General features: G+C 71.6%; 388 protein-coding genes, 7 tRNA genes, 4 pseudogenes and 1 riboswitch. Of the genes and pseudogenes, 271 read left to right on the top strand and 128 right to left on the bottom strand.

Going from position 1 to position 392,581, the window contains the following annotated elements; translation table 11 throughout:
* Positions 1 to 3 precede the first annotated feature (3 nt).
* Positions 4 to 684, bottom strand: coding sequence for an O-methyltransferase (locus ACFQ58_RS04935; protein WP_376949935.1), 681 nt, complete (start codon positions 682 to 684; stop codon positions 4 to 6).
* A gap of 304 nt (positions 685 to 988) precedes the next feature.
* Here ACFQ58_RS04935 and ACFQ58_RS04940 point away from each other — a divergent pair, with 304 nt between their 5' ends.
* The 4 genes from ACFQ58_RS04940 to ACFQ58_RS04955 all read left to right on the top strand — a co-directional run bounded on the left by ACFQ58_RS04940 (position 989) and on the right by ACFQ58_RS04955 (position 4,354).
* Entirely contained in the window at positions 989 to 1,195 is a 207-nt protein-coding gene (locus tag ACFQ58_RS04940; RefSeq protein WP_376949936.1) for a hypothetical protein, read from the top strand.
* 239 nt (positions 1,196 to 1,434) lie between these two features.
* On the top strand, positions 1,435 to 1,947 hold the full coding sequence (locus ACFQ58_RS04945) for a methylated-DNA--[protein]-cysteine S-methyltransferase (protein WP_376949937.1): 513 nt from the start codon (positions 1,435 to 1,437) through the stop codon (positions 1,945 to 1,947).
* Positions 1,948 to 2,359: 412 nt separating this feature from the next.
* Positions 2,360 to 3,277 carry an NAD-dependent epimerase/dehydratase family protein gene (locus ACFQ58_RS04950; RefSeq protein ID WP_376949938.1) on the top strand — a complete coding sequence of 306 codons (918 nt, stop codon included), beginning with the start codon at positions 2,360 to 2,362 and terminating at the stop codon, positions 3,275 to 3,277.
* 228 nt (positions 3,278 to 3,505) lie between these two features.
* A complete protein-coding gene (locus ACFQ58_RS04955; protein WP_376949939.1) occupies positions 3,506 to 4,354 on the top strand; it encodes an SDR family oxidoreductase in 849 nt (282 codons plus the stop codon).
* Between the two features lie 59 nt (positions 4,355 to 4,413).
* Here ACFQ58_RS04955 and ACFQ58_RS04960 read toward each other — a convergent pair whose 3' ends face one another.
* The 4 genes from ACFQ58_RS04960 to ACFQ58_RS04975 all read right to left on the bottom strand — a co-directional run bounded on the left by ACFQ58_RS04960 (position 4,414) and on the right by ACFQ58_RS04975 (position 7,678).
* A complete protein-coding gene (locus ACFQ58_RS04960; RefSeq protein ID WP_376949940.1) occupies positions 4,414 to 6,066 on the bottom strand; it encodes a cytochrome bc complex cytochrome b subunit in 1,653 nt (550 codons plus the stop codon).
* Positions 6,067 to 6,292: 226 nt separating this feature from the next.
* Positions 6,293 to 6,769, bottom strand: a complete 477-nt coding sequence (locus tag ACFQ58_RS04965) for a GNAT family N-acetyltransferase (protein ID WP_376949941.1) — start codon at positions 6,767 to 6,769, stop codon at positions 6,293 to 6,295.
* A 247-nt stretch (positions 6,770 to 7,016) separates the two neighbouring features.
* On the bottom strand, positions 7,017 to 7,205 hold the full coding sequence (locus ACFQ58_RS04970; protein WP_376949942.1) for a hypothetical protein: 189 nt from the start codon (positions 7,203 to 7,205) through the stop codon (positions 7,017 to 7,019).
* Between the two features lie 56 nt (positions 7,206 to 7,261).
* The gene (locus ACFQ58_RS04975) at positions 7,262 to 7,678 is read right to left on the bottom strand and encodes a CBS domain-containing protein (RefSeq protein ID WP_376949943.1); all 417 of its coding nucleotides are present in this window, start codon (positions 7,676 to 7,678) and stop codon (positions 7,262 to 7,264) included.
* Positions 7,679 to 7,905: 227 nt separating this feature from the next.
* On the opposite strand from ACFQ58_RS04975, the gene ACFQ58_RS04980 reads away from it, so the two are divergent.
* Together ACFQ58_RS04980 and ACFQ58_RS04985 are read left to right on the top strand one after the other, a co-directional pair.
* On the top strand, positions 7,906 to 8,124 hold the full coding sequence (locus ACFQ58_RS04980) for a hypothetical protein (RefSeq protein ID WP_376949944.1): 219 nt from the start codon (positions 7,906 to 7,908) through the stop codon (positions 8,122 to 8,124).
* Positions 8,125 to 8,237: 113 nt separating this feature from the next.
* Entirely contained in the window at positions 8,238 to 8,510 is a 273-nt protein-coding gene (locus ACFQ58_RS04985; protein ID WP_376949945.1) for a DUF4242 domain-containing protein, read from the top strand.
* A gap of 55 nt (positions 8,511 to 8,565) precedes the next feature.
* On the opposite strand, the gene ACFQ58_RS04990 is transcribed toward ACFQ58_RS04985, so the two are convergent.
* On the bottom strand, positions 8,566 to 11,451 hold the full coding sequence (locus ACFQ58_RS04990; protein WP_376949946.1) for a helix-turn-helix transcriptional regulator: 2,886 nt from the start codon (positions 11,449 to 11,451) through the stop codon (positions 8,566 to 8,568).
* An 855-nt stretch (positions 11,452 to 12,306) separates the two neighbouring features.
* Here ACFQ58_RS04990 and ACFQ58_RS04995 point away from each other — a divergent pair.
* The 3 genes from ACFQ58_RS04995 (at position 12,307) to ACFQ58_RS05005 (ending at position 16,544) form a co-directional block, all read left to right on the top strand.
* Complete coding sequence (locus ACFQ58_RS04995; protein ID WP_376949947.1) at positions 12,307 to 13,767, top strand: DUF2868 domain-containing protein; 1,461 nt, start codon at positions 12,307 to 12,309, stop codon at positions 13,765 to 13,767.
* 77 nt (positions 13,768 to 13,844) lie between these two features.
* Complete coding sequence (locus ACFQ58_RS05000) at positions 13,845 to 15,302, top strand: DUF3482 domain-containing protein (RefSeq protein WP_376949948.1); 1,458 nt, start codon at positions 13,845 to 13,847, stop codon at positions 15,300 to 15,302.
* A 9-nt stretch (positions 15,303 to 15,311) separates the two neighbouring features.
* Complete coding sequence (locus tag ACFQ58_RS05005) at positions 15,312 to 16,544, top strand: hypothetical protein (protein ID WP_376949949.1); 1,233 nt, start codon at positions 15,312 to 15,314, stop codon at positions 16,542 to 16,544.
* 4 nt (positions 16,545 to 16,548) lie between these two features.
* On the opposite strand, the gene ACFQ58_RS05010 is transcribed toward ACFQ58_RS05005, so the two are convergent.
* On the bottom strand, positions 16,549 to 17,694 hold the full coding sequence (locus tag ACFQ58_RS05010) for an amidohydrolase (RefSeq protein WP_376949950.1): 1,146 nt from the start codon (positions 17,692 to 17,694) through the stop codon (positions 16,549 to 16,551).
* A 197-nt stretch (positions 17,695 to 17,891) separates the two neighbouring features.
* Here ACFQ58_RS05010 and ACFQ58_RS05015 point away from each other — a divergent pair, with 197 nt between their 5' ends.
* Positions 17,892 to 18,110, top strand: a complete 219-nt coding sequence (locus ACFQ58_RS05015) for a hypothetical protein (RefSeq protein ID WP_376949951.1) — start codon at positions 17,892 to 17,894, stop codon at positions 18,108 to 18,110.
* Between the two features lie 84 nt (positions 18,111 to 18,194).
* Here the strand turns inward: ACFQ58_RS05015 and ACFQ58_RS05020 are convergent, their stop codons facing one another.
* Positions 18,195 to 20,510, bottom strand: coding sequence for an immune inhibitor A domain-containing protein (locus ACFQ58_RS05020; protein ID WP_376949952.1), 2,316 nt, complete (start codon positions 20,508 to 20,510; stop codon positions 18,195 to 18,197).
* Positions 20,511 to 20,718: 208 nt separating this feature from the next.
* Complete coding sequence (locus ACFQ58_RS05025; protein ID WP_376949953.1) at positions 20,719 to 21,594, bottom strand: SDR family oxidoreductase; 876 nt, start codon at positions 21,592 to 21,594, stop codon at positions 20,719 to 20,721.
* A 93-nt stretch (positions 21,595 to 21,687) separates the two neighbouring features.
* On the opposite strand from ACFQ58_RS05025, the gene ACFQ58_RS05030 reads away from it, so the two are divergent.
* Positions 21,688 to 22,056, top strand: a complete 369-nt coding sequence (locus tag ACFQ58_RS05030; protein ID WP_376949954.1) for a winged helix-turn-helix transcriptional regulator — start codon at positions 21,688 to 21,690, stop codon at positions 22,054 to 22,056.
* A 31-nt stretch (positions 22,057 to 22,087) separates the two neighbouring features.
* Here ACFQ58_RS05030 and ACFQ58_RS05035 read toward each other — a convergent pair whose 3' ends face one another.
* Entirely contained in the window at positions 22,088 to 22,528 is a 441-nt protein-coding gene (locus ACFQ58_RS05035) for a hypothetical protein (protein ID WP_376949955.1), read from the bottom strand.
* A 108-nt stretch (positions 22,529 to 22,636) separates the two neighbouring features.
* On the opposite strand from ACFQ58_RS05035, the gene ACFQ58_RS05040 reads away from it, so the two are divergent.
* The 7 genes from ACFQ58_RS05040 to ACFQ58_RS05070 all read left to right on the top strand — a co-directional run bounded on the left by ACFQ58_RS05040 (position 22,637) and on the right by ACFQ58_RS05070 (position 30,627).
* Positions 22,637 to 23,332: a nucleoside/nucleotide kinase family protein gene (locus tag ACFQ58_RS05040; protein WP_376949956.1), complete on the top strand. Its 696-nt coding sequence runs from the start codon at positions 22,637 to 22,639 to the stop codon at positions 23,330 to 23,332.
* Positions 23,333 to 23,435: 103 nt separating this feature from the next.
* Positions 23,436 to 24,170 (top strand): hemerythrin domain-containing protein, encoded by a 735-nt coding sequence (locus ACFQ58_RS05045; protein WP_376949957.1) that lies wholly within the window; start codon positions 23,436 to 23,438, stop codon positions 24,168 to 24,170.
* A 10-nt stretch (positions 24,171 to 24,180) separates the two neighbouring features.
* Positions 24,181 to 24,654, top strand: a complete 474-nt coding sequence (locus ACFQ58_RS05050) for a GyrI-like domain-containing protein (protein WP_376949958.1) — start codon at positions 24,181 to 24,183, stop codon at positions 24,652 to 24,654.
* Between the two features lie 24 nt (positions 24,655 to 24,678).
* Complete coding sequence (locus ACFQ58_RS05055) at positions 24,679 to 27,756, top strand: DEAD/DEAH box helicase (RefSeq protein WP_376949959.1); 3,078 nt, start codon at positions 24,679 to 24,681, stop codon at positions 27,754 to 27,756.
* A 61-nt stretch (positions 27,757 to 27,817) separates the two neighbouring features.
* Positions 27,818 to 28,351: a GNAT family N-acetyltransferase gene (locus ACFQ58_RS05060; protein WP_376949960.1), complete on the top strand. Its 534-nt coding sequence runs from the start codon at positions 27,818 to 27,820 to the stop codon at positions 28,349 to 28,351.
* A gap of 85 nt (positions 28,352 to 28,436) precedes the next feature.
* Positions 28,437 to 30,122: an acyl-CoA dehydrogenase family protein gene (locus tag ACFQ58_RS05065; RefSeq protein WP_376949961.1), complete on the top strand. Its 1,686-nt coding sequence runs from the start codon at positions 28,437 to 28,439 to the stop codon at positions 30,120 to 30,122.
* 37 nt (positions 30,123 to 30,159) lie between these two features.
* Positions 30,160 to 30,627, top strand: a complete 468-nt coding sequence (locus ACFQ58_RS05070) for a methyltransferase family protein (RefSeq protein ID WP_376949962.1) — start codon at positions 30,160 to 30,162, stop codon at positions 30,625 to 30,627.
* Between the two features lies 1 nt (position 30,628).
* Here ACFQ58_RS05070 and ACFQ58_RS05075 read toward each other — a convergent pair whose 3' ends face one another.
* On the bottom strand, positions 30,629 to 32,023 hold the full coding sequence (locus ACFQ58_RS05075) for a phosphotransferase (RefSeq protein WP_376949963.1): 1,395 nt from the start codon (positions 32,021 to 32,023) through the stop codon (positions 30,629 to 30,631).
* A 168-nt stretch (positions 32,024 to 32,191) separates the two neighbouring features.
* Here ACFQ58_RS05075 and ACFQ58_RS05080 point away from each other — a divergent pair, with 168 nt between their 5' ends.
* Positions 32,192 to 32,641: a YbhB/YbcL family Raf kinase inhibitor-like protein gene (locus tag ACFQ58_RS05080; RefSeq protein ID WP_376949964.1), complete on the top strand. Its 450-nt coding sequence runs from the start codon at positions 32,192 to 32,194 to the stop codon at positions 32,639 to 32,641.
* A gap of 13 nt (positions 32,642 to 32,654) precedes the next feature.
* Here the strand turns inward: ACFQ58_RS05080 and ACFQ58_RS05085 are convergent, their stop codons facing one another.
* The 4 genes from ACFQ58_RS05085 to ACFQ58_RS05100 form a co-directional block, all read right to left on the bottom strand.
* Positions 32,655 to 34,007 carry a nitrate/nitrite transporter gene (locus tag ACFQ58_RS05085; protein ID WP_376949965.1) on the bottom strand — a complete coding sequence of 451 codons (1,353 nt, stop codon included), beginning with the start codon at positions 34,005 to 34,007 and terminating at the stop codon, positions 32,655 to 32,657.
* 167 nt (positions 34,008 to 34,174) lie between these two features.
* Positions 34,175 to 36,253 (bottom strand): ABC transporter ATP-binding protein, encoded by a 2,079-nt coding sequence (locus ACFQ58_RS05090; RefSeq protein ID WP_376949966.1) that lies wholly within the window; start codon positions 36,251 to 36,253, stop codon positions 34,175 to 34,177.
* Positions 36,250 to 37,983, bottom strand: a complete 1,734-nt coding sequence (locus tag ACFQ58_RS05095; RefSeq protein ID WP_376949967.1) for an ABC transporter ATP-binding protein — start codon at positions 37,981 to 37,983, stop codon at positions 36,250 to 36,252. Before ACFQ58_RS05095 ends, ACFQ58_RS05090 begins: the two co-directional genes overlap by 4 nt.
* 255 nt (positions 37,984 to 38,238) lie before the next feature.
* Positions 38,239 to 38,412 (bottom strand): CsbD family protein, encoded by a 174-nt coding sequence (locus ACFQ58_RS05100; protein WP_376949968.1) that lies wholly within the window; start codon positions 38,410 to 38,412, stop codon positions 38,239 to 38,241.
* A gap of 292 nt (positions 38,413 to 38,704) precedes the next feature.
* On the opposite strand from ACFQ58_RS05100, the gene ACFQ58_RS05105 reads away from it, so the two are divergent.
* Both ACFQ58_RS05105 and ACFQ58_RS05110 read left to right on the top strand, forming a co-directional pair.
* Positions 38,705 to 39,088, top strand: a complete 384-nt coding sequence (locus tag ACFQ58_RS05105; protein WP_376949969.1) for a YciI family protein — start codon at positions 38,705 to 38,707, stop codon at positions 39,086 to 39,088.
* Positions 39,085 to 40,344 (top strand): RNA polymerase sigma factor, encoded by a 1,260-nt coding sequence (locus ACFQ58_RS05110; protein ID WP_376949970.1) that lies wholly within the window; start codon positions 39,085 to 39,087, stop codon positions 40,342 to 40,344. The genes ACFQ58_RS05105 and ACFQ58_RS05110 overlap by 4 nt, the downstream gene beginning before the upstream one ends.
* Positions 40,345 to 40,466: 122 nt before the next feature.
* Here ACFQ58_RS05110 and ACFQ58_RS05115 read toward each other — a convergent pair whose 3' ends face one another.
* From ACFQ58_RS05115 to ACFQ58_RS05125, 3 genes are read right to left on the bottom strand one after another with little or no spacing between them, the layout of a single operon-like run.
* Positions 40,467 to 41,000, bottom strand: a complete 534-nt coding sequence (locus ACFQ58_RS05115; protein ID WP_376949971.1) for a GNAT family N-acetyltransferase — start codon at positions 40,998 to 41,000, stop codon at positions 40,467 to 40,469.
* 47 nt (positions 41,001 to 41,047) lie between these two features.
* Positions 41,048 to 41,467: a DUF2510 domain-containing protein gene (locus ACFQ58_RS05120; protein ID WP_376949972.1), complete on the bottom strand. Its 420-nt coding sequence runs from the start codon at positions 41,465 to 41,467 to the stop codon at positions 41,048 to 41,050.
* Complete coding sequence (locus tag ACFQ58_RS05125; RefSeq protein ID WP_376950337.1) at positions 41,464 to 42,273, bottom strand: sulfite exporter TauE/SafE family protein; 810 nt, start codon at positions 42,271 to 42,273, stop codon at positions 41,464 to 41,466. Before ACFQ58_RS05125 ends, ACFQ58_RS05120 begins: the two co-directional genes overlap by 4 nt.
* A 354-nt stretch (positions 42,274 to 42,627) precedes the next feature.
* On the opposite strand from ACFQ58_RS05125, the gene ACFQ58_RS05130 reads away from it, so the two are divergent.
* Complete coding sequence (locus ACFQ58_RS05130) at positions 42,628 to 42,831, top strand: cold-shock protein (protein ID WP_092668238.1); 204 nt, start codon at positions 42,628 to 42,630, stop codon at positions 42,829 to 42,831.
* A gap of 159 nt (positions 42,832 to 42,990) precedes the next feature.
* On the top strand, positions 42,991 to 43,362 hold the full coding sequence (locus tag ACFQ58_RS05135) for a zf-TFIIB domain-containing protein (protein ID WP_376949973.1): 372 nt from the start codon (positions 42,991 to 42,993) through the stop codon (positions 43,360 to 43,362).
* Between the two features lie 28 nt (positions 43,363 to 43,390).
* On the opposite strand, the gene ACFQ58_RS05140 is transcribed toward ACFQ58_RS05135, so the two are convergent.
* Together ACFQ58_RS05140 and ACFQ58_RS05145 are read right to left on the bottom strand one after the other, a co-directional pair.
* On the bottom strand, positions 43,391 to 43,882 hold the full coding sequence (locus ACFQ58_RS05140) for a VOC family protein (RefSeq protein WP_376949974.1): 492 nt from the start codon (positions 43,880 to 43,882) through the stop codon (positions 43,391 to 43,393).
* 52 nt (positions 43,883 to 43,934) lie between these two features.
* On the bottom strand, positions 43,935 to 44,357 hold the full coding sequence (locus ACFQ58_RS05145; protein WP_376949975.1) for a VOC family protein: 423 nt from the start codon (positions 44,355 to 44,357) through the stop codon (positions 43,935 to 43,937).
* Positions 44,358 to 44,514: 157 nt separating this feature from the next.
* Here ACFQ58_RS05145 and ACFQ58_RS05150 point away from each other — a divergent pair, with 157 nt between their 5' ends.
* The 9 genes from ACFQ58_RS05150 to ACFQ58_RS05190 all read left to right on the top strand — a co-directional run bounded on the left by ACFQ58_RS05150 (position 44,515) and on the right by ACFQ58_RS05190 (position 53,338).
* The gene (locus tag ACFQ58_RS05150) at positions 44,515 to 44,913 is read left to right on the top strand and encodes an ArsR/SmtB family transcription factor (protein ID WP_376949976.1); all 399 of its coding nucleotides are present in this window, start codon (positions 44,515 to 44,517) and stop codon (positions 44,911 to 44,913) included.
* Positions 44,910 to 45,395 (top strand): SRPBCC family protein, encoded by a 486-nt coding sequence (locus tag ACFQ58_RS05155; protein ID WP_376949977.1) that lies wholly within the window; start codon positions 44,910 to 44,912, stop codon positions 45,393 to 45,395. The genes ACFQ58_RS05150 and ACFQ58_RS05155 overlap by 4 nt, the downstream gene beginning before the upstream one ends.
* A 100-nt stretch (positions 45,396 to 45,495) precedes the next feature.
* On the top strand, positions 45,496 to 45,951 hold the full coding sequence (locus ACFQ58_RS05160; protein WP_376949978.1) for a VOC family protein: 456 nt from the start codon (positions 45,496 to 45,498) through the stop codon (positions 45,949 to 45,951).
* A gap of 126 nt (positions 45,952 to 46,077) precedes the next feature.
* The gene (locus ACFQ58_RS05165; RefSeq protein ID WP_376949979.1) at positions 46,078 to 46,599 is read left to right on the top strand and encodes a metallophosphoesterase family protein; all 522 of its coding nucleotides are present in this window, start codon (positions 46,078 to 46,080) and stop codon (positions 46,597 to 46,599) included.
* Positions 46,600 to 46,665: 66 nt separating this feature from the next.
* Positions 46,666 to 47,541, top strand: a complete 876-nt coding sequence (locus ACFQ58_RS05170) for a PhzF family phenazine biosynthesis protein (protein ID WP_376949980.1) — start codon at positions 46,666 to 46,668, stop codon at positions 47,539 to 47,541.
* Between the two features lie 127 nt (positions 47,542 to 47,668).
* Entirely contained in the window at positions 47,669 to 48,658 is a 990-nt protein-coding gene (locus tag ACFQ58_RS05175; RefSeq protein ID WP_376949981.1) for an aldo/keto reductase, read from the top strand.
* 91 nt (positions 48,659 to 48,749) lie between these two features.
* Entirely contained in the window at positions 48,750 to 49,670 is a 921-nt protein-coding gene (locus tag ACFQ58_RS05180; RefSeq protein ID WP_376949982.1) for an AEC family transporter, read from the top strand.
* 108 nt (positions 49,671 to 49,778) lie between these two features.
* Positions 49,779 to 50,537, top strand: a complete 759-nt coding sequence (locus ACFQ58_RS05185) for a DUF1353 domain-containing protein (RefSeq protein ID WP_376949983.1) — start codon at positions 49,779 to 49,781, stop codon at positions 50,535 to 50,537.
* A 218-nt stretch (positions 50,538 to 50,755) separates the two neighbouring features.
* Complete coding sequence (locus ACFQ58_RS05190) at positions 50,756 to 53,338, top strand: DEAD/DEAH box helicase (protein WP_376949984.1); 2,583 nt, start codon at positions 50,756 to 50,758, stop codon at positions 53,336 to 53,338.
* Between the two features lie 16 nt (positions 53,339 to 53,354).
* Here ACFQ58_RS05190 and ACFQ58_RS05195 read toward each other — a convergent pair whose 3' ends face one another.
* The gene (locus ACFQ58_RS05195) at positions 53,355 to 54,326 is read right to left on the bottom strand and encodes an EamA family transporter (protein ID WP_376949985.1); all 972 of its coding nucleotides are present in this window, start codon (positions 54,324 to 54,326) and stop codon (positions 53,355 to 53,357) included.
* 238 nt (positions 54,327 to 54,564) lie between these two features.
* Between ACFQ58_RS05195 and ACFQ58_RS05200 the strand changes: the two genes are divergently transcribed.
* The 4 genes from ACFQ58_RS05200 to ACFQ58_RS05215 all read left to right on the top strand — a co-directional run bounded on the left by ACFQ58_RS05200 (position 54,565) and on the right by ACFQ58_RS05215 (position 58,780).
* Positions 54,565 to 56,544 (top strand): bifunctional metallophosphatase/5'-nucleotidase, encoded by a 1,980-nt coding sequence (locus tag ACFQ58_RS05200; RefSeq protein ID WP_376949986.1) that lies wholly within the window; start codon positions 54,565 to 54,567, stop codon positions 56,542 to 56,544.
* A gap of 81 nt (positions 56,545 to 56,625) precedes the next feature.
* The gene (locus tag ACFQ58_RS05205; protein ID WP_376949987.1) at positions 56,626 to 57,246 is read left to right on the top strand and encodes a hypothetical protein; all 621 of its coding nucleotides are present in this window, start codon (positions 56,626 to 56,628) and stop codon (positions 57,244 to 57,246) included.
* 99 nt (positions 57,247 to 57,345) lie between these two features.
* Positions 57,346 to 58,077 carry a YcnI family protein gene (locus ACFQ58_RS05210; protein ID WP_376949988.1) on the top strand — a complete coding sequence of 244 codons (732 nt, stop codon included), beginning with the start codon at positions 57,346 to 57,348 and terminating at the stop codon, positions 58,075 to 58,077.
* A gap of 1 nt (position 58,078) precedes the next feature.
* Positions 58,079 to 58,780: a copper resistance protein CopC gene (locus ACFQ58_RS05215; protein WP_376949989.1), complete on the top strand. Its 702-nt coding sequence runs from the start codon at positions 58,079 to 58,081 to the stop codon at positions 58,778 to 58,780.
* Between the two features lie 30 nt (positions 58,781 to 58,810).
* Here the strand turns inward: ACFQ58_RS05215 and ACFQ58_RS05220 are convergent, their stop codons facing one another.
* A complete protein-coding gene (locus ACFQ58_RS05220; protein WP_376949990.1) occupies positions 58,811 to 59,512 on the bottom strand; it encodes an SDR family NAD(P)-dependent oxidoreductase in 702 nt (233 codons plus the stop codon).
* 142 nt (positions 59,513 to 59,654) lie between these two features.
* On the opposite strand from ACFQ58_RS05220, the gene recQ reads away from it, so the two are divergent.
* The 4 genes from recQ to ACFQ58_RS05240 all read left to right on the top strand — a co-directional run bounded on the left by recQ (position 59,655) and on the right by ACFQ58_RS05240 (position 64,995).
* A complete protein-coding gene (gene recQ, locus ACFQ58_RS05225; protein ID WP_376949991.1) occupies positions 59,655 to 61,676 on the top strand; it encodes a DNA helicase RecQ in 2,022 nt (673 codons plus the stop codon).
* A gap of 123 nt (positions 61,677 to 61,799) precedes the next feature.
* Positions 61,800 to 62,222 carry a hypothetical protein gene (locus tag ACFQ58_RS05230; RefSeq protein ID WP_376949992.1) on the top strand — a complete coding sequence of 141 codons (423 nt, stop codon included), beginning with the start codon at positions 61,800 to 61,802 and terminating at the stop codon, positions 62,220 to 62,222.
* Between the two features lie 31 nt (positions 62,223 to 62,253).
* Positions 62,254 to 62,685 (top strand): hypothetical protein, encoded by a 432-nt coding sequence (locus ACFQ58_RS05235; protein ID WP_376949993.1) that lies wholly within the window; start codon positions 62,254 to 62,256, stop codon positions 62,683 to 62,685.
* Between the two features lie 183 nt (positions 62,686 to 62,868).
* The gene (locus ACFQ58_RS05240) at positions 62,869 to 64,995 is read left to right on the top strand and encodes an acyl-CoA dehydrogenase (protein WP_376950338.1); all 2,127 of its coding nucleotides are present in this window, start codon (positions 62,869 to 62,871) and stop codon (positions 64,993 to 64,995) included.
* Positions 64,996 to 65,053: 58 nt separating this feature from the next.
* Here ACFQ58_RS05240 and ACFQ58_RS05245 read toward each other — a convergent pair whose 3' ends face one another.
* A complete protein-coding gene (locus ACFQ58_RS05245; RefSeq protein WP_376949994.1) occupies positions 65,054 to 65,260 on the bottom strand; it encodes an HPP family protein in 207 nt (68 codons plus the stop codon).
* Between the two features lie 51 nt (positions 65,261 to 65,311).
* Positions 65,312 to 66,325 (bottom strand): malate dehydrogenase, encoded by a 1,014-nt coding sequence (locus tag ACFQ58_RS05250; RefSeq protein WP_376949995.1) that lies wholly within the window; start codon positions 66,323 to 66,325, stop codon positions 65,312 to 65,314.
* Positions 66,326 to 66,468: 143 nt separating this feature from the next.
* Here ACFQ58_RS05250 and pip point away from each other — a divergent pair.
* Positions 66,469 to 67,422, top strand: a pseudogene (gene pip / locus ACFQ58_RS05255) (prolyl aminopeptidase); the annotation flags it as partial.
* Positions 67,423 to 67,998: 576 nt separating this feature from the next.
* Entirely contained in the window at positions 67,999 to 68,877 is an 879-nt protein-coding gene (locus tag ACFQ58_RS05260; protein WP_376949996.1) for a neutral zinc metallopeptidase, read from the top strand.
* Positions 68,878 to 68,890: 13 nt separating this feature from the next.
* On the opposite strand, the gene ACFQ58_RS05265 is transcribed toward ACFQ58_RS05260, so the two are convergent.
* Both ACFQ58_RS05265 and ACFQ58_RS05270 read right to left on the bottom strand, forming a co-directional pair.
* Complete coding sequence (locus ACFQ58_RS05265) at positions 68,891 to 69,589, bottom strand: alpha/beta fold hydrolase (protein WP_376949997.1); 699 nt, start codon at positions 69,587 to 69,589, stop codon at positions 68,891 to 68,893.
* A gap of 9 nt (positions 69,590 to 69,598) precedes the next feature.
* The gene (locus tag ACFQ58_RS05270) at positions 69,599 to 70,597 is read right to left on the bottom strand and encodes a DMT family transporter (RefSeq protein ID WP_376949998.1); all 999 of its coding nucleotides are present in this window, start codon (positions 70,595 to 70,597) and stop codon (positions 69,599 to 69,601) included.
* Positions 70,598 to 70,757: 160 nt separating this feature from the next.
* Between ACFQ58_RS05270 and ACFQ58_RS05275 the strand changes: the two genes are divergently transcribed.
* The 3 genes from ACFQ58_RS05275 to ACFQ58_RS05285 all read left to right on the top strand — a co-directional run bounded on the left by ACFQ58_RS05275 (position 70,758) and on the right by ACFQ58_RS05285 (position 73,460).
* Entirely contained in the window at positions 70,758 to 71,801 is a 1,044-nt protein-coding gene (locus tag ACFQ58_RS05275) for an alcohol dehydrogenase catalytic domain-containing protein (RefSeq protein ID WP_376949999.1), read from the top strand.
* A 108-nt stretch (positions 71,802 to 71,909) separates the two neighbouring features.
* Positions 71,910 to 72,869, top strand: a complete 960-nt coding sequence (locus tag ACFQ58_RS05280; protein WP_376950000.1) for a helix-turn-helix transcriptional regulator — start codon at positions 71,910 to 71,912, stop codon at positions 72,867 to 72,869.
* Between the two features lie 84 nt (positions 72,870 to 72,953).
* Positions 72,954 to 73,460 carry a GNAT family N-acetyltransferase gene (locus ACFQ58_RS05285; protein ID WP_376950001.1) on the top strand — a complete coding sequence of 169 codons (507 nt, stop codon included), beginning with the start codon at positions 72,954 to 72,956 and terminating at the stop codon, positions 73,458 to 73,460.
* Between the two features lie 28 nt (positions 73,461 to 73,488).
* On the opposite strand, the gene ACFQ58_RS05290 is transcribed toward ACFQ58_RS05285, so the two are convergent.
* From ACFQ58_RS05290 to ACFQ58_RS05300, 3 genes are all read right to left on the bottom strand, one after another.
* Complete coding sequence (locus ACFQ58_RS05290; RefSeq protein WP_376950002.1) at positions 73,489 to 73,860, bottom strand: hypothetical protein; 372 nt, start codon at positions 73,858 to 73,860, stop codon at positions 73,489 to 73,491.
* A 151-nt stretch (positions 73,861 to 74,011) separates the two neighbouring features.
* A complete protein-coding gene (locus ACFQ58_RS05295; RefSeq protein WP_376950003.1) occupies positions 74,012 to 74,794 on the bottom strand; it encodes a PspA/IM30 family protein in 783 nt (260 codons plus the stop codon).
* 25 nt (positions 74,795 to 74,819) lie between these two features.
* Entirely contained in the window at positions 74,820 to 75,413 is a 594-nt protein-coding gene (locus ACFQ58_RS05300) for a hypothetical protein (protein WP_376950004.1), read from the bottom strand.
* Positions 75,414 to 75,541: 128 nt separating this feature from the next.
* Here ACFQ58_RS05300 and ACFQ58_RS05305 point away from each other — a divergent pair, with 128 nt between their 5' ends.
* Positions 75,542 to 76,354: a hypothetical protein gene (locus ACFQ58_RS05305; RefSeq protein WP_376950005.1), complete on the top strand. Its 813-nt coding sequence runs from the start codon at positions 75,542 to 75,544 to the stop codon at positions 76,352 to 76,354.
* A gap of 34 nt (positions 76,355 to 76,388) precedes the next feature.
* On the opposite strand, the gene ACFQ58_RS05310 is transcribed toward ACFQ58_RS05305, so the two are convergent.
* Together ACFQ58_RS05310 and ACFQ58_RS05315 are read right to left on the bottom strand one after the other, a co-directional pair.
* Positions 76,389 to 76,850: a methyltransferase family protein gene (locus ACFQ58_RS05310; protein ID WP_376950006.1), complete on the bottom strand. Its 462-nt coding sequence runs from the start codon at positions 76,848 to 76,850 to the stop codon at positions 76,389 to 76,391.
* A 59-nt stretch (positions 76,851 to 76,909) separates the two neighbouring features.
* Positions 76,910 to 77,812 (bottom strand): helix-turn-helix transcriptional regulator, encoded by a 903-nt coding sequence (locus ACFQ58_RS05315; RefSeq protein ID WP_376950007.1) that lies wholly within the window; start codon positions 77,810 to 77,812, stop codon positions 76,910 to 76,912.
* 100 nt (positions 77,813 to 77,912) lie between these two features.
* On the opposite strand from ACFQ58_RS05315, the gene ACFQ58_RS05320 reads away from it, so the two are divergent.
* Together ACFQ58_RS05320 and ACFQ58_RS05325 are read left to right on the top strand one after the other, a co-directional pair.
* Positions 77,913 to 78,332 (top strand): cyclophilin-like fold protein, encoded by a 420-nt coding sequence (locus ACFQ58_RS05320; protein WP_376950008.1) that lies wholly within the window; start codon positions 77,913 to 77,915, stop codon positions 78,330 to 78,332.
* 65 nt (positions 78,333 to 78,397) lie between these two features.
* Positions 78,398 to 78,829: a pyridoxamine 5'-phosphate oxidase family protein gene (locus ACFQ58_RS05325; protein ID WP_376950009.1), complete on the top strand. Its 432-nt coding sequence runs from the start codon at positions 78,398 to 78,400 to the stop codon at positions 78,827 to 78,829.
* Between the two features lie 267 nt (positions 78,830 to 79,096).
* Here ACFQ58_RS05325 and ACFQ58_RS05330 read toward each other — a convergent pair whose 3' ends face one another.
* Positions 79,097 to 80,119, bottom strand: a complete 1,023-nt coding sequence (locus tag ACFQ58_RS05330; protein ID WP_376950010.1) for a LacI family DNA-binding transcriptional regulator — start codon at positions 80,117 to 80,119, stop codon at positions 79,097 to 79,099.
* Positions 80,120 to 80,375: 256 nt separating this feature from the next.
* Here ACFQ58_RS05330 and ACFQ58_RS05335 point away from each other — a divergent pair, with 256 nt between their 5' ends.
* Positions 80,376 to 82,808 carry a glycoside hydrolase family 2 TIM barrel-domain containing protein gene (locus tag ACFQ58_RS05335; protein ID WP_376950011.1) on the top strand — a complete coding sequence of 811 codons (2,433 nt, stop codon included), beginning with the start codon at positions 80,376 to 80,378 and terminating at the stop codon, positions 82,806 to 82,808.
* Between the two features lie 356 nt (positions 82,809 to 83,164).
* Here the strand turns inward: ACFQ58_RS05335 and ACFQ58_RS05340 are convergent.
* From ACFQ58_RS05340 to ACFQ58_RS05350, 3 genes are all read right to left on the bottom strand, one after another.
* Positions 83,165 to 83,237: transfer RNA gene (locus tag ACFQ58_RS05340), tRNA-Phe, on the bottom strand.
* An 84-nt stretch (positions 83,238 to 83,321) separates the two neighbouring features.
* Positions 83,322 to 83,395: transfer RNA gene (locus ACFQ58_RS05345), tRNA-Asp, on the bottom strand.
* 38 nt (positions 83,396 to 83,433) lie between these two features.
* Positions 83,434 to 83,506, bottom strand: a tRNA-Glu gene (locus tag ACFQ58_RS05350).
* Positions 83,507 to 83,717: 211 nt separating this feature from the next.
* Here ACFQ58_RS05350 and ACFQ58_RS05355 point away from each other — a divergent pair.
* Positions 83,718 to 85,055, top strand: a complete 1,338-nt coding sequence (locus ACFQ58_RS05355; protein ID WP_376950012.1) for a M23 family metallopeptidase — start codon at positions 83,718 to 83,720, stop codon at positions 85,053 to 85,055.
* A gap of 102 nt (positions 85,056 to 85,157) precedes the next feature.
* Here ACFQ58_RS05355 and ppa read toward each other — a convergent pair whose 3' ends face one another.
* Complete coding sequence (ppa, locus tag ACFQ58_RS05360; RefSeq protein WP_376950013.1) at positions 85,158 to 85,649, bottom strand: inorganic diphosphatase; 492 nt, start codon at positions 85,647 to 85,649, stop codon at positions 85,158 to 85,160.
* Positions 85,650 to 85,710: 61 nt separating this feature from the next.
* Between ppa and tilS the strand changes: the two genes are divergently transcribed.
* The 21 genes from tilS to ACFQ58_RS05465 all read left to right on the top strand — a co-directional run bounded on the left by tilS (position 85,711) and on the right by ACFQ58_RS05465 (position 107,957).
* Positions 85,711 to 86,733 carry a tRNA lysidine(34) synthetase TilS gene (gene tilS / locus ACFQ58_RS05365; protein ID WP_376950014.1) on the top strand — a complete coding sequence of 341 codons (1,023 nt, stop codon included), beginning with the start codon at positions 85,711 to 85,713 and terminating at the stop codon, positions 86,731 to 86,733.
* A 45-nt stretch (positions 86,734 to 86,778) separates the two neighbouring features.
* The gene (hpt, locus tag ACFQ58_RS05370; protein WP_376950015.1) at positions 86,779 to 87,330 is read left to right on the top strand and encodes a hypoxanthine phosphoribosyltransferase; all 552 of its coding nucleotides are present in this window, start codon (positions 86,779 to 86,781) and stop codon (positions 87,328 to 87,330) included.
* A 68-nt stretch (positions 87,331 to 87,398) separates the two neighbouring features.
* On the top strand, positions 87,399 to 89,093 hold the full coding sequence (locus ACFQ58_RS05375; RefSeq protein WP_376950016.1) for an MFS transporter: 1,695 nt from the start codon (positions 87,399 to 87,401) through the stop codon (positions 89,091 to 89,093).
* A 65-nt stretch (positions 89,094 to 89,158) separates the two neighbouring features.
* A complete protein-coding gene (gene ftsH / locus ACFQ58_RS05380; protein WP_376950017.1) occupies positions 89,159 to 91,174 on the top strand; it encodes an ATP-dependent zinc metalloprotease FtsH in 2,016 nt (671 codons plus the stop codon).
* A gap of 20 nt (positions 91,175 to 91,194) precedes the next feature.
* A complete protein-coding gene (folE, locus tag ACFQ58_RS05385; protein ID WP_376950018.1) occupies positions 91,195 to 91,791 on the top strand; it encodes a GTP cyclohydrolase I in 597 nt (198 codons plus the stop codon).
* Positions 91,792 to 91,843: 52 nt separating this feature from the next.
* Positions 91,844 to 92,644, top strand: a complete 801-nt coding sequence (gene folP / locus ACFQ58_RS05390) for a dihydropteroate synthase (RefSeq protein WP_376950339.1) — start codon at positions 91,844 to 91,846, stop codon at positions 92,642 to 92,644.
* Positions 92,628 to 92,999, top strand: coding sequence for a dihydroneopterin aldolase (gene folB, locus ACFQ58_RS05395; protein WP_376950019.1), 372 nt, complete (start codon positions 92,628 to 92,630; stop codon positions 92,997 to 92,999). Before folP (ACFQ58_RS05390) ends, folB begins: the two co-directional genes overlap by 17 nt.
* Positions 92,996 to 93,481: a 2-amino-4-hydroxy-6-hydroxymethyldihydropteridine diphosphokinase gene (gene folK / locus ACFQ58_RS05400; protein ID WP_376950020.1), complete on the top strand. Its 486-nt coding sequence runs from the start codon at positions 92,996 to 92,998 to the stop codon at positions 93,479 to 93,481. The genes folB and folK overlap by 4 nt, the downstream gene beginning before the upstream one ends.
* The gene (locus ACFQ58_RS05405; protein WP_376950021.1) at positions 93,478 to 93,948 is read left to right on the top strand and encodes a DUF3180 domain-containing protein; all 471 of its coding nucleotides are present in this window, start codon (positions 93,478 to 93,480) and stop codon (positions 93,946 to 93,948) included. Before folK ends, ACFQ58_RS05405 begins: the two co-directional genes overlap by 4 nt.
* Entirely contained in the window at positions 93,941 to 94,474 is a 534-nt protein-coding gene (locus ACFQ58_RS05410) for a PH domain-containing protein (RefSeq protein WP_376950022.1), read from the top strand. Before ACFQ58_RS05405 ends, ACFQ58_RS05410 begins: the two co-directional genes overlap by 8 nt.
* Entirely contained in the window at positions 94,471 to 96,117 is a 1,647-nt protein-coding gene (locus ACFQ58_RS05415; protein ID WP_376950023.1) for a PH domain-containing protein, read from the top strand. The genes ACFQ58_RS05410 and ACFQ58_RS05415 overlap by 4 nt, the downstream gene beginning before the upstream one ends.
* Positions 96,107 to 96,868 (top strand): Rossmann-like and DUF2520 domain-containing protein, encoded by a 762-nt coding sequence (locus ACFQ58_RS05420; RefSeq protein ID WP_376950024.1) that lies wholly within the window; start codon positions 96,107 to 96,109, stop codon positions 96,866 to 96,868. Before ACFQ58_RS05415 ends, ACFQ58_RS05420 begins: the two co-directional genes overlap by 11 nt.
* Positions 96,869 to 96,879: 11 nt before the next feature.
* Complete coding sequence (gene panC / locus ACFQ58_RS05425) at positions 96,880 to 97,755, top strand: pantoate--beta-alanine ligase (RefSeq protein ID WP_376950025.1); 876 nt, start codon at positions 96,880 to 96,882, stop codon at positions 97,753 to 97,755.
* A 125-nt stretch (positions 97,756 to 97,880) separates the two neighbouring features.
* Positions 97,881 to 99,389: a lysine--tRNA ligase gene (gene lysS / locus ACFQ58_RS05430; RefSeq protein WP_376950026.1), complete on the top strand. Its 1,509-nt coding sequence runs from the start codon at positions 97,881 to 97,883 to the stop codon at positions 99,387 to 99,389.
* A gap of 12 nt (positions 99,390 to 99,401) precedes the next feature.
* A complete protein-coding gene (locus tag ACFQ58_RS05435) occupies positions 99,402 to 99,551 on the top strand; it encodes a hypothetical protein (protein WP_376950027.1) in 150 nt (49 codons plus the stop codon).
* Between the two features lie 40 nt (positions 99,552 to 99,591).
* Positions 99,592 to 99,768 carry a hypothetical protein gene (locus ACFQ58_RS05440; protein ID WP_376950028.1) on the top strand — a complete coding sequence of 59 codons (177 nt, stop codon included), beginning with the start codon at positions 99,592 to 99,594 and terminating at the stop codon, positions 99,766 to 99,768.
* A gap of 6 nt (positions 99,769 to 99,774) precedes the next feature.
* Complete coding sequence (gene cls / locus ACFQ58_RS05445; protein WP_376950029.1) at positions 99,775 to 101,241, top strand: cardiolipin synthase; 1,467 nt, start codon at positions 99,775 to 99,777, stop codon at positions 101,239 to 101,241.
* A 160-nt stretch (positions 101,242 to 101,401) separates the two neighbouring features.
* Positions 101,402 to 103,960: a M14 family zinc carboxypeptidase gene (locus ACFQ58_RS05450; protein WP_376950030.1), complete on the top strand. Its 2,559-nt coding sequence runs from the start codon at positions 101,402 to 101,404 to the stop codon at positions 103,958 to 103,960.
* Positions 103,961 to 104,146: 186 nt separating this feature from the next.
* On the top strand, positions 104,147 to 104,935 hold the full coding sequence (locus ACFQ58_RS05455; protein ID WP_376950031.1) for a DeoR/GlpR family DNA-binding transcription regulator: 789 nt from the start codon (positions 104,147 to 104,149) through the stop codon (positions 104,933 to 104,935).
* Entirely contained in the window at positions 104,932 to 105,903 is a 972-nt protein-coding gene (locus tag ACFQ58_RS05460) for a 1-phosphofructokinase family hexose kinase (RefSeq protein ID WP_376950032.1), read from the top strand. Before ACFQ58_RS05455 ends, ACFQ58_RS05460 begins: the two co-directional genes overlap by 4 nt.
* Before the next feature lie 11 nt (positions 105,904 to 105,914).
* On the top strand, positions 105,915 to 107,957 hold the full coding sequence (locus ACFQ58_RS05465; RefSeq protein ID WP_376950033.1) for a fructose-specific PTS transporter subunit EIIC: 2,043 nt from the start codon (positions 105,915 to 105,917) through the stop codon (positions 107,955 to 107,957).
* Between the two features lie 117 nt (positions 107,958 to 108,074).
* Here the strand turns inward: ACFQ58_RS05465 and ACFQ58_RS05470 are convergent, their stop codons facing one another.
* Entirely contained in the window at positions 108,075 to 109,097 is a 1,023-nt protein-coding gene (locus tag ACFQ58_RS05470) for a pirin family protein (RefSeq protein ID WP_376950034.1), read from the bottom strand.
* Positions 109,098 to 109,168: 71 nt separating this feature from the next.
* On the opposite strand from ACFQ58_RS05470, the gene ACFQ58_RS05475 reads away from it, so the two are divergent.
* Complete coding sequence (locus ACFQ58_RS05475; RefSeq protein WP_376950035.1) at positions 109,169 to 109,681, top strand: hypothetical protein; 513 nt, start codon at positions 109,169 to 109,171, stop codon at positions 109,679 to 109,681.
* A gap of 46 nt (positions 109,682 to 109,727) precedes the next feature.
* Here the strand turns inward: ACFQ58_RS05475 and ACFQ58_RS05480 are convergent, their stop codons facing one another.
* The 3 genes from ACFQ58_RS05480 to ACFQ58_RS05490 are packed head-to-tail and all read right to left on the bottom strand — an operon-like array spanning position 109,728 to position 111,194.
* On the bottom strand, positions 109,728 to 110,246 hold the full coding sequence (locus tag ACFQ58_RS05480; protein WP_376950036.1) for a glycine cleavage system protein R: 519 nt from the start codon (positions 110,244 to 110,246) through the stop codon (positions 109,728 to 109,730).
* Positions 110,247 to 110,286: 40 nt separating this feature from the next.
* Complete coding sequence (locus ACFQ58_RS05485) at positions 110,287 to 110,559, bottom strand: helix-turn-helix domain-containing protein (RefSeq protein WP_376950037.1); 273 nt, start codon at positions 110,557 to 110,559, stop codon at positions 110,287 to 110,289.
* Positions 110,559 to 111,194, bottom strand: coding sequence for a hypothetical protein (locus tag ACFQ58_RS05490; protein ID WP_376950038.1), 636 nt, complete (start codon positions 111,192 to 111,194; stop codon positions 110,559 to 110,561). The genes ACFQ58_RS05485 and ACFQ58_RS05490 overlap by 1 nt, the downstream gene beginning before the upstream one ends.
* A gap of 164 nt (positions 111,195 to 111,358) precedes the next feature.
* Between ACFQ58_RS05490 and ACFQ58_RS05495 the strand changes: the two genes are divergently transcribed.
* From ACFQ58_RS05495 to ACFQ58_RS05515, 5 genes are all read left to right on the top strand, one after another.
* Positions 111,359 to 113,881 (top strand): ATP-dependent Clp protease ATP-binding subunit, encoded by a 2,523-nt coding sequence (locus tag ACFQ58_RS05495; protein WP_376950340.1) that lies wholly within the window; start codon positions 111,359 to 111,361, stop codon positions 113,879 to 113,881.
* 120 nt (positions 113,882 to 114,001) lie between these two features.
* Complete coding sequence (locus tag ACFQ58_RS05500; RefSeq protein ID WP_376950039.1) at positions 114,002 to 114,508, top strand: amino-acid N-acetyltransferase; 507 nt, start codon at positions 114,002 to 114,004, stop codon at positions 114,506 to 114,508.
* A gap of 73 nt (positions 114,509 to 114,581) precedes the next feature.
* The gene (locus tag ACFQ58_RS05505; RefSeq protein ID WP_376950040.1) at positions 114,582 to 115,262 is read left to right on the top strand and encodes a hypothetical protein; all 681 of its coding nucleotides are present in this window, start codon (positions 114,582 to 114,584) and stop codon (positions 115,260 to 115,262) included.
* A gap of 216 nt (positions 115,263 to 115,478) precedes the next feature.
* Complete coding sequence (locus tag ACFQ58_RS05510) at positions 115,479 to 116,090, top strand: ABC transporter substrate-binding protein (protein WP_376950041.1); 612 nt, start codon at positions 115,479 to 115,481, stop codon at positions 116,088 to 116,090.
* A gap of 88 nt (positions 116,091 to 116,178) precedes the next feature.
* Positions 116,179 to 116,607: a dehydrogenase gene (locus ACFQ58_RS05515; protein ID WP_376950042.1), complete on the top strand. Its 429-nt coding sequence runs from the start codon at positions 116,179 to 116,181 to the stop codon at positions 116,605 to 116,607.
* A gap of 4 nt (positions 116,608 to 116,611) precedes the next feature.
* On the opposite strand, the gene radA is transcribed toward ACFQ58_RS05515, so the two are convergent.
* A complete protein-coding gene (gene radA, locus ACFQ58_RS05520; RefSeq protein WP_376950043.1) occupies positions 116,612 to 117,976 on the bottom strand; it encodes a DNA repair protein RadA in 1,365 nt (454 codons plus the stop codon).
* A gap of 10 nt (positions 117,977 to 117,986) precedes the next feature.
* Entirely contained in the window at positions 117,987 to 118,844 is an 858-nt protein-coding gene (locus ACFQ58_RS05525; RefSeq protein WP_376950044.1) for an SGNH/GDSL hydrolase family protein, read from the bottom strand.
* Between the two features lie 94 nt (positions 118,845 to 118,938).
* Here ACFQ58_RS05525 and ACFQ58_RS05530 point away from each other — a divergent pair, with 94 nt between their 5' ends.
* The 3 genes from ACFQ58_RS05530 (at position 118,939) to ACFQ58_RS05540 (ending at position 120,801) form a co-directional block, all read left to right on the top strand.
* Positions 118,939 to 120,144: a flavin-containing monooxygenase gene (locus ACFQ58_RS05530; protein WP_376950045.1), complete on the top strand. Its 1,206-nt coding sequence runs from the start codon at positions 118,939 to 118,941 to the stop codon at positions 120,142 to 120,144.
* 69 nt (positions 120,145 to 120,213) lie between these two features.
* Positions 120,214 to 120,303, top strand: a tRNA-Ser gene (locus ACFQ58_RS05535).
* A gap of 186 nt (positions 120,304 to 120,489) precedes the next feature.
* Positions 120,490 to 120,801 carry a hypothetical protein gene (locus tag ACFQ58_RS05540; RefSeq protein WP_376950046.1) on the top strand — a complete coding sequence of 104 codons (312 nt, stop codon included), beginning with the start codon at positions 120,490 to 120,492 and terminating at the stop codon, positions 120,799 to 120,801.
* A 19-nt stretch (positions 120,802 to 120,820) separates the two neighbouring features.
* Here ACFQ58_RS05540 and ACFQ58_RS05545 read toward each other — a convergent pair whose 3' ends face one another.
* Positions 120,821 to 121,156, bottom strand: a complete 336-nt coding sequence (locus tag ACFQ58_RS05545; protein ID WP_376950047.1) for a hypothetical protein — start codon at positions 121,154 to 121,156, stop codon at positions 120,821 to 120,823.
* 245 nt (positions 121,157 to 121,401) lie between these two features.
* Between ACFQ58_RS05545 and dinB the strand changes: the two genes are divergently transcribed.
* On the top strand, positions 121,402 to 122,598 hold the full coding sequence (dinB, locus tag ACFQ58_RS05550; RefSeq protein ID WP_376950048.1) for a DNA polymerase IV: 1,197 nt from the start codon (positions 121,402 to 121,404) through the stop codon (positions 122,596 to 122,598).
* 35 nt (positions 122,599 to 122,633) lie between these two features.
* On the opposite strand, the gene ACFQ58_RS05555 is transcribed toward dinB, so the two are convergent.
* The 3 genes from ACFQ58_RS05555 to ACFQ58_RS05565 all read right to left on the bottom strand — a co-directional run bounded on the left by ACFQ58_RS05555 (position 122,634) and on the right by ACFQ58_RS05565 (position 124,487).
* Entirely contained in the window at positions 122,634 to 122,990 is a 357-nt protein-coding gene (locus ACFQ58_RS05555; protein ID WP_376950049.1) for a DUF202 domain-containing protein, read from the bottom strand.
* Entirely contained in the window at positions 122,987 to 123,349 is a 363-nt protein-coding gene (locus tag ACFQ58_RS05560; protein ID WP_376950341.1) for a YidH family protein, read from the bottom strand. The genes ACFQ58_RS05555 and ACFQ58_RS05560 overlap by 4 nt, the downstream gene beginning before the upstream one ends.
* A 79-nt stretch (positions 123,350 to 123,428) precedes the next feature.
* Positions 123,429 to 124,487, bottom strand: a complete 1,059-nt coding sequence (locus ACFQ58_RS05565; RefSeq protein WP_376950342.1) for a DNA polymerase IV — start codon at positions 124,485 to 124,487, stop codon at positions 123,429 to 123,431.
* A gap of 117 nt (positions 124,488 to 124,604) precedes the next feature.
* On the opposite strand from ACFQ58_RS05565, the gene ACFQ58_RS05570 reads away from it, so the two are divergent.
* On the top strand, positions 124,605 to 124,871 hold the full coding sequence (locus ACFQ58_RS05570) for a GlsB/YeaQ/YmgE family stress response membrane protein (protein ID WP_376950050.1): 267 nt from the start codon (positions 124,605 to 124,607) through the stop codon (positions 124,869 to 124,871).
* 60 nt (positions 124,872 to 124,931) lie between these two features.
* On the opposite strand, the gene ACFQ58_RS05575 is transcribed toward ACFQ58_RS05570, so the two are convergent.
* Positions 124,932 to 125,684 (bottom strand): glutamine amidotransferase, encoded by a 753-nt coding sequence (locus ACFQ58_RS05575; protein WP_376950051.1) that lies wholly within the window; start codon positions 125,682 to 125,684, stop codon positions 124,932 to 124,934.
* Positions 125,681 to 126,352 (bottom strand): LysR family transcriptional regulator substrate-binding protein, encoded by a 672-nt coding sequence (locus tag ACFQ58_RS05580; RefSeq protein ID WP_376950052.1) that lies wholly within the window; start codon positions 126,350 to 126,352, stop codon positions 125,681 to 125,683. Before ACFQ58_RS05580 ends, ACFQ58_RS05575 begins: the two co-directional genes overlap by 4 nt.
* Positions 126,353 to 126,526: 174 nt before the next feature.
* On the opposite strand from ACFQ58_RS05580, the gene ACFQ58_RS05585 reads away from it, so the two are divergent.
* Positions 126,527 to 126,931 (top strand): DUF5997 family protein, encoded by a 405-nt coding sequence (locus ACFQ58_RS05585; protein WP_376950343.1) that lies wholly within the window; start codon positions 126,527 to 126,529, stop codon positions 126,929 to 126,931.
* Positions 126,932 to 126,945: 14 nt separating this feature from the next.
* On the opposite strand, the gene ACFQ58_RS05590 is transcribed toward ACFQ58_RS05585, so the two are convergent.
* Complete coding sequence (locus tag ACFQ58_RS05590) at positions 126,946 to 127,581, bottom strand: alpha/beta hydrolase (RefSeq protein ID WP_376950053.1); 636 nt, start codon at positions 127,579 to 127,581, stop codon at positions 126,946 to 126,948.
* 42 nt (positions 127,582 to 127,623) lie between these two features.
* On the opposite strand from ACFQ58_RS05590, the gene ACFQ58_RS05595 reads away from it, so the two are divergent.
* On the top strand, positions 127,624 to 128,211 hold the full coding sequence (locus tag ACFQ58_RS05595) for an NUDIX hydrolase family protein (RefSeq protein WP_376950054.1): 588 nt from the start codon (positions 127,624 to 127,626) through the stop codon (positions 128,209 to 128,211).
* A 34-nt stretch (positions 128,212 to 128,245) separates the two neighbouring features.
* On the opposite strand, the gene ACFQ58_RS05600 is transcribed toward ACFQ58_RS05595, so the two are convergent.
* On the bottom strand, positions 128,246 to 128,749 hold the full coding sequence (locus ACFQ58_RS05600; protein WP_376950055.1) for a GNAT family N-acetyltransferase: 504 nt from the start codon (positions 128,747 to 128,749) through the stop codon (positions 128,246 to 128,248).
* 77 nt (positions 128,750 to 128,826) lie between these two features.
* On the opposite strand from ACFQ58_RS05600, the gene ACFQ58_RS05605 reads away from it, so the two are divergent.
* A complete protein-coding gene (locus ACFQ58_RS05605; RefSeq protein ID WP_376950056.1) occupies positions 128,827 to 129,168 on the top strand; it encodes a hypothetical protein in 342 nt (113 codons plus the stop codon).
* Between the two features lie 65 nt (positions 129,169 to 129,233).
* Here ACFQ58_RS05605 and ACFQ58_RS05610 read toward each other — a convergent pair whose 3' ends face one another.
* From ACFQ58_RS05610 to ACFQ58_RS05620, 3 genes are all read right to left on the bottom strand, one after another.
* Complete coding sequence (locus ACFQ58_RS05610) at positions 129,234 to 130,811, bottom strand: DEAD/DEAH box helicase (protein WP_376950057.1); 1,578 nt, start codon at positions 130,809 to 130,811, stop codon at positions 129,234 to 129,236.
* A 229-nt stretch (positions 130,812 to 131,040) separates the two neighbouring features.
* A complete protein-coding gene (locus tag ACFQ58_RS05615; RefSeq protein ID WP_376950058.1) occupies positions 131,041 to 131,670 on the bottom strand; it encodes a DUF1684 domain-containing protein in 630 nt (209 codons plus the stop codon).
* Entirely contained in the window at positions 131,667 to 132,200 is a 534-nt protein-coding gene (locus tag ACFQ58_RS05620; RefSeq protein ID WP_376950059.1) for a hypothetical protein, read from the bottom strand. Before ACFQ58_RS05620 ends, ACFQ58_RS05615 begins: the two co-directional genes overlap by 4 nt.
* Positions 132,201 to 132,247: 47 nt before the next feature.
* Here ACFQ58_RS05620 and ACFQ58_RS05625 point away from each other — a divergent pair, with 47 nt between their 5' ends.
* Positions 132,248 to 133,513, top strand: a complete 1,266-nt coding sequence (locus ACFQ58_RS05625; protein ID WP_376950060.1) for a hypothetical protein — start codon at positions 132,248 to 132,250, stop codon at positions 133,511 to 133,513.
* 105 nt (positions 133,514 to 133,618) lie between these two features.
* Here ACFQ58_RS05625 and ACFQ58_RS05630 read toward each other — a convergent pair whose 3' ends face one another.
* Positions 133,619 to 134,383 (bottom strand): SDR family NAD(P)-dependent oxidoreductase, encoded by a 765-nt coding sequence (locus ACFQ58_RS05630; protein ID WP_376950061.1) that lies wholly within the window; start codon positions 134,381 to 134,383, stop codon positions 133,619 to 133,621.
* A gap of 50 nt (positions 134,384 to 134,433) precedes the next feature.
* Here ACFQ58_RS05630 and ACFQ58_RS05635 point away from each other — a divergent pair, with 50 nt between their 5' ends.
* A complete protein-coding gene (locus ACFQ58_RS05635) occupies positions 134,434 to 135,021 on the top strand; it encodes a 2-phosphosulfolactate phosphatase (RefSeq protein ID WP_376950062.1) in 588 nt (195 codons plus the stop codon).
* Between the two features lie 33 nt (positions 135,022 to 135,054).
* On the opposite strand, the gene ACFQ58_RS05640 is transcribed toward ACFQ58_RS05635, so the two are convergent.
* The 3 genes from ACFQ58_RS05640 to ACFQ58_RS05650 form a co-directional block, all read right to left on the bottom strand.
* Complete coding sequence (locus ACFQ58_RS05640) at positions 135,055 to 135,669, bottom strand: CGNR zinc finger domain-containing protein (protein WP_376950063.1); 615 nt, start codon at positions 135,667 to 135,669, stop codon at positions 135,055 to 135,057.
* Between the two features lie 9 nt (positions 135,670 to 135,678).
* Positions 135,679 to 136,218 (bottom strand): SprT-like domain-containing protein, encoded by a 540-nt coding sequence (locus ACFQ58_RS05645; RefSeq protein WP_376950064.1) that lies wholly within the window; start codon positions 136,216 to 136,218, stop codon positions 135,679 to 135,681.
* 64 nt (positions 136,219 to 136,282) lie between these two features.
* Positions 136,283 to 137,413, bottom strand: coding sequence for a PQQ-dependent sugar dehydrogenase (locus tag ACFQ58_RS05650; RefSeq protein ID WP_376950065.1), 1,131 nt, complete (start codon positions 137,411 to 137,413; stop codon positions 136,283 to 136,285).
* 89 nt (positions 137,414 to 137,502) lie between these two features.
* Between ACFQ58_RS05650 and ACFQ58_RS05655 the strand changes: the two genes are divergently transcribed.
* Genes ACFQ58_RS05655 through ACFQ58_RS05665 form a run of 3 tightly spaced genes read left to right on the top strand, consistent with a single transcriptional unit; the run spans position 137,503 to position 139,771 of the window.
* Complete coding sequence (locus tag ACFQ58_RS05655; RefSeq protein ID WP_376950066.1) at positions 137,503 to 138,264, top strand: LamB/YcsF family protein; 762 nt, start codon at positions 137,503 to 137,505, stop codon at positions 138,262 to 138,264.
* The gene (locus ACFQ58_RS05660; protein WP_376950067.1) at positions 138,261 to 138,911 is read left to right on the top strand and encodes an allophanate hydrolase subunit 1; all 651 of its coding nucleotides are present in this window, start codon (positions 138,261 to 138,263) and stop codon (positions 138,909 to 138,911) included. The genes ACFQ58_RS05655 and ACFQ58_RS05660 overlap by 4 nt, the downstream gene beginning before the upstream one ends.
* Entirely contained in the window at positions 138,908 to 139,771 is an 864-nt protein-coding gene (locus tag ACFQ58_RS05665; RefSeq protein ID WP_376950068.1) for a biotin-dependent carboxyltransferase family protein, read from the top strand. Before ACFQ58_RS05660 ends, ACFQ58_RS05665 begins: the two co-directional genes overlap by 4 nt.
* A gap of 23 nt (positions 139,772 to 139,794) precedes the next feature.
* Here ACFQ58_RS05665 and ACFQ58_RS05670 read toward each other — a convergent pair whose 3' ends face one another.
* Positions 139,795 to 140,658 (bottom strand): spermidine synthase, encoded by an 864-nt coding sequence (locus ACFQ58_RS05670; protein WP_376950069.1) that lies wholly within the window; start codon positions 140,656 to 140,658, stop codon positions 139,795 to 139,797.
* Positions 140,659 to 140,673: 15 nt separating this feature from the next.
* Entirely contained in the window at positions 140,674 to 141,429 is a 756-nt protein-coding gene (locus ACFQ58_RS05675) for a spermidine synthase (RefSeq protein WP_376950070.1), read from the bottom strand.
* 114 nt (positions 141,430 to 141,543) lie between these two features.
* Here ACFQ58_RS05675 and ACFQ58_RS05680 point away from each other — a divergent pair, with 114 nt between their 5' ends.
* On the top strand, positions 141,544 to 141,900 hold the full coding sequence (locus tag ACFQ58_RS05680; protein ID WP_376950071.1) for a group 1 truncated hemoglobin: 357 nt from the start codon (positions 141,544 to 141,546) through the stop codon (positions 141,898 to 141,900).
* Positions 141,901 to 141,939: 39 nt separating this feature from the next.
* On the opposite strand, the gene ACFQ58_RS05685 is transcribed toward ACFQ58_RS05680, so the two are convergent.
* Entirely contained in the window at positions 141,940 to 144,606 is a 2,667-nt protein-coding gene (locus ACFQ58_RS05685) for a LuxR C-terminal-related transcriptional regulator (RefSeq protein ID WP_376950072.1), read from the bottom strand.
* Between the two features lie 320 nt (positions 144,607 to 144,926).
* Between ACFQ58_RS05685 and ACFQ58_RS05690 the strand changes: the two genes are divergently transcribed.
* The 20 genes from ACFQ58_RS05690 (at position 144,927) to tuf (ending at position 171,477) form a co-directional block, all read left to right on the top strand.
* Positions 144,927 to 145,298, top strand: coding sequence for a hypothetical protein (locus ACFQ58_RS05690; protein ID WP_376950073.1), 372 nt, complete (start codon positions 144,927 to 144,929; stop codon positions 145,296 to 145,298).
* A 1-nt stretch (position 145,299) separates the two neighbouring features.
* Positions 145,300 to 145,701: a hypothetical protein gene (locus ACFQ58_RS05695; protein ID WP_376950074.1), complete on the top strand. Its 402-nt coding sequence runs from the start codon at positions 145,300 to 145,302 to the stop codon at positions 145,699 to 145,701.
* A 397-nt stretch (positions 145,702 to 146,098) separates the two neighbouring features.
* Entirely contained in the window at positions 146,099 to 149,590 is a 3,492-nt protein-coding gene (gene rpoB, locus ACFQ58_RS05700; protein WP_376950344.1) for a DNA-directed RNA polymerase subunit beta, read from the top strand.
* Positions 149,591 to 149,634: 44 nt separating this feature from the next.
* Positions 149,635 to 153,531, top strand: a complete 3,897-nt coding sequence (gene rpoC / locus ACFQ58_RS05705) for a DNA-directed RNA polymerase subunit beta' (protein ID WP_376950075.1) — start codon at positions 149,635 to 149,637, stop codon at positions 153,529 to 153,531.
* 185 nt (positions 153,532 to 153,716) lie between these two features.
* Entirely contained in the window at positions 153,717 to 154,391 is a 675-nt protein-coding gene (locus ACFQ58_RS05710; protein ID WP_376950076.1) for a hypothetical protein, read from the top strand.
* A 113-nt stretch (positions 154,392 to 154,504) separates the two neighbouring features.
* Positions 154,505 to 155,587, top strand: coding sequence for a hypothetical protein (locus ACFQ58_RS05715; RefSeq protein WP_376950077.1), 1,083 nt, complete (start codon positions 154,505 to 154,507; stop codon positions 155,585 to 155,587).
* A 121-nt stretch (positions 155,588 to 155,708) separates the two neighbouring features.
* Entirely contained in the window at positions 155,709 to 156,938 is a 1,230-nt protein-coding gene (locus ACFQ58_RS05720; protein ID WP_376950078.1) for an RDD family protein, read from the top strand.
* Complete coding sequence (locus ACFQ58_RS05725; RefSeq protein WP_376950079.1) at positions 156,935 to 161,413, top strand: FtsK/SpoIIIE domain-containing protein; 4,479 nt, start codon at positions 156,935 to 156,937, stop codon at positions 161,411 to 161,413. The genes ACFQ58_RS05720 and ACFQ58_RS05725 overlap by 4 nt, the downstream gene beginning before the upstream one ends.
* A 77-nt stretch (positions 161,414 to 161,490) precedes the next feature.
* Positions 161,491 to 161,796 carry a hypothetical protein gene (locus ACFQ58_RS05730; protein WP_376950080.1) on the top strand — a complete coding sequence of 102 codons (306 nt, stop codon included), beginning with the start codon at positions 161,491 to 161,493 and terminating at the stop codon, positions 161,794 to 161,796.
* Positions 161,797 to 161,803: 7 nt separating this feature from the next.
* Positions 161,804 to 163,069: a hypothetical protein gene (locus ACFQ58_RS05735; RefSeq protein WP_376950081.1), complete on the top strand. Its 1,266-nt coding sequence runs from the start codon at positions 161,804 to 161,806 to the stop codon at positions 163,067 to 163,069.
* On the top strand, positions 163,066 to 163,686 hold the full coding sequence (locus tag ACFQ58_RS05740; RefSeq protein ID WP_376950082.1) for a hypothetical protein: 621 nt from the start codon (positions 163,066 to 163,068) through the stop codon (positions 163,684 to 163,686). The genes ACFQ58_RS05735 and ACFQ58_RS05740 overlap by 4 nt, the downstream gene beginning before the upstream one ends.
* Positions 163,683 to 164,243 carry a hypothetical protein gene (locus ACFQ58_RS05745; RefSeq protein WP_376950083.1) on the top strand — a complete coding sequence of 187 codons (561 nt, stop codon included), beginning with the start codon at positions 163,683 to 163,685 and terminating at the stop codon, positions 164,241 to 164,243. Before ACFQ58_RS05740 ends, ACFQ58_RS05745 begins: the two co-directional genes overlap by 4 nt.
* Entirely contained in the window at positions 164,240 to 165,136 is an 897-nt protein-coding gene (locus ACFQ58_RS05750; RefSeq protein ID WP_376950084.1) for a hypothetical protein, read from the top strand. The genes ACFQ58_RS05745 and ACFQ58_RS05750 overlap by 4 nt, the downstream gene beginning before the upstream one ends.
* Positions 165,137 to 165,239: 103 nt before the next feature.
* Positions 165,240 to 165,530: a WXG100 family type VII secretion target gene (locus ACFQ58_RS05755; RefSeq protein WP_229724797.1), complete on the top strand. Its 291-nt coding sequence runs from the start codon at positions 165,240 to 165,242 to the stop codon at positions 165,528 to 165,530.
* Between the two features lie 86 nt (positions 165,531 to 165,616).
* Entirely contained in the window at positions 165,617 to 166,093 is a 477-nt protein-coding gene (locus ACFQ58_RS05760) for a DUF6121 family protein (RefSeq protein ID WP_376950085.1), read from the top strand.
* A gap of 77 nt (positions 166,094 to 166,170) precedes the next feature.
* Entirely contained in the window at positions 166,171 to 166,818 is a 648-nt protein-coding gene (locus ACFQ58_RS05765; RefSeq protein ID WP_376950086.1) for a spermidine/putrescine ABC transporter substrate-binding protein, read from the top strand.
* Positions 166,819 to 167,116: 298 nt separating this feature from the next.
* A complete protein-coding gene (gene rpsL, locus ACFQ58_RS05770; protein WP_022889720.1) occupies positions 167,117 to 167,491 on the top strand; it encodes a 30S ribosomal protein S12 in 375 nt (124 codons plus the stop codon).
* Positions 167,491 to 167,961, top strand: coding sequence for a 30S ribosomal protein S7 (gene rpsG, locus ACFQ58_RS05775; protein WP_092668506.1), 471 nt, complete (start codon positions 167,491 to 167,493; stop codon positions 167,959 to 167,961). Before rpsL ends, rpsG begins: the two co-directional genes overlap by 1 nt.
* 94 nt (positions 167,962 to 168,055) lie before the next feature.
* Positions 168,056 to 170,170 carry an elongation factor G gene (gene fusA, locus ACFQ58_RS05780; RefSeq protein WP_376950087.1) on the top strand — a complete coding sequence of 705 codons (2,115 nt, stop codon included), beginning with the start codon at positions 168,056 to 168,058 and terminating at the stop codon, positions 170,168 to 170,170.
* Between the two features lie 113 nt (positions 170,171 to 170,283).
* Complete coding sequence (tuf, locus tag ACFQ58_RS05785) at positions 170,284 to 171,477, top strand: elongation factor Tu (protein ID WP_376950088.1); 1,194 nt, start codon at positions 170,284 to 170,286, stop codon at positions 171,475 to 171,477.
* A gap of 62 nt (positions 171,478 to 171,539) precedes the next feature.
* Here tuf and ACFQ58_RS05790 read toward each other — a convergent pair whose 3' ends face one another.
* Entirely contained in the window at positions 171,540 to 172,016 is a 477-nt protein-coding gene (locus ACFQ58_RS05790; protein ID WP_376950089.1) for an OsmC family protein, read from the bottom strand.
* A gap of 520 nt (positions 172,017 to 172,536) precedes the next feature.
* On the opposite strand from ACFQ58_RS05790, the gene rpsJ reads away from it, so the two are divergent.
* The 23 genes from rpsJ to map all read left to right on the top strand — a co-directional run bounded on the left by rpsJ (position 172,537) and on the right by map (position 185,088).
* On the top strand, positions 172,537 to 172,845 hold the full coding sequence (gene rpsJ / locus ACFQ58_RS05795) for a 30S ribosomal protein S10 (RefSeq protein WP_087135818.1): 309 nt from the start codon (positions 172,537 to 172,539) through the stop codon (positions 172,843 to 172,845).
* A gap of 8 nt (positions 172,846 to 172,853) precedes the next feature.
* Positions 172,854 to 173,510: a 50S ribosomal protein L3 gene (gene rplC, locus ACFQ58_RS05800; RefSeq protein ID WP_376950090.1), complete on the top strand. Its 657-nt coding sequence runs from the start codon at positions 172,854 to 172,856 to the stop codon at positions 173,508 to 173,510.
* A gap of 1 nt (position 173,511) precedes the next feature.
* Entirely contained in the window at positions 173,512 to 174,174 is a 663-nt protein-coding gene (gene rplD / locus ACFQ58_RS05805) for a 50S ribosomal protein L4 (RefSeq protein ID WP_376950091.1), read from the top strand.
* A complete protein-coding gene (rplW, locus tag ACFQ58_RS05810) occupies positions 174,171 to 174,473 on the top strand; it encodes a 50S ribosomal protein L23 (RefSeq protein ID WP_376950092.1) in 303 nt (100 codons plus the stop codon). Before rplD ends, rplW begins: the two co-directional genes overlap by 4 nt.
* A 19-nt stretch (positions 174,474 to 174,492) precedes the next feature.
* Positions 174,493 to 175,329, top strand: coding sequence for a 50S ribosomal protein L2 (gene rplB / locus ACFQ58_RS05815; protein ID WP_376950093.1), 837 nt, complete (start codon positions 174,493 to 174,495; stop codon positions 175,327 to 175,329).
* A 15-nt stretch (positions 175,330 to 175,344) separates the two neighbouring features.
* Positions 175,345 to 175,626, top strand: coding sequence for a 30S ribosomal protein S19 (gene rpsS / locus ACFQ58_RS05820; protein ID WP_376950094.1), 282 nt, complete (start codon positions 175,345 to 175,347; stop codon positions 175,624 to 175,626).
* A gap of 25 nt (positions 175,627 to 175,651) precedes the next feature.
* Positions 175,652 to 176,017 (top strand): 50S ribosomal protein L22, encoded by a 366-nt coding sequence (rplV, locus tag ACFQ58_RS05825; RefSeq protein ID WP_092668524.1) that lies wholly within the window; start codon positions 175,652 to 175,654, stop codon positions 176,015 to 176,017.
* Positions 176,017 to 176,766: a 30S ribosomal protein S3 gene (rpsC, locus tag ACFQ58_RS05830; RefSeq protein ID WP_376950095.1), complete on the top strand. Its 750-nt coding sequence runs from the start codon at positions 176,017 to 176,019 to the stop codon at positions 176,764 to 176,766. The genes rplV and rpsC overlap by 1 nt, the downstream gene beginning before the upstream one ends.
* Positions 176,767 to 176,769: 3 nt before the next feature.
* Positions 176,770 to 177,189, top strand: coding sequence for a 50S ribosomal protein L16 (gene rplP, locus ACFQ58_RS05835; RefSeq protein ID WP_376950096.1), 420 nt, complete (start codon positions 176,770 to 176,772; stop codon positions 177,187 to 177,189).
* Positions 177,189 to 177,506: a 50S ribosomal protein L29 gene (gene rpmC / locus ACFQ58_RS05840; RefSeq protein ID WP_376950097.1), complete on the top strand. Its 318-nt coding sequence runs from the start codon at positions 177,189 to 177,191 to the stop codon at positions 177,504 to 177,506. The genes rplP and rpmC overlap by 1 nt, the downstream gene beginning before the upstream one ends.
* A 2-nt stretch (positions 177,507 to 177,508) precedes the next feature.
* Positions 177,509 to 177,811, top strand: a complete 303-nt coding sequence (gene rpsQ / locus ACFQ58_RS05845; protein WP_376950098.1) for a 30S ribosomal protein S17 — start codon at positions 177,509 to 177,511, stop codon at positions 177,809 to 177,811.
* Between the two features lie 33 nt (positions 177,812 to 177,844).
* A complete protein-coding gene (gene rplN, locus ACFQ58_RS05850) occupies positions 177,845 to 178,213 on the top strand; it encodes a 50S ribosomal protein L14 (RefSeq protein WP_376950099.1) in 369 nt (122 codons plus the stop codon).
* Positions 178,214 to 178,215: 2 nt separating this feature from the next.
* Positions 178,216 to 178,563 (top strand): 50S ribosomal protein L24, encoded by a 348-nt coding sequence (rplX, locus tag ACFQ58_RS05855; protein WP_376950100.1) that lies wholly within the window; start codon positions 178,216 to 178,218, stop codon positions 178,561 to 178,563.
* Entirely contained in the window at positions 178,563 to 179,153 is a 591-nt protein-coding gene (gene rplE / locus ACFQ58_RS05860; protein WP_376950101.1) for a 50S ribosomal protein L5, read from the top strand. Before rplX ends, rplE begins: the two co-directional genes overlap by 1 nt.
* Before the next feature lie 159 nt (positions 179,154 to 179,312).
* Entirely contained in the window at positions 179,313 to 179,711 is a 399-nt protein-coding gene (gene rpsH / locus ACFQ58_RS05865) for a 30S ribosomal protein S8 (protein WP_376950102.1), read from the top strand.
* A 4-nt stretch (positions 179,712 to 179,715) separates the two neighbouring features.
* Complete coding sequence (rplF, locus tag ACFQ58_RS05870) at positions 179,716 to 180,252, top strand: 50S ribosomal protein L6 (protein WP_376950103.1); 537 nt, start codon at positions 179,716 to 179,718, stop codon at positions 180,250 to 180,252.
* Between the two features lie 2 nt (positions 180,253 to 180,254).
* Positions 180,255 to 180,614: a 50S ribosomal protein L18 gene (rplR, locus tag ACFQ58_RS05875; RefSeq protein WP_376950104.1), complete on the top strand. Its 360-nt coding sequence runs from the start codon at positions 180,255 to 180,257 to the stop codon at positions 180,612 to 180,614.
* A gap of 44 nt (positions 180,615 to 180,658) precedes the next feature.
* The gene (gene rpsE / locus ACFQ58_RS05880; RefSeq protein WP_172802947.1) at positions 180,659 to 181,324 is read left to right on the top strand and encodes a 30S ribosomal protein S5; all 666 of its coding nucleotides are present in this window, start codon (positions 180,659 to 180,661) and stop codon (positions 181,322 to 181,324) included.
* Positions 181,324 to 181,509: a 50S ribosomal protein L30 gene (gene rpmD / locus ACFQ58_RS05885; RefSeq protein ID WP_092668548.1), complete on the top strand. Its 186-nt coding sequence runs from the start codon at positions 181,324 to 181,326 to the stop codon at positions 181,507 to 181,509. Before rpsE ends, rpmD begins: the two co-directional genes overlap by 1 nt.
* Positions 181,509 to 182,195 (top strand): 50S ribosomal protein L15, encoded by a 687-nt coding sequence (rplO, locus tag ACFQ58_RS05890; RefSeq protein WP_376950105.1) that lies wholly within the window; start codon positions 181,509 to 181,511, stop codon positions 182,193 to 182,195. The genes rpmD and rplO overlap by 1 nt, the downstream gene beginning before the upstream one ends.
* A gap of 115 nt (positions 182,196 to 182,310) precedes the next feature.
* Positions 182,311 to 183,633, top strand: a complete 1,323-nt coding sequence (secY, locus tag ACFQ58_RS05895) for a preprotein translocase subunit SecY (protein WP_376950106.1) — start codon at positions 182,311 to 182,313, stop codon at positions 183,631 to 183,633.
* Complete coding sequence (locus ACFQ58_RS05900) at positions 183,630 to 184,253, top strand: adenylate kinase (protein WP_376950107.1); 624 nt, start codon at positions 183,630 to 183,632, stop codon at positions 184,251 to 184,253. The genes secY and ACFQ58_RS05900 overlap by 4 nt, the downstream gene beginning before the upstream one ends.
* Positions 184,254 to 184,260: 7 nt before the next feature.
* A complete protein-coding gene (gene map, locus ACFQ58_RS05905) occupies positions 184,261 to 185,088 on the top strand; it encodes a type I methionyl aminopeptidase (protein WP_376950108.1) in 828 nt (275 codons plus the stop codon).
* A 31-nt stretch (positions 185,089 to 185,119) separates the two neighbouring features.
* Here map and ACFQ58_RS05910 read toward each other — a convergent pair whose 3' ends face one another.
* Positions 185,120 to 187,024, bottom strand: coding sequence for a BglG family transcription antiterminator (locus ACFQ58_RS05910; RefSeq protein ID WP_376950109.1), 1,905 nt, complete (start codon positions 187,022 to 187,024; stop codon positions 185,120 to 185,122).
* A 212-nt stretch (positions 187,025 to 187,236) separates the two neighbouring features.
* Here ACFQ58_RS05910 and ACFQ58_RS05915 point away from each other — a divergent pair, with 212 nt between their 5' ends.
* The 12 genes from ACFQ58_RS05915 (at position 187,237) to rplQ (ending at position 196,194) form a co-directional block, all read left to right on the top strand.
* Entirely contained in the window at positions 187,237 to 187,545 is a 309-nt protein-coding gene (locus ACFQ58_RS05915; protein ID WP_376950110.1) for a PTS sugar transporter subunit IIB, read from the top strand.
* A 91-nt stretch (positions 187,546 to 187,636) separates the two neighbouring features.
* Entirely contained in the window at positions 187,637 to 187,903 is a 267-nt protein-coding gene (locus tag ACFQ58_RS05920; RefSeq protein WP_376950111.1) for an HPr family phosphocarrier protein, read from the top strand.
* A gap of 45 nt (positions 187,904 to 187,948) precedes the next feature.
* Positions 187,949 to 189,631, top strand: a complete 1,683-nt coding sequence (ptsP, locus tag ACFQ58_RS05925) for a phosphoenolpyruvate--protein phosphotransferase (RefSeq protein WP_376950112.1) — start codon at positions 187,949 to 187,951, stop codon at positions 189,629 to 189,631.
* 24 nt (positions 189,632 to 189,655) lie between these two features.
* Positions 189,656 to 191,209: a PTS mannitol transporter subunit IICB gene (locus tag ACFQ58_RS05930; protein WP_376950113.1), complete on the top strand. Its 1,554-nt coding sequence runs from the start codon at positions 189,656 to 189,658 to the stop codon at positions 191,207 to 191,209.
* A 136-nt stretch (positions 191,210 to 191,345) separates the two neighbouring features.
* Positions 191,346 to 191,786 (top strand): PTS sugar transporter subunit IIA, encoded by a 441-nt coding sequence (locus ACFQ58_RS05935; protein WP_376950114.1) that lies wholly within the window; start codon positions 191,346 to 191,348, stop codon positions 191,784 to 191,786.
* On the top strand, positions 191,783 to 192,931 hold the full coding sequence (locus ACFQ58_RS05940) for a mannitol-1-phosphate 5-dehydrogenase (protein WP_376950115.1): 1,149 nt from the start codon (positions 191,783 to 191,785) through the stop codon (positions 192,929 to 192,931). The genes ACFQ58_RS05935 and ACFQ58_RS05940 overlap by 4 nt, the downstream gene beginning before the upstream one ends.
* A gap of 152 nt (positions 192,932 to 193,083) precedes the next feature.
* Complete coding sequence (gene infA, locus ACFQ58_RS05945) at positions 193,084 to 193,305, top strand: translation initiation factor IF-1 (protein WP_011186713.1); 222 nt, start codon at positions 193,084 to 193,086, stop codon at positions 193,303 to 193,305.
* A 70-nt stretch (positions 193,306 to 193,375) separates the two neighbouring features.
* A complete protein-coding gene (rpmJ, locus tag ACFQ58_RS05950; RefSeq protein WP_092668570.1) occupies positions 193,376 to 193,489 on the top strand; it encodes a 50S ribosomal protein L36 in 114 nt (37 codons plus the stop codon).
* Between the two features lie 136 nt (positions 193,490 to 193,625).
* Positions 193,626 to 194,006: a 30S ribosomal protein S13 gene (gene rpsM / locus ACFQ58_RS05955; protein ID WP_092668572.1), complete on the top strand. Its 381-nt coding sequence runs from the start codon at positions 193,626 to 193,628 to the stop codon at positions 194,004 to 194,006.
* A 32-nt stretch (positions 194,007 to 194,038) separates the two neighbouring features.
* Entirely contained in the window at positions 194,039 to 194,437 is a 399-nt protein-coding gene (rpsK, locus tag ACFQ58_RS05960) for a 30S ribosomal protein S11 (RefSeq protein ID WP_092668574.1), read from the top strand.
* 175 nt (positions 194,438 to 194,612) lie between these two features.
* On the top strand, positions 194,613 to 195,599 hold the full coding sequence (locus ACFQ58_RS05965) for a DNA-directed RNA polymerase subunit alpha (RefSeq protein ID WP_376950116.1): 987 nt from the start codon (positions 194,613 to 194,615) through the stop codon (positions 195,597 to 195,599).
* A gap of 46 nt (positions 195,600 to 195,645) precedes the next feature.
* Positions 195,646 to 196,194, top strand: coding sequence for a 50S ribosomal protein L17 (rplQ, locus tag ACFQ58_RS05970; protein WP_376950117.1), 549 nt, complete (start codon positions 195,646 to 195,648; stop codon positions 196,192 to 196,194).
* Between the two features lie 59 nt (positions 196,195 to 196,253).
* Here rplQ and ACFQ58_RS05975 read toward each other — a convergent pair whose 3' ends face one another.
* Positions 196,254 to 196,979: a hypothetical protein gene (locus tag ACFQ58_RS05975; protein ID WP_376950118.1), complete on the bottom strand. Its 726-nt coding sequence runs from the start codon at positions 196,977 to 196,979 to the stop codon at positions 196,254 to 196,256.
* A 93-nt stretch (positions 196,980 to 197,072) separates the two neighbouring features.
* Here ACFQ58_RS05975 and ACFQ58_RS05980 point away from each other — a divergent pair, with 93 nt between their 5' ends.
* The 4 genes from ACFQ58_RS05980 (at position 197,073) to glmM (ending at position 200,506) form a co-directional block, all read left to right on the top strand.
* Positions 197,073 to 198,017, top strand: coding sequence for a tRNA pseudouridine synthase A (locus tag ACFQ58_RS05980; protein ID WP_376950119.1), 945 nt, complete (start codon positions 197,073 to 197,075; stop codon positions 198,015 to 198,017).
* Between the two features lie 138 nt (positions 198,018 to 198,155).
* Positions 198,156 to 198,602, top strand: a complete 447-nt coding sequence (gene rplM / locus ACFQ58_RS05985) for a 50S ribosomal protein L13 (RefSeq protein ID WP_092668583.1) — start codon at positions 198,156 to 198,158, stop codon at positions 198,600 to 198,602.
* A 38-nt stretch (positions 198,603 to 198,640) separates the two neighbouring features.
* Complete coding sequence (gene rpsI, locus ACFQ58_RS05990; RefSeq protein ID WP_092668585.1) at positions 198,641 to 199,126, top strand: 30S ribosomal protein S9; 486 nt, start codon at positions 198,641 to 198,643, stop codon at positions 199,124 to 199,126.
* Positions 199,127 to 199,144: 18 nt separating this feature from the next.
* Positions 199,145 to 200,506, top strand: coding sequence for a phosphoglucosamine mutase (gene glmM / locus ACFQ58_RS05995; RefSeq protein ID WP_376950120.1), 1,362 nt, complete (start codon positions 199,145 to 199,147; stop codon positions 200,504 to 200,506).
* Positions 200,507 to 200,566: 60 nt separating this feature from the next.
* On the opposite strand, the gene coaA is transcribed toward glmM, so the two are convergent.
* Positions 200,567 to 201,523 (bottom strand): type I pantothenate kinase, encoded by a 957-nt coding sequence (gene coaA, locus ACFQ58_RS06000; protein ID WP_376950121.1) that lies wholly within the window; start codon positions 201,521 to 201,523, stop codon positions 200,567 to 200,569.
* 104 nt (positions 201,524 to 201,627) lie between these two features.
* Here coaA and glmS point away from each other — a divergent pair, with 104 nt between their 5' ends.
* The 10 genes from glmS (at position 201,628) to ACFQ58_RS06050 (ending at position 209,857) form a co-directional block, all read left to right on the top strand.
* Entirely contained in the window at positions 201,628 to 203,478 is a 1,851-nt protein-coding gene (glmS, locus tag ACFQ58_RS06005) for a glutamine--fructose-6-phosphate transaminase (isomerizing) (RefSeq protein ID WP_376950122.1), read from the top strand.
* Between the two features lie 73 nt (positions 203,479 to 203,551).
* Positions 203,552 to 203,992: a holo-ACP synthase gene (locus ACFQ58_RS06010; RefSeq protein ID WP_376950123.1), complete on the top strand. Its 441-nt coding sequence runs from the start codon at positions 203,552 to 203,554 to the stop codon at positions 203,990 to 203,992.
* Positions 203,989 to 205,128 (top strand): alanine racemase, encoded by a 1,140-nt coding sequence (gene alr / locus ACFQ58_RS06015; protein ID WP_376950124.1) that lies wholly within the window; start codon positions 203,989 to 203,991, stop codon positions 205,126 to 205,128. The genes ACFQ58_RS06010 and alr overlap by 4 nt, the downstream gene beginning before the upstream one ends.
* Positions 205,128 to 205,649, top strand: coding sequence for a tRNA (adenosine(37)-N6)-threonylcarbamoyltransferase complex ATPase subunit type 1 TsaE (tsaE, locus tag ACFQ58_RS06020; RefSeq protein WP_376950345.1), 522 nt, complete (start codon positions 205,128 to 205,130; stop codon positions 205,647 to 205,649). Before alr ends, tsaE begins: the two co-directional genes overlap by 1 nt.
* Positions 205,650 to 205,696: 47 nt before the next feature.
* The gene (gene tsaB, locus ACFQ58_RS06025; protein WP_376950125.1) at positions 205,697 to 206,317 is read left to right on the top strand and encodes a tRNA (adenosine(37)-N6)-threonylcarbamoyltransferase complex dimerization subunit type 1 TsaB; all 621 of its coding nucleotides are present in this window, start codon (positions 205,697 to 205,699) and stop codon (positions 206,315 to 206,317) included.
* 5 nt (positions 206,318 to 206,322) lie between these two features.
* Positions 206,323 to 206,838 (top strand): ribosomal protein S18-alanine N-acetyltransferase, encoded by a 516-nt coding sequence (rimI, locus tag ACFQ58_RS06030; RefSeq protein WP_376950346.1) that lies wholly within the window; start codon positions 206,323 to 206,325, stop codon positions 206,836 to 206,838.
* Positions 206,835 to 207,884, top strand: a complete 1,050-nt coding sequence (gene tsaD, locus ACFQ58_RS06035; protein ID WP_376950126.1) for a tRNA (adenosine(37)-N6)-threonylcarbamoyltransferase complex transferase subunit TsaD — start codon at positions 206,835 to 206,837, stop codon at positions 207,882 to 207,884. Before rimI ends, tsaD begins: the two co-directional genes overlap by 4 nt.
* Before the next feature lie 192 nt (positions 207,885 to 208,076).
* A complete protein-coding gene (locus tag ACFQ58_RS06040; RefSeq protein WP_376950127.1) occupies positions 208,077 to 208,457 on the top strand; it encodes a DUF4190 domain-containing protein in 381 nt (126 codons plus the stop codon).
* Positions 208,458 to 208,485: 28 nt separating this feature from the next.
* On the top strand, positions 208,486 to 209,289 hold the full coding sequence (locus ACFQ58_RS06045; protein WP_376950128.1) for a DUF4190 domain-containing protein: 804 nt from the start codon (positions 208,486 to 208,488) through the stop codon (positions 209,287 to 209,289).
* Between the two features lie 10 nt (positions 209,290 to 209,299).
* On the top strand, positions 209,300 to 209,857 hold the full coding sequence (locus tag ACFQ58_RS06050) for a hypothetical protein (protein ID WP_376950129.1): 558 nt from the start codon (positions 209,300 to 209,302) through the stop codon (positions 209,855 to 209,857).
* A 1-nt stretch (position 209,858) separates the two neighbouring features.
* Here ACFQ58_RS06050 and ACFQ58_RS06055 read toward each other — a convergent pair whose 3' ends face one another.
* Positions 209,859 to 211,046, bottom strand: coding sequence for an SAM-dependent methyltransferase (locus tag ACFQ58_RS06055; protein ID WP_376950130.1), 1,188 nt, complete (start codon positions 211,044 to 211,046; stop codon positions 209,859 to 209,861).
* A gap of 129 nt (positions 211,047 to 211,175) precedes the next feature.
* Here ACFQ58_RS06055 and groES point away from each other — a divergent pair, with 129 nt between their 5' ends.
* The 3 genes from groES to ACFQ58_RS06070 all read left to right on the top strand — a co-directional run bounded on the left by groES (position 211,176) and on the right by ACFQ58_RS06070 (position 214,156).
* A complete protein-coding gene (gene groES, locus ACFQ58_RS06060; protein ID WP_092668611.1) occupies positions 211,176 to 211,472 on the top strand; it encodes a co-chaperone GroES in 297 nt (98 codons plus the stop codon).
* Between the two features lie 174 nt (positions 211,473 to 211,646).
* Positions 211,647 to 212,600, top strand: a complete 954-nt coding sequence (gene rarD / locus ACFQ58_RS06065; protein WP_376950131.1) for an EamA family transporter RarD — start codon at positions 211,647 to 211,649, stop codon at positions 212,598 to 212,600.
* 263 nt (positions 212,601 to 212,863) lie between these two features.
* Entirely contained in the window at positions 212,864 to 214,156 is a 1,293-nt protein-coding gene (locus ACFQ58_RS06070) for an ABC transporter substrate-binding protein (RefSeq protein WP_376950132.1), read from the top strand.
* A 466-nt stretch (positions 214,157 to 214,622) separates the two neighbouring features.
* On the opposite strand, the gene ACFQ58_RS06075 is transcribed toward ACFQ58_RS06070, so the two are convergent.
* From ACFQ58_RS06075 to ACFQ58_RS06090, 4 genes are read right to left on the bottom strand one after another with little or no spacing between them, the layout of a single operon-like run.
* Positions 214,623 to 215,411, bottom strand: a complete 789-nt coding sequence (locus tag ACFQ58_RS06075) for an ABC transporter ATP-binding protein (protein ID WP_376950133.1) — start codon at positions 215,409 to 215,411, stop codon at positions 214,623 to 214,625.
* A complete protein-coding gene (locus tag ACFQ58_RS06080) occupies positions 215,398 to 216,312 on the bottom strand; it encodes an ABC transporter ATP-binding protein (RefSeq protein ID WP_376950134.1) in 915 nt (304 codons plus the stop codon). The genes ACFQ58_RS06075 and ACFQ58_RS06080 overlap by 14 nt, the downstream gene beginning before the upstream one ends.
* Positions 216,302 to 217,282, bottom strand: a complete 981-nt coding sequence (locus ACFQ58_RS06085) for a branched-chain amino acid ABC transporter permease (RefSeq protein WP_376950347.1) — start codon at positions 217,280 to 217,282, stop codon at positions 216,302 to 216,304. The genes ACFQ58_RS06080 and ACFQ58_RS06085 overlap by 11 nt, the downstream gene beginning before the upstream one ends.
* A 15-nt stretch (positions 217,283 to 217,297) precedes the next feature.
* Complete coding sequence (locus ACFQ58_RS06090; RefSeq protein ID WP_376950135.1) at positions 217,298 to 218,515, bottom strand: branched-chain amino acid ABC transporter permease; 1,218 nt, start codon at positions 218,513 to 218,515, stop codon at positions 217,298 to 217,300.
* A 355-nt stretch (positions 218,516 to 218,870) separates the two neighbouring features.
* Here ACFQ58_RS06090 and guaB point away from each other — a divergent pair, with 355 nt between their 5' ends.
* Positions 218,871 to 220,373 carry an IMP dehydrogenase gene (gene guaB, locus ACFQ58_RS06095; protein WP_376950136.1) on the top strand — a complete coding sequence of 501 codons (1,503 nt, stop codon included), beginning with the start codon at positions 218,871 to 218,873 and terminating at the stop codon, positions 220,371 to 220,373.
* A 2-nt stretch (positions 220,374 to 220,375) separates the two neighbouring features.
* On the opposite strand, the gene ACFQ58_RS06100 is transcribed toward guaB, so the two are convergent.
* A complete protein-coding gene (locus tag ACFQ58_RS06100) occupies positions 220,376 to 221,527 on the bottom strand; it encodes a MalY/PatB family protein (protein WP_376950137.1) in 1,152 nt (383 codons plus the stop codon).
* Between the two features lie 152 nt (positions 221,528 to 221,679).
* On the opposite strand from ACFQ58_RS06100, the gene ACFQ58_RS06105 reads away from it, so the two are divergent.
* The 5 genes from ACFQ58_RS06105 (at position 221,680) to ACFQ58_RS06125 (ending at position 228,351) form a co-directional block, all read left to right on the top strand.
* Complete coding sequence (locus ACFQ58_RS06105; RefSeq protein ID WP_376950138.1) at positions 221,680 to 223,380, top strand: ABC-F family ATP-binding cassette domain-containing protein; 1,701 nt, start codon at positions 221,680 to 221,682, stop codon at positions 223,378 to 223,380.
* A gap of 58 nt (positions 223,381 to 223,438) precedes the next feature.
* Positions 223,439 to 224,563 (top strand): GuaB3 family IMP dehydrogenase-related protein, encoded by a 1,125-nt coding sequence (locus ACFQ58_RS06110; protein ID WP_376950139.1) that lies wholly within the window; start codon positions 223,439 to 223,441, stop codon positions 224,561 to 224,563.
* Between the two features lie 105 nt (positions 224,564 to 224,668).
* Positions 224,669 to 226,399: a glycerol-3-phosphate dehydrogenase/oxidase gene (locus ACFQ58_RS06115; protein ID WP_376950140.1), complete on the top strand. Its 1,731-nt coding sequence runs from the start codon at positions 224,669 to 224,671 to the stop codon at positions 226,397 to 226,399.
* An 89-nt stretch (positions 226,400 to 226,488) separates the two neighbouring features.
* Positions 226,489 to 227,316: an SURF1 family protein gene (locus ACFQ58_RS06120; RefSeq protein ID WP_376950141.1), complete on the top strand. Its 828-nt coding sequence runs from the start codon at positions 226,489 to 226,491 to the stop codon at positions 227,314 to 227,316.
* A gap of 60 nt (positions 227,317 to 227,376) precedes the next feature.
* Entirely contained in the window at positions 227,377 to 228,351 is a 975-nt protein-coding gene (locus ACFQ58_RS06125) for a S1C family serine protease (protein WP_376950142.1), read from the top strand.
* Positions 228,352 to 228,388: 37 nt separating this feature from the next.
* Here ACFQ58_RS06125 and ACFQ58_RS06130 read toward each other — a convergent pair whose 3' ends face one another.
* Positions 228,389 to 228,799: a VOC family protein gene (locus ACFQ58_RS06130; protein WP_376950143.1), complete on the bottom strand. Its 411-nt coding sequence runs from the start codon at positions 228,797 to 228,799 to the stop codon at positions 228,389 to 228,391.
* Positions 228,800 to 228,907: 108 nt separating this feature from the next.
* Here ACFQ58_RS06130 and ACFQ58_RS06135 point away from each other — a divergent pair, with 108 nt between their 5' ends.
* The 6 genes from ACFQ58_RS06135 to ACFQ58_RS06160 all read left to right on the top strand — a co-directional run bounded on the left by ACFQ58_RS06135 (position 228,908) and on the right by ACFQ58_RS06160 (position 234,528).
* Positions 228,908 to 229,528: a TetR family transcriptional regulator gene (locus tag ACFQ58_RS06135; protein ID WP_376950144.1), complete on the top strand. Its 621-nt coding sequence runs from the start codon at positions 228,908 to 228,910 to the stop codon at positions 229,526 to 229,528.
* A 10-nt stretch (positions 229,529 to 229,538) separates the two neighbouring features.
* Positions 229,539 to 230,027 (top strand): DUF3817 domain-containing protein, encoded by a 489-nt coding sequence (locus tag ACFQ58_RS06140; RefSeq protein ID WP_376950145.1) that lies wholly within the window; start codon positions 229,539 to 229,541, stop codon positions 230,025 to 230,027.
* Positions 230,024 to 231,598 (top strand): glutamine-hydrolyzing GMP synthase, encoded by a 1,575-nt coding sequence (gene guaA / locus ACFQ58_RS06145; protein WP_376950146.1) that lies wholly within the window; start codon positions 230,024 to 230,026, stop codon positions 231,596 to 231,598. The genes ACFQ58_RS06140 and guaA overlap by 4 nt, the downstream gene beginning before the upstream one ends.
* Positions 231,599 to 231,698: 100 nt before the next feature.
* Positions 231,699 to 232,643, top strand: coding sequence for an L-lactate dehydrogenase (locus ACFQ58_RS06150; RefSeq protein ID WP_376950147.1), 945 nt, complete (start codon positions 231,699 to 231,701; stop codon positions 232,641 to 232,643).
* A gap of 134 nt (positions 232,644 to 232,777) precedes the next feature.
* Complete coding sequence (locus tag ACFQ58_RS06155) at positions 232,778 to 233,233, top strand: YciI family protein (RefSeq protein ID WP_376950148.1); 456 nt, start codon at positions 232,778 to 232,780, stop codon at positions 233,231 to 233,233.
* Between the two features lie 23 nt (positions 233,234 to 233,256).
* Positions 233,257 to 234,528, top strand: coding sequence for an RNA polymerase sigma factor (locus tag ACFQ58_RS06160; RefSeq protein ID WP_376950149.1), 1,272 nt, complete (start codon positions 233,257 to 233,259; stop codon positions 234,526 to 234,528).
* A gap of 59 nt (positions 234,529 to 234,587) precedes the next feature.
* Here the strand turns inward: ACFQ58_RS06160 and ACFQ58_RS06165 are convergent, their stop codons facing one another.
* Positions 234,588 to 235,394: a Bax inhibitor-1/YccA family protein gene (locus tag ACFQ58_RS06165; protein ID WP_376950150.1), complete on the bottom strand. Its 807-nt coding sequence runs from the start codon at positions 235,392 to 235,394 to the stop codon at positions 234,588 to 234,590.
* Between the two features lie 159 nt (positions 235,395 to 235,553).
* Here ACFQ58_RS06165 and ACFQ58_RS06170 point away from each other — a divergent pair, with 159 nt between their 5' ends.
* Positions 235,554 to 236,633, top strand: coding sequence for a glycerophosphodiester phosphodiesterase family protein (locus tag ACFQ58_RS06170; protein WP_376950151.1), 1,080 nt, complete (start codon positions 235,554 to 235,556; stop codon positions 236,631 to 236,633).
* A 265-nt stretch (positions 236,634 to 236,898) separates the two neighbouring features.
* Here the strand turns inward: ACFQ58_RS06170 and ACFQ58_RS06175 are convergent, their stop codons facing one another.
* Together ACFQ58_RS06175 and ACFQ58_RS06180 are read right to left on the bottom strand one after the other, a co-directional pair.
* A complete protein-coding gene (locus ACFQ58_RS06175; RefSeq protein WP_376950152.1) occupies positions 236,899 to 237,378 on the bottom strand; it encodes a DUF559 domain-containing protein in 480 nt (159 codons plus the stop codon).
* Between the two features lie 92 nt (positions 237,379 to 237,470).
* On the bottom strand, positions 237,471 to 237,788 hold the full coding sequence (locus ACFQ58_RS06180) for a hypothetical protein (protein WP_376950153.1): 318 nt from the start codon (positions 237,786 to 237,788) through the stop codon (positions 237,471 to 237,473).
* Positions 237,789 to 238,265: 477 nt separating this feature from the next.
* On the opposite strand from ACFQ58_RS06180, the gene ACFQ58_RS06185 reads away from it, so the two are divergent.
* The 7 genes from ACFQ58_RS06185 to ACFQ58_RS06215 are packed head-to-tail and all read left to right on the top strand — an operon-like array spanning position 238,266 to position 246,094.
* Entirely contained in the window at positions 238,266 to 239,663 is a 1,398-nt protein-coding gene (locus ACFQ58_RS06185; protein WP_376950154.1) for a F390 synthetase-related protein, read from the top strand.
* Entirely contained in the window at positions 239,656 to 240,648 is a 993-nt protein-coding gene (locus ACFQ58_RS06190) for an NAD-dependent epimerase/dehydratase family protein (protein WP_376950155.1), read from the top strand. Before ACFQ58_RS06185 ends, ACFQ58_RS06190 begins: the two co-directional genes overlap by 8 nt.
* Entirely contained in the window at positions 240,645 to 241,820 is a 1,176-nt protein-coding gene (locus tag ACFQ58_RS06195) for a glycosyltransferase (protein WP_376950156.1), read from the top strand. Before ACFQ58_RS06190 ends, ACFQ58_RS06195 begins: the two co-directional genes overlap by 4 nt.
* Entirely contained in the window at positions 241,817 to 242,404 is a 588-nt protein-coding gene (locus ACFQ58_RS06200) for a hypothetical protein (protein ID WP_376950157.1), read from the top strand. The genes ACFQ58_RS06195 and ACFQ58_RS06200 overlap by 4 nt, the downstream gene beginning before the upstream one ends.
* Entirely contained in the window at positions 242,401 to 243,762 is a 1,362-nt protein-coding gene (locus tag ACFQ58_RS06205) for a hypothetical protein (protein WP_376950158.1), read from the top strand. The genes ACFQ58_RS06200 and ACFQ58_RS06205 overlap by 4 nt, the downstream gene beginning before the upstream one ends.
* Positions 243,759 to 244,808: a 3-oxoacyl-ACP synthase III family protein gene (locus ACFQ58_RS06210; RefSeq protein ID WP_376950159.1), complete on the top strand. Its 1,050-nt coding sequence runs from the start codon at positions 243,759 to 243,761 to the stop codon at positions 244,806 to 244,808. The genes ACFQ58_RS06205 and ACFQ58_RS06210 overlap by 4 nt, the downstream gene beginning before the upstream one ends.
* On the top strand, positions 244,802 to 246,094 hold the full coding sequence (locus ACFQ58_RS06215; RefSeq protein ID WP_376950160.1) for a cytochrome P450: 1,293 nt from the start codon (positions 244,802 to 244,804) through the stop codon (positions 246,092 to 246,094). Before ACFQ58_RS06210 ends, ACFQ58_RS06215 begins: the two co-directional genes overlap by 7 nt.
* Here the strand turns inward: ACFQ58_RS06215 and ACFQ58_RS06220 are convergent.
* Positions 246,008 to 247,474: a hypothetical protein gene (locus ACFQ58_RS06220; protein WP_376950161.1), complete on the bottom strand. Its 1,467-nt coding sequence runs from the start codon at positions 247,472 to 247,474 to the stop codon at positions 246,008 to 246,010. The two genes, ACFQ58_RS06215 and ACFQ58_RS06220, sit on opposite strands and share 87 nt — an antisense overlap.
* Positions 247,475 to 247,558: 84 nt before the next feature.
* Between ACFQ58_RS06220 and ACFQ58_RS06225 the strand changes: the two genes are divergently transcribed.
* The gene (locus ACFQ58_RS06225) at positions 247,559 to 250,078 is read left to right on the top strand and encodes an ATP-dependent helicase (RefSeq protein ID WP_376950162.1); all 2,520 of its coding nucleotides are present in this window, start codon (positions 247,559 to 247,561) and stop codon (positions 250,076 to 250,078) included.
* Positions 250,075 to 250,617 carry an NUDIX domain-containing protein gene (locus ACFQ58_RS06230; protein ID WP_376950163.1) on the top strand — a complete coding sequence of 181 codons (543 nt, stop codon included), beginning with the start codon at positions 250,075 to 250,077 and terminating at the stop codon, positions 250,615 to 250,617. The genes ACFQ58_RS06225 and ACFQ58_RS06230 overlap by 4 nt, the downstream gene beginning before the upstream one ends.
* Before the next feature lie 27 nt (positions 250,618 to 250,644).
* Here ACFQ58_RS06230 and ACFQ58_RS06235 read toward each other — a convergent pair whose 3' ends face one another.
* Entirely contained in the window at positions 250,645 to 251,502 is an 858-nt protein-coding gene (locus tag ACFQ58_RS06235; RefSeq protein ID WP_376950164.1) for a DUF72 domain-containing protein, read from the bottom strand.
* A gap of 12 nt (positions 251,503 to 251,514) precedes the next feature.
* Positions 251,515 to 252,246 (bottom strand): VIT family protein, encoded by a 732-nt coding sequence (locus ACFQ58_RS06240; RefSeq protein WP_376950165.1) that lies wholly within the window; start codon positions 252,244 to 252,246, stop codon positions 251,515 to 251,517.
* Positions 252,247 to 252,505: 259 nt separating this feature from the next.
* Between ACFQ58_RS06240 and sucC the strand changes: the two genes are divergently transcribed.
* Together sucC and sucD are read left to right on the top strand one after the other, a co-directional pair.
* On the top strand, positions 252,506 to 253,672 hold the full coding sequence (gene sucC / locus ACFQ58_RS06245; protein ID WP_376950166.1) for an ADP-forming succinate--CoA ligase subunit beta: 1,167 nt from the start codon (positions 252,506 to 252,508) through the stop codon (positions 253,670 to 253,672).
* Positions 253,673 to 253,689: 17 nt separating this feature from the next.
* Entirely contained in the window at positions 253,690 to 254,598 is a 909-nt protein-coding gene (gene sucD, locus ACFQ58_RS06250; protein WP_376950167.1) for a succinate--CoA ligase subunit alpha, read from the top strand.
* Positions 254,599 to 254,684: 86 nt separating this feature from the next.
* Here the strand turns inward: sucD and ACFQ58_RS06255 are convergent, their stop codons facing one another.
* Entirely contained in the window at positions 254,685 to 256,082 is a 1,398-nt protein-coding gene (locus ACFQ58_RS06255) for a prealbumin-like fold domain-containing protein (protein ID WP_376950168.1), read from the bottom strand.
* 344 nt (positions 256,083 to 256,426) lie between these two features.
* Positions 256,427 to 259,183 carry a hypothetical protein gene (locus tag ACFQ58_RS06260; RefSeq protein ID WP_376950169.1) on the bottom strand — a complete coding sequence of 919 codons (2,757 nt, stop codon included), beginning with the start codon at positions 259,181 to 259,183 and terminating at the stop codon, positions 256,427 to 256,429.
* 260 nt (positions 259,184 to 259,443) lie between these two features.
* Between ACFQ58_RS06260 and ACFQ58_RS06265 the strand changes: the two genes are divergently transcribed.
* From ACFQ58_RS06265 to ACFQ58_RS06305, 9 genes are all read left to right on the top strand, one after another.
* On the top strand, positions 259,444 to 259,998 hold the full coding sequence (locus ACFQ58_RS06265) for a hypothetical protein (RefSeq protein WP_376950170.1): 555 nt from the start codon (positions 259,444 to 259,446) through the stop codon (positions 259,996 to 259,998).
* Positions 259,999 to 260,104: 106 nt separating this feature from the next.
* Positions 260,105 to 261,592 carry a hypothetical protein gene (locus ACFQ58_RS06270; RefSeq protein WP_376950171.1) on the top strand — a complete coding sequence of 496 codons (1,488 nt, stop codon included), beginning with the start codon at positions 260,105 to 260,107 and terminating at the stop codon, positions 261,590 to 261,592.
* A gap of 29 nt (positions 261,593 to 261,621) precedes the next feature.
* A complete protein-coding gene (locus tag ACFQ58_RS06275) occupies positions 261,622 to 262,959 on the top strand; it encodes a DUF6350 family protein (RefSeq protein ID WP_376950172.1) in 1,338 nt (445 codons plus the stop codon).
* A gap of 74 nt (positions 262,960 to 263,033) precedes the next feature.
* Positions 263,034 to 263,624 carry a phosphoribosylglycinamide formyltransferase gene (purN, locus tag ACFQ58_RS06280; RefSeq protein ID WP_376950173.1) on the top strand — a complete coding sequence of 197 codons (591 nt, stop codon included), beginning with the start codon at positions 263,034 to 263,036 and terminating at the stop codon, positions 263,622 to 263,624.
* Entirely contained in the window at positions 263,621 to 265,231 is a 1,611-nt protein-coding gene (purH, locus tag ACFQ58_RS06285) for a bifunctional phosphoribosylaminoimidazolecarboxamide formyltransferase/IMP cyclohydrolase (RefSeq protein WP_376950174.1), read from the top strand. The genes purN and purH overlap by 4 nt, the downstream gene beginning before the upstream one ends.
* A gap of 84 nt (positions 265,232 to 265,315) precedes the next feature.
* Entirely contained in the window at positions 265,316 to 266,413 is a 1,098-nt protein-coding gene (locus ACFQ58_RS06290) for a Glu/Leu/Phe/Val dehydrogenase dimerization domain-containing protein (RefSeq protein ID WP_376950175.1), read from the top strand.
* 74 nt (positions 266,414 to 266,487) lie between these two features.
* The gene (gene ddaH, locus ACFQ58_RS06295; protein WP_376950176.1) at positions 266,488 to 267,747 is read left to right on the top strand and encodes a dimethylargininase; all 1,260 of its coding nucleotides are present in this window, start codon (positions 266,488 to 266,490) and stop codon (positions 267,745 to 267,747) included.
* Positions 267,748 to 268,242: 495 nt separating this feature from the next.
* Positions 268,243 to 270,072: an ABC transporter ATP-binding protein gene (locus ACFQ58_RS06300; protein ID WP_376950348.1), complete on the top strand. Its 1,830-nt coding sequence runs from the start codon at positions 268,243 to 268,245 to the stop codon at positions 270,070 to 270,072.
* Positions 270,069 to 271,877, top strand: a complete 1,809-nt coding sequence (locus ACFQ58_RS06305) for an ABC transporter ATP-binding protein (RefSeq protein WP_376950177.1) — start codon at positions 270,069 to 270,071, stop codon at positions 271,875 to 271,877. Before ACFQ58_RS06300 ends, ACFQ58_RS06305 begins: the two co-directional genes overlap by 4 nt.
* Positions 271,878 to 272,010: 133 nt before the next feature.
* Here ACFQ58_RS06305 and ACFQ58_RS06310 read toward each other — a convergent pair whose 3' ends face one another.
* Both ACFQ58_RS06310 and ACFQ58_RS06315 read right to left on the bottom strand, forming a co-directional pair.
* Positions 272,011 to 273,339 carry a type III PLP-dependent enzyme gene (locus tag ACFQ58_RS06310; protein WP_376950178.1) on the bottom strand — a complete coding sequence of 443 codons (1,329 nt, stop codon included), beginning with the start codon at positions 273,337 to 273,339 and terminating at the stop codon, positions 272,011 to 272,013.
* A 175-nt stretch (positions 273,340 to 273,514) separates the two neighbouring features.
* The gene (locus tag ACFQ58_RS06315) at positions 273,515 to 277,090 is read right to left on the bottom strand and encodes a DUF3376 domain-containing protein (RefSeq protein ID WP_376950179.1); all 3,576 of its coding nucleotides are present in this window, start codon (positions 277,088 to 277,090) and stop codon (positions 273,515 to 273,517) included.
* A 231-nt stretch (positions 277,091 to 277,321) separates the two neighbouring features.
* Between ACFQ58_RS06315 and ACFQ58_RS06320 the strand changes: the two genes are divergently transcribed.
* Entirely contained in the window at positions 277,322 to 277,993 is a 672-nt protein-coding gene (locus ACFQ58_RS06320) for a response regulator (protein WP_376950180.1), read from the top strand.
* A gap of 5 nt (positions 277,994 to 277,998) precedes the next feature.
* Positions 277,999 to 279,975, top strand: a complete 1,977-nt coding sequence (locus ACFQ58_RS06325; protein ID WP_376950181.1) for a histidine kinase — start codon at positions 277,999 to 278,001, stop codon at positions 279,973 to 279,975.
* A 25-nt stretch (positions 279,976 to 280,000) separates the two neighbouring features.
* Here the strand turns inward: ACFQ58_RS06325 and ACFQ58_RS06330 are convergent, their stop codons facing one another.
* Complete coding sequence (locus tag ACFQ58_RS06330; RefSeq protein ID WP_376950182.1) at positions 280,001 to 280,315, bottom strand: MGMT family protein; 315 nt, start codon at positions 280,313 to 280,315, stop codon at positions 280,001 to 280,003.
* Between the two features lie 35 nt (positions 280,316 to 280,350).
* Positions 280,351 to 280,809 carry a GNAT family N-acetyltransferase gene (locus tag ACFQ58_RS06335; RefSeq protein WP_376950183.1) on the bottom strand — a complete coding sequence of 153 codons (459 nt, stop codon included), beginning with the start codon at positions 280,807 to 280,809 and terminating at the stop codon, positions 280,351 to 280,353.
* A 162-nt stretch (positions 280,810 to 280,971) separates the two neighbouring features.
* Between ACFQ58_RS06335 and ACFQ58_RS06340 the strand changes: the two genes are divergently transcribed.
* The 9 genes from ACFQ58_RS06340 (at position 280,972) to ACFQ58_RS06380 (ending at position 292,039) form a co-directional block, all read left to right on the top strand.
* The gene (locus ACFQ58_RS06340; RefSeq protein WP_376950184.1) at positions 280,972 to 282,189 is read left to right on the top strand and encodes an NADP-dependent isocitrate dehydrogenase; all 1,218 of its coding nucleotides are present in this window, start codon (positions 280,972 to 280,974) and stop codon (positions 282,187 to 282,189) included.
* A gap of 81 nt (positions 282,190 to 282,270) precedes the next feature.
* Complete coding sequence (locus tag ACFQ58_RS06345; protein ID WP_376950185.1) at positions 282,271 to 284,157, top strand: heavy metal translocating P-type ATPase; 1,887 nt, start codon at positions 282,271 to 282,273, stop codon at positions 284,155 to 284,157.
* A gap of 68 nt (positions 284,158 to 284,225) precedes the next feature.
* A complete protein-coding gene (locus tag ACFQ58_RS06350; RefSeq protein WP_376950186.1) occupies positions 284,226 to 285,422 on the top strand; it encodes an ROK family transcriptional regulator in 1,197 nt (398 codons plus the stop codon).
* A gap of 69 nt (positions 285,423 to 285,491) precedes the next feature.
* Positions 285,492 to 286,757, top strand: a complete 1,266-nt coding sequence (locus ACFQ58_RS06355; RefSeq protein WP_376950187.1) for an extracellular solute-binding protein — start codon at positions 285,492 to 285,494, stop codon at positions 286,755 to 286,757.
* A gap of 78 nt (positions 286,758 to 286,835) precedes the next feature.
* Entirely contained in the window at positions 286,836 to 287,834 is a 999-nt protein-coding gene (locus tag ACFQ58_RS06360; RefSeq protein ID WP_376950188.1) for a carbohydrate ABC transporter permease, read from the top strand.
* On the top strand, positions 287,831 to 288,754 hold the full coding sequence (locus ACFQ58_RS06365) for a carbohydrate ABC transporter permease (protein ID WP_376950189.1): 924 nt from the start codon (positions 287,831 to 287,833) through the stop codon (positions 288,752 to 288,754). The genes ACFQ58_RS06360 and ACFQ58_RS06365 overlap by 4 nt, the downstream gene beginning before the upstream one ends.
* The gene (locus tag ACFQ58_RS06370; protein ID WP_376950190.1) at positions 288,751 to 290,331 is read left to right on the top strand and encodes a glycoside hydrolase family 3 protein; all 1,581 of its coding nucleotides are present in this window, start codon (positions 288,751 to 288,753) and stop codon (positions 290,329 to 290,331) included. The genes ACFQ58_RS06365 and ACFQ58_RS06370 overlap by 4 nt, the downstream gene beginning before the upstream one ends.
* Complete coding sequence (locus tag ACFQ58_RS06375; protein WP_376950191.1) at positions 290,328 to 291,266, top strand: ROK family protein; 939 nt, start codon at positions 290,328 to 290,330, stop codon at positions 291,264 to 291,266. The genes ACFQ58_RS06370 and ACFQ58_RS06375 overlap by 4 nt, the downstream gene beginning before the upstream one ends.
* A complete protein-coding gene (locus ACFQ58_RS06380) occupies positions 291,251 to 292,039 on the top strand; it encodes a glucosamine-6-phosphate deaminase (RefSeq protein ID WP_376950192.1) in 789 nt (262 codons plus the stop codon). The genes ACFQ58_RS06375 and ACFQ58_RS06380 overlap by 16 nt, the downstream gene beginning before the upstream one ends.
* Before the next feature lie 46 nt (positions 292,040 to 292,085).
* Here ACFQ58_RS06380 and ACFQ58_RS06385 read toward each other — a convergent pair whose 3' ends face one another.
* A complete protein-coding gene (locus ACFQ58_RS06385) occupies positions 292,086 to 292,679 on the bottom strand; it encodes a TetR/AcrR family transcriptional regulator (protein ID WP_376950193.1) in 594 nt (197 codons plus the stop codon).
* A gap of 99 nt (positions 292,680 to 292,778) precedes the next feature.
* On the opposite strand from ACFQ58_RS06385, the gene ACFQ58_RS06390 reads away from it, so the two are divergent.
* A complete protein-coding gene (locus ACFQ58_RS06390; RefSeq protein ID WP_376950194.1) occupies positions 292,779 to 294,005 on the top strand; it encodes a hypothetical protein in 1,227 nt (408 codons plus the stop codon).
* A 58-nt stretch (positions 294,006 to 294,063) separates the two neighbouring features.
* On the top strand, positions 294,064 to 294,429 hold the full coding sequence (locus ACFQ58_RS06395; RefSeq protein ID WP_376950195.1) for a YrdB family protein: 366 nt from the start codon (positions 294,064 to 294,066) through the stop codon (positions 294,427 to 294,429).
* Between the two features lie 6 nt (positions 294,430 to 294,435).
* Here the strand turns inward: ACFQ58_RS06395 and purU are convergent, their stop codons facing one another.
* Positions 294,436 to 295,314 carry a formyltetrahydrofolate deformylase gene (purU, locus tag ACFQ58_RS06400; RefSeq protein WP_376950196.1) on the bottom strand — a complete coding sequence of 293 codons (879 nt, stop codon included), beginning with the start codon at positions 295,312 to 295,314 and terminating at the stop codon, positions 294,436 to 294,438.
* A 156-nt stretch (positions 295,315 to 295,470) separates the two neighbouring features.
* On the opposite strand from purU, the gene ACFQ58_RS06405 reads away from it, so the two are divergent.
* Positions 295,471 to 296,748: an MFS transporter gene (locus ACFQ58_RS06405; protein ID WP_376950197.1), complete on the top strand. Its 1,278-nt coding sequence runs from the start codon at positions 295,471 to 295,473 to the stop codon at positions 296,746 to 296,748.
* A 206-nt stretch (positions 296,749 to 296,954) separates the two neighbouring features.
* Here ACFQ58_RS06405 and ACFQ58_RS06410 read toward each other — a convergent pair whose 3' ends face one another.
* Positions 296,955 to 298,115, bottom strand: a complete 1,161-nt coding sequence (locus tag ACFQ58_RS06410; RefSeq protein ID WP_376950198.1) for an N-acetylglucosamine-6-phosphate deacetylase — start codon at positions 298,113 to 298,115, stop codon at positions 296,955 to 296,957.
* Positions 298,116 to 298,277: 162 nt separating this feature from the next.
* Positions 298,278 to 298,874, bottom strand: coding sequence for an endonuclease domain-containing protein (locus tag ACFQ58_RS06415; protein WP_376950199.1), 597 nt, complete (start codon positions 298,872 to 298,874; stop codon positions 298,278 to 298,280).
* Between ACFQ58_RS06415 and ACFQ58_RS06420 the strand changes: the two genes are divergently transcribed.
* The 6 genes from ACFQ58_RS06420 (at position 298,875) to ACFQ58_RS06445 (ending at position 304,219) form a co-directional block, all read left to right on the top strand.
* Positions 298,875 to 299,159, top strand: a complete 285-nt coding sequence (locus ACFQ58_RS06420; RefSeq protein ID WP_376950200.1) for a hypothetical protein — start codon at positions 298,875 to 298,877, stop codon at positions 299,157 to 299,159.
* Positions 299,160 to 299,395: 236 nt separating this feature from the next.
* Positions 299,396 to 299,478, top strand: a riboswitch (ZMP/ZTP riboswitch).
* Between the two features lie 73 nt (positions 299,479 to 299,551).
* A complete protein-coding gene (gene glyA, locus ACFQ58_RS06425) occupies positions 299,552 to 300,871 on the top strand; it encodes a serine hydroxymethyltransferase (RefSeq protein ID WP_376950201.1) in 1,320 nt (439 codons plus the stop codon).
* Positions 300,872 to 301,032: 161 nt separating this feature from the next.
* Positions 301,033 to 301,920, top strand: coding sequence for a bifunctional methylenetetrahydrofolate dehydrogenase/methenyltetrahydrofolate cyclohydrolase (locus tag ACFQ58_RS06430; RefSeq protein WP_376950202.1), 888 nt, complete (start codon positions 301,033 to 301,035; stop codon positions 301,918 to 301,920).
* A gap of 50 nt (positions 301,921 to 301,970) precedes the next feature.
* The gene (locus ACFQ58_RS06435; RefSeq protein WP_376950203.1) at positions 301,971 to 303,065 is read left to right on the top strand and encodes a sensor histidine kinase; all 1,095 of its coding nucleotides are present in this window, start codon (positions 301,971 to 301,973) and stop codon (positions 303,063 to 303,065) included.
* Positions 303,062 to 303,700, top strand: coding sequence for a response regulator (locus ACFQ58_RS06440; protein WP_376950204.1), 639 nt, complete (start codon positions 303,062 to 303,064; stop codon positions 303,698 to 303,700). The genes ACFQ58_RS06435 and ACFQ58_RS06440 overlap by 4 nt, the downstream gene beginning before the upstream one ends.
* Before the next feature lie 117 nt (positions 303,701 to 303,817).
* Positions 303,818 to 304,219: a hypothetical protein gene (locus ACFQ58_RS06445; protein ID WP_376950205.1), complete on the top strand. Its 402-nt coding sequence runs from the start codon at positions 303,818 to 303,820 to the stop codon at positions 304,217 to 304,219.
* 47 nt (positions 304,220 to 304,266) lie between these two features.
* Here ACFQ58_RS06445 and ACFQ58_RS06450 read toward each other — a convergent pair whose 3' ends face one another.
* Positions 304,267 to 306,822, bottom strand: coding sequence for a PEP/pyruvate-binding domain-containing protein (locus ACFQ58_RS06450; RefSeq protein ID WP_376950206.1), 2,556 nt, complete (start codon positions 306,820 to 306,822; stop codon positions 304,267 to 304,269).
* 15 nt (positions 306,823 to 306,837) lie between these two features.
* A complete protein-coding gene (locus tag ACFQ58_RS06455) occupies positions 306,838 to 307,425 on the bottom strand; it encodes a TetR/AcrR family transcriptional regulator (RefSeq protein WP_376950207.1) in 588 nt (195 codons plus the stop codon).
* Between the two features lie 176 nt (positions 307,426 to 307,601).
* Here ACFQ58_RS06455 and ACFQ58_RS06460 point away from each other — a divergent pair, with 176 nt between their 5' ends.
* The 3 genes and pseudogenes from ACFQ58_RS06460 to ACFQ58_RS06470 all read left to right on the top strand — a co-directional run.
* A complete protein-coding gene (locus tag ACFQ58_RS06460) occupies positions 307,602 to 309,023 on the top strand; it encodes a cytidylyltransferase domain-containing protein (RefSeq protein ID WP_376950208.1) in 1,422 nt (473 codons plus the stop codon).
* 17 nt (positions 309,024 to 309,040) lie between these two features.
* A complete protein-coding gene (locus tag ACFQ58_RS06465) occupies positions 309,041 to 309,913 on the top strand; it encodes an N-acetylneuraminate synthase family protein (RefSeq protein ID WP_376950209.1) in 873 nt (290 codons plus the stop codon).
* 65 nt (positions 309,914 to 309,978) lie between these two features.
* Positions 309,979 to 310,989: pseudogene (locus ACFQ58_RS06470) on the top strand (DUF6716 putative glycosyltransferase); the annotation flags it as partial.
* A 216-nt stretch (positions 310,990 to 311,205) separates the two neighbouring features.
* Here ACFQ58_RS06470 and ACFQ58_RS06475 read toward each other — a convergent pair.
* Positions 311,206 to 311,742, bottom strand: coding sequence for a gamma carbonic anhydrase family protein (locus ACFQ58_RS06475; RefSeq protein ID WP_376950210.1), 537 nt, complete (start codon positions 311,740 to 311,742; stop codon positions 311,206 to 311,208).
* Between the two features lie 38 nt (positions 311,743 to 311,780).
* Positions 311,781 to 313,181 (bottom strand): APC family permease, encoded by a 1,401-nt coding sequence (locus ACFQ58_RS06480; RefSeq protein ID WP_376950211.1) that lies wholly within the window; start codon positions 313,179 to 313,181, stop codon positions 311,781 to 311,783.
* 81 nt (positions 313,182 to 313,262) lie between these two features.
* On the opposite strand from ACFQ58_RS06480, the gene ACFQ58_RS06485 reads away from it, so the two are divergent.
* Complete coding sequence (locus tag ACFQ58_RS06485; protein WP_376950212.1) at positions 313,263 to 313,766, top strand: YbaK/EbsC family protein; 504 nt, start codon at positions 313,263 to 313,265, stop codon at positions 313,764 to 313,766.
* Positions 313,763 to 314,338: a GNAT family N-acetyltransferase gene (locus ACFQ58_RS06490; protein WP_376950213.1), complete on the top strand. Its 576-nt coding sequence runs from the start codon at positions 313,763 to 313,765 to the stop codon at positions 314,336 to 314,338. Before ACFQ58_RS06485 ends, ACFQ58_RS06490 begins: the two co-directional genes overlap by 4 nt.
* Before the next feature lie 6 nt (positions 314,339 to 314,344).
* Here the strand turns inward: ACFQ58_RS06490 and galK are convergent, their stop codons facing one another.
* Positions 314,345 to 315,505, bottom strand: coding sequence for a galactokinase (galK, locus tag ACFQ58_RS06495; protein WP_376950214.1), 1,161 nt, complete (start codon positions 315,503 to 315,505; stop codon positions 314,345 to 314,347).
* A complete protein-coding gene (gene galT, locus ACFQ58_RS06500; protein ID WP_376950215.1) occupies positions 315,502 to 316,662 on the bottom strand; it encodes a galactose-1-phosphate uridylyltransferase in 1,161 nt (386 codons plus the stop codon). Before galT ends, galK begins: the two co-directional genes overlap by 4 nt.
* Before the next feature lie 82 nt (positions 316,663 to 316,744).
* Here galT and ACFQ58_RS06505 point away from each other — a divergent pair, with 82 nt between their 5' ends.
* Both ACFQ58_RS06505 and ACFQ58_RS06510 read left to right on the top strand, forming a co-directional pair.
* Positions 316,745 to 317,569, top strand: a complete 825-nt coding sequence (locus tag ACFQ58_RS06505) for a DeoR/GlpR family DNA-binding transcription regulator (RefSeq protein ID WP_376950216.1) — start codon at positions 316,745 to 316,747, stop codon at positions 317,567 to 317,569.
* A gap of 10 nt (positions 317,570 to 317,579) precedes the next feature.
* Positions 317,580 to 318,506 carry an aldose 1-epimerase family protein gene (locus ACFQ58_RS06510; RefSeq protein ID WP_376950217.1) on the top strand — a complete coding sequence of 309 codons (927 nt, stop codon included), beginning with the start codon at positions 317,580 to 317,582 and terminating at the stop codon, positions 318,504 to 318,506.
* Positions 318,507 to 318,569: 63 nt separating this feature from the next.
* On the opposite strand, the gene ACFQ58_RS06515 is transcribed toward ACFQ58_RS06510, so the two are convergent.
* The gene (locus tag ACFQ58_RS06515; protein ID WP_376950218.1) at positions 318,570 to 319,748 is read right to left on the bottom strand and encodes a MarP family serine protease; all 1,179 of its coding nucleotides are present in this window, start codon (positions 319,746 to 319,748) and stop codon (positions 318,570 to 318,572) included.
* 146 nt (positions 319,749 to 319,894) lie between these two features.
* Here ACFQ58_RS06515 and ACFQ58_RS06520 point away from each other — a divergent pair, with 146 nt between their 5' ends.
* From ACFQ58_RS06520 to ACFQ58_RS06550, 7 genes are all read left to right on the top strand, one after another.
* Entirely contained in the window at positions 319,895 to 320,596 is a 702-nt protein-coding gene (locus ACFQ58_RS06520) for a DedA family protein (RefSeq protein ID WP_376950219.1), read from the top strand.
* A 117-nt stretch (positions 320,597 to 320,713) separates the two neighbouring features.
* Entirely contained in the window at positions 320,714 to 322,048 is a 1,335-nt protein-coding gene (locus ACFQ58_RS06525; protein WP_376950220.1) for an adenylate/guanylate cyclase domain-containing protein, read from the top strand.
* Entirely contained in the window at positions 322,045 to 323,379 is a 1,335-nt protein-coding gene (locus ACFQ58_RS06530; RefSeq protein ID WP_376950221.1) for an alpha/beta fold hydrolase, read from the top strand. Before ACFQ58_RS06525 ends, ACFQ58_RS06530 begins: the two co-directional genes overlap by 4 nt.
* A 169-nt stretch (positions 323,380 to 323,548) precedes the next feature.
* Positions 323,549 to 324,598, top strand: coding sequence for an LLM class F420-dependent oxidoreductase (locus ACFQ58_RS06535; protein ID WP_376950222.1), 1,050 nt, complete (start codon positions 323,549 to 323,551; stop codon positions 324,596 to 324,598).
* Positions 324,599 to 324,969: 371 nt separating this feature from the next.
* Positions 324,970 to 326,415, top strand: coding sequence for a phytoene desaturase family protein (locus ACFQ58_RS06540; RefSeq protein ID WP_376950223.1), 1,446 nt, complete (start codon positions 324,970 to 324,972; stop codon positions 326,413 to 326,415).
* A gap of 1,060 nt (positions 326,416 to 327,475) precedes the next feature.
* Positions 327,476 to 328,114, top strand: coding sequence for a DNA-directed RNA polymerase subunit beta (locus ACFQ58_RS06545; RefSeq protein WP_376950224.1), 639 nt, complete (start codon positions 327,476 to 327,478; stop codon positions 328,112 to 328,114).
* 252 nt (positions 328,115 to 328,366) lie between these two features.
* Positions 328,367 to 329,254 (top strand): aminodeoxychorismate lyase, encoded by an 888-nt coding sequence (locus tag ACFQ58_RS06550; protein ID WP_376950226.1) that lies wholly within the window; start codon positions 328,367 to 328,369, stop codon positions 329,252 to 329,254.
* Positions 329,255 to 329,337: 83 nt separating this feature from the next.
* On the opposite strand, the gene pstB is transcribed toward ACFQ58_RS06550, so the two are convergent.
* The 7 genes from pstB to ACFQ58_RS06585 form a co-directional block, all read right to left on the bottom strand.
* Positions 329,338 to 330,117, bottom strand: coding sequence for a phosphate ABC transporter ATP-binding protein PstB (pstB, locus tag ACFQ58_RS06555; protein WP_376950227.1), 780 nt, complete (start codon positions 330,115 to 330,117; stop codon positions 329,338 to 329,340).
* A 27-nt stretch (positions 330,118 to 330,144) separates the two neighbouring features.
* Positions 330,145 to 331,245: a phosphate ABC transporter permease PstA gene (gene pstA, locus ACFQ58_RS06560; protein WP_376950229.1), complete on the bottom strand. Its 1,101-nt coding sequence runs from the start codon at positions 331,243 to 331,245 to the stop codon at positions 330,145 to 330,147.
* A complete protein-coding gene (gene pstC / locus ACFQ58_RS06565; protein ID WP_376950230.1) occupies positions 331,245 to 332,183 on the bottom strand; it encodes a phosphate ABC transporter permease subunit PstC in 939 nt (312 codons plus the stop codon). The genes pstA and pstC overlap by 1 nt, the downstream gene beginning before the upstream one ends.
* 93 nt (positions 332,184 to 332,276) lie before the next feature.
* Complete coding sequence (locus tag ACFQ58_RS06570) at positions 332,277 to 333,371, bottom strand: phosphate ABC transporter substrate-binding protein PstS (protein ID WP_376950231.1); 1,095 nt, start codon at positions 333,369 to 333,371, stop codon at positions 332,277 to 332,279.
* A 157-nt stretch (positions 333,372 to 333,528) separates the two neighbouring features.
* On the bottom strand, positions 333,529 to 334,473 hold the full coding sequence (locus ACFQ58_RS06575; RefSeq protein ID WP_376950232.1) for an NUDIX domain-containing protein: 945 nt from the start codon (positions 334,471 to 334,473) through the stop codon (positions 333,529 to 333,531).
* Positions 334,470 to 336,650, bottom strand: coding sequence for an RNA degradosome polyphosphate kinase (locus tag ACFQ58_RS06580; protein ID WP_376950234.1), 2,181 nt, complete (start codon positions 336,648 to 336,650; stop codon positions 334,470 to 334,472). Before ACFQ58_RS06580 ends, ACFQ58_RS06575 begins: the two co-directional genes overlap by 4 nt.
* A 45-nt stretch (positions 336,651 to 336,695) precedes the next feature.
* On the bottom strand, positions 336,696 to 337,385 hold the full coding sequence (locus ACFQ58_RS06585) for a winged-helix domain-containing protein (protein WP_376950235.1): 690 nt from the start codon (positions 337,383 to 337,385) through the stop codon (positions 336,696 to 336,698).
* 88 nt (positions 337,386 to 337,473) lie between these two features.
* On the opposite strand from ACFQ58_RS06585, the gene ACFQ58_RS06590 reads away from it, so the two are divergent.
* The 3 genes from ACFQ58_RS06590 (at position 337,474) to ACFQ58_RS06600 (ending at position 339,688) form a co-directional block, all read left to right on the top strand.
* Positions 337,474 to 337,794: a hypothetical protein gene (locus ACFQ58_RS06590; protein ID WP_376950237.1), complete on the top strand. Its 321-nt coding sequence runs from the start codon at positions 337,474 to 337,476 to the stop codon at positions 337,792 to 337,794.
* A 140-nt stretch (positions 337,795 to 337,934) separates the two neighbouring features.
* The gene (locus ACFQ58_RS06595; protein ID WP_376950238.1) at positions 337,935 to 338,543 is read left to right on the top strand and encodes an FABP family protein; all 609 of its coding nucleotides are present in this window, start codon (positions 337,935 to 337,937) and stop codon (positions 338,541 to 338,543) included.
* A complete protein-coding gene (locus ACFQ58_RS06600; RefSeq protein ID WP_376950240.1) occupies positions 338,543 to 339,688 on the top strand; it encodes a YgfZ/GcvT domain-containing protein in 1,146 nt (381 codons plus the stop codon). Before ACFQ58_RS06595 ends, ACFQ58_RS06600 begins: the two co-directional genes overlap by 1 nt.
* Positions 339,689 to 339,724: 36 nt before the next feature.
* Here ACFQ58_RS06600 and ACFQ58_RS06605 read toward each other — a convergent pair whose 3' ends face one another.
* Positions 339,725 to 340,534: a class I SAM-dependent methyltransferase gene (locus tag ACFQ58_RS06605; RefSeq protein ID WP_376950242.1), complete on the bottom strand. Its 810-nt coding sequence runs from the start codon at positions 340,532 to 340,534 to the stop codon at positions 339,725 to 339,727.
* Between the two features lie 76 nt (positions 340,535 to 340,610).
* On the opposite strand from ACFQ58_RS06605, the gene ACFQ58_RS06610 reads away from it, so the two are divergent.
* Positions 340,611 to 341,357 (top strand): phosphoglyceromutase, encoded by a 747-nt coding sequence (locus ACFQ58_RS06610; protein WP_376950243.1) that lies wholly within the window; start codon positions 340,611 to 340,613, stop codon positions 341,355 to 341,357.
* Positions 341,358 to 341,466: 109 nt separating this feature from the next.
* On the opposite strand, the gene phoU is transcribed toward ACFQ58_RS06610, so the two are convergent.
* Complete coding sequence (gene phoU / locus ACFQ58_RS06615) at positions 341,467 to 342,120, bottom strand: phosphate signaling complex protein PhoU (protein WP_376950245.1); 654 nt, start codon at positions 342,118 to 342,120, stop codon at positions 341,467 to 341,469.
* Positions 342,121 to 342,309: 189 nt separating this feature from the next.
* Between phoU and ACFQ58_RS06620 the strand changes: the two genes are divergently transcribed.
* Positions 342,310 to 343,578: a sensor histidine kinase gene (locus ACFQ58_RS06620; RefSeq protein ID WP_376950246.1), complete on the top strand. Its 1,269-nt coding sequence runs from the start codon at positions 342,310 to 342,312 to the stop codon at positions 343,576 to 343,578.
* Entirely contained in the window at positions 343,575 to 344,255 is a 681-nt protein-coding gene (locus ACFQ58_RS06625; RefSeq protein WP_376950247.1) for a response regulator, read from the top strand. The genes ACFQ58_RS06620 and ACFQ58_RS06625 overlap by 4 nt, the downstream gene beginning before the upstream one ends.
* A gap of 91 nt (positions 344,256 to 344,346) precedes the next feature.
* Here the strand turns inward: ACFQ58_RS06625 and ACFQ58_RS06630 are convergent, their stop codons facing one another.
* Positions 344,347 to 344,808, bottom strand: a complete 462-nt coding sequence (locus ACFQ58_RS06630; protein ID WP_376950248.1) for a hypothetical protein — start codon at positions 344,806 to 344,808, stop codon at positions 344,347 to 344,349.
* A gap of 158 nt (positions 344,809 to 344,966) precedes the next feature.
* On the opposite strand from ACFQ58_RS06630, the gene ACFQ58_RS06635 reads away from it, so the two are divergent.
* The 4 genes from ACFQ58_RS06635 (at position 344,967) to rlmB (ending at position 349,273) form a co-directional block, all read left to right on the top strand.
* Complete coding sequence (locus ACFQ58_RS06635; protein ID WP_067948714.1) at positions 344,967 to 345,449, top strand: CarD family transcriptional regulator; 483 nt, start codon at positions 344,967 to 344,969, stop codon at positions 345,447 to 345,449.
* Between the two features lie 58 nt (positions 345,450 to 345,507).
* On the top strand, positions 345,508 to 346,749 hold the full coding sequence (ispD, locus tag ACFQ58_RS06640) for a 2-C-methyl-D-erythritol 4-phosphate cytidylyltransferase (RefSeq protein ID WP_376950249.1): 1,242 nt from the start codon (positions 345,508 to 345,510) through the stop codon (positions 346,747 to 346,749).
* 95 nt (positions 346,750 to 346,844) lie between these two features.
* Complete coding sequence (gene cysS, locus ACFQ58_RS06645) at positions 346,845 to 348,269, top strand: cysteine--tRNA ligase (protein WP_376950250.1); 1,425 nt, start codon at positions 346,845 to 346,847, stop codon at positions 348,267 to 348,269.
* Positions 348,266 to 349,273 (top strand): 23S rRNA (guanosine(2251)-2'-O)-methyltransferase RlmB, encoded by a 1,008-nt coding sequence (rlmB, locus tag ACFQ58_RS06650; RefSeq protein WP_376950252.1) that lies wholly within the window; start codon positions 348,266 to 348,268, stop codon positions 349,271 to 349,273. The genes cysS and rlmB overlap by 4 nt, the downstream gene beginning before the upstream one ends.
* A 6-nt stretch (positions 349,274 to 349,279) precedes the next feature.
* On the opposite strand, the gene ACFQ58_RS06655 is transcribed toward rlmB, so the two are convergent.
* Positions 349,280 to 350,599: a DUF4032 domain-containing protein gene (locus tag ACFQ58_RS06655; RefSeq protein ID WP_376950253.1), complete on the bottom strand. Its 1,320-nt coding sequence runs from the start codon at positions 350,597 to 350,599 to the stop codon at positions 349,280 to 349,282.
* A gap of 77 nt (positions 350,600 to 350,676) precedes the next feature.
* Positions 350,677 to 351,777, bottom strand: coding sequence for an ABC transporter ATP-binding protein (locus tag ACFQ58_RS06660; protein ID WP_376950254.1), 1,101 nt, complete (start codon positions 351,775 to 351,777; stop codon positions 350,677 to 350,679).
* A 274-nt stretch (positions 351,778 to 352,051) separates the two neighbouring features.
* Here ACFQ58_RS06660 and ACFQ58_RS06665 point away from each other — a divergent pair, with 274 nt between their 5' ends.
* Positions 352,052 to 352,981: a DsbA family protein gene (locus ACFQ58_RS06665; RefSeq protein WP_376950255.1), complete on the top strand. Its 930-nt coding sequence runs from the start codon at positions 352,052 to 352,054 to the stop codon at positions 352,979 to 352,981.
* Between the two features lie 84 nt (positions 352,982 to 353,065).
* Positions 353,066 to 353,141, top strand: a tRNA-Thr gene (locus ACFQ58_RS06670).
* 21 nt (positions 353,142 to 353,162) lie between these two features.
* On the opposite strand, the gene ACFQ58_RS06675 is transcribed toward ACFQ58_RS06670, so the two are convergent.
* Positions 353,163 to 353,714, bottom strand: a complete 552-nt coding sequence (locus ACFQ58_RS06675; protein WP_376950256.1) for a nitroreductase — start codon at positions 353,712 to 353,714, stop codon at positions 353,163 to 353,165.
* Between the two features lies 1 nt (position 353,715).
* Positions 353,716 to 354,117, bottom strand: coding sequence for a peptide-methionine (R)-S-oxide reductase MsrB (gene msrB / locus ACFQ58_RS06680; protein ID WP_376950257.1), 402 nt, complete (start codon positions 354,115 to 354,117; stop codon positions 353,716 to 353,718).
* 151 nt (positions 354,118 to 354,268) lie between these two features.
* Between msrB and ACFQ58_RS06685 the strand changes: the two genes are divergently transcribed.
* The 7 genes from ACFQ58_RS06685 to pucL all read left to right on the top strand — a co-directional run bounded on the left by ACFQ58_RS06685 (position 354,269) and on the right by pucL (position 359,311).
* Positions 354,269 to 354,625 (top strand): DUF3263 domain-containing protein, encoded by a 357-nt coding sequence (locus ACFQ58_RS06685; RefSeq protein ID WP_376950259.1) that lies wholly within the window; start codon positions 354,269 to 354,271, stop codon positions 354,623 to 354,625.
* A 25-nt stretch (positions 354,626 to 354,650) separates the two neighbouring features.
* A complete protein-coding gene (locus tag ACFQ58_RS06690) occupies positions 354,651 to 355,196 on the top strand; it encodes a LytR C-terminal domain-containing protein (protein WP_376950261.1) in 546 nt (181 codons plus the stop codon).
* Positions 355,197 to 355,404: 208 nt separating this feature from the next.
* Positions 355,405 to 355,608, top strand: coding sequence for a cold-shock protein (locus ACFQ58_RS06695; RefSeq protein WP_155053299.1), 204 nt, complete (start codon positions 355,405 to 355,407; stop codon positions 355,606 to 355,608).
* 181 nt (positions 355,609 to 355,789) lie between these two features.
* Positions 355,790 to 357,412, top strand: coding sequence for a chaperonin GroEL (groL, locus tag ACFQ58_RS06700; protein ID WP_376950262.1), 1,623 nt, complete (start codon positions 355,790 to 355,792; stop codon positions 357,410 to 357,412).
* A gap of 119 nt (positions 357,413 to 357,531) precedes the next feature.
* A complete protein-coding gene (gene uraD / locus ACFQ58_RS06705; protein WP_376950264.1) occupies positions 357,532 to 358,047 on the top strand; it encodes a 2-oxo-4-hydroxy-4-carboxy-5-ureidoimidazoline decarboxylase in 516 nt (171 codons plus the stop codon).
* Positions 358,044 to 358,382 carry a hydroxyisourate hydrolase gene (gene uraH / locus ACFQ58_RS06710; RefSeq protein WP_376950265.1) on the top strand — a complete coding sequence of 113 codons (339 nt, stop codon included), beginning with the start codon at positions 358,044 to 358,046 and terminating at the stop codon, positions 358,380 to 358,382. Before uraD ends, uraH begins: the two co-directional genes overlap by 4 nt.
* Before the next feature lie 23 nt (positions 358,383 to 358,405).
* Entirely contained in the window at positions 358,406 to 359,311 is a 906-nt protein-coding gene (pucL, locus tag ACFQ58_RS06715) for a factor-independent urate hydroxylase (protein WP_376950267.1), read from the top strand.
* A gap of 22 nt (positions 359,312 to 359,333) precedes the next feature.
* Here pucL and ACFQ58_RS06720 read toward each other — a convergent pair whose 3' ends face one another.
* The 4 genes from ACFQ58_RS06720 to ACFQ58_RS06735 form a co-directional block, all read right to left on the bottom strand.
* On the bottom strand, positions 359,334 to 359,624 hold the full coding sequence (locus ACFQ58_RS06720; protein ID WP_376950268.1) for a WXG100 family type VII secretion target: 291 nt from the start codon (positions 359,622 to 359,624) through the stop codon (positions 359,334 to 359,336).
* Between the two features lie 146 nt (positions 359,625 to 359,770).
* Complete coding sequence (locus ACFQ58_RS06725) at positions 359,771 to 361,621, bottom strand: ATP-binding protein (protein ID WP_376950270.1); 1,851 nt, start codon at positions 361,619 to 361,621, stop codon at positions 359,771 to 359,773.
* Between the two features lie 41 nt (positions 361,622 to 361,662).
* The gene (locus ACFQ58_RS06730) at positions 361,663 to 362,355 is read right to left on the bottom strand and encodes a response regulator transcription factor (RefSeq protein WP_376950272.1); all 693 of its coding nucleotides are present in this window, start codon (positions 362,353 to 362,355) and stop codon (positions 361,663 to 361,665) included.
* Positions 362,356 to 362,414: 59 nt separating this feature from the next.
* Positions 362,415 to 363,086, bottom strand: a complete 672-nt coding sequence (locus ACFQ58_RS06735; protein ID WP_376950273.1) for a helix-turn-helix transcriptional regulator — start codon at positions 363,084 to 363,086, stop codon at positions 362,415 to 362,417.
* Positions 363,087 to 363,172: 86 nt separating this feature from the next.
* On the opposite strand from ACFQ58_RS06735, the gene folE (ACFQ58_RS06740) reads away from it, so the two are divergent.
* Genes folE (ACFQ58_RS06740) through ACFQ58_RS06755 form a run of 4 tightly spaced genes read left to right on the top strand, consistent with a single transcriptional unit; the run spans position 363,173 to position 366,747 of the window.
* Positions 363,173 to 363,835, top strand: a complete 663-nt coding sequence (gene folE, locus ACFQ58_RS06740; RefSeq protein ID WP_376950275.1) for a GTP cyclohydrolase I FolE — start codon at positions 363,173 to 363,175, stop codon at positions 363,833 to 363,835.
* Positions 363,836 to 363,878: 43 nt separating this feature from the next.
* Positions 363,879 to 365,126: an NAD(P)/FAD-dependent oxidoreductase gene (locus ACFQ58_RS06745; protein WP_376950276.1), complete on the top strand. Its 1,248-nt coding sequence runs from the start codon at positions 363,879 to 363,881 to the stop codon at positions 365,124 to 365,126.
* Entirely contained in the window at positions 365,123 to 366,019 is an 897-nt protein-coding gene (gene folP / locus ACFQ58_RS06750; protein WP_376950277.1) for a dihydropteroate synthase, read from the top strand. The genes ACFQ58_RS06745 and folP (ACFQ58_RS06750) overlap by 4 nt, the downstream gene beginning before the upstream one ends.
* Positions 366,016 to 366,747 carry a pyrimidine reductase family protein gene (locus ACFQ58_RS06755; RefSeq protein WP_376950278.1) on the top strand — a complete coding sequence of 244 codons (732 nt, stop codon included), beginning with the start codon at positions 366,016 to 366,018 and terminating at the stop codon, positions 366,745 to 366,747. Before folP (ACFQ58_RS06750) ends, ACFQ58_RS06755 begins: the two co-directional genes overlap by 4 nt.
* Here the strand turns inward: ACFQ58_RS06755 and ACFQ58_RS06760 are convergent.
* From ACFQ58_RS06760 to ACFQ58_RS06775, 4 genes are all read right to left on the bottom strand, one after another.
* Entirely contained in the window at positions 366,732 to 367,352 is a 621-nt protein-coding gene (locus ACFQ58_RS06760) for a dihydrofolate reductase family protein (RefSeq protein ID WP_376950279.1), read from the bottom strand. The genes ACFQ58_RS06755 and ACFQ58_RS06760 overlap by 16 nt on opposite strands.
* Before the next feature lie 94 nt (positions 367,353 to 367,446).
* Positions 367,447 to 369,087 (bottom strand): DNA repair helicase XPB, encoded by a 1,641-nt coding sequence (locus ACFQ58_RS06765; protein ID WP_376950280.1) that lies wholly within the window; start codon positions 369,085 to 369,087, stop codon positions 367,447 to 367,449.
* Between the two features lie 64 nt (positions 369,088 to 369,151).
* Positions 369,152 to 371,017, bottom strand: a complete 1,866-nt coding sequence (locus ACFQ58_RS06770) for a helicase-associated domain-containing protein (RefSeq protein ID WP_376950281.1) — start codon at positions 371,015 to 371,017, stop codon at positions 369,152 to 369,154.
* A gap of 5 nt (positions 371,018 to 371,022) precedes the next feature.
* Positions 371,023 to 371,298: a hypothetical protein gene (locus ACFQ58_RS06775; RefSeq protein ID WP_376950282.1), complete on the bottom strand. Its 276-nt coding sequence runs from the start codon at positions 371,296 to 371,298 to the stop codon at positions 371,023 to 371,025.
* Positions 371,299 to 371,407: 109 nt separating this feature from the next.
* Between ACFQ58_RS06775 and ACFQ58_RS06780 the strand changes: the two genes are divergently transcribed.
* Both ACFQ58_RS06780 and ACFQ58_RS06785 read left to right on the top strand, forming a co-directional pair.
* Positions 371,408 to 371,788 (top strand): cold-shock protein, encoded by a 381-nt coding sequence (locus ACFQ58_RS06780; RefSeq protein WP_376950283.1) that lies wholly within the window; start codon positions 371,408 to 371,410, stop codon positions 371,786 to 371,788.
* The gene (locus ACFQ58_RS06785; RefSeq protein ID WP_376950284.1) at positions 371,781 to 372,455 is read left to right on the top strand and encodes a DUF3027 domain-containing protein; all 675 of its coding nucleotides are present in this window, start codon (positions 371,781 to 371,783) and stop codon (positions 372,453 to 372,455) included. Before ACFQ58_RS06780 ends, ACFQ58_RS06785 begins: the two co-directional genes overlap by 8 nt.
* Positions 372,456 to 372,468: 13 nt before the next feature.
* On the opposite strand, the gene ACFQ58_RS06790 is transcribed toward ACFQ58_RS06785, so the two are convergent.
* Positions 372,469 to 372,723 carry a DUF2530 domain-containing protein gene (locus tag ACFQ58_RS06790; RefSeq protein WP_376950285.1) on the bottom strand — a complete coding sequence of 85 codons (255 nt, stop codon included), beginning with the start codon at positions 372,721 to 372,723 and terminating at the stop codon, positions 372,469 to 372,471.
* Positions 372,724 to 372,733: 10 nt separating this feature from the next.
* Positions 372,734 to 373,849 (bottom strand): phosphoserine transaminase, encoded by a 1,116-nt coding sequence (gene serC, locus ACFQ58_RS06795; protein WP_376950286.1) that lies wholly within the window; start codon positions 373,847 to 373,849, stop codon positions 372,734 to 372,736.
* Between the two features lie 159 nt (positions 373,850 to 374,008).
* Here serC and ACFQ58_RS06800 point away from each other — a divergent pair, with 159 nt between their 5' ends.
* The 7 genes from ACFQ58_RS06800 to ACFQ58_RS06830 all read left to right on the top strand — a co-directional run bounded on the left by ACFQ58_RS06800 (position 374,009) and on the right by ACFQ58_RS06830 (position 379,120).
* A complete protein-coding gene (locus ACFQ58_RS06800) occupies positions 374,009 to 374,701 on the top strand; it encodes a metal-dependent transcriptional regulator (RefSeq protein WP_376950287.1) in 693 nt (230 codons plus the stop codon).
* A 198-nt stretch (positions 374,702 to 374,899) separates the two neighbouring features.
* A complete protein-coding gene (locus ACFQ58_RS06805) occupies positions 374,900 to 375,733 on the top strand; it encodes a C40 family peptidase (RefSeq protein WP_376950288.1) in 834 nt (277 codons plus the stop codon).
* A gap of 339 nt (positions 375,734 to 376,072) precedes the next feature.
* Positions 376,073 to 376,570 (top strand): HNH endonuclease, encoded by a 498-nt coding sequence (locus ACFQ58_RS06810; protein WP_376950289.1) that lies wholly within the window; start codon positions 376,073 to 376,075, stop codon positions 376,568 to 376,570.
* Positions 376,571 to 377,001: 431 nt separating this feature from the next.
* Positions 377,002 to 378,117 carry a CHAP domain-containing protein gene (locus tag ACFQ58_RS06815; RefSeq protein WP_376950290.1) on the top strand — a complete coding sequence of 372 codons (1,116 nt, stop codon included), beginning with the start codon at positions 377,002 to 377,004 and terminating at the stop codon, positions 378,115 to 378,117.
* A 239-nt stretch (positions 378,118 to 378,356) separates the two neighbouring features.
* Positions 378,357 to 378,428, top strand: a tRNA-Arg gene (locus ACFQ58_RS06820).
* A gap of 84 nt (positions 378,429 to 378,512) precedes the next feature.
* Positions 378,513 to 378,851 carry an ATP-dependent DNA ligase gene (locus ACFQ58_RS06825; RefSeq protein ID WP_376950291.1) on the top strand — a complete coding sequence of 113 codons (339 nt, stop codon included), beginning with the start codon at positions 378,513 to 378,515 and terminating at the stop codon, positions 378,849 to 378,851.
* Positions 378,848 to 379,120: a hypothetical protein gene (locus tag ACFQ58_RS06830; protein ID WP_376950292.1), complete on the top strand. Its 273-nt coding sequence runs from the start codon at positions 378,848 to 378,850 to the stop codon at positions 379,118 to 379,120. Before ACFQ58_RS06825 ends, ACFQ58_RS06830 begins: the two co-directional genes overlap by 4 nt.
* Before the next feature lies 1 nt (position 379,121).
* Here ACFQ58_RS06830 and ACFQ58_RS06835 read toward each other — a convergent pair whose 3' ends face one another.
* The 3 genes from ACFQ58_RS06835 to ACFQ58_RS06845 form a co-directional block, all read right to left on the bottom strand.
* On the bottom strand, positions 379,122 to 379,481 hold the full coding sequence (locus ACFQ58_RS06835) for a hypothetical protein (protein WP_376950293.1): 360 nt from the start codon (positions 379,479 to 379,481) through the stop codon (positions 379,122 to 379,124).
* Between the two features lie 104 nt (positions 379,482 to 379,585).
* A complete protein-coding gene (locus ACFQ58_RS06840) occupies positions 379,586 to 379,855 on the bottom strand; it encodes a hypothetical protein (RefSeq protein ID WP_376950294.1) in 270 nt (89 codons plus the stop codon).
* Positions 379,852 to 380,022, bottom strand: a complete 171-nt coding sequence (locus ACFQ58_RS06845; RefSeq protein WP_376950295.1) for a hypothetical protein — start codon at positions 380,020 to 380,022, stop codon at positions 379,852 to 379,854. Before ACFQ58_RS06845 ends, ACFQ58_RS06840 begins: the two co-directional genes overlap by 4 nt.
* 171 nt (positions 380,023 to 380,193) lie before the next feature.
* Between ACFQ58_RS06845 and ACFQ58_RS06850 the strand changes: the two genes are divergently transcribed.
* Entirely contained in the window at positions 380,194 to 381,261 is a 1,068-nt protein-coding gene (locus tag ACFQ58_RS06850; protein ID WP_376950296.1) for an ATP-dependent DNA ligase, read from the top strand.
* A 33-nt stretch (positions 381,262 to 381,294) separates the two neighbouring features.
* On the opposite strand, the gene ACFQ58_RS06855 is transcribed toward ACFQ58_RS06850, so the two are convergent.
* Positions 381,295 to 381,798: an Lrp/AsnC family transcriptional regulator gene (locus tag ACFQ58_RS06855; RefSeq protein ID WP_376950297.1), complete on the bottom strand. Its 504-nt coding sequence runs from the start codon at positions 381,796 to 381,798 to the stop codon at positions 381,295 to 381,297.
* 130 nt (positions 381,799 to 381,928) lie between these two features.
* On the opposite strand from ACFQ58_RS06855, the gene ald reads away from it, so the two are divergent.
* On the top strand, positions 381,929 to 383,029 hold the full coding sequence (gene ald / locus ACFQ58_RS06860; protein WP_376950298.1) for an alanine dehydrogenase: 1,101 nt from the start codon (positions 381,929 to 381,931) through the stop codon (positions 383,027 to 383,029).
* Between the two features lie 81 nt (positions 383,030 to 383,110).
* On the opposite strand, the gene ACFQ58_RS06865 is transcribed toward ald, so the two are convergent.
* Together ACFQ58_RS06865 and ACFQ58_RS06870 are read right to left on the bottom strand one after the other, a co-directional pair.
* On the bottom strand, positions 383,111 to 383,398 hold the full coding sequence (locus ACFQ58_RS06865; RefSeq protein ID WP_376950299.1) for a metal-sensitive transcriptional regulator: 288 nt from the start codon (positions 383,396 to 383,398) through the stop codon (positions 383,111 to 383,113).
* Positions 383,395 to 383,703 carry a rhodanese-like domain-containing protein gene (locus ACFQ58_RS06870; RefSeq protein WP_376950300.1) on the bottom strand — a complete coding sequence of 103 codons (309 nt, stop codon included), beginning with the start codon at positions 383,701 to 383,703 and terminating at the stop codon, positions 383,395 to 383,397. The genes ACFQ58_RS06865 and ACFQ58_RS06870 overlap by 4 nt, the downstream gene beginning before the upstream one ends.
* A 120-nt stretch (positions 383,704 to 383,823) precedes the next feature.
* Here ACFQ58_RS06870 and ACFQ58_RS06875 point away from each other — a divergent pair, with 120 nt between their 5' ends.
* Together ACFQ58_RS06875 and ACFQ58_RS06880 are read left to right on the top strand one after the other, a co-directional pair.
* Positions 383,824 to 387,606: an AAA family ATPase gene (locus ACFQ58_RS06875; RefSeq protein WP_376950301.1), complete on the top strand. Its 3,783-nt coding sequence runs from the start codon at positions 383,824 to 383,826 to the stop codon at positions 387,604 to 387,606.
* Positions 387,603 to 387,803 (top strand): hypothetical protein, encoded by a 201-nt coding sequence (locus tag ACFQ58_RS06880; protein ID WP_376950302.1) that lies wholly within the window; start codon positions 387,603 to 387,605, stop codon positions 387,801 to 387,803. Before ACFQ58_RS06875 ends, ACFQ58_RS06880 begins: the two co-directional genes overlap by 4 nt.
* 12 nt (positions 387,804 to 387,815) lie before the next feature.
* Here ACFQ58_RS06880 and mscL read toward each other — a convergent pair whose 3' ends face one another.
* The gene (gene mscL / locus ACFQ58_RS06885) at positions 387,816 to 388,253 is read right to left on the bottom strand and encodes a large conductance mechanosensitive channel protein MscL (protein ID WP_376950303.1); all 438 of its coding nucleotides are present in this window, start codon (positions 388,251 to 388,253) and stop codon (positions 387,816 to 387,818) included.
* 32 nt (positions 388,254 to 388,285) lie between these two features.
* Here mscL and ACFQ58_RS06890 point away from each other — a divergent pair, with 32 nt between their 5' ends.
* A complete protein-coding gene (locus ACFQ58_RS06890) occupies positions 388,286 to 388,468 on the top strand; it encodes a hypothetical protein (protein ID WP_376950350.1) in 183 nt (60 codons plus the stop codon).
* A 14-nt stretch (positions 388,469 to 388,482) separates the two neighbouring features.
* On the opposite strand, the pseudogene ACFQ58_RS06895 reads toward ACFQ58_RS06890, so the two are convergent.
* Positions 388,483 to 388,794: pseudogene (locus ACFQ58_RS06895) on the bottom strand (FmdB family zinc ribbon protein); the annotation flags it as partial.
* Positions 388,677 to 389,255 (bottom strand): 5-formyltetrahydrofolate cyclo-ligase, encoded by a 579-nt coding sequence (locus tag ACFQ58_RS06900; protein WP_376950304.1) that lies wholly within the window; start codon positions 389,253 to 389,255, stop codon positions 388,677 to 388,679. The pseudogene ACFQ58_RS06895 and the gene ACFQ58_RS06900, both read right to left, overlap by 118 nt.
* 75 nt (positions 389,256 to 389,330) lie before the next feature.
* On the opposite strand from ACFQ58_RS06900, the gene galU reads away from it, so the two are divergent.
* The 4 genes from galU (at position 389,331) to ACFQ58_RS06920 (ending at position 392,146) form a co-directional block, all read left to right on the top strand.
* Positions 389,331 to 390,230, top strand: a complete 900-nt coding sequence (gene galU, locus ACFQ58_RS06905; RefSeq protein ID WP_376950305.1) for a UTP--glucose-1-phosphate uridylyltransferase GalU — start codon at positions 389,331 to 389,333, stop codon at positions 390,228 to 390,230.
* A 1-nt stretch (position 390,231) separates the two neighbouring features.
* Positions 390,232 to 390,894, top strand: coding sequence for a GNAT family N-acetyltransferase (locus ACFQ58_RS06910; RefSeq protein WP_376950306.1), 663 nt, complete (start codon positions 390,232 to 390,234; stop codon positions 390,892 to 390,894).
* A 52-nt stretch (positions 390,895 to 390,946) separates the two neighbouring features.
* Positions 390,947 to 392,011 (top strand): hypothetical protein, encoded by a 1,065-nt coding sequence (locus ACFQ58_RS06915; RefSeq protein WP_376950307.1) that lies wholly within the window; start codon positions 390,947 to 390,949, stop codon positions 392,009 to 392,011.
* A gap of 59 nt (positions 392,012 to 392,070) precedes the next feature.
* Positions 392,071 to 392,146, top strand: a tRNA-Ala gene (locus ACFQ58_RS06920).
* 51 nt (positions 392,147 to 392,197) lie between these two features.
* Here the strand turns inward: ACFQ58_RS06920 and ACFQ58_RS06925 are convergent.
* Positions 392,198 to 392,581 (bottom strand): annotated as a pseudogene (locus ACFQ58_RS06925) (hypothetical protein); the annotation flags it as partial.

A 392,581-nucleotide genomic window follows, 5' to 3' on the forward strand; every position in this document is an offset into this window, starting at 1 on the left:
GGCTCAGTTCTCGACGACGACGGCGATCGCCATGCCGTCCCACCCCTTCGAGCCCACGGTCTGCAGCGCCGTGGCATCCACCCGCGGGTCGCTTCCCAGAAACTCGAGCGCACGCCAGGTGCCGATCACCATCGGGTCGTTGCTGCCGGGGTTTGCGACTTCGCCCGCGCGGACGACGTTGTCGAGCACGATGACGGTGCCCGGATGTCCGATGCGGATCGCCCAATCGAGGTACACCGAGCCCGATTGCTTGTCGGCGTCGATGAACACCAGGTCGAACGGCTCGTCGCCGCGCGCCGCAATGCGCGGCAGCGTGTCGGCGGCCCGCCCTACGACGATCTCTACCTGCTCCGACACTCCCGCCCGTTCGAGGTTGGCGCGAGCCACATCGGCGTGCTTCTGCTCGAGCTCGAGCGTTACGACGCGACCATCGCGCGGGATGGCGCGGGCGAGCCAGATCGTGGAGTGGCCGCCGAGCGTGCCCACCTCGAGCACACGGCGCGCCCGCGTCATCCGCACCAGCAGGTTCAGAAACTTGCCGGTGAGCGGGGTGACGTCGATCGGCGGCAGACCCGCCGCGAGCGAAGCGGCCCGGGCAGCAGTCACGGCCGGGTCGTCGTCGAGCAGGGTCGTCGCGAGGTAGTCGTCGACGTGGCGCCAGTTCGCGGGAGTGAAGTCAGCCATGCGGTCAGCCTCGTCGCCGCGTGGCCCGGCGGTCAACGGGCGGCCGCACGTCACGTCAGCGCGTCATCGGCCCGGTCGACGCCGCCACGGCGTCGGCCCCCTGCTGCAGTGCGTCCTCCCGGGCCGAGCGTCGATGTGAGAGGTCGTCTGAGGTACCGGGCCGCGACCTGAGGTAGCGAGCCATCCGACTGAGGTAGGCGCCGCCCCGGAAGATACGGCACTCGCCCGATTCAGCGGGACCCCCTCAGCGAGGAATCTGATTGCAGGCGCCCGAAGGGGCCCGCAGATCTGAAGGGATCCGATCATGAACCTCGCAGCCGGCTACATCGCGCAGACGCTCCAGACCCACGACGAGCAGCTCGCCGGTCGAGTGAACGAGCAGCGCCGGATGGCGGCCGACCGCCGTGCCGACGCGGCCGAGCGCGCCGAACACCCCACCCTCCGCCACCGCATCGCCGGACGCGTTCTGCACCGCAGCCACCGCTCGGCGTCGGCGCTCGCAGCGCACTGAGCCGAACACGGCTCGTGTCAGCGGCATTCGCTGGAGTGCCGTTCGTGCGGAGGAGTGATCTTCCATTCCGACCTCGTGCGCAGAAACGGTACTCAGGCGGGCGTGGGTCGCACGCCGGGCCGGCCGATCGCCCGGATTCTGCGGCCGCCCGGCCGTCCGACCGCTTGGGCCGATTGTCAGGTCCGATTCCCGCCATCGGTACCGGCCCACCCGGCACGTCGACGCGCGAGAATCGACGCATGCCCCGCCGCCACGCCACGCTCCGCACGTCGATCGGCGACCTGCTCGTCGTCGCCGACGACGCGGGGCTGACCGGGATCTACTTCCCGGGCCATTGGCATCCGCCCGCTGCGGGCTCGACCGGGGTCGAGGTCGACACGCGCGGCGACGAGCTGTTCGCGCGGCTCGGCGTCGAACTCGACGAGTACTTCGCGGGACGCCGCATCCGCTTCGACCTACCGCTCGCGCCCGAGGGTGACGAGTTCCAGCACGCCGTATGGGCGATGCTGCGTGAGATCCCGTTCGGCGAGACCGTGACGTACGGCGAGCTCGCGGCGCGACTCGGCGACCGGAACCTCGCGCGGCGCGTCGGCGGCGCGGTCGGGCGCAATCCCATCAGCATCCTCGTACCGTGCCACCGCGTCGTCGGCGCCGACGGGTCGCTCACCGGGTACGCGGGCGGCCGCGACCGCAAGCGTCAGCTGCTCGAGCTCGAGGGCGCCGAGGTGGTCGCGCAGCGGCGGCTGTTCTAGGCGCGCCATCCGCCCCGCCGTATCGCCGGCGCCCCAGCCGCCCGGCACGAGTGGATGAGAATCCCGAATTCACCCGCCGGGGGTGCCCATCTCCCGGATTCTCATGCGTGACGTCGCGGCGCACCGTTGCCGCTGCATCCCGGCCGCGAGTATGCAGGACGACGCGAGTCAGGCCGCTCGTATGGCGACCCTGACGCGGCTCATCCTGCGAACTCAGAAGGGGAGTCGGCCATCCGGCAAGGCTGGTCGCATCGACGCGGGGTCGGTCGTGGCGAGCCACTCATGCCGCCGCTGGCCAGTCTCCGTCACACGGTGACCGTTGCCGACCGCGTGCCACGCACGACCGTCCAGCCTGCTGACCGCATGATTGCCGACAACGGGTCACGGAACGTGGTGCAGAACGGAGCATCTGATGAAGGTCCTCATCGCCGGCGGAACCGGGACGCTCGGCATGCCGATCGTGCGCAGTCTGCTGGAGGCCGGCCACTCGGTCGCGGGCATCGCGCGCACCCCCGAGGGCGCCGATCGTCTGCGCGCCGTCGGTGCCACCGCGCTCGCCGCCGACGCCATGGACCGCGAAGGCCTCCTCCGCGCCGTCGAGGGGAACGAGGCGGATGCCGTCGTCCATCAGCTCACCGCGCTGAAGAAGGCGCCGGCCGGCCACGGCGGGCTCGCCAGGACGAACGAGCTGCGCACCCAAGGCACGAGCAACCTGCTCGACGTGGCGAGAGCCGTCGGCGCGCGACGATTCGTGACCCAGTCGATCGTCTTCGGCTACGGGTACCGCGACCACGGCGATGAGGTCCTGACCGAGGAGTCGCCATTCGGCGAAACGAACGGCAGCCCGTTCGACGCCCACGTCAACGCGATGGTCTTCGCCGAGCAGCAGGCCCTCCATGCCGACGGCATCGACGGCATCGCCCTGCGCTACGGGTTGCTCTACGGCAACGACATCGACGCGGTCGTGCGGATGCTGCGTGCGAGGTCGCTCCCGGTCGCGGCTCGTGGCGGGCTCATCCCATTCGTCCATCACCAGGATGCCGCGGCCGCCACCGTCGCCGCGCTCGAACGGGGACACGGCGGCGAGGTCTACAACATCGTCGATGACACTCCGGCGACGTTCCGCGACCTCATCACCGCGGTCGCCGAGGCGCGGCACGCCCCCAAGCCGCTCGTGCTCCCGGCTTGGCTGCTCAAACTCGTGGCGCCGTACGGGGGTGTCGTGCTCGGTGAGGTGTCGATGCGCGTGTCGAACGCGAAGGCGAAACGCGAGCTCGGGTGGGCGCCGCGGTATCCGTCGTACCGGGACGGGGTCGCCGCCGCGCCGTAGGCTCCGCGTGATGGCGGCCGAGCCGATGGCATGCGAGGGCGGTGCGAGCTGCTCCCATGAGGCCATTGCCGCAGACAGACCAGTCTGTTTCGATCGATCTGTCAGGCGGATGTCGCCCGCTGACGGTGCACACTGGCTGACCGCTGCCGCCCCGCGCCGCCCCGCCGCCTCGCGCCCCGCGGCACTTGGACACACTGGGAGTCGATGATGACCGAGGAAACGAAATCGATGGCCGGCAAGACCGTCCTGATCACGGGCAGCACCGGCGGCATCGGCAAGGCGACCGCGATCGGGCTCGCCGCCATGGGCGCTCGGGTCGCCGTCACAGGCCGTGACCCCGAACGCACCCGGGCGGCCGTGGCCGACATCGCGGCGGCATCCGGAAACCCGGCGATCGACGGGTACGTCGCCGATCTGTCGTCCCAGGCGTTGGTGCGCCGCCTCGCGGGCGAGATCCTCGAGGCGTACCCGCGACTGGACGTGCTGGTCAACAATGTCGGGGGATTCTGGGCCACCCGGCACGTCACCGTCGACGGCCTCGAGCACACCTTCGCGCTGAACCACCTCGCCGGGTTCCTGCTCACCCGGCTGCTGCTGGAGCGGATCATGGCCAGCGCGCCGGCCCGCATCGTGACCGTGTCGTCCGGCGCGCAGTCCATGGGCAAGCTGGACTTCGACGACCTGCAGGGCGAGCGCGCCTACTCGGGACAGCGGGCCTACAACGCCTCGAAGCTGGCGAACGTCATGTTCACGTACGAGCTCGCCCGACGGATTCAGGGCACCGGCGTCACCGCGACCGTGCTGCATCCCGGCGTGACGCGAACCGCGTTCGGTGCCGAGGACCCCGCTGCGTGGGGATTCTTCTCGCCGCTCGCGAGGCCGTTCATGAAGGCACCAGCGAAGGGTGCCGAGACGCCCGTCTACCTGGCGTCCTCACCCGAGGTGGAGGGCATGACCGGGATCTACTTCGCCAATCGCAGACCGAAGACCTCCAACCCGCTCTCGTACGACACCGCCGCCGCCGCCCGGCTGTGGCGGATCAGCGAAGAGCTCACGCACGCAACCGAACCCGGATGACTCGCGCGCGCGCCCGTCGAGAGATCGCCGACGCGCGACGGCCCTCGGATGTCGCGCGATCATGCGCGTCCGTCGACTGAGCGTCCCACCGGCACCATCCGTGCTCCGGTCTCGGAGTCGATGCTGTCGGCGAGGTACCACCGCGCGAGCCGCGCCTGGACCTGCCGCGCGAGCGTGAGCCGCCCGCGCTCGTCGGGGCGGAGCATGAGCACGACCCGAGGCTCGGGGCGTGCCATCCGCGCCCGCTCGATCTCGCCGACGGGCCGGTGCACCTCGATGTACTCGCCACCGGGCAGGCGCACGATGCGGCCGGTCTCGTAGCCGTGGTGCAGGATGTCGCGGTCACGCCGCTGCAGGCCGAGGCACACGCGGCGCGCGACGAGGAATCCGAGCGCGGGTCCTGCGACGAGCAGCACCTGCAGCGCCGCGATCATGCCCTCGAACGTCACCGAGAACTGCGTCGCGATGAGGTCGGCGCTGCCCGCCGCCCACAGCACGCCGAAGAATACGATGCCGGCGACGCCGATGCCGGTGCGGGTCGGCGCCAGGCGTGTGCGCTCGAGCAGGTGGTGATCGCGGCGGTCGCCGGTCGCCCATTCCTCGAAGAACGGGTACGCGGCGACGGCGACCAGGAACACCGTGACGACGGCGAGCGGTGCGAGCACGGCGAGAGTCCACGTGCGGTCGAAGGCGACGAACTCCCATCCGGATGGCACGAGCCGCAGCGCCCCGTCGAGGAACCCGGTGTACCAGTCGGGTTGGCTGCCCGCGCCGGCGTTGCCCGAGTCGGCGGGGCCGTACAGCCAGATCGGGTTGATCGTGACCGTCGCGGAGATCAGGAGGAGCACGCCGGTCACGAGGGCGAACAGCCCGCCGGCACGGGCCGCCGCGGTCGGGACGAGCGGGACGCCGACGCCCGAGCCCGGGAACCGCGCCGGGCCCGTGTGCCACGCCGCGATCGCCCGCAGCACCAGCAGCACGACGAGCGCGACCGGCACGACCGCGACGTGCAGCGGATACAGGTGCTCGATCACCTCGCCCGGGAACGACCCGCCGAACAGCAGCGACGCGATCCACGTGCCGACCACCGGGATGCCGAGCGCGATGCCCTCGGTGATGCGCAGCCCCGTGCCCGACAGCATGTCGTCGGGCAGCGCGTAGCCGCTCCATCCGCCCGCCAGCGCAGCGACGTAGATGCCGAACAGCAGCACCCACATGCCGCGCCGAGGCCGCCGGAACCCGCCGGTGAAGAAGGTCGTCAGCAGCTGCATGATGATCGACGCCGGCAGCAGCAGCGCCGCCCAGTGGTGCGCCTGCCGCATGAGCAGTCCGCCGGGCACCTCGAAGGTGATGCGCATCGTCGAGGCGAAGGCCTTCGAGACCTCGGCGCCGTGCAGCGGGGAGTATCCGCCCTCGTACGTGGTGGGCGCGCTCGAGGGCGTGTAGAAGAACATCAGCCAGATGCCCGTGACGGTGAGCACGACGAGGCACGCGAGGGTCACGATGCCGAAGAGGTTGGTCCAGTGCGTGGGTGCGGTGCGGCGGTGCAGCTCGGCGCGGATGTCGCGGAGCCGGCGGCCGAAGACCGTGGCGGTGTCGACGCGGTCGGCGAGCCGGTCGGTGAGCGACTGGCCGCGCGGGCGGCCCGGTGCGGGCGGCGGCGCGGCCGGCTCCGCGCGTGGTGTTCGTGCGTCGGGTGGTGCGGTGCGCATGGTGTGCTCCTCACATGTCCTTCGACATGGAGACACCGCGCGGCGCGGATCTGTGACATCCGCCCACGACTGAAGTGACGCGACGTGTCGTCGCGCGCAGGAGATGCAGCGATTCGCGTCATCTCGACGCAGCGCCGCGCGATCGCTGGCCGTCGAGATGCCACTTCCGCGGGGTCGCGGGCCGGACGACCCGGCGCACGTGGCGACTCGAGCGGCCGAAGGCCGCCTACGCCGCCGGGTCGAGCGTGTAGTACACGCTCGCGAACCCCCACGTCGTGCGCAGCCACTGCGGCACGAACGCGTCGAGCTCGAGTTCGAGGGTCGAGCCGACGAGGTCGTCGACGACCCACCACGAGACCTCGGCGTCGTGCTCGTCGTGCGGGTCGATGTAGACGCAGCCCACGAGGTGGGTCTCGTCGGCGTCGAGGATCGCGTAGTTGAAGGTCTCGTGCGCCGCGATCTCGCGTTCGTGCCGGGCGAGGTCCTCGCGGTCGGCCTCGTACGACATCGTCTCGGGCGGCCAGCCCCACGCGTCGCCGTAGAGGCTCCACAGGCGCTCGCGCGAGCCCATCACGGCGGGGTAGTCGATGTCGACGTCGGTCTCGCGGATGGGTCGCAGGTGGTACCCGCTCGTGAGGTCGACGCGCTCGGGGTGCACGAAGCCGTCGGGCAGCCAGGTGCTGGGCTCGGTGAGATCGCTCATCGCTCCATACTGGCGGGTCGCGCCATCCGCCCGCCGCCACCCAAGGTCGGTTTCTGCGCTGGAGGTCGGTATGAGGGTGACCTCTGGCGCAGAATCGGGACTTGTGCGGGATACGGTTCAGCGCCCCCGTCCCCACGCGGCGGGTCGGCGTGCGGGGTCGCCTCGGGCACGCCAAAGCGGGACGGACAGCGCATGAACGTGGGCTGCGCCATCCGCCCCGCAGCTCTCAGCGAGCTGTCGAGGAGGTCTACTCCTCGACGCCCGGGTCGCCTCCCTCGAGGCCGCCGTCGGTCGAGTCGGTCATGGGCTCGTCGCTGGACGGGGCGCCCGGGGTCTCGGGCCCGGTCTTGCCGGCCTGCTCCGTGCGCTCGTCGGCGCCGCCGCTGCCGGCCTCCGCGGACGACAGGATGTCATCGGACTGGTTCGGATCGCTCATGATCGCTCCTTCGCTCGCGATGGGTGGGCCAGACGGCCCGGATGGCGCCCCCGCGCCTACTCCTCGGAGATCTCGGCGACCGTGCGCCCGGTCTCGGCCGCGGACATCTCGCGCGCGACATCCGCCTGGCTGATGATGCCGACGAGGTCGTGCCCGTCGATCACCGGGAGCCTGCGGACCTGGTGCTCCTGCATCACGCGGAGCGCCTCGTCGAGCGAGTCGTCCGCACCGATGGTGACCGGCTTGCCCTGCGCGAGGCTGGCCGCCGTCGCCGTGTTGGGGTCGCCGCCCTCGGCGAGGCACTTCACGACGATGTCGCGGTCGGTCAGCATGCCCTTGAGGCGGTCGTCGTCACCGCAGATCGGGAGGGCACCCACGTCGAGGTCGCGCATCATCCGCGCCGCCTCGACCAGCGTCTGGCCCTCCTTCACGCAGGTCGGTCGGGGGGTCATCAGGTCGCGTGCCACAGCCATGGATATCGTCCTTCTCTCCTCGAGATTCGTGTCTCGGATCGATGGTCGAGCCGGGGTTCCGGCCCGGTCGTGGCAGGTTACCGAGGCTCGGCACCGACCGCGCGGGGGTTGACGGATGGCTCGGGGCCAGCCATGGGCCGTGCCGTCGACGCGTCGCGCAACCCCGGTGCGTCGTCGGACGCGCCGGCGTAGCGTGAACGCCTCGAACGAGCACGAGGAGAGACGACATGAGCGACCCCACCGGACGCGGCGACGGCGAGCGCGACGACCGCGACTTCGCCGACAGCGCGAACGAGCAGGCCCGTCTGAAGGCCCAGCACGACCGCGAACTCGGGGTCGATCCGTTCTTCGAGGGCGCGAACATCACCGAGAGCGATGGGCCCGACCTCGAGGCGGGCGACGACCTGGACACCGGCGGCGGCCACCGCACGCCGCGCGACGAGTAGTCCGCCCGGCGCGACATCCGCTCGCGCACCCCCGGTTCTGGGGTCCCCCGAACCAGAGCCGTCGAGTCGTCACCGGAGTACCCTGAGGCCCAACTGCATCAAGGGGGCTTGTGATGCCGTACTACATCATCGAACGCAACTATGCCGAAGAACTCAACCCGACGGTGGAGGCGGCCGCGGACATCAACCTCATCAACGACGAAGAAGACGTCCGCTGGATCTACTCGTTCCTCTCCGCCGACCACCGCAAGAGCTACTGCCTGTACGAAGCGGAGTCGATCGAGGCGATCCGCGCGGCGGCGGTGCGAGCCGGACTTCCGGCGGACGTCGTCACCGAAGTCACTGCTCGGGTGATGCCGGACGGAATCCTCGCCGGCGTGACCTAGGCCGGATCGCGCACGTCGGTCGGGTCGGCTCGTCCGCGTTCACGCGAGTCGGCGCTCACGCGAGCCCGCGCTCACGTGCGTACATCGCGGCCTGCGTGCGGTTCTCCGCGCCGATCTTCGTCAGGATGTTGCGGACGTGGTTGGCGGCGGTGTGCTCGCTGATCACGAGCCGCGCGGCGATGTCGCGGTTGCTGCGGCCCTCGGCGATCAGTCCGATGACCTCGAGTTCTCGCGCGGTGAGTCCGTCGGTCATGCCGCGGCCGGATGTCGCATCGCCGTGTTCGAGCGAACGGAGCACACGCACCATCCCGGCGGGCTCCGCGATGGCCCGGGCGCGCTCGGCGTACGCCGCCGCCTCGCGTGAGCTCGGGTCGGTGCGCCGCAGGTGCGCCGCCATCGCCGCCAGCGTGCGGGCGACGTGGAGTGGTGCGTCCGTCTGCTCGGCGAGTTCGAGTGCGCGCTCGAACCGCTCGAGCGGCTCACCCGTGCCGGTGAACGACTCGAGCTCGCCGAGGAAGCCGTCGGCGGGACCGAACGGTGCGAGGAAGATTCCGGACATGAGGTTGAGGCCGCTGTAGTCCTCGAGCCACCAGGCGAGACGGCGTGCGACGTCGACATCGCCGAGCTGGAGCGCCGCCTCGCTCATGAAGACGAGGCGCGCCGGCCAGTCGTTGGAGTCAGCCGAACCGGGTCCCACGCGCTCGAGCATCCAGTCGAGCACTCGCCGGGTGGGCGCTGCGAGCCCGAGTTCGGTGTAGAGGGCGAGCAGGCCTGGCGCCCACCGTTCGGTGGGTGACTCGCCGCCCGTGATCAGGGGACGGACGCGATCGATTCGGCCCGTCTCACGGCGCAGCACGTACTCCTGGATCGCGCCAGCGCCCGACGTGGCATCCGATCGGAAGACGACCTCGCGCAGCTGCGCTTCTCGATACGCGATCGCCGCGGCGTCGAGCCGACCGGCGAGAAGTGCCCGCCCGAAGTGGGCGCAGGCCGCCCAGTAATGCCAGTGCCCACCCCACTGCCGGCTCAACCGCACCAGCTCCCGCTCCGACTCGTCGAGGCCGACTCGGTCGCCGAGGAGGTAGGAGTTGGCAAGGATGTGCAGCGTCGCCGCCGCCATCCACTCGTGGTTCATCGCGCGGGCCAGCGCGAGCAGTTCGAGCGAGCGTTCCTGCCGCTTCTCGATCCCGCGCGGCCTCAGCGTCAGGGTGGACGTCGACCTCAGCACGGATGCGAGCACGAGCCGATCGCCGAGCCGGCGGGCGAGCTCCACGGCTCGATCGCCGAGCCGCTCCGCCTCGTCCACGGCCCCCGTGAACGCGGTCGCTCGCGCCTGCGAGCCGAGGGCTTCGACGTAGAGCGGGTCTTCCTCGTCTTCCGGGACGTCCGCGATCGCGGCGGAGAGCAGTCCGAGAGCGCGATGCCCGAGTTCGCCGGGGCGCCACGAGGCGTCCTCGTACCCGATCGCCGCGCGCAGTCGCAGCCGGGGGTTGCCGGCGTCGGCCACCCGCTCGTACAGGTCGCGGGCGCGTGCCGTATCGGCCGCAAGATCCCAGTCCCCCGCCGCGCGGATGAGGAGCTCACTGCGCTCCTCGCCATCGGGCGTGATCGCCGCCGCGCGCTCACGGAGGCGCCCGGCATCCTCGTAGGCGTACTGCGCCTCGGCGAGTTCGGCGGCCTTGACCAGGTAGGCCACCGCGCGATCGCCGAAGCCGAGCGCTCGTGCCGCCGAGTAATGGTGCGCAAGGCGCTGTACCAGGCGCGGCGCCGTCGGGAAGTCCGCCTCGAGCCCCTGCGCGATCCATGCATGGGTGCGCAGCAGTTCGCTGGTCGGCATGGTGTCGATGACGGCCTGCCGAGCGATGGCGTGGGCGAAGCGATAGCGGTCGTCGGGCGCGCGGGGCGGCTCGATGAGACCCGCGAGCACTGCGGCGTCCATCGCGGCGAGGGTGAGGTCGACGGATGTCGCACTGAGGCCGATCACCTCGCTCAGGTCGACCTCCTGGCCGAGGACCGCCGCGAGCTGGAGCACCTCGCGCTCCGCGGCATCGAGCGTGGCGAGGCGGGACCTCACCAGGTCGCCGACGGAGTCCGGCAGCTCGATGAGGCGTCGGTCCCCCTGACGTTCGGCCGCCACCACCGGACGCCACATCGCTCGAAGCAGGAACGGATTGCCGCCCGTCAACTCGGCGAGCACCTGCGCCGATTCACGGGCGCCGCTCGGCGTCAGGCCGGCGGCCGCGACGACGTAGTCGGTGATCTCGTCCGTCGTGAACGGTGCCAGTTCGATGCGGTGAACGCCGGCGAGGCGAGACAGCGAAGCGAGGACGTTCGCAAGTCGATCCGAGCGGTCGGGCGGTGCGCTGCGGAGGGTCCCGACGAGCAGGAGTCGGTCCGTCCGCGTCTCCTCGACGACCCGGCCCAGCAACCGGATCGCCGCCGGGCCCGCCCAGTGCAGGTCGTCGAGCACCACGACCAGTGGCCGCTCCGCGGCTTCCGCATGCACCACGTCGACCACGGCGTCGATCACGCGCTCCTGACTGGTCGCCTGGGCCGTGGCATCCGGGCTGGATCGGTCGAGCACGCGCTCGAGGAGCCCGCCCGACTCGGCGCGCGCGCCATCCGACGCCGCTGCACGGTATGCCGGAAGCAGCACCCGCAGTGGCTCGTCGAACGGCTCGAACGCGGCGCCGAGCTCCTGGATGCAGGCGCCGAACAGCACGGGCGCCCCGTTCTCATGGAGCCGCGTGCACACCTCGCTCACGAGCCGCGACTTCCCGGAGCCGGGGTCACCGCTCACGAAGACGGCACGGCGGGCACCGCCGACCGCGTCGGCCCATGCGCCCTCGAGCGCCGCGACCTCCTCGTGTCGCGCGACGAACGGCGGTTGCCCAGATGTCGTCCAGTCCGCCGGCAGTGGTGGGGCGGACCATTCCCCCATGCGGCTCACGATAGTGCGCGGATGCCCGGTTGGGGATGGTCCGAATTGACTAGTCGGGCCGGGCGTCGAAGATGGTCGGCCCTGGTCATGTGGCGGAACGACGTGATTCCTACCGTGTGATCTGCGGAGCTCGACTGGGAGCCCGCGGAGATGGAAGGAAAGGGATCATGAATGCGCGAGCGCTTCTCGTCGTTCCTGTCGCCCTCTCGCTGGCCGTGCTGGCAGGGTGTGGGCTGACGGAGACGGCAACCGGCGGGTCCGACCGAGGATCGAGCCGGGTCGAGATGGGGTCCACCGCGGGGTGCAGCCTGCCGGACTACATCCGCAAGCATGTGCCTCCGGGTGTCTGCGACGAGCCGGTGAACGACGACCTGTCGCCGCTGAGCCGTCAGCCCCGATGAGCGGCGGGCCGGCCCCCTGCGGCCCGTCATCATCACATCGAAACACAGGAGAATCCGGGTCAGGACCTCGTCTGAAGGTCCATGACCCGGATTCTCCTTCGTTCGTGCGCGTCGAGCGCGCCGCCGAGATCCAGGACGCGCCCGGCGCGAGTATGCAGGATGACGCGAGTCACGGGTCCCATCTGGCAGGTCTGAGGCGGCTCATCCTGCAACCTCGTCCCCGCCCCCCCATCCCACCGCCCGCCCAGATGACGCAGAGGGTCGCAGCGCGGGCCCGAAAGCGCAGCTCGCGTCATCTCGATGACGCGAGCCGCGAGCCGCGAGCCGCGAGCGGCGGGCCGGCGAGCCAAGCCGCGAGCGCCGAGCCGCGAGCCGAGCCGACACGCGCGGACACGGCGCGACGCCCGCCGCAATCCCCGGCGCAGCCGCGAGGCCGCGCAATAGCATGGCGGGCATGGACGAGTCGGCCGCCCTCGAGGTGACCGCGGCGCGCGCCGTCGAGACCGGGGACCGCGACCGACTGCTGTGGACCGAGGCCGATCGCGAGTGGGCGAGCCGCGCGGCCGCGACGGTCGTGGGGGAGCGCGCGAGCCGCGAGGAGTTCCTCGCGCGGCGGGCGCAACTGGTGCTCGAGCGGATCGGCACCCGCCAGCCGTCGGTGCGGCGCGCGGTGCGTGCCCTCCGCTGGCGGCCCTGGGTGGGCGTGGTGGTGATCGCCGGGGCGTTCGTGGTCGGCGTGCTGGTCGACCGCATCGGCGGCGGGTCGAGCATCAACCTGCTCGCACCGCCGGTCTTCGCGCTGGTCGTGTGGAACCTCGTCGTCTACGTGTGGCTGCTGGTGCAGCCGCTGGTGCTGCGCGGCAGCCGGGTCGGCCCGGTGCGCGGCCTGCTCATCCGGCTGGCGGCGGTGCGCGGCCGCACCGGCGAGGCGGGGGCGGATGGCGCGACCGCGGCGCGCCGGACGGTGCTCGCCGCACTGCCCGCTGAGTGGGCGCGCGTGGCCGGGCCGCTCTACGGCGCGCGGGCCGCGCGGGTGCTCCACCTCGCGGCCGCCGCCACGGCGCTCGGCGTCATCGCCGGCCTGTACACGCGCGGACTCGCGTTCGAGTACCGCGCCTCGTGGGAGAGCACGTTCCTCGGCGCCGAGCAGGTTCACGCGCTGCTCTCGGTCGCGCTCGCGCCCGGGTCGTGGCTCACCGGCATCCCGGTGCCCGATGTCGCCGCGATCGAGGCGATCCGCGCGCCCGAGAGCGAGAACGCCGCCATGTGGCTGCACCTCATGGCCGGCACCGTCGCGGTCGTTGTCGTGATCCCGCGGCTCGTGCTCGCACTCGTGGCAGGGCTCGCTGAGCGGCGGCGCGCGCGGCGCGTCCGCCTCCCGCTCGACGACCCCTACTTCCGTCGCCTGGTGGGCGGATGGGTCGGTGAGGCGACGCGCGTGCGCGTCATCCCGTACAGCTACACGCCGTCCGACGACGCGCGCGCCGGGCTCGACGCGGTGCTCGCGCGAGCGTTCGGCAATGCGGTGCCGACGGTCGACGAGCCGGTCGCGTGGGGCGACGACGAGGCGCTCGCGATGGTGAAGGATGCCGCGGCGAACGCCGAGGTCGCGCTGCCGTTGTTCAGCCTCGCGGCCACGCCCGAGGACGACGCGCACGGCGCGTTCCTCGGCGCGCTGCGGCGAGGCGGCCCCGCGCCGGTCGCGCTCGTGGACGAGTCCGCGTTTCGCGCACGGTGGTCAGGCGACGACCCGCGGCTCGAGGCGCGCCGCGCGGCCTGGCGCGACCTCATCGAGGCGCACGGGGGAACGGCGGTGTTCGTCGACCTCGGCGCCCCGGATGTCTCGGACGCGGCGGAGGAGCTCGCGGATGCGACATCCGTCGACGCCGATCGTGCAGGCGGGCGAGCGCGGTGAGCGGAGCCGAGGGTCTCGGCACGCGACCGGCTTCGCCGGGCGCTCCTCGACCAGCGCACGCGACTCGACCGGCGGGCGTGCCGGGCCTCGACGCCGGAGCGGTCTCGCTCTCGCTCATCTCGCACACGAACGCGGGCAAGACGACGCTCGCGCGCACGCTGCTCGGCCGCGATGTCGGCGAGGTGCGCGACGCCCCGCACGTCACGGCGGAGGCGACGCCGTACCCGCTCGTGCAGACGACCGACGGCGACCTGCTCACGCTCTGGGACACGCCGGGCTTCGGCGACAGCGTGCGGCTCGCGCGCCGGCTGCGGCAGGACCGCAACCCGATCGGCTGGTTCCTCTCGCAGGTGTGGGACCGCTACCAGGACCGCGCGCTCTGGCTCAGCCAGCTCGCGGTGCGCAACGTCGCCGAGCAGGCCGACGTCGTGCTCTACCTCGTGAACGCGGCCGAGGCGCCGGCCGATGCGGGCTACCTCGCGCCCGAGCTCGAGGTGCTCGAGTGGATCGGCAAGCCCGTGCTCGTGCTGCTCAACCAGACCGGGCCGCCGCGCGACCGCGCCGCCGAGGAGGCCGACCAGGCGCGCTGGCGCGCCGCGCTCGCCGAGGTGCCGCACGTGCGCGGCGTGCTCACGCTGGACGCGTTCGCCCGCTGCTGGGTACAGGAGTTCACGCTGTTCCGCGCCATCCGGCCCCTCGTCGCCGACGCCGACCTCGCGGCGTTCGCCCGACTCGCGGACGAGTGGCGCGAGCGCCGCATGGACCAGTTCGACCTCGCCATGGACGCGCTCGCCGAGCCGATCGCGCGCGCCGCCTGCGACCGCGCGGTGCTGCCGCCCGAACCGCTGCCCGCGCGGATCGGCGGCTCGCTCGGCCTGCCCCGACCGACGCGAACCCAGTCGCGAGCGGATGCCTCGGCGCAGATGGCCGCGCGCCTGCAGGCCGACCTGCGGCGCAGCATGGACCGGCTCATCGCCATCCACGAGCTCGACGGACGGGCCGCGGAGGAGGTGCTCGAGCGCGTCGCCGACGACGTGCACGTGGACGCGCCGCTCGACGAGGGCCGTACCGCGGCCGTCTCGGGCGTGGTCTCGGGCGCCCTCACCGGCCTGGGTGCCGACCTCGCCGCGGGCGGGCTCACGTTCGGCGCCGGCATGGTCGCGGGCGCGATCATCGGCGCGCTCGGCGGCGCGGGCGTCGCGCGCGGCGTCAACCTGGTGCGCGGGCGGAACGACTCGACGCTGCGCTGGGAGGAGGCGTTCCTCGACGGGCTCGTGACCTCCGCGCTGCTGCGCTACCTCGCGGTCGCGCACTGGGGCCGCGGCCGCGGCGCGTGGACGCAGGGCGAGTACGCCCCCTTCTGGCGCGAGCTCGTCGTCGAAGCCGTCGTCGCGAACCAGGAGCGCCTCGCCTCGATCTGGTCCCACCGGGCCGAGGGCGAGGACGCCGTGCAGCGCGAGCTCGAGGAACTGCTCGAGCGGATGGCGCTGGAGCTGCTGGAGCGGCTGTATCCGGGGGCGCTCGGCGGGGAGTAGCCTCCGCTCATGGAGACCAGCCTCGGATCGGCGCTGCTGCCGCTCATCGCGCTCGCGGCTTCGCTCGTCGCGGCCGTCTCGGTCGGATCGCTCGTGGTCGCCTGGTTGCGCAAGCCCGAGCCCGACCAGACCGCCGCGATCACGGATCCGCGAACGGCGGGGTTGCTGGCGGTGGGCTTCGTATCGGGGGAGGCATCGCGGAGATGGCTTCCCGCGACGGTGCTCGAACTCGCGGATGCGGGCATCGTCGCAATCCACGACCGGCGCGAGATCCGCGATGGCGACGAGGGGTGGCCGCGCGACATCCACCTCGTCTTCGATGCCGACTCCGCGATGGTGGGGGCGGCCGCCGAGGCGGGTGACCCCGCGACCGCGGTCGTCGACTCGGTGTTCGGACCCACCCAGACCGGCGGGTCGAACCTCGTGTCGCGCGGGGCGAGCATCGAGATCGACCAGGTGCTGGTTCGCAATCGCGCGCTCGCCATGCTCACCCGCGATCGGCTGCTGGACGCGGCCGGATGGTACCGCGAGCGCCGCCCCGTTGCGCGGCTTCGCGCGGCGACCGTCGGAGGCGTCCTCGGAGTCGGGCTCGGCTTCGTCTCGCTGCCTGGATCGGGCGATGATTCGATCGCGTGGATCGCGATCGTCGTCGGTGTGCTCGCGCTCGGGTTGCGCATCTTCCTGCCGTCGTGGGTGCCGCTGAACGCGGCCGGACTCGAGTTGCGTGAGCGGTCGATGCGATTGCGCGAGGAACTCGACGTCTGGGATCCGACGAGGGCGGGGTCCGCTGCGCGATCGGCGACCCTCGAGGGAGGCGTGTTGCCGTGGGCAGTCCTCTTCGACGACGCATCCGCGATCGAGCGCGCCGCTGAGGCGGCCGAACGATCCGGGACGCCGCCGGCCTGGTATCGGTCGAGCGCGCCGTTCTCGGCGGGCCGACTCGTCTCGTGCATCGCACTCGTGGGCGCTCAGCTGTCGCAGCCGATCCGGCTCGGCCCCGGCAGGGCGGTCACGCCGGAGAGCCGGTTCGGCGTGCCCATGGTCGCAGACCACAAGGGATGGGGCGGGGCGTACTTCGACGGCAACGGGGCCGGTGCGGTCGATGGCGGGCTCGGCGGCGGCGGGGGCTTCGGCGGATACGACGGGAACGCCGGGTACGACGGCGGTGGCTTCGGTGGTGGCGCGTTCGATGGCGGCGGCTTCGCCGGCGGAGGGGGCGGCGACGGCGGCGGAGGCAACTGAGCGCTCAGGGCGTGACGAAGTGGCGCCCGTAGAGCGCCTCGGCGTTGCGCCAGGCCATGAGCTCGGCGATGCGGATGGCCTCATCGGCCGGCCAGCCGTGGCGGTCGACGTAGTCGGCGAGCACGTCGGTCGCGGCATTGCGCCACGCGGCGGCGCCGACGAGCACGCGCTCGGGAGCGCCCCACGCGTCGGTCGAGAACAGCAGCTTCGAGAACGGCGTGAGGTCGAGCGTCTCGCGGAGGACGACGTCGGCGTTGGCACCGACCTGGCCGAGGGCGAGCCCGGCGTCGAGGTGCACGTGCGGGTACAGGTGCGCGAGCATGCCCGCTTCCCGCACGAACGGGTAGCAATGCAGGAGCACGACGCGACCGCCGGCGTGCTGCGTCGCGGCGAGGAAGGGCTGGAGCAGGAACGGGTCCGCGCGGTCGAGACGCAGGTCGCCGTCGCCGAAGCCGACGTGCACCTGGAGCACGGAGCCCTGCTCGAGTGCCCACCACGCGAGGTGTCGGATGACCGTGGCGTCGGTGAGGCGCGGATCGCCCGCGGCGAACCACGCGTCGGCAGCACCGCCGACCTCGGCGGCCGTCGGCCGCGCCGGTTCCAGCGCGAGGCCGGTGCGGTACGCCGCGACCGTCTTGTACCCGACCGCACGCTCGGAGGCCGCAGTGAGTGCCCCCTCCAGGCGGTCGAGGAAGTCGGCGCCGGATGACGCGCCGGACATGGCGCCTTCAGCCAGGGTCTCGAGCCGAACGATCGGGTGCGAGCGCGCGTCGGCGAGTCGCATCATCCGCTCGTCGGGAACCAGTCGCTCGGGGGCGTGGCCGCCGTCGATGAGGTAGGTCGTGATGCCGGATGCGCGAAGGAGCCGGCTCGTCGCCTCGTCGAATCCCAGCTCGCTGCGCGCGGCGAGGTACTCCGCTGCATCCGCGAACGGCTCGAGCCCGAGTGCCGGCGCGCACCAGCGACGAACCGCGAAGCCGAACTGGCTGTCGAACACCGCCGCGCGATCCTCGACGTGCGACGCCTGCACCATCGCGTCGAGCAGGTCGGCCTCGGCGAGCGGATCGGCGAGCATGCCGTGCACGTGGTGGTCGACGAGCGGCATCTGCTCGATCGCCTCGGCGACACGCTCGCGGGCGTTCGCGGTCATGCGGCGATCCTCTCGCGAACCGGCGGCACCCGCCATCCACCGCCCGCGCCCCGAGCCCGCCCGGAGACAGGTTCAGTGCAGGCGTCCGATGCGATGCGGGGCGCTCCTGATGCCGCGGCACGGCGCCCGGCACGAGAGTGGGAGCACCCAGGCAGGCCCTATCCCGCCGAACGAACGACTCTCGGAGGGCACACCCCATGGATCTCGCATTCCGCCATCTCGCGCAGTCGAGCCACGCCGACGACGTGCGTCACGCCGACCGCGTCAACGAGTACCGACGGATCGCGGAGGAGCGGCGCGCGACCGAGCGGCCGGTCGTCCGCGAGGTCACCGGACGGTACCCGCACCCGATCTGGTCCCGCCTCGTCGACGCCCTGACGGGGAACCAGGTCCGCTTCCACCGGCACGCGCACTGACCGGTCCTCGCGACATACGAAGCGGGCCCGCCCCCGAAGGGACGGGCCCGCCGCGTATCGCGATGCGTCAGCCCAGCCTGCCGATCACTCCACGGGGTTGTTGACGCTGACGGTCATGGTGCCGCCGGTCGTCTGCGTGTTCACGGTGACCGAGACGCCGTGGCCGGCGACGATCACGCCACCGAGCGGGTTGCTCGAGTGGAAGTACGCGTCCTCGTCGGCGTCGCTGAACGTCGCAGCGCGGTCCTCGTCACCGGTCGAACCGACGGCGCCGACGTAGTCGACCGTCTGCGACTTGCCCTTGCCCACGAGGACCTCCTTGTGGAGGGTCACCGCGTCGAGCTTGTCGATGCCGAAGGTCGCGTCGAACGGCTGGCGCCGGTTGCTCGGCGCGGTGCCGTCCGGGTAGGTGAACTTCGCCGGGCGGGCGTCCACCGGCAGCGCAAGGCCGTGGCCCTGGTGCTCGATGGTGTTGTTGTCGGTGTAGGCCTCGTCGACCGCCCACACGAGCATGCCGTCCTGGAACGGGAAGTGCTCGACGTGGTCGGGCGCGGTGAGGCCGCGGTCGAACTGGTACGGGCCCTTCTCGAGAGTCGCGTCGTAGTCGACGTAGGTCCGGTTCTCGACGAGGTAGTAGCGGTCGCCCGAGCTGACCTCGGTGCCGTCGCTCTTCTTGAACCCGCCCTTCGCGGTCCAGCCGTTGTCATCCGAGCCCTCGACATCGTCGGTGAACAGCGTGGTGCCGCCGTTCTTGACCACGAGGTCGTCGATGAACGCGCCGGCGTAGTGCACGCCGCCGTCGGTCTGGTAGCGGAACCGGAAGTCGACGTTGCCGTTGCCCGGGACCGAGTAGCGAAGCGAGGTCCACTTGCCGTTCGACGAGCTCGAGATCGGCGAGCCGATCTGCGTCCACTGGTCGGTGCCCGCGGGCGCCCACTCGGCGTAGAGGTAGTCGTAGCCGGCCTCGATGTCGTACCACGCCTTCGCCGTGACCGTGGCCGAGCGGATGCCGGTGAGGTCGAGCGTGCGCGTCAGCGTCGTGTTGAGGTCGTCGGCGCTGCCCGTCCACCAGGCGTTCGCACCCGACGCGGGCGCGGTGTAGGTGGTCTCGATCTGCTGGTCGGGCACGTCGACGACGAGCGCCTGCTCCTGCCCGTCGGTCTGGAGCGCAGCGGGGCTGAGCGTGAAGTCGCCGCTCTCGCCGGGCGACACGACGGCGTAGTCGAGCCAACCGAGCTGGAGCTTCTCCCACGGACCCATGTAGTTGGGCTTCGTGCCGATGTCGGTGGTGCCGTCGCCGAGCCACGAGCCGCTGGACATCAGCGTCCAGAACGCGGTGCCGTTCTCGCCGCCCGCGGTGTCGTAGAAGTCGGGCAGTCCGAGGTCGTGCGCGTACTCGTGCGCGAAGACGCCGAGTCCACCATTCTCGGCCTCGACGGTGTAGTCGCCGATCCAGTAGCCGGTGTCGCCGATCTGGGACCCGCCGAACTTCACCTGGGTGCCGTCGACCGTCGGGCCGGTGGTGCCGTAGTCGGTCGAGTTCACGTACCAGCGGTGCGACCAGATGGCGTCCTCGCCCTGCGCGCCGCCGCCGGCGTCCTCGCCCTCACCGGCGTGCACGGCCTGGAAGTGGTCCAGGTAGCCGTCGGGCTCGTCGAAGTTCCCGTCCTCGTCGAAGTCGTAGCGGTCCCACACGTCGAACGTGGCGAGCTCGGCCTTGATGTCGGCGTCGCTCTTGCCGGCGGCCTTCTGCGCGTCGTACCAGGCGTTGCCCGAGTCCTCGATGAACTGCCAGGCCCCGCCGTAGTCCTCGACGCTGTTGTCGCCGTACGTCGAGGCGTTGCCGGGCACCTGCACCCAGTCGCTGACCTCGCCGTCGACGGTGTAGTTGCCCGACGACTGCTTCGTGTAGAAGTCGGCGAACGACTCGCCCTCGCCGAAGAACAGGTCCTCGTAGTACGCGGTGTCGAAGTTCGCGTTCCAGTGGGTGCTGTTGTCGACCGTGCGGTCGGGCTCGGGGATGGCGCCGGCGAGCGGGCCCGGCGTCGTGCCGAGCTTGCCGCTGCCCTGGTCGCCGAACTCGGAGAGGATCGTGAACAGGCGACCCGTTCCGCTGACGGCGGCCTCGTAGTACTTGTCCTCGGCGAGCTGCACGACGCCGTCGGCGTCGGGAGAGGCCTGGCCGGAGATGATCAGTTCTTGCGCCGCCTTGCGGCGCTCGTTCTGCCGCTCGGTGAGGGGGCCGGGGCGGTTGTCGGGGCGGGCTTCGGCGGCTGATGCCGAGCCGGTGTTCGGGTCGTTCGCAGGTACGGCGATGGCGGCCTGGCCGAATGCGGCCCCCGCGATCATCGTCGCGCTCGCTGCAGCCACAGCGAGCATCCCGCGCGTGCGTCGGTTCACGTGCTCTCCTTCAAGGGAAACGCCCGGGATCGCCGGGCAAGTGAAGGGACGCTAACACGCACCCCCGGATGGGGGGAAGCGTTTCAAGGGTCTTGACTTAACCTCAGCAATGAGGCATACGGATGCCGCGACCGCGCCAGGTGCGGATCGTGCTGTTCCCCGTGGGATTCTGACGATTCGCGCCCGGCGCCGCCTCGGCGAAGCCGCGTCAGGCGGCGGCGCGCTGCGCCTCCACCAACTCGCGCAGGGCCTCGGCGAGCGGTGTCGTCGGCCGGCCGAGCAGGCGCGAGAGCGTGCCATCCGAGTCGGCCAGGTCGCCGCGCGCGATGCCCTCGTCGATCGCGGCGACGAAGCCGGCCGTGCCCTCGTCGACGCCGACGCTGGTCAGCGAGGCGATGCGCTCCTCGGGCGTCTGCGCCACGAAGGCGACGTCGCGGCCGAGCACCTGGGCGGCTGCCGCGGCAAGGTCGGCGAACGTCCACGGCGCGTCGCCGCCGAGCTCGTACACCTCGCCGACGTGGCCGTCCTCGAGCAGCACGACCGCGGCGGCCTCGGCGAAGTCCCGGCGCGGCGCGGAGGCGACCCGGCCGGTGCCGGTCGCGGCGGCGATCACGCCCGTGGCGGCGGCGGTCGCGACATCCTGCGCGTAGTTCTCGGTGTACCAGTTGTTGCGGAGGATCACCGCGGGGACGCCGACCTCGGCGATGACCTCTTCGGTGCCGCGGTGCTCGGGCATGAGCACGAGCTCGCTCGTCGCGGCCTTCGGTCCGCTCGTGTAGGCGAGCTTCGTCACGCCCGCGGCCTTCGCGGCCTCGATCACGTTGCGGTGCTGGGCGACGCGGCTGCCGAACTCCGTGCCCGAGATGAGCAGCACCGAGTCGACGCCCTCGACCGCCGGCGCGATGGTCTCGGGGCGCGAGTAGTCGAGCTCGACGACGCGGATGCCACGGGTCGCGACATCCGCCAGCTTCGAGGTGTCGCGGGCCCCCGCGACGATGTCGGCCGGTGCGGCGCCGCGGGCGAGCAGCGCGTCGATGACGAGGCGGCCGAGGTGGCCGGAGGCGGCGGTGACGAGGATGGTCATGGGAGGTCCCTTCGATCGGTTCACCGAAGGCAACCGGCCACCGCGTCCCAACCTTCCCTGCTGCAGGTACCCACTTTTCGGTAAGGTACCCACATGACGGTAAGTCTTGCGGAGATCCGCGAGCGCTCCGGCGAAGTCTTCCTCGAGGGATGCCCGACCCGGGTCGTGCTCGACCACATCATGAGCAAGTGGGGTGTGCTCGTGCTGCTCGCACTCACCGACGGCACGCTGCGCTGGGGCGAGCTGCGACGCGAGGTCGAGGGCATCAGCGAGAAGATGCTCGCCTCGACGCTGCGCACGCTCGAAGCCGACGGGCTCGTCGCCCGCACCTCCTACCCCGAGGTGCCGCCGCGCGTCGAGTACGCGCTCACCGACCTCGGGCGCCAGCTCATGGAGCGCATGCTCCCGCTCGTCGACTGGGTCGCCGAGCACGCCGGGCGGATCACGGGCCGGCCCGCCTGACGCCGGACCGGCCCGTTGTCCGGCGCGGCCGTCAGGCGCCGGCGACCGCGGAGGCCACCAGCTCGGAGTACCGTTGCTCGACCGCCGGCGTCCAGGCGACGACGGCGAATGACGTCGGCCACATGTCGCCGTCGTCGAGGTTCGCCCGGTCGTCGAAGCCGAGGGTCGCGTACCGGGCCTTGAACTTGATCGCCGGCTGCATGAACATGACGACCTTGCCGTCGCCGTTCGCGAACGCCGGCATGCCGTAATACGTCTTCGGCATGAGCTGCGGGGCGACGGCGTTGACGACCTTGTAGAAGCCCTCGGCGATCTCCCGATCGGTGCCCGACATCTCCTCGATCGCATCGCGGATCGCCTTCTCGCCCGCTGCACGGTTCTTGCCCGCCTTCGCCTCGGCGCGCAGCTCCTTCGCGCGGTCCTTGACGGCCTCGCGCTCGAACTCCGACAGACCTTCGGTCTTCTCGGCCATGATGTCCTCCTCCACGTCGGTGAGCCTGTGATCGGCTCCGTTCGTCACGGTACGCGGATGATGCGGCACGCGCTTCTCGATTCCTGCTCGATGCGCCATCCTGAGGTCATGGACTGGCCCGACCCCGCGGCCCCGCGGACGGCCGCGGCGCTGGCGGCACTCGTCGACCTGGCGCGCGACGAACTCGCCGCGGCATCCGATCATCGCGTGCTGCTGGGCATCACGGGCAGCCCCGGTGCGGGCAAGTCGACGCTCGCGACCGCCCTCGTCGAGGCCGTGAACCGGGCGGATGGCGCGGGGCTCGCCGTGCACCTGCCGATGGACGGGTTCCACCTGGCGAACGCGACCCTCGACCGCCTCGGCGTGCGCGATCGCAAGGGCGCGATCGAGACGTTCGACGGATGGGGTTTCGCCGGACTGCTCGAACGCATCCTCGCCGAGACCGACCACACCGTGTACGCGCCCGGCTTCGAGCGGTCGGTCGACGAGCCGGTCGCCGCCGAGATCGCGATCGAGCCGTCCGCACGCATCGTCGTCGTCGAGGGCAACTACCTGCTCGTCGACGAGGGCCCGTGGCAGCGGGTCGGCGACCTGGTCGACGAGGCGTGGTTCATCGAGGCGTCCGACGAGGAACGCGTGCGCCGGCTCGTCGAACGGCACACCGCGTTCGGGCGCACGCCCGAGGCGGCGCTCGCGTGGGCGCACGAGGTCGACGGTGCGAACGCGCGCGTCATCGCGCCGACGGTCGCGCGCGCCGACCTCGTCGTGTCGGGCACGACGTGGGAGGTCGAGGTCGGCGCCTGACGCGCCGCGCCCCCGGACGCGGGGTGCGGCGAGCCTTGCCACGGCGCCGACGCGGTCGTAACGTCGCGCGCAGCACCATCCGTCGCCGACGATCGGAGCAGACATGGCCGCGACCGCACTGCCGCCCAGTGGAGACGTGCCCGGATCGGGTGGCGGAACGGGTGACGGGGATCCCGGCGGCGCCGCGGCCGCGAAGACGTGCGACGCTCGCGGCATGGTCGAGATCCACCGGATGTTCCGTGCCAGCTTCGGCGAGGGCCCGGCGCTCGTGCGCGGCGTGGCCGAGGCGGATGCCGCGCACGCCGACGTCGTCGGCGACCACCTCGCGATGATCTCAACGAGCCTGCACGCGCACCACGAGTTCGAGGACGAGAACCTCTGGCACACGCTCGACGACCGCGCGCCCGCATGCGCCGGCCACGTCGACCGCATGAAGGAGCAGCACGCAGTGATGCTCGTGCACCTCCGCGAGCTCGACGCCGCGCTGCCCGCCTGGCGGGCGAGCGGCCGCGCGACCGATGCCGCGGGCGTGCTCGCAGCGCTCGACGGGATCAACGCCGCCCTCGCCGTGCACCTGCCCGACGAGGAGGCGAACATCGTGCCCGTGATGGAGACGGTCCTCACGCAGAAGGAGGTCGACGCGGCATCCGAGCACGGCCGGAAGGCCACCCCGAAGGGCAAGACCTGGCAGCAGCTCGGCGCGATCCTCGCGGCGCAGCCCGACGGCGGCGACGAGTGGCAGCACGAACACCTGCCCGCCCCCGTGCGATGGGCGTGGCGGTTCATCGGGCGGCGCGACTACGACGCGAACCGGGCGGCGCTGACCGGCGCCAAGTGAGGAGGCCGCGATGGGATACGACGTGCAGGTCGTCGCGGTGCCGCGGCGGGATCTCGCGGTTGTGCGCACGCGCACGGGCTTCGACGAGATCCCGGCCTTCATGGGGTCGGCGTTCGGTCGCGTGGCCGGGGTGATCGCCCCGCTCGGACTGCTCGGCGACGGCCCCGCCATCGGTCGGTACACCGAGATGGACCCGGTCTCGGGCACGCTGGTCGTCGCCGCCGGCTTCGTCGTCCCCAGCGCCATCCGGCCCTCCGGCGACGTCGTGCCCGACGAATTGCCCGCGGCCGAGGTCGCGACGACGGTGCACCTCGGCGCGTACGCGCGGATCTCCGAGGCGTACGACGCGATCGCCGCCGCGATGGCGCTGCACGAACGCGAGCTCGACGAGTCGACCATGTGGGAGGAGTACTGGAGCCCGCCCGGGACGCCCGACGAGCAGGTGAAGACCGTCGTGTTCTGCCCGCTGAAGCCCGTCGGCTGAGCGCCCGATCGAATCTCCTTCGTCGTGCGCGCCATCGGGCGCGACCGCGCGCTGTCGGCGGCGCGTGCGAGCATGGTCGGCATGCCCGCCGATCCGCCGACGCCCTCCGGGGCGCGCGACTGGCGCAGCGCGCTCGCCGACATCGGGTCGCCGGCGGCGGTGGCAGACGGGCGCGCGGATGGCGCGGCCGCCGCCGAGCACGCGGTGACGCGTCGCCTCGGCCTGCAGTTCGAGTTGCGGCGACGGGTGCATCGGCGCAGCGGCGAGTGGCGCGGACCGCGCGACGAGCCCGCGCGGCGCGCGGTCGCCGTCGACCGGCTCGCGGTGCGGCCCGTCACAGACGGGGCGCGCGGAGCCTGGATCAAGGGCGGCCTGACCTGGCAGAACATCGGCTTCCAGGCCTCAGCCGCCAGCGTCGACCCGTCGCAGTCGCGGTGGTTCGCGCAGTTCGCGATGCTCAAGGGCTCCGGGCCGTCGCTGCACGTCTACGGCTCGGAGTGGATCACGATCGACGACTTCGAGAGTCCGTTGCTCTGGGCGCTGCTCGACGAGGCGGGCCGGCTCGGCATCGCGCTCGTCGGGTCGGATGCGACGCCCGACGTCGTGCTCCGCGGCGCCGCCGCGATCGGGCTCGACGCCGCCGTCGGTGCCGAGGGTGCGCTCACGCTCACGCCGACCCTGACGCTCGACGCCGACGACCACGGGCTCGAGCACGCCCGGCCGGTCGCAGGGCATGGCGTGTACCACTTCGACTTCGACGACGGGCTCATCGAGCTCGCGCCCCTCGTGGGCGGGGAGCTCGGGCCGGCCGAGGCGGCCATCCTGGCCGCGCCCGCGCCGATCCGGGTTCCCGCGGCCGAGATGGCCGACTTCACGGCCTCGCACTTCCACGCGCTCGCCGCGTCGATCACGGTGACGAGCCGCGACGGCAGCTTCACGCCGCCGCCGCGCCCGCCCGCGACGCTCGTGCTCGACGCGCGCTTCGAGCCCGGCGACGTGCTGCGCCTCTCGTGGCGGTGGGAACACGCCGACGGCCGCACGAGCGAGGTCGAGCCATCCGCCGCAGTCGACGACCCCGAGCTCGACGACGACCTGCTCGCGCGCGTCGGCGACGAGCTGGGGTGGGTGCCGCTCGACGCGATCGTGCTGCGCGGGGTCGACGCCGCCCAGTTCACGGCCGAGCGGATGTCGCGACTCGAGGCCCTCGCGTCGCGTGCGTCGGGCGCGTCGTTCCGCATCGACGTGCGCGGCGAGCGCCCCGACTACCGCGAGGCGACCGCGCGCCCCGAGGTGCGCGTCACCACGGTCGAGACCGACCGGCCCGACTGGTTCGACCTCGGCGTCGTGATCACCGTGAACGGCCGAACCGTGCCGTTCATGCGGCTGTTCCGCGCGCTCGCGAAGGGGCAGAAGCGCCTGCTGCTCGTCGACAAGTCGTACCTGTCGCTCACGCAGCCCGTGTTCGCCGAGCTGCGCGAGCTCATCGAGGAGGCCGGCGACCTCGCCGAATGGGAGACCGGACGGCTGCCCATCCACCGCAGCCGAACGAGCCTGTGGGCCGATTTCGAAGACCTCGCGGATGTCGCGGAGCCCGCGGTCGCGTGGCGGGCGACGGTCGCGGCGCTCGAGCGCGGACGTGTCGAGGAGCTCGCACCGCCCGACGGGCTCGCGCTGCCGCTGCGCCCGTACCAGCTCGCGGGGTTCCGATGGCTGGCCTACCTCTGGGCGAACCGCCTCGGCGGCGTGCTCGCCGACGACATGGGGCTCGGCAAGACCGTGCAGTGTCTCGCCCTCATCCAGCACGCGGTCGAAACCGGTGGTCGAGGAGCGCCCGGCGCAGCGGCTTCTGGTGAAGACCCGTTCCTCGTCGTCGCGCCGACCTCGGTCGCGTCGAACTGGGTCCACGAGGCCGCGCGCTTCACGCCCGGCCTGCGCGTCGCCTCAGTCACCGGTACCCGGGCGACGCAGCGCCGCCGCCTCGCCGAGGTCGCGGCCGATGCCGACGTCGTCGTCACGACCTACGCCGTGCTCCGCCTCGAGGCCGAGGCCTTCGCCGCGCTCGAGTGGGGCGGACTCATCCTCGACGAGGCGCAGTTCGTGAAGAACGCGGCGACGAAGGTGCACGACGCCGCGCGCGCCATCCGTGCGCCCTTCCGCCTCGCGGTGACGGGAACCCCGCTCGAGAACCACCTCGGCGAGCTGTGGGCCATCCTGCGCATCGTCGCGCCCGGGCTCTTCCCCTCGCGTCGCGCGTTCGACGAGCGGTACCGCCGGCCCGTCGAGGACGACCGCAACATCGAGCGCCTCGAGAGGCTGCGTCGTCGCATCCGCCCGCTCGTGCTGCGCCGCACGAAGGAGGCCGTCGCGCCCGAGCTGCCGCCCAAGCAGGAGCAGGTGCTCGAGGTCGAGCTGGCACCCGAGCACCGGCGGCTCTACGACATGGTGCTGCAACGCGAGCGGCAGAAGCTGCTCGGACTCGTCGACGACCTCGACCGGCAGCGGTTCATCGTCTACCGGTCGCTCACGCTGCTGCGCATGCTCGCGCTCGACGCGACCCTCATCGACGCCGAACGGCACGCCGGCATCGCGTCGGCCAAGCTCGACGCTCTCTTCGAGCAGCTCGACGACGTGCTCGCCGAGGGGCATCGGGCGCTGGTCTTCAGCCAGTTCACGTCGTTCCTCGGCCGCGTCGCAGGCCGGCTGGATGCCGCGGGGGTGCCGTACGCGTACCTCGACGGCTCCACGCCGGCGCGTGGCCGCGACGACGAGATCGCGCGCTTCCGCTCGGGCGAGGCATCCGTCTTCTGCATCAGCCTCAAGGCGGGCGGATTCGGGTTGAACCTGACCGAGGCCGACTACGTGTTCCTGCTCGACCCGTGGTGGAACCCGGCGAGCGAGGCGCAGGCGGTCGACCGCGCGCACCGCATCGGGCAGGAGCAGCACGTCATGGTGTACCGGCTGGTCGCGGCGGGCACGATCGAGGAGAAGGTCATGGCGCTCAAGGCGCGCAAGGGCGCACTCGCGGCATCCGTGCTCGACGACGACGGCCTCGGCAGCGCGCAGCTCGACGCCGACGACCTGCGCGAGCTGCTCGAGGGGTGATCGCGGCTCGGCCGCACACCGCGCGTCGCGCCATCCGTCGCCGCGCCGATAGCCTCGGACGGTGGACCCCGAACGCCCGCGTGTCAGGCTGATGCAGCCCGAGGATGCCGAGGAGCTGTCGGCCGTGCGCACGCGCGAACAGGAGTTCCTCGCGCCGTGGGAGCCCGTGCGTCCCGACGGCTTCACGACCGTCGCGGGCCAGGCCGAGGTCATCGCCGCGTCGCTGCGTCTGTACGAGGCGGGCCAGTCGTTCCCGCTCGTCATCCTCGACGACGATGGCGCGATCATCGGCTCGATGGTGCTCAGCGGGATCGTCCGCGGACCCTTCCTCTCGGCGCACCTCGGCTACTGGGTCGCGTCGTCGGCGAACGGGCGCGGGTACGCGACATCGGCCGCGCGCGCGACCCTCGCGCTCGCGTTCGGCGAGCTCGCGCTGCACCGGGTGCAGGCGGCGACCCTGCCGCACAACACGGCCTCGCAGCGGGTCCTCGCGAAGAACGGGTTCGAACGGATCGGCTACGCGCCGCGCTACCTGCAGATCGACGGCCGGTGGCAGGACCACGTGCTGTTCCAGCGCATCGCCGACGACGGCTAGCGACGACCGGGCCGACCCGGCCGACCGGGCGGCCGGCCGTGCGTCCGCTGCGCTCCGGGTGTGGAATGGGACGCGGAGGTCGACGATGATCACGCACGAGGTCGAGAACCAGGCGCCGCCACGGGTGGGCGTCGACGAGTTCGCCGCGAACGTCCCGCTCGTCGAGGCGGTCGCCCGGTGGGGAAGCGGCGCGGCGGCCGGCAGCCGCGGCGACGGCAACGGGCCGGATGACGCGGCGCGCGTCCTCCACGAGATCGGCGAGCTCGTCGGCTCCGCCGCGTTCCAGCGCGACGCCGAGCTCGCGAACACGCGCACGCCCGAACTGCGGACGCACGACCGATGGGGTCACCGCGTGGACGAGGTCGACTACGACGACGCGTACCACCGCGTCATCCGCTCGGCCGTCGGTCGCGGCGCGCACACCGGCGCGTGGGCGGAGCCCGGCCCTGGCGCCAACGTCGACCGGGCCGCCGCGTTCCTGCTCTTCGCGCAGGTCGAGCCGGGCCACGCCTGCCCTGTGTCGATGACGCATGCCGCGGTGCCCGTGCTGCAGCAGGCGGCGCCAGGGCTCATCGACGACTGGATGCCGCGGCTGCTGAGCCGCGAATACGACCCGCGGCTCGTCGGCGGCCCGGCCAAGCCGTCGGCGCTCGTCGGCATGGCGATGACCGAGAAGCAGGGCGGATCCGACGTGCGCGCCAACACGACGCGCGCCGAGCCGACCGGCGACGACGGCTCGTGGGGCGCCCGGTACCGGTTGACGGGCCATAAGTGGTTCTGCAGCGCGCCCATGAGCGACGCGTTCCTCGTGCTCGCGCAGGCGCCGGGCGGGCTGTCGTGCTTCTTCGTGCCGCGGGTGCTGCCGGACGGCTCGCGCACCGTATTCCGCATCCAGCGTCTGAAGGACAAGCTCGGCAACCGGTCGAACGCGTCGAGCGAGGTCGAGTTCGACGGCACCGACGGATGGCTCGTGGGGGAGGAGGGCCGTGGCGTCGCCACGATCGTGCAGATGGTGACCCGCACGCGACTCGACTGCGTGCTCGGCACCGCGGCCGGCATGCGCCAGGCCGTGGCCGAGGCGGCGTGGCACGTGCGGAACCGCCGCGCGTTCGGGGCGCTGCTCGTCGACCAGCCGGCGATGACGGCGGTCGTCGCCGACCTGGCGCTCGAGTCCGAGGCGGCGACGATCACCGCGATGCGGCTGGCACGGGCCTACGACGACGATGCCTCCGACGCCGATCGCGCGTTCCGCCGCCTGGCGACCGCGGTCGCGAAGTACTGGGTGTGCAAGCGCGGCCCCGAGCACGCGTACGAGGCGCTCGAGTGCCTCGGCGGCAACGGGTACACCGAGGGATTCCCCCTCGCGCGCCGCTATCGCGAGCAACCGCTGCTGGCGATCTGGGAGGGTTCGGGCAACGTGATCGCCCTCGACGTGCTGCGCGTGCTCGCGCGCGAGCCCGACGCGTTCGAGGCGTTCTTCGCCGTGGTGGGCGACGCCGAGGGCGAGCATCCGGCGCTCGACCTCGAGCTCGCCGAGGCGCGGTCGGTCGTGGCCGAGATCGGGCGAGCGGATGCCGCGACCGCGGCCCTGCGCGCTCGCGAACTCGCCGAGCGGCTCGCCCTCGTGCTCCAGGCCTCGCTGCTCGTGCAGCATGCGCCGTCCGCGGTCGCCGACGCCTTCGTGCGCTCGCGGATCGAGGGCCGCGCGGGTTCGCTCTACGGCTCCCTCCCCTCCGGCGTGGACCTCGCCGCCATCCTCGCCCGCGCCTGACGCGCCTCGCCGCGCCGCCGCCGGGCAGAATGGGCGAGTGAAGGATCGCGCGAACTGGCTCGTCGTCGCGCAGTTCGTGCTGCTCGCGGTGCTGGCGGTGCTCCCGTTCGTCGTGCCGCTGGCGCCCTTGTGGGCGGGGCAGCAGTCGACGGTGCTGGCGGTGCTGCTCATCATCACCGGACTCGTGCTCGCGGGCGCCGGCGCAGCAGCGCTCGGACGCGACCTCGTCGTGCAGGTGACGCCGCGCGAGGGTGCGGTACTGCGCACCACCGGCGTGTACCGGCTGACACGCAATCCGATCTACGTCGGCCTGCTCATCGCCGCGGCGGGCTGGGTCGTGTGGTTCGCGCGCGTCGACCTCATCGTCGCGTGGGTGCTGCTGGCCGTCGTGCTCATCGCCAAGGCGCGCGTGGAGGAGCGCCGGCTCGTCGCGCGCTTCGGCGACGACTACCGCGAGTACGCGGCGCGCACTCCGCTCATGCTCTGGCGTCGCGGCATCCGGTGAGCTATTCGGTCGCGGCCGCCGACGCCTGCAGCGGGCCGGCCGCGAGCAGCTGCTCGATCGCCCGCAGCGGGATCGGCGCCCAGTCGGGCCGATTGCGCGTCTCGTAGATCGCCTCGTACACGGCCTTGTCGAGCTCGAACGCCGCAAGCAGGTCGCGGTAGCGGCTGAGGTCGGTGCCGGATGCCGCGATGTAGCCGTCGATGAACGCCTGGCGCGCCGAGGCGGCCCACGCTCGCGCTTCGGCGGCGCGCTCCGGGTGGACGATCTCGGTCGCGCCGGCGACGTAGTCGAACGAGCGGAGCATGCCCGCGACGTCGCGCACCGGCAGGTCGGGACGGCGCCGCTCGGCCATCGGCCGCATCGGCTCGCCCTCGAAGTCGAGCAGGAGCCATCCGCGATCGGGGGAGAGGATCACCTGGCCGAGATGCAGGTCGCCGTGGATGCGCTGCAGCTGCGGCCACGCCCCGACCGTCGCCCGTGCGTAGTACTCCGTGATCGCGGCGCGGTGCGGCTCGAGTGCCGGCACCTCGGCGACGGCGATCGTGAGCCGCCGCTGCCACGCCGCGTCGATCGCGGCGATGAGCTCGTCGGAGGCGCGCTCGCGCGGGAACGCCCCGCCGAGCGAGCGGTGCACCTCCGCGACCGCGACCCCGAGCGCGTGTGCGTCGTCGGCGAAGTCGCGGCCCGCGGCTGCGGCGAGCAGCGCCACGCGCCAGGCGTCCTCGACGCCGGGCAGGAACTCCTGCGCGAACGCTAGGTGGCCGCGCGCGCGTCCATCGGGCCGACCGACGTCGTCCCACTCGCCGACGACGTCGCCCACGCTCGGCGGCACGTGCGGCGAACCCGATGCCGCGAGCGCCGTCTGCAGCGTCACGTCGGGGTTGTCGCCGTGATGGAGCTGGCGGAAGACCTTGCAGATCACCGGCGCCGCGCCATCCGGCCGGTAGATGATCGACGTGTTCGACTGCTCGCCGCCGAGCACGCTCGCGGGCACGTGCGGGCCGGGCCGCGTGGCATCCGGCGCCCCCGAGTAATGGCCCACGGCCGTGGCACCGTGCGCGACCGCGCGCCGCTCGTGCACGACGAGGTCGAGCAGCGCGTCGGTGAACGCCGGGTCGTGAGGGCCGTCGTACAGGTGCGGGCCGCCGTCGAGAGCGGCGATGAGGTGAGCGGATGCCTCCGGCACGGCCGACGCCCGCTCCACGACGGGGACCTGGTAGAGCACGGGCGGCTCCGTCGCGTCATCCATCAGCAGCATCGACCACACGCGCACGCCGGGATCGGCCGACGGCAGCTCCCACTCGCCGATGCGGCGGAGCCGCGGGGCGTGCCCCTTGCCGCCGTACCAGCGTTGCGCCGGCATCCACTCGGCGATCGCGGGCACGGCGCTGTCCATGGATCGAACATTAAGGCCGCCCGCAGCCGAAGTCGAGTTGCGACGCGGTCCGTGACGCCCCCAGAACACGGGCGATCGGCGCCACCCGACCCGCGCACCAGGCCGACGGCGTAGACGCCGGGGACGCCTCGCGCTACGTTTCGGAAGGGGCCAATGCAGGAGGAAGCCATGGCACGCATCGCCGACCTCGCCATCAGCAGTCCCGACCTCGAGCCGGACGCGGCCATCGACCCCCGGTTCGCCGGACGCAGCGGCGCCGTGCCGCGTCTGGAGGTGTCGGGCGTCCCAGAGGACGCCGTGGAACTCGCCGTGATCGTGCACGATCCCGATGCGCCGTCGCAGACCGGGTTCACGCACTGGGCGGTCTACGGCCTCCCGCCCGAGGACGGCCCCGTCTCGGCCGGCTCGCCCGGCGTGCGCGTGGGCCGCAACAGCGCGGGATCCGCGGACTACATGCCGCCGAATCCGCCCCGCGGGCACGGCGTGCACCACTACGAATTCCGGGCGTACGCGCTCGACACGAGCGTGGAGGGTGCGCCGAGCCGCGAGCAGTTCCTCGCGCGGTACGAAGGACACGTGCTCGAGCAGGCTCGGCTGGTCGGCACCTACTCGAACTGACGGCCTGCCCGACTCACACGAAGCGATCGGTACCGCGGTCTCGGCGGCGCGCGCGCGGCTCGTCGAGCCCGATGTGCACGCGCGTGCGCTTGCGCTCGATCACGATGAACAGGCTGCCGATGAACCACAGCGGCACCTGCGTCAGGAACGCCATCCGGAACGCGTCGAGCGTGTAGGTCGCGGGCGTGCCGGCGCCCTGCGCATCCATCGCGATGCCGATGAGCAGGATGGCGAGCAAGGCCGCGAGGAACCCGCCCACGTTCGTGATGCCGGTCGCGGTGCTCAGCCGGTGGCTCGGGTTGAACGTGCGGGTGTGGTCGAACCCGATCATCGAGCCGGGCCCGCCGGTGCTCATCGCGAAGGCGAGCACGAACAGCAGCCACAGCGGGGCCGGGCCGGGCCAGAGGATGACGACGAGCCACGCCGCCGCCTGGACGCCGATCACCGGAAGCACGAGCAGGCGCGATCTCCGCATCGGATGCCGGCTCGAGAGCGCGCCGATGACGGGGCCGACGAGGATGCCGAACACCACGTAGACCGTGAAGAGCAGCGAGGCCATCGCGGGCGAGAGGCCCTCACCCACGGTGAGGAACGGGAAGCCCCAGAGCAGCACGAACGCCGTGCCCGAGAACGGCGTCGTGAAGTGCGACCAGAACGCCAGGCGCGTGCCCGGGTGCGCCCAGGACTCCCGGAATCCCTGCCGCAGGTCGGCCGACGAGCGCACGGCATGGATGGCGCCGGTCATCGTGTCCACCGAGACGTCGGCCGTGCGACCCGGCGGCCGGTTCCGGATGACCGCGAACGTGAGGATCGTGAACAGCGCGCCGAGGCCCGCGAGTGAGCCGAACGCGACCGACCAGCTCGTCGCGTGCAGCAGGGCCGCGAGCGGGAGCACCGCGAGGATCTGCCCGGATTGGCCGATGAGTCCGGTCAGCTGCACCAGCAGCGGCGCCTGCCGCTCGGGGAACCAGACGGCGACCACGCGCAGCACGCTCGGGAACACGGCCGCGTCGCCCGCGCCGAGCAGCATGCGGGCGGCGATCGCCCACGCGACATCCGGTGCGAATGCCAGCGTGAGCTGGCCAACCGCCATGAGCGCCATGCCGATCGTGATGACGGGCCGGGCTCCGAACCGGTCGAGCAGGAGGCCCACCGGGATCTGCATCCCGCCGTACACCGCGAGCTGGATCACGGCGAACATCGAGAGCGTCGACGCATCCGCATCGAACCGCAGGGCCGCGTCGACGCCCACGGCCGACAGCGACGACCGATTGGTGATCGAGACGATGTACGCGGCGACCCCGACGCCCCACACGAGCCACAGTCGCCACGCGGGCGCGCTGGAGATGGGGGCAGGGATCGTCACGTTCCCTCGAGGCTAACGCGTGCGCGCGGGGAGTGACGACTCGGCGCTCTCCTCGTCGGGGCCGAGCTCGTCAACTTCCCGGGTCCAGCGCGGCCTGGTGTTCCGGTCCCCGGTGATGACGAGCGGATGCCGCGTGGCATCCGCTCGTCATCACCGCTCGCGTGGGGTCAGTTGACCGGCGCGTCTTCCGGCTCGCTCGCCGAAGCGGCGACCGGGTCGGCCGTCGATCCGTCCGCACCGGCGTCGGCCCCGGGAGCCTCGGCGTCGACGTCGTAGGCGGCCTGCTCGAACTGCGAGTTGTAGAGGCGGAAGTACGCCCCCTTCGTGGCGATGAGCTGGTCGTGGTTGCCCTGCTCGACGATGTCGCCGTGCTCCATCACCAGGATGAGGTCGGCGTCGCGGATCGTCGAGAGGCGATGCGCGATCACGAACGACGTGCGACCCTGTCGGAGCGCGGCCATTGCGTGCTGCAGCAGCAGCTCGGTGCGTGTGTCGACCGACGAGGTCGCCTCGTCGAGGATGAGCACCGACGGGTCGGACACGAATGCTCGCGCGATCGTGATGAGCTGCTTCTCGCCGGCCGACACGTTCGATGCATCCTCGTCGAGCATGGTGTCGTACCCGTCAGGCAGCGAATGGACGAATCGGTCGACGTACGTCGCCTTGGCTGCGGCCATGATCTCATCGTCGGTCGCCGAGTCGCGGCCGTAGCGGATGTTCTCGCGGATCGTGCCGGCGAACAGCCACGGATCCTGCAGGACCATGCCGGTGTGTGCGCGCACATCGTGACGCGTGAGCTCGGCGATATCCTGCCCGTTCAGAAGGATCCGGCCGCCGTCGAGTTCGTAGAACCGCATCAGCAGGTTCACGAGCGTGGTCTTGCCCGCGCCGGTCGGTCCGACGATCGCAACGGTCTGGCCAGGCCTGACCTGGAAGGACAGGTCGCGGATCAGCGGATGGTCGGGGTGGTACGAGAACGCCACGTGCTCGAAGACGATCGTTCCGTCGCCATCCGTCGGGGCGGGGGCATGAACCGCGTCGGCTTCCTGTTCCTCCTGATCGAGCAGGTCGAACACGCGCTCGGCCGAGGCCGTTCCGGATTGGACCACCGCGACCATGCCGCCGAGTTCGGACAACGGCTGCGTGAACTGCTGCGAGTACTGGATGAACGCCTGCACGTCGCCGAGCCGCAGCTGGCCCGAGGCGACCATGAGTCCGCCGAGCACGGCGATGCCGACGTACGTCAGGTTCCCGATGAACATCATGCCGGGCATGATCGTGTTCGAGAGGAACTGCGCCCGGAACGAGGCCTCGTACAGTTCCTCGTTCTCCTCCCGGAACGCCTGGCGGCTCGACTCCTCGCGGCCGAAGACCTTCACGAGCGCGTGGCCCGAGAACGACTCCTCGACGCGGGCGTTGATCCGGCCGACCTTGCGCCACTGCATGCCGAAGGCCTTCTGCGACTTCGGCCCGATGATGCCGAAGATGACGCCCATGAGCGGCAGTGCCACGAGGGCGACCAGTGACAGCTGCCAGGAGATCGAGAACATCATGATGAGTACGCCGATGACCGTGAGCACGGCCGTCAGGGCGCCCGACAACGACTGCTGCATCGTCTGAGTGATGTTGTCGATGTCGTTCGTGACGCGCGAGATCAGCTCGCCGCGCTGCACGCGGTCGAAGTAGCTGAGCGGCAGTCGGTTGATCTTCGCCTCGACCTGCTCGCGCAGGCGCCACATGGTGCGGACCATGATCACGTTGATCACGTAGCCCTGCAACCAGGTGAGGATGCCGGCGGCGATGTAGAGGAAGAGCACCAGGATGATGACCTGGCTCAGTCGGACGAAGTCGATGCCCTCGCCCGGCGTCACTCCGGCCGCTTGCACGATGTTCGCGAGCTCCTCTTGGCCGGCAGCCCGGAGCCCTTCCACGGCCTGCTCGGTCGTCATGTCGACCGGAAGCTGCGCGCCGATGATGCCGGCGAAGATGAGGTTGGTCGCCTCGCCGAGCACCTTCGGCGCCAGCACGGTGAGCACGACGCCCAGCGCGCCCATCAGGGAGACGAACGCGAGGGCGAACGCGTGCGGCTTCAGCAGGCCGAGCAGACGGCCGAACGCCCGGCCGAAGTCCTGCGCCTTGCCCGGGGCGACCGCACCGCTCCAGTCGTCGGCAGCGAGCCGCGCTTGCTCGCCGAGCTCGATCTCGAGGAGTTCCTCTTCGGTGAGCGTGGTCTGCTGCTGGCTCATCGGGCCGCCTCCACTCCGAGCTGGGATTCGACGATCTCGCGGTAGGTCTGGTTCGTCTCGAGCAGCTCCTCGTGGGTGCCGAGCCCGACCATGCCGCCGTCCTCGAGGACGACGATGCGGTCGGCGTCGGTGATCGTCGAGATGCGCTGGGCGACGACGATCTTCGTGACCTCGGGCAGCTCGCGCCAGAGCGCCTGGCGCAGTCTGGCATCGGTCGTGAGGTCGAGCGCCGAGAACGAGTCGTCGAAGACGAGGATGTGCGGCCGGTGCACGATCGCGCGCGCGATCGCCAGGCGCTGGCGCTGACCGCCTGAGACGTTCGTGCCGCCCTGGGCGATCTTTCCGTCCAATGCGCCCTCCATCTCCTCGACGAAATCGCGGCCCTGCGCGATCTCGAGCGCCTGCCACAGCTCCTCGTCGGTGGCGTCCTCCCGACCGAACCGGAGGTTGGACGCGACGGTGCCGGTGAAGAGGAACGGCCGCTGCGGCACGAGGCCGATCGTCGTCCAGAGCCGCTCGAGGTCGGCCTCGCGCACGTCGACACCGTTCACGAGCACCTGACCGCCGGTCACGTCGAACAGGCGCGGGATGAGGGAGACGAGCGTTGTCTTGCCGGCGCCGGTCGATCCGACGATGGCGACCGTCTCGCCCGGTTCGGCGCGGAACGTGATGTCGGAGAGCACGGGGTGCTCGGCCCCGGGGTAGGTGAACGATGCGGAGCGGAACTCGACCGTGCCGACGGCCGGGAACGAGTCGACCGCGTCGGACGGCCGCTCGAGCGATGTCGAGGCGCTGAGCACCTCGCCGATCCGGTCGGCGGACACGGCGGCCCTCGGGATCATGATCGTCATGAAACTGGCCATGAGCACGCCGCCGAGGATGATGCCGATGTACTGCATGAACGCGATCAGCGTGCCGATCTGCACCTCGCCCTGATCGACGGCGATCGCGCCGAACCAGATCACCGCCACGGTCGTGACGTTGAGGATCAGCATGAACAGCGGGAAGAGGAGCACGAACAGCGAGCCGACCTTCCGGCCGATGACCATGATGTCGGTGTTCGCCTCGCGGAAGCGGCCCTCCTCGATCGGCTCGCGCACGAAGGCGCGGATCACCCGGATGCCCGTGAGCTGCTCGCGCATCACGCGGTTCACCGCGTCGAGCTTCTTCTGGTAGCTGCGGAACAGCGGCACCATGCGGGCGATGATGATGCCGGCGAGCACGAGCAGCGTGGGAACTGCCACGCCGATGATCCAGCTCAGGCCGACGTCTTGCTGGAGGGCGAGGATGATCCCGCCGATCGCGAGCAGCGGCGCCGTCACGAGGAAGGTCGCGGCCATCATGGCGAACATCTGCACCTGCTGGACGTCGTTCGTGTTGCGGGTGATCAGCGAGCCGGCGCCGAACTTCGACACCTCGCGCTCCGAGAAGCCGCTGACCTTCTCGAAGACGTCGTTGCGGATGTCGCGGCCGAGGCGCATCGCTGCCTTCGCCGCGAAGTAGGTCGCGACGATCGAGCAGACGATCTGGCCGAGCGAGATCGCGAGCATGAACGCCCCGGTCTGCCAGATGAAGTCGGTGTCGCCTCTCGAGACGCCCTCGTCGACGATGTCGGCGTTCAGGCTCGGCAGGTAGAGAGATGCCAGCGCCGAGGCGAATTGGAAGACGAGCACCCCGGCCATGAGCCAGCCATAGGGCTTGAGATAGCGGATGAGGAGTTTGCCGAGCATGGGGTCCCCGCGTTGGAGCGATGTGTGGATGAGGAGGCGCGGGTCGTCCGCGCGACGCGTCGCCGGGCGTGGACCCGGCGTTGCGCTTGTTCAGTCTGCATCCAAGCGCGAGCCACCGACATCCGTCTGGAGGGTGATATCGCTCAGGGCGGAATTGGAATCGGAGGGATCCGTCCGGCGAGCGGCATGCGCCGCCGGACACGACGATGGGGCGCGCACCCCCGCGGTACGCGCCCCATCCGCCGAACGACCGGCTTACGAGTTGAAGGCGTCCTTCACCTTGTCGCCGGCCTGCTTGAGGTTGGCCTTGGTCTGCTCATTGCGACCCTCGGCCTCGAGACGCTCGTTGTCGGTGGCGTCGCCGAGTGCTTCCTTGGCCTTGCCGCCGAGCTCCTCAGCCTTGTGCTGAGCCTTGTCGTTGTCACCCATGTGGATCCCCTTTCGATCCCTTCGTCGCATCTCGTGGATGCGTCGTCGACCCACGGTAGGCAGGTCGGCGGATGCGGCTCCAGCCCTTGCCACCCGAGAACCGCTCTGCTACGCGCGATGCGCCGGGCGCGGCCGCGAGTGCGTGCACGAGCGACGAGTGCGCGCGCCGATCCGCGCGCATCCGCCGGATTCGCACGCGTTCGACGAATCCTGTCGAGAACCGCGATCCAGCCTCGACATACTGGTGGGAGCGCACCCGCCTCCCGATCGTGACGAAGCAAGGAGCGACGCCGTGAAGTACCTCATCCTCATCAAGTCGAACCCCGAGTGGAGCGCCGAGTGGGCGGCGTTCACGCCCGAGCAGCAGGCCGAGGGCATGCAGCTCTACACGAAGCTCACCGAGGAGCTGCAGGAGGCGGGCGAGTTCGTCGATGCCGAGCAGCTCGTCGGGCCCGAGGCGACGAAGACCGTCACCGTCGGCGACCACGGCGCCGTCGCGAGCGACGCGCCGCTGGCCGAGACGAAGGAGTTCCTCGGCGGGTACTACCTCGTCGACGTGGCCTCGTTCGAGCGCGCGGTCGAGATCGCTGGCCGCCTGCCCGAGGCGTCGTGGGGCGGCGTGCAGGTCCACCCGATCCTCGCGTACGACGCCGCGGCGGACACGTCGGTGGCGTGACCCCGACGCGGCCGGGGGAGCGGCATCGCGGACTCGACTCGATGCTCCGCGAGGCCGCACCCTCGGCGCTCGCCGTGCTCGTGCGGCGCACGGGCGACTTCGACGCGAGCGAGGACGCCCTGCAGGAGGCGCTCGTCGCGGCATCCGTCCAGTGGGAGCGGGACGGCCCGCCCGACCAGCCGGGTGCCTGGCTCGTGACCGTCGCGCACCGCCGGTACGTCGAGGCGGTGCGACGGGATGCCGCGCGGCGGGCGCGCGAGGAACGCGACGCGCTGCTCGAACCCGCGCACCGTTCGCGGGCGGCCGATCGCGACGACTCCCTCACCCTCTTCCTCCTCTGCTGCCACCCGGTGCTGCGGCGACCGGCGCAGCTCGCGCTCACCCTCCGGGCGGTCGGCGGCCTCACCACCGCCGAGATCGCCCGGGGCCTCCTGGTGCCCGAGGCGACCGTGGCGCAGCGCATCTCGCGCGCCAAGGCGCGCCTGCGCGCCGAGGGGGCGCGGTTCCGGATGCCGCGGGCCGACGAGCTGCCCGATCGGGTCGCCGCGGTCTGCCAGGTGCTGCACCTCATGTACACCGAGGGACACACCGCGAGCGCCGGCGAGTCGCTCGCACGCGCCGACCTCTCGGCCGAGGCGATCCGGCTCACGCACCTGCTCGCCGAGATCGTGCCCGGCGACGCGCGCTGGCGCGGCGAGGTCGACGGGCTGCTCGCGCTCATGCTGCTGACCGAATCGAGGCGGCCGGCACGGCTCCGCGTCGGGGCGCCGGGAGCGCCGCCCGTGCTCGTGCCGCTCGACGAGCAGGACCGGTCGCGGTGGGACCCCGAGCTGATCGCGCAGGGGATCGCGCTCGTGGAGCGCGCGCTCGCGACATCCGCCCCCGGCCCCTACCAGCTGCAGGCCGCGATCGCCGCGCTGCACGCCGAGGCGCCGTCGACCGAGGCGACCGACTGGCCGCAGGTCCTCGCGCTGTACGAGTTGCAGCGGCAGGTCGGGCCGGGGCCGATGGTCGAGCTCGGGTGGGTCGTCGCCGTCGCGATGGTGCATGGGGCCGATGTCGCGCTGCGCGAGCTCGAGACGGTCGCGCTCGAGCCGGCGCTGGCCGGACATATCCGCGTGCACGCCGTGCGGGCCCATCTGCTCGCGCGGGCAGGCCGCGACTCAGAGGCGCGCGCCGAGTTCGCGGTCGCGGCGGGGCTCGCGCTCAACGCGACCGAGCGCCGCTACCTCGAAGCGAAGGCCGCGGGCGCCTGAGGGCGCCGACCGCCTGCCGCGGTGCGGAGTTGTGCGGTCGAGAGTATGGCAATCGACGGCTTCCAGTCCGCCAGGCCGTCGTTCGGCACACTCTCGACCGAGCTGCGGGGCTGCGGGCGCCGCTACAGGGCGCGGGTGAACGCGACGCGGTGCTCGCCGGGTCCGTCGTAGTCGCGCCAGGCGAGCACGCCGTCGATCTCGGTGTCGCCGGTCAGCTCGAACCCCATGGCGCGGTGGAAATCCTGGGACCGACGGTTCACCGGGCCGGTGATGGCGTCGACCCGGCGGCATCCGCTCGCCCGCGCGGCGTCGAAGAAGCGCTCGTAGAGGGTGCGCGCGAGGCCCGACTGCCGGAGGTCGGGGCGCACGCCGACGAAGTGGATGTAGGCGACCTCGGGCTGGGACTGCGAACGGAAGCCGATGAGGAAGCCGGCGAGCGCCCCGCGGTCGTCCTCGACGATCGTCGAGCTGTCGGCGAAGTGCTGGAAGAACAGGCGCGGCAGGAGCCGGCCGAGGTCGGCCGTGCCGGGCAGGCCCCACCACTCGGGGATCGCCGACACGACGCGCGCGTGGTCGCCCACCTCCGGGCGGCGGAAGGCGAGCGACGGATGGCGCGGGTCGGGCGCGATGCTCGGCTCGGTGGGCGCAGGCGTCATGGACACGATCCTGCCGCACCAGTCGGGCGTGGGTGCGGTGACCTGGTTCAGCGGCCGAGCGCGACCCCGAGCGCGGCGAATGCGACGACGAGCGAGGCGGTCGCCGTGATCGCGCCCGCGGCGGCGACGAACCAGATGCGCGGCGAAGGTCCGAGTGGGGTCGGCAGCGCGGCGGGAGAGGGCCCGGGGGCTCCGGGCGGCGTCGGGATCGTCGTGTGATCGGGCGGCGACGACGCCTCGGGCGCTCGCGACGCGACACCGGCGGCGCGGTCGAGTCGGCGCGTCGACTCCAGGCCGAGGCCCTCGAGCGGATGGCTCGGGGCGTGAGCGGCATCGGCCGGCTGCGGTGCGTCCGCCCCGCGTGGGGACGTGTGCGGCGTCCAGCCCGAGCCGTCCCAGTACCGCAGGAGCGCGGCATCCGTCGCATCGTCGTACCAGCCGGGCGACCGGCGCGCGGTGCCGCTCATGCGCGGCCGGCGCGCTGCGCGCGGATGGCACGGACCGCGAGCTGCACGGCCGCGACGATGAGCAGCGCCGCGAAGAGCCATCCGCCGACCTCGGGCGGCACGAGGAAGGCGAGCGCGACGCCGGGGAAGGCCCCGAGCGTGGCCGCGATCCCGGCGATGATCGCGGCCCGCAGGTCCACGATGCCGCTGCGCCAGTTCTTCAGCGTGCCGCTGATCGCGGTCGGGATCATCGCCACCAGCGAGGTTCCGCGCGCCATGAGGTCGCCGAGCCCGAACACGGTGATGAACGCCGGCACCATGATGAGCCCGCCACCGACGCCGAAGAGCCCCGAGGCGATGCCGACGACGAGTCCCAGGGCGACGAGGCCGAGACCGGAACCGAGGTCGAGCGCCACCGGTTCCGCGGCGCGGTCGGGTGCGGCGATCGCGAGGCGGATCGCCACGACGACGAGCAGGGCGATGAACAGCCACCGCAGCCACTCGAGCGGGAGGCGGGCGAGGAGCGTGGCGCCGATCCATCCGCCCACGATGCCGCCCACCGCGACCAGCGCGGCGGCAACGAGATCGACCTGTCCGTTCGCGAAGTACGCGATCGAGCCGGCGATCGCCGTCGGGACGATCGCGGCGAGCGAGGTGGCCGAGGCGCGGCGCTGGTCCATCCCGGCCAGGAGGATGAGGAGCGGCACCATGACGATGCCGCCGCCCACGCCGAACATGCCCGAGAGCACTCCGCCGATCAGGCCGACGAGCACCAGCCGCCATGCGGCTGCGCGCGGCCGTTCGGGCGCGGGCGAGGCCGGGGGCATGGTCACCGGATCACCCTACCCATGTGCCTGCACGCGCTCCCATCGGCAGCGGTCCCCATGCGCAGGGAGTCCTCGCCGACGGAACCTGTGGACACATCCGGCGGAGTAGGGGCGGTGTGCTATAGCATGAAGGTTCCTCCACTCGCGGGCGCCCGCCCGCTTCACGACTGATTGCCCGGAGGCGGCACGATCCGCATGGCATGACCCGAGACCGAGGGCGACGACGCACCAGGTGCGGCGACCTTCGGAACCACCCGCCCGAGCGGCATCCGCCGCCGGGTCCTGCGGACGGCCGCCCGGCCGAACGTGAGGGGCCGAACGGTTCGGCCCAGTACGAACGAAGGAAATACCAGCATGGCAACCGGAACCGTCAAGTGGTTCAACGCCGAAAAGGGCTTCGGCTTCATCGCTCCCTCCGACGGGAGCCCCGACGTCTTCGCGCACTTCAGCGCCATCACGGGCAGCGGCTACCGCTCGCTCGAAGAGGGCCAGAACGTGGAGTTCGAGGTCGTCCAGGGCCAGAAGGGCCTCCAGGCCGAGAACATCCGCGCGATCTGAGCGCACGCGGGCACTGCCCGCACCCGTGACGCCGGGTCGGACCGCAAGGTCCGGCCCGGCGTTCGCCGTCTCCGGGGGTCCACGACCTCGCCGTCGCCGCGGAGGTGGCACGCAGGGACCGTCGATAGGCTCGCGGCATCCCCCGATGAAGGAGTCAGCATGCAGTGCCCCAACGACGGCGCCGTGCTCGTCATGAGCGAGCGAAGCGGAATCGAGATCGACTACTGCCCCACGTGCCGTGGCGTGTGGCTCGACCGAGGCGAGCTCGACAAGATCATCGAGCGGGCGGCGCGCGAGTTCGCCGCACCATCCGCGGCGTCGCAGGCCGCCCCCGTGCCGCCGGCGCCCCAGGCCGTCGCGCCGCAGCCTGCCCCGCAGCAGCAGGGATACCCCGCGAACCCGATGGACGTGCTCCGTCAGGCGACGCGCGGCTACGACGACGACCGTCGCTACGACGACGACCGTCGCTACGAGCAGGGCTATTCCCGCAAGCGCAAGAAGGACAACTGGCTGTCCGAGCTGTTCGACTGAGCGCCGCGTCGCGCCGGGTCGCGGGCCGCTAGTCGGCCCCGCCCGGCGCGTCGGCGTTCGCGTCGGCATCTGCGAGCGCGGCTGCGGCGCTCGCCGCCCCATTCGGCACCGGCCGCCCGATGTCGACCATCCACTGCACGCCGAACCGGTCGGTGAGCATGCCGAATACGTCGCCCCACGGTGACGGCTCGAGCGCCAAGGCGACCTCACCGTCCTCGGCGAGCGCCTCCCAGTACCCGCGCAGTCGCGCGTCGTCCTCAGGTCCGCCGCTCAGCGACACCGCGAAGTTCGTGCCGGCCTCGAAGGGCATCTCGTTGGGCGTGTCGGCGCCCATGAGGTGGAGGTCTCCGGCCACGAGCCGGCCGTGCATGATCTTGTCGACCTCCGCGGAGCTCTCACTCGCGTGGAAGTCGCCGAACGTGTTGAGGGTCAGTTCGCCGCCGAAGACGGAATGGTAGAACTCCATCGCCTCGCGCGCCTCGTCGCGGAAGCTGAGGTAGGGATTGAGCTGAACGGCCATGTCGTCTCCTCGGTCGAGTTCGGGTCGCGGTCGGGTGGCGGATCGGCCGGTCTCAGCTGGATGCCCCGCCTGCTCCCGCGATGTTCACCAGCCAGCTGACGCCGAAGCGGTCGACGAGCATGCCGAAGGCGTCGCCCCAGGGCGCGACCTCGAGCGGTTGCACGATGGTCCCGCCGTCGGCGAGCTTGTCCCAGTAGCCGCGGAGCGTTGCGTCGTCCTCCCCCGACAGCGAGACCGAGAACCCCGAGAGGCCGTTGTAGTCCATCCGGTTCGGCACGTCCGCGGCCATGAGCGTGAGGCCGGGGCCGTCGAGCTGCGCGTGCATGACGAGGTCGTTCTCCGACGGGTCCTCGGCGGACTGGAAATCGGCGAACGTCGAGACGTTCAGTTCGCCGCCGAACACCGAGTGGTAGTACTCGATGGCCTCCCGGGCGTTGCCGCGGAAGTTGAGGTACGGGTTGAGCGTGACGGGCATGGTGGCCTCCAGATCGTCGTCTTCCTCCGCCCGATTCTGCTCCGGCACAGGGCGGCGCGCGAGGGGTTCGCGGAAACCCTTGACGCACTGGACGGTGCGCCGTATCCTTTAATCAACCAATCAGTTGATCACGCATCAAGTTGACAAGGAGGCGGCCATGATCCTCGACCCGAGTGCCGACGACCGCCTCGACCGGGCGTTCATGGCCCTCGCCGACCCGGTGCGCCGTCGCATCATCGCCCGGCTCAGCCGCGGACCCGCCACGGTCAACGAGCTGGCCGAGCCGTTCGCGATCACGAAGCAGGCGGTCTCCAAGCACATCCACACGCTCGAGCAGGCGGGGCTCGTCACGCGCACGCGCGACGCCCAACGCCGGCCCGTGCACCTCGATGCCAGTCAGCTCGAGGCGCTCACCGCATGGATCGACCGATACCGGCTGATCCACGAGCAGCAGTACCGCAGCCTCGATGCGCTGCTCGCCTCCGGCCGCGACTCCAGCGTCGCGGCATCCGTCGCCGACAACCCCGCCGGCACTGATCCCAAGGAGTCATCATGACCACCGAGACCACCAACCCCGTCACCATCACCGCCCCCGAGGGGCTGCCCTTCGTCGACATCGAGCGCGAGTTCGACGCTCCGGTCGCCGCCGTGTTCGCGGCGCATCGCGAGCCCGACCTCGTGCGCCAGTGGCTCGGCCCGAACGGGTACGAGATGACGATCGAGCGCTGGGACTTCCGGCCGCAGGGCGGCTACCGCTACGTGCACCGCGACCCCGAGGGCAATGAGTACGGGTTCAACGGCACGTTCCACACCGTGCGCGAGAACGAGTTCGCCGTGCAGACGTTCGAGTTCGAGGGCGCGCCCGACATCGTCAGCGTCGAGTCGATGACCTTCGAGGACCTCGGCGGCGGGCGCACGCGCCTCCGCGGCCACTCGGTGTATCCCACCGTCGAGGCGCGCGACGCGATGGTCGAGCACGGCATGGCCACCGGCGTGACCGAAGGGTACGCACGCCTCGACGACCTGCTCGCCAGCTGATCTGCCACCTATCCCACCCCGGCGAGATGACGTGAAACGCTCATCGCTTGCTGACGAACCGCAGTTCGCGTCATCTCGCCCGACCGAAACGGAGACCCTCATGGATTGGACGCTCGAGGTGGTGATCGTGCCGGTGAGCGACCTCGACCGGGCGATCGAGTTCTACCGCGACCGCGTCGGGTTCGCGCTCGACCACGACACGCACGCCGGCGACCAACGGTTCGCGCAGCTCACCCCGCACGGCTCGGGCTGCTCGATCGTGATCGGCACGCTGCCGGCGCAGAGCGAGATGGCGCCGGGATCGCTCAAGGGCGTGCAGCTGGTGGTCGCCGATGCCGAGGCCGCGCGCGCCGAGCTCATCGAGCGCGGCGTCGACGCGAGCCCGATCCAGGTGATCGACCCGCGCGACGGCGGCACATTCTTCGGGTTCGCCGATCCCGACGGCAACACGTGGGCCGTGCAGCAGATCCGAGCGCGGGCCGAGCGGCCGCTCATCCCGCTCGAGGCGCGGCAGCGCTTCGGCGCCGAACAGGACGCGGGCGGCGAGCCCGCCTGAAGCGGCCGGTCACACCCACTCCGCAGTCCACCACGCCGGGCACCCGCCCAGGCGTGGTGGACTGCGGAGTATTCGGGGGAGTGGTGGCGCGATGACGGATGCCGCGCGGCGGGCGAAGATGGGCCCGTGACCTCGCTCGTCCTGCTCGCCGACACGCATGTCCCGAAGCGGGCGCGCGACCTGCCGGCCGAGGCGTGGGACGCAGTCGACGCCGCCGACCTCGTCATCCACGCGGGCGACTGGGTGGATGTCGCGACCCTCGACGCGCTCGAGGCGCGCGCCCGCGAACTCGTGGGCGTGTACGGCAACAACGACGGCCCTGAGCTCCGGGCGCGACTGCCCGAGGTCGCGCGCGTCGACGTCGACGGCGTGCGGATCGCGGTCGTGCACGAGACCGGTCCGGCCGCCCGCCGCGAGGAGCGGATGGCGGCCGCCTTCCCGGGCATCGACGTGCTCGTGTTCGGGCACAGCCACATCCCGTGGGACAGCGTCGCACCCACTGGCCTGCGCCTGCTCAACCCGGGTTCGCCGACCGACCGTCGGCGCGAGCCCGTCGCGACGTTCATGACCGCGACCGCTCTCGACGGACGGCTCGACGACGTGCGCCTCGTGCCGATCCATCCCGGATGGCGCGCACCCTCGAGCTGACCCGCGAAAGCCACCGAGGCCGAAGTGGATCGTGACGATGCGACGCCGGCGCGCGAGGATGGGCGGGTGAATCCCGCGCCCGAGATCCTCCGCTACGCCGCCTTCACGTCCGACCCCGCCGGCGGCAACCCCGCCGGCATCGTGCTGGACGCCGCCGGCCTCGATGACGCCGACATGCTGCGCATCGCAGCGGAGATCGGGTACGCCGAGTCCGCCTTCATCTCCGACGACGCCACGGGGTCCCACCGCGTCCGCTTCTTCTCGCCCCACGCGGAGGTGCCGTTCTGCGGCCACGCGACCGTCGCCGGCGCGATCGCGATCGCCGAGCGCGAAGGCCCCGGGCACGTGCGCTTCGCCACGCCCGTCGGCGATGTCGACATCGAGACGTCCGCGGTCGACGGCATGCTCCGCGCCTCCTTCACGAGCGTCGAGCCTCACGTCGAGGAGATGCCGGCGCCAGTGCTCGAGGCCCTGCTCGGGCTGACAGGGATCCCCGCCGAGGCGCTCGACCCGCGCCATCCGCCTCGCATCGCCTTCGCCGGCAACCGCCACCCGGTCCTCGTGGTCGCCGACGCGGACGCGTTCGACACGTTCGGGTTCGACCCGGCCGAGGCGCGGGCCCTCATGGACGAGCACGGCTGGCCCGCGACGATCACAGTGCTGCGCCGCCTCCCGGATGCCGAGGGCGACGGCGACGAGCGCGCCGGCCTGCGCTTCGAGGCGCGCAACATCTTCCCGGTCGGCGCGATCATCGAGGATCCCGCGACGGGCGCCGCGGCCGCCGCCGTCGGCGGGTACCTCCGGGCGCTCGGCGCGGTCGAGCCGCCGGCGCGCGTGCTCATCCGGCAGGGGCGTCACGTCGGCCGGCCGAGCGAGCTCGTCGTCGAGATCCCCGAGCGAGGCGGCATCGTCGTCAGCGGCACGGCCGTGCCCATCGGCTGAGAACGCCGCGGGTCGCCGGCCCGGCGCCCCGGAAAGCGGATGCCGCAACGCGGGCTAGGCTCGTTCCGGCGGCGCGCCGCGACATCCGCATCGGCCCGCTCGCCCCCAGCACACGACGGAGGAGCCCATGCAGACCCGCACCCTCGGCCGGACCGGCCGCACCGTCTCGGTCATCGGACTCGGCACCTGGCAGCTCGGCGCCGACTGGGGCGAGGTCGACGAGGCCGACGCGCTGGCCGTCCTCGACGCGTCGCACGAGGCCGGCGTGACGGTGTTCGACACCGCCGACGTCTACGGCGACGGCCGGTCTGAGTCGCTCATCGGCCGCTGGCTGGCCGCGAACCCCGGCTCGGGCGTGACGGTCGCGACGAAGATGGGCCGGCGGATGCCGCAGGAGCACGACAACTACGTGCTCGAGAACTTCCGCGCCTGGACCGACCGGTCGCGACGCAACCTCGGCGTCGACACCCTCGACCTCGTCCAGCTGCACTGCCCGCCCACGTCCGTGTACTCCGACGACGCCGTTTACGACGCCCTCGACACGCTCGTCGCCGAGGGCGCGATCGCCGCGTACGGCGTGAGCGTCGAGAAGGTCGACGAGGCGCTCAGCGCGATCGCGCGCCCCAACGTCGCGACTGTGCAGATCATCCTGAACGCATTCCGGCTGAAGCCCGTCGAGGAGGTCCTGCCGGTCGCCGAGCAGTACGGGGTCGGCATCATCGCGCGCGTGCCGCTCGCGAGCGGGCTGCTCTCGGGCAAGTACACGCTCGACACGCAGTTCGCCGAGAACGACCACCGCAACTTCAACCGGCACGGCGAGTCGTTCGACGTCGGCGAGACGTTCTCGGGCGTCGACTACGCGACCGGCGTGCGAGCGGCATCCGAGTTCTCGGCGCTCGCGAAGCAGGCGGCGCCGGATGCCACGCCCGCCCAGGTGGCGCTCGCCTGGATCGCCCGGCAGTCCGGCGTCTCCACGGTCATCCCGGGCGCGCGAAACACCGACCAGGCGCGCGCGAACGCCGCCGCCGGATCGCTCGAGCTGCCCGACTCCTTCGACGCCGCCGTGCGCGACCTCTACGACCGCGAGATCCGCGCGTCGGTGCACCACCGCTGGTGACGCCGCGGGCGCCCCGCGCCGGATCGACGGCGATCCCCGCGGGTACCCCGGCCCTCGCCCCCGACCGGCCTCGGCGCCCGGGCGGTGACGCGTGATCGACATCCTGACGGGGTTCGCGGTCATCGCGCTCGCCGTGTTCGTGGGCTGGCTCGCGGGTCGCACCGGCGTGCTCGGCCCGAACGCGCGGCCGGTGCTCGCGCGCCTGAACTTCAATGTCCTCTCGCCGTTCCTGCTGTTCTCGGTGCTCGCGACCGCCGACGTGCACGCGCTCTTCTCGGCGCTGCTGCCCGTCTCCGCCATCGCGGCGGTCGCGATGATGCTCGTCTTCTCGATCGTGTCGCTCGTGGTGCTGCGCCGCGGCGTCGCCCGCACGACCGTCGGCGCACTGGCATCCGGGTACGTCAACGGCAACAACATCGGCATCCCCATCGCCCTCTACCTGCTGGGGGATGCCGCGTACTCCGCGCCGATCGTGCTGCTGCAGCTGCTGCTGTTCGCGCCCGTCGCGCTCGCCGTGCTCGGCGCGACCGTCGAAGGACGGACGTCGGTCCGCGGCATCCTGCGCTCGACCTTCACGAACCCGATCATCATCGGATCGCTGCTCGGCGTGCTCGTGTCGATTTCGGGCTTCGAACTGCCGACGATCATCCTCGACCCGGTGCAGCTCATCGGCCAGGCGGCCGTGCCGCTCATGCTCATCGCGTACGGGCTCTCGCTGCACGGCACCCGTATGTTCGAGCCCGGGACCGGCCTGCGCGACGTCGTCATCGCGACGACGCTCAAGCTGTTCGCGATGCCGGCGGTCGCGTGGGCCGTCGCCGCCTTCGTGTTCGGCCTCGAGGGGCGCGACCTCTACGCCGTGACCGTGCTCGCGGCGCTGCCGACCGCGCAGAACGTGTTCAACTTCGCCCAGCGCTACGAGACGGCCGAGATCGTCGCGCGCGACACGGTCTTCCTCACCACGGTCGGCTCGGTGCCGGTGCTGTTCGGCATCTCGCTGCTCCTCGGCTGACGGTACAGGCCGGGCGGCGGATGTCGCGGCGCGCCGCGTGCACTCCGTCCAGTTCGAGACGCGTCGGCCGGGCACGGCAGGATGGATCCACGACCCGAGGAGGCGCACGTGCCGTTCGAACGCGACGACGGAATCCCGCTCGACGAGATCCTGCTTGCGCAGCGCCCTGCCGATGTCGACCGGTTCGAGGTGCGCGCGGCCATCGTCTATGTCGACCCGCTCACCGGGCGCCGCTACCGCGCGCCGGCGGCGGGGGAGCAGCCGCCACCGCACGGCGTGACCGACCTCGCGTCGGTCCCGAGCGCGCTCTGGGGCCTCATCGCGAGCTACGGTCGGCAGTCGGCGCCGGCGATCCTCCACGACGAACGGTCGCGGGTGGCGGCCGAACTGCCCGACCGCGGGGCGGCGCTCGCCCAGCGCCGCGAGGACGACCGCGTGTTCCACACCGCGCTCCGCGAACAGGGCGTCCCGCGTCTCCGGGCCCGCCTGATGTGGGCCTGGGTCTCGGCCGACCGCGAGTTCCGCCACGGCGGCGCGCTCGGCTGGCTGCTGCTCGGACAGGTGGCGGTCGGGATCCTCGTCATCGTGGCAGCGGTCGTGCTCGCCATCGTGGCCGGACCGTGGTGGCTCGCACTCGCCATCGCCCCGGCCGTCGCGGCGCTGCCATGGTGGCGGATGGCGCCGCTCGTGCTCGCGCTCACCTACTCGCTCGCGGCGTTTGGGCCCCTGATCGTCGCGCTGCTCGCGGCGATCGCGGTGTTCCGCGTGGTCGAGGCGATCGTCGAGCTGGTGACGGGAGGGGATCCGGCGTCGGTGGTGCGGCCCACCGTCGCACCCGCCGAGCGCGGGGAGCCGACGCGCGGCTGAGGTTTCAGGGTTCACCCTGATACGCCCGCGGCGCGGCATCCGTACCGTTGATCTCGGTCGAACACCGCGGACATGCAGGGGGAACTGTCACCGCGGGAATCGACCGGAGAGCCGGCCGCGCTGGAAGCCCACCCGATTGGGCAGCGCGGGCCGGCTCCCCCGTTTTAACCCGTCGACCGCGAACGACTCGCCCCGGATCATGCGGCAGACTCGAACGGATGACCGCCTCGCCCGCCCTCCTCGACGCCGCTCCGCGCCCGTACGACGCCGACGCGATGTACGACGCGTTCGTCGACTGGGCCGCCGGCCGCGGGTTCCGCCTCTACGATGCGCAGGACGAGGCGGTCATCGAGATCGTGTCGGGCGCGAACGTGATCCTCTCGACGCCCACGGGAACCGGCAAGTCGCTCGTCGCCGTGGCGGCCCACGCGGCATCCGTCGCCCGCACCGCCGCCGACCGCGACGCCGGCCGGCCCTGGTGCCGCACGTACTACACCGCGCCGATCAAGGCGCTCGTCAGCGAGAAGTTCTTCCAGCTCGTCGAGATCTTCGGCGCGAAGAACGTCGGCATGGTCACCGGCGACAGCTCGGTGAACCACGACGCGCCCATCATCTGCTGCACGGCCGAGATCCTGGCCAACCTCGCCCTGCGGCAGGGGACCGACGCGCCCGTCGACCAGGTCGTGATGGACGAGTTCCACTACTACGGCGACCCCGACCGCGGCGGGGCGTGGCAGGTGCCGCTCATCACGCTGCCGCACGCGCAGTTCGTGCTGATGTCGGCGACCCTGGGTGACGTCACGGAGATCGCCGACGACCTCACGCGCCGGACCGGCCGGGAGACCGCGCGTGTGACCGGCGTCGAGCGCCCGGTGCCGCTGCACTTCTCGTACGCGAAGACGCCCGTGCAGGAGACCGTCGAGGAGCTGCTCGAGACCCGCCAGGCGCCGGTCTACATCGTGCACTTCTCGCAGGCGGCCGCCATGGAGCGCGCTCAGGCGCTTTCGTCGATCCGCGTCGTGAACCGCGAGCAACGCGACGAGATCGCCGAGGCGATCGGTGGATTCCGGTTCACGACCGGGTTCGGCAAGACCCTGTCCCGCCTGGTCCGCGCCGGCATCGGCGTGCACCACGCCGGCATGCTCCCCCGGTATCGCCGGCTCGTCGAGACGCTCGCGCAGCGCGGGCTGCTGCGCGTGATCTGCGGCACCGACACGCTCGGCGTCGGCATCAACGTGCCGATCCGCACGGTGCTCATCACGGCGCTCTCGAAGTACGACGGGCAGCGGATGCGGCAGCTCTCCGCGCGCGAATTCCACCAGATCGCGGGTCGAGCGGGCCGTGCCGGGTACGACACCGCCGGCACCGTCGTCGTGCTCGCGCCCGACCACGAGATCGAGAACGAGACGGCGATCCGCAAGGCCGGCGACGACCCGAAGAAGCTCAAGAAGGTGGTGCGCAAGAAGGCGCCCGCCGGGTTCGTGACGTGGGGCGAGGGCTCGTTCGAGCGGCTCGTCGCCGCCGAGCCCGAGCCGCTCGTGCCCCAGCTGACGCTCACGGCCGCGATGCTGATCAACGTGATCGGCCGCGGGGGCGACGTGCCCCGCGGCATCCGCTCGCTCGTGTTCGACAACCACGAGTCGCGCGCCCGGCGATTCGAGCTCGCCCGCCGCGCGCTCTCGATCCTGCGCACGCTGCGCGACGCGGGGGTGGTCGAGATCGTGCCGTCGGATGGCACCGGGCCCGGGCCCGGGCCCGCGCTCGGCGTGCAGCTCCGGCTCACGGTCGACCTGCAGCCCAACTTCGCGCTGAACCAACCGCTGTCGCCGTTCGCGCTCGCCGCGATCGAACTGCTCGATCCGCAGACCAGCGAGCAGGGCACAGGGCACTACGCGCTCGACGTCGTCTCGATCATCGAGTCCACGCTCGACGACCCGCGACCGATCCTGTCGCAGCAGCAGTACAAGGCCCGCGGCGAGGCCGTCGGCGCCATGAAGCGCGACGGCATCGAGTACGACGAGCGGATGGCGCTGCTCGAGGAGGTCACGTGGCCGAAGCCGCTCGACGAGCTGCTCGCGCACGCCTTCGAGACGTTCGCGTCGAGCCAGCCGTGGGTGCGCGACTTCGAGCTCAGCCCGAAGTCGGTCGTGCGCGACATGTTCGAGCGCTCGATGTCGTTCGGGGAATACGTGTCGTACTACCAGCTCGCCCGGAGCGAGGGGCTGGTGCTGCGGTACCTGTCCGACGCGTTCCGCGCGATCCGCCAGACCGTCCCCGACGAGGCGAAGGACGAGGAGCTGCTCGACCTCATCGAGTGGCTCGGTGAGCTCGTGCGCCAGGTCGACTCGAGCCTGGTCGACGAATGGGCCGAGCTCGTCGACCCGGCCGCGCACCTGCCCGAGGACGAGGCGCCCGTCGTGCCTCCCGCGCCGCCGTCGGTCGTCACGAACCGCCGCGCGTTCACGGTGCTCGTGCGCAACGAGCTGTTCCGCCGGGTGCAGCTCGCCGCGCTCGAGCGTGACGAGGAGCTCGCCGAACTCGATCCCGACGTCGACTGGCCCGGTGCGCTCGACGCGTACTACGCCGACCATGACGCGATCGGCACGGGCGGACCGTCGCGCTCGCCACGCCTGGTGAGCATCGACGAGGCGGATGCCGCGAACGGCCGGTGGCGCGTCGAGCAGGTGATCGACGACCCCGCCGGCGACCACGACTGGCGCATCCGCGGCGAGGTCGATCTGGTCGCGTCGGCCGAGGAGGGCACCGCCGTCGTGCGCATCACGGAGGTCGTGCGGCTGTAGCGCGTCGCGCACGCGCCTACGCGAGCGCGAGCATCCCGGCCGCGACGAACGCGAGCGCCAGGCCCGCCCACTGGACGGGGGCGATGCGCTCGCGAAGGACGATCGCCGCGAGGATCACCGTGCCGGCCGGGTACATCGCGCCGAGCACCGCGGCCACGGCGAGGTCGCCCGCGCGGATCCCGAGCAGCAGGAGCGTGTTCGCGATCGCGTCGAGGACGCCGCCGGAGAGGGCGAGTGCGAGGGCCGACCGCGTCGAGGCGGGACGGCCGGGCTCGGCGACGGACGTGGGCGTGCCGTCGCCGACGTGGGCCGCGCCATCCGGGGTCGGTTCAGCGGATGAGGTCGTGGGGACCGACACCGGCGTCACCGCCACGGACCGCCGCCGGACGCGATGGACGGCGGCAACGACCGCGACCGCACCGAACAGCAGCGCCGCCGAGATGACGCGATTCGCGATGAGGGGCACGGTGCCCGATTCGTCGGCCGAGTGCGAGATGACGATGTAGTACGCACCGATCGCAAGCCCCGAGCCGACGGCGAGGGCGAGCCCGCGCGCGCTCGGTCGCACGGCGCCGCGCTCGGGAACGAAGCCGACGAGCACCACGGCGACGAGGGCGACGACGAGTCCCCACACGCCGAGCGCCCCGAATCGCTCGGCGCCCACGAGCGTGCCCCACAGCATGGGCGTCACCGCCGACATGAGCGCGGTGAGCGGCGAGAGGATACTCATCGGTCCGATCGCGAGGCTCGCATACAGGAGCGCGATCGCGACGGAGCCGACCACGCCGGAGAGCGCGCCCCAGCCCAGGTCCGCGGTCGTCCACTCGCCGCCGAGCAGGGGAAGGGTGGCGAGCATGACGACGAGTCCGGCGACCGCGGCGACCGCGGTGGTGAGGAGCGCGCCGAGGCGCTTCGTCGCGAGTCCGCCGAGGAAGTCGGCGGTGCCGTAGACGAGCGCGCCCGACAGGGAGAGGGCGGCGGTCAGCATCGTGACCGAGCCTATCGATGGGCCACGGCATCCGCTCATCTGAGCACTGGGTCATGCTCATATGAGCAAAATCGGCCGATTCGGCTGAACCGGGGATGACGAGTCGGCCACGGGGCTTCCCCGGCCCCTGACCGGCGCTTATGCTGCCGATCAGTGCCGCCCGGCCCGTGGGGTGGCGCATGCGACGCCGGGGGAGCACCGCGAGCTCCGGCATCCGTCTTGCAGAGGAGATCACGCAATGCAGCAACGTTCCCCCGGCGCGGAGGCACCCCGCGCCCGCACGCGCCGCCGTACGACGGTCGGCGCGCTGGCCGTGGCGACCGCCGCGGCGCTCACGCTCGGCGGCGTCGCGTCCGCCCAGGCCGCACCCTCACCGAAGATCGTCGACATCAACCTCGTCACGGTCAACGACTTCCACGGTCGGATCGAGCAGGCGGGGACCGCCGGCGGCATCGCCCGCCTCGCGAGCGCCGTGAAGTCGTTCCGGGCAGAGAATCGGAATACCGTGTTCGCGGCCGCCGGCGACATGATCGGCGCCTCCACCTTCACGTCCTTCATCCAGCAGGACGTACCCACGATCGAGACGCTCAACGCCGCGGGCCTCGACGTGAGCGCAGTCGGCAACCACGAGTTCGACCAGGGCTTCGCCGATCTCACCGATCGCGTCATGCCGCTCGCCGACTGGGAGTACCTCGGCGCCAACGTCTACCACAAGGACACGACCGACCCTGCCCTGCCCGAGTACTGGCTGCAGAGCTTCGAGGGCGTGACCATCGGGTTCGTCGGTGCGGTCACCGACGAGCTGCCCTCGCTGGTCAGCCCGGAGGGCATCGCGGACATCAGCGTGGGCTCGCCCGTCGAGGCCGCGAACCGCGTCGCCGACCAGCTCAGCGACGGCAAGAACAGCAACGGCGAGGCCGACATCGTGATCATGCTCGTGCATGAAGGTGCCGCCGACACCAGCGTCGAGTCGGCCACCGACCCGGAGTCGAGGTTCGGCGACATCGTGCTGAACGCGAACGACAACATCGACGCGATCGTCTCGGGGCACACGCACCTGGCGTACAACCACGTGATCGACGGACGACCCGTCATCTCGAGCGGCCAGTACGGTGAGCGGTTCAGCAACATGGTGATCAGCTACGACCGCAAGTCCGACACCCTCCTGAGCATGGAGAACACGCTCTACACGATGGCGACAGCGTTCGACCCGAGCGGGAACGTGACCGCATGGCTGTACGAGCCCGATCCCAAGATCGTGCCCATCGTCGAAGAGGCCACCGCTGTGGCGAACGAGCTGGGCAACGTCGTGATCGGCCAGACGACCGCCCCGTTCAACCGCGCGCAGCGACCCGGCATCGTGAACGGCCAGCCCGCGATCGTCGAGAACCGCGGCGGCGAGTCGACGCTCGGCAATTTCGTCGCCGACGTCCAGCTCTGGGCGCTGAACGAGGATGGCACGCGCAGCGTCGACATCACGTTCATGAACCCCGGTGGGCTCCGCGCCGACATCGACGCCGGTGACACGACGTACCGCGAGGCGGCGAACGTGCAGTCCTTCGCGAACACGCTCGTGACGCTCGACCTCACCGCAGCGCAGATCAAGGCAATCCTCGAGCAGCAGTGGCAGCCCGCCGGTGCGTCTCGACCGTTCCTGAAGCTCGGGGTCAACGAGGCGCTGACGTACACGTACGACCCGACCGCGGCGCAGGGCTCGCACATCACCGAGATCCTCCTCAACGGCCAGCCGCTCGACCCGGCGGTGACATACTCGGTCGGCGCCAACTCGTTCCTCGCGTCGGGCGGTGACAACTTCACCGTCTTCCGTGAAGGCGTGAACAAGGCCGACAGCGGCAAGATCGACCTCGAGGCGATGGTGGACTACTTCGAGACGTTCGGCAGCGCCGCACCCGACTACGCCCAGCGGGCCGTCGGCGTCGACATCGTGAGCGTCGACGGCGGTCAGGCCACGGTCAACCTGTCGTCGCTCGACTTCAGCACGCCGCCCGACCCGAAGGCCGGCACGGTCTCGGTGTCGTTCGACGGGGCCGAGCTCGACAGTGCCACGGTGGACGCATCGTTCCCCGACCCGGCGACCTTCGACGAGATCGGCCGGGCGACCGTGACGTTCGCGATCCCCGCGGGCGCGACCGCGGACTCTCGATTCGTCATCACGACCCCCACGGGCACGACGAGCTCGTTCACGCTCCCGCTGTGAGCTGAGTCTCGAACGCCGAAGGACGGCCCCGGGCGCGAGCCCGGGGCCGTCCTCCGTCCCGGTGGCGATTAGGCTGGTGACGTGAGTCCCCGAGGTGCACGCGTGATGCGCGGCGCGGCCGTCGCCGCGTTCGCCACGCTCGTCGCCTCGGTCGCGCACACGGTCGGCGGGGGGACCCCGCCGGGCCCGCTGGCGCTCGTGCTCTCGCTCGCATTCTCAGTTCCGATCGCGATGGTCCTCGTCGGGCAGCGGATGACGCCGGCACGTGCGTCCGCGTCGGCGCTCGCCGCTCAGGCCGCCCTGCACCTGCTCTACGCGCTCGGCACGGGAAGCCCCGGCCATCCGGCATCCGTCGGCCCTCACGCGGCCCATGCCGCCACGGCGCCGTCGGTCGAGTTCGCGGCATTCACGGTCGAGCACGGCCACGCGACCGTGATGCCGCTCGCGCACGTCGTCGCCGCGGCCCTCACGGTCGCGATGCTCGCCCTCTTCCAGCAGGCGGCCTCCGCCGTCGGGCTCGCGTTCGGCACGCTCGTGCACGGCGTGCGGCTCCTGGCCTCGGTGCTGCGCGGCCTGCCGGTCCCGACCCTTCCCGGGGTCGCGCGTCCGGCGATCCGGGCGGATGCGCCGCCGAATCCCGCCCTCCTCATCCTCTCCCCGCTTCGCCACCGCGGCCCGCCGCGGGTGTCCCTCGCCGCCTGAGCGGCCACGACACCCCATCGCATCCGCACGCCGGCGCGCCGACCACTCGAGCCGATCCTCGGCCGCGCGCCCGTGCACCGCACCCAGGAGAGAGAACCCATGCGTCCCATCACCCGTACCACCGCCGTGGTCGCGACCGCGCTCGGCGCCGGCACGCTGCTCGCCCTCGCCGCGCCCGTCGCGGCGCAGGCGCACGTGACCGTCACGCCCGGCTCCACCGCCGCCGGCTCGTACACCGTGCTCGAATTCGCCTCGGGCCACGGCTGCGACGACTCGCCCACCACCTCGTTCACCGTCGACATCCCTGAGCAGGTCGCGTCGGTCAGGCCCACGGTCGAGGCCGGATGGTCCGTCGAGAAGGTCATGATCGAGCTCGACGAGCCGGTCGAAGGCGCCGACGCCGACGAGGCGTCCGAGCGCGTCAGGCAGGTCGTCTACACCGCCGACACCCCGATCCCCGACGGCTACCGCGGCACCTTCGAGATCCAGGTGCTGCTGCCCGAGGACGGCGAGGGCGAGCGGCTCGAGTTCCCCGTCCTGCAGTCGTGCGTCGAGGGCGAGATCGACTGGAGCGAGTCGCCCGGTGCCGACGGCGCCGAGCCCGAGCTCCCGGCGCCCGCGATCGAGGTCACGGCGCCCGAGGGCGACGGCCACGGTCACGGCGACGACGCCGCCGACACGACGGACGCGGCCGAGACGACGGCCGCGACCGAGGACCCGGCGGATGCCGCGGTCGACACGCTCGCCCGCGTCGTCGGCATCGGCGGGCTGGCGGTGGGCGTCGCGGGCCTCATCGTGGCGATCATGGCCCGCCGCGGATCGAAGGCCTGACATGCGCACCGACCCCCGCGCGGCTCGGCCCCGGACCCGGACGCTCGGCGCGAGCGCCCTGCTGCTGGCCGCGCTCGGCGTGCTCGCCGGCCCGGCGATGCCGGCGTTCGCGCACAACACGGTGATCGGCGAGACGCCCGACGCCGAGTCGACCGTCACGACCCAGCCCGGCACGGTCGCCCTCGAGACGAGCGACGCCCTGCTCGACGCCGAGGGTGCGACCGCGATGGACGTCATCGGTCCCGACGGCCGCCATTACGCGAACGCGTGCCCGAGCGTCGATCGCGCGGTGGCGAGCGTGCCGGCCGAGCTCGGCCCCGCGGGCGAGTACACCGTGGAGTGGCGCGTGGTGTCCGCCGACGGCCACCCGATCACGGGTTCGTTCGCGTTCACGTGGGCGCCGTCCGACGGCGAGTGGCTCGTCGAGGGGGCCGAGCAGGCGGTCTGCGCCCGAGGTGCCGCCGGGTCGGCCGACGCATCGAGCGACGCCGAACCGGATGCCGCGGCATCCGGTGGGCCCGGCGACCTGCTGTGGGTGGTCGGCGGGGCCGTCGTGGTGGCGCTCGCCGGAGTCGCGGCGTTCCTGCTCATGCGCCGGCGACCGGCGGCGGATGATCGGGATGCCGCCGATTCCGATGCGGCCGACACCGCCGCCGACTCCGCGGCGGCCGAGGCCGACGACGGGCCGGCCTCCGACCGCTGACCCGCTCGCCGCCCGGAGCGGCGGCCGAGCTCATCCCTCGGCGAACGCCCCGGGCGGCAGCGCCGTCTCCCCGTCGACGATCGCGCGCACGAGCCGGTCGGCCACCGCGGCGGGCTCGAGCCCTCGCGGGAAGCGCGGCGCCGAGCCGAAGAGCGGTCGCTCGGCGAGCCCGGTCTCGACGTGGGCGGGGTGGGCGTCGAGCAGGCGGATGCCGCTGCGCCGCAGCTCGCGCCCCGCGGCCGTGAGGTACGCCGCGAGCGCTGCCTTCGAGGCGGAGTAGCTCGCGAGGCCGGCGGTGGGCAGGTCGGCGACGATGCCCGTCAGCGCGAGCACCACGGGCTCACCCCCGGAGGCGGCCGACTCGCGGAGGGCGGGCGCGGCGACCGAGATGATGCGCATCGGCGCGAGCGCGTTGACCGTGAACAGCGTCTCGAGGTCCTGCTCCGCAGTCTCGGCGACCGAGTCGAAGCCGACGACGCCCGCTGCGAGCACGATCACGTCGAGCCCGCCGAGGAGGGCCATCGCACGTTCCACGATCGCCTCGGGCGCCGTCTCGTCGGTGAGGTCGACGGCGATCGGCTCGCCGAATCGTGCGCGCTCGGCGAGTCGCGCGTCGTCGCGGCCGTGCACCGCGACACGCGCTCCGGCGTCGGCGAGCCGCTCGGCGAGCAGCGTGCCGAGCACGCCGGTCGCCCCCACGACGAGGACGCGCGCTCCCTCGATCTGCGTCATTCCGCGAGCCTATTGCGAGCGGATGTCGCGGCATCCGGGTTCACAGCGATCTCGCATCGCGACCCGTCCTCCCCAGCTCGCGGTCGACGCATGCTCGCCACGCGCCCGCCACGCTGTCGGCCCCGGCGGGTAGGGTCGTCGGGTGACGTGGAGCCAGAACCCCGAACCGGCCGGCGCCTGGGCCGACGAGGTGCCGTGGGATCCCGACGAGCTGGTGCCGCCCGACGATGAGTGGGCGCCTCCGGCGCCGCCATTCGCCGACGAGCCGGACGTCGGCGCGTCCACGCCGTCGGCACCGCGGGGAGTCGCCCAGGCCGCGGCGCCCGCGCGATTCGGCTCCCCGCTCGAGGCGCTCCGCACCGTCTACGGCTACGACGCGTTCCGCGGCGAGCAGGCGGCCATCATCGAGCACGTCGCCGGTGGTGGCGACGCCGTGGTGCTCATGCCCACCGGCGGCGGCAAGAGCCTCTGCTACCAGGTTCCGTCGCTGCTGCGCGAGGGCACGGGCGTCGTGGTCTCGCCGCTCATCGCGCTCATGCACGACCAGGTCGACGCGCTCGTGCGCAACGGCGTTCGTGCGGGCTACCTCAACTCCTCGCAGTCGCCGGCCGAGCGCGCGCAGGTCGAGCGCGCGTACGTCGCGGGCGAGCTCGACCTGCTCTACGTCGCTCCCGAGCGCCTCGGCTCCGAGCACACCAAGCGCTTCCTCGAGCGCGGCACCATCGCGCTGTTCGCGATCGACGAGGCGCACTGCGTCGCCCAGTGGGGCCACGACTTCCGGCCCGACTACCTCGCGCTCGCCGAGCTGGCCGAGCGCTGGCCCGACGTGCCGCGAATCGCCCTGACTGCGACGGCCACCGAGGCGACCCACCGCGAGATCACCGACCGCCTCTCGCTCGCCGACGCGCGGCACTTCGTGTCGAGTTTCGACCGGCCCAACATCCAGTACCGCATCGCGCCCAAGCTCGACGTACGACGCCAGCTGCTCGACTTCGTGCGCACCGAGGGCCGCGACGCCGACGGCAACCCGGTCGCGGGCATCGTGTACGCCCTGTCGCGCGCGAGCACCGAGAAGTTCGCGTCGTTCCTCGCCGCGAACGGGATCGACGCGATGCCATACCACGCCGGCCTCGATGCTGCCACCCGCCGGCGCACGCAGGAGCGATTCCTCCGCGACGACGGCGTGGTCGTGGTCGCGACCATCGCCTTCGGCATGGGCATCGACAAGCCCGACGTGCGGTTCGTCGCCCACGTCGACCTGCCGAAGTCGGTCGAGGGCTACTACCAGGAGACGGGTCGCGCGGGTCGCGACGGCCTGCCCGCGACGGCGTGGCTCGCGTACGGCCTGCAGGACGTGGTGCAGCAGCGCCGCATGATCGACGAGAGCCCCGGCGACCTGGCGCACCGGCGACGCCTCGCCGCGCACCTCGGCGCGATGCTCGCGCTGTGCGAGACCGTGCAGTGCCGGCGCCAGAACCTGCTGGCGTACTTCGGCGAACCGAGCACCCCGTGCGGCAACTGCGACACCTGCCTCGAGCCGCCCGCCTCGTGGGATGGCACTGTGCCGGCGCAGAAGCTCATGTCGACCATCGTCCGGCTGCAGCGCGAGCGGAACCAGCGGTTCGGCGCCGGCCACCTCGTCGACATCCTGCGCGGCAAGCGCACGGCGCGGGTCGAGCAGTACGGCCACGACCGCCTGGCGACGTGGGCCATCGGCGACGACCTCTCCGATGCGCAGTGGCGCGGCGTCGTACGTCAGCTGCTCGCGCAGGGACTGCTGCAATCGGTCGGCGAGTACGGCGTGCTCGCCCTGACGGATGCCTCGGCCGAGGTCCTCGCGGGCGATCGCACGGTCGCCTTCCGCACCGAGCCCGAGCGACCCGGGCGCACTTCGCGCGGCGCACGCGCGGCCGCGCCCGCCGCGGCCGACCTCGAGCCGGCCGACGCCGAGCTCTTCGAGGCGCTTCGCGCGTGGCGTGCGGGTGAGGCGCGAGACCAGGGCGTTCCGGCGTACATCGTGTTCGGCGACGCGACGCTCCGCGCCGTCGCGGCGCAGCGTCCCTCGACGCTCGGCCAGCTCGACGGCATCTCGGGCATCGGCGCGAAGAAGCTCGAGGCGTACGGCGAGGCGCTGGTGCGCGTGGTCGCCGACCACGCCGGCTGATCGCGCTCGAGCCGACCGCCGCGGCTCGGCACGGGACCTTCGTACCGTGGGGGCACCCGGTACTCCTCGATAGCATCGGCCGAGGGGCCGCTTCGGGGTCGGCCCGGCTCGAGGGAGACGAAGATGTCCGAAGTGGTCCACGGGAAGCGTCCGGTCACCATCACGCTCATCGGCGTGGTCGCCTTCATCGCCGGCGCGCTCGACATGATCTCCGGCGTGCTGCTGTTCTTCCGGCTGCCCAACGACGAGGTGGTCGCGCGCTTCGGCGGCTCGGGCGGGCTCATCAGCGCCGCCATCGGCTCGATCGTCGTCGGCCTCATCACGGCGGTCCTCGCGGGCGGGTTGCTCCGCGGCAGCAACACGGCGCGGCTCATCATCACGGTGCTGCAGATGCTCTCGATCATCGGATCGCTGTTCCTCGCCGTGGCGTACATGAGCGATCCGTCGGTCGCCGGCGAGTGGATCGGCCTGGCATTCTCGGTCCTGCTGCTGATCCTGCTCTGGACGCCGAAGGCGAGCCGGTTCTTCGTCGGCACGGTCGAGTGATGCGCCACGACATCGCGATCGGTCGGCGACGATGAGCGGTCGCGACCTCGGCCGCGCGGCTCGGCCGACCGCGGTGACGGTGGTCGGGGTGCTGGTCTGGGTGAACGCGGCACTCGACCTCGTCGCCGGAGGCTTCCTCCTCGTCGGGGCGACGATCGGCGGCGACGACGACGCGACCCGGACGACGTGGGCGATCATGGGTTCCGTCTCGCTCCTCGTCGGCGCGCTCGCGGCGGTGATCGCCTTCGGCCTCATGAACGGCAATCCGATCGCCCGCATCGCGATCACCGCGATCGAGGTCGTGTCGATCGCGGCGTCCGTGAGCGCGGCCGTCGCGAACCCCTCGACCGCCGTGAACGAGATCGTGAGCGCCCTGGTCGCGCTCGCCATCATCGTCCTGCTCTGGTCGGCCGACTCGACGCGGTTCTTCCGCGGCCTCGCGGTCGATCAACCGCAGCGCTAGTCGCAAGGCCCCCACTTGTCGATGCTCCAACGGTGTGCGAGCCCTCGCTTGTGGAGTTCCACAAACGCGAGCGGATGGCGCGAACGGCGGTTTGTCGGCACCTGACGCACTATTTCCGGGGTCGCCGACCCGGCCCATAGCGTGGATGGAAGCCCTGATCCGCGTATGAAGGACGAACCGACGATGGTCGACACGGCATCCCGAACCGACTCCACCCCGGCCCCCAAGGTCGAGCGCCCGAGCACCCGAGCGCGCGCCGCCGAGGCCACTCCCGCGTACACCCCGATCGACTCGAACGCGGCGCCCGTCGTCGACGTGGCGGCCCTCGGCCGCCAGCTGCTCGGCACGTGGGCCGACGTGCGACTCGCCGCGCGCGAGCGCGCCGCCGATCCCGCGTTCCAGCGCATCGACGGGCAGTCGATGGCCGAGCACCGCGAACGCGTGCTGGGCCAGCTCCGGCTCCTCGTCGAGTCGGGCGCCGTGCACAAGGCGTTCCCGAAGGAGCTGGGCGGCGAGGACGACCACGGCGGCAACATCGCCGCGTTCGAGGAGCTCGTGCTGGCCGACCCCAGCCTGCAGATCAAGTCGGGCGTCCAGTGGGGACTCTTCGCGGCCGCCATCCTGCACCTCGGGACGACACCCCACCACGAGCGGTACCTCCCCGGTGCCATGACGCTCGAGGTGCCCGGCGCCTTCGCGATGACCGAGACCGGGCACGGCTCCGACGTGGCGGCCATCGGCACGACCGCGACGTACGACCCCGAGACCGAGGAGTTCGTGATCCACACGCCGTTCCGCGGCGCGTGGAAGGACTACCTCGGCAACGCAGCGCTGCACGGCATCGCGGCGGTCGTCTTCGCGCAGCTCATCACGAAGGGCGTCAACCACGGCGTCCACGCCTTCTACGTGCCGATCCGCGACGAGCGCGGCGAGTTCCTGCCGGGTGTCGGCGGCGAGGACGACGGCCTCAAGGGCGGCCTGAACGGCATCGACAACGGGCGCCTGCACTTCACGGACGTGCGCGTGCCGCGCGCGAACCTGCTGAACCGCTACGGCGACGTCGCGGCCGACGGCACGTACTCGAGTCCCATCGCGAGCCCCGGTCGCCGCTTCTTCACCATGCTCGGCACGCTCGTGCAGGGCCGCGTCTCGCTCGACGGCGCCTCGACCATCGCGAGCGCCATGGGCCTCGCGATCGCGATCACCTACGGCACGCAGCGCCGCCAATTCAACGCGGGCAGCGACACCGACGAGGAGGTGCTGCTCGACTACCAGCGACACCAGCGCCGGCTCATCCCGAGGCTCGCGACGACGTACGCGCAGGTCTTCGCGCACGACGAGTTCCTCGTGAAGTTCGACGCGGTGTTCTCGGGCGAGGCCGACACCGACGACGACCGGCAGGACCTCGAGACGATCGCGGCCGCGCTCAAGCCGCTCTCGACCTGGCACGCGCTCGACACGCTGCAGGAGGCCCGCGAGGCGACGGGCGGCGCCGGATTCCTCGCCGAGAACCGCCTCGTCGGCCTGCGCCAGGACCTCGACATCTATGTCACGTTCGAGGGCGACAACAACGTCCTGCTGCAGCTCGTGGCCAAGCGACTGCTGACCGACTACTCGAAGCAGTTCGCGAACGCGGATGCCGGCGCGATGGCGCGGTACGTGGTCGCGCAGACGGCGGACCGCGCCTATCACGGCACGGGCCTGCGCCGTCTCGCGCAGACGATCGCCGACTTCGGCTCGACGGCCCGGTCGGTGCACGAGCTGCGCGAGGAGGAGACGCAGCGCGAGCTGCTCACCGACCGCGTCGAGGCGATGATCGCCGAGATCGCCGGGCGCCTTCGCGACGCGCGCAAGCTGTCGAAGGCCGAGGCGGCGGCGCTGTTCAACCGCAACCAGAACGAGCTCATCGAGGCGGCCCGCGCGCACGCCGAGCTGCTGCAGTGGGAGGCGTTCACGCGCGGGCTCGCCCGCACCGAGGACGCCGGCACGAAGCAGGTGCTCACGTGGGTCCGCGACCTGTTCGGGCTCGGCCTGATCGAGAAGCACCTCGCGTGGTACCTGATCCACGGCCGGCTCTCGCCGCAGCGCGCCCAGGCCGTCACGGCGTACATCGACCGCCTCGTCGAGCGTCTGCGCCCGTACGCGCTCGACCTCGTCGACGCGTTCGGGTTCGCGCCCGAGCACCTGCGCGCGGCGATCGCCTCCGGCGCGGAGCAGGAGCGGCAGGACGAGGCGCGCGCGTACTACGCGGCGCAGCGCGAGGCGGGCTCGCTTCCGGCTCCCGAGAAGTTTGAGAAGGCCAGGCGATAGCGGATGCCGCGTGGGCGGGCCGGGCGCGACGCGCCCGGCCCGTCGTCGTCTCGGAGAGTCAGCGCTTCCGTGCGCCGCTCGCGTCGTCATCCTCGCCGGGCGGCTTCATGATCGCGCCGGCCGCGAGGCCGACCGCGAGGCCGGCGCCGAGCCACACCCAGAACCCGGTCCAGACGCTGACGGCGATGCCGACGATGAGCCCGACCACGAGGCCCACGATGAGTTGGCGGCGGCGTGCGGGCGACATGGGTTCACGGTCGGGCATGGCCTCAGCCTAGGCGGACGCCACGGCGCCCCGCCGCGCCATCCGTCGCCGTCAGATCAGGCCGAGCGAGCGCACGGCCTCGCGCTCGTCGACGAGCTCGGCGACCGAGGCGTCGATGCGTCGTCGGGCGAAGTCGTCGACCCCGAGCGACTCGACGACCTTCCACGTGCCGTCCTCGGACACCACGGGGAACGACGAGATGACGCCCTCGGCGACGCCGTACTCGCCATTCGACCAGACTGCCGCGCTCGTGCGGCCCCGATCGCCCGTGCCGAGCACCCAGTCGCGCACGTGGTCGATCGTCGCCGACGCGGCCGACGCGACGGACGAGGAGCCGCGCACCTCGATGATCTCCGCGCCGCGCTTGGCCACTCGCGGGATGAACTGGTCCTCGAGCCAGGCGCGGGCCGCGTCGGTGCCGCCCATGCGCGCGGCGAGCAGCGCGGGCACCGGTTCCGCGCCGGCGGTCGCGTGCGCGACATCGGGGAACTGCGTCGCGGAGTGGTTGCCCCAGATCGTGACGCCGCGGAGATCGCCGACCGGCGACTGGAGTGCCGCGGCGAGCTGACCGAGCGCCCGGTTGTGGTCGAGGCGGGTGAGTGCCGTGAAACGCTCCTTCGGCACGTCGGGCGCGTTGGACGCCGCGATGAGCGCGTTCGTGTTCGCCGGGTTGCCGACGACCACCACGCGGATGTCGTCGGCCGCGTACTCGTTGATCGCGCGGCCCTGCGGTCCGAAGATGCCGCCGTTGGCCTGCAGCAGGTCGCCGCGTTCCATCCCGGCGGCGCGCGGCCGGGCCCCCACGAGCAGGGCGAGATTCGCGCCGCGGAACGCGACGGCGGGGTCGTCGGTGATCTCGACGTGCGAGAGCAGCGGGAACGCCGAGTCCTGGAGTTCGAGCGCCGCGCCCTCGGCCGCCCGCAGGCCCTGCGGGATCTCGAGCAGGTGGAGACGCACGGGGGTGTCCGGCCCGAGCATCGCGCCCGAGGCGATCCGGAAGAGGAGGGCGTAGCCGATCTGCCCGCCCGCGCCCGTGATGGTGATCGTGACCGGAGTGGGGCTCATGGCCCGAGCCTACGCCGGGCGCTCCGTCGCGGCAGGTCGCTCCCCGCCCGACTGCGGAATCCGCGGCGGCGCGCCGCCGGGCGGCGGTATCCTACGGTCGCTAGCGTGGCGGGCAAGGGGGCGCGGTGGACGGAGGGGACAGTATGAGGGAGCTCTATCCGGAGATCGAGCCGCTCGAGACGGGCATGCTCGACGTCGGGGACGGCCAGCACATCTACTGGGAGGTCTCGGGCAATCGCGAGGGCAAGCCCGTGGTGTTCCTGCACGGCGGGCCCGGCGGCGGCACGACGGCGACGCATCGTCGGCTCTTCGATCCCTCCCGCTACCGGATCGTGCTGTTCGACCAGCGAGGCTGCGGCTTCTCGATCCCCCATGCGTCCGAGCCGGGCGCCGACCTCTCCGCGAACACCACCTGGCACCTGGTGGCCGACATGGAGCGGCTGCGCGCGCATCTCGGCATCGACCGCTGGCAGGTGTTCGGAGGTTCGTGGGGCAGCTCGCTCGCGCTCGCCTACGCCCAGACCCATCCCGAACGCGTGACCGAGATGGTGCTGCGCGGCATCTTCACGCTGCGCCGTCAGGAACTCGACTGGTTCTACGAGGGCGGTGCGTCGGCGATCTTCCCCGACCTCTGGGAGGACTTCATCGCACCAGTGCCCCTCGGCGAGCGGGCGCACCTCATCGAGGCCTTCCACCGGCTGCTCTCCGACCCCGACCCCGAGGTGCACCAGGCTGCCGCGATCGCCTGGTCGCGGTGGGAGTCGTCGACCATCACGCTGCTTCCGCAGGCCGAGACGATCGCCCGCTTCACGGCCCCGGAATACGCCACCGCGTTCGCCCGCATCGAGAACCATTACTTCCGGCACGGCGGATGGTGGGACGAGGGCCAGCTCATCCGCGACGCCGAACGGCTCCGCGGCATCCCCGCGGTCATCGTTCAGGGCCGCTACGACATGTGCACGCCCATGATGACCGCCTGGGACCTGCACAGGGCGTGGCCGGAGGCCGACCTGCGCATCATCGACGACGCCGGGCACGCGTTCGACGAGCCGGGCATCCTCGATGCGCTGATCGCCGCGACCGATCGCTTCGCCGAGCCGAGCGAGACCACCCCGTCCGACGAGACGGCGGCTACCGGAGTGATCGCGGGCGACGAGGCGGAGCAGGAGACCGCCGCGGATTCCGACGAGGACGAGACCGCCGCCGCCGATGAGGACGGCGGGACCGACCTCGACGCGGCCGAGGTCGACGAGGATGACGTCGAGGACGACCGCACGGAAGCCGACGGCGATGAGGCGGCTGACTCCGACGGCGATGGTGGTCGGAACACCGATGACGACGTCGATGACGATGACGACGACGACGATGATGACGACGACGACGACGACGATGATGACGATGACGAAGACGACGATGATGACGACGACGACGATGACGATGACGAAGACGAAGACGACGATGATGACGACGACGACGATGACGATGACGAAGACGAAGACGAAGACGATGATGACAACGACGAAGACGACGACGATGAAGACGAAGACGATGACGACGACGACGGCACCGAAGATGACGACGACGGAGATCGCGACGGGTCCGGCAGCGTAGCGCGGCGACGGGGCAAACGGAAGGCGGATCCCCGCGGCGATGCCGAGCGGTAACGTCGGGCCATGACGTTCAATCCGAACTCCGACATCAGCGGCGGCAAGGCGTCACGACGCGGGCGCAACACCGGAATCGCGGTCGGCGGCGGTCTCGGCGCGGTCGCACTGTTCCTGATCGCGCAGTTCCTCGGCGTCGACCTCAGCGGGCTGGTCGGCGGCGGCCAGCAGGACCCGGCGGCGCCGGACTCCGCGCTCGAGGAGTGCAAGACCGGCCAGGACGCGAACGAGCGCATCGACTGCCGCATGCAGGGCGCGACGGCCTCGCTCGAGGACTACTGGCAGGAGGCCGGGCCGCAGGTCGGCTTGGACTACGTCGGCCCGCAGGACCTCATCCTGTTCAGCCAGGCCGTCGCGACCGGCTGCGGCAACGCCTCGTCGGCGACGGGCCCGTTCTACTGCCCGCCCGACCAGACGATCTACATCGACACCTCGTTCTACGACACGCTCGAGCAGCAGTTCGGTGCCGAGAGCGGTCCGCTCGCCGAGATGTACGTCGTCGCGCACGAGTGGGGCCACCACGTGCAGAACCTCGCCGGGATCCTCGAGTCGTCGCGGGACGGCCAGACGGGCCCGACCTCCAACGCGGTGCGGGTCGAGTTGCAGGCGGACTGCTTCGCAGGCGCCTGGGCGGCCGCGGCCTCGGACACCGAGGACGAGCGCGGCGTGCCGTTCCTGCAGCCGATCACGCGCGACCAGTACACCGAGGCGCTCAGCGCTGCCGCCGCGGTCGGCGACGACCGCATCCAGGAGACCACTCAGGGTCAGGTCAACCCGCACCAGTTCACGCACGGCACGAGCGAGCAGCGCGTGCGGTGGTTCGAGGCCGGTTACGAGCAGGGCGCCGGCGCGTGCGACACGTTCGGGGTCAGCGGCTCCGAGCTGTAGGCCGCCGCCTCGCTCAGCGAGCGGCCGCCTCGACGAGGAGACGACCGAGTTCGACCGGCCGCGAGAACTGCGGCCAGTGCCCGGTCGGCAGGTCGACGATCTCGAGGTCGCGCATGGCCGCGACCTCGCGGATGAACGGCGCGCCCTGCGCCATCCATTCGCGGAGCTGCGCGCTGGGGTACTCGCACGTGATGATCGTGCTCGGCACGTCGCGTCGCCGGTCGTCGGTGAGGCGGAGCGGGTCGGTCGCCACGGCCGCGGGTTCGGGGATCGAGCGCTCGCGGAACCGGCGGCGCGCCTCGTCGTCGAGGTCGGCGAGCATGCCGTCGCCGAACACCGACCAGTCGGGCAGCGGGATCTCGTCGCCCACGACGGGCAGGCTGTCGTTGATGCTGTCGCCGTCGCTCATGGGCGCCGCGTCGACGTAGACGACGCGGGCGATGCGATCGGGTCGGCGGTCGGACACGGCCTGCGCGACGGTGCCGCCGCCCGAGTGCCCGACGAGCACGACCGGCCCCTCGATGCCGTCGACCAGGCGCACGACCGCTTCGACGTGGTCGTCGAGGCCGATGCCGGCGCGCGGCGCATCGACGGATTCGAGGCCCGGCGGGGTGACGGCGTGCAGCCGGTGGCCGGCGGCCTCGAGCGTCGGCGTCACCTCGCTCCACGAACTCGCATCGAGCCAGAAACCGGGGATGAGGATGACGTCCATACTCCGACGCTAGGCCGTGCCGCCGACATCGACGCGCGCCGTGAAGCCGGGTCCGGATGGGTCGTCTCCGGCACGTGCGGAGCCGCGCCGCGGCATCCGCCGACCGCTGGCCACCGCGAGCAGCACGATGCCCGAGGCGAGCACGAGCAACCCGGTGACGGCGCCGCCCGACAGCTGCTCATGGAGCACGATCACGCCGAGCACCGTGGCCGTGAGCGGCTCGGCGAGCGTGAGCGTCGACACCGTCGCGGGCGTCAGCCGCTTCAGGCCGGCCCCGAAGAGCAGGTACGCGGCGGTCGTCGTGACGAGGCCGAGCCACAGCGCCATCGCGAGTCCGTCCGGCGACGCGAGCCACGCGGCATCCGTCGACAGCAGCACCGGCAGGCTGACCGCGGCCGCGCCGCCGAAGATCGCTCCCATGCTCGCCGGCGAGGTCCAGCCGCGATCGAGCAGCGACTTGCCAGCGAGCGTGTAGACCGCGTAGGCGCCTCCGGCCGCGATCGACGCGGCCACGCCGAGCGGGTCGACGGCCGCCGGGCCGGTGCCGGTCGCTGCGGCCAGCACGGTGACTCCGGCCGTCGCCAGCGCGGTGGCGACGATCCAGACCCGGCCGGGGAACCGGCGCCGGAGGACCCAGTCGAGCACGCCGGTCAGCACCGGTGCGGATCCGAGCGCGACGACGGTGCCCACCGCGACGCCGTTCGCGGCGGTGCCGGCGAAGAACGCCGGCTGGTAGGCGAGCACGCCCGCCGCGCCGGCGAGCACCGCGAGCAGTGCCGGGAACCGGGGCGCGAGGCCACCGGGCGTCGGGGCGACGGATGTCCCGGTCGCATCGTCCCGGCGCCCGGCGAGCTGCAGCACGAGGGCGACCGCGGCCAGCGCGCCCCCGCCGATCAGGATGCGCGCCGCGCCCAACGAGAGGGGATCGGCCTCGGGGCCGAGCGCCTGCGCGGTGCCGGTCGTGCCGAAGCAGACGGCCGCCGCCAGGACGAGGAGCACGGAACGCATGAGATATTGTTACACAATCCGAAGAGGACTACGAGTCCCGATAGGATTCCGGAGGTCCGCGTCGCCGCGGCATCCGTCACGTCATCGCCGAGGGGGCGCGCGACCCGGTGCACGGTACCCCTGCCGGCGGCTCGGCCTTCACCTGTCGTGAGGAGGATCCGTGCGCGCCGTCATGTACCGCGACTTCGGCCAGAGGCCCGAACTCGTCGAGGTCGACCCGCCCGCCTGCCCGCCGCGTGGCGCCGTCGTCCGCGTGCGCGCGACGGGCCTGTGCCGCAGCGACTGGCACGGCTGGATGGGGCACGACGACGTCATCGCGCTCCCGCACGTGCCGGGTCACGAGTTCGCCGGCGAAGTCGCCGAGCTCGGCGGCGAGGTGGCCGAGGCGAGCGGATGGCGCGTGGGCGACCGGGTCACCGCACCCTTCATCTGCGCGTGCGGCCGCTGCGACGAGTGCCGGTCGGGCAACGAGCAGGTGTGCGAACAGCAGCGCCAGCCTGGTTTCACCCATTGGGGCTCGTTCGCCGAGTACGTGGTGGTCGACGAGGCCGAGCTCAACCTGATCCGCCTGCCCGACTCGCTCGGGTTCGTCGAGGCGGCGTCGCTCGGCTGTCGGTTCGCCACCGCCTACCGGGCGATCATCGCGCGCGGCCGGCTGCAGCCGGGTGAGCAGGTCGCGGTCCACGGATGCGGCGGGGTGGGCCTCTCCGCGATCATGATCGCCGTCGCGGCCGGCGTGCCGGTGTTCGGCGTGGACGTCTCGGAGGCGGCGCTCGCCGCGGCGGCCGAGCTGGGCGCGGTGCCCATCCAGGGCGGCGACGGTGCGGCCGAGCGCATCCGTGAGGCCAGCGGGGGAGGAGTCGACCTCTCCGTCGACGCGTACGGCAGCCCCGAGACGGCCTTCGCATCCGTGCGGAGCCTCCGCACGCGCGGTCGCCACGTGCAGATCGGCCTCATGCTCGCCGACCACGCGGTCGCGGCGATGCCGATGGACGCGGTGATCGCGGGCGAGCTCGAGATCCTCGGGAGCCACGGCATGGCGGCGCACGAGTACCCCGACCTGCTCGGCGCGGTCGCGTCGGAGGCGTTCCGGCCGATCGAGCTCGTGGGTCGCAGGATCGGGCTCGACGACGTGCCCGAGGCGCTCGCCGCGATGGGACGTGCCGGCGGGGGCGGTTCGGGCATGACGGTCGTCGAGCTCTGAGAGACCGTTTCGGACCTCGTTTCCCGTCTGACCCGGGGATCTTCAGGACCGTGGGCATACACTGACCTGAATCGGCGCGCCCTCGCGCGACGACGGTGAGGAACCCCCATGAACGGACTCGTCCGCTCCTCATTCGAGACGAACGATCCCGAAGAGGCTCGGCACGCGTTCGCCCCGCTCGTGCCGCGGCTCGAGTTCGGCCGGGTGGACGCCGACACGTTCCGCGTCTGGATCCAGGGCCGGTCCGTCGCCGGGTTCTCGATCGTCGACTACGCGTTCGCGGCGCCCACCGTCGTCGAGGGCGGCGCCGACGAGGTGCTCGTGGTCTCGGCGCGCGGTCGCAACGTCGACATCACGTACGGTCGCACAGCGGTCGACGCACGGCGCCCCTACATCAACGCCGCCGACGGGGTCTCGGGACGATGGGATGCACTCCAGGCCCGCGGCACCGTGCTCGACCGCGCTCGCCTCGAAGAGGTCGCCCGCACGATCTCCGGTGAGCCCGTCGAGCGGATCCATCCGGTCGAGCTCGCGGCTCGGACGCCCGAGCTCGGGCTTCGATGGGAGGACGCCGTCGCGCGCGTCCGGCAGGCGATGCTCGTCGCACCCGAGTCCTTCGCCGATCCCATCGTCGAGCGGGCGGCGTTCCATCACCTCGCATCGACCTATCTCGCCACGTTCCGGCTAGCGTGGCCGGGACCGAACGGGCGACAGGTCGCGATCGGAGCGCGGTCGAAGACCGTGCGTGCGGCGATGGACCACATGCACGCGCACGCGGCGAGTCCGCTGACCGTCGAACAGGTCGCGGCCGCGGTGCACGTGTCGCCGCGGGGCCTCCACGCGGCGTTCGTCGCGGAGCAGGGCAGGCCGCCATCGGAGGCGCTGCGCGACATCCGACTCGCCGGGGTTCGCGACGAACTGCGGTTCGCCGACCCCGCGGACGGTATCGGCGCGATCGCCCGCCGTTGGGGGTTCGTGCACCTGTCGCGCTTCGCCGAGGCGTACGAGCGCGCGTACGGCGAACTGCCGTCGGTGACCCGCTCGATCCGGCGCCGCGCCGCGGCCTGAGCCCGACCGCGGCCGTGACGCCGGGGGACGACTCCTCGATCGCGCCCATGCGTCCCATCCTCGCCCCACGAGTACGGTCGAGGCATGGTGGGCGCGACGGTGCGTGCGGCGCGGGCAGGGGATGCCCGCGAGATGGCGCGGGTGATCGTGCGGTCGTGGCGTGAGACCTACCGCGGCGTCGTGCCCGATCGCATCCTCGACGATCCCGGATTCGAGGATGCGCGCGAGCGATTCTGGACCACCGCCCTGACCGATGAGCGATACCGCGCGAACCGGATCGCCGTGGCGGAGCACGACGGGCGGATCGTCGGCGTCGCCATGTCGGGGCCGATCGACGAACCCGGCTCTGAGTGGACGCGCCAGCTGTACGTGCTCTACGTCATCGCGTCCGAACTCGGCTCGGGCACGGGCGCGCGCCTGTTCCATCACGTGATCCGCCAGGAGGAGGCCGTCGCGCTCTGGGTGGCGGACCCGAACCCTCGGGCGCAGGCGTTCTACCGCAAGCACGGCTTCGCCGCGGATGGCGCGGAGACGGTCGACGACGGCATCCGGGAGATCCGGATGGTCCGACCGGGGCGGCCGCCGTCGTAGCGGACGCCCGACGCACCCTGCGTGGCGATCAGGCCGCCGGAGTGCCCGCCGATTCCGCGGTCTCGTGGTGGTGCGTCGAGAAACTGCCGGTCGGGATGTGATCGGTGAGCCGGTCGACGATCGCGGCGTCGAGCGAGAGCCCCGAGTTGCTGTTCACGGCGATCATGAGCCGGTCGAGCAGGTGGCGGTCACGAGGCGCTCGGACCGTGCTGTCGAACTCCGCGCGGATGAACGTGATGGGCGTGAGGAACACGCGTTGTTCCTGACCGCATTCGTCGCTCCAGCTGAGGAGCACCGGTTCCTTGCGGCGCAGCTTCGTCGTGATCACGGTGAAGACATGGTCGAGCAGGTCGTCCTCGAGCATGATGGGGACGACCCCGTCGAGGTTGAGCGAACCCACGGCGCCCCTCCGATCAGATCGCGAGAGACGAATACGCGGCGAGTCTCGCAGCGCTTGGTCGGTAATCCGAGTCCCGAAAGCTCACGCTACGCCGAATCCAGCCAGAGCCCCCGTTTGCGGGACAGATGGTTCGCCCCATCTCCGCTCGCGATCAGCTCGGATTCGGCCCCTGCCCGATGCTCAGCCACTCACCGGCATCGTCGCCGCCCGAGCGCGGGCGGCCCGGCGAGCCATCCGTACCCGTGCCCTTCAGCTCCTGGATCTGGCGATCGATCTCGGCCTGGGCGCTCATGGCGGCGAGCTGGCGTTCGATGTCGGCGTCTGGCGGCGCGGTGAGGTCGCGCAGCGCGCCGCTGTTGATCAGTTCATCGGTGGCTTCGGCGCGCGCCTGCATCTGCGCGACGCGGTCGCGGGCGCGGTCGAGGCTCGTGCCGACGTCGTCGATCGTCGCACCGATGCCGGCGACGGCCTCGTTGGCGCGCACCTGCGCCTCGGACGCGGTGTAGGTCGCCTTGATCGTCTCCTTCTCGATGCGGAAGGCCGCGATCTGCTCGGAGAGCCGGCGTTCGCGCTCCTCGAGCTGCGACGTCTGCTTCTGCATGCCCGCGTACTGCGACTGCAGCTGCGCGACCTGGCGTTCGATCAGCGAGCGTCGCTCGAGCGCCGCGCGGGCGAGGTCCTCGCGGCCCTGGTCGAGCGCCTCGCGGGCCTGCGCGCCGAGGCGCTGGTACCGCTGGCCGAGCTCCTGCCCCTGCAGGTCGATGCGCTTCTTCGCCGTCGCGACCTCGGCCAGTGCCTGGCGCACCTGCTGCAGCAGCTTGACCTGCTGGTCGTAGCTGTCGTCGAGCAGGTCGCGCGGGTCCTCGATCTTGTCGAGGGCCTTCGAGGTCTTGGTGCGGAAGATCGTCCGCATCCGGGAGCTGTTGCTGGCCATGTCGGTTCCCCTCGTGTCGGTCGGTTCAGGCGGCGGGGCGGATGGGTCGTGGCCGCCCGCCGAGCGCGTCGCCCTGGTTCAGCAGCCGAAGCTCCTGCACGCCGGCATGCAGTGCGGCGACCTCGCGATCCACGTCGGCGTGGAGCTCGGCGAGCGCGTCGTCGGAGACGCCGCTGAGGCCCGCCGCGACGGCGGACCGGAGTCGCCGGATCAGGTCGACGACCTGGTCGACGCGTCCGTCGGCCGTCGGCAGCTCACGCGACAGCGCCGTGGCATCCGTCTCGCTCTCCATCAGGCGGAGTTGCAGGTCGAGCGACTCGCCCTCGTGCTGAATGCGGCGGAAGAGTCGCGTGAGGTCGCCGCGTGGCCCGTCGCCGTGCGCGGCGACGTCGAGGGCGGCCCGGCCGCTCTCGAGCGATTCGCGGAGCCGCACGCGCAGTCGCAGCACCTTGCCGCGTGGGCCGGTCGCCACCCGGGCCCGCGTGCGGAGGACGGCGCCGCCGACCGCACGACTTCGTCGGAGCCGCTTCACGATCGCCCGCACCACGAGGATGGTCGTCGTGACGGAGAGCGCCACAATGATCAGCAGTGCGAGCAGCACCCCGAAGATGACGTCCACGATGTCCCCCTCCGCCAGTCGCGCGTCAGCGCCGCGAAACGCGATATAACGCAATCTACGCCCGGTTCGCCGAAAGCGTGAGGGTCTGCGACCGATTCACAGCCCACGCCCCGGGCCACAATGGGGCCATGGATCCTCTTGCCACCGCCCGGGTCGGCCTCGTCGTCGGGATCGTGACGTCAGCGGTCGTTGCGCTCGCCGGGTGTGCGAGCGCCGGCAACGCTCCCTCTCCAGCGCCGAGCGCCACCGACACAGCCGCCTCGAGCACCGCCCCGCACCCGCTCGATCCCGACACGATCCTGACGTGTCAGGGCGTCGAGGTCAGCGCCGGCGCGCTCGCCGAGCGGATGCCCGCGTCGGAGCTTCCGGCGGAACTCGCCGCCCTGCTCGAGGGCTCGCCGGTCGTGCCGATCGACGACCTCGACGACTGGTTCCTCGCGGTGTCGAGCGATGAACACGTCGTGCTCATGCGCGAACTCGACCCACCCGTCGACCTCGGTGCCGGGGACGTGCGCGACTTCGACCTGCTCTCGGTGTCGGCCACGCCCGGCGCAATGCCGATCGATGACACCTGGGGCGTCGACGTGTCGACGAGTTGCTCGCCGCGCATCGCGCTCGACGGTCTCGGCGAGGTCTCGCTCACGCTCGATCCCGCTGCCCCGCCCCAGGCCGATGACCGCGAGCTCTCGTTGCTCGCGACCGAGTGGTCGTGCAACTCGGGGCAACCGGCGACAGGTCGAATCGAGGTGGTCGAGATCGTCGAGACCGAGACGACCGTCGAACTCGTGGTCGGCGTCGCCCCGCACCCCGAGGGCGCCTACAACTGTCCGAGCAATCCGCCGACGCCTCTCACGGTCGACCTCCAGCGCGAGCTGGGCGACCGTGCGATCGTGGATGCCTCGTTCGTGCCGGCGCACGAGATCACCGCGCCCACGGGCTGATCGGTGCATCTGAAAGCGTCAACTCGACGTTTGGTTAGAGCCACCGGCGCACTCGGGCACAGTACGCGTCGTACTCGGACCCGAACTTCGCTCGCAGGTACCGCTCCTCGGGAACGATGGCGCCCCACCACACGCCGACGACCCCGACCGGCGTGAGCACGAGCGCCCAGAACGACGGCCACAGCAGCGCCAGTGCGATGTCGAGGGCGATCAGGCCCAGGTAGAGCGGGTTTCGACTCACCCGGAACGGGCCGCGGTCGAGGATGGTGCGCGTCGCACCGCCCGGCAGCAGGGCCGTGCGGTGACGGCCCATGAGCCAGATCGCCCACCCGTTCCAGACGGCGAAGGCCACGATGAGGACGGCCGCCACCGCTCGCGAGATCGCGGGTGGCAGCGCGATCGGATCGCCCACGGCGGCGGTGATCAGCAGCCCCGCCAACAGCGGCATCCCCAGTGCCACCGGCGGCCAGATCCGATACGCGGGCGCGTCGGTCATGCCCGGAGTGTAGCCGGGCAGGCGTGCGGGTGGAGATCGTCCGCGGCCGCCCCGCGCGTTCAGGGCTCGGACCGATGCAGTTCCGGCGGCGTGGTGGCTGGGTCCTTCTTCGACGAGGCCCAGGTGCCGAGCAGCCGGAGCGCGTCGTCGTCATGGGAGCCGGGCTCCGCAGTCAGCACGGTGAGTTGCACGGCCGGCTGCCCGACGAGGTCGAGTCCGTCGTAGTGCAGGACCAGGTCGCCGACGGCCTGATGGTGGATGCGCTTGACTCCGGTCTCGTGATGCCAGACGTCGTGACGACCCCACAACGCGCGGAAGTGGTCGCTCCGTGTCGACAGTTCGCCGATCAGGTCATGCAGTTGCTTGTCATGCGGGTCCCGGCCGGCTTCGGTGCGAAGTTGGGCGACATTCGTGCGAGCGCCGACGTCCCAATCCGGATAGAACCGGCGCGCGACCGGCTCCAGGAAGATGAACCTCGCGAAGTTCGGCGGTGAGGTCGTCGAGGTCGAGATCATCTCGTCCATGAGGGCGCCACCGAGCGCGTTCCACGCGAGCAGGTCGGTCCGCCCATTGCCGATCAGTGCGACCGAGGACTCCATCGAGTCGAGGACCCACTGGATGCTCTCCGACGGTCGCCAGGCGGGCAACGCCGTGCGAGTCGTGCGCCGACGCTCTCCCACGCCGTCGGCCTGGCGGGCGAGGCGATAGAGGTGCTCTCGTTCGGCGTCATCCATCAGGAGGGCCTTCGCGAGTCCGTCGAGCACGGCGTCGGATGCGCCACCGAGCCCGCCACGTTCCAACCGCGCGTAGTACTCCACGCTGACGCCGGCGAGCGCGGCCGCCTCGCCACGACGGAGTCCCGGCACGCGGCGGTCGCCGCCCGACGGCAGCCCGACCTGCTCGGGTTCGACGCGCGCACGCCGCGACATGAGGAACTCGCGCACTTCCGAACGGCGATCCATACGCCAAGGCTAGGACTGCGGTGCCGGAGCTGGGATGCCCCATGAGGACACCTCAGACCCGGGACTCCCGAACGCGGGGCCGGGGTCCGAGGCTGACCGCATGACCCTCCGCATGCTCGCCCCGATCGCCGCCGCACTCCTGCTCATGGGCCTCATGGGCGCGCCGGGGTGTTCGAACATCTCGGACCAGCCGGCGACCGAGCCCGTCGCGGCGATTCACCCCACGGCGACCGGACTCGCGGACCGTCTTCCGGTCACCCTCGAGTTCAGCGACCGGATGGGTATCGCGCAGGTCGCGCAGCTCCCGGCGGCGCTCGACATCGTGCGACCCACACCGATCAGCGGATACCACGCCGGCGATGTCGCCTACTCGGCCACGGATCAGACGCTGATCGTCTTCCTCTCGGATGGCACCGCGGCTCCTTCGGAGGACCTGGTCGCCGTCGCGAAGGTCACCTCAGGGCTCGACGCCCTCGCGGGGTGCGCTCGGAAGTGCTCCGTACGCGTCGGGGGAGCGTGACCTTGCCGGCGCCCGATCGTCGCCTGCGGACAGCCGCCCTCGGACGCGCTCGTAGCATGGGATCCATGCTCGTCGCCCCGGATCCCCCGCTTCGCCCCACCGCGGTCCTCACCGAGCATGGTCGGCGCTTCGTCACCGAGCGACACCTCGCGACGCTGTCGACGATCGGCCCGCGCGGCGTCCTGCATGTGGTCGCGGTCGGCTTCACTTACGTCGACGGTGTCGTTCGGATCATCACGAGCGGTGCGAGCCAGAAGGTGCGCAATGTCGAGCGCGACCACCGCGCCACGGTCGCACAAGTGTCCGGCCCCGAATGGCTGAGCATCGCCGGCCGTGCCGTCGTCGAGCGCGACCCGGAGTCCGTCGGGCTCGCGGTGCGGCTCTATGCCGAGCGGTACCGTCAGCCGCGCGTGAATCCGACCCGCGTCGTGATCCGCATCGACCCGGAGCGGGTGCTCGGCTCCGCGGGTGTCTGGGCCCCGGCTCCGAAAGGCTGACGACCGGCATCGATCCGGTGCCTTTCGATTTTCTGTCCCTATGGATGCCGCGGAATCGCAAGGCCCGGGACCGGGGACGCTAATGAAGGCGCGTAACTTGACGCGAGTGTGATCACTCCTGGATCGCGACGGTGTCGTTGAGTTGCGGGCAAGTGCGGGCGAGCGGAACACGCCGCTGAGTGCCCCCGCCGCTTGTGAGCTGGGAGCACCTGCCACCGAACCGCGTGATGTCGAATCGCCGCCGACCCGACCATCGGCGCCGGGGCTCTAGGTCGTCTCACCTCGGATCAGATGGACGAGCGCGGACGGGTCGTGTGCCTGCGATCCATCGTCCGGTTCGTCGGCACTCCCGTGACGGATCGTCCTGAGCTCCGTGACGAAGTAGTCCATCAGAGTCGCCATGTCGATCGCGATCGTAGTCAGGCGAGGCGAAACGAGCTGTCCGATATCGGTCCGGTCAACGCCCACGACTGCGACGTCCTGAGGGATGCTCTTTCCGAGCCGTCGGACGGCTGCGATCACGGCGATTGCGACGTCGTCGTTGTAGCAAGCCAAGCCGACCGGCGCCGAGTTCGCTTCATTGAGAACTTCAACCAAGGCGGACGTTGCGCCGTCGAGATCGAGGGGCACGCGAATCTCCAATGGCTCGCGCAGCCCCAGTTTGGCGGCTTCACGGCGGATCCCTTCGCGGCGTGGCGGCCCGAACGGGTCCAGGCGGTCGTCGGCCAGGGCCGCGTACACGATGGTGCGCGGACCGCGGTGTACGAGCTCACGGACCTGGAGGCGACCGATCAGGATGTCGAACGGGTCGGCGTCGTCGCCCGCGTGCGGTCGCCGTGATGCGGAAGGGACGGAGCGGATGCCGGCCGCCTCCAGCTGCATCCGCTGAGGCTGCGAGAGTACTCCGAGGTCGACGACGGCCGTCGGCCGAAGGTCGAGCACGGAGATCAGGGTCGCTTGCTCGTCAGGTCGGCCGAATCGTACGACGACACTCAGTCCAGCGGTTGCTGACGCGTTCGTGATGCGGTCGATCGAGTCCTGCAGGTGGGGACCGAAGGTCGCGTTGGGTACGAGCACGACCACGATGTCGCTCAGACCGGTTACGAGTGCGCGGCCGGCTCGAGAGGGCCGGTAGTTGAGCCCTTCCGCGGCAGCAATCACCTTGGCCCGGGTCTCCGCGGGGAACCGGCCGTCGCCGTTCAGCACTTGGCTGACGGTCGATCGTGACACCCCTGCGGCACGAGCGACGTCGAAGCTCGTCGCTTGACGCCCTGAGATCTCGGCACTCATGGAATCAGTCTGTCAGAAGTCTATTGACACGTGATACTAACCCACCGTACCTTCAGATGTCACGTGTTAGTAACACGTGATATCAAAGCGACAAGGGAGTCAGGCGATTGGTCAGCTGAGTCCGGGTCTGACTCCAGAGCACTACCGAAGTCAACGTGCGGGAGGCCACGCCCCCGCGCGCTGTGACACGCACGTCGACTCGATCGATTCGATCAGTCGCAGGTTGGGCGAGGACGCCCACACGGAAGGAACAGAAATGCAACGTACGCACCCACCGGAGCAGCGCATCACACGTTCAGGTCCATCACGCAGTCGGCGGTACATCACGGGCGTCGCAGCTCTCGCCCTGGTCGCCGGGCTCGCTTCCCCGGTTCTCGCCTCCACGGCGGCGAAGGCGGCGTCACCGGCCGCACCGACGTTCGACGCGGACTACCTGGACGGCGTTTCCGGCGCCACGCCGGCTGCGCAAGTCAACCTCGCCGGTACGTGGGACTTCACGCCGCTGACCAACACCATCTGTACCGGAGGCGGCCGATTCGGGACAACCACGGGGCCGTTCGTGTCGTGCGTCGACTCGTCCGCGGCCGGCGGTCGGACCACCATTCAGGTTCCAGGCGGCGGGTGGCTCAAGCAGGGGTGGACCGACCTTTCGCGCGCGACCTACGCGAAGACCATCACCGTCCCGAAGTTCGCGGACGACCAAGTCACCAGACTTCACTTCGGCGCGATCAACCATCGGGCCACGGTCACCGTCGACGGTCACACCGTCGGCACGCAGACCACCTCCTACACCGACTCCGCGTTCGACCTGAGCGACGTTGTCACGCCCGGAGGCACCCACCGGATCGAAGTCACCGTCGAAGGCCGCAAGGCCTTGGTCGGCACAGACCTCCGGTACAACGTCCCCGAGGGCGCATCGTGGTCGAATGACGTCGCCCAGGGCATCTTCCGCTCAGCAAGTCTGGAGGTCTTCCCTGCCGTCTACGTCGCTGACACGTTTGTTCGCCCATCCGTGACTGACAAGTCGCTCAGCTACGACGTTCAGATCACCAACAGCACGGGCCGCGCCCAGAAGGTCGATCTCAAGGGCGCATTGAGCTCTTGGAATGGCGCGGGCTGGAAGTACCCGGCGATTCCGACCCAGCAGGCCGTTGTGCCGGCGAACTCCACGGCGACGGTCACCGTGGGACCTCTGCAGTGGCGTGCCGACGAGGGCTCGTACTGGTCGCCGAACGTCCCGTTCACGGAGGACTACACCGCTCAGCTCCACGAGTTGGACGTGATGATCACCTCCCGCGCAGAAGGCGGTGGCAACGGCGGCCCGAAGTCGAGCTCCGAGTACGGCGCACGATTCGGTTTCCGGCAGATCGAGCAGGTCGGTGACCACTTCGAGCTCAACGGCGTGAAGGTGAACTTCCGCGGTGACAGCATCCAGGGCGCGAACTACGACAACATCGACTTCCATGGCGTCAGCGACGCCTTCGACAGCCTGCCCGGATTCCTGGAGCCGTCAACGGACAACGGTGGCTGGCCGCAGGCGGTGCGCAACTACCAGCGCCTGAACTACAACAGCGTCCGCATCCATCAGATCCCCGCCACGCCCTACATGCTCGACGTCGCCGACGAGCTCGGCCTGATGATCCAGGACGAGACCGCGATCCGCGGCTCGAACGACCGGGAGAACTTCGAGGCCGGCGGCGGCCGCGACAACATGGTCGAGCACCTCGCCGACCTCGTGCTGCGCGACCGCAACCACGCTTCGGTCATCCGGTGGAGCCAGGCGAACGAGCCGGAGATGGACATCTTCGACCGCATCGGGGTGATCAACGCCAACCCCGGCGCCGGCCCCGAGTTCGACGAGCTGCTCTACCAGACCGTCATGGCGCTGGACACCACGCGGCCGATCAGCACCGACGGGGACTCCGAGGACTTGCCGCACGACAACTACACCGTGTTCTGTCACTACCAGGGCGATCAGGGTCAGTTCGCCGTCGGCCAGTACACCGAGAATGTCTGCGACATACCGGGCAAGCCCAACGGGCAGGGCGAGTTCATCTGGAACGTCGACCACACCCCGCGCGGCTTCACCTGGTTCGCAACGGCTGGCCTGCGGATGCGGGAGAAGGGCGCCGAAGACACCCGTCCATACACGCTGCTCAACGCGTGGTCCTCGGTGATCCCCGGTGTCGAGCGCACTGACTTCGGCTCCATCGAGGCCGGATACCCCAACGGTCCGCTGCCGCTGTTCGGCGAGGACAACCTGCCCGACCCGTGGAGCAACCCGCAGATCCAACTCCTTCAGAAGGCGTTCAACCCGGTCGCAGCCGTCGACACCGCCTTCTGGAACGAGAACAAGTTGTCCGACGGGGCCGGTCGATGGCCGATCGCTCCGTCGACGATCAGCGCCGGAATGAACACCCGGACGCTCACAGTGTTCAACGACACGTTCGCCGGCGAGCGTGTGAACGTCACCTGGGGCCTGCGTCAGGGAAGCCCGACAGGGCCGGTAGTCGACGGGGGCACCCTCACGCCCACCATCGCGCTCGGTGAGCACGTCAAGCTGCCGATCACGTTCGCGGCACCTGACACGACCGAGGCCGTCTACCTGGACATCCGTGTCGAGAAGCCGGGCAACGGCGTCCTCTTCCAGGACGCCAGCACGGTGTACAAAGTGCAGCCCGGAGCCTGACCCGCCAGTACTGACGGCGGCGGGGCCGGGAGCCGAAAGGCTGCCGGCCCCGCCGCCGGGCCCCTATGGCGCACAGCCGTCTGCCGAGGACGACGAGTGCCCTCGGAAACCCGTGGTGCGCCGAACGTTACTCACATCCGGACGATGTCGTCACGCGAGACGGCGCCGACGCGTTGGGTGGAGGTGCTGCTCGCCTCGTTCTCCTTCGCGCCCGCCGGCGGGACAATCGACCGCATTCATCGGCGGCGTGGACGTGATGATGAGGTGGGGGCAATCGTGGGCAAACAATACGTAGGCATACACTCTTCGACGCGCCTTGACGACGAAAACCCCCGGCGAACCGGGGGTTTTCATCGTGGCTCCGACCGGCATCGATCCGGTGACCTTTCGATTTTCAGTCGAACGCTCTACCAACTGAGCTACAGAGCCTCGCGACATCCGCCCGACGAATCGGAACGAGTGCCTCGATAAGGAGAAAGCCCTCGCTCGAAAGAGAAGGGCTTGTCGCCTGAGCGACCCTGACGGGACTTGAACCCGCGACCTCCGCCGTGACAGGGCGGCACGCTAACCAACTGCGCCACAGGGCCTCGTAAAGAAGCTGTTCAATTGTAACCGACCCACCGAGTGACCCCAACGGGATTCGAACCCGTGCTGCCGCCGTGAAAGGGCGGTGTCCTAGGCCGCTAAACGATGGGGCCGGAGTGATCCGGAGTGGTCGTGCCCGGGGGCTCGACCGCCGAGTAGAGAGCATACGCGGTCGCGCGCGAGATTCCAAAACGGCGCCGCGCAGACGCGCCACGCGGGGCGAAATGCCCGGATCCGGCCCGCGGCGAACCTAGCGTGGCAGGGCCACTGCCCGCACGAGACGCACGAGCGCGGTGCCGATCCGGCCCGCGCGGATGGGGAATCATGTCGCGAACCGCGGAGCGCCGAGGGATCGGACGGGTGGGCTCGCGCCTGCGCGCCTTCGCCGCCGTGCTCGCGCTCGCGATCGCGGCGACGGGCGGCATCGTCGCCGATCCGGTGCTCGAGCCGGCTTTCGCGGCCGACTACCCCACGTGGGACGAGGTGCAGAAGGCCAAGGCGAACACCGCCGCCGCGAAGAAGGCCGTCGACCAGATCATCTCGCTCATCGCACAGCTCGAGGAGAACGTGGCGATCGCGCGCGCCGAGGCCGAGCGACGCACCGAGGAGCTGCTGATCGCGCAGCAGGAGTACGACGACGCGGTCCGCCGGGCGGACGAGATCCAGGCTCAGGCCGACGCCGCCGCAGCCGAGGCCGCCGACGCGGAGCGCAACGCCGGCCAGCTCGCGGCGCAGCTGTACCGCACCGGGGGCTCCGACCTCGGGGTGAACCTCATGCTCGACGCGGGCGAGTCGACGCGCACCGACGAACTGCTCGCCAAGCTCGGCTCGATGGAGAAGCTCGTCGAGCGCACCGCCGACATCTACGCGCAGGCCAGGGAATCCGGCAACACCGCCCAGTCGCTCGCCGACCAGGCCGAGGTCGCGCGCGCCGAGCGCGAGAAGCTCCGCATCGCCGCCGAGGAGGCGCTCGCCGCCGCGCAGGCCGCGCAGGCCGCCGCCGAGGCCGCGCTCGCCGAGTCCGAGACGAAGAAGATCGAGCTCGACCAGCAGCTGAAGTTCCTCCGCGACACCGAGGCGAAGACGACGGCCGCCTACCAGGAGGGCGAGCGCATCCGGAAGGCCGAGGAGGAGCGCCGTCGCAAGGCCGAGGAGGAGCGACGCCGACGCGAGGCGGCCGCAGCTGCCGCAGGCGGTGGCGGCGGAGGAGGCGGCGGAGGCGGTGGCGCCGCGCCATCCTCATCGGGTTGGTCGAAGCCGGCCTACGGCTGGATCTCGGGCAACTACGGCCCGCGCCAGGTGATCTGCGGCGGCGGCTACTGCTCCAACCCGTTCCACTACGCCACCGACATCGCGACCGGCTGCTCGGCCCCCATCTACGCGGCCTACTCGGGCACGGTCACCTACGCCGGCTGGTCGGGCAGCTACGGCAACTTCGTCAAGATCAGCCACGGCGGCGGCATCTCGACCGGCTACGCGCACATCCGCCAAGGCGGCCTCTTCGTCGGGTACGGCCAGTGGGTGGGCTCGGGCCAGGTCATCGCCTCGAGCGGCACCACCGGTGCGTCCACCGGCTGCCACCTCCACTTCGAGGTCTACGACGGGTGGAGCCGCATCAACCCCGTGCCGTTCATGGCCGCGCGCGGCGTGTACCTCGGCTGAACCGGACCGGCCGGTCGTCGGCCCGGTGAGACGACGAGGGGGCGAGCCGTTCGGCTCGCCCCCTCGGTGCGTGCAGCGGATGTCGCGACATCCGCCCGCAGCTCAGTGCCCGTGGCCCGGGAACGCCTCGATCGCCTTCTGGATGAGTGCCTCGGCCTCGGCCGCGTTCGCCCAGCCCTCGGTCTTGACCCACTTGCCGGGCTCGAGGTCCTTGTAGTGCTCGAAGAAGTGCTCGATCTCCTTGCGCGTGTACTCGGGGATCGAGTCCACGTCCTGGATCGAGTCCCAGCGCGGGTCGCCGGCGGGCACCGCGATGACCTTCGCGTCACCGCCGCCGTCGTCGGTCATGTGGAACACGCCGACGGGGCGCACCTTCACGCCCACGCCCGGGAACAGCGGGTACTGGGTGAGCACGAGCACGTCGAGCGGGTCGCCGTCGTCGCCGAGCGTGTTCTCGAAGAAGCCGTAGTCGGTCGGGTAGACGAAGTTCGTGTAGAGCACGCGGTCGAGGAAGACCCGGCCGGTCTCGTGGTCGACCTCGTACTTGTTGCGGCTCCCCTTGGGGATCTCGATGACGGCGGCGTACTCGCCCATGCTGTTCTCCTCGTTTCCGGATGGCGCGCTCGCGCCCGGATGGCCGGAATAAGGTTACGTGATGCCCTCCGAGCGCCGTCCCCGCTTGACGCCGCCGATCGCCGACGTGCGACGTGCGGTGCGCGGGGTGCTGGTGCAGCGAGACGATGCGCCGCTCGCGCTCGTGGCACTGTCGGGCGGCGCCGACTCGCTCGCCCTCGCCGCGGGCGCGGCATTCGAGGCACCCCGTGCCGGATGGCGTGCGGGCGCGGTCGTGGTCGACCACGGGTTGCAGCCCGGGTCCTCCGAGCAGGCGGATGCCGCGGCATCCGTCGCCCGGGAACTCGGCCTGGACCCGGTGCTGGTCGTACCGGTGGCCGCCGCCGCTGCACCCGGCGGCGCGGGTCCCGAGGGCGCCGCGCGCACCGCCCGGTACGCGGCCCTGGACGCCGCGGCGCGCGACACCGGGGCCGAGCTCGTGCTGCTCGGCCACACGCTCGACGACCAGGCCGAGACCGTGCTGCTCGGCCTCGCGCGCGGCTCGGGCACGGCGAGCCTCGCCGGGATGGCGCCGCGATCGGGCCGGTATGCGCGCCCGCTGCTCGGCGTCCGCCGGGCGACCACGCGGCAGGCCTGCCTCGACGCCGGCCTCGTCCCCTGGGACGACCCGCACAACCTCGATCCCGCGTACGCGCGCGTGCGCGTGCGCGGGCGCGTGCTGCCCGTGCTCGAGGACGAGCTCGGACCCGGCGTCGCCGAGGCGCTCGCCCGCACCGCCGAGCAGCTGCGGGAGGACGAGCAGGCGTTCGCCGAGCAGATCGACGAGTTCATCGAGGAGATCTGCGAACCCGCCGAGGCCGGCATCGCCGTGTCGGTCGGCGCGCTCGCCGCCAACCCGGCGGCGTTGCGGCAGCGGATCATCCGCCACGTCGTCGCGAGCGAGTTCGGCGTCGCCCTCACGCGGCGGCAGACGCTCGAGGTCGCCCGGCTCGTCACCGACTGGCACGGACAGGGGCCGATCGACCTGCCCGGATGTCGCGCCGCTCGCGTCGGCATGCGCATCGAGTTCACGGCGGGCGCTGGGGCCGAGCGACCCGCGGACTAGGCTCGTGCCATCCGTTTCGCCCACGACCAGCAGGAGGAGCCCGGGATGGATTCGCGCGAGATCGAGGCCGACCTCACCGAGGTGCTCGTGACGGAGCAGCAGATCCGCGACAAGCTCGCCGAGCTGGCCCGGCGCATCGAGTCCGACTACGAGGGTCGCGACATCCTGCTCGTCGGCGTGCTCAAGGGCGCCGTCATGGTCATGGCCGACCTCGCGCGCGAACTGCGGTCGCACCTCACGATGGACTGGATGGCGGTCTCGTCGTACGGCATGGGCACGCAGTCCTCGGGCGTCGTCCGCATCCTCAAGGACCTCGACACCGACCTCACCGGCCGGCACGTGCTCATCGTCGAGGACATCATCGACTCGGGCCTCACGCTGAGCTGGCTGCGCGGCAACCTCGAGTCGCGCGGTGCCGCCTCGGTCGAGATCTGCGCCCTGCTGCGCAAGCCAGAGGCGGCGAAGGTCGAGGTCGAGGTGCGATACCTCGGGTTCGACATCCCGAACCAGTTCGTCGTCGGCTACGGGCTCGACTACGCCGAGCGGTACCGCAACCTGCAGGATGTCGCGATCCTCGCGCCGCACGTCTACAGCTGAGGCGCGCCGGGCGAGAGCCGACCGCCGCCTCTCGAATCCCGACCCGATCAGGCCCTAGAGTCGTCCCCATGGGCGACGGGGGCCGTCGGGGGAGATTGCGCGGGGCCGGCGCGGCCTTCGCGAGCAACTGGCGCAACTCCGACCTGCGCCGCGCCCAGCTCAGCTTCCTCGGTGCGTGGACCGCCGAGTGGGCGTTCACCGTGGCACTCGGGATCGTCGCCTATCGCGACGGAGGTGCGCTGGCCGTCGGCCTCGTCGGACTGCTGCGCATGGTGCCGTCCGCGATCTTCGCTCCCCTGCTCTCCCCGATCGCCGACCGGGGACGGCGCGAGCGGGTGCTCATCCTGGTGTCGGTCGTGCGCGGCGCGGCGACGGCGGCCGCCGCGGTCGTCGTCACGATGGCGGGGCCGCCGGCGGTCATCTACGCGCTCGCCGTCGTCTCGACGATCGCGGCCACCCTCTACCGCCCGGCGCACTCGGCCCTGCTGCCCTCGCTGTGCCGCACCGGGTACGAGCTCGCCAGCGCGAACATGGTCCGCGGGCTGCTGGACTCCGCCGCCACCCTCGTGGGCCCGCTGCTCGCGGCGGTGCTGCTCCAGTTCGCCGGCGTCGACGTCGTGTTCGCCGTTGCGGCCGCCGCATCGTTCGCGGCAGCCGCCCTGCTCGTCCGGCTGAGGTACGAGGCGCCTCCTCGCCCGCCCGCGCCGAGCCGCCCCAACCTGGCCAAGGAGGCCGCCGAGGGCCTGCGCGCGGCCACCGCGAATCGCGACCTCGTGCTGATCCTCGGACTCGCGGCCGCGCAGGCGCTCACGCGAGGCGCGCTGACCGTGCTCTCCGTCGTGGTCGCGATCGAGCTGCTGCGCACGGGTGAGCCGGGGGTCGGCGCGCTGATGACCGCCGTCGGGGTGGGCGCGGTCCTCGGCTCGCTCGGGGTCTCGCTGCTCGTGGGCACGCGACGGCTGGGTGCGTGGTACGCCGTCGGTATCGGCCTGTGGGGATTGCCGATCGCCCTCGTCGGCGTGTTCCCCCAGCAGGCCGTCGCGTTGGTCCTCCTCGCGTTCGTGGGAGTCGCCAACGCCCTCGTCGACGTCGCCGGGTTCACGCTGATCGCACGAATGGCGCCCGACGAGGTCCTGGCCCGCATCTTCGGCGTGCTGGAGAGCCTCGTGGCGGTGTTCGTCGGGATCGGCGCGGTCGTCGCGTCGGCGTTGGTCGAATGGCTCGGCGTGCAGGCAGCCCTCGTCGCGATCGGACTCGTCTGCCCACTCCTCGCCGCCGCGTCGTGGTGGCGGCTGCGCGCCCTCGACCGCTCGGTCGGCGACCTGGACCTCCATGTCGCGCTGCTCCAGCAGGTGCCCATGCTGCAGACGCTGCCGCTGCCCTCCATCGAGCAGCTCGCGCGGGGGCTCGAGCCGGCCACGTTCCCCGCAGGCGCGGCGGTCTTCGACCAGGGCGATGTCGGCGACCGGTTCTACGTGATCGAGTCCGGCGCGGCCGACGTGGTCGGCGACGGCCGGGTCGTGGCCGCGCTCGGTCCGGGGGAGGGGTTCGGCGAGATCGCGCTCCTCCGTCGAACTCCTCGGACGGCGACGGTGGTGGCGACGAGCGACCTCCGTCTGCAGGGGCTGACGTGCGACCGGTTCCTTCCCGTCGTGCTCGGATACACGCCGAGCGCCCAGCAGGCCGAGATCGACATGGACGACCGCCTCGGGCAGTGGCAGAAGCGGGAGCCGGGGAAGCCGTTCGGCGAGCCGCTGTCGTAGCCGGCTGGCGCTTTCAGCGAACAGGGAGCCGGCGCCCAGTGGCGGGAGGGTAGCCTCTAAGCACCATGAACCTGAAGAAGATCCTACGTGGGCCGATCCTCTATATCGTGCTCGCGATCGTCGCCGTGTGGATCGGATCGAGCCTCATCACCCAGTCGGGTTTCCGTGAGGTCTCCACCCAGAAGGGCCTCGAGCTGCTCGACGAAGGCAAGGTCGCCGCCGTCAAGATCGTCGACGTCGAGAACCGCGTCGACCTGACGCTGACCGAGGCCGAGGACGACCTCGGCACGCAGGTGCAGTTCTACTACGTCACGCCGCGCGGCGAGGACGTCATCAACGCGGTGAACGCTGCGAACCCCGAGGACGGCTACGACGACGAGGTGCCGCAGCCGAACTGGTTCCTCTCGATGCTCGGCGTGCTGCTGCCGCTCGTGCTCATCGGCCTCTTCTTCTGGATCATGCTCTCGGGCATGCAGGGCGGCGGCAACCGCGTCATGCAGTTCGGCAAGTCGAAGGCCAAGCTCGTCTCGAAGGAGAGCCCGAAGGTCACCTTCGACGACGTCGCGGGCGCCGACGAGGCGATCGAGGAGCTCCACGAGATCAAGGACTTCCTGAAGGACCCGGCCAAGTTCCAGGCCGTCGGCGCGCGGATCCCCAAGGGCGTGCTGCTCTACGGCCCTCCCGGCACCGGCAAGACGCTGCTCGCGCGTGCCGTCGCGGGCGAGGCGGGCGTGCCCTTCTACTCCATCTCGGGTTCGGACTTCGTCGAGATGTTCGTGGGCGTCGGCGCGAGCCGCGTGCGCGACCTGTTCGACCAGGCCAAGCAGAACGCGCCGGCCATCATCTTCGTCGACGAGATCGACGCGGTCGGCCGCCACCGCGGCGCCGGCCTCGGCGGCGGGCACGACGAGCGCGAGCAGACGCTGAACCAGCTGCTCGTCGAGATGGACGGCTTCGACCCCAAGACGAACGTCATCCTCATCGCGGCCACGAACCGTCCCGACATCCTCGATCCCGCGCTGCTGCGTCCGGGCCGCTTCGACCGCCAGATCGGCGTCGACGCGCCCGACCTCAAGGGCCGCCAGAAGATCCTCGAGGTGCACTCGAAGGGCAAGCCGCTGGCCAACGGCGTCGACCTCGAGGTGCTCGCCCGCAAGACGCCGGGCTTCACGGGTGCCGACCTCGCGAACGTGCTCAACGAGGCCGCTCTGCTCACGGCGCGCTCGAACGCGCAGCTCATCGACAACCGGGCGCTCGACGAGGCCGTCGACCGCGTCATCGCCGGCCCGCAGCGGCGCTCGCGCGTGATGAAGGACAAGGAGAAGCTCATCACGGCCTACCACGAGGGCGGACACGCGCTCGCGGCGGCGGCGATGAACTACACCGACCCGGTCACCAAGATCACGATCCTTCCTCGCGGCCGCGCCCTCGGCTACACGATGGTGCTGCCGCTGGAGGACAAGTACTCCGTCACCCGCAACGAGCTGCTCGACCAGCTCACCTACGCGATGGGTGGCCGCGTCGCCGAGGAGATCGTGTTCCACGACCCGTCGACCGGCGCCTCGAACGACATCGAGAAGGCCACTTCGACGGCCCGCAAGATGGTGACCGAGTACGGCATGTCCGCCAACGTCGGCGCCGTCAAGCTCGGCCAGTCGCAGGGCGAGGTGTTCCTCGGCCGCGACATGGGCCACCAGCGCGACTACTCCGAGGAGATCGCCGAGAGGGTCGACATCGAGGTGCGCACGCTCATCGAGCAGGCGCACGACGAGGCGTGGCAGGTGCTCAACGACAACCGCGACATCCTCGACGCGCTCGCTGCCGAGCTGCTCGAGCACGAGACGCTCGACCAGCACCAGATCGCCGCGATCTTCAAGGACGTGCGCAAGCTGCCGCCGCGCCCGCTGTGGCTCTCGAGCGACAAGCGCCCCGTGTCCGACCGTCCGCCGATCCAATTCCCGAACGGGAAGGCGCCGATCGACCAGGGCGCCGTCGACGGCGGGGTCGACTCGGGCAAGCCCGTCGAGGAGGCGAAGGCGTCGCGCACGCCGCGCACGAAGCCGCGTCCCGCCACGGCGTGAGCCGCGATGAGGAGGGTGCCATGACGGGAGTCGACGCCGCGCGCATCGAGCGCGCCGTGCGGGAGCTCCTGCTCGCCATCGGCGAGGACCCCGATCGCCCCGAGCTCGCGCGAACGCCCGCGCGCGTCGCGGAGGCGTACCAGGAGTTCTTCGGCGGCATCGGTGCCGATCCGCAGGTCCACCTGGCCGACTCGGTCGAGATCGGTGCGGCCGAAGACGGCGAGCCCGCGACGGGCGACGCGATCGTGCTGCGCGACCTCCATTTCCGGTCGGTCTGCGAGCACCACCTGCTGCCGTTCATCGGCACCGCGCACGTCGCGTACCTGCCCGGGGCGAAGGTCGTCGGGCTCGGCCGCATCCCCGCGGTGGTCGACACCCTCGCGAGCCGCCCCCAGTTGCAGGAGCGGCTGGCCGAGGAGATCGCCGACGCGCTCGAGACCGGGCTCGCGCCGCGCGGGGTCCTGGTCGTGCTCGACGCCGTGCACAGCTGCGTGACGACTCGCGGCGTACGCCAGGAGCACAGCTCCACGGTGACGGTCGCGAGCCGCGGCGCGCTCACCGAGCCCGCGGCGCGTGCCGAGGTCATCGCCCTCATCGGGTCGGGCCGCGGTGTCTGAGCCGGCGAGCGCGACCGGGGCGGCCCGGGGCGGGTCCGCTGGTCCGCTCATCATGGGCGTCGTGAACGTCACACCCGACTCGTTCAGCGACGGCGGGCGCTGGTTCGACGCCGACGCCGCCGTGGCGCACGGGCTCGAACTCGCGGCCGAGGGCGCCGACGTACTCGACGTGGGCGGCGAGTCCACCCGCCCCGGCGCGGCGCGCGTCGACCCCGACGAGGAGCTGCGACGGGTCGTGCCTGTGATCCGCGAGCTCGCCGGCCGCGGCCTGCGTGTCAGCGTCGACACGATGCGGGCCTCGACCGCCGAGGCTGCCGTCGAGGCCGGCGCCGAGATCATCAACGACGTCTCCGCCGGGCTCGCCGACGAGGCGATGGCCCCGATCGCCGCCGAGACGGGCGCGACCTACGTCGCCATGCACTGGCGCGGCCACTCCGACCGGATGGACGAGCTCTCGGAGTACGCCGACGTCGCCCTCGAGGTCCGCGACGAACTGGCGCGCCGCGTCGAGGCACTGCTCGACGCCGGCGTCGCCGCGGATCGCCTGATCCTCGACCCCGGCCTCGGCTTCTCCAAGCGCGGGGCGCAGAACTGGGCGCTCCTGGCCGACCTCGACGTGCTCGCCGCGCTCGGCTACCCGATCCTCGTCGGTGCCTCCCGCAAGCGGTTCCTCGGTGCGCTGCTGCGCGACGGCGCTCCCGTCGAGCAGCGCGACCTTCCGACCGCGGTGGTGAGCGCGCTCGCCGCGCAGGCCGGCGTCTGGGGCGTCCGCGTGCACGACGTCGCCTCGACGCGGATCGCGCTCGACGTCGCCGGCGCATGGCAGAGTGGACGACGTGGCCAGCAGTCCTGATCGGATCTCCGTGACCGGGATCCGGGTCCGCGCCCACCACGGCGTCTTCGAGTTCGAGCGCGAGCAGGGGCAGGAGTTCGTGATCGACGTGACGGTCGCCGTCGACCTCGCCGCCGCGGCATCCGGTGACGACCTCGCTCGCACCGTGCACTACGGCGAGCTCGCGGTCGCCGTCGCGCGCGCGGTCGAGCGCGACCCCGTCGACCTCATCGAGACCGTGGCCGAACGCGTCGCCGGCGTCGCGCTCGGCTTCGCCGGGGTCGAGGAGGCGACCGTCACGGTGCACAAGCCGCAGGCGCCCATCGAGGTGCCGTTCGACGACGTGGCCGTGACGGTCGTGCGGAGCCGCTCGTGAGCCGCGCGGTCGTCGCCTTCGGCACCAACCTCGGCGACCGCGAAGGCACCGTCGCCGCGGCCACGCGCGAGCTCGCCGCCACGCCCGGCGTGCGCCTCGTCGCGGTGTCGCCCGTGTACGAGACGGCCGCGGTGAAGCTCGACGGCGTCGACGAGACGGCCCCGCGGTACCTCAACGGCGTGGTCGTCGTCGAGACTGAGCTCGACCCGCACGTGCTGCTCGACGTGCTGCAGCGCATCGAGGTCGCGCACGGTCGCACGCGCGAGACACGATGGGGCGATCGCACCCTCGACCTCGACCTGATCGACGTCGACGGTGTCGAACTCCACGACGACCGGCTCGTGCTGCCCCATCCGCGGGCGTGGGAACGCGCGTTCGTGCTGCAGCCGTGGCTCGACGTCGAGCCCGACGCCGAGATCGCCGGGCGCGGGCGCATCGCCGACCTGCGAGCGGCGGCATCCGACGAGGTGGTGCGACGATGAACCGCACGCATCCGTCGACCCTCGTCGCCTTCACGGTCGGCGGCCTCGCCTTCGGCTACCTGGCAGAGCTGGCACTCGTCAGCGGGGGCGCGTCGGCGATCGTGCCGCCCGTCTCGCTCGCGATCACGCTCGTCGGCGTGGCCGTGCTCGTCGTCGCGATGGCCTGGCCCATCCGCCAGTCGGTGCGCGGCGACTCCGATCGGCGCGTCGACCCGTTCCGGGCGGCGCGCGTCGCGGTGCTCGCCAAGGCGAGCAGCGTCACGGGCGCCCTGGTACTCGGCATCGGCCTCGGCATCACCGTCTTCCTGCTCACGCGCAGCGTGCTCCCGCCCGCGGCGACGATCTGGATGGGCGTCGCGACCGCGATCGGCGCCGCGCTGCTGCTCGCCGGCGGACTCGTCGCCGAGCACTTCTGCACGCTTCCGCCTGACGAACCCGATGACGAGGAGGAACCGGCGAATGCCTGAACCCGACCCCGAGCAGGTCGCCGCGCCCGAGCCCGCCGGGACGCCTGCGCCGCTGCCGAGCGTCGAGCCCGACTGGCGTGGCGTCTCGCCGAAGCACGTCGTGGTCGAGGTGGTGGGCTCGGTCATCGGCGGGGGCATCGCGGTCGCCGCGCTGCTCATCGCGAGCACCTGGCTCGACCTGCCGTTCCTCGTGTGGATCGCGGTCGCCGTCGGCGTGCTCGCGCTCGTGGGCATCGCGCTCGAGCCGCGACGCGTGCGCTCAATCCGCTACCTGCTGCGCGCCGACGACCTCGTGTTCCGTCGCGGCATCATGTTCCAGCGGCAGGTCGCCGTGCCCTACGGCCGCATGCAGCTCGTCGACATCACCCGGGGCCCGGTATCGCGCGCGCTCGGGCTCGCCGACCTGAAGTTCGTGACGGCCGCAGCCGCCACCGCGGTCACCCTCCCCGGCCTGCCCCTCGAAGACGCGGAGCGCCTGCGCGACCACCTCGTCGCCCTCGCCGAGACGCGACGGGCGGGTCTGTGAGCACGGTGCAGCCGCTTCCCGCCACTCGCGACCTCGCGGACGGCGAGTGGCACCGGCTGCATCCCGCGAGTCCACTGCTGCGCGGCGGCCTCGTCTTCCTGGCGGTGCTCGGGTTCATCCTCGCGAATCTCCGCGAGCGCCTCGTCGAGGTGTTCCTCGTGCTCTTCGCACCCGGCGAACTCGATCGCGACTTCGCACCCTCCGAGTGGGAGGGCGAGTGGGCCGAGGACCCGATCACCGGCATCGTGGTCAACGGGCTCGTCGGCTGGGTGCTCGCCGGCTTCGTGGTCCTGATCGTGCTGGTGATCCTCGGCTTCTGGTTCGCGTGGCGCATGCACAGCTTCCGCGTCACGCCCGAGGCGCTCGAGGTGCGCAGCGGCATCCTGTTCCGCTCGCATCGGAGCGCGCGCCTCGACCGGATCCAGGGCATCAACGTCACGAGGTCCCTGTTCGCCCGCCTGTTCGGGGCGGCGAAGCTCGACGTGTCGGTCGCGGGCCAGTCGGGCAACGTCGACCTCTCGTACCTCGGATCGGCGCAGGCCGATCGCCTGCGGGCCGACCTGCTGCGCCTGGCGTCGGGCGCACGTCGGGCCGCCACCGCGCCGGTGCTTCCGGATGCCGCGGCCGACGTCGCCACGGACGGCGGCCCCGCGGCGCCGGGCGAGGTCCTCGCCCCCTCGCTCGCCGCGCGCGCGGGCGGCCTCGTGAACCGCCGGGTCGACGAGTTCCTCGCACCCGAGCTCGACCCGTCGCTCGCGCCGCCCGAGTCGGTCGTGCGCATCCCGCTGCCGCGCGTGATCGCCTCCACGCTCCTCGGCGGCACCATGGTCTGGTTCGTGGTCTTCGTCGCCATCATCGTCGTCGGCTTCGCGACGGGCGCGCCCTGGCTGCTGTTCTCCTTCGTGCCGGCGCTGATCGGCCTCGTCAGCTACGTCTGGACGCGCATCACGAAGTCGCTTCGCTACTCGATCGCGGGCACGCCCGACGGGGTGCGCATCGGCTCGGGCCTGCTCTCGACGTCGAACCAGACCATTCCGCCCGGCCGCGTGCACGCCGTCGAGGTGTCGCAGTGGCTGCTGTGGCGGCCGTTCGGCTGGTGGACGGTGCGCGTCAACGTCGCCGGTCAGCCGGTCATCGGCAGCGGGGACCCCAACCAGCGCACGCTCGTGCTGCCCGTCGGCACCGGCGACGACGTCCGTCGCGTGATCGGACTCCTCGCACCCGACGCCGCGCACGACCTCGCCGGAGTCATCGACGCCGGGCTCGTGGGTCGAGGCGACGCGCACGGCTTCACGACGGCACCGAGACGCGCGGCCTGGATCCGTCCGACGTCGTGGCGCCGCATCGGCCTCGCCGTCGCGGGCGGCGTCGTGCTGCTCCGCCGCGGCTGGCTCGTGCGGAGCCTCGTGCTCGTCCCGCTCGCGCGCATGCAGTCCGTCGCGATCGCCCGCGGCCCGGTGCGCCGGGGGCTCCGGCTCGCCTCGTTGCGCCTGCACACCGTCGCCGGGCCGATCACGCCGCAGGTCGCCGCGCTCGATCGGGCCGATGCGGATGCCGCGTTCGAGGTCATCGCCGCCGAAGCGGTCGCGAACGCCATCCGGGACCGCAGCGACCACTGGGGAGTCGAACCCGATGCGCGCTGACCAGCGGGCCGGGCGGCTCGGCGTCGGCACGGTGGGCGCAGGTCGGGTGGGCGCGGTGCTCGCCTCGGCCCTCGGCGGAGCCGGCCACGCGCTCACGGGCATCGCGGCCGTGTCCGACGCGAGCCGCGAGCGCGCGGCCGCCATGCTGCCCGAGGTGCCCGTGCTGACGATCCCCGAGATCGTCGAGCGCAGCGAGCTCGTGCTCCTCGCGGTGCCGGCCGACGAGCTGCCGTCGCTCGTCGAGGGACTCGCGGCCGCGAACGCCTGGCGGCCCGGTCAGCTCGTCGTGCACACGGCCGCCCGATACGGCGTCGGCGTGCTCGAACCCGCGTTCCGCGCCGGTGCGATCCCGCTCGCCATCCACCCCGCCATGTCGTTCACGGGCACGAGCATCGACCTCGGCCGGCTCGCGGGCACGTGGTTCGCGGTCACCGCGCCCGCCCCGGTGCTCCCGATCGCGCAGGCGCTCGTCGTCGAGATGGGGGGCGAGCCGATCGTGGTCGCCGACAGCGACCGGCCGGCGTACGCCGAGGCCATCGACACCGCGGTGTCGTTCTCGACCGCGATCGTCGACCAGGCCACCGGCATCCTCGAGCGGATCGGCATCGGACGCGCCGGCGCGGTGCTCGCGCCGCTCGTGCGCAGCTCGGTCGAGAACGCGCTCGCCCGCCACGATCCGGGCGTTGGCATCGAGGGGGCGGCTACGATCGACGAGGCCGACGACGGTTGGCCGTCGGGAGGTGCGGTGTGACGGGCGAGACCATGAGCGCCGCCGACCCCGCGGCATCCGCCACATCGCTCATCGGCACGATCGCCGACATCCGCGAGGCGGTGCGCGCGCATCGCCGCGCCGGCCGCACCATTGCGCTCGTTCCCACGATGGGCGCCCTGCACGAGGGCCACCTCGCGCTCGTCCGCCGCGCCCGCGAGATCGCCGACGTGGTCGTGGTGTCGATCTTCGTGAACCCGCTCCAGTTCGGGGCGGGGGAGGACCTCGACCGGTACCCGCGCACGATCGAGTCCGACCTCGCGGCGCTCGCACGCGACGGCGTCGAGCTCGTGTTCGCGCCGAGCGCGGCCGAGATGTACCCGGCCGGCGAGGTCCAGACGCGGGTCACCGCGGGTCACGTGGGCACCCTGTACGAGGGCGCGTCGCGGCCCGGTCATTTCGATGGCGTGCTCACGGTCGTGTCGAAGCTGTTCCACATCGTGCTGCCCGACCACGCGTTGTTCGGTCAGAAGGACGCCCAGCAGGTCTTCCTCGTGCAGCGGATGGCGCGCGACCTCGACCTCCCGGTCCGCATCGAGGTCGTGCCGACCGTGCGCGAGCCCGACGGGCTGGCGATGTCGAGCCGCAACCGGTACCTCGACGCCGAGCAGCGGCGCATCGCGCTGGCGCTGTCCGAAGCGCTCTCCGCCGCCGAGTCGGCCGCGTCCGACGGGCTCGACGAGGTGCTCGCCGAGGCGGCCGGCGCGTTCGGCGACCACGACGGCATCGAGCTCGACTACCTCGTGGTCGTCGACCCCGACACGTTCCTGCCGGTGGTCGAGGGGGCGACGGGCCCGGCGCGGGTGCTCGTGGCCGCCCGAGTCGGCGCCACGCGCCTGATCGACAACGCCCTCATCGACCTCGCCTGAGGCGCAGCGGCCGGCCGCGGCATCCGGCTGACCCTCAGGTGCGCGCAGCGCGGCGCACTACGCTGGACCGAGGCGTCCGAAACGGATGCCGCGCCAGCATGCCCGCCGATCCATCCGGAGACCACATGGCCGACGAGACCACGCACGAGCCCACCGCCGAGGAGATCTCGGAGCAGAAGGCCGTGCGGCTCGCCAAGCGCGAGCGACTCATCGCGGCATCCGACGGCCTCGGCGGCGGCGCCTATCCGGTGACGGTCCCGATCACGTCGACGATCCCAGAGGTGCGGTCGCGCTTCGTCGGCCTCGGCGTCGACGAGCGGAGCGGCGAGACCGTCTCGCTCGCGGGCCGCGTCGTGCACCTGCGGAACACCGGGAAGCTGTGCTTCGCGGCCCTGCAGTCGGGCGACGGCAGCCGCATCCAGGCCATGGTCTCGCTCGGCGAGGTCGGCGACGAGTCTCTCGCGGCGTGGAAGGACCTGGTCGACCTCGGCGACCACGTCGCGGTGACCGGCGAGGTCATCACGAGCCGCCGCGGCGAGCTGTCCATCATGGTGACCGAGTGGCGCGTCGCGTCGAAGGCGATCCTGCCGCTGCCGAACCTGCACAACGAGCTGTCGGAGGAGACCCGCGTCCGCAGCCGGTACCTCGACCTCATCGCCCGCGAGCAGGCCCGTCGCAACGTCGTCGACCGCGCGAAGGTCAACGCGAGCCTGCGCTCGACGTTCTCGAGCCTCGGCTTCATCGAGGTCGAGACCCCGATGCTGCAGGTCATGCACGGTGGCGCGTCGGCGCGCCCGTTCGTCACGAACTCGAACGCCTTCGACACCGAGCTCTACCTGCGCATCGCGCCCGAGCTCTACCTCAAGCGCGCCGTCGTCGGCGGCATCGAGCGCGTCTACGAGATCAACCGCAACTTCCGCAACGAGGGCGCCGACTCCACGCACAGCCCCGAGTTCGCGATGCTCGAGGCGTACCAGGCGTACACCGACTACCACGGCATCGCCGACCTCACCCAGCAGCTGGTGCAGGATGCCGCGTTCGCCGTGTCGGGCTCGCACGTCGTGACGTGGGCCGACGGCACCGAGTACGACCTCGGCGGCCGGTGGGAGCGGATGTCGATGTACGACTCGCTCTCCGAGGCCGTCGGCGAGCAGATCACGCCCGAGACGCCCATGTCGCGTCTGAAGGAGCTCGCCGACGCCGTCGAGATCGAGATCGACCACCCGCTGCCCGGCAAGTACGTCGAGGAGCTCTGGGAGCACCACGTCAAGCCGGGCCTCGAGCGGCCGACGTTCGTCATGGACTTCCCGCTCGACACCTCGCCGCTCGTGCGCCAGCACCGCACGATCCCGGGCGTGGTCGAGAAGTGGGACCTCTACGTGCGCGGCTTCGAGCTCGCCACGGGGTACTCCGAACTCGTCGATCCCGTCGTGCAGCGCGACCGGTTCGTCGAGCAGGCCCGGCTCGCCGCCGGCGGCGACCCCGAGGCGATGCGGCTCGACGAGGAGTTCCTCCGGGCGCTCGAGTTCGGCATGCCGCCCACCGGCGGCATGGGCATGGGCATCGACCGGCTGCTCATGGCCGTCACGGGTCTCGGCATCCGCGAGACCATCCTCTTCCCGCTCGTCAAGTGAACGGATGACGCGATGAACGACTACCTTCCCAAGTCGGAGCTCGAGCCGAAGCCCGATCCCCGCAAGCCCTCGACCACGCGCGTGGCCATCTGGATCATCGTCGGCGCGATCGGGCTCTACCTGCTCGGATCGGGCATCTGGGGCATCATCACCGCAGGCTGACCCAGCGAACCCGAGGAAACCCCCGTATTCTGGAGGCGCTATGGACGACTTCTGGGTGAACGCGATCTGGTCGGTCGCGCCGACCGTGCTGATCGGGCTGCTGTTCTGGTTCGTGATGCGCGCGGTGCTCCGCGCCGACCGGGGCGAGCGCGACGCCTACGCCCGCATCGAGGCCGAGGAGCGCGCCAAGCGCTCGGCCGAGCGCCGGGCCGCGTAGTCCGGCATGACGGAGGCGCAGGTGACGGCGGTCATCGCCGCCATCCTCGTCCTCGTCGATCTCGTCATCCGCATCATCGCGATCATCGTGGTGCCGCGGAACCGGCGGCCGACCGCCGGCATGGCCTGGCTGCTCGCGATCTTCTTCATCCCCTACCTCGGCATCCTGTTCTTCCTCCTGATCGGCAACCCCAAGCTGCCGAAGGCCCGGCGCGCGAAGCAGGACGAGGTCGACCGCTTCATCCGCGACAGCACGCACGGCGTCGAGCGCGTGAGCGACAGCACCAAGTGGCCCAGCTGGTTCGAGGGCGTGGTGCAGCTGAACCGCAACCTCGGGGCGATGCCGCTCATCGGCTCGAACAGCGCCCGGCTCATCGGCGACTACCAGGCCTCGCTCGATGCGATGACCGACGCCATCGGCCGGGCGGCGCGCTACGTGCACGTCGAGTTCTACATCTTCGCCTACGACTCGACGACCGCGCGGTTCTTCGACGCGCTCGGGCACGCCGTCGCCCGCGGCGTCGAGGTGCGGGTGCTCATCGACCACATCGCGTCGCGGCGCGTGAAGGGGTACCGGCGCACCATCCGGCGCCTGACCGACATGGGCGTCGAGTGGCGGCTGATGCTGCCGATCATGCCGTTCCGGGGCAAGTACCAACGGCCCGACCTTCGCAACCACCGCAAGATCCTCGTCGTCGACGGCGAGATCGGCTACCTCGGCTCGCAGAACGTCGTCGATCGCAGTTACCACAAGCGCAGCAACATCCGGCGCGGCCTCAAGTGGCAGGAGCTCGTCGCCGAGGTCGAGGGCCCGATCGTGTCGGGCCTCGACGCGATCTTCGCGACCGACTGGTACCTCGAGACGGGCGATGCGCCCTCGCGCGACGAGCTGATCCCGTTCACGCAGGAGGCGGCGCAGCAGGACCTCGACTGCCAGGTCGTGCCGAGTGGCCCGGGCTACCAGAACGAGAACAACCTCAAGCTGTTCCTCGCCCTGATGTACGCGGCGCAGCGGCGCATGATCATCACGAGCCCGTACTTCGTGCCCGATGAGGCGATGCTGCGTGCGATCAGCGGCGCGACGCAGCGCGGCGTGCACGTCGAGCTGTTCGTCTCCGAGCTGGGCGACCAGGCGCTCGTCTACCACGCGCAGCGCTCGTACTACGAGGCGCTCCTGCGCGCGGGCGTCCGGATCTACATGTACCAGGCGCCGTTCATCCTGCACGCCAAGCACTTCACGATCGACGACGACGTCGCCGTCATCGGATCGAGCAACATGGACATCCGGTCGTTCGAGCTCAACATGGAGGTCTCGCTCCTCGTGCGCGGCGAGTCGTTCGTGCGCGAGATGCGCGCGGTCGAGGACGGCTACCGGCGCGACAGCCGGGAGCTCACGCTCGAGGAGTGGATGCGGCAACCGCTGCGCTCCACGGTCCTCGACAACCTCGCGCGGCTGACCTCGGCGCTGCAGTAGACCCCGACACGACAGCGCCGCGAATTCGTCATTCCCCTGAAACGATTCGCGCGCTAGCCTGCGGAGAACGCTCTCCGCGCCGTCGCGACGCGTCCCGACCTTGGGGACGCGGCGGCCATCCCTACGGAGTTCCATGTCGCTGCCTCGTACACTCGCGGGCGTGAGCGTCACGGCGTTCGTCGCCGCGACGCTCGTCGTCGGCGCTGCACCGGCCGTCGCGCTGGAGGGCGCGCCGGCCGTGCCCGTCGTCACGCCCGTCTCGCCGCTCGTCGCCCCGCCGACGAGCTACCCGTACCAGCCCGATCTCGCAACTGTGCCGGACGACCCGACCGACGCCTCGATCAATCGCGGCGTCATCCCGTACGACGAGATCGCGCCGAAGCTCAACGGTCTCATGGACGTCAGCGACCGCATCTCGGTGCAGGTCGTCGGCCAGTCGGCCCTGGGGCGCGACATCCACCTCGTCACCCTCACGGCGAAGGAGAACCGCGGCCAGACCGCCAAGCAGGCGCAGTTCCGCGAGCTGATCAAGCAGAACCCCAAGGCCGCAGCGAAGAACCAGGCCCTGCTCAGCCAGTACAAGGTGCCGATCTGGTTCAACGCGAACATCCACGGCAACGAGTGGGAGGGCACCGACGCGGTGCTCGAGTACATCGAGCACCTCGCGACCGCGCCGTGGTCCGAGGTGGGCGACCTCCTCGAGGGCAACCGCCTGTACTTCACCGTCACGAACAACCCCGACGGACGTGCGCTCGGCCAGCGTGCGACGGCCACCGGGTTCGACGCGAACCGCGACCTCATCACGGGCGCGACGAGCGAGGCGCGCATCATCCGCGACCTGTCGGGCGTGATCCAGCCGACGTTCTACGTCGACCTGCACGGCTACACGAGCGTGCTGCAGGTCGAGCCCTGCGGCCCGCCGCACGGCGAGAACTACGAGTACGACCTGTTCCTGCCGCACGCCTACGCGGCCGCCCTCGAGATCGAGGAGGCCGTCACCTCGGCGAACATCCCGGGCAACACGTACCTCTCGTCGACGGGTGGCACGACGACCGAGAACACCGGCAAGATCAAGATCCCGTACCGCGACATCCGCTCGGGCTGGGACGACTGGCCGCCGATCTTCACGCCGCAGTACGTGGCGTACCAGGGCGCGATCACCAACACGGTCGAGCTGCCGCTCGGGCGCGTGAGCCCGGCCGACAACCCGGTCAACAAGGCCAACTCGGCGGTCAACATCGAGGTCGCCGGAGTGGTCATCGACACCTCGGTCGACTACGTCGTCGACAACGCGGCCGCGCTGCTCGAGAACCAGATCGAGATCTTCCGCCGCGGCACGGCGGGCGAGCCGATCGAGCCGATTCCCGCCGACGTCGACCCGGCCGACGTGCCCGCCCCGAACCAGTGGGCCGAGATCTGGGACGAGACCGACGTGTACACGACCGAGCTTCCGCGGGCGTACGTCATCCCGGCGGGCGAGGCGCAGCGCTCGGCCACGGATGCGGCGAACCTCGTCGACCAGCTCATCGCCAACGGCATCGAGGTGCAACGCGCGAGCGCCGCGTTCTCGGCGGGCGGGACCGAGTACCCCGCCGGCTCGTACGTCGTCGACATGCACCAGCCGCTGCGCGGCATGGCGAATGTGCTGCTCGCCGACGGCTCGGACATCTCCGACCGCGTGCCCGACATGTACGACATCTCGGCGTGGAGCCTCGCGCTGCTCTGGGGTGCCGACGTGGATGCGATCGGCTCGACGACCGACGCGGCGCTCGACGCCGATCTCGAGTCCGTCGCCGAGGCGGCCGACACGGGGTCCGTGCCCGCGGCAGGGACGTACCTCGAGCTCGCCACGAGCGGCGTGGCCGAGTACCAGGCGGTCACCGCGCTGCTCGAGTCGGGCGTGCCGGTGTCGGCGTTCGCCGACGGCTCGGTGATCCTCGGGCCGGATGACGCGAGCCACGCGGCCGCGGTCGAGGTCGCCGAGGCGCACGGCGTGGCGTTCACGGCGTCGGATGGCGCGCGGCTCGCGTCGGAGGAGAGCACGGGTCTCGACGAGCTCACCGTCGCCTACTCGGGCGGCGGCGAGGAGCTCCTGACCCTCCAGAAGCTCGGCTTCGACGACCCCGTGGCGGTCTCTGCGGCGACGCTGCAGAGCGGTGCGGTCACGCTCGACGACGTCGACGTGCTCTGGGTCGGCGGCACGCTCAACTTCTCGGGCGCGCAGGCGACCGGGCGCGCCGAGGTGCAGGAGTACCTCGCGGCGGGCAAGGGCGTGGTCGGCGAGGGCACGGCGATCGCGAGCTTCGCCAACGCCTTCGGGCTGGTCACGTCGACGGCCACGAGCGGCACGTCGGGCTCGAACGGCATCGTCTCGGTCGACCCGGTCGAGGGCGGCCTCCTCGGCAGCTCCCCGCAGGACACCTCGTTCGGCTACCCGGCCGTCTGGTACACGAACCTCGGCGCGAACGCCGTGGTCGAACAGGCGTACGACGCCGACGACCCGTTCATCTCGGGCCACTGGCGGGACTCGGCCGGGCGGTCGCAGGCGGACGCCGCGGGCAAGGCGTCCGCTGTCTCGGCCGAGACGGCCGCCGGCAACCGCGTGCTCATGTTCGGCACCTCGGTGAACTTCCGCACGCACCCGGTCGGGATGTTCAGCCAGATCGCTCGCGGCCTGTTCTGGGCCGGCCGGGCTGGGGCGGAGGTGCCTGCGCCGTAGCAGCGGCGTCTCGCGAATCCCGGGTTCCGGCGGCTCCGCCCGCGGGAACCCGGGATTCGTTGTGTCCGGCGGGCAAGTGCGCCATCCATTTGTGTTGGAATTTCTGCGAAACTCTTGCTTTGTGTGGGAAAGGTGATCTAAACTCACACAAACGCAGGTTGCAGTCGGACCCGGCAAGGAGGCCGTATGTACGCGATGGAGCGACACGAGCACATCATGGATGCGCTCGCCCACGCCGGCCGCGTCTCGGTCGCCGACCTTTCCTCCCAGCTCGACGTCACGCCCGAGACCATCCGCCGCGACCTCGACGCACTCGAGAAGGCCGGCCACGTCCGCCGAGTCCACGGCGGCGCCGTCGGCGCGGGGCGTGCGAGCCTCGCCGAGACCACGGTCCTCGAGCGCACCGAGCGCCACACCGACGCCAAGCGCGCGATCGCCCAGGCGGCGCTCGCACTCGTGCCGCCGACGTTCACCGGCGCCATCCTGCTCGACGCCGGCACCACCACGGCCGCACTGGCCGAGGCCCTCGCCGGATGGCAGCCCGAGCCGGGCATCGCGCCGCTCACCGTCTACACGAACGCCGTGCCCATCGCGGCGCTCCTGCACGGCAACGCAAACCTCATCGTCCGCATCATCGGCGGCACCGTCCGCGGCGTCACCAGCGCGGCCGTCGGGCCGACCGCGATCGCCCAGCTCGCCGACCTCCGACCCGACATCGCGTTCCTCGGCACGAACGGCGTGAGCGCCGAGTTCGGCCTGTCCACGCCCGACGAGCTCGAGGCCGAGGTCAAGCGGGCCATGGTCGAGCGCTCCCGGCTCGCGGTCGTGCTCGTCGACGCGTCGAAGCACGACGACGAGGCGCTGCACCGGTTCGCCGCGCTCGACGAGGTCGACGTGCTCATCACCGACGCGCCGCCCGGCGCCGCGCTGGCGTCCGCGCTCGACGCCGCCGAGGTGGAGGTGCGAGTCGCATGATCGTCACGCTGACCGTCAACCCGTCGCTCGATCGCACGGTCGAGCTCGAGCACGCCCTCGAGCGCGGCGAGGTGCAGCGCATGGCCCGCAACGTCGAGGAGCCGGGCGGCAAGGGCGTGAACGTCACCCGCGCACTGGTCGCGGCGGGCGCCGCCTCGATCGCCGTGCTCCCAGGTCGCGCCGACGACCCGCTCGTCATCGCCCTCGCGTCCGCGGGCGTGCCCGTCGCGACGGTGCCGATCGCCGCCCGCCTCCGGTCGAACGTCACGATCACCGAGCCCGACGGCGTCACCACCAAACTCAACGAGCTCGGCCCCGAACTCACCGAGGCCGAGCAGCGGGCGCTCATCGCGGCGGTCGTCGCGCAGGCAGCGGATGCCTCGTGGCTCGTGCTCGCCGGCTCGCTTCCGCCGTCGCTCACGCCCGACTTCTACGTCCGCGTGGTGCGCGAGGCGCGCGCCGCGGGCGTCGCCGCCCGCATCGCGGTCGACACGTCGGGCGGTCCGCTCGCGGCACTCGTCGACTCGGGCGAGCCCGTCGACCTCATCAAGCCCAACGGCGAGGAGCTCGCCGAGCTCGCGGGAGAGCCCGACGCCGATGCCCTCGAGTCCGACCCCGAACGGGTCGCCGAGGTCGCCGCGACGCTCGTGCCCCGCGGCATCCGCTCGGCCCTCGTCACGCTCGGCTCGAAGGGGGCCGTGCTCGTCGGGGAGGGTCGGGGATGGTTCGCCCCCGCGCCGCGCATCGTGCCGCGCAGCACCGTCGGCGCGGGCGACAGCTCGCTCGCCGGCTTCCTGCTCGCCGTGACCGAAGGGGCGGCGCCCGAGCGGGCGCTCGCCCAGGCGGTCGCACACGGGGCGGCCGCCGCGTCGCTCCCGGGCTCGGCGGTTCCCTCGCGGGAACTCGCCGACGCGTCCGCCATCACCGTCATCCGTATCCGGGGCGCCGTCGCCCCGGTCATCCCATAGGAGGGAATCCAATGTCCGACGTCATCGACCAGGGGCTCGTGAGCCTCGACGCGCCGCTCGGCGCCGACAAGGCCGACGTGATCCGCGCGCTCGCCGAGCGCGTGGTCGCCGGAGGCCGCGCCACCGACGCCGAAGCGCTCTTCGCCGACGCGTGGGCCCGTGAAGAGAAGGACTCCACCGGCGTCCCCGGCGGCATCGCCATCCCGCACGCCAAGTCCGACGCCGTCACGCAGCCGACGCTCGCGGCGGCCCGCCTGCCCGAGGGCGTCGACTTCGGCTCGTTCGACGGGCCCGCCGACCTCGTGTTCCTCATCGCGGTGCCGACCGCGTCGACGCAGGACCACCTCGCGGTGCTCTCGACGCTCGCACGCTCGCTGATCCGCGAGGACTTCGTCGCCTCGCTGCGCTCCGCGCCCGACGCGGCGACCTTCGTCGCGCTCGTCGACGAGGCGCTCGCGCCCGAGCCCGAGACGGCGCCCGCCGCCGCCGCGCCCGCGGCAGCCGCCACGACCGCCGCCGCCGCCGCCGTCTCCGCCCCCGCGCACCACGAGGGCAGGCCCGTGCTCATCGCCGTGACCGCGTGCCCCACGGGCATCGCGCACACCTACATGGCCGCCGACGCGCTCGCGAAGGCCGCCAAGGAGGAGGGCATCGAACTGCACGTCGAGACGCAGGGCTCGTCGGGTTCGACCCCGCTCGCGCCCTCGGTCATCGAGCGGGCCGACGCCGTCGTCTTCGCCGTCGATGTCGACGTGCGCGACAAGTCGCGCTTCGCGGGCAAGCCGGTCGTGGCAGGCCCGGTCAAGCGCGGCATCGACCACCCGGCCGACATGCTGCGCGAGGCGGTCGCCGCGATCGACGACCCGTCGGCGCCGCGCGTCGCGGGCGACGCCACGGCGCAGAGCGCCGCCGCAGCCGTCGCGCACGAGCACTTCGGCCAGAAGATCAAGCGCGTGCTGCTCACGGGCGTCAGCTACATGATCCCGTTCGTCGCGGGCGGTGGCCTGCTCATCGCGCTCGGCTTCCTGTTCGGTGGGTACGACATCAACGACAATGCGGTCGAGATCGTGACGACGAACGCACTCTGGAACCTCCCCGAGGGCGGCCTCGCCATCTATCTCGGCGCCGTGTTCTTCGTCATCGGGAACATCTCGATGGGCTTCCTCGTCCCAGCGCTGGCGGGATACATCGCCTACGCGATCGCGGATCGCCCGGGCATCGCGCCCGGCTTCGTCGCGGGCTCGGTCGCGGGCCTCATGGGCGCCGGCTTCATCGGCGGTCTCGTCGGCGGCCTCCTCGCGGGATGGATCGCGCTGCTGCTGGCGCGACTCGATGTGCCGCGCTGGCTCAAGGGCCTGATGCCGGTCGTGATCATCCCGCTGCTGGCGTCGATCGTCGCCTCCGGGCTCATGATCGTGCTCCTCGCCGGACCGATCTCGGCCTTCTCGACCGCACTGAACGACTGGCTGTCGGGCCTCTCCGGTGCCGGCGCGGTCCTGCTCGGCCTCATCCTCGGCGCGATGATGGGCTTCGACCTCGGCGGCCCGGTCAACAAGGTCGCCTACGCGTTCGCGGTCGCCGGCCTGGGTGCGGGCTCGCCCGAGAACCAGGCGCCGTGGGCGATCATGGCGGCGGTCATGGCTGCGGGCATGGTCCCGCCGCTCGCGATGGCGCTCGCCACCCTGATCGACCGAAAGCTGTTCACCCCGGTCGAGCGCGAGAACGGCAAGGCGGCGTGGCTGCTCGGTGCCGCGTTCATCTCCGAGGGCGCGATCCCGTTCGCTGCCGCGGACATCTTCCGCGTCATCCCGGCGACCGTCATCGGCGGTGCGGTGGCCGGCGCGATCTGCATGGGCATGGGCGTGACGTCGCAGGCCCCGCACGGCGGCATCTTCGTGTTCTTCGCGATCGGCAACCTGCTGTGGTTCGTCCTCGCGATCGCGGCCGGCACGGTCGTCGCGGCCCTCGTGGTCATCGCACTCAAGCGCTGGGCGCACCGCCGCCCGGTGCGGGAAGAGCAGGCGGTGGGTGCGCCTGAGGTGGCCGTGGCCTGATCGGCCCGGATCACCCCGGCGGCCGGTGCTCCCTCCTGGGCACCGGCCGTCGGCGCGCGGCGGGTCTCGGTACGCGCATTCAGCACGACTCGACCAGCGGCGAGCGGATGGCGCGGCTCAGCGCCGCGGCTTCAACCGCACGGTCGGCAGGTCGGGCGCGGGCAGCGGTCGACCGTCGTACCCGGCAACCGTGCCGAACGGCCCATCCGGATCGTTGCGGTCGATCACGTCGGACTGCCATCGGCGCCGGAACTCGACGACCTCGTCGTGGGACCGGCCGATGAAGTTCCACCACATCACGAGCTCCTCGCCGAACGGCACGCCGCCGAGGAGCACCACGCGCACCGGATCGGCGTCGGCGCGCACCCGCACGCGATCGTGTCCGGTGCCGAGGTACGCCAGCTGCGACCACGCGACCTCGGTTGCGCCATCCGCCCCGCCGACCTCGACGTGCGCCGGGCCGGCGTCGACCAGCAGGCCGTGCTCGAAGCCCGGATCGAGCGGCAGGTCGACCGTGCCGCCCGCGGGCAGGTCGACCTGCGCGCCCAGCAGCGGTGAGAAGACCGTGACCGGCGCGGATGGCGCATCCGCCGCCTCGCCCGCGTCGCCGGCGACGAGCTCGCCCACGAACACGCGCAGCGTCGCGTCGCCGAGCCGGAACGGCGTGGTGTCGGCGTGCTCGAAGAACGGTCCGACATGCCGGGAGTCCTCGGGCAGGGCGACCCAGAGCTGCACGCCGTGCAGGCGGGTCGTCGCGCCGGTCGATACCTCTGAGTGCGAGATTCCGCGGCCGGCGGTCATCAGGTTCACGCCGCCGGGCCGCACGAGCTCGTGGCTCCCGGTCGAGTCGCGGTGCTCGATCTCGCCTTCGAAGAGCCAGCTCACGGTCTGCAGCCCGGTGTGCGGGTGGGGCGGCACGACCATGCCGCCGGTGACCGAGACGTCGTCGGGCCCGTAGTGGTCGGCGAAGCACCAGGCGCCGATCGTGGTGCGGCCGCGCTGGGGGAGCGTCCGGCGCACGGGCATCGCCCGCGGTCCGCCGAGCGGGACCTCGCGGTAGTCGAAGAGCTGGACGGCCGGCCCGTGGGGCGTCTCGGGCGGGCAGAGCAGTTCGACGGGGTCGCGCTCGAGGTTGCTCATGCCCGCATCCTACGCGCGACGGCCGCGCGGCCTGCCTGCCGTGGACGGGCCTCGCGGGCTAGCATGTGCCCATGGCCCCGCACGTGGAAGTCCGTCGCCTTTTCCTCGCCTCCGCCGCTGTCGTGTCGGCGCTCCTGCTCGCCGGTTGCGCACCCGGATCCGGGCCCGTCGAGGACTTCCCGGGTCTGCCCGTCATCGACGAGGAGGAGGAGGCCGCGGGCGACGCGGAGGACACCGAGCAGGGCGGCGAGACCGAGACCGAGACCGAGGAGGGCTCGGCCGAGGAGGTGCCGGAGCCGAGCGGCGATGAGCCGTTCGTGCAGTACCTGCAGGACGGCGGCCGGCTCGCCATCACGATCTGGGGGTCCTCGACCTGCCCGATCATCCCGACCGAGCTGCGCGTCACCGCCGAGGCGGGCGAGGGCAACGCCGTCGAGGCGGTCCTTCCCGAAGCCGAGGAGGGCCCCTGCACCATGGACTTCGTGCCGCACACCACGGTGTTCTCGACGCCCGCCGACGTGACGACGACCGAGGAGCTCGAGGTCACCGTCGGCGACGCGGTCGTCACCGTCCCCGTCAAGTAGGCCCGGCGGCGGGGCCCTGTCCGGCCCGACGACGCAGTCCGGCGGGTCAGTCCTGACCGACCGAGAGCTCGACGAACAGCTCGCTTGCGACCCGCTCGAGTTCGTCGCGCACCGCGCCCGGCTCGGTGCCGGGCGGCACGCGCACGAGGATGTGCGCCTCGAACAGCTGCCCGCCCGCCATGGGGGCGTCGCGCCGCTCGGTCGTCATCGTCTCGATGCTGAGCCCGTGGCGCGAGAGCACCGCCGACACGTCGTGGACGATGCCCGGGTGGTCGCTGCCGACGAGGTCGATCCGCAGCCGACGCCAGTCGTCGACGCCCTCAGGCTCCTCCGAGCCGGGGTGCGCCGACACGTCGAGCAGTCCCTCGAGCCCCTCGAGCGCGGTGCGCAGGTCGTCGGCGCGGTCGGCCGGCACCGTCACGACCACGATGCCCGCGAACTGGCCGGCGAGCTCGGCCATCTGGCTCTGCTCCCAATTGCCGCCGTGGGCCGTGACGGCCTCGGCGAGGGCCTCGACGAGGCCGGCGCGGTCGTCTCCGATGACGGTGAGTACGAGTCTGGGCATGCGTGCATCCAATCACGCGCGCGCCGGTGCGTCGAGGCGATCAGCGGGTCGGCGCGGCGCCGGACGCCGACCCCGCGGCATCCGCTCGCCTGAGCACGAGCAGGTCGCCGATCTCGCACTCGAGGGTGCGGCAGATCGCCTGCAGGGTCGAGAAGCGGATGGCGCGGGCGCGGTCGTTCTTCAGCACGCTGAGGTTGACGACGCTCACGCCGACCAGCTCGGCCAGGCGAGTCAGGGTGAGCCCGCGCTCGGCGAGCAGCTCGTCGAGCCGGCAATGGACGTCGTGCGCCTCGTCGACCTCGGCCGGCGCCATCAGACCAGTCCGTCGGTATCGCGCTGGAGCCGGGCCCCCACCTGGAATGCGGCGCCGACCAGGCCGAGGGCGAGGATGGCGAACGGGATCGCCCAGTCGGTGCTGAACGTGATGCCCTCGTAGGTGTAGTCGCTCACGGCCGAGAGTGCGCCATTCACGGTCATGTTCGTGAGGATCGTGCCGAACAACCAGCCCGCGGCGAGCACGCCGACACCCGAGAAGACGATCCGGACGTTGGCACGCGAGAACGCCCGTCCTCGGGCGACGTTCCAGCAGAGCAGTGCGAGCATGACCACGCCGGCGACGATCGCGAGTCCGTGCACGAGCGGCTCGGCGATCAGCGCGAAGCCGGTCGCGGCGGCCGGCTCGGGCACGGTCACGACGGCCTGGTCCACCGCCACCGTCACCGGCGCGCCATCCGGCCCGATCGGGAGGTCGGCGACCTCGTCGATGAACGGCACGAGCACCGGGACGTCGCGCAACGGCACGACCTCGGCGAGCCGGGCGATCACGCCCCAGATCGTCGCGGCGACCGCGACGGCCGCGATGCACACGGTCGCGTACATCCCGATCGTGTCGGCGCGGTCGAGGCGGGTGGGAGCGTCGTAGGCGGTCATCGGTCCTCCGGTCGTCATGCGCCATATCGAATATCGATGGTATCGACGATCGATACGTTACGGATGCCGCGTCCTGACGTCAAGCGCCGGTGCGCCCACGGCGAACACGCGCCCACCGCGCAGGCCCGATCGTTACCGTTGTTGTATCGATGCCCCTACCCGGCGTCGACGAGGAGTAGATGATGTTCGAGAGATTCACGGACCGAGCCCGTCGTGTCGTCGTCCTGGCGCAAGAAGAAGCCAAGATGCTCAACCACAACTACATCGGCACCGAGCACATCCTGCTCGGCCTCATCCACGAGGGTGAGGGCGTGGCGGCGAAGGCGCTCGAGTCGCTGGGCATCTCGCTCGACGCGGTCCGCGAGCAGGTCCAGGACATCATCGGGCAGGGGCAGCAGCAGCCCACGGGGCACATCCCGTTCACCCCGCGTGCCAAGAAGGTGCTCGAGCTCTCGCTCCGCGAGGCGCTCCAGCTGGGCCACAACTACATCGGCACCGAGCACATCCTCCTCGGCCTCATCCGCGAGGGCGAGGGCGTCGCGGCCCAGGTGCTCGTCAAGCTCGGCGCCGACCTCAACCGCGTGCGCCAGCAGGTCATCCAGCTCCTCTCCGGGTATCAGGGCAAGGAGCAGGTGCAGGTCGGCGCGACCGAGCAGCAGCAGGCCCAGGGCGGCTCGCAGATCCTCGACCAGTTCGGCCGCAACCTCACGCAGGCTGCGCGCGAGTCGAAGCTCGACCCCGTGATCGGCCGCGAGAAGGAGATCGAGCGGGTCATGCAGATCCTCTCGCGTCGCTCCAAGAACAACCCCGTGCTCATCGGCGAGCCCGGTGTCGGCAAGACCGCCGTGGTCGAGGGCCTCGCGCAGGCGATCGTCAAGAACGAGGTCCCCGAGACGCTGAAGGACAAGCAGCTCTATTCGCTCGACCTCGGCTCGCTCATCGCCGGTTCGCGCTACCGCGGCGACTTCGAGGAACGCCTCAAGAAGGTCACGAAGGAGATCCGCACGCGCGGCGACATCATCGTCTTCATCGACGAGATCCACACCCTCGTGGGTGCGGGCGCCGCCGAGGGCGCGATCGACGCCGCGTCGATCCTCAAGCCGCTGCTCGCGCGCGGCGAGCTGCAGACCATCGGCGCGACCACGCTCGACGAGTACCGCAAGCACTTCGAGAAGGATGCCGCGCTCGAGCGCCGCTTCCAGCCGATCCAGGTCGCCGAGCCGTCGCTCCCGCACGCGATCAACATCCTGAAGGGGCTGCGCGACCGCTACGAGGCGCACCACAAGGTTTCGATCACCGATGGAGCGATCGTCGCGGCCGCCAACCTCGCCGACCGCTACATCAGCGACCGGTTCCTGCCCGACAAGGCCATCGACCTGATCGACGAGGCCGGCGCGCGCCTGCGCCTGTCTATCCTGTCGTCGCCGCCCGAGCTGCGCGAGTTCGACGAGAAGATCGCCGTGGTCCGCGCCGCGAAGGAGACCGCGATCGAGGAGCAGGACTTCGAGAAGGCCGCGTCGCTGCGCGATGAGGAGAAGACCCTGCTCGGCGAGCGCCTCCGCCTCGAGAAGCAGTGGAAGTCGGGCGAGGTCAAGACGACCGCCGTCGTCGACGAGGGCCTGATCGCCGAGGTGCTCGCGCAGGCCACCGGCATCCCCGTCTTCAAGCTCACCGAAGAGGAGTCGAGCCGCCTCGTCTTCATGGAGAAGGCGCTGCACGAGCGTGTCATCGGCCAGGAGGAGGCGATCTCCGCCCTGTCGAAGACCATCCGCCGAACGCGCGCCGGCCTCAAGGACCCGAAGCGCCCCTCGGGCTCGTTCATCTTCGCCGGCCCCACCGGCGTCGGAAAGACCGAGCTCGCCAAGGCGCTCGCCGAGTTCCTGTTCGACGACGAGTCGGCGATGATCTCGCTCGACATGTCGGAGTACGGCGAGAAGCACACGGTCTCGCGACTGTTCGGTGCCCCTCCCGGCTTCGTCGGCTTCGAGGAAGGCGGCCAGCTCACCGAGAAGGTGCGCCGCAAGCCGTTCTCGGTCGTGCTCTTCGACGAGATCGAGAAGGCCCACCCCGACATCTTCAACTCGCTCCTCCAGATCCTGGAGGAGGGCCGCCTCACCGACGGCCAGGGTCGCGTGGTGGACTTCAAGAACACCGTCATCATCATGACGACGAACCTCGGCACGAAGGACATCTCGGGCGGTCCCGTCGGCTTCCAGGTCGAGGGCGACCCTCGCACCGGCTACGACCTCATGCGCGCGAAGGTGAACGAGGAGCTGAAGAAGCACTTCAAGCCCGAGTTCCTGAACCGCGTCGACGAGATCATCGTCTTCCCGCAGCTGTCGAAGGAGGAGCTCCTCCAGATCGTCGACCTCTTCATCAAGCGACTGGGCGAGCGCATGCTCGACCGCGACATGACCGTCGAGCTCGCGCAGGCGGCCAAGGAGCGGCTCATCGAGGTCGGGTTCGACCCGACGCTCGGCGCCCGCCCGCTGCGCCGCGCGGTGCAGCACGAGATCGAGGATCGGCTGTCGGAGAAGATCCTGCACGGCGAGCTCAACTCGGGCGACCACGTGCATGTCGACTTCCAGGACGGCGAGTTCGTGTTCACCACGACGCAGCGGGCGCTGCCCGTCGGCGTGGGCGTCAACACGGGCGCGGCGATCGGCACCGGGCCGGCCACGCCCGACCTCGCGGCGGGGCAGTAACCCGCACGACCGGTTCGACCCGAGGGGGCGGATGCCGCGGCATCCGCCCCCTCGCCCGTGCCCGAGCGGGTGCGCCCGCAGGTGCCGTTCCGGGCATGGCCGCGGGCATACGATGAGCGGATGACGCAGCCCTTCCACGTGCGCGCCGCGCGCACGCCCGACGTGCCGAGGATCGTCGAGCTCGTGGAGCCGCTCGTCGCCCGACGCATCCTGCTCGGCAAGGAGCGGGTGGACCTCTACGGCGCGCTGCAGGAGTTCCGGGTGGCCGAGTCGGCCGACGGCGTGGTCGTCGGATGCGGCGCGCTGCACGTGATGTGGGAGGACCTCGGCGAGGTGCGCACGCTCGCCGTCCACGACGACTGGCTGGGCCATGGCGTCGGGCACGCGCTGCTCGCGACGCTCGAGGACGACGCCCGCGGGCTCGGCCTCAGCCGGTTGTTCTGCCTGACGTTCGAGGTCGACTTCTTCAGCCGGCACGGCTTCGAGGACATGGGCGGCGAGACCGTCGATCCCGAGGTGTACGCCGAGCTCGTGCGCTCGCACGACGAGGGCGTCGCGGAGTTCCTCGACCTCGCGCGCGTGAAGCAGAACACGCTCGGCAACACCCGGATGCTGAAAACCCTCTGAGCGTTCCTCACCGCCTGGGGGCGCGCCGAGCCCGCACCCCGAGACGCGGCTCGGGCCGCCGTAGCCTGAGCGCATGACGTCGAACCGCCCCGCATCAGGGCGACTGCCCGCCTCCGTGTACCGGCGTCGCCGGCTCATGGTGCTGCTCGGGCTCGTCGCCGTCATCGTCGCGATCGTGCTCGTCATCGTGCGTCCCGGCGCGAGCCAGGGCGACGAGGTGTCGCAGACGACGCCGCCGTCGGCGACGCCGACCCCCGCGGCATCCGACGCCCCGCCCTCGGAGCCGCCCGCGACGGGGGCCCCCGCCACCGACGAACCCGACGCATCCGAGGCGCCCGCGGTCGACGGTGCGGCCTGCACGGAGGGCCAGATCACCGTCGAGGCGCTGACCGACAAGGCGGTCTACGCGTCGGGCGAGCAGCCGAAGCTCTCCGTCACGATCACCAACACCGGCCCCAACACGTGCGCGCTGAACGTCGGCACCAAGGCGCAGGTGTTCACCGTCACGAGCGGGAAGGAGGTCTACTGGACCTCCACCGACTGCCAGACCGAGCCGGTCGACGCCGAGGTGTCGCTCGCCCCGAACGCGCCGGTGTCGTCGACGGCACCGATCGTCTGGGACCGCACCCGCTCGACCGCCGACACGTGCGCGAGCACCCGCGCCCCGGTGCCGGCCGGGGGCGCGTCGTATCACCTGAACGTGTCGGTCTCGGGATTCGAGTCGACCGAGTCGAAGCAGTTCCTGCTGTACTGATCGGGGACGCCGGCCCGTCCTGGAGTCCGTCTGCGGCGGAGTCTGGGAGCGCGCTCCAATGCGGAGGGGTTCCTCGTGAACGTCTTCTCCGAGGCGGGTCAAGCCGCTATCTTGCGCCGCGACATCGGCCTATCGTCGGGCACGAAGAAATGCACAGCGACGGGTCCGGACGCAACACAGTCGTGGGATCCGAGTGCATTCGCCAGAGGCGGGACCATGAGTAACCGCTTCATAACCCGGCGGAGCGCGGGCCTGAACGTGCGCGTGCGCCGCCGGAAAGGATCGATCATCATGCAGCATAAGAAGCTTCTCGCAGGGTTGGGCGCTGTCGCGCTGTCCCTGACCATGGCGGTCGGGACCGTGGCCCCGGCCCAAGCCGCGCCGCCGCCCACCGTCAACGCCCAGGAGCTGGCGTCGGTGCAGCCGGCGCAGATCGACCAGACCATCGCCGGGGTCGGCCGGTTCGTCGGTACCTTCACGCCGACCGGCTTCACTTCGCAGGGCGGCGTGCTGAGCGTCGTCGGTGACGTGGTCGGTACGTTCACGCCTCTCGTCGGCGACCCTGTGGCGGTCGACCAGCAGGTGACGACGAGCGTCGTGGGCGCTGCGGCAACGCAGGTCTGCGACATCCTCACCTTGGACCTCGGCCCGTTGCACCTCGACATCCTCGGCTTGGTCGTCGACCTCAGCGATGTCCAGCTTGACATCACGGCCGAACGCGGCGCGGGCAACCTGCTGGGCAACCTGCTCTGCGCGGTTGCGGGACTGCTCGATGGCGGCAACACCGGCGGTCTGGGCAACCTGCTCTCCCGCCTGCTGGGTCTGTAGTCCGGCACGCTCCCAGAAGGGTGGATGGCCGTGGCCGTCCACCCTTCACCATGCGCGCCGGCGCGGGACGCCTCGGTAGGCTGGAGCGATGGCCGGTGCGAAGCGTTCCCCCAAGGGCTCGAAGGGGTCGAAGGCTGCGGACTCGCTGGAATTCCGGTCGCAGGCGCTCGCCGAGGCCCTCGAGCGGCAGGATGTCGCGGCCGTCGCGCTCGCTCTTCGCCACGGCAACACCGTCGTGCCGCTGATCAAGCCGGGCCCGCGCGACAAGCCGCTCGACGGCGGCGAGGTCTGGACCTACCGCGACCCGAACACCGGCGAGGTCGCGCTGCTGCTCTTCAGCGATGCGGCGAACAAGCCGGCGAACCTTCCGCCCGCGGTCGGGTTGCAGAGCCCGAAGTGGCTGCGGTCGTTCCTCAAGCGCTACGAATCGACGATCACCACGGTGTTCCTCGACATCGCCGGGCCGCATCCGATGCAGGCGTCGCCGACCGAGCTGCTGAAGGCGCTCGAGACGTAGGAGTTCAGAACGCGGCGTCGAGTTCGCGCTCCCGCGCGCCCGAGGCGGCCATCATCGCGCGATCGACCGCGGCGCGCACGCTGCCGAGTTCGTCGTCGAGCAGGGCGGTGTAGCCGAGCCGCCGCGCCTCGGCGGCGCGCTGCCGGGCGGATGCCACGGGCCGGACCTCGCCCGCGAGGCTGATCTCGCCCACGGCCGCGAGCTCGTGCGGCACCGCGCGGTCGCGCATGGCGCTCGCGATCGCCACCGCGATCGCGAGGTCGGCCGCCGGTTCGACGAGTCGCACACCGCCGACGGTCGACACGTAGACGTCGTGCTCGCCGAGCTGGCGGAGCCCAGCACGGCGCTCGAGCACCGCAATGATCATCGCCACGCGCGAGGGGTCGACCCCGTTGACGACGCGACGCGGCTGCGGCGCCTTGGTGCCGACGACGAGCGCCTGCACCTCGACCGGGAGCGCACGCCGCCCCTCGAGCGCGACCGTGACGCACGTGCCGCTCACGGAGGTGCGCGACCGGCTGAGGAACAGGCCCGACGGGTCGGGCACCTCGGCGATGCCGTCGCCCGTCATCTCGAAGCAGCCGACCTCGTCGGTCGGGCCGAACCGGTTCTTCAGGGCTCGCACGAAGCGCAAGGCGGTCTGGCGGTCGCCCTCGAACTGGCACACCACGTCGACGAGATGCTCGAGCAGGCGCGGGCCGGCGATCGTGCCGTCCTTCGTGACGTGGCCGACGAGGAGCACGGGCAGCTGGCGCTCCTTCGCGACGCGGATGAGCGTGGAGGCCACCTCGCGCACCTGGCTCGGCTGGCCGGGCAGTCCGTCGGAGAGCGAGCTCGACACCGTTTGCACGGAGTCGACGATGAGCAGCTCGGGGGAGACCTCGTCGACCTGACCGAGGATCGTCGCGAGGTCGGTCTCGGAGGCGAGGTAGAGCTCGTCGTGCAGCGCCCCCGTGCGGCCGGCGCGCAGGCGAACCTGCGCGGTCGACTCCTCGGCGCTGACGTACAGCACGCGCCGCCCGGTCGAGGCGACCCGGGCGGCGACCTCGAGGAGCAGCGTCGACTTGCCGACGCCCGGCTCGCCCGAGAGCAGGATCGCGGCGCCCGCGACGATGCCGCCGCCGAGCACGCGATCGAACTCGCCGACCCCGCTCGGCCGATGCGCCGTGAGCTCGGACTCGACCTGCGCGATCGGCCGCGCCGCGCGCCCCGCGGTCGGGGCGACGGGCTGCAGGCTGCGGACGATGCCGCTGGTCGTGCCGGCCTCGACGACGGTGCCCCACTGCTGGCATTCGGCGCAGCGGCCCACCCACTTGACGGTGCTCCAGCCGCATTCGGTGCAACGGTACGCGGTGGAGGGCTTCGCCATGCCCCAGAGCCTAGGGCTGCCCGGCGACATCGGCCGGGACCGGCGCGGCCGGCCCCGAGACGAGGGCGCCGTCGGTGTCGGCGGCGGTCGCGACATCCGCCTCGACCGGGAAGCGCTCGGCGAGCGACGCGAGCAGTGCGGGACGGAACGCGTCGGCCCAGACCCGGTAGCCGTGGTCGTTGGGATGGAACCAGTCGTTCGCGAAGTGGGTGAACATGCGCCGGAAGCCGCGGAGGCGTGTCTCGCGATGGAGTCGCACGAGCGTGAGCCCGCGCTCGGCGACGAGTCGCCGCACGATGTCGTTCGCGACCGCGACCTTGCGCTCGTTCTGGGGGAAGTAGAAGAACGGCAGGTCGGCGACGAGCGTGTGCGGCGGCACGGCATCGAGGATCCGGCTGAGGTCGCGTTCGAACGCCACGGGATCCCACTTGGCGATGTCGTTCGAGCCGATGGCCACGGTCATCACGTCGGGACGGTACTTCGCGAGCTTCGGCAGTTGGTCCTGCACGGCGAGCGCGACCGTCGCGCCCGAGACGCTGAGGTTCACCACCCGGATGGTGCGGGCGGTGGTGTCGCGCATGAGCCGAGCGAGCACGCCCACGTAGCTGCGGTCGGGGCGGCTCGCGCCGATGCCCTGCGCCGCGCTGTCGCCGAGCGCGACGTAGAGGAGCTCGCCGCGCACCTTCGCGTGGTCGCGCCACCACTTCGAGTGCACGGGCAGCGTCTCGTTGAGGATGACGCTGTTCGCGGTGATGCGCGCGCGGAATCGTCGCCACCACGCGCGAGCGGCGAGCAGGATGCCGGCGAGCAGCGCGATCGGCACCAGGGCGGTGACGATCGGTTCGACGGCGGGGCGTTCCTCGGCCATGGTCCGAGCGTACGATGCGCCGCCGACCCTCGGCCGGGGGTTGCGCGCCCGTGCGCCACTTCCCCTGCCCGGCGGGCTGGCATACGCTGGCGCCATGCTCGCGGACACCGACGTCCTCGTCGTGGGCGCTGGACAGGCCGGGCTCGCGGTCAGCCACGAACTCATGCGTGCCGGCGTCGACCATGTCGTGGTCGATCGCGAGCGCGCCGGCGCGGCCTGGTACGTGCGGTGGAACAGCTTCTGCCTCGTCACGCCGAACCACACCATCCGGTTGCCCGGCGGCGAGTACGACGGGGACGACCCGGGCGGCTACCTGCCGCGTGAGCAGATCATCGTGCACCTGCGCCGATGGGCGGCGTCGTTCGGTGCGCCGATCCGCGAGCACGCCGGAGTGGACTTGCTCCGCGTCACCGACGACGGATTCCTCGCGCAGACGGAGGCCGGGCCAGTGCGCGCGCGACGAGTGGTCGCCTGCACCGGTGCGTACCAGCGGGAGCGCCGGCCCGAGGTGATCGACGAGCTCGCGGGCCACGTGCCCGTCGTCGGCGCGACGTCCTATCGCTCGCCGGATTCGCTGCCCGACGGCCGGATCCTCGTGATGGGCGGCGGCCAGACCGCCGGCCAGATCGCCGAGGAGCTGTTGGCCGCCGGGCGCGAGGTCGTGATCTCGCCTGGGCGCGCGCCCTCGATGCCGCGGCAGGTGGCCGGCCGCGACACGGTGGACTGGCTCATGGAGGCGGGCTTCTTCGAGCACACCGCGGCGGACCTGCCCTCGCCGGCGGCACGGCTCGGCCCCAATCCCGTCGTCACAGGCCGCGGCGGCGGTCACGACCTCAACCTGCGCACGCTCGCCGCGGCCGGCGCGCAGCTCACCGGTCGCGTGCTCGGCCTCGACGGCGATCGACTCGTCGTGGCCGACGACCTCGGCGTCTCGGTGGCCGCGGGCGACGAGGGGTGGCAGGCGGTCTGCACCCTCGTCGTCGAGACGGCCGAGCGGATGGGTCTCCTGACGCCCGAACTTCCCGAACTGCCGCGCGCCAGCATCCCGGTGGCACCCGCCCCGCGCCTCGCCGACCTCGCCGGCGTCGTCGTGGCGTGCGGCTTCCGCCCCGACTACCGGTGGATCGACATCCCCGGCGTCGTCGACGAGTACGGGCTGCCGCTCCAGCGGGACGGGATGAGCACCGTCGTGCCCGGCCTCTCCTTCGTCGGCGTGCCGTGGCTGCGCACGCGCAAGTCGCCGCTGCTGATGGGCGTCGGCGAGGATGCCACGCTGGTCGCGGAGCGGATCGCGGCGTAGCCCTTCGGCTTGGCCCCGCGCCATCCGCTCGTTTTGGACCTCGTGACGGAGTCGTCTACTATCGATCTCGGTACCGTGTCCGAGCGGCCGAAGGTGCAACTCTCGAAAAGTTGTGTGCGTGAAAGCGCACCGTGGGTTCAAATCCCACCGGTACCGCCACGCGAAAGGCCCCAACTTCCCCGGAATTCCGGGGAAGTTGGGGCCTTCGTCGTTCCGCCTGGAGGGCCCCGCGCTGACCGGGAGCGGACCGCGGCGTGTGGGAGGTCGTGCAGCGTGAGCCGCGGGAACAGGGGGTCGACCTCCGGCGCCCTTGTTGATGAGCAGCCCGCGGGTAAGGTGACCGACATGGTGAACACCGCGACCCAGCGCAGGGAATGGCCCCTCCCCGCTCAGATCACGTTGGTCGTCCTGGCGGCAGCATCTGCCGTCCCTCTCATCACGGGGTTCTTCATCGCACTCCCCATATCGACCGGGCTGTTGATCGTCGGGATCCTCGCCAAGCCCGAGCTGGGCCGGTTCCGCATCTGGGTGATCGTGCTGGCCGCACTCGGCATCCTGCTTGCAGTCGGATGGCTGCTGCTCGCACTCGATATATCCGGCCTGGTCGACGGTGGGATCAACCAGCCGAGCGTCGGCGTGGGCATCCCCGAGGACTGAGCGCCGTGGTGCTCTGCGACTACGCCTCCCGGAGCGCTTCGCCGATTACCCCGCGCGCGTCCTCCGCGACGCCATCCGTTTCGTACGGCTCCCAGCGGTCCAGCTGAGACAAGATCCAGTCCCAGTGCGAGCGACGAAGGGTGATCGGCAACAGGTGCTCGGACGGAGGCCAGCCGAACTGGTCACGTTCGCCCGAGTAGGCCGCCGAAGCGCGCCAGCCCGCATCCTGAACACAGGACCCGGCAACCACCGACTCCATGACCGCGTCGACCACATCGACAGCCATCGAGTTATCGACGCAACCATCCACGCGCTGCCACAAACGCACGGGCATCTCGATCGTCACGTACTGCACGCCAGCATCTTGGCAGAAGGCCGCCCGCGATCCCGCCATGGATCGTCGGACATGCCCCAGGGGCGGAAATCGAGGTGAACGCGAGGCCGGAAGCACACTCCCCGGCAGTGCTTCCCCCTCCCGTCGCCGGGCACCCCATCCTGTATTCGCGCTGCAACATGTCCTGCAGCCCGATCCCGCCTGGGCTGGGTCGCTCCCGTGTCGCCGGTGCGTGCGAAGATTCGGCCGCAAGGACAGGAGGCGGCATGCGTGGCGAGGCGACCGTGTTGCACGCCGACCTCGACGCGTTCTACGCATCGGTCGAGCAGCGCGACGCCCCGGAACTGCGCGGTCGGCCCGTGATCGTCGGCGGCGGCGTGGTCCTCGCGGCGAGCTACGAAGCGAAGGCCCGAGGAGTCCGCACGGCGATGGGCGGCCGGCAGGCGCGCGACCTGTGCCCCGACGCGGTGGTCGTCCCGCCCCGCATGGACGCCTACTCCGCGGCCAGCAAGGAGGTGTTCACGATCTTCCGCGACACGACGCCGTTGGTCGAAGGGATCTCCATCGACGAGGCGTTCCTCGAGGTGGGCGGCCTGCGCCGCATCGCAGGCACGCCCGAACAGATCGCGGTGCGCCTGCGGGAGCGGGTGCGGGCGGAGGTCGGCCTGCCCATCTCGGTCGGGATCGCCCGCACCAAGTTCCTCGCCAAGGTCGCCAGCGCGGTCAGCAAGCCCGACGGGCTGCTCGTGGTCGAGCCCGATCGGGAGGAGGCCTTCCTGCTCCCGCTGCCGGTCGAACGGCTGTGGGGAGTCGGCGCCGTCACCGCTGAGAAGCTCCACGGGCTCGGCATCCGCACGGTCGGGCAGCTCGCCGAGCTCGAGGAGGACGCCACCGAGCGGCTGCTCGGCAACGCCACCGGCGCCCACCTTCACGCACTGGCCCGGCTGCGGGATCCGCGCCCCGTCGACACCACGCGACGTCGCGGGTCCATCGGATCCCAGCGGGCGCTCGGCAGGCGTCCTCGCTCGGCCGACGAACTCGACGTCATCCTCACCCAGATCGTCGATCGGCTCGCTCGCCGCCTGCGCGACCGCGACCGCGTGTGCCGCACGGTCGTGCTGCGCCTCCGCTTCGGCGACTTCACCAGGGCGACCCGCTCGCACACCGTCGGCCCTCCGACCGACCGCACCTCGGTGATCCTCGCCGTCGCGCGGGGACTGCTGGCCAGCGCCCGACAGGAGATCGAGGAGCGCGGGATCACCCTCATCGGCATCTCGTTCACGAAATTGGGTCGCGCCGATTCCGTACAGCCCGAGCTGCCCATCGATTGGGGCGAGGGCGAACGACTCGACGCGGTGCTCGACGCCCTCCATGCTCGGTTCGGCTCGGCGTCGGTCGCCCGCGCGGCGCAGCTGGGCCGCGATCCCGGCTGGTCGTCACCGGTCCTGCCCGAGCACGAGTGACCCCGAGGCGGTGCTCTCGCGCGGTCGGCTCGATGTCAGGTCAGCAGGGCGACGAACGCGGACACCGCGCCAGCGACGCCGCAGGCGACCACGAAGATCGTCAGCGTGAGCATGAGACCCGCGCCAGGCATCCGATCGGGGCGGCCGTCGAGGAGCGCCCGATCGGCGCGGACGTACCTCGCCCGTGACAGCACCCACAACACGACGGCGAACGCGATGCCGACGAGGCCGGGCACGAGCCATGCGAGCTGCTCGTCCGGCGTCGAACCGAGCGCGGGCAGAACCCGGAGCGCGATGAGCGAGCCGACGCCGATCCCCAGACAGGTCCTCCGCCACGCGAGTTCGGTCCGCTCGGGTTGCAGTCCCGGATCGAAGAGCGGGGAGCCGGTCATCGCCACAGGATGCCGAAGAGCACCAGCACGGCGACGAGCACGACCGTGATCGCGAGCAGGATGCTCGTCGCGGAGCCCGGCAACGCGGCCGACGCGCGCAGGGCCCGCTCGGTTCGCGCCCACTCCACCCACGCCAGGACGGGGACGGCGAGTCCCGCGACGACGAGCACCAGGGAAGCCGCGAGGCGGAAGCCCGGCTGGAGGTCGAGTCCCAGTGCCTCGAGGGCGACCCCGCCGGCGATCAGCGCAAGCGCGGTGCGGTTCCACGCGAGGAACGTGCGCTCATTGGCGAGGCTGAACCGCGGATCGGGCTCGGCACCCGTGCCGTAGACCGAACGGGGGAACCGCGTGGAGGTCAAACGGGGCACCGCCTCATCGGATCACGTCGTGGAGGATCGGGAACGATCGTATCGTCGGCGCCATCCGCATCCGCAAGCCTCACCACCCGCTGCGCGTCGGCGTGTGCCCCTCGCGCGCGTCGTCGGGCATCGTCATCTCAGCGCGCAGGCCGAGCAGGCGGATGGCGCGGTCCGCCTCGATCCGGTCGGCGGCGAGCCCGATCACCCGCTCGACCACGTCGGCGCGATCGGAGGTCACGGGGATCCGGCGCTGGTACGTCTTCGTGAAGAACGGCGCGTACCGCACCTTGAGCGTCAGCCCGATCACCGGCCGGCCCTCGGCGGCGACGTCGTCGAGCACGCGCTCTGCGAGCTCGCGCAGCGCCGCCTCGATGTCGGCGGGGTCCTCGAGGTCCTGCTGGAACGTCGTCTCGCGACTGTGCCCGCGCGCGACCCATGGCGTGTCGTCGACGACGCGGGCACCCTCGCCGCGTCCGAGCTGGCGGTACCACGGCCCCATCCGCGGCCCGAACTCGGCGGCGAGCACGGCCGGATCGGCGTCGGCGAGCGAGGAGACGGTCGTGATGCCATGCCCCGCGAGCCGCCGGGCGATCTTGGTGCCGACGCCCCACAGCTCGATCGTCGGCCGGTGGCCCATCACCTCGACCCAGTTCTCCCCGGTCAGCCGGAAGATCCCGGCCGGCTTGCCGAAGCCCGTCGCGATCTTCGCGCGCACGAGCGTGTCGCCGATCCCCACGCTGCAGTGCAGTCGCGTGCGCTCGAGGACCGCGAACTGCAGGTCGCGCGCGTAGGCCTCTGGATCGTCCGTCACGACGCCGACGAACGCCTCGTCCCAGCCGAGCACCTGCACCGTAGCCCCGGGCATGGCGCGCAGCGTGGCCATGACCTTCTCGGACGCGGCGGTGTACTCGGCCGCATCCACGGGCAGGATCACGGCCTCGGGCGCCTTGCGGGCGGCGATGCGCAGCGGCATCCCCGATCCCACCCCGAATTCGCGCGCCTCGTACGACGCCGTCGACACCACGGCCCGTTCGGTCGGGTCGCCCCGTCCGCCGACGATCACCGGTCGGCCGGCGAGCTCCGGACGTCGCAGCACCTCGACCGCCGCGATGAACTGGTCGAGGTCGACGTGGAGCACCCAGGAGGCCGGATCGTCGCGCACGCGCCCTGAATAGCGCGTTTCGACACACCGGCGCAACCCTTTGCCGCGGCAGGCTCCACTGGAGGACAGTTGCTGCCAACGGAAGGAGAACCGATGAGTATCCTTGCTTTCCTCATCCTCGGTCTGATCGCTGGAGCGATCGCAAAGCTGATCCTGCCCGGCAAGCAGGGCGGCGGTTGGCTCATCACGCTGCTGCTGGGCGTCGTGGGCGCCCTGCTCGGTGGCTGGCTCGGGAGCGTCCTCTTCGGAGTGGGCCTCGAGGAGTTCTGGGACCTCAGCACGTGGCTGCTCGCCATCGGCGGCGCCATCGTCGTGCTGCTGATCTACGGCCTGATCGTCAACCGTCGGCGCACTGCCTGACCGACACGGCTCGAATCCGAGGGGCCCGTCCGACCACTGGTCGGCGGGCCCTTCGGGCTGTCAGACGGCCGAGAGCGAGCGCGCCTCGGCGAGTTCGACGAAGCGACGCAGCATCCGCCGCGGTTCGGTGACGGATGCCGCGCCGACGCGCGCGATGAACAGGTCGAGCTCGTGCGCGGGGAAGTACCCGTGGTGGCGGTACACGTGCGCTCTCGCGATGAAGTCGTCGGTCGAGACCTCGGGATGGAACTGCGTTGCGTACACGTGCGTGCCGGCTCGGTAGACCTGCACCGGGCATCCGGCGGATCGGGCCAGGAGCACGGCGCCGTCGGGCAGTCGCCCGGTGGCCTCCTTGTGTCCGACCAGCGCGTCGAACCGCACGGGCAGGCCCGCCGTCAGCGGGTCGGTCCGCCCTTCGTCGGTGAGCGTGATCTCGACGGCGGAGGCCTGCTCGCCGTGCACGGTGTCGACCGTGCCGCCGAGCACCCGGGTGAGCACGCCGATGCCGTAGCAGGTGAACAGCACGGGGTGATCGGTGGCGAGCGCGCGTTCGGCGAGCCGTGCCAGATCGGCCTCGACCCGGAGCTGCACCGTCGACTTCCGATCCTCGGGCGTGGTCACGTTGAACGGGCTGCCGCCGATGATCACACCTGCATAGCGCTCCGGTGCGAGGTCGCCGAGCGGATCGACGTCGGCGCGCACGTGGTCGAGTCGGTCGACGTCGAGCCCGCTCGCACGCCGCACCGACGCGTACTCGGGGCCGACCGCCTCGATCTCGGGACGCGCTGAGACGAAGAGGAACCGCGCGCTCATCGGCCGCGCTTCCGGCGGCGTGAGGCGGATGGCGCGCCTCGCGTCGTGCGCCGGGCGCCGCTGCGCGGATCGGGCCTCCGCGTCGAGCGCGCGCGTGTGCCGGCCTCCGACGGCTCGGCATCCGACGGGCCGGTCGCACCGCGCGAGCTCCGCGTCGTTCGTCCGCGCACCACGCCGACGAACTCCTGGATGTCGTCGTCGTCGCGGTCGACGCGCCAGACGAGCGCGATGCGCGTGGGCGCGGCATCCGTCATCGGGATGGCGACGACGTCACGTCGATGATGCAGCCGCGCGAGGCTGTGCGGCAGGATGGCCCAGCCCGCGCCCGCCGCCACGAGCTCGACCGTCATCGCGGGGTCGTCCTGTTGCGGCGCGGGCGGCTCATCGGCGAGGTCGGCGAGCTGCAGCGCGTCGGCATCAGCGAGCGGATGGTCCTTCGGGAGGACGACCGTCGCGACCTCCTCCCACAGCGGGATGACGTGGAGCCCCTCGGCGTCGACGGGCAGGCGGACGAAGGCCAGGTCGGCCTCGCCCGCGAGCAGGTCGTCGAGTTGGGCGGGTTCGTCGACGCGTTCGGCCTCGAGCGGCAGGTCGGGGCGGCGATCGGCCCACGCGCGCAGCCATTTCGCTGGGCTCACGCCCGCGACGTACCGGAGCCGCAACGCCACCTCCGCCCCCTTCCGCCGCGCGCCGCGGCCCTCTCAGGCTAGCGTCGGCGGGGTCGGCCTCGAGCTCGCGTGACGAACCGCGGCGGGGCCTGTGGCCCGTGCCCGCGCACGGATACGGTGTCGTCGGACTACCGTGGAGGGGTGAACGATGCGAAGCCCCGCCAGTCCCAGTCGATGAAGCCCGAGACGGCGGCCAAGAAGCTCGGCATCCTGCTCGAGGCCGCGCCCGAGGAGTTCCAGGCCTCGCCGGTCACGCGCGACGAGTTCGCGGCCCTGCAGTCCGACCCGCCCGAGTGGCTCTCGACGCTGCGCCGCGAGGGTCCGCACCCCAAGACGGTCGTCGCGGGCAAGCTCGGCGTCTCGAACTCCGGGCTCGCGCGCGCCGGGGTCGTGGATCCGCTCACCACCGCCGAGATCAAGGCCCTCCTTGAGGATCCGCCCGAGTGGCTCGTCGAGGAGCGGGCGCGCCAAGCCGGGGTGCGAGCCGAGAAGCGGCGCGTCGCCGAGCGCGACGCCGAGCGCGCCGCTCGGCGTGCCGAGGAGGAACGCGGCGGAGGCGGCGGCGGCGCCGGCATCTAGGCGCCTGCGCCGAGTCAGGCGGCCGCGTACTGCGCGCGAAGGAACGCGGAGGCATCCGCCAGTTCGAGGTCGGACACGGCGTGCCCGAGCCCTTCGTAGACGCGCTGGTCCAGGTCGGAGTGCGACGGCAGCCACTCCTGCGTCTGCACGATCGCGGCCGAGGGGATGACATCGTCGTCCGTCCCGCGGCCCCAGAACACGGGGATGGCGAGCTGCGACATCCGCTCGTCGCCCTCGCGTTCGCCCGGCAGCGCGAAGCCGGCCAGGCTCACCGCGAACGCGAACCGATCGGGCGCGCGCCGCAGCAACTCGATCGCCATCGCTCCGCCCTGCGAGAACCCGAACAGGCCGATGCCGGCCTCGCCCGGCGCCGCACGGTCGAGCCATTCGAGCACCGCCGTGACGGCAGCGTCGGCGTCGGCGGTCGCGAGATCGGCCTCGGTCTGCGGGACCGGGAACCACGAATGGCCGTACCCCATCGCGATCGGGGCGCGCAACGAGGCGATCGCCGGTTGCAGGGGCAGGTACGGGCTCAACCCGAACAGGTCGCCCTCGTGCGAGCCGTACCCGTGCAGCAGCACGAGCAGGGGCCGCCCCGCGCGATCGGCTCGCGACGCCGACCACAGCACCGCCTCGTCGTCGATCCGCATCGGGGCATCGTACCTCGCGCCGTCGTGCGGCAGAATCGAGGCATGGCCGTGCGCACACCCGACCCGCACCCCGACTGGGAACCCGGCGACGAGCCCGTCGTGCAGCCGCCCGCGAACCCCGGCTGGCTGACCGACCTCGAGCTCGCCGAGGTCCGCGGCCGGCTCCCGCTGCTCTACGTCGAGGCGATCCCCGTGCGCGTCGACGGCGTCGGGCAGGTCACCGAGGTCGGCATGCTCCTGCGCGCCAACGCGGTCGGCGAGATGTCGCGCACGCTCGTGTCGGGCCGCGTCATGTACGGCGAGACGATCCGGGATGCGCTGTTCCGGCACCTCGAGAAGGACCTCGGGCCCATGGCGTTCCCGCTGCTGCCCGCGAGCCCCGTGCCCGCGGCCGTCGCCGAGTACTTCCCGCTGCCCGGCATCTCGCCGTTCACCGACGACCGGCAGCACGCCGTGTCGCTCGCGTACGTCGTGCCCGTGACCGGCACCTGCGAGCCCCGTCAGGACGCGCTCGAGGTCACGTGGATGACGCCCGCCGAGGCCGCGAGCGACGCGCTCTCGGCCGAGATGGAGGGCGGACGCGGCGTCCTGCTGCGCCGCGCGCTCGCCGCGGTCGGCGCCTTGACCTAGGAACCGGTGGGTCGCCGGTCCTCGCCCGGCGTGGCTATCGCACCATCCGGATCTCGTGGATGGTCTCGCCGAGGAACGGCTCGTCGTGCGACTCGCCGTCGGCCACGAAGCCGTTGCGAACGTAGAACTGCACGGCTCGCTCGTTCGTCGACGGCACCCAGAGGTACACCGACGCGTCGCCCACCGCAGCGTCGAACAGCTTCTGGCCGATGCCCTTGCCGTGGTGCGCGTCGAGCATGTGGATGAAGAACAGCTCGCGCTCGCGAGGCGGCTCCTCGTCGCGGGCGGGGCCTGCTCCGGCGAATCCGACGATCTCGCCGTCGATGAGTGCGGCGACGTGCGTGAAGTCGTCGCCCTGGCTCATCCAGTGCGTCCACAGCTCGGCCATGCGGCGGGGCGAGAGGTTCTCGAGCGTCGCGGCGCTCACCAGGCTGTCGTAGTCCTCGTGCCAGCACTGGGCGTGCACGCGACCGAGCGCCTCCGCGTCGGAATCGCGGACGGGACGGATGACGACATCGGCAGCGACCTCGGTGCTCATGGGGTCAGGCTAACCCGGGCCGCCCTCACCGGTGAAATCGGCGGTCGTCCAGCCGGCGGGCGTAGCCTTCCGGCACCATGGGGCACGGACGGCGGCTCGCTCGCCGCCTCGCGCAGCCCGAGGAGCACAGCGCGAGGCTCATCCTGCGCAGCGCCGCGGCCAAGCCCGACGCGCTCGCGATCATCGCGCTCGCCGTCGACTCCCACATCGAAGGGGTAGGCACGCTCGAGCCCCGCGTGCCGATCGCCGCGGACGCGTGGGTCGAGGTGGAGCTGCCGACCGAGGGCGAACCGCCGCCGCTCGCGATCGACGTGTACAGCGCCGTCGGCGACGAGCATGCGCGGCTCACGGCGCTCACGCTGCTCGCCCGGTTGGAGACCGCGACGGCGTGGAACCTGCGTCCCGACTTCGCGTACTGACCGGGGACGGAGACGGCCCCGCACCGGGAAGGGTGCGGGGCCGTCGTCGTGTCGGGATCCGGGCGTCAGCCCTGCGCGCGCCGGTTGGTGCGCGTGTTGCGCTGCGGGGAGACGAGGCTGCCGACGCGCAGGGGCGCCTTCTGCGAACCCTGGCGCGCCGAGGTGCTGCGCTGGGCGCCGGTGGACTGGGCTCCACGGCTCTGGCCGGCACCCTGCTTGGGCGCGTGGGCCTTGAGCTCGGACGGACGGCCCGAGCGGTCGCGGCGCGGCGTCGCGGGCGCGACATCCGACTGACCGCCACGGCCCCGGCCGCGACTGCGGCTACGGCGGCCCTGGCCCGGCTCGGACGCCACACCGCCGCCGGCCGCGGCGGCCTCACGGGCGGCGCGCTTGCGCTGGGCGTTCGCGCCCTGCGAGCGACCGCCGCCGCTCGGCTGCGGCGCGGCCTTCGGTTGCGGCTTCACGTACGGCGCGACCTCGCCCACGAGCGCGGCCACGGCCGGCGACGTCGACGTCACCTGCTGGGGCGTGACCCGGATGTCGGCCTTGCGGAGCAGCGTCTTCAAGTCCTGCTTCTGGGCGGGCAGGCAGATCGTGACGACGTCGCCCTCGCTCCCGGCGCGCGCGGTGCGGCCGGAGCGGTGCAGGTACGCCTTGTGCTCCATGGGCGGGTCGACGTGGATGACGAGCTCGACGTTGTCGACGTGCACGCCGCGCGCCGCGACATCCGTGGCGACCATGACCTTGACCGAGCCGTCGCCGAACGCGGCGAGGTTGCGGTCGCGCTGCGGCTGCGACAGGTTGCCGTGCAGGTCGACGGAGGGGATGCCCTGCTCGGTGAGCTTCTTCGCGAGCTTCTTCGCGTGGTGCTTGGTGCGCATGAAGAGGATGCGGCGGCCGGTGCCCGACGCGAGCGTCTTCACGAGCTCGTTCTTGGCATCGACGTCGTCGATCTCGAAGACGTGGTGCGTCATCGCGGCGACGGGCGAGTTGGCCTCGTCGACCGAGTGGAGCACCTCGTTCTGCAGGTATCGATTCACGAGCTTGTCCACGCCGTTGTCGAGCGTCGCCGAGAACAGCAGTCGCTGGCCGCCGCGGGGCGTCTTGTCGAGGATGCGGGTCACGACCGGCAGGAAGCCGAGGTCGGCCATGTGGTCGGCTTCGTCGAGCACCGTGATCTCGATCGCGTCGAGGTGCAGGAAGCCCTGCTTCATGAGGTCCTCGAGGCGGCCGGGGGTGGCCACGACGATGTCGACGCCGGCGCGCAGCGCGGCGACCTGGCGGGTCTGGTTGATGCCGCCGAAGATCGTGGTGACCTTCAGGTCGTACGCGGCCGCGAGCGGCTCGAAGGTCTGGGTGATCTGCGTGGCGAGCTCACGCGTCGGCGCGAGCACGAGGCCGAGCGGGCGGCCCGCACGGCGGCGGCCGCCCGCGAGCGAGGTGCCGAGGCGGGCGACCATGGGCAGCGCGAACGCGATGGTCTTGCCCGAGCCGGTCTTGCCGCGACCGAGCACGTCGCGTCCGGCGAGCGTGTCGGGCAGGGTGTCGGCCTGGATGGGGAAGGGGGTGGTCTTGCCGTCGGCCGCGAGGGCGGCGACGAGCGGTGCGGGCACGCCGAGCGTGCCGAAGGTGATCTCGGTCACAGGGTTCCGTTCGGGAGGCACCCATGCGTGGATCGAGGCGGCGCGCGGCGACGTCTCGAGACCCGACGATGGGAGGAAGATGGCGAAGACGCCGGTCGGCGAATCCGTTCGCCGTATGAAGTCGTCGGGCTCGAAGCCCGGAAGCGTGTCTACGACGCAGGCGGCGCGATCGCGCGCTCGCCGGGGTCCACCATAGCGGATGGTGCTGGGCGGAAGATGTACGCGAGCCTCAGCGCGGCATCCGCTCGCCCACCGGGATGTCGACGGCGACCGTGTTCCCGGGCGGAGCGAGCGGGCACGACCACGACGGGTCGTACGCGCACGACGGGTTGTACGCGAAGTTGAAGTCGACGACGAGCGAGTCGTCGTCGGCGCCCGAGCCGAGATCGGCGCCCTTGATCGTGTCGATGAGGTAGCGGCCCCCGCCGTACGTGCCGCCCGGCTGCCCCGCCAGGGTGTCCTTGATCGGCAGGAAGATGCCGCCGCCGTACGCCGTGAGCCGCCACACGTCGAGCGTGCCGAGGTACGGGATGCGCACCGTGCCGACGAGCGAGAACGGAACCGGGCCGTCGGTCGAGGTGTCGACCACCATGCGCACGGGTTCCTCGGGCCGGCGCACCTCGAGTTCGTAGCGCCAGTCCGGGTCGTAGCGTGCGACGGTCAGCCCCGTGAACCTCGCCCGGTCGTCGGGCAGCAGCGGCGACTGCGGGTGACCGGCGAACAGCTCGTCGCGTCCCGACTTCCACAGCTCGTGTCCCTCGGCCGGGTCGTGCACGCTGAGGTGCCGGACCCCGGCGTAGAGGCCGAAGACCCGACGACGCCAGTCCTGCAGCTGCAGCGCGCCGAGCGTCGCGGTCATGCCGCCGCCCTCGCGGACCGCGCGGTCCTCGCGGCGTCCGCCGTGCCGGGTGGGTCGTAGGCCCACGTGGGCGCGAGCTGCTTCAGGCGCAGGCCGCGCCACTGCCAGAACGCCCACGTCGGGTACCAGAGCGCCACGTCGAGGGCCGGGCCGGCGGTCGCGATGAGGCGGTCGCGATAGAGCGTGCGGCCGTCGGGCAGCGGCGAGACCGCCATCCGGTGGTCCCAGCTCCGGAACGCCGCGAGCGGGCCGGTGATCGCCCCGCCGCCGTCGCGCAGCATGCGAACGCCCGGCGGCAGCCCGCCAGGATACGACGCGTCGACCACCTCGTCGCCGAGGGGCGTGATGCCGAACGCGAGCGCCCGCAGTCGATGCGGTCCCTCGGGCCACGTCGCGGGGAACCCGTCGGCCTCGAGGGATTCGAAGTCGAGCCAGGGTGCGACCACCTCGCGCAGCACGGCCGGGCTGCGGATCGCGCGCCACGCGGCATCCGCATCGCAATCGAGGGTCAGCTTGAGCAGCACCCGCATGGCTCGACCCTAGGGCATGTCCCGGGCCGGAGGACTAGGCTCGCGCCATGCCCGACGGTCTCTTCTGGGTGCCCTCGCTGGTGGTGTTCGGCGGCGCGGCGATCGCGCTCGTCGCCGGCGTGGTCGGCTTCCGCCGGCTGGGCGTGCGACGTGAGGCCAGGGACGTCGATGCGGCGCGCGTGCTCGAGACCGGCGCGAAGGCCCGGCTGGTGCGAGCCGACGAGGCCGTGCGGGACGCCCAGCAGGAGGTCCGGTTCGCCGAGGCACAGTTCGGCGTCGAGGCGGCGCGCGAGCTCGCCGCGACCGTCGACCTGGCGAGGGGATGGCTCCGCGAGGCGTTCCTGCTGCAGCAACGGCTCGACGACGCCGAACCCCACACCGCGGCCGAGCGCCGATCCTGGAGCTCGCGCATCGCGTCGCTGTGCGACTCGGTCGAGCGCGTGCTCGCGGACGCCGGTTCCGGACTCGCGGGGCGCCGAGCCGCCGAGCGCGGCGCCGCCGCCGACGCCCCGGCCCTTCGCGAGCGGGCCGAGCGCCTCGCGAGACGGCGAGCGGATGGCGCGGCCGCACTGGAACGGCTCGGCACCCGCTTCTCGGCGGCGGCGCTCGCCGGCGCACACGGAGCCCTCACTCGTGCCGAGCGCGACCTCGATCGCGTGGACTCCGCGCTCGACGACGCGGAGGCGCGCCTCGGGGGCGGCGCCGGGCGGCCCGTCGCCGACCTGCTGGACCGGGCCACGCACGCGCTGGATCGCGCCGAGGGCGAGCTCGCCGGGGTCGAGCGGGTCGAGCTCGACCTCGCGCAAGCCGCCGCCGACGCGACCACGGAGGCGGCGGCACTCGACGCCGACCTCATCACCGCCCGCCGCGAGCGCGACGCGGCGACCGACCACGACGCGGCGTCGGTGCTGTCGGTCGCGATCGGCGAGGTGTCGCCGCTGCTGGTCGGACGCGAGGATCGCGCGGCCGATCCCTTCGCGGAGCGCGATCGCCTCCGTGCGGCGCGCGACCGGCTCGAGGTCGCCCGGTCGGGGACGCGTCGGGCCGAGCAACGCCTCGACGGCGCGCGCGGCGCCCTGCCCGGGGCCATCGCCATCGCCGAGAGCCAGATCGCGGTCGCGCACTCGGCGATGGAGCGGGCACGTGCGTTCGCCGGGGCGGACGCACGCACCCGACTGGCCGAGGCCGAGCGGCAGCTCGGCATCGCGCGGCGCGAGGCCGACCCTGTCGCGGCGCTCGACGCCGCTCGCCGGGCGGCGTCGCGGGCGAGGGACGCCGAGGCGCTCGCGCACCACGCGGCGCTGCACCGCTGACGCCGGAGTCGTGCTTTCAGGAACACGGAGGCTGGTCAGGACCGGATCGCGCGCGCGAGCCTGAGCAGCCTCCGTGTTCCTGAAACGAGCGGTGAGTTGCGGGGCCTACTTGCCGCCCGAGACCCGGATGTCGGCGCCGGTCGTGTACGACGCGTCGGCCGAGAGCAACCACGCGACCGCGCCCGCGATCTCGTGCGGCTCGCCCGGGCGTCGCATCGGGATGCCCGCGGCACGCTCGTCGGGTGCGTTCGGCCGCCCGGCGGTCGCGTGGATCTCGGTGCGGGTCGTGCCGGGCGAGACCGTGTTGACGCGCACGCCGGCCGGGCCGAACTCCCTCGCGAGCCCCACGCTCATGATGTTCACCGCCGCCTTGCTCGCGGCGTACGGGATGTAGGTGTCGGGCGCCCCATGCGTGGCCGCGCCGGAGGAGATGTTCACGATCGAGCCGCCCGCGCCGCCTCGCTCGGTCGACATGTGCGCGATCGCGCCGCGGCAGAGCACCATGGGCGCGAGCACGTTGATGCGGAACACGAGGTCGGACTCCTCGATCGACGCGTCGAGGAACGGCCCGATCCGTCCGGTGATCCCGGCGTTGTTCACGAGCCCCGTGACGCGGCCGAACCGGCGGACCGCCTCGGGCACGACGTCGGCGGCGGCGTCGAGGTCGGCGAGGTCGACCTGCAGCACCTCGACGCGGGCGCCCGCGGCGCGGCATCCGTCAGCCACCTGCTCGACCTCGTCGGCACGCTCGCGGTAGGTCAGCACGAGGTCGTGCCCGTCGGCGGCGAGCCGCTCGGCGATCGCGGCGCCGATGCCGCGGCCGCCGCCGGTGATGATCGTCACGGGCCGGGAGTCGACATGCGAAGTCATGCCTCCACCCTATGAGCGCGCGCCGGGGCTCGATCGCGTAGCCTGTCGCGGTGAGCGAGTGGACCCCAGCCGCTGATCCGGCCGCGCAGGCCAGGTACCAGGTGCGGTTCGACGTGGGCCTCCTCGGCGTCGGCCGTATCGCGCAGGCCGCCGACGTGCTCGTCTGGGCCGACCAGGTGTCGACGGATGCCGCGGGCAGCGCTTCGACCGACGGCGCGCCGGGTTCCATTCCCGCCGAGGCCCTCGCGGCCGCGCCCGACGCGGTCGTCGTCGTGGCGGCACTGCACGACGCAGCCGCCGTGGCCGCGTGGATCCTCGCCGAGCAGGAGCATCTCGGGCGGCGCGCGTACGTGGCGATCGTGGCGGCCGGGCGGACGGACGGCGGCTTCGCTGCCGACGACGTGCTCGCGGCGGGCGCGGTCGTCGACGCCCTCACGACGCTCGGCATCGACGACACGTCGCCCGAGGCGGCGGTCGCGGCATCCGCCTTCGCCGGACTGCGCCGCGCGGTGGCGCATCTCGCGACCGCCTCGGTCTCGGGGCGCGAGGCCGTGTCGACCGGGGCCGATCCGGCCGCCCTGCGACGCGATGCCATCGGCGACGCGTCGGCAGCCGTGCGGGTGATCCGTCCGCGCTGAGACGGGTGCCACCCGAACGGCAGCGCCCGCGGATCAGGCGGCGGTCAGCGCGATCTTGCCCGACTTGCGCGCGCGGTGGGCGCGCACCTTCGCCCGGTTGCCGCAGCGCTGCATCGAGCACCAGCGCCGGCTCGCGGCCCGCGACGTGTCGAGGTAGACGATGCCGCAACCGCCCGCGCAGATGCGCACGCGACCGTCGTTGGCCGGGCCGAAGCAGTCGACGGCGTCGCGTGCGATCGTCGAGAGCGCCTGCCCGACGGTCTGCACCGAGCGGCCGGCCTGGCGCGATCCGCCGCCGAGCGTCGGCGGGATGTCGGGGGTGGCCGCATAGAGGTTGACCAGGTCGATGTCGGCGGCGCGCAGCTCCTCGCCGCGGCCCGCGGCGAGCGCGAGCCGCCCGATCGCGTCGCGCAGCGACACCGCGTCGAACAGGTCGCGCGACCGGGCGACGCCCACGGGCATCGGGAACCGCTCGCGCATCCACCCGGTCAGGTCGTCGGGGGAGTGCAGGGCCTCGGGCGCCACGGCCACGCGGATGGCCCCGGTGTACGCGAAGTCGAGGGCGAGCGATCCGGAGTCGAACCACCACCGTCCGCTGTCATCGGTGAACCACTGGCCGACGGGGATCGAGACGGTCGAGACGGGCACCGTACGAACCTACCGGCTCCGGGCTCGCGGTGACGCCGCCCGGGACCGCACCGGATCGGCGGCCGCGGCGGCCGCGGCGCGGCGCATGGCGCCGGTGATCTCGCGGCGCCGCCACACGATGAGGTTCGACGGGTCGAAACCGCGCCGGCAGAGCCCGCAGCTCAGCGGGCGGATGGGTGCGCGGTAGCGATAGTGCTCGTGCCCCGCTGGGCATCGGCCGACCCACGGCGCGAGCTCGTCGGCGACATCGCCGTCGTGCGTGCGGCGACCCACGTAGCCGATCTCGTCGGCCATGCGCACCCACTTCGGGCCGTGCCCGGCGCGGGGGCCGGCCATCGCGTGCGCGACCTCGTGCAGCAGGATCTGGTGGATCTCGTCGTCGTCGTAGCGGGCTGCGAGGTACCGCGACACCGAGATGCGCTTCTCGGTGTAGTTGCAGAGTCCGGCCCGCTTCTTCGCGTTGTCGAAGCCGAACGACCACACGGCAGGATCGAGGTGCAGGGCGATGAGCGCCTCCGCCCAGATCCGAACCCGGTCGAGTTCCGCCATGGGATGAGGATATCGCTGCCCACCCGCACGGGCCCCGATCGCGTGTGCCGCGACCGGGGGACGCTCAGTCGGCCTCCTCCATCGGGATGCGCAGCAGCCGGTCGTCGCCCTCGCGCGGCGACCCCCGCCCGTCGGTGTTGTTCGTGATGGCCCACACCTCGTCGTCGGGCCCGGGCACCGCGTCGCGGAACCGCCCGAACTCGCCCTCGAAGGCGGGCGTCACGTCGGTCGGCGTCGTCGAGGCGGGGGAGGCGAACCAGAGCCGCTCGCCGCGCAGCGCCGCGATCACGATCGTGTCGCCGACGATCGCCGTGCCGCTCGGGCTCGCCTCGTCGGTCGGCCACTGCACGGCGGGGTCGACGAACCGCTCGTCACCCGCCTGCCCCTCGACGATGGGCCAGCCGTAGTTCTCGCCGGGCTCGATGCGGTTGAGCTCGTCCCACGTGTTCTGTCCGAACTCCGAGGCCCACATGCCGCCCGCGGCATCCCACGCCAGGCCCTGCGGGTTGCGGTGCCCGAGCGACCACACGAGCGTGCCGAAGGGGTTGTCCGGCGCGGGCTCGCCGTCGGGCGTCATCCGGAGGATCTTCCCGCCGAGCGAGTCGGGGTCCTGTGCCGAATCCTGCGCGCCGGCGTCGCCCGCGCCGGCGTACAGGTATCCGTCGGGCCCGAACGCGATCCTGCCGCCGTTGTGCCGGCCGCCGCGCGGGAGCCCGTCGAGGATCGCCTCGGGTTCGCCCAGTTCGAGGTCGCCGGGCTCACCCGTCAGCGGCATGCGGACGATCCGGTTGTCGGTCTCGGTCGAATAGGCGGCGAACACGCGGCTCGGCTGGTCGCCGTCGCCGGGCAGGTGGGCGAGGCCCATCAGGCCGCCCTCGCCGCCCGACACGACGTCGGGCACGACCGCGACCTCCCGGAGCGAGCCGTCCTCGAGGACCTCGACGATGCGACCGTCGTCGCGTTCGCTGACGAGCACGCCGCCGTCGGGCAGGCGCAGGATCGACCACGGCGCGGTGAGGCCCTCGGCGATCGTCTCGGCATCTCCGACAGGCGCGAACACGGGCGGGATCGACGCGACGGGCGTCGTCGGTGCGGCGGACTCGGAGGGCGTCACGACGACCGGTCCGGAGTCGGGATCGGCCGTGCAGCCCGCGAGCAGGAGCGCCGTGCTCGCGACGAGCGCCCGAACAGCCATCCGTCTCGTGCCGCGCGCCAACCGACCACCTCCGCACCCAGTCTGCGTGAGCCGGGCCACGAGTGCGACCCCCGGGTGAGAATGGGAGCATGTCGCGCGAGATCGACCTCAACGCCGACCTGGGCGAGTCGTACGGCGCCTGGCGCATGGGCGACGACGACGCGATGTTCGCGCTCGTCAGCAGTGCGAACGTGGCGTGCGGCTTCCACGCGGGCGACCCGCTCACGATGCTCCGCAGCGCGCGGCTCGCGGCCGAGCATGGCGTGGTGCTCGGTGCGCACCCCGGCTACCGCGACCGGGCGGGCTTCGGCCGGCGCGCACTCGCCGTGTCGCCCGACGAGCTGGCCGCCGAGGTCCTTTACCAGGTCGGCGCGCTCGCGGCGACGGCGCGCTCGGCGGGCGTCGAGGTGCGGTACGTGAAGGCGCACGGGGCGCTGTACCACCGGCTCGGCGCCGACCACGCCGCGGCGAGTGCCGTGGCCGACGCGCTCGCCGGCTTCGATCCCGCGCTCGTCGTGCTCGGCGCACCCGGGGGCGAGCTCGAGCGGGCCGCCGCGGCGGCCGGCCTCCGCTACGCGCGCGAGGCGTTCATCGACCGCGGGTACCTCGCCGACGGCACCCTCGTGCCGCGCCACGAGCCGGGCGCCCTGGTGCACGACCCCGGCGCCGCGGCCGATCGCGCGCTCGAGCTCGTCGAGACGGGCGGCATCGCCGCCGACGACGGCGCGCGGGTCGAGCTGGCGCCCGATTCGCTCTGCGTGCACGGCGACACCCCGGGCTCGGTCGACATCGCGCGTGCGGTCCGGTCGGCGCTCCACGCCGCCGGGCATGCGGTCCGGCCGTTCGCATGAGCGCCGTCCGGCTGCTGCCGTCCGGCCGCTCCGCACTCCTCGTCGAGTGCGAGACGCTCGCCGACGTGCTCGCGCTGCATGACGCGCTGGTCGCGACGGCGCCCGACGGCGTCGTCGAACTGGTGCCCGCCGCGCGCACGCTGCTCGTGGCGCTCGACCCGGCACGCCTGCCCCTCGAGTCGGCGGCGAGCTGGGTCCGCAGCACGGCGGTTCCGGATGGCGCAGCCGCCCCCGCTCCGGGCGTGCGGTCCCGGCCCGAACCGGTGCCGGTCGTCGTCGACGTCGACTACCGCGGCGACGACCTCGACGGGACCGCGCGCCTCCTGGGCGTCTCGGTCGAGCACCTCGTCGCGAGGCACGTCGACGCGGCCTGGCGAGTCGCGTTCATCGGCTTCGCGCCCGGCTTCGGGTATCTCGTGTCCGAGGACTGGCCGTTCGACGTGCCTCGCCTCGACGTGCCGCGCACGAGCGTGCCTGCGGGCGCGGTCGGCCTCGCAGGCGGCTTCTCCGGCGCCTATCCGCGCTCGAGCCCGGGCGGATGGCGGCTCATCGGCCGCACGGAGGCGGCACTGTGGGACCCCGACGCCGAGCCGCCCGCGCTGCTCGTGCCCGGGCGCCCGGTCCGCTTCCGCGAGGTCGGCGCGTGACCCGGCTCGTCGTCGAGGCGGTCGGCGGACCCGTGCTCGTGCAGGACCTGGGTCGCCCGGGCCGTGCGGCACTCGGCGTGGGCGAATCGGGCGCGCTCGACCGCGGCGCGCTCGCCCTCGCGAACCGGCTGGTCGGGAATCCCGACGGCGCGGCGGGGCTCGAGGTCGTGCTGGGCGGACTCCGCGTCGTCCCCGACGCGGACGCGTGGGTCGCGGTCGCCGGCGCCTGGGGCAGGGTGGTGGTCGCCGGGCACGACGCCGGTCCGTACCGCGCCGTCCGCGTGCGGGCCGGCGAGCCGCTCGAGCTCGGTCCGGCCGAGCGCGGCCTGCGGTACGTCCTCGCCATGCGCGGCGGCCTCGACGAGCCGAGCGTGCTCGGATCGCGCAGCCGCGACACGCTCGCCGGCATCGGACCCGAGCCCGTGCTGCCGGGCCGGGTCCTCGCGGTCGGCGCCGAGCCCGTGGCATCCGTGCCCCTGCTCGACGACGACGCCGCCTACCCGCCGCCGAGCGGACCCGTGACGCTGGCGCTGCTCCCGGGCCCGCGTGCCGACTGGGTGACGGATGCCGCGCTCGCCGCGTTGTATGAGGCGACCTGGCGTCTCTCCGCCGCATCCGATCGCATCGGCGCGCGCCTCGAAGGACCGGTGCTCGACCGTCGGGTCGCCGCGGAGCTGCCGAGCGAGCCGACGGTCGCGGGCGGCATCCAGGTCACGGGTGCCGGCGTGCCGACGATCCTGCTCGCCGACCGTCCGGTCACGGGCGGGTATCCGGTCGTCGCGATCGTCGACCCGGCCTCGCTCGACGCCGTCGCGCAGGTGCGACCGGGCCAGGCCGTGCGTTTCCGGCACGCGCGCTGACCCGGGCGGCGATCGGGATCGCGCTAGCCCTTCGCGAGGAACACCGAACGCGACGGCGGCGGTGACGGCACGGCCGTGGCATCCGTCACGACCGGTGCGCCGGCGATGAAGCGGACGAGCTCGGAGCCGTCGACCAGCTTGGCGGGGGCCGGGTCGCTCGCGAGCCGGCGCGGCAGCGACGCGAACGGCAGCTCGGCGTCGGAGGCGTACATCACGACGTTGCCGAACCGGCGTCCCTTGAGCATCGAGGTGTCGGCCGCGATCGCCACGTGCGCGAAGACGTGCGCGAGCGTCGCCGCCTGCGAACGCGCGAACGCGAGCCCGGCCCCGTCGGCGACGTTGACCGCCACGATGCCGCCGGGTGCAAGCAGCGGTGCGACGAGCCCGTAGAACTCGGCACTCGTCACGTGCGCCGGGGTTCGCGACCCGGAGAAGATGTCGACGACCGCGATGTCGACCGCGCCGTGCAGGCCGGCGGGGAGCTTCGCGAGCACCTCGCGCGCGTCGCCGTGCCGCACCCGCAGCTGGGCGCCGCGCGGCAGCGGCAGTTCCTCGCGCACGAGCTCGACGAGGTCGGACTCGAGCTCGACCACCTGCTGGCGCGATCCCGGCCGCGTGGCGATGACGTACCGCGGCAGGGTCAGCGCACCGCCGCCGAGGTGCAGCGCGGTGATGGGCTCGCCCTCGGGTCGCACGACGTCGATCGCGTGCCCGATCCGGCGCACGTACTCGAAACCGAGCCAGCTCGGGTCATCAAGGTCGACGTGCGATTGCGGCGTGCCGTCGACGTAGAGCGTCCACGCGCGGGGGCGCGTGCGCGACTCCTCGAGGCGGGCGAGGTGGCCGCTCACGGCGAGGCGGCGTTCCGGGTTGGGCACGGATGCCACGCTACCGCCGGTCGCTCAACAGGCGCCCCACAGCACGACGTCGAGGCGCGCGCCCTCGAGCACCTCGACCGGGAACGGGCCCGCTCCGCGGAGCCGCTCGAGCACGCGCGGCGGGATCGCCGGCCCGGCGACGATCACGGCATTGCCCTCCTCCGCGCCCGACAGCACGCTCGGGGGACCGGCGACCACGAGTCCGGCGGCCGGCTCGGCGCGGGCGATCGCGCGCGCCTGTGCGGCGAGCCGAGGCCCGCCCGCCGCGTCGGCGACGTTGACCACGAGCAGGCCGCGCTCGCCGAGTCGGCCCAGGCACGCGTGCATGAACGCGGGCTCGTCGACGAACGCGGGCGACTCGAGCCGCGTGTAGAGGTCGACCACGACGACGTCGAACCGCTCGTCGTCGGGCAGTCGCGCGAGCGCGTCGCGCGCGTCGGCCACCATGACCGCGATGCGCGCGCCCGCCGGCAGCGGCAGCCGCTCTCGGACGATCGCGACGAGCCGGGCGTCGGCGTCGACGACCACCTGCGTCGAGTCGGGCCGGGTCGCCTCGACGTACCGCGCGAGCGTCATCGCGCCGCCGCCGAGGTGGAGCACGCGCAGTGGCGCGCCGGGGTCGGCGACCGCGTCGAGCACGTGCCCGATGCGCTGCACGTACTCGAAGAACAACCGGGTCGCATCGTGCGCATCGACGTGGGACTGCGCGGCGCCGTCGACGAGCAGCGTCAGGCCCGTCGACGAGAACACGTCGGCCTCGAACTCGATGCGCGGCGCCATGCTCGAATGGTCCCACGCGTGCCCCGGTGCGGCCAGACGGGAATGAGCAATGGATGCTCAGGTGCCCGGCGCGCGCCATCCGGGATGCTGGGACCGAGGAGACGAGGAGGCGAGATGACCGAGCTGTACGACGAGGTCGGCGGCCCCGACGGGGTTCGCACCGCGGTGGCCGTCTTCTACGGGCGGGTGACCGCCGATGACGAGCTCGGCAGGTGGTTCGAGGGGATCGACCTCGAGCGGCTCAAGGCGCACCAGCGGGCGTTCCTCGCCGCGGCGTTCGGCGGTCCCCAGTTGTTCTCGGGCCGCTCCCTCTCCGAGGCGCACGGCGGGCTCGAGATCACGGATGCCGCGTTCGACCGCCTGGTGCAGACGCTGTGCACGAGCCTGGCCGACCTCGGCGTGCGGCAGGAGGCCGTCACGCGCGTCGCCGAGCGACTCGAGGGCGCGCGGGCCGAGGTCGTCACCGCCTGACGCGGAGCATCCGGTGGCGGCGCCTGCGCGCCGGCCGGCTCAGGTCCGGAGCTCGTGGCGACCGCGGATGCCGAGCTTGGCGTACGTCGACTGCAGGTGGTTGTTCACCGTGCGCGGCGACAGGTACAGGCGCGCCGCGATCTCGTTCGAGCTGAGCCCCTGCGCCGCGAGCGACGCGATCTCGCGTTCGCGCGGCGTCAGGGGTTCGGCGCCCTCTGAGAAGCGCAGCAGCGGGGTGCGCGCGCCCTCGCATGCGGCCGCGAGCGTCGCCGCCCGCTGCAGGTCGGCGGTCGCCTCGCGGCCGTGGCCCGCGTCGCGCGCCGCCTGCCCAGCCGACGCGAGCGCCTCGGCCGCGTAGAGGAGGCTGCCGGCCCGCTCCCACTCGGACGCGACCGCGCGCAGCGCGACCGCGTCTCCGTCGGCCTCCGCACGGGCGTGGGCGTGGCGTCGTGCGATGGCGGGTGCGTCCGTCTCCTCGAGCAGCTGCGCGAGTCGATCGGCCGCGACGGCGGCGTGCGGGCGCGAGCCGAACCGCACCACGTGGTGGAGCAGGGCGGAGGCGATCGTGGCGGAGCCGCGGGGGACGACTACGTCGACGCGCGCGAGCACCCGCTGGGCGGCGAGTTCAGCGGCGCCCTCGGCGGCATCGATCCACGAATCGGCGAGCGCCGTGACCGAGCTGTCGCGCTCCAGGCCCTCGATCACGCGGCCGCGCAGGTCGCGCGCCGTCGCGGGGTCGCCCTGCTCGGCGGCGACGATCGCGAGGAAGCACAGCGCGAACTCGCGCAGCGACTTCGGGCCGTGCAGCTCGGCGCCGCCGACGGTGTCGCGGAACCAGCGCGCGGACGTGTCGAGCCGCCCGGCCTGCCACGAGATGCGGCCCATCATGAACTCGTCGATCCGCGCCGTGAGCTCGTCGTCGGTGCGGATCGCATCGTGCAGCGACTCGACGACCGTGGCGCGGGCCTCCTCCAGGCGGTCCGCCGCGATGAGCACATCGGCGAGCACGATCTCGGCCCGCCTCGGAGGGATGGCGGACCGCGGCTCCCGCGCGTACCGCACCGCACGCTCGGCGGCCTCCACCGCGTCGTCGGGGCGGCCGATGAGCGAGAGCGGCATGGCCGACGACAGGTCGACGACCGCGCGCTCGAGCGCGCTGTCGCCCGTCGTGCGCGCGCAGGCCTCGACCGTCGCGAGCGCCTCCCGGCCGTACTCGAGGTTCGACAGCAGCACCGACTTGCTCAGCCCGATCGCCGCGGCCTGGCTCGGCAGCGCCGCCTCGAGCTCCTCGAGCAGCTCGAGTCCGCGAGGCGTTCCGAGCGGGTCGCCGCCGAGCACATCGGCACGGGCCCGGCCGATCGCCGCGACGAGCGCGTCGGGGGCGCCCTCGGTTCGCGCGCGTTCGTCGGCGCGCACGAGCGTCGTGAGGGCCTCGGTGCCGCGCCCGAGTGACCACAGGATCTCGCCGTGCAGCAGCAGGGTCGCGGCATCGTCCGCGCCCGCCTCGAGCGCCGCGGCGGCCAGGCGCTCGGCCGTGCGCCGGTCGTGCGCGAGCTGCGCGAGCGCCGCCGACCGGGCGAGCAGCGCCGGATCGGACGGATGCCCCGCGTCGAGCCGCCAGACCGCGACGCGCAGTTCGTCGCCCGGATCCATGCGACGGGACGAGACCAGCTCGGCCTGCTCGAGCAGCAGCGACATCGCGCGGATGCGGGGGATCTGGTCGCGGACCGCCGCGGCGTAGTGCGGGTGCGCGAGCGCGACCCGGACGCGCGCGGTCGACTCGTCGACGCGCACGAGGCCGCGCATCTCGAGGGCCGCGAGCGCCTCGGCCGCGCCGGGCTTGGCGAACTCGTCGACCGCGAGCGGCTCGCAGAGGGCCAGTCGTTCCACCGCATCCCGCTCGTCGTCGCCGAGCACGCGGAGCCGGGCCCGGATCAGGTCGCGCAGCGCGGGCGTGCCGACGGGTTCGCCGACGAGCTGCCACAAGCCGTCGACGGCCACGAGCGAGCCGGCCTCGGCCGCGCCGATGGCCAGCTCGCGGAGGAAGAGTGGGTTGCCGTGCGCGGCCCGATGCAGCTCGACGGCGTCGCGGTGCGCGATGGCGCCGCCGAGCACGCGCGTGAGCAGCTCGGCGACCTCGTCGACGTCGAGCGGTCCGAGGTCGAGGCGGACCGCGTCGGCGGATGCCGCGACCTGCTGCAGCCCGTCGGGCACCGGATCGGACTCGCGGACCGTCGCCGCGAGCCGGATGCGGCCGGCCTGGACGAGCTGCGCGATGAGCGTGACCGACACCGAGTCCGCGACCGACACGTCGTCGAACACGAGCAGCACGTCGCGGCCGTCCGCGAGCCGCCGCACGGCGGCGTCCGCCGCCGCGTAGAGGGCGACCGGATCGGTCGCCGCCGAGACCATCGACGCGGGCTCGCGTGCGAGCACGGGCGCGAGCGCGCCCAGCGGCACCGCGCTCAACGCCGGGTTGCCGCTCGCGCCGAGCACGAGCCATCCGTTGTCGGCGAGGTGCTCGGCCACCGCCTGCACGACGCGGCTCTTGCCGATGCCGGACGGCCCGTAGGCGAACGCCGAGCGCGCCGAGCCCGTCAGCCCGACGAGGGCGCGCTCGATCGCCGCGTCGCGTCCGACGAGCGGCCAACTCTCGTCGAGCGCGAGGGGCACGTCGGCCGGCCCCCCGGGTACCAACGCCACCATCTCGGCCTTTCGGATCTCCGGCGGAGCCGGACGAATCTCACTGTACGGCGCAGCGGTTCGCCGCGGCAGGCGCCGAATCGCCCCCGAACGGGGGAAACCGGGCGCACTTCGGGCGCCGGTGCCCGAAGTGCCTGAGCAACGGATGGCGCGGCCTGAGCAACGGCCGCTGGGTGCTGAGCAATCGGCCGGCCCGAATGGAGCATCGCCTGCCCATGCCCCGGCAGGGCGCGCCGCCGGATGCTGGTCACCGGCAGCACAGCCTGCCCCGCGGAGCCGGAGGGCCCGCGATCCGACCGACATCCACGAGGAGCAGGAAAGACATGTTCAAGCAGTTCGGCGACATGGCCAAGATGGTCCAGGCGGCCCCGGGCCTCATCGACCAGGCCAACGCCCTCGCGGCGCAGTCCGAGGCGTATCGGCGGCAGATGGACGTCCTGGCCGTGCAGGCCATGACCGCGCAGCCGGCCCCCGGGGCGCTCGAGCCCATCGCCGGCGTCGACCTCGACCGGTACGCCCGCATCGTGAAGGGCATCGCGGCCTTCGGCTACGACGAGGCGAAGCTGCCGGTCGTCGCGGGCATGTTCGGCATCGACCCCGAGTCCTGGGCCACCGCGCAGGCCGGATGGGGCGAGCGCATCCTCGCCGACCGCGGCGTCGGCCGTCGCTTCAACGAGCTCTACGCGGTGGTGTGACATGCCGTTCCTCTCCGACCTCTCGACCCTCACGCGTTCGGCGAACGCCTCCTACCGCCGCATGGACGTCGGGGCGAGCCTCCGCGTCGCGCAGCAGTCGATGGAGCAGGCGAACCGCGTCCTGGCGGCGAGCGTCGTCGCGCACGACCCCGCGCTCGACGCAGCCCGCGTGCGCGCCTTCGCCACCGTGACCGATGCACGCCGGCGGCCCATGATGTTCGGCATGGACTCGGTCGTCGAGCTCGACCTGATCGTGACGATGCCGGGCGGCATCCCGATGCCGGCGAGTCGCACCGAGCAGCTCGCCCCGCTGCTCCTCGCGCGCGCGGCCCCGGGTGCCCGGCTCGAGGTGAGCCTCGTGCCCGGACGGCCCGACACCGTCCGGCTCGAGTGGGGCGCCTGAGCCATCCCGAGCGGATGCCGCGCCGCGCCCGCGGCCCGCGCCGTGCCGCCGCGCGACATCCCGACGCCCCCGCCGGCAACCCGAACGGCGGGGGCGTCCCCGTGCCCGCCGCGGTCGCTCAGACCGAGGCGCCGAGCCGGCCGAGTGGCGCGGGAGGTCAGCGTGCGTCGAGCGCGCGGGTTATACCCGACGAGTGCGAACAAATCAAGAATCCAACTGGACATGGCGCGTCATCCGGTCTATGCTTGACCTTTGCGCTCCCAGACCCACTATGCCTTCATATTGCGGTCGGCTTCCTGCGTGCCGGGCTTCCCGGCATCCGCAACGTCTGAGGGGTCCACTCCACCACCACCGACAGTGAACCGGGCCCGAGACGGGGTCCATGGAGGTCATTTCCTTGGCTGCTGCGCGCAACGCGACCACGCCCACCCCCAAGAACGGACGCGGCGCAAGCCGCCTCTCGTTCGCAAAGGTCACCGACACCCTCACCGTACCGGATCTGCTCGCGCTGCAGACCGAGAGCTTCGACTGGCTCGTCGGCAACGACGCGTGGAAGGCGCGCGTCGCAACGGCCGTCGAGCAGGGTCGTCAGGACCTGCCCGAGACCACCGGTCTCGAGGAGATCTTCGAGGAGATCTCGCCCATCGAGGACCTCGGCGAGACCATGCAGCTCTCGTTCACCAACCCCGAGCTCGAGCCGCCGAAGTACACGATCGACGAGTGCAAGGAGAAGGGCAAGACCTACTCCGCCCCGCTGTACGTCAACGCGGAGTTCATGAACCACCTCACCGGTGAGATCAAGACCCAGACGGTCTTCATGGGCGACTTCCCGCTCATGACCCCGAAGGGCACCTTCGTCATCAACGGCACCGAGCGCGTCGTCGTGTCGCAGCTCGTCCGTTCGCCCGGCGTGTACTTCGAGCGCACGCCCGACAAGACGTCCGACAAGGACATCTACTCGGCCCGCGTCATCCCGAGCCGCGGTGCGTGGCTCGAATTCGAGATCGACAAGCGCGACCAGGTCGGCGTCCGCATCGATCGCAAGCGCAAGCAGTCGGTCACCGTCTTCCTGAAGGCCCTCGGTCTCACCTCCGAGGAGATCCTCGAGGAGTTCGCCGGCTACGAGTCGATCGCGCTCACCCTCGAGAAGGACAACATCCTCACGAAGGAAGAGGCGCTCAAGGACATCTACCGCAAGCTCCGTCCGGGCGAGCAGGTCGCCGCCGAGGCCGCGCGTGCGCTCCTCGACAACTTCTACTTCAACCCGAAGCGGTACGACCTCGCCAAGGTCGGCCGGTACAAGATCAACCAGAAGCTCGGCCTCGAGGCCCCGCTGACGGACTCGGTGCTCACGGTGCAGGACATCGTCGCCACGATCAAGTACCTCGTCGCCCTGCACGAGGACCGCGCCACGCTGCCCGGCCGCCGCGGCGGCAAGGACGTGGAGATCCGCCTCGACGTCGACGACATCGACAACTTCGGCAACCGTCGCATCCGCGCGGTCGGCGAGCTGATCCAGAACCAGGTCCGCACCGGCCTCTCGCGCATGGAGCGCGTCGTCCGCGAGCGCATGACCACGCAGGACATCGAGGCGATCACGCCGCAGACCCTGATCAACGTGCGACCGGTCGTCGCCGCGATCAAGGAGTTCTTCGGCACCTCGCAGCTGTCGCAGTTCATGGACCAGAACAACCCGCTGGCCGGCCTCACGCACAAGCGCCGCCTCTCGGCGCTCGGCCCCGGCGGCCTCTCGCGCGACCGCGCGGGCGTCGAGGTCCGCGACGTGCACCCCTCGCACTACGGCCGCATGTGCCCGATCGAGACGCCGGAAGGCCCGAACATCGGCCTCATCGGCTCGCTCGCGTCGTTCGCCCGCATCAACTCGTTCGGCTTCATCGAGACGCCGTACCGCCGGGTGGTCAGCGGCAAGGTGACCGAGCAGATCGACTACCTCACGGCCATGGAGGAGGACGACTTCATCGTCGCCCAGGCCAACGCGCCGCTGAAGGCCGACGGCCACTTCCAGGAGGACCGCGTCCTCGCCCGCAAGAAGGGCGGCGAGGTCGACCTGTTCCCGGCCGACGAGATCGGCTACATGGATGTCTCGCCGCGCCAGATGGTGTCGGTCGCGACCTCGCTCATCCCGTTCCTCGAGCACGACGACGCGAACCGCGCCCTCATGGGTGCGAACATGCAGCGTCAGGCGGTGCCGCTGCTGCGCAGCGACTCGCCGTTCGTCGGCACGGGCATGGAGGGCTACGCGGCGGTCGACGCGGGTGACGTCATCACGGCCGACCGGGCCGGTGTCGTCGCCGAGGTCTCGGCCGACGCCGTCACGCTGCAGCTCGACGAGGGCGGCACGCAGACCTACTACCTGCGCAAGTTCGACCGCTCGAACCAGGGCACGTCGTACAACAACCGCGTCGTCGTCTCCGCCGGCGAGCGGGTCGAGGTCGGCGAGGTCATCGCCGACGGTCCCGCGACCGACAACGGCGAGCTCGCGCTCGGCAAGAACCTCCTCGTGGCGTTCATGCCGTGGGAGGGCCACAACTTCGAGGACGCGATCATCCTCAGCCAGAACCTGGTGAAGGACGACGTCCTCTCCTCGATCCACATCGAGGAGTACGAGGTCGACGCCCGTGACACCAAGCTCGGCAAGGAGGAGATCACGCGCGACCTGCCGAACGTGAGCCCCGACCTGCTGGCCGACCTCGACGAGCGCGGCATCATCCGCATCGGTGCCGAGGTGCGTCCCGGCGACATCCTCGTCGGCAAGGTCACGCCGAAGGGCGAGACCGAGCTCTCGGCCGAGGAGCGCCTGCTCCGCGCGATCTTCAACGAGAAGAGCCGCGAGGTCCGCGACACGTCGCTGAAGGTGCCGCACGGCGAGCAGGGCACGATCATCGGCGTCAAGGTGTTCGACGCGCAGGACGGCGACGACGAGCTCGGCTCGGGCGTCAACCAGCGCGTGGTCGTCTACATCGCCCAGAAGCGCAAGATCACCGAGGGCGACAAGCTCGCCGGCCGCCACGGCAACAAGGGCGTCATCTCGAAGATCCTGCCGGTCGAGGACATGCCGTTCCTCGCCGACGGCACGCCGGTCGACGTCATCCTCAACCCGCTCGGCATCCCCGGCCGCATGAACTTCGGCCAGGTGCTCGAGACCCACCTCGGATGGGTCTCGAAGCAGGGCTGGAAGGTCGAGGGCAAGCCGACGTGGGCCAAGCGCCTGCCCGAGGCCGCGCACGAGGCCGCTCCCGGCACGAAGGTCGCGACCCCGGTGTTCGACGGCGCCCTGGAAGAGGAGATCGCGGGCCTGCTCGACTCGACGCTGCCCAACCGCGACGGCGAGCGCCTCATCGACTCCACCGGCAAGACGCAGCTGTTCGACGGCCGCTCGGGCGAGCCGTTCCCGTACCCCGTCGCGGTCGGCTACATGTACATCCTGAAGCTGCACCACCTGGTCGACGACAAGATCCACGCCCGCTCGACCGGCCCGTACTCGATGATCACCCAGCAGCCGCTCGGTGGAAAGGCGCAGTTCGGCGGCCAGCGCTTCGGCGAGATGGAGGTGTGGGCCCTCGAGGCCTACGGCGCCGCGTACGCGCTGCAGGAGCTCCTCACCATCAAGTCCGACGACATCCTCGGCCGCGTCAAGGTGTACGAGGCGATCGTCAAGGGCGAGAACATCCAGGAGCCCGGCATCCCCGAGTCCTTCAAGGTGCTCATGAAGGAGATGCAGTCGCTGTGCCTGAACGTCGAGGTCCTCTCGGCCGACGGTACCGCGGTGAGCCTCCGCGACACCGATGACGAGGCCTTCCGCGCTGCGGAGGAGCTCGGCATCAACATCTCCGCGCGCTTCGAGTCGTCGAACATCGACGAGATCTGAACCGCCAGGTACGAGACGAAGACTTCAGGAATCTAGGAGAGAAATTGCTCGACGCAACGACGTTCGATGAGCTCCGCATCGGCCTGGCCACCGCAGACGACATCCGCAAGTGGTCGTACGGTGAGGTCAAGAAGCCCGAGACCATCAACTACCGCACGCTGAAGCCCGAGAAGGACGGGCTCTTCGGCGAGCAGATCTTCGGACCCAGCCGCGACTGGGAGTGCGCCTGCGGCAAGTACAAGCGCGTGCGCTTCAAGGGCATCGTGTGCGAGCGATGCGGTGTCGAGGTCACCAAGTCCTCGGTCCGCCGCGAGCGCATGGGCCACATCGAGCTCGCCGCCCCGGTGACGCACATCTGGTACTTCAAGGGCGTGCCCTCGCGCCTCGGGTACCTGCTCGACATGGCGCCGAAGGACCTCGAGAAGGTCATCTACTTCGCCGCCTACATGGTGATCGACGTCGACGACGAGGGTCGTCACGCCGACATGCCCGGCCTCGAGAACGAGCTCCGGCTCGAGATCAAGACCATCGGCGACCAGCGCGACGCGCGCATCGCCGAGCTCATGAAGCGCAAGGAGGACGACCTCGCGGCGCTGGAGGCCGAGGGTGCCAAGGCCGACCAGCGCAAGCGCGCCGAGGCCGCCGCCGACAAGGAGATGGCCGGCGTCCGCAAGTCCGGTGACGAGCAGATCGCGCACCTCGAGCGCGTGTGGGAGGACTTCCGCACCCTCAAGGTCGGCGACCTCAAGCCCGAGGACTCGGTCTTCCAGGAGCTGCAGGACCGCTTCGGCATGTACTTCGAGGCCTTCATGGGCGCCGAGGCCATCAAGAAGCGCCTCCTGGCGTTCGACCTCGCGGCCGAGGCCGAGGACCTGCACCTGCAGATCGCCGAGGGCAAGGGCCAGAAGAAGATCCGCGCCATCAAGCGGCTCAAGGTCGTCAACTCGTTCCTGCAGACCGGCAACTCGCCGGCCGCGATGGTGCTCGACGTGGTCCCCGTGATCCCGCCCGAGCTCCGCCCGATGGTCCAGCTCGACGGCGGCCGCTTCGCGACCTCCGACCTCAACGACCTGTACCGCCGCGTGATCAACCGCAACAACCGCCTGCGTCGCCTGCTCGACCTCGGTGCTCCCGAGATCATCGTGAACAACGAGAAGCGGATGCTGCAGGAGGCCGTCGACGCGCTGTTCGACAACGGCCGTCGTGGTCGACCGGTCACGGGCACCGGCAACCGCGCCCTCAAGTCCCTGAGCGACATGCTCAAGGGCAAGCAGGGTCGCTTCCGCCAGAACCTGCTCGGCAAGCGCGTCGACTACTCGGGCCGTTCGGTCATCGTGGTCGGCCCGCAGCTCAAGCTGCACCAGTGCGGCCTGCCCAAGCAGATGGCGCTCGAGCTGTTCAAGCCGTTCGTCATCAAGCGCCTCATCGATCTCAGCCACGCGCAGAACATCAAGGCTGCCAAGCGCATGGTGGAGCGTTCGCGTCCGCAGGTGTGGGACGTGCTCGAGGAGATCATCCGCGAGCGCCCCGTCCTGCTGAACCGCGCGCCCACGCTGCACCGCCTCGGCATCCAGGCGTTCGAGCCGCAGCTCGTCGAGGGCAAGGCCATCCAGCTGCACCCCCTCGTCTGCGCCGCGTTCAACGCGGACTTCGACGGCGACCAGATGGCCGTGCACCTGCCGCTGTCGGTCGAGGCCCAGGCCGAGGCCCGCATCCTGATGCTGGCGTCGAACAACATCCTCAAGCCGTCCGACGGCCGGCCGGTGACCCTGCCCTCGCAGGACATGATCATCGGCCTGCACCACCTGACGACCGAGAAGCCGGGCGCCGCCGGCGAGGGCCGTGCGTTCTCGTCGATCGCCGAGGCGATCCTCGCGTTCGACCAGAACCGTCCGGGCGAGCTCGCGCTCGACCTCGGCGCCAAGGTGAAGATCCGCCTCGACGGGCTCCACTTCCGCGAGGGCGACGAGCCCGAGGGCTTCGTGCAGGGGCGGTCGTTCCTGCTCGAGACCACGCTCGGCCGTGCGCTCTTCAACGAGGCCCTGCCCGAGGATTACCCGTACTTCAACCAGCAGGCGGGCAAGGGCCAGATCTCGTCGATCGTCAACGACCTCGCCGAGCGCTACCCGAAGACCGAGGTGGCCGCGACCCTCGACCGGATCAAGGACGCCGGCTTCCGCTGGGCGACCCGTTCGGGCGTGACCGTGGCGCTGTCCGACATCATCACGCCCCCGAGCAAGGGCGAGATCGTCTCGAAGTACGAGAAGCAGGCCGCCAAGGTGCAGTCGCAGTTCGAGAAGGGCCTCACGACCGATCTCGAGCGTCGCCAGGAGCTCATCCAGATCTGGACCAAGGCCACCGACGAGGTCGCCAAGGCCATGCAGGAGAACTTCCCGACCGACAACACCATCAACCGGATGGTGACCTCGGGCGCTCGTGGTAACTGGCTGCAGGTGCGCAACATCGCCGGCATGCGAGGCCTCGTGAACAACCCGAAGGGCGAGATCATCCCGCGTCCGATCATCTCCTCGTACCGCGAGGGGCTGTCGGTGGCGGAGTACTTCATCGCCACGCACGGTGCCCGCAAGGGCCTCGCCGACACGGCGCTCCGTACGGCGGACTCGGGCTACCTGACCCGTCGTCTCGTGGACGTCTCGCAGGATGTCATCATCCGCGAGGACGACTGCGGCACGACCAAGGGCCTCGAGCTGCCGATCGCGGCGGTCGACTCGACCGGCGAGCTGGTCCGCGACCCGAACGTCGAGAACTCGGTGTTCGCCCGGTCGCTCGCGGCCGACGCGGTGAACGCCAAGGGCGAGGTCGTGGCCGACGCCGGCGACGACGTGGGCGACGTGCTCATCGACAAGCTGGTCGCGGAGGGCGTCGAGTCGATCAAGGTCCGCTCGGTGCTCACCTGCGAGTCCGCGGTCGGCGTGTGCGCGAAGTGCTACGGCCGTTCGCTCGCGACCGGCAAGCTCGTCGACATCGGCGAGGCGGTCGGCATCATCGCCGCCCAGTCGATCGGCGAGCCCGGCACGCAGCTGACGATGCGTACCTTCCACACCGGTGGCTCGGCCTCGGCCGACGACATCACGCAGGGTCTTCCCCGCGTGCAGGAGCTCTTCGAGGCCCGCACCCCCAAGGGCGCGTCGCCGATCGTCGAGGCCCCCGGCCGCATCACCATCGACGAGACCGAGCGCCAGCGCAAGGTCATCCTCACGCCCGACAACGGCGACGAGCCGATCGCGTACAACGTGCTCAAGCGCTCGACGCTGCTCGTCGAGGACGGCCAGCACGTCGAGCTCGGCCAGCAGATCATCGTCGGCACGGTCGACCCGAAGGAAGTCCTCCGGGTCAAGGGCGTACGCGAGGTGCAGAAGCACCTGGTGAACGGAGTGCAGGACGTGTACCGCTCGCAGGGCGTGCCGATCCACGACAAGCACATCGAGGTCATCGTGCGCCAGATGCTGCGCAAGGTCACCGTCGTCGACCACGGCGACACCGACCTGCTCCCGGGCGAGCTCGTCGACCGTTCGCGGTACAACGAGATCAACCGTGCGACGCTCACCGAGGGCAAGCGCACGGCGTCGGCGCGCCAGGAGGTCATGGGCATCACCAAGGCCTCGCTCGCGACCGAGTCGTGGCTGTCGGCCGCGTCCTTCCAGGAGACGACCCGCGTGCTCACGCAGGCCGCGATGGAGGGCAAGTCCGACCCGCTCGTCGGCCTCAAGGAGAACGTGATCATCGGCAAGCTGATCCCGGCCGGTACGGGCCTCGCCAAGTACCGGAACGTGACGGTGGAGGCGACCGAGGAGGCGAAGGCGGAGCGCTACCCGAACCGCATCTTCGCCGACGACGCGTCGTTCAGCGAGGGCGACCTCAGCTTCGTCGACTTCGACTCGTTCTCGAGCGACGACTTCACGCCCGGCAACTACAGCTGATCCATGGCCGGGGCGGCGCCGGTCGTCGCCCCAGCCGCACCCCGACGGGCCCCGGATTCCGGGGCCCGTCGGCGTATCCGCCGAGGTCCGCCCCGAATCCCTCCGCCGTGCTGACGGCACTCAGGTGGGCGGGCTAGGATCGCGGCGGTCGTCATTGCTCCCCGATCCCGCGACCCGGAGTCCACATGCCAGAGAGTGTCCCAGTCCTGCGCCGACCCGTGACGTGGCTGATCGCCGCCGCGGTCGTGCTGGTGGTCGCCGTCGTGGCGGTCGTGGCCATCCTGCTCGCGCCTCCCGCCTCCCAGCAGTCCGCCGAGCCGACCGCGGAGTCGCGGCCGTCGCCCGCCGAGGCGCTCGCACCTGCTCCCGTGGTCGTCCCCGAGCCCGAGCCGGTGCGCGATCCGCGCATCCCGGCCGACTGCCCGGCGATCTACACGACCGACTGGTCGGGCGCCTTCGCACCCGACTACGTGCTGAACCCCGCGTGGTCCACCGCCGCGGGGGCGCCCGCCCTCTACGGGACGGGCGATGCGACCGCGCTGCCCGTGCTGCAGGAGACCGCGCAGCTCACGTGCGGCTGGCTTCCGCCCGACGGCGGTGACGGCACCGTGGGGCTCGTGACGAACATCGCGGTCGTCGACGAGGCGCAGGCGGGCGTGGCGATCGGTGCCTACCAGACGGCGGGCATGGAGTGCTACGAGGAGTCCGGCGGCATGCGGTGCGTCGGCGAATGGCAGGGCGTCGCGGGCTCGGCCGGCGAATCGCACTTCTTCCGCGAGGGACTGTGGATCGCCACGCGCTGGGACGGTCCGGTGGTCAGCGGATACACCGCCGACATCATCGCGCAGCTCTTCGGCTGAGGCGCGCCGCCCCGACGCACGCGAAGCGCCGCGTCCGTTCGCCATCCGCGGGCCGCGCCGTTGCTAGAGTGAGCGCACCGCGGGCAGACGGTGCTGCCCGGAAGGAGCGCACGATGAGCGACACGACTCCCGGAGCCGGCCCCGAGCGGCGCGACCTCGACGGCGACGGCGTGCCCGACGAACCGGCCGCCGCGCAGCGCGACGTCGACCCCACGGCCGACGACGCGGCCGACGTCGACCGGCTCGAGCCGCCGTCGCCCGCCCCGAGCGACGCCGCCGGTGAACCGCCTCGCGAGCCGGAATACACCGGCACCGACGCGGTCTTCGCGGGCACGCCCGCAGCCGCTGCGACCGCCGAGGGCGACACCGTTACGTACGACCGGTCCGAGCTCGACGAAGCGGTCGAACGTGCGCGCACCGAGCACCCGCCGGTCGCGACTCCGAGCCCCGATCCGGCCGACCGGACCGACACCAGCGCGATGCAGCGCGACGACCTGCTCGCCGGCAGCCCCGACCCCGTCCGCGCCGAGGACGTGCGGCGTGAGACGGGCGTGCCCGAGACCGTCGGGGTCGCCGGCGCGACCGGCGTCGCCGCGGCGTCTGCCCCATCCGCGCCCGAACCGCCGGCCCCGCAGGCCATCTACGTCCAGGCGCCGCCGAAGCCGCGCACGCGGGGCAACCGCGGATTCGGCATCCTCGTGGGCCTGATCGCCACGGTCGTCTTCGCGCTGCTGTACGCCGGCATCTCGTTCCTCGTGATCCTCTCGCAGCAGCCCGCCGAGGCGGCCCGTGTGTTCGGCCAGTTCGCCGCCCAGCCGGTCTTCTGGATCCCGGTGGTCTTCTTCTTCCTCTCGTTCGCGCTGCTCGCGGTCATCCTCAATCGCGCGGCGTGGTGGACCTGGGCCGTCTTCGGCCTGCTCCTGGGCGTGATCGTGTACTTCTCGTACATCGGCGCCTCCCTGCTGACCGTCGGTGCGTGGCAGTTCACGCCCGCCGAGGCGGCGGACTTCCTGCGCCAGCGCTGGCTCGACCCGTTCGCGATCATCGCGTTCATCGTCGCGCGCGAGCTGCCGATCTGGTTCGGCGGATGGATCGCCGCGCACGGTCGCACGGTCGGAGAGCGCAACCGCGAGGCGCACGAGGAGTACGAGCGGCAGCTGGCGGCCGGCCCGCAGCCGATCTCCTCGTCCCGCTGAGTCGCGGCATCCGGTTCAACTACCCTCGATGGGGGTGCGCTCATGGTGAGCGCTCCCCATCGACGTGGCGCACCCGGCCTGCTTGGGTGGCTCCCTGACCCTGCATACCCGAGGAGCGCTGTTGAGCATCACGATGCACGCCGACGAGCCCATGCACGGGCTCCGGCCCGACCGCCGGCCTGATCCGGTGTACGCCGCGGCCCTCGGGTTGCGGCCTGCGCCGTCGGGGCGTCGCGCCGCTGCCTTCTCGCTCGACGCGCTCGCGTGGGTCGTCGCATCCGTGCCCGCCGTGATCGGCTGGGTGCTGCTGGTCCCGGCCGTGGTCGGGTCCGGCGGTGCGGTCGAGGCGTCGGATGTCGCGACGCTCGTCGGCCCGCTCGTGCTCGTCGCCGTCGGGCAGCTCCTCGTCGCGATCTTCGGGATCACCCAGCTCGCCCTGCACGGCCGGCGCGGCGTGACGATCGGCAAGGCGTCGTTCGGGCTGCGGTCGGTGAACGTCGCGTCGTTCGAGCGGCCGGGGTTCTGGCGCATCGTGCTGCGCGCGCTCGTGCTGTGGGCCTCGCAGCTCGTGCTGCCCGTCGCCGGTCCCGCGCTCTGCTTCGCCTCCGGGCTCTGGGATCCCGAGGGTCGTGGCCGGAGCTGGCTGGACCGCATCGGCCGGTGCTGGGTGCTCGACGCACGACACGCGCTCGACCCGTTCGACGCGAAGACGCTGCGGCACGCCCGTCGCCAGGTCGAGGCCGCGCCGCTCGCCGAACGGCCGGCGCTGCCCTCGCTCGCGACCGATCGCGCGGTCGATGAGCGCACCTTCATCCCCGCGGCGAGGTCGAGCTCGGGCGTCGTCGCCGCACCGCCCGTCGTGCCGGCCGAACCCGACGCACCGTCCTCGCCGGGCGCGTGGTCGCCTCCGCCGATCGGGCTGCCGGCTGCCGCGGCCCCGGCGTCCGTCGCGCCGATCTCGTCGTCGGCGGCGTCCACGCCTCCGGTGGCCCCGCCCGCCGCGGCGAGCCGCGCCTCGGCGACGCTCGTCTTCGCCGACGGTGCCCGCCTCGCGGCATCCGGAACCACCCTGCTCGGGCGCAGCCCGGCACGCGGCGACGCCGACCCGGCCGACGCCGCGCTGCTGCCGCTCGCCGACGTGTCGATGGGGCTGTCGAAGACGCACGCCGCCGTCGTGGTGGATGCCCGCGGCGTGCGCGTGACCGATCGCTGGTCGAGCAACGGCACCGAGGTCGTCGCGCCCGACGGCGGCGTGCAGGTCCTCGAGCCCGGCGTGCCGCACACCGTGCCGGCCGGGTCGTCCGTGCGGCTCGGGGGTCTCGAGTTCCGCGTCGAGGAGGTCGGCGCATGAAGCTCAAGCTCGGCCTGCGCCGCCAGAGCGGCCCGGGCGTCGACGTCGTCGTCACGGCCGATGCCACCGCGACCGTCGGCGACGTGGCGCGCGCGGTCGCCGACGCCGACCCCGCCGCCGCGCACCTGCCGCGGCACGACGGGCCGCTGACCCTCGCCGTCGCGCCGCCGACCTCGTCCGAACCGGTCGTGCTCGATCCCGGCACGCTCGCGGCCGACGCGCCGATCGGATCCGGGTTCAACGCCGCGATCGTCTCGCCTGCGGCGCGCACGGCTGCCGGCGATGCGCCCGTCGCCGTCATGCACGTGCACTCCGGCGCCGACGCCGGACGGGAGTTCCCGCTGCGCCGCGGGCACGGGGTCATCGGCCGTGCGGCCGACGCCGACGTGGTGCTCGCCGACCCGCTCGTGTCGAAGCGGCACGCACGCGTCGAGGTCGACCAGGCCGTCGAGCTCGTCGACCTCAACTCCGCGAACGGGCTGCTCGTCGACGGCGGGCAGGTCGCGCGCGTGCGCGCCACGCCCGGGGTGCGCGTCACGATCGGCGACACCGTCGTGTCCTTCTCCATGCTCGCGGGCACGGATGCCGCGGCCGACCCGGTGCTCGAACGCGGCGGCGCGCTCATGTTCAACCGGTCGCCGCGCGTCGAGCCGCGCTATCCGGGCACCGCCCACCCCGAGCCCCGGGTGCCGAGCGAGGAGAACCCGCGGCTGTTCCCGTGGCCGATGATCGCGTCGCCGGTTCTCATGGGACTCGGCATCTTCGCCATCACGCAACGACCCGCGTCGCTGCTCATCGTCGCGCTCACGCCGGTGATGCTCGTCGCCAACTACCTGGGCTCGCGGATGGGCAGCGGCAAGAAGCTGCAGCGCGAGATCGAGACGTTCGAGGTGCAGCTCGAGCAGCTCGAGGAGACGCTCGAACGCGAGCGGCACGTCGAGCGCGAACGCCGGCACGACGAGACGCCGCCCGTCGCGACGGTCTACGAACAGGCGATGCGCCTCGGCCCACTGCTCTGGACGCGGCGGCCCGAGCACTGGAACTTCCTCGGCCTCCGACTCGGCGTCGGACGGGCGGCCTCGCGCAACTCGGTCCGCGACTCGCAGGGCGCCATGCCCGGCATCCCGAAGTACGCCCGCCAGGTCGACGTGCTGCGCGAGCGGTACCGCGAGATCGACGACGTGCCCGTGATCGAGGTGCTCTCGAGCTCGGGCTCGCTCGGCATCGCCGGACCGGCCAACCTGGCCGCCGACGCGCTGCGTGGCGTGGCGGTGCAGCTCTTCGGCCTGCACGCACCCAACGACGTCGTGGCCGCCGCGATCGTCGACCCCGCGTGGAGCCGCGAGCTCGACTGGCTCAAGTGGCTGCCGCACACCTCGGGCGAGCGCAACCCCGTCGGCGGCGCGGCGCTCGCCGACAGCCCGTCGGCGGGAGCGGCGCTGCTCAACGCGCTCGAGGAACTCATCCTCTCCCGGCTGCACGCGGCGCCCGTGCGTCGCGGTCCGCTCGCCGACGACGACACGTCGATGGCGCGCGGCTCGAAGATCGGCACGCCCGGCGGCGTGCGCGAGGAGTCGCGGCCCGATTCCGCGCTCATCCTGATCGTGTCGGCCGACGCCCCGGTCGACCGTCCGCGGCTGGTGCAGCTCATCGAACGCGGTGCCGAGGTCGGCATCCACGCCGTCTTCGTCGCCCCGACCGTGGCATCGCTGCCCGCGGCGTGCCGCACGTACGTCGACGTGAGCGAGGGCCTCGACCGCGCGCGCATCGGCGTCGTGCGTTCCGGCGTCGAGTACGCGCCGGTCGCCGTCGAGGGCGTCTCCATGCGCTACGCCGAGGTGTTCGCGCGCCGGCTCGCTCCGGTCGTCGACGCGAGCACCGTGATCGAGGACTCGAGCGACCTGCCGCGGAGCGTGTCGATGCTCTCGCTGATCGGCGACGACATGGCGCGCGAACCCGACGCCGTCGTCGAGCGCTGGCGCCAGAACGCGTCGATCGTCGATCGGTCGGGCGTCAAGCTGCCTCGGCTCAAGCGCGCCGGAACGCTCAAGGCGTTCGTCGGGCAGGGCAGCCCCGACTCCATGACGCTCGACCTGCGCACGCAGGGCCCGCACGCGCTCGTCGGCGGCACCACCGGCGCGGGAAAGTCCGAGTTCCTGCAGGCGTGGGTGCTGGGGATGGCGGCCGAGTACAGCCCCGACCGCGTGACGTTCCTCTTCGTCGACTACAAGGGCGGCTCGGCGTTCGCGGACTGCGTCGAGCTCCCGCACTGCGTCGGACTCGTGACCGACCTGAGCCCGCACCTGGTGCGGCGCGCGCTCACGAGCCTGCGGGCCGAGCTGCACCACCGCGAGCACCTCTTCAACCGCAAGAAGGCCAAGGACCTGCTCGAGCTCGAGAAGCGGCAGGACCCCGAGACCCCGCCCGCCCTCGTCATCGTCATCGACGAGTTCGCCGCCCTCGCCGGCGACGTGCCCGAGTTCGTGGACGGCGTGGTCGACATCGCGCAGCGCGGCCGGTCGCTCGGCATCCACCTCATCATGGCCACCCAGCGCCCCGCCGGAGTCATCAAGGACAACCTGCGCGCCAACACGAACCTCCGCGTCGCGCTGCGCATGGCCGACGAGTCCGACTCGCGCGACGTCGTCGGCGACGCGGTCGCCGCGGGCTTCGATCCTTCGATCCCCGGTCGCGGCATCGCGAAGACCGGCCCAGGCCGGCTCGTTCCGTTCCAGTCCGCGTACGCGGGCGGATGGACGAGCGACGAGCCGACGGTCGCCGACGTGCGCCTCGCCGAGCTGCGCTTCGGTTCCACGATCGTGTGGGAGCGCGAGGGCGCCCAGGACGACGATGCCCACGTGGGCGACCCCGGCCCCAACGACCAGAAGCGGATGGTCGACGCGTTCATCCGCGCCGCGTCGGCCGCCCGGATCCCGGCCCCGCGCCGGCCGTGGCTCGACGACCTCGCCTCCACCGTCGCGACGGAGGACCTCCCGATGCGCGGCGACGGCGAGATCGTGTTCGGCCTCGCCGACATCCCCGAGCGCCAGCAGCAGGCGCCCATGTCGTTCCTGCCCGATCGCGACGGTGCGATGCTCGTGTACGGCACGAGCGGCGCGGGCAAGTCGACGCTCCTGCGCACCCTCGCCGTGGCGGTCGGCATGCGACCCGAGCTCGGACCGGCCGAGGTCTACGGGCTCGACTTCGGGTCGGGCGCGCTGCGCTCGCTCGAGGCGCTCCCGCACGTCGGCTCCGTCGTCGCCGGCGACGACCCCGAGCGCGTGCAGCGGCTCCTCCGCACGCTCGATGAGCTGCTCGACCGTCGCGGCCGCGCGTTCAGCGCCGCGAACGCCGCGAGCCTGACCGAGTACCGCCAGCTCACCGGCATCCGGGAGCCTCGCGTGCTGCTGCTGATCGACGGGTTCGCGCAGTTCAAGGCCGATTGGGACTCCACGACGGTGCGCATGCCCTTCTACAACGTGGTGATGCGCGTGCTCGCCGAGGGCCGGCCGCTGGGCGTGCACGTCGTCGCGACGGCCGACCGCTCGGGCGCCGTGCCGACGGCGGTGAGCGCCAACGTGACCAAGCGCATCGTGCTGCGGCTGTCCGACGAGGGCGGCTACCAGGTGCTCGGGGTGCCGAAGGACGTGCTCGACGACCGCTCGGCCCCGGGTCGCGCGATCGTCGACGGGTTCGAGACCCAGGTGGCCGTGCTCGGCGGCACTGCGAACGTCGCCGAGCAGACGAAGGCGCTCGAGGCGCTCGCCGCCCGATTGCGCGCCGCCGGGGCGCTCGAGGCCGCGCCCATCCGGGCGCTGCCCGCCTCGTTCGTCGCCGACGAGCTGCCCGCGTCCATCGCCGGCGAGCCGGCGCTCGGGCTCTCCGATGACACGCTGGCCCCGATCGGATTCGAGCCCGTGGGCACGTTCGCGATCACCGGTCCTCCGCAGAGCGGCAAGACGACCGCGATGCGCGCGGTGATCGACGCCGTGCGCCGGCACGACCCCGGGGTGAAGCTGTTCCATCTCGCGGGCCGCCGCGCGGCGCTCACCGACCATGCCGAGTGGATGCGCAGCGCCACCTCGGTCGACGAGGTGAAGGCGCTCGCGCGCGAGCTCGTCGACGTGATCGGCGATCCGACCGTCCCGGGCCGCTACCTCATCGCGGTCGAGAACGTCACGCAGTTCGCCGATTCCGACGCCGAGCGGCCGCTCAAGGAGTTGTTCCAGGCCGTGAACCGCAGCGACCACTTCCTGGTCGGCGACGCGGACGTCGCGAACCTCTCGAGCGGCTTCGGCTTCGTCGGCGACTTCAAGGCGGGCCGTCGGGGCGTCGCCCTGAAGCCCGACGCCTACGACGGCGACGCGGTGTTCAAGACGCCGTTCCCGAAGGTGAAGCGATCCGACTTCCCCGAGGGCCGTGGCTTCTTCGTGCAGAACGGGCGGGCGACGCTCGTCCAGCTCCCGCAGCGCTGATGGGCGCCGGTGGGGACCGCTCCCCATGTCGCCCCGGTGCGGCGCGGCGTTAGCGTGATGCGGTCGAGAGGAGAGCGATGAGCGACGAGGTGCTGATCCCGCTCGCGTCCATGGCCGAACTGGACCAGGCGCTGAAGGACATCGTCATCGAGTTCGAGGATGCCGGCTCGCGCACGGACTCGCTGCTCGACGCGATCGGTCGTCCGTTCGGCCGCGGCGGCCTGCGCGACGCGGCCGACGAGTTCGAGGGCGCATGGGACGACAAGCGCGAGACCCTCAAGGGCCACCTCGTCGACCTGCAGGAGCAGGTCGCGGCCGTCAAGGACGCCTGGGAGGAGCTCGACCGCGAGCTCGGTTCCAGCCTCGAGCAGAACGGAGGCTGAGGAGCCGATGGGCAACACCGCCTACTTCCACCGCACCATGCCCGACTCGCCCAAGGGCCGCGAGATCGAGCGCATCGACGACTCGGGCCAGCGCATCGTGACGCGCGCCACGCAGATCGAGAGCCTGGGCGAGCGGATGCTGCGCGCCGCCGACACGCTGAAGCTGATGGTCGACGGCCAGGTCGGCAAGGGCCTCTCGCTCGACGAGGTCCGCGAGCAGGGCGAGGACGTGCACGCCGACCTCAAGAAGGCCGGCGAGCGCTACAAGCCCAGCGGAACCGCGCTCAAGGCCTACGGCAAGGTCGTGGCCGAGGTCGCACCGGGCCTGAATCGCGCGGCGGGTGACTGCGAGTCGCTCTGGGAGACGGTGCGCTCGCGCGCCGCGGACGTCGACGAGGCCGAGGACACGCCCGCGAGCGAGGACGGGAGCACGGCGGCCCGGGAGTCCGCGACGGCGTCGGCGACCACCACCCTCTCGACCGCGAAGGAGGAGTGGGAGGAGGCCGCCCGCCGGTTCGACGGCTACTACGACACGTGGGACGAGGCGTACGACGACGCGGTCGCAGGGCTCCGCGACGCCAACGAGGACGGCGTGAAGGACGGATTCTGGGACGACGTGCTCCCGTTCGTGGAGGCGCTCGTGACGGTGCTCGAGTACGTCGGCATCGCGCTCGTGCTCGCAGCGCTCATCGTCGGCGGGCCGCTCATCGCGGCGCTCGCCACGATCGTCGCGATCCTGACGCTGCTCGGGACGATCATCCTCTTCGCCAAGGGGCGCAAGGACGGCAAGGACCTCGGGATGGCGATCATCGGGGTCATCCCGTTCGGCAAGTTCGCCAAGCTCGCCGACCTCGGATCGATCGCGAGCGCTGGGTCGCGCTTCCCGCGACTGTCGGGGTTCCGCAACATGATGCTCGCGGGCGAGGACTTCGCCGCGCTCCGAACGCACCTCGGCCGCATCGACGACCTCGCGCGGGCCGATTGGGGCACCGGTGCCATGCACACCTTCGACCAGGCCACGGCGGGCTCGCGATTCATCCAGCGGGTGATCTCGGGGACCCCGTACGTCTGGGAGAACACCACGTTCACGCGCACCGCCGACACGTTCTTCGGCCGGCTGCTCGGCGTCGGCGACTCGGCCACGAACGCCGGCGCGTGGGACCTCCACTGGGGCTACCGGCAGGCGCAGGTGACCGCGGTCTCGGTCACCGACTGGGTGATCGACCAGGTGAGCACGGCACAGCAGGACGCCACCGTAGACTCGTGGCGATGAGCCCGAGCCTGCGCGATGAGCTGACCGGAACCGCTCGACCCGCGCTCCCGCCCTTCGTCCTCCTCCTGCCACGCGGCTGGGTCTCGGTCGAGCCCACGAAGGCGGCGTTCGCCGACCTCGCCGGCCGGACCTCGGCGGTCCTCCGGTCCGTCCACCGGCCCGATCTCGACGCGCAGCTGCGATCGATGCTCGAGCGCGCAGGCGACGAGTTCCTCCGCCGCGACCCCGTCCGCCTCATCTACCCGGCCGACGTTCCGGCCGACGAGCTCTTCCCGCTCTCGATCACCGCGGTGCGGCTCGCGGCGCCCGGTGGCGGCCCGCTCGACCCGCACGTGGCCGCGCTGCGACGCGACCGGGGAGCGCGCACGCTCGGCGACGACGGCGTCATCCTGCGGTGGGAGGAGCAGCACGCGCATCGGGTGGCCGGCGGCGAGCTCGCGGTGCACTCGTTCGACTACCTCGTCGCCGTCCCCGGGACCGGGCGACGCGAGGGGCTGCTCTTCAGCGCCGTCATCCCGTCGGCCGCGGGCGGCGAGCGGCTCGACGGCGACACCGTCCGGGCAGCGGGCGTCCTCGCCGATGCCATCATGTCGACCTTCCGATGGAGCGCCGCATGAGGTTCGAGGTCGTCTACCCGGCCGAGACGTGGTCGATCATGCCCGAGCCCGGTGCCGGCGCCGACGACCTCTGGGTCGCCGAGCAGCGAATGGCGTACTCCGGAGGCGTGCTCGCCGGCCTCGCCGACGCGCTCGAGGGCGCCGCGCGCGAGGCGCTCGCGCGCCGGCGCACCGGCATCGACACGTCGCTGTTCTTCCGGCCATCCGACATGCCCATGACCGGCGTCCTGCACGCGACGATCCGCGCCCTCCCGGCCGAGGTCGACGCCGAGGCCGCGACGTCCGGCTCGCTCGACTGGATGCTGCCCGACGCGGCGCTGCTCACCGAGCCGGCGGTCGAGGAGTTCGAGACCGAGTCGGTGCCGCACGGCTACCGGGCCGCGTACGTGACCACCGTGCCCGACGGCGCCGGGGCGACGCTGGCCGGGATCTCGTACGGGCTGGTGCTGCCGGGCATGGTCGGCGTGGTCTTCTCCGAGCTCGCCGATCGCGAGGTCATCGGCACGATGCAGCGGTTCGCCGATCCCGTCGTCGGCTCCCTGCGGGTGGTCGGATGACGGACACGCTCGACGGGCCCGCCGCGACGTGGGCGCGGGCCGCGAGTGGCGGCGACGTGCAGTACCGGATCTCGGAACTCGACCGCGCGGCGATCGGCGCCGTGCCCGGCTACGACGCGCAGGTCGGCGCGCAGGTCGGCGCGACGGTCGCCGAGCTCCGCCGATCGCGCGCCGAGGCGATCCGACGCGTGGCGCAGCGCGACGGCAGCGCCGCGGCCGAGCTCGGCCGATCCGGAGGGCGGACGGCCGCCCTCGTGCTCGGCGTGCTCGCGTCCTGCTTCGCGGCCGCGTTCCACCTGGGTCGTGCGGTCTTCGACGCCGTCGACGTGCTGCCGTGGATCACGGTGCTGGTGTGGGCCGCCGCCGTCCTCGTCGGACTCGGCCTGCTGCCGCTCCGACGCGAGGCGGCGCCGACCAGCGGGGTCGTCGCGCTCGCATGGACGGCCACGGTGCTGTGCGGGGTCGCCCTCGTGCTGAGCGCGCTCCTCGGCAGCGTCACGCCCGAGACGGCGGCGGTGTTCGCGATCGCGCTCGGGGGAGTGATCGCCCTCGCGGCGATCGCCGCCGCGGCCGGCGTCGTCGCGCACCGGATCCCGGCCGAAGTGCGGGCCGCGACGGCGCGTTGCATGGGGGAGTTCGCCGTCGTGCAGGGCGAAGCGGCGGCCGGCATCCTCGAGGGGGCATTCGCGCAGCTCCGCACCGCGTGGGCCTCGGTCGATCCGAGCGGACGCGAGCGCGTCGAGGCCGACATCGATGCGGCGTACCGCATCCTCGACGACCGAGGCTTCGGCGCGGCGGACCGGGCGGAGGTCCCCGGCGGGCTCGTGCTCACCCGCACCGCCGTCGCGGCGTCGCGCGAGCTGGAGTCGACGCTCTCTGCCCGACGGCCCTGACCGGTGGGGAGTGCTCCCCATGTGACCGCCCTCGCATCGTCCGTAGTCTGGGGTCACCGGCTCGCAGTCGCGGGCACTCCCCCGAACGAAGGAAGGTTCCACGATGGCTGCAGACTTCGGCGCCTCGTACGGCGAGATGGAAGCGATGGCGAGCAAGCTGTCCGACGCGCGCGACGACATCCAGTCGCAGCTCGACCAGCTGAAGAGCTCGGTCGACAACCTGCTCGGCAACGACTTCAAGACCCAGCACGCGTCCGGCAAGTTCGGCCAGGGCTACGAGGAGCTCACCACGGGCCTCAAGAGCGCGGTCGACGGCATCGGCGAGATGGGCGAGGCGCTGCGCGGCATGATGCAGGCCATCCAGGACCTCGACCAGCAGCTCGCCGGGCGCTGAGCCGCGAGACGCGTCCACGGCGGGGCGGGACCACGACGGTCCCGCCCCGCCGTTCGTCGTTCCGGGCGGCGGCGTAGGCTCGAGGCGTGGCGACGAACTCGACCTCCGCGTGGACCGTCGCGGGCTTCGCGGCCGCCCTGCAGCTCGCGCTCATCGTGGCCGCGTTCGGCCTGGTGAGCCTGTTCGCCGACCTCGAGCCGATCTCCGACCCGGCCGCCGGCCGGCTCGTCGGACCCATCACGGTCGGGGTCTCGGTGCTCGCGCTGCTCCTCCTCCTCGGCGGCGCGCTCACCCGCGGCATCCGCCCCTGGTCGGCCGCCGGCCTCGCGGTCGTCGTCACGTGGGCGGCCGGCGTCGTCGCCGCGGCGATCGCCTACGCCGTGTCGACCGGCACCCTGCTGGCCGCTGCGATCTTCGCGGCGTCGTTCATGACGATCGGCTTCGGGGTCATCATCCCCATCACGGGCGCGCTCGTGGCGCTCCTCGCCGCCGTCACCGTCCGCGCGCAGCAGGGCGGCGTCGACCGCCCGCGCTGGCCGTGGGAGCGCGACGACGAGCAGTGACCGCGCCGCGCCCGGCGCGGTGACATCCGTTCGCAGCCTGCGCCGCCCGCACGGGCACGCGCAGTAGGGTGAACCGCGTGGAGGGATCGGTCGAGGCCCGCGTGAGCCACGAGGTCGACCGCTGGCTCGCCTGGCTGCCGCGCTGGCGGCCGGGGACGCACCGCGGCCGCGTGCGCCTCTGCACGCGCTGCTTCGGCTCGCCGATCCTCGCCGCCTCGGGCCTCGACGTCGACGTGCCCCACCCCGTCCAGCACGCGTTCTCGATGCGCATGAAGGGCATCATCGACGCCTCGGTCGACGACTACACCGCGCGCAACCTGCCGATGTTGCACCGCGAGATCCGTCTCGCCGAGGATCGCAAGGCGCGGCGCCCGTACCGTGCGGGGGAGGGGCTCGACCCCGAGTTCCGCGGGCTCGACCTCGACCCTGAAGAGACGCCGGGCCAGCCGTTCCTCTTCACGCTGCAGGGCCTCGAGGCGGATGCCGCGGCCGAGTCGGCCGAACCGGCGCCTCGCCCGTTCACGCCGCAGGAGAAGGAGGCGCTGCGCGAGGAGGTGCGCCTGGCCGACGAGTTCGCGAAGCAGCTCGGCCGGCGCATCTGCATCGAGCTCGCCCACCACCGGGCCAGGATCGCCGCCGCGGTCGAGCGCCACGTCGAGCCGCAGGTGGCCCAGATGCTCGCCGACCTCGACCGCGAACTCGACGCGCCGGGGTGGCCGGGCTGAGTCGACGCATCATTCGCTGAGGGCGTGCGCCCGAGCCATCTCGCCCATTTGACCGGGTCGTTACGCCCGATTACCATTGATCGGGTGTGCGCGTTGTCGCGCGCTCGCGTCGTGCCCGCGGAACCCCGCGGGCCCGTTGCGGGTACTCACGATACGCACGCAGGGCGTCGGCTCGCCACCGATCCGATCGCCCCCACGGCATACCCACCACCAACAGGCTCCGCCGCTCGGCGGTGCCGGTGGGTCGTGATGTGAAATCCATCAATGCTGTCACCGTGCAGCACAACAAGGAGAAGCAGTGCCAACCATTCAGCAGTTGGTCCGCAAGGGTCGCTCGCCGAAGGTCACCAAGACCAAGGCTCCCGCCCTGAAGGCCAACCCCCAGCAGCGCGGCGTGTGCACGCGTGTGTACACCACCACCCCGAAGAAGCCGAACTCGGCGCTCCGCAAGGTCGCCCGCGTGAAGCTCTCGAACGGCACCGAGGTGACCGCCTACATCCCCGGTGAGGGCCACAACCTGCAGGAGCACTCGATGGTGCTCGTCCGCGGTGGTCGTGTGAAGGACCTCCCCGGCGTGCGCTACAAGATCATCCGCGGCGCGCTCGACACGCAGGCCGTGAAGAACCGCAAGCAGGCTCGTAGCCGCTACGGCGCGAAGATGGAGAAGAAGTAATGCCTCGCAAGGGTCCCGCTCCGAAGCGCCCCGTCGTCGCCGACCCGGTCTACGGTTCGCCGGTCGTCAGCCAGCTCGTCAACAAGATCCTCATCGACGGCAAGAAGGACCTCGCCCAGCGCATCGTCTACGAGGCGCTCGAGAACGTCGCGAACAAGTCCGGCCAGGACGCCGTCGCGACGCTCAAGAAGGCCCTCGACAACGTGCGCCCCACGCTCGAGGTGCGGTCGCGCCGCGTCGGCGGCTCGACCTACCAGGTCCCCGTCGAGGTCAAGCCCCACCGCGCGAACACCCTGGCGCTGCGCTGGCTCACCAGCTACGCCAAGGCCCGTCGCGAGAAGACCATGACCGAGCGTCTCACCAACGAGATCCTCGACGCGTCGAACGGCCTGGGTGCCGCGGTCAAGCGCCGCGAGGACACCCACAAGATGGCCGAGTCGAACCGCGCCTTCGCCCACTACCGCTGGTAGCGGGCCGAGCGGATGCCGCGGGCCCCGCGCTCGCGGCCGGTACGCGGCATCCGCTCACCCCCACTCTCACCTTCCCGATCAACGGAGGAACCCCGTGGCACTTGACGTGCTCACCGACCTGAGCAAGGTCCGCAACATCGGCATCATGGCGCACATCGATGCCGGCAAGACCACCACCACCGAGCGCATCCTGTTCTACACGGGCGTCAACCACAAGATCGGCGAGACGCACGACGGTGCCTCGACCACCGACTGGATGGAGCAGGAGAAGGAGCGCGGCATCACGATCACGTCGGCCGCCGTGACCTGCTTCTGGAACAAGAACCAGATCAACATCATCGACACGCCCGGCCACGTCGACTTCACGGTCGAGGTCGAGCGCTCGCTGCGCGTGCTCGACGGCGCGGTCGCCGTCTTCGACGGCAAGGAGGGCGTGGAGCCCCAGTCCGAGACCGTCTGGCGCCAGGCCGACAAGTACAACGTCCCCCGCATCTGCTTCGTCAACAAGATGGACAAGCTCGGCGCGGACTTCTACTTCACCGTCGACACCATCGTCAAGCGACTCGGTGCCAAGCCGCTCGTGCTCCAGCTGCCGATCGGCGCCGAGAGCGACTTCCTCGGCGTCATCGACCTCGTCGAGATGCGTGCCCTCGTCTGGCCCGGCGACGCCAAGGGCGACGTGACCATGGGTGCCAAGTACGAGGTGCAGGAGATCCCCGCCGACCTCAAGGAGAAGGCCGAGGAGTACCGCCAGCAGCTGCTCGAGACCGTCGCCGAGACCAGCGACGAGCTGCTCGAGAAGTTCTTCGGCGGCGAGGAGCTCACGGTCGCCGAGATCAAGGGCGCCATCCGCAAGCTCACCGTCAACTCCGAGATCTACCCCGTGCTCTGCGGCTCGGCGTTCAAGAACCGCGGCGTGCAGCCCATGCTCGACGCGGTCGTCGACTTCCTTCCGTCGCCGCTCGACGTGCCGGCGGTCGAGGGTCGCAACCCCCGCAACGAGGACGAGGTCATCGAGCGTCACCCCGACGCCAACGACCCCTTCGCGGCGCTCGCGTTCAAGGTCGCGGTGCACCCGTTCTTCGGTCGCCTCACCTACATCCGCGTCTACTCGGGTCACCTCGCCTCGGGCGGCCAGGTCATCAACTCGACCAAGGGCAAGAAGGAGCGCATCGGGAAGATCTTCCAGATGCACGCCAACAAGGAGAACCCGGTCGACTCGGTCACGGCAGGCAACATCTACGCCGTCATCGGCCTCAAGGACACGACGACCGGCGACACGCTGTGCGACCCCGACAACCAGGTCGTGCTCGAGTCGATGACGTTCCCGGCCCCGGTCATCGAGGTCGCGATCGAGCCGAAGACCAAGGCCGACCAGGAGAAGCTCGGCACCGCGATCCAGAAGCTCGCCGAGGAGGACCCGACCTTCCGCACCGAGCTCAACCAGGAGACCGGCCAGACCGTCATCAAGGGCATGGGCGAGCTGCACCTCGACATCCTCGTCGACCGCATGAAGCGCGAGTTCAAGGTCGAGGCCAACGTCGGCAAGCCGCAGGTGGCCTACCGCGAGACGATCAAGCGCGCGGTCGAGAAGCACGACTACACGCACAAGAAGCAGACGGGTGGCTCGGGCCAGTTCGCGAAGATCCAGTTCGCGCTGGAGCCGCTCGAGATCGAGGGCGACAAGACGTACGAGTTCGAGAACAAGGTCACGGGTGGCCGCGTCCCGCGCGAGTACATCCCCTCGGTCGACGCCGGCTTCCAGGACGCCATGCAGTACGGCATCCTCGCGGGCTACCCGATGGTCGGCGTCAAGGGCATCCTGCTCGACGGCGCCGCCCACGACGTCGACTCCTCGGAGATGGCGTTCAAGATCGCCGGTTCGATGGGCTTCAAGGAGGCCGCTCGGAAGGCGAACCCCGTCCTGCTCGAGCCGCTGATGGCCGTCGAGGTCCGTACTCCCGAGGAGTACATGGGCGACGTCATCGGCGACCTGAACTCGCGCCGCGGCCAGATCCAGTCCATGGAGGACGCCGCCGGCGTGAAGGTCGTGCGTGCGCACGTCCCGCTCTCGGAGATGTTCGGCTACATCGGAGACCTGCGGTCCAAGACCTCGGGACGCGCGGTGTACTCGATGGAGTTCGAGAGCTACGCGGAGGTCCCGAAGGCCGTTGCCGACGAGATCGTCCAGAAGAACAAGGGCGAGTAGCGCCCGAACGCACGAGCCGACAGGTTCGCGTAACATAACAACACAACCCCCGTAGCTCACCGGTCGCAATCCGGCGCCCGGTGCTGCTACACGGATCCTGAGGAGGACCCACAGTGGCTAAGGCCAAGTTCGAGCGGACCAAGCCGCACGTCAACATCGGTACGATCGGTCACGTCGACCACGGCAAGACGACGCTCACCGCGGCGATCTCGAAGGTGCTCGCCGACAAGTACCCGTCGGCCACCAACGTGCAGCGCGACTTCGCGTCGATCGACTCGGCTCCCGAGGAGCGCCAGCGCGGCATCACGATCAACATCTCGCACGTCGAGTACGAGACGCCGAAGCGCCACTACGCGCACGTCGACGCCCCGGGTCACGCCGACTACATCAAGAACATGATCACCGGTGCGGCCCAGATGGACGGCGCGATCCTCGTGGTCGCGGCGACCGACGGCCCCATGGCGCAGACGCGCGAGCACGTGCTGCTCGCCAAGCAGGTCGGCGTGCCCTACCTGCTCGTCGCGTTGAACAAGGCCGACATGGTCGACGACGAGGAGATCCTGGAGCTCGTCGAGCTCGAGGTCCGCGAGCTCCTCTCGAGCCAGGGCTTCCCCGGCGACGACGCTCCCGTCATCCGCGTCTCGGGCCTCAAGGCCCTCGAGGGCGACGAGAAGTGGGTCCAGTCGGTCCTCGACCTCATGGACGCCGTCGACGAGTCCATCCCCGACCCGGTGCGCGACAAGGACAAGCCGTTCCTCATGCCCATCGAGGACGTCTTCACCATCACCGGCCGTGGCACGGTCGTCACGGGTCGCGCCGAGCGCGGCACGCTGAAGATCAACTCCGAGGTCGAGATCGTCGGCATCCGCCCGACGCAGAAGACCACGGTCACGGGTATCGAGATGTTCCACAAGCAGCTCGACGAGGCTTGGGCCGGCGAGAACTGCGGTCTCCTGCTCCGTGGTACCAAGCGCGAGGACGTCGAGCGCGGCCAGGTCGTCGTGGCCCCGGGCTCGGTCACCCCGCACACCAACTTCGAGGGCACTGCGTACATCCTCTCGAAGGAGGAGGGCGGCCGTCACAACCCGTTCTACGCGAACTACCGTCCGCAGTTCTACTTCCGCACCACCGACGTCACCGGCGTCATCACGCTGCCCGAGGGCACCGAGATGGTCATGCCCGGCGACACCACCGACATGACGGTCGAGCTCATCCAGCCGATCGCCATGGAGGAGGGCCTCGGCTTCGCCATCCGTGAGGGTGGCCGCACCGTCGGCGCCGGTACCGTCACGAAGATCGTCAAGTAGTCTTCGCGACAGCGACCTGAAGGGGGTCGGGCTTCGAGCCCGGCCCCCTTCGTCGTTCCCGGTCAGTGAGCGTCGACGTGCGTGCCGTCGATCGCGGTGTCGACGTCGATCGCGCCCTCGACGCTGCGGCCGACCGTGCAGCCCTTCTCGATCGCGCGCGCCATGATGCCGACCAGCTTCTCGCGGTCGGCGGCGTCGAGCACCGAGAGATCGACGATGACCTCCTCGCCGATGTGCTGGTAGCGGTTCGATTCCTCGTCGGACCGGCCGTGGGCCCACACCGTCATCGCGTAGTCGTCGCCGAGACGTCGCGCCGCGACGCGGTCGACGCTCAGCCCGACGCATCCGGCCAATGCGAGCTTCAGCAGCTCGCCCGGCGTGAAGTGCTCGCCCTCGAGCTCGGCGCCGCCGATCTGCACCGTGGCACCCCGCTCGTTCAGGCCCTCGTACCGCCTCGGCGCGATCCGCGTGACCGAGACGCTGCCCGGTCCGATCCGCTCGCTCACGGCGTGGACGTGCTCGGTGGTCTGGTCGGTCATGGCGTCCTCCCGCGTGGTCGTGTTCCTCGATTCCACCACGTCGGCGGCGGGCGCGGCATCCGCTTGACTGGGAGGACGCAGGGAGACCCGCCGGCGCGACACGCCCGGGTTGCACGACACCCGCAGCTGTGGCAAACTCTTCTAGTTCAACATTTCGAACGGCGTGCCCTGCTGCGTGCCGTTCGAATCACTGCCAGGCAGTGCATAGCCACCAGGAGCGTGCTCCGAGGGTCAGGCTAGGCCGCGGGCAGCAGGACGACAATCCGACACCACATCGAGCATGGCCAGCGCCTGCACGGGGACGGCCATGCCCGTTCGCGCGAGTGCGACACGCCCGAGCGCGAGGGTCGGTGGGGCTCGAAGGTCGAGCGTGTCGAGGTCACCGCGCCGCGGGGTGGTTTCGACAGGCTCGATCACCGGCCTTTGACAGAAGAACAGTGGTGCTTCACACGAAGTGGCTACGCGGCGTCCGATGCCCTCGGAAGGGGTAAGACGCCTTGACAGAGAGAGAGAGTCAGCAATGGCGGGACAGAAGATCCGCATTCGACTGAAGTCGTATGACCACGAGGTCATCGACACCTCGGCGCGCAAGATCGTCGACACGGTGACCCGCGCGGGCGCCACGGTCGTCGGCCCCGTGCCGCTTCCGACCGAGAAGAACGTGGTGTGCGTCATCCGCTCGCCCCACAAGTACAAGGACAGCCGCGAGCACTTCGAGATGCGCACCCACAAGCGCGTGATCGACATCGTGGACCCGACGCCCAAGGCCGTCGACTCGCTCATGCGTCTCGACCTCCCGGCCGACGTCAACATCGAGATCAAGCTCTGAGGTACGAGATGTCCACCACTGCCAAGAACGTGAAGGGCCTGCTGGGCACCAAGCTCGGCATGACCCAGGTGTGGGACGAGAACAACAAGCTCATCCCGGTCACCGTCATCGAGATCGCCCCCAACGTGGTCACCCAGCTGCGCACCGCCGACAAGGACGGCTACGCGGCCGTCCAGATCGCCGCGGGCGCCATCGACCCGCGCAAGGTCACCAAGCCGCTCACCGGCCACTTCGACGCCGCCGGCGTGACCCCGCGCCGCCACGTCACCGAGGTGCGCACCGCGGATGCCGCTGAGTACTCGCTCGGCCAGGAGCTCACCGTGGACGGCACCTTCGAAGCCGGCCAGCTCGTCGACGTCGTCGGCACGAGCAAGGGCAAGGGCTTCGCCGGTGTCATGAAGCGCCACAACTTCGCGGGCGTCTCCGCCTCGCACGGTGCCCACCGCAACCACCGCAAGCCCGGTTCGATCGGCGCGTCGTCGACCCCGAGCCGTGTCTTCAAGGGCATGCGCATGGCCGGCCGCATGGGCGGCGAGCGCGTCACCGTCCTGAACCTCCGCGTGCACGCGGTCGACGCCGAGAAGGGCCTGCTGCTCGTCAAGGGCGCCGTCCCCGGTGCGCGCGGCCGTCTCGTGTTCGTCCGCAACGCTGTGAAGGGAGCCTGAATTGGCTACCGCTGACATCACCATCGACGTCCTCGACGTCGCCGGCAAGAAGTCCGGCTCGATCGAGCTGCCCGCCGAGCTCTTCGACGTGCAGACCAACGTGCCGCTGATCCACCAGGTCGTCGTCGCCCAGCTCGCCGCCGCGCGCCAGGGCACGCACAAGACCAAGACCCGCGGCGAGGTCTCCGGCGCCGGCCGCAAGCCCTTCAAGCAGAAGGGCACGGGCCGCGCCCGCCAGGGCTCGATCCGCGCGCCGCAGATGACCGGCGGTGGCGTCGTCCACGGCCCGCAGCCGCGCGACTACTCGCAGCGCACCCCCAAGAAGATGATCGCCGCCGCCCTGCTCGGCGCGCTCTCCGACCGCGCTCGCGGCGGCCGCATCCACGCGGTCGAGGCGCTCGCCGCCGGCGACGCCCCGAAGACCAAGGACGCCGTGGCGCTGCTCGCCGGCATCGCGCCCGCGAAGCATGTCCTGGTCGTGCTGGCCCGCGACGAGGAGCTCTCGGAGCGCGTCGTGCGCAACATCGAGGCCGTGCACGTGCTGCCGGTCGACCAGCTGAACGCCTACGACGTGCTCGTCTCCGACGACATCGTCTTCAGCAAGGCCGCGCTCGAGGCGTTCATCGCCGCGAAGACGGCGAAGAAGGAAGAGGTCTCCGCATGAGCGCCGCGCACAACAAGGACCCCCGCGACATCATCATCGCGCCGGTGGTCTCGGAGAAGAGCTACAACCTGATCGACGAGGGCAAGTACACGTTCACCGTGGACCCCCGCGCGAACAAGACCGAGATCAAGCTCGCGATCGAGAAGATCTTCGGCGTCAAGGTCGCGTCGATCAACACCCTGAACCGCCAGGGCAAGACGCGTCGCACCCGCTTCGGCATGGGCAAGCGCAAGGACACCAAGCGCGCGATCGTCACCCTCAAGTCCGGCTCGATCGACATCTTCACGGCTGTCGGCTAAGGAGCAGAGGAAACTCACTATGGCTATTCGCAAGTACAAGCCCACGACCCCGGGTCGTCGCGGTTCGTCGGTCGCCGACTTCGCGGAGATCACGCGCTCGACCCCCGAGAAGTCGCTGCTCCGCCCGCTGTCGAAGTCCGGTGGCCGCAACAACCAGGGCCGCATCACCACCCGCCACGTCGGCGGCGGCCACAAGCGCCAGTACCGCGTCATCGACTTCCGTCGCAACGACAAGGACGGCGTGCCCGCCAAGGTCGCGCACATCGAGTACGACCCGAACCGCACCGCGCGCATCGCGCTGCTGCACTTCGTGGACGGCACCAAGCGCTACATCATCGCTCCCGACAAGCTCAAGCAGGGCGACCCGATCGAGTCCGGCCCCGGCGCCGACATCAAGCCGGGCAACAACCTGCCGCTGCGCAACATCCCGACCGGTACCGTCGTGCACGCCATCGAGCTGCGCCCCGGTGGCGGTGCGAAGCTCGCGCGCTCGGCGGGCGCCTCGGTGCGCCTCGTCGCGAAGGACGGCCCCTACGCCCAGCTGCGCCTGCCCTCGGGCGAGATCCGCAACGTCGACGCGCGCTGCCGCGCGACCGTCGGCGAGGTCGGCAACGCCGAGCAGTCGAACATCAACTGGGGCAAGGCCGGCCGCAAGCGCTGGAAGGGCGTCCGCCCGACCGTCCGCGGTGTCGCGATGAACCCGGTCGACCACCCGCACGGTGGTGGTGAGGGCAAGACCTCCGGTGGCCGCCACCCGGTGAGCCCGTGGGGTCAGCCCGAGGGTCGCACCCGTCGCCCCAACAAGGAGAGCGACAAGCTCATCGTCCGCCGCCGTACCGTCGGCAAGAAGCGCTAGTAGGAGTTCAGGAAGATGCCTCGCAGCCTCAAGAAGGGCCCCTTCGTCGACGAGCACCTGCTCCGCAAGGTCGCTACGCAGAACGAAGCCGGCAGCAAGAACGTCATCAAGACCTGGTCGCGTCGCTCGATGATCGTCCCCGCAATGCTCGGGCACACGATCGCCGTGCACGACGGCCGCAAGCACATCCCGGTGTTCGTCACCGAGACCATGGTGGGCCACAAGCTCGGCGAGTTCGCGCCCACCCGCACCTTCCGTGGACACGTGAAGGACGACAAGAAGGGCCGCCGCCGCTAGACGCGGTGGTGTGAAGGAGGAAGAAATGGTGGAGTCGATCGCCCGCGTGCGACACATCCGCGTCACCCCCATGAAGGCTCGCCGCGTCGTCAACCTGATCCGCGGCAAGCAGGCTCAGGAGGCCCTCGCCATCCTGAAGTTCGCACCCCAGGGTGCGAGCGAGCCGGTGTACAAGCTCGTCGCCTCGGCCATCGCGAACGCTCGCGTCAAGGCCGACGCCACGAACACCTACCTGGACGAGCAGGACCTGTACGTGAAGACGGCATTCGTCGACGAGGGCACCACCCTCAAGCGATTCCAGCCGCGCGCGCAGGGCCGTGCCTTCCGCATCAACAAGCGCACGAGCCACATCACCATCGTGCTCGGCACGCCCGAGGAGGGTACGAAGTAATGGGTCAGAAGGTCAACCCGTACGGCTTCCGTCTCGGCATCACCACCGACCACGTGTCGCGGTGGTTCTCCGACTCGACGAAGCCCGGACAGCGCTACGCCGACTACCTCGCCGAGGACGTCAAGATCCGTCGCCTGCTCCAGACGTCGCTCGACCGTGCCGGCGTGAGCCGCATCGAGATCGAGCGCACCCGCGACCGCGTCCGCGTGGACATCCACACGGCGCGCCCGGGTATCGTGATCGGTCGCCGCGGCGCCGAGGCCGAGCGCATCCGCTCCGACCTCGAGAAGCTCAGCGGCAAGCAGATCCAGCTGAACATCCTCGAGGTGAAGAACCCCGAGGCCGACGCCCAGCTCGTCGCCCAGGGCATCGCCGAGCAGCTCTCCGCCCGCGTGGCCTTCCGCCGCGCGATGCGCAAGGGACTGCAGGGCGCGCAGCGAGCCGGCGCCAAGGGCGTCCGGATCCAGGTGTCGGGCCGCCTCGGCGGCGCCGAGATGAGCCGCTCGGAGTTCTACCGCGAGGGTCGCGTGCCGCTGCACACGCTCCGCGCGAACATCGACTACGGCTTCTACGAGGCCAAGACCACCTTCGGCCGCATCGGCGTGAAGGTCTGGATCTACAAGGGCGACATCACCAACAAGGAGCTCGCCCGCGAGCAGGCCTCCCAGAAGCCGTCGCGCGACCGCAGTGACCGTCCCCGCCGTGCGCCCCGTTCGCAGGAGCCGGCGGCTGCAGGAGTTGAGGCATAACCAATGTTGATTCCCCGTCGAGTCAAGTACCGCAAGCAGCACCACCCCGGCCGTTCGGGCCACGCCACCGGCGGCACGAAGGTCTCCTTCGGCGAGTTCGGCATCCAGGCCCTGACCCCCGCCTACGTGACGAACCGTCAGATCGAGTCCGCTCGTATCGCGATGACGCGTCACATCAAGCGTGGCGGCAAGGTGTGGATCAACATCTACCCCGACCGTCCGCTCACGAAGAAGCCGGCCGAGACCCGCATGGGTTCCGGTAAGGGTTCGCCCGAGTGGTGGGTCGCCAACGTCAAGCCGGGCCGGGTCCTCTTCGAGGTCTCGGGCGTCTCCGAGGATCTCGCTCGCGAGGCCATGACCCGTGCCATCCACAAGCTGCCCCTCAAGGCACGCATCATCAAGCGCGAGGAGGGCGACGCATAATGGCCGTCGGTTCCAAGGAGCTCGCAATCGTCGAGCTCGACACCTTCGAGGACGATCGTCTCGTCGACGAGCTGAAGAAGGCCAAGGAGGAGCTGTTCAACCTGCGCTTCCAGTCGGCCACGGGTCAGCTCGAGAGCCACGGCCGCCTCAAGGCCGTCAAGCGCGACATCGCCCGCATCTACACGGTCATCCGTGAGCGCGAGCTCGGCATCCGTGCGACGCCGGCTCCGGTCGAGGCGCCCGCCGCGTCCGCCAAGAAGACGAAGAAGGCCAAGGCCGCGACTGACGCGACCGAGGCCGAGACGAAGGAGGCCTGATCATGGCTGAGACCAAGAAGGCTGCTGAAGCCGAGGTCGCCGAGACGGCCTCGCACCGCCCGTACCGCAAGGTCCGCCGCGGCTACGTCGTCAGCGACAAGATGGAGAAGACCATCGTCGTCGAGGTCGAGGACCGCGTGAAGCACCCGCTCTACGGCAAGGTCATCCGCCGCACGTCCAAGGTCAAGGCGCACGACGAGCAGAACTCCGCCGGCATCGGCGACCTCGTCGTGATCTCCGAGACCCGCCCGCTCAGTGCCACCAAGCGGTGGCGCCTCGTCGAGATCGTCGAGAAGGCCAAGTAAGCCCCTGGGCTTGCCTCTCAGAAGGAGTACGAAGTGATTCAGCAGGAATCCCGGCTCAAGGTCGCCGACAACACGGGTGCCAAGGAGCTGCTCACGATCCGCGTGCTCGGCGGATCGAACCGCCGGTACGCGGGCCTGGGCGACGTCATCGTCGCCACGGTCAAGGACGCCATCCCCGGCGGCAACGTGAAGAAGGGCGAGGTGGTCAAGGCCGTCGTCGTCCGCACCGTGAAGGAGACCCGTCGTCCCGACGGCTCCTACATCAAGTTCGACGAGAACGCCGCGGTGATCCTCAAGAACGACGGTGACCCTCGTGGCACCCGCATCTTCGGGCCGGTCGGCCGCGAGCTGCGCGACAAGAAGTTCATGAAGATCATCTCGCTGGCGCCGGAGGTGCTGTAACCATGGCGAACATCAAGAAGGGCGACCTGGTCCAGGTCATCTCGGGCCGCCGCGCAGACCGCGGCAAGCAGGGCAAAGTCATCGAGGTGCTCGTCGACCGGAACCGCGTCGTCGTGCAGGGCGTCAACTTCGTCACGAAGCACGTGCGCGTCGGCCAGACGCAGCGCGGCACCAAGACGGGCGGTATCGAGACCCACGAGGCCTCGATCCACGTGTCGAACGTCGCGCTCGTCGACCCCGAGACCAAGAAGCCGACCCGCGTCGGCTTCCGCACCGAGACGGTCACCAAGGACGGCGTCGAGAAGACGGTCCGCGTCCGTTACGCCAAGAAGTCAGGTAAGGACCTGTAATGACTGACACCGCGACTGCCGCGCCGGCTGGCAAGATCCAGCCGCGCCTCAAGCAGAAGTACAAGAACGAGATCTCGAAGACCCTCACCGAGGCGAACGGCTACGCCAACCCGCACCAGGTGCCCGGTCTCGTGAAGATCGTGGTCAACATGGGTGTCGGCGAAGCCGCGCGCGACGGCAAGGTCATCGACGGCGCCATCGCCGACCTGACCAAGATCACCGGCCAGAAGCCGCAGGTCACCAAGGCCCGCAAGTCGATCGCCCAGTTCAAGCTCCGCGAGGGCCAGCCCATCGGCGCTCACGTGACGCTCCGCGGCGACCGCATGTGGGAGTTCCTCGACCGCCTGCTCTCGCTCGCACTGCCCCGCATCCGCGACTTCCGCGGCCTGTCCGACCAGCAGTTCGACGGCACCGGCAACTACACCTTCGGTCTCACGGAGCAGTCCGTGTTCCACGAGATCGACCAGGACAAGATCGACCGCGTCCGCGGCATGGACATCACCGTGGTGACCACCGCCAAGACCGACGACGAGGGTCGCGCGCTGCTCAAGGCGCTCGGCTTCCCGTTCAAGTCGAACGAGTCCGCGTAGTAGACTCGACGAGTTTGTGCCTGCGCTGGTCGGACTCGGAGCGATCCGAGTCCGGCCGGCACCGGCATCCGGCGGCCCGCAACCGCGAGTCGCCACCACCACAGGTCAGTCCCCGTGTAACGGGTCCTGAAACCTGGTGAACGTAAGGAAACAATCGTCATGACGATGACCGACCCGGTCGCTGACATGCTGACGCGCCTGCGCAACGCCAACTCGGCGCACCACGACGTCGTCTCGATGCCCAACTCGAAGCTCAAGGCGCACATCGCCGAGATCCTGAAGAACGAGGGCTACATCGCGGACTTCGAGGTGACCGACGCGCGTGTCGGTACGACCCTCACGCTGAAGCTCAAGTTCGGCCCCAACCGCGAGCGTTCGATCGCGGGCATCAAGCGCGTGTCGAAGCCCGGCCTGCGCGTCTACGCCAAGTCGACCGAGATCCCCAAGGTGCTCGGCGGCCTCGGCGTCGCGATCCTGTCCACTTCCAGCGGTCTGCTCACCGACCGCCAGGCCGAGAAGAAGGGCGTGGGTGGGGAAGTCCTCGCCTACGTGTGGTAGATCCATGTCACGAATCGGACGACTCCCCATCGACATTCCCGCCGGGGTCGACGTGAAGGTCGACGGCCGCGCCGTCACCGTGAAGGGCCCGAAGGGCGAGCTCTCGCTCACCGTCGCCAGCCCGATCGAGGTCAAGCTCGAGGACAACCAGGTCATCGTGACCCGTCCCGACGACGAGCGCGAGTCGCGCTCGCTGCACGGCCTCACGCGCACCCTCATCGCCAACGACATCCTCGGCGTGACCCAGGGCTACTCCAAGGGCCTCGAGATCGTCGGCACCGGTTACCGCGTCGCGCAGAAGGGCAGCTCGGTCGAGTTCGCGCTCGGCTTCTCGCACCCGGTCACCGTCGAGCCGCCGGCCGGCATCACGCTCACCGTCGAGGGCAACAACAAGCTCACGGTCTCGGGCATCTCCAAGCAGGCCGTCGGCGAGACCGCCGCCAACATCCGCAAGATCAAGAAGCCCGAGCCCTACAAGGGCAAGGGCATCCGCTACGCCGGCGAGGTCGTGCGTCGCAAGGCCGGAAAGGCTGGTAAGTAATCATGGCCGTGAAGACCAAGACGGCAGCGCGTTCGCGCCGCCACAGCCGCCTTCGCAAGAAGGTCGTCGGCACCGAGCTGCGTCCGCGCCTCGTCGTGACCCGCTCGGCCCGCCACGTGTTCGTCCAGGTCGTGGACGACAGCAAGGGCCAGACCGTCGCCTCCGCGTCGACCATGGAGGCAGACCTCCGCGCGTTCGACGGTGACAAGACCGCCAAGGCCAAGCGCGTCGGCGAGCTCGTCGCCGAGCGCGCCAAGCAGGCGGGCGTCGAGTCGGTCGTCTTCGACCGCGGCGGCAACAAGTACGCCGGTCGCGTCGCCGCGATCGCCGACGGAGCGCGAGAGGCAGGGCTGAACCTGTGAGCACTGCACCTACCAACGAAAGTGGCAACGTGAAGGAGCCCGAGGTGACCGCAGAGGCACCCGTCGAGACTGCAGCTTCCTCGGAGCCGCAGCGCAACGAGCGCGAGGGCCGCCGCGGCGGCCGCGACCGCGGCCAGGGGCGCGACCGTCGCGATCGCGACGCCGAGAAGAGCCAGTTCCTCGAGCGCGTCGTCACCATCAACCGCGTGTCGAAGGTCGTCAAGGGCGGTCGTCGCTTCAGCTTCACGGCGCTCGTCGTCGTGGGTGACGGCAACGGACTCGTCGGCGTCGGCTACGGCAAGGCGCGCGAGGTCCCGACCGCGATCTCGAAGGGCGTCGAGGAGGCGAAGAAGAACTTCTTCCGCGTGCCTCGCGTCGGCTCGTCGATCCCGCACCCGGTGCAGGGCGAGGCGGCCGCCGGTGTCGTCCTCCTGCGTCCGGCCGGCCCCGGTACCGGTGTCATCGCCGGTGGTCCGGTCCGCGCCGTGCTCGAGTGCGCCGGCATCCACGACGTCCTGAGCAAGTCGCTCGGCTCGTCGAACACCATCAACATCGTGCACGCCACGGTCGAGGCGCTGAAGCAGCTCGAGGAGCCCCGCGCGGTCGCCGCGCGTCGTGGCCTCGACTACGACGAGGTCGCTCCGGCCCGTCTGCTGCGTGCCGAGGCCCAGGCGGCCGAGGCCGCCGCAGCAGCGAAGGCAGGTGCCTGATGGCCAAGCAGCTCAAGGTGACCCAGATCAAGTCCAAGGTGAGCGAGAAGCAGAACCAGCGCGACACGCTCCGCAGCCTCGGACTGAAGCGCATCGGCGATTCCGTCGTCCGCGAGGACACGCCGCAGAACCGCGGTTACGTGAAGACGGTCGCCCACCTCGTGAAGGTTGAGGAGATCGACTAATGGCTGAAGAGAAGAAGGCCGCCGCCGAGGAGACCGAGAAGAAGGCTCCGGCGAAGAAGGCCGCGGCGAAGCCGGCCGCCGAGAAGAAGGCACCGGCGAAGGCCGCTGCCGAGAAGAAGGCGCCGGCCAAGGCCGCTGCCGCGAAGGCCGACGAGGCCGCCGAGAAGGCTCCGGCCAAGAAGGCGCCCGCCACGAAGGCCCCCGCGAAGAAGGCCCCCGCGAAGAAGGCCGAGACCGACGTCGTGCGCGAGCCGGTGCTCAAGGTGCACCACCTCCGCCCGGCTCCCGGCGCCAAGAAGGACAAGACCCGCGTCGGTCGCGGTGAGGGTTCGAAGGGCAAGACCGCCGGTCGCGGCACCAAGGGTTCGAAGGCCCGCAACAACATCCGCCCCGGCTTCGAGGGTGGCCAGCTTCCGTACCACATGCGTGCGCCGAAGCTCCGCGGCTTCAAGAACCCGTTCCGCGTCGAGTACCAGGTGGTCAACCTCGACAAGCTCGCAGAGCTGTACCCCAAGGGCGGCGACGTGACGGTCGACGACCTGGTGGCCAAGGGTGCCGTCCGCAAGAACGAGCGCGTCAAGGTGCTCGGCAACGGCGACCTGCAGGTCAAGCTCAACGTCGCGGTCGACAAGGTCTCCGGCTCCGCCGAGCAGAAGATCGTCGCCGCGGGCGGTTCGGTCAAGTAAGGCCCACTGCCCACACGGAATTCGAGCCTGTCGGGACCTCGCGTATGATTCACGGGGGTCTCGACAGGCTCGAGCCGCATTCAGACCGAGTGCGGCGTCAGTAACAGGAGGACGAGTGTTCAACGCCATCGGGCGGATCTTCCGCACCCCCGATCTTCGCCGGAAGCTCGGGTTCACGCTGGGCATCATCGCCCTGTTCCGACTCGGCTCGTTCATCCCGGCGCCGTTCGTGGACTTCGGCAACGTCCAGCAGTGCCTGGCGGCGAACCAGGGGGCTTCCGGCCTCTACGAGCTCGTCAACCTCTTCTCCGGCGGCGCGCTCCTCCAGCTCTCCATCTTCGCGCTGGGCATCATGCCGTACATCACGGCGTCGATCATCGTCCAGCTGCTGCGCGTGGTCATCCCGCACTTCGAGACCCTCTACAAGGAGGGCCAGGCCGGCCAGGCCAGGCTCACGCAATACACGCGGTACCTCACGATCGCGCTCGGCGTGCTCCAGTCGACCACGCTCATCACGGTGGCCCGCTCTGGCGCCCTGTTCCCGGCGAACTCCGACCCGGCGTGCACGCAGCTGATCACGAACGGCGCCTGGTACGCGATCCTCCTCATGGTCGTCACGATGACCGCCGGCACGGGCCTCATCATGTGGCTCGGTGAGCTCATCACCGAGCGCGGCATCGGCAACGGGATGTCGCTGCTCATCTTCACCTCGATCGCCGCGACCTTCCCCGGCTCGCTCTGGGCCATCGGCATCTCGCGCGGCTGGGATGTCTTCGCGATCGTGCTGGTCATCGGGCTGCTGATCGTGCTCGCGGTCGTCTTCGTCGAGCAGTCGCAGCGGCGCATCCCGGTGCAGTACGCCAAGCGCATGGTCGGTCGTCGCACGTACGGCGGCAACAACACGTACATCCCGATCAAGGTCAACATGGCCGGCGTGGTGCCCGTCATCTTCGCCTCGTCGCTGCTGTACCTGCCCGCGCTCATCGCGCAGTTCAACCAGCCCGCGGCCGGTGAGGAACCTCAGGCCTGGGTCGTGTGGATCACGAACAACCTCACGCAGGGCAACAGCCCGCTGTACATGCTCATCTACTTCCTCCTCATCGTGGGCTTCACGTACTTCTACGTGGCGATCACGTTCAACCCCGACGAGGTGGCCGAGAACATGAAGAAGTACGGCGGCTTCATCCCCGGCATCCGCGCCGGCCGCCCGACCGCGGAGTACCTGGACTACGTGCTGACCCGCGTGACGCTGCCCGGATCGCTCTACCTCGGCCTCGTCGCGCTGATCCCGCTCATCGCGTTCGCCATGGTCGGCGCCGACCAGAACTTCCCGTTCGGCGGCGCATCGATCCTCATCATCGTGGGCGTCGGACTCGAGACCGTGAAGCAGATCGACGCGCAGCTCCAGCAGCGCCACTACGAAGGACTCCTCCGATGACCTCCGCCGCCTCCGCACGCTTCCTCATCGTGGGCCCGCAGGGTTCCGGCAAGGGCACGCAGGGCGTGCTCGTCGCCGAGGCCTTCGGCGTCCCGCAGGTCGCCACCGGCGACATCTTCCGCGAGAACGTCAAGGGCGGCACCGAGCTCGGCACCAAGGTCCAGGAGATCATCGAGGCGGGTCACCTCGTCCCCGACGAGCTCACGAGCGAACTCGTGCGCGATCGGCTCGAGCAGCCCGACGCCGAGCGCGGTTTCCTGCTCGACGGCTATCCGCGCAACCGGGGCCAGGTCGAGCACCTCGACGCGTTCCTCGACGGTCGCGGCGAGGCGCTCGACGCCGTCATCGAGCTCGAGGTGCCCCGTGACGAGAGCATCGCCCGGCTCCGCCATCGCGCGACCGATCAGGGTCGCACCGACGACACCGAAGACGTGATCGCCAACCGCCTCGCGATCTACGAGCGCGAGACCGCGCCGATCCTCGATGTCTACCGCGAGCGCGACCTCGTCCTCCGCATCGACGGCGTCGGCACGCTCGACGAGGTCACCGAGCGCATCTTCGCCGCGCTGGCCGATCGCGGCCTCGTCCCGAACGGCGACGCGAGCGCGGGCGCGGCGTAGCCGCCTCGTGTTCCGTCGCCTCCGGCTGAAGACGCCCGCCGAGCTGCGGGCGATGATCCCGGCCGGTGAGGCGACGGCCGCCGCGCTGGCCGCGGTGCGGGACCGGCTCGTGGTCGGCGCCACGCCCCTCGAGCTCGACGCCGCTGCCGAGGCGGTGATCCGCGGCCGCGGCGGCCGGCCGAACTTCGCGCTCGAGCCCGGATATCGGCACACGCTCTGCGTCTCGGTCGACGACGACGTCGTGCACGGCATCCCGGGCGAGCACCCGTTCCGCCCGGGTGAGATCGTGTCGATCGACGGCGGCGCCGAGGTCGGCGGATGGCACGGCGATGCGGCCTTCACGGTCGTGCTGCCCGATGCCGAGCGGCCCGAGGTCGTGCGCGGGCGAGAGGAGCTCGCCGCGGCGGCCGACCTCGCGCTCTGGGCGGGCATCGCCCGACTGGCCGTCGCACGTCACCTCAACGAGGTCGGCGAGGCGATCGAGGAATCGGTGTCCGCCGCCGGGCAATACTCGCTGCTCGACGGGTACGGCGGCCACGGGATCGGCCGTGCGATGCACGAGGAGCCGACGGTCTACAACCACGCGGTCCGCGGGCGGGGCCCGCGCGTGCGGCCGGGGCTCGTCGTGGCGATCGAGCCGATGATCACCTCGGGCGCGGCCCACACGTTCATCCGCGACGACGGCTGGACCGTCGCCACGTCCGACGGCGGTGACGGCGCGCACGCCGAGCACAGCGTCGCCGTGCACGACGGCGGCATCTGGGTGCTCACTGCGTCCGACGGCGGGGCAGCAGGGCTGGCTCCGTTCGGGGTCGCGCCCGTGCCGATCGCCTGACCCGGCGACTCAGCCGGCGTCGGCTCGACGGTCAGGACGCCATGATGCCCGACAGCTCGGCGAGCAGGCCCGGGTAGTCCACGGCGCCGCGGACGAGCCGGCGCACGTTCTCGGGCTCGGAGAACGCCTCGACGAACTGGTCGAAGACCGCCTGGAACTCGGCGCGGCCGCTCTCGGCGAAGGCGATGAGCGCGACGACGTGCACGCTCGCGCCGCCCCAGTCGATGGGGTGCTCGTCGATCGCGATCGCGATCGCGCTGCGCGTCGCCGTCATCGCCATCGCGTGCGGCACCGCGAGGAGATCAGTGAACGCGGTCGACGACATCCGCTCGCGCTCGAGCGCGCCCGCGACGTAGTCGTCGTCGATCACGCCGGCGGTGATCAGGCGGTCGCCGAGCAGCCGGATGACGTCCTCGCTTTCGCGCCCGTCGACCCCGCGCACGAAGAGGTCGGGCCCGATCGTGCGAGAGAGCGTCGAGGCCAGCCGGGCGCGCCGGCGCCCGCGGCGCAGTCGCGCGACCTCGTTCCGCACGCGCTCCACGTCGTCGTCGGTCGGGAACGGCGAGACGGTGACGATGTGGGGGAGCGGTTCGCGCGGGGGGAGCACGGCGACGACGAGGTCGGCGTCCGATGGCGCGGCCGCGCCATCCGCATCGGCACCCGTCGCGTCGCCCACCGCGAGCTCGACGTCGTCGCCGAGTCGCCCCCGGAGCCGCTCGACGAGGAGGGTGCGCGCGTCGTGGTACTCGGGCGCGACCACGGCGATGCGCACCACGTCGCCCCGGGCACGCGTGCGCTCGAGCTGCGCGCCGAGGTGCATCGCGAGGTACGCGATCTCGTCGTCGTTGACGGTGATGCCCTCGAGGCGTGCGAGCTCGCTGGCGAGGTAGACCGCGAGGTCGTAGATCAGGGGATATGCGGCCTTGATCGACGCGGTCAGCGGGTTGCGCGAGAAGCTGTGCTCGGCGGCGCGCGCGGCGAGGTTGTCGACATGAAGGGCGAGCCGTTCGATGAACTCGTCGTCGCCGAGCTCGACCAGCCAGTCCCGCGAGATGCGGTCGACGATCTCGCGGAGCACGCCCGCGCGCGTGGCGCCGGAACGTCGCGTCGCGGCGCGAGTCTCGATGAGCCGAGCGAGATGCCGCAGTTCCGCGGGCGGCAGCCGGACGTCGAACTCGCGCACGACGAGCTCGTCGACGAGCGCGGCGAGCGGCTCGTCGCCGTCGGGAACCGTCGCGTGCGTCCGCGGAGCCCCGGCGTCGTCGGCGTCGTCATCGAGCGTGCGGTCCCGTGCGACCCGGTCGAGCGCGATGGCCACGTGCAGCAGCACGTCGTCGAGCGCGTACTCGTTCGGCGCGTAGCCGACGTCCGCGAGGCCGTCGAGCAGGGCGCGTCGGAAGCCGTCCATCGGCGCGAACCCCTCGCGCAGCGAGGACAGGTCCCGGATGCCGCGACGACCCTCCTCGCGGACGAGCGCGCCGACGAGCCGGCGCACCGCGGTCTCGGGGCCGATGAGGCGCACGGTCGCACCGTCGCGCTCGAGCGCGAGCCCGGTGCCCTCCAGCCGGGAACGCACGCGGCCCAGGTCGGCCTCCACGGTGGACTCGCTGACGTGCGCCACCGCCGCGACCTCGTGCAGGTCGAGTCCGTCGGGCGCGTCGGCCAGGTCGCGGATCAGCCTGGCACGTCGGCCGTCTGGCGTGATCGCGGCGCGCGAATCGACGTGGAGCCGTGCGCGGCGGGCCCACGCCTCGCGATCGAGCCGGTACCCGTCGGGTCCCGACACCACGACGGACTCGCCGTCGCGATTGGCCTGCGCGGCGTAGGTGCGCACGGTGCGGTCCGAGACGCCGAGGCGCTCGGACAGGCGCGCGGCGGTCGTCCACCCCTCGTCCGCGGCGAGGACCTCGACGAGGCGCTCCCACTTCTCCGGCACGTCCGTTGGCTCCCGATCCCGCTCCGGCGCTGCTGCCGGGAGCGTGCCGTCCAGTCAACCACTCCGCGCGGGGCTGCGGCGGCGGATCCAGCGGATCTTCCGGGGGTGCGGAAGCAGGTCTGGTGGCGAGGGGATGCACGACGCGAGCAGACTCGGAACGATCGCGGCATCCGCCGTGACCGATCGAAGAGGACCGGGCGAGGAGGCGTGCGATGCGGATCGTCGTCGTGTGCGGAGCGGGTGCGTCGAGCACCTTCGCCGCGCTGCGCATCCGTCGCGCCGCCGAGGCCCGGGGCATCGTCGCCGACGTGCGCGCCGCGGGTGAGCAGACGCTTCCCGACGCGCTCGCCGGCGCCGACGCGCTGCTCGTGGGCACCCACCTCGCCGAGCGGCTGGACTCGCTCGAGCAGGCGGCCGCCGCGGCATCCGTGCCGCTCGCGGTGCTTCCCGGCGAGACCCGCACGCTCGACGGCGATGCGGCGCTCGACCTCGCGATCGCGATCGCCGGAGCACGATCATGATCGGCCGCGCGCCGCGCAAGCCCGTTCCCTGCGCGAGCCCGGCGGGCTATGGTGAGCACGGGAACGGACGCCAGCGACGGAGGCCGGAGACATGGTGGAGCGCACTGTTCGAGTCGGATCGACCCACGGGCTGCACGCGCGGCCCGCGAAACTGTTCACCCAGGCCGCCGCGGCATCGGGATCGAGTGTCACCATCGCGAAATCGGGTGGCGCTCCCGTCAATGCGGCGAGCATCCTCGCCGTCATCGCGCAGGGCATCGACCACGGTGACGAGGTCACCGTGGCGGTCGACGGGGGCGACGAGCAGCAGGTGCTCGACCAGCTCGTCGAGCTGCTCAGCACCGATCACGACGAGTAGCCCGAGGCATCCGTCGCCCAATCGACCGAACGGGGAGGGCGAGTGATGGAGTTCAGAGGCACCGGGATCGGCCAGGGTGTGGCCGTGGGGCCGGTGGTGCGCATGGCGGAGCGTCTGCCCGAGCCGGTCGACCGACCGAGCCACCTCGATGCCGGGCGCGAGGAGGAACGCGCGCGCGGCTCGCTGTCGGTGGTCGCCGCCGAGCTCCAGCGCAAGGGCCAGCAGGCCGGCGGCGCGGCACAGGACGTGCTCGAGGCGCAGGCCATGATGGCCGAGGACCCGACGCTCGTCGACGACATCGTGAAGCGACTGGCCGACGGCAAGACCGCCGAGCGCGCGGTCTTCGAGGCGTTCGCGTCGTTCCGCGACCTGCTCGCCGCGATGGGCGGGTACATGGGCGAGCGCGCGGCCGACCTCGACGACGTCTCGCAGCGCGTGGTCGCGCACCTGCTGAAGGTGCCCGCTCCGGGCGTGCCCAATCCCGGACATCCGTTCGTGCTCGTCGCCCGCGACCTCGCCCCCGCCGACACGGCGCTGCTCGACCTCACGCAGGTGCTCGGCCTCGTCACGATCGACGGCGGGCCGACCTCGCACACCGCGATCCTGGCGCGCGAGAAGTCGATCGTGGCGGTCGTGGGGGCAGCGGATGCTGCGACCCTCGCCGACGGCGACACGGTCGTCGTCGATGCGGCGAACGACCTGGTCGTCCAATCGCCGTCGCCCGACGAGGTCGTCGCGGCGCAGGAGCGCATCGCCGAGCGGGCGGCGCGCGCCGCCGCTCCTGTGACGCCCGGGGCACTCGCCGACGGCACGCCGGTCCCGCTCCTTGCCAACCTCGGCTCCGCCGACGGCGCGGCCGAGGCGGTCGAGCTCGGGGCCGAGGGCGTGGGCCTGTTCCGCACCGAGTTCCTCTTCCTCGATGCCAGCACCGCGCCATCCGTGACCGAGCAGCAGGAGCAGTACACGCGCCTGCTCTCGGCGTTCGCCGGCAAGAAGGTCGTGGTGCGCGTGCTCGACGCCGGCGCCGACAAGCCGCTGTCGTTCCTGAACGACGCGCACGAGGAGAACCCCGCGCTCGGGCTGCGCGGGATCCGGGCGCTCCGCCACTCCGAGGTGATCCTGCGCGAGCAGCTCACCGCGCTCGCCGCCGCCGACGCGGCGACCGAGGCCGACCTCTGGGTCATGGCTCCGATGATCGCAACCGTCGAGGAGACCAGGTACTTCACCGCGCTCTGCCGTGAGCTCGGCATCAAGGTCGCGGGCGTCATGGTCGAGACGCCGTCCGCCGCGCTCATCGCCGAGCACATCCTCCAGGCGGCCGACTTCGCGTCGATCGGCACGAACGACCTGACCCAGTACACGATGGCCGCCGACCGCCTGCTCGGCACGGTCGCCAACCTGCAGGACGCGTGGCACCCCGCGGTGCTGCGACTCGTCAAGCAGGTCGGCGACGCCGGACGCGTCGACGGCCGACCGGTCGGCATCTGCGGCGAGGCCGCCGCCGACCCCATGCTCGCCGTGGTGCTCGTCGGCCTCGGCGCCACGAGCCTGTCGATGTCCCCGTCGGCACTCGCAGACGTCCGCGCCTCCCTCGCGCGGTACACCCGGGAGGATGCCGAGCGCATCGCCCGGGCAGCCCTGGTCGCCGAGGGAGCGGCCGAGGCCAAGTCGGCGGCGCGTGAGGCCGCCGAATCCGCACCCACCCCCAGCGGCACCACGGTGCCGTGACCCAACCAGCACAGGAGGCCCACCATGACGACGATGTCAGCTGAGGCGAAGCGACCCGGGGGAGCCCGCGTCCACGTCCAGCGCTTCGGCACCTTCCTCTCCGGCATGATCATGCCGAACATCCCCGCGCTCATCGCGTGGGGCATCTTCACCGCCTTCTTCATCGGGGTCGGGTGGACGCCAAACGCCGACCTCGCGACCATCGTCGGTCCGTTCATCCACTACCTGCTGCCGATCCTGATCGGCTATACGGGCGGCTCGATGATCTACGGCGTGCGCGGTGGCGTGGTCGGCGGCATCGCGACCTTTGGCGCGATCGCGGGATCCGACCTGCTCATCGCGCAGGTCAACGCCACGCTGCCCGAGGACAACCAGCTCGGCCAGATCCACATGTTCATCGGCGCCATGATCCTCGGCCCGCTCGCGGCCTGGACCATGAAGAGGCTCGACTCGCTCTGGGAGGGCAAGATCAGGGCCGGCTTCGAGATGCTCGTCAACATGTTCTCGGCCGGCATCTGGGGCTTCGTCATGGCCGTCGTCGGGTTCTACCCGGTCGCCTGGCTCGTGAACGGCATCATGAACGCCCTCTCGGTCGCGGTGGAATGGCTCGTCGAGACGAACCTGCTGCCCCTGACCAGCATCATCATCGAGCCGGCGAAGGTGCTGTTCCTGAACAACGCCATCAACCACGGCGTGCTCACGCCGCTCGGACTCTCGGAGGCCGCAGCGGAGGGCTCGTCGATCCTGTTCCTGCTCGAGGCGAACCCCGGCCCCGGCGTCGGGCTGCTGCTGGCGTTCACGTTCTTCGGCATCGGCGCGGCGAGGGCGTCGGCGCCGGGCGCGGCCGTCATCCAGTTCTTCGGCGGCATCCACGAGGTGTACTTCCCGTTCGCGCTGATGAAGCCGATCCTGATCCTCGCGCTGATCGCGGGCGGCATGACCGGTGTCACCACGAACATGGTGCTCGGCGGTGCCCTGCGGGCTCCGGCCGCACCGGGGAGCATCATCGCCGTCCTCCTGCAGACGGCACCGGGCGCCTACTTCGCCGTGATCCTGTCGGTCATCCTGTCGGCGGGCGTGACGTTCGCCATCGCCGCCGTCATCCTGCGGGCGTCACGGAAGCGCGACCTCGAGGCGATGGCGGTCTCGGATGACGCGTTCGGCGCCGCGATCACGCAGACGGAGGCCGCCAAGGGCAAGAGCTCCGACGCGCTCGCCAACCTGCGCGGTGGCGCCGCGACCCAGGCCGACGGAATGGGCGGCCCGGCGACCGGCACGATGCGCGAGATCAAGAACGTCGTGTTCGCCTGCGACGCGGGCATGGGCTCGTCGGCGATGGGCGCGAGCGTCCTGCGCAACAAGATCAAGAAGGCGGGCATCGAGGACGTCACCGTCGTCAACAAGGCGATCGCGGCCCTCGACTCGTCGGCCGATCTGGTCATCACGCAGAACCAGCTCACGGAGCGGGCACGCCACCAGACGCCCGACGCCGTCCACATCTCGGTCGACAACTTCATGAACTCGCCGAGGTACGACGAGGTCGTCGAGCTGATCGAGGCGCAGAAGGAGGACCGCTGACGATCACGACCGGATGACGCGACGCCCGGGTCGCGACGCCGCATACGCTGCGACGTCCGCGGCCCGGGCGGTCGCGTCATCCGACGCCCCACCGACTGCCCGACCGCGACCGAACGCCGACGAAGAAGGAGCACCCATGACCGACCAGATCCTGCCCCCTGAGAACGTCCGCATCGTGCCGGGCGGCGCGAACCGCGACGAGGCCATCCGCGAGGCCGGCCGCATCCTCGTCGACGCGGGCGCCGTCGACGCGTCGTACATCGACTCGATGCTCGAGCGCGAGTCGACCGTGTCGACCTACATGGGCAACTGGCTCGCCATCCCGCACGGCACGAACGAGGCGAAGGACCTCATCCGGCGGTCTGCCATGTCGCTGCTCCGCTACGAGGAGCCGATCGACTGGGGCGGCGAGCCGGCGCGGTTCGTGGTCGGCATCGCGGGGCTCGAGAACGAGCATCTCGAGATCCTGTCGAAGATCGCCATCGTGTTCTCCGACGAGGAGCAGGTCGACCGCCTCCTCGCGGCGGGCAGCGCGGACGAGCTCGTGAACGTCCTCGCCGAGGTGAACGAGTCGTGAAGGCGGTCCACTTCGGCGCCGGCAACATCGGGCGCGGCTTCATCGGCCTGCTGCTGCACGATGCGGGCTACGAGGTCGTGTTCGCCGACGTCAACGCCGAGCTCATCGATGCGCTCGCGGCATCCGACCGCTACACGGTGCACGAGGTGGGCGAGGGTGCGCAGGACCTGGTCGTCGACCGGTACCGCGCGATCAACAGCCAGTCGGATGCCGCGGCCCTCGCCGCGGAGCTGGCCGACGCCGACGTGCTCACCACGGCCGTCGGGCCCAACGTGCTCCGGTTCATCGCGCCGCACGTGCTCCAGGCCCTGCGCGATCGCTCGCCCGACGCGGCGCCGCTCGCCGTGATGGCATGCGAGAACGCGATCGACGCGACGAGCATGCTTCGCGCCGAGACCGAGCGGCTCGCCGGCCCCGACGAGTGGATCGAGTTGGAACGGCGCGCGGTCTTCGCCAACACGGCGGTCGACCGGATCGTGCCCGGGCAGCCCGAGGGCGCGGGGCTGGATGTCACGGTGGAGACCTTCTCGGAGTGGGCGATCGAGCGACCGCCGTTCGGTGACGCGCCACCTCCGATCCCCGGTGCGCACTTCGTCGACCGGCTCGGACCGTACATCGAGCGGAAGCTCTTCACGGTCAATACGGGGCACGCGTCGACCGCGTACTTCGGCTTCCTCGCCGGGCACGAGCGGATCGCGGAGGCGCTCTCCGACCCGTCGGTCGCCGAGCGGGTCGAACAGGTCTTGAAGGAGACCTCGGCGCTCATCGTCGCCAAGCACGGGTTCAGCGAGGAGGAGCAGGCGTCGTACCGCGACACGATCCTCACCCGGTTCCGCAACGAGTCGCTCCCCGACACGGTCGAGCGAGTGGGCCGCCAGCCCATCCGCAAGCTCGGGCGTCGCGAGCGGTTCATCGCGCCGGCCGCCGAGCTCGCCGAGCGCGGGATGCCCGTCGACGGGCTGCTCGCCGGAGTCGAGGCGGCGCTCGGCTTCGACGTGCCGGCCGATCCCGAGAGCGTCGAGTTGCAGGAGCGGTTGCGAACGGATGCCGCGGCCGCGATCGTGCACGAGGTGTGTGGGGTCCAGGCGGGACATCCGCTGCACGATCGACTCGTCGAGACCGTCGCGCGCCGCACCGCAAGCTGACACGCGCACCAACTGGCGAACCGCGACCGATTCGCCTATAGTTGACCCTTGGTGTTTTGCACGCCCGCTTCGGCCTGCCCCGAGGGCGCCGGCCGAGGTCGTGCATCATCATCGCACGACCGAATACCCAAACTCCAAGCGATAGTGAGGCTATGGCCAAGAAAGACGGCGTCATCGAGATCGAAGGCTCGGTCATCGAGGCTCTCCCGAACGCGATGTTCCGGGTCGAGCTGACCAACGGGCACAAGGTGCTCGCCCACATCTCCGGAAAGATGCGCCAGCACTACATCCGAATCCTCCCCGAGGACCGCGTGATCGTGGAGCTGAGCCCGTACGACCTGACCCGCGGCCGCATCGTCTACCGCTACAAGTAAGGGCTGTTCGGAAAGTAACGGCCCGCGGCACCCCGCGGGCACGAGGACAGCGAAAAAGGAACCAACGACTGTGAAGGTCAACCCCAGCGTCAAGCGCATCTGCGACAAGTGCAAGATCATCCGCCGCCACGGCCGCGTCATGGTGATCTGCGAGAACCCGCGTCACAAGCAGCGCCAGGGCTAGTCCCGCGCCGACGCAGAACTGAATACCGGCACTTCCACGAACCCGCGCCCGTGAGGCGCGGGGGACACCCTCGGACGGAGGCCGAGGCACCGGAAGTGCTCCACACCTCCGACTCACTCAACAGGAGAACGCCACCATGGCACGTCTGGCAGGAGTCGACATCCCGCGCGAGAAGCGCGTGGAGATCGCACTGACCTATATCTACGGCGTGGGTCGCACCCGCGCGCTCGAGACGCTGAAGGCCACCGGCATCAGCGGCGACATCCGCGTGAAGGACCTCAGCGACGACCAGCTCGTCGCGCTGCGCGACCACATCGAGGGCACCTACAAGGTCGAGGGCGACCTCCGCCGCGAGGTGGCCGCCGACATCCGCCGCAAGGTCGAGATCGGCTCGTACGAGGGCATCCGCCACCGTCGCGGCCTCCCGGTCCGCGGTCAGCGCACCAAGACCAACGCTCGTACCCGCAAGGGCCCGAAGCGCACCGTCGCCGGCAAGAAGAAGCCCGGCCGCAAGTAACCGCTCGCGCCAAGATCTAGGAGATTTCGAACATGGCAGCACCCAAGGCGGCGACTCGCAAGCCGCGCAAGAAGGAAAAGAAGAACATCGCCGTGGGCCAGGCCCACATCAAGTCGACGTTCAACAACACCATCGTGTCCATCACCGACACGACCGGTGCCGTGATCAGCTGGGCCTCGTCCGGAGGCGTCGGCTTCAAGGGCTCGCGCAAGTCGACCCCGTTCGCCGCGCAGCTCGCCGCCGAGTCGGCCGCGCGCCAGGCGCAGGAGCACGGCATGAAGAAGGTCGACGTCTTCGTCAAGGGCCCCGGCTCGGGCCGCGAGACCGCGATCCGCTCGCTCCAGGCCGCGGGCCTCGAGGTCGGCAGCATCAACGACGTGACGCCCCAGGCGCACAACGGATGCCGCCCGCCCAAGCGCCGCCGCGTCTAGCACTCCGAATCCGGTGATCGAGTAGGCCGCAGGCCGTATCGAGATCGCACGGTCTCGATACGCGCCCGGCTGCGCCGGGCGCTGCTCGACCACCGGTTACCGTTCTCTCCACAACTCAAGATCCTCGAACTCGCAGGTGTCATATAGCGGACACCCTGCCGAAAGGAATCACACCGTGCTGATCGCACAGCGCCCGACGCTCACCGAAGAGAACATCTCGGAGTTCCGTTCGCGTTTCGTGATCGAGCCCCTCGAGCCGGGCTTCGGTTACACCCTGGGCAACTCCCTCCGTCGCACCCTCCTCTCCTCGATCCCCGGCGCGGCCGTGACGAGCATCCGCATCGACGGCGTGCTCCACGAGTTCTCGACGGTCCCCGGCGTGAAGGAGGATGTCACCGAGATCATCCTGAACATCAAGAACCTGGTCGTCTCCAGCGAGCACGACGAGCCCATCACCGCCTACCTGCGCAAGCAGGGCGCCGGTGAGGTCACCGCCGCCGACATCTCCGCTCCGGCCGGTGTCGAGGTGCACAACCCCGAGCTGGTCATCGCGACGCTCAACGACTCGGCGAAGTTCGAGCTCGAGCTCACGATCGAGCGCGGCCGCGGCTACGTCTCGGCCTCGCAGAACCGCAACGAGTACTCCGAGGCCGGCCAGATCCCGGTCGACTCGATCTACTCGCCCGTCCTCAAGGTCACGTACCGCGTCGAGGCCACGCGTGCCGGCGAGCGCACCGACTTCGACCGCCTCGTGGTCGACGTCGAGACCAAGCAGGCCATCTCGCCGCGCGACGCGATCGCGTCGGCGGGCCGCACGCTCACCGAGCTGTTCGGCCTCGCCCGCGAGCTCAACACCGCGGCCGAGGGCATCGAGATCGGCCCCGCGCCGGTCGACGCCGTGCTCTCGAGCGAGCTGTCGATCCCCATCGAGGACCTCGACCTCTCGGTGCGCTCGTACAACTGCCTCAAGCGCGAGGGCATCAACACGGTGTCCGAGCTCGTGGCCCTGTCGGAGTCGCAGCTGATGAACATCCGCAACTTCGGCCAGAAGTCGGTCGACGAGGTCAAGGACAAGCTCACCGAGATGGGCCTGTCGCTGAAGGACTCGGTCCCCGGCTTCGACGGCGCCCACTTCTACACGGGCTTCGACGACGAGAACTAGCAGGCCACGGGCCGCACCAACCCCCCACCACTGGAGATAACGAACCATGCCGAAGCCCACGAAGGGCCCCCGCCTCGGAGGCGGACCCGCGCACGAGCGCCTGCTGCTCGCGAACCTCGCCGCCGCGCTGTTCACGCACGAGCGGATCACCACCACCGAGACCAAGGCCAAGCGCCTGCGTCCGCTGGCCGAGCGCCTCGTCACGTTCGCCAAGCGCGGTGATCTGCACGCGCGCCGTCGCGTGCTCGCCGTGATCGGCGACAAGTCGGTCGTGCACAAGCTGTTCACCGAGATCGCGCCGCAGGTGGCCGACCGCCAGGGCGGCTACACGCGCATCACGAAGATCGGCAACCGCAAGGGCGACAACGCGCCCATGGCGGTCATCGAGCTCGTCCTCGAGCCCGTGACCCCGAAGCAGCGCGCCGCCAAGCCGGCCGCCGAGGCCGCGCCCGCCGCGCCGGTCGAGGAGCCCGCCGCCGAGGAGACCCCCGAGGTCGTGACCGAGGCCGAGGCCGCGGTCGACGAGGCCGCCGGTTCCGAGGCGTCCGAGGAGTCGGCCGAGCAGGCCGAGACCGAGGAGGCGTCGGCGAAGTAGCCGTCGCACCAGTCGACCGAGGGGCCCCGATGCGTTCGCATCGGGGCCCCTCGTCGTATTCAGCCGTGGGCGTGGTGGTCGAGCGAGCGCCGGACGATGAGGACGATGCTCATCGTGATGACCCACGCCCAGAACACGGCGTAGGGGAGGAACCACCACGCGCCCTCCCAGGCGTACCGGACGGCGATGAGCCCCGCGCCCGCCGCGATGGCCCACCAGCCCGCCCAGGCGCGCCGGCGGCACGGGCCGTCCACCAGCACCCAGCCGCATCCGATCGCGAAGGCCCCCAGCGCGATCCACGCGTTGGCGAAGCCGAGGTTGCTCACGTCGAACGCGTAGACGGCCACCGCAGGGTCGATGGTCCCGCCGCGGTTGGCGGCGGCCTCCCAGCTGGCATCGATCACTCCGAAGGCCGCCGCGACGGCCGCCGACGCGAGCGCGGCCGTCGACCGCCACGCCGGCTCGCCCTCGTAGCGGCGCAGGATCGTCGTGAGGCCGGCAGCGAACCAGAGGAAGGCGACCATGCCGAGCGACGCCGTCGCCATCGCCGCGGCCGCCCACGCCTGCTCGCCGGCGGCGAAGAACGCCGCGACCTCGTCGGCGGAACCGCTGAAGTCGGGTTCGCCGAGCGTCGAGATCGCGATGATCGGGGCGAAGAGCAGCACCGCCGCGACGAGGCCGACGGTCCCGATGATGCGCGTTCGCGAACGCCATCGCTCGTCGCGCGCCGCCGCCCTCGCGGCCTCGTCGATTCCGGCATCGGTTCGAGTCGTGACGTCGCTCACGGGAGCCTCCCTCGTCGCGGCCAGTATCGTCCCGCACCATGCTCCGCCGGTAGCACCCGACCGGGGGCGCGCGCCGCCCCGTAGGCTGTTCGCGTGCGAGACGAGGTGACGACCCCGCCGGGCGACGAAGCGGATGCCGCGGCATCCGCCGAGCGCCTGCGGCTCGACCTCGCCTACCAGGGCACCGACTTCGCCGGATGGAGCCGCCAGCCCGGACGGCGCACGGTCCAGGGCGTGCTCGAGGACGCACTCGCCACGCTGTTCCGTCGCGAGGGCGTCGCGCCGCGGCTCGTGGTCGCGGGCCGGACCGACGCCGGCGTGCACGCGGCCCGCCAGGTCGCGCACCTCGACGTCGCGGCGCCATCGCTCGACGCCGTCACGCGGCCCCGGCGGGGCGACGCGGCAAGCGGAACCGCGGCCGATCCCGGAGCCGTGCTGGTCCGGCGACTCCGCGGCATCCTCGGCGCGCACGACGCCGACGTGGTCGTGCGATCCGCCCGACCGGCGGCCGAGGGGTTCGACGCTCGGTTCTCGGCCGTCTGGCGTCGCTACGAGTACCGGGTGGCCGATTCCTCCGCGGAACACGACCCGATGCAGCGGCATCGAACCGTATGGTACCCGCGCGAACTCGACGTCGACGCGATGGACGTGGCGGCGCAGACGCTCATCGGCCTCGCCGACTTCGCGGCGTTCTGCAAGCCGCGCGACGAGGCGACGACCATCCGTACGCTGCAGTCGTACCGCTGGCGGCGCGACGCCGACGGCGTGCTCGTCGCCTCGGTGCAGGCCGACGCGTTCTGCCACTCGATGGTGCGCGCCCTCGTCGGGGCGTGCCTGGCCGTGGGTGAGGGACGCCTCGACGTCGGCGGTCCGTCCGAGCTGCTGCACGCGCGCGAGCGCACGAGCGCGTTCAAGGTCCTCCCCGCGAAGGGGCTGACACTGACCGAGGTCGGGTACCCGCCCGACGAGGAGCTGGCGGACCGCGCGGAGCAGACGAGGGCACGCCGCGAATTGCACGTCGACGGCGTGGTCGGCTAAGATCTCCCTTTGGTGCCGTCGACTGCGTCGGTACCCGATGTTGAGCCCTCCACCGGGGCCGTTCGACCCGCATCGCGGGCGAACCCTCACCGGAGTGGGATTCACGAACCCCTCACTCGAACAGAAAGCAGCACTACTGTGACGCGCACCTACACCCCGAAGGCGAACGAGATCCAGCGCGACTGGGTCGTCATCGACGCCACCGACGTCGTGCTCGGCCGCCTCGCGAGCCACGCTGCCGCCATCCTGCGCGGCAAGCACAAGCCGATCTTCGCGAGCCACGTCGACACCGGCGACCACGTGATCATCGTCAACGCCGGCAAGGTCGCCCTGACCGGCCAGAAGCTCGAGCAGAAGAAGGCCTACCGCCACTCCGGCTACCCGGGCGGCCTCAAGGCCGTCGGCTACGCCGAGCTCCTCGAGAAGAACCCCGTCCGCGCCGTCGAGAAGGCGATCCGCGGCATGCTCCCGAAGAACTCGCTCGGACGCCAGCAGCTGAAGAAGCTGAAGGTCTACGCCGGCCCGGAGCACCCGCACGCGGCTCAGCAGCCGAAGCCGTACACCCTCACCCAGGTCGCCCAGTAAGCCCCGGCGCAGACGCGAAGAAGGATTCAGACACCACCATGGCGAAGATCGCAGACCAGATCGACCAGGCTCCGGAGAGCTACAGCACCGAGACCCCGGCCGCAGCCGCCGCGCCCGCCGCGCGCCCCGTCCTCAACGTGTCCGGTGCGGCCGTCGGCCGCCGCAAGCAGGCCATCGCGCGCGTGCGCGTCGTGCCCGGCGCCGGCACCATCACGGTCAACGGCCGTGAGTTCGCGGACTACTTCCCGAACAAGCTGCACCAGCAGCTGATCACCGACCCGTTCACCGTGCTCGAGCTCAGCGGCTCGTACGACGTGATCGCCCGCATCACCGGCGGCGGCCCCTCGGGCCAGGCCGGCGCGCTGCGCCTCGCGATCGCGCGTGCGCTCAACGAGATCGACCGCGAGAACAACCGCCCGACCCTGAAGAAGGCCGGCTTCCTCACGCGCGACGCTCGCGTCATCGAGCGCAAGAAGGCCGGTCTCAAGAAGGCCCGCAAGGCTCCGCAGTTCTCGAAGCGCTAGTCCCGGGCACCGCATACGATGCCTCGGCTCTTCGGAACCGACGGGGTCCGGGGCCTGGCCAACCGTGAACTCACGGCTGACCTGGCCCTGGGCCTCGCCCAGGCGGCTGCCGCCGTCCTCACGCAGGGGCGGCACGCCGATGAACTCCGCGCCGCCGGTCGCCGGCCGGTCGCGGTCGTCGCGCGCGATCCGCGCGTCTCCGGCGAGTTCCTGACCGCCGCCGTCTCGGCGGGGCTCGCCAGCTCGGGCGTCGACGTCCTCGACGCCGGCGTCATCCCGACCCCGGCGACGGCGTTCCTGATCGACAGCATCCGCGCCGACTTCGGCGTGATGATCTCTGCGTCGCACAATCCCGCGCCCGACAACGGGATCAAGTTCTTCTCCTTCGGCGGCACCAAGCTTCCCGACCAGGTCGAGGACCGCATCGAGTCCTACCTCGGCCGGCAGAAGCTCGCGCCGACCGGTGACGGCGTCGGTCGCATCCGCCGCTTCGCCGACGCCGAGGACCGCTACGTCGTCCACCTGCTCGGCACGCTGCCGCACCGCCTCGACGGACTGAAGGTCGTCCTCGACTGCGCCCACGGCGCGGCCGCCGGCGTCTCACCCGAGACCTTCCGCGACGCCGGCGCAGAGGTCGTCGTGATCGGCGCCGACCCCGACGGCATGAACATCAACGACGGCGTCGGGTCCACGCACCTCGAGCAGCTCCAGCGCGCGGTCCTCGAGCACGGCGCCGACGTGGGCATCGCGCACGACGGCGACGCCGACCGCTGCCTCGCGATCGACGCCGACGGCAACGTGGTCGACGGCGACCGCATCATGGCGATCCTCGCGGTGTCGATGCAGGAGCGCGGCACGCTCACCGACGACACGCTCGTGGTCACCGTGATGTCGAACCTGGGCCTCAAGCGCGCGATGGCCGAACGCGGCATCCGCGTGGTCGAGACGAAGGTCGGCGACCGGTACGTGCTCGAGGCGCTCGGCGAGGGCGGCTATGCGCTCGGCGGCGAGCAGTCGGGTCACGTGATCATGTCCGAGTTCGCCACCACGGGCGACGGCGTCCTCACGGGCCTGCACCTCGTGGCCGAGATGGCCCGCACCGGCAAGACGCTCGCCGAGCTCGCGTCGGTCATGACCGTGTACCCGCAGGTGCTCGTGAACGTCCGGGGCGTCGACCACCACGCCATGGGCGACGACGCCGAGATCGCTGCGGCGGTGAAGCAGGCCGAAGCCGAGCTCGGCGATTCCGGCCGCGTGCTGCTCCGCCCGTCCGGCACCGAGCCGATGGTGCGCGTCATGGTCGAAGCGGCGGTCCAGGCCGACGCCGAGGCGCACGCCAACCGCCTCGCCGACGTCGTCCGCGAGCGTCTCGCCAACTAGGGCGTGTCTCCTTATCCGGGCACGCCGCAGCGCCCACCGGATACGGAGACACGGCCCAGGTCAGAGCTTGCGGAGCAGCACGTTCCGCACCGCGTGATCCGAGCCCTTGCGGAGCACGAGCGAGGCGCGCGACCGCGTCGGCCGGATGTTCTGCAGGAGGTTCGGCTCGTTGATCGACTGCCAGATCGACCGCGCGCGTGCCCGCGCCTCGTCTTCCGTGAGGCTCGCGTAGCGGTGGAAGTAGGAGCGGGGGTTCGCGAACGCGCCGCGCTGCAGCTTCAGGAATCGCTCCTCGTACCAGCGGGCGATGTCGCTCGTGCGCGCGTCGACGTAGATCGTGAAGTCGAACAGGTCGCTCACGGCGAGCCGGTGGCCCGGCCCGGGGGGCTGGAGCACGTTGAGGCCCTCGACGATGAGCACGTCGGGCCGGCGCACGGTGATCTGCGCATCGGGCACGATGTCGTAGGCGAGGTGCGAGTAGAAGGGCGAGCGCACCTCGGCCGCGCCGGCCTTCACCTCGCTGACGAAGCGCAGGAGCGCTCTGCGGTCGTACGACTCGGGGAAGCCCTTGCGCTCCATGAGGCCGCGCCGTTCGAGTTCGGCGTTCGGGAAGAGGAAGCCATCGGTGGTCACGAGCTCGACCCGCGGGGTGTGCTCCCATCGCGCCAGCAGCTCGCGCAGGAGCCGCGCGATGGTCGACTTGCCGACGGCGACGGAGCCGGCGACGCCGATCACGAAGGGGGTCGACTCGAACCGCTCGCGCAGGAAGGTGCTCGTGACCTCGTGCAGCGCCTTGGTGCCGCCGACGTAGAGGTTGAGCAGCCGGCTGAGCGGGAGGTACACCTCGGCGACCTCGTTGAGGTCGAGCGGCTCGCCGAGCCCGCGGAGCTGCACGATCTCGGTCTCGCGGAGCGGCGACGGCATCGACGGTGCGAGCGCCGCCCAGTCGGCTCGGTCGAGTTCGACGAAGGGCGACGCGTGCGGCGTGTGCGACGACGGGCTCTGCGGATCGGGCACCGGCACAGTCTAGTGGCGCGTCTCCACGCGCCCGGGCACCGCGTCAGCGGGGCTCCGAGACGCTCCCGGCATTCGCCCATCCCGGCGCCGCTAGGATCGAGCGCATGTGTGGAATCGTCGGATACGTCGGAGAGCGCAACAGCCTCGACGTCCTCATGGGTGGCCTTCGCCGCCTCGAATACCGTGGCTACGACTCGGCCGGAGTGGCCGTCGTCGATGATGAGGGCGATCTCGAGACCGCCAAGCGCGCCGGCAAGCTGCAGGTGCTCGCCGACGAGCTCGAGCGCCACCCCATCCACCGCGGGGGCACCGGCATCGGCCACACGCGCTGGGCCACGCACGGCGGCCCCACCGACCGCAACGCGCACCCGCACCTCGGCGACGAGGGCCGGCTGGCGCTGATCCACAACGGCATCATCGAGAACTTCGCCGAGCTCAAGGACTCGCTGCTCGCCGAGGGCTTCGCGTTCGAGTCCGAGACCGACACCGAGGTCGCCGCCGTGCTCCTCGGCAAGCTCTACGACGAGTCGGGCGACCTGCGCGAGGCCTTCCGCCGCACCGTCTCGCAGCTCGAGGGCGCCTTCACGCTCCTGGCCGTGCACAAGAACGAGCCCGGCCTGGTCGTGGGCGCACGCCGCAACTCGCCGCTGGTCATCGGCCTCGGCGACGGCGAGAACTTCCTCGGGTCGGATGTCGCGGCCTTCGTCGAGTACACCAAGCGCGCCGTCGCGATCGGCCAGGACCAGATCGTCGCGATCACGTCCGAGGGCGTCACCGTGACCGACTTCGAGGGCGCCGATGTCGAGGTCGAGCCGTTCGACGTCGCGTGGGACGCCTCGGCCGCCGAGAAGGGCGGCTGGTCGTCCTTCATGCGCAAGGAGGTGTCGGAGCAGCCCGACGCCGTCGCGAACACGATCCGCGGCCGCATCACCGACGGCGTGGTGGCGATCCCCGAGCTCGAGGCCTACGGCGATGACGCCCTGCGCGACATCCGTCGCATCACGGTCATCGCGTGCGGCACCGCGGCCTACGCGGGCATGGTCGCGAAGTACGCGATCGAGCAGTGGGCGCGCATCCCCGTCGAGGTCGAGCTCAGCCACGAGTTCCGCTACCGCGAGCCCGTGCTCGACGACGGCACGCTCGTCGTGTCGATCAGCCAGTCCGGCGAGACGATGGACACGCTCATGGCGGTCAAGTACGCCCGCGAGCAGGGCGCGAAGGCGATCTCGGTCTGCAACACGCAGGGCGCCACGATCCCGCGCGAGTCCGATGCGGTCGTCTACACGCATGCGGGCCCCGAGGTCGCGGTCGCGTCGACGAAGGCGTTCGTCGCGCAGATCACCGCGCTGTACCTCTTCGGACTCCACCTCGCTCGCGTGCGCGGCACGCTGTCGGAGCAGCAGCTCGCGACCCAGGTCGCGGAGCTGCAGGCGGTTCCCGAGAAGCTCGCCGCGGTGCTCGAGCAGGCCGATCGCGTCGGCGAGCTCGCGCACTGGATGTCGGACACGCGTTCGGTCCTGTTCCTCGGCCGGCACGTGGGCTATCCGATCGCGCTCGAGGGCGCGCTGAAGCTCAAGGAGCTCGCGTACATCCACGCCGAGGGCTTCGCCGCGGGCGAGCTCAAGCACGGACCGATCGCTTTGATCGAGCCGGGCCAGCCGGTGTTCGTCGTCGTGCCGAGCCCGCGCGGCTCCGCGGCGCTGCACCCGAAGGTCGTGTCGAACATCCAGGAGATCCGCGCCCGCGGTGCTCGCGTCATCGCGATCGCCGAGGCGGGCGATGCCGCGGTGCTGCCGTTCGCCGACGAGGTGATCCGCATCCCGCTCGCCGGCCCGCTGTTCGAGCCGCTGCTCGCGGTCGTGCCGCTGCAGATCTTCGCGATGGAGCTCTCGCAGGCGAAGGGCCTCGACGTCGACCAGCCGCGGAACCTGGCGAAGTCGGTCACGGTCGAGTGAACCGGCCGGGCCGGGCCGGTGACGCCGCGGCGGGCGTGCGGCAGACTCGAGTCGTGGACTCGCAGGGCGTCGCATGATCGCCGGCATCGGCATCGACGTGGTCGACATCGCGCGCTTCGAGCGGTCGCTCGAACGCACGCCGTCGTTGCGCGAGCGCCTGTTCGCTGAGAGCGAACGGCATCGCCCGGCCCGGTCGCTCGCGGCGCGGTTCGCCGCCAAGGAGGCGCTCATCAAGGCGCTCGGCGGCCATGCCGTGATCCGCTGGCACGACATGCGCGTCGTGCAGGACGCCGAGGGCAACCCCGACTTCGCACTGTCGGGAGCCCTGTCGGCGCACGTCGCGGCGCTCGGCATCGATCGCGTGCACCTCTCGATGAGCCACGACGCGGGCATCGCGAGCGCGTTCGTGGTGCTCGAGCGCGGCGTCGGCCCGTCGGTGCCGTCCCGCGAGCTTCTGGGCGAGCCCGAGGGCGCCGCAGGCAGCGAGACCGAACGCTCCGAGGAGGCGCCGTGAACGCACGGCACGTGCTCGCGCCCTTCCGCGAGGCCGTGATCGACCTCGACGCCGTGCGCCACAACGCCCGGCACCTGGCCGAGGCGGTCGCGCCGTCGCGCGTCATGGCGGTCGTCAAGGCCGACGCCTATGGGCACGGCGCCGTCGCGGTCGCGCGCGCGGCGGTCGAGGCGGGTGTCGACTGGCTCGGCGTCGCCGACCTCGACGAGGCGATCGCGCTTCGAGGCGCCGGCATCGAGGCACCGCTGCTGGCGTGGCTCCACGATCCCGATGCGCGGTTCGTGGCCGCGATCGTGCGCGACGTCGACCTCGGCGTCTCATCGGTCCGCCAGCTCGAGGCGGCCGCGGAGGCCGCCGGGGCCGCCGGTCGTGTCGCGAACGTGCACCTCAAGCTCGACACAGGGCTCAGTCGCAACGGCATCGCCGCGGCCGACTGGCCCGCCGCGGTCGATCGCGCGGTCGAGCTCGAGCGCGATGGCCGGATCCGCGTGCGCGGGCTGTTCAGCCACCTCTCGAACACCTCACCCGACGAGGACGCGGCGCAGCTGGACGCCTTCCTCCGGGGCGTCGAGGTGGCCGAGGCCGCCGGCCTCCATCCCGAGCTGCGCCACCTCGCGTCGACCGCCGCAGCCCTGCGTTTCCCCGAGGCGCGCCTCGACATGGTCCGGATCGGCATCGGCCTCTACGGCGTGCCGCCCTACGGCGACGGCACCACGGCGGCCGAACTCGGCCTGCGGCCCGTGATGACCCTGCGTGGGCGCATCGCCGCGGTGCGACGGGTGGATGCCGGCACCGGTGCCTCGTACGGCTATGCGTGGCGCGCCGAGCGCGAGACGACGCTCGCGCTCGTGCCGCTCGGCTACGCCGACGGCGTCCCGCGGCAGGCCTCGGGCCGCGCCGAGGTCGCGATCGGCGGCACGCGCCATCCCGTCGTCGGCCGGATCGCGATGGACCAGTTCCTCGTCGACGTCGGCGATGCCGAGGTGGGGGTGGGCGACGAGGTCGTGCTCTTCGGCGACCCCGCCACCGGTGCGCCCTCCGCCGACGACTGGGGCGACGCGGCCGACTCGATCGCGTACGAGATCGTGACGCGCATCGGGTCCCGCGTGCCGCGCACGCACGTGGACGCCTCGTGATGCGGCGCACGGCGGCCGACACCGAGGCGATGGAAGCACTCGGGCGCGAGCTCGGCCGCCTCCTGCGCGCCGGCGACCTGGTCGTGCTCACGGGTCCCCTCGGCGCGGGCAAGACGACCCTGACCCGCGGGATCGGCGAGGGCCTGCGCGTCCGAGGTCCCGTGCAGAGCCCGACCTTCGTCCTCGCACGCACGCACCCGAGCCTCGTCGGGGCTGCGCCGCTCGTGCACGTCGACGCCTACCGGCTCTCGGGTGCGGCCGAGCTCGAGGACCTCGACCTCGACTTCGCGAACTCGGTCGTCGTCGCCGAGTGGGGCGCAGGCCTGCTCGACGACGTGGCCGACTCGTGGCTCGAGGTGGTCATCGAACGTCGTCGCGGCGGCGATGCGACCGACGCCGTGCACGACGGCGCGGGCGCGGACGACCTCGAGGCCGACGAGCCGAGGACGGTCCGCCTCGTCGGGCACGGGCCGCGGTGGGCGGGCACGCCGTATGCGGCCGCGCCGGCGCTCGGCGCCTGAGCGTCCTCCCGGCAGGCGCCCCTCGGCCCGCGTCTAGGCTGGACGGCATGCTCCTCGCGATCGACACCTCCACCGGCACGAGTGTCGCCGTGGTCGACCGCGACGGCGGGATCCTCGCGGAGGCCGGCACGCATGACACGATGCGCCATGCCGAGGCGATCGGCGGTGCCATCCGCGACGTGATCGAGCGCGCCGGCGTGCGCGCGCCCGAGCTGTCGGCGGTCGCGGCCGGCATGGGGCCGGGGCCGTTCACCGGCCTCCGGGTCGGGATCGCCGCCGCGCGCGCCTTCGCGCTCGGCATCGGGCGCCCCGTGGTCCCCGTCGTGAGCCACGATGCGGTCGCGCTGGCCTGGTACTCGGGCGGCGGCGGCGGACCGCTCCAGGTCGTCACGGACGCGCGGCGCCGGGAGTCCGCGGTGACCGACTACGACGGTCTCGACGACGCCGGGCTTCCCGTGCGACTCGGGATGCCGCGACTCGAGCCCCGCGACGCGGTGCCGGCGCCCCGCGGCATCCGCTTCGACGCCGACACCGTCTCGGCCGGTTCCCTCGGACTGCTCGCCGAGCTCGGCTGGTCGGCCGGCCGGCTGCCGTTGGCCGGCGACGAACCGCTGTACCTGCGCGCACCCGACGTGACGCCCTCGGCCGGCAAGCGGGTGACGCCGTGAGCCTCATGCTGCGCCGCGCCCGCCCCGACGACCTCGCCGCCATCATGGTCATCGAGCGCGGGACCTTCGCCACCGACGCGTGGCCCGAGCACGCCATGCGGGCCGAGCTCGAGGGCGAGCACACCTACTACCTCGTGGTCGTCGACGACGCGAGTCCCGACGTCGTCGTCGCGTACGCCGGGCTGCTCGCGCCGCGCGGGTCGGGCCAGGGCGACATCCAGACCATCGCGGTCGACGACGCCGTGCGCGGCCGCGGCCTCGGCCGCGCGCTCATGCAGGCGCTCATCGACGAAGCGCGTCGTCGTGCCGCGGCCGAGCTCTTCCTCGAGGTGCGTGCCGACAACCCGGTGGCACGCGGCCTGTACGCGTCGCTCGGCTTCGAGGAGATCGGCGTGCGCCGCGGCTACTACCAGCCCGACGGAGTCGATGCGATCGTCATGCGGCTCGAGGTGCCGCCCGCCGTCGCCCGGCCCGCGACCTCCGGCGACCGCCTCGCCGCACCCGCAGGAGACCAGACGTGAACCGCGACGCCCCCCTCGTGCTCGGCATCGAGACCTCGTGCGACGAGACCGGCGTCGGCATCGTCCGCGGCACCGAGCTGCTCGCGAACGCCATCGCCTCGTCGATGGAGGAGCATGCGCGCTACGGCGGCGTGGTGCCCGAGGTCGCGGCACGCGCCCACCTCGAGGCCCTCGGGCCGACCATCCGAGCGGCGCTCGACGAGGCATCCGTCGACCTGGCCGACCTCGACGCCGTCGCGGTGACGAGCGGCCCCGGGCTCGCGGGCGCGCTCATGGTCGGGGTCGGCGCCGCGAAGGCCCTCGCGCTCTCGCTCGAGAAGCCGATCTACGCCGTCAACCACCTCGTCGGGCACGTGGGCGCCGACCTGCTCGGCGACCGCCCGCTCGAGACGCCGAGCGTGGCGCTGCTCGTCTCCGGCGGCCATACGTCGCTGCTGCTCGTGCGCGACCTCGACTCCGACGTGGAACTGCTCGGCGAGACGATCGACGACGCGGCCGGCGAGGCGTTCGACAAGGTCGCACGACTCCTCGGCCTGCCCTACCCGGGCGGGCCCGAGATCGACCGCGCCGCGATCGGCGGCGACCCCGACGCCATCCGGTTCCCACGCGGGCTGACCCGGCCGAAGGACCTCGAGCGGCACCGCTACGACTTCTCGTTCTCGGGGCTCAAGACCGCGGTCGCGCGCTGGGTCGAGCAGCGCGAGGCGGCAGGCGAGCCCGTGCCGCTGGCCGATGTGGCGGCGAGCTTCCGCGAGGCCGTGGTCGACGTGCTCGTCTCGAAGGCCATCGCGGCGTGCACCGAGCTCGGCGTGCCGAGACTGCTGCTCGGCGGGGGCGTCGTCGCCAACCGGCGCCTGCGCGAGGTGGCCGGGCAGCGAGCGGATGCCGCGGGCATCGCGCTGCGCATCCCGCCGCTGTCGCTCTGCACCGACAACGGCGCCATGATCGCCGCCCTCGCTGCCCGCCTCGTCATGGCCGGGCACGCGCCGTCGACGCTCGACTTCGGCGCGGATTCGACCCTGCCCGTCACCGACATCCAGACCTGAACGCCCGCGTCGCAGCCCGACACCGGAGGACATGAGGACTTCTGCCCCTGCCGGGCGTCTGCGGCGAGCGCTATCGTGACGCGAGAACCCCGCGAATGCGGGGGCGCCGACGCGCGCCGCCGGTCGTTGACACCGCCCAGCGGCGCTGCCAGCATGGCCCAGTCCATGCACTCACCGAGGGAGCACCTTCACATGACCGACCCCAACGCCGACCCGAACGTCCCGAACGTTCCGCCGGCTCCGCCCGCCCAGCCCGCGCCGTCGTACGGCACCAGCGCCCCGTCGTACAACGCGGCGCCGCCCTCGTACGCCGCAGCTCCGGGTGGCGGCCAGAAGACCAACGTCCTCGCGATCGTCTCGCTCGTGTCGGCGTTCTTCATCTCGCTCGTCGCCATCATCACCGGCCACATCGCCCTCAGCCAGATCAAGAAGACCGGTGAGCAGGGCCGCGGCCTCGCGATCGCCGGCCTGATCATCGGCTACGTCGGCCTCGTCGTCGGCATCATCGTCGCGATCGCATGGTTCGCCCTCATCGGCACCGCGATCAGCACGGGCAACATCCCCACCAACTGATCCACCCGCAGCACGGAAGGGGCTCGACATGAGCGATCCCAGGAATCCCGACGAGCCCGACCAGCCGGTCACGCCGTCCGAACCGACGGTCCCCGCGGAACCCGTCGAGCCCCCCGTGCCTGCGGAGCCGGTCGAGCCGACCGTTCCGGCCGAGCCGACCGAACCCACGATCCCCGCCGAGCCGAGCCCCGAGCCCGGTCCCGCCGCGCCCGAGCCGTTCCATCCGCTCGAGGTGCCCGAACCGCCCGCCCCGCCGTCGGCGCCGGGAACGCCGAGCGCTCCGCCGCCGCCCGCGGCCCCCGAGCCGCCGGCACCGCCTGCGCCGCCGGCCTACGGCGCGGGCGTCCCGTCGCCGTACGGCGCGCCGCCCGCCGCCACGCCTCCCGTCTCCGGCGCGGCGCCCGCAGCCTACGGTCAGGGCGCTGCGTACGGCACGTCGCCCGACCCGTACGCGGCCACGCCGCCGCCGTACGGCGGAGCCGGGGTGCCGCCGTACGGCGCCGCACCCGGCGCGGCGGCAGCCGGCTACGTGGCCCCGTCGGCGAAGCCGACGCCCGTCTACAGCCTCATCTCGCTGATCGCCGGCATCATCGGCATCGTCGGCTCGCCGATCCTGTTCCTGCCGTTCGTCGGGGGCGTGCTCGGGCTGTTCGTGCCGGCCGCCGCGGTCGTGCTCGGCTTCATCGGCCGCCGCAAGGAACCGGCCGCCAAGGGCATGTGGCTCACGGGGATCGTGCTCGGCTTCATCGGGCTGGCGCTCGCCCTCCTGTCGTTCATCCTCTGGGGCGTGCTCGCCGCCGTGAGCGGCGGCTACAGCGGCTACATCTACTGACCCGCAGACCGTGACCGACGAACGGAGGCCTCCCGCCGAGCGCCCGACCCGACCCGACGGGGATCCGGTCGAGGCGCCGACGGCGAGCGCGCCGTCCACGGTCCCGACGCACACGGCGCCGACGCCGATCGGACCGCATACCGCATTCGAGCCCGAAGCCGCTCCGCCCGCTGATGGGCCGGAGCGACCTTCGGCCGCGCCGCCGCGGGAGATCGACCGCCCCTACGACACGGGCGAGCTGCACGGTCTGCCCACAGGGCAGCTGCTCGCCGTCGGTCGCCCCGAGCCCGAGATCCGCGTGGACGACCTCGAGGACGACGAGCACCGGCGCCTCTCCAGCTACGTCGCGGCCGTGCTCGGCGTGGCCGGCGCCGCGGCGTCCCTGCTCGTCGGCTGGATGTTCCCCCTGTCGATCGCCGCGATCGTGTTCGGCGTGCTCGGCCTGCGACGCGAGGAGCACGGCCGGATCCCCGCCTTCGTCGGCATCGGCACGGGCATCGCGGGCCTCGTGTTCTCGTGCGTCTGGCTCGGCTACTACGCGATCGTCTTCGGCGCGCTGACGACGTAGGTCACACCCGTTCGACGAGCAGGGCGACGTGGCGGCCCTCCTCGCGCGTGAGGACGATCGTCGCGGCGTCGTCGCCCTTGAGCTTGAGTCGGGTGCGGAGCGCCGCCGGGTCGACGTCGACGCCGCGCTTCTTGATCTCGAGCGTGCCGACCCCGCGGGCGTGCAGTGCCTGGCGGAGGTGCCGCTCATCGGCGGGCAGTCGCTCGAGCACGCGGAACCCCCGCGCGAACGGGCTCGCGACCTGGCGGTCGCCCGTGAAGTAGGCGATGCCGTCGCTCAGCATCCACGCCCCGTTGGCGCGGGCGAGGTCGCCGATGAGCCGGGCGCGGATCACCGCGCCGTCGGGCTCGTAGAGGTAGTCGCCCAGCGGCCCGACCGGGGCGTCCTCGCTGTCGGCGGGGGCGACCAGCTCGTGCGCGGCATCGCCGCGGATGACGAGCGCCGCGCGGCCGACGCCGTGGCGTGCGAGCGCGCCCGTCCACACCGCGAGCTCGACGACGTCGCCGTCGACGGAGACCCACTGCGCCTCGGTCCCGGCCGGGACCACCCCGCGATCGGTGCCCGGTCCGAGCTTGACGCCCACCGGCATCCGCTCGCCCAAACCGAACGCGAAGTCGAGCGACGGCGAGTACTCCGCGGCGTCGGCGAGGCGCGTCGTGGTGCCGCCGGCGGTCGTCCGGCGAGCGGGGTCGAGCCACGCGGCGTCGACGCCGGCGAGCGAGACGTCCTCGGCGCGAGCGTGGAGCACGCGCACGCGCGGGAACGGGGTCAGGTTGAACGCCGCGATCGCCGCGGTCACCTCGTCGGCCTCGGCCGCGGTCACCTCGAGGTCGATCGCGGCGAACGCGAGCGCGTCGCCCCCGATGCCGCAGCCGAGATCGGCGACGTGGCGCAGCCCGGCGCGCGCGTACCGCCCGGCGTGCAGCGCGGCGACGCGGAGCCGGGTGGCCTGCTCGAGGCCGGCCTCGGTGAACAGCATGCGATCGGCGAACTCGCCGAACTTCGCGCGCGCGCGCGTCCGCAGTTTCGACTGGCTCAGCACGGCGGCCACGAGGCCGGGGGAGTGACCCTGCTTGCGAAGGTCGGCGACCGTCCGAACCACGTCGGCGCTGCTGGTCCAGGCGGGGAGCGAGTCGAGCAGGTCGAGGCCCTGCGGAGAGAGCAGCTGCACCAGCTCGTCGCGTTCCACGCCGCCACGCTAGCACTGCGACATACGCTGGCACTCACGTTGCACGAGTGCCAGAACAACCCTAGACTCGGGTTAGCACTCTCACTCAGAGGCTGCTAACCCCAGTCTTCGTCAAGAAAGAGGTCAACCGTGTCGGTTTCCATCAAGCCGCTCGAGGATCGCATCGTCATCAAGCAGGTCGAGGCCGAGCAGACCACCGCGTCTGGCCTGGTCATCCCCGACACCGCCAAGGAGAAGCCGCAGGAGGGCGAGGTCGTGGCCGTGGGCCCGGGCCGCATCGACGACAACGGCAACCGCGTCCCGCTCGACGTCTCGGTCGGCGACAAGGTCCTCTACTCCAAGTACGGCGGCACCGAGGTGAAGTTCGGCGGCGAGGAGTTCCTCGTGCTCTCGGCTCGCGACGTGCTGGCGGTCGTCGTCCGCTAGTCGGCACCGACATCGTCCGCGGCCCGGATGCCACTCGGCATCCGGGCCGCGTCGTGTCTCCGGTCCGCATGCGACGGCGATCGGATGTCGCGGCGCAACGCGGCGGCTGGATCTCGACGGTCGACGGCAGCCGATCCGCCGCGCTGCGTCGACGACCGCACGTAGGCTGATCCGGTGACCTCCGCACCACCGGCCACCGCGCCATCGCGAACTCCTCGGGCGGGCCTCAGCCGCGCCGGACTCGTCTACGCGGTCTCCGCCTACGCGCTGTGGGGCTTCCTCCCGATCTACTTCATCGCGCTCGCGCCCACCACGCCGGTCGAGATCGTGGCGTGGCGGATCCTGCTGTCGCTGGTGTTCTGCGGCCTGCTCATCGCGGTGACGCGCACCTGGCGGTCCTTCGCCCGGGTGCTGCGCGACCGCCGCGTGGTGCTCATCATGGGCGCGGCCGGCGCGCTCATCTTCGTCAACTGGCTCACCTACGTCTACGCGGCACTCTCCGGCCAGGTCGTCGAGGCGGCGCTCGGCTACTTCATCAACCCGATCGTGACGGTCTTCCTCGGGGTGCTCGTGCTCAGGGAGCGCCTGAACGCCGTGCAGTGGACCGCGGTGGGCATCTCGATCGTCGCCGTCGTCGTGCTCGCAGTGGGATACGGCCAGGTGCCCTGGATCGCGCTCGTGCTGGCGTTCAGCTTCGGCTTCTACGGCCTCATCAAGAAGCGCGTGGGGCCGCGGGTCGACGCCGTCTCGGGCCTGACCCTGGAGACCGCGTGGCTGGCGCCGCTCGCGGCCGTGCTGCTGGTCGTCGAGGGCGCCACGAACGGCCTCACCATGGGCGCCGAGGGCGCGTGGCACACCGTGCTGCTGCTCGCGGCGGGAGCGATCACGGCGATCCCCCTGCTGCTGTTCGCTGCGGCCTCCCGACGCCTGCCCCTCATCTACATGGGCTTCATCCAGTACTTCGCGCCGTTCATCCAGTTCCTGGTCGGCGTCGTGATCCTGCACGAGCCCATGCCGCTCGAGCGATGGATCGGCTTCGGCCTGGTCTGGATCGCGCTCGTCGTGCTGACGTTCGACCTCGTCCGGGGGGCGCGGGCAGCTCGTCGGGCATCGCTCGCGGCGCTCTGACGTCGATCGCCGGTACGGCGCCACCCCGCGATCTGGGGGTTGCGGGCACCCCGGCGGGACGGGGATTGCGTGCGCGAATTCGCGCGTGGACGCCGATTTCGTGCGTGATGGCGCATCGATGTGTCGCTGGGGTAACGATTGGCCCGGCGTTACCGGGTTGTGATCGGGATCGCTTGTTTCGGCCTGACCCGGGCAATACTGTCAAACCACTGGCGTCGCAAGGCGCTGAATTGTGTACCGATCCTTCAGTCCCAAGGAGCAACATGAGCGTATTCGCGAAGGCCACCGCCTCGCGCTCGGCTCGCGCGGCTTGGACGGGCATCGCCATCGCCGGCGTGTCCGCCCTCCTCCTCACCGCGTGCAGCACGGGCGGAACCGCCCCGGAAGAAACCGAGGAGCCGGCCGACACCGGTGACGCGCTGGCGGTCGAGGCGGGTGAGCGCGACCTCACCCTGAAGGTCGGCACCATCCTGCCGCAGAGCGGCAGCCTCGCCTTCCTCGGCCCGCCCGAGGAGGCCGGCGTGGCGCTCGCCGCGCAGGACATCAACGAGGCCGACGCCGGCATCCAGGTCGAGGTCGTGTACCGCGACTCCGGCGACACCACGACCGACATCGCGACGGTCTCGGTGACCGACCTCCTCTCGCAGGACGTCTCGGCCATCGTCGGCGCCGCATCCTCGGGTGTGTCGTTCACGGTCATCGACCAGATCACCGCCGCCGGCGTGGTCCACTTCTCCCCGGCGAACACCTCGCCCGACTTCACGGACTACGAGGACAACGGCCTGTACTTCCGTACGGCTCCGCCGGACGTGCTCCAGGGCGAGGTGCTCGGCAACCTGATCGCCGAGGACGGTGCGTCGACGCTCGGCCTGCTCGTGCTCAACGACCCGTACGGCACGGGCCTCGCCGAGTACACCAAGCAGGCGTTCGAGGCGGCAGGCGGCGAGGTCGTCGCCGAGGAGCTGTTCAACACCGGCGACTCGAGCTTCGACTCGCAGCTGTCGTCGCTGAACGCGGCGAACCCCGACGCGATCGCGGTCATCACGTTCGATGAGGCCAAGGTCGTCGTGCCGGCGCTGGTCGGCTCGGGCTACCCCGGCGACCAGCTGTACTTCGTCGACGGCAACGTCGCCGACTACAGCGCCGACTTCGCTCCCGGCCTGATCGCCGGTGCGAAGGGCACGCTGCCCGGCATCTACGTCGGCGAGGGCGACTTCCGCGAGCGTCTGCTCGAGGTCGACCCCGACCTCACCGACTTCAGCTACGCGGGTGAGTCGTACGACGCGCTCGTCCTGATCGCGCTGGCCGCATACGCAGCGAACAGCACCGAGGGCACCGACATCGGCGAGTACCTGCGCCAGGTGTCCGGTGGCTCGGGTGGCGGCGAGAAGGCCGAGAACTTCGCCGACGCCGCGGCGCTCCTCGCCGAGGGCGAGCAGGTCGACTACGACGGTCAGTCGGGTCCGATCACGCTCGACGAGAACGGTGACCCGACCGAAGCGACGGTCAGCGTCTACCAGGCGACCGAGAACAACCAGTTCGAGTTCCTCCAGTAACTCGAGCGCACGCAGAGAGGGTCCCGGCTTCGGCCGGGGCCCTTTCTCGTGCCCGCGCCGGCATGGCAGCACTGCGTGGATCATGGGATCGACTGGGCCCTGGCAGCGTGTCAGGGCGGTCGCATCGGGCCGCCGTGCGCCGGCTCATCGTCGGCAGTGGAGGACCGTCGACGCCGTCACCGCTGAGGTGCGGATGGGAGCGCACAGCGAGTGGCAGCGAACCGGTTCCGAGATGACGGACCCGCGTCACCGCACGCGTGGAAGTCACGACTCGGTCGACAAGCGATCCCCGCCATTCGACCTGCCAGGAAGCGCGATCTCACGCGCGCAGCGAGAGCACGAGGTCGTCAACCCGGTGCGAGAAGGGATGCTTACGGAGTGGAGCGGCGCGAACGGCTCCGTCCGGTGGGCATGACGAAGGGGGTGGATGCCGCAGCATCCACCCCCTTCTCGCGTGCGCCGGGCGCTACTCCTGGCCGAGCGTACCCAGGTACAGGCCGATGACCTTCGGGTCGTTGAGCAGGTCGCGACCGGCACCCTCGTAGGCGTCGCGACCTTGGTCGAGCACGTACCCGCGGTCGCAGATCTGGAGGCAGCGACGCGCGTTCTGCTCGACCATGATCGTGGTCACGCCTGCACGGTTGATCTCCTTGACCCGCAGGAATGCCTCGTCCTGCCGGACCGGGGAGAGTCCGGCCGACGGCTCGTCGAGCAGCAGGACATGCGGACCCATCATGAGGGCACGCGACATGGCCACCATCTGGCGCTCGCCACCCGAGAGCGAGCCGGCGCGCTGGCCCAGTCGCTTGCCGAGCTCCGGGAAGATCTCGGTCACGAACTCGAGACGCTCCTTCAGGCCCTTGGGCTTCTGGAAGAGGCCCATCTCGAGGTTCTCCTGGATGGTGAGCGACGGGAACACGTTGTTCGTCTGCGGCACGAAGCCGACGCCCTTCGCGACGAGCCGGTTCGCCTTGAGGTTCGTGATCTCCTCGCCCTGCAGGAAGATGCCGCCCTCGCGGACGCGCACGAGCCCGAAGATCGCCTTCAGCAGCGTCGACTTTCCGGCGCCGTTGGGGCCGATGATGCCGATCAGCTCACCCTGGCGGGCCGTGAGCGAGCACCCGTTGAGGATGTTGACGCCGGGCAGGTACCCAGCGGTGACATCGCGCACCTCGACGACCATGTCGTCCTGGGCGACCGCGGTGCCACCCGCAGGCTCGGGCGCCGCGGCCGGGACCGATTCACTGTTCGTCATCGATGAGCTCCTTCAGTGCTTCGACGTGGCCGGTGTCGGTCGCGCCGAGATCCGTGTCGTGGTGAGCGCCGAGGTAGGCGTCGATCACGGCCTGGTCCTCCATGACGGTGTGGGGGTCGCCCTCCGCCACGATCTTGCCCTCGGCCATCACGACGACCCAGTCGGCGATGTGGCGCACCATGTGCATGTCGTGCTCGACGAACAGCACCGTCATGCCCTGCGACTTCAGGTCGAGGATGTGGTCGAGCAGCGACTGCGTCAGCGCCGGGTTCACGCCGGCCATCGGCTCGTCGAGCATGACGAGCGTGGGGTCGCTCATGAGCGCCCGCGCCATCTCCAGGAGCTTGCGCTGGCCGCCCGAGAGGCTCGCGGCGTAGTCCTCCTGCTTGGCGTCGAGCTTGAAGCGTGCCAGCAGGTCCTTCGCCTTCGCCTCGATCTCGTCCTCCTGCTTGCGCCAGAGGAACGGCAGGATCGACCGGAAGAGGTTCTCGCCGGTCTGCGACTTCGCGCCGAGCTTCATGTTGTCGAGCACGGTGAGCAGGCCGAGGGCCTTGGTGAGCTGGAAGGTGCGGATCAGCCCCATGCGAGCGACCCGGTACGCCGGGACGTGCGCCAGCGACCGGCCGTCGAACTCCCACTTGCCCTCGTCGGGCTTGTCGAAGCCCGTGAGCAGGTTGAAGAACGTCGTCTTGCCGGCGCCGTTCGGGCCGATGAGCGCGGTGATCGCACCGCGGGGGATCTCGACGTGTTCGACGTCGACGGCCGTGAGGCCCCCGAACGTCCGCTTGACGCCGTCGGCGACGAGGATCGGGTCGACCTTCTTGACACCGGGTGCGGCGTCGCCGACGTGGAGGCCGGAGCTCTTGACCGGCCGGGCCGTGGGAGCGACGTTATCGGACAAAGGCCAACTCCTTCTTGTTGCCGAAGATGCCCTGCGGCCTGAAGACCACGAGCAGCATGATGCCGATGCCCACCAGGATGAAGGTGAGCTGGCCCGCCTGCACCTGCGACATGAACGGGAACCATCCGGCCTCGACGCCTCTCGCGACGAAGCCCGAGAAGAACGACAGCAGCACCCAGAAGATCATCGAGCCGACGATGGGCCCGAGGATCGTCGCGGCGCCGCCGAGCAGCAGGATGGCGTAGATGAAGAACGTGAGCGACGTCTGGTAGTTCGCCGGCACGACCGCGCGCGGCATGATGAAGATCATGCCGGCGAGCGTGCCGAAGACGCCACCGAGGATGAGGCTCTGCATCTTGTACGAGTACACGTTCTTGCCGAGCGCGCGGACGGCGTCCTCGTCCTCGCGGATGCCCTTGATCACGCGGCCCCACGGGCTGCGCATGAGCAGCCACGTGAACAGGGCCGCGAGGATCACGACGGTCCAACCGACGATCCGGATCCACCAGTCGTACGCGTTGTACGTGAAGGGGCCGAAGCCGTAGGTGCCGTCGGGGATGGGGTTCAGCGCGGCGAATCCGCCCTTGTAGCCCTGGAGGCCGCTCGCCGAGCCCGTGACGTCCTCGAACGTGTTCGTCGTGAAGATGAGCCGCAGGATCTCCGCCGCCGCGATCGTGACGATCGCGAGGTAGTCGGCTCGAAGGCGCAGCGTCGGGATACCGAGGATGAGCGCGAACACCACTGAGGCGCCGATGCCCACGAGCACCGCCGCCCACACCGGGAACCCGAAGGAGAGCGTGGAGATCGCGTAGCCGTAGGCGCCGATCGCCATGAAGCCCGCCTGGCCGAAGTTCAGCAGGCCCGTGTAGCCGAAGTGGATCGCCAGGCCGAGCGCGGCCAGCGCGTACGCGGCCGTCGTCGGGCTGATGAGCTGCTGCGACGCGTTGGAGAGGATCGCAATCCAGTCGATCATGATGGTCGCTCCTTATCCGATTCTCTCTCGGCGACCCAGGATGCCCTGCGGTCGGAACAGCAGCACGAGGATCAGCACGACGAGCGCGCCCACGTACTTCATGTCGCTCGGGAGCCACAGCGTCGAGATCTCGACGAAGAGCCCCACGATGAGCGATCCGACGAGGGCGCCGAACGCCGTGCCGAGACCGCCCAGCGTGACCGCGGCGAAGATGAGCAGCAGGATCTGGAAGCCCATGTCCCAGCTCACGCCCGGACGGAAGTACGCCCAGAGGATGCCCGCGAGGCCGGCGAGCACGGCACCGATCACCCAGACGATGCGGATGACGCGGTCGACGTCGATCCCGCTCGCCGCGGCGAGCGGCGCGTTGTCGGACACGGCGCGCGTGGCCTTGCCGATCCGCGTCCGGAGCAGGAAGTAGGCCACCGCGAGCAGCACCACGACCGAGGTCGCCATGCTGACCACGTCGATCCACGAGAGCGTGATCGGGCCGAGGCGGATGTCCGAGGGGAGCGTGGCACCCGGCAGCTGGCGCGTCGCCCCGCCGTAGAAGAACTGGTACGTGTACCGGATCGCGAGCGAGAGGCCGATGCTGACGATCATGAGCGGGATCAACGCGACCCCGCGCCGTCGCAGCGGTTTCCAGAGCGCTGCGTCGAGCGTCCATCCGAGCGCGCCCGAGAGCACGAGCGAGATGATCAGCGCGAGCCAGACCGGGAGCGCGAGATCGACGCCGAAGGTCAGCATCATCAACGCGCCGAACGTGACCATCTCGGCGTGTGCGAAGTTCGACAGCCCGGTGGTTCCGAAGATGAGCGACAGGCCGATCGCGGCGAGCGCGAGCAGGAGGCCGAAGTTCAGGCCGTTCACGAGCCGGATGAGGATCTGTGCGCCGATGTCGGTCGTGACGCGTTGCCCTTCGCCGAGGAAGAAGTTCACGGCCTTGCGGTTGGTCAGGCCGAACTCCGCCTCGACACTCGACTGGCCGTCCTCGACGACGACGCCCTCGGGGAGGGTGTCCTCGTTCAGCGAGATCTCGTAGGCGGCCTTCTCGGGTACGCCGAGGGTCCAGCGACCATCGGCGTCCGTCTCGGTGGTCGCCTCGTATCCGTTGCCCTCGACCGTGATCTCGACGCCTTCGAGGGGTTCATCCTCGAACTGGACGTTCCCGGTGAAGAAGTACTCGAACTCCTCCTCGGCCGCCGTGTCCGTACCCCCTTCGTCCGCCAACGCAGGGGACGCTGCGATGCCGGACAGAGTGAGTGCGGAGACGAGGAGTCCGAAGAGGAGGAGCCACCTCCCGCGAGATCGTGTGGGGACTGTTCGCGTGGGTTCCACTGCACCTCCAAAGATCCCGACCGGGGGTAACGATCGGGTCCGGCTTCCTGACGACGACGTCGTCGACAGTACGTGCCGATTATGTCCCAAGTGTTTCACCTGGGCTCACGATCGGCCCTCGATTGTTATCCGGGGAATGCCGTGCGCGCAAACTCGCTTAAACTCTCTGTACCGCATCGACGCGTCGTGCCCCGCGATCCGCGGTGCGCGCGGGGCGATCGAGCACGACACGACACGAAGGGGCGACATGGATCAGGCCGATCCGTTCGGATTCACGGGACTCACCTACGACGACGTCCTCCTGCTGCCGGGACACACCGACGTGATCCCGAGCGAGGCCGACACGAGTTCGCACCTGACGAAGCGAATCACGGTCGCCACCCCGCTTCTCTCCGCGGCGATGGACACCGTCACCGAGGCCCGCATGGCGATCGCCATGGCGCGCCAGGGCGGTATCGGCATCCTGCACCGCAACCTCTCGATCGCAGAGCAGGCCGACATGGTCGACCGCGTGAAGCGCAGCGAGTCGGGCATGGTCTCGAACCCGGTGACCACGACGCCCGATGCCACCGTGGCCGAGGTCGACGAGCTGTGCGCGACCTACCGGGTCTCGGGCCTGCCCGTCGTCGACGACGACGGCATCCTCGTCGGCATCATCACCAACCGCGATATGCGCTTCGTCTCCGACTTCGAGAAGCAGAGCACCAAGGTGGTCGACGTCATGACGAAGATGCCGCTCATCACCGGCCGCGTCGGCATGGACCCCGACGAGGCGGTCGCGATCTTCGCGCAGCACAAGGTCGAGAAGCTCCCGCTCGTCGACGACCGGGGCCGGCTCACCGGGCTGATCACCGTGAAGGACTTCGACAAGTCCGAGCAGTACCCGAACGCGACGAAGGACGCCGAGGGGCGCCTGCGGGTCGGTGCGGCGATGGGCTTCTTCGGCGACGCGTGGGAGCGCGCCGAGGCGCTGCGCGACGCGGGCGTCGACGTGCTGGTCGTCGACACGGCGAACGGCGAGTCCGCAGGCGTGCTCGACATCATCCGCCGGCTCAAGGCCGACCCGGCGTTCGCGCACATCGACGTGATCGGCGGCAACGTCGCGACCTTCGAGGGCGCGAAGGCGCTCGTCGATGCCGGGGCCGATGCCGTCAAGGTGGGCGTGGGTCCGGGCTCGATCTGCACCACGCGCGTGGTGGCGGGCGTGGGCGTGCCCCAGATCACCGCGGTGTACGAGGCGTCGAAGGCCACCAGGCCCGCCGGCGTGCCGCTCATCGCCGACGGCGGCCTGCAGTTCTCGGGCGACATCGCGAAGGCGCTCGTCGCCGGTGCCGACACCGTCATGCTCGGGTCGCTGCTCGCGGGCACTGCCGAGAGCCCCGGCGACCTGGTGTTCCAGAACGGCAAGCAGTACAAGGCCTACCGCGGCATGGGCTCGCTCGGCGCGCTGCAGACCCGCGGCAAGAAGACGTCGTACTCGAAGGACCGGTACTTCCAGGCCGACGTGCCGAGCGACGAGAAGCTCATCCCCGAGGGCATCGAGGGCCAGGTGCCCTACCGCGGGCCGGTGTCGGCGGTGGCGTACCAGCTCGTCGGCGGCCTGCGGCAGTCGATGTTCTACGTCGGCGCGCGCACCGTCGCCGAGCTCAAGGCGAAGGGCCGCTTCGTGCGGATCACGCCGGCCGGCCTGAAGGAGTCGCATCCGCACGACGTGCAGTTCGTCGTCGAGGCGCCGAACTACACGCGGTAGCGTCAGCGCGCGTCCGCGAGCCGCGTGATCGCCTCCGAGAGCACCTCGGGCGAGCACGCGAGGTTGAGTCGCGCGTGCCCACGACCGGCCTCCGCGCCGAATCCGGGCCCCGACGCGAGGGCGACGCGCGCCTGCGCGAGCGCACGTTCGGCGGGGTCGTCGCCCCACCCGAGCGCGGAGAGGTCGAGCCAGGCGAGGTAGCTGGCGTCGGGCATCCGGTACCGCACGCCGGGCAGGAGGTCGGCGAGCAGGTCGACGAGCAGCCGCCGGTTGTCGTCGATCGAGGCGAGCACGCCGTCGAGCCAGTACGCGCCGTGGCGGAACGCGGCGATGGACGCGATCGCGCCGAACTGCCCCATCCGCCATTCGACCTCGTAGGGGAGCTTCGCCCGGACGTCGTCGCCCCGCTCGCTCGCGGTCAGGATCATCGCGGCCTTGAGCCCGGCCAGGTTGAACGCCTTCGACGCGGCGGTGATCGCGATCCCGTGCTCCCGCGCGGCATCCGACACGGTGAGGAAGGGCACGTACGGCGAGCCGGGCTGGGCGAGCGGCCCGTGCACCTCGTCGGAGACGATCGCGACGCCGAAGCGGGCGGCGAGGTCGGCGAGGGCCGCGAGGTCGTCGCGCGAGTGCACGTGCCCGACGGGGTTGTGCGGGTTGCAGAGCACCATGGCGCGCGCCCCGTCGGCGAACGCGGCCTCGATGCCGGCGAGGTCGAGCGACCACCCGTCGTCGATGCCGCCGGCGAGGGGCACCTCGAGCACCGTCGCGCCGGCCTCGGTGACCAGGTCGAAGAACGGCGGGTAGATCGGCGGGTTGATGATCACGCGGTCGCCCGGCTCGACGACTCTGCGCAGGACCTCGACGATGCCCATGCTGACGTCGGCCGTGCAGGTGACCCGGCCCGGGTCGGGCTCCCAGCCCAGGCGCTGTGCGGCGAACTCGGCGAACGCCTCGGCGACGGGGCGGCTGCCGCGGTTGTAGCCCGTGTCCGAGCGGCGGACCGCGACGTGCAGCGCCTCGGCGATCGGCTCGGCCAGCGGGTAGTCCATCTCGGCGACGGGCAGCGGCAGCACGTCGGGGTCGTAACTCGTCCACTTGGCGCTCGTGCGCGTTCGGAGCAGGTCGATCGGGTCGGCGGCGACGCGGTGCATGCCTCCAGCCTGCCGCAGTCGCGCTCGCCGCGACACCCGTCCAGGGGGCGGATGTCGCGGGCGTGTCGCGGCGCGCCATCCGCCTGTGTAGTCTGGTCGGCTGCCCATCGGGCGCCGCGGCGCAGGCCGCGAACGCAGAACGGATCGGACGCATGGGGTTCATCGACGTCAACGGCGTCTCGTTCTCGCTGCCCGACGGCCGACCGTTGCTGACCGACCTCGCCTTCCGGGTCACCGAGGGCCGCACGACCGCGCTCATCGGGCAGAACGGCGCGGGCAAGACGACGCTGCTCCGCATCATCCGCGGTGACCTGCGGCCCGACGAGGGCAGCGTGCAGGTCGATGGCGGGCTCGGCGTGATGGACCAGTTCGTGGGCCGCGGCGAGGTGGTCGACGGCGTCGACCGCACCGTGCACGGGCTGCTCGTCTCGGTGGCCCCGACGCGCGTGCGTGCGGCGGCGATCGAGCTCGAGCAGGCCGAGAACGCGCTCATCGAGACGGATGACACGGCCGCCCAGATGCGGTACGCGTCGGCGCTCGCCGAGTACGCCGAGGCCGGCGGCTACGACCAGGAGGTCGTCTGGGACCACTGCACCATGGCGGCGCTCGGCGTTCCGTTCGAGCGCGCGAAGTGGCGCGAGCTCACGACACTCTCGGGGGGCGAGCAGAAGCGGCTCGCGCTCGAGGCGCTGCTGCGCGGGCCCGAGCAGGTGCTGCTGCTCGACGAGCCGGACAACTCGCTCGACGTTCCCGGGAAGCGCTGGCTCGAGCAGCAGCTGCGCGCGACGCCGAAGACCGTGCTGCTCGTGTCGCACGACCGCGAGCTGCTCGCGCGCGCCGCCGACCGCATCGTCACGCTCGAGGCAGGTGCGGCGGGCAGCACCGCGTGGGTGCACGGCGGCAGCTTCCGCGGCTACCACGCCGCCCGCGAGGAGCGCTTCGCGCGGCTCGACGAGCTGCGCCGCCGATGGGACGAGCAGCACGCCCAGCTGAAGCAGCTCGTGCAGACCCTCAAGCTCAAGGCGACGTACAACGACGGCATGGCGTCGCGCTACCAGGCCGCCGTGACGCGCCTGCGCAAGTTCGAGGAGGCCGGCCCGCCCGAGGAGCGACCGCCCGACCAGGCCGTCTCGATGCGGCTCCGGGGCGCGCGCACGGGCAAGCGCGCGGTGGTCTGCGAGGGGCTCGAGCTCACCGGGCTCATGCGGCCGTTCGACCTCGAGGTCTGGTACGGCGACCGCGTCGCGGTGCTGGGCTCGAACGGATCGGGCAAGTCGCACTTCCTGCGCCTGCTCGCGGGCGGCGGCAGCGATCCCGATCCTGCGAAGGGGCACGTGACGGATGTCGGTGCGACGCTGGTGCACGTCCCGCACGAGGGGTCGGCGACGCTCGGCGCCCGCATCGTGCCCGGCTGGTTCGCGCAGGGCCACGAACTGCCGGGGCTGCGCGGCCGCACGCTGCTCGAGATCCTGCACCGCGGCGACGCGAACCGCGAGGGGATGGCGCGCGAGGCCGCCAGCTCGGCCCTCGACCGCTACGGGCTCGCGGGCTCGGCGCTGCAGCGCTTCGAATCGCTGTCGGGCGGGCAGCAGGCGCGCCTGCAGATCCTCCTCCTGGAGCTGTCGGGTGCGACCCTGCTGCTGCTCGACGAACCGACCGACAACCTCGACCTCGTCTCGGCGGAGGCGCTCGAGGAGGCGCTCGCGCGATTCGACGGCACCGTGCTCGCGGTCACGCACGATCGCTGGTTCACGCGCTCGTTCGACCGGTTCCTCGTGTTCCGGTCGGACGGCGAGGTGGTCGAGACCGACGCACCGGTGTTCGACGAGGCGCGCGTGGCCCGCGTCCGCTGAGCAGCGGGCGGTCCGCGACATCCGTTCGCCCGCCGGGGCCCTTCGATAGGGTTGACGGGTGACCCAGGAGATCGAGATCGGCCGCTCCAAGCGGGGCCGTCGCGTCTACGCGTTCGACGACATCGCGATCGTGCCGAGCCGGCGCACGCGCGACCCCGAAGACGTGTCGGTGGGCTGGACGATCGACGCGTACCAGTTCGACATCCCGTTCCTCGCCGCGCCCATGGACTCCGTCGTCTCGCCGCGCACGGCGATCATGATGGGGCAGCTCGGCGGTCTCGGCGTGCTCGACCTCGAGGGCCTCTGGACGCGCTACGAGGACCCCGAGCCGGTGCTCGCCGAGATCCGCAACCTCGCCGACGACCGGGCCACGGCCCGCATGCAGGAGCTCTACGCCGAGCCGATCAAGCCCGACCTCGTCACGGCCCGGCTCGCCGAGGTCCGCGCCGCGGGCGTCACCGTGGCCGGCGCCCTCTCGCCCCAGCGCACGCAAGAGCTCTACGAGACCGTCGTCGCCGCGGGCGTCGACCTGTTCGTGATCCGCGGCACCACGGTCTCGGCCGAGCACGTCTCCAAGAACCAGGAGCCGCTCAACCTCAAGAAGTTCATCTACGAGCTCGACGTCCCCGTGATCGTCGGCGGCGCGGCCACCTACACGGCGGCCCTGCACCTCATGCGCACGGGCGCCGCGGGCGTGCTCGTCGGGTTCGGCGGGGGCGCCGCGTCGACCACGCGCGCGACGCTCGGCATCCATGCGCCCATGGCGACCGCGGTGGCCGATGTCGCGGGCGCCCGCCGCGACTACCTCGACGAGTCGGGCGGCCGGTACGTGCACGTCATCGCCGACGGCGGCGTCGGCAAGGCCGGCGACATCGTCAAGGCCATCGCCTGCGGCGCCGACGCGGTCATGCTCGGTGCCGCGCTCGCGCGAGCCACGGATGCCCCCGGCGGCGGATGGCACTGGGGTCCCGAGGCGCACCATGCGAAGCTGCCGCGCGGCCAGCGCGTGCAGGTCGGCCAGGCCGCCCCGCTGGAGGAGATCCTGTACGGTCCGGCGCCCGGCGCGGACGGCACGGCGAACCTCGTCGGCGCGCTGCGCAAGTCGATGGCCACGACCGGGTACTCCGACCTCAAGGAGTTCCAGCGCGTCGAGGTCGTCGTCGCGCCCTACACGTCCGCCTGACCCGCGTCGACCCCCCGCGGGGTTCCATGGTGCCCCTCGCGGGGCTCCGGTAGCGTGGAGCAGACGGGCGGATCGCTCCGGTCCGCCTCGGAGTGGGGAGCGACGATGGCGAGACTGAAGTCCGTGGCGCGGTCGAACAAGCTCGGGCCCGACGAGCGAGCGGCGGCGATCGCCCGGCTGAAGGAGAAGGAACTCGACATCCTCGTCGTGGGCGGCGGCATCGTCGGCACGGGGGCCGCGCTCGACGCGGTGACCCGCGGCCTCTCCACCGGCCTGCTGGAGGCACGGGACTGGGCGTCGGGCACCTCGAGCCGGTCGTCGAAGCTCGTGCACGGCGGCATCCGGTACCTCGAACAGCTCGACTTCCGCCTCGTCCGCGAGGCGCTCATCGAACGCGGCCTGCTGCTGCAGCGCATCGCGCCGCACCTCGTCAAGCCCGTGCGGTTCCTGTACCCGCTGAACAAGCGTGTCTTCGAGCGGTTCTACATCGGCGCAGGGATGTTCCTGTACGACGTGTTCAGTTACAGCGGCGGGCGCCCGCCGGGCGTTCCGCACCACCGTCACCTGTCGAAGCGGCAGGTGCTCCGCGCGGCGCCCTCCATCGCGCCGAGCGCGCTCGTCGGGGGGATCACCTACTACGACGCCCAGGTCGACGACGCCCGCTACGTGGCATCCCTCGCCCGCACCGCCTCGTTCTACGGCGCCCATGTCGCCAGCCGCGTCAAGGTCGAGGGCTTCGTCAAGGTCGGCGAGCGCGTGGTCGGCGTCAAGGCGCACGACCTGCAGACCGACGAGCACTTCGAGATCCGCGCCAGGCAGGTCGTGAACGCGACCGGTGTCTGGACCGACGACACCCAGCGGATGGTCGGCGAGCGCGGCACGTTCAAGGTGCGAGCATCGAAGGGCATCCACCTGGTCGTGCCGCGCGACCGGTTCCAGTCGAACATGGGCATGCTGCTGCGCACCGAGAAGAGCGTGCTGTTCGTGATCCCGTGGGGCCGCCACTGGCTCATCGGCACCACCGACACCGACTGGAACCTCGACAAGGCGCACCCCGCGGCCACCGCGGCCGACATCGACTACCTGCTCGAGCACGTGAACGCCGTCCTGAACATCCCGCTCACCCGGGAGGACGTCGAGGGCGTGTTCGCAGGCCTGCGCCCGCTGCTCGCCGGCGAGAGCGACGAGACGTCGAAGCTGTCGCGCGAGCACATCGTCGCGCACACCGTGCCCGGCCTCGTCGTCGTGGCGGGCGGCAAGTGGACCACCTACCGCGTGATGGCCAAAGACGCCATCGACGCGGCGGCCGACGCCCTTGACGGGCGCGTGCCGGCCTCGACCACGCAGGACATCCCGCTGCTCGGCGCCGAGGGCTACCAGGCCGCATGGAACAAGCGCGGAAAGATCGCGCGGGCCTTCGGCGTGCACAAGGTGCGCATCGAGCACCTGCTCAACCGGTACGGCACCATGACCGACGACCTGCTCGACCTCATCCGCGAGCGACCCGAGCTCGGCGAGCCGCTCCCGGGCGCCGACGACTACCTCGGCGCCGAGGTCGTGTACGCGGCCTCGCACGAGGGCGCGCTCCACCTCGACGACGTGCTCGCCCGACGCACGCGCATCTCGATCGAGGCATGGGACCGCGGCGTCTCGGCGGCCCCCGTCGCGGCCAACCTCATGGCGGGCGTGCTCGGATGGGACGCCGACCGTGAGGCGCTCGAGGTCGAGCGGTACCTCCAGCGCGTCGCTGCCGAGCGTGCGTCGCAGGAGCAGCCCGACGACCAGTCCGCCGACCGCGTACGGCTCGAGGCGCCCGACATCGTGCAGGTCGACTGAACTCGGTGGTCGGGCCGCCGCACAGCGGCTCCTCGACCACCGCCGGCTCGCAGGGGGCGTGCATCGTGCGCCGATAGAATTCACGGGACATGCTCCGGATGATGCTGCGCCCGCGGTGGGTGCTCGCCCTGCTCGCCGCGCTCGGGGTCGCGGCGGCGTTCGCGATCCTCGCGCAATGGCAGGTGGGCCGCGCCGTCGAGGAGGCCACGGTCGTCGAGCGTCCGACCGAGCGGGTCCGCCCGCTCGCCGACATCGCCCAGCCGGACAGACCGACCGACCAGTCGGCGACCGGTCAGCGCGTCTCGGTGCGCGGCACGGTCGTGCCGGGCGACACCGTGCTCGTCCAGGGGCGCCTCAACGACGGCGTCGCCGGATGGTGGGTGGTCGCCCACCTCGAGGTGACGGATGCCGCACCCGGCGGCCTTCCCGTCGCGCTCGGCTGGTCGGCCGACGAGCAGTCGGCCCGCGAGGCGCTCGACGCAGTCGACGCCGACGCGCGTGGCGGCGGAGCCGAGGTCGAGGTCGTCGGCCGCTTCCTGCCGAGCGAGGCACCCGTCGTGCCCGCCGAGGACGGTGACCCGAACGCGATGACGACGGTCGGGGTCGCGCACCTCATCAACGTCTGGGCCGACTACGACGATCGGCCCGTGTACTTCGGCTATGTCACCGCCGCCGAGCCGGTGGCCGGGCTCGAGGCGATCTCGTCGCCCCCTCCCGAGCAGGAGGCCCAGCTGAACTGGCTCAACGTCTTCTACGCGATCGAGTGGGTCGTGTTCGCGGGCTTCGCGGTGTTCCTCTGGTACCGGCTCGTCAAGGACGCGGTCCAGCGCGAGCGCGAGGAGGCCGAGCTCGCGGCGACGGAGGCCGGCGCGGCCGGTGCATCCGGCGGCTCGGGTGGGGAGCCGACCGGGCGCTGACGCGTTCCGCCTGCGGCGAACTCCGGTCGCGACATCCGCCCACGGGGTGAGGATGCCGGTGTGAGCGATGACGACCGCACCGGGCACGAGCCCGATGACGCGGCGGGCGGACGACCGGCCGAGGAGCCGCTCGACGCCTACTCGAGGATCGTGACGCAGGTGGCGCGCGACCTGCTGCCGAGCATGGCCAGCCTCGCCGTGCGATCCCGGCGCGGTCAGGGCACCGGCAGTGCGAGCGTCATCTCCGACGAGGGCGTGCTCCTGACGAGCGCGCACGTGGTCGTCGGCGCCGAACGCGCCGAAGCGTCCTTCGGCGACGGCACGTCGGTCGACGTCGACGTCATCGGCCGCGACCCGCTCTCCGACCTCGCGGTGCTGCGCGCGCACGGCGCGGTCCCCGCGGCGGTGCCGCTCGGTGATGCGCGCGAGCTGCGCGTCGGGCAGCTCGTCGTCGCCCTGGGCACGCCGCTCGGCTTCGCCGGCAGCGTGACGGCCGGCATCGTCTCCAACCTCGGTCGGTCGCTGCCCACCGCCGCCGGGCGCGTCGTCGACGAGGTGATCCAGACGGATGCCGCGCTGAACCCCGGCAACAGCGGCGGTGCGCTCGCCGACGGGCGCGGGCGCATGGTCGGCGTGAACACCGCGGTCGCGGGAGTCGGACTCGGACTCGCGGTCCCGATCAACCCGGCGACGCGCGCGATCATCGACGCGCTGGTCGCCCGCGGCAGGGTGCGCCGGGCATGGCTCGGCATCGCCGGCGCGCAGGTGCGGCTCGCCCCCGAGCTCGCGACGAGGATCGGCTCGACGACCGGCCTGCAGGTCACGGCCGTGGTGCCCGGCAGCCCGGCGGAGGTCGCGAACATCCGGCCCGGCGACATCGCCGTGAGCCTCGACGGCACGGGGATCGTGACGGCGACGTCGATCCAGCGGCTCATGGTGGAGGATGTGATCGACCGCGAGGTCGAGATGACGCTCTGGCGCGGCGGGGCCCTCGTCGACGTGTTCGTGGTGCCGCGCGAGCTCGTCGGGGCGTAGAAACGACGCCCCGAACCGTCGAGCGACGCGCCGCCGGTCAGGCGTCGCGACGGAACGCTGCCAGGAACTCAGGGCTCGGCGCGATCTCGGTGATGACGTCGACGAGGACGCCGCCGGGGTCGCGCACGATGATGTGCCGCTGGCCGAAGGGCTCGCTGCGCAGCGACTGGACGACCGGCACGCCGGCGGCCTCGAGCCGGGCGGCGACCGCGTCGACGTCATCGAGCTCGAGGTTGACGAGCACGCCGCGTGCGACCGTGCCGTACCCGGCCGGCATCGACTCGTGGGTTGGATCGAGGATCGCGAGCTCGGAACTGGTCGCCGGGTGGCGCAGGCTCACGTACCAGTCCGACTCGAACGTCGCCTCGAAGCCGAAATGCTCGCGGTAGAACTCGGCGCTCGCCGCGACATCGCCGGCACAGAGGACGGGGTAGCTGGAGCGGAGCATGCGGCGGCCTCCTGGCTTAAAGAGATACATACAGTCTGTATGTATGGCCAGTCTGGTTGACATACAGTGTGCATGTCAAGTGGTGGCGAGACTGGAGGATGAAGACCGATGCCGACGAAGGCGGAGCAACGGGAGCGCACGCGCGATGCCATCCTCGGCATCGCGGCACGGCGGTTCGCCGAGTCCGGCTACGCGGGCGTCGCGCTCGAGGAGGTGGTGGCGGAAGTCGGCCTGACGCGCGGCGCGGTCTACCACCACTTCGGCAGCAAGCACGGCCTGTTCGCCGGCGTCGTCGAGCGCGCTCAGTTCGCCGTGGCCGAAGCCGTCGAGCGGGCTTCAGGCGTCGATGCGCCGCCCATGGACGCCTTCCTGGCCGGGTGCCGCGCGTTCCTCGAGGCGAGCCTCGCGCCCGAGGTGCGTCGCATCCTGCTCGTCGACGGTCCCGCCGTGCTCGGGTGGGACGACTGGCGCGACGGTGACCTCGAGTCGAGCGCGCGCCTGCTCGACGCGGGCGTGGCCGAATTGGCCGACGCGGGCGTCATCGCTCGGCGATCGCTCGGCACGGTCACCACCATGGTGTCCGGCGCGCTGAACGAGGTCGCCATCGCGAACGCCTCCGCCGCCGACCCGCAGCGCGGAATCGACGCCGCCATCGCCACGCTCGCCCGTATGCTCACGGGGCTCGCCCCCGATGCCGACTCAGGCGTCGCGCAGGCAACCGCCCCGTAGACTGGACGCCATGCCCCTCGAGCCCAAATCGGCTGATTTCCCGCGCATCCGCGGGGCCCTGAAGTTCTACATGGTCTGCTCGGTCATCACGGGCGTCATGCTGCTGCTGCTGTGCACCGAGATGCTGCTCAAGTACGTGTGGCACCTCGAGCTGTTCGCGTTCGGCCCGAACGGGCTGCTCTCGTTCGAGCCGGTCGTCGAGACGCCCGAGGGCCTCGAGTCGACGGGCACGGGCGTGAACCTGTCGACGGGCATCCTCATCGCGCACGGCTGGTTCTACGTCGTGTACCTCTTCAGCAACTTCCGCCTGTGGAGCCTCATGCGCTGGCGCTTCCCGCGCCTGCTGCTCCTGGCATCGGGCGGCATCGTGCCGTTCCTCTCGTTCTTCCTCGAGGCGCGCATCGCCCGCGAGGTGCGCGGCTACCTGGCCAGGCGTGAAGCGGATGCCGCGCCCGCACGTCCCGAGTCCGAATCCGAGTCCGTGGAGGCCGCCCAGTGAGCGAGACCCAGCAGCGCCCCGTGCTCGTCGTCGACTTCGGCGCGCAGTACGCGCAGCTGATCGCGCGACGCGTGCGCGAGGCATCCGTCTACTCCGAGATCGTGCCGCACACCATCAGCGCCGATGAAGTGCGCGCGATGGACCCGATCGGCATCGTGCTCTCGGGCGGGCCGTCGTCGGTGTATGAAGCGGGGGCGCCCGCGCTCGATCCCGGCATCCTCGAGCTCGGGGTGCCGACGCTCGGCATCTGCTACGGCTTCCAGGTCATGGCGCAGCAGCTCGGCGGCGAGGTCGCCCACACCGGCCGCCGCGAGTACGGCTCGACCGAGGCGACGCTGCGCGTCGACGGCAACGCGCTGCTCGGCGGGCAGCCTGAGCACCAGACGGTGTGGATGAGCCACGGCGACTCCGTCGCGGTCGCGCCCGAGGGCTTCGACGTGCTCGCCTCGACGGCCGACACCCCGGTCGCCGCCTTCGCGAACGACGCGCAGCGCTTCTACGGCGTGCAGTGGCATCCCGAGGTCAAGCACTCGCCGTTCGGACAGGACGTCATCGAGAACTTCCTGCACCGGGCCGCCGGCATCCCCGCCGACTGGAACTCGGGCAACGTCATCGCCGAGCAGGTCGCGCGCATCCGCGAGCAGGTCGGCTCGGGCCGGGTCATCGCGGGCCTGTCGGGCGGCGTCGACTCCGCGGTCGCGGCCGCGATCGTGCACGAGGCCGTCGGCGACCAGCTCGTGTGCGTCTTCGTCGACCACGGGCTGCTCCGGAAGGACGAGCGCAAGCAGGTCGAGGTCGACTACGTCGCCGCGACCGGCATCCGGCTGGTCACCGTCGACGCACAGGACACGTTCCTCGACGCGCTCGCCGGGGTCACCGACCCCGAGGAGAAGCGCAAGATCATCGGGCGCGAGTTCATCCGCGCCTTCGAGCGGGCCGAGCGCGACCTCGTCGCCGAGGCCGAGGCCGACGGCGAGTCCATCCGCTACCTGGTGCAGGGCACGCTCTACCCCGATGTGGTCGAATCGGGCGGCGGCACCGGCACCGCGAACATCAAGAGCCACCACAACGTGGGCGGCCTGCCCGAAGATCTGCAGTTCGAGCTCGTCGAGCCGCTGCGCACGCTCTTCAAGGACGAAGTGCGGGCGATCGGCCGCGAGCTCGGTCTGCCCGAGGCGATCGTCGGCCGCCAGCCCTTCCCCGGCCCGGGCCTCGGCATCCGCATCGTCGGCGAGGTCACGCGCGACCGGCTCGAGACGCTGCGCGAGGCCGACGCCATCGCGCGTGCCGAGCTCACCGCAGCGGGCCTCGACCAGGAGATCTGGCAGTGCCCCGTCGTGCTGCTCGCCGACGTGCGCTCCGTGGGCGTCCAGGGCGACGGTCGCACCTACGGCCACCCGATCGTGCTGCGCCCGGTCTCGTCCGAGGACGCGATGACCGCCGACTGGACCCGCCTGCCCTACGAGGTGCTCGCGCGCATCTCGAACCGCATCACCAACGAGGTGGCCGAAGTCAACCGCGTCGTGCTCGACGTCACGTCGAAGCCGCCGGGGACCATCGAGTGGGAGTAGCGTCGGCGTCGCTGACGTGAGGAGGGCGCGGACCGCGAGGTCCGCGCCCTCCGTCGTGCGGAGTCGTGACATCCGTCGCCCGCTTCGGAAGGATGGCTGCATGGGCGTCGTCGAGAACTCGAAGCTGTCGGTCGTCGGAGCGGGGAGCGTCGGGACGAGCCTCGCGTACGCCGCGCTCATCCGGGAGTCGGCGTCGCAGGTCGCGCTCTACGACATCGCGACCGAGAAGGTCGAGGCCGAGGTGCTCGACCTCGCGCACGGCACGCAGTTCACGCGGTCGAGCGTGATCGGCGGGGCCGATCTCGACGTCGTCGCCGGCTCGCACGTCGTCGTGATCACCGCCGGAGCCAAGCAGCAGCCGGGCCAGAGCCGGATGGAACTCGCGGGCACGAACGTCGGGATCCTCGAGCGACTGCTGCCCGGCCTGCTCGAGCGCGCCCCCGACGCGATCTACGTGCTCGTCACGAATCCCGTCGACGTGCTGACGCTCGCCGCGCAGCGCATCAGCGGGTTGCCGTCCGAGCGGGTGTTCGGATCGGGCACGGTGCTCGACACGTCGCGGCTGCGGTGGCTGCTCGCGAAGCGCGCCGGCGTCACGACCGCGAGCGTGCACGCCGACATCGTCGGCGAGCACGGCGACACCGAGTTCCCGCTGTGGTCGAACGCGCGGATCGGGCCGGTGCCGATCCTCGACTGGCGTGCCGGCGAGCCGTTCACGCGCGAGGAGCTCGACGGGATCGCGCACGAGGTGCGCAACGCGGCGTACACCGTCATCCGCGGCAAGGGCGCCACCAACTACGCGATCGGGCTCACCGGCGCCCGCATCGTCGAGGCGGTGCTCGGCGACGAGCGTGCCGTGCTGCCCGTGAGCACCGTGCTCTCCGGGGTGCGCGGCATCGACGACGTCGCGCTCTCGCTGCCCAGCGTGGTCGGCGGCGACGGGGCGTTCGCGGTCGCCGAGACGCCCCTGTCCTCCGACGAGGAGGCGCTGCTCGCGGCATCCGCCGACGCCATCAGGGCCGCGGGCGCGACCCTCGGCATCTGAGCCCGGGACGCCCGCCCGGGGCATTCGCCCGTCGGTTCAGAAAATGTTCGCGGCGGTGTCGATCGGGCGTCTTCCCGTTCGACGCCATGAGTGAGAGGGTCGAAGGGCGACCCGAACACGGAGGAGTTTTCACCATGACGCGGTACATGCTGATCATGCGGGCCACCGACGAAGCCGTCGAGGCGTACCAGGACATGCCGTTCGACGAGGTCATCGCGGCGATGGGCCGGTACAACGAGGAACTCATGAAGGCCGGCGTGATGCTCGCCGGCGAGGGCCTGACCGACGCGAGCGAGGGCTTCGTCGTCGACTTCTCGGCCGAGCCGCCCCTCGTCACCGATGGCCCCTACGGCGAGACCAAGGAGCTGTTCAACGGCTTCTGGATCCTCGACGTCTCGAGTGCCGAAGAGGCCGCGGAGTGGGCCAAGCGGTGCCCGCTCGGCCCGGGCGCGAAGCTCGAGGTACGGCGCGTGTCCGAGATCGACGACTTCCCGCAGGACAACGAGTGGATCCAGAAGGAGGTCGGCTGGCGCGCCGAGCAGGCCGAGCGTCTCGCTGAAGACGCCCGACGCGCCGCGACCAAGGCGTGACGGCCGACGCGACGGCCCGCCCGGTGGACGCAGAGTCCGCCCGGCGGGCCGTCGCCGCGGTCTGGCGCATCGAGTCGGCGCGCATCGTCGCGACGCTCACGCGCATGGTCGGCGACTTCGCCCTCGCCGAGGACCTCGCGCAGGACGCGCTCGCCGAGGCGCTCGCGCAGTGGCCGGACTCCGGCATCCCGTCGAACCCGGGCGCCTGGCTCACCGCCGTCGGCAAGCGCCGGGCGATCGACGGATGGCGCCGCCGCGAGCGCTACGACGAGCGGCTGGCCGCGATCGCCCACGACCTCGAACGCGAGCAGGCCGAGGCGGCGGATGCCACGGGCGACCTGCCCTACGACCCCGATGCGATCGACGACGACGTGCTCCGGCTCGTGTTCGTGTCCTGCCATCCCGTGCTCTCGCGCGAGGCGCGCGTCGCGCTCACGCTGCGCGTCGTCGCGGGTCTCACGACCGAGGAGATCGCGCGCGCATTCCTCGTGCCGGTCTCGACGGTGCAGCAGCGGATCGTGCGCGCGAAGAAGACGCTCGGCGACGCGGGCGTGCCGTTCGAGGTGCCGCCGCGGTCGGAGTTCCCCGAGCGACTCGGCACCGTGCTCGGCGTGCTGTACCTGATCTTCAACGAGGGGCACTCGGCGTCGGCCGGCGAGGACCTCATGCGGCCCGAGCTCAGCCGCGAGGCACTGCGACTGGGGCGCGTGCTCGCGGGGCTCGTGCCGCGGGAGCCCGAGGTGCACGGGCTCGTCGCGCTCATGGAGCTCACGGCGGCGCGGTTCCCGGCCCGCCTCGACCCTGCCGGGAACCCGGTGCTGCTGCCCGATCAGGACCGGCGGCGGTGGGACCGCTCGGCGATCACGCGGGGGCGCGCGGCGCTCGCGCGCGCCGACGCCATCGGGCGCGGACGAGGCGCCTACGCGCTGCAGGCGGCGATCGCCGAGCAGCACGACATCGCGCCATCCGTCGACGACACCGACTGGGAGACGATCGTCGCGCTCTACGAGGCGCTCGGGCAGGTGGCGCCGTCGCCGGTCGTCGAGCTCAACCGGGCAGTGGCGGTCGCCATGGCCGACGGAGCCGAGGCGGGGCTCGCGATCGTCGACGAGCTCGCTGCCGATGGGCGGCTCGCGAAGTACCATCCGCTGCAGGCGGTGCGCGCCGAGCTGCTCGAACGGCTCGGGCGATCGGATGACGCGCGCGAGGCCTTCGCGGAGGCGGCGCGGCTCACGGCCAACGAGCGGGAGCGCGCGGTGCTGCTCGCGCGGGCGTCGCGACCCGACGCTCGCTGACGCCGCAGACGCGGAACGGGCCGCCCCCGTGGGGACGGCCCGTTCGCGTGGATCGAGGGCTAGTCGCGCGTGATCGCGAGGATGCGCAGGATCTCGAGGTACAGCCAGATGACGGTGACCATGATGCCGAAGGCACCGGTCCAGCCGTACTTCCTGGGAGCCCGGTTTCGCACGCCCTGCTGGATGAAGTCGAAGTCGAGCACGAGCGAGTACGCGGCCATGATCACGACCAGGACGCCGATGATCAGACCGAGCGGGATGCCCATGATCTCGGCACCGCGGAGGCCCCACGGGTCGTCGGTCACGCCGAAGAGGATCAGGCCGAAGTTGACGAGCGAGAACACGATGTAACCGACCATCGCGATCATGAAGACCTTCGTCGCGCGGGCCGACGCGCGGATCTTGCCCGACGCGAACAGCGCGAGCGTCACGCCGACGACCACAAGGGTCGCGATGACCGCCTGGGCGACGATGCCGCCGCCGTAGGCGAGCTCGTACCAGGCCGAGATGCCGCCGACGAACACACCCTGGACTCCCGCATACGCCAGGATCAGCGCGGGCGACGGCTCCTTCTTGAAGATATTGACGAGCGCGAGGACGAAGCCGACGATGCCGGCGCCGATCCAGAGGAACGGCACGGTCTGCACCGTGAGCCAGCCGATCGCGGCGCCGACGAGCAGCACGCCGAACGATGCGGCGGACTTCGCGATCGAGTCCTCGATCGTCATGACCTCGCGGTCGGGGAGCGTGGCGGGCTGGTTGTACATGTCCTGCAACTGCTGGGCGGACATGTCCTGCGCGACAGCCACCGCCCCCTGGTTGGAGAACGCCTCATTACGTGAGAAGGCGGGGTTGTTGAGAGCCATTGCTGTGGTTCCTCTGCTTTCGGCTTTCCGTCGGGTGGAGGGGAATCGTGCGGACCGATCTGGTCGCGTCCTTCCAACCTAGCGGGTTCAGCAGTGTCAACGCCGTGAATCCGCGCGGAATTCCGGGGCCGCGTGGAGGGCCGTGGCTACGCTGGGGGGATGCTGGCAGGTCCTGCGGAGCGACCCCTGGTCATCGGGCACCGCGGCGCGCCGGGCTACCGCCCCGAGCACACCGAGGCCTCGTACCGGCTCGCGTTCGCGCTGGGCGTCGACGCGGTCGAACCCGACCTGGTCGCGACGCGCGACGGCGTGCTCGTGCTGCGCCACGAGAACGAGATCTCGGGCACCACGGATGTCGCGTCCCGCGCCGAGTTCGCATCGCGGCGCACCACGCGCGAGGTCGACGGCACGGCGCTCACGGGCTGGTTCACCGAGGACTTCACGTGGGCCGAGCTGTCCACGCTCCGGGCGACCGAGCGGCTCGGCGGCGTGCGTCAGCACAGCGCGACCTTCGACGGCCGGTACCCGATCATCCGCTTCCGTGACCTGCTCGCGATGCTGGATGCCGCGTCCGACGACTCGGGTCGTGACATCCGCCTCGTCGCGGAGTTCAAGCACGCGACGCACTTCGAGGGGCTCGGCCTGCCGCTCGACGAGCTGTTCGCGGCTGAGCTCGCCGCGGGCGGATGGGGCCGGGGCGACGGCCGCCTCATCTCGGAGTCGTTCGAGCCGACGTTGCTCGAGCGCCTGCGCGACCGCGGCATCGCGGGCACCAAGGTGCTGCTCGTCGAGGATCGCGGCGCACCGTGGGACCTCGTCGCGACGGCGGGCAGCGCCGATGGGCGTCCCCGCACGTACGACTCGTTCGTCACGGAGGAGGGCCTGCTCGGCCTCGCCGGGGCGGTCGACGGCGTGAGCGTCGGCAAGTCCCGGCTCGTGGGCGGGCCGCGGTCGTCGACGGATGTCGCGTCTGCCGCGCGTCGCGCCGCGAACGGCGGGCCGCTCACCGGGTCCGATCTCGTCGATGCCGCGCACGCCGCGGGCCTCGCCGTCTACACGTGGACGCTCCGCCCCGAGAACCGCTTCCTCGCCCAGCCGAACCGGCGGGGGACCGCTCGCGCCGCCTGGGGCGACTGGCTCGGCGAGTTCACGCGCATCATCGGGACCGGCCTCGACGGGATCTTCCTCGACCACCCCGACCTCGGCATCGAGGCGCGTCGCGTCGCCGCCGGCGCCTGACGCGCGCACCGCGCCGCTCTCCCGCTCCCGTCGCGAATCCCGGGTTCGTGCGGGTGCACCCCGCACGAACCCGTGACTCGCTGCGTCCGCCTCGCATGCGGGAACCTCACCACCATCGTTGCGACTCCCGCCTTGGTGCGGGTGCACCCACGTCAACCCGTGACTCGTTGCATCCGCCTCGCACGCGGGGACCTCACCATCGCGACTCCCGCCTTTGGGCAGGTGTACCCGCCGAAACCCGGGACTCGGGCCAACGGGCAGACACTCATGCGCGCCATCCGCGGGCCGTGAGTGCGGTCGTGACGAGGTCGAGCACGCTCGCGTCAGCCATGTCCTTGCGGATCCGTACGACGACCCACCCCGCGATCGCGAGGGCGTTGAGACGGTCGACGTCGCGACCGAACTGCTCGGCGTCCTCGCGGTGCTGCTCGCCGTCATACTCGACAAGAACGCGGTACTCGGCGTACACGAGGTCGCCGGGTGTGGAGCGCCCGTCGCGCAGCACGATCGGCACGTTCAGCGCGGGCTCGGGGAGTCCCGCCGCCACGAGAAGCTCCCGGAGTCTGGTCTCGCGTGGCGAGGCCGAGCCGGCGCGAAGGCGAGCCCAAGCCGCCCGCACCTTTCGCGCGCCTCGCCGCGAGCCGAAGCGGGTGACCGCGGTGTCGAGTTCCTCGCGCGAGCACAGCGGGAGCGGCCAGCCGAGGAGGCGATCGCCCGCCTCGATGAGCTCGTCGACGGTGAGCACGCTCCCGAGTTGGCACCATGCATCTGCGGGGGCCAGGACCGATATGCCGAACGCGAGCCTCACGTCAGGACGCCGTTTGGCGCGATGACCGATCACACCCGCCACCTCGGGCTCGCGGCGCGCCGAGCTGACATGCAGCCGACGGTCTCGCTCGACCCGCCTGGGAGCGGCAGCGCCCAGAGTTGCGCGGCCGTGGCGTGGCTGAACCAGTGCTCGGACGGCATGCGGGTCGCATACGCCTGGCAGCGCTCCAGCACCGTGGCCGGGACCGATGTCGCGCGGACTCCTCGATACGGGCGCACCAGGTCACGCGCCCGAAGTCGTGACGCGGTCACCCCGTGCACGGCCGCTTGGCCGACGTGGAACGGGCGGACGCGGAACTCGAGCGGGAGCGGGGCGGGGCGGGCCATCCGGCGATAGTGGCACTGCGCCACGTCCGTCGGCGGCGGTGTCGGGAAGCCGTCCATGCAGCGGCTGCCGGGCTTGATGTGAGGGACGAGTGGCTGCGCGCACGGGCCGCCAGACGCTCCCCGATTCCCGACTTTCTGCGGGTGGGCCCGCAGAAAGACGGAAGTCGGGCGCAGGAGAGCGAGTGGTGGCGCACGAGCCGCGGCGAGGTTCGGCGAGTCCCGAGTTCGTGCGGGTGCGCCCGCAGAAAGGCGGAAGTCGGGCAGGACAGGAGAGCGAATGGTGGCACACGAGCCGCGGCGAGGTTCGGCGAGTCCCGGGTTCATGCGGGTGGGCCCGCAGAAACTCGGAACTCGCGCGCATGGGAACGACCCGCGGGATTCGCCCCCGAACGGAGGGCGCGGGCGCCGTCGGCGGCTCCGCTAGGATCCAGCAGCACGCGGGCGTTCGCCCGGGAACGCGAGGCGGACGGAGGACGGATGGGCCCGACGCTCGCGGTGGGCGCGCTGGCCGCGTTCGCGCGGTCGCGCTGGGGCGTGCGCCTGCAGAGCCGCCGCGGTCTCGAGCGCCGGCGGCGGCGAGCCATCCGTCGCCTGCTGGTCGAGCGGATGCCGCGAGCCGGCCACTACGCGCACCCCTTCGACCGACTGGCGGACGTGCCGGTCGTCGACAAGGCGGCCGTGCTGGCCGACTTCGCGGGCTTCAACGTGCTCGGCATCGACCTCGACACCGCGCTCACGGCCGCGCACGCGGCGGAACACAGCCGCGACTTCTCCGGCCTGCTGCCGGGCGGCATCACCGTCGGCCTGTCGAGCGGCACGTCTGGGCGACCGGGCGTGTTCCTCGTCGACGAGGCCGAGCGCCTGCGCTGGGCCGGCACGGTGCTCGGGCGCCTGCTCGACCGGCGCAGCCTGGTGCAGCTCGTGCAGCCGTGGCGTCCGCCGCTGCGCATCGCGTTCTGCCTGCGCGCGAACAGCACGCTGTACGAGTCGGTCGGCAGCCGACGGCTGGACTTCCGGTTCGTCGACCTCGTCGCGCCGTTCGACGAGGTGCTCGCGGGCGTCGCGACGGCCCGCCCCGACGTGCTCGTGGCCCCGTCGAGCGTGCTCGATGCCCTGGCCCGCGCGGCCGCCCGCGGCGAGCTCGCGATCGCGCCCCGACTCGTGGTCGCGGTGGCCGAGGTGCTCGACCCCGCCACCGCCGTGCGCGTCGAGGGCGCGTGGGGCGTGCGCCCGCGCCGCGTCTACCAGGCGACGGAGGGCCTGCTCGGGCTCGACTGCGCGCGGGGGCGCCTGCACCTCAATGAGTCGGTCGTCGTCTTCGAGCCCGAGTCGCTCGACGCCGAGCACCGCCGGTTCACCCCGATCGTCACCGACCTCGAGCGCCGCACGCAGCTGGTCGTGCGGTACCGGCTCGACGACGTGCTCCGAGCAGCGGCGGATGATGCGCGCTGCCCATGCGGCGACCCGTCGCGCGTGATCGAGGCCGTCGAGGGCCGTGCCGACGAGGTCGTCGAGGCGGTCGGCGCCGACGGCGGAGTCGTCCGCATCTTCCCTGACACCGTGCGGCGCGCGATGGCGCTCGCGGATGTCACCGACTGGGCGATCCGCTGGTCGTCGGGCGGCCGGCTCGACATCGCGTTGGCCCGTGCGACGGATGCGCGCGAGGTCGCTGCCGCGGAGGCCGCGGTGCGGCGGAGCCTCGGCGAGCTGTTCGACGCCGTCGGGGCGCGACATCCGGAACTGCGGTTCGAGGCGTGGACGCCGCCGCGACCGGGCGACAAGGTCGTGCGCATCCGGCGTGCGGAGGCGCCTGCGCCGCCCGTGGCGGCGGCGCCCGCGGCGGCGGCCCCGACGGAGGAGGTGGCGCGTGGCTGAGCGGACGCGCGTGCTCGTGACCGGCGCCACGGGCTTCGTCGGCGGCGCGCTCCTGCGCGCCCTGCGCGAGCGCGACGACATCGACGTGCGCGGCATCGGCCGGCGCCGCGTCGATGATCCGGATGTCGCGAGCCTCGACCTGTCGCGCTCCGTGGAGTTGCCCTTCGGCGCCGCGTTCCGGCCCGACGTGATCGTGCACGCCGCCGCACGTGCGAGCCAGTGGGGCACGCGCGCGCAGTTCCGTACGCAGAACGTCGACGCGACGGCGAACGTCCTCGAGCTCGCGCGGCGGTCGGGCACGTCGCGCGTCGTGTACGTGTCGTCCACCTCCGTGTTCTACCGGCGCGCCGACCAGTTCGGCCTCACCGAGTCGAGCCCGATCGGGCCGGACTTCCTGAACGATTACGCGCGGACCAAGCACGAGGGCGAACAGCTGGTTCGGCGGCATCCCGGCGACTGGGTGATCGCCCGCCCGCGCGCGGTGTTCGGACCCGGTGACACGACCCTGCTGCCCCGCATCCTCGAGGCGGCCGCGCGTGGGCGGCTGCCGTTCCTCGGCGATCCCGCCCATCCCGCGGTCGGCGACCTCGTCTACATCGACACGCTCGTCGACCAGCTCGTCGCCGCGACGCTCGCGCCCGGACTGGCGGGCACCGAGGTGAACCTCACGAACGGCGAACCCGTCCCGATCATGCCCACGATCGCCCGCATCCTCGGGGAGCTCGGGCTCCCTGTGCCCCGCCGCACCATCGGACGCACCAGTGCGCTCGGGCTCGCCGCCGCCGCCGAGACGGCCTGGCGACTCGGCCGGCTGCCGGGCGAGCCACCGCTCACGCAGTACGCCGTGTGGCTGCTCGCGTCGTCCAAGACATTCGACGTCTCGCTCGCCCGCCGGCTGTTCGGCCCGCCGGCGATCGGCATGGAGGAGGCCATCGAGCGGACGATCGCGGCCGCCCGGCAGGGCCGCGCGGAGCCCGTGCGATGAGGGCGGCCGACCGGGTCGCGATCGGCGCCGCGATCGCCTACGTCGGCGTGCTGGGTGCGAAGGCGGCGCTCGCCGGCGTCGCCGTCGCCCGGCGCCGGGCACGCGTGCGCCGGGCGACCGCCGACCCGGTCGCGCCGGGCGAGCTCACGGTCGTGCAGCCGATCCTGTCGGGCGATCCGCAGCTCGAGCAGGCCCTCGTCGCGACGCTCGAGGCGTGCCCCGACGCGCGCGTGCTGTGGCTGGTCGACCAGCGGGACCCCGAGGGGTGGCGCATCGCCGAGGCGGCCCGGGCGCGCCATCCGCTCGCCCGGGTCGAGATCGTGGACTGCCCGCCGTGCCCGCCGGGCACCGGGCCGAAGGCGTTCAAGCTCGCGCTCGCCGAGGGCCTGCTGACCACCGAGGCGTTCGCGGTCATCGACGACGACACGCGCGTGACGCCGGCCGGGATCACGGCGTTGCTCGACGGACTCCAGATCGCGGATGTCAGCACCGGCCTGCCGACGTACGAACCGGGTCCGGGCGAATGGTCGCGTCTCGTCGCCGAGTTCGTGAACGACCAGGCGATCCTGACCTACCTGCCCACGTCGGCGTCGGGGTCGGCGCGTGCGATCAACGGCATGACGTGGGCGATGCGCCGGAGCACACTGCAGCGACTCGGCGGGTTCGGGCCGCTGCAGCGGCTGATCGCCGACGACCTGGCCATCGCGGGACGCGTGCGCGCGGCGGGCGGCCGCATCGACCAGACCGAGGTGCCCCAGGTGGTGTCGACGACAGTGTCCGACGGTCGCTCCTATCGCCATCTGATGCATCGGTGGATGGTGTTCGCACGCCTGGGGCTGCGGGCCGAGCCGAGCGGATGGCGCGTGGGCCTGGCCGCGGCGTACGCCCTGCCGCCCGTGCTGCTCGCGACGGCCGTCGGGCTCGCGGTCGCCCGTCCGTCGGGCCCGCGCGTGGCGGCCGCGCTCGTCGCAGTCGCGAGCCGGTCGGCCGTCATCGCGGCGGCGCAGCGAGCCGTGACCGGTCGGGTACGCCACGATCCCGCGCGGTCGATCGCCGCCGAACTCCTGCTGCCGGTGCAGTTCGCGGGCGCCCTGGTCGATCGGCGCATCGTCTGGCGATCGGGCCGGTACCGGGTCCACGCGAACGACCGGTTCGAGGCGGTCGCGGCGTGAGGCTGCGCGTGTGCTTCCTCACCGGCCGCAGCGACCGGTCGAACACGGCGCTGTCGCCCGAACAGCGCGCATTCCTCGACGCGCTGCCCGTCGGCATCGACGAGCGCCTGGACGTGAACTTCCCGTATGCGCCGGCGAGCGGCCCGTGGCGCCCGACGCCGCTGCCGCTCGCGAGCGTCCGGAACGCGCGCGACTACCTCGCGGCGCGCCATCCGAGGTTCGCGCTCGACCACGCCGACGCCGTGCGCGACGTCCTGACCGCGGCCGACCGCACGCTCGTGCTCGCCGGCAGTTGCGGGCTCGAGCTGCTGGCCGGGCTGCGCCTCGAGGCCGCCGCCGCGCGCAGCGTGCACGTGCTCGCCTACGGGCCGGTCGCCAGGTCGCGCCCGCTCGGCCTGCGCCTCGAGACCGTCGTCGGCCGCCGCGACGCGCTCGCCCGGCGCTGGGCGCGGCAGGCCGACCACGTGATCGACGCCGGGCACCTCGACTACCTCGCGTCGCCCGAGTTCCGGTCGATCGCGGTGCGCGCGATCGAGCGCGTGCGGTCGCCCTCGCGCTCGCTTCACCCGGGAGCCGTCGCATGAGCGGACACGTCGAGCTCATCGCCCCGCCGTTCGCGGGGCACCTCCATCCGATCCTCGGCATCGGCGTGGAACTCGCCGCGCGCAGCATCCCCGTCCGGGTGACGAGCACGGCGGCCGCGCGCCCCCGCATCGAGGCGGCCGGCCTGACCGCCCGCGTGCTCGAATCCGCGGATGATGCGACCATGACGGCGATCGCCGATCCCGTCGAGCGTATCGGCCGCCGCCCCGTGCGCCTGCACCGGCAGTTCCGCGCGACCCTCGCCGTGCTCGCGGCCATCCGGGACGAGCTCGACGACGGATGGCGCCCCGACCCGCCCGCGATCGTCGTCGCCGACTTCACGCTCCCCGTCGCCGGTCCCGGCGCGGCGCGGCACGGCATCCGCTGGTTCACCGCCATGCCCTCGCCCGCCGCCATCGGCTCGACCGACGGCACGCCCGCGTACTGCGGCGGCCTGCTGCCACCGCGCGGCCCCGCCGGCCGCGTCCGGGACGCCGCCGCGCGCGCGGCAGTGCGCACCTTCAAGCGCAGCGTGTTCGCGCTCAACGCGCGACCGCTGCGCGAGCTCGGCTTCACGGGTGCGTTCAGGGCGGATGGCACCGAGCAGGCGTACTCGCCCGACACCCTGCTCGCGCTCGGCCTCGCCGAGCTCGAGCTCGAGCGGTCGTGGCCCGCCGCCGTGCGGTTCGTGGGGCCGGTGCGGTACTCGCCGCCGGGGCGGCCCGGGGCCTGGGGTGCGCGTGCGGCTGCGGCTCCGACCGATGGGGGCGGCCCCGACGCGCCGCACCGCGTGCTCGTCGCGTTCGGCACGCACCTTGCACCCGAGAAGGCCCGCCTCGTCGAGGCGCTCGACCGCGTCGCCGCACTGCTGCCCGACGTCGCGTTCGACCTCTCGCTCGGGGGCACGGCGGGGAGCGACGCGCCGCGCCCCGATGCCGCGCCCGCCGACGCACGCGTCCGCGTGATCGACTACGCCGACTACGACCGCCTCGACCGATACGACGCGGTCGTGCACCACGGCGGTGCCGGCATCGCCCAGGCGGCGCTCGCCGCGGCACGGCCGGCGGTCGTCATCCCGGTCGACTACGACCAACCGGATGTCGCGGCGCGCCTGGTGCACCACGACCTCGCCGAACGGCTCGACGACCGGGTGCTGCGTGCCGGTGCGGCAGGCGCCGAGCGACTCGCCGCGGCCGTGCGACGCGCGCTCGCGCCATCCGCTGCTCGACGTGCCGCGCTCGAGCGATTCCGCGACGCTTGCGCGCGGAACGACGGCGCGGTCGGCGCCGCCGACGTGATCCAGCAGGCGCTGACCACCTCCCGGCCCGTGGGCGGCCGGACGACGGGAGCACGCGCATGACGCTCATGACCGAGGCGCCGCGACGGCCCGCAGACCCACGCTGGATCACCGCGGCGCGCATCGCCGGACTCGGCGTGTTCCTCCCCGACGACTGGCGCTCCACCGCCGAGACCGAGGCGCGCCTCGCGGCCGAGAACCCGGGCCTGCGCCTGCCGTCGGGGATCATCGGGCGATTGACCGGCGTCCGCGGCGTGCACGTGCGGCCGGACGGCTGGCAGACCTCCGACCTCGCGGTCGCCGCCGCGCGCCGCGCGCTCGAGCAGTCGCCGGGTCCGGTCGACCTGCTCGTGTTCGCCTCGGCGAGCCAGGACCTCATCGAGCCCGCCACCGCGCACATCGTCGCGGCGAAGCTCGGCGTCACGGCACCGGTCATGGACGTGAAGAACGCCTGCAACAGCCTGCTGCAGGGCATGCAGGTCGCCGAGGCGCTCATCGCGACCGGGCAGGCGCGACGCGCCCTCATCGTGAGCGGCGAGCAGCCCTCGCACGCGGTGCGCTGGCGCCTCGAGCGCGCCGAGCAGTTCATGCGGTCGTTCCCGGGCTACACGATGAGCGACGGCGGCGCCGCGGTGGTGCTCGAGGCGAGCGACGTACCGGGGGTCGGCCTCATCGGCAGCCGGTTCGCGGCCCACTCCGAGTACTGGTCGGTCGGCACGCTGCCCACGGGCGGCTCGGTGAACCCGCACGCGATCGGCGGCAGCTACTTCGACATGGACGGCCGTGCGCTCGAGCGCGCCTTCCGCACGGTCGGGCTCGGTATCTTCCACGACACGCTGGCGAGCCTCGGCGTGCGGCCCTACGAGCTCGACTTCGTGGCGGTGCACCAGGTCGCGCTGCCGATGCATCGCCGTATCGTCGACCTGCTCGGGATCGATCCCGCGGTGACCGAGGAGACGATCTCGTCGCACGGCAACCTCGCGAGCGTGTCGCTGCCGGTGCAGTTGCACCGCGCGGTCGCGCAGGGCCGCGTCCGCGAGGGCAGCCTCGTCGCGCTCGTCGGGCTGGCGGGCGGGATCAGTCTCGGGGTCACGGTACTGCAGTGGTGATCGCGGCGACGATGGCGGGCGGCACGGGCACGGCGGTCGCCGCCCGGTGGGAGGAGCGGGTGATGCGCGCGGCGCATCCGGTCGCGTATCCGCTGCTGTGCGCCATCCGCCGCCCGGTCGTGCGCGTGCCCGGCCTCGGCGTCGTGGTGACGGATGCCGCGCTGCTGCGATCGGTGCTCATGGATCCGGCGTCGTTCGCCAAGCAGGGTCCGGGGTCGCCGAGCGACCTGTGGACACCCGTGCTGGGCCCGCGCGTGCTGCTCAACATGGAGGGCGCGGAGCACGCCGAGCTGCGTCGGCGGCTCGCCCCGCTGTTCACGCCCGCGGCCGTGGGGGAGCTGGTCGAGCGCACGCTCGCCGCACCGTATGCGGAGCTGGGCACAGCGCTCGCCGCGGGCGAGACCGTGGAGCTCGTCGGCGCCGCGCGCCGGCACGCGAGCGCGGTGATCAGCACGCTCGTGGGCCTGCCGCCCGACGTGGTCGACGACCGCCTGTTCCGTCACATCGCGACCGTGACGGGCGCGGTTCGGCTGTCCCGACCCCGGATGACGCCGGCGCAAGTGCGGCACGCACGTTCGGTCATGGCGGAGCTCACGGTCCATGCCGCCGCGGCCTGGCGCGCAGGCGATCCCGCGACGGTGCCCGGCCGGATGCGCGAGCTCGGCCTCGTCGAAGAGGAGTCGCTCGGCGCGGTCGGCGCGTTCGTGCTCACCGGCACCGAGACCCTCGTGGCGTACCTCCCGCGGCTCGTGTGCCTCCTGCACGACAGCGGATGGCTCGGCCGGCTCGCCGCCGATCGCACGCTCGTCGACGCGGCGATCGCCGAGGGGTTGCGCGTCACCACCCCGTCGCCGGTCATGCTGCGGAGCACGGTGCGCGAGGCCGAGATCGGCGATGTCGCCGTGCGACCGGGGGACCGGGTCATCCTCGCCACCTTCCTCGCGAACCGCGTCGCGCCCGGCTTCGATCCGGTGGGCAACCCGGCTGCGAACCTACGACAGCTGTGGTTCGGCGCCGGCGCGCACTTCTGCCTCGGGGCGCCCCTCGCGATGGCGCAGGTCCGCGGGCTCGTCGGCGCCGTGCTCGACGCCGCCGCGACGCGCCCGCTCGCGGTGCGCTCGCGGCGCGTCGCGCGCGGCGTGCTCATCCCGGGGTACCGCAGCGTCCACCTCGGCCCGGCGGCCTGGGCCGGAGCGGACTCAGCGTCCCAGGCGGCGACGCGCTTCGCGGGCGACGGCGGCGTCGGCGTCCTCGGCGAGCGGCTCGAGCCGAATTGCGGGAATTGACCGGTTCCCCGCGAGCGCCAGCCGGACCGTCGCCGCCGGATCGTTGATCAATCGCTCGACGACGTCGGGACCGAGCCGCGAGGAACGTGCGACGAAGGCACGCAGTCGGTCGTCGTCGTCAGCGACGAGCCTCGCGCGAATGGCGTCGGGAAGCTCCGGCTCGGGCCGCGGGAGCGCCGCGAGGCGCGGGTCCGGCACCGCCCAGGAGCGATCGGCGGCGAGGACGACGTCCATGAGGTCGGGATCCAGATCGGCTCGGCGGAGCAGCGCCGTCGCGATCGTCCCGGTACCGACCACGTCGATCAGCCGCCGGCACCCTTCGATCGGAGTGGACGGGTTCACCGCGAGGGCGAAGGCGAGTCGTTCATCGCCTGGAGCGACGGTCTCCGTCCAGGCGTTGAGGAGCTCGGCGGGCGCGGCGCGATTGCGGGCCACGGCCAGTCGAACGTCGGGGTCGAGCGTGATCTCGGCGCTCGCCAGGGCTCCGGCGTTCGGTCCGGCAGCGGCGCACGTCACGACGGACGGGTCGCTGATCCAAGCGCCGAGCACACGCGGTGCGACGGGGTGATGACGAGCCAGGAACCATCGCGTGACGGCGTCGGCGTCGGCGGCCAGGTAGTCCGAGGCCGACGCAGGAGTCGCATCGTTCCCGGCCACGGTCCACCGGATCGGCGGCTCCGAATGGCGCGCGAGGCGCGCGAACACATCACTCGGTGTCGCGGGGTTCGATGCAACGGCCTGCGTGATCCACAGCTCGGCAGAGGATCGCGAATTCGCGAATCGGGCGAGAACCTGCGGAGGCGTCGCCGGATTGGTCAGGACGTTGCGCAGCGCAATGCCGTCGGGCGTGTCCTGATCGACGGTGCTCCGGAAGAAGCCCCACGATCCGCCGGCGACTTCCCGACCGATCGAGGCGAGGAGTTCGGGCTCGGCATCCGCACGGGATGCGACGGCTGCCCGGGCCCACCGGGAACCCGAGTCGGCGATCGAGCCGAGCGCCTCGGCTCGGGCGTCGATCGCGGCCTGCGCCGCGGCCCGTTCACTGCGTGGTGTCATGAGGGGCATGAGCACGGGCATGATGGCATGGCGCACGCCGTCGGCCGACAGGACGTGCCTGCGGATGAAGTCGCGCGCGATGTCGTGCCACACCCAGTCCATCACGGCCGGGATGTCGGGAACGCGCGCCTCTTCGATGAATCCGTGATCGGGATTCTGCCCGATGCCGTAGCCGCCATGCGGGCTGGGGTAGTACGTCCACGTCCCCGACGATCCGCTGCCCTCGGCCGCGACCGAGGCGACCGGACGGCGCTCGGTCCTGGGCAGCAGCGAGATCAGGCGGTGCAGGAGCAGGCGTCGACGCTCGAGTTCCTCGGGTTGCACGGCCTCACGCTAGCCGACCGCCGTGAGCCGAGCGGGCGCCGGGCCGGGGCGGCTGTCGGATGGCGCGCCTAGACTTGAGAGGACATGACGCTGATCCTCGACCCCGACGACCCCACCGGCTGGCGCGAGGCGCCCGTCGCGGCCTCCGATGCGCGTGAAGGCGGGCCGCAGGGCGCCGCCGGCCACGCGGCATCCGATCGCCTGACGGCCGGGCTCAACCCGCAGCAGCGCGAGGCGGTCGAGTACCGCGGCCAGGCGCTGCTCATCGTCGCGGGCGCGGGGTCGGGCAAGACCCGCGTGCTCACGCACCGCATCGCGAGCCTGATCGACGGGCGCGAGGCGTGGCCGAGCCAGATCCTGGCCATCACGTTCACGAACAAGGCCGCGGCCGAGATGCGCGAGCGCGTCGAGGCTCTGCTCGGCGAGGCGGCGGGCGGCATGTGGATCTCGACGTTCCACTCGGCATGCGTGCGCATCCTGCGGCGCGAGGCGGCGGCGATGGGCCTGTCGACCACGTTCACGATCTACGACTCGGCCGACCAGCGCACCATCCTCAAGCGCATCATCAAGGAGCTCGACGCCGACACCCTCGGCTTCACGCCCGCGAGCGCGCAGGCGAAGATCTCGAATCTCAAGAACGAGCTCAGCGACGTCGAGACCTACGCGCGGAACGTCAACATGAACGACCCGAACGACGTGATGTTCCTCGAGATCTTCCGCCAGTACACGCGGCGGCTGCGCGACGCGAGCGCGCTCGACTTCGACGACCTCATCAGCGAGACGGTCTACCTGTTCCGGGCGTTCCCGAAGGTCGCCGCGCTCTACCAGCGGCGGTTCCGGCACATCCTCGTCGACGAGTACCAGGACACCAACCACGCGCAGTACGCACTCATCCGCGAGCTCACCCGCCCCGTCGAACCCGACGTCGTGGCCGAGCTCGATGAGCACGGCGTGCTGGTCCGGGGCATGACGGATGCCTCGGGCGCGATCCCCGGCGCGGCGCTCACCGTCGTCGGCGACTCCGACCAGTCCATCTACGCGTTCCGCGGCGCCGACATCCGCAACATCGTGGAGTTCGAGCGCGACTTCGCGGGCGCGAAGGTCGTGCTGCTCGAGCAGAACTACCGGTCGACGCAGAACATCCTGAGCGCCGCCAACGCGGTCATCTCGAACAACTTCGACCGAAAAGACAAGAAGCTCTGGACGGCCGACGGCGACGGCGACAAGATCACCGGCTACACGGGGTACTCCGCACACGACGAGGCGCAGTTCGTCGCCGACGAGGTCGAGGCGCTGCACCGCGCGGGCGTCGCCTACCGCGACATCGCGGTGTTCTACCGCACCAACGCGCAGACCCGTGCGCTCGAGGAGATCTTCGTGCGCTCCGCGCTGCCGTACCGCGTGGTCGGCGGCACGAAGTTCTACGAGCGCGCCGAGATCAAGGATGCGATGGCGTACCTCATCGCCGTCGCGAACCCGCTCGACGAACTCGCCATCCGCCGCATCCTGAACACGCCGAAGCGGGGCATCGGTCCCGCGACCGAGACCTCGATCGCGAGCTTCGCCGAGCAGAACGACCTGTCGTTCCGGCAGGCGATGCGCGCCGCCGACGGGCTGGGGCTCGGCCCGAAGGTCACGAGGGCGATCCTCGACCTCGCGAACCTGCTCGACGAGGCCGCCGCGATGCTCGTGCCGTCGCAGAAGGGCATCGACGAGGGCACGAACGAGGGTGCCGCGAAGGTCTCCGACGTGCTCGCGCACCTGCTCGACCGGTCGGGGCTCGTCGAGACGCTCCGCAACAGCCGCGACCCGCAAGACGAGACTCGCGCAGAGAACGTCGAGGAACTGCTCGCGCAGACCAAGGACTTCGACCGCGAGAACCCGGGCTCCGGGCTCGTCGACTTCCTCACGCAGGTGTCGCTCGTGGCCGCGGCCGACGAGCTCGACGACGCGTCGGGCACCGTCTCGCTCATGACGCTCCACACGGCCAAGGGACTCGAGTACCACGCCGTGTTCCTCACCGGCATCGAGGAGGGCCTGCTGCCGCACCAGATGTCGGCGATCGAGCCGGGCGGGCCGGCCGAGGAACGGCGCCTGTTCTACGTCGGCATCACGCGGGCCCGCAAGCGGCTCTACCTCTCGCTCGCGATGAGCCGTGCGCAGTTCGGCGAGGTGTCGGTCGCGATGCCGAGCCGGTACCTGCAGGAGATCCCCGACGAGCTCATCGACTGGAAGCAGTCGCCCGGCATGGCCACCAGCCGCGGCGGAACCCAGCCTCGTGCGCTCAACGCGCGCCGCGGCGGCTACGGCAGCGGCGGCTCGGGCGGCGGCGCCTGGGGGCTGCGCGACCGCGACCTCGAGCGGTTCAGCGTCACGAAGTCGGCGGCGCCGAAGGCCGAGTGGGCGAACCGCGTCACCGGCACGGTGCGCGACAACGGCGACCTGACCCTCGAGGCGGGCGACCGCATCCGGCACACCGACTTCGGCGAGGGCACCGTCCGGCAGGTGACCGGCGAGGGCAGCAAGCGCATCGCGCACGTCGCGTTCGACACCGCCGGGCAGAAGAAGCTGCTCATCAAGATCGCACCGATCGAGAAGCTGTGACCTGGCCCATCCGGTCGCAGCGGACTGTCTACGAGAATCCGTGGATCCGAGTGACCGAAGATGCGGTCGTCCGCCCCGACGGCAGCGACGGAATCTACGGCGTCGTCGAACTGCGCAACGTCGCGGTGTTCGTCGTGGCGGTCACCGACGACGACGAAATCGTGCTCGTCACGCTCGACCGGCACACCGTCGGCGAGTCGATCGAGCTGCCCGCGGGCGGCACCGACGGCGACGACCCGCTCGTCGCCGCGCAGCGCGAACTGCTCGAAGAGACCGGGCTCGAGGCGACGCACTGGCGCGAGGTCGGCCGCATGGACGCGCTGAACGGCATCTGCCGCGCGAGCGAGGTCGTCTTCGTCGCCACCGGGCTGCGCCCGTCGCCGCACGCCGGGCACGACGCCGCCGAGGAGGGCATCCGCCACGTCCGCACGGTGCCGTGGGCCGAGGTCATGCGGATGCTGCGAGGTGGCGAGATCCGCGACGGCGAGACGGTCGCCGCGCTCATGTTCGCCTCGCTCGAACTCGGCCGCATCGGCTGAGCCGCGAACGCCTGCCGGGCCGCGCGCTCAGCCCGCCTCGGTCGCGGGCGCCGCAAGGGCGGGCGGCAGCGAGAGCCGCGCGATGAGGGCCATCGCGTCGTAGGGGGCGCGCGCCTTGATGTCGTTGTCGAAATAGAGGTACGCGTCGCGTCCTGCGTCGAGGTGGGAGCGAGTCCACGCCGCCCACCGATCGAGCGACTCGGCGTCGTACCCCGACGCGTAGAGCTCCTCCTCGCCGTGCAGCCGCGCATACGCGAAGTCCGCCGTGGTGCGGTCCAGGCGCGGGTACCGACCCGCGGTGTCCGCCGTGACGCTCGCGATGCCGTGCCGCTCGAGCACTGCGGTCCACTCGTCGGCCGCGTCCTCGAACGACGGATGGCGCACCTCGACCGCGTGCCGGAGGCCGGCGTCGTCACCCACCGCGAAGGAGGCGCGTCCCTCCATCCGCTCGTCATGGCGTGCCGCGAGGGCCGCGGCATCCGCCCTCGATCGCGGAAGCCGGCCGAGGAACGCGTCGAGCAGCCCGGCGTCGAACGCGAGCGTCGGCGGCAGCTGCCACAGGACCGGGCCCAGCTTCGCGCCCAGGTCGAGCACGCCCGACGCGAAGAAGTTCGCCAGCGGCGCGTCGATGTCGCGGAGGCGCTTGATGTGCGTCACGAAGCGCGGCCCCTTGACCGCGTACACGAATCCGTCGGGCGTCCCGTCGCGCCACCGTTGCCAGTTGGCCGGGCGCTGCAGCGAGTAGAACGAGCCGTTGACCTCGATCGAGGTCATGCGTGCAGCGGCATACGCCAGTTCGTCGGCCTGCCGGAGCCCCTTCGGGTAGAACACGCCGCGCCAGCCCTTGTAACGCCAGCCCGAGATGCCGACCCGTGCCTCTGACATGAGACGCGCTCGCTAGATCGCCCCGCCGAGCAGCGCGCCGATGATCCACGTGACGACGAGGGCGAGCGCGCCGCCGACGACGACCCGCGTGACCGCGCGCACGCGGGGCGCGCCGCCGATCCACGCGGAGAGCCAGCCGGTGATCGCGAGCGCGACGATGACGGCGATGAACGTGGTGACGATGCGCCATTCGGGCGGCGGCAGCAGGATCGCGATCATCGGCAGGACCGCGCCGATCAGGAACGCCGCCGCCGAGGCCCATGCGGCATGCCACGGGTTGACCACGTCCTCCTGCGAGATGTGCAGCTCGGCCTCGAGGTGCGCGGCGAGGGCGTCATGCGCGGTGAGCTCCTCGGCGACACGCTCGGCCGTCTCGGGCGAGAGGCCCTTGCCGCGGTAGATCTCGACGAGCTCGTCGAGTTCCTGCTCCGGCATCGTCTCGAGCTCGGCTTTCTCCTTCGCGATGAGCGCGTGCTCGGTGTCGCGCTGGCTCGACACCGACACGTACTCGCCGAGGCCCATCGAGATCGCGCCGGCCGCGACCGAGGCGGCGCCCGCGATCAGGATGGCTCCGACATCCGTCGTCGCCGCGGCGACACCGACCACCAGCGCGGCGACCGACACGATGCCGTCGTTCGCACCGAGCACGCCGGCGCGCAGCCAGTTGAGCTTCTCGTGCACCTTGCCGTCGTGCGGGTCGACGCGGTGGACCGGCTCGGCCGTGGCATCCGTGGCATCCGTCATGCGGGCAGTCTTCCACTCGGCCCGGGGCCTCGCCAGCATGGTGAGGCTCACCTGCGCGGCGCCCGCACGGCCCGCACGCCGCCGTCGCGCCGCCTGTCACGGGCTGCCGCCGGTTCGAGGGCACGTCGACGGCGGGGTACCATGGTCGCGGTTCGACTTATCTCGATATCGAGGTATCTTGACGTCGAGACTCTCACAGCCGGGCCTCCCATCCCACCCATCCCTGCGCGCGGGCGCGCGGAACGATTGGAAGCAGAGCGTGGATCTTTACGAGTACCAGGCGAGAGACCTCTTCGAGAAGTACGGAGTGCCGGTGCTCCCGGGCATCGTCGCCGACACCCCCGAGGCGGTGCGCGCCGCGGCCGAGCAGCTCGGCGGCGTCGTCGTGGTGAAGGCCCAGGTCAAGACGGGTGGCCGCGGCAAGGCCGGCGGCGTCAAGGTCGCGAAGACCCCCGACGAGGCCGAGGCGGCCGCTCGCGACATCCTGGGCCTCGACATCAAGGGCCACGTCGTGAAGCGCGTCATGGTCGCCGGCGGCGCCCGCATCGCGCAGGAGTTCTACTTCTCGGTGCTGCTCGACCGTGCCAACCGCTCGTACCTCACGCTCACGAGCGTCGAGGGCGGAATGGAGATCGAGCAGCTCGCGGTCGAGAAGCCCGAGGCGCTCGCCCGCATCGACGTCGACCCCGGCACCGGCATCACGCCCGAGAAGGCCCGCGAGATCGCACAGGCCGCGAACTTCCCGGCCGAGCTCGTCGACAAGGTCGCCGACGTCTTCGTGAAGCTCTACGACGTGTACACCTCGGAAGACGCCACGCTCGTCGAGGTCAACCCGCTCATCCTGTCGGAGGACGGCGAGATCATCGCCCTCGACGGCAAGGTCACGCTCGACGAGAACGCCGAGTTCCGCCACGCCGGCCACGCGCTGCTCGAGGACACGTCGGCGACCGACCCGCTCGAGGCGCAGGCCAAGGAGCTCGACCTCAATTACGTCAAGCTCGACGGCGAGGTCGGCATCATCGGCAACGGCGCGGGCCTCGTGATGTCGACGCTCGATGTCGTCGCCTACGCCGGCGAGAACCACGGCGGCGTGAAGCCGGCGAACTTCCTCGACATCGGCGGCGGCGCATCGGCCGAGGTCATGGCCAACGGCCTCTCGATCATCCTCGGCGACCCGCAGGTCAAGTCGGTGTTCGTGAACGTCTTCGGCGGCATCACGGCGTGCGACCAGGTCGCGAAGGGCATCGTCGGCGCGCTGGCCGAGCTCGGTCACACCGCGAACAAGCCGCTTGTCGTGCGCCTCGACGGCAACAACGTGGCGGAGGGCCGTCGCATCCTCGAGGAGGCGGCGCACCCGCTCGTCACCCTCGCCGAGAACATGGACCAGGGCGCCGACAAGGCCGCCGAGCTGGCGAACGCCGCGTAGAGAAGGATTCGAGAGCAATGACGATCTTCCTGAACAAGGACAACAAGGTCATCGTCCAGGGCATCACCGGCGGCGAGGGCTCGAAGCACACCGCGCGCATGCTCGCCGCGGGCACCCAGGTGGTCGGCGGCGTGAACGCGCGCAAGGCCGGCACGACCGTGCTGCACAAGGACAAGGATGGCAACGCCGTCGAGCTGCCCGTCTTCGCCTCGGTGACGGAGGCCATCGAGGCGACCGGCGCGGATGTCTCGATCGCCTTCGTGCCGCCGGCGTACACGAAGGACGCCGTGATCGAGGCGATCGACGCGGAGATCCCGCTCCTCGTCATCATCACCGAGGGCGTGCCCGTGCAGGACTCGGCCGAGTTCTGGGCCTACGCCAAGGAGCAGGGCGAGAAGACCCGCATCATCGGGCCGAACTGCCCGGGCATCATCAGCCCCGGTGAGTCGCTCGTGGGCATCACCCCGGCGAACATCACGGGCAAGGGCCCGATCGGCCTGGTCTCGAAGTCGGGCACGCTGACGTACCAGATGATGTACGAGCTGCGCGACCTCGGCTTCTCGACCGCGATCGGCATCGGCGGCGACCCCATCATCGGCACCACGCACATCGACGCCCTCGAGGCGTTCGAGGCCGACCCCGAGACCAAGGCGATCGTCATGATCGGCGAGATCGGCGGTGACGCCGAGGAGCGCGCGGCCGACTTCATCAAGGCGAACGTGACGAAGCCGGTCGTCGGCTACGTCGCCGGTTTCACGGCGCCCGAGGGCAAGACGATGGGCCATGCCGGCGCCATCGTCTCGGGCTCGGCGGGCACCGCGCAGGCGAAGAAGGAGGCCCTCGAGGCCGCCGGCGTCAAGGTCGGCAAGACGCCGTCCGAGACGGCTCGCCTGCTGCGCGAGGTGTACGAGGGGCTGGGCGCGTAGCGTTCCACGAACCCGCAGGGAAGGGCCCCGTCCGGCGATCGCCGGCGGGGCCCTTCGGTTTCAGAGAGTGATTCCTCCTCTTGGGGTCACGGGTCGATCACGATGGTGCAGACCACGGTCCTCGGTTCGAGATCGGTGATCGTCACGCTCGGGTCGTCGATCTCGTCCGTCAGCAGCACCTCGTCGGAGCCGTCGACATCACACGAGATGCTCGAGAACGTGCCGCCGTCGACCTGCGAGTCGACGCTGACCGTGAGGTCGGTCAACGGCGTGTTCGAGAACTCGACCGGGGTCGCCGTGTCGCAGTCGCTCTGCGCGACGACGGTCCCATCCTGCTCGGCGTCGGCCGACACATACCCGTCGGGAACCGTCTCGGTCACGGTGTACGTGCCCGCGGTGAGTCCCTCGAAGCAGAGCAGGCCATCGGCGTCGGTGGTACCGACGAGCGGGTCGACCAGTCCGCCGCCCGTGACCGTGAACTCCACATCTGCCTGCGGGTGGTCACCGGGTCCGGACTCGGCGTGCTTCGCCGTCTTGGAGATCACCAGGGCGCCGCAGGTGTCGATGCCCGTGTCGATCGGCGCGATGAAGTCCTTCATCGCGGCGGTGAACGAGTCGGACGAACGGCTCTTCAGGTAGGCGCTGCCGAGCGCGACGCACTCGTCATCACCGACGATCTCCGAGAAGTTGACCGACGCCTCGCCGAAGGTGCGCGCCGAGACGCTGCCGAGGCCGTCGGACTCAGCCGCCGGGATCGCGCTGGTGTTGATCGATCCGGTCGCGTCGTCGGCGTCGCTCAGGTTGATGCGGACACCCCAGCACGGCGTGCTGTTGGCCGCCTCGCAGAGCGACTTCGGGCCCGTGGCGACCCACCGGGAGAGGAACAGCTCGGGCGAGGTTCCACCGTTGGCCAGGTCGTACTGGATCAGCAGGTCGCCGTCGCTGCGGATCGGCGTCACGCCGTTGCCCAGGGCCGGGTCCGCCTTGTTCTTGTTGAACTCGAAGTCCATGTTCGTCGTGCCGGACGGATCCTGGACACGGTGCCAGAACATGTGCAGGAAGTCGTCGCCTGCCGTCTCCTCGAGGTAGATGCCGAAGTTCTTCAGGTCGCTCTTGTTCGGCGGGATGCTTCCGTCGACGACCGTGGGAACTGGGGTGTCCTCCTTCGAGCCCTGGCCGAACGAGTCGTCGCCGCCGCCGCTGGCGAGGTCGGCCTTGCGCTTCTCGGGGTCGACCAGCGGGTTGGCGTGCGCGAACGACGCCCAGTCGACCGAAGGCGCCGCGTGGTCGACCTTCAGGTTCGCGTTGGTGTCGATCTCGAAGTTGCTCCCGGCGAGGGTGACGTCGCCGTGGCCTGCGAGCGCCGGTCCGCCGACGAGCGTTGCGCCGACGAGCGCGACGAAGCCGCCCGCGGCGGCCAGACGTAGACATCGCTTGCGGAACGCGATCCGTTCCTCGGGCGTGCGGGTTGTGGTGTGGGGCATCTTCGCCTCCCGGGTTCGCAGTCTCGTCCGGTCCGGGCGGGCCGGACGCTCCGCTGCGGGCGACGTGGCGGACTCGGGCGTCCGTCGTCGGCGCGTCCGGTGACGGGGGTAAGGACGTCTCCGGGCGTGCATCGCGCCGTAGTGGGTCTCACGCCGGTCCAGAGGTTACTCCGGTCTTCGGGGCGCCGAAACTGGTATTGAGGAATACTCATGTACCCAGATCGGGGGGCGGGGGGACCTCGCGCCCGCCCGCATTCGAAGGAGGTCCCGCCGGTGGGAGCCGGCGGGACCTCCCGTGTCAGATGAATCGGTTGATCAGATCGATTGGACGATCCGCTCCTCTCTTACGGATCGATCACGATCGTGCAGACGACGGTCCGAGGCTCGAGGTCCTCGATCGTGATGCTCGGGTCGTCCAGGGCGTCCGCGAGGCTCACCGTGTCCGATCCGTCGACATCGCACTCGATGCTCGAGAACGTGCCGCCATCGACCTGCGAGTTGACGCTCACCGTGATATCGGTCAGCGGCGTGTTCACGAACTCCTTGACCGCGCCCTCGTTGGCGGAGTCGCAGTCGGCCGCCTCAGTCACGTTCGCCGTCTGGGTGCCCACGTCGGCGTAGCCGTCGGGAACCACTTCGGTGATCGTGTAGAGGCCAACGCCAGGCAGGTCGCTCACCAGCAGGTCGGTGGCACAGGCCACGCCGCTTGCATTCGTCGTGACCGTGATGCCCTCAGCCGGCAGCTCGCCGCCCGTGATCACGAAGTCGACGCCCTCGTGCGGGTGGTTCTCACCCAGGCCGTCGGCCGCGTGCTTGCGCAGCTTGGTGATTTCGATCGCACCGACCTCGCGGTCGTCGTGGAACGTGCACGTGATCGCGTCACCGGGGTCCAACTGGATCGAGGCCGGGTCGGAGCCGTCGTCACACGTCGCACTCACGAGGTTCCAGTTCGTCGGAACCGTCTCGGCCACGTCGTACGTGCCCGGGTCGAGGTCCGAGAAGGTCCTCGAGTCCGCGCCCGCTGCGCCCGCGGCGGTCGTCGTCAGTGTGAACGGCGACGGCGTGAGGCTGCCTGACGTGAAGTCGAACGACCCGAACCCGCTGTCGGTGATCTTCTCGACGGTGATCGAGCCCGCTGCTCGGTTGGTGTACGTGCAGTCGAGCAGGTCATCGGCGTCGTCGATGTCGAAGGTCACGACCGCGCCGCTGATGTCCGTCACTACTCCAGCCGAGCTCGCGTCGCAGTTGAGGCTCACGAGCTCCCAGCCTGCGGGCAGCGCGTCCTCAGTCACCGTGAGGTCTGTACCGAACAGCACGTTCGGATACGACTTGCTCTCGGTGTCCTTCAGGACGAACGTCGGGTCGACTTCGCCCTCCAGCGTCGAGAAAGAGGTTGAGTAGTCGAACGACGTGTCCGTGAGGTCCGGACTCGGCTGGGTCACCTTGCGGATGATCACCTGGCCGCCCGTCTGGTTGCCGTACGTGCAGTCGAGGATGTCACTAGCATCTTCGATGTCGAACGTCACCGTTCCGGTGGCTTCGTCCTCCACGTACTCGACATCTGCACTGCTCGCAGAGCAGTCGATGTCTTCGAGCGCCCAGCCTGGTGGCAGGTCGTCCTCGGTGATCGTGAGGTCCTCGCCGAAGAGCACGTCATCGAACTGGATGTGCTCGCCGTCCCCGAGCGTGAACGTCGGGTCGGTGGCGACCAGCGTCGAGAACGCCTTGGTGAAGCCGAACGGGAAGTCCTCCGGGTCCGTCGTGGGATCCGTGACCTTCCGCACGATCACCGTGCCACCGGTCTCGTTGTAGTACGTGCAGTCGACCGAGTCGCTGTTCGCATCGAGATCGAAGGTGATCGTTCCGGTCGCGATGTCCACCACCGGATCGACGCCAGAACTTGCGTCGCAGTCGATGTCGGCGAGCTTCCAACCCGTCGGCAGCTGGCTGAGATCCTCCGTCACCGTGATGCCGTCCCCGAGGAAGACCTCGTCGTAGGCCTGGCTCTCCGTGTCCTTCAGGCTGAAGGTCGGGTCGTCGCCGTCCGGCGTCGAGAAGTTCCCCGTGGTGTAGGCGAACGACGAGTCCGAAGGATCGGGGCTCGGGTCCGTCACCTTGCGGATGGTGACCTTCGCACACGAGTCGATGCCCGTGTCCAGCGGGGCGATGAAGTCCTTCATCGCCGCCGTGAACGAGTCGGACGACCGGCTCTTCAGGTACGCGCTTCCGAACGACACGCACTCGCCGGTGCCGACGATCGCCGAGAAGTCGACGCTCGCCTCACCGAACGTGCGCGCGGAGATCGCGCCCAGACCATCGGCGTTCGCGGCAGTGATCGCTGTGGTGTTGATCGAGCCGGTCGCGTCGCCGACCGAGGTCAGGTTCACGCGGTCTCCCCAACACGGGGTGGCGTTCGCCGCCTCGCAGAGCGACTTGTTCCCCGTCGTGACCCAGCGGGAGAGGAACAGCTGGGGGTTCGTGCCGCCGTTGGAGAGGTCGTACTGGATGAGCAGGTCGCCGGCGGTGCGTACAGGTGTCACGCCGTTGGACGAGATGACCTCGGACTGGTTGAACTCGAAGTCCATGTTCGTCGTGCCCGAGGGGTCCTGGACGCGGTGCCAGTACATGTGCAGGAAGTCCTTGAGCTCCTCGACGTCGGGCGCCGGGTTGACGTCCACGGTCTCGAGGTACGTGCCGAAGGTCTTCAGGTCGCTCTTGTTCGGCGGAATGCTTCCGAACTCGGGCGTCGGGACCGGCGTGTCCTCCTTGGAGCCCTGGGTGAACGAGTTGTCTCCGTTGCCCGATGGCAGGTCGGACTTGCGCTTCTCAGGGTTGTCGTCGTCGGTCGTCACATCCGGGAGGTCGTTTGCGATCGACGCCCAGTCCTCGGACGGGGCCGCATCGTCGCGGACGAGGTTGGCGTTGGTGTCGATCTCGAAGTTGCTGCCGGCGAGGCTCACCTCTGGATGGTTCGCCTGCGCGGGTGCCGCCACGAGGGCCGTCGCAGTGAGGCCGATGAAGCCGGCTGCGGCTGCGATGCGGAGACATCGCCGTCGGAACGACAGGCGTTCCTCGGGCGTTCGGGTTGTTGACAGGGGCATCTTCGCCTCCCGGGTTCGCAGTTTCGTCCGGTCCGGGCGGGCCGAACGGTCCTCTGCGGGCGACGTGGCGGACTCGGGCGTCCGTCGTCGGCGCGTCCGGTGACGGGGGTAAGGACGTCTCCGGGCGTGCATCGCGCCGTAGTGGGTCTCACGCCGGTCCGAACGTTACTCCCGGCGATGAGGCGCCGATAGGTCGAATGAGCCATCCTCATTACCCCAGATGGGGGCACGCGGAGCGCAACGCGTGGCAGCATGAAGCCATGACCGAGCCAGCACGACGGCTCCGAGCCGACCGACCGAGTCCAGCGCCGAGTCCCGACCGCGGCCCGGTCGAGGCGATCCGCGCGAGCTTCGTCACGGAGGAATCCGTCTACGGCGTCATCCTCGTGTCGGGCATGATCGTCGTCGCCGGCGGGCACGGCGACAGCTCGTGGTCGGTGTTCTGGACCGTGACCATTACGGTCGTCGTGTTCTGGGCCGCCCACGTCTACGCCGGCACGGTCGCCCACCACGGCATGGACGAGCACCGCATGGTCGGCCTCGGCGAGGCGTTCCGGATCTCGCTGCGGCGCTCCCTGGGCCTGCTCGTCTCAGCCCTCATCCCGTCGTTCATCCTGCTGCTCGGCGCCACGCGCGCCGTGCCCGATCAGCTCGCGATCTGGAGTGCGCTCTGGGCGGGCGTGGTCGTGCTCGCCGTCCTCGGCTTCATCGCGTTCCGCCGCCGCGGCGCGAGCCTCCTCCGGCAGGTGATGGGTTCGATCGCGACGGCCGGCTTCGGCATCGCCATGATCCTGCTCAAGGCGTTCGTGCACTGACGACCGCGCGGCGCCGCGACCACGCCACGGGACCATCGTCCCCGACGCCGTCGAGACCGCGCCGATAGCGTCGGCCGCGAGGCGTCCGACGACGGAGGAGTGCGCCATGTCCGATCCGACCAGCCCCGAGCTCGACCTGCGCGCCCGCATCGCCGCACTGGAAGCCGAGAACGCGACCCTTCGCGAGGCGACCGGTGCGACGGATGGCGCGGCCGCCGGCTCCGCGACATCCGCCGCCGCACCCCGCCCCCGTCGCCGTCGCGGCCGCACGATCGCGGCCGTGGCCCTCGTGATCATCGGGCTGCTTCTCGCACCGGTCGCCGTCGTCAGCGCGTGGGCGCGGCTGCAGCTCGTCGACACCGACCGATTCGTCGAGACGTTCGCGCCGCTCGCCGAGGATCCCGACGTGCAGGCGCTCATCTCCGCCCAGGTGACGGATGCGATCGAGGAACAGGTCGACATCCCCGGGCTCACCAAGGACGTGTTCGACGGGATCCGGAGCCTCGACCTGCCGCCGCGCGCAGAGGACGCGCTGGGTCTGCTCGAGGCGCCGGCCGCGCAGGGCCTGTCGACACTGGTCGGCAACGTGGTCGACCGGATCGTGACGTCCGACGCCTTCGAGGAGATCTGGCGCGCCGCGCTCACCGCCAGCCACCGGCAGTTCATCGCCGCCATCCAGGGCGACCCGGACGCCGCACTCGCGATCAGCGATGACGGCGCCCTGAGCATCCAGCTCGGGCCCATCATCGAACGCGTCAAGGAGCGGCTCGAGGAGCGCGGCATCGGGTTCGCCTCCGCCATCCCGGCCATCGACCGCAGCATCGTGATCGCCCAGGCAGACTCGCTCGTGCTGCTGCAGACGGTCTACACGCTCGCCGTCGCGGTCGGCACGTGGCTGCCGTTCATCGTGCTGCTGCTGCTCGTCGCGGGCGTCCTCGTCGCGAAGCGGCGCAGCGCCGCATTGGTGTGGACCGCGGGCGGCCTGGCGCTCACGATGCTGATCACGTTGGCCGGATACGGCACCGGCCGCCTGTTCTTCGTGAGCACGGTGAGCCCGTCGATCATGCCCGCGTCCGCCGCGCGGTCGATCTGGGACCAGCTCGTCGAGCTGATGATCTCGTCGATCGCCGCATTGACCGTGCTGGCGATCGCGGTCGCGCTGATCGCGTGGCTGTCTGGTCCGTGGCGTCCGGCGCGTGCGGTCCGGTCGTTCACCGACGACGGGTTCACCGCCGTGCGGAGCAGCGCCGAAGCGCACGGCATCACGACGGGCCGGTTCGGCGAGGCGCTGCACCGCTACCGCGTGGCGATCTTCGCCGGTATCGCGGTCATCGCGGCGCTCGTGCTCCTCGCGAACCGGCCGCTCGAGGTGTCGACCGTGGTCTGGACGGTCGTGTTCGCCCTCGTCGCGGTGCTCCTCGTCGAGCTGCTCAGCCGACCCCCGGCGGAGCCCGGCCCGGCCGCCGAACCCGACACCGACGGCGCGGCCGATGAGATCGTGCCGCCCGGCGCAGCGACGACGGCGCCCGGCGCATCGGCCGACGAGGTCGACGACGCCCTGCAGCGCATCGACACCGCACGTCCTGCCGGCTGATCGCCGCGCGGCGCGTACAGTCGTGTGGGATGAGACGCACGACGATCGCCCTCCTGGCTGCGCTCGAGGCCGCCGTCTGCACGCTCGTCGGCTACGGCATCGCGCTCGTGCCCCTCATGGTCCTCTGGGCGACGCGATTCGAGCTCGCCGCGCCCATCGACGTCTTCTTCCGTGCCGCCGCCGACGCGTGGCTGCTCGGTCACGGGGTCGACCTGGTCGTGCGACTCGACGAGCTCACCGCGGCATCCGTCGGCGTCGGCGGCGCCGCCGAACCGTTCACGGTCACGATCGCGCTGCTCGGCTTCTCGCTGCTCACGTTCGCCTTCGGGGTCCGCATCGGCCGCCGGGCGTCCGACAGCGGCACCCCGATCGTCGGCGCGGCGTCGGCGGTCGTCGTGGTCGGCCTGCTGGGTACGGGGCTGGGGGTCTTCGGCACGACGGATGTCGCGGCGCCCGTCGTCTGGCAGGGCGCCGTGATGCCCGCCCTCGTCATGGCCGCAGGGGTCCTCGTCGGCATCGCGATCGCCTTCGCTCGAGGCGGGTGGTCGACGGATGTCACGACCGGCGCCGTGCGCCGCGGTGTCGATGCGTTCCCGCTCGCCGCCCGAGCAGGCGTGCGCTCCGCCATCCGCATCGGCGTCGGCTCGGCCATGGGCGTGATCGCCGTGGCGGCCGTGCTCGTGACCGTGCGGATCGCGGTCGAGCACCCGACCATCATCGGGCTCTCGCAGGCGCTGGCCGCCGGCGTCGATGGCGGCATCGCGATCGTGCTCGCCGAGCTCGCGTTGCTGCCGAACCTCGTCATCTGGGCGGCGGCGTGGATCCTGGGCCCAGGATTCGCACTCGGCGCCGGCACGACGGTGTCGCCGAGCGTCACGCTCATCGGGCCCGTGCCCGGCCTGCCGCTGCTCGGCGGGCTGCCGGCCGAGGGCGCCCCGCTCGGCGTGCTCTGGCTCGCGCTGCCCGTACTGCTCGGCTTCGGGGGTGCGGTGCTCGTCGCGCGGTCGGCGCCCGACCGCGACGGAGAGCCGTGGTGGGTGACGCTGGCCGTCGGGCTGGCGGCCGGAGGGATCGCGGGTGCCGTCCTCGGCGTGCTCGCCGCCTGCTCGGCGGGCGCCGTCGGCCCCGGGCGGCTCGCCGAGGTCGGGCCCGATGCCCTGCTGGTGGCCGCCTCAGCGGCGTCGAGTGTCGGCGTCGGAGCGATCGCGGGCGCGTTCGCGGCGCGGTCGCGCTCGCGGCACGGCGCGCCAGAACAACCCGGTCGGCGCCTGCCGCCGGATCCGGACGACGCGGCGCGCCCGCCCGACGCCGCGTCGGCCGACACCGTGCCGCTCGAGGGCCTCGCGCGCGGAGGCCCGACTCGCTGACGCACGCACGCGTGCTCACTTGAGCGGCCCGCCCCGTGTCATCCGCTCGACCGCGCGACGGGTACCCTCGTAGGGTGCTGAAGCTCGTCGTGCTCATCTCGGGCACGGGATCGAACCTCCGCGCGCTGCTCGAGGCGTCGGAGGACGCCGAGTTCCCCGCGCGGGTCGTCGCCATCGGCGCCGACCGCGAGGCGGACGGGCTGGCGCTCGGCGAGCAGTTCGGGATCCCGTCGTTCACCGTGCCGTTCACCGCCTACGACTCGCGCGAGGCGTGGGGCGAGGCGCTCATCGAGCAGGTCCGCCGGTGGGAGCCCGACCTCGTCATCCTCTCGGGGTTGATGCGGCTCGTGCCGCCGGCCATGGTCGACGCCTTCAGCCCGCACCTCATCAACACGCACCCCGCGTACCTGCCCGAGTTCCCGGGCGCGCACGGCGTGCGCGACGCGCTCGCCGCCGGGGTCACCGAGACCGGCGCCAGCCTCATCGTGGTCGACAACTCCGTCGACGGCGGCCCGATCATCGCGCAGGAGCGCATTCCCGTGCTGCCCGGCGACACCGAGACCACCCTCCACGACCGCATCAAGCCCGTCGAGCGGCGCCTGCTCATCCAGGCCGTGCTCGACATCGCCAACTCCCACCTCGACCTGAAGGAGCTCGCCCGATGAGCGGAGCCGCGATCGATCCAAGCCTCTATCGCGAGCGCGACATCGTGCCCGTGCACCGTGCGCTGATCGCCGTGAGCGACAAGACCGGGCTCGTCGAGCTCGCGTCCGCCCTCGTCGACGCCGGCGTCGAGATCGTCTCGACCGGCGGCACGTCCAAGGCCATCGCCGAGGCGGGCCTGCCCGTCACCCAGGTCGCCGACGTCACCGGCTACCCCGAGCACCTCGATGGGCGCGTCCGGACGCTGCACCCCGGCGTGCACTCGGGCCTGCTCGCCGACCTGCGCCTCGAGCACCACGAGCGCGAGCTCGCGGGGCTGGCGATCAAGCCGTTCGAGCTCGTGGTCGTGAACCTCTACCCGTTCGTCCAGACCGTCGCCTCCGGCGCCGCGCACGACCAGGTCATCGAGCAGATCGACATCGGCGGGCCCGCCATGGTGCGCGCCTCGGCGAAGAACCACGCCAACGTGGCCGTCGTCGTCTCACCCGACCGGTACGACGAGATCGTGTCGGCCGTGCGCGCCGGCGGCACGACACTCGCCCAGCGCCGCGACCTCGCGCGCGAGGCGTTCCGCCACACGGCCACCTACGACATCGCCGTCGCCTCCTGGATCGGCAACGTCGTCGCGCCCGACCAGGCCGTCGAGGAGTCGCCGTTCCCGAGCTGGGTCGGCGGCGCCTGGACCCGCGACGCCGATCTCCGGTACGGCGAGAACTCGCACCAGAAGGCGGCGCGCTACTCGTCGATCGGCGGGCGCCCCGGCATCGCGCAGGCCGAGCAGCTGCACGGCAAGGAGATGTCGTACAACAACTACGTCGACGCGGATGCCGCGGTGCGGGCCGCGTACGACTTCGATGCGCCGGCCGTCGCGATCATCAAGCACGCCAACCCGTGCGGCATCGCCGTCGCGTCATCCGGCGCCGCAGACCCGATAGCCGACGCCCACCGCCGCGCGCACGAGTGCGACCCCGTGTCGGCGTTCGGCGGCGTGATCGCCGCGAACCGCACGGTCACGCGCGGGATGGCGGAGACCGTCGCCGGCATCTTCACCGAGGTGCTCGTCGCGCCCGACTTCGAGGCCGAGGCGATCGAGGTGCTCACCCAGAAGAAGAACATCCGCCTGCTGCGCCTGCCCGACGGGTTCACGCCGACCGCCGTCGAGATCCGCCAGGTCTCGGGCGGGCTGCTCATGCAGCAGGCCGACCGGTCGTTCGCGCCCGCCGGCTCGTGGACGCTCGCCGCCGGCGAACCGGCCGACGAGGCGACCCTCGCCGACCTCGAGTTCGCCTGGCGCGCCTGCCGGGCCGTCAAGTCCAACGCGATCCTGCTGGCCACGGATGGCGCGTCCGTCGGCGTCGGCATGGGCCAGGTCAACCGCGTCGACTCCTGCAAGCTCGCGGTCGAGCGGGCCGGCGACCGCGCCGCCGGGTCGGTCGCGGCATCCGACGCGTTCTTCCCCTTCGCCGACGGACTGCAGATCCTGCTCGACGCCGGCGTGAAGGCCGTCGTGCAGCCCGGCGGATCCGTGCGCGACGAGGAGGTCGTCGCCGCCGCCAAGGCCGCCGGCGTCACCATGTACTTCACCGGCGAACGGCACTTCTTCCACTGACTCCGGCGGTACGCTGGGGGTGAGGGCGCCCACGAAGCGCCTGCACAGCCGCGCCCACAAGGCGATGAACAAGGAGAACGATCGATGACGATCATGGACGCCCCCGTCCCCACCCCTGCCCACGAAGTCCACGCCGCACTGCCCGTCGACGCCCCCGACCACGAGCGCGTGCTCATCACGCGCGGTCCCCGCTCCGGGCTCACCATCATCGTCGCGGTGCACAGCACCGCCCTCGGCCAGGCGCTCGGCGGCGCCCGCGTCTGGCAGTACGAGCACTGGACCGACGCGCTCGCCGACGCCCTGCGACTCTCGCAGGCCATGACCCTCAAGAATGCCGCGGCCGGCCTCGCGCGCGGCGGCGGCAAGTCCGTCGTCTGCATCCCCGCCGGCGAGACCCTCGACGAGGCGCGCCGTCACGACGCCATGCTCGACCTCGGCGATGCCGTCGAGTCGCTCGGCGGCGCCTACATGACCGCGGAAGACGTCGGCACGAGCGCCGAGCTCATGGCGACCGTGCACCAGCGCACCGAGCACGTGTGCGGCCTGCCGACCGAGCAGGGTGGCGTGGGCGAGCCCGCCGACGCGACGGCCGCAGGCGTGCACGCCGGCATCCTCGCCACGCTCGACCACGTCTTCGGCTCGCGCGACGTCGCCGGGCGCCACTTCGTCGTCTCCGGCCTCGGCCAGGTCGGCGGCCGCCTGGCCCGGGCGCTCGCCGCCGGCGGCGCACGGCTCACGGTGACGGATGTCGCGACCGGCAAGCGCGCGCTGGCCGACGAGCTCGGCGCCGCCTGGGTCGACCCCTCCGAGGCGCACCGCGTCGAAGCCGACGTGTTCGTGCCGTGCGGCCTCGGCGGCGTGCTCACGCCCGAGGTCGTCGAGCAGCTGCGCGTCCGCGCAGTCGTCGGCGCCGCCAACAACCAGCTCGCCGAGCGCGACGTGGCCCGCATGCTGCGGCAGCGCGGCATCGTGTGGGCGCCCGACTTCGTGGTGAACGCGGGCGGCGTCGTGTACCTCGACCTCGCCTCGGCGCCCGGCATCGGCCAGGAGGAGCTCGACACGCGCATCGCCGGCATCGGCGACGTCGTGGGCACCGTCCTCCGCGACGCCGACACCGCTGGCATCACGACGCTCGAGGCCGCCGAACGGCTCGCGCGGACGCGTCTCGACGCCGCGCGCTGACCGCCCCATTCGACGGCGCCGGTCAAGGCCGGCGCCGTCCGGGCGGGGTCGATCGGGCCGATAGGCTCGTGCCCATGACGCCCCCCGCGACTCGTCCTCCTGCCCTGCCCGATCGCACCCACGCACAGGCGTCCGTGGCCCGGCGCACGGTGGCCGCGATCGCGTCGGCGGCGGTGGTCGCGCTCGTGGCGTTCGGGGCCGGCGTGCTCGCGACCTTCATCTCGCGGGGGCAGAACCCGGCCATCCTCCCGTCGGCGCTGCCGTACTTCGCGCTCGCCGCGGCCGTCCTGTGGGCGCTGCTCTGCGTCGGCAACGCCGCGGGTGCGCTGCGCGCGTGGTTCCTCGCGCTTCCCGTCGGCATCACGTCGGCGCTGCTCGCCACGCTGCTCGCGGGAACCGCCAACGTGCTCGCCTCCGGTGTGTCGATCACCGCGCAGGTGTTCTCGCTGCTGATCGCGACGCTCGTCGGCGTGAACCTGGTGTTCATCATCGCGGCCGTGCTCGCCGAGGTGTACCTCGCGCCGCGCGTGTCACGGGCAGTGCTACGGCACCGCCCGAAGCGCGGGGTGACCCGTCACGTGGCCCTGGTCCGGATCCCGGCGTCGAACCTCGACGAGGCGCAGCTGACGCACCTCGAGCGCCGCCCCGTCGACCAGGCCAAGGCCGACGCCCAGTGGGACGACTACTGCGCCGCACTCGTCGCCGAGGGCTGGGACACCGTCGAGGTCGACGCCGCACCCGACCTGCCCGACTCCGTGTTCATCGAGGACATGGTGGTCTTCTTCGGCGACCTGGCCGTCATCGCGAACCCCGGTGCCGACTCGCGCAAGCCCGAGGTCGAGGCGGTCGGGCGGGCGGTCCGCGCCATGGCCGGCGTCTCCGTCGCGTCGATCACCGCACCGGGCACGCTCGACGGCGGCGACGTGCTCAAGGTCGGCGACACCGTGTACGTCGGCGCGTCGAGCCGCACGAATTCCGAGGGCATCCGCCAGCTCCGAGCCATCCTGGTGCCTCGCGGCTACACCGTCGTGGCGGTGCCCATGACCAAGGCGCTGCACCTGAAGAGCTCGGCCACCGCGCTCCCCGACGGCACCGTCATCGGCCACCCCGACCTCGTCGACACGCCGAGCCTGTTCACGCGCTTCCTCCCCGTGCCCGAGATCGAGGGCGTCGCGGTCGTCGTCCTCTCCGACGAGACACTGCTCATGTCGGCCTCGGCGCCGCAGACGGCCGAACTCCTGTCGGGTCTCGGCTACCGGGTCGTGACGGTCGACATCAGCGAGTTCGAGAAGCTCGAGGGCTGCGTGACCTGCCTGTCGGTCCGGGTGCGCTGACGCGACGTATCGAAGCCTCCGTCCGAAAGCGGATGTCGCCATCCGCTCTTGCGCGCCACTCTGCCGACCTCGTATCCTGAAGGGCTGGCCGCTCGGGGAACCATCCGATCGCAGCCAAGGGGTTCGTGACGACGACGCAGGAGGACGACATGCTGACCACCGAGATTCCCGCCCGCACGGTCGCGGCGTTCGGTCCGTTCGTCCCGTCGTACGTCGCCCCCGCCACGGTCTCCGCCGGCTAGCCCCCGAGGTCGTCTCGCCGGCGGGAGCCGGCCGTTCCCCGCAGGAGCCGTTCGCGCCCTGCATCATTCGCTCGTGCGCCGTCTCGCGCGAGCTTCCAGCGTTTCCCATCCGACGAGGTCGCATCGACGTGACCCGTCGCGCTTTCCGGAAGGATCCGGCGTGACCGCCACCCACCCGTCCCACCCACCGCATGAGCAGCGCATCGGCACGGTGCGCGCCCTCTGGCGCCTTCGCGAGTACGTCGGTCCGGCGATGCCCGCGATCGTGGCGAGCACGGCCGCGTACCTCGTCGCCCAGCTGATCGCGCTCGCGATCCCGCAGGTGCTCGAGTCCATCGTCGACGGCCCGCTCGCCGAGGGCGACCGCAGCGCGGTCGTGCCGCTGTCGCTGCTCGTGCTCGCGCTCGGCATCGGCGAGGCGGCCATGTTCGCGCTGCGGCGCTGGCTCGTGCTCACGCCGACCACGCGCGTCGAGGCCCGCATGCGCGACGCGCTGTACGCGAAGCTGCAGGACCTGCCGGTGAGCTTCCACGATCGGTGGCCGAGCGGCCAGCTGCTCTCGCGCGCCGTGAGCGACCTCAGCCTGATCCGGCGGTGGCTCGCGTTCGGCTTCGTGCTGCTCGTCGGCAACTTCCTCGTGATCATCGTCGGCGCCGTCATCCTCATCTCCATGAGCTGGGTGCTCGGCCTGGTGTTCCTCGTGTGCTCGGTGCCCCTGTGGATCGTCGGCTACCGCTTCGAGGGCCGCTACTCCGAGGTGTCGCGGCGCAGCCAGGACCAGTCGGGCGACCTCGCCACGGCGGTCGAGGAGTCCGTGCACGGCATCCGCGTGCTCAAGGCGTTCGGGCGCGGCAAGCACGCGCTGACCTCGTTCCGCGCGCGCGCCGAGCAGCTCCGCTCGACCGAGATCGAGAAGGCCCGCCTCGACGCCGACATCTGGGTCTGGATCCTCCTGGTCCCCACGGTCGCTCTCGCGATCTGCCTCGTGGTCGGCGTGTGGCTCGCGTCGCAGGGCGAGCTCTCGATGGGCCAGCTCGTCGCGTTCTTCGCGACCGCGGCGGTGCTCGCATGGCCGATCGAGTCCATCGGCTTCCTCCTCGCGTTCTCGCTGGACGCGCGCACGGCCACCGACCGGTACTTCGACATCCTCGACAGCGAGAACGCCGTGACCGACCCCGAGCGGCCCGTCGCCGTCGAGCGGCCGCGCGGCGAGCTCGCCTTCACCGACGTGCACTTCCGGTACCAGGATTCGCCGGACCGCTTCGCCGACCTGCTCGACGGGGTGGATCTCGTCCTGCGGCCCGGCGAGACGATGGCACTCGTGGGCCTGACCGGCTCGGGCAAGACCACGATGACCGCGCTGACGACGCGGCTCTACGACGTCACGGGCGGCTCGGTGACCCTCGACGGTGTCGACGTCCGGGCGCTCAGCCGCGAGGAGCTCCGCCGCCACATCGCGATGGCGTTCGAGGACGCGACGCTGTTCTCGGCGTCGGTGCGCGAGAACGTGCTGCTCGGCCGTCCCGAGCTCACGGGCGACGCGGCATCCGACCCGGATGTCGCGGCCGAGGCGCAACGCGTCCTCGACGAGGCGCTCCGAATCGCCCAGGCCGGATTCGTCCACCGCCTTCCCGACGGCGTCGACACGAAGGTCGGCGAGGAGGGCATGAGCCTCTCGGGCGGACAGCGGCAGCGACTCGCGCTCGCGCGCGCGGTCGCGGCGAACCCCGCGGTGCTGGTGCTCGACGACCCGTTGTCGGCCCTCGACGTGGCCACCGAGGCGAAGGTCGAGGCCGAGCTGCGCACGGTCCTGGCCGACACGACCGCACTGATCGTGGCGCACCGGCCGTCGACGGTCATGCTCGCCGACCGGGTCGCGCTGCTCGAGCACGGCCGGATCACGGCGGTGGGAACCCACTCCGAACTCCTGCGCGAGTCCGAGCACTACCGGTTCGTGATCTCGAGCCTGGAAGTCGAGCAGCGGCGTGCCCGAGCCGAGGAATCGGACCTGATCGACGACGACGAACTGACGGAGGCGGCGGGCGCCGCCGCGACGACGGACCGGAAGGAGGCGATCCGATGAGCACCGTGACCGGTGTGCAGGGCGAGGAGCGCCACGAGTACACCAAGGCCGAGTCCCGCTGGATCCGGGCACGCAGCCTGCGACTGCTCGGCTCGCTGCTGCGCCCGCTGCGCCCGCAGCTGTGGCTCACGCTCGCCATCGTGCTCGTGTCAACGGGCGCGCAGGTCGCCGGTCCCGCGATCATCGCGTACGGCATCGACCGCGGCCTGCCGGCGCTCCTGCAGCAGGACTGGCTGCCGGTCGGGCTGGCCGGAGTGGCGTACCTGCTGACCGGGACCGTCGGCGCGTTCCTCATCGCGTGGTACATCCGACTGGCCGCGCGCGTGAGCCAGGCGGTGCTCATCGACCTGCGCACGCGCGTGTTCCTGCACACGCAGAAGCTGTCGCTCGAGTTCCACGAGTCGTACACGTCGGGCCGCATCATCTCGCGGCAGACGAGCGACCTCGACGCGATCCGCGAACTGCTCGACGAGGGCATCAACCAGCTCGTCCGCGGTGTGCTCTACATGGTGTTCACGGCGATCGCGCTCGTGTGGCTCGACTGGCTCTCGGGCCTCGTGCTGGTCGCGACGCTCGTGCCGCTGGCGCTGCTCACGCGCTGGTTCCAGGTGCGCTCGCAGAAGCTCTTCCGGCGCTCGCGCGTGTCGAGCGCGAAGCTCATCGTGCAGTTCGTCGAGACCATGACCGGCATCCGCGCGGTGCAGGCGTTCCGCAAGGAGCGGCGCAACGAGCGCGAGTTCGGCGAGCTCACCGAGGAGTACCGCGACGTGAACGCACGCGTGCTCGGCCTGTTCGCGGTGTACAACCCGTCGCTCGCGCTCATCGGCAACGTCGCGGTCGCGGCGGTGCTCCTGATCGGCGGCTTCCGGGTGGTCGACGGCGCGCTCGAGGTGGGCGTGCTGCTCGCGGCCGTGCTCTACACCAAGCGCTTCTTCGACCCGATGGAGGAGCTCGCGATGTTCTACAACTCCTACCAGTCGGCCGCGTCGGCCCTCGAGAAGATCTCGGGCGTGCTGGAGGAGGAGCCGAGCGTGCCCGATCCGACGGATCCGGTCGACCTCTGGACGGCGGACGGGCACGTGCGCTTCGAAGGCGTGGAGTTCGCCTACACCAGGGATCGCATCGTCCTGCCGCGGTTCGACCTCGGCATGCCCGCGGGGCAGACCATCGCGCTCGTCGGCTCGACCGGCGCGGGCAAGTCGACGCTCGCGAAGCTCATCGCGCGGTTCTACGACCCGAGCGATGGCGTGGTCGAGCTCGACGGCGTCGACCTGCGCCGGCTCCATCCGAAAGACCTGCGCCGCGCGATCGTCATGGTCACGCAGGAGGCGTACCTCTTCTCGGGGTCGGTCGCCGACAACATCGCGCTCGGCAAGCCCGATGCCACGCCCGACGAGATCGTCGCCGCCGCGAAGGCCGTCGGGGCGCACGAGTTCATCGAGGGCCTCCCCGACGGATACGACACCGACGTGAACAAGCGGGGCGGGCGCGTCTCGGCGGGTCAGCGGCAGCTGATCTCGTTCGCGCGGGCGTTCCTCGCCGATCCGGCCGTGCTGATCCTCGACGAGGCCACGTCGTCGCTCGACATCCCGAGCGAGCGGATGGTGCAGGAGGGCCTGCAGACGCTGCTGGCCGACCGCACCGCGGTGATCATCGCGCACCGGCTCTCGACCGTCGCGATCGCCGACCGCGTGCTCGTCATGGAGCACGGCCGCATCGTCGAGGACGGATCGCCGGCCGAGCTCATCGCGGGCACGGGCCGGTTCGCGGCGCTGCACGCGGCCTGGCGCGACTCGCTGGTGTGAACGGCGGCGGATGGCGCGGGCTCGCGCTCGCGCCATCCGCCCAGTCACCGTTTAGGAACACGCAAGCTACTCAGGATGCTTCGCCGGATCCTGTCCTGCGCAGCTTCCGTGTTCCTGAAACGGAGGGACGCCGTCAGCCGCGCGGCAGGACGACGACCGGCGTCGGCGAGATGCCGTTGAAGCCCGTGGGCGTCGCCCAGGTGTAGGCGCCCATCATGGGGGAGACGAGCAGGTCGCCGTCGGCGAGCGGGGGCAGCGGCGTGCGGCGCGCGATCACGTCGAACCTGTCGCACGTCGGCCCGGCGAGCGTGACGGGCACGCGCGTCCGCGTGAGGATGCGGCGGGTCGCGCGTTCGGCGGCGTCGTCGCCGAGCGGCTGTACGCCGAGCTCGGCGGCGGCGAAGAGCAGGGCGTTCACGTTCTCGGCGGGGATCTTCGAGAACGCGCCGTGGAAGCCCTCGTCGAGGTAGTGCCACCGGCCGTCGGGCCGGTCGTTCGTGCCGATCACCCGGGTGATGAGCGTCATCGCCGGCGCCGCGACGAATCGCCCGGGCTCGACGATGACGCGCACGTGCGACGGCACGTCGGCGAGGGCCGTGCGGATGCCGCGGGCGATCTCCGCGAACGGCGGGACGGGCTCGTCGTACGCGACCGGGAATCCGCCGCCGATGTCGAGGAGGTCGAAGCGCAGGTCGTGGATGGCCTCGAGGTCGTGCATGAGCTGGAGCGTGGCGGCGATCGCGCGGCGCCACGGCTCGGCCGACGTGGTCTGGCTGCCGACGTGGAACGTGAATCCCCGAACGGGCAGGCGCGAGGCGATGCAGCGCTCGACGAGCGCGGGCGCGTCCTCGGGCGCCACGCCGAACTTCGAGGAGGGATCCGACTTCGCACCGGGGTTCGGGAACGAGAGCCGGATGAGCACGCCGAGGTCGTCGGTCTTGAGGCCCGCGAACTTGCCGATCTCCGACGGGCTGTCGATGACGAAGGTGCGGATGCCGCGCAGGTACGCGCCGGTGATGTCGGCGACCGTCTTCACGGGGTGCGTGTGGAGGCACCCGGCCACCGGGATGCCCTGGCGCTCGAGCAGGTCGAGCTCGCCGCGCGAGGCCACCGTGAACGACGCGCCGAACGCATGCACGGCGCGCAGCACCGCCGGGTGCGGCAGCGACGTGGTCGCGAAGTGGATGGCGACGTGCGGCAGCGCGCTGCGCAGGCGCAGCAGCTGGGTCGTGACGCGGTCGGTGTCGAGCAGGAACAGCGGCGAGCCGTGCTCGCGGACGAGTTCGGCGAGGTGCACGCGGGACGTGTACGCGGCGAGTTCACGACGCACGCGCTCACGGTGCGGCGGCAGTTCGGGCAGCGCGCCCGTCGCGAGACGGAACCGGCGGCGGTCGGTCCGACGCGGACGCGCCGGTGCCGGAGCGGCCATCCGGTCGAGGGGGAGGGGGTGCACGATGCTCATCGAAGTGCGGCTTCCATGCGGGGCGCGGGCTGCGCCGGAATGAGGATGCCCAGAGCCTCGCAGGGCGGCGCGCGCGACGGATCGGGGCAGTCACCCGAATGCGGTCGGTGCGGTCACTCGAATCCGGTCGGTGAGAGCCCTGATCGGCCGGATGCCGCAGCCGCACGGGTGCGGATCAGTCCAGCGGCGCCCGCTCCACGCGGTCGTCCGCGTCGGGGATCCGGCGCACCAGGTCGGGCATCCACCACACCACGTTGGCCCACGCGACGATGAACGCCGCGGCGGCGATGACGTCGGCCAGCAGGTCGGCGATGCCGACCGTGAAGAAGTCGGTCGCGAGCCAGTGCGCGCCGGCTCCGACGGCGACGGATGCCACCGCCACCGTGATCCAGTTCACGCCGTGCGTCGCGGCGATTTGCGCCGGCGTCCGACCGATGCGCAGCCAGCCCAGGGTGAGGGTGATCGTGACGGCGGCCGCGCCGACGGCGAGCACGAGGAGGTTCCAGCGCTCCTCGGGCGCCAGCCACGGCGGCAGGTCGCCCAGGAGGTCCCACGTGAGCTGGACGAGCGGCAGGATGCCGCCGAACAGGCCGAAGACGACGACCATCGCGATGGTCCGTCGATCACGTCCGGGGACCGGCGCGCGGCGAGCCGATGACGCCAGTCGCTTCGCGATTCCCCCGAGCACGAGCGTGACGGCGAGGCAGAGCATGATGAGCAGGAAGTTGCTCTGCAGCAGCGCGATCACCAGCGGGACGACGCTGGCGGTCGCGACGCCCGCCATGACGTACGCCCGCTTGCGGGCGGCGACGCGCGAGGCCTCGGCGACGCCGCCGAGCTCGCCGCCGATCGCCTCCGCGACGCGGTGCCAGTGGCGCTGCGTCGAGACCACGCCGGCCCAGATCGCGACGATCGCACCCACGCCGACCATGCTGAGCCCGACCAGCCAGCCGACCTCGGGCAGCTCGACCGGCTCCCACGTCAGCGGCCACGCCACGGCCGCGACGAACGCCGCGACGAGCGCGAGCCGGGGCGGATCGAACACCGCGGGCAGCGCGACGAGGAGGGGACGGACGAACGCGAGCACCGCCTGCGCGATCCACCACATCACCCGGCCGACCGGTTGCACGATCACCCGGTCGATGAGGCGGACCGTCCGGGAGGCGATCGCGAACCGGTACGCGGGTGCGAGGTCGAGGATCGTGTCGGTGCCGGCGCGGAGCCGCTCGCGACGGGTTCGCGGCGCGTGCGAGGCCGCGCCATCCGCCGCCGCACGGGCGGGAGGGGGCGCAGGAGCCGTCGCCACCGGCTCGAGCGGTGACAGGCCCTCGGCCGCGACGGCGGGGTCGTCGGCTTCGGCGAGCACGGCATCCTGCAGGCGTCGCACCGCGACATCCGTCCTCACCGCGTCGGGTTCGAGGGCCGTGAAGAACCGCGCGATGCCCGCGGCGGCGTCGAGCCGCCCCCACCACCAGTCGTTGACCCGCCAGGCTCGCGCGAGGAAGCCGAGGAAGTTGCCGAACCCGTACCCCGCGAGCTTCGACTGCCGGTCGAGCGCGACGTGCTCCGACGCGCGCCGGACCTCGGCGGCGGCCTGCTCGGGCGTGATGCCAGGAGTGCGGATCACGCGGCCGAGGATCCCGTACCAGCGGTCGCGCGCGAGCGACCGGAAGCCGCCGGGGTCGGCGGGAGCCTCGTCGACGCCGATCGCCCAGTAGCGCACGTGCGACAGCGCGGCGGGGATGCCCGCGGAGTGGTACAGGGGCGGCAGGTCGGCGGCTGCGAGCGCCGTCGTCGCCCCGAGCGGCCGCCACGCCGAGCCGATCCAGTCCGGCGTCAGCTGCCGCCGACCGGCCTCGGCCTCCTGCTCGACGCGTGCGGTGAGCAGCCTCAGTCGGGCGACGGCGGTGTCGAGCTGGCTCCAGATCTCGGGCGCCTTGATGCGAGCGGATGCCGCGAGCCAGGTCGTGACCCAGGCCTCGAAGTCGGCGCCGGTCGGGTCGCCGTCGCGGGCGGCCGCCTCGTCGGTGAGCTCGAGCACGCGCGCCGTCAGCTCGTCGCGCCACCGGATGGCGCGGGTGAGCGCGTCGTAGGCCGCCTCGCGCACCTCGGTGAGGGCGAGCCCGCGGCGTGACCCGCGCTCGGCGGGCAGGGCCTCGAGCGCTCGCGCCCAGGCGAGCACGCAGTTGGCCGCGTCGGCGAGGGCCAGCGGCGAACGGGAGACCGCCGTCGTCTCCGCGACGTTGAGCGAGCCGAACCGCTCGCTCGCGACGGCGGCGAGGCCGGTCAGCCGGATCCGGGGGATCGGCCGATAGCGACGGCGGCCCGGCAGCGATGACGTGAGCTGCCACAGGCTCGGCGCCGACGCCGTCGCGGCGAGGTGCTCGGCGAGATCGGTGCCGAGCGCACGCACGTACGCGCGCCGGCGCTCGTGGATCGCGTCATGCGACCAGGCTGCCGCCGCGACGAGCGGGGCGGCGCTGTCGAGGCGCGCGGCGGCGACCTCACGCTCGGCGTTGAACCGCTCGAGCTCGGCGACCTCTCGTGCGACCGACTCGCGGCGGAACTGCCGCGACACCATCGCGCCGATCGCGCGGAAGAAGCGCGAGGCGTTCGGGTCCCACTCGATCGCGCCGCCGACCGGCGGGTCGGGCTCGGGGTCGAGGAACAGCATGACGCGGTCGGCGCGTCGATCGGAGACGCGGGACCGGGCCGAGCGGAGCGCGCGCTCGATCGGCACGTTGTCGAACACCGCGCCGTCGACGATCCGGTACGGCGTGCCGGGCCCGTCGCGATGCGCGGCGAACGCGAAGCGCATGCCGCGGGCCTCGGCGTCGTGCGGCTCGCCGGCGGCGCCGGTCGTCGAGTCGATGTGCGCGGGTTCGAAGCCGCCCGGCAGCGACGACGTCGACCGGGCCGCGAGCGCGAGGCGCGAGAGGCTCGCGTGGTCGTCGCTCATGGCGGTCTCGTCGAGCTCGTCGAGACGTCGCGGGATGCGGTTGTCGAGCAGGTGCTCGTCGCTCCCGACGAAGTGGAAGTGGCCGCGCCCCTCGTTGGCGTCCTCCTCGAACTCGTCGCCGGCGTCGATGACGGTCGCGGAGAGGTCGACGCCGGTGTACGACGAGACGAGGTCGGGGTGGCGGTCGGTCGCGTCGTAGATGTCGCGCAGGGCCGCGAGCGTCTGCGAGCGGAAGTAGTCCTCGCCCTGCATGAGCGCCAGGATCCGGCGCGAGCCCGGCGGGTGCAGCAGGCCCCAGAATCCGCCGACCCGCCCCCACACGCGCAGGAGCCCGTCGAGCCCCGTGCCGGCGCGCTGGGCGACCGCGTACACCACCGCGTTCAGGCCGCCGGCGCTCGCCCCCGCGAGCAGGTCGAACTCGACGCGGTCGTAGCCGGCCGCGTCGAGGAGCTCGGCGTACGACTGCAGGCGTGCGAGGACCGGCGGCGTCAGGGGTCGCTCGGCGGTCTCGGGGACGAACGCGAGGGTCTCGTCGCCGGCGTCGTACAGCCGGATCCGGCGCAGGAGGTCGAGCTCGGCGACGGCGCCGCCGATCCACACCGCCAGGCTCACGCCGCCCCGCATGGCGAGCGCCACGCGGAGGGTCCGGTTGAACGAGGGCGTGGCGCCCGGATGGCGCGCGGCGACCTCGTCGACCCGTTCGCCGGGGCGCACGACCACCACGCGCACGGGGCGCGTCGAGGTGGTGACGGGGCCTTCGGGCGAGACCTCGACGGCATCGGGCAGGACCATGGCGCTCCTCGGGTGGTGGCGCAGGCGCGCCGTGGTCGGGCCGCGCGGGTGGGCGGGCACGCGGGTCCTCCCAGCGTGGCAGACGCGGGCCGCGCACGCATCCGGGTCGTGCCCGGTCCGCGTTGCCCCCAGAACTGGGACCCCGCGTTGCTGGACCCCCGAGGAGTAGCCTCGCGAGTAGGCGGCGCATGGACGTCGAGGACTCGCGCGCGCCTTCGAGCGGAGGTGCTGATGGAACAGGTCGGGGACGAACGCGTCCTGAAGGTCGCGATCGCCGACGACGCGCTGCTGCTGCGCGAGGGCATCGCGAAGGTGCTCGAAGGCGGCGGGATCGAGGTCGTCGCCTCGGTCGGCACCGCCGACGAGCTGCTCGACGCGATCGACGAACTCGACCTCGATGCGGCGGTCCTCGACATCCGCATGCCTCCGACGCACCGCGACGAGGGCATCGTCGCCCTCGAGCGCATCCGCGAGCGCGGCGACGAGATGGGCGTGCTGCTGCTGTCGATGTACGCGACGCCCGAGTACGCGCTGCGGGTGATGGGCGCCGGCAGCGGCACCGGCTACCTGCTGAAGGAGCGCGTCTCCGAGCCGCAGACGCTCGTGCGCGCCGTGCAGACCGTCGCCTCGGGCGGCTCGGTCGTCGACCCCGAGGTCGTCGAGCAGCTGGTCCAGCGCACGCGCGCCGACGACCCGCTCGCGCGCCTGACCGAGCGCGAGCGGTCGGTGCTCGAGCTCATGGCGCAGGGCTACTCCAACGGCGGCATCGCGCAGACGCTGTTCCTGGGGCTGAAGACCGTCGAGACGCACGTGCGCAGCATCCTGCAGAAGCTCGATCTCGAGGAGTCGCCGGAGCACCATCGCCGCGTGCTCGCGGTGCTCACGCTCCTCGGCCAGAGGTAGGCGGCATGATGGCGCCCGAGCGCCGGGGGCGGATCGCGTGGCGGTCCGCGACGATCGCGGGTGTCATCGCACTCAGCCTCACGATGGAGGTCTGGGGGTTCCTCGCGACGCCGCCGGACGAGATTCCCGAGGTGTCGTACACGACCCTGCACGCGATCGTGCCGATCGTGTTCGCAGCGTGCGCCGGCGTGGCCTGGTCGATCGGACCCAATCCGGTGCCGGCTCGCCTGATGATCCTGTTCGTCGTGCTGTGGATCCCCGAGACCTTCTTCGACTTCGTGATCGGGCCGATCGGATGGCTCTGGCCGATCGTGCGCGGCGTCCATCTCGGCTGGGCGGTGGTGGCCGGGCTGCTCGTGCTCGTGTACCCGCGCGGCTGGCTCGCCGACCGGTTCGACCGGATCATCGCGGCGCTCACCCTCGGGATCTCGATCGTCTACCTCCTGGGCGTGGTCACGCTGGCCGGGACAGGTTCGGTCGAAGGGTGCGACTGCGCGCCGAACCCCTACCAGCTCGCCGATGCTCCCGACCTGCTGCGGACGATCGAGGTCGGCTACCGCGCGGTCGGGGCGACACTCATCCTCGCCATCGCGGTCCGGCTGCTCGTGCGGTGGGTGCGGGGCAGCGTGCCCGCTCGCGCGGTCGCGTTCCTCATGCCCATCGCGCTCATCGCCTGGGCGGTCATGGCGGTCATCCAGGCGGCCGCGTATGCGCTCTCGGACACGGCCGACACGGTGCTGCTCACGGTGGCGCTCGTCGCAATGGCCGCGGTGCCGGTGAGCTACGTCGCGGGCGTCGCGCACGCCCGCAACATGCGCGCCCGCGTTGCCGACCTCATGCGGGTCACCCGCGAGGGCGCCGACCGCGGCCTCTGGGCGGAGTCGCTCGCCCGCGCGCTCCGCGACGAGAGCGTCCGCGTGTACTGGTGGGACGAGGAGCGCGGCCGCTACGGCGACGCCGCGGGCGAGCCCATCGACTCCGCAGACCCGGGCGGCGGGCACAGCATCCTCCCGGTCGCGTCGCCCACGGGGCTGCCGATCGCGCTCATCCGTCACGACCGCGCCCTCACCGACAACATGCGCCTGCTCGACGGGGTGTCGAGCGCGCTCCGTCTCTCGGTCGACAACGGCCGGCTCCGCACCGAGGTCGAGCGCACGCTCGAACAGGTGCGCCAGTCCCGCCAGCGCATCGTCGAAGCGGGCGTCGAGGCCCGTCGACGCATCGAGCGGGACCTGCACGACGGCGCCCAGCAGCAGCTGGTCTCGCTCGGCATGCGGCTGCGGCTCGCGGCGAACACCGCGCGGGAGGCCCGGCACGACGAACTCGCGACGGAGCTCGAGGGCTCCATCCACACGCTCAACCAGGGCCTGCGCGAACTGCGCGAGCTCGCGCACGGCATCCACCCGAGCCTGCTCTCCCAAGGCGGGCTCGCGCTCGCGGTGCCCGAACTCGCCGGTCGCTGCCCGGTCCCCGTCGAGGTCGACGTCCAGGCCGAGGGACGGCTGCCCGAGCTCATCGAGTCGACGGGCTACTTCGCCGTCGCCGAGTCCCTCGCGAACGTGGCGAAGCACTCGCAGGCGACGCGGGCATGGGTCCGGGCCTACCTCGAGGGCGACGAGGTCGTCATCTCCGTCCGCGACAACGGGGTCGGCGGCGCCTCGTACGACGCCGGCACGGGCGTGCTCGGCATCGCCGACCGGATCGACGCCGTCGGGGGCTCCATCTCGCTCGACAGCCCGCGGGGCGCGGGGACCACGGTGACCGTGCGGATGCCGGTCGACCTCCCGCCGATCGAATCGCACGAGCCCGTCCACGTCGAGTCGAGCGGCGGTGGCGCCGGTCCAGAGGAGCGGCAGCGCTCCCTCGCCGGGGCGGGGTTGCTGGTGTCCGCCGAGACGGGCGACCCGTCGCCCGACGACGCCGGAGCCGGAGCCGCTTCGGGCCTCGCGCCCGGCGGCATCGGCACGCCGGCCGACGTGTGACGGCGCCGCGCGCGCACCGCCGGATTCAGCCGCGCCAGCGGCAGGCGGCCAGGTCGATCCGGTAGCCGTCCTCGTCGTCGGCCGGGCGCAACGGGACGCCCTCGTCGGCGTAGTGCCGCCGCGCCCGCTCGGCATGACCTGCCGGTGGCCTGCCGCCCGCGCGGACGACCCGCCACCAGGGCACGTCGCTGCCGTACCGCGCCATGACCTGGCCGACGGCGCGCGCGCCGCGCGAGCCGAGCGTCGCGGCGACATCGCCGTAGGTCATGACATGGCCGGGCGGGATGTCGGCGACCACGGCGAGCACGGCCTCGACGAAGCCCTCGCCGTGTCGCGGCATCCGTCGGCCCTCGACCGGGCCGGGCCCGGGCGCGTTCAGCCCTTCAGCTCGAGCGCGCCGATGATGTCGCCGTACTGCGTCTCGCCGACGTCGTGGAAGCCGATGCGGTGGAAGAACTCGCCGGGGCCCTCGTCGCCGGGCTCCCAGAGCACGGTGATGCGGTGGAAGCCGCGGCGCTTCGCCTCTTCGGCCAGCGCGTGGGCGAGGAACCGGCCGACGCCCTTGCCCTGCACCTCGGCGTCGACGTTGATGCGCCAGATGCAGGCCCGGAACTCCTCGTGCGCGTTGTCGGGATCGAAGTTGCCGTGGATGAATCCGACGACGCGGTCGTCGTTGAGGGCGACGCGCTGCCATGCGGTAGCGGGGTTCACGACCGCCGTCTCGGCGGCGTAGGTGACGGGGGCGAGGAACTGCTCCTGCCCGGGCTTGAGCGACAGGTTGTTCGCGGCCACGATGTTCGTCGCGTTCAGTTCTTCCAGTCGCAGTTCTGCCATGCATCGCAGCCTAACCGTTCGATCGGCGCGTCGGATAGGCCTGGAATTCTCTCGATGTCGAGATATCCGGCCGAAGCGGTAAGCTGGCAGGCGGCGTGTCGGACACCCCCGAGACTTCCTCGCTTCCCAAGCAATCCCACGAGATCCCAAGGAGACCGCCCCTTGTCGAAGATCAAGGTCGAAGGCACCGTCGTCGAACTCGACGGCGACGAGATGACCCGCATCATCTGGCAGGCCATCAAGGACCAGCTCATCCACCCGTACCTCGACATCAACCTCGAGTACTACGACCTCTCCATCCAGAAGCGCGACGAGACCGACGACCAGATCACGGTCGATGCGGCCAACGCGATCAAGAAGCACGGCGTCGGCGTCAAGTGCGCGACGATCACGCCCGACGAGGCGCGCGTCGAGGAGTTCGGCCTGAAGAAGATGTGGCGGTCGCCGAACGGCACGATCCGCAACATCCTCGGCGGTGTCATCTTCCGCGAGCCGATCATCATCTCGAACATCCCGCGGCTCGTGCCCGGCTGGAACAAGCCGATCATCGTCGGCCGTCACGCCTTCGGCGACCAGTACCGCGCGACCGACTTCAAGTTCGAGGGCGAGGGCACCCTCACGATGACCTTCACCCCGAAGGACGGCTCGGAGCCGCAGTCCTTCGAGGTCTTCCAGGCGCCCGGCTCGGGCGTCGCGATGGGCATGTACAACCTCGACGACTCGATCCGCGACTTCGCGCGCGCGTCGCTGAACTACGGCCTCGCCCGCGAGTACCCGGTGTACCTGTCGACGAAGAACACGATCCTGAAGGCCTACGACGGCCGCTTCAAGGACCTCTTCCAGGAGGTCTTCGACACCGAGTTCAAGGCGAAGTTCGACGAGGCCGGCCTCACCTACGAGCACCGCCTCATCGACGACATGGTCGCCGCGTCGCTCAAGTGGGAGGGCGGCTACGTCTGGGCGTGCAAGAACTACGACGGCGACGTGCAGTCCGACACCGTCGCGCAGGGCTTCGGCTCGCTCGGCCTCATGACGTCGGTGCTCACGACGCCCGACGGCAGCGTCGTCGAGGCCGAGGCGGCCCACGGCACGGTCACGCGCCACTACCGCCAGCACCAGCAGGGCAAGCCGACCTCGACGAACCCGATCGCCTCGATCTTCGCCTGGACGCGCGGGCTCGCGCACCGCGGCAAGCTCGACGGCAACCAGGAGCTCATCGACTTCGCGCACACCCTCGAGGACGTCATCATCGAGACCGTCGAGTCCGGCGCCATGACGAAGGACCTCGCGCTGCTGGTCGGCCCCGACCAGGCGTACCAGACGACCGAGGACTTCCTCGACACGATCGACGCGAACCTCAAGGCGCGCCTAGGCGCGTAGCCCGTATCACCCGCGGCTCGAACGGGCCGGATGCCGAGTGCATCCGGCCCGTTCGCCGTCTCCCGGGGGAGGATGGGGCGCATGGCACGCGCTCCCCGCCCGCTCCGCCTCATCCGCCGCTACCCGGTCGTCGCGCTCACGCTCGCGATCGGCGCGCTCGGGATCGTGCTCGCGCTCGCCGGGCAGGGCTGGCTGGTGGCGTGGATCTTCAGCGCCTACGCGCTCGGCATCGCGGCGTGGCAGGCCGTGGGGATGGTGCGCGACATCCTCCGTGGGCACTGGGGCCTCGACATCCTCGCGATCACCGCCATCGTGGCGACCGTCGCGGTGGGGGAGTACGTCGCGGCGCTCATCGTCGTGCTCATGCTCACGGGCGGCGAGGCGCTCGAGGACTACGCGGGACGACGGGCCAAGCGCGAGCTCGACGCGCTGCTCGCGCGCGCGCCGCAGCGTGCCCACCGCGTGCTCGACGACCACTTCGAGGACGTGCCGGTCGACGACGTGCGGCCGGGGGACGTCCTGCTCGTGCGACCCAGCGAGATCGTGCCCGTCGACGGCACGCTGCGATCGGTCGAGACCACCGTCGACGAGTCGTCGATCACGGGCGAGAGCGTCCCGGTCGAGAAGCACGAGGGCGACCCGCTGCTCAGCGGATCGGTCAACGGTCCGGCCGCCGTCGAGATCACGGCGACCGCGCGTGCGGCCGACAGCCAGTACCAGCAGATCGTGGCCCTGGTCGCCGAGGCCGCGGCGAGCAAGGCGCCGGTCGTGCGGCTCGCCGACCGGTACGCGGTGCCGTTCACCGTCTTCTCGCTGCTGCTCGCGGGTGTCGCGTGGTGGGTGTCGGGCGATCCGGTGCGATTCGCCGAGGTGCTCGTGCTCGCGACACCGTGCCCGCTGCTGATCGCCGCGCCCGTCGCCTTCATCGGCGGGATGAGCCGGGCGGCGCGGAACGGGGTCATCGTCAAGGGCGGTGGAGTCCTGGAGCAGCTCGCCAAGGCGAGGACCGCGGTGTTCGACAAGACGGGGACGCTCACCCACGGCGAGCCGGAACTCGTCGCGGTGCGGACCGAGCCCGGTTTCAGGCCCGATGAGCTGCTGGCGCTCGTCGCGTCGGCGGAGCAGTACTCCTCGCACGTGCTCGCCGCCTCGATCATCCAGGCGGCGACCGATGGGGGCCTTCCGCTCGCCGAGGCCGAGACCGCCCGCGAGTCGGCGACCAACGGCGTGATCGCACGGATCGGCGGTCGCGAGGTCGCCGTGGGCAAGTTCGCGTACGTGCAGGGGCACGCACAGGAGGCGCGCCGCACCGGGATCGCGCCCGGTGAGCTCGCCGTCTACGTCGCCGTCGACGGCCGCTACGCCGGCGCGCTGCTCGCGCGCGACCGGGTGCGCGCGAACGCCCGCACGACGCTCGAGCGACTCGACCGCCTGGGCGTGCACCACACCATGATGCTCACCGGCGACGCGCAGGCGACGGCCGACCACATCGCGGCCGAGCTCGGCCTGGAGCGGGTGCGCGCGGAGTGCCTGCCGGCCGACAAGGTGCAGGAGGTCGCGGCGATCGCCGAGCGCCCGGTGATCATGGTCGGCGACGGCGTGAACGACGCCCCCGTGCTCGCCGCCGCGGACGTCGGCGTGGCGATGGGCGCGCGTGGTGCGACGGCCGCGAGCGAGTCCGCCGACGCCGTGATCCTCGTCGACGACATCTCGCGCACCGCCAAGGCCGTCGAGATCGGGCGCGACACCGTGCGCGTCGCGCTGCAGAGCATCTGGCTCGGCATCATCGTGAGCGTCGCGCTGATGCTCATTGCGGCGTTCGGCTTCATCCCCGCCACGGCCGGCGCGCTGCTGCAGGAGTTCGTCGACCTCGCGGCGATCCTCGCCGCGCTCCGCGCGATCGGCGGACGACGCGATGCCGCGGCCCCGGCGCCCGTGCGCGAGCGCGCCGCGACCTCCGCCCGGTGACGTTCCGATGGTCACGCATCGGTAACGAAGGCTTGACCAGAGTTTGTTCGTAAGGTTTACTAACAAACGTGACCGCAACGGATGCCTCGCGACCCCCGGCCCCCGCGCCCGCCTCGACCGGCGCGGTCCCCCTCTTCGCCGGCCGAGCCCTGCGCGCCTCTGGCAAGGTGCTTCCCGAGCACGCCCGCAGCCACAACCGCAGCCTGGTGCTGCAGACGCTCTACACCCAGGGCGCCCAGAGCCGGGCGGATGTCGCTCGCGAAACGCGCCTCACGCGCGTCACCGTCTCCGACCTCGTCGCCGAGCTCCTGGCCGAGGGCCTCGTGGTCGAGCTCGGCCAGCGCGAGGACGCCCGGCCGGGCAAGCCCGCCACGCTCATCGACATCGACCGCACCGGCTACCACGTCGTGGCGCTCGACCTCTCCGAGCACACCCGCTTCCGCGGCGCCGTGCTCGACCTCGATGGGGGCATCGTCGCGCAGGCCGAGGTCGCGCTCGACGGCGCCACCGGTGAACGCGCCGTGCAGCTCGTGCTCGAACTCCTCGACGGCCTGCTCGCCCTCACCACCGCGCGCGTGCTCGGCATCGGCGTCGGCTCGCCCGGCATCGTCGAGCCCAACGGCGTCGTGCACTCGGCGCCCAACCTCGGCTGGACCGACCTGCCGCTGCAGGAGCGCCTCGCCGCCGCCTTCCACCTGCCCGTGCACGTCGCCAACGACGCGAACGTCGCGGTGCTCGCCGAGCACGCGAGCGCGCCCGGCGACCTCATCCTCATCAAGGTCGGCCACGGCGTCGGCGCCGGCCTCATCGTCGGCGGCCGTCCGGTGCTCGGCGCCGGTTCGGCCGCGGGCGAGATCGGCCACGTCGTGGTGGGCACCGACGGCGGCCCGCGCTGCGCGTGCGGCAAGCACGGCTGCCTCGAGGCCTGGCTGGCCGTGCCCCGGCTGACGGCCGAACTCGAACGACTCGGCGAGACGGATGCCGCGGCATCCGCTCGCGAAGAGACCCTGCGGGAAGCGGGCCGGCGCCTCGGCATCGTGCTCGCCCCCGTCGTCGGTGCGCTGAACCTCTCCGAGGTCGTCGTCAGCGGACCGGCGGAACTGCTTGACGGTCCGCTGCTCGAGGCGACCGTCGAGACGCTCCGGATTCGGACGATGGCGGAGCACCACCGCGATCTGAGGCTCCGGATGACCGCACACGGCCAGGACATCGTCCTGCGCGGAGCGGCCGTCATGGTCCTGTCCGGACAACTCGGGGTCTCGTAGGGGCCCCACCCCGCACCAAGGGTGGCGGCGCCCCGCTCCCACCCTCGCCCTATGAAAGGAAACCACGCAATGAGGAAACTCGGCATCGCGGCGCTCGGCGCCGTGGCAGCGCTGACCCTCGCCGGGTGCGCCACCTCCGGAGGCGACGCCGCCTCCGAGGAGGGCGCCGAGATCCGCGTCTGGCTCGTCGGCACCGACACCCCCGACGAGGCGCGCGAGTACCTGGAGAACACGTTCGAGGAGGAGCACCCCGGCTCCACGCTGGTCATCGAGGAGCAGTCGTGGGACGGCCTCGTGGACCGCCTCACCACCAGCCTGTCGGGTTCCGACAGCCCCGACATCGTCGAGGTCGGCAACACCCAGGCGTCGGCGTTCACGTCGGCGGGGGCGTTCCTCGACCTGACGGAGCACTACGACGAGCTCGGCGGCGACGACCTGCTGCCCGGCTTCGTCGAGGCGGGCTCGTACGACGGCAAGTTCTACGCCGCCCCGCTCTACTCGGGCTCGCGACTCGTCTTCTACAAGAAGGACGCGCTCGCCGCGGCGGGCCTCGAGGCGCCCAGCTCGCTCGACCAGTACATCGAGCAGGGCATCGCGCTCGCCGACGCGAACCCCGGCAAGTCGGGCATCTGGTGGCCCGGCCAGGACTGGTACAACGCCCTCCCGTACATCTGGGAGAACGGCGGCGAGGTCGCCGTGCCGGACGGCGACGAATGGGACGCCCAGCTCTCCAGCGACGAGTCGCTCGCCGGGCTCGAGCAGGTCCAGCAGGTCATGACCGAGGCCTCGCTCGCGCCGAAGGACGGGAACGAGACCAACCCGCAGGTCGGCTTCTGCGACGGCACCACGCTGCAGCTGTCCGCTCCGAGCTGGGTGAAGTGGTCGATCCTCGCGCCGGCCGACGCCGAGACCCCGGGTTGCCCCGACCAGGAGGCCAACCTCGGCGTCTACGCCCTCCCGGGCCAGGACGGCGGCGCGGCGCAGGTCTTCGCCGGCGGTTCGAACATCGGCATCTCGGCGAAGTCGCAGCACCCCGAGCTCGCGCTCGACGCGCTGGGCATCATCCTGTCCGACGAGTTCCAGACGATCTACGGCGAGAACGGCCTCGTGCCCGCCAAGCTCTCGCTGGCCGACACGCTCGGCACCGACGAGGTCGCGCAGGCGATCGCGGCGGCCGCCGGCAACGCCAAGCTCACCCCGGCCTCGCCGAAGTGGGCCGACGTCGAGGCCGCGGGCATCCTGCAGGACCTCTTCGTCAAGATCGCGCAGGGCGGCGACGTCGCGTCGCTCGCCGAGGAGGCCGACCAGAAGATCGAGGACATCCTCAACGGCTGATCGTTCCGATCGGGTGCGGCCGCGCGCAGAATGGCGGTGCGGCCGCACCCTGCCCATGTGCGACGCAGGAGATTGCAGATGACCACCACCGACGCCGGCCTCACGCCGGCCGTGAGCTCGGTCGAGGGGGAGCGCCTCACGGCGCCGCAGCCCCGCGACCCGGGCTCGAGCCGCCGCCGCGGCCGCCGCTCCGGGGGCCTGACCCCGTACGCCCTCCTCGTCCCGGCCACGATCGTGCTCGGCGTGATCGTCGGCTGGCCCCTCATCCAGCTCATCGTCACCTCGATGCAGGAGTTCGGCCGGGCCCAGGTGTTCGGCGCCCCGCCCACCTGGGTGTGGTTCGAGAACTACGTCGACGTGCTCACCGACACGACGTTCTACGAGGTGCTCGGCCGCAGCCTCGTCTTCGCCGCCGGATGCGTCGTCATCACGATGGTGCTCGGCACGCTCATCGCCCTGCTGCTCCAGCGGCTGCCCAAGGGCTTCCGCCTGCTCCTCTCGATCGGCCTCCTGCTGGCCTGGGCGATGCCGCCGTTGTCGGCGACGATCGTGTGGGGCTGGATGTTCGACACCGACTATGGCGTGATCAACCACGTGCTCGTGAACACCTTCGGGCTCGAGCAGTTCACGCAGCACTCCTGGCTCATCGAGCCCCTGAGCTTCTTCCTCGTCGCGGGCGTGGTCATCGTCTGGGGTGCCGTGCCGTTCGTCGCGTTCGCGCTCTACGCAGGCCTCACGCAGGTGCCCGACGAGGTGCTCGAGGCGTCCCAGCTCGACGGCGCGGGCGGCATCCAGCGGTTCCGGCTCATCACCTTCCCGTACCTCAAGCCGATCTTCCTGATCACGACGATCCTGCAGATCATCTGGGACCTCAAGGTGTTCACGCAGATCTTCGCGCTCCAGGACATCGGCGGCATCCGGGAGCTGACCAACACGCTCGGCGTGTACATCTACCAGGTCTCGATCGCGGGCGGTGACTTCGGCTCGGGCGGTGCGATCGCGGTGATCACGGCGATCATCATCATGACCGTGTCGCTGTACTACATCCGCCAGGTGATCAAGGAGGAGGAACTGTGACCGCCGCCATCACCCCCGGCCTGCAGGCCGCCGGTGCGGGTCGAACCGCGGATCGGGCGGCTGCGGCACGTCCCGGCCGGCGTCGCACCCGACTGGCGACCATCGGGTACAGCGTGCTCTCGGTCGTGCTGTTCGCGCTGTTCGCCTTCCCCGTCTACTGGATGGTGAACACGTCGTTCCAGCCGAACAACGAGATCCGCGGGTCCGAGATCCACTTCTGGCCCGACAACTTCACCCTGCGCAACTACGAGACCGTCCTCTTCGACCCGGGTCGCACGCCGTTCCTGCCCGCGGCGGCGAACTCCCTCATCGTGACCATCACCACCGTCGTGATCGCCCTCGTGTTCGCCTTCCTCGCGGCGCTCGCCGTGACCCGGTTCCGGTTCCGCAGCCGCCGCCTGTTCATCATCGTGATCCTCGTGATCCAGATGATCCCGGGCGAGGCGATGATGGTCTCGATCTTCCGGGTCATCGACGGATGGCACCTGCTCAACACGCTCATCGGCCTGACCATCGTGTACGTCGCCACCGTGCTGCCGTTCACGATCTGGACGCTGCGCGGATTCGTCGACGGCATCCCGGTCGACCTCGAGGAGGCGGCGATGATCGACGGATGCTCCCGCGCGGGCGCCTTCTGGCGGGTGACGTTCCCGCTGCTCGCCCCCGGTCTCGTCGCGACGGGCGTGTTCGGGTTCATCCAGGCGTGGAACGAGTTCGTCATGGCGCTCGTGCTGAACGCCCGGCCCGACATGATGACGCTGCCGGTGTGGCTGCGCACGTTCCTCGTGGCCAACGGCACCACGAACTGGGCGGCGATCATGGCAGGCTCGACCCTGATGGCCATCCCCGTGATCGTGTTCTTCCTGTTCGTGCAGGGCCGCATGACGAGCGGGCTCGTGAGCGGAGCCGTCAAGGGATGAGCACCGAGATCCAGGGCGGCGCGGGGGAGGGCCTGCGCCGCGACATCCTCACGACCCTGCTGCCCGGCTTCGAGGGGCCGGACGCGCCCGCTTGGCTGGTCGAGCTGCTCGGCGAGGGCCTCGGCGGCGTGTGCCTCTTCGGCACGAACGTCGAGTCGCCCGCGCAGCTCGCCGCGCTCACCCGCCGCCTACGCGAGGCGAACCCCGAGGCGGTCGTCGCGATCGACGAGGAGGGCGGCGACGTCACGCGGCTGTTCGCCGACCGCGGCGCGCCGTACCCCGGCAACGCCGTGCTCGGCCGCATCGACGACGTGGCGCTCACGCGGTCGATCGGCCGGGCCGTCGGCGAGGCGCTCGCGGCCGTCGGCTGCACCATGACGTTCGCGCCCGACGCCGACATCAACTCCAACCCGTCCAACCCGGTCATCGGGGTGCGCAGCTTCGGCGCCTCGCCCGAGCCGGTGGCGCACCACACGGCCGCGTGGGTCGAGGGCGTGCAGTCGGCGGGCATCGACGCGAGCGCGAAGCACTTCCCGGGTCACGGCGACACCGCGACCGACTCGCACCTGGCGCTGCCCGTCGTCGACCTGCCCCTCGTGCAGCTCCGCGAGCGCGAGCTCGCACCATTCCGCGCCGCGATCGCGGCCGGAACCCGCTCGATCATGACCTCGCACATCCTGCTGCCGCAGCTCGACGCGGAGCAGCCCGCCACCCTGTCTCCCCGTATCCTGCAGCGCCTGCTCCGCGGGGAGCTGGGCTTCGAGGGCGTCATCGTCTCCGACGCGCTCGACATGGCCGGGGCGAGCGGCGCGCACGGCATCCCCGAGGCGGCCGTGCGCGCGCTCGTCGCCGGGTGCGACCTGCTCTGCATCGGCACCGGCAACACGGCGCCGCAGCTCGAGGAGATCGTCGAGGCGATCGCCGGGGCCGTGGCGTCCGGGCGGCTCGCGGCCGAGCGGGTGACGGATGCCGCGGCCCGCGTTCGCGCGCTCGCGACCGGTCACGCCGGGCCATCCGAGGCAGATGCGGACGGGCCGCTGCCCGTCGAGCTTCCCGTCGATCTCGAGGAGCGGATCGCTGCCTCCTTCGACATCGCGGGCGGCGCGCTCGACCGCCTCGCCGGCGCCGGCCGCATCGGGACCATCGTGCGCGTCGACACGGTCGCGAACATCGCGGTGGGCGCGGTGCCCTGGGGCCCGTTCGCGCTCATCGCGGAGCCCGACCCGGCTCGAGGCCCGGAGGTGCCGGCGTGGCTCGCCGATGCCGAGGTCGTGGCGCTCGACGCGACGACACCGCTCGCCGACCCCCAGGCCCTCACCGGACCTGTGCTCCTCGTGGGCAAGGACCTGCACCGCCATCCGTTCGCGGTCGAGGCCATCGCGCGCCTGCACGAGGCTCGGCCCGCCGATGTCGTCACCGTCGACATGGGCTGGCCGAGCGACGACCGGGCGTTCGCCGACGTCGCGACGTTCGGTGCCTCGCGCGCGGTCGCCGAGGCCTTCGCCGCCCTGGTCGAGAGCGCGCTGCGCGCACCGGCTCCCGCAGCGTCGGCGTCCGGTCCGCTGGAGGCGCCGTGAGACTCGGCATCGACATCGGCGGCACCAAGACCGCGGCGGTCGCGATCGGCGAGGACGGCGAGCTGAGCGACCAGGTCCGCATGCCGACCGGCTTCGGGGCCGAGGCGGTCGTCGAGACGGCCATGCGCACGGTCGAGCGGATGTCGCAGCTCGCAGGCGTCGAGCCCCATGCGTTCCACTCGATCGGCATCGGCATCCCGGGCTCGGTCGACTCGGCGACCGGGCGCGTCACGCACGCCGTGAACCTCGGCCTCGAGGGCCTGGACCTCGGCCCGCGACTCGCGGAACGGCTCGGGGTCGACGTGCGCGTCGAGAACGACGTGAAGGCGGCCGCGCTCGGGGCGCATCACCTGCTCGGCGTCGCCGACGGCATCCGGGCGCACTCGATGGCGTACCTCAACCTCGGCACCGGGCTCGCCGCGGGCATCGTGCTCGACGGGCACCTGTTGCGTGGCCGGCGCGGCGTCGCCGGCGAGATCGGGCACATCCCGGTCGATCCGGCGGGGGAGCTGTGCGCGTGCGGGCAGCGCGGCTGCCTCGAGACGATCGCGTCCGGTTCCGCGCTCGCCGTGCTATGGCCGGGTTCGCACCGCCACCCCGCGGTCGACCTGTTCGATCGGGCCGAGGCGGGCGATCCGGCCGCCGTCGACGTGCGGAACCGGTTCCTCACGGGTGTCGCGTCGGCCGTCCGGCTGCTCGCGCTCACCACCGACGTCGACGACATCGTGATCGGCGGTGGGCTCGCCGGCCTCGGCGATCGGCTGCTCCAGGGCACCCGCCGCGTGCTGGCCGACTGGGCGGCCGACTCGGCCTTCCTCGCCTCGCTCGACCTGCCGCGCCGCGTGCAGGTCATCCCGCGCGGCTTCCCGGCCGCGGCAGTCGGCGCGGCGCTCATCGGCGAGGACTCGGAGGTGCCGGCATGGCAGAGGTCGTGATCGTGCGCGACGAGGTCGAGGCCGGCGAGCTCGTCGCATCCGCCGTCGTCGCGCTCGTCGCGCGCCGCCCCGACGCGGTGCTCGGCCTGGCGACCGGATCGACCCCGCTCTCGACATACCGGGCGCTGGCCCGTCGGCTCGCCGAGCACGGCGGCCCGGATGTGTCGCGCGTGCGCGGATTCGCGCTCGACGAGTACGTCGGGCTGCCGTCCGGGCACCCCGAGTCGTACCGCGCGGTCATCACGCGCGAGGTCGTCGAGCCGCTCGGGCTGACGCCGGAACTCGTGCACGTGCCGAACGGCGCCCCCGAGACCATCCGCACCGCGGCCGACGACTACGAGCGCGCCATCGAGGCGGCCGGCGGCGTCGACCTGCAGATCCTCGGCATCGGCCGCACCGGGCACATCGGATTCAACGAGCCCGGCTCGTCGCTCGCGTCGCTCACCCGCGTGAAGACGCTCACCGAGGAGACGCGCGCCGACAACGCGCGCTTCTTCGACTCACCGGGCGACGTGCCCATGCACTGCATCACGCAGGGCATCGGCACGATCCTGCGCGCCCGCCACCTCGTGCTGCTCGCGTTCGGCGAGGCGAAGTCGCAGGCGGTCGCGGATGCGGTCGAGGGTCCGGTCACGGCGAGCCGTCCGGGTTCGGCGATCCAGTTGCATCCGCATGCCACCGTCGTGGTCGACGAGGCCGCGGCATCCCGGTTGGAGCACGCGGCGTACTACCGCCACGCCTGGACGCACAAGCCCGACTGGCAGGGCATCTGAGGCTGGCGTTCGAGTCGCCTCGCGGCGGCTCGGGCCGCGGCGCGAGTCAGCGGGGGAGGAGGGTGCGGACCCCGTCGAGGTAGGCATCCTCGTCGAAGTCGGCGAGCACCGCGCGCTGCACCATGAAGCCCGGGGCGAGGCCCATGAGCACCGGGACCGTGCGGAGGGCATACGCCTCGGGATCGTCGCCCGCGTGTTCGGGGTGCACGGCGGCCCACTCGGCGACGAGGCCGCGCAGCATCTGCCGGATCGGGGCCAGGAACCGGAAGACCATCTCGCGCACCGACGGATCGATCGCAGCCTCCGCCCAGACCTGCAGGAAGAGGTTCGGCGTGATGTCCTCGTGTCGCATGCCGTCGATGAGCGTCGCCATAATCTCGCCGGGCGGGAGGGGCCCGTGGTCGGCGCGGACCTGCTCCAGCTCGAGCGAGCGCGCCGAGAGCACCCGCTGCGCGGCGGCGAAGAAGAGTTCCTCCTTGCTCGCGTAGTGACCGTAGATCGCGCCCGCCGAGAGACCCGAGGCGGCGATGATGTCGTTCATCGAGGTACCGCGGAACCCCTTCGCAGCGAAGCAGCGCAGCGCCGCCTGGGCGATCTCGGCGCGCCTGGCCTCGCGGTACGCCTCGGTCACCTTCGGCATCGGCGCACCTCCTCCGGACGGTTCCTGTCGCCTCTTGACGATCATAGGTTGCGGGTCCACTATAAAGAACGAACATTCGTTTTTGGAAGAGGAGTCGCCATGGAACCCCGCACCGCTCCGCCCCGGACGACCCCGTTCGGCCGGGCGATCGGCATCGGCGCCGTGCTCGCGCTGGTGGTCGGCATCATCGTGCTCGCCTTCGCCTGGCCGGCGGTCACGGCCGAGCCCAAGGACCTGCCGGTGGCCGTCGCCGGACCTGACGCGAGCGTCGAGCAGGTCGAGTCCCGTGTCGCAGACCAGGCCGAGGGCGCCATCGCGCTCGAGCGCGTCGACGATCGCGACGCCGCGGTGGCGGCGATCGAGCAGCGCGAGGCCTACGGCGCGATCATCCTCGGCGACGCGCCCACCGATGCACCCGAGGTGCTCGTGGCCTCCGCCGCGAGCCCGGCCGTCGCCCAGATGCTGCGTGGCATGGCGGCGGAGCTCCAGCAGGGCATCACCGACCAGATGCGCGAGCAGCTCCCGACGCAGCTGCAGTCGGTCCTCGAGGAGGCCGTGCGCACCGCGGTGCAGGCAGCGCTCGCGCAGGCGTCAGGCCAGGCGCCCGCGACTCCGCCGGCGGCACCGAGCGTGCCCGAACTTCCGTCGGTCACCGTGACCGTGACCGACGTCGTGCCGCTCGCCGACACCGACCCGCGCGGCACGGGCCTGACGGCGGCCATGTTCCCGATCGTGCTGGGCGGCATGCTCGGCGGCATCGTCATCTCGCTCACGATCATCGGCGCGCTCCGGCGGATCGTTGCGGTGCTCGTCTACGCCGTCGCCGCCGGACTCGTGCTCGCCGGCATCCTGCAGGGCTGGTTCGGCGCGCTGCAGGGCGAGTTCTGGCTGAACAGCGCCGCGATCGCCCTCGCGCTGACGGCGATCGCGGCACCCATCATCGGGTTCGCAGCGCTCATCGGACGGGCGGGCATCGCGGTCGGCGTGGTCACGTTCATGCTGGTGGCCAACCCGATCTCGGCGGCGGCGATCCCGGTCGAGTTCCTGCCCGTGCCGTGGGGCGCGGTCGGGCAATGGTTCCCGCCGGGCGCTGCGGCGACGCTGCTGCGCGACCTGTCGTACTTCCCGGACGCCGACATGACGTTCCCGTGGCTCGTGCTCGCCGCGTGGGCGCTCGGCGGCATCCTGCTCGCGCTCCTGGGGCACTTCCGGACGGCCGGCGGCGCGGAGTCCGACGACGAGGCGGCGCACGCCGACGACGCGGTGGGGGAGCCTGCCGGGGAGAAGGCCGAGCCGACCGACCGGGAGGCGACGCCCGTCGCGTAGCGCGGTCGCGACATCCGCTCGGCATTCGCTCGTCGGGGCGCGGGTAGGCTGGACGTCCGTGAACGACGCCACCCCCGCCCCCGAGCCGAAGGTCGGACTCAACGACCTCGTGCGGTTCCTGCTCGAGATCTTCGCGATCGTGACGCTCGGCATCTTCGGGTTCACCGCATTCGATCTGCCGTGGCCGGGCATCCTGCTCGGCATCGGGCTGCCGGCGCTCGCGATCCTGCTCTGGGGACTGTTCCGCTCGCCCAAGGCGGTGTTCCACGTCGACGCGTTCGTCAAGGCGCTCGTCGAGATCGCGGTGTTCTCGACGGCGGCGATCGCCTGGTGGCTCATGGGCCAGCCGGTGGTCGCCGTGGTGTTCGCCGTCGTGGCCGCCGTGAGCGGCATCATCAACGGGCGCCGCGAGCTCAGTTCCTGAGGACTGTCAGCGGAAGATCACGGTGCGCTGCCCGTCGAGCAGCACCCGGCGCTCCGCGAACCACTTGACGGCCTGCGAGAGCGTCCGGCTCTCCTCGTCCTGGCCGATCGCGACGAGCTCGCCGACCGACCGCGAGTGCTCGACGCGCACGACGTTCTGCTCGATGATGGGGCCCTCGTCGAGGTCGCTCGTCACGAAGTGCGCGGTCGCGCCGATGAGCTTGACTCCGCGCGCGTGCGCCTGCCGGTAGGGGTTCGCGCCCTTGAATCCCGGCAGGAACGAGTGGTGGATGTTGATGCACCGGCCGGCGAGGAGGTCGCACAGCTCTGGCGAGAGGATCTGCATGTACCGCGCGAGCACCACGAGCTCGATGTCGTGCTCTTCGACCACTTCGAGGACCCGGCGCTCGAACGCCGCCTTCGTCTCGGGCGAGGTCACGGGCTCGGACTCGAACGGCACGCCGTAGAAGTCGACGAGGTCGCGCAGGGTGCCGTGGTTCGAGAGCACGAGCGGGATGTCGACGGCGAGCTGGCCGGCCCGCTGGCGGAAGAGCAGGTCGTTGACGCAGTGCCCGGCAGTCGAGGCGAGCACGAGCGTGCGGAGTGGACGGCCGACCTCGTCGAGGTGCAGGTCCATGCCCCAGCGCTCGATCACGGGAGCGAGCTCAGCCTCGAACTCGTCGCGACCGGCCGGCGACTCCACCTGCACGCGCATGAAGAAGCGCCCCGTGTCGAGGCTCGCGAACTGCTGGCTCTCGGTGATGTTGCCGCGCGCGGCCACGATGGCGCCGCTGACCGCGTGCACGATGCCCGGTCCGTCGGTGCAGCTCAGCGTGACGACCCAGTGGTTCAGGTGCGGGCTGTGCGGCTCGGCGTCCGTGGTCATCCGCACAGCGTACCGGCGATCGGCGGACGCCCAGCCGACACCGGATAGACTGGTCGCGGTCGTGCGGTCACCGTCGGCCCCGGGCGCGCACGTGAGCGCGTAGTCGACCCGCCGCCGGCACGGCCGCGAGCGGGGAACGCCGTCGGGATGGACTCCATGTCGACCACCGAACTCGCGCGCGCCGGCGCGCCCACCACCATGACCACGAAGACCCCCACCACCGGCATGCCGTGGCGCGTGCTCCTCGTCCTCGCCTCCGCCGTCTTCCTCTCCATCACCATCGAGATGCTGCCGACCGGGCTGCTGCCCGAGATGAGTGCCGACCTCGGCGTCGGCGAGCCGCTCGTCGGCCTCCTCGTGTCGGTGTTCGCGTTCACGGTCGTCGTGACCTCGACGCCGCTGACCGCGATCACCCGACGGATGTCGCGGCGCACCCTGCTCACGGCCGTGCTGGTCGTGCTCGCGGCGTCCACCCTGCTGAGCGCCGTCGTGCCCGAGTACTGGATGCTCGTCGGCGTCCGCGTCATCGGCGGCGTCGCGCACGGCGTGTTCTGGGCGCTCGTCGGCGCGTACCCCGCACGGGTCGTCGCCGAGGGGCAGCTCGGCCGAGCCGTCTCGATCGTGCTCGGCGGCGGCACGATCGCGCTCATCGCGGGCGTGCCGCTCGCCACCGCGCTCGGCCAGGCACTCGGCTGGCGGCCCGCCTTCGCGGTGGTCGCGGCCCTCACGTTCGCCGGGGCGCTCCTCATGCGGGCCGTGCTGCCGGCGGATGGCGCGACCGCGGCATCCGCGCCGCCCGCCGCGTCGGCGCAGCCCGCCCGGTCGAGCCGGGATGCCGGCACCACCGCCGTGCTCGTCGTGTGCGTCGTCACCGCGATCGTCATGACCGGGCAGTACGCGGCGCTCACCTACATCGCGCCGATCCTCACGGACGTCGTCGGGGCGCCGTCGTCGGCGGTCGCGCCGCTGCTGTTCGCCTCCGGCATCGCCGGAGCGGCCGGCCTCGCGGTCGCGGGCACCCGGTTCGCGCGGAACGGAGTCCGCACGCTCGTGCTCGCGCTGGCCGTGATCGCGGTCGCCCTCGTCGTGCTGACGTCGGTGCCCGCGCTGTGGCCGGCCATCGTCGCCTACCTCGTGTGGGGCTTCGCCTTCGGCGCGGTGCCGCCCCTGCTCCAGACCCGCCTCCTGCAGGCCGCGGCGCCCGAGCGTCGCGACGCCGCGAGCGCGCTGTACACGACCGGGTTCAACATCGGCATCGGCGGCGGTGCGCTCATCGGCGGCCTGCTCTTCGGCTCGCTCGGGGTCGCGTCGATCCCGCTCGCCTTCGTCGTGATGGCCGTGCTCGCCGCCGTGATCGTGGCGGTCTCGACGGTCCGGACGGCGCAGGTGCGCGTCGCCGCGGCGACCGGCTCCGTGCGCACGTCGAGCGCGTAGCGTACCCCGTCGCGTCGGCTTGACGGAGTCACAGCCAATCCACGGCTTCGGCACGGCACGATGGTCCTGCAACCGACGTCCGGGGGTGGACGCGGAGGTCCGATCGGGGGATGCGGACCGCACGCGGGTCGGGGCCGAAGGCGATGGGGAGCACGCCACGGTCCCGCCCCACGCGTGAGCTGCCGGGCGGGCCGCGCTGGCAGGTCTCAGTCGAGCCTTCGGCCCGCGCCCCACACGCCCGCGACCGCGAGCTCGTCGTCGAGCAGCACCGCGTCCGCCGCGGAGCCGGCATCGAGCCGGCCGAGGTCGTGCGCACGGCCGATCGCCGCTGCGGGAGCGGAGGTCACCGACGTGACCGCCTCCTCGATCGTGAGGCCGGATTCGACGACCGCGCGGCGCAGCGCGACATCCTGCGTCAGGGTCGACCCGGCGATCGCGCCGCCCTCGACCAGGCGAGCGACGCCGTGGCGCACGTCGACGTCGAGCGACCCGAGCACGTAGCGCCCGTCGGCCGCGCCCGTCGCGGCCATGGCGTCAGTGACGAGCGCGACGCGGCCGGGCGCGCCGGCGAACGCGAGGCGCACGACGTCGGGGTGAACGTGCACGCCGTCGCCGATGACCTCGAGCGTGACGTGGTCGGCGCGCATCGCCGCGACGACGGGGCCCGGCGCGCGGTGGTGGATGCCGCGCATGCCGTTGAACGCGTGCGTGAGGATCGACGCTCCCGCGTCGAAGGCTCGCAGCGCGGTGTCGAAGTCGGCCCCGGTGTGACCGACCGCGACGGCGACGCGCGCCTCCGTGAAGCGGGCGACGGCCTCGTCGGCGCGCTCGCGCTCGGGCGCGATCGTGATCTGGCGGAGCGTGCCATCCGATGCCGCCAGCAGCCGGTCGATGGTCTCGGCGTCGGGCGAGCGCAGCCGCGCGGGGTCGTGCGCGCCGCGGAAGTCGTGGTCGAGGAACGGCCCCTCGAGGTGCGAGCCGAGCACGAGCGGGTCGGATGCCGCGACGCGCGCGATCGCGGCCAGCCGCCGCTCGAGCTCGTCGACCGTCGCGGTCACGAGCGAGAGGACCGTGCGCGTCGTGCCGTGCGCACGGTGCGTCGCGAGCACCGTCGCGATGGCCTCCGTACCGTCGTCGGCCGACGCGCCGCCGCCGCCGTGGCAGTGCAGGTCGACGAAGCCGGGCGTGAGCCATCGGCCCGCGGCATCCGTCACCTCGCCGGTGTCGGCGAGCCCGTCGCGCCACGCGTCGCCGACGCCTCGCGCGGCCACGCGGTCGCCCTCGAACTGCACCCACGCATCGGGCACCGTGTCGCCGCCGGAGACGAGACGGGCGGAGTGGATCACGGTCACGGGCGGCGCGCTCACCCGCCCACGTTATCCCGCCCGCTGCAGCCGTCGCTGCGGACGAACCCCTGTGTTTCAGGAAGACGGAAGCTGCTCAGGACGGATTCGCGCCGAGGCTCCTGAGCAGCTTCCGTCTTCCTGAAATCGTTCGCCCGTGCCACTCCGCCACACGCGGATCCCTGTTCAGGCGGCCCGATGCAGCCCGATCGCGAGCGCCTCCCGGATCTGTTGCTCGATCGCCGCCCACCCGAAGATGACGTCCGTGTAGTCGAACCGGAACACCGTGAATCCGAGCAGCGTCAACGCCCGGTCATGCGCGATGTCGCTGTTGCGCTGTTCACTCGAGCGGTGGAACTCGTACCCGTCGACCTGGTACACGAGTCGGTCGCCGATGAGGCCGTCGACGCGGTGACCGAGGAGCCAGGCCTGCTGCCGGGGTTCGATGCCGATCCGTCTGAGACGCGCGAGCGGCAGCGACTCGATGCCCGAGTCGGACAGCTCGGAACTCGCGAGGAGGACTCGGCGAGACGCGTCCGTCCGGAGTGGGAGGCGGCCGAGGAAGTCGCGCTGGATCGCGCCCTTTCTGATCGCCGACTCCCAGGTGGCGACGGCGTGATCGAACGGTCGGCAATCCGCGATCTGCACGAGCGCGTTCACGACCGGCTCGACCAGCTCGTGGCGACTGGTCTCGACGGGCCCGGCGTTCCAGTGGACAGTGGCGTCGCCGGCGTCGAATCGCGACGCGTTCGGCGCCACCGAGAGGTGGGTCCTCTCCGGCACATGCTCGTCGTCGTCATCATCGAGCGTCCACAGCCCGTGATGCTTCGCGGCCGTCACACACGCGAGACGGCCGCTCACCGACGCGGCTTTCTTCAGCAGCGGCGGCGCAGCCGATGTGCACACCCACGAACGACGGATTCGTCGCACCAGGGAGGCCGCAACGGCGTTGCGGATCCGGTGACGCGTGAAGCCGGCGCGGACGAGATCGTCGACGTGCGCGATACCGCCATTGCTGCTGAGCCAGTCGACGAGGTCCACATGCGGATGCTGCCGTGCCGCCGATGAATGCTCGCCGGCGGTCGCGACATCCGGGAACCGCCTGCGCGGCGATCGCGTTGTGGAGGCCGAGTCCGAACGGGAAGACCGATCACTCGTTTCAGGAACACGGAGGCTCATCAGGACCGAATCCGCGGATCGGTCCTGATGAGCCTCCGTGTTCCTGAATCGGAGCATGAGTGGCCGGCGGTCGCCAGCACCGCGGCGTCACGTGGGGCCGCCGCACGCGGCATCCGTTGCTATGCTTGCCGGGTCGCGACTGGCGTTGAGATGGGTGACCATCGGGGAGCGACTGGCATCGGACCGACCGCACGCCTGGGCCGGTACGCGAGGCCTCGTGGCGCGAGTCGCACGAGGCGCTGAACCCGCAGGTCCGCATGTCATCTTCGAAGGAGCCAGTCTTGGCCGAGTCCCTCACCACCGACGCCCCCGCCGACGCCGTCGCGGGCGCCGCATCCGTCTTCAACCAGCCTCTCGCCGAGGTCGACCCCGAGATCGCCGAGGTCCTCGAGCAGGAGCTGAATCGCCAGCGCACCACGCTCGAGATGATCGCGAGCGAGAACTTCGTGCCCGTCTCGGTGCTGCAGTCGCAGGGCTCGGTGCTCACCAACAAGTACGCCGAGGGCTACCCGGGTCGCCGCTACTACGGCGGCTGCGAATTCGTGGATGTCGCGGAGAACCTCGCGATCGCGCGTGCGAAGTCGCTGTTCGGCGCCGAGTACGCCAACGTGCAGCCCCACTCGGGCGCCACCGCCAACGCCGCCGTGCTGAGCGCGATCGCGACGCCGGGCGACACCATCCTCGGCCTCGAGCTCGCGCACGGCGGTCACCTCACGCACGGCATGAGGCTGAATTTCTCGGGCAAGCTCTACAACGCGGTTGCCTACGGCGTCGACCCCGAGTCGTTCGTCGTCGACATGGACGTCGTGCGCGACAAGGCGCACGAGCACAAGCCGCAGGTCATCATCGCCGGCTGGTCGGCGTATCCGCGCCAGCTCGACTTCGCCGCGTTCCGCGAGATCGCCGACGAGGTCGGCGCGAAGCTCTGGGTCGACATGGCGCACTTCGCCGGCCTCGTCGCCGCGGGCCTGCACCCCAACCCGGTGCCCCACGCCGATGTCGTCAGCTCGACGGTGCACAAGACCATCGGCGGTCCGCGCTCGGGCTTCATCCTGGCGCGCGACATGGAACTCGCGAAGAAGCTGAACTCGAACGTGTTCCCCGGCCAGCAGGGCGGCCCGCTCATGCACGTCATCGCCGCGAAGGCGACGGCGTTCAAGATCGCCGCGTCCGCCGAGTTCAAGGACCGCCAGGAGCGCACGGTCCGCGGAGCCAAGATCCTCGCCGAGCGCCTCGTCGCCGACGACTCGCGCGCCGCCGGCGTCGACGTGCTCACGGGCGGCACCGACGTGCACCTGGTGCTCGCCGACCTCCGCACGTCCGAGCTCGACGGCCAGCAGGCGGAGGACCGCCTGCACGAGGTGGGCATCACCGTGAACCGCAACGCGGTGCCGTTCGACCCGCGCCCGCCGATGGTCACGTCGGGCCTGCGCATCGGCACGCCCGCGCTCGCGACCCGCGGCTTCGGCGACGCCGAGTTCACCGAGGTGGCCGACGTCATCGCGCTGGCGCTGCAGGCGAACCCGGATGTCGCGGCGCTCCGCTCGCGCGTGACCGCGCTGACCGAGGCGTTCCCGCTCTACCCGGGCCTGCAGCAGTAGTCGTCCGCGGCTCGGGGCGAGCGGTCGCTCGCCCCGAGCTCGGCCCGACACGCCGAAGGAGATCGCCGGCGCCGCGCCGGTCGTGGCATCCGCTCACCGGCGTGTCGGGCCGGAATCTCCTTCGTTCCGTCCCGCCGACCAGCTCGGAAGAGGTACCCAGCATGACCGCGATCACTCTCGACGGCGTCGCGACCGCATCGGCCGTCAAGTCCGAGCTCACGACGCGCATCACCGAGCTGCGCGCCCACGGCGTGGTGCCGGGGCTCGGCACGCTGCTCGTCGGCGACGACCCGGCGTCACTGTCGTACGTCGCCGGCAAGCACCGCGACTGCGCCGAGGTCGGCATCGAGTCGATCCGCGTCGACCTGCCCCGGTCGGCCTCGACGGCCGACGTGCGCGCGGCGATCCGCGACCTCAACTCGGCGCGTGAGGTGACGGGCTACATCGTGCAGCTGCCGCTGCCGGCCGGTCACGACGAGAACGCCATGCTCGAGCTCATCGACCCCGACAAGGACGCCGACGGGCTGCACCCCACGAACCTCGGCCGGCTGGTGCTCGGCATCGAGGGCGAACTGCACTCGCCCCTGCCGTGCACGCCCGCGGGCATCGTCGAGATGCTGCGCCGGTACGACGTCCCGATCCGCGGGCAGCACGTCACCGTGATCGGCCGTGGCCTCACGGTCGGGCGCCCGCTCGGCCTGCTCTTCACCCGCAAGGGGCTGGATGCCACGGTGACCCTGACGCACTCCCGCACCGAGGACCTCGCGGCCGAGGTCCGCCGGGCGGACATCGTGGTCGCAGCGGTGGGCGTGCCGCACATGGTGAAGGCCGACTGGATCAAGCCGGGGGCCGCGGTGCTCGACGTCGGGATCACTCGCGTCGCCGACGAGGAGACGGGCAAGGGCAGGCTCACGGGCGACGTCGACCCCGCTGTCGCGTCGGTCGCGGGACACCTGTCGCCGAACCCCGGTGGCGTCGGACCCATGACGCGCGCCATGCTGCTGGCCAACGTCGTGAAGGCGGCGGAGTTCAAGCTGCGCGGGCGCTGAGCCGTCCGACACGGTTGACCCCGCGGACCCGCGTCGACCACAGTTGAACGGTGCAGTGGGCGCTGGCCATCCTCACCGTCATCGCGTACGCGACGTTGCCGCTCGGGTCCGCGAGCTTCGAGCAGCAGCCGGTGCCGACGCTGCTCGTCGGGCTGGCGTTCGTGCTCCTCGCGATCTTCGGGTTCCCGTTCGTCCGCGAGCGCTCGATCTGGTGGCGGGCGGCGTTCGCCGTCGTGCAACTGGCACTCGGCTTCTGGATCTACTCACTGTCGGGGGCGGCCGTCGGTGCGAGCCTGCTCCTCGTGGTGCTGGTCGTGCAGAGCGTGCTGCTCCTGCCGCTGCCGGCTGCCGCCGTCATCGCCGCCGTCATCCCGCTGGTGCACCTCGGCATGGACTGGCAGGACGGGCTTCGCGAAGGGCTCGGCACGCTCGCGGTGACGGTGTTCACGCTCATCGTGACCGAGCTCCTCGTGCGCGAGCAGAAGGCCCGGGCCGAGCTCGCCGAGGCGAACGAGCGGTTGCGCGGGTACACCGCCCAGGCCGAGCAGCTGGCCGCGATCAGCGAGCGGAACCGGCTCGCGCGCGACATCCACGACGGCGTCGGCCACCACCTGACTGTGGTGCAGATGCAACTGGAAGCGGCGCGCGCCGTCCTCCGCACGACGGATCCCGAGCGCCTCGACGCCATGCTGGCCACCGCCCAGGAGCAGTCGGGGCAGGCGCTCGCCGAGGTGCGACGCTCGGTCGCCGCACTGCGCGAGGAGCGGCCGAGGCTCGAGGACGCGCTGCGGACGCTCGCGGCGGAGGCGACCACGGCCGGCGTGCCGACGGAGCTCGAGATCCGCGGTGAGGTCCGCCCGATCCGCGCAGAGGTGGACGAGTCGCTGTTCCGTGTCGCGCAGGAGGGCCTCACGAACGTGCGCAAGCACGCCGAGGCGAGCTGCACGACCGTCGTGCTCGACTACCGCGCCGAGGATCGCATCCGGCTCGAGGTGCACGACGACGGCCGTGGGCTTCCCGAGACGCCCGGCGACGGCTTCGGGCTCACCGGGCTGCGCGAGCGCATGGCGAACCTCGGCGGGCGGATGTCGCTGGACGCCGGCGGCGCGAAGGGGCTCACGCTCTCGGTGGAGGTGCCGGGATGACGATCCGCGTGCTGCTCGCCGATGACCAGGCGCTCTTCCGCGAGGCGCTCAGGACGCTGCTCGAGGTGCAGGAGGGCGTCGAGGTGGTCGGCGAGGCGGGGAACGGCGACGAGGCCGTGCGCCGCAGCGACGAGCTGCATCCGGATGTCGTGCTCATGGACCTGCGGATGCCCGTGCTCGACGGCATCGCCGCCACCGCTCGGCTGCGCGCCGAGCAGCCTCTGGTGCGCGTGCTCGCCCTGACGACGTTCGACGACGACGAGGACGTCTTCGCCGCGCTGCGGGCGGGCGCCGTGGGGTACCTGCTGAAGGACGTGACCTCGGCGCGGCTCGTCGAGGCACTCGACGCGGCGGCCCGCGGGGAGTCCGTGCTCCAGCCGTCGGTGGCGGCGAAGGTCGTCGCCCGTGTCGCCAGCATGCCCGCGGAAGCGCCGCCCCCAGAGCATCCGCTGTCGGACCGAGAGGTCGAGGTCGTGCGGCTGCTCGCCGAAGGACGCAGCAACCGCGAGATCGCCGGCGCGCTGTTCCTCGCCGAGGGAACGGTGAAGAACCTGGTCACGAGCGTCATATCGAAGCTGCAGGTGCGCGACCGGACCCAGGCGGCGATTCGCGCGCGGGACCTCGGCATCCTCTGACGGCCCGGGGTCACCCTCCGAACGTGACCTCGACCATGACGTTCGGCACCTGCCGCCGCCCCCGCGCCCGACGGAGGATCCTCTCGTTCCTGACAGTGGATCTTCCGAGGAGTTGAGATGAACCACGAAGCGGCGACCGCGACCGCGCACCGACCGTCGGTGCTCCGATTCGCGCTGCACGGGCTCGAGATGGTGATCGCGATGGTGGTGGGCATGGCCCTTCTGGGGCCGCTGTGGTCGTGGCTGTGGCCCGGCCTGCCTGACGACGTCACCGCCCAGGCGCTCGTGATGGCCACGAACATGTCGATCGGCATGGCGGTGTGGATGCGGATCCGCGGACACGGTCTGGCCTCCATCGCGGAGATGTCGGCGGCGATGTACCTGTCGTTCCTGGTGCTGCTGCCGTTCACCTGGGCCGGACTGATGTCGCCGATGGCCTTCATGACCGCCGGGCACGTGCTCATGGTGCCCGCGATGCTCATCGCGATGCTGCGCCGCCGGCGCGAGTACGGGTGGTGACGCAGACCTTCGTCGCCATGGTCTCCGTCCCGCTCACATGAGCCGGCTCATGCCGCCTGGACGACGCCGTTCGTTCCATCCACCGTGACCCGTTGACCAGTGGTCAGCACGGACGTCGCGTCGCGGGTTCCGACCACGCACGGTATCCCGAACTCACGCGCGATGATCGCCGGATGCGAGAGCACTCCGCCGACGTCGGTGACGAGGGCACCCATCGTCGGGAAGACGATCGACCAGGCCGGGGACGTCACTTGGCAGACCACCACGTCGCCCGCTTCCACTTGGTCGAATTCCGCTTCGCCGCGGATCACTCGCACGGTTCCGGTGTGGCGCCCGGCCGAGGCCGGAGTGCCACTCACGAGGGAGTCACCGCCCGCAATGACCCGGTCGCCGAAGAAGTTCCCGGTCGGGCTGAGCGTCCAGAGCAGGGCTTCGTTCACGAGGCGAGCCGCGGGTGGGAGCACGTCGAAGGGCGGATCTGGAGGTTCAGGTCCGAAGGACACGGGACCGGGATGGGCCATCGTCCAGTTGCGTTGCCCGCGGCGACGCCGAACGCGGTCGCGGCGGTCGACGCCATCACCGAGGGCCGCCCGCGCGTCCTCGACCTCCAGCAGGAAGACGTCCCCCGGTTCCTCCAGTTGCCCTCTCGCGGTCAGCCGCGTACCGATCTCGAGCCCGCAATACCGTAATAGCGCGGCCTGCGTGAAGAAGGTCCACACGACCCGGTCGTCCCAGAGCGGATACGCGTCACGCGCGCGGACGAGCGCCTGCTCGAATCGTTGTCGGTCGGACGCGGATGCGCGCTCGGTGAGGATCGAGCGTGCCCGCGTCGCGGCTGCGGCTCGTCGCGCCTCGGCTTCCGCGTCGGCGCGCGCGGCATCGAAGCCCGAGCGCGCTTGCTGCGCGATGAGGTGGAGCAGGAGGTGCGGAACCTCGGCGAGGGTCGGTTCGATCACGTCGTACCTCAGCACCCGATGGCCGAACTCGGCGAGGTGGGCGTCGACCGCCGCGGCGAACTCCGGTGCCTCCTGGCGAAGGCGCGGCAGCGTCGAGGCATCCGCGTCGTCGAGGAGCACGAGGAGGTCGGGTCGGGATCGAGCCTGGTCGACGAGGGGAGCCATGGCACGGGCCGGCTCCGTCGAGGCGGTCGAGAGCCCCTCGAGGAGTTGCAGCATTTCGGGCGCGTCCCACCCGAGCAGGTCCCGGCATGCGAGGTACAGCTCGTACATCGGGATGACGTAGGCCATCGTGACGGTCAGGTGGGCGGGGTGGCTGATGACCAGGATGCGGTGATCGAGTTCCGCGGTGAGCCCGGAATCGTCGAGCGAGGCGAGGTCGAGCTTCCGGCCGAGATCGGCGATGTGCTCGGGTTTCCATTGCTCGGTCCACTGCCGAGCGATCGCCGAAGCACGGTCCTCGGCTACCGCCAGTTGGGCGGCGCGGATCCGGCGTCGCATCCGGGGATGCACGCGGAGGAGCATTCGGAACAGCCATCGTGGAGGTGGTGCAGGGGTCCGTCCGGCACGGGGCGCAGGTGCGCCGAGCGGAACCATGCGCATGTAGAGCCATCCGCCGATGTGCTGGATCTCGGCGCGGTCGAGCAGGACACCGAACTCCTCGAAGACCGCGGGGAACACCTTGATGATCTGTTCCGTCAGCAGGACCCTGCCGAACGGCGAGATGGGTTCGGGCTCGTGGAAGTCGTCGCGAGTCCAATCACCGGGCGGCACGACGATGGGGACCGGGATCTGCTCGTCGTGGGCATTTCCCGCCGTTCCCCGGCCCTGCGACGGACGGGTTCCGCCGATCGCCGTGATCGGGCGCGCCTGCAGCAGCCAGAGCGAACCGTCGGACCATGCCCATTCGATGTCCTGCGGCGCGCCTCGGGCTGCCGCAACGCGGCGCGCGAGGTCTGCAACGGCAAGGGCCCGCTCGGTGTCGAGCGGACCGTCGGTGCCGCCGGATTCCGCGGAGTCGTGGTGATGCGCCCGGTCCGCTGTCGCCACCGAGGCGTCCGAGTCGACGATCCACTGTTGCGGGGTTGCGCGACCCGAGACGAGCCCTTCACCGAGTCCGCGAACGGCCTCGACGACCACGTGATCGGCGCCGGTCACTGGGTCTCGGGTGAACGCGACGCCGGATGCCTCGGCCGCAACCATCGGTTGGATGAGCACGGCGAGCTCCAGCGGCGCGCCGTCGGCGTAGGCGACGACACGCGTCGCGGTGCGGGACCGGTGGCACTGCACGACCGCATCGTGGAGTCCGTCCAGCGGCACGTCGAGGAGCGTGTCGAACTGGCCGGCGAAGGACGACTCGGCGCCGTCCTCCGACACGCCGGAGGATCGGACGGCGAAGGGCCCCGGGCCGAGTGCCGACGACACGAGATCGCGCAGTCGCTCGGCCGCGGCATGCCGAAGTTGTCCGTCGTCGGGATCGAAGGCGTCGACCGGCACCGAGACGCCGTGCGGCACCGGGAAGCCGGCCAGCCGAAGCTCCGCCAGGACCGCGGCCTTGGCGCCGACCCGACCGGGATCGGTGGAACCGCGGTCTCCGGAGCCGACAAGTGGCGTCCGGTCGTGTGAGGTGTTCGTCTGCCGGTCCATGATGATCCCCCTCGGTCATCGCTGGGATGGGTTGCGCAATCCTTCGACGACTCGCGTCGCGGTCTCGCAGAGGGCGGCGCTCGCCTCTTCTGGAGACATGCCGAATCGCGTCCGAAGGAAGAAGTACGAGACGGACGACAGCACGTGGCGGAGGCCCGCGAACGCGCGGATCGCCTCGGACTCGTCGAGATGGGCGAACTCGCCACGGAAAAGCGGCCATCTGGCGTCGTCCTGGGGCGTCGGCGGCGCACCCACTGGATCGTCCTCGGCTGCGAAGATCGCGGCAGAGACGCCGCGGAGCACCCTGATTCGACTCTCGACGAGCACGAAGCGACGTCCGGCCGCGGCGATCCATTCGTCGACGTCGGATGGTGGCTCCTCATCGGTTCCGAGATCGGAGCCGATCTCGCGCGCCGTGGCGATCAGCAGGTCGGCCCTGGTCGGGAAGTGGCGATAGACCGTGCGGTGCGTCACGCCGGCCCGGTCGGCGACCTCCTGCACCGAGAAGGACGCCCCCTCACGCGCGAGGAACAGGTCTGCTGACGCGGAGAGGATCACGCTGCGGGTCGACTCCAGATGTCGAGCGCTCGCTCCCGTGACCATTCCGACCACCTCGTGTCATAGTCATGACGTTGATGTCATAAGTATGACACTCAGGTTCGCGGGCGGCAAGGGGCAGTCACATGCGGGCGGCTGTCGCATCCGCTGTCAGCCTGACGGTCGCCCGGTGTTCATCCGGCGTGCACCGCGTGGACGGATGGCGCGCATAGCTTCGCGGCATGAGCCCCAGGGAGCGCGCCGAGCCGGCGGTCGCCGTCATTCCCGCGCGCGGCGGATCACAGGGCCTGCCGGGCAAGAACGTGGCGCGAGTGGGCGGGATCTCGCTCATCGCGCGCGCCGTGCACGCGGCGCTCGCCGCCGAGCGGGTCGCGCGCGTGGTCGTCACGACCGACGACGAGGAGATCGCCGACGCGGCGATCGCCGCAGGTGCGGAGGTCGTGGCGCGGCCGGGCGAGCTCGCCGGGCCCGAGGCGTCGAGCGAGTCGGCGGTGCTGCATGCGCTCGAGGTGCTGGGTCTCGATACGCCGGCCGCTCGACCCTCGACACCTCCCGTGATCGTGTTCGTGCAGGCGACGTCGCCCTTCATCGACCCGGCGGACCTCGACGCGGCCGTCGAGCGCGTCGCCGCGGGGGAGCGCGACGTCGTATTCGCGGCCATCCCGACGCACGGATTCCTGTGGCGCGAGCACGCGGACGACGCCGACGGCGCGAGCGCGATCGGCGTCAACCACGATCCGTCGAACCGCCCGCGCCGTCAGGATCGCGAGCCGGAGTACCTCGAGACCGGAGCGTTCTACGTGTTCCGCACCGACGGGTTCCTCCAGGCGCGACACCGCTTCTTCGGGCGCGTCGGCATCCAGGCGGTCCACGCCGATCACGCGATCGAGATCGACGACGCCGCCGACCTCGCCCGGGCTCGTGCGCTCGCGCCGCGCATCGACAGACGGCTCGCCGCGGCGATCAGCTCGGCGCAGGCGCGTCGGGCGGGCGCCGGCGACGCGTGGATCGCGGACCCGCGCCATCCGTTCATCGATGTCGACGCGGTCGTGACCGACTTCGACGGCGTGCACACCGACGACACCGCGACGGTCGACGAGCTCGGCCGCGAGTCCGTGCGCATCAGCCGGGCCGACGGGGCGGGGGTCGCGCGGCTGCGCGACGCGGGCATCCCCGTGCTCATCCTCAGCGCCGAGGCGAACCCCGTCGTGAGCCGTCGCGCCGAGAAGCTCGGCGTGGACTGCCTGCAAGGCCTTGCCGACAAGGGCTCCGCGCTGCGCGAGTGGGCGGCCGCCCGCGGCATCCGGCTCGACCGCATCGCCTACCTCGGCAACGACCGCGGCGACATCCCCGCGCTCGACCTCGTGGGCTGGCCCTTGGCAGTTCCGGATGCCGCGCCCGACGCGCTCGAACGGGCGCGGCACGTGCTCCAGCGCCACGGCGGGCACGGTGCGGTGCGCGAGCTGGCCGAGCTCGTGCTCGCCGCACGCGATGCGAAGCGCCGCGCCGCGACCTCCGCGGGCGCAGCCGTTCCCGCCCCCGCTGCCGCCCGCGAGCCGCGTGAACTCGACCCCGCCCACCCGACCCGGCTGCAGCGCGAGGCCATCACGGCCGCTGCATCCGGCACTGACACCGCACCCTGAACGAAAGCGAGCCCCGCATGTCCGTGCGCCTCGGTCACGCCGCGATCGGCGAGTACGAGCCCGTCTACGTCATCGCCGAGATCGGCCTCAACCACAACGGCGACCTCCGCATCGCCAAGCGCCTCATCGAGGTCGCCGCCGAGGCGGGCGCGCAGGCGGTGAAGTTCCAGAAGCGCACGCCCGACATCTCGACGCCCGAGCACATGAAGCTCATGCCGCGCGAGACCCCGTGGGGCACGATGAGCTACCTCGAGTACCGGCACCGCGTCGAATTCGGCCGCGACGAGTACGCCGAGATCGCCGACCACGCGGCGCTGCACGGCCTGGACTGGTTCGCGTCGCCGTGGGACGTCCCGGCCGTCGCCGACCTCGAGTCCTATGGGGTCGTCGCGTACAAGATCGCGTCGGCGTCGGTCACCGACCTGGAACTGCTCGGCGCGGTCCGAGACACCGGCAAGCCCGTCATCCTCTCGACCGGCATGTCGACCATGGACGAGATCGATCGGGCGGTCACGGTGCTGGGTACGGAGCGACTCGTGATCCTGCACGCGACGTCGAGCTACCCGATGCCGCCCGAGGAGGCGAACCTGCTCATGATCCCGGCGCTCAAGCAGCGATTCCCGGGCGTGCCGGTCGGCTACTCCGGGCACGAGCGCGGCCTGCAGATCTCGCTCGCCGCCGTGGCGCTCGGCGCGGTCGCGGTCGAGCGGCACATCACGCTCGACCGCACGATGTGGGGCTCCGACCACTCGGCGTCGCTCGAGCCGCAGGGCCTCGACCACCTCGTGCGCGACATCCGCATCATCGGCGACGCGCTCGGCGACGGTGTCAAGCGCGTGTACCCGGGCGAGGAGGCGCCGAAGGCCAAGCTCCGCCGGGTGCTCGCGTGAGCCTCGGGCCGGTGAGCCTCGGGCCGGTGAGCCTCGGGCCGGATGCCGCGTCGCGCCGTCTCCTCGTGGTCGCCGACGCCGACTCGTACGTCAAGTGGGGTGCGGCGCTCGCATCGACCCTCGGGCCCGAGTGGGTCGCGCGGCTCGTCGTGATCGCGTCGCCCGTGCAGCCGAGCGCGCGGCAGCTCGCGCACGCGCTCGCCGACACCCGCTTCGACCCGGCCGACGTGCGGACCATTCCGCTCGACGGGTACGGCGGCGACGGGGGCCTCGACGCCCAGCTCGACGCGTTCGAGCCGCACGCGGTGCTGCTCGCGCTGCGCGGCCCGTTCGTGCGCGTCGTGGCGCCACGGCTGAACCGCCGCCCGAACCGTCCGGCGATCCTCAGCGGCTTCCCGGGCCTGACGATCCCGGCCGTGCCCAAGGCCGTGATCTACCGCGAGCAGACCGACCTCATCGTGCTGCACAGCCGTCGCGAGGTGCGCGACTTCCGCGCGAACGCCGCGGAGCTCGGCATCGATCGCATGTTCGGGCTCGCGACCCTGCCGTTCCTGGCCGGTGAGGCGGGCGACCGCGCCGCCGCGACGGACATCGTGTTCGCCGCCCAGGCGAAGGTGCCCGCCGAGCGCGACGACCGGCTGAGGCTGCTGGCCGCGCTCGCCGAGCTCGCCCGCCGCCGGGCGCCCCACCGCGTCGTCGTGAAGGTGCGCGCCCGTGCGGGTGAGGCGCAGACGCACGCCGAGGAGCACGACTACGCCGAGCTGCTCGCCGAACTCCACGACGTCCCGGCGAATCTCGTCGTCGAGGACGGACCCATGGCGGACCGGCTCGATCGCGCCACCGCGCTCGTAACAGTGAGTTCCACCGCGGCGCTCGAGGCGGTCGCTCGCGACCTGCCGGTACTGCTCGTCGACGACTTCGGCGTCTCCCCGGCGATGATCAACACCGTGTTCGAGGGCGCCGGGCTGTTCGGCTCGACGACCGACCTCGTCGCGGGGCGTTTCCGGCACGCCGATCCGGCGTGGCTCGCCGACAACTACTTCCACGAGCCCGACGCCGATGACTGGGTGGCCTGGCTCGACGCGCTCGTCGCCGCACGCGAGATCGTGCCGCTGCCGCCGCTCGAGCGTCGCCACGACCTCTGGGGCGGCGAGCTGCGGTGGGCCTTCGAGCGGCGTCGCATGCTCGGCGCCGACGACCGCAGCCTGATGGGTCGCCTCGCGTGGGCCGTGGGTGTTCCGGTCCGTGCGGTCGTCCGACGGGTGCGTCGCCTGCGCCGAATGCTCGCGGGCTCAGTCGACGGGCGCGCTGTGCCGATCGACGTGCGCGAGATACGCCTCGGCATTGCGGCGGATGCCGGCCTGCTCGTCGGCGGTGAGCTCGCGCCGCACCTTGCCCGGCACGCCGGCGACGAGCGAGCCCGGGGGCACGACCGTGCCCTCGAGCACCACGGCGCCGGCCGCGACGAGTGACCCGCGGCCGATCACGGCGCCGTTGAGGATCGTCGCGCCCATGCCGATGAGGCAGTCGTCCTCGACCGTGCAGCCGTGCAGCACCGCGCGGTGCCCGACCGAGACGCCGCTGCCGACCGTGACGGGGTAGCCCGCGTCGACGTGGCAGACGACGCCGTCCTGCAGGTTCGAGCCCTCGCCGAGGGTGACCGTCTCGGCCTCGGCGCGCAGCACCGCGTTGTACCAGACGCTCGAGCGCGCGGCGAGTCGCACCTGGCCGACGACGACCGCGCCGAGGGCGACGAACGCGCTCGGGTCGAGCTCGGGCGCCGGGATGCCGGCGATGGTGAGGATGCGGGCGGACGGATCGGCGCTCATGCGCCCCAGCCTATTCCGGCCGTCGGCGCGGTCCCGTTTCAGGAGGACGGAGGCGGCTCAGGACGATTCCGCCGATCCGGTCCTGATTCCCCTCCGTGCTCCTGAATCGACGAGGGTCGGGGGCCGGCGACGGCGAGGCGGATGGCGCGCAGCGCCGCACCCACGGCGAACACCGCGACGCCCGCCACGATCGACGCGATCGGCAGCGTGGCGACGAGCACGACGCATCCGACAGCTCCGAACCACGACAGCCAGCGCGAGACCAGCCGCTCGCCCGCCGGCTGGGTGAGCGCCGCGGCGTTCGCGACGAGGTAGTACAGCAGCACGCCGAACGACGAGAACCCGATCGCGCCGCGCAGGTCGGCGACGAGCACGAGCAGGACGACCGCGACCCCGACCGTGAGCTCGGCGACGTGCGGCACCCCGAACCGCGGATGCACGGAGGTCAGCCGGCGCGGCAGTTCGCCGTCGCGCGCCATCGCGAGGCTCGTGCGGCCGACGCCCGCGATGAGCGCGAGCAGCGACCCGAGCGCGGCCACGCCCGCCGCGACGCGCACTACGGGCTCGGCCCAGAGCCATCCGGCCGCACCCACGACGTCGACGAGCGGGGCGGATGACTCGGCGAGCGTTCCCGCCCCGAGCGCGCCCAGCGCCGCGACGCCGACGGCGGCGTACACCACGAGCACGACGCCGAACGCGACCCCGATCGCGCGCGGGATGGTGCGCGTCGGCTCGCGCACCTCCTCGCCGAGCGTCGCGATGCGCGCGTAGCCGGCGAAGGCGAAGAAGATCAGGGCGGCGGCCTGCAGCACGCCGTACGCGGCGGCGATCGGCGCGGCCGCGCCATCCGGAACCCCGACGGGAGGGACGATCGAGGCGCCACCGCCGTCGCCGGCATCCCACCCGCCAATGACGATCGCCGCGATCCCGCCCGCCACGACGACGACGAGCACCGCGATGACCGCCGACACGATGAGGCTCGCCACGCGCGCCGTCCGAGTCACGCCCAGCACGTTCACGCCGACGAGCGCGACGACGGCGAAAATCGCGACCGGCTTCTGCCACGCCACGGGCACCAGGTACGCGGCCGCCGTCATCGCCATCGCGGCGCAGCTCGCCGTCTTGCCGATCACGAACCCCCACCCGGCGAGGAACCCGGGCCATGCGCCGAGTCGCTCGCGGCCGAACCGGTACGCGCCGCCGGCCTCGGGGGAGCGCACCGCGAGCTGCGCGGTCGACCCGGCGTTCGCGAACGCGACGAGTGCGGCGATCGCGAGGCCCACGAGCAGCCACGAGCCCGCGGCCTGCGCTGCCGGCGCCCACACGGCGAACACGCCGGCGCCGATCATCGCGGCCAGGCCGATCGCAACGGTATCGCGGAGCCCGAGGCGGCGCGCGAGGCGGTCGTGCGAGGGCGACGGGGAGGGGGAAGCACTCACGTTCGCACCCTACGGCAGTCCGGTGAACGGCCGGCGTCGGCCGAGGCGAGCGGATGTCGCATCCGCTCGTAGGATCGACGCATGCCAGCCGAACAGACCTCCGCGTCCTCGCACGCCGCCGTCGACCGCGTCGTCGCCGCGCTGGCCGCCGACGGCCTCGAGCCACGGATCGTGTGGTTCGACGACGCCGTCACCACCGCGCAACTCGCGGCCGACGCGCTCGGCGTCGAGGTCGGCCAGATCGCGAACTCGCTCGTCTTCACCCTCGACCACGAGCCGATCCTCGTGCTCACCTCGGGCGCGCACCGCGTCGACACCGAGTGGCTCGGCGAGCAGCTCGGCGGCCGCATCGGGCGGGCCTCGAAAGAGGTGGTGAAGGCCGCGACCGGCCAGGTCATCGGCGGCGTCGCGCCCGTGGGGCACCCGTCGCCGGTCCGCACGTTCGTCGACACCGACCTGGCCGCGTTCGACGAGGTGTGGGCCGCGGCCGGGCACGCGAAGACCGTGTTCCCGACCACCTACGACGACCTCGTGCGCATCACCGGCGGCACGCCGACCGCCGTCGAGCCGGCGCAGCGCGCATGACGCACGCGAAGGTGAGCTGGCCGCGACAGGCGGGTCCGCTCGTGCTCCGGCCACCGACGAGGGCCGATCTCGACCAAGTGCTGGTGTGGCGGAACCGCCCGGAGGTGACGCAGTGGCTGCTGCGCACGACCGTCGAACCCGAGGCGTTCCGTCAGCGCTGGCTCAGCGCCGTGGAGGATCCGCGCGACCACTCCGTCGTCGCCGAGCTCGACGGCGAGATCGTCGGGACGGGATCGCTCGAGGTCATCGACGGCATCGGGCAGTTCGACGGCGACACCTGGCGCGACGCCGAGGGGCTCATCGGGTACCTGATCGCTCCCGACCACGCCGGGCGCGGGTACGCGACCCGCATCCTCCGCGGGCTGCTCGAGATCGCGTTCGCAGAGGTCGGCCTGCGCCGGATCACCGGAGCCTGCTTCGCCGCCAACGTCGCATCTTGGCGCGTCATGGAGAAGGCGGGCATGCGGCGCGAGCAGCATGGGGTGCGCGACTCGTGGCATGCCGAGCACGGCTGGATCGACGGGTACACCTATGCGATCCTCGCGGAGGAGTGGAGTCCAGTCGTCGAGTAGCCGCGCTCAGGCGTCGCGGCGCGCGCCCTGCGCGGCGTGCACGGTGAAGATGGCCGGCTCGCGGTAGCCGCGCTCGGCGAAGGCCGCCTCGACCCGGCGTCGCAGCTCGGGCACGAGCGCGTCGCCGACGAGCGCGATCGCCGCGCCGCCGAACCCGCCGCCCGTCATGCGCGCCCCGACGGCGCCGCCGGCCTGTGCGGTCTCGACCGCGAGGTCGAGCTCGGGCACGGAGATCTCGAAGTCGTCGCGCATCGACACGTGCGAGGCGTCGAGCAGGAGTCCGATCGCGCCCGGGCCCTGCTCGCGCAGCGTGCGGACGGTGTCGAGCACGCGCTGGTCCTCGGTGACGACGTGCCGCACCCGCCGGAACGTCTCGTCGTCGAGCAGTTCACGCGCCCGGTCGAGGTCCTCCACTCGCACGTCGCGCAGCGACTCGACGCCGAGGATGCGGGCGCCCGCCTCGCACGACGCGCGACGCGCCGCGTACCCGCCGGTCGCGTGCGTGTGGCTGACGCGCGTGTCGATCACGAGCAGCGATAGCCCGGCCTCGGCGAACCCGAGCGGGATCACGTCGGCGTCGAGGCTGCGGCAGTCGAGGAACACGCCGGAGTCGGCCTCGCCGAGCAGCGACGCGGACTGGTCCATGATGCCCGTCGGGGCGCCGACCGCCCGGTTCTCGGCGAGCCGGCCGACCTTCGCCAGCGTCGGTCGGTCCATGCCGAGACCCCAGTGCTCGTCGAGGGCCAGCGCGACGGCGCACTCGATGGCGGCCGACGACGAGAGCCCGGCGCCCACCGGCACGTCGGACTCGATGTGCAGGTCGACCCCGCGCACGTGCTCGAGGTCGGCGCCGAACTCGCCGAGCGCCCAGACGACCCCGAGCGGGTAGGCGGCCCATCCGCTCACCGCGTCGGGCGTCAGCGTGTCGAGGTGCGCCTCGACCGTCTCGGGCGAGAACGTCGAGGAGACCCGCACGAGCCGGTCGTCGCGGTCGCCGAGCGCCACGGTCGTGCGGCGGTCGATCGCGAACGGGAACACGAAGCCGTCGTTGTAGTCGGTGTGCTCGCCGATGAGGTTGACGCGGCCGGGTGCCGACCAGACGCCCGCTGGGCGGCGCCCGTACCGCTCGGCGAATCCATGCTGGGCGGATGCCACGTGGTCGGTCACAGCTCGACTCCTTCGATCGCGTCGCGCAGAGCCGCGGCCTGCACCTCCGGGGGGACGTCGCCGATCCACGCGCCCATGGCGGCCTCGGACCCGGCGAGGTACTTCAGCCGCTCGGCGCCACGGCGGGGGCTCGTGAGCTGCATCGACAGGCGCACCTCGGCGCGCCGCTCGTGCACCGGCGCCTGGTGCCACGCGGCGATGTACGGCGTCGGCGTGTCGTAGAGGCGGTCGAGGCCGCGCAGGATCCGCAGGTAGACGCGAGCGAGCTCTGCGCGCTCGGCCTCATCGGTCGCGGCGAGGTCGGGGACGTGCCGATGCGGAACCAGGTGGACCTCGATCGGCCAGCGGGCCGCGAAGGGGACGTAGGCGGTCCAGTGCTCGCCGGCGATGAGCACGCGCTCGCCGGATCGCTCGCGCTCGAGGATGTCGGCCTGCAGCGCCGGGCCGTAGGCATCGATCGCGGCGAGCAGGCGCTCGGTGCGCGGCGTGACGTAGGGATACGCGTAGATCTGGCCGTGCGGGTGGGGGAGCGTCACGCCGATGTCGCGTCCGCGGTTCTCGAACGGGAAGACCTGCTGCACGCCGGGCAGCGCCGAGAGCGCCGCCGTGCGATGCGCCCACGCCTCGATCACGGTGCGCGCGCGCGAGACGCTCTGCGTTCCGAAGGACCCCTCGTGCTCGGGGCTGAAGCACACGACCTCGCAGCGCCCGTGCGACGGCAGCCGCCGCTCGATCCCGAGGTCGCGCACTCCGGCGAGGGCCGTGGAGGCCGCGGACGGGACATCGGGCCCGGCGCCCCAGTCGGGCAGCTCGGGGCCGAACGAGGGCGACCGGTTCTCGAAGACCGCGACGTCGTAGAGGCTGGGGATCTCGGACGGGTTGGTCTCGGTCTGCGGCGCGAGCGGGTCGGCGTCGGCCGGCGGGAGGAAGACGCGGTTCTGCCGCGCCGCGGCGATCGAGATCCAGTCGCCGGTCAGCGGATCCTGGCGCATCTCGGCGGTGGTGGGCCGGGCGTCGAGCGTGCGCGCGTCGATGGCGCGCTCGGACGGCAGGACGCTGTCGACGTCGTCGTAGTAGATGAGCTCGCGGCCGTCGGCGAGCGTCGATCGCCGCACGGCGATGCGCGGATCGAGGAGGCCGGGTTCAGTCTGGTGCACGCGGACACGGTACGCCGTTTTCGTTTGCGAAACAAGTGCATTTCGTATTGCAAAGTTGAGTTGCGCATCCGACAATAGCGACATGGACCCTGACCTGACCGCGGCACGGCGACGCTCGCTCGCCGCCGACCTCGTGATCGAGCGCGGGTTCGTGCGCGTCGCCGAGCTCAGCGAGTCGTTCGGCGTCACGCCCGTCACCGCGCGCGCCGACCTCGACGCCCTCGAGCGCGCCGGCCTCGTGCGTCGTGTGCACGGCGGCGCGGTCCCCGCCGGAGCCGCCCCGGCGACCGAGGCCCGACCCGATCGCGAGCCGAGCTTCGAGGAGGCGCTCGCCACCTCCGTCGTGCCGAAGCAGCGCATCGGCGAGCACGCCGCATCACTCGTGCGGAGCGGGCAGAGCGTCATCCTCGACGTGGGCACCACCACCCTGCAGGTGGCTCGCGCCCTGCGCGCCCGCGCCGACCTCGACGACGTCACGATCCTGACGAACGGGCTCTCGATCGCGCTCGAGCTCGAGCCCGAGATCCCGCGGTTCACGGTGATCGTGACCGGCGGCACGCTGCGGCCGCGACAGCACTCGCTCGTGCACCCGCTCGCCGGCTCGATCCTCGAGGACGTGCACGTCGACTTCGCGTTCATCGGCTGCAACGGCGTCGATCCCCGGCTCGGCGTCACGAACGCGAACCTGCCCGAAGCGGCCGTGAAGGCGCACATGCTGCGGCGTGCGGCCCGCGCCGTGATCGTCGCCGACGCGTCCAAGCTCGGCGAGGCGCACCTCGGTCGGATCGGCCCGGTCGACGCGTTCGACGCGCTGGTGACGAATGCCGCGGCGCCGCCCGTGCTCGTCGGCGAGCTCCGCGACGCCGGGCTCGAGGTGCTCGTCGCCCCCGAGCCCGAGCGGCCATAAGGTGGTCTCCATGACGCACCCCACGGGCGACCAGTTCGTCCTCGAGACGTCCACCTCCACCGGAGACGTGCGGGCCACCATCACCGCCGTCGCCGCCGGACTCCGCACGCTCTCCATCAACGACATCGACCTGGTCCCCGCCTACGGCGACGACGAGACGCCGCCTTCGGGATCGGGCATCGTGCTCGTGCCGTGGCCCAACCGCATCCGCGACGGCAAGTGGAGCCACGAGGGTCGCGAGTACCAGCTCGCGATCACCGAGCCGGCGCGAGACAACGCCATCCACGGGCTCCTGCGATACGCCGAGTACTCGCCGGTCGAGCAGGATCGCGACTCGGTCACGCTCGCCGCGACGATCTACCCGCAGATGGGCTACCCGTTCACGGTGCGCACCGCCGTGCGCTACGAGCTCGTCGCCGACGGACTCAAGGTCACCCACTTCCTCGAGAACCTCGGCGGGGAGCCCGCGCCCGTCGCGGTCGGCACGCACCCGTTCGTCAAGATCGGCGACGTTCCCACCGAGGAGCTCGTCCTGCGCCTCGACGCCGCGAGCCACATCGAGGTCGACGACCGCCTGCTGCCGACCGGCGAGGTGCCGGTGGATGACACGGAGTGGGACTTCCGCGAGGGACGCCGCGTCGGCGACGTGCAGCTCGACGACGCGTTCGGCGGGCTCGCGGCGGTCGACGGCAGCGTGGAGCACACTCTCGTCGCACCCGACGGACGCACCGTGTCGGTCTGGGCCGACGACGAGTTCGCCTACGTCCAGGTGTTCACGACCGAGTCCTACCCGGGCGAGAGCAAGGCCGTCGCGGTCGAACCCATGACGGCGCCCGCCGACGCGTTCAACTCGGGCCGCGGGCTGCGCTGGCTCGACCCGGGCGAGCAGTGGGAGCTCAGCTGGGGCATCCGCTTCGCCGGCTTCACCGCCGAGTGAGTCGCCTGGGCGGCGCCGAGCGGGGCGGCCTGCTACGCGCTGCTATCTCGGCCGGGACGCTGCTCAGCCGACGCAGCTGCCCGAGTCGACCCGGTCGCTGAGCGACGGCGCCTGCTCGGCCAGCGGCTCGAGCGTGCCGACCGGCACGGCGAAGCCCACGTTGTCGACCGTCTGCGACTTGGCGAACACGACGCCGCCCACGAGCCCGTCGCCCGTGAGCACCGGCCCGCCCGAGTTGCCGTGGTCGACGTCGGCCGCGAGCGTCACCACCTCGCGCGAGGAGTTCTCGCCGTCGATCGCGATGGTGATCGGCCCGGTCGCCATCACGCGCGCCGGCCGCAGCTCCAGCGGACCTCCGAACGGGTAGCCGGCGACCGCGACGTCGGCGTCGGCCGCAGGCTGGTCGGCGAGCCCGAGCGGCGCGACGCCGAGCCCGTCGGTGGCGATCACCGCGAGGTCCTGCGCGGCGTCGAACGCGACGACGCGTCCTGCCACGGGGCCGCGGCCGGGCGCCTCGACGATGGGTTCGTCCACCCCGGCGACCACGTGCGCGTTGGTCACGACGCGGTCCTCGGCCACCACGAAGCCCGATCCCGTCAGGTTGCCGCCGCACTCGTACGCGAGCCCGGTGACGCGCACGACGGATGCCGCTGCGGCGGACAGTTCGGGATCGTCGACGCCGCCCGTCGGCAGGTCGGGCGAGACGGTCGGCCCGTCGAGCACGCCGACGAGCCACGGGATCGCCTCGCCGACGGCGGCCGTTCGCAACTCGGCCATGAGCGTCCGCGCCGGCGGCGGCGTGACCTGCTCGATCCCGCGGACCACCCACGAGTTGGCCACCGCGGGCGAGACGACGGGCACTCCCATCGTCGAGACGCCCGCACCGACGAGCGCGATGACGAACGCCGCGACCATGGTGTTCACGATCGCACCGAGGATCCGGTCGACGATCCCGAGCTTCACGGCGTCGGCGCCTCGCCGCAGCGCGCGCCCGATCGAGCTGCCGAGCGCGACCCCGCCGACGAGCAGGAGCACCGCGACCGCGATCGCGACGGGGGCGCGCCACTCCGGCGCGGCGATGAACGACACGACCCACGGCATCGCGAGGTACGCGGCGATCCCGCCGGCGATGAGCCCGAGCAGTCCGCCGAGGCTGCGCAGGAGTCCCGCGCGCCATCCGTGCACGAGCGCGCCGACGAGGACGAGCACGAGCAGGATGTCGAGGATGAGGCTCCAGGGCATCGCCACGCTCCGATCTGCTGTGCCCTCCAGCCTCGCGCACGCGGCTCGGAGCGCGCTGTGGGCGCTCGTTGCGGGGGTTTCCCCCGCCGGGCATCCGGACGCCTGTCCCACCGACCGCTCAGTCGGACTCACGTAGCGTCGAACGCATGACGACGACGATCGCGCTCCGAACCGCCACCGCCGCCGCCGAGTCCGCGCTCACGGGCCTCGCCGCGTGGGCCGTGGACGTCATGGAGACGCTCGGCGCGCCCGGCGCCGGCCTGGCGATCGCACTCGAGAACCTCTTCCCGCCCCTGCCGAGCGAGGTGATCCTGCCCCTCGCGGGCTTCACCGCCAGCCAAGGGTCGTTCACCCTGGCCGAGGTGCTGTTCTGGACGACGCTCGGCTCCGTCGTCGGTGCGCTCGCGCTGTACGCCGTCGGCGCGCTGCTCGGGCGCGACCGGACACGCGCGGTCGCGAAGGCCATCCCGCTCGTCGACGTCGCCGACGTCGATCGCACCGAGGCGTGGTTCCTGCGGCATGGCCGGGCCGCGGTGTTCTTCGGGCGGATGATCCCGCTCTTCCGGTCCCTCATCTCGGTGCCGGCCGGCGTCACGCGCATGCAGCTCCTGCTCTTCCTCGCCCTGACGACGGTGGGCAGCGCCATCTGGAACACCGTCTTCGTGCTGGCGGGCTTCGCGCTCGGCGAGAGCTGGCACCTGGTCGAGCCGTGGGCGGATGCGTTCCAGCTGGTCGTGATCGTCGCGGTCGTCCTCGCCGTCGCGGCGTTCGTGGCCACGCGCGTCGTGCGCGTGCGCGAGCACCGTCGTCGCGTCGGCCGCGGCGAGGCGACCGAGGGCGGACTCTAGGCCGCAGGTCCCGAGGTCGAGCGCGGCACGGTACTACCGTGGAGCCGTGCTCGGCGGGCTCGCGAACGGTCGCCTGCGCACCGCCTCGAAGCTGCGACGGTGCGAGGGAGTGCCGTCGTGAACACGCCCACGGAATTCGCGCGCAGCGGCGACGCGGACTTGGCGTACAAGGTCATCGGCCAGTCCGGTGTCCGGGACATCCTCCTGGCGTTCCCACTGGTGTCGAACGTGGACGTGTTCCTGGAGCTCTCGGAGAACGCCGAAGCCGTCGATCGCCTCGCGAAGCTGGGCCGCGTGATCCTGTACGACAAGCGCGGTGCGGGGATGTCCGACCGAGCCATCGGACCGGTGTCCGTCGAGCAGCACAGCGACGACCTCGTCGCGGTGCTCGACGCGGCCGGAAGCGCGCGGGCCGTCCTGCTCGGATGGTTCGACGGAGGTGCCGTCAGCCTCGTCACCGCGGCGCGCCATCCAGATCGCATCGAATCCGTCGTCGCGAGCGAGGTGCTCGCTGTCGGCCGCCCCACCGACGGATTCCCGTGGGGATTCGGACCTCGATACGGCGAGGCGATGATGCGAAAGCTGATCGCGATGGGGTGGGGCAAGGCGTCCATGGCCCGGATGACAGCGCCCGAGTGGGCCGGAGATGCCCGGCTGATCGACTGGCTGACCCGCTACGAGCGCCTCTCGGCACCCCCGAGCGGGGCGGCCAGGGTCTTCGACGACGCGCTGGAACTGGATATCCGCGAATACCTGGACCGCGTCACGGCTCCAGTGCTCGTGATCCACGATCTCGACTTCCCCGGGCTGCCCCCCGAGCCGTTCGAGTGGATGGCAGACGTCCTGCCGCACGGACTACTCAAGCTGGTTCATCGGAATACATCGGTACCGTTCGTGATCCCGTCGGACGAACTCGTCGACGAGATCGAGGAGTTCCTCGTCGGGACGCGCAGCGGCGGCCGGCGCGAGCTCGCGAGCATCGTGTTCACCGACGTGGTCGGCTCGACCACGACACTCGCCCGGGACGGCGACCGGCACTGGCGCAACCAGCTCTCGTCGAATCGCGAGTCGCTTCGCAGATCGCTCGCGCGGTATGGCGGACGCGAGGTGAACACCGCGGGCGACGGGTTCTTCGCGTGCTTCCCGCTGCCCTCGTCCGCGCTCCGCTTCGCCGGCGAGGCGGTGAGGGATGCGGCGGAGATCGGCCTCGGGCTGCGCGCCGGGATGCACTGCGGCGAGGTGCTGGTCGACGGGGCGGATCTCATCGGCATCGCCGTCCACGTCGCGGCACGCGTGGCAGCGCACGCGGGCGCCGGGGAGGTGTTCCTGACGGACACCGTCCGCATCCTCGTCGACGGGTCGGATCTGCGATTCGAGCCGGTCGGAGCTCATCGGTTGAAGGGCGTGCCGGGAACGTGGCGCCTCTTCCGCCTGGACGGGGGATCGTCATGATCCCGCCGACACGGTACGCCCATCGCGACGGCGTCGACCTCGCCTACAAGGTGTTCGGCGACGGCGAGCGGGACATCGTCATCTCGTTCGCCTTCATCTCGCACGTCGACGTCTTCTGCGAGCTCGCCGAGCACATGGAGTTCATCGAGCGGCTCATGGCCCTTGGCCGGGTCGTCATCTTCGACAAGCGGGGTACCGGACTCTCCGATCGGACCAGCGGCCTCTCCACCATCGAGCAGCACGCCGACGACCTCGTCGCCGTCCTCGACGCCGTCGGCAGTCGACGTGCCGTGGTGATCGGATGGTTCAACGGGGGCGCCATCGGGCTGGTCGCCGCCGCGCGCCATCCGGATCGCATCGAGTCGGTGATCGCGTTCGAGGTGCTCGCGGTCGGGACACCCCGTTCGGACTTCCCGTGGTCCGCCGACGCCGCCTGGATCGCGAGCCTCACCCGTGGACTCGACACCACCCGGTGGGGCGGCGGGACGATGGCCGAGCAGATCTGGACCACCGAGCGGGAGGGCCGTTTCATCGCCTGGTGGAAGCGCTACGAGAGCATGTCGGTCACGCCGAGCGGTGCCGGCCGATTGGCGGAGGAGGTCGCGGGCGTGGACATCCGTCCGTACCTCGACGGCGTCCCGGCGCCCGTGCTCGTCCTCCACGATCCGTCCTTCGCCGGAGTCGACATCGGAGCCATGCGCTGGCTCGCCGACCACCTGCCGAACGCGCGCCTGAAGCTCGTCCGGCGTCAGGCGGCCACGCCGCCGCTCATCCCGACCGAGGACCTCGTGGACGACATGGAGGAGTTCCTGATCGGCACCCGCAGCGGCGGGCAGCGTCAGGTCCTCACCGTCGTGTTCACCGACATCGTCGGCTCGACCGCCGAACTCGCCCGCGTCGGCGATGAGCACTGGCGCAACGCGCTCAGCACGCATGGCGATGAGCTCCGACGATCGCTCGCGAGGTATTCCGGGACCGAGGCGAACACCACGGGGGACGGCTTCGTGGCGACGTTCCCCCTTCCGTCCAGTGCGTTGCAGTTCGCCGACGAGGTGGTCGCGGATGCCGCGGGGATCGGGCTCACGCTCCGGGTCGGCGTGAACGCGGGCGAGGTCATCACCCGCGACGGCGGCCTCATCGGCGTCGCGGTCCACGCCGCGGCCCGGATCTGCGCGCTCGCCGAGCCGGGCCGGACGTACCTGAGCGACACCGTCCGCGGGCTCCTCGTCGGCTCGGGCTTCGTCTTCGAGGACCAGGGCGAGCACGAACTCCGAGGCGTGCCCGGCCGCTGGCGACTGTGGTGCCTCGCCCGGACCGAATCGGACGTGTGAGCACGTATCCGAGAATGTCGGCGAGCACCAACTCGAGGGCGCGCCCGGTCACCGGCGATTGTGGACCCTCTCACCCCCGGCCGCGACCGCCTGAGCGGTCGGTTATGGTCGAGCATGGCCGCGCCCGCGCCGCCACCACCGACCACCCCACGACGACGAGGAGTGACGCATGCGCGTCGGCATGTTCCTGAACTACGCCGGAGGCTTCCGCGAGGTCGCCGACGAGGTCGAGGAGCTCGGGCGTGCGGGGGTCGACCTCGTCGCCGTGCCCGAGGCGTACTCGTTCGACGCGGTGAGCCAGCTCGGGTTCCTCGCGGCCCGTACCACGCGGATGACCCTCATGAGCGGCATCCTGCAGCTCTATACGCGCACGCCCACGCTGACGGCCATGACCGCGGCGGGTCTCGACTACGTGTCAGGCGGCCGCTTCGAGCTCGGCATCGGGGCCTCGGGGCCGCAGGTCATCGAGGGCTTCCACGGCCTCGCCTACGACGCACCGCTCGGCCGCACGCGCGAGATCGTCGACATCTGCCGCATGACGTGGCGCCGCGAGCCGGTCGTGCACCAGGGTCGGCACTACCGCATCCCGCTGCCCGAGGGCGAGGGCACCGGTCTCGGCAAGCCCCTGAAGCTGATCAACCACCCGGTCCGCGAGCGCATCCCGATCACCATCGCATCGCTCGGCGCCAAGTCGGTCGAGCAGACCGCTGCGATCGCCGACGGATGGCTGCCGATGTTCTTCCATCCCGAACGGGCCGGCGACGTGTGGGGTGCGTCGCTCGACGCGGGCCGTTCGCGGCGCGCCGCCGAACTCGGGCCGCTCGACGTGTTCGCGAGTCCGGCCGTCGCCATCACTGATCGGGCGGATGTCGCGGCCGCCGCGATCGCGGCCGTCAAGCCGAACCTCGCCCTCTACGTCGGCGGCATGGGCGCGCGCGGCAAGAACTTCTACAACGACCTGATCGCGAGCTACGGCTACGCCGACGAGGCCGGCACCATCCAGGAGCTCTACCTCGCCGGACGGCGCGACGAGGCGATCGCGGCGGTGCCCGACGAGCTCGTCAGGGCGATCTCCCTCATCGGGTCGCCGTCCGAGGTGGGCGAGCGCATCGCGGCGTTCGCCGCGGCCGGCGTGACGACCCTCACGGTCACCCCGTTGGCGCGGAACTCGGAGGAGCGCGTCGCCCTCATGTCCGGTCTCCGGAGGCTCGTCGACTGATCCCGGGCGGCGCCGACCGCGGATCGGAAATCCCGAGCAGCCCTCGACTTCCTCGGAATCAGGTGGGCCCGCGTCCAGCCCCAGTTCGAGGGTGTAGGTCGCACGGGGACCAGCGCATACGCTCGGTCCACCGCTCGCAAGTGCGGAAGGGGAACCTGGGGAGGAGCCGCCGTGGCGGGGCGATGAGGCCGGAGCCTCTCACCCGCCGGGCGGTGCCCTGGCCCGGCCGTCGGCCGTCACCCCCGCCGAGGCGACGGTGGCGGCGCGCAGCCGACGGATGGCAAGTGGTCGTGCTGCGCCTGCGGCAGAGCCCGCGGCATGATGGGAAGCATGTTCCTCGCCGATCGTGCTCGCCGTCGGGGTCGCCGCGCATGACGCCCGACGCGGTCGTGGTCGGTTCGGGGCCGAACGGCCTCGCGGCGGCGGTCACGCTCGCGCGCGCCGGACTCCGGGTGCAGGTGTTCGAGGCGGCCGCCGAGCCGGGCGGCGGATCTCGCACGGCCGAGCTCACGCTGCCCGGCTTCCACCACGACGTCTGCTCGGCCGTGCACCCCATGGCGCTCGCCTCGCCGTTCTTCCGGGCGTTCGGCCTGGAACGGCGCATCGACCTGCGCCTGCCCGACCTCTCCTTCGGCCACCCGCTCGACGGCGGCCGCGCCGGCCTCGCCTGGCTGGACCTCGACCGCACGGTCGACGAGCTCGGGCGCGACGGGCGGGCCTACGGGCGGATCATGCGTCCGCTGGTCGCGCACGACGACGAGGTGACCGAGTTCACGGGGTCGACCCTGGTCCGCGTGCCGCGACATCCGCTCATCGCCGCCCGATTCGGGCTCGCGGCCATCGAGCAGGGCTCGCCGCTCTGGAACGCGCGATTCCGCGAGGACCTCGCGCCGGCCATGCTGACGGGGGTTGCCGCCCACACCATCCGGCCCATGCCGAGCCTCGCGACCGGCGGTGCCGGCCTGGTGCTCACGATGCACGCGCACGCGCGCGGCTGGCCCATCCCGGTCGGCGGCAGCGGCGCAATCATCGGCGCGATGATCGACGACCTCGTCGCGCACGGCGGCGAGGTGGTGACGGATGCCGCGATCGACGACCTCGCGGCGCTGCCCGCCGCGCGCGCCGTCGTGCTCGACGTGACCCCGCGCGCGCTCTCGCGCATCGCCGGTCGCCGCCTGCCCGACCGATACCGGAGGGCGCTCGAGCGCTTCCGGTACGGCAACGCCGCGGCCAAGGTCGACTTCGCGTTGTCCGGGCCGGTGCCCTGGGCGAATCCGGCGCTCGCGCAGGCCGGCACGCTGCACCTCGGCGGGACGCGGGCCGAGATCGCCGCGGGGGAGCGCGAAGTGGCGCGGGGGCGCCATCCGGAATCGCCGTACGTGCTCGTGTCGCAACCGTCGATCGTCGACCCGACGCGCGCGCCCGAAGGGCGCCACACCCTCTGGACGTACACGCATGTGCCGGCCGGCTCGACGGTCGATCCGACCGAAGCGGTCGTGCGCCAGGTCGAGCGCTTCGCGCCGGGCTTCCGCGACCTGATCCTCGCGTCGTCGTCGCGCACGGCGATGCAGATGCAGGACGAGAACCGCAACTACATCGCCGGCGACATCGCCGCGGGCGCGGCCACCATGCTGCAGCTCGTGCGGCGCCCCGTGATCTCGCCCGATCCGTGGCGCACTCCGCTCTCGGGCATCTACCTCGCGTCGTCGTCGACCCCGCCGGGGCCGGGCGTGCACGGCCTGGCCGGATGGCACGCCGCGCGCAGCGCGCTGCGCCACACGTTCGGCCTCACGGCCGCGCCGTCGCTCGAGCCCTGACGCGCTTCCATCGGCGCGATTCGTGGTGCCCCCAGAGAGACTCGAACTCTCGACCCACGGATTAACTTGCTGCACTGAGTTTCCCCAGCCACCGCGCTGCGGCTTGCAGTCTGGACTATATCTTCACCTTCGGCCGGGCCGGTCAGGTGCGCCGCGTGTAGTCTCTGAGGTTCCCTTGCGGTTACCTGCTGATTGCCCAATCCCTCGGATTGTCACTGCCCCATCGGGCGAGTACCTCGGGCTCTCAGGGTGTTCCAGCATATAGCGGCGGTCATCCAACGCATTTCGGCGCTGGCGCTCCATCTGTTCTGTTGAAGTCCGTTGCTCTAACCAACTGAGCTATAGGGGCGTGACCACCCTAACAGCCCGCTTCCGCGCCTCCGCGTCCGTTGGCGAGGCTGCTCAGGAGGGTCGGTCTCGCAGGGCGGAGTGTCGCCGGGAGGCCGTATGTTGGGCTCGATCGATCGGAGGCCGCATGAAGACGTGCTCGACCTGCCGGCGCACCCTCGTGACGTCCGACTTCAACAAGCGCGCAAGATCACTGGACGGACTCCAGTCGACCTGTCGAGACTGCAATCGCGACCAGGCACGCGCGTACTCCGCGCGCAACCGCGAATCGCATGTCCATCGCATCGTGGCAGCGAAGGGCCAACGGAGAGGTCGGGCGCTGGAGTTCATCGGTCGCCACCTGATCACCCACCCATGCGTCGACTGCGGGGAGACCGACATCCGTGTGCTCGACTTCGATCACCGGGAGGGCGCGGCCAAAGGGCTGAGGTGATGCGATTGGCTCAGGGCGGTCACGGGCTGGCCCGAGTCGCCGCGGAGATCGCGAAATGCGATGTCCGTTGTCGGAACTGTCATGCGATCGTCACGTACGAGCGCATGGGATCGGCCTGGCGATCGACGTTGCGGCTCCGGGTTCAGGAGGAGGTCGCTGCCGTCCTGAGCGAGACGTAGCGCGAGGTCTCCGCCAGGCGCATGGATCAATCGCCTTCCGGCGTCCGCCGAGCGCGGAATCCGGCCCGGGTCGTCGGCCGTCGGGGTATCGTGGCCCGCGATGACCGCAGACTTCCACCGGCCCACGCGCTTCCCGCCGACGATGTTCGAGGGGTTCCTGGGCGCTGACGACCCGGCGCAGGTGAGCCGCGTCGCGCACGACACCGCCGCGGCGGTCCTCTCGCGCGTGCGCGCCGACCCCGACCCCGAGATCGTGGCGCGGCTGGTGTCGTACACCGACGAGCACGGGATCGACGCGATCGCCGAGCTGTGGTCGCGGGCGTCGCCGAAGAGCCTGCCCGGCGCGCTGTGGCGCATCTACCTGCTCCGCACCATGATCCGGCAGGATGCCGCCGGCGTGAGCCTCGCCTTCCAGCGCGGCACCGAGGTGTCGCCGACCATCGACCAGGTGGTCGCGGGCGCGCCGACGCCCGCGGGCCCCGCCGAGGTCCGCGAGCTGGCCGACGTCATCCTCCGCGGAGTATTCGCGGGCGACTTCGCGGCCGCCCTCGAGCGCGCCGCCGCGTTCTGCCGCGTCGCGTCGACGGGCTTCGCGAGCCTCGCCGATGATGCGGATGCCGCGGACGCCGCGCATCCCGACCGGCCGGGCATGCTCACCCGCCGGGCCCTCCGCCTCTCCTCGCTCGGCGAGGAGCTCGCCGCCTGCGCGCGGCTGTGGCGCCACGAGAGCCTCGACTAGGAGCCCGGGACAGCGACGCGGCCTCGCCATCCGCACGACACGCCCGGCCGCCGAGCGCGTCTGGGCATCCGGTCGGAATCCCCGACCCGGGAATAGGTGCCGCGGGCGCCTCGTTTACACTTGTCGTGGCCGGTCGCAGTAACCCCGGGCTCCAATATTCGCCGCTTCGAGCGGCCTCGCGCCGAGAGGCGTTCTGCGGCCGGCCATAATCATGCCCCCCGCGGCGATGCCTCCGCGGCGTACCATCGGAGCATGCCCGAGACGGTCTCGTTCCTCGTCGATCCCCTTCCGCATGAGGCGAGTGCCGAGTTCCTCGAGGCCTCGTTCCGCGAGATCGAGCCGGGTTCCGGCGCACTGGCGGTGAACGACTTCGCGCCGCACCGCGGCGACGGCATCTTCGAGACCCTCGCGATCATCGGCGGGCACGTCCAGGAGGTCGAGCCGCACCTCGGTCGCCTCGTGAACTCGGCGCGCCTCTGCGAGCTGCCCGAGCCGAATCTCGACCAGTGGCGCTTGATCATCACCCGGGCCGCCGAGCGCGTCCCCGCCACGGGCGAGTACGCCCTCAAGCTCGCGCTGAGCCGAGGCCTCGACCCGGGTCCGAAGCCCACCGGATGGGTCAACGTCACGCCGGGCGCCGACTTCGCCACGGCGCGCGAAGACGGCATCCGCGTGGTCACGCTCGACCGCGGCGTCGCCCGCGGGGCGGGGGAGCGGGCACCGTGGCTCCTGCTCGGCGCGAAGACCCTGAGCTACGCCTCGAACATGGCCGCCATCCGCGAGGCGAAGCGGCGCGGCGCCGACGACGCGGTGTACGTGTCATCCGACGGGTTCGTGCTCGAGGGCCCGACCTCGAGCGTGCTCGCGCGGCTCGGCGACGTGGTCGTCACGCCGCCGCCGGCGGCCGGCATCCTGCACGGAACGACGCAGCGGAGCATCTTCGGCCACCTCGCCGAACGCGGGATCGACGCCGAGTACCGCGATCTCACGGTCGACGAGCTGCTGGGGGCGGATGGCGCGTGGCTGGTGTCGAGCGTGCGCATGGCGGCGCCCATCGCCGCCGTCGACGGCACCCCGATGTCGGTGGACCGCGCCGCGACCGCCGAGCTCAACGCCTACCTGCTGAGCCCGCGCGACTGAGACCCGAACGCTGAGACGCGAACGCTGAGACGCGAACGGCCCGGCCCCCGAGCGGGGACCGGGCCGCGACATCCGCCGCCGGATCAGCCGAAGCGACCCGACACGTAGTCCTCGGTCGCCTTCACCGACGGGTTCGAGAAGATCGTCGTGGTGTCGTCGTACTCGATGAGGTTGCCCGGCTTGCCGGTGCCCGCGATGTTGAAGAACGCCGTCTTGTCGGACACGCGCGAGGCCTGCTGCATGTTGTGGGTCACGATCACGATCGTGTACTCCTGCTTGAGCTCCTCGATGAGGTCCTCGATCGCGAGCGTCGAGATCGGGTCGAGCGCCGAACACGGCTCGTCCATGAGGATGACCTCGGGCGAGACCGCGATCGCGCGGGCGATGCAGAGACGCTGCTGCTGGCCGCCCGACAGGCCAGAGCCCGGGCGGTCGAGGCGGTCCTTGACCTCGTTCCAGAGGTTCGCGCCGCGCAGCGACGACTCGACGAGGTCGTCGGCGTCGGACTTCGACATCCGGCGGTTGTTGAGCTTCACGCCCGCGAGCACGTTCTCCTTGATGGACATCGTGGGGAACGGGTTGGGGCGCTGGAAGACCATGCCGACCTGCCGACGCACGAGCACGGGGTCGACCTCGGGGTCGTACAGGTTGTTGCCGTCGATGAGCACCTCGCCCTCGACCCGCGCGCCGGGGATGACCTCGTGCATGCGGTTCAGGGTGCGCAGGAACGTGGACTTGCCGCAGCCCGAGGGGCCGATGAACGCCGTCACGCTGCGCGGCTCGATCTCGAGCGAGACGCCCTCGACCGCGAGGAACTTGGAGTAGTAGACGTTGAGGTCCCGGACCTCGATGCGCTTGGACACGTCGATCTTCCTAACTGGGTGGCCTGGTCAGCGACCGTACTTGGGGGCGAAGAACCGCGCGACGAGGCGCGCGATGAGGTTCAGCGCCATGACGATGAGGATGAGGGTGAGCGCGGCGGCCCACGCACGGTCGAGGTACGCCTCGGGCGGATTGCCCTGGTTCGCGTACTGCGTGTAGACGAACACCGGCAGCGATTGCATGCGTCCGTCGAAGAGGTTGTAGTTGACGCTCTGCGTGAAGCCTGCCGCGATGAGCAGCGGGGCCGTCTCGCCGATGACGCGGGCGATCGAGAGCATGATGCCGGTCGTGATGCCCGCGATCGACGTCGGCAGCACGACCTTCACGATCGTCAGCCACTTCGGGACGCCGAGCGCGAAGGCAGCCTCGCGGAGCTCGTTCGGGACGAGCCGCAGCATCTCCTCGCTGGAGCGCACGACGACGGGGATCATGAGCACCGCCAGCGCGACCGCACCGGCGATGCCGGTGCGCGTGCCCGGACCCCAGAAGATCGCGAACAGCGCGTAGGCGAACAGGCCCGCGACGATCGACGGGATGCCGGTCATGACGTCGACGAGGAACGTGATGCCGCGGGCCAGCCGGCCGCGACCGTACTCGACCAGGTAGATCGAGGTCATGAGGCCGATGGGGATCGAGATGAGCGCGGCGGTGCCGGTCATGAGCAGCGTGCCGATGATCGCGTGCAGCGCACCGCCGCCCTCGCCGGTGACGTTGCGCATCGAGTACGTGAAGAACTCGGCGTCGAAGCGCGCGAGGCCGAACGTGATGACGGTGATCGACAGCGAGATCAGGGGGATCATCGCCAGCAGGAACGCGCCGGTCACGAGTGCCGTGACGAACCGGTCGGTCGCCTTGCGGGGTCCCTCGACGATGCGCGAGAGCAGCGTGATCGTCACGACGTAGACGAGCGCGGCGACGACGAGCGTGCCGATCCAGTTGAACTCGGCGCCCGAGAAGGCGATCACGCCGAAGAGGCCGGCGGACACCGCGATGCTCGCCCCGAGCACGAACCACGGCGCGCCGTTGGGCAGCTTGCCGGCGGTGAGCGAATTGCTCACGGGCGTCGCCGCAGGCGACCGGGTCTCGGGCGGGGTGACGGTGGTGGTCATCAGTTCGCTCCGGAGAACTCGGCACGGCGGGCGACGATCCAGCGGGCGATCGCGTTCACCGCGAAGGTGACGATGAAGAGGATGAGGCCGGTCGCGATCAGCACGTTCACGTTGAGGCCGTACGCCTCGGGGAAGCTGAGGGCGATGTTCGCCGCGATGGTCGACGGGTTGACCGAGGTGAGCAGGTCGAAGGTGACGGCGCCGGTGGCCGAGAGCACCATGGCGACGGCCATCGTCTCGCCGAGCGCGCGGCCGAGGCCGAGGACCGCGGCGGAGATGATGCCGGGGCGCCCGAACGGGAGGACCGCCATCCGGATCATCTCCCAGCGGGTCGCGCCGAGCGCGAGCGCCGCCTCCTCGTGCAGCACCGGCGTCTGGAGGAACACCTCGCGGCTGATGGCGGTGATGATCGGAATCACCATGACCCCGAGCACGATGGCCGCGGTGAGGATGGTGCGACCCGTGCCCGAGACGGGCCCCGAGAAGAGCGGGAACCAGCCCATGTTGTCGACGAGCCAGGAGTAGAGGGGCTGCACGGCCGGCGCGAGGACCCCGATGCCCCAGAGGCCGAACACGACGGAGGGCACGGCGGCGAGCAGGTCGACGATGTAGCCGAGCACCGAGGCGAGCCGACGCGGCGCGTAGTGCGAGATGAAGAGGGCGATGCCGATCGAGATGGGCAGCGCCATGAGGAGGGCGAGGGCTGCCGCCCAGATCGTGCCGAAGACGAGGGGCCCGACGTAGGACCAGAAGTCCGTCTCGAGGATGGATGCTTCCTCGGCGCTCGCGAAGAGGGCGGGGATGGACTGGACGATGAGGAACGTCGCGACGGCGGCGAGCGTCACGAGGATCATCGAGCCGGCGAAGACCGCCGACTTCGAGAACACCCGATCACCGGGGCGCTGCTTGGCCCTGATCGGTGCGGTGGCGGTGGTCATCAGGCTGATCCTCCGGTCGTGGTGCGTGGGGACAAGGCCGTGCCCGACCCCTGGGGCTCCTCCGCGGAACGCTGGGGGTCGGGCACGAACCTACTACTGGATCGAGTCGATCGCAGTGACGATCTGCTCGCGGAGCGAGTCGGAGATCGGGGCGGAACCGGCGGCCTCGGCCGCGACTTCCTGGCCCTCGGCGCTGGCGATGTACGAGAGGTACCCCTTCACGAGCTCGACGTTCTCGGGCTCGGCGTACTCCTGGCACGCGATGAGGTAGCTGACGAGGACGATCGGGTAGACGCCGGCCTCTTCCGAGGTGCGGTCGATCTCGATCGCCAGGTCGCCGGCCTCGCGGCCCTCGGCGAGCGGCGAGGCGTCGACGATCGCGGCCGCCGCCTCGGGCGAGTACTCCACGAACTCGTCGCCCACCTGCACCGCGACGGTGCCGAGGTCGCCGGCGCGCGAGGCGTCGGCGTAGCCGATCGTGCCGGTGCCGTTCGTCACGGCGTCGACGACGCCCGAGGTGCCCTGGGCCGCCTCGCCGCCCTCGAACGGCCAGACGCCGTCGGCCTCGTAGGTCCACACGTCGGGTGCCGCGGCACCGAGGTACTCGGTGAAGTTCTCGGTCGTGCCCGAGTCGTCCGAGCGGTGGACGGGCGTGATCGCGGTGTCGGGCAGTTCGACGCCCTCGTTCGTCGCGGCGATGGCCGGGTCGTTCCACGCGGCGATCGTGCCCGCGAAGATGCCCGCGATGGTCGCGGCGTCGAGGTTCAGCGTGTCGACGCCCTCGAGGTTGAAGATGACGGCGATCGGCGAGATGTACAGCGGCAGCTCGACGATGCTGGTGTCGGGCGCGCACTTGGCGAATCCGCCGGCGGTGAGCTCCTCGTCGTTGAACGCGCGGTCGGAGCCCGCGAAGTCGCTCGCACCCTCGAGGAAGGTGTCGCGACCGGCGCCCGAGCCCGAGGGGTCGTAGTCGATCGTCACGTCGGGGTTGGCGGTCTGGAAGCCGGCGATCCACGCCTGCTGCGCCGAGTCCTGCGACGACGCGCCCGCGCCGACCAGGTTGCCCGAGAGCGTCGATTCCGAGGCTTCGGGCTCACCCGAGGCGCCCTCGTTCGCTGCGCAGGAGCTGAGCGCGAGTGCCGCGGTCATGGCGATGACGGCGGGCGCGCCGAAACGCTTGAGGTTCACGTGATTCCCTTCCGGGGTTCTGGATGCAGGGGGTGGGTCGGTGCCGACCCGCCTGCGACGCTAATCAGCGTGCGTGACGAGCGTCCCCCACGGCGGTGAACGGAAGGTGAACGGGCGTCGACGCGCGGGCGGCGCCGCCCTGCGCGTCGGCTGTGCGTCAGACCCGGGGTTCGTGCGTCTCGATCGCGATGATCCCGGACGACGGGTTGCTCGACGAGAGGTGCACCACGCTGAATCCACCCACCTCGAGCTCGGCCGCGTCGGAGACGTACGAGCCGAGCGGCGTGCCCGTCGCGAGGGCGATCTCGCGCATGATCTCGGGCAGCACCGGCCCGTGGCTGCAGACGACCGCGGTCTTCCCGACGCGCACCCGCTTGCCGATCACGCGCCGCACCTCGTCGCTGCCGGCCTCCCACGCGTCCTGGCTGATCCCGTCGTCGCGCTTGACCGACAGGGCGGATGCCGCGGCGAGCGGTGCCACGGTCGTGACGCACCGCACCGCGGGACTGGAGACCAGCTTCCGTGGCGCCCACGCCCGCAGCATGCCCACGAGCGCCGCGGCCTGCTTCACGCCGCGTTCGGTCAGCGGACGCGACGAGTCGGTCCCGTTCCAGGCGCCGCGCGGCTGCGCCTTTCCGTGCCGCAGCACGATGACGCCGAACGTGCCGGTCACGCCCTGGTCGACGAGCGCGGCGAAGTTGTCGAGGATCTCGCGGTCGGGCTCGTAGCTCAGGTAGCCGCGGGCGCGCTTGATCGTGACCCACTCGAGCGCGGCGATCTCGGCGTTCGGCCGGAACGTCGAGCGCTGCACGGCCTTCTCGGTGACGTGCGCGGCCCAGTAGTGCACGATCTTCTCGCGCCCGCTCGGCATGGCGTAGCGCGAGACGCCGAGCGGAACGCCGAGCGCGACGTGCAGGCCCGTCTCCTCGCCGATCTCGCGCACCGCGGTCTCGGGGAGGGTCTCGCCCGGATCGACCTTGCCCTTGGGGATCGTGACGTCGCCGTAGACCGTCCGGTGGACCACGAGCACGTGGATCCTGCCCTCGATGACGCGCCAGCACACCGCACCGGCCGCATAGACGGCGGTGGCGACCTGGCTCATCGGCGCTTTGCCGTTCGAATGCCGCGATGCGTGGTGCGCTGGATGCGCGCCACCTGGAGGTCGTCGAGCGTCCGGCCCGAGTCATCCGTCGAGTGCCTCGTCCAGGCGCCGTCGCCCCCGAGGTGCCAGGAACTCGTGTGCTCGCTCATCGCGCCGTCGAACAGGGCGCCGATCTCGGCGATGTGGTCGGGATCGACGAGCCGCACGAGCGCCTCGACGCGGCGGTCGAGGTTCCGGTGCATCATGTCGGCCGAGCCGATGTAGACCACCGGGTCGCCGTCGTTGTGGAACGTGAAGATGCGCGAGTGCTCGAGGTAGCGGCCCAGGATGGAGCGGACCCTGATGTTCTCGCTGAGACCGGGGATGCCGGGTCGCAGGCTGCAGATGCCGCGCACCCAGATCTCGACCGGGACGCCGGCGTTCGACGCCCGGTAGAGCCCGTCGATGATGGCCTCGTCGACCATCGAGTTGACCTTGATCCGGATGCCGCTGGGGCGGCCGGCCTCGGCGTTGCGCGTCTCTTGTGCGATGAGCTTGAGCAGCCCCTTGCGGAGGTGCAGCGGTGCGACCAGGAGCCGCTTGAACTTCTTCTCGATCGCGTAGCCCGACAGCTCGTTGAACAGCCGGGTGAGGTCCTTGCCGACCTGGTCGTCGGCGGTCAGCAGGCCGAGGTCCTCGTAGATCCGGCTCGTCTTCGGGTTGTAGTTGCCCGTGCCGATGTGGCTGTAGTGCGCGAGCCGGCCCTTCTCCTGGCGGATCACGAGCGCGAGCTTGCAGTGCGTCTTGAGGCCGACCAGGCCGTAGACGACGTGGACGCCCGCCTTCTCGAGCTTGCGGGCCCAGGTGATGTTCGCGGCCTCGTCGAAGCGCGCCTTGATCTCGACGAGCGCGAGCACCTGCTTGCCCGCCTCGGCGGCGTCGATGAGCGCCGTGACGATGGGGCTGTCGCCCGAGGTGCGGTAGAGCGTCTGCTTGATGGCGAGCACGTCGGGGTCGGCGGCGGCCTGTTCGAGGAAGGCCTGCACGCTCGTCGCGAACGACTCGTACGGATGGTGCAGCAGCACGTCCTTGCGCGCGATGGCCGCGAAGATGTCGGCGTCGCGGTTCGGCTCGGACGGCAGCAGCTGCGCGTTCGTCGCCGGCACGTGCGTGGGGTAGTGGAGGTCGGGCCGGTCGATCCGCGCAAGGTCGAACAGGCCGCCGAGGTCGAGCGGCGACGGGAGCCGGTAGACCTCCTGCTCGGTGACGTCGAGTTCGCGGACCAGCAGGCCGAGGGTCACCTCGTCCATGTCGTCGGAGATCTCGAGCCGGATCGGCGGGCCGAACCGCCGGCGCAGCAGCTCCTTCTCGAGGGCCTTGATGAGGTTCTCGGTCTCGTCCTCCTCGATCTCGACGTCCTCGTTGCGGGTGACGCGGAAGACGTGGTGGTCGAGGATCTCCATGCCCGGGAAGAGGTCGCCGAGGTGGTTGGAGATCAGCTCCTCGAGCGCGATGTACCGCGCGTTCTCGATCGGCTCCGACGGGTCGACGCGCCCGAACCGGGGCAGCATCTGCGGCACCTTGACGCGCGCGAACTCCTGCCGGCCCGTGCGGCTGTTGCGCACGCGCACCGAGAGGTTGAGCGAGAGGCCGGAGATATAGGGGAACGGATGCGCGGGGTCGACCGCGAGCGGCATGAGCACGGGGAAGATCTGCGAGCTGAAGAACTCGTGCAGGTGCGCCCGGTCGTCGTCGTCGAGCTCGGCCCACGTGACGACGTGGATGCCGGAGTCGGCGAGGGCGGGCTTGACGAGCTCCTGGTACGCGAGCGCATGGCGCAGCTGCAGCTCGTGCGCCATGCGCGAGATGTCGCTCAGCACCTCGTGCGGCGTGCGGCCGACGTTCGTGGGCACGGCGAGGCCCGTGTTGATGCGGCGCTTCAGTCCCGCGACGCGGACCATGAAGAACTCGTCGAGATTCGAAGCGAAGATCGCCAGGAAGTTGGCCCGCTCGAGGACGGGCAGCCTCGGGTCCTCGGCGAGTTCGAGCACGCGCTGGTTGAACGCCAGCCAGCTGAGCTCGCGGTCGAGGTAGCGCTCGGCGAGGAGCTCGGGCGCGCCGTCGATGTCGAGCGGCTCGAAGTCGTCGTCGAAGTCGCTCGCGGTCCGGTCTTCGTCGAGGATGGTCTCGGCGGTCATCCCCACATCATGCCACCGGGCTGCGACGGTGGGGTGAAGCGGATGTCACCGGGCGGTGACGTTCGCGTCCCGCTCGTCCTCCTCGTGGACGTTGAACCGGTATCCGACGTTGCGGACGGTGCCGATGAGGCTGTCGAGGTCGCCGAGCTTCGCGCGCAGGCGGCGGACGTGCACGTCGACCGTGCGCGTACCCCCGAAGTAGTCGTAGCCCCACACCTCGCTGAGCAGCTGCTCGCGCGTGAACACGCGTGACGGATGCGCCGCGAGGAAGCGGAGCAGCTCGAACTCCTTGTAGGTCAGGTCGAGCGTGCGACCGTGCACCTTGGCCGAGTAGCTGGCCTCGTCGATGATGACGCCGGAGGTCTGGATGCGCTCGGCGGGCTGGCTCGCCTGCGCACGCCCGATGGCGAGCCGGATCCGCGCGTCGATCTCGGCGGGGCCCGCCTGCTCGAGCACCACGTCGTCGATGCCCCAGTCTGGCGTGACGGCCGTGAGCCCGCCCTCGGTGACCACCAGCAGAAGCGGCACCGAGAGCCCCGTGGTGCGGAGGATCTGCGAGAGCGCCTTGGCGCCGGCGAGGTTGGTGCGGGTGTCGAGGAAGACGAGGTCGGCGTCAGGGGCGCGCACCAGCTGGTCGGGGGACGCAGGGATCACGCGCACCCGATGGGTGAGGAGAGACAGGGCCGGGAGAACGTCATCGTTGGCTGCCGGCGTCAGGATCAGCAGCTGCGCCACGAGCACCCTCCAGTAGTAAGGTGCGGTCAATACTACGGGACGACGGACGGCGTGCTCAGGCGAGCGCGTCACAGGGAGGAGCGGTTCGATGCAGGCCGAGGCGGAGGAGCGCGCGACGGGGTTCGGTCGCTGGGCGATTCCCGTCGTCTGGCTCATCGCCGCGCTCGGCTCCGTCGCGATCGTGGCGTCCGCCTACACGGGCCGTCGCGACTGGTTCGGCGACGACGGGCAGTACGCCGCGCTCGCCGCGCTGGCCATCGTGTTCGCGGCATCCGTCCTCGCCGCCCTCGCGCTGCAGCTGGCCTCGCGGAGGCCGCACGGCTTCGTCGGACGGGTGAGCGCATCGATCACCGGCGCGGCGGTCGCGGTGGCCGTCGCCGCCCTCGCGCTGCTGCCGGTCGTCATCTGAGCACCGGGTAGACTCGCACCATGTCCTCGCTGCTCGCGCTCGAACTCTTCTTCATCGGCCTGCTCGGTCTCGCGAGCCTCTCGATCGCCTACATCAGCGGCGTCGTCGTCTACAAGCTCTTCAAGGGGCAGCGCTAGCCCGTGATCGAACTGCCGGTCGACCTCCCCGCGGAGCTCGTTCCGCTCTCCTGGCTCATCGGGGTCTGGGAGGGCTCCGGCGTGATCGACTACAAGATCGGCGACGACTCGGTCACGCACGAGTTCGGCCAGCGCGTGAGCTTCAGCCAGGACGGGCTGCCGTACCTCAACTACACGTCCTCCACGTGGCTCTTCCCCGCCGACGAGGGTGACGAGCCCACGGCCCTCGCGGCCGAGACCGGCTACTGGCGGCTGGCGCGTCCGCTGGGGCAGGGCGACCCCGGTCCCGGCCTGCTGCCGCCCCAGGGTTCGACCCGGTACTCCGACGCCGAGTCGGTCGAGACGCTGCGTAACGACGCGGGCGGCTTCGACCTCGAGGTCGGCATCGTCCACCCGGGCGGCGTGAGCGAGCTGTACCTCGGCCAGGTGAAGGGTCCCCGCATCGACCTCGTGACCGACGCCGTCATGCGCGCGGCCGGCGCGAAGGAGTACGCCGCGGCCACCCGGCTCTACGGGCTCGTCGAGAACCACCTGCTCTGGGCGTGGGACATCGCCGCGCTCGGCCAGGACCTCCGCACGCACGCTTCCGCCCGGCTCGCGAAGGTCGACTGATGACCGGCTCGGCCTTCCTCCTGCTCCCCGGCGCCGTAACCGCCGAGGGCGTCGACGCCGGCGTCGCCGCGCACTACGGCAACCCCATGGTCGAGCAGCGCCGCCTCGAGCAGGGGCGCGCGGTGGTCGACCTCTCGCATCGCGGCGTCCTCACGGTCGCCGGTCCCGACCGGCTCACGTGGCTGAACTCGATGGCGAGCCAGCGGCTCGACGGGCTCGCTCCCGGTGCGAGCGCCGAGGCGCTGTTCCTGGATGCCGCGGGCCACGTCGAGCACGCGGTGCACGCGGTCGACGACGGCGAGCGCACCTGGCTCGTGGTCGAGGGGTCCGAGGCGCCCTCGCTGTCCGCGTGGCTCGATCGCATGCGCTTCATGCTGCGCGTCGAGGTCGCCGACGTGACCGAGCAGTACGCGGTGATCGCGGCCATGCCCGAGGGCGACGGCTTCCCGATCGAGCTTCCCGACGGCGCCATCCGCTGGAGCGACCCGTGGCGGCTCGAGCTGCCGAACGGGCACCGGTACTCGCACGACCCGAACCACCCCGGTGCGATGTGGCGCTCCGTCGAGGCGATCGTTCCGCGTGCGGCGCTCGCCGGCCTCTCCGACGAGGTGCGGTCCGGGCAGGCCGAGCCCGCGGGCGTGCTCGCCCTCGAGGCGCTCCGGGTCGCCGCATGGCGACCGCGCTTCGCGACCGAGGTCGACGAGAAGACGCTGCCGCACGAACTCGACTGGCTGCGCAGCGCCGTCGACCTGCACAAGGGCTGCTACCGCGGCCAGGAGACGGTCGCGAAGGTCGTGAACCTCGGCCGGCCGCCGCGCCGACTCGTGCTGCTGCACCTCGACGGCAGCGACACCGTGCTGCCGAAGCCGGGCGATGCGGTCGTCGGCGTCAAGGTGCGCCCCGAGCCCGCCCCCGGCGAGGAGCCGGAACGCCGGGTGGTCGGGCACGTGACCAGCGCGGCGCTGCACCACGAACTCGGCCCGATCGCGCTCGCCGTCGTCAAGCGGGCGGTGCCGCCCGGCCTCGAGCTCATCGTCGAGAGCCACGGCATCGACGTCGCGGCCGCGCAGGTCGAGATCGTCCCGGCCGACGCGGGCGCCGCGGTCGAGGTACCGCGGATGCCGCGCCTCGGCGTGCGTCCGTAGCGCCCGAGCGCCGCGACCGCGAGCGGACGCCGCGGCTCAGCTCGGCTCGACCGCGTCCCAGTCCACGGTGATCTCGCCGAGCCGCCACCGGTTCACGGTGCCGCGCACCGGCCATCCCTCGTCGCGAAGGGTCCGCGTGACCGAGATCCACCGCTGGGACGGGCCGTACACCGACAGCGGCGCGTGCACCCGCCACGCCTGGTCGAGCGCCGCGAGGAGGCGGTGCACGCGCTCGCCGCGCACGTTGCGGTGGATCAGCGCCTTCGGCAGGCGTTCGGCCACGACCGACGGTGCGTCGAGGTCGGTCAGGCGGAGGCTGATCGTGAAGGTCCGCGGCGCGCCATCCACCAGCCCCACCCAGGACGCGATGCGACCGAGCTCGTCGCACGTGCCCTCGACGAGCAGGCCGCCGGGCGCGAGTCTGGCCGACATGCGCGACCACGCCGCCGGCACCTCGGATTCGTCGTACTGGCGCAGCACGTTGAACGCGCGGATCACGGCCGGGGAGCGGCCGTCGCGCACGGGCACCTCGAATCCGCCGAGCCCGAACCCGACCGGCAGGTCGGCGGGGAACGGCGTGCGTCCGGCGCGCACCTCGGCGAGTTGCGCCTCGGCGGCGCGGACCCGGCCGGGCTCGATCTCCAGTCCGAGCACGCGCACGTCGTGGCGCGCGCGTCGGAGCCGCTCGGCGAGCTCGAAGGTCGTGACACCGCTCGCACCGTAGCCGAGGTCGACCACCAGGGGGTCGGCGGCGCGGCGGAACTGGGGCTGATCGGCGATCCAGCGGTCGACGCGGCGCAGGCGGTTCGTGTTCGTGGTGCCCCGCGTCACCGATCCGACCGGCATGCCACCAAGTCTCGCAGGCGTCACGGGGCGACCACGCCGACGGGCTGGCGGATGGCGCGCCGCTAGGCTTGGCGGCATGGTCTACACCCTCGTGCTGCTGCGCCACGGCCAGAGCGACTGGAACCAGAAGAACCTGTTCACCGGCTGGGTCGACGTGCGGCTCAGCGACCTCGGCCGGTCCGAGGCGAAGCGCGCCGGCGAACTGCTCGTCGGGAAGGGCGTGCTCCCCGAGGTGCTGCACACGTCGGTGCTCACGCGCGCCATCCAGACCGCCGACATCGCTCTCGAAGAGGCCGACCGGCTCTGGATCGACGTGCGCCGCTCGTGGCGGCTGAACGAGCGCCACTACGGCGCGCTGCAGGGGCTCGACAAGGCCGAGACGCTCGAGAAGTACGGGCAGGAGCAGTTCATGCTGTGGCGTCGCTCGTTCGACACCCCGCCGCCGCCCATCGACGACGACAGCGAGTGGTCGCAGGTCGGCGACCCGCGCTATGCCGACCTCTCCGACGGCGAGCTGCCGCGCACCGAGTGCCTCAAGGACGTCATCGCGCGCATGCTGCCGTACTGGGAGTCCGACATCATCCCCGACCTGAAGGACGGCAAGACGGTGCTGGTCACCGCGCACGGCAACTCGCTGCGCGCGCTCGTGAAGCACCTCGACGGCATCAGCGACGACGACATCGCCGAGCTCAACATCCCCACCGGCATCCCGCTGGTCTACGAGCTCGGCGACGATTTCATGCCGATCAAGCCGGGCGAGTATCTCGACCCCGAGGCGGCGGCGGCCGGTGCGGCTGCGGTCGCGGCGCAGGGCAAGAAGTAGCACTCACTCGACGCGAACGAGGGCCGAGCGGATGTCGCATCCGCTCGGCCCTCGTCATGTCGGCGTTCCGCCGGGTTTCGAGACGGGCGCGTGGCGCCCTCCTCAACCGTCAGACGGGCTCGGGCACCCAGTCGCCGGTCGCGAGGTACTGCACCTTCTTCGCGATCGACACCGCGTGGTCGGCGAACCGCTCGTGGTAGCGGCTGGCGAGGGTGGCGTCGACGGTGTCGACCGCCTCGCCCTTCCAGGTCTCGCCGAGCACCTTGTCGAAGACCGAGAGGTGCAGCGCGTCGACCTTGTCGTCCTCGTTGCGGATCTCCTCCGCGAGCTCGACGTCCTCGTTGCGCAGGAGCTCGACGAGCTGCTTCGCGATGGCGACGTCGAGGACGCCCATCTCGGCGAACGTGGGGCGGAGCGACTTCGGCACGACCTTGTCGGGGAACCGGTAGCGCGCGAGCTGCGAGATGTGGGTGGCCATGTCGCCCATGCGCTCGAGCGAGGCCGAGATGCGCAGCGCGCTCACGACGATGCGGAGGTCGCGGGCGACGGGCTGCTGCCGAGCGAGGATCGTGATCGCCAGCTCGTCCAACGCCTGCGTGCGCTGGTCGATGAGGTGGTCGTCGGCGATGACCTCCTCGGCCAGGCTGACGTTCGACTCGTTGAACGCACGGGTGGCCTTCTCGATCGCCTCGGCCACGAGTGCCGCGATCTCGACGAGCCCGTCCTGCACCTCGCGCAGTTCCTGCTGGAACACCTCACGCATGTTTGATCCGACCCCTTCGGTCTCAACTCCCGCGCCGGGCACGCGGGACAACCGGCACGAACCGGCTCGCGACATCCTCGCCGTCGAAGGTGAACGGCAGGTGCCCTGCTGCTGAACACTCCCCAACCTACCCCCGTTCGGCGGCCGTCCCGGGCCGGAGGGCTGTTCGCCCATGGTTAGGGTTGTGCCATGGACACCACCTGGTCGGTGCTGGCCGCGCTGACCTTCGGCCTCCTGCTCGGAGCCGGATTCACGGTCGTGCTGCACATGGCCGAGCGCCGCGGGCAGAGCGCCGCTCGCGTCGTGTCGCCGACCATCCCCGACGGCGTCGACCAGGTGCTCGACGTGCTCGAGTCGGCGGGAGTCGTGCTCGACCCGTCCAACAACGTGCTGCGGGCCTCGCCCGGCGCCCTCGTGCTGGGGCTCGTGCGGAACCAGATGCTCGTGCATCCCGAACTGCTGGAGCTCGTGGCATCCGTGCGCCGCACCGGCGAGCCGATCGCCACCGAGCTCGAGGTGACGCGCGGGCCGTTCAGCGACGCCACCATGCAGCTCGCGGTGCGCGTCGCCCGGCTGGGCACGCGATTCGTGCTGCTGCTCGCCGACGATCGCACCGAGTCGCACCGCCTCGACGAGGTCCGCCGCGACTTCATCGCCAACATCAGCCACGAGCTGAAGACGCCGATCGCGTCGGTGAGCCTGCTCGCCGAGGCACTCGACCACGCCGCCGACGAGCCCGAGCAGGTGCGGCGCTTCGCCCATCGGCTCTCGGTCGAGTCGAAGCGGCTCGGGCACATCACCGGCGAGGTCATCGAGCTCTCCCGCCTGCAGGCCAGCGACGCGCTGCGCCCCGACGTGCTGCTCGACGTCGACCGGGTCGTCGCCGCCGCGGTCGACCAGAACCGCGTCGTCGCCGCCGCGAAGGGCGTCGACGTGCGCGTGCGCGCCAAGTCGCACGCCGAGGTGTACGGCGACGAGGCGCTGCTCGTCGTCGCGGTGCACAACCTCGTCGCGAACGCGATCGCGTACTCGAGCGAGGGCGGCCGCGTCGGCGTGGGCGTCAGGGTCGACGGCGACGCGGTCGAGATCTCCGTGGCCGACCAGGGCATCGGCATCGCGACCGAGGAGCTCGACCGCGTCTTCGAGCGGTTCTACCGCGTCGACCAGGCCCGGTCGCGCAACACGGGCGGCTCGGGCCTCGGCCTCAGCATCGTCAAGCACACCGTGCAGAACCACGGCGGCGACGTCCGCGTGTGGTCGCGCCCCGGCAAGGGCTCGACGTTCACCGTCCGGCTTCCGCTCGCCGAGCGGCCCGTGCCCGTGCCCGACGCGACGGCGGCGGACGACGCCGACGCCGAGGCGTCCGTGCCATCCGCTGCGGCGCCCGTTCGCGCCGAACCCCCCGCCCGAATCGCCGCGGCGCTGCCGTCGGCACCCGCCCGAGGAGACACCGAGTGACCCGCATCCTGCTCGTCGAGGACGAGATCGCGCTGAGCGATCCGCTGAGCTTCCTGCTGGAACGCGAGGGGTACGAGGTCGAGGTCGCCGCCGACGGCCCGGCCGCGATCGCGGCGTTCGAGCGGGACGGCGCCGACCTCGTGCTCCTCGACCTCATGCTGCCCGGGCTGCCCGGCACCGAGGTGTGCCGCGAGCTCAGGCAGCGTTCGTCGGTGCCCATCATCATGGTGACGGCGAAGGATTCCGAGGTCGACATCGTGGTCGGGCTCGAGCTCGGCGCCGACGACTACGTCACGAAGCCCTACTCCACGCGCGAGCTGCTCGCGCGGATCCGGGCGGTGCTGCGCCGGCGGATCGAGCCCGACGAGCTCGACGACGGCATCATCACCGGCGGTCGCGTCCGCATGGACGTCGACCGCCACACTGTCGAGGTCGACGGCAACCCGGTGGCCATGCCGCTCAAGGAATTCGAGCTGCTCGAGCTGCTGATGCGCAACGCCGGTCGAGTGCTCACGCGCGGACAGCTCATCGACCGGGTGTGGGGCAGCGACTACTTCGGCGACACGAAGACGCTCGACGTGCACATCAAGCGCATCCGCTCCAAGATCGAGGTCACGCCGTCGGAGCCCGTGCAGCTCGTCACGGTGCGCGGCCTCGGTTACCGCTTCGAGGCGTAGGACGAGACGACGAGAGCGGATGTCGCGACTCGCGTCGCGCCATCCGCTCTCGTGTCGAACGGGGCGGCGTGGACCGCCCGCGTCCGACGTGTCAGGGGACGAGGTCCTCGTACTCGGGCAGGCGCCCGTCGAGCACGGGCACCTGGAGCTCCTGGCCCTCTTCGCTGCCGTGCTGGGCGTAGATGGTGACGAGGCCGCCGACCTCGGCGCCGAGGTCCTCGATGACCAGCGGATCCTCGTCGCCGGCGCCGAGCGAGACGACCTCGCCCGCGTCGACGTCGACCTCGAAGCGCTCGCCGCTGTCGACGACCTCGAACTCGACGGTGGCGTCGTCTTCGCCGGTGTTGACGATCGCGGCGACGAGGCTGCCCTCCTCGCCGTCGTCGCTGACGACGAGCATGTTGCGCAGCTCGATGGTGCCGAGGTCGGCCGAGATCCCGTCGCTCGGGTCGTACTTCTCGGTGGTCGCCTGGTAGGTGGCCATGGCGCAGCCGCTTCCGCCGATCGCGATGCCGAGAGCCAGAGCAGCGGATGCCGCGAGACGCGCCTTCACAGGACCTCCATTGACGTGTGCGCGCAGGCGCATGCAGCCCGCGCGCGTGGGTTCGGGTCGAGTGTAGCCTACGGCTGGAGCCCGTCCTGGGCGCGGGGGCGGAACCCTAGCAGGAACTCGGTGTGATATCCTGAAAGTTGCCGAAAGGACACCGATTCATGCTTTTTGAGGTTGGCGAGACCGTCGTTTACCCCCACCACGGCGCCGCAACGATCGTCGAAGTCAAGAAACGCATCATCAAGGGCGAAGAGAAGCTCTACCTCAAGCTGAACGTCACGCAGGGCGACCTCGTCATCGAGGTGCCCGCAGAGAACGTCGACCTCGTCGGCGTTCGCGACGTCATCGGCAAGGAGGGCCTCGACAAGGTCTTCGAGGTGCTGCGTGCCCCGTTCACCGAGGAGCCGACCAACTGGTCGCGTCGCTACAAGGCGAACCTCGAGAAGCTCGCGTCGGGCGACGTCATCAAGGTCTCCGAGGTCGTGCGGGACCTGTGGCGCCGCGACCAGGACCGCGGCCTGTCGGCGGGCGAGAAGCGCATGCTCGCCAAGGCGCGCCAGATCCTCATCTCCGAGCTCGCGCTCGCCGAGAAGACCGACGAGGAGCAGGCTTCGACCGTCCTCGACGAGGTGCTCGCCTCCTGACGTCCGATGATCGGGTAGCGCCGAAGGCGCATGCCGATCGCCGCGCTACGCTCGAAGCGTGAGCGCCTCGACCGTCGCCGTCATCGTCGTCGCCGCCGGCAGCGGCACCCGCCTGGGCCACTCCGAGCCGAAGGCGTTCGTGCCGCTCGGCGGCGACACCATCCTCGGCGTCGCATTGGATGCCGTCTTCGGCATGCGCGAAGCGCCGCACGTCGTGGTGGTCGCGCCCGAGGAACGACTCGCCGAGGTGCGTTCACGGTACGGGCCTCGGGCCGAGACGGCATCCGCGACCCTCGACGTCGTCGCCGGTGGACTGACGCGGCAGCAGTCGGTCGCGAACGGTCTGGCGGTCCTGCCGCACGTCGTCGAGACCGTGCTCGTGCACGACGCGGCCCGACCGCTCACGCCGTCGGCGGTCTTCGACGAGGTCGCGGCGGCCGTCCGGGCGCGCGGGCACGGCATCGTCCCGGGCCTCCAGGTCGTCGACACCATCAAGCGCGTCGACGCCGAGGGCCGCGTGCTCGCGACCGTCGACCGGTCCGAGCTCGCCGCGATGCAGACGCCGCAGGGGTTCCCCCGCGAGGCGCTCGAGATCGCGTACTCGAGCGCGCAGCGCGAGCACACCGACGACGCCGCGCTCTTCGCCGCGATCGGCGTGCCCGTCGACGTCGTCCCGGGCGATGCACGCTCCTTCAAGATCACCGTGCCGGCCGACCTGCATCGGGCCGAGCAGCTCGCGGCCGAGCGCGGGCGGGCGGATGGCGCGCCGCGTCCCGCGCTCGAGCGGGCGCCGTATGCGACATCCGCCGCCGGCTCGCGCGTCGGCACCGGCATCGACGTGCACGCCTTCGCCGACGAGGTCGACACCCCGCTGTGGCTCGCCGGACTCCACTGGCCGGGGGAGCACGGACTCTCGGGCCACAGCGACGGCGACGCGGCCGCGCACGCGATCTGCGACGCACTGCTCTCCGCGGCCGGCCTGGGTGACATCGGCGGCATGTTCGGCACCGACGACCCGCGGCTCGCGGGCGCGCACGGCGAGGTGTTCCTCACCGAGACCGTGCGCCGCCTCGCCGACGCCGGCTGGCGCGTCGGCAACGTCTCGGTGCAGGTCGTCGGCAACCGTCCCAAGCTCGCGCCCCGTCGCGCCGAGGCCGAGGCGGTGCTCTCCCGGGCGCTCGGCGCACCCGTGAGCGTCTCGGCGACCACGACCGACGGGCTCGGGTTCACGGGCCGTGGCGAGGGCGTCGCGGCGATCGCGACGGCGACGATCGTGCCCGTCGGCGGCGGCGCGGCCTGACCGCTTCGGGCCTCGGCCGATCGCCGCGTGCGGCTCGGCCGCGCGACATCCGACTCGACCCGGCCCGCCCGGCGCCCCGCCGGTAGGCTTGCGGGGTGACCGTGCGACTCTACGACTCGAAGGCCCAGGCCCTGCGTGACTTCGTGCCCCTCGTCGAGGGGCACGTCGGCATGTACGTGTGCGGTCCCACCGTGCAGTCGGCGCCGCACATCGGGCACCTGCGCAGTGCGCTCGTCTACGACATCATGCGCCGGTGGTTCGCCGCGCGCGGCTACCGCGTGACGTTCGTGCGCAACGTCACCGATATCGACGACAAGATCCTGAACGCCGCTGCCGAGGAGGGCGTCGGCGAGCAGTGGTGGTCGCTCGCGTACCGCTACGAGCTCGAGTTCACCGCGGCGTACAACGCGCTCGGCATCCTCCCGCCCACGTACGAGCCGCGGGCCACCGCGAGCGTGACCCAGATGCAGCAGATCATCCTGCGGCTCATCGAGCTCGGGCACGCGTACCCGGCGCCCGACGGCTCGGGCGACGTCTACTTCGACACCTCGAGCTGGCCGACGTACGGCGAGCTCACGCGTCAGTCGCGCGACAAGATGGAGGCCGCGGCCGATTCAGACCCCCGCGGCAAGCGCGACCCGCGCGACTTCGCGCTGTGGAAGGGGCACAAGCCGAGCGAGCCGATCTCATCGGGCTGGGATTCGCCGTGGGGTCCGGGCCGTCCGGGCTGGCACATCGAGTGCTCCGCGATGGCTGCGCGCTACCTCGGCACCGAGTTCGACCTGCACGGCGGCGGGCTCGACCTGCGCTTTCCGCACCACGAGAACGAGCTCGCCCAGTCGACGGCGGCCGGGCAGGCGTTCGCGCGGTACTGGGTGCACAACGGGCTCGTGAACATCGGCGGGCAGAAGATGTCCAAGTCGCTCGGCAACTCCGTCTACGCGGACGAGCTGACCGCGCTCGCCTCGCCGCTCGCGGTGCGCTACCTGCTCGGCAAGGCTCACTACCGGTCGACGCTCGACTACTCGCCCGACTCGCTGGCCGAGGCCGAGGCGGCGGTCGACCGCATCCGCACCTTCCTCACGCGGGTCGAGCGCCGGCTCGCGGGCACGCGGTATGCCGACGCCGGCTCGGATGGCACGTGGCCCGACGCGTTCGCCGAGGCCATGGACGACGACCTCAACGTGCCGCAGGCGCTCGCGGTCCTGCACGAGGCGGTGAGCGCGGGCAACCAGGCGCTCGACGGCGAAGACCTCGGGGTCGCGGCCGACCTGCGCCGCCAGGTGCTCGCCATGGTGCGCGTGCTCGGCATCGACCCGAGCGACCCGCACTGGACGTCGGACGCCGGCCCCGCGGCATCCGCCCTCGACGCCCTCGTCATGCGACTCATCGCCGACCGCCGCGCCGCGCGCGACGCCAAGGACTGGGACGCCGCCGACCGGATCCGCGCCGAGCTCGCGGACGCCGGCATCACCATCGAAGACAGCCAGACCGGAACGCATTGGAGCCTCACCTCATGAAGGGCAGCAGCGGAAAGCCTCGCGCCGGAGCCGTGCGCAAGAAGGGCAAGGGCCAGAAGGTCGGCACCGGCGGCCACAGCCGCAAGGCGCTCGAGGGCAAGGGCCCCACGCCGAAGGCCGAGGACCGGCCGTACCACCAGGCGCACAAGCGCAAGGCGGCCGCCGAGCGCGCCGCCGCGAAGTCCGGTGGTCGCGCGCCGGCTCGGCCGGGTGCGCCCCGCGGGGCGTCCGGCGCGTCGCGCCGGGCGAAGTCAGGCGACGAGTCCGAGATCGTGACCGGTCGCAACGCCGTGGTCGAGGCGCTGCGCACGCGCATCCCCGCCACGACGCTCTACATCGCGGCTCGCATCGAGATGGACGACCGCGTGAAGGAGGCCGTCAAGGTCGCCACGAACCGCGGCATCGCGATCCTCGAGGTCATGCGGCCCGAGCTCGACCGGCTCGCAGGCGAGGGCGGCGTGCACCAGGGCATCGCGCTCAAGGTGCCTCCCTACGAGTACGCCCACGCCGAGGACCTGCTCGACGAGGTGCTCGCCGACGACCTGACGCCGCTGTTCGTCGCGCTCGACGGCATCACCGACCCGCGCAACCTCGGTGCGATCATCCGCTCGACCGCCGCGTTCGGCGGGCAGGGCGTGATCGTGCCGCAGCGCCGCTCGGTCGGCGTGACCGCCGCGGCGTGGAAGACGTCCGCAGGCGCGGCCGCGCGCGTGCCCGTGGCGATGGCGCCGAACCTCACGCAGACGCTCAAGGCGCTCAAGCAGCGCGGCGTCTTCGTGCTCGGTCTCGACGCCGGTGGGGATGTCGAGCTCCCGGGCCTCGACTTCGCGGACCGTCCGATCGTGGTCGTCGTCGGTTCCGAGGGCAAGGGCCTCTCGCGCCTCGTGACCGAGACCTGTGACGCGATCGTCTCGATCCCGATCTCGGGGGCGACCGAATCCCTGAACGCCGGCATCGCCGCTTCCGTCACGCTCTACGAGATCGCGAAGCTCCGCGCCGCGTAGCCGGGGTCAGACCTTCAGGCGCCAGTCGCCCTCGTCGTCGGGGTCGTGCACGGGGATCGCCGCGGTGTCGGGCGCGATCGAGGGCAGCGCCGTGGTGATCGCCTCGGTCGGCGGACCGATCACGGTGGCCTCGTCGCGGCGGTGGCGGAGCACGTCGTTGACGTAGGCGGTCAGTGCTTCGGCGAGCGGGATGTCACGGCCCTCCTGCTGCGCCATGTACCAGCGGTGCTCGAGCAGCTCGTGGAAGATCTCGGCCGGCTCGAGCTTGCCCCGCAGCTCCGACGGGACCGCGCGCACGACGGGTTCGAACACGCGCATGAGCCACTCGTGCGCGACCATCTCCTCGTCCTGTGCCTGCTTGTTGTACGCGGCGCGATACGAGTCGAGGTCGTTGAGGAGTCGTCGTGCCTGGTTCTCGCCCGTGTCCAGGCCGGTGAGGCGCAGGAGGCGCCGCTGGTGGTGCCCGGCGTCGACGACCTTCGGCTGGATCCGGAGCGTCGTGCCGGTCTCGTCGGTGCGGATCGCGAGTTCCTCGATGTCGAAGCCGAGGTCGTTCAGGCGGTTCACGCGCTCGTTGATGCGCCAGCGCTCGGCCACACCGAACGACTCGCTGCCCGTGAGCTCCTTCCAGAGGTTGCGGTATGCATCCACGATCCCGTCGGAGATCCGCACGGGGTCGAGCTCGTCGGCCACGCGACCGCCGGCCTCGAGGTCGAGCAGCTCGCCGGCGATGTTGACGCGGGCGATCTCGAGGTCGTTCTCGCGCTGCCCGTTCGAGAGGCCGCCCTCGTAGAGCTTGCCGGTCTCGGCGTCGACGAGGTAGGCGGCGAAGGCGCCGGCATCGCGACGGAACAGCGTGTTCGACAGCGACACGTCGCCCCAGAAGAACCCGATGATGTGCAGGCGGACCAGCAGCACGGCCAGCGCGTCGACGAGGCGGGTCGCGGTGTCGGGTCGCAGCGTCTGGGAGAACAGCGCCCGGTAGGGCAGCGAGAAGCGGAGGTGCCGGGTGACGAGCACGGGAGCGAGTGCCGAGCCGTCGGCATCGGTGCGGTTGGTGATCACGGCGACGGGTTCGACGCAGGGGATCTCGAGGCGCTGGAGCGTGCGGAGCATCTCGTACTCGCCCCGCGCCATCTCGGCCGTAGTCTCCTTGACGGCGACGACGTGTCCGCTGAGGTGCGCGAACCGCACGAGGTGGCGGGAGATGCCCTTCGGCAGCGCCGCGATGTGCTCGCTCGGCCACGCCTCGAGGGGCACGTCCCACGGGAGGTCGAGCAGGGCCGGATCGGTCATCGCCGACGTGATGGAGAGTGTGCCGCTCATCAGGCCCAGCGTACCCGGCAACGACGATGCCGGCCGGGCCGAAGCCCGACCGGCATCGCGATCGAATGGATCGTGCGTCAGCTGACGACCGGCGCCTCGAGGAGGCGCGCACCCGACTCGGCGTCGAACACGTGCACGTGCTTCGGCGTCGGGAGGAGGTACACGGTGTCGCCCGCGAACGGGTGCACGCGGCCGTCGACGCGCGCGACGATGTCGGTGCGCTTGCCCTCGATGGTCGAGTGACCGTAGAGGTAGCCGTCGGCGCCGAGCTCCTCGACGAGGTCGACGACGACCTCGAGGCCCTCGCCCTGCGTGCTCGAGACCTGGATGTCCTCGGGCCGGACGCCGATCGTGACGACGCCGCTCGACGCGGACGTGAGCGCGTCGCGCTCGACCGGCACGGTCGCGCTGCCGAACTTGATGCCGCCGTCGACGACGTCGGCGTGGAACAGGTTCATCGCCGGCGAGCCGATGAAGCCCGCGACGAAGACGTTGTTCGGCCGCTCGTAGAGCTCGCGCGGCGTACCGACCTGCTGGAGGACGCCGTCCTTGAGCACGGCGATGCGGTCGCCCATCGTGAGCGCCTCGGTCTGGTCGTGCGTGACGTAGACCGTGGTGACGCCGAGGCGGCGCTGCAGCGACGCGATCTGGGTGCGCGTCTGGACGCGGAGCTTGGCGTCGAGGTTCGACAGCGGCTCGTCCATGAGGAACACCTGCGGCTGGCGCACGATCGCGCGGCCCATGGCGACGCGCTGGCGCTGGCCGCCCGAGAGCGCCTTCGGCTTGCGGTTGAGGTACGGCTCGAGGTCGAGCAGCTTCGCGGCCTCGAGCACGCGAGCAGCGCGCTCGTCCTTGCCGACGCCGGCGATCTTGAGCGCGAAGCCCATGTTCTCGGCGACGGTCATGTGCGGGTACAGTGCGTAGTTCTGGAACACCATCGCGATGTCGCGGTCCTTCGGCGGCACATCGGTGACGTTGCGGTCGCCGATGAAGATGTTGCCCTCGTTGACCTCTTCGAGGCCCGCCAGCATGCGGAGCGAGGTGGACTTGCCGCAGCCGGAGGGGCCGACCAGGACGAGGAACTCCCCGTCTGCGATCTCGAGGTCGAGCTTGTCGACCGCGGGACGGGTGCCACCGGGATAGAGGCGGGTGGCCTTGTCGAACGTGACTGACGCCATGGTTCTGATCTCCTTCACCGGCAGGTACGTGCCGGACGATCCGTAGTGAATGGAAACGCCGACATCGGTGTCGACGCTCCCTCAGTATGTCATGCGTCCATGCGCCCCGAGGAATCGTGACGCCCGCCCCGGATCTCGCCCGGCGCGGGCGCCGGGCAGGCATCCAGCGGTCGTCGGGGCGCCGTTTGGGCGTTTCCCAGCGATCGCTCCTACACTCGATCGGTGCGCGTGCCCGCGTGCGCGCGCCCCCACAGCGACCCGGAGTTGACCATCGATGAGCACTGGCGGACCGATCCAGCCACGCCCCACCCGCAACGAGCGTCGCGACGCGGCCCGTGAGAAGGCCCGCCTCCTGCGCGAGGAGCAGAAGAAGCGCGATCGGCGCAACCGGCTGCTCATCCAGGGCGGCGTCGTGGTGGCGATCCTCGCGGTCGCGGGCCTGGTGATCGGCCTCGTGCTGCAGAGCACCCAGCCCGCCGGTCCCGGCCCGGCGAACATGGCCAGCGACGGCATCCTCCTCGTCGGCGGCGAGAACGGCATCGAGGCCGTGGCGACCCCGGCCATCGCCGACGGCGGCGAGCCGACTCCGACCCAGCCCGACGAGAGCGGCACCGTGGCGAACATCGTCACCTACATCGACTACCTGTGCCCCTATTGCGGCCAGTTCGAGACGACGAACAACGAGACCATGCGCACCATGGTCGAGTCGGGGGCCGCGACCCTCGAGGTGCACCCGATCGCGATCCTGACGAACAAGTCGGCGGGCACGCAGTACTCGCTCCGCGCGGCGAATGCGGCGGCCTGCGTCGCCGAGTACTCGCCCGAGGCGTTCTTCGACTTCAACGGGCTCATGTTCGAGAACCAGCCCGAGGAGCTCTCGGCCGGGCTCTCCAACGACGAGATCAAGGACATCGCCGCCGAGGCCGGCGCGTCGTCGTCGGTCGACTCGTGCATCGACGACATGCGCTTCAAGGGCTGGGTGCAGGCCGCCACGGATCGCGCGCTGACGGGCCCGATCCCGAACTCCGAGCTCGATGCCGTGACCGGCACCCCGACGGTGCTCGTGAACGGCAAGCAGTACGTCGGCTCGCTCGAGGACACCGCGGAGTTCCAGGCGTTCGTCCTGCAGGCCGCAGGCGAGAGCTACTCGGAGTCCAACGGCACTCCGACGCCGACGCCGACGCCGACTCCGGCGGCGGGCTGAGCGCTCCGCCGACCCGATGGCCCGGCTCCGTCCGGGCCATCGTCGTCCCCGCCGGCCGGTCGGTAGGATGTGTGGGAATCACCTGCCGGCTTGGCGCAATTGGTAGCGCACCGCTCTTGTAAAGCGGTGGTTACGGGTTCGAGTCCCGTAGCCGGCTCCACGACGGGCGCGCACGCGCCGGTCAGCCGATCGTGCTGAGCCGCCCCTCCGCGATCGGGGCACGGCGGCGCTCGGGCCGTCCGGTCAAGGGCTTGCCCCCGACGTAGAGCCAGCCCATGAGCCGTTCCTCGTCGGCGAGGCCGTGCATGCGGGCGACCGCCGGATGTCTCGTGTACGGGCCGGTGCGCCACATCGCGCCCCACCCGGCCTCGTCGAGCAGCATCGTCAGGATGTGCCCGACGCCGGCCGCGCACGCCTCCTGCTCCCACTCCGCGACCTTCGGGTGCGGGCGCACGATCGCGACGAGCGCGAGGAGGAGCGGTGCGCGCTGCGGCTTGTGCGCGAGCTTCGCCGCGGCGTCGCCGTCGACGCCGGCCGCCTCGACGAGCGCGTCGCCGAGCCGGTTCCGGGCGTCGCCGCGCAGGGCGATCACCCGCCACGGCACGAGTGCGCCGTGGTCGGACACGCGCCCCGCCGCCTCGAGGAGCTCGCGGAGCTCCTCGTCGGAGGGCGCGGCATCGGTCACCTTCGGCCACGACCGCCGGGCGAGCGCAGCCACGCGAACGGAGGTCACCTCAGGACTCGGGCGTGAAGTCGAGGGCGATGGAGTTCATGCAGTAGCGGTCGCCGGTCGGCGTGCCGAACCCGTCGGGGAACACGTGACCGAGGTGCGAGCCGCACTTCGCGCAGCGCACCTCGGTGCGCACCATGCCGAGGGAGGTGTCCTCGATGAGCTGGACGGCCTCGGGCCGGACGGACTCGTAGAAGCTCGGCCAGCCGCATCCGGAGTCGAACTTCGTGCCGCTCTTGAACAGCTCGGCGCCGCAGGCGGCGCAGGCGTACACGCCGGCCCGCTCCTCGTCGAGGAGCTCGCCCGTCCACGGTCGCTCGGTCGCCGCCTCGCGGAGTACCGCATACTGGTCGGCGCCGAGTTGCTCGCGCCACTCGTCGTCGGACTTGCTCACCTGGTATGCCATTGCGACCTGCTCCTCGTGCATGTGGGACTTCCATCGTCGCGCATGCGCGACCCGGGTGGTGCAACGCCCTCCCCGACGGGGGTGTTCCCGGCGCGCTTCGACGCGTGGCGTGCGGCGGGTTCCCGGCGTCCGATCCTTAGGATGGCGTCACATGCCAGGAGCGGACGGAGGCGGGATGGACGCGGCACGCCGACCGGACGATGCCGACCACGGCGCCGGAAGCGTGCCCGAACGGGCCGCGGCGACCGGTGGGCTCGACGCCCGCCAACGCGACATCCTCGCCTTCGAGGGACGATCGTGGCGCGATCCGGCACGCAAGGCCGACGCGATCCGCGACGAGCTCGGCATGTCGGCGGCCCGGTACTATCGGCTGCTCGGGGCGCTCGTCGACTCTCCGGACGCGCTGCGGCACGACCCCATGCTCGTCAAGCGGCTGCAACGGCAGCGCGAGGCGCGCGCGGACGCCCGCGCACGTCGTACGATTCCCCACGGCCATCCGCTCGCCTGAACAGGCCCCGACCCCGACTGGACCCATGGTGCAGAAGTTCCCCCGCGACCGATTCGACTCGATCCCGCACGGCATCGAGCGAGTCGGCGCGCACCGCGCGCCCGCGCGGCGCGGGGCGCGGTGGATCGCGTTCGGCTGGGCGGCGCTCGCGACCGTCGTCCTCGCGGGTGCCGGCATCGCGGCGGTGGCGGTCTTCAACGACCGCCTCAACTTCGACGACGTGCCGGCTCCGTCGGCGTCGCCCACGCCGGTCGCCACGGTGCCGCCCACCATCGCCCCCGACATCCCGGTGACGGTGCTGAACGGCACCACCACGTCGGGCCTCGCCGCGCGCGCGAGCGAGACGCTCACCGCCGGGGGAGTGACCGTCGGGGTCGCCTCGAACGCCGACGCATCCGACCTCCAGGAGACCGTGGTCTACTACGCGAGCCCCGACCTCGAGGGCGCCGCTCGGGGCGTGGCCCAGCTCCTGCCCGGGGCAGACGTGCGGCTCAACGAGGACTTCGCCGCCGAGGGGCTGCAGATCGTCGTCGTCCTCGGAGCCGACTACGCAGAGCAGGCCGCCGGCTGATCGGTGACCGAATCGTTGCCATTCTGCGACCATTCGTGACGCCGAGGCCCTTGTGCCCGGCGCGTGCGCTGTGACTATCTGGAGTCGGTCGCTCGAACCCGTGTGAAGCACCCGGCGCCCCACCAGGCGCCACGTCAGCACGTCGGACGGCCCGGTACAGGCGGAAGGCACGTGCTGACTCGGATACACGGCTACATGGGAGCAACGCATGGCGAACGGAACCGTCAAGTGGTTCAACGCTGAAAAGGGATACGGGTTCATCACCGTCGACGGCGGAGGACAGGACGTGTTCGTCCACTACTCCGCGATCGACATGTCGGGGTACAAGGTGCTCGAGGAGGGCCAGCAGGTGACCTTCGAGGTCGGCTCGGGCTCCAAGGGCCCGCAGGCCGAGGCCGTCCGCCCCGCCTGATCCTCGACTCCGGATGCGCCGCCGTGGAAACGGCGGCGCTTCCGTATGTCCACGTGCGTCCCGCAGGGGTCCGACGCGCTTGCACTCGCCGCGGGAGAGTGCCAGAATCGACTTAGCACTCACCTGATTTGAGTGCTAACCCCTTGGAATCTTGAACGTCCGGAAGGGACGAGAGACACACATGGCAAAGATCATTGCTTTCGATGAGGAGGCCCGTCGCGGCCTCGAGCGTGGCCTGAACACGCTCGCCGACGCGGTCAAGGTGACCCTCGGCCCGCGCGGCCGCAACGTCGTGCTCGAGAAGAAGTGGGGCGCCCCCACCATCACGAACGACGGCGTGTCGATCGCCAAGGAGATCGAGCTCGACGACCCGTACGAGAAGATCGGCGCCGAGCTGGTCAAGGAGGTCGCGAAGAAGACCGACGACGTCGCGGGTGACGGCACCACCACCTCCGTCGTGCTCGCGCAGGCGCTCGTCCGCGAGGGCCTCCGCAACGTCGCCGCCGGCGCCGACCCCATCAGCCTCAAGAAGGGCATCGAGAAGGCCGTCGCGGCCGTCTCGGAGGAGCTCCTGCTCGCTGCCAAGGAGGTCGAGACCAAGGAGGAGATCGCCGCGACCGCCTCGATCTCCGCGGCCGACCCCCAGATCGGCGAGATCATCGCCGAGGCGATCGACAAGGTCGGCAAGGAGGGCGTCGTCACCGTCGAGGAGTCGAACACCTTCGGCACCGAGCTCGAGCTGACCGAGGGCATGCGCTTCGACAAGGGCTACCTGTCGGCGTACTTCGTCACCGACCCGGAGCGCCAGGAGGCGGTGTTCGAGGACCCGTACATCCTCATCGCCAACCAGAAGATCTCCAACATCAAGGACCTGCTCCCGATCGTCGACAAGGTGATCCAGTCGGGCAAGCAGCTCCTCATCATCGCCGAGGACGTCGACGGCGAGGCCCTGGCCACGCTCGTCGTGAACAAGATCCGCGGCATCTTCAAGTCGGTCGCCGTCAAGGCGCCGGGCTTCGGCGACCGCCGCAAGGCCCAGCTCCAGGACATCGCGATCCTCACCGGCGGCCAGGTCATCTCCGAGGAGGTCGGCCTCAAGCTCGAGAACGCCACCCTCGACCTGCTCGGCCAGGCTCGCAAGGTCGTCATCACCAAGGACGAGACCACCATCGTCGAGGGCGCGGGCGACCCCGACCAGATCGCGGGCCGCGTCGCCCAGATCCGCTCGGAGATCGAGAACACCGACTCCGACTACGACCGCGAGAAGCTCCAGGAGCGCCTCGCCAAGCTCGCCGGCGGCGTGGCCGTCATCAAGGCGGGCGCAGCCACCGAGGTCGAGCTCAAGGAGCGCAAGCACCGCATCGAGGACGCCGTCCGCAACGCGAAGGCCGCTGTCGAGGAGGGCATCGTCGCCGGTGGTGGCGTCGCGCTCATCCAGGCCGGCAAGATCGCGTTCGAGAAGCTCGGCCTCTCGGGCGACGAGGCGACCGGTGCCAACATCGTCAAGGTCGCCATCGAGGCGCCGCTCAAGCAGATCGCCCTCAACGCCGGCCTCGAGCCGGGCGTCGTGGCCAACAAGGTCTCCGAGCTGCCCGCGGGCCACGGCCTCAACGCCGCGACCGGTGAGTACGGCGACCTGCTCGCGCAGGGCATCATCGACCCGGCGAAGGTGACGCGCTCGGCGCTGCAGAACGCCGCGTCGATCGCCGGCCTCTTCCTCACGACCGAGGCCGTCGTCGCCGACAAGCCCGAGAAGGCCGCTGCGCCCGCAGCTGCCGACATGGGCGGCGGCATGGACTTCTAGTCCGTCCGCGGTTCGCACACCGCACCACGCGAAGGGCGTCTCCTCCGGGAGGCGCCCTTCGTCGTGCCCCGGCCACTACAGTGGGAGCCACGCCAGCCGGGCGGCGGGAGGGGATGTCGATGTCCCAGGGCTCCGACGCGATCGCCGCGTTCGAGGACCAGCTGCGCGCGTGCCTGCACGTCGAGCGATGGGTCCGGGATGTCGCGCGCGGCGCGCCATACGACGGCGTCGACGAGCTGCTCGCCGCCGCCGACGCCGCCGCGACCCCGCTGTCCGCGGCCGAGATCGACGAGGCGCTCTCGGCTCATCCGCGGATCGGGGAACGCGCCGTCGGCGACGGCGCCGCCGAGCGTTTCTCGCGCTCCGAGCAGGCGGCCGCCGATGCCGACGATGCGACGCTCTCGGCCGCCATCGCGCAAGGCAATCGCGACTACGAGGCGCGCTTCGGCCGGATCTTCCTCATCCGCGCCGCGGGGCGCTCCCGCGCCGAGATCCTCGCCGAGCTCGATCGGCGGCTCAGCCTCGACGACGCGGCGGAACTCGCCGTCGTGGGGGAGCAGCTGCGCGAGATCGCACTCCTGCGGCTGCGGACGCTGCACGCCGACTCGGCCGCGCCGATCGGGGCGCCGTCGTGACCGCGCGCAGCCACGTCACGAGCCACGTGCTGGATGCCACGCTGGGGCGCCCGGCGGCCGGCATCCCGATCCGGCTGGACGCGTTCCGCGAGGGCACGTGGTCCTCGCTCGCGGATCGGATCACCGATGCCGACGGCCGGGTCTCCGATCTCGGGCCCGCGCGGCTGGACGCCGGCATCTACCGGGTCGTCTTCGATACCGCCGCCTACTTCGGCGAACGACCCGCCTTCTACCCCGAGGTCTCGGTCGCGTTCGAGGTGGGCGACACGTCGGAGCACTACCACATTCCACTGCTGCTCAGCCCGTTCGCGTACTCGACGTACCGCGGCAGCTGAGCATCGAGGGGCGAGGAGCGTCGATGGCGATCATCCTGGGCGACAACCGGTACGGCAAGGCCGAGAACCGCATCGTCCGCATCTTCCGCGACCAGCCACGGCACGAGATCCGCGACCTCAACGTCTCGACGGCACTACGAGGCGACTTCGCCGCGGCGCACCTCGTGGGCGATCAGGCGAACGTGCTGCCGACCGACACCCAGAAGCAGACGGCCTACGCCTTCGCGAAGCAGAAGAGCCTCGAGACGATCGAGGCGTACGGGCTGGAGCTCGCGCGCCACTTCGTCGAGGATGTGGCGCCCGTCACGGGCGCCCGCGTGGAGATCGAGGAGTACGCCTGGGAGCGCGTACTGGTCGACGGCGTCGAGGACGACCACACCTGGGTGCGACGAGGCCAGGAGGTCCGCATCGCCTCGATCACGATCGAGGGCAGCGGGGACGATCGTCGGACCTGGGTGACGGGCGGTCTCAAGGACCTCGTGATCCTGAAGTCCACGGGTTCGGAGTTCCACGGATTCCTCGTCGATCCGTACACGGTGCTCGAACCCACGACCGACCGCATCATGGCCACGTCGCTGGTCGCCAGGTGGCGCTTCGCGCATGCCGATGTGGACTGGGACCCGGTCTACGCCGGCATCAGGAAGCTGCTCGTCGAGCGCTACGCGACCGTCCAGTCGCTCGCCCTGCAGCAGACGCTCTACGAGATGGGGCGCGCCGTGCTCGAGGCGTACGACGAGGTGGCCGAGGTTCGCCTCTCGGCCCCGAACAAGCACCACTTCCGCTACGACCTGGCGCCGTTCGGCATCGAGAACCAGGGTGAGGTGTTCCACGTCGACGATCGCCCGTACGGGCTCATCCAGGCGACCGTGCTGCGTGACGACGCCGCGGACGCCGGTCCGGCTTGGGACGCCTATACGGGACTCGTCTGAACGACCGCCCGGGGCGTGCCGCCTACCGCAGGAACAGGCGCGCGTTGGCCTGCTCGGCCTCGGCGTAGTGCGCGCCGGCGGCGCCGAGTGCCTGGCTCAGGCCGGACAGGCTCTCCTCGACGTGCTGCTGCGTCATCCGCCAGTCCTCGACGGCGGCCTGGAACGCCGTGGAGGCATGGCCGGTCCACGACCCCTGCAGTCCGCCGAGCTGCCCGAGCAGTGAGGCCACCTCTGAGCGGATCCGCCCGATGGTGCCCTGCACGCTCTGGGTGGCCATCTGCACCTGCTCGCTGTCGACCTGGTACCGCGTCATCGTGTTCCCCTTCGCTCGGTGTACGTCGCAAACGTAGGCGCGTGGCAGGTTGCCGGTGCGGCGGGCGCGACATCCGTCAGGGAATCGGCGCGGAGCGGCGCTGGGGAGGAACGGTCGGGGAACGGTCGGGGGAACCCGGGCCGGCGTCAGGCGGGCACGACGGGCTGCGGCGCCGCGGCGGATCCGGCCAGCGGGAGTGCCACCCGGAAGGTCGCACCGCCGCCCGGCGTCTCGACCACGTCGACGTGGCCGTTGTGCGCGGCGACGATCGACGAGACGATCGCGAGCCCGAGGCCCGAACCGCCCGTCTCGCGAGTGCGCGAGGTGTCGGCGCGCCAGAAGCGCTGGAAGATCTTCTCCCTGATCTGCGCGGGCACGCCCTCGCCGTGGTCGACGATCTCGAGCATCGCGCGCTCGGCGACGTCGTCGATCGACACGCGGATCTCGATCGGGCTGTCCTCGGGCGTGAAGCGCATGGCGTTGCCCATGAGGTTGGTGATCACCTGCCGGATCTTGTTCTCCTCGGCGAGCACCACCGCGCGCCGCACGGGCACGGTCGGCAGGTCGCCCGGCAGCGGGCCGGTCGTCGCGGCGTCGACGCCGCTCGCGCCCGCAACCGTCGAGCGGCCGGTCGCCGCTGCGGTCCGAGCCTCGGCGCGCGCCGCGCGCGCGCCGCCTGACGCGCCGCGACCACCGCGTCGCCCGCGCGGCGGTGCGCCGCCCGAGCTGCCGGCCTCGACGGCCGCGGGCGTGCGCCGGCCGCGGAGCCGGGCGAGCGTCGCTCCCGCGAGCGCGATGGGCCCGGCGGTGCTGCGGGCCGGCACGGCGTCGAGGTCGACCTCCACGTCGACCGGCACGACCTCGACCGAGTCGGTGTGCACGTCCTCGGGTGCGATGACGGTGACGGTGCGGCCGGGGTTGGCCGCCATGGCGTCGAGCGCCGCATCGCGCGCCAGCGGCACGAGGTCGACCTCGGCCAGGTCGAGCGGCTTCGCCTCGTCGAGCCGGGCGAGCGCGAGCAGGTCCTCGACGAGGCCGCCCATGCGGACGGCCTCCTTCTCGATGCGGTCCATGGCCTGGGCCACGTCGTCGGGGGACTGCAGCGCGCCCATGCGATACAGCTCGGCGTAGCCGCGGACCGAGACGAGTGGGGTGCGGAGCTCGTGCGAGGCGTCCCCGACGAAGCGGCGCATCTGGTCGATCGTGCGCGCACGGTCGCGGAAGGCGCGGTCGATGCGGTTGAGCATCGTGTTGAGCGAGCGATTGAGCCGGCCGACCTCGGTGTTCGGCGTGGCGCCGCCGAGGCGCTGGCTGAAGTCGCCATCCGCGATCGCGGCCGCTGTGTGCTCGACCTCGCGCAGTGGCATGAACGTCGACGTGACGAGCATGCGCGTGAGGAGGGCGCCGACGAGCACGACGCCGAGCCCGAAGCCGAGGAAGATCGTCAGGTACGCCGCGAGCAGCCGCTCGGTGTCCTGGGACGAGATCGCGAGGATGATGGGCGCGAGGCCGCCGCGCCTGTCGGCGTCCATCAGCGCGTAGACGCCGCGGAACGTCGGATCGCCGTTCTCATCGGACAGGGAGAACACGCGATAGTCGCCGCCCGAGTTCTGCCGCACGACATCGGCCTGCGTCAGGTGGTCGGGCAGGGTCGGGTAGGTCGACCGATCGCGGTCGGACCAGTTGTGCCCGACGAAGTCGCCCGTCTCGGAGTCGTACACCGCCACGAAGACGTCGTCGGAGGAGCTGAAGTCGAGGCCGCTGAGGTTCGCGTCGTCGTCGGGCTCCGCGCCGTCCTGCGTGAAGTACTTGAAGTAGTCGCCCGACGCGATGGCGCTCAGCTTCGACTCGAGCTGGCTCTCGACGTAGCCTCGCAGCATCGCCGCCGTGCCGATGCCGGACACGAGCAGGCCCAGCGTCAGCATGAGCACGGTGACGCCGGTGATCTTCGTCCGGAGCGAGATCCGGTTCCAGCGGTCGGCGAGGGTCTGGTGCATGGCGGGCCGAGTCTACGCAGGCACCCTGTACCGGGCCTGTGCTACGACTTCGACGACTTGAGCATGTAGCCGAAGCCGCGCTTGGTCTGGATGAGCGGCTCGGAGGAGTGCTGGTCGAGCTTGCGCCGGAGGTAGGAGATGTAGCTCTCGACGATGCCGGCGTCGCCGTTGAAGTCGTACTCCCAGACGTGGTCGAGGATCTGCGCCTTCGACAGCACGCGGTTGGGGTTCAGCATGAGGTAGCGCAGCAGCTTGAACTCGGTGGGCGACAGCTCGACGGGGATGTCGCCGACCAGCACCTCGTGCGTGTCCTGGTCCATCGTGAGCTCGCCGGTGCGGATGACCGCGTCCTCTTCGGCGTGCATCGTGCGGCGCAGGATGGCGCGGATGCGCGCGACGATCTCGTCGAGGCTGAACGGCTTGGTGACGTAGTCGTCGCCGCCGACCGTGAGGCCCGTGATCTTGTCCTCGGTGTCGTCCTTCGCGGTGAGGAAGAGGATCGGCGCCGTGTAGCCCGCCGAACGGAGGCGCTTGGTGACGCCGAAGCCGTTCATGTCGGGCAGCATCACGTCGAGGATGATGAGGTCGGGTTCCTCCTCGAGCACCGCCGAGATGGTCTGCGCGCCGTTGGCCACCGCGCGCACCGCGAAACCTGCGAATCGCAGGCTCGTGGTGAGGAGGTCGCGGATGTTCGGCTCGTCATCGACGATCAGGATGCGGGGTCCGTCGCTCATACCCACGATTCTGCTGCGCGTTGGCTGGAACCGGGCTGGGAATTCGTTGGGCCGGTGGGTCAGCCGTCGCTGATCCGGATGCAGCAGTGCCCTGCCCCGGGGTCCAGGTGCACGCGGGCGGGGTCGTCGCCGACGCCCGACGCCATGCCGCAGACGAGCGAGTGGTTGAGCACGCAGACGACGTCGGGGTTGTCCTGCGCGAGCGCGTGGAACGGGCAGACGCCCAGCACGACGTCGTCGCCCTCGACGGTCGGTTCCATGCCCGCGCGTTCGAGCGCGTCGTCGAGATCGGCGGATGCCTCGGCCAGGCGTGCTCCCTCGCTCGCCGCCGCGGCACGGAGTGCCGTGACGACGGCATCTCGCGCCGGGTGCGAGTCGGCGGCCGCGATGGCCTCGACCATGATGCGCCCGGCGAGCTCGTAGTGCCGCTGGGGAAGCTCGACGGAGACATCGTCGGTCGCGCGCCGGTACAGCTTCGCGGGCCGGCCCTGGCCCGGACCGGTTCGCGCGCCCAGCCTGCGGGTCTCGACGTCGAGGAGGCCCTCGGCGGCGAGGCGGGTGAGGTGGAAGGCGGCGGTGCTGCGCGGCACCTCGAGCTGGGCCGCGACGGCGTCGCGGCCCAGCGGCTCCGGGCTTCGGGCGACGAGGTCGTAGACGCGCCGGCGCAGCGGGTCGGCGAGGGCCGAGACCGCGCTCACGCGGCGCTCGAAGTCGCCTGCGGTGGACGTCATGGGGTCCTCGTTTCTCTAAAATCAATGACCCTTGACAAAAGAGTGCCACACGCCTAGCGTCGGGCACAAGGGAAAGGGTGCATGCGATGACCTCGATCGATCTCGTCGAGACCGGCGCGGAGTGGCCGCGGCTCCATGCCGTCGAGGCGCCCGGCGGCGCCGCGACCGACCCTCGGCCGCCCATCGACCGCGAGCGCGCGGCCGCCGCGGTCGCCGACCTGCTCGAGGCGCTCGGCCGCGACATCCGCTCGCCGCACCTCGCGGACACGCCCCGCCGCGTCGCGGACGCATTCGCGGAGATGCTCACCCCGCGCCCCTTCGCGCCCACCAGCTTCACCAACGACGAGGACTACGACGACCTCGTCGTGGTGGCCGGCATCCCGTTCGACTCGCTGTGCGAGCACCACCTGCTGCCGTTCAGCGGGGTCGCGCACGTCGGCTACGTTCCCGGCGATCGGCTGGTCGGGCTGTCGAAGCTCGCCCGGGTCGTCGAGTACTTCGCCCGCGACCTCCAGGTGCAGGAGCGGCTCACCCGCCAGGTGGTGCGCTGGCTCGACGACGAACTCGGCCCGCGCGGCGTCGGCGTCGTGATCGAGGCCGAGCACCTGTGCATGTCGCTGCGGGGCGTGCAGGCGCGCGGCACGCGGACGGTGACCAGCGCGTACAGCGGCATGGTCCGCGACGACGCGCGGACCCGCCGCGACTTCCTCGCGCGCTGCGGCGTGGGCGGCGCGGGCAGCGCGGCCTGAGGTCGCGCCCGACGGACGAGCCTGACGAGAAGGGGTGGGTGCCATGACGGAGTCGGAGCGGTCGCTGGTCATCATCGGAGGCGGGCTCGCCGGTGCGCGGGCGGCCGAGGGCGCGCGCAAGGCGGGGTACGACGGCCCGCTCGTGCTCGTCGGCGCGGAGGCCGTGCCGCCGTACATCCGTCCGCCGCTGTCGAAGGAGTTCCTGGCCGGCAAGGACGATCGCGACGCGATCGACGTGCACAAGCGCGCCTGGTACGACGAGCATCGGGTCGAACTGCGACTCGGCCGCCGGGCGGAGCGGCTCGATCCCGGCGCCCACCTGATCACGCTCGACGACGGCACGGAGCTCTCGTACGAGCGCGCGCTGCTCGCGACCGGCGCCTCGCCGCGGCCGTTCGGCGGCCCGGGCGGCGACCTCGACGGCGTGCGTCTCCTGCGCACGGTCGACGACTCGATCGCCCTGCGCGCGGCCCTCGAGCCGGGCGGGCGCCGCGTCGCGATCATCGGGGCCGGATGGATCGGGCTCGAGGTCGCCGCGGCCGCGCGCGGCTACGGCAACGACGTGACCGTCATCGGGCTGGAGTCGGTGCCGCTCAACGGCGCGATCGGCGACGACGCCGGGGCCGTCTTCGCGTCCCTGCACCGCGAGCACGGAGTGGACCTCCGCATGTCGACGAGCGTCGCGCGCATCGTCGGCGAGGGCGGCCGGGCGACGGGCCTCGAGCTCGAGGGCGGCGACGTCGTCGAGGCCGACCTCGTGGTGGTCGGCATCGGCGCCATCCCGCGGACCGAGCTCGCCGAGGCGGCCGGACTCGACGTCGATGGGGGCGTCGTCACGGATGCCGCGTTCCGCACGAGCGACCCCGACGTGCTCGCCGTCGGCGACGTCGCGAGCGTGTACCTGCCGTTCCTCGGCACCCACCTGCGCACCGAGCACTGGGCCAACGCCGAGCACGCCGGCAAGGCCGCCGGACGTTCGCTCGCCGGCGAGCCGATCGAGTACGACGAGATCCCGTACTTCTACACCGACCAGTACGATCTCGGCATGGAGTACTCGGGCTACGGGCCGCTCGCGTCCGGCGTCGCGCCGATCTTCCGGGGCGACCGCGAGGGGCGGAGGTTCGTCGCGTTCTGGCTGAACGACGACCGCGTCGTGGCCGGCATGAACGTGAACGTCTGGGACGTGAACGACACGGTCCAGCAGCTGATCCGCTCGCGCGCCGTCGTCGACCCGACGCGCCTGGCCGACCCCGCGGTGCCGCTCGAGGCGCTCGCCGGCGTCGCCGGATGAGCTCCGCCCCGTCGCACGCGCCACGCCGGATCGGCCCGCGCACCTTCGACTTCTCGCGGCAGGTCGCCGTGATGGCCATCGTCAACCGCACACCCGACTCGTTCTACGACCGCGGCGAGACCTTCGCGCTCGACGCGGCGGTCGAGGCCGCCCGCGCGGCGATCGCGGCCGGCGCCGACTGGGTCGACATCGGCGGTGCCAAGTTCGCGCCCGGCCCGCCGATTCCCGTCGACGAGGAGGCCCAGCGCGTGGTCCCCGTGGTCGCTGCGCTCGCCGGATCGGGCGCGGTCGTGTCGGTCGACACGTTCCATCCCGAGGTCGCCCGGCGAGCCATCGAGGCCGGCGCGCACGTGATCAACGACACCACCGGCATCCACGATCCGGCCATGGCCGACGTCGTGGCGGCGAGCGACGCGACGCTCGTGGTGACGCACAGCCTCGCCGAGCCCCGCACCGCCTTCCCGAATCCGGCGTACCGCGACGTGGTGGACGAGGTCGCCGGCTTCCTCCGCGAGCGGCTCGACCTCGCCCGCGCGCACGGCGTGCCCGACGAGCGACTCGTCATCGACCCCGGACACGACCTCAACAAGAACACGCGGCACTCGCTCGAGCTCACGCGCAGGCTCGACGAGATCGCGGCGGTGGGCCCGCCGCTGCTCGTGGCGCTGTCGAACAAGGACTTCATCGGCGAGAGCCTCGGCCGCCGCGACCGACGCGACCGCGTCGCCGGCTCGCTCGCGGCGGCGGTCTACTGCATCGGCAAGGGCGCGCGCATCCTGCGCGTCCACAACGTGCGCGAGACGCTCGACGCCGTGCGCATGGTCGAGGCGATCGAGGGATGGCGCGAGCCCGAGTTCCTCGAGCACAACATGCCGCAACGGGGCGACGCATGAGCGCGCCGTTCGACGCCGACCGGATGCACGCCGCGTACGCCGCCGACGTGGTCGACGCCGGCGGTCGGGCGGATGCCGCGTTCTGCCGCGTGAACATGGTCTCGAGCCTCGACGGCGCGGCCACCCTCCGCGGGCGCAGCGGCACGCTGGGCGATGCGCAGGACCAGCGACTCATGTCGGTCCTGCGCTCGCACGCCGACGTCGTGCTCGTCGGATCCGGCACGGTCGCGGCCGAGGGGTACGGCGGGGCGGCCGTGCACGAGGCGGATGCCGCGTGGCGGGCGTCGCGCGGCCGGGACGCGCAGCCCCGGTTCGCGGTCGTGTCGTCTCGGCTCGAGCTCGGGCCGAGCCATCCGTTCTTCGCCGAGGCCGTGCGCCGGCCGATCCTCGTCACGAGCGCCCGGGCGCCGCGCGGGCGACTCGAGGCGCTCGCCGACGTCGCCGACGTGATCGTGGCAGGCACCGACCGCGTCGACCTGGGCGCGGCGCTGGCCGAGCTGGCGGCGCGCGGCCTGCGCTCGGTGCTCTCCGAGGGCGGTCCGGGTCTGTTCGGCGCCCTGTCCGAAGCCGACCTCGTCGACGAGGCCTGCGTGACGCTGAGTCCGATGCTGGTCGCCGGCGGAGCGTCGCGCATCGCGACCTCGTCGCACGAGGCGGAGCACCGCCTGCGCCTCGTGCACGCGATCCAGGGCGAGCGGATGCTGTTCCTGCGCTACGCGCGCGCCTGATCGACCGCCTCGCGGACGGGGCGGTAGACGACGTGGGTCACGGTCGACGCGCCGCGCGACGAGACCTGCTCGAACCGCATCGGCGGCAGGCCGTCGAACAGCCGCTCGCCCGCGCCGAGGACCGCCGGCGTGACGTGCACGCGCAGCTCGTCGATGAGCCCGTCGGCGAGAAACTGATTGACCGTCGAGGCGCCGCCGGCGATCGAGACGTTGCGGTCGCCGGCCGCGGCGCGCGCACGCTCGAGCGCGGCGTGGATTCCGTTCGTCACGAAGTGGAACGTCGTGCCACCAGCCATCGGGACGTCGTCGCGCTCGCGATGCGCGAGCACGAACACGGGCCCGTGGTATGGCGGATCGTCGCCCCACCATCCGCGCCAGTCGAGGTCCCACTCGCCGCGATCGGGCCCGAACATGTTGCGACCCATGATGAACGCGCCGGCGTCGACGATCGCGTCGACCTCGGCCTGGTTCTCATCCGTCCGCTCGAACATCCAGGAGTGGAGCCACGTCTCGTCGATGTCGCCGAGCGGCTGATCGAGGCTCTGGCGGACGCCCGCCGAGAATCCGTCCATCGAGACGGAGATGTCGCACGTGACGAGTGGCATGCCGGGCTCCTCCCCGGACGCGGCATCCGCGCCCTCAGCTCGCACCGTAGCGAGGCCCACCGACGTCCGCCAGGGGCCGGGCGCGAGGCCGAGCTCAGGCCGCGAGCGCGTGCGCGTCGAGGATCGTGTACGAGTAGCCCTGCTCGGCGAGGAACCGCTGCCGGTTCTGCGCGAAATCCTGGTCGACGGTATCGCGCGCGACGAGCGTGTAGAAGTTGGCCGAGAGCCCCGACTCCTTCGGCCGCAGCAGCCGCCCGAGGCGCTGCGCCTCCTCCTGGCGCGACCCGAACGAGCCCGACACCTGGATGGCGACGGTGGCCTCGGGCAGGTCGACCGAGAAGTTCGCGACCTTCGACACCACCAGGACCGGTGTCCGCCCGTCGCGGAACTCCTGGTAGAGCCGCTCGCGCTCGTCGACCGGCGTCGCGCCGGTCAGCTTGGGCGCGCCGAGCTCGTCGGCGAGCTCGTCGATCTGGTCGAGGTACTGGCCGATCACGAGGATCCGCTCGCCCGCGTGCCGGGCGACGAGCTGCCGGACGACGTCGAGCTTGGCCGGTGCCGTCGCGGCCAGCCGGTAGCGCTCGTCGTCGGCGGACGCCGCGTACGCGAGCCGCTCGGACTGCGGCAGGTCGATGCGCACCTCGTAGCAGGCGGCGGGGGAGATGAAGCCCTGCGCCTCGATCTCCTTCCACGGGGCGTCGAATCGCTTGGGGCCGATCAGGGAGAACACGTCACCCTCGCGGCCGTCCTCACGCACGAGCGTGGCGGTGAGGCCGAGGCGGCGCCGAGCCTGCAGCTCGGCCGTGAGCTTGAACACGGGGGCGGGAAGCAGGTGCACCTCGTCGTAGACCACGAGGCCCCAGTCGAGTGCGTCGAGCAGCGCGAGGTGAGCGTACTCGCCCTTCCGCTTCGCGGTGAGGATCTGGTAGGTCGCGATGGTGACCGGCTTGATCTCCTTCGACTGGCCCGAGTACTCGCCGATCTCCTCGGCCGTGAGGCTCGTGCGCTTGAGCAGCTCGTCGCGCCACTGCCGCGCCGAGACCGTGTTCGTCACGAGGATGAGCGTCGTCGTCTTCGCGGTGGCCATCGCGCCCGCGCCGACCAGCGTCTTGCCGGCGCCGCAGGGGAGCACCACGACCCCGGACCCGCCGTCGAAGAAGTTGTCGACGGCCTTCTGCTGGTAGTCGCGCAGGTGCCATCCGTTCTCCTGCAGGTCGATCTCGTGCGGCGTGCCGGGCGTGTAGCCGGCCAGGTCCTCGGCGGGCCAGCCGAGCTTGACGAGCTCCTGCTTGAGCTGCCCACGGGCCCACGCCTCAACGAGGAAGCTGGTCTCGTCGAGGCGTTCGGTGAGCAGCGGCGAGATGCGCTTCGCGCCCGCGACCTCGGTGAGCACCGCCATGTCGTCGCTGCGGAGGCGGAGCGCGCCGTCGTCGGTGCGGTCGACCACCAGCCTGCCGTACCGTGCCACCGTCTCGCGCATGTCGACGGAGACGGTCTGCGGCACGGGGAACTTCGCGTACTGCTCGAGGGTGCCGAGCATGTCCTCGGCGGTGTGGCCCGCCGCCCGGGCGTTCCAGAGGCCCAGCCGCGTGATGCGGTAGGTGTGGATGTGCTCGGGCGCGCGTTCGAGCTCGGCGAAGATGGCGAGGTCGTGCCGCGCATCCTCGGCGAGCGGGTGCGCGACCTCGAGGAGCACCGTTCGGTCGCTCTGGACGATCAGGGGGCCGTCTGACATAGCGGACCAGTCTAGGCCCGCTTCCTCCGAGGTCGCCCGATGCGCCCGGCTGGCCGCTGCCGGATCAGCTACCGGCGGGCGCCGGCGCGACCGCCGCGATGGCCGAGATCGGCAGCGTGCGCTCGATGTCGGCCTTGCGGTCGCGGGCGCGCAGTCGTCCGTTGGCCACGCTGGCGGGCGCGAGCAGGTAGTCGGCGGTGTCGCCGCCGGGCATGCGCACCGTGACCGTCAGCGTCTCCTTCGCCCGGGCCGCCGCCTCGAGCTGGCGGGCCAGCCACGCCAGCTCGGTGCCGCCGTCGGCGTCGGACTCGTCGAGGCGGTCGAGCATGGCCTCGATCGGGTCGACTCTGGGGGCTGCGGCGGGCACGTGCGCGACATGCTGCCGGCGCAGGCGGATGATGCGTCCCTCCGCATCCTCGGCGGCGACCGGGTACCGCGCGTCGCTGAGCCCCCAGAAGACCACGTCGGGCGGGAAGCGCGAGAGCAGGCGGTGGGGCCCGGCCTGCCGGAGCCCGAGCGAGGAGAGGCTCTGGTCGACCGCCAGCGTGCCGATGAGCTGGTCGTCGTCGCTGCGGACCGAAGACCTCGCGGGCGCGTCGGACGCATCGGCCGCACTCACCCGGACGCTGCCGAACCGGGCGGCCGACTCGGCCAGGAGGTACTCGAGCGGCTGCGGGATGCCGGTCAGCGAGACCGACGCGAGGAACGATCGGATGGAATCCGCCGACTCGCCGGCGGCCAGGGCGCGGTTCACGGATGACGCGGTCACGCGGTAGCTCGACGCGAGGTCGCGGCCCTCGACCTCGGCGAACTGGCGCAGGCGCGCGTCGAGCGCCGGTTCGAGCGGCCCGGGGGAGACGATCGTGAGGTCGTGCTGCACGTAGACCTTGTCGACCTGCTTCGGGAAGTGGCGTGCGAGGCGCTCGGCCGCGCCCGGCACGTCGCCGGCCAGGACCAGCGCCGTCGTGTCGACCGGTTCGCCGCCCACCGCGAGGCCCAGGGCCTCGGCATCCTCGAGGAGCCGGTCGAGCCCGTCGCGCAGCCACGCGCCGCCACCCGGGTAGTACCACGCCACGTCGTCGCGGATCGAGTTCGAGCTGATCGCGTCGCTGCGGCGCACGACGAGGTCGCGGAGGGCCGACGGGATGCGCTCGCGCCAGGCGTCCGCGAGACGCGTCCACCTGGCAGCCGTGCCCTGGAGCACCCATTGCGCGCCCGCGTCGGACTCGAGCCAGACCGGCCCCTCGCGCACCACCAGGCCGGCCTCGACGGCGCGTCGCACGAGCCGGGGCAATGCCGTGAGCTCGACGCCCGTGGCCTCGGCGAGTCGCTTGGCATCGGGCAGCGCGAGTCCGCCCTTCGCGAGCTCGCGCGCCGGCTGCGCGGCGAACCCGGCGAGCAGCTCGGCCGTCGCGGCGACCGTGGCGTACGCCGCCTCGGAGGCGCGGCGCTCGAGGAGGCCGTGGTCGGCGCGGTCGACGGCGACGGCGACGGGTGGCGCGGGCGCTGCCAGCGCCTCGGCGTCGGGCAGGTCGACGCCGAGGCGCGCGGTGAGGCGGGTGTGCACCTCGGCCGGCACGTGCACGCGGACGCCGTCCCTGACCACGAGGAACCGGCCGTCCAGCCGGACGAGGGCGTCCGACGAGGCGGTCACGACGGACTCGGCGGCGCCGAGCCGCGCCAGTTCGGCCCCGATGGCGTCGGCCTGGGTCCAGCCGACGTCGTCGGCCGTCGCGTGGGCCGCCGCGAGCGTGGCGAGCGTCGGCCGCTCGAGCCGGTCGATCGCGTGGTCGAGCGACTCGGCCGCGGTGAGCGCCTCGGCCAGGTCGAAGAGGTCGCGGACGCCGGCGTGGTCGAAGTCGCGCGCCGCCAGTGCGGCGGCGAGCCTCTCACGCGGCAGTGCGCGGAGCCTCGCGGCGAGCACCAGCATGGCCGTCAGGCGGAGCCCTGCCGGGACTCCCGCGTGCGCCGCACGCCGTTGACGATGAGCAGGACGATGAGGAGGACGAAGCCGATCGGCAGCCCGATCAGGGGGAGCACGAGGATGACGGGCCAGATCCCCTGGCTGAACCCGTCGTTCGCGCCGACGCCGGCGAAGGTCGCGATCATGACGGCCAGGAACGAGAGGATCGAGAGCCCCACGGTGGCCGCGACCATGTAGGCGAGGACCCGTTCCGTGCGGTGGTCGGAGACCGGTGGTTGGCTGCTCACCCGTCCAGAATAGCCAGCGGGCCGTCCCCGCGGGTGCCGGACCATAGACTTGACGGGACGTCGACCGCGCAAGCCGGCGACGCCGACGACGAGAGCGGGAGTTCCAACGATGCCCACCGGCAAGGTCAAGTTCTACGACGAGGACAAGGGGTTCGGCTTCATCAGCAGTGATGACGGCCAGGAGGTCTTCCTCCACGCCTCCGCGCTCCCCGCCGGCGCGACCGTGCGCGCGGGCACCCGGCTGGAGTTCGGCGTCGCCGAGGGCAAGCGCGGTGCGCAGGCGCTCTCGGTGCGCGTGCTCGACGCGCCGCCGAGCATGCAGCGCATGCACCGCAAGCCCGCCGACGACATGGCGATCATCGTCGAGGACCTCGTGAAGGTGCTCGACGGCATCGGCGCCAACCTCAAGCGCGGCCGGTACCCCGACAACGCGCACAGCCGCAAGATCGCCGCGCTGCTGCGCAAGGTGGCGGACGAGCTGGATGCCTGAGCCCGAGGAGCCTGTCGAGGCCGCGACGTCGACGACGCCGCCGCCCGCCGATGAGGTGCTGCTCGGCTCGATCGCGCTCGCGCAGCGCGCACTCCTCGAGGTGACCGCGCCCGAGACGGTCGGCTCGGTGATCGGCCACGTGGTCGACGGCGAGCACGTGCTCTCGCTGCACTTCGCGTCCGACCTCGCCGGGTATCCCGGATGGCACTGGAGCGTGACGCTCGCACGCGTCGAGGGCGAGGAGCCGACGGTGCTCGAGACCGAGCTGCTGCCCGGCGGTCGAGCGCTGCTGGCGCCGGAATGGGTGCCGTGGTCGGAGCGGCTCGCCGACTACCGCGCCGCCCAGGCCGCGGCCGCTGCCGAGGCGGCGGAGTCCGGCGAGGAGCCGGGATCCGACGACGCCGACCTGGAGGCGGACGGCGAGCTCGTCGACGAGGCGGACGCCGACGACGACGCCGATGAGGGCGTCGAGGAGTTCGGCGACGACGCCGACGTGTTCGACGGGATCGACATCGACGCGCTCGACGACGGCGATGAGGATGACGACGACGAGGACGAGGACGACTCGGACGACGAGGACGACGACGACTCGGACGACGAGGACGACTCGGACGACGAGGACGACTCGGACGACGAGGACGACTCGCACGACGACGGCGAGGAGTAGCCCCGCCCGCGGCTCAGCTCCCGAGGTCGCGGTGCCGGCGGCGGCGGAGCTGCACGACGGCGAGGCCGATCAGCCCGAGCACGACGCCGATCGCCGCAGCGGTCGTGAACCAGCCGAACCCGGCATCCTCCAGCGGCGCCCGCAGCGCGATCGACGCGAGCAGCGCGACGATCCAGGCGGCGGTCCCGGCCAGCAGTGCCTTGCGCGCATCGGTGCGGGCCGGCGCCGGGTCGGGACGCCGCTCCGACTCCGAGAGCCACAGCCGCATGGCCGACACCCTATCGGGACTGCGCGAGCACCCAGTCGAGCGACGCGATGAGCGCCCGGACGTCGTCGGGCTCGATCGCCGTGAACGTCGCCACGCGGAGCTGGTTGCGTCCGAGCTTGCGGTACGGCTCGGTGTCGACGATGCCGTTGGCCCGGAGCGTCCGCGCCAGCCCCGCGGCATCCGTCGACTCGTCGAAGTCGATCGTGACGACCACCTGCGACCGGTGCGTCGGGTCGGGGACGAACGGGGTGGCGACGTCGCTCGCGCGGGCCCAGTCGTAGAGGAGGCCGGAGGACTCGCGCGTGCGCGCATCGGCCCAGGCCAGGCCGCCCGAGGCGTTCATCCACTCGAGCTGGTTCTCGAGCAGGAGCAGCGTCGCCAGTGCCGGCGTGTTGAGCGTCTGGTCGAGACGCGAGTTGTCGACCGCGTTCTTCAGCGAGAGGAACTCGGGGATGTAGCGTCCGGATGCCGCGACGCGCTCGATGCGCTCGATCGCCGCCGGCGACATGACGGCGAACCAGATCCCGCCGTCGGAGGCGAAGTTCTTCTGGGGCGCGAAGTAGAGCACGTCGAACTCCCCGGGGTCGGCGAAGATGCCGCCGGCCGCGCTCGTCGCGTCGATCACGGTGAGGGCGCCGTCGTCGCCGCGCACGCGGCGCACCGGCGCCTGGACGCCCGTGGAGGTCTCGTTCTGCGGCCACCCGTACACGTCGACGCCCTCGAGCGGTTCGGCATCGGCGCGTGAGCCCGGCTCGGCCGCGCGGACGTCGGGAGCGACGAGCCATGGTGCCGCCGCGGCCTTCGCGAACTTCGCGCCGAACTCGCCGAACGAGGCGAGTTGCGCGCGCCGCTCGATGAGGCCGAACGCCGCGGCATCCCAGAACGCGGTCGAACCGCCGTTGCCGAGCACCACCTCGTACCCGTCGGGCAGGGCGTAGAGGTCGGCGATCCCGCGGCGGACCCGGCCCAGGAGCTGCTTGACCGGCGCCTGCCGGTGCGAGGTGCCGAGGATGCCCGGACCGACCTCCGCGAGGTGCGCGACCTGCTCGGGCCGCACCTTGGAGGGGCCGCAACCGAACCGACCGTCGGCGGGCAGGAGCGACGAGGGGATGACGAGCTCAGGCATGCGTCCGATCCTACGACTCGCCTCGTTCGCCGTGGCGGCGGATGACGCGTCGCGGACCCGTCGCCGCGTCGAGCCGGGTGATCACGCCGCCCGGTCGGGCGTCGTCGGGGGACAGTAGAGTTGTGCGGTGGACGCGTCCGACGCGCGAGGAGGAGTGACTTGACGGATCTGATCGACACGACCGAGATGTACCTGCGCACGATCCTCGACCTCGAGGAGGAGGATATCGTCCCGCTGCGCGCTCGCATCTCGGAGCGGATCGGGCACTCTGGTCCGACCGTGTCGCAGACCGTCGCGCGCATGGAGCGCGACGGGCTCGTCGTCGTCTCGGGCGACCGTCACCTCGAGCTCACGCCCGCCGGGCGCAGCAAGGCCGTGCACGTCATGCGCAAGCACCGACTGGCCGAGCGCCTGCTGGCCGACGTGATCGGGCTCGACTGGGAGTACGTGCACGATGAGGCCTGCCGCTGGGAACACGTGATGAGCGAGCAGGTCGAGCGTCGCCTCGTCGAGATCCTCGGCAATCCGACCCACTCGCCGTACGGCAATCCGATCCCCGGGCTCGACGAGCTCGGCGTCGCGCCGGCGGCGCCCTTCATGCAGGGCGTCCGCAACGTGCTCACGGCGCTCGACGAGGGCGATGGTGAGGCGAGCGGCGTCATCCGCCGGCTGGCCGAGCCCGCCCAGTTCGATCCCGAGCTGCTGGCGCGGTTCAAGGGCGCCGGGCTGCTCCCGGGCGCGGCAGCGTCGTTCCGCCGAGAGGGGCGCACGGTGCACGTCGAGGTCGAGGGGCGCGCCGACGTGCTCGAACTTCCCTCGGAGATCGCCGGGCACCTGTTCATCGGCGACTGATTCCGCCGCTCCGTGATCGAAATGTGACAATCGACCGAGTTTCGCCTATTGTCGTTCGAGTCCGCCGGCGAACCAGCCAGCCGACGGAACAGGGTCGAGACGCCTCCGGCGCCCACCGCTCGGCCCCGATACCCGTGACGCGCCCGAGGGTGCAACCGGTGGGACGACGCTCCGGCGTCGTGGGGCGGAGGACACGTTTTGGCTCGATTCCCCCGGCGCCGTTCCGGCGCACCGATCGCCCCCCAGCCCAACACCCGAACCGCACTCGTCCGACGCGAGGCGCCATCCGCGCCCGCGAAGCCGGCTGATGCCGCGTCGCCGGCCCGTCGCGACTCGCTCGGACGCCGGCTGCGTCGCGGCGGCACGAAGAACGTCATCGTGATGACGGTCGCCGCCGGCCTCGTCGGCACGCTCGCCATCCCGGCCTACGCCTTCGCCCCCGGCACGGACGGCATCCAGTTCGGCACGACCGCGCAGACCCAGCTGACCCAGGCCCAGGCGCAGGACGTCCAGGTCGCCGAGGACGTCATCGCGGCGCCGGTCTCCGAGGATGTCTACGCCGCGACGACGGCCGAGGAGATCGAGGCCGCGCGAGCCGCCGCCGAGGCCGAGGCCGCACGTCAGGCCGCCGCCGCGGCGATGACCTCGTACGCCGCGTCGGCCGCCGAGTACTCGGCTCCGGCCGCCGTCTACGGGTCGGCCGATCCGGCGAGCGTCTTCGCCGTCGCCCAGCAGTACCTCGGCGTGCCCTACGTCTACGGCGGCGCTACGCCTGCCGGCTTCGACTGCTCGGGCCTCGTCATGTACGTGTACGCGCAGTTCGGCATCAGCCTGCCCCACTCGTCGTCGGCGCAGGGCGCCGCGGGCACGCAGATCTCGATCGACCAGGCCGTCCCCGGCGACCTCGTGGTCATGCCGGGCCACATCGGCTTCTACGCGGGCAACGGCCAGATCCTCCACGCGCCCTACGAGGGCACGGTCGTGCGCACCCAGCCGATCTGGACCAGCGACTACTGGATCGTGCGCATCTGACGTGTGAACACCGCATGAAGCGTGTCCTGAATGGCGCGCCGGGGGAACCCGGCGCGCCATTCGTGTCGTACCCTTGTCTCCTGACGATCCGAATACCGGGTAGGGGAAGTCCGATGGTCGGTCCGCGTAGCAGCACCCATTCCGCGGGTGCGCGCGCGCTCTACGACCAGCGGCGCAGCAGTCAGCCGAGTCGCGACTGCGCCGGGATGCCGACGGGCACTGTCTTCACGACGGTGCCCGTTTCGCGTCTCCGGGGCCGTGGCCTCACCCCGTCGGTGCACGTGTCGTCGATCCCTTCACGCGGCTGGAAGCCATCCAGCACCGATCGAAAGGCACCCCATGCGCACCCTCGTGCTGAACGCCGGATATGAGCCCCTGGCCGTCGTCTCCTTCAAGCGGGCGCTCCTCCTCGTCATGAACGAGAAGGCGACCGTGATCCTGCACGACGAGGGCAATCCGGTCCACGGCACGAACGGCGAGTGGGTGCGACCGAGCGTCATCCTCCTCACGAGGTACGTGCGCACGCCGCGCGTGCACCGGGTGCCCGTCAGCCGCCGCGGCGTGCTGCGACGCGACGAGCACCGCTGCGCGTACTGCGGCAAGTCCGCGGCGACGATCGACCACGTGCTGCCACGCTCGCGCGGCGGACGCGACACGTGGGAGAACCTCGTCGCGTGCTGCCTCCGGTGCAACAACGCCAAGGGCGACCACACGCCCGCCGAGATGGGGTGGGACCTCCGCATCACGCCGCGCATGCCGAACGGACGTGGCTGGGTGGTGCGCGGCGTCGAGCGACCGCTGCCGCAGTGGAGCGACTTCCTCGAGCGGGCGGCCTGAGCGGGGTCGGCGGACGTCTCCGGTCGTCGACCGGCCCGGTGCGCGACGCGCCGGAACGCAGCCGGTGACAACGCGTCGAGGCGTGCCCTAGGGTGGTACGAGTCCGGAGCGCCCCTGAAGCTCCACGACCGCAGCAACCTGCGTCCCGGTTCCCCAGGCCGCGCGCAGGCCCCGGAGGTTCACGACCCTTGAACGGTGACGACACGTACGGCCGCCCACCGAGCCTGCGACCGCGGCGTGCCGCCGAACCGCCCGTCGATCCGCGCTTCGCGGAACCTCCGGCCCGACGTGCGTCGCAGTCCGAGCCGCCCGCCCGCCCGCGTTCGCCGCGGCCATCCGACGGAGACGGGCGCCCGGTCCAGTACCGCGCCCCCGAGCCGCCCGCGTATCGCGCGGCCGGAGCAACGGCGCCTCGTGCGCCTCAGCCTCCGATGCGCAGTCCCGAGGCGCCCATGGGCCGGTCCGAGCCGCCCGCGCGCCGGTCCGAGCGGCCGGAGTATCGCGCGCCCGAGTCGCCCGCGCGCCGGCCCGAGCCGCCCGCGCGCCATCCCGAGCCGCCCGTGCGCCGCCCCGAGCCGTCGACGCACCAGGTCCTCCAGCCGTCGACGCGCCGCCCAGCCCAGCCGGGCCCGGCCGAGTTCCCCCGGCCGACCCACGACGAGGCGACGCCCTCCCGGCAGCGACGTGCCGAGCCCGCGCGTCGTCGCACCATCCTCGACCGAGCACGCGGCATGGCGAAGGTGCGCCGCACTCCGGCGCCGGTGAACACGCCGACCGTGCGCCGCGCTCCCGCGCCGGTGAGCATGCGCAGCCCGCGCCGAAACGGCCCGGCTCGTGTCGCCGCCGCCCTCCTGCTCGTGCCGGCGCTGATCGGCACCGTCGCGCTCCCGGCGTACGCGTTCCTTCCCGGCGGCCAGCTTCCCGGGGTCCAGACGAAGTTCAGCCTCTCCGTCGCGGGCGCCCAGGGGCTCAGCGTCTCCGAACAGGCCGGCGGTGCAGCCGTCTCGGCCGACAGCTTCTCGGTCACGACCAAGGCCGAGATCGACGCGGCCGCCGAGGAGGCCGCCGCGGCCGAGGAGGCGGCGTGGGAGGCCGAGCTCGCCTCGCGGGGCGACGGCGCATACGCGCAGGTCACCCAGCAGGCCGAGGGCGACGACTATCCGTGGTGGTACGAGACGCCCGATGACTACGGCGGCGGGCTCTCGCCGCTGCGCTACTACTACCGCGAGTGCGTCGACTTCGTCGCGTGGCGCCTGAACCGCGACGCCGGAGTCACGAGCGCACCGTGGAAGTGGGACTGGGGCAACCTCGCATCGGGCAGCGCCTGGGTGTGGGCCGACGCGTGGCAGGCCAAGGGCTGGCCCACCAGCAGCGAGCCCGTCGTCGGCGCGGTCGCGTGGTTCACGTACAACCACGTGGCGTACGTGCAGGCGGTCAACGGCGACGGCACGGTCACGATCGAGGAATACAACTGGAACTCCGACCACTCGTACCACGTCCGCACCATCCCGGTGGGCGACGCCCTCTACCTCTACCCCCCGGTCTGACCGGCACCGACACGAGGGCGACGACATCGCATGAGGTTCGACACGGCGGCAGGTATGCAAGACGCGCTCCGCGGGCTACCGTGGGCGGACGATCACGCAGGAAGCAGGTGACCGCGATGACGCAGCCATCCGACCAGGGGCGGCCCGATGAGACCGGGTTCGTCGATGAACTCGCCCCGGCGACCTCGGCGATCGTCGTCCTGGGCTACAACTGACGGCCCGGTAGACTCGTCCGGTCAGCCTCTGTAGCTCAATGGAAGAGCAGCTCCGTCCTAAGGAGAGGGTTGGGGGTTCGAGTCCCTCCAGGGGCACCGCGTCGTCGCGCAACCCCCTGCGCGGGCCCGGCGGCTCGCCGCTACGCTGAGTGCACTTGGGTCCAAGCCCGGAGGTGCCCTGTGGGAAAGCTCACGTACGACTCGTCGCTCGGCGTCGACTTCGATGATCGCGTGCTCGCGCACCTGCAGCTCGTGATCGGTGCGAAGCTCCGGCGCGGAGAGTCCTTCTACTTCAGTTGGCGCGACGACCCGTCGATCGGCGACGGTCGCAGCACCATCTGGTTGCATCCGCGCGTCTCGCTCATCTTCAAGTACGCCGGCGGCCGGCAGCCCGCCATCAACCGGCTCTGGGTCGATGCGCTCATGGCCACGGCGAACTCGCCCGGCGGGCTGGTGCTCGTGCCCGAGCCGGAAGGCAGGGCCGAGGGCGAGAACCACGTTCGGGAGCACGAGTCATGAAGCGCGTGAACATCCTGTACGACGGGCTGCAGTACTCGGTCGGGCAGGCCGACCTCGAGGCCATCAAGGCGACGATCGAGCAGGCGCACGTCACCGGCACCGCGCGGTGGATCAGGGTGAACTTCGGCGAGGGACGCCCTCAGCCCGCCGACCTCCTGGTCGGGCCGGGCATCCCCATCAGCCTGATCCCGATCCCGCCCGATGACGACTTCGACGCATCCGGCGACGCGGCGGAGTCCGACCGGGAGGTCGCCGAGGAGCTCGACTGACTCACCTGATCGGCGGCCACTCCAGGTCGTCGGTGTCCGCGTCGTCGATCTCCTCGTCGGATGACACGCCGCCGACCAGCGGGCGCGTCGAGGAGAGCCCGGTCGTGGCGGTGCGGAGCCGCGCGACGAGCGCCTCGTCGACGAGCTCATCGAACTCCGACTCGACGGGCTCGGTGACCAGTTGGCTGGCGGGACCCACCAGCAGGTGCGCACGTCCGACACCGCCGTCGGCGGTGCGGATCGGGATGTCGACGGATGCCGCGCTCCGACCGGTGGCGAGCGCCGCCGCGTAGTCCACGATCGCGTCGGCGATGTCGTTCCCGGTGAGCAGCACGCCCCCGGCGTAATGGATCCGCTGCATGCTGCAGGTCTACCGGTTGCGCCGGATCGGCTCAAGATCTTGCGCCCGAGCGGCATGCCGTGATCTGATGTGCGCCCGGAGCGGCGCGGGAACCCGGATCGCGATCACATCCAGTCGACCGCGTGCACCCAGCCCGCGATGTACGCTCGCTCATTAGGGCCCAGCCGCACCCCCGAGCGGGGAACCGGCGAGTGCTCGAGGTCGCACAGCTCGAAGATGCGCCGCACGACCACGCCGCGCAGCGGCGCGGTCGGGTGCTCCAGGATCTCGAGTTGGAGCGGACTCTCGAGCATCGGCCACCAGACGCCGATCGAAGGCAGGGGGCCTTCGGAGGCCGGCGCCTCCTGGTCGGGCTCGCCGAGCAGCGAGGTCATTGCGCACGCTCCTCGGTGATGCGCCCCGTCTCATCGTCGCGCACCGCGACGCGTTCCTCGGCGTCGGCATCCTCGTCGGCGCGCGCCTTGCGCTCGGCCTCCTCGAGCGCGGCGTCCATCTCGCGATCCGTCGTGGGATCGCCGCTCTGCGGGTCGGACATGGTCATCCCCCATCTCGTCTGGCCGCAGCGCACCTCGTCGTGCGTGATCAGGTCGGCGACCGTCTTCGACGCTAGGCGCACGCCCACGCGAGGGGCAGGGCCTTGACCGCCCTGAAGGCCGGTGCTACCCCGGGCGGGGTGCCCGCGTTCGTCGGGGGTGGGGAGCATGATGGTCGCATGGACCTGCCGGTGATGCCGCCCGTCGCCCCCATGCTCGCCAAGGCCGTGAAGGACATCCCCGATGTCGGCCACGTCGAGCCGAAGTGGGACGGATTCCGCACGATCGTGTTCCGCGACGGCGACGAGGTCGAGCTGGGCAGCCGCAACGAACGGCCGATGACCCGGTACTTCCCCGAGCTCGTCGAGGCGCTCCGGGTCAACCTGCCCGAGCGCTGCGTCGTCGACGGCGAGATCATCCTCGTGCGTGAGGGCCGGCTCGACTTCGATGCGCTGCAGCAGCGCATCCATCCTGCTGCGAGCCGGGTCCGGATGCTCGCCGAGCAGACGCCGGTGTCGTTCGTGGCGTTCGACCTGCTCGCGCTCGGCGACGACGACCTGACGGGCCGCCCGTTCGCCGAACGACGGGCGCGGCTCGAGCAGGCGCTCGGCGACGCATCCGACCCCGTCTTCGTGACGCCGGCGACGGCCGACCTGGTCGAAGCGCGCGAGTGGTTCGAGCGGTTCGAGGGCGCCGGGCTCGACGGAGTCGTCGCCAAGCCGCTCGACGGCACCTACCAGCCCGACAAGCGCACCATGTTCAAGATCAAGCACGAGCGCACGGCCGACTGCGTCGTCGCGGGCTACCGCTGGCACAAGAGCGGCGACGTGATCGGGTCGCTCCTGCTCGGGCTGTACGGCGACGGCGGCCGTCTCCAGCACGTGGGCGTGTCCGCCTCGTTCCCGATGGCCAGGCGGCGGGCCCTCGTCGACGAGCTGGCGCCGTATGTCGAGACCGACCTGTCGCGCCATCCGTGGGGCGAGTGGGCCGATCAGGAGTCCCACCGCACCGGCCGGATGCCCGGCGCCGTCAGCCGGTGGAGCGCCGGCAAGGACCTCTCGTTCGTGCCGCTTCGTCCCGAGCTCGTCATCGAGGTCGCCTACGACCACATGGAGGGCGACCGCTTCCGGCACACCGCGCAGTTCCGCCGGTGGCGTCCCGACCGCACGCCCGAGAGCTGCACCTACGCGCAACTCGAGGCCCCCGTCGGGCTCGACCTCGCCGAGATCCTGCCCGTCCGCGGCTGACGCCGGGCCGCGCCGTCCAGCCCACCGGCGGGGTCAGAGCACGGTGCGCAGGCCCGCGGAGTTGGCCGTGTGATGCTCGAACACGAGATTCGTCTCGGTGAGGGCGACCGCCGGGTTGGCGGAGAGGTTCTTCAGGACGAATTGCCGCACGTGCTCGCTGTCGCGGACGCGGACATGGATCAGGAAGTCCTCGCTGCCGCCGAGGAAGAACAGCTGCGCGACCTCGGGCTCGTTGCGCAGCTCGTCGGAGATCTGCTCCATGAGATGGCGGGCGCCGGGCCGGATCCGCACGGAGACGAGGGCCTGGAGCGTGTAGCCGAGTGCAGCCGGATTGATCTCGGCGGTGTAGCGCGTGATGACGCCGCGCTCGCGCAGCGACCGTACGCGTGCCAGGCAGGTGGACGGGGAGACCCCGACCTCGCGCGCGAGTTCGACGTTGGGGGTGCGCGCGTTCTCGTGCAGGCGGGCGATGATCTGCCGATCGATGGCGTCGAGCGACACGCGGGCGGGTTCGCTGAACTGCGGCAGATCGGTCACGGCGGGGCTTCCCTTCGAACATTCGAGACGGATGGCGAAAGTCTACCGAACACCATGCGGAATGGCTTCCGCACGGGCGAACAACAGGCGACTATTGAAGTGTCCGTCCACACAGCATTCGGAGCAGAAGATGCACATCGGCGTGCCCGCTGAGATCAAGAACCACGAATACCGCGTCGCGATGACGCCCGCCGGAGCGCACGCGCTCGCCGAGCGGGGCCACCGCGTCGACATCCAGGCCGGCGCCGGTGAGGGCGCCGGCTACCACGACGACGAGTACCGCGCCGCCGGGGCGACCATCGTCGCGACCGCCGACGAGGCGTGGTCGGCCGAGCTCGTGCTGAAGGTCAAGGAGCCGATCGAGCAGGAGTACCGATTCCTGCGCGAGGACCTCACGCTCTTCACGTACCTCCACCTCGCGGCCGACCTGCCGCTCACCCGCGCCATCCTCGATTCGGGCGTGACGGCCATCGCCTACGAGACCGTGCAGCTCGCCGACCGTTCGCTGCCCCTCCTCACGCCCATGAGCGAGGTGGCCGGCCGGCTCGCGCCGCAGGTCGGCGCCGCCGAGTTGCACGCGTCGAAGGGCGGCCGGGGCGTGCTGCTCGCCGGCGTGCCCGGCACCGCGCCCGCCAAGGTGCTGGTCATCGGCGGCGGCGTGGCGGGCGAACAGGCCGCGGCGACCGCGCTCGGCCTCGGCGCCGACGTCACCGTCATGGATATCTCGCTGCCGAAGCTGCGCGAGATCGACGCACGCTACGAGCACCGGATCAAGACCCTCGCGGCCTCGTCCTACGAGACCGCGAGGCAGGTCCGCGACGCCGACCTCGTGATCGGGGCCGTGCTCATCCCCGGCGCGGCAGCGCCCAAGGTCGTCACCGACGAGATGGTCGCCACGATGAAGCGCGGCGCCGTGCTCGTCGACATCGCGATCGACCAGGGCGGCTGCTTCGAGGGCTCGCGCCCCACGACGCACGCCGAGCCGACGTTCCGCGTGCACGACGCGATCTACTACTGCGTCGCCAACATGCCGGGCGCGGTGCCCGCGACGTCCACGCCGGGGCTGACCAACGCCACGTTGCCGTACGTGCTGAAGGTCGCGGACCTCGGCTGGCAGGCCGCGCTCGCCGAGGACGCCGCGCTGGCGAAGGGCCTGAACGCGACGGGAGGCAAGCTCACCAACGCGGGCGTGGCGAAGGCGCACGGCCTGGAGCTCGCGAGCCTGGCCTAGGCTCCAGCGCCGACCGCGCGCCGACAGAGGTCGCGACGAGGCCGACCGGTGACCCGCCGGCCGGCCTCGTCGCGTGCGCGGCTACGACAGCGAGAGGAAGAGCTTCTCGAGCTCGTCGAAGTCGAGTCGGTCGCCGTCGGCCGCGCCCTCGGGATCGGCGGCGCAGTCCCGCATCGCGGTCGAGATGACGGCGAAGCCGGCACGGTCGAGCGCGCTCGACACCGCGGCCAGCTGCGTCACGACGGTGCGGCAGTCGGCTCCCGACTCCACGGCGTCGATGACGGCGTTGAGCTGCCCGCGAGCCCGCTTGAGGCGGTTCGCGATGCGGCGCTGCGCCTCGGCCTTCGACTCGGTCGTCACGGTGCTCATGCGGCGCCTCCGATCGTGACGGGCAGCCCCGCGCGATGCCACTCGGCGATCCCGCCGTCGATGTTCACGGCGTCGACGCCCTGCTGCTCGAGGTACTGCGTCGCCCTGGCACTGCGCCCGCCGACCGCGCACATCACGTACACCGTGCGGTCGCGCGGCACCTCGTCGAGTCGCTCGACCAGCGAGCCGAGGGGGATGTGGTGCGTGCCCTCGACGCGGGCCTGCGCCACCTCCTCGCGCTCGCGCACGTCGAGGATGAAGGCGTCGCTCGTCGCGTGCGCTTCGGCGGGGGTGGTGGACTTCATGCGGGGCTCCTCCGGGCATTCTGGGATACCCCGATGGTATCAATACCCGCGGGGTATCGAAATGTCCCTGCATGCGGCGATGCTCCGGGCGAACGGCTGAGCGCGCCGTATGGTGTCGGTGTGCAACGGCTCGATCGCGATGACGACGAGGATGACCTCCTCGATGACGAGCCCGAGACCCGTGCTCCCGCGTCGGCCGGATCCTCGGGCCCACGACGGGACCCGGCTTCCCCCCAGGCCGTGACCGTCGGCGAGCCGGGCGTCGTGGCCGCGAACGTCGCCGAACCCAGCTGGCGTCGCTGGCACGCCGAGCTCCGCGAGCTCGGCGGACGCTCGCCGCTCATGCACTTCGAGGACACGCCGCAAACGCGCATCGAGCTGTCGACCACGCACCCCGGAGGCCTGCCGCAGTTCATCAGCGGCCATTCGACCCTGCTGTCGAGCCTCATCCGCGACGAGCTCGCGCTGCGCAACGCGCGACTCGCGGCGACGGAGATCACCCAGAAGGGCATCGAACTGCGCTCCGTGCGCGGCATCGACGCCGTGCACCTCGCGATCGGCCTGGCGTCGTGGCATCACAGCGGCGAAGAGTTCCTCGCGCCCGTGCTGCTGCGGCCCCTCGCCATCCGCCGCTACGGCCGCGACTTCGAGCTGAAGCTGAAGGGCCAGCCGTTCCTCAACCCCGCGCTCGCGCGGGAACTGCACGAGCAGTTCCAGATCACGCTCGACGCCGAGGCCTTCGTCGCCCTCGCGCTCAGCAACGGCGTGTTCAAGCCGCAGCCCGTGATCGACCGGCTTCGGGGACTCACGTCGCACCTTCCGTCCTTCCACGTCGCCCCCCGCCTCGTGGTGTCCTCGTTCGCCGAGGTCGGTCCGGCGATGGGGGCGGATGCCGCGCGCCTGGAGCACCCCGTCATCGACGCCATCGCCGGTAACCCGACGGCCCGCGCGGCCTTCGCCACGCCGCCCGATGCGCCGCGCATCGTGTCTCAGGACGAGCGGCCGCCGTCGACGGACCGGCTGCTCCTCGATGCCGACTCCGAGCAGGAACAGGTGATCGCGCGCATCGAGCAGGGCGCGTCGGTCGTCGTGAAGACCCTGCCCGGAACCGGTGGAACGCAGACGATCGTGAACGCCATCGGCGCGCTCGTCGCGAACGAGAAGCGGGTGCTCGTGGTCGGGGCACGGCGTTCGAGCCTCGACGGCATCGGCCACCGGCTCGGGCAGGTCGGCCTCGGCGGACTCGCCGTCACCACCGAGCGCCTCCGGCGCGACCTCATCCAGTCCATCAACCGGAACGAGAAGGCCGAGCAACCGCGGGTCGCCGACGTCGACGATGCGCTCGTACGGCTGCGCAAGGTGCTCCTCGATTACCGCCAGGCGCTCACTCGGCGCGACCCCGAGCTGCAGGTCTCGGTGCTCGACGCACTGACCGCGCTCGCCGGACTCGCGGCGATGTCGACGCCGCCCGACACCACGGCGCGACTCGTGCGCGGTTCGCTCGTCGGCCTCGCGACGGGCCGGGACGTCGTGGCCGCCGACCTCGTGCGGTCCGCTTCACTGGGCGAGTTCCGGTACGGTCCGGGCGACTCGCCGTGGTACGGCGCCGCATTCGCGACCTCCGAGGAGGCGTCGGCCGCGCACGAGCTCGCGAAGCGCCTGAGCGACGTCGACGTGCCCAGGCTGCTCGACCGCGCCCGGTCGCTGATAGCGCAGACGCGTCTCCGGCAGTTCGAGTCGATCGCCGAACTGGGCGTCTTCCTCCGCCTCCTGCACGACGTGCGCGACACGCTCGACAAGTTCCTGCCCGCGGTCTACGACCGTCCGCTCGGTGAGCTCATCGCGGCGACCGCGCCACGGCGCGAGACGGGGATGTCGGGCGCGAATCGGCGACGCCTCAAGCGGCTGGCGCTCGAGTACGTGCGGCCGGGGGTGCACGTCGGCGACCTCAATGCGGCGCTCCGCGGCATCCAGCAGCAGCGCACCCTGTGGCATCGGTACTCCGAGGCGGGGGCCGTGCCCAGCGTTCCGGTCGGACTCGATGACGTGCACGTCGGCTATCACACGGTCTCCTCCGACCTGCAGTCGCTCGACGCCCCGCTCGGCATCGAGGGGTCGGCGCGGCGGCTCGTCGCGCGCCCGCTGCGCGACCTCCAGGCCACGCTCACCGGGCTCGCCGCGGAATCCGAGGTGCTGCACAACCTGCAGGAGCGCACCGCGCTGCTCCAGAAGCTGCGCGCGCTCGGCCTCGACCCGCTGCTGGTCGACCTCGCCGAGCGTCACGTGCCCGAGCAGCAGGTCGCCTCCGAGCTCGAGCTGGCGTGGTGGCAGTCCGTCCTCGAGACGATGCTCGCGGGCGATCCGGCACTGCTCGGCGCGAACACGACGGTGCTCGACCGGCTCGAGGCCGACTTCCGGCTCGTCGACGACGCGCACGCGTCGGCGGCCGGCCCCCTGCTGGCGTGGCGGCTCGCGGAGGCCTGGCGCGTCGCGATCGTCGACCACCACGAAGAGGCCGAGCGGCTGCGGCGGATGCTGCGCGGAGACCGCGTCCGTCCCGATCGCCTGCATCGCGAAGCCCCGCACCTGTTCCGGGCTCTCGCTCCGGTCTGGCTCGCGTCGCCGTACGAGGTGCCGGCCATCGACGACGCGATCCCGTTCGACACCGTGGTCCTCGTCGACGCGGGCGCGACCACGATCGCCGAGAACCTCGGCGCGATCCGGCGCGCCCGGCAGGTCGTCGCGTTCGGCGATCCCGTCACGCAGACGCCGACGCGCTTCGAGACCGCAGTTCGCGCCGAACCCGACGAGGGCGGCGCCGAGCACAGCGTCGATGCGCTGCACGCCGATTCCGCGCTCGCGCGCCTGTCCGACCTGCTGCCGACCATGACGCTCACCCGCAGCTATCGGGCCGGCGGCGAGGACCTCGCAGAGCTCGTCAACCGCCGGTTCTACGGCGGGCGCATCGTCTCGATGCCGTGGGCCGGCAGCTTCCTCGGGCACGGCAGCCTCGGGCTGCACTACGTGCGCGGCAACGGGCTGCCCGATCCCGTGACCGGCACGGTCGAGAGCCTCGACGCCGAGGTCGCGAAGGTCGTCGAGCTCGTCATGGAGCACGCGGTGAAGCGCCCGCGCGAGTCGCTCATGGTCATCACCGCGAGCGCCCGCCACTCGGCGCGCGTGCACCAGGCCGTGCTCGCCGCGTTCGCCAAGCGCACCGACCTGTCTGACTTCATCCTGCGCGATCGTGCCGAGCCGTTCACGGTGCTCACGCTCGAGCAGGCGGTCGCGCAGAGCCGCGATCGGGTGATCTTCTCGATCGGCTTCGGGCGCACCCCGCACGGGCGCCTGCTGTCGAACTTCGGCTCGCTCGGCGAGCCGGGCGGCGAGCGCCTCCTCGCGGTGGCGATGACGCGGGCTCGGCGATCGATGGACATCGTCTCCGCGTTCCGGCCCGACGACATCGACGAGGATCGCCAGCGTCACGGCGTGCTCGCGCTCGCGAACGTCCTGTCCGAGACCGAGGAGCGGCAGGCATCGCCGCGGGTCGTGCAGGGCGTGGGCGACCCGATGCTCGTCGATCTCGCCCGACGCCTCGAGCGACGCGGCATCCGCACCAGCGTCGGCCACCGCGGCACGCTCTCGCTCGCGGCGGCGCACGCCGGCAAGGCGGTCGTGGTCGAGACCGACCAGGCGCTCGCGGGCTGGAGCCTCCGCGAGTCCCTGCGGCTTCGACCCGATGTGCTGCGACGACTCGGATGGCACCACCTGCGGGTCCACAGCTTCGAGCTGTTCGGCGATCCCGAGTCCGTCGCCGAACGCGTCGCCGCCGTGCTCGGCAAGGGCGAGCCGGGCGAGCCGGACGAGCCGGGCGAGTCGAGCGAGGAGCCTCCCGCCGCATGACGGACGACGAGGAGCCCCGTCAGCGCGTCGAACGGTCGCGCCGTGGACGCCGAGCGAAGCTGACGCCGGCGCCCGGGTCGGATCCGTCGCCCGAGTCGGCCGTGCCCGGTGCGCACGACGCCGACGAGGAAGGTAGGAAGCGCCCGTCGCGGCCCGACGACGACCGCATCACGCGCGAGCGCCCGCCGCACTGGTGAGCCGGCGCACCGCTAGTCGGAGCGACGCGCTCCGGCTTCCGCGCGTTCGGCGGCCAGCAGGTCGCGGATCTCGCTCAGCAGCGTGAGCTCGGTCTCCGGATCCTCGGGCTTGGGCTCGCCCGCCTTGCGGCGCGCCTCGGCATGCTCCTTGAGGAGGTTCATCGGCATGACGAACACGAAGTAGACGACGGCCGCCACGATGAGGAAGGTGAGGATGGCGCCGATGACCGCGCCGAACCTGACCTCTGCGACGGCTCCGTCGGTCGCGGGGATCCTCAGGACCATCGCCGAGTCGAGGCTGTCGGCCCGGAACAGCGCACCGATCAATGGATTGAAGATGTTGGTCACGATCGAGTTCACGACGGCGGTGAACGCAGCGCCGATGACGACCGCGACCGCCAGGTCGATGACGTTCCCCCGAAGGATGAACTCCCTGAATCCCTTGAGCACGCGGCGGACCCCTTCCGTTCCGTATCGTTCGTGTGCGTGGTTCGGAGACGAGCGCCGGCTACGCGGCGCTGGTCGAGCTGCTCGACGACGAGCTGCCGGACGGCGTGCTGCCCGAGGAGCTGGTGGACGCGCCTGAAGAGGAGCCCCCCGAGGAGGACGACTCACCGGAGGCCGAGCCGGACTTGGCAGCACCCGCCCGCGAGTCCGTGCGGTAGAAGCCGGAGCCGTTGAACGTGACCCCCACCGCGCTGAACAGCTTGCGCAGCGCGCCGCGGCAACTGGGGCACTCGGTCAGGCTGTCGTCGGTGAACGACTGCTGGATGTCGAAGGCGTGGCCGCACTCGGTGCAGCGGTACGAGTAGGTGGGCATGTGTGTGGTGGCTTTCGGGATGTCGTCGGATTGCGGGGTGCACGCCCGGACGGTCAGAACGCCACGATACGCGTGGGCGTCACGACGCCGTTCACGGGCTGGTCGTGGACCTCGCGCGGGACCTCCTCGACGAACTCCGTGTCGAAGACGATGGCGTACACCGGAGGACATTTTCCCATCGATCCGAGGGTCTTGTCGAAATAGCCGCGTCCCCAGCCGAGGCGCATGCCCGTGGCATCCACCGCCGCGGCCGGCACGAGGATGAGGTCGACGTCGTTGATCGCCATCGGACCGAGCAGCTCGCCGACCGGCTCGGGCATGCCGTGCAGGCCCCGGACCTCGTCCTCCTCCTCGCCGACCGTCCAGTCGAGCAGGCCGTCCTCACGCGTGACGGGGAAGAGCACGCGGATGCCGTTCGACTCGGCCCAGCGGACGAACGGCCGCGTGTCGGGCTCGGTGGGCATCGAGAGGTAGCACGAGAGCGACTGGGCTCCGGTGGATCCGACGAGCTCCTGGAGGCGGGAGGTGAACCCCTCGCTCGCCTGCTCGCGCTCGTGCGCCGGCATGTTCTGCCGCCGCTCGCGCAGCTCGGCGCGGAGGATCCGCTTCACCACGGTCGGATCGTCGCGCATGCGAGCCATCCTAGGACCCGATGTCGTCGCGGCCCCGCGCCGGTACCGCCAGCCGGTACGGCTACGCTGAAGCCCATGACCGATCGGATCACGAAGGCCGTCATCCCTGCCGCCGGCCTGGGAACCCGCTTCCTGCCCGCGACGAAGGCGATGCCGAAGGAGATGCTGCCGGTCGTCGACAAGCCCGCGATCCAGTACGTCGTCGAGGAGGCCGTCGATGCCGGCCTGACCGACGTGCTGATGATCACCGGCCGCAACAAGAACGCGCTCGAGAACCACTTCGACCGCGTGGCCGAGCTCGAGGCCACGCTCGAGGCCAAGGGCGACACCGCCAAGCTCGAGAAGGTGAACGAGTCGACCGACCTCGGCCAGATGCACTACGTGCGGCAGGGCGACCCCAAGGGCCTCGGCCACGCGGTGCTGCGGGCCGAGATGCACGTCGGCGACGAGCCGTTCGCCGTGCTCCTCGGCGACGACATCATCGACGCGCGCGATGTGCTGCTGACGCGCATGCTCGACGAGCAGGTGCGTCGGGATGCGTCCATCGTCGCGCTCCTCGAGGTCGACCCCGACAGCATCCACCTCTACGGCGCCGCCGAGATCGAGACCACCGACGACCCCGACGTCGTGCGCATCACGGGCCTCGTCGAGAAGCCGGCCAAGGAGGTGGCGCCGTCGAACTACGCCGTCATCGGCAGGTACGTGCTCAAGCCCGAGGTGTTCGAGGTCCTCCACCGGACCGAGCCGGGCAAGGGCGGCGAGATCCAGCTGACCGACGCGCTCATGGAGATGGCGAACGACGTCGAGGCGACGGGCGGCGTGTACGGCGTCGTGTTCCGCGGCCGCCGCTACGACACGGGCGACAAGCTCGACTACATCAAGGCGGTCGTGCAGCTGGCAGCCGAGCGAGACGACCTCGGCCCCGAGCTGCGCCCGTGGCTGGCCGAGTACTCGGCCGGGCTCGAGCGAGGCTGAGGTGCCCGCGGCATCCGTTCCGACCCTCACCGACGGGTCGCTGACGCTCCGGCCGGTTCGCGCACGCGACGCCAGGCCGTTGGAACGGGTGCTGCTCGACAACCGCGGCTGGCTGCGGCGGTGGGAGGCCACCTACCCGGGAGGCGGCTCGGTCATCGACACGCGGGCCACGATCCGGAACCTGACCGCGCACGCCAGGGCCGGCACCGCGCTGCCCTTCGTGATGGAGTGGGACGGCGAACTGGTCGGCCAGCTCAACGTCTCGTCGATCACGCACGGCTCGCTGTCGTCGGCAACGATCGGCTACTGGGTCGCGAAGGACATGGCCGGCCGCGGCCTCACGCCCACGGCCGTGGCCCTCGCGACCGACCACTGCTTCCTCTCGCTGCGCCTGCACCGGATGGAGATCTGCATCCGGCCTGAGAACGGCCCGTCGCTCAGGGTGGTCGAGAAGCTCGGGTTCCGGTACGAGGGGCTGCGGCGTCGCTTCATCCACATCGACGGCGACTGGCGCGACCACTACGCGTTCGCGCTCGTGTCCGAGGAGGTGCCGGGCGGCGTGCTCCGGCGCTGGCGCGAGGGACGGGCGCCGTCCGACGCCGCGATGGTCCCCGCGGCCGACCGCGAGGCGGCGCTCACCCCCCTTCAGGTGCGGGATCGCTGACACGCCCCGCGCTGAGCGGATCGGGCGCCGGCGCGTGACCTAGCGTTGACCCATGGACGCGCTCGGCGGTGGGGTGCTCGTGGCGGTGGCCGCGACGCTCTGGATCGCGTACCTCCTTCCGAGCTGGCTCCGCCGCCGGCAGTACCTCGCGACCGAGCGCAACGCCGTTCGGCTGCAGCAGACGCTGCGCATCCTCGCCGAGACGGCTGAGACGCCCGAGGAGGTGCGGGTCGAGATGACGGCCCGCGACGTCGCCACGCAGGAACGCATCCTCCACGAGCACGAACTCGCCGCGCGCCTCGAGGCGCAGGCGGCCGAGAACCTCGCGATCGCCGAGCGCATCGCCGCCGAGGAGGCGGCCGCCGCGGCCGAGCGCGAGGTCGTCGAGCGCGCCGAGCAGGCGCAGCAGGCCGTCCGATCCGCGGTGACCGCGCCGGTCCCGGTGGTGCAGGCGGTGCCGGATGCCGCGACGCCGGCGCCCGCACGTGCCGGCCACACGCGACGAGGCCTGCGCCGCCGTCGCGCGATGTGCTCCCTGCTGTTGCTGGCGTCCCTGCTGACGGTGGTCGGCGGACTCGTCGCGTTGCCGTTCGGCGCCACGCCCGCGATCGCGCTCGGCGGCGTCGCCGGACTCGTCGTAGCGTTCACCGGCCTCGTGGTGCTGGCGCGTCGTCACGCGATCCCGGCCGGCGCGGTGGCGCCCGTCGTCGCCGCGCCCGTGGCCGAGCCGTTCGAGCCGATCGACGTCGAGCAGGAGCCCGAGCCATCCGCCGGCTGGACCCCGCAGCCGCTGCCGAAGCCGCTGCACCTCTCGCGCGGGACGATCGCGGCGAGCGTCATGGCGTCGATCGAGGAGGCCGAGCAGCTCAAGCGCGCCGCCGCGGAGGCCGAGATGGCCGAGCGCGCCGAGCGCCGCGAGCCGAAGGTGCCCGTGCTGCGGCCATCCGCCCCGGCGGCAGCGGCGGCATCGACACCCGATCGTCCGGCTGCGTCGGCGGAGCCGTCGCCGGCCGCCGACACGGCGAACCCGTACGCGCGCATGGGCATCGTCGACGCGACCGAGCCGGGCATGGGCGACCTCGACCTCGTGCTCCGGCGTCGACGCACCGCCGTCTGACGCGGGGTCGAGGGTGGTCGGGACCAACCTCGCGAGGATGATAGAGTCGTTCACGGCTCGGGCCCATGGCGCAGTTGGTAGCGCGTCTCGTTCGCAATGAGAAGGTCGGGGGTTCGAATCCCCCTGGGTCCACCATTGTGATGTCTCAGGACATTGTGAACGGCTGAACCCGCGGATGACGCGGGTTCAGCCGTTTTTCGTTGCGGGCTGGTAGGTCCGTTCTGGGACGATTTCGTGTTCGGTGAGGATGGTGCCGTCGGGGTCGATCACGGTCGCCTCGTGGTTATGGATCAGCAGGATGACGTCCGTGCCGGCGTGGGACCTGCCGATGCCCAGGTGCAGCATCCGGTTCGCGTAGCGAAGTGAGACTTTCCCGCCGGGGTCGACGCGGTCGTAGCGCACTCGCCACAGGTTCGGGTCGTCGGGTGCGGTCGGTACGGCTTTCGGGATGAGCTCGTACGCGAACGCGGGGGTGTGAACCGCCCCGGGTCTGGTGGAGGCATTGATCTCACGAAAGGGTGATGTCATGCCGGCGCAGAAGAAGTACCCAGTGGAAGTGAAGGACCGGGC

Source organism: Agromyces sp. NPDC056523, from assembly GCF_042794545.1.
Taxonomy (GTDB): domain Bacteria; phylum Actinomycetota; class Actinomycetes; order Actinomycetales; family Microbacteriaceae; genus Agromyces.

What these genes read in the sequence shown, in the direction of transcription:
- ACFQ58_RS04935 (WP_376949935.1), bottom strand. Translation starts at nt 684, where the DNA reads ATGGCTGACTTCACTCCCGCGAACTGGCGCCACGTCGACGACTACCTC.
- ACFQ58_RS04940 (WP_376949936.1), top strand. Translation starts at nt 989, where the DNA reads ATGAACCTCGCAGCCGGCTACATCGCGCAGACGCTCCAGACCCACGAC.
- ACFQ58_RS04945 (WP_376949937.1), top strand. Translation starts at nt 1,435, where the DNA reads ATGCCCCGCCGCCACGCCACGCTCCGCACGTCGATCGGCGACCTGCTC.
- ACFQ58_RS04950 (WP_376949938.1), top strand. Translation starts at nt 2,360, where the DNA reads ATGAAGGTCCTCATCGCCGGCGGAACCGGGACGCTCGGCATGCCGATC.
- ACFQ58_RS04955 (WP_376949939.1), top strand. Translation starts at nt 3,506, where the DNA reads ATGGCCGGCAAGACCGTCCTGATCACGGGCAGCACCGGCGGCATCGGC.
- ACFQ58_RS04960 (WP_376949940.1), bottom strand. Translation starts at nt 6,066, where the DNA reads ATGCGCACCGCACCACCCGACGCACGAACACCACGCGCGGAGCCGGCC.
- ACFQ58_RS04965 (WP_376949941.1), bottom strand. Translation starts at nt 6,769, where the DNA reads ATGAGCGATCTCACCGAGCCCAGCACCTGGCTGCCCGACGGCTTCGTG.
- ACFQ58_RS04970 (WP_376949942.1), bottom strand. Translation starts at nt 7,205, where the DNA reads ATGAGCGATCCGAACCAGTCCGATGACATCCTGTCGTCCGCGGAGGCC.
- ACFQ58_RS04975 (WP_376949943.1), bottom strand. Translation starts at nt 7,678, where the DNA reads ATGGCTGTGGCACGCGACCTGATGACCCCCCGACCGACCTGCGTGAAG.
- ACFQ58_RS04980 (WP_376949944.1), top strand. Translation starts at nt 7,906, where the DNA reads ATGAGCGACCCCACCGGACGCGGCGACGGCGAGCGCGACGACCGCGAC.
- ACFQ58_RS04985 (WP_376949945.1), top strand. Translation starts at nt 8,238, where the DNA reads ATGCCGTACTACATCATCGAACGCAACTATGCCGAAGAACTCAACCCG.
- ACFQ58_RS04990 (WP_376949946.1), bottom strand. Translation starts at nt 11,451, where the DNA reads ATGGGGGAATGGTCCGCCCCACCACTGCCGGCGGACTGGACGACATCT.
- ACFQ58_RS04995 (WP_376949947.1), top strand. Translation starts at nt 12,307, where the DNA reads ATGGACGAGTCGGCCGCCCTCGAGGTGACCGCGGCGCGCGCCGTCGAG.
- ACFQ58_RS05005 (WP_376949949.1), top strand. Translation starts at nt 15,312, where the DNA reads ATGGAGACCAGCCTCGGATCGGCGCTGCTGCCGCTCATCGCGCTCGCG.
- ACFQ58_RS05010 (WP_376949950.1), bottom strand. Translation starts at nt 17,694, where the DNA reads ATGACCGCGAACGCCCGCGAGCGTGTCGCCGAGGCGATCGAGCAGATG.
- ACFQ58_RS05015 (WP_376949951.1), top strand. Translation starts at nt 17,892, where the DNA reads ATGGATCTCGCATTCCGCCATCTCGCGCAGTCGAGCCACGCCGACGAC.
- ACFQ58_RS05025 (WP_376949953.1), bottom strand. Translation starts at nt 21,594, where the DNA reads ATGACCATCCTCGTCACCGCCGCCTCCGGCCACCTCGGCCGCCTCGTC.
- ACFQ58_RS05030 (WP_376949954.1), top strand. Translation starts at nt 21,688, where the DNA reads ATGACGGTAAGTCTTGCGGAGATCCGCGAGCGCTCCGGCGAAGTCTTC.
- ACFQ58_RS05035 (WP_376949955.1), bottom strand. Translation starts at nt 22,528, where the DNA reads ATGGCCGAGAAGACCGAAGGTCTGTCGGAGTTCGAGCGCGAGGCCGTC.
- ACFQ58_RS05040 (WP_376949956.1), top strand. Translation starts at nt 22,637, where the DNA reads ATGGACTGGCCCGACCCCGCGGCCCCGCGGACGGCCGCGGCGCTGGCG.
- ACFQ58_RS05045 (WP_376949957.1), top strand. Translation starts at nt 23,436, where the DNA reads ATGGCCGCGACCGCACTGCCGCCCAGTGGAGACGTGCCCGGATCGGGT.
- ACFQ58_RS05050 (WP_376949958.1), top strand. Translation starts at nt 24,181, where the DNA reads ATGGGATACGACGTGCAGGTCGTCGCGGTGCCGCGGCGGGATCTCGCG.
- ACFQ58_RS05065 (WP_376949961.1), top strand. Translation starts at nt 28,437, where the DNA reads ATGATCACGCACGAGGTCGAGAACCAGGCGCCGCCACGGGTGGGCGTC.
- ACFQ58_RS05075 (WP_376949963.1), bottom strand. Translation starts at nt 32,023, where the DNA reads ATGGACAGCGCCGTGCCCGCGATCGCCGAGTGGATGCCGGCGCAACGC.
- ACFQ58_RS05080 (WP_376949964.1), top strand. Translation starts at nt 32,192, where the DNA reads ATGGCACGCATCGCCGACCTCGCCATCAGCAGTCCCGACCTCGAGCCG.
- ACFQ58_RS05090 (WP_376949966.1), bottom strand. Translation starts at nt 36,253, where the DNA reads ATGAGCCAGCAGCAGACCACGCTCACCGAAGAGGAACTCCTCGAGATC.
- ACFQ58_RS05095 (WP_376949967.1), bottom strand. Translation starts at nt 37,983, where the DNA reads ATGCTCGGCAAACTCCTCATCCGCTATCTCAAGCCCTATGGCTGGCTC.
- ACFQ58_RS05100 (WP_376949968.1), bottom strand. Translation starts at nt 38,412, where the DNA reads ATGGGTGACAACGACAAGGCTCAGCACAAGGCTGAGGAGCTCGGCGGC.
- ACFQ58_RS05115 (WP_376949971.1), bottom strand. Translation starts at nt 41,000, where the DNA reads ATGACGCCTGCGCCCACCGAGCCGAGCATCGCGCCCGACCCGCGCCAT.
- ACFQ58_RS05120 (WP_376949972.1), bottom strand. Translation starts at nt 41,467, where the DNA reads ATGAGCGGCACCGCGCGCCGGTCGCCCGGCTGGTACGACGATGCGACG.
- ACFQ58_RS05125 (WP_376950337.1), bottom strand. Translation starts at nt 42,273, where the DNA reads ATGCCCCCGGCCTCGCCCGCGCCCGAACGGCCGCGCGCAGCCGCATGG.
- ACFQ58_RS05130 (WP_092668238.1), top strand. Translation starts at nt 42,628, where the DNA reads ATGGCAACCGGAACCGTCAAGTGGTTCAACGCCGAAAAGGGCTTCGGC.
- ACFQ58_RS05135 (WP_376949973.1), top strand. Translation starts at nt 42,991, where the DNA reads ATGCAGTGCCCCAACGACGGCGCCGTGCTCGTCATGAGCGAGCGAAGC.
- ACFQ58_RS05140 (WP_376949974.1), bottom strand. Translation starts at nt 43,882, where the DNA reads ATGGCCGTTCAGCTCAATCCCTACCTCAGCTTCCGCGACGAGGCGCGC.
- ACFQ58_RS05145 (WP_376949975.1), bottom strand. Translation starts at nt 44,357, where the DNA reads ATGCCCGTCACGCTCAACCCGTACCTCAACTTCCGCGGCAACGCCCGG.
- ACFQ58_RS05150 (WP_376949976.1), top strand. Translation starts at nt 44,515, where the DNA reads ATGATCCTCGACCCGAGTGCCGACGACCGCCTCGACCGGGCGTTCATG.
- ACFQ58_RS05155 (WP_376949977.1), top strand. Translation starts at nt 44,910, where the DNA reads ATGACCACCGAGACCACCAACCCCGTCACCATCACCGCCCCCGAGGGG.
- ACFQ58_RS05160 (WP_376949978.1), top strand. Translation starts at nt 45,496, where the DNA reads ATGGATTGGACGCTCGAGGTGGTGATCGTGCCGGTGAGCGACCTCGAC.
- ACFQ58_RS05175 (WP_376949981.1), top strand. Translation starts at nt 47,669, where the DNA reads ATGCAGACCCGCACCCTCGGCCGGACCGGCCGCACCGTCTCGGTCATC.
- ACFQ58_RS05190 (WP_376949984.1), top strand. Translation starts at nt 50,756, where the DNA reads ATGACCGCCTCGCCCGCCCTCCTCGACGCCGCTCCGCGCCCGTACGAC.
- ACFQ58_RS05195 (WP_376949985.1), bottom strand. Translation starts at nt 54,326, where the DNA reads ATGCTGACCGCCGCCCTCTCCCTGTCGGGCGCGCTCGTCTACGGCACC.
- ACFQ58_RS05200 (WP_376949986.1), top strand. Translation starts at nt 54,565, where the DNA reads ATGCAGCAACGTTCCCCCGGCGCGGAGGCACCCCGCGCCCGCACGCGC.
- ACFQ58_RS05210 (WP_376949988.1), top strand. Translation starts at nt 57,346, where the DNA reads ATGCGTCCCATCACCCGTACCACCGCCGTGGTCGCGACCGCGCTCGGC.
- ACFQ58_RS05215 (WP_376949989.1), top strand. Translation starts at nt 58,079, where the DNA reads ATGCGCACCGACCCCCGCGCGGCTCGGCCCCGGACCCGGACGCTCGGC.
- ACFQ58_RS05220 (WP_376949990.1), bottom strand. Translation starts at nt 59,512, where the DNA reads ATGACGCAGATCGAGGGAGCGCGCGTCCTCGTCGTGGGGGCGACCGGC.
- ACFQ58_RS05230 (WP_376949992.1), top strand. Translation starts at nt 61,800, where the DNA reads ATGTCCGAAGTGGTCCACGGGAAGCGTCCGGTCACCATCACGCTCATC.
- ACFQ58_RS05235 (WP_376949993.1), top strand. Translation starts at nt 62,254, where the DNA reads ATGAGCGGTCGCGACCTCGGCCGCGCGGCTCGGCCGACCGCGGTGACG.
- ACFQ58_RS05240 (WP_376950338.1), top strand. Translation starts at nt 62,869, where the DNA reads ATGGTCGACACGGCATCCCGAACCGACTCCACCCCGGCCCCCAAGGTC.
- ACFQ58_RS05245 (WP_376949994.1), bottom strand. Translation starts at nt 65,260, where the DNA reads ATGCCCGACCGTGAACCCATGTCGCCCGCACGCCGCCGCCAACTCATC.
- ACFQ58_RS05250 (WP_376949995.1), bottom strand. Translation starts at nt 66,325, where the DNA reads ATGAGCCCCACTCCGGTCACGATCACCATCACGGGCGCGGGCGGGCAG.
- ACFQ58_RS05260 (WP_376949996.1), top strand. Translation starts at nt 67,999, where the DNA reads ATGACGTTCAATCCGAACTCCGACATCAGCGGCGGCAAGGCGTCACGA.
- ACFQ58_RS05265 (WP_376949997.1), bottom strand. Translation starts at nt 69,589, where the DNA reads ATGGACGTCATCCTCATCCCCGGTTTCTGGCTCGATGCGAGTTCGTGG.
- ACFQ58_RS05270 (WP_376949998.1), bottom strand. Translation starts at nt 70,597, where the DNA reads ATGCGTTCCGTGCTCCTCGTCCTGGCGGCGGCCGTCTGCTTCGGCACG.
- ACFQ58_RS05280 (WP_376950000.1), top strand. Translation starts at nt 71,910, where the DNA reads ATGAACGGACTCGTCCGCTCCTCATTCGAGACGAACGATCCCGAAGAG.
- ACFQ58_RS05285 (WP_376950001.1), top strand. Translation starts at nt 72,954, where the DNA reads ATGGTGGGCGCGACGGTGCGTGCGGCGCGGGCAGGGGATGCCCGCGAG.
- ACFQ58_RS05295 (WP_376950003.1), bottom strand. Translation starts at nt 74,794, where the DNA reads ATGGCCAGCAACAGCTCCCGGATGCGGACGATCTTCCGCACCAAGACC.
- ACFQ58_RS05305 (WP_376950005.1), top strand. Translation starts at nt 75,542, where the DNA reads ATGGATCCTCTTGCCACCGCCCGGGTCGGCCTCGTCGTCGGGATCGTG.
- ACFQ58_RS05310 (WP_376950006.1), bottom strand. Translation starts at nt 76,850, where the DNA reads ATGACCGACGCGCCCGCGTATCGGATCTGGCCGCCGGTGGCACTGGGG.
- ACFQ58_RS05315 (WP_376950007.1), bottom strand. Translation starts at nt 77,812, where the DNA reads ATGGATCGCCGTTCGGAAGTGCGCGAGTTCCTCATGTCGCGGCGTGCG.
- ACFQ58_RS05320 (WP_376950008.1), top strand. Translation starts at nt 77,913, where the DNA reads ATGACCCTCCGCATGCTCGCCCCGATCGCCGCCGCACTCCTGCTCATG.
- ACFQ58_RS05325 (WP_376950009.1), top strand. Translation starts at nt 78,398, where the DNA reads ATGCTCGTCGCCCCGGATCCCCCGCTTCGCCCCACCGCGGTCCTCACC.
- ACFQ58_RS05330 (WP_376950010.1), bottom strand. Translation starts at nt 80,119, where the DNA reads ATGAGTGCCGAGATCTCAGGGCGTCAAGCGACGAGCTTCGACGTCGCT.
- ACFQ58_RS05335 (WP_376950011.1), top strand. Translation starts at nt 80,376, where the DNA reads ATGCAACGTACGCACCCACCGGAGCAGCGCATCACACGTTCAGGTCCA.
- ACFQ58_RS05355 (WP_376950012.1), top strand. Translation starts at nt 83,718, where the DNA reads ATGTCGCGAACCGCGGAGCGCCGAGGGATCGGACGGGTGGGCTCGCGC.
- ppa (WP_376950013.1), bottom strand. Translation starts at nt 85,649, where the DNA reads ATGGGCGAGTACGCCGCCGTCATCGAGATCCCCAAGGGGAGCCGCAAC.
- tilS (WP_376950014.1), top strand. Translation starts at nt 85,711, where the DNA reads ATGCCCTCCGAGCGCCGTCCCCGCTTGACGCCGCCGATCGCCGACGTG.
- hpt (WP_376950015.1), top strand. Translation starts at nt 86,779, where the DNA reads ATGGATTCGCGCGAGATCGAGGCCGACCTCACCGAGGTGCTCGTGACG.
- ACFQ58_RS05375 (WP_376950016.1), top strand. Translation starts at nt 87,399, where the DNA reads ATGGGCGACGGGGGCCGTCGGGGGAGATTGCGCGGGGCCGGCGCGGCC.
- ftsH (WP_376950017.1), top strand. Translation starts at nt 89,159, where the DNA reads ATGAACCTGAAGAAGATCCTACGTGGGCCGATCCTCTATATCGTGCTC.
- folE (WP_376950018.1), top strand. Translation starts at nt 91,195, where the DNA reads ATGACGGGAGTCGACGCCGCGCGCATCGAGCGCGCCGTGCGGGAGCTC.
- folP (WP_376950339.1), top strand. Translation starts at nt 91,844, where the DNA reads ATGGGCGTCGTGAACGTCACACCCGACTCGTTCAGCGACGGCGGGCGC.
- ACFQ58_RS05405 (WP_376950021.1), top strand. Translation starts at nt 93,478, where the DNA reads ATGAACCGCACGCATCCGTCGACCCTCGTCGCCTTCACGGTCGGCGGC.
- ACFQ58_RS05410 (WP_376950022.1), top strand. Translation starts at nt 93,941, where the DNA reads ATGCCTGAACCCGACCCCGAGCAGGTCGCCGCGCCCGAGCCCGCCGGG.
- ACFQ58_RS05420 (WP_376950024.1), top strand. Translation starts at nt 96,107, where the DNA reads ATGCGCGCTGACCAGCGGGCCGGGCGGCTCGGCGTCGGCACGGTGGGC.
- panC (WP_376950025.1), top strand. Translation starts at nt 96,880, where the DNA reads ATGAGCGCCGCCGACCCCGCGGCATCCGCCACATCGCTCATCGGCACG.
- lysS (WP_376950026.1), top strand. Translation starts at nt 97,881, where the DNA reads ATGGCCGACGAGACCACGCACGAGCCCACCGCCGAGGAGATCTCGGAG.
- ACFQ58_RS05435 (WP_376950027.1), top strand. Translation starts at nt 99,402, where the DNA reads ATGAACGACTACCTTCCCAAGTCGGAGCTCGAGCCGAAGCCCGATCCC.
- ACFQ58_RS05440 (WP_376950028.1), top strand. Translation starts at nt 99,592, where the DNA reads ATGGACGACTTCTGGGTGAACGCGATCTGGTCGGTCGCGCCGACCGTG.
- cls (WP_376950029.1), top strand. Translation starts at nt 99,775, where the DNA reads ATGACGGAGGCGCAGGTGACGGCGGTCATCGCCGCCATCCTCGTCCTC.
- ACFQ58_RS05455 (WP_376950031.1), top strand. Translation starts at nt 104,147, where the DNA reads ATGTACGCGATGGAGCGACACGAGCACATCATGGATGCGCTCGCCCAC.
- ACFQ58_RS05460 (WP_376950032.1), top strand. Translation starts at nt 104,932, where the DNA reads ATGATCGTCACGCTGACCGTCAACCCGTCGCTCGATCGCACGGTCGAG.
- ACFQ58_RS05465 (WP_376950033.1), top strand. Translation starts at nt 105,915, where the DNA reads ATGTCCGACGTCATCGACCAGGGGCTCGTGAGCCTCGACGCGCCGCTC.
- ACFQ58_RS05470 (WP_376950034.1), bottom strand. Translation starts at nt 109,097, where the DNA reads ATGAGCAACCTCGAGCGCGACCCCGTCGAACTGCTCTGCCCGCCCGAG.
- ACFQ58_RS05475 (WP_376950035.1), top strand. Translation starts at nt 109,169, where the DNA reads ATGGCCCCGCACGTGGAAGTCCGTCGCCTTTTCCTCGCCTCCGCCGCT.
- ACFQ58_RS05480 (WP_376950036.1), bottom strand. Translation starts at nt 110,246, where the DNA reads ATGCCCAGACTCGTACTCACCGTCATCGGAGACGACCGCGCCGGCCTC.
- ACFQ58_RS05485 (WP_376950037.1), bottom strand. Translation starts at nt 110,559, where the DNA reads ATGGCGCCGGCCGAGGTCGACGAGGCGCACGACGTCCATTGCCGGCTC.
- ACFQ58_RS05490 (WP_376950038.1), bottom strand. Translation starts at nt 111,194, where the DNA reads ATGACGACCGGAGGACCGATGACCGCCTACGACGCTCCCACCCGCCTC.
- ACFQ58_RS05495 (WP_376950340.1), top strand. Translation starts at nt 111,359, where the DNA reads ATGTTCGAGAGATTCACGGACCGAGCCCGTCGTGTCGTCGTCCTGGCG.
- ACFQ58_RS05500 (WP_376950039.1), top strand. Translation starts at nt 114,002, where the DNA reads ATGACGCAGCCCTTCCACGTGCGCGCCGCGCGCACGCCCGACGTGCCG.
- ACFQ58_RS05505 (WP_376950040.1), top strand. Translation starts at nt 114,582, where the DNA reads ATGACGTCGAACCGCCCCGCATCAGGGCGACTGCCCGCCTCCGTGTAC.
- ACFQ58_RS05510 (WP_376950041.1), top strand. Translation starts at nt 115,479, where the DNA reads ATGAGTAACCGCTTCATAACCCGGCGGAGCGCGGGCCTGAACGTGCGC.
- ACFQ58_RS05515 (WP_376950042.1), top strand. Translation starts at nt 116,179, where the DNA reads ATGGCCGGTGCGAAGCGTTCCCCCAAGGGCTCGAAGGGGTCGAAGGCT.
- radA (WP_376950043.1), bottom strand. Translation starts at nt 117,976, where the DNA reads ATGGCGAAGCCCTCCACCGCGTACCGTTGCACCGAATGCGGCTGGAGC.
- ACFQ58_RS05525 (WP_376950044.1), bottom strand. Translation starts at nt 118,844, where the DNA reads ATGGCCGAGGAACGCCCCGCCGTCGAACCGATCGTCACCGCCCTGGTG.
- ACFQ58_RS05530 (WP_376950045.1), top strand. Translation starts at nt 118,939, where the DNA reads ATGCTCGCGGACACCGACGTCCTCGTCGTGGGCGCTGGACAGGCCGGG.
- ACFQ58_RS05540 (WP_376950046.1), top strand. Translation starts at nt 120,490, where the DNA reads ATGGTGAACACCGCGACCCAGCGCAGGGAATGGCCCCTCCCCGCTCAG.
- dinB (WP_376950048.1), top strand. Translation starts at nt 121,402, where the DNA reads ATGCGTGGCGAGGCGACCGTGTTGCACGCCGACCTCGACGCGTTCTAC.
- ACFQ58_RS05555 (WP_376950049.1), bottom strand. Translation starts at nt 122,990, where the DNA reads ATGACCGGCTCCCCGCTCTTCGATCCGGGACTGCAACCCGAGCGGACC.
- ACFQ58_RS05570 (WP_376950050.1), top strand. Translation starts at nt 124,605, where the DNA reads ATGAGTATCCTTGCTTTCCTCATCCTCGGTCTGATCGCTGGAGCGATC.
- ACFQ58_RS05575 (WP_376950051.1), bottom strand. Translation starts at nt 125,684, where the DNA reads ATGAGCGCGCGGTTCCTCTTCGTCTCAGCGCGTCCCGAGATCGAGGCG.
- ACFQ58_RS05585 (WP_376950343.1), top strand. Translation starts at nt 126,527, where the DNA reads ATGAAGCCCGAGACGGCGGCCAAGAAGCTCGGCATCCTGCTCGAGGCC.
- ACFQ58_RS05590 (WP_376950053.1), bottom strand. Translation starts at nt 127,581, where the DNA reads ATGCGGATCGACGACGAGGCGGTGCTGTGGTCGGCGTCGCGAGCCGAT.
- ACFQ58_RS05595 (WP_376950054.1), top strand. Translation starts at nt 127,624, where the DNA reads ATGGCCGTGCGCACACCCGACCCGCACCCCGACTGGGAACCCGGCGAC.
- ACFQ58_RS05600 (WP_376950055.1), bottom strand. Translation starts at nt 128,749, where the DNA reads ATGAGCACCGAGGTCGCTGCCGATGTCGTCATCCGTCCCGTCCGCGAT.
- ACFQ58_RS05605 (WP_376950056.1), top strand. Translation starts at nt 128,827, where the DNA reads ATGGGGCACGGACGGCGGCTCGCTCGCCGCCTCGCGCAGCCCGAGGAG.
- ACFQ58_RS05615 (WP_376950058.1), bottom strand. Translation starts at nt 131,670, where the DNA reads ATGACCGCGACGCTCGGCGCGCTGCAGCTGCAGGACTGGCGTCGTCGG.
- ACFQ58_RS05620 (WP_376950059.1), bottom strand. Translation starts at nt 132,200, where the DNA reads ATGCGGGTGCTGCTCAAGCTGACCCTCGATTGCGATGCGGATGCCGCG.
- ACFQ58_RS05625 (WP_376950060.1), top strand. Translation starts at nt 132,248, where the DNA reads ATGCCCGACGGTCTCTTCTGGGTGCCCTCGCTGGTGGTGTTCGGCGGC.
- ACFQ58_RS05630 (WP_376950061.1), bottom strand. Translation starts at nt 134,383, where the DNA reads ATGACTTCGCATGTCGACTCCCGGCCCGTGACGATCATCACCGGCGGC.
- ACFQ58_RS05645 (WP_376950064.1), bottom strand. Translation starts at nt 136,218, where the DNA reads ATGGCGGAACTCGACCGGGTTCGGATCTGGGCGGAGGCGCTCATCGCC.
- ACFQ58_RS05650 (WP_376950065.1), bottom strand. Translation starts at nt 137,413, where the DNA reads ATGGCTGTTCGGGCGCTCGTCGCGAGCACGGCGCTCCTGCTCGCGGGC.
- ACFQ58_RS05655 (WP_376950066.1), top strand. Translation starts at nt 137,503, where the DNA reads ATGTCGCGCGAGATCGACCTCAACGCCGACCTGGGCGAGTCGTACGGC.
- ACFQ58_RS05660 (WP_376950067.1), top strand. Translation starts at nt 138,261, where the DNA reads ATGAGCGCCGTCCGGCTGCTGCCGTCCGGCCGCTCCGCACTCCTCGTC.
- ACFQ58_RS05675 (WP_376950070.1), bottom strand. Translation starts at nt 141,429, where the DNA reads ATGGCGCCGCGCATCGAGTTCGAGGCCGACGTGTTCTCGTCGACGGGC.
- ACFQ58_RS05680 (WP_376950071.1), top strand. Translation starts at nt 141,544, where the DNA reads ATGACCGAGCTGTACGACGAGGTCGGCGGCCCCGACGGGGTTCGCACC.
- ACFQ58_RS05685 (WP_376950072.1), bottom strand. Translation starts at nt 144,606, where the DNA reads ATGGTGGCGTTGGTACCCGGGGGGCCGGCCGACGTGCCCCTCGCGCTC.
- ACFQ58_RS05690 (WP_376950073.1), top strand. Translation starts at nt 144,927, where the DNA reads ATGTTCAAGCAGTTCGGCGACATGGCCAAGATGGTCCAGGCGGCCCCG.
- ACFQ58_RS05695 (WP_376950074.1), top strand. Translation starts at nt 145,300, where the DNA reads ATGCCGTTCCTCTCCGACCTCTCGACCCTCACGCGTTCGGCGAACGCC.
- ACFQ58_RS05710 (WP_376950076.1), top strand. Translation starts at nt 153,717, where the DNA reads ATGCCAGAGAGTGTCCCAGTCCTGCGCCGACCCGTGACGTGGCTGATC.
- ACFQ58_RS05715 (WP_376950077.1), top strand. Translation starts at nt 154,505, where the DNA reads ATGAGCGACACGACTCCCGGAGCCGGCCCCGAGCGGCGCGACCTCGAC.
- ACFQ58_RS05725 (WP_376950079.1), top strand. Translation starts at nt 156,935, where the DNA reads ATGAAGCTCAAGCTCGGCCTGCGCCGCCAGAGCGGCCCGGGCGTCGAC.
- ACFQ58_RS05730 (WP_376950080.1), top strand. Translation starts at nt 161,491, where the DNA reads ATGAGCGACGAGGTGCTGATCCCGCTCGCGTCCATGGCCGAACTGGAC.
- ACFQ58_RS05735 (WP_376950081.1), top strand. Translation starts at nt 161,804, where the DNA reads ATGGGCAACACCGCCTACTTCCACCGCACCATGCCCGACTCGCCCAAG.
- ACFQ58_RS05740 (WP_376950082.1), top strand. Translation starts at nt 163,066, where the DNA reads ATGAGCCCGAGCCTGCGCGATGAGCTGACCGGAACCGCTCGACCCGCG.
- ACFQ58_RS05745 (WP_376950083.1), top strand. Translation starts at nt 163,683, where the DNA reads ATGAGGTTCGAGGTCGTCTACCCGGCCGAGACGTGGTCGATCATGCCC.
- ACFQ58_RS05750 (WP_376950084.1), top strand. Translation starts at nt 164,240, where the DNA reads ATGACGGACACGCTCGACGGGCCCGCCGCGACGTGGGCGCGGGCCGCG.
- ACFQ58_RS05755 (WP_229724797.1), top strand. Translation starts at nt 165,240, where the DNA reads ATGGCTGCAGACTTCGGCGCCTCGTACGGCGAGATGGAAGCGATGGCG.
- rpsG (WP_092668506.1), top strand. Translation starts at nt 167,491, where the DNA reads ATGCCTCGCAAGGGTCCCGCTCCGAAGCGCCCCGTCGTCGCCGACCCG.
- ACFQ58_RS05790 (WP_376950089.1), bottom strand. Translation starts at nt 172,016, where the DNA reads ATGACCGACCAGACCACCGAGCACGTCCACGCCGTGAGCGAGCGGATC.
- rpsJ (WP_087135818.1), top strand. Translation starts at nt 172,537, where the DNA reads ATGGCGGGACAGAAGATCCGCATTCGACTGAAGTCGTATGACCACGAG.
- rplC (WP_376950090.1), top strand. Translation starts at nt 172,854, where the DNA reads ATGTCCACCACTGCCAAGAACGTGAAGGGCCTGCTGGGCACCAAGCTC.
- rplW (WP_376950092.1), top strand. Translation starts at nt 174,171, where the DNA reads ATGAGCGCCGCGCACAACAAGGACCCCCGCGACATCATCATCGCGCCG.
- rplB (WP_376950093.1), top strand. Translation starts at nt 174,493, where the DNA reads ATGGCTATTCGCAAGTACAAGCCCACGACCCCGGGTCGTCGCGGTTCG.
- rpsS (WP_376950094.1), top strand. Translation starts at nt 175,345, where the DNA reads ATGCCTCGCAGCCTCAAGAAGGGCCCCTTCGTCGACGAGCACCTGCTC.
- rplV (WP_092668524.1), top strand. Translation starts at nt 175,652, where the DNA reads ATGGTGGAGTCGATCGCCCGCGTGCGACACATCCGCGTCACCCCCATG.
- rpsC (WP_376950095.1), top strand. Translation starts at nt 176,017, where the DNA reads ATGGGTCAGAAGGTCAACCCGTACGGCTTCCGTCTCGGCATCACCACC.
- rplP (WP_376950096.1), top strand. Translation starts at nt 176,770, where the DNA reads ATGTTGATTCCCCGTCGAGTCAAGTACCGCAAGCAGCACCACCCCGGC.
- rpmC (WP_376950097.1), top strand. Translation starts at nt 177,189, where the DNA reads ATGGCCGTCGGTTCCAAGGAGCTCGCAATCGTCGAGCTCGACACCTTC.
- rpsQ (WP_376950098.1), top strand. Translation starts at nt 177,509, where the DNA reads ATGGCTGAGACCAAGAAGGCTGCTGAAGCCGAGGTCGCCGAGACGGCC.
- rplX (WP_376950100.1), top strand. Translation starts at nt 178,216, where the DNA reads ATGGCGAACATCAAGAAGGGCGACCTGGTCCAGGTCATCTCGGGCCGC.
- rplE (WP_376950101.1), top strand. Translation starts at nt 178,563, where the DNA reads ATGACTGACACCGCGACTGCCGCGCCGGCTGGCAAGATCCAGCCGCGC.
- rpsH (WP_376950102.1), top strand. Translation starts at nt 179,313, where the DNA reads ATGACGATGACCGACCCGGTCGCTGACATGCTGACGCGCCTGCGCAAC.
- rplF (WP_376950103.1), top strand. Translation starts at nt 179,716, where the DNA reads ATGTCACGAATCGGACGACTCCCCATCGACATTCCCGCCGGGGTCGAC.
- rplR (WP_376950104.1), top strand. Translation starts at nt 180,255, where the DNA reads ATGGCCGTGAAGACCAAGACGGCAGCGCGTTCGCGCCGCCACAGCCGC.
- rpmD (WP_092668548.1), top strand. Translation starts at nt 181,324, where the DNA reads ATGGCCAAGCAGCTCAAGGTGACCCAGATCAAGTCCAAGGTGAGCGAG.
- rplO (WP_376950105.1), top strand. Translation starts at nt 181,509, where the DNA reads ATGGCTGAAGAGAAGAAGGCCGCCGCCGAGGAGACCGAGAAGAAGGCT.
- ACFQ58_RS05900 (WP_376950107.1), top strand. Translation starts at nt 183,630, where the DNA reads ATGACCTCCGCCGCCTCCGCACGCTTCCTCATCGTGGGCCCGCAGGGT.
- ACFQ58_RS05915 (WP_376950110.1), top strand. Translation starts at nt 187,237, where the DNA reads ATGCGGATCGTCGTCGTGTGCGGAGCGGGTGCGTCGAGCACCTTCGCC.
- ACFQ58_RS05920 (WP_376950111.1), top strand. Translation starts at nt 187,637, where the DNA reads ATGGTGGAGCGCACTGTTCGAGTCGGATCGACCCACGGGCTGCACGCG.
- ptsP (WP_376950112.1), top strand. Translation starts at nt 187,949, where the DNA reads ATGGAGTTCAGAGGCACCGGGATCGGCCAGGGTGTGGCCGTGGGGCCG.
- ACFQ58_RS05930 (WP_376950113.1), top strand. Translation starts at nt 189,656, where the DNA reads ATGACGACGATGTCAGCTGAGGCGAAGCGACCCGGGGGAGCCCGCGTC.
- ACFQ58_RS05935 (WP_376950114.1), top strand. Translation starts at nt 191,346, where the DNA reads ATGACCGACCAGATCCTGCCCCCTGAGAACGTCCGCATCGTGCCGGGC.
- infA (WP_011186713.1), top strand. Translation starts at nt 193,084, where the DNA reads ATGGCCAAGAAAGACGGCGTCATCGAGATCGAAGGCTCGGTCATCGAG.
- rpsM (WP_092668572.1), top strand. Translation starts at nt 193,626, where the DNA reads ATGGCACGTCTGGCAGGAGTCGACATCCCGCGCGAGAAGCGCGTGGAG.
- rpsK (WP_092668574.1), top strand. Translation starts at nt 194,039, where the DNA reads ATGGCAGCACCCAAGGCGGCGACTCGCAAGCCGCGCAAGAAGGAAAAG.
- rplQ (WP_376950117.1), top strand. Translation starts at nt 195,646, where the DNA reads ATGCCGAAGCCCACGAAGGGCCCCCGCCTCGGAGGCGGACCCGCGCAC.
- rpsI (WP_092668585.1), top strand. Translation starts at nt 198,641, where the DNA reads ATGGCGAAGATCGCAGACCAGATCGACCAGGCTCCGGAGAGCTACAGC.
- glmM (WP_376950120.1), top strand. Translation starts at nt 199,145, where the DNA reads ATGCCTCGGCTCTTCGGAACCGACGGGGTCCGGGGCCTGGCCAACCGT.
- glmS (WP_376950122.1), top strand. Translation starts at nt 201,628, where the DNA reads ATGTGTGGAATCGTCGGATACGTCGGAGAGCGCAACAGCCTCGACGTC.
- ACFQ58_RS06010 (WP_376950123.1), top strand. Translation starts at nt 203,552, where the DNA reads ATGATCGCCGGCATCGGCATCGACGTGGTCGACATCGCGCGCTTCGAG.
- tsaE (WP_376950345.1), top strand. Translation starts at nt 205,128, where the DNA reads ATGCGGCGCACGGCGGCCGACACCGAGGCGATGGAAGCACTCGGGCGC.
- tsaB (WP_376950125.1), top strand. Translation starts at nt 205,697, where the DNA reads ATGCTCCTCGCGATCGACACCTCCACCGGCACGAGTGTCGCCGTGGTC.
- rimI (WP_376950346.1), top strand. Translation starts at nt 206,323, where the DNA reads ATGCTGCGCCGCGCCCGCCCCGACGACCTCGCCGCCATCATGGTCATC.
- ACFQ58_RS06040 (WP_376950127.1), top strand. Translation starts at nt 208,077, where the DNA reads ATGACCGACCCCAACGCCGACCCGAACGTCCCGAACGTTCCGCCGGCT.
- ACFQ58_RS06045 (WP_376950128.1), top strand. Translation starts at nt 208,486, where the DNA reads ATGAGCGATCCCAGGAATCCCGACGAGCCCGACCAGCCGGTCACGCCG.
- ACFQ58_RS06070 (WP_376950132.1), top strand. Translation starts at nt 212,864, where the DNA reads ATGAGCGTATTCGCGAAGGCCACCGCCTCGCGCTCGGCTCGCGCGGCT.
- ACFQ58_RS06075 (WP_376950133.1), bottom strand. Translation starts at nt 215,411, where the DNA reads ATGACGAACAGTGAATCGGTCCCGGCCGCGGCGCCCGAGCCTGCGGGT.
- guaB (WP_376950136.1), top strand. Translation starts at nt 218,871, where the DNA reads ATGGATCAGGCCGATCCGTTCGGATTCACGGGACTCACCTACGACGAC.
- ACFQ58_RS06100 (WP_376950137.1), bottom strand. Translation starts at nt 221,527, where the DNA reads ATGCACCGCGTCGCCGCCGACCCGATCGACCTGCTCCGAACGCGCACG.
- ACFQ58_RS06105 (WP_376950138.1), top strand. Translation starts at nt 221,680, where the DNA reads ATGGGGTTCATCGACGTCAACGGCGTCTCGTTCTCGCTGCCCGACGGC.
- ACFQ58_RS06115 (WP_376950140.1), top strand. Translation starts at nt 224,669, where the DNA reads ATGGCGAGACTGAAGTCCGTGGCGCGGTCGAACAAGCTCGGGCCCGAC.
- ACFQ58_RS06120 (WP_376950141.1), top strand. Translation starts at nt 226,489, where the DNA reads ATGCTCCGGATGATGCTGCGCCCGCGGTGGGTGCTCGCCCTGCTCGCC.
- ACFQ58_RS06130 (WP_376950143.1), bottom strand. Translation starts at nt 228,799, where the DNA reads ATGCTCCGCTCCAGCTACCCCGTCCTCTGTGCCGGCGATGTCGCGGCG.
- ACFQ58_RS06135 (WP_376950144.1), top strand. Translation starts at nt 228,908, where the DNA reads ATGCCGACGAAGGCGGAGCAACGGGAGCGCACGCGCGATGCCATCCTC.
- ACFQ58_RS06140 (WP_376950145.1), top strand. Translation starts at nt 229,539, where the DNA reads ATGCCCCTCGAGCCCAAATCGGCTGATTTCCCGCGCATCCGCGGGGCC.
- ACFQ58_RS06150 (WP_376950147.1), top strand. Translation starts at nt 231,699, where the DNA reads ATGGGCGTCGTCGAGAACTCGAAGCTGTCGGTCGTCGGAGCGGGGAGC.
- ACFQ58_RS06155 (WP_376950148.1), top strand. Translation starts at nt 232,778, where the DNA reads ATGACGCGGTACATGCTGATCATGCGGGCCACCGACGAAGCCGTCGAG.
- ACFQ58_RS06165 (WP_376950150.1), bottom strand. Translation starts at nt 235,394, where the DNA reads ATGGCTCTCAACAACCCCGCCTTCTCACGTAATGAGGCGTTCTCCAAC.
- ACFQ58_RS06170 (WP_376950151.1), top strand. Translation starts at nt 235,554, where the DNA reads ATGCTGGCAGGTCCTGCGGAGCGACCCCTGGTCATCGGGCACCGCGGC.
- ACFQ58_RS06180 (WP_376950153.1), bottom strand. Translation starts at nt 237,788, where the DNA reads ATGGCCCGCCCCGCCCCGCTCCCGCTCGAGTTCCGCGTCCGCCCGTTC.
- ACFQ58_RS06185 (WP_376950154.1), top strand. Translation starts at nt 238,266, where the DNA reads ATGGGCCCGACGCTCGCGGTGGGCGCGCTGGCCGCGTTCGCGCGGTCG.
- ACFQ58_RS06195 (WP_376950156.1), top strand. Translation starts at nt 240,645, where the DNA reads ATGAGGGCGGCCGACCGGGTCGCGATCGGCGCCGCGATCGCCTACGTC.
- ACFQ58_RS06205 (WP_376950158.1), top strand. Translation starts at nt 242,401, where the DNA reads ATGAGCGGACACGTCGAGCTCATCGCCCCGCCGTTCGCGGGGCACCTC.
- ACFQ58_RS06210 (WP_376950159.1), top strand. Translation starts at nt 243,759, where the DNA reads ATGACGCTCATGACCGAGGCGCCGCGACGGCCCGCAGACCCACGCTGG.
- ACFQ58_RS06225 (WP_376950162.1), top strand. Translation starts at nt 247,559, where the DNA reads ATGACGCTGATCCTCGACCCCGACGACCCCACCGGCTGGCGCGAGGCG.
- ACFQ58_RS06235 (WP_376950164.1), bottom strand. Translation starts at nt 251,502, where the DNA reads ATGTCAGAGGCACGGGTCGGCATCTCGGGCTGGCGTTACAAGGGCTGG.
- ACFQ58_RS06240 (WP_376950165.1), bottom strand. Translation starts at nt 252,246, where the DNA reads ATGACGGATGCCACGGATGCCACGGCCGAGCCGGTCCACCGCGTCGAC.
- sucD (WP_376950167.1), top strand. Translation starts at nt 253,690, where the DNA reads ATGACGATCTTCCTGAACAAGGACAACAAGGTCATCGTCCAGGGCATC.
- ACFQ58_RS06255 (WP_376950168.1), bottom strand. Translation starts at nt 256,082, where the DNA reads ATGCCCCACACCACAACCCGCACGCCCGAGGAACGGATCGCGTTCCGC.
- ACFQ58_RS06260 (WP_376950169.1), bottom strand. Translation starts at nt 259,183, where the DNA reads ATGCCCCTGTCAACAACCCGAACGCCCGAGGAACGCCTGTCGTTCCGA.
- ACFQ58_RS06265 (WP_376950170.1), top strand. Translation starts at nt 259,444, where the DNA reads ATGACCGAGCCAGCACGACGGCTCCGAGCCGACCGACCGAGTCCAGCG.
- ACFQ58_RS06270 (WP_376950171.1), top strand. Translation starts at nt 260,105, where the DNA reads ATGTCCGATCCGACCAGCCCCGAGCTCGACCTGCGCGCCCGCATCGCC.
- ACFQ58_RS06275 (WP_376950172.1), top strand. Translation starts at nt 261,622, where the DNA reads ATGAGACGCACGACGATCGCCCTCCTGGCTGCGCTCGAGGCCGCCGTC.
- purH (WP_376950174.1), top strand. Translation starts at nt 263,621, where the DNA reads ATGAGCGGAGCCGCGATCGATCCAAGCCTCTATCGCGAGCGCGACATC.
- ACFQ58_RS06290 (WP_376950175.1), top strand. Translation starts at nt 265,316, where the DNA reads ATGACGATCATGGACGCCCCCGTCCCCACCCCTGCCCACGAAGTCCAC.
- ddaH (WP_376950176.1), top strand. Translation starts at nt 266,488, where the DNA reads ATGACGCCCCCCGCGACTCGTCCTCCTGCCCTGCCCGATCGCACCCAC.
- ACFQ58_RS06300 (WP_376950348.1), top strand. Translation starts at nt 268,243, where the DNA reads ATGCCCGCGATCGTGGCGAGCACGGCCGCGTACCTCGTCGCCCAGCTG.
- ACFQ58_RS06305 (WP_376950177.1), top strand. Translation starts at nt 270,069, where the DNA reads ATGAGCACCGTGACCGGTGTGCAGGGCGAGGAGCGCCACGAGTACACC.
- ACFQ58_RS06310 (WP_376950178.1), bottom strand. Translation starts at nt 273,339, where the DNA reads ATGAGCATCGTGCACCCCCTCCCCCTCGACCGGATGGCCGCTCCGGCA.
- ACFQ58_RS06315 (WP_376950179.1), bottom strand. Translation starts at nt 277,090, where the DNA reads ATGGTCCTGCCCGATGCCGTCGAGGTCTCGCCCGAAGGCCCCGTCACC.
- ACFQ58_RS06320 (WP_376950180.1), top strand. Translation starts at nt 277,322, where the DNA reads ATGGAACAGGTCGGGGACGAACGCGTCCTGAAGGTCGCGATCGCCGAC.
- ACFQ58_RS06325 (WP_376950181.1), top strand. Translation starts at nt 277,999, where the DNA reads ATGATGGCGCCCGAGCGCCGGGGGCGGATCGCGTGGCGGTCCGCGACG.
- ACFQ58_RS06330 (WP_376950182.1), bottom strand. Translation starts at nt 280,315, where the DNA reads ATGCCGCGACACGGCGAGGGCTTCGTCGAGGCCGTGCTCGCCGTGGTC.
- ACFQ58_RS06335 (WP_376950183.1), bottom strand. Translation starts at nt 280,809, where the DNA reads ATGGCAGAACTGCGACTGGAAGAACTGAACGCGACGAACATCGTGGCC.
- ACFQ58_RS06345 (WP_376950185.1), top strand. Translation starts at nt 282,271, where the DNA reads ATGGCACGCGCTCCCCGCCCGCTCCGCCTCATCCGCCGCTACCCGGTC.
- ACFQ58_RS06355 (WP_376950187.1), top strand. Translation starts at nt 285,492, where the DNA reads ATGAGGAAACTCGGCATCGCGGCGCTCGGCGCCGTGGCAGCGCTGACC.
- ACFQ58_RS06360 (WP_376950188.1), top strand. Translation starts at nt 286,836, where the DNA reads ATGACCACCACCGACGCCGGCCTCACGCCGGCCGTGAGCTCGGTCGAG.
- ACFQ58_RS06370 (WP_376950190.1), top strand. Translation starts at nt 288,751, where the DNA reads ATGAGCACCGAGATCCAGGGCGGCGCGGGGGAGGGCCTGCGCCGCGAC.
- ACFQ58_RS06380 (WP_376950192.1), top strand. Translation starts at nt 291,251, where the DNA reads ATGGCAGAGGTCGTGATCGTGCGCGACGAGGTCGAGGCCGGCGAGCTC.
- ACFQ58_RS06385 (WP_376950193.1), bottom strand. Translation starts at nt 292,679, where the DNA reads ATGCCGAAGGTGACCGAGGCGTACCGCGAGGCCAGGCGCGCCGAGATC.
- ACFQ58_RS06390 (WP_376950194.1), top strand. Translation starts at nt 292,779, where the DNA reads ATGGAACCCCGCACCGCTCCGCCCCGGACGACCCCGTTCGGCCGGGCG.
- purU (WP_376950196.1), bottom strand. Translation starts at nt 295,314, where the DNA reads ATGACCACGGACGCCGAGCCGCACAGCCCGCACCTGAACCACTGGGTC.
- ACFQ58_RS06405 (WP_376950197.1), top strand. Translation starts at nt 295,471, where the DNA reads ATGTCGACCACCGAACTCGCGCGCGCCGGCGCGCCCACCACCATGACC.
- ACFQ58_RS06420 (WP_376950200.1), top strand. Translation starts at nt 298,875, where the DNA reads ATGCTCGTCGTCGTCATCATCGAGCGTCCACAGCCCGTGATGCTTCGC.
- ACFQ58_RS06430 (WP_376950202.1), top strand. Translation starts at nt 301,033, where the DNA reads ATGACCGCGATCACTCTCGACGGCGTCGCGACCGCATCGGCCGTCAAG.
- ACFQ58_RS06440 (WP_376950204.1), top strand. Translation starts at nt 303,062, where the DNA reads ATGACGATCCGCGTGCTGCTCGCCGATGACCAGGCGCTCTTCCGCGAG.
- ACFQ58_RS06445 (WP_376950205.1), top strand. Translation starts at nt 303,818, where the DNA reads ATGAACCACGAAGCGGCGACCGCGACCGCGCACCGACCGTCGGTGCTC.
- ACFQ58_RS06450 (WP_376950206.1), bottom strand. Translation starts at nt 306,822, where the DNA reads ATGGACCGGCAGACGAACACCTCACACGACCGGACGCCACTTGTCGGC.
- ACFQ58_RS06455 (WP_376950207.1), bottom strand. Translation starts at nt 307,425, where the DNA reads ATGGTCACGGGAGCGAGCGCTCGACATCTGGAGTCGACCCGCAGCGTG.
- ACFQ58_RS06460 (WP_376950208.1), top strand. Translation starts at nt 307,602, where the DNA reads ATGAGCCCCAGGGAGCGCGCCGAGCCGGCGGTCGCCGTCATTCCCGCG.
- ACFQ58_RS06465 (WP_376950209.1), top strand. Translation starts at nt 309,041, where the DNA reads ATGTCCGTGCGCCTCGGTCACGCCGCGATCGGCGAGTACGAGCCCGTC.
- ACFQ58_RS06475 (WP_376950210.1), bottom strand. Translation starts at nt 311,742, where the DNA reads ATGAGCGCCGATCCGTCCGCCCGCATCCTCACCATCGCCGGCATCCCG.
- ACFQ58_RS06485 (WP_376950212.1), top strand. Translation starts at nt 313,263, where the DNA reads ATGCCAGCCGAACAGACCTCCGCGTCCTCGCACGCCGCCGTCGACCGC.
- ACFQ58_RS06490 (WP_376950213.1), top strand. Translation starts at nt 313,763, where the DNA reads ATGACGCACGCGAAGGTGAGCTGGCCGCGACAGGCGGGTCCGCTCGTG.
- ACFQ58_RS06505 (WP_376950216.1), top strand. Translation starts at nt 316,745, where the DNA reads ATGGACCCTGACCTGACCGCGGCACGGCGACGCTCGCTCGCCGCCGAC.
- ACFQ58_RS06510 (WP_376950217.1), top strand. Translation starts at nt 317,580, where the DNA reads ATGACGCACCCCACGGGCGACCAGTTCGTCCTCGAGACGTCCACCTCC.
- ACFQ58_RS06515 (WP_376950218.1), bottom strand. Translation starts at nt 319,748, where the DNA reads ATGCCCTGGAGCCTCATCCTCGACATCCTGCTCGTGCTCGTCCTCGTC.
- ACFQ58_RS06520 (WP_376950219.1), top strand. Translation starts at nt 319,895, where the DNA reads ATGACGACGACGATCGCGCTCCGAACCGCCACCGCCGCCGCCGAGTCC.
- ACFQ58_RS06530 (WP_376950221.1), top strand. Translation starts at nt 322,045, where the DNA reads ATGATCCCGCCGACACGGTACGCCCATCGCGACGGCGTCGACCTCGCC.
- ACFQ58_RS06535 (WP_376950222.1), top strand. Translation starts at nt 323,549, where the DNA reads ATGCGCGTCGGCATGTTCCTGAACTACGCCGGAGGCTTCCGCGAGGTC.
- ACFQ58_RS06540 (WP_376950223.1), top strand. Translation starts at nt 324,970, where the DNA reads ATGACGCCCGACGCGGTCGTGGTCGGTTCGGGGCCGAACGGCCTCGCG.
- ACFQ58_RS06545 (WP_376950224.1), top strand. Translation starts at nt 327,476, where the DNA reads ATGACCGCAGACTTCCACCGGCCCACGCGCTTCCCGCCGACGATGTTC.
- ACFQ58_RS06550 (WP_376950226.1), top strand. Translation starts at nt 328,367, where the DNA reads ATGCCCGAGACGGTCTCGTTCCTCGTCGATCCCCTTCCGCATGAGGCG.
- pstA (WP_376950229.1), bottom strand. Translation starts at nt 331,245, where the DNA reads ATGACCACCACCGTCACCCCGCCCGAGACCCGGTCGCCTGCGGCGACG.
- pstC (WP_376950230.1), bottom strand. Translation starts at nt 332,183, where the DNA reads ATGACCACCGCCACCGCACCGATCAGGGCCAAGCAGCGCCCCGGTGAT.
- ACFQ58_RS06575 (WP_376950232.1), bottom strand. Translation starts at nt 334,473, where the DNA reads ATGAGCCAGGTCGCCACCGCCGTCTATGCGGCCGGTGCGGTGTGCTGG.
- ACFQ58_RS06580 (WP_376950234.1), bottom strand. Translation starts at nt 336,650, where the DNA reads ATGACCGCCGAGACCATCCTCGACGAAGACCGGACCGCGAGCGACTTC.
- ACFQ58_RS06590 (WP_376950237.1), top strand. Translation starts at nt 337,474, where the DNA reads ATGCAGGCCGAGGCGGAGGAGCGCGCGACGGGGTTCGGTCGCTGGGCG.
- ACFQ58_RS06600 (WP_376950240.1), top strand. Translation starts at nt 338,543, where the DNA reads ATGACCGGCTCGGCCTTCCTCCTGCTCCCCGGCGCCGTAACCGCCGAG.
- ACFQ58_RS06605 (WP_376950242.1), bottom strand. Translation starts at nt 340,534, where the DNA reads ATGCCGGTCGGATCGGTGACGCGGGGCACCACGAACACGAACCGCCTG.
- ACFQ58_RS06610 (WP_376950243.1), top strand. Translation starts at nt 340,611, where the DNA reads ATGGTCTACACCCTCGTGCTGCTGCGCCACGGCCAGAGCGACTGGAAC.
- phoU (WP_376950245.1), bottom strand. Translation starts at nt 342,120, where the DNA reads ATGCGTGAGGTGTTCCAGCAGGAACTGCGCGAGGTGCAGGACGGGCTC.
- ACFQ58_RS06620 (WP_376950246.1), top strand. Translation starts at nt 342,310, where the DNA reads ATGGACACCACCTGGTCGGTGCTGGCCGCGCTGACCTTCGGCCTCCTG.
- ACFQ58_RS06635 (WP_067948714.1), top strand. Translation starts at nt 344,967, where the DNA reads ATGCTTTTTGAGGTTGGCGAGACCGTCGTTTACCCCCACCACGGCGCC.
- rlmB (WP_376950252.1), top strand. Translation starts at nt 348,266, where the DNA reads ATGAAGGGCAGCAGCGGAAAGCCTCGCGCCGGAGCCGTGCGCAAGAAG.
- ACFQ58_RS06655 (WP_376950253.1), bottom strand. Translation starts at nt 350,599, where the DNA reads ATGAGCGGCACACTCTCCATCACGTCGGCGATGACCGATCCGGCCCTG.
- ACFQ58_RS06660 (WP_376950254.1), bottom strand. Translation starts at nt 351,777, where the DNA reads ATGGCGTCAGTCACGTTCGACAAGGCCACCCGCCTCTATCCCGGTGGC.
- ACFQ58_RS06665 (WP_376950255.1), top strand. Translation starts at nt 352,052, where the DNA reads ATGAGCACTGGCGGACCGATCCAGCCACGCCCCACCCGCAACGAGCGT.
- msrB (WP_376950257.1), bottom strand. Translation starts at nt 354,117, where the DNA reads ATGGCATACCAGGTGAGCAAGTCCGACGACGAGTGGCGCGAGCAACTC.
- ACFQ58_RS06685 (WP_376950259.1), top strand. Translation starts at nt 354,269, where the DNA reads ATGCCAGGAGCGGACGGAGGCGGGATGGACGCGGCACGCCGACCGGAC.
- ACFQ58_RS06690 (WP_376950261.1), top strand. Translation starts at nt 354,651, where the DNA reads ATGGTGCAGAAGTTCCCCCGCGACCGATTCGACTCGATCCCGCACGGC.
- ACFQ58_RS06695 (WP_155053299.1), top strand. Translation starts at nt 355,405, where the DNA reads ATGGCGAACGGAACCGTCAAGTGGTTCAACGCTGAAAAGGGATACGGG.
- groL (WP_376950262.1), top strand. Translation starts at nt 355,790, where the DNA reads ATGGCAAAGATCATTGCTTTCGATGAGGAGGCCCGTCGCGGCCTCGAG.
- uraD (WP_376950264.1), top strand. Translation starts at nt 357,532, where the DNA reads ATGTCCCAGGGCTCCGACGCGATCGCCGCGTTCGAGGACCAGCTGCGC.
- pucL (WP_376950267.1), top strand. Translation starts at nt 358,406, where the DNA reads ATGGCGATCATCCTGGGCGACAACCGGTACGGCAAGGCCGAGAACCGC.
- ACFQ58_RS06720 (WP_376950268.1), bottom strand. Translation starts at nt 359,624, where the DNA reads ATGACGCGGTACCAGGTCGACAGCGAGCAGGTGCAGATGGCCACCCAG.
- ACFQ58_RS06725 (WP_376950270.1), bottom strand. Translation starts at nt 361,621, where the DNA reads ATGCACCAGACCCTCGCCGACCGCTGGAACCGGATCTCGCTCCGGACG.
- ACFQ58_RS06730 (WP_376950272.1), bottom strand. Translation starts at nt 362,355, where the DNA reads ATGAGCGACGGACCCCGCATCCTGATCGTCGATGACGAGCCGAACATC.
- ACFQ58_RS06735 (WP_376950273.1), bottom strand. Translation starts at nt 363,086, where the DNA reads ATGACGTCCACCGCAGGCGACTTCGAGCGCCGCGTGAGCGCGGTCTCG.
- folE (WP_376950275.1), top strand. Translation starts at nt 363,173, where the DNA reads ATGACCTCGATCGATCTCGTCGAGACCGGCGCGGAGTGGCCGCGGCTC.
- ACFQ58_RS06745 (WP_376950276.1), top strand. Translation starts at nt 363,879, where the DNA reads ATGACGGAGTCGGAGCGGTCGCTGGTCATCATCGGAGGCGGGCTCGCC.
- folP (WP_376950277.1), top strand. Translation starts at nt 365,123, where the DNA reads ATGAGCTCCGCCCCGTCGCACGCGCCACGCCGGATCGGCCCGCGCACC.
- ACFQ58_RS06755 (WP_376950278.1), top strand. Translation starts at nt 366,016, where the DNA reads ATGAGCGCGCCGTTCGACGCCGACCGGATGCACGCCGCGTACGCCGCC.
- ACFQ58_RS06760 (WP_376950279.1), bottom strand. Translation starts at nt 367,352, where the DNA reads ATGCCACTCGTCACGTGCGACATCTCCGTCTCGATGGACGGATTCTCG.
- ACFQ58_RS06765 (WP_376950280.1), bottom strand. Translation starts at nt 369,087, where the DNA reads ATGTCAGACGGCCCCCTGATCGTCCAGAGCGACCGAACGGTGCTCCTC.
- ACFQ58_RS06770 (WP_376950281.1), bottom strand. Translation starts at nt 371,017, where the DNA reads ATGCTGGTGCTCGCCGCGAGGCTCCGCGCACTGCCGCGTGAGAGGCTC.
- ACFQ58_RS06780 (WP_376950283.1), top strand. Translation starts at nt 371,408, where the DNA reads ATGCCCACCGGCAAGGTCAAGTTCTACGACGAGGACAAGGGGTTCGGC.
- ACFQ58_RS06785 (WP_376950284.1), top strand. Translation starts at nt 371,781, where the DNA reads ATGCCTGAGCCCGAGGAGCCTGTCGAGGCCGCGACGTCGACGACGCCG.
- ACFQ58_RS06790 (WP_376950285.1), bottom strand. Translation starts at nt 372,723, where the DNA reads ATGCGGCTGTGGCTCTCGGAGTCGGAGCGGCGTCCCGACCCGGCGCCG.
- serC (WP_376950286.1), bottom strand. Translation starts at nt 373,849, where the DNA reads ATGCCTGAGCTCGTCATCCCCTCGTCGCTCCTGCCCGCCGACGGTCGG.
- ACFQ58_RS06810 (WP_376950289.1), top strand. Translation starts at nt 376,073, where the DNA reads ATGCGCACCCTCGTGCTGAACGCCGGATATGAGCCCCTGGCCGTCGTC.
- ACFQ58_RS06815 (WP_376950290.1), top strand. Translation starts at nt 377,002, where the DNA reads ATGCGCAGTCCCGAGGCGCCCATGGGCCGGTCCGAGCCGCCCGCGCGC.
- ACFQ58_RS06830 (WP_376950292.1), top strand. Translation starts at nt 378,848, where the DNA reads ATGAAGCGCGTGAACATCCTGTACGACGGGCTGCAGTACTCGGTCGGG.
- ACFQ58_RS06835 (WP_376950293.1), bottom strand. Translation starts at nt 379,481, where the DNA reads ATGCAGCGGATCCATTACGCCGGGGGCGTGCTGCTCACCGGGAACGAC.
- ACFQ58_RS06840 (WP_376950294.1), bottom strand. Translation starts at nt 379,855, where the DNA reads ATGACCTCGCTGCTCGGCGAGCCCGACCAGGAGGCGCCGGCCTCCGAA.
- ACFQ58_RS06845 (WP_376950295.1), bottom strand. Translation starts at nt 380,022, where the DNA reads ATGACCATGTCCGACCCGCAGAGCGGCGATCCCACGACGGATCGCGAG.
- ACFQ58_RS06850 (WP_376950296.1), top strand. Translation starts at nt 380,194, where the DNA reads ATGGACCTGCCGGTGATGCCGCCCGTCGCCCCCATGCTCGCCAAGGCC.
- ald (WP_376950298.1), top strand. Translation starts at nt 381,929, where the DNA reads ATGCACATCGGCGTGCCCGCTGAGATCAAGAACCACGAATACCGCGTC.
- ACFQ58_RS06865 (WP_376950299.1), bottom strand. Translation starts at nt 383,398, where the DNA reads ATGAGCACCGTGACGACCGAGTCGAAGGCCGAGGCGCAGCGCCGCATC.
- ACFQ58_RS06870 (WP_376950300.1), bottom strand. Translation starts at nt 383,703, where the DNA reads ATGAAGTCCACCACCCCCGCCGAAGCGCACGCGACGAGCGACGCCTTC.
- ACFQ58_RS06880 (WP_376950302.1), top strand. Translation starts at nt 387,603, where the DNA reads ATGACGGACGACGAGGAGCCCCGTCAGCGCGTCGAACGGTCGCGCCGT.
- ACFQ58_RS06900 (WP_376950304.1), bottom strand. Translation starts at nt 389,255, where the DNA reads ATGCGCGACGATCCGACCGTGGTGAAGCGGATCCTCCGCGCCGAGCTG.
- galU (WP_376950305.1), top strand. Translation starts at nt 389,331, where the DNA reads ATGACCGATCGGATCACGAAGGCCGTCATCCCTGCCGCCGGCCTGGGA.
- ACFQ58_RS06915 (WP_376950307.1), top strand. Translation starts at nt 390,947, where the DNA reads ATGGACGCGCTCGGCGGTGGGGTGCTCGTGGCGGTGGCCGCGACGCTC.